This window comes from Williamsia muralis NBRC 105860, from assembly GCF_001598915.1.
GTDB lineage: Bacteria > Actinomycetota > Actinomycetes > Mycobacteriales > Mycobacteriaceae > Williamsia > Williamsia muralis.
This window is the reverse complement of the sequence record NZ_BDAP01000002.1, coordinates 454,682-916,054: the sequence shown is the minus strand read 5'-3', so window position 1 is coordinate 916,054 and position 461,373 is coordinate 454,682. Positions and strand designations below refer to the sequence as shown.

At 65.2% G+C, this 461,373-nt stretch carries 396 protein-coding genes and 1 tRNA gene (2 of these 397 only partly in view); 181 read left to right on the top strand and 216 right to left on the bottom strand.

The genetic code is table 11. The annotated features are described in order from the left end of the window. Positions 1-906 carry the 3' portion of an Rv0361 family membrane protein gene (locus WIMU1_RS10960; RefSeq protein WP_062797089.1) on the top strand. It extends 606 nt beyond the left edge of the window, so 906 of the gene's 1,512 nt are visible here — the last part of the coding sequence; its start codon lies beyond the left edge, outside the window; the stop codon is at positions 904-906. A gap of 292 nt (positions 907-1,198) precedes the next feature. Next, positions 1,199-1,363, top strand: a complete 165-nt coding sequence (locus WIMU1_RS26170; protein ID WP_156045640.1) for a hypothetical protein — start codon at positions 1,199-1,201, stop codon at positions 1,361-1,363. Positions 1,364-1,400: 37 nt separating this feature from the next. On the opposite strand, the gene fbaA is transcribed toward WIMU1_RS26170, so the two are convergent. Then, positions 1,401-2,438 (bottom strand): class II fructose-bisphosphate aldolase, encoded by a 1,038-nt coding sequence (gene fbaA, locus WIMU1_RS10955; RefSeq protein ID WP_030172409.1) that lies wholly within the window; start codon positions 2,436-2,438, stop codon positions 1,401-1,403. 140 nt (positions 2,439-2,578) lie between these two features. On the opposite strand from fbaA, the gene WIMU1_RS10950 reads away from it, so the two are divergent. Together WIMU1_RS10950 and WIMU1_RS10945 are read left to right on the top strand one after the other, a co-directional pair. Next, positions 2,579-3,298, top strand: a complete 720-nt coding sequence (locus WIMU1_RS10950; RefSeq protein WP_084248158.1) for a VTT domain-containing protein — start codon at positions 2,579-2,581, stop codon at positions 3,296-3,298. 190 nt (positions 3,299-3,488) lie between these two features. Then, positions 3,489-4,400 (top strand): hypothetical protein, encoded by a 912-nt coding sequence (locus tag WIMU1_RS10945; protein WP_062797087.1) that lies wholly within the window; start codon positions 3,489-3,491, stop codon positions 4,398-4,400. Between the two features lie 92 nt (positions 4,401-4,492). Here the strand turns inward: WIMU1_RS10945 and WIMU1_RS10940 are convergent, their stop codons facing one another. The 5 genes from WIMU1_RS10940 to WIMU1_RS10920 form a co-directional block, all read right to left on the bottom strand. Continuing rightward, on the bottom strand, positions 4,493-5,167 hold the full coding sequence (locus WIMU1_RS10940) for a TrmH family RNA methyltransferase (protein ID WP_062797085.1): 675 nt from the start codon (positions 5,165-5,167) through the stop codon (positions 4,493-4,495). Next, positions 5,168-5,731 carry an orotate phosphoribosyltransferase gene (pyrE, locus tag WIMU1_RS10935; protein WP_223249282.1) on the bottom strand — a complete coding sequence of 188 codons (564 nt, stop codon included), beginning with the start codon at positions 5,729-5,731 and terminating at the stop codon, positions 5,168-5,170. 2 nt (positions 5,732-5,733) lie between these two features. Continuing rightward, positions 5,734-6,657 (bottom strand): TtfA family protein, encoded by a 924-nt coding sequence (locus tag WIMU1_RS10930; protein ID WP_099383593.1) that lies wholly within the window; start codon positions 6,655-6,657, stop codon positions 5,734-5,736. Positions 6,658-6,745: 88 nt separating this feature from the next. Further along, complete coding sequence (locus WIMU1_RS10925) at positions 6,746-7,228, bottom strand: hypothetical protein (protein WP_133248683.1); 483 nt, start codon at positions 7,226-7,228, stop codon at positions 6,746-6,748. Positions 7,229-7,301: 73 nt separating this feature from the next. Beyond that, positions 7,302-8,294 (bottom strand): D-2-hydroxyacid dehydrogenase, encoded by a 993-nt coding sequence (locus WIMU1_RS10920; RefSeq protein WP_062797083.1) that lies wholly within the window; start codon positions 8,292-8,294, stop codon positions 7,302-7,304. A gap of 87 nt (positions 8,295-8,381) precedes the next feature. Here WIMU1_RS10920 and WIMU1_RS10915 point away from each other — a divergent pair, with 87 nt between their 5' ends. The 6 genes from WIMU1_RS10915 to WIMU1_RS10890 are packed head-to-tail and all read left to right on the top strand — an operon-like array spanning position 8,382 to position 17,795. Beyond that, on the top strand, positions 8,382-9,644 hold the full coding sequence (locus WIMU1_RS10915; RefSeq protein ID WP_062797081.1) for an aspartate aminotransferase family protein: 1,263 nt from the start codon (positions 8,382-8,384) through the stop codon (positions 9,642-9,644). Between the two features lie 8 nt (positions 9,645-9,652). Next, positions 9,653-12,622 (top strand): FAD-binding and (Fe-S)-binding domain-containing protein, encoded by a 2,970-nt coding sequence (locus tag WIMU1_RS10910; protein WP_062797079.1) that lies wholly within the window; start codon positions 9,653-9,655, stop codon positions 12,620-12,622. Continuing rightward, on the top strand, positions 12,619-14,124 hold the full coding sequence (locus tag WIMU1_RS10905) for an NAD-dependent succinate-semialdehyde dehydrogenase (protein WP_062797077.1): 1,506 nt from the start codon (positions 12,619-12,621) through the stop codon (positions 14,122-14,124). The genes WIMU1_RS10910 and WIMU1_RS10905 overlap by 4 nt, the downstream gene beginning before the upstream one ends. 49 nt (positions 14,125-14,173) lie before the next feature. After that, positions 14,174-15,367, top strand: a complete 1,194-nt coding sequence (locus tag WIMU1_RS10900; RefSeq protein ID WP_030172377.1) for a M24 family metallopeptidase — start codon at positions 14,174-14,176, stop codon at positions 15,365-15,367. Between the two features lie 26 nt (positions 15,368-15,393). Further along, on the top strand, positions 15,394-16,623 hold the full coding sequence (locus tag WIMU1_RS10895) for an aminotransferase-like domain-containing protein (RefSeq protein ID WP_062797075.1): 1,230 nt from the start codon (positions 15,394-15,396) through the stop codon (positions 16,621-16,623). Continuing rightward, a complete protein-coding gene (locus WIMU1_RS10890) occupies positions 16,620-17,795 on the top strand; it encodes a M20 family metallopeptidase (protein ID WP_062797073.1) in 1,176 nt (391 codons plus the stop codon). Before WIMU1_RS10895 ends, WIMU1_RS10890 begins: the two co-directional genes overlap by 4 nt. Before the next feature lie 86 nt (positions 17,796-17,881). On the opposite strand, the gene WIMU1_RS10885 is transcribed toward WIMU1_RS10890, so the two are convergent. From WIMU1_RS10885 to WIMU1_RS10875, 3 genes are all read right to left on the bottom strand, one after another. Continuing rightward, positions 17,882-19,270, bottom strand: a complete 1,389-nt coding sequence (locus WIMU1_RS10885; protein ID WP_023955583.1) for an MFS transporter — start codon at positions 19,268-19,270, stop codon at positions 17,882-17,884. A 150-nt stretch (positions 19,271-19,420) separates the two neighbouring features. Beyond that, positions 19,421-20,203, bottom strand: a complete 783-nt coding sequence (locus WIMU1_RS10880; protein WP_062797071.1) for a GntR family transcriptional regulator — start codon at positions 20,201-20,203, stop codon at positions 19,421-19,423. A 119-nt stretch (positions 20,204-20,322) separates the two neighbouring features. After that, positions 20,323-20,709: a PPOX class F420-dependent oxidoreductase gene (locus WIMU1_RS10875; RefSeq protein WP_062797069.1), complete on the bottom strand. Its 387-nt coding sequence runs from the start codon at positions 20,707-20,709 to the stop codon at positions 20,323-20,325. A 275-nt stretch (positions 20,710-20,984) separates the two neighbouring features. Here WIMU1_RS10875 and WIMU1_RS10870 point away from each other — a divergent pair, with 275 nt between their 5' ends. The 3 genes from WIMU1_RS10870 (at position 20,985) to WIMU1_RS10860 (ending at position 25,206) form a co-directional block, all read left to right on the top strand. Next, entirely contained in the window at positions 20,985-22,538 is a 1,554-nt protein-coding gene (locus WIMU1_RS10870; RefSeq protein ID WP_158599244.1) for an HNH endonuclease signature motif containing protein, read from the top strand. A gap of 264 nt (positions 22,539-22,802) precedes the next feature. Then, positions 22,803-24,158 (top strand): amino acid permease, encoded by a 1,356-nt coding sequence (locus tag WIMU1_RS10865; protein ID WP_084248156.1) that lies wholly within the window; start codon positions 22,803-22,805, stop codon positions 24,156-24,158. A 67-nt stretch (positions 24,159-24,225) separates the two neighbouring features. After that, positions 24,226-25,206 carry an ABC transporter substrate-binding protein gene (locus tag WIMU1_RS10860; protein ID WP_062797063.1) on the top strand — a complete coding sequence of 327 codons (981 nt, stop codon included), beginning with the start codon at positions 24,226-24,228 and terminating at the stop codon, positions 25,204-25,206. Here the strand turns inward: WIMU1_RS10860 and WIMU1_RS10855 are convergent, their stop codons facing one another. Genes WIMU1_RS10855 through WIMU1_RS10830 form a run of 6 tightly spaced genes read right to left on the bottom strand, consistent with a single transcriptional unit; the run spans position 25,207 to position 33,383 of the window. Beyond that, complete coding sequence (locus WIMU1_RS10855; RefSeq protein ID WP_062797609.1) at positions 25,207-26,379, bottom strand: VWA domain-containing protein; 1,173 nt, start codon at positions 26,377-26,379, stop codon at positions 25,207-25,209. Continuing rightward, positions 26,369-28,753: a DUF5682 family protein gene (locus WIMU1_RS10850; protein ID WP_443097283.1), complete on the bottom strand. Its 2,385-nt coding sequence runs from the start codon at positions 28,751-28,753 to the stop codon at positions 26,369-26,371. The genes WIMU1_RS10855 and WIMU1_RS10850 overlap by 11 nt, the downstream gene beginning before the upstream one ends. A 14-nt stretch (positions 28,754-28,767) precedes the next feature. Further along, entirely contained in the window at positions 28,768-29,877 is a 1,110-nt protein-coding gene (locus WIMU1_RS10845) for an ATP-binding protein (RefSeq protein WP_062797061.1), read from the bottom strand. Next, entirely contained in the window at positions 29,874-31,361 is a 1,488-nt protein-coding gene (locus tag WIMU1_RS26165) for a DUF5691 domain-containing protein (RefSeq protein ID WP_062797059.1), read from the bottom strand. Before WIMU1_RS26165 ends, WIMU1_RS10845 begins: the two co-directional genes overlap by 4 nt. After that, positions 31,358-32,689, bottom strand: a complete 1,332-nt coding sequence (locus WIMU1_RS10835) for an SWIM zinc finger family protein (RefSeq protein WP_062797057.1) — start codon at positions 32,687-32,689, stop codon at positions 31,358-31,360. The genes WIMU1_RS26165 and WIMU1_RS10835 overlap by 4 nt, the downstream gene beginning before the upstream one ends. Positions 32,690-32,735: 46 nt before the next feature. Beyond that, positions 32,736-33,383 carry a TetR family transcriptional regulator gene (locus tag WIMU1_RS10830; protein ID WP_307714653.1) on the bottom strand — a complete coding sequence of 216 codons (648 nt, stop codon included), beginning with the start codon at positions 33,381-33,383 and terminating at the stop codon, positions 32,736-32,738. Positions 33,384-33,527: 144 nt separating this feature from the next. Between WIMU1_RS10830 and WIMU1_RS10825 the strand changes: the two genes are divergently transcribed. After that, on the top strand, positions 33,528-35,087 hold the full coding sequence (locus WIMU1_RS10825) for an MFS transporter (RefSeq protein ID WP_243404608.1): 1,560 nt from the start codon (positions 33,528-33,530) through the stop codon (positions 35,085-35,087). A 200-nt stretch (positions 35,088-35,287) separates the two neighbouring features. Beyond that, positions 35,288-36,103, top strand: a complete 816-nt coding sequence (locus tag WIMU1_RS10820) for a MerR family transcriptional regulator (protein WP_062797602.1) — start codon at positions 35,288-35,290, stop codon at positions 36,101-36,103. Between the two features lie 125 nt (positions 36,104-36,228). Here WIMU1_RS10820 and clpB read toward each other — a convergent pair whose 3' ends face one another. Together clpB and WIMU1_RS10810 are read right to left on the bottom strand one after the other, a co-directional pair. Then, positions 36,229-38,778, bottom strand: coding sequence for an ATP-dependent chaperone ClpB (gene clpB, locus WIMU1_RS10815; RefSeq protein ID WP_062797055.1), 2,550 nt, complete (start codon positions 38,776-38,778; stop codon positions 36,229-36,231). Positions 38,779-38,911: 133 nt separating this feature from the next. After that, on the bottom strand, positions 38,912-39,553 hold the full coding sequence (locus WIMU1_RS10810; RefSeq protein WP_062797053.1) for a maleylpyruvate isomerase family mycothiol-dependent enzyme: 642 nt from the start codon (positions 39,551-39,553) through the stop codon (positions 38,912-38,914). 622 nt (positions 39,554-40,175) lie between these two features. On the opposite strand from WIMU1_RS10810, the gene WIMU1_RS10805 reads away from it, so the two are divergent. Then, a complete protein-coding gene (locus tag WIMU1_RS10805) occupies positions 40,176-41,408 on the top strand; it encodes an MFS transporter (RefSeq protein ID WP_084248206.1) in 1,233 nt (410 codons plus the stop codon). Here the strand turns inward: WIMU1_RS10805 and WIMU1_RS10800 are convergent. The 3 genes from WIMU1_RS10800 to WIMU1_RS10790 all read right to left on the bottom strand — a co-directional run bounded on the left by WIMU1_RS10800 (position 41,405) and on the right by WIMU1_RS10790 (position 44,376). Then, the gene (locus tag WIMU1_RS10800; RefSeq protein ID WP_062797049.1) at positions 41,405-42,418 is read right to left on the bottom strand and encodes an ABC transporter substrate-binding protein; all 1,014 of its coding nucleotides are present in this window, start codon (positions 42,416-42,418) and stop codon (positions 41,405-41,407) included. The genes WIMU1_RS10805 and WIMU1_RS10800 overlap by 4 nt on opposite strands. 75 nt (positions 42,419-42,493) lie before the next feature. Next, positions 42,494-43,138, bottom strand: a complete 645-nt coding sequence (locus tag WIMU1_RS10795) for a response regulator transcription factor (RefSeq protein ID WP_062797047.1) — start codon at positions 43,136-43,138, stop codon at positions 42,494-42,496. Next, positions 43,126-44,376 carry a sensor histidine kinase gene (locus WIMU1_RS10790; protein WP_062797045.1) on the bottom strand — a complete coding sequence of 417 codons (1,251 nt, stop codon included), beginning with the start codon at positions 44,374-44,376 and terminating at the stop codon, positions 43,126-43,128. Before WIMU1_RS10790 ends, WIMU1_RS10795 begins: the two co-directional genes overlap by 13 nt. 109 nt (positions 44,377-44,485) lie before the next feature. Between WIMU1_RS10790 and WIMU1_RS10785 the strand changes: the two genes are divergently transcribed. The 4 genes from WIMU1_RS10785 (at position 44,486) to WIMU1_RS10770 (ending at position 49,248) form a co-directional block, all read left to right on the top strand. Further along, a complete protein-coding gene (locus tag WIMU1_RS10785; RefSeq protein ID WP_062797043.1) occupies positions 44,486-45,256 on the top strand; it encodes an ABC transporter ATP-binding protein in 771 nt (256 codons plus the stop codon). A gap of 17 nt (positions 45,257-45,273) precedes the next feature. After that, positions 45,274-47,760 (top strand): ABC transporter permease, encoded by a 2,487-nt coding sequence (locus WIMU1_RS10780; protein WP_245968910.1) that lies wholly within the window; start codon positions 45,274-45,276, stop codon positions 47,758-47,760. 608 nt (positions 47,761-48,368) lie between these two features. Then, entirely contained in the window at positions 48,369-48,743 is a 375-nt protein-coding gene (locus WIMU1_RS26675) for a GNAT family N-acetyltransferase (protein WP_307714648.1), read from the top strand. 97 nt (positions 48,744-48,840) lie between these two features. Beyond that, the gene (locus WIMU1_RS10770; RefSeq protein WP_062797039.1) at positions 48,841-49,248 is read left to right on the top strand and encodes a YchJ family protein; all 408 of its coding nucleotides are present in this window, start codon (positions 48,841-48,843) and stop codon (positions 49,246-49,248) included. A 108-nt stretch (positions 49,249-49,356) separates the two neighbouring features. Here WIMU1_RS10770 and WIMU1_RS10765 read toward each other — a convergent pair whose 3' ends face one another. Continuing rightward, entirely contained in the window at positions 49,357-50,472 is a 1,116-nt protein-coding gene (locus WIMU1_RS10765; RefSeq protein WP_062797600.1) for an alpha/beta hydrolase, read from the bottom strand. A gap of 67 nt (positions 50,473-50,539) precedes the next feature. Continuing rightward, positions 50,540-51,139, bottom strand: coding sequence for a TetR/AcrR family transcriptional regulator (locus tag WIMU1_RS10760; RefSeq protein ID WP_062797037.1), 600 nt, complete (start codon positions 51,137-51,139; stop codon positions 50,540-50,542). 104 nt (positions 51,140-51,243) lie between these two features. Between WIMU1_RS10760 and WIMU1_RS10755 the strand changes: the two genes are divergently transcribed. Beyond that, positions 51,244-51,663: a VOC family protein gene (locus WIMU1_RS10755; protein ID WP_062797035.1), complete on the top strand. Its 420-nt coding sequence runs from the start codon at positions 51,244-51,246 to the stop codon at positions 51,661-51,663. 4 nt (positions 51,664-51,667) lie between these two features. Here the strand turns inward: WIMU1_RS10755 and WIMU1_RS10750 are convergent, their stop codons facing one another. Further along, on the bottom strand, positions 51,668-52,552 hold the full coding sequence (locus WIMU1_RS10750) for an NmrA family NAD(P)-binding protein (RefSeq protein ID WP_062797598.1): 885 nt from the start codon (positions 52,550-52,552) through the stop codon (positions 51,668-51,670). A gap of 437 nt (positions 52,553-52,989) precedes the next feature. Here WIMU1_RS10750 and WIMU1_RS10745 point away from each other — a divergent pair, with 437 nt between their 5' ends. Both WIMU1_RS10745 and WIMU1_RS10740 read left to right on the top strand, forming a co-directional pair. Next, positions 52,990-53,814: a DUF222 domain-containing protein gene (locus WIMU1_RS10745; RefSeq protein ID WP_062797033.1), complete on the top strand. Its 825-nt coding sequence runs from the start codon at positions 52,990-52,992 to the stop codon at positions 53,812-53,814. Next, entirely contained in the window at positions 53,765-54,310 is a 546-nt protein-coding gene (locus tag WIMU1_RS10740; protein ID WP_062797031.1) for an HNH endonuclease signature motif containing protein, read from the top strand. Before WIMU1_RS10745 ends, WIMU1_RS10740 begins: the two co-directional genes overlap by 50 nt. A 77-nt stretch (positions 54,311-54,387) precedes the next feature. Here WIMU1_RS10740 and WIMU1_RS10735 read toward each other — a convergent pair whose 3' ends face one another. From WIMU1_RS10735 to WIMU1_RS10720, 4 genes are read right to left on the bottom strand one after another with little or no spacing between them, the layout of a single operon-like run. Then, a complete protein-coding gene (locus WIMU1_RS10735; RefSeq protein WP_062797030.1) occupies positions 54,388-55,305 on the bottom strand; it encodes a TIGR03854 family LLM class F420-dependent oxidoreductase in 918 nt (305 codons plus the stop codon). 41 nt (positions 55,306-55,346) lie between these two features. After that, positions 55,347-56,654 (bottom strand): MSMEG_0569 family flavin-dependent oxidoreductase, encoded by a 1,308-nt coding sequence (locus tag WIMU1_RS10730; protein ID WP_062797029.1) that lies wholly within the window; start codon positions 56,652-56,654, stop codon positions 55,347-55,349. After that, positions 56,647-57,546: a carbon-nitrogen hydrolase family protein gene (locus tag WIMU1_RS10725; protein WP_062797027.1), complete on the bottom strand. Its 900-nt coding sequence runs from the start codon at positions 57,544-57,546 to the stop codon at positions 56,647-56,649. Before WIMU1_RS10725 ends, WIMU1_RS10730 begins: the two co-directional genes overlap by 8 nt. Before the next feature lie 10 nt (positions 57,547-57,556). Next, positions 57,557-58,081, bottom strand: coding sequence for an MSMEG_0572/Sll0783 family nitrogen starvation response protein (locus WIMU1_RS10720; protein ID WP_062795209.1), 525 nt, complete (start codon positions 58,079-58,081; stop codon positions 57,557-57,559). A 314-nt stretch (positions 58,082-58,395) separates the two neighbouring features. On the opposite strand from WIMU1_RS10720, the gene WIMU1_RS10715 reads away from it, so the two are divergent. Beyond that, positions 58,396-59,523, top strand: coding sequence for an NDMA-dependent alcohol dehydrogenase (locus WIMU1_RS10715; RefSeq protein ID WP_062797597.1), 1,128 nt, complete (start codon positions 58,396-58,398; stop codon positions 59,521-59,523). Here the strand turns inward: WIMU1_RS10715 and WIMU1_RS10710 are convergent. The 3 genes from WIMU1_RS10710 to WIMU1_RS10700 form a co-directional block, all read right to left on the bottom strand. Further along, on the bottom strand, positions 59,517-60,470 hold the full coding sequence (locus tag WIMU1_RS10710; protein WP_062797025.1) for an aldo/keto reductase: 954 nt from the start codon (positions 60,468-60,470) through the stop codon (positions 59,517-59,519). The two genes, WIMU1_RS10715 and WIMU1_RS10710, sit on opposite strands and share 7 nt — an antisense overlap. 14 nt (positions 60,471-60,484) lie before the next feature. Further along, positions 60,485-62,353 (bottom strand): gamma-glutamyltransferase, encoded by a 1,869-nt coding sequence (ggt, locus tag WIMU1_RS10705; RefSeq protein ID WP_084248204.1) that lies wholly within the window; start codon positions 62,351-62,353, stop codon positions 60,485-60,487. Positions 62,354-62,417: 64 nt separating this feature from the next. After that, positions 62,418-63,797 (bottom strand): WS/DGAT/MGAT family O-acyltransferase, encoded by a 1,380-nt coding sequence (locus WIMU1_RS10700; protein WP_062797023.1) that lies wholly within the window; start codon positions 63,795-63,797, stop codon positions 62,418-62,420. A 150-nt stretch (positions 63,798-63,947) separates the two neighbouring features. Between WIMU1_RS10700 and WIMU1_RS10695 the strand changes: the two genes are divergently transcribed. Next, entirely contained in the window at positions 63,948-64,376 is a 429-nt protein-coding gene (locus WIMU1_RS10695; protein ID WP_062797021.1) for an SRPBCC family protein, read from the top strand. A 10-nt stretch (positions 64,377-64,386) separates the two neighbouring features. Here WIMU1_RS10695 and WIMU1_RS10690 read toward each other — a convergent pair whose 3' ends face one another. Beyond that, the gene (locus tag WIMU1_RS10690) at positions 64,387-65,697 is read right to left on the bottom strand and encodes a lipase family protein (protein WP_062797019.1); all 1,311 of its coding nucleotides are present in this window, start codon (positions 65,695-65,697) and stop codon (positions 64,387-64,389) included. A 67-nt stretch (positions 65,698-65,764) separates the two neighbouring features. Then, a complete protein-coding gene (locus tag WIMU1_RS10685; protein ID WP_023957628.1) occupies positions 65,765-66,076 on the bottom strand; it encodes a GlsB/YeaQ/YmgE family stress response membrane protein in 312 nt (103 codons plus the stop codon). Positions 66,077-66,221: 145 nt separating this feature from the next. Between WIMU1_RS10685 and WIMU1_RS26390 the strand changes: the two genes are divergently transcribed. Then, a complete protein-coding gene (locus WIMU1_RS26390) occupies positions 66,222-66,398 on the top strand; it encodes a hypothetical protein (protein WP_165842595.1) in 177 nt (58 codons plus the stop codon). 2 nt (positions 66,399-66,400) lie between these two features. Continuing rightward, a complete protein-coding gene (locus tag WIMU1_RS10680; RefSeq protein WP_062797018.1) occupies positions 66,401-67,483 on the top strand; it encodes a YihY/virulence factor BrkB family protein in 1,083 nt (360 codons plus the stop codon). Positions 67,484-67,950: 467 nt separating this feature from the next. On the opposite strand, the gene WIMU1_RS10675 is transcribed toward WIMU1_RS10680, so the two are convergent. From WIMU1_RS10675 to WIMU1_RS10665, 3 genes are read right to left on the bottom strand one after another with little or no spacing between them, the layout of a single operon-like run. Beyond that, on the bottom strand, positions 67,951-68,379 hold the full coding sequence (locus WIMU1_RS10675) for a type II toxin-antitoxin system Rv0910 family toxin (RefSeq protein ID WP_062797016.1): 429 nt from the start codon (positions 68,377-68,379) through the stop codon (positions 67,951-67,953). Positions 68,380-68,431: 52 nt separating this feature from the next. Next, positions 68,432-69,136 (bottom strand): CPBP family intramembrane glutamic endopeptidase, encoded by a 705-nt coding sequence (locus tag WIMU1_RS10670; RefSeq protein WP_023957636.1) that lies wholly within the window; start codon positions 69,134-69,136, stop codon positions 68,432-68,434. Beyond that, a complete protein-coding gene (locus WIMU1_RS10665; RefSeq protein WP_062797593.1) occupies positions 69,133-70,209 on the bottom strand; it encodes an NAD(P)H-binding protein in 1,077 nt (358 codons plus the stop codon). Before WIMU1_RS10665 ends, WIMU1_RS10670 begins: the two co-directional genes overlap by 4 nt. A 266-nt stretch (positions 70,210-70,475) precedes the next feature. On the opposite strand from WIMU1_RS10665, the gene WIMU1_RS10660 reads away from it, so the two are divergent. Together WIMU1_RS10660 and WIMU1_RS10655 are read left to right on the top strand one after the other, a co-directional pair. After that, the gene (locus WIMU1_RS10660) at positions 70,476-71,048 is read left to right on the top strand and encodes a CGNR zinc finger domain-containing protein (protein WP_062797014.1); all 573 of its coding nucleotides are present in this window, start codon (positions 70,476-70,478) and stop codon (positions 71,046-71,048) included. Then, the gene (locus WIMU1_RS10655) at positions 71,045-71,644 is read left to right on the top strand and encodes a LysE family translocator (RefSeq protein WP_062797012.1); all 600 of its coding nucleotides are present in this window, start codon (positions 71,045-71,047) and stop codon (positions 71,642-71,644) included. Before WIMU1_RS10660 ends, WIMU1_RS10655 begins: the two co-directional genes overlap by 4 nt. 28 nt (positions 71,645-71,672) lie before the next feature. Here the strand turns inward: WIMU1_RS10655 and WIMU1_RS10650 are convergent, their stop codons facing one another. Together WIMU1_RS10650 and WIMU1_RS10645 are read right to left on the bottom strand one after the other, a co-directional pair. Then, positions 71,673-72,056, bottom strand: a complete 384-nt coding sequence (locus WIMU1_RS10650) for an SHOCT domain-containing protein (RefSeq protein ID WP_062797011.1) — start codon at positions 72,054-72,056, stop codon at positions 71,673-71,675. Between the two features lie 134 nt (positions 72,057-72,190). Further along, on the bottom strand, positions 72,191-73,612 hold the full coding sequence (locus WIMU1_RS10645; RefSeq protein ID WP_062797009.1) for an LLM class flavin-dependent oxidoreductase: 1,422 nt from the start codon (positions 73,610-73,612) through the stop codon (positions 72,191-72,193). A 105-nt stretch (positions 73,613-73,717) separates the two neighbouring features. Between WIMU1_RS10645 and WIMU1_RS10640 the strand changes: the two genes are divergently transcribed. Then, complete coding sequence (locus WIMU1_RS10640) at positions 73,718-75,508, top strand: NAD(P)/FAD-dependent oxidoreductase (protein WP_307714639.1); 1,791 nt, start codon at positions 73,718-73,720, stop codon at positions 75,506-75,508. Positions 75,509-75,519: 11 nt separating this feature from the next. Here WIMU1_RS10640 and WIMU1_RS10635 read toward each other — a convergent pair whose 3' ends face one another. Further along, positions 75,520-76,674, bottom strand: coding sequence for an amidohydrolase family protein (locus tag WIMU1_RS10635; RefSeq protein ID WP_084248152.1), 1,155 nt, complete (start codon positions 76,672-76,674; stop codon positions 75,520-75,522). Positions 76,675-76,838: 164 nt separating this feature from the next. Between WIMU1_RS10635 and WIMU1_RS10630 the strand changes: the two genes are divergently transcribed. After that, on the top strand, positions 76,839-77,990 hold the full coding sequence (locus WIMU1_RS10630) for an FAD-binding oxidoreductase (RefSeq protein ID WP_062797005.1): 1,152 nt from the start codon (positions 76,839-76,841) through the stop codon (positions 77,988-77,990). On the opposite strand, the gene WIMU1_RS10625 is transcribed toward WIMU1_RS10630, so the two are convergent. The 5 genes from WIMU1_RS10625 to dnaK form a co-directional block, all read right to left on the bottom strand. Continuing rightward, positions 77,987-79,183 (bottom strand): DUF7159 family protein, encoded by a 1,197-nt coding sequence (locus WIMU1_RS10625; RefSeq protein WP_062797003.1) that lies wholly within the window; start codon positions 79,181-79,183, stop codon positions 77,987-77,989. The genes WIMU1_RS10630 and WIMU1_RS10625 overlap by 4 nt on opposite strands. 82 nt (positions 79,184-79,265) lie before the next feature. Further along, positions 79,266-79,676: a heat shock protein transcriptional repressor HspR gene (locus WIMU1_RS10620; protein ID WP_023957654.1), complete on the bottom strand. Its 411-nt coding sequence runs from the start codon at positions 79,674-79,676 to the stop codon at positions 79,266-79,268. After that, positions 79,676-80,860 (bottom strand): molecular chaperone DnaJ, encoded by a 1,185-nt coding sequence (gene dnaJ / locus WIMU1_RS10615; RefSeq protein WP_030175885.1) that lies wholly within the window; start codon positions 80,858-80,860, stop codon positions 79,676-79,678. The genes WIMU1_RS10620 and dnaJ overlap by 1 nt, the downstream gene beginning before the upstream one ends. 95 nt (positions 80,861-80,955) lie before the next feature. After that, entirely contained in the window at positions 80,956-81,570 is a 615-nt protein-coding gene (grpE, locus tag WIMU1_RS10610) for a nucleotide exchange factor GrpE (protein ID WP_062797001.1), read from the bottom strand. Next, on the bottom strand, positions 81,567-83,411 hold the full coding sequence (dnaK, locus tag WIMU1_RS10605; RefSeq protein ID WP_023957660.1) for a molecular chaperone DnaK: 1,845 nt from the start codon (positions 83,409-83,411) through the stop codon (positions 81,567-81,569). Before dnaK ends, grpE begins: the two co-directional genes overlap by 4 nt. A 301-nt stretch (positions 83,412-83,712) precedes the next feature. Here dnaK and WIMU1_RS10600 point away from each other — a divergent pair, with 301 nt between their 5' ends. Next, entirely contained in the window at positions 83,713-84,273 is a 561-nt protein-coding gene (locus WIMU1_RS10600) for a hypothetical protein (RefSeq protein WP_062796999.1), read from the top strand. A 39-nt stretch (positions 84,274-84,312) separates the two neighbouring features. Here the strand turns inward: WIMU1_RS10600 and WIMU1_RS10595 are convergent, their stop codons facing one another. From WIMU1_RS10595 to WIMU1_RS10580, 4 genes are all read right to left on the bottom strand, one after another. Beyond that, positions 84,313-84,915 (bottom strand): hypothetical protein, encoded by a 603-nt coding sequence (locus WIMU1_RS10595; RefSeq protein WP_062796997.1) that lies wholly within the window; start codon positions 84,913-84,915, stop codon positions 84,313-84,315. Between the two features lie 7 nt (positions 84,916-84,922). Beyond that, complete coding sequence (locus tag WIMU1_RS10590; RefSeq protein ID WP_062796995.1) at positions 84,923-86,389, bottom strand: dynamin family protein; 1,467 nt, start codon at positions 86,387-86,389, stop codon at positions 84,923-84,925. Further along, positions 86,386-88,326, bottom strand: coding sequence for a dynamin family protein (locus WIMU1_RS10585; RefSeq protein ID WP_245968909.1), 1,941 nt, complete (start codon positions 88,324-88,326; stop codon positions 86,386-86,388). Before WIMU1_RS10585 ends, WIMU1_RS10590 begins: the two co-directional genes overlap by 4 nt. A gap of 147 nt (positions 88,327-88,473) precedes the next feature. Next, a complete protein-coding gene (locus WIMU1_RS10580) occupies positions 88,474-92,037 on the bottom strand; it encodes an IniB N-terminal domain-containing protein (RefSeq protein WP_062796994.1) in 3,564 nt (1,187 codons plus the stop codon). Positions 92,038-92,317: 280 nt separating this feature from the next. Between WIMU1_RS10580 and WIMU1_RS10575 the strand changes: the two genes are divergently transcribed. The 3 genes from WIMU1_RS10575 to WIMU1_RS10565 are packed head-to-tail and all read left to right on the top strand — an operon-like array spanning position 92,318 to position 98,675. Further along, positions 92,318-94,027, top strand: coding sequence for an Hsp70 family protein (locus WIMU1_RS10575; RefSeq protein ID WP_062796992.1), 1,710 nt, complete (start codon positions 92,318-92,320; stop codon positions 94,025-94,027). Further along, on the top strand, positions 94,011-96,521 hold the full coding sequence (locus WIMU1_RS10570) for a LuxR C-terminal-related transcriptional regulator (RefSeq protein ID WP_147431364.1): 2,511 nt from the start codon (positions 94,011-94,013) through the stop codon (positions 96,519-96,521). Before WIMU1_RS10575 ends, WIMU1_RS10570 begins: the two co-directional genes overlap by 17 nt. A 39-nt stretch (positions 96,522-96,560) precedes the next feature. Next, positions 96,561-98,675, top strand: coding sequence for an acyltransferase family protein (locus tag WIMU1_RS10565; RefSeq protein WP_062797588.1), 2,115 nt, complete (start codon positions 96,561-96,563; stop codon positions 98,673-98,675). A 6-nt stretch (positions 98,676-98,681) separates the two neighbouring features. Here the strand turns inward: WIMU1_RS10565 and WIMU1_RS10560 are convergent, their stop codons facing one another. The 3 genes from WIMU1_RS10560 to WIMU1_RS10550 are packed head-to-tail and all read right to left on the bottom strand — an operon-like array spanning position 98,682 to position 100,371. Then, entirely contained in the window at positions 98,682-99,143 is a 462-nt protein-coding gene (locus tag WIMU1_RS10560; RefSeq protein WP_062796988.1) for a VOC family protein, read from the bottom strand. Between the two features lie 34 nt (positions 99,144-99,177). Further along, on the bottom strand, positions 99,178-99,573 hold the full coding sequence (locus WIMU1_RS10555) for a helix-turn-helix domain-containing protein (RefSeq protein ID WP_062796986.1): 396 nt from the start codon (positions 99,571-99,573) through the stop codon (positions 99,178-99,180). 24 nt (positions 99,574-99,597) lie between these two features. Further along, on the bottom strand, positions 99,598-100,371 hold the full coding sequence (locus WIMU1_RS10550) for a TSUP family transporter (protein ID WP_062796985.1): 774 nt from the start codon (positions 100,369-100,371) through the stop codon (positions 99,598-99,600). 102 nt (positions 100,372-100,473) lie between these two features. Here WIMU1_RS10550 and WIMU1_RS10545 point away from each other — a divergent pair, with 102 nt between their 5' ends. Beyond that, positions 100,474-101,736, top strand: coding sequence for an acyltransferase (locus tag WIMU1_RS10545; protein ID WP_084248151.1), 1,263 nt, complete (start codon positions 100,474-100,476; stop codon positions 101,734-101,736). On the opposite strand, the gene WIMU1_RS10540 is transcribed toward WIMU1_RS10545, so the two are convergent. Beyond that, positions 101,676-102,281: a SanA/YdcF family protein gene (locus tag WIMU1_RS10540; RefSeq protein WP_062796983.1), complete on the bottom strand. Its 606-nt coding sequence runs from the start codon at positions 102,279-102,281 to the stop codon at positions 101,676-101,678. The genes WIMU1_RS10545 and WIMU1_RS10540 overlap by 61 nt on opposite strands. A 251-nt stretch (positions 102,282-102,532) precedes the next feature. Between WIMU1_RS10540 and WIMU1_RS10535 the strand changes: the two genes are divergently transcribed. The 6 genes from WIMU1_RS10535 (at position 102,533) to WIMU1_RS10510 (ending at position 112,673) form a co-directional block, all read left to right on the top strand. Continuing rightward, a complete protein-coding gene (locus tag WIMU1_RS10535) occupies positions 102,533-105,970 on the top strand; it encodes a (Fe-S)-binding protein (RefSeq protein ID WP_062796981.1) in 3,438 nt (1,145 codons plus the stop codon). A gap of 39 nt (positions 105,971-106,009) precedes the next feature. After that, positions 106,010-107,263: a pyridoxal phosphate-dependent aminotransferase gene (locus WIMU1_RS10530; RefSeq protein WP_062796979.1), complete on the top strand. Its 1,254-nt coding sequence runs from the start codon at positions 106,010-106,012 to the stop codon at positions 107,261-107,263. A gap of 86 nt (positions 107,264-107,349) precedes the next feature. Then, positions 107,350-109,143 carry an SDR family oxidoreductase gene (locus WIMU1_RS10525; protein ID WP_062796977.1) on the top strand — a complete coding sequence of 598 codons (1,794 nt, stop codon included), beginning with the start codon at positions 107,350-107,352 and terminating at the stop codon, positions 109,141-109,143. A 13-nt stretch (positions 109,144-109,156) separates the two neighbouring features. Beyond that, entirely contained in the window at positions 109,157-110,035 is an 879-nt protein-coding gene (locus WIMU1_RS10520) for a metal-dependent hydrolase (RefSeq protein WP_062796975.1), read from the top strand. Further along, complete coding sequence (locus WIMU1_RS10515) at positions 110,032-111,168, top strand: PDR/VanB family oxidoreductase (RefSeq protein WP_062796973.1); 1,137 nt, start codon at positions 110,032-110,034, stop codon at positions 111,166-111,168. The genes WIMU1_RS10520 and WIMU1_RS10515 overlap by 4 nt, the downstream gene beginning before the upstream one ends. 26 nt (positions 111,169-111,194) lie before the next feature. Then, positions 111,195-112,673 (top strand): flavin-containing monooxygenase, encoded by a 1,479-nt coding sequence (locus WIMU1_RS10510; RefSeq protein WP_245968908.1) that lies wholly within the window; start codon positions 111,195-111,197, stop codon positions 112,671-112,673. Here WIMU1_RS10510 and WIMU1_RS10505 read toward each other — a convergent pair. Beyond that, positions 112,655-114,241 carry a DHA2 family efflux MFS transporter permease subunit gene (locus tag WIMU1_RS10505; RefSeq protein ID WP_062796970.1) on the bottom strand — a complete coding sequence of 529 codons (1,587 nt, stop codon included), beginning with the start codon at positions 114,239-114,241 and terminating at the stop codon, positions 112,655-112,657. The genes WIMU1_RS10510 and WIMU1_RS10505 overlap by 19 nt on opposite strands. A gap of 121 nt (positions 114,242-114,362) precedes the next feature. On the opposite strand from WIMU1_RS10505, the gene WIMU1_RS10500 reads away from it, so the two are divergent. After that, positions 114,363-114,956: a TetR/AcrR family transcriptional regulator gene (locus tag WIMU1_RS10500; RefSeq protein ID WP_062796968.1), complete on the top strand. Its 594-nt coding sequence runs from the start codon at positions 114,363-114,365 to the stop codon at positions 114,954-114,956. A gap of 1 nt (position 114,957) precedes the next feature. Here the strand turns inward: WIMU1_RS10500 and WIMU1_RS10495 are convergent, their stop codons facing one another. Continuing rightward, positions 114,958-115,998, bottom strand: coding sequence for an Hsp70 family protein (locus WIMU1_RS10495; protein ID WP_062796966.1), 1,041 nt, complete (start codon positions 115,996-115,998; stop codon positions 114,958-114,960). A gap of 127 nt (positions 115,999-116,125) precedes the next feature. Continuing rightward, a complete protein-coding gene (locus WIMU1_RS10490) occupies positions 116,126-117,139 on the bottom strand; it encodes an alpha/beta hydrolase (protein ID WP_245968907.1) in 1,014 nt (337 codons plus the stop codon). An 83-nt stretch (positions 117,140-117,222) separates the two neighbouring features. Here WIMU1_RS10490 and WIMU1_RS10485 point away from each other — a divergent pair, with 83 nt between their 5' ends. Continuing rightward, positions 117,223-117,951 carry a MerR family transcriptional regulator gene (locus WIMU1_RS10485; protein ID WP_062796964.1) on the top strand — a complete coding sequence of 243 codons (729 nt, stop codon included), beginning with the start codon at positions 117,223-117,225 and terminating at the stop codon, positions 117,949-117,951. On the opposite strand, the gene WIMU1_RS10480 is transcribed toward WIMU1_RS10485, so the two are convergent. The 3 genes from WIMU1_RS10480 to WIMU1_RS10470 all read right to left on the bottom strand — a co-directional run bounded on the left by WIMU1_RS10480 (position 117,941) and on the right by WIMU1_RS10470 (position 120,426). Continuing rightward, entirely contained in the window at positions 117,941-119,299 is a 1,359-nt protein-coding gene (locus WIMU1_RS10480; RefSeq protein ID WP_062797584.1) for a UDP-glucose dehydrogenase family protein, read from the bottom strand. The two genes, WIMU1_RS10485 and WIMU1_RS10480, sit on opposite strands and share 11 nt — an antisense overlap. A 71-nt stretch (positions 119,300-119,370) precedes the next feature. Next, entirely contained in the window at positions 119,371-119,940 is a 570-nt protein-coding gene (gene dcd, locus WIMU1_RS10475; RefSeq protein WP_062796962.1) for a dCTP deaminase, read from the bottom strand. 27 nt (positions 119,941-119,967) lie between these two features. Continuing rightward, positions 119,968-120,426 (bottom strand): carboxymuconolactone decarboxylase family protein, encoded by a 459-nt coding sequence (locus WIMU1_RS10470; RefSeq protein ID WP_030175809.1) that lies wholly within the window; start codon positions 120,424-120,426, stop codon positions 119,968-119,970. 93 nt (positions 120,427-120,519) lie between these two features. Between WIMU1_RS10470 and WIMU1_RS10465 the strand changes: the two genes are divergently transcribed. After that, positions 120,520-121,398 (top strand): sigma-70 family RNA polymerase sigma factor, encoded by an 879-nt coding sequence (locus WIMU1_RS10465; protein WP_062796960.1) that lies wholly within the window; start codon positions 120,520-120,522, stop codon positions 121,396-121,398. Here WIMU1_RS10465 and WIMU1_RS10460 read toward each other — a convergent pair. Further along, a complete protein-coding gene (locus tag WIMU1_RS10460; RefSeq protein WP_120802622.1) occupies positions 121,395-122,762 on the bottom strand; it encodes an HNH endonuclease signature motif containing protein in 1,368 nt (455 codons plus the stop codon). The genes WIMU1_RS10465 and WIMU1_RS10460 overlap by 4 nt on opposite strands. Before the next feature lie 101 nt (positions 122,763-122,863). Here WIMU1_RS10460 and WIMU1_RS10455 point away from each other — a divergent pair. Then, positions 122,864-122,937 (top strand) — tRNA-Gly (locus WIMU1_RS10455). Positions 122,938-122,961: 24 nt separating this feature from the next. Here WIMU1_RS10455 and map read toward each other — a convergent pair. After that, on the bottom strand, positions 122,962-123,750 hold the full coding sequence (gene map, locus WIMU1_RS10450; RefSeq protein WP_062796957.1) for a type I methionyl aminopeptidase: 789 nt from the start codon (positions 123,748-123,750) through the stop codon (positions 122,962-122,964). 92 nt (positions 123,751-123,842) lie between these two features. Between map and WIMU1_RS10445 the strand changes: the two genes are divergently transcribed. The 5 genes from WIMU1_RS10445 (at position 123,843) to WIMU1_RS10425 (ending at position 127,400) form a co-directional block, all read left to right on the top strand. Next, entirely contained in the window at positions 123,843-124,109 is a 267-nt protein-coding gene (locus tag WIMU1_RS10445) for a helix-turn-helix domain-containing protein (RefSeq protein ID WP_023960095.1), read from the top strand. Positions 124,110-124,278: 169 nt separating this feature from the next. After that, a complete protein-coding gene (locus WIMU1_RS10440; RefSeq protein ID WP_062796955.1) occupies positions 124,279-124,986 on the top strand; it encodes a GAF and ANTAR domain-containing protein in 708 nt (235 codons plus the stop codon). Positions 124,987-125,169: 183 nt separating this feature from the next. After that, positions 125,170-125,391: a hypothetical protein gene (locus tag WIMU1_RS10435; RefSeq protein WP_030175790.1), complete on the top strand. Its 222-nt coding sequence runs from the start codon at positions 125,170-125,172 to the stop codon at positions 125,389-125,391. Between the two features lie 14 nt (positions 125,392-125,405). Beyond that, on the top strand, positions 125,406-125,912 hold the full coding sequence (locus WIMU1_RS10430) for a hypothetical protein (protein ID WP_023960101.1): 507 nt from the start codon (positions 125,406-125,408) through the stop codon (positions 125,910-125,912). Continuing rightward, complete coding sequence (locus WIMU1_RS10425) at positions 125,913-127,400, top strand: flavin-containing monooxygenase (RefSeq protein ID WP_062796953.1); 1,488 nt, start codon at positions 125,913-125,915, stop codon at positions 127,398-127,400. It abuts the gene before it with no gap. Here WIMU1_RS10425 and WIMU1_RS10420 read toward each other — a convergent pair. Next, on the bottom strand, positions 127,384-128,022 hold the full coding sequence (locus WIMU1_RS10420; RefSeq protein ID WP_211339015.1) for a nucleoside/nucleotide kinase family protein: 639 nt from the start codon (positions 128,020-128,022) through the stop codon (positions 127,384-127,386). The genes WIMU1_RS10425 and WIMU1_RS10420 overlap by 17 nt on opposite strands. Positions 128,023-128,060: 38 nt before the next feature. On the opposite strand from WIMU1_RS10420, the gene WIMU1_RS10415 reads away from it, so the two are divergent. Continuing rightward, the gene (locus WIMU1_RS10415) at positions 128,061-128,711 is read left to right on the top strand and encodes a UdgX family uracil-DNA binding protein (RefSeq protein WP_062796951.1); all 651 of its coding nucleotides are present in this window, start codon (positions 128,061-128,063) and stop codon (positions 128,709-128,711) included. 118 nt (positions 128,712-128,829) lie between these two features. Further along, complete coding sequence (locus WIMU1_RS10410) at positions 128,830-130,086, top strand: glycoside hydrolase family 183 protein (protein ID WP_062796949.1); 1,257 nt, start codon at positions 128,830-128,832, stop codon at positions 130,084-130,086. Between the two features lie 7 nt (positions 130,087-130,093). Here the strand turns inward: WIMU1_RS10410 and WIMU1_RS10405 are convergent, their stop codons facing one another. After that, a complete protein-coding gene (locus tag WIMU1_RS10405) occupies positions 130,094-130,663 on the bottom strand; it encodes a DUF4334 domain-containing protein (protein WP_062796947.1) in 570 nt (189 codons plus the stop codon). A 108-nt stretch (positions 130,664-130,771) separates the two neighbouring features. On the opposite strand from WIMU1_RS10405, the gene WIMU1_RS10400 reads away from it, so the two are divergent. Both WIMU1_RS10400 and WIMU1_RS10395 read left to right on the top strand, forming a co-directional pair. Further along, positions 130,772-131,617 (top strand): hypothetical protein, encoded by an 846-nt coding sequence (locus WIMU1_RS10400; protein WP_062796945.1) that lies wholly within the window; start codon positions 130,772-130,774, stop codon positions 131,615-131,617. 209 nt (positions 131,618-131,826) lie between these two features. Continuing rightward, positions 131,827-132,603 carry a lytic transglycosylase domain-containing protein gene (locus WIMU1_RS10395; RefSeq protein ID WP_062796943.1) on the top strand — a complete coding sequence of 259 codons (777 nt, stop codon included), beginning with the start codon at positions 131,827-131,829 and terminating at the stop codon, positions 132,601-132,603. Here the strand turns inward: WIMU1_RS10395 and WIMU1_RS10390 are convergent. Next, complete coding sequence (locus WIMU1_RS10390; RefSeq protein ID WP_062796941.1) at positions 132,597-133,202, bottom strand: HdeD family acid-resistance protein; 606 nt, start codon at positions 133,200-133,202, stop codon at positions 132,597-132,599. The two genes, WIMU1_RS10395 and WIMU1_RS10390, sit on opposite strands and share 7 nt — an antisense overlap. An 81-nt stretch (positions 133,203-133,283) precedes the next feature. Continuing rightward, entirely contained in the window at positions 133,284-133,550 is a 267-nt protein-coding gene (locus tag WIMU1_RS10385; RefSeq protein ID WP_062796939.1) for a hypothetical protein, read from the bottom strand. Positions 133,551-133,627: 77 nt separating this feature from the next. Between WIMU1_RS10385 and WIMU1_RS10380 the strand changes: the two genes are divergently transcribed. The 3 genes from WIMU1_RS10380 to WIMU1_RS10370 are packed head-to-tail and all read left to right on the top strand — an operon-like array spanning position 133,628 to position 136,820. Continuing rightward, on the top strand, positions 133,628-134,773 hold the full coding sequence (locus WIMU1_RS10380; protein WP_062796937.1) for a DUF418 domain-containing protein: 1,146 nt from the start codon (positions 133,628-133,630) through the stop codon (positions 134,771-134,773). 59 nt (positions 134,774-134,832) lie between these two features. Further along, positions 134,833-135,831 (top strand): MBL fold metallo-hydrolase, encoded by a 999-nt coding sequence (locus tag WIMU1_RS10375; protein ID WP_062796935.1) that lies wholly within the window; start codon positions 134,833-134,835, stop codon positions 135,829-135,831. Then, positions 135,828-136,820, top strand: coding sequence for a fumarylacetoacetate hydrolase family protein (locus tag WIMU1_RS10370; RefSeq protein WP_062796933.1), 993 nt, complete (start codon positions 135,828-135,830; stop codon positions 136,818-136,820). The genes WIMU1_RS10375 and WIMU1_RS10370 overlap by 4 nt, the downstream gene beginning before the upstream one ends. A 2-nt stretch (positions 136,821-136,822) precedes the next feature. On the opposite strand, the gene WIMU1_RS10365 is transcribed toward WIMU1_RS10370, so the two are convergent. Continuing rightward, the gene (locus WIMU1_RS10365; protein WP_062796931.1) at positions 136,823-138,220 is read right to left on the bottom strand and encodes a YibE/F family protein; all 1,398 of its coding nucleotides are present in this window, start codon (positions 138,218-138,220) and stop codon (positions 136,823-136,825) included. A gap of 122 nt (positions 138,221-138,342) precedes the next feature. On the opposite strand from WIMU1_RS10365, the gene WIMU1_RS10360 reads away from it, so the two are divergent. From WIMU1_RS10360 to WIMU1_RS10340, 5 genes are all read left to right on the top strand, one after another. Continuing rightward, positions 138,343-138,777 (top strand): tetratricopeptide repeat protein, encoded by a 435-nt coding sequence (locus WIMU1_RS10360; protein WP_062796929.1) that lies wholly within the window; start codon positions 138,343-138,345, stop codon positions 138,775-138,777. 76 nt (positions 138,778-138,853) lie between these two features. Further along, complete coding sequence (locus tag WIMU1_RS10355; RefSeq protein WP_023960122.1) at positions 138,854-139,489, top strand: GntR family transcriptional regulator; 636 nt, start codon at positions 138,854-138,856, stop codon at positions 139,487-139,489. Continuing rightward, entirely contained in the window at positions 139,486-140,691 is a 1,206-nt protein-coding gene (locus tag WIMU1_RS10350; RefSeq protein ID WP_062796928.1) for an MFS transporter, read from the top strand. Before WIMU1_RS10355 ends, WIMU1_RS10350 begins: the two co-directional genes overlap by 4 nt. A gap of 13 nt (positions 140,692-140,704) precedes the next feature. Next, positions 140,705-141,520, top strand: a complete 816-nt coding sequence (locus WIMU1_RS10345; protein ID WP_062796926.1) for an acyl-CoA thioesterase domain-containing protein — start codon at positions 140,705-140,707, stop codon at positions 141,518-141,520. 35 nt (positions 141,521-141,555) lie between these two features. Beyond that, entirely contained in the window at positions 141,556-142,392 is an 837-nt protein-coding gene (locus WIMU1_RS10340) for an alpha/beta fold hydrolase (RefSeq protein WP_062796924.1), read from the top strand. Positions 142,393-142,400: 8 nt separating this feature from the next. On the opposite strand, the gene WIMU1_RS10335 is transcribed toward WIMU1_RS10340, so the two are convergent. After that, positions 142,401-143,567, bottom strand: coding sequence for an ATP-grasp domain-containing protein (locus WIMU1_RS10335; protein WP_062796922.1), 1,167 nt, complete (start codon positions 143,565-143,567; stop codon positions 142,401-142,403). 118 nt (positions 143,568-143,685) lie between these two features. Between WIMU1_RS10335 and WIMU1_RS10330 the strand changes: the two genes are divergently transcribed. Continuing rightward, the gene (locus WIMU1_RS10330) at positions 143,686-144,783 is read left to right on the top strand and encodes a DMT family transporter (protein ID WP_084248149.1); all 1,098 of its coding nucleotides are present in this window, start codon (positions 143,686-143,688) and stop codon (positions 144,781-144,783) included. A gap of 196 nt (positions 144,784-144,979) precedes the next feature. Here the strand turns inward: WIMU1_RS10330 and WIMU1_RS10325 are convergent, their stop codons facing one another. Both WIMU1_RS10325 and WIMU1_RS10320 read right to left on the bottom strand, forming a co-directional pair. Beyond that, positions 144,980-146,194, bottom strand: coding sequence for an HNH endonuclease (locus WIMU1_RS10325; RefSeq protein WP_062797581.1), 1,215 nt, complete (start codon positions 146,192-146,194; stop codon positions 144,980-144,982). A 273-nt stretch (positions 146,195-146,467) separates the two neighbouring features. Next, on the bottom strand, positions 146,468-147,028 hold the full coding sequence (locus tag WIMU1_RS10320) for a TetR/AcrR family transcriptional regulator (RefSeq protein WP_062796920.1): 561 nt from the start codon (positions 147,026-147,028) through the stop codon (positions 146,468-146,470). A 96-nt stretch (positions 147,029-147,124) separates the two neighbouring features. Here WIMU1_RS10320 and WIMU1_RS10315 point away from each other — a divergent pair, with 96 nt between their 5' ends. Further along, positions 147,125-148,051 carry an alpha/beta hydrolase gene (locus tag WIMU1_RS10315; RefSeq protein WP_062797579.1) on the top strand — a complete coding sequence of 309 codons (927 nt, stop codon included), beginning with the start codon at positions 147,125-147,127 and terminating at the stop codon, positions 148,049-148,051. 35 nt (positions 148,052-148,086) lie between these two features. On the opposite strand, the gene WIMU1_RS10310 is transcribed toward WIMU1_RS10315, so the two are convergent. Then, entirely contained in the window at positions 148,087-149,166 is a 1,080-nt protein-coding gene (locus tag WIMU1_RS10310; RefSeq protein WP_062796918.1) for a phosphatase PAP2 family protein, read from the bottom strand. A 180-nt stretch (positions 149,167-149,346) separates the two neighbouring features. On the opposite strand from WIMU1_RS10310, the gene WIMU1_RS10305 reads away from it, so the two are divergent. The 3 genes from WIMU1_RS10305 to WIMU1_RS10295 all read left to right on the top strand — a co-directional run bounded on the left by WIMU1_RS10305 (position 149,347) and on the right by WIMU1_RS10295 (position 151,723). After that, positions 149,347-149,562, top strand: coding sequence for a hypothetical protein (locus tag WIMU1_RS10305; protein WP_062796916.1), 216 nt, complete (start codon positions 149,347-149,349; stop codon positions 149,560-149,562). Positions 149,563-149,663: 101 nt separating this feature from the next. Continuing rightward, a complete protein-coding gene (locus WIMU1_RS10300) occupies positions 149,664-150,779 on the top strand; it encodes a DNA adenine methylase (protein WP_062796915.1) in 1,116 nt (371 codons plus the stop codon). Positions 150,780-150,874: 95 nt separating this feature from the next. Beyond that, positions 150,875-151,723 (top strand): alpha/beta fold hydrolase, encoded by an 849-nt coding sequence (locus WIMU1_RS10295; protein ID WP_062797578.1) that lies wholly within the window; start codon positions 150,875-150,877, stop codon positions 151,721-151,723. A gap of 18 nt (positions 151,724-151,741) precedes the next feature. Here the strand turns inward: WIMU1_RS10295 and WIMU1_RS10290 are convergent, their stop codons facing one another. Next, positions 151,742-153,142, bottom strand: a complete 1,401-nt coding sequence (locus WIMU1_RS10290) for a WS/DGAT/MGAT family O-acyltransferase (RefSeq protein ID WP_023960133.1) — start codon at positions 153,140-153,142, stop codon at positions 151,742-151,744. Positions 153,143-153,258: 116 nt separating this feature from the next. On the opposite strand from WIMU1_RS10290, the gene WIMU1_RS10285 reads away from it, so the two are divergent. Then, on the top strand, positions 153,259-154,032 hold the full coding sequence (locus WIMU1_RS10285) for a deoxyribonuclease IV (RefSeq protein ID WP_023960134.1): 774 nt from the start codon (positions 153,259-153,261) through the stop codon (positions 154,030-154,032). 4 nt (positions 154,033-154,036) lie between these two features. On the opposite strand, the gene WIMU1_RS10280 is transcribed toward WIMU1_RS10285, so the two are convergent. Further along, complete coding sequence (locus WIMU1_RS10280; protein ID WP_084248146.1) at positions 154,037-154,792, bottom strand: GTP pyrophosphokinase; 756 nt, start codon at positions 154,790-154,792, stop codon at positions 154,037-154,039. 65 nt (positions 154,793-154,857) lie between these two features. Between WIMU1_RS10280 and WIMU1_RS10275 the strand changes: the two genes are divergently transcribed. The 3 genes from WIMU1_RS10275 (at position 154,858) to WIMU1_RS10265 (ending at position 159,217) form a co-directional block, all read left to right on the top strand. Further along, complete coding sequence (locus WIMU1_RS10275; protein WP_062796913.1) at positions 154,858-156,126, top strand: APC family permease; 1,269 nt, start codon at positions 154,858-154,860, stop codon at positions 156,124-156,126. Between the two features lie 172 nt (positions 156,127-156,298). After that, positions 156,299-158,131: an acyl-CoA dehydrogenase gene (locus tag WIMU1_RS10270; RefSeq protein WP_062796911.1), complete on the top strand. Its 1,833-nt coding sequence runs from the start codon at positions 156,299-156,301 to the stop codon at positions 158,129-158,131. A gap of 261 nt (positions 158,132-158,392) precedes the next feature. Next, positions 158,393-159,217 carry an HpcH/HpaI aldolase/citrate lyase family protein gene (locus WIMU1_RS10265; RefSeq protein ID WP_062796909.1) on the top strand — a complete coding sequence of 275 codons (825 nt, stop codon included), beginning with the start codon at positions 158,393-158,395 and terminating at the stop codon, positions 159,215-159,217. 94 nt (positions 159,218-159,311) lie between these two features. Here the strand turns inward: WIMU1_RS10265 and WIMU1_RS10260 are convergent, their stop codons facing one another. Further along, the gene (locus WIMU1_RS10260) at positions 159,312-160,088 is read right to left on the bottom strand and encodes an SDR family NAD(P)-dependent oxidoreductase (RefSeq protein WP_062796907.1); all 777 of its coding nucleotides are present in this window, start codon (positions 160,086-160,088) and stop codon (positions 159,312-159,314) included. A gap of 124 nt (positions 160,089-160,212) precedes the next feature. Here WIMU1_RS10260 and WIMU1_RS10255 point away from each other — a divergent pair, with 124 nt between their 5' ends. Then, positions 160,213-161,193 carry an ABC transporter substrate-binding protein gene (locus WIMU1_RS10255; RefSeq protein ID WP_062796906.1) on the top strand — a complete coding sequence of 327 codons (981 nt, stop codon included), beginning with the start codon at positions 160,213-160,215 and terminating at the stop codon, positions 161,191-161,193. A 31-nt stretch (positions 161,194-161,224) separates the two neighbouring features. On the opposite strand, the gene WIMU1_RS10250 is transcribed toward WIMU1_RS10255, so the two are convergent. The 3 genes from WIMU1_RS10250 to WIMU1_RS10240 are packed head-to-tail and all read right to left on the bottom strand — an operon-like array spanning position 161,225 to position 164,181. Then, entirely contained in the window at positions 161,225-162,064 is an 840-nt protein-coding gene (locus WIMU1_RS10250; protein WP_084248145.1) for an ABC transporter ATP-binding protein, read from the bottom strand. 45 nt (positions 162,065-162,109) lie between these two features. Further along, on the bottom strand, positions 162,110-163,204 hold the full coding sequence (locus WIMU1_RS10245) for a FecCD family ABC transporter permease (protein ID WP_062796904.1): 1,095 nt from the start codon (positions 163,202-163,204) through the stop codon (positions 162,110-162,112). Then, positions 163,201-164,181 (bottom strand): iron chelate uptake ABC transporter family permease subunit, encoded by a 981-nt coding sequence (locus tag WIMU1_RS10240; RefSeq protein WP_174548729.1) that lies wholly within the window; start codon positions 164,179-164,181, stop codon positions 163,201-163,203. Before WIMU1_RS10240 ends, WIMU1_RS10245 begins: the two co-directional genes overlap by 4 nt. 377 nt (positions 164,182-164,558) lie before the next feature. Here WIMU1_RS10240 and WIMU1_RS10230 point away from each other — a divergent pair, with 377 nt between their 5' ends. Then, the gene (locus tag WIMU1_RS10230) at positions 164,559-166,493 is read left to right on the top strand and encodes a sigma factor-like helix-turn-helix DNA-binding protein (RefSeq protein ID WP_120802620.1); all 1,935 of its coding nucleotides are present in this window, start codon (positions 164,559-164,561) and stop codon (positions 166,491-166,493) included. A 33-nt stretch (positions 166,494-166,526) separates the two neighbouring features. Here the strand turns inward: WIMU1_RS10230 and WIMU1_RS10225 are convergent, their stop codons facing one another. The 3 genes from WIMU1_RS10225 to WIMU1_RS10215 form a co-directional block, all read right to left on the bottom strand. After that, the gene (locus tag WIMU1_RS10225; protein WP_062796899.1) at positions 166,527-167,477 is read right to left on the bottom strand and encodes an AMP-binding protein; all 951 of its coding nucleotides are present in this window, start codon (positions 167,475-167,477) and stop codon (positions 166,527-166,529) included. Positions 167,478-167,623: 146 nt separating this feature from the next. After that, entirely contained in the window at positions 167,624-169,459 is a 1,836-nt protein-coding gene (locus WIMU1_RS10220; RefSeq protein ID WP_062796897.1) for a siderophore-interacting protein, read from the bottom strand. Positions 169,460-169,487: 28 nt separating this feature from the next. Next, complete coding sequence (locus tag WIMU1_RS10215; RefSeq protein ID WP_084248144.1) at positions 169,488-175,715, bottom strand: non-ribosomal peptide synthetase; 6,228 nt, start codon at positions 175,713-175,715, stop codon at positions 169,488-169,490. A gap of 60 nt (positions 175,716-175,775) precedes the next feature. On the opposite strand from WIMU1_RS10215, the gene WIMU1_RS10210 reads away from it, so the two are divergent. Next, positions 175,776-176,465 (top strand): formyltransferase family protein, encoded by a 690-nt coding sequence (locus WIMU1_RS10210; protein ID WP_062796894.1) that lies wholly within the window; start codon positions 175,776-175,778, stop codon positions 176,463-176,465. Between the two features lie 96 nt (positions 176,466-176,561). Here the strand turns inward: WIMU1_RS10210 and WIMU1_RS10205 are convergent, their stop codons facing one another. The 11 genes from WIMU1_RS10205 to WIMU1_RS10155 form a co-directional block, all read right to left on the bottom strand. Then, complete coding sequence (locus tag WIMU1_RS10205) at positions 176,562-177,530, bottom strand: ABC transporter substrate-binding protein (protein ID WP_062796892.1); 969 nt, start codon at positions 177,528-177,530, stop codon at positions 176,562-176,564. A 44-nt stretch (positions 177,531-177,574) separates the two neighbouring features. Beyond that, a complete protein-coding gene (locus WIMU1_RS10200) occupies positions 177,575-198,514 on the bottom strand; it encodes a non-ribosomal peptide synthetase (RefSeq protein WP_062796890.1) in 20,940 nt (6,979 codons plus the stop codon). A 65-nt stretch (positions 198,515-198,579) separates the two neighbouring features. After that, positions 198,580-198,987 (bottom strand): aspartate 1-decarboxylase, encoded by a 408-nt coding sequence (gene panD, locus WIMU1_RS10195; protein WP_023960166.1) that lies wholly within the window; start codon positions 198,985-198,987, stop codon positions 198,580-198,582. A 37-nt stretch (positions 198,988-199,024) separates the two neighbouring features. Continuing rightward, positions 199,025-199,300: an MbtH family protein gene (locus WIMU1_RS10190; RefSeq protein ID WP_051722049.1), complete on the bottom strand. Its 276-nt coding sequence runs from the start codon at positions 199,298-199,300 to the stop codon at positions 199,025-199,027. Next, the gene (locus WIMU1_RS10185; protein ID WP_084248141.1) at positions 199,281-200,624 is read right to left on the bottom strand and encodes a lysine N(6)-hydroxylase/L-ornithine N(5)-oxygenase family protein; all 1,344 of its coding nucleotides are present in this window, start codon (positions 200,622-200,624) and stop codon (positions 199,281-199,283) included. The genes WIMU1_RS10190 and WIMU1_RS10185 overlap by 20 nt, the downstream gene beginning before the upstream one ends. 114 nt (positions 200,625-200,738) lie before the next feature. Continuing rightward, entirely contained in the window at positions 200,739-202,364 is a 1,626-nt protein-coding gene (locus WIMU1_RS10180) for a (2,3-dihydroxybenzoyl)adenylate synthase (protein ID WP_062796888.1), read from the bottom strand. Beyond that, positions 202,361-203,233 (bottom strand): sugar phosphate isomerase/epimerase family protein, encoded by an 873-nt coding sequence (locus WIMU1_RS10175; protein WP_245968906.1) that lies wholly within the window; start codon positions 203,231-203,233, stop codon positions 202,361-202,363. Before WIMU1_RS10175 ends, WIMU1_RS10180 begins: the two co-directional genes overlap by 4 nt. An 8-nt stretch (positions 203,234-203,241) precedes the next feature. Further along, positions 203,242-203,520, bottom strand: a complete 279-nt coding sequence (locus WIMU1_RS10170) for a phosphopantetheine-binding protein (protein ID WP_243404558.1) — start codon at positions 203,518-203,520, stop codon at positions 203,242-203,244. A 188-nt stretch (positions 203,521-203,708) separates the two neighbouring features. Then, positions 203,709-205,523 carry an ABC transporter ATP-binding protein gene (locus WIMU1_RS10165; protein WP_062796886.1) on the bottom strand — a complete coding sequence of 605 codons (1,815 nt, stop codon included), beginning with the start codon at positions 205,521-205,523 and terminating at the stop codon, positions 203,709-203,711. Further along, positions 205,520-207,319 (bottom strand): ABC transporter transmembrane domain-containing protein, encoded by a 1,800-nt coding sequence (locus tag WIMU1_RS10160; RefSeq protein WP_245968905.1) that lies wholly within the window; start codon positions 207,317-207,319, stop codon positions 205,520-205,522. Before WIMU1_RS10160 ends, WIMU1_RS10165 begins: the two co-directional genes overlap by 4 nt. An 82-nt stretch (positions 207,320-207,401) precedes the next feature. Further along, positions 207,402-208,382 (bottom strand): histidine kinase dimerization/phospho-acceptor domain-containing protein, encoded by a 981-nt coding sequence (locus WIMU1_RS10155; protein ID WP_158599243.1) that lies wholly within the window; start codon positions 208,380-208,382, stop codon positions 207,402-207,404. A gap of 142 nt (positions 208,383-208,524) precedes the next feature. Between WIMU1_RS10155 and WIMU1_RS10150 the strand changes: the two genes are divergently transcribed. Next, positions 208,525-209,229, top strand: a complete 705-nt coding sequence (locus tag WIMU1_RS10150; RefSeq protein WP_062796883.1) for an SDR family oxidoreductase — start codon at positions 208,525-208,527, stop codon at positions 209,227-209,229. On the opposite strand, the gene WIMU1_RS10145 is transcribed toward WIMU1_RS10150, so the two are convergent. Next, positions 209,226-210,026: a HugZ family pyridoxamine 5'-phosphate oxidase gene (locus WIMU1_RS10145; protein WP_062796882.1), complete on the bottom strand. Its 801-nt coding sequence runs from the start codon at positions 210,024-210,026 to the stop codon at positions 209,226-209,228. The two genes, WIMU1_RS10150 and WIMU1_RS10145, sit on opposite strands and share 4 nt — an antisense overlap. 136 nt (positions 210,027-210,162) lie before the next feature. On the opposite strand from WIMU1_RS10145, the gene ligD reads away from it, so the two are divergent. Then, on the top strand, positions 210,163-211,122 hold the full coding sequence (gene ligD, locus WIMU1_RS10140) for a non-homologous end-joining DNA ligase (RefSeq protein WP_062796881.1): 960 nt from the start codon (positions 210,163-210,165) through the stop codon (positions 211,120-211,122). Positions 211,123-211,136: 14 nt separating this feature from the next. Here the strand turns inward: ligD and ykgO are convergent, their stop codons facing one another. Further along, positions 211,137-211,259, bottom strand: a complete 123-nt coding sequence (ykgO, locus tag WIMU1_RS10135; protein ID WP_030174925.1) for a type B 50S ribosomal protein L36 — start codon at positions 211,257-211,259, stop codon at positions 211,137-211,139. Between the two features lie 127 nt (positions 211,260-211,386). On the opposite strand from ykgO, the gene WIMU1_RS10130 reads away from it, so the two are divergent. Then, positions 211,387-212,163: a SagB family peptide dehydrogenase gene (locus tag WIMU1_RS10130; RefSeq protein WP_062796879.1), complete on the top strand. Its 777-nt coding sequence runs from the start codon at positions 211,387-211,389 to the stop codon at positions 212,161-212,163. Here WIMU1_RS10130 and WIMU1_RS10125 read toward each other — a convergent pair. The 6 genes from WIMU1_RS10125 to WIMU1_RS10105 form a co-directional block, all read right to left on the bottom strand. After that, positions 212,077-213,303, bottom strand: a complete 1,227-nt coding sequence (locus WIMU1_RS10125; RefSeq protein WP_062796877.1) for an MFS transporter — start codon at positions 213,301-213,303, stop codon at positions 212,077-212,079. The genes WIMU1_RS10130 and WIMU1_RS10125 overlap by 87 nt on opposite strands. Continuing rightward, positions 213,300-214,682: a YcaO-like family protein gene (locus tag WIMU1_RS10120; protein ID WP_211339014.1), complete on the bottom strand. Its 1,383-nt coding sequence runs from the start codon at positions 214,680-214,682 to the stop codon at positions 213,300-213,302. Before WIMU1_RS10120 ends, WIMU1_RS10125 begins: the two co-directional genes overlap by 4 nt. Then, the gene (locus WIMU1_RS10115; RefSeq protein ID WP_062796875.1) at positions 214,679-216,016 is read right to left on the bottom strand and encodes a CocE/NonD family hydrolase; all 1,338 of its coding nucleotides are present in this window, start codon (positions 216,014-216,016) and stop codon (positions 214,679-214,681) included. The genes WIMU1_RS10120 and WIMU1_RS10115 overlap by 4 nt, the downstream gene beginning before the upstream one ends. Further along, on the bottom strand, positions 216,013-216,726 hold the full coding sequence (locus tag WIMU1_RS10110; RefSeq protein ID WP_062796873.1) for a hypothetical protein: 714 nt from the start codon (positions 216,724-216,726) through the stop codon (positions 216,013-216,015). Before WIMU1_RS10110 ends, WIMU1_RS10115 begins: the two co-directional genes overlap by 4 nt. 92 nt (positions 216,727-216,818) lie before the next feature. Next, positions 216,819-216,941, bottom strand: coding sequence for a streptamidine family RiPP (amiA, locus tag WIMU1_RS26670; protein ID WP_023960198.1), 123 nt, complete (start codon positions 216,939-216,941; stop codon positions 216,819-216,821). A gap of 119 nt (positions 216,942-217,060) precedes the next feature. Next, a complete protein-coding gene (locus tag WIMU1_RS10105; RefSeq protein WP_062796871.1) occupies positions 217,061-217,996 on the bottom strand; it encodes an ABC transporter substrate-binding protein in 936 nt (311 codons plus the stop codon). A gap of 31 nt (positions 217,997-218,027) precedes the next feature. On the opposite strand from WIMU1_RS10105, the gene WIMU1_RS10100 reads away from it, so the two are divergent. From WIMU1_RS10100 to WIMU1_RS10090, 3 genes are read left to right on the top strand one after another with little or no spacing between them, the layout of a single operon-like run. Beyond that, positions 218,028-219,050 carry a FecCD family ABC transporter permease gene (locus WIMU1_RS10100; RefSeq protein WP_158599242.1) on the top strand — a complete coding sequence of 341 codons (1,023 nt, stop codon included), beginning with the start codon at positions 218,028-218,030 and terminating at the stop codon, positions 219,048-219,050. Continuing rightward, positions 219,047-220,042 (top strand): FecCD family ABC transporter permease, encoded by a 996-nt coding sequence (locus tag WIMU1_RS10095; RefSeq protein ID WP_062796867.1) that lies wholly within the window; start codon positions 219,047-219,049, stop codon positions 220,040-220,042. The genes WIMU1_RS10100 and WIMU1_RS10095 overlap by 4 nt, the downstream gene beginning before the upstream one ends. Then, positions 220,039-220,824, top strand: a complete 786-nt coding sequence (locus tag WIMU1_RS10090; protein ID WP_062796865.1) for an ABC transporter ATP-binding protein — start codon at positions 220,039-220,041, stop codon at positions 220,822-220,824. The genes WIMU1_RS10095 and WIMU1_RS10090 overlap by 4 nt, the downstream gene beginning before the upstream one ends. A 12-nt stretch (positions 220,825-220,836) precedes the next feature. Here the strand turns inward: WIMU1_RS10090 and WIMU1_RS10085 are convergent, their stop codons facing one another. Further along, positions 220,837-221,715 carry a siderophore-interacting protein gene (locus tag WIMU1_RS10085; RefSeq protein WP_062796863.1) on the bottom strand — a complete coding sequence of 293 codons (879 nt, stop codon included), beginning with the start codon at positions 221,713-221,715 and terminating at the stop codon, positions 220,837-220,839. 464 nt (positions 221,716-222,179) lie between these two features. On the opposite strand from WIMU1_RS10085, the gene WIMU1_RS10080 reads away from it, so the two are divergent. Then, complete coding sequence (locus tag WIMU1_RS10080) at positions 222,180-223,556, top strand: cytochrome P450 (RefSeq protein WP_062796861.1); 1,377 nt, start codon at positions 222,180-222,182, stop codon at positions 223,554-223,556. 73 nt (positions 223,557-223,629) lie between these two features. Here WIMU1_RS10080 and WIMU1_RS26160 read toward each other — a convergent pair whose 3' ends face one another. Beyond that, positions 223,630-223,791 carry a hypothetical protein gene (locus WIMU1_RS26160; protein ID WP_023960212.1) on the bottom strand — a complete coding sequence of 54 codons (162 nt, stop codon included), beginning with the start codon at positions 223,789-223,791 and terminating at the stop codon, positions 223,630-223,632. Positions 223,792-224,128: 337 nt separating this feature from the next. Beyond that, positions 224,129-225,424: an acetyl-CoA C-acetyltransferase gene (locus WIMU1_RS10075; protein WP_062796859.1), complete on the bottom strand. Its 1,296-nt coding sequence runs from the start codon at positions 225,422-225,424 to the stop codon at positions 224,129-224,131. Positions 225,425-225,580: 156 nt separating this feature from the next. Between WIMU1_RS10075 and WIMU1_RS10070 the strand changes: the two genes are divergently transcribed. Further along, positions 225,581-226,942, top strand: a complete 1,362-nt coding sequence (locus WIMU1_RS10070; protein WP_062797569.1) for a 3-oxoacyl-ACP reductase — start codon at positions 225,581-225,583, stop codon at positions 226,940-226,942. Position 226,943: 1 nt separating this feature from the next. After that, on the top strand, positions 226,944-227,819 hold the full coding sequence (locus WIMU1_RS10065) for a MaoC/PaaZ C-terminal domain-containing protein (protein WP_062796857.1): 876 nt from the start codon (positions 226,944-226,946) through the stop codon (positions 227,817-227,819). A gap of 81 nt (positions 227,820-227,900) precedes the next feature. On the opposite strand, the gene WIMU1_RS10060 is transcribed toward WIMU1_RS10065, so the two are convergent. Together WIMU1_RS10060 and WIMU1_RS10055 are read right to left on the bottom strand one after the other, a co-directional pair. Continuing rightward, positions 227,901-228,497 carry a TetR/AcrR family transcriptional regulator gene (locus WIMU1_RS10060; RefSeq protein WP_030174971.1) on the bottom strand — a complete coding sequence of 199 codons (597 nt, stop codon included), beginning with the start codon at positions 228,495-228,497 and terminating at the stop codon, positions 227,901-227,903. Positions 228,498-228,585: 88 nt separating this feature from the next. Further along, the gene (locus tag WIMU1_RS10055; RefSeq protein ID WP_084248199.1) at positions 228,586-229,719 is read right to left on the bottom strand and encodes a glycoside hydrolase family 3 N-terminal domain-containing protein; all 1,134 of its coding nucleotides are present in this window, start codon (positions 229,717-229,719) and stop codon (positions 228,586-228,588) included. Between the two features lie 220 nt (positions 229,720-229,939). Between WIMU1_RS10055 and WIMU1_RS10050 the strand changes: the two genes are divergently transcribed. From WIMU1_RS10050 to WIMU1_RS10040, 3 genes are read left to right on the top strand one after another with little or no spacing between them, the layout of a single operon-like run. Next, complete coding sequence (locus WIMU1_RS10050; protein ID WP_084248135.1) at positions 229,940-230,500, top strand: universal stress protein; 561 nt, start codon at positions 229,940-229,942, stop codon at positions 230,498-230,500. Beyond that, positions 230,497-230,697, top strand: a complete 201-nt coding sequence (locus tag WIMU1_RS10045; protein ID WP_023960227.1) for a DUF2613 domain-containing protein — start codon at positions 230,497-230,499, stop codon at positions 230,695-230,697. Before WIMU1_RS10050 ends, WIMU1_RS10045 begins: the two co-directional genes overlap by 4 nt. Next, positions 230,640-234,893, top strand: a complete 4,254-nt coding sequence (locus tag WIMU1_RS10040) for an alpha-(1->3)-arabinofuranosyltransferase (RefSeq protein ID WP_245969215.1) — start codon at positions 230,640-230,642, stop codon at positions 234,891-234,893. The genes WIMU1_RS10045 and WIMU1_RS10040 overlap by 58 nt, the downstream gene beginning before the upstream one ends. Here WIMU1_RS10040 and WIMU1_RS10035 read toward each other — a convergent pair. Beyond that, on the bottom strand, positions 234,795-236,012 hold the full coding sequence (locus WIMU1_RS10035) for an acyltransferase family protein (protein ID WP_062796854.1): 1,218 nt from the start codon (positions 236,010-236,012) through the stop codon (positions 234,795-234,797). The two genes, WIMU1_RS10040 and WIMU1_RS10035, sit on opposite strands and share 99 nt — an antisense overlap. Before the next feature lie 131 nt (positions 236,013-236,143). Between WIMU1_RS10035 and pgfA the strand changes: the two genes are divergently transcribed. Then, on the top strand, positions 236,144-237,682 hold the full coding sequence (gene pgfA, locus WIMU1_RS10030) for a cell envelope lipid trafficking protein PgfA (RefSeq protein ID WP_084248134.1): 1,539 nt from the start codon (positions 236,144-236,146) through the stop codon (positions 237,680-237,682). 21 nt (positions 237,683-237,703) lie between these two features. On the opposite strand, the gene WIMU1_RS10025 is transcribed toward pgfA, so the two are convergent. From WIMU1_RS10025 to WIMU1_RS10015, 3 genes are read right to left on the bottom strand one after another with little or no spacing between them, the layout of a single operon-like run. Further along, the gene (locus tag WIMU1_RS10025) at positions 237,704-238,684 is read right to left on the bottom strand and encodes an LLM class F420-dependent oxidoreductase (protein WP_062796850.1); all 981 of its coding nucleotides are present in this window, start codon (positions 238,682-238,684) and stop codon (positions 237,704-237,706) included. Further along, complete coding sequence (locus tag WIMU1_RS10020; protein WP_245968904.1) at positions 238,681-239,877, bottom strand: polysaccharide biosynthesis protein; 1,197 nt, start codon at positions 239,875-239,877, stop codon at positions 238,681-238,683. Before WIMU1_RS10020 ends, WIMU1_RS10025 begins: the two co-directional genes overlap by 4 nt. Positions 239,878-239,899: 22 nt before the next feature. After that, positions 239,900-240,913 carry a DMT family transporter gene (locus WIMU1_RS10015; RefSeq protein ID WP_062796848.1) on the bottom strand — a complete coding sequence of 338 codons (1,014 nt, stop codon included), beginning with the start codon at positions 240,911-240,913 and terminating at the stop codon, positions 239,900-239,902. Here WIMU1_RS10015 and WIMU1_RS10010 point away from each other — a divergent pair. The 3 genes from WIMU1_RS10010 to WIMU1_RS10000 are packed head-to-tail and all read left to right on the top strand — an operon-like array spanning position 240,912 to position 244,512. After that, positions 240,912-242,300, top strand: coding sequence for an aminotransferase-like domain-containing protein (locus WIMU1_RS10010; RefSeq protein ID WP_062796846.1), 1,389 nt, complete (start codon positions 240,912-240,914; stop codon positions 242,298-242,300). The two genes, WIMU1_RS10015 and WIMU1_RS10010, sit on opposite strands and share 2 nt — an antisense overlap. 19 nt (positions 242,301-242,319) lie before the next feature. Next, a complete protein-coding gene (locus tag WIMU1_RS10005; RefSeq protein ID WP_062796844.1) occupies positions 242,320-244,041 on the top strand; it encodes an MmpA family trehalose lipid delivery protein in 1,722 nt (573 codons plus the stop codon). A 3-nt stretch (positions 244,042-244,044) separates the two neighbouring features. Beyond that, positions 244,045-244,512, top strand: coding sequence for a nuclear transport factor 2 family protein (locus WIMU1_RS10000; protein ID WP_062796842.1), 468 nt, complete (start codon positions 244,045-244,047; stop codon positions 244,510-244,512). On the opposite strand, the gene WIMU1_RS09995 is transcribed toward WIMU1_RS10000, so the two are convergent. Next, positions 244,502-245,695, bottom strand: a complete 1,194-nt coding sequence (locus WIMU1_RS09995) for a glycosyltransferase family 4 protein (protein ID WP_062796841.1) — start codon at positions 245,693-245,695, stop codon at positions 244,502-244,504. The two genes, WIMU1_RS10000 and WIMU1_RS09995, sit on opposite strands and share 11 nt — an antisense overlap. Positions 245,696-245,752: 57 nt before the next feature. Here WIMU1_RS09995 and WIMU1_RS09990 point away from each other — a divergent pair, with 57 nt between their 5' ends. After that, the gene (locus tag WIMU1_RS09990; protein WP_189339268.1) at positions 245,753-246,559 is read left to right on the top strand and encodes a class I SAM-dependent methyltransferase; all 807 of its coding nucleotides are present in this window, start codon (positions 245,753-245,755) and stop codon (positions 246,557-246,559) included. On the opposite strand, the gene surE is transcribed toward WIMU1_RS09990, so the two are convergent. The 9 genes from surE to WIMU1_RS09945 form a co-directional block, all read right to left on the bottom strand. Next, positions 246,554-247,321 (bottom strand): 5'/3'-nucleotidase SurE, encoded by a 768-nt coding sequence (surE, locus tag WIMU1_RS09985; protein WP_062796837.1) that lies wholly within the window; start codon positions 247,319-247,321, stop codon positions 246,554-246,556. The two genes, WIMU1_RS09990 and surE, sit on opposite strands and share 6 nt — an antisense overlap. Beyond that, positions 247,318-248,262: a PfkB family carbohydrate kinase gene (locus WIMU1_RS09980; RefSeq protein ID WP_062796836.1), complete on the bottom strand. Its 945-nt coding sequence runs from the start codon at positions 248,260-248,262 to the stop codon at positions 247,318-247,320. Before WIMU1_RS09980 ends, surE begins: the two co-directional genes overlap by 4 nt. A gap of 105 nt (positions 248,263-248,367) precedes the next feature. After that, a complete protein-coding gene (locus tag WIMU1_RS09975) occupies positions 248,368-250,905 on the bottom strand; it encodes an ABC transporter permease (RefSeq protein WP_245968903.1) in 2,538 nt (845 codons plus the stop codon). Continuing rightward, positions 250,905-251,687 (bottom strand): ABC transporter ATP-binding protein, encoded by a 783-nt coding sequence (locus WIMU1_RS09970; RefSeq protein ID WP_023960256.1) that lies wholly within the window; start codon positions 251,685-251,687, stop codon positions 250,905-250,907. Before WIMU1_RS09970 ends, WIMU1_RS09975 begins: the two co-directional genes overlap by 1 nt. 202 nt (positions 251,688-251,889) lie before the next feature. Next, positions 251,890-252,984 carry an esterase-like activity of phytase family protein gene (locus WIMU1_RS09965; protein WP_062796834.1) on the bottom strand — a complete coding sequence of 365 codons (1,095 nt, stop codon included), beginning with the start codon at positions 252,982-252,984 and terminating at the stop codon, positions 251,890-251,892. Between the two features lie 57 nt (positions 252,985-253,041). Next, positions 253,042-254,874 (bottom strand): phosphoenolpyruvate carboxykinase (GTP), encoded by a 1,833-nt coding sequence (locus tag WIMU1_RS09960; RefSeq protein ID WP_062796832.1) that lies wholly within the window; start codon positions 254,872-254,874, stop codon positions 253,042-253,044. 203 nt (positions 254,875-255,077) lie between these two features. Beyond that, entirely contained in the window at positions 255,078-255,422 is a 345-nt protein-coding gene (locus WIMU1_RS09955; RefSeq protein WP_062796830.1) for a DUF6802 family protein, read from the bottom strand. Positions 255,423-255,532: 110 nt separating this feature from the next. Further along, the gene (locus WIMU1_RS09950) at positions 255,533-257,002 is read right to left on the bottom strand and encodes a hypothetical protein (RefSeq protein ID WP_062796828.1); all 1,470 of its coding nucleotides are present in this window, start codon (positions 257,000-257,002) and stop codon (positions 255,533-255,535) included. Then, the gene (locus WIMU1_RS09945) at positions 256,999-257,841 is read right to left on the bottom strand and encodes a hypothetical protein (RefSeq protein WP_062796827.1); all 843 of its coding nucleotides are present in this window, start codon (positions 257,839-257,841) and stop codon (positions 256,999-257,001) included. Before WIMU1_RS09945 ends, WIMU1_RS09950 begins: the two co-directional genes overlap by 4 nt. Positions 257,842-257,964: 123 nt before the next feature. Between WIMU1_RS09945 and trmB the strand changes: the two genes are divergently transcribed. From trmB to WIMU1_RS09930, 3 genes are all read left to right on the top strand, one after another. Further along, positions 257,965-258,765 carry a tRNA (guanosine(46)-N7)-methyltransferase TrmB gene (trmB, locus tag WIMU1_RS09940; protein ID WP_062796825.1) on the top strand — a complete coding sequence of 267 codons (801 nt, stop codon included), beginning with the start codon at positions 257,965-257,967 and terminating at the stop codon, positions 258,763-258,765. Further along, complete coding sequence (locus tag WIMU1_RS09935; protein ID WP_062796823.1) at positions 258,762-259,502, top strand: NYN domain-containing protein; 741 nt, start codon at positions 258,762-258,764, stop codon at positions 259,500-259,502. Before trmB ends, WIMU1_RS09935 begins: the two co-directional genes overlap by 4 nt. A 114-nt stretch (positions 259,503-259,616) precedes the next feature. Continuing rightward, entirely contained in the window at positions 259,617-262,931 is a 3,315-nt protein-coding gene (locus WIMU1_RS09930) for an MMPL family transporter (RefSeq protein ID WP_062796821.1), read from the top strand. A gap of 78 nt (positions 262,932-263,009) precedes the next feature. Here WIMU1_RS09930 and WIMU1_RS09925 read toward each other — a convergent pair whose 3' ends face one another. Beyond that, positions 263,010-265,190, bottom strand: coding sequence for a DUF2339 domain-containing protein (locus tag WIMU1_RS09925; protein WP_120802612.1), 2,181 nt, complete (start codon positions 265,188-265,190; stop codon positions 263,010-263,012). 210 nt (positions 265,191-265,400) lie between these two features. Here WIMU1_RS09925 and WIMU1_RS09920 point away from each other — a divergent pair, with 210 nt between their 5' ends. Beyond that, complete coding sequence (locus tag WIMU1_RS09920) at positions 265,401-266,012, top strand: dihydrofolate reductase family protein (protein ID WP_062796817.1); 612 nt, start codon at positions 265,401-265,403, stop codon at positions 266,010-266,012. Positions 266,013-266,032: 20 nt separating this feature from the next. Here the strand turns inward: WIMU1_RS09920 and WIMU1_RS09915 are convergent, their stop codons facing one another. Genes WIMU1_RS09915 through WIMU1_RS09905 form a run of 3 tightly spaced genes read right to left on the bottom strand, consistent with a single transcriptional unit; the run spans position 266,033 to position 269,230 of the window. After that, positions 266,033-266,692 carry a response regulator gene (locus WIMU1_RS09915; protein WP_023955867.1) on the bottom strand — a complete coding sequence of 220 codons (660 nt, stop codon included), beginning with the start codon at positions 266,690-266,692 and terminating at the stop codon, positions 266,033-266,035. Next, positions 266,685-267,923 carry a MacS family sensor histidine kinase gene (macS, locus tag WIMU1_RS09910; protein ID WP_084248132.1) on the bottom strand — a complete coding sequence of 413 codons (1,239 nt, stop codon included), beginning with the start codon at positions 267,921-267,923 and terminating at the stop codon, positions 266,685-266,687. The genes WIMU1_RS09915 and macS overlap by 8 nt, the downstream gene beginning before the upstream one ends. 8 nt (positions 267,924-267,931) lie before the next feature. After that, positions 267,932-269,230, bottom strand: a complete 1,299-nt coding sequence (locus WIMU1_RS09905) for an AI-2E family transporter (RefSeq protein WP_245968902.1) — start codon at positions 269,228-269,230, stop codon at positions 267,932-267,934. A gap of 115 nt (positions 269,231-269,345) precedes the next feature. On the opposite strand from WIMU1_RS09905, the gene WIMU1_RS09900 reads away from it, so the two are divergent. Continuing rightward, on the top strand, positions 269,346-270,503 hold the full coding sequence (locus WIMU1_RS09900) for a lysylphosphatidylglycerol synthase transmembrane domain-containing protein (protein WP_062797560.1): 1,158 nt from the start codon (positions 269,346-269,348) through the stop codon (positions 270,501-270,503). Between the two features lie 30 nt (positions 270,504-270,533). Continuing rightward, the gene (locus WIMU1_RS09895) at positions 270,534-270,938 is read left to right on the top strand and encodes a DUF3054 domain-containing protein (RefSeq protein ID WP_062796815.1); all 405 of its coding nucleotides are present in this window, start codon (positions 270,534-270,536) and stop codon (positions 270,936-270,938) included. Here WIMU1_RS09895 and WIMU1_RS09890 read toward each other — a convergent pair. Next, positions 270,928-271,830 carry an RNA polymerase sigma-70 factor gene (locus WIMU1_RS09890; protein WP_062796813.1) on the bottom strand — a complete coding sequence of 301 codons (903 nt, stop codon included), beginning with the start codon at positions 271,828-271,830 and terminating at the stop codon, positions 270,928-270,930. The genes WIMU1_RS09895 and WIMU1_RS09890 overlap by 11 nt on opposite strands. 138 nt (positions 271,831-271,968) lie before the next feature. Here WIMU1_RS09890 and WIMU1_RS09885 point away from each other — a divergent pair, with 138 nt between their 5' ends. Then, positions 271,969-272,709: an SDR family oxidoreductase gene (locus WIMU1_RS09885; RefSeq protein ID WP_062796810.1), complete on the top strand. Its 741-nt coding sequence runs from the start codon at positions 271,969-271,971 to the stop codon at positions 272,707-272,709. A 13-nt stretch (positions 272,710-272,722) separates the two neighbouring features. On the opposite strand, the gene WIMU1_RS09880 is transcribed toward WIMU1_RS09885, so the two are convergent. Further along, positions 272,723-273,388: a TetR/AcrR family transcriptional regulator gene (locus WIMU1_RS09880; protein WP_062796808.1), complete on the bottom strand. Its 666-nt coding sequence runs from the start codon at positions 273,386-273,388 to the stop codon at positions 272,723-272,725. Between the two features lie 256 nt (positions 273,389-273,644). On the opposite strand from WIMU1_RS09880, the gene WIMU1_RS09875 reads away from it, so the two are divergent. The 4 genes from WIMU1_RS09875 to WIMU1_RS09860 are packed head-to-tail and all read left to right on the top strand — an operon-like array spanning position 273,645 to position 278,927. After that, on the top strand, positions 273,645-275,213 hold the full coding sequence (locus WIMU1_RS09875; protein WP_062796806.1) for a long-chain-fatty-acid--CoA ligase: 1,569 nt from the start codon (positions 273,645-273,647) through the stop codon (positions 275,211-275,213). 26 nt (positions 275,214-275,239) lie between these two features. After that, positions 275,240-276,256 (top strand): cyclase family protein, encoded by a 1,017-nt coding sequence (locus WIMU1_RS09870; RefSeq protein WP_062796804.1) that lies wholly within the window; start codon positions 275,240-275,242, stop codon positions 276,254-276,256. A 32-nt stretch (positions 276,257-276,288) separates the two neighbouring features. Then, entirely contained in the window at positions 276,289-277,560 is a 1,272-nt protein-coding gene (locus WIMU1_RS09865) for an acyl-CoA dehydrogenase family protein (RefSeq protein ID WP_062796801.1), read from the top strand. Positions 277,561-277,565: 5 nt separating this feature from the next. Next, positions 277,566-278,927, top strand: a complete 1,362-nt coding sequence (locus WIMU1_RS09860; RefSeq protein WP_084248197.1) for a phosphotransferase family protein — start codon at positions 277,566-277,568, stop codon at positions 278,925-278,927. Between the two features lie 70 nt (positions 278,928-278,997). On the opposite strand, the gene WIMU1_RS09855 is transcribed toward WIMU1_RS09860, so the two are convergent. Beyond that, positions 278,998-279,984, bottom strand: coding sequence for an Lrp/AsnC family transcriptional regulator (locus tag WIMU1_RS09855; protein WP_033336260.1), 987 nt, complete (start codon positions 279,982-279,984; stop codon positions 278,998-279,000). 134 nt (positions 279,985-280,118) lie between these two features. Here WIMU1_RS09855 and WIMU1_RS09850 point away from each other — a divergent pair, with 134 nt between their 5' ends. From WIMU1_RS09850 to WIMU1_RS09840, 3 genes are all read left to right on the top strand, one after another. Beyond that, entirely contained in the window at positions 280,119-281,219 is a 1,101-nt protein-coding gene (locus WIMU1_RS09850; protein ID WP_062796799.1) for an NAD/NADP-dependent octopine/nopaline dehydrogenase family protein, read from the top strand. Then, a complete protein-coding gene (locus WIMU1_RS09845; RefSeq protein WP_062796797.1) occupies positions 281,216-282,205 on the top strand; it encodes a 3-hydroxybutyryl-CoA dehydrogenase in 990 nt (329 codons plus the stop codon). The genes WIMU1_RS09850 and WIMU1_RS09845 overlap by 4 nt, the downstream gene beginning before the upstream one ends. A gap of 214 nt (positions 282,206-282,419) precedes the next feature. Then, complete coding sequence (locus tag WIMU1_RS09840) at positions 282,420-283,781, top strand: MFS transporter (RefSeq protein ID WP_062796795.1); 1,362 nt, start codon at positions 282,420-282,422, stop codon at positions 283,779-283,781. An 11-nt stretch (positions 283,782-283,792) separates the two neighbouring features. Here WIMU1_RS09840 and WIMU1_RS09835 read toward each other — a convergent pair whose 3' ends face one another. Further along, entirely contained in the window at positions 283,793-285,433 is a 1,641-nt protein-coding gene (locus WIMU1_RS09835) for an NTF2-like N-terminal transpeptidase domain-containing protein (protein ID WP_062796793.1), read from the bottom strand. A gap of 161 nt (positions 285,434-285,594) precedes the next feature. Between WIMU1_RS09835 and WIMU1_RS09830 the strand changes: the two genes are divergently transcribed. Next, entirely contained in the window at positions 285,595-286,338 is a 744-nt protein-coding gene (locus tag WIMU1_RS09830) for a pirin family protein (protein WP_371850292.1), read from the top strand. An 833-nt stretch (positions 286,339-287,171) separates the two neighbouring features. Here the strand turns inward: WIMU1_RS09830 and WIMU1_RS09825 are convergent. From WIMU1_RS09825 to WIMU1_RS09815, 3 genes are read right to left on the bottom strand one after another with little or no spacing between them, the layout of a single operon-like run. Then, entirely contained in the window at positions 287,172-287,966 is a 795-nt protein-coding gene (locus WIMU1_RS09825) for an ABC transporter ATP-binding protein (protein ID WP_211339013.1), read from the bottom strand. Beyond that, the gene (locus WIMU1_RS09820; RefSeq protein ID WP_023962458.1) at positions 287,950-289,005 is read right to left on the bottom strand and encodes a taurine ABC transporter substrate-binding protein; all 1,056 of its coding nucleotides are present in this window, start codon (positions 289,003-289,005) and stop codon (positions 287,950-287,952) included. The genes WIMU1_RS09825 and WIMU1_RS09820 overlap by 17 nt, the downstream gene beginning before the upstream one ends. Positions 289,006-289,063: 58 nt before the next feature. Beyond that, a complete protein-coding gene (locus WIMU1_RS09815; RefSeq protein ID WP_371850291.1) occupies positions 289,064-289,939 on the bottom strand; it encodes an ABC transporter permease in 876 nt (291 codons plus the stop codon). 543 nt (positions 289,940-290,482) lie between these two features. Here WIMU1_RS09815 and WIMU1_RS09810 point away from each other — a divergent pair. Next, positions 290,483-291,157, top strand: a complete 675-nt coding sequence (locus WIMU1_RS09810; protein WP_062796789.1) for a PAS and ANTAR domain-containing protein — start codon at positions 290,483-290,485, stop codon at positions 291,155-291,157. Positions 291,158-291,188: 31 nt separating this feature from the next. Beyond that, on the top strand, positions 291,189-293,198 hold the full coding sequence (locus WIMU1_RS09805) for a M13 family metallopeptidase (RefSeq protein WP_371850290.1): 2,010 nt from the start codon (positions 291,189-291,191) through the stop codon (positions 293,196-293,198). 79 nt (positions 293,199-293,277) lie between these two features. Here WIMU1_RS09805 and WIMU1_RS09800 read toward each other — a convergent pair whose 3' ends face one another. Continuing rightward, entirely contained in the window at positions 293,278-294,192 is a 915-nt protein-coding gene (locus tag WIMU1_RS09800; RefSeq protein ID WP_062797551.1) for a L,D-transpeptidase, read from the bottom strand. Between the two features lie 241 nt (positions 294,193-294,433). Here WIMU1_RS09800 and WIMU1_RS09795 point away from each other — a divergent pair, with 241 nt between their 5' ends. Then, positions 294,434-295,141, top strand: a complete 708-nt coding sequence (locus WIMU1_RS09795) for a GAF and ANTAR domain-containing protein (RefSeq protein WP_051722030.1) — start codon at positions 294,434-294,436, stop codon at positions 295,139-295,141. A gap of 33 nt (positions 295,142-295,174) precedes the next feature. On the opposite strand, the gene WIMU1_RS09790 is transcribed toward WIMU1_RS09795, so the two are convergent. The 6 genes from WIMU1_RS09790 to WIMU1_RS09765 form a co-directional block, all read right to left on the bottom strand. Further along, positions 295,175-296,026 carry an alpha/beta fold hydrolase gene (locus tag WIMU1_RS09790; protein WP_062796787.1) on the bottom strand — a complete coding sequence of 284 codons (852 nt, stop codon included), beginning with the start codon at positions 296,024-296,026 and terminating at the stop codon, positions 295,175-295,177. A gap of 63 nt (positions 296,027-296,089) precedes the next feature. After that, complete coding sequence (locus WIMU1_RS09785; protein ID WP_062796785.1) at positions 296,090-296,782, bottom strand: TetR/AcrR family transcriptional regulator; 693 nt, start codon at positions 296,780-296,782, stop codon at positions 296,090-296,092. A 47-nt stretch (positions 296,783-296,829) separates the two neighbouring features. After that, entirely contained in the window at positions 296,830-297,543 is a 714-nt protein-coding gene (locus WIMU1_RS09780; protein ID WP_062797549.1) for an ABC transporter ATP-binding protein, read from the bottom strand. 146 nt (positions 297,544-297,689) lie between these two features. Further along, on the bottom strand, positions 297,690-298,523 hold the full coding sequence (locus WIMU1_RS09775; RefSeq protein ID WP_062796783.1) for an ABC transporter ATP-binding protein: 834 nt from the start codon (positions 298,521-298,523) through the stop codon (positions 297,690-297,692). After that, on the bottom strand, positions 298,513-300,534 hold the full coding sequence (locus WIMU1_RS09770) for an ABC transporter permease (protein WP_062796781.1): 2,022 nt from the start codon (positions 300,532-300,534) through the stop codon (positions 298,513-298,515). The genes WIMU1_RS09775 and WIMU1_RS09770 overlap by 11 nt, the downstream gene beginning before the upstream one ends. 144 nt (positions 300,535-300,678) lie before the next feature. After that, positions 300,679-301,947, bottom strand: coding sequence for an ABC transporter substrate-binding protein (locus WIMU1_RS09765; RefSeq protein WP_023962438.1), 1,269 nt, complete (start codon positions 301,945-301,947; stop codon positions 300,679-300,681). 318 nt (positions 301,948-302,265) lie between these two features. On the opposite strand from WIMU1_RS09765, the gene WIMU1_RS09760 reads away from it, so the two are divergent. Beyond that, the gene (locus tag WIMU1_RS09760) at positions 302,266-303,096 is read left to right on the top strand and encodes an SGNH/GDSL hydrolase family protein (protein WP_084248129.1); all 831 of its coding nucleotides are present in this window, start codon (positions 302,266-302,268) and stop codon (positions 303,094-303,096) included. A gap of 31 nt (positions 303,097-303,127) precedes the next feature. Here WIMU1_RS09760 and WIMU1_RS09755 read toward each other — a convergent pair whose 3' ends face one another. Together WIMU1_RS09755 and WIMU1_RS09750 are read right to left on the bottom strand one after the other, a co-directional pair. Beyond that, the gene (locus WIMU1_RS09755; protein ID WP_030175147.1) at positions 303,128-305,305 is read right to left on the bottom strand and encodes a 3-hydroxyacyl-CoA dehydrogenase NAD-binding domain-containing protein; all 2,178 of its coding nucleotides are present in this window, start codon (positions 305,303-305,305) and stop codon (positions 303,128-303,130) included. A gap of 46 nt (positions 305,306-305,351) precedes the next feature. Continuing rightward, positions 305,352-306,560, bottom strand: coding sequence for an acetyl-CoA C-acetyltransferase (locus tag WIMU1_RS09750; protein ID WP_023962434.1), 1,209 nt, complete (start codon positions 306,558-306,560; stop codon positions 305,352-305,354). 158 nt (positions 306,561-306,718) lie between these two features. Between WIMU1_RS09750 and WIMU1_RS09745 the strand changes: the two genes are divergently transcribed. Together WIMU1_RS09745 and WIMU1_RS09740 are read left to right on the top strand one after the other, a co-directional pair. Next, positions 306,719-307,963: a TetR/AcrR family transcriptional regulator gene (locus WIMU1_RS09745; protein ID WP_062796779.1), complete on the top strand. Its 1,245-nt coding sequence runs from the start codon at positions 306,719-306,721 to the stop codon at positions 307,961-307,963. Next, complete coding sequence (locus tag WIMU1_RS09740) at positions 307,960-308,913, top strand: adenylate/guanylate cyclase domain-containing protein (protein ID WP_062796777.1); 954 nt, start codon at positions 307,960-307,962, stop codon at positions 308,911-308,913. Before WIMU1_RS09745 ends, WIMU1_RS09740 begins: the two co-directional genes overlap by 4 nt. Positions 308,914-308,942: 29 nt before the next feature. Here WIMU1_RS09740 and ehuA read toward each other — a convergent pair whose 3' ends face one another. From ehuA to WIMU1_RS09700, 8 genes are all read right to left on the bottom strand, one after another. Further along, positions 308,943-309,704 (bottom strand): ectoine/hydroxyectoine ABC transporter ATP-binding protein EhuA, encoded by a 762-nt coding sequence (gene ehuA / locus WIMU1_RS09735; protein ID WP_062796775.1) that lies wholly within the window; start codon positions 309,702-309,704, stop codon positions 308,943-308,945. A 37-nt stretch (positions 309,705-309,741) separates the two neighbouring features. Then, positions 309,742-310,386 carry an ectoine/hydroxyectoine ABC transporter permease subunit EhuD gene (gene ehuD / locus WIMU1_RS09730; RefSeq protein ID WP_023962427.1) on the bottom strand — a complete coding sequence of 215 codons (645 nt, stop codon included), beginning with the start codon at positions 310,384-310,386 and terminating at the stop codon, positions 309,742-309,744. Further along, positions 310,383-311,114, bottom strand: a complete 732-nt coding sequence (gene ehuC / locus WIMU1_RS09725; RefSeq protein ID WP_062796773.1) for an ectoine/hydroxyectoine ABC transporter permease subunit EhuC — start codon at positions 311,112-311,114, stop codon at positions 310,383-310,385. Before ehuC ends, ehuD begins: the two co-directional genes overlap by 4 nt. Before the next feature lie 24 nt (positions 311,115-311,138). Further along, entirely contained in the window at positions 311,139-312,032 is an 894-nt protein-coding gene (gene ehuB, locus WIMU1_RS09720) for an ectoine/hydroxyectoine ABC transporter substrate-binding protein EhuB (RefSeq protein ID WP_062796771.1), read from the bottom strand. Positions 312,033-312,312: 280 nt separating this feature from the next. Next, positions 312,313-313,380: a sulfate/molybdate ABC transporter ATP-binding protein gene (locus WIMU1_RS09715; RefSeq protein WP_062796769.1), complete on the bottom strand. Its 1,068-nt coding sequence runs from the start codon at positions 313,378-313,380 to the stop codon at positions 312,313-312,315. Continuing rightward, complete coding sequence (locus tag WIMU1_RS09710; RefSeq protein ID WP_169805143.1) at positions 313,377-314,105, bottom strand: ABC transporter permease; 729 nt, start codon at positions 314,103-314,105, stop codon at positions 313,377-313,379. Before WIMU1_RS09710 ends, WIMU1_RS09715 begins: the two co-directional genes overlap by 4 nt. A gap of 74 nt (positions 314,106-314,179) precedes the next feature. Beyond that, positions 314,180-314,968 (bottom strand): molybdate ABC transporter substrate-binding protein, encoded by a 789-nt coding sequence (modA, locus tag WIMU1_RS09705; RefSeq protein WP_062796765.1) that lies wholly within the window; start codon positions 314,966-314,968, stop codon positions 314,180-314,182. Beyond that, positions 314,968-315,420: a TOBE domain-containing protein gene (locus WIMU1_RS09700; RefSeq protein ID WP_062796763.1), complete on the bottom strand. Its 453-nt coding sequence runs from the start codon at positions 315,418-315,420 to the stop codon at positions 314,968-314,970. The genes modA and WIMU1_RS09700 overlap by 1 nt, the downstream gene beginning before the upstream one ends. 100 nt (positions 315,421-315,520) lie before the next feature. Here WIMU1_RS09700 and WIMU1_RS26665 point away from each other — a divergent pair, with 100 nt between their 5' ends. The 4 genes from WIMU1_RS26665 to WIMU1_RS09680 all read left to right on the top strand — a co-directional run bounded on the left by WIMU1_RS26665 (position 315,521) and on the right by WIMU1_RS09680 (position 318,441). Next, a complete protein-coding gene (locus WIMU1_RS26665; RefSeq protein WP_062796761.1) occupies positions 315,521-315,808 on the top strand; it encodes a VOC family protein in 288 nt (95 codons plus the stop codon). A 6-nt stretch (positions 315,809-315,814) separates the two neighbouring features. Next, positions 315,815-316,327, top strand: a complete 513-nt coding sequence (locus WIMU1_RS26660; protein WP_062796759.1) for a VOC family protein — start codon at positions 315,815-315,817, stop codon at positions 316,325-316,327. Between the two features lie 279 nt (positions 316,328-316,606). Continuing rightward, the gene (locus WIMU1_RS09685; protein ID WP_023962413.1) at positions 316,607-317,590 is read left to right on the top strand and encodes a daunorubicin resistance protein DrrA family ABC transporter ATP-binding protein; all 984 of its coding nucleotides are present in this window, start codon (positions 316,607-316,609) and stop codon (positions 317,588-317,590) included. Then, a complete protein-coding gene (locus WIMU1_RS09680) occupies positions 317,587-318,441 on the top strand; it encodes an ABC transporter permease (RefSeq protein WP_023962411.1) in 855 nt (284 codons plus the stop codon). Before WIMU1_RS09685 ends, WIMU1_RS09680 begins: the two co-directional genes overlap by 4 nt. Positions 318,442-318,496: 55 nt before the next feature. On the opposite strand, the gene WIMU1_RS09675 is transcribed toward WIMU1_RS09680, so the two are convergent. Beyond that, positions 318,497-319,885 (bottom strand): ROK family protein, encoded by a 1,389-nt coding sequence (locus WIMU1_RS09675; protein ID WP_062796757.1) that lies wholly within the window; start codon positions 319,883-319,885, stop codon positions 318,497-318,499. 457 nt (positions 319,886-320,342) lie between these two features. Here WIMU1_RS09675 and WIMU1_RS09665 point away from each other — a divergent pair, with 457 nt between their 5' ends. From WIMU1_RS09665 to WIMU1_RS09655, 3 genes are all read left to right on the top strand, one after another. Then, positions 320,343-321,521, top strand: coding sequence for an LLM class flavin-dependent oxidoreductase (locus WIMU1_RS09665; RefSeq protein WP_062796753.1), 1,179 nt, complete (start codon positions 320,343-320,345; stop codon positions 321,519-321,521). A 73-nt stretch (positions 321,522-321,594) separates the two neighbouring features. Further along, entirely contained in the window at positions 321,595-322,713 is a 1,119-nt protein-coding gene (gene sfnG / locus WIMU1_RS09660; RefSeq protein ID WP_062796751.1) for a dimethylsulfone monooxygenase SfnG, read from the top strand. Then, positions 322,710-323,933, top strand: coding sequence for an SfnB family sulfur acquisition oxidoreductase (locus WIMU1_RS09655; RefSeq protein WP_062796749.1), 1,224 nt, complete (start codon positions 322,710-322,712; stop codon positions 323,931-323,933). The genes sfnG and WIMU1_RS09655 overlap by 4 nt, the downstream gene beginning before the upstream one ends. A 22-nt stretch (positions 323,934-323,955) precedes the next feature. Here the strand turns inward: WIMU1_RS09655 and WIMU1_RS09650 are convergent, their stop codons facing one another. After that, positions 323,956-324,918, bottom strand: coding sequence for a YihY/virulence factor BrkB family protein (locus WIMU1_RS09650; RefSeq protein WP_062797547.1), 963 nt, complete (start codon positions 324,916-324,918; stop codon positions 323,956-323,958). 69 nt (positions 324,919-324,987) lie between these two features. Then, the gene (locus WIMU1_RS09645) at positions 324,988-325,791 is read right to left on the bottom strand and encodes a DUF72 domain-containing protein (RefSeq protein ID WP_062796747.1); all 804 of its coding nucleotides are present in this window, start codon (positions 325,789-325,791) and stop codon (positions 324,988-324,990) included. Positions 325,792-325,914: 123 nt separating this feature from the next. Here WIMU1_RS09645 and WIMU1_RS09640 point away from each other — a divergent pair, with 123 nt between their 5' ends. After that, positions 325,915-326,955 (top strand): sigma-70 family RNA polymerase sigma factor, encoded by a 1,041-nt coding sequence (locus WIMU1_RS09640; RefSeq protein WP_062797546.1) that lies wholly within the window; start codon positions 325,915-325,917, stop codon positions 326,953-326,955. Between the two features lie 14 nt (positions 326,956-326,969). Here WIMU1_RS09640 and WIMU1_RS09635 read toward each other — a convergent pair whose 3' ends face one another. Beyond that, complete coding sequence (locus WIMU1_RS09635; RefSeq protein ID WP_062796745.1) at positions 326,970-327,374, bottom strand: VOC family protein; 405 nt, start codon at positions 327,372-327,374, stop codon at positions 326,970-326,972. A 161-nt stretch (positions 327,375-327,535) separates the two neighbouring features. On the opposite strand from WIMU1_RS09635, the gene WIMU1_RS09630 reads away from it, so the two are divergent. Both WIMU1_RS09630 and WIMU1_RS09625 read left to right on the top strand, forming a co-directional pair. Further along, entirely contained in the window at positions 327,536-328,771 is a 1,236-nt protein-coding gene (locus WIMU1_RS09630) for a sensor histidine kinase (protein WP_062796743.1), read from the top strand. Then, positions 328,768-329,442, top strand: coding sequence for a response regulator (locus tag WIMU1_RS09625; protein WP_245968901.1), 675 nt, complete (start codon positions 328,768-328,770; stop codon positions 329,440-329,442). The genes WIMU1_RS09630 and WIMU1_RS09625 overlap by 4 nt, the downstream gene beginning before the upstream one ends. A gap of 109 nt (positions 329,443-329,551) precedes the next feature. Here the strand turns inward: WIMU1_RS09625 and WIMU1_RS09620 are convergent, their stop codons facing one another. Continuing rightward, positions 329,552-330,169, bottom strand: coding sequence for a TetR/AcrR family transcriptional regulator (locus WIMU1_RS09620; protein ID WP_174548717.1), 618 nt, complete (start codon positions 330,167-330,169; stop codon positions 329,552-329,554). A 219-nt stretch (positions 330,170-330,388) separates the two neighbouring features. Here WIMU1_RS09620 and WIMU1_RS09615 point away from each other — a divergent pair, with 219 nt between their 5' ends. The 5 genes from WIMU1_RS09615 (at position 330,389) to atzF (ending at position 337,259) form a co-directional block, all read left to right on the top strand. Continuing rightward, positions 330,389-331,951, top strand: a complete 1,563-nt coding sequence (locus WIMU1_RS09615) for an amino acid permease (protein WP_031333382.1) — start codon at positions 330,389-330,391, stop codon at positions 331,949-331,951. A gap of 64 nt (positions 331,952-332,015) precedes the next feature. Next, entirely contained in the window at positions 332,016-332,876 is an 861-nt protein-coding gene (locus WIMU1_RS09610; RefSeq protein WP_062796739.1) for an urea amidolyase associated protein UAAP1, read from the top strand. A 58-nt stretch (positions 332,877-332,934) separates the two neighbouring features. After that, a complete protein-coding gene (locus tag WIMU1_RS09605; protein WP_062796737.1) occupies positions 332,935-333,594 on the top strand; it encodes an urea amidolyase associated protein UAAP2 in 660 nt (219 codons plus the stop codon). Positions 333,595-333,597: 3 nt separating this feature from the next. Next, positions 333,598-335,601 carry a 5-oxoprolinase/urea amidolyase family protein gene (locus tag WIMU1_RS09600; RefSeq protein WP_062796735.1) on the top strand — a complete coding sequence of 668 codons (2,004 nt, stop codon included), beginning with the start codon at positions 333,598-333,600 and terminating at the stop codon, positions 335,599-335,601. After that, positions 335,598-337,259: an allophanate hydrolase gene (atzF, locus tag WIMU1_RS09595; RefSeq protein ID WP_062796733.1), complete on the top strand. Its 1,662-nt coding sequence runs from the start codon at positions 335,598-335,600 to the stop codon at positions 337,257-337,259. The genes WIMU1_RS09600 and atzF overlap by 4 nt, the downstream gene beginning before the upstream one ends. Here atzF and WIMU1_RS09590 read toward each other — a convergent pair. Further along, positions 337,256-338,131 (bottom strand): TIGR03621 family F420-dependent LLM class oxidoreductase, encoded by an 876-nt coding sequence (locus tag WIMU1_RS09590; RefSeq protein ID WP_062796731.1) that lies wholly within the window; start codon positions 338,129-338,131, stop codon positions 337,256-337,258. The genes atzF and WIMU1_RS09590 overlap by 4 nt on opposite strands. Before the next feature lie 80 nt (positions 338,132-338,211). Between WIMU1_RS09590 and WIMU1_RS09585 the strand changes: the two genes are divergently transcribed. Both WIMU1_RS09585 and WIMU1_RS09580 read left to right on the top strand, forming a co-directional pair. Then, entirely contained in the window at positions 338,212-338,898 is a 687-nt protein-coding gene (locus WIMU1_RS09585; RefSeq protein ID WP_084248195.1) for a histidine phosphatase family protein, read from the top strand. A 111-nt stretch (positions 338,899-339,009) separates the two neighbouring features. Continuing rightward, positions 339,010-340,491, top strand: coding sequence for a DUF2867 domain-containing protein (locus WIMU1_RS09580; RefSeq protein WP_062797541.1), 1,482 nt, complete (start codon positions 339,010-339,012; stop codon positions 340,489-340,491). A gap of 68 nt (positions 340,492-340,559) precedes the next feature. Here WIMU1_RS09580 and WIMU1_RS09575 read toward each other — a convergent pair whose 3' ends face one another. Continuing rightward, positions 340,560-341,132 carry a hypothetical protein gene (locus tag WIMU1_RS09575; RefSeq protein WP_120802606.1) on the bottom strand — a complete coding sequence of 191 codons (573 nt, stop codon included), beginning with the start codon at positions 341,130-341,132 and terminating at the stop codon, positions 340,560-340,562. A gap of 201 nt (positions 341,133-341,333) precedes the next feature. Here WIMU1_RS09575 and WIMU1_RS09570 point away from each other — a divergent pair, with 201 nt between their 5' ends. The 4 genes from WIMU1_RS09570 (at position 341,334) to WIMU1_RS26155 (ending at position 343,722) form a co-directional block, all read left to right on the top strand. Continuing rightward, positions 341,334-341,597, top strand: a complete 264-nt coding sequence (locus tag WIMU1_RS09570) for an antitoxin VbhA family protein (RefSeq protein ID WP_062796725.1) — start codon at positions 341,334-341,336, stop codon at positions 341,595-341,597. Further along, a complete protein-coding gene (locus tag WIMU1_RS09565) occupies positions 341,581-342,198 on the top strand; it encodes a DUF6461 domain-containing protein (RefSeq protein ID WP_062796723.1) in 618 nt (205 codons plus the stop codon). The genes WIMU1_RS09570 and WIMU1_RS09565 overlap by 17 nt, the downstream gene beginning before the upstream one ends. A gap of 506 nt (positions 342,199-342,704) precedes the next feature. Next, positions 342,705-343,343: a DUF6461 domain-containing protein gene (locus WIMU1_RS09560; RefSeq protein WP_062796721.1), complete on the top strand. Its 639-nt coding sequence runs from the start codon at positions 342,705-342,707 to the stop codon at positions 343,341-343,343. A gap of 169 nt (positions 343,344-343,512) precedes the next feature. After that, complete coding sequence (locus WIMU1_RS26155) at positions 343,513-343,722, top strand: hypothetical protein (RefSeq protein WP_157366793.1); 210 nt, start codon at positions 343,513-343,515, stop codon at positions 343,720-343,722. Between the two features lie 135 nt (positions 343,723-343,857). Here WIMU1_RS26155 and WIMU1_RS09555 read toward each other — a convergent pair whose 3' ends face one another. From WIMU1_RS09555 to WIMU1_RS09545, 3 genes are all read right to left on the bottom strand, one after another. Then, positions 343,858-345,051 (bottom strand): hypothetical protein, encoded by a 1,194-nt coding sequence (locus WIMU1_RS09555; RefSeq protein ID WP_062796719.1) that lies wholly within the window; start codon positions 345,049-345,051, stop codon positions 343,858-343,860. 322 nt (positions 345,052-345,373) lie between these two features. Continuing rightward, entirely contained in the window at positions 345,374-346,720 is a 1,347-nt protein-coding gene (locus WIMU1_RS26495) for a DUF6461 domain-containing protein (protein ID WP_174548716.1), read from the bottom strand. 112 nt (positions 346,721-346,832) lie between these two features. After that, positions 346,833-347,480, bottom strand: coding sequence for an FMN-dependent NADH-azoreductase (locus WIMU1_RS09545; protein WP_062796717.1), 648 nt, complete (start codon positions 347,478-347,480; stop codon positions 346,833-346,835). A 90-nt stretch (positions 347,481-347,570) separates the two neighbouring features. On the opposite strand from WIMU1_RS09545, the gene WIMU1_RS09540 reads away from it, so the two are divergent. The 6 genes from WIMU1_RS09540 (at position 347,571) to WIMU1_RS09515 (ending at position 353,154) form a co-directional block, all read left to right on the top strand. Then, positions 347,571-348,098, top strand: coding sequence for a MarR family winged helix-turn-helix transcriptional regulator (locus WIMU1_RS09540; protein ID WP_211339012.1), 528 nt, complete (start codon positions 347,571-347,573; stop codon positions 348,096-348,098). A 524-nt stretch (positions 348,099-348,622) separates the two neighbouring features. After that, positions 348,623-349,159: a flavin reductase family protein gene (locus tag WIMU1_RS09535; RefSeq protein WP_084248128.1), complete on the top strand. Its 537-nt coding sequence runs from the start codon at positions 348,623-348,625 to the stop codon at positions 349,157-349,159. 48 nt (positions 349,160-349,207) lie between these two features. Then, complete coding sequence (locus WIMU1_RS09530) at positions 349,208-350,404, top strand: acyl-CoA dehydrogenase family protein (RefSeq protein WP_062796715.1); 1,197 nt, start codon at positions 349,208-349,210, stop codon at positions 350,402-350,404. Between the two features lie 76 nt (positions 350,405-350,480). Then, a complete protein-coding gene (locus WIMU1_RS09525) occupies positions 350,481-350,915 on the top strand; it encodes a type II toxin-antitoxin system Rv0910 family toxin (RefSeq protein ID WP_062796713.1) in 435 nt (144 codons plus the stop codon). Between the two features lie 53 nt (positions 350,916-350,968). After that, positions 350,969-352,276, top strand: coding sequence for a cytochrome P450 (locus WIMU1_RS09520; RefSeq protein ID WP_062797537.1), 1,308 nt, complete (start codon positions 350,969-350,971; stop codon positions 352,274-352,276). 230 nt (positions 352,277-352,506) lie between these two features. Then, entirely contained in the window at positions 352,507-353,154 is a 648-nt protein-coding gene (locus tag WIMU1_RS09515) for a TetR/AcrR family transcriptional regulator (RefSeq protein WP_158599241.1), read from the top strand. Positions 353,155-353,223: 69 nt separating this feature from the next. Here WIMU1_RS09515 and WIMU1_RS09510 read toward each other — a convergent pair whose 3' ends face one another. Continuing rightward, positions 353,224-353,895 (bottom strand): 1-acyl-sn-glycerol-3-phosphate acyltransferase, encoded by a 672-nt coding sequence (locus WIMU1_RS09510; protein WP_255283875.1) that lies wholly within the window; start codon positions 353,893-353,895, stop codon positions 353,224-353,226. A 201-nt stretch (positions 353,896-354,096) separates the two neighbouring features. Then, positions 354,097-354,567 carry an Lrp/AsnC family transcriptional regulator gene (locus tag WIMU1_RS09505; RefSeq protein WP_062796707.1) on the bottom strand — a complete coding sequence of 157 codons (471 nt, stop codon included), beginning with the start codon at positions 354,565-354,567 and terminating at the stop codon, positions 354,097-354,099. Positions 354,568-354,847: 280 nt separating this feature from the next. On the opposite strand from WIMU1_RS09505, the gene WIMU1_RS09495 reads away from it, so the two are divergent. Then, positions 354,848-357,169: a thiamine pyrophosphate-binding protein gene (locus WIMU1_RS09495; RefSeq protein ID WP_062796703.1), complete on the top strand. Its 2,322-nt coding sequence runs from the start codon at positions 354,848-354,850 to the stop codon at positions 357,167-357,169. Between the two features lie 105 nt (positions 357,170-357,274). Here the strand turns inward: WIMU1_RS09495 and WIMU1_RS09490 are convergent, their stop codons facing one another. From WIMU1_RS09490 to WIMU1_RS09475, 4 genes are all read right to left on the bottom strand, one after another. Beyond that, positions 357,275-358,081, bottom strand: coding sequence for an SDR family oxidoreductase (locus tag WIMU1_RS09490; RefSeq protein WP_062796701.1), 807 nt, complete (start codon positions 358,079-358,081; stop codon positions 357,275-357,277). A 74-nt stretch (positions 358,082-358,155) separates the two neighbouring features. Next, entirely contained in the window at positions 358,156-358,506 is a 351-nt protein-coding gene (locus WIMU1_RS09485) for a DoxX family protein (protein ID WP_158599240.1), read from the bottom strand. Positions 358,507-358,695: 189 nt separating this feature from the next. Beyond that, on the bottom strand, positions 358,696-359,622 hold the full coding sequence (locus tag WIMU1_RS09480) for a fumarylacetoacetate hydrolase family protein (protein ID WP_062796697.1): 927 nt from the start codon (positions 359,620-359,622) through the stop codon (positions 358,696-358,698). A 31-nt stretch (positions 359,623-359,653) separates the two neighbouring features. Next, a complete protein-coding gene (locus tag WIMU1_RS09475; RefSeq protein WP_084248126.1) occupies positions 359,654-360,298 on the bottom strand; it encodes a VOC family protein in 645 nt (214 codons plus the stop codon). Positions 360,299-360,547: 249 nt separating this feature from the next. On the opposite strand from WIMU1_RS09475, the gene WIMU1_RS09470 reads away from it, so the two are divergent. After that, positions 360,548-361,192, top strand: coding sequence for a DUF4352 domain-containing protein (locus WIMU1_RS09470; protein WP_147431360.1), 645 nt, complete (start codon positions 360,548-360,550; stop codon positions 361,190-361,192). Positions 361,193-361,233: 41 nt separating this feature from the next. On the opposite strand, the gene WIMU1_RS09465 is transcribed toward WIMU1_RS09470, so the two are convergent. The 4 genes from WIMU1_RS09465 to WIMU1_RS09450 form a co-directional block, all read right to left on the bottom strand. Then, positions 361,234-361,974: an SDR family NAD(P)-dependent oxidoreductase gene (locus tag WIMU1_RS09465; RefSeq protein WP_062796691.1), complete on the bottom strand. Its 741-nt coding sequence runs from the start codon at positions 361,972-361,974 to the stop codon at positions 361,234-361,236. A 12-nt stretch (positions 361,975-361,986) separates the two neighbouring features. Then, positions 361,987-362,991, bottom strand: a complete 1,005-nt coding sequence (locus tag WIMU1_RS09460) for a phosphotransferase family protein (protein ID WP_174548727.1) — start codon at positions 362,989-362,991, stop codon at positions 361,987-361,989. A 14-nt stretch (positions 362,992-363,005) separates the two neighbouring features. Then, entirely contained in the window at positions 363,006-364,232 is a 1,227-nt protein-coding gene (locus WIMU1_RS09455) for an acyl-CoA dehydrogenase family protein (RefSeq protein ID WP_062797535.1), read from the bottom strand. A gap of 120 nt (positions 364,233-364,352) precedes the next feature. Then, the gene (locus tag WIMU1_RS09450; RefSeq protein WP_023954281.1) at positions 364,353-364,997 is read right to left on the bottom strand and encodes a TetR/AcrR family transcriptional regulator; all 645 of its coding nucleotides are present in this window, start codon (positions 364,995-364,997) and stop codon (positions 364,353-364,355) included. 165 nt (positions 364,998-365,162) lie between these two features. Between WIMU1_RS09450 and WIMU1_RS09445 the strand changes: the two genes are divergently transcribed. Then, positions 365,163-366,422 carry an MFS transporter gene (locus WIMU1_RS09445; protein WP_084248125.1) on the top strand — a complete coding sequence of 420 codons (1,260 nt, stop codon included), beginning with the start codon at positions 365,163-365,165 and terminating at the stop codon, positions 366,420-366,422. On the opposite strand, the gene WIMU1_RS09440 is transcribed toward WIMU1_RS09445, so the two are convergent. Further along, positions 366,407-367,039 carry a TetR/AcrR family transcriptional regulator gene (locus WIMU1_RS09440; protein ID WP_062796687.1) on the bottom strand — a complete coding sequence of 211 codons (633 nt, stop codon included), beginning with the start codon at positions 367,037-367,039 and terminating at the stop codon, positions 366,407-366,409. The genes WIMU1_RS09445 and WIMU1_RS09440 overlap by 16 nt on opposite strands. A gap of 109 nt (positions 367,040-367,148) precedes the next feature. On the opposite strand from WIMU1_RS09440, the gene WIMU1_RS09435 reads away from it, so the two are divergent. After that, positions 367,149-368,036: an oxygenase MpaB family protein gene (locus WIMU1_RS09435; RefSeq protein WP_030175285.1), complete on the top strand. Its 888-nt coding sequence runs from the start codon at positions 367,149-367,151 to the stop codon at positions 368,034-368,036. Here WIMU1_RS09435 and WIMU1_RS09430 read toward each other — a convergent pair. Further along, a complete protein-coding gene (locus tag WIMU1_RS09430; protein ID WP_062797531.1) occupies positions 368,033-369,346 on the bottom strand; it encodes an alpha-hydroxy-acid oxidizing protein in 1,314 nt (437 codons plus the stop codon). The genes WIMU1_RS09435 and WIMU1_RS09430 overlap by 4 nt on opposite strands. A gap of 132 nt (positions 369,347-369,478) precedes the next feature. Here WIMU1_RS09430 and curA point away from each other — a divergent pair, with 132 nt between their 5' ends. From curA to WIMU1_RS09415, 3 genes are all read left to right on the top strand, one after another. Continuing rightward, complete coding sequence (curA, locus tag WIMU1_RS09425) at positions 369,479-370,498, top strand: NADPH-dependent curcumin/dihydrocurcumin reductase (protein WP_062796685.1); 1,020 nt, start codon at positions 369,479-369,481, stop codon at positions 370,496-370,498. A gap of 52 nt (positions 370,499-370,550) precedes the next feature. Next, positions 370,551-371,228 carry a DJ-1/PfpI family protein gene (locus tag WIMU1_RS09420; RefSeq protein WP_062796683.1) on the top strand — a complete coding sequence of 226 codons (678 nt, stop codon included), beginning with the start codon at positions 370,551-370,553 and terminating at the stop codon, positions 371,226-371,228. Between the two features lie 190 nt (positions 371,229-371,418). After that, positions 371,419-372,630, top strand: coding sequence for an HNH endonuclease (locus WIMU1_RS09415; protein ID WP_062797529.1), 1,212 nt, complete (start codon positions 371,419-371,421; stop codon positions 372,628-372,630). A 164-nt stretch (positions 372,631-372,794) separates the two neighbouring features. On the opposite strand, the gene WIMU1_RS09410 is transcribed toward WIMU1_RS09415, so the two are convergent. From WIMU1_RS09410 to WIMU1_RS09385, 6 genes are all read right to left on the bottom strand, one after another. Further along, complete coding sequence (locus tag WIMU1_RS09410) at positions 372,795-373,640, bottom strand: MBL fold metallo-hydrolase (protein WP_062796681.1); 846 nt, start codon at positions 373,638-373,640, stop codon at positions 372,795-372,797. A 1-nt stretch (position 373,641) separates the two neighbouring features. After that, positions 373,642-374,673, bottom strand: a complete 1,032-nt coding sequence (locus WIMU1_RS09405) for a crotonase/enoyl-CoA hydratase family protein (RefSeq protein ID WP_120802604.1) — start codon at positions 374,671-374,673, stop codon at positions 373,642-373,644. Positions 374,674-374,802: 129 nt separating this feature from the next. Beyond that, positions 374,803-375,912: an NAD(P)-dependent alcohol dehydrogenase gene (locus tag WIMU1_RS09400; protein WP_062796677.1), complete on the bottom strand. Its 1,110-nt coding sequence runs from the start codon at positions 375,910-375,912 to the stop codon at positions 374,803-374,805. 99 nt (positions 375,913-376,011) lie between these two features. After that, entirely contained in the window at positions 376,012-377,811 is a 1,800-nt protein-coding gene (locus tag WIMU1_RS09395) for a cation:proton antiporter (RefSeq protein WP_307714554.1), read from the bottom strand. 175 nt (positions 377,812-377,986) lie between these two features. Next, a complete protein-coding gene (locus tag WIMU1_RS09390) occupies positions 377,987-378,454 on the bottom strand; it encodes a DUF4334 domain-containing protein (RefSeq protein WP_062796674.1) in 468 nt (155 codons plus the stop codon). Positions 378,455-378,534: 80 nt separating this feature from the next. Continuing rightward, positions 378,535-379,155, bottom strand: a complete 621-nt coding sequence (locus WIMU1_RS09385; RefSeq protein WP_062796672.1) for a LysE/ArgO family amino acid transporter — start codon at positions 379,153-379,155, stop codon at positions 378,535-378,537. A gap of 67 nt (positions 379,156-379,222) precedes the next feature. Here WIMU1_RS09385 and WIMU1_RS09380 point away from each other — a divergent pair, with 67 nt between their 5' ends. After that, positions 379,223-380,131 (top strand): LysR family transcriptional regulator ArgP, encoded by a 909-nt coding sequence (locus WIMU1_RS09380; RefSeq protein WP_062796670.1) that lies wholly within the window; start codon positions 379,223-379,225, stop codon positions 380,129-380,131. Here WIMU1_RS09380 and WIMU1_RS09375 read toward each other — a convergent pair. Beyond that, positions 380,069-381,463: an MFS transporter gene (locus tag WIMU1_RS09375; RefSeq protein ID WP_062796668.1), complete on the bottom strand. Its 1,395-nt coding sequence runs from the start codon at positions 381,461-381,463 to the stop codon at positions 380,069-380,071. The genes WIMU1_RS09380 and WIMU1_RS09375 overlap by 63 nt on opposite strands. A 143-nt stretch (positions 381,464-381,606) precedes the next feature. Then, positions 381,607-382,632, bottom strand: coding sequence for a hypothetical protein (locus WIMU1_RS09370; RefSeq protein ID WP_062796666.1), 1,026 nt, complete (start codon positions 382,630-382,632; stop codon positions 381,607-381,609). Between the two features lie 210 nt (positions 382,633-382,842). On the opposite strand from WIMU1_RS09370, the gene WIMU1_RS09365 reads away from it, so the two are divergent. Together WIMU1_RS09365 and WIMU1_RS09360 are read left to right on the top strand one after the other, a co-directional pair. Beyond that, on the top strand, positions 382,843-383,583 hold the full coding sequence (locus tag WIMU1_RS09365) for a glucose 1-dehydrogenase (RefSeq protein WP_062796664.1): 741 nt from the start codon (positions 382,843-382,845) through the stop codon (positions 383,581-383,583). Positions 383,584-383,594: 11 nt separating this feature from the next. Then, positions 383,595-384,572, top strand: coding sequence for an NAD-dependent epimerase/dehydratase family protein (locus WIMU1_RS09360; RefSeq protein WP_062796662.1), 978 nt, complete (start codon positions 383,595-383,597; stop codon positions 384,570-384,572). 23 nt (positions 384,573-384,595) lie between these two features. Here WIMU1_RS09360 and WIMU1_RS09355 read toward each other — a convergent pair whose 3' ends face one another. The 4 genes from WIMU1_RS09355 to ku all read right to left on the bottom strand — a co-directional run bounded on the left by WIMU1_RS09355 (position 384,596) and on the right by ku (position 390,702). After that, the gene (locus WIMU1_RS09355; RefSeq protein WP_062796660.1) at positions 384,596-385,189 is read right to left on the bottom strand and encodes a TetR/AcrR family transcriptional regulator; all 594 of its coding nucleotides are present in this window, start codon (positions 385,187-385,189) and stop codon (positions 384,596-384,598) included. A gap of 13 nt (positions 385,190-385,202) precedes the next feature. Continuing rightward, positions 385,203-386,738 (bottom strand): flavin-containing monooxygenase, encoded by a 1,536-nt coding sequence (locus WIMU1_RS09350; RefSeq protein WP_062797528.1) that lies wholly within the window; start codon positions 386,736-386,738, stop codon positions 385,203-385,205. Positions 386,739-386,830: 92 nt separating this feature from the next. Then, positions 386,831-389,617: a DUF2232 domain-containing protein gene (locus tag WIMU1_RS09345; protein WP_062797526.1), complete on the bottom strand. Its 2,787-nt coding sequence runs from the start codon at positions 389,615-389,617 to the stop codon at positions 386,831-386,833. A 134-nt stretch (positions 389,618-389,751) separates the two neighbouring features. Continuing rightward, on the bottom strand, positions 389,752-390,702 hold the full coding sequence (gene ku, locus WIMU1_RS09340) for a non-homologous end joining protein Ku (protein ID WP_023954329.1): 951 nt from the start codon (positions 390,700-390,702) through the stop codon (positions 389,752-389,754). Between the two features lie 61 nt (positions 390,703-390,763). On the opposite strand from ku, the gene WIMU1_RS09335 reads away from it, so the two are divergent. After that, on the top strand, positions 390,764-393,139 hold the full coding sequence (locus WIMU1_RS09335) for an ATP-dependent DNA ligase (protein ID WP_062796658.1): 2,376 nt from the start codon (positions 390,764-390,766) through the stop codon (positions 393,137-393,139). A 196-nt stretch (positions 393,140-393,335) separates the two neighbouring features. After that, positions 393,336-394,079: a metallophosphoesterase gene (locus WIMU1_RS09330; RefSeq protein ID WP_062796656.1), complete on the top strand. Its 744-nt coding sequence runs from the start codon at positions 393,336-393,338 to the stop codon at positions 394,077-394,079. A gap of 14 nt (positions 394,080-394,093) precedes the next feature. On the opposite strand, the gene WIMU1_RS09325 is transcribed toward WIMU1_RS09330, so the two are convergent. The 3 genes from WIMU1_RS09325 to WIMU1_RS09315 all read right to left on the bottom strand — a co-directional run bounded on the left by WIMU1_RS09325 (position 394,094) and on the right by WIMU1_RS09315 (position 396,976). Next, a complete protein-coding gene (locus WIMU1_RS09325; RefSeq protein ID WP_147431359.1) occupies positions 394,094-395,047 on the bottom strand; it encodes a hypothetical protein in 954 nt (317 codons plus the stop codon). 26 nt (positions 395,048-395,073) lie between these two features. Then, complete coding sequence (locus tag WIMU1_RS09320) at positions 395,074-395,955, bottom strand: ElyC/SanA/YdcF family protein (protein WP_147431358.1); 882 nt, start codon at positions 395,953-395,955, stop codon at positions 395,074-395,076. 127 nt (positions 395,956-396,082) lie between these two features. Continuing rightward, positions 396,083-396,976, bottom strand: coding sequence for an enoyl-CoA hydratase (locus WIMU1_RS09315; RefSeq protein ID WP_062796652.1), 894 nt, complete (start codon positions 396,974-396,976; stop codon positions 396,083-396,085). 186 nt (positions 396,977-397,162) lie between these two features. Here WIMU1_RS09315 and WIMU1_RS09310 point away from each other — a divergent pair, with 186 nt between their 5' ends. Further along, a complete protein-coding gene (locus tag WIMU1_RS09310) occupies positions 397,163-398,935 on the top strand; it encodes an acyl-CoA dehydrogenase (protein ID WP_062796650.1) in 1,773 nt (590 codons plus the stop codon). 88 nt (positions 398,936-399,023) lie between these two features. Here WIMU1_RS09310 and WIMU1_RS09305 read toward each other — a convergent pair whose 3' ends face one another. From WIMU1_RS09305 to WIMU1_RS09280, 6 genes are all read right to left on the bottom strand, one after another. Then, positions 399,024-400,466: an NAD(P)(+) transhydrogenase (Re/Si-specific) subunit beta gene (locus WIMU1_RS09305; protein ID WP_062796648.1), complete on the bottom strand. Its 1,443-nt coding sequence runs from the start codon at positions 400,464-400,466 to the stop codon at positions 399,024-399,026. Then, on the bottom strand, positions 400,463-400,789 hold the full coding sequence (locus WIMU1_RS09300; protein ID WP_062796646.1) for an NAD(P) transhydrogenase subunit alpha part 2: 327 nt from the start codon (positions 400,787-400,789) through the stop codon (positions 400,463-400,465). Before WIMU1_RS09300 ends, WIMU1_RS09305 begins: the two co-directional genes overlap by 4 nt. Position 400,790: 1 nt before the next feature. Further along, positions 400,791-401,885, bottom strand: a complete 1,095-nt coding sequence (locus WIMU1_RS09295; protein ID WP_062796643.1) for a Re/Si-specific NAD(P)(+) transhydrogenase subunit alpha — start codon at positions 401,883-401,885, stop codon at positions 400,791-400,793. A gap of 247 nt (positions 401,886-402,132) precedes the next feature. Continuing rightward, on the bottom strand, positions 402,133-402,879 hold the full coding sequence (locus WIMU1_RS09290) for an anti-sigma factor (protein ID WP_062796641.1): 747 nt from the start codon (positions 402,877-402,879) through the stop codon (positions 402,133-402,135). Next, a complete protein-coding gene (gene sigK, locus WIMU1_RS09285; RefSeq protein ID WP_223249489.1) occupies positions 402,872-403,471 on the bottom strand; it encodes an ECF RNA polymerase sigma factor SigK in 600 nt (199 codons plus the stop codon). Before sigK ends, WIMU1_RS09290 begins: the two co-directional genes overlap by 8 nt. A gap of 8 nt (positions 403,472-403,479) precedes the next feature. Beyond that, the gene (locus WIMU1_RS09280; RefSeq protein ID WP_062796637.1) at positions 403,480-405,066 is read right to left on the bottom strand and encodes a molybdopterin-dependent oxidoreductase; all 1,587 of its coding nucleotides are present in this window, start codon (positions 405,064-405,066) and stop codon (positions 403,480-403,482) included. A 248-nt stretch (positions 405,067-405,314) separates the two neighbouring features. Between WIMU1_RS09280 and WIMU1_RS09275 the strand changes: the two genes are divergently transcribed. Beyond that, positions 405,315-405,983, top strand: coding sequence for a fasciclin domain-containing protein (locus WIMU1_RS09275; RefSeq protein ID WP_030176477.1), 669 nt, complete (start codon positions 405,315-405,317; stop codon positions 405,981-405,983). Positions 405,984-406,120: 137 nt separating this feature from the next. Continuing rightward, complete coding sequence (locus WIMU1_RS09270) at positions 406,121-406,642, top strand: GtrA family protein (RefSeq protein WP_243404533.1); 522 nt, start codon at positions 406,121-406,123, stop codon at positions 406,640-406,642. On the opposite strand, the gene WIMU1_RS09265 is transcribed toward WIMU1_RS09270, so the two are convergent. The 3 genes from WIMU1_RS09265 to WIMU1_RS09255 all read right to left on the bottom strand — a co-directional run bounded on the left by WIMU1_RS09265 (position 406,639) and on the right by WIMU1_RS09255 (position 409,660). Next, positions 406,639-408,090 carry an FAD-binding protein gene (locus WIMU1_RS09265; RefSeq protein ID WP_062796632.1) on the bottom strand — a complete coding sequence of 484 codons (1,452 nt, stop codon included), beginning with the start codon at positions 408,088-408,090 and terminating at the stop codon, positions 406,639-406,641. The genes WIMU1_RS09270 and WIMU1_RS09265 overlap by 4 nt on opposite strands. A 75-nt stretch (positions 408,091-408,165) precedes the next feature. Further along, the gene (locus tag WIMU1_RS09260; protein WP_062796630.1) at positions 408,166-409,029 is read right to left on the bottom strand and encodes an LLM class flavin-dependent oxidoreductase; all 864 of its coding nucleotides are present in this window, start codon (positions 409,027-409,029) and stop codon (positions 408,166-408,168) included. A 79-nt stretch (positions 409,030-409,108) separates the two neighbouring features. Continuing rightward, positions 409,109-409,660, bottom strand: a complete 552-nt coding sequence (locus WIMU1_RS09255; RefSeq protein ID WP_023954365.1) for a helix-turn-helix domain-containing protein — start codon at positions 409,658-409,660, stop codon at positions 409,109-409,111. 100 nt (positions 409,661-409,760) lie between these two features. On the opposite strand from WIMU1_RS09255, the gene WIMU1_RS09250 reads away from it, so the two are divergent. Together WIMU1_RS09250 and WIMU1_RS09245 are read left to right on the top strand one after the other, a co-directional pair. Next, positions 409,761-410,471 (top strand): AzlC family ABC transporter permease, encoded by a 711-nt coding sequence (locus WIMU1_RS09250; RefSeq protein ID WP_062797521.1) that lies wholly within the window; start codon positions 409,761-409,763, stop codon positions 410,469-410,471. Next, positions 410,468-410,794 (top strand): AzlD domain-containing protein, encoded by a 327-nt coding sequence (locus tag WIMU1_RS09245; RefSeq protein ID WP_062796628.1) that lies wholly within the window; start codon positions 410,468-410,470, stop codon positions 410,792-410,794. The genes WIMU1_RS09250 and WIMU1_RS09245 overlap by 4 nt, the downstream gene beginning before the upstream one ends. 29 nt (positions 410,795-410,823) lie before the next feature. Here WIMU1_RS09245 and WIMU1_RS09240 read toward each other — a convergent pair whose 3' ends face one another. Continuing rightward, positions 410,824-411,177, bottom strand: coding sequence for a GNAT family N-acetyltransferase (locus tag WIMU1_RS09240; protein ID WP_062796626.1), 354 nt, complete (start codon positions 411,175-411,177; stop codon positions 410,824-410,826). Positions 411,178-411,218: 41 nt separating this feature from the next. Beyond that, positions 411,219-412,193, bottom strand: coding sequence for a pirin family protein (locus WIMU1_RS09235; RefSeq protein WP_030176499.1), 975 nt, complete (start codon positions 412,191-412,193; stop codon positions 411,219-411,221). Positions 412,194-412,402: 209 nt separating this feature from the next. On the opposite strand from WIMU1_RS09235, the gene aqpZ reads away from it, so the two are divergent. After that, positions 412,403-413,173 (top strand): aquaporin Z, encoded by a 771-nt coding sequence (gene aqpZ / locus WIMU1_RS09230; protein ID WP_062796624.1) that lies wholly within the window; start codon positions 412,403-412,405, stop codon positions 413,171-413,173. Positions 413,174-413,199: 26 nt separating this feature from the next. Here the strand turns inward: aqpZ and WIMU1_RS09225 are convergent, their stop codons facing one another. Then, entirely contained in the window at positions 413,200-413,730 is a 531-nt protein-coding gene (locus WIMU1_RS09225; protein WP_062796622.1) for a hypothetical protein, read from the bottom strand. Between the two features lie 45 nt (positions 413,731-413,775). On the opposite strand from WIMU1_RS09225, the gene WIMU1_RS09220 reads away from it, so the two are divergent. After that, the gene (locus WIMU1_RS09220; protein WP_062796620.1) at positions 413,776-414,210 is read left to right on the top strand and encodes a MarR family winged helix-turn-helix transcriptional regulator; all 435 of its coding nucleotides are present in this window, start codon (positions 413,776-413,778) and stop codon (positions 414,208-414,210) included. Between the two features lie 15 nt (positions 414,211-414,225). Here the strand turns inward: WIMU1_RS09220 and WIMU1_RS09215 are convergent, their stop codons facing one another. The 6 genes from WIMU1_RS09215 to WIMU1_RS09190 all read right to left on the bottom strand — a co-directional run bounded on the left by WIMU1_RS09215 (position 414,226) and on the right by WIMU1_RS09190 (position 420,017). Continuing rightward, a complete protein-coding gene (locus WIMU1_RS09215) occupies positions 414,226-416,499 on the bottom strand; it encodes a heavy metal translocating P-type ATPase (RefSeq protein ID WP_084248122.1) in 2,274 nt (757 codons plus the stop codon). A 3-nt stretch (positions 416,500-416,502) separates the two neighbouring features. Beyond that, on the bottom strand, positions 416,503-416,706 hold the full coding sequence (locus WIMU1_RS09210) for a heavy-metal-associated domain-containing protein (RefSeq protein WP_030176524.1): 204 nt from the start codon (positions 416,704-416,706) through the stop codon (positions 416,503-416,505). A gap of 14 nt (positions 416,707-416,720) precedes the next feature. Then, positions 416,721-417,020, bottom strand: a complete 300-nt coding sequence (locus WIMU1_RS09205) for a metal-sensitive transcriptional regulator (protein ID WP_030176527.1) — start codon at positions 417,018-417,020, stop codon at positions 416,721-416,723. Positions 417,021-417,175: 155 nt separating this feature from the next. Continuing rightward, positions 417,176-418,597, bottom strand: a complete 1,422-nt coding sequence (locus WIMU1_RS09200; RefSeq protein ID WP_062796618.1) for a cytochrome P450 — start codon at positions 418,595-418,597, stop codon at positions 417,176-417,178. Beyond that, complete coding sequence (locus WIMU1_RS09195) at positions 418,594-419,403, bottom strand: SDR family NAD(P)-dependent oxidoreductase (protein ID WP_062796617.1); 810 nt, start codon at positions 419,401-419,403, stop codon at positions 418,594-418,596. The genes WIMU1_RS09200 and WIMU1_RS09195 overlap by 4 nt, the downstream gene beginning before the upstream one ends. Then, positions 419,400-420,017 (bottom strand): hypothetical protein, encoded by a 618-nt coding sequence (locus WIMU1_RS09190; RefSeq protein WP_062796615.1) that lies wholly within the window; start codon positions 420,015-420,017, stop codon positions 419,400-419,402. The genes WIMU1_RS09195 and WIMU1_RS09190 overlap by 4 nt, the downstream gene beginning before the upstream one ends. Positions 420,018-420,202: 185 nt before the next feature. Between WIMU1_RS09190 and WIMU1_RS09185 the strand changes: the two genes are divergently transcribed. Next, positions 420,203-420,871: a TetR/AcrR family transcriptional regulator gene (locus WIMU1_RS09185; RefSeq protein WP_023954387.1), complete on the top strand. Its 669-nt coding sequence runs from the start codon at positions 420,203-420,205 to the stop codon at positions 420,869-420,871. Positions 420,872-420,883: 12 nt separating this feature from the next. Here the strand turns inward: WIMU1_RS09185 and WIMU1_RS09180 are convergent, their stop codons facing one another. Further along, a complete protein-coding gene (locus WIMU1_RS09180; RefSeq protein ID WP_062796613.1) occupies positions 420,884-421,543 on the bottom strand; it encodes a hypothetical protein in 660 nt (219 codons plus the stop codon). 61 nt (positions 421,544-421,604) lie between these two features. On the opposite strand from WIMU1_RS09180, the gene WIMU1_RS09175 reads away from it, so the two are divergent. From WIMU1_RS09175 to WIMU1_RS09160, 4 genes are all read left to right on the top strand, one after another. Then, positions 421,605-421,964: a VOC family protein gene (locus WIMU1_RS09175; RefSeq protein ID WP_023954391.1), complete on the top strand. Its 360-nt coding sequence runs from the start codon at positions 421,605-421,607 to the stop codon at positions 421,962-421,964. A 56-nt stretch (positions 421,965-422,020) separates the two neighbouring features. Then, a complete protein-coding gene (locus tag WIMU1_RS09170; RefSeq protein ID WP_062796611.1) occupies positions 422,021-422,497 on the top strand; it encodes a winged helix-turn-helix transcriptional regulator in 477 nt (158 codons plus the stop codon). 18 nt (positions 422,498-422,515) lie between these two features. Beyond that, positions 422,516-424,054, top strand: a complete 1,539-nt coding sequence (gene nadB / locus WIMU1_RS09165) for an L-aspartate oxidase (protein ID WP_062796609.1) — start codon at positions 422,516-422,518, stop codon at positions 424,052-424,054. A 312-nt stretch (positions 424,055-424,366) separates the two neighbouring features. Then, complete coding sequence (locus tag WIMU1_RS09160; protein ID WP_062797517.1) at positions 424,367-425,578, top strand: HNH endonuclease; 1,212 nt, start codon at positions 424,367-424,369, stop codon at positions 425,576-425,578. 127 nt (positions 425,579-425,705) lie between these two features. Here the strand turns inward: WIMU1_RS09160 and WIMU1_RS09155 are convergent, their stop codons facing one another. Then, on the bottom strand, positions 425,706-426,818 hold the full coding sequence (locus tag WIMU1_RS09155) for a TDT family transporter (RefSeq protein WP_084248120.1): 1,113 nt from the start codon (positions 426,816-426,818) through the stop codon (positions 425,706-425,708). Positions 426,819-426,901: 83 nt separating this feature from the next. Here WIMU1_RS09155 and WIMU1_RS09150 point away from each other — a divergent pair, with 83 nt between their 5' ends. The 11 genes from WIMU1_RS09150 (at position 426,902) to WIMU1_RS09100 (ending at position 437,432) form a co-directional block, all read left to right on the top strand. Further along, positions 426,902-427,810 carry a LysR family transcriptional regulator gene (locus WIMU1_RS09150; RefSeq protein WP_062796607.1) on the top strand — a complete coding sequence of 303 codons (909 nt, stop codon included), beginning with the start codon at positions 426,902-426,904 and terminating at the stop codon, positions 427,808-427,810. 61 nt (positions 427,811-427,871) lie between these two features. Then, a complete protein-coding gene (locus tag WIMU1_RS09145) occupies positions 427,872-428,297 on the top strand; it encodes a hypothetical protein (protein WP_030165686.1) in 426 nt (141 codons plus the stop codon). Positions 428,298-428,310: 13 nt separating this feature from the next. Continuing rightward, the gene (locus tag WIMU1_RS09140) at positions 428,311-429,120 is read left to right on the top strand and encodes an alpha/beta fold hydrolase (protein ID WP_062796605.1); all 810 of its coding nucleotides are present in this window, start codon (positions 428,311-428,313) and stop codon (positions 429,118-429,120) included. 55 nt (positions 429,121-429,175) lie between these two features. After that, a complete protein-coding gene (locus WIMU1_RS09135) occupies positions 429,176-430,105 on the top strand; it encodes a metal ABC transporter substrate-binding protein (RefSeq protein WP_062796603.1) in 930 nt (309 codons plus the stop codon). After that, a complete protein-coding gene (locus WIMU1_RS09130) occupies positions 430,102-430,890 on the top strand; it encodes a metal ABC transporter ATP-binding protein (RefSeq protein WP_051721135.1) in 789 nt (262 codons plus the stop codon). The genes WIMU1_RS09135 and WIMU1_RS09130 overlap by 4 nt, the downstream gene beginning before the upstream one ends. Next, positions 430,887-431,762 (top strand): metal ABC transporter permease, encoded by an 876-nt coding sequence (locus WIMU1_RS09125; RefSeq protein ID WP_023954409.1) that lies wholly within the window; start codon positions 430,887-430,889, stop codon positions 431,760-431,762. The genes WIMU1_RS09130 and WIMU1_RS09125 overlap by 4 nt, the downstream gene beginning before the upstream one ends. A 51-nt stretch (positions 431,763-431,813) precedes the next feature. Further along, positions 431,814-433,691: a propionyl-CoA synthetase gene (locus WIMU1_RS09120; protein WP_062796601.1), complete on the top strand. Its 1,878-nt coding sequence runs from the start codon at positions 431,814-431,816 to the stop codon at positions 433,689-433,691. A 44-nt stretch (positions 433,692-433,735) separates the two neighbouring features. Continuing rightward, positions 433,736-434,851, top strand: coding sequence for a DNA alkylation repair protein (locus tag WIMU1_RS09115; RefSeq protein WP_062796599.1), 1,116 nt, complete (start codon positions 433,736-433,738; stop codon positions 434,849-434,851). Between the two features lie 26 nt (positions 434,852-434,877). Continuing rightward, positions 434,878-436,302, top strand: a complete 1,425-nt coding sequence (locus WIMU1_RS09110) for an MFS transporter (RefSeq protein ID WP_084248119.1) — start codon at positions 434,878-434,880, stop codon at positions 436,300-436,302. Next, the gene (locus tag WIMU1_RS09105) at positions 436,295-436,819 is read left to right on the top strand and encodes a PaaI family thioesterase (protein ID WP_062796595.1); all 525 of its coding nucleotides are present in this window, start codon (positions 436,295-436,297) and stop codon (positions 436,817-436,819) included. The genes WIMU1_RS09110 and WIMU1_RS09105 overlap by 8 nt, the downstream gene beginning before the upstream one ends. A 76-nt stretch (positions 436,820-436,895) precedes the next feature. After that, positions 436,896-437,432, top strand: coding sequence for a DinB family protein (locus WIMU1_RS09100; protein ID WP_062796593.1), 537 nt, complete (start codon positions 436,896-436,898; stop codon positions 437,430-437,432). A gap of 301 nt (positions 437,433-437,733) precedes the next feature. Here the strand turns inward: WIMU1_RS09100 and WIMU1_RS09090 are convergent, their stop codons facing one another. Next, positions 437,734-438,498 carry an SDR family NAD(P)-dependent oxidoreductase gene (locus tag WIMU1_RS09090; protein WP_062796589.1) on the bottom strand — a complete coding sequence of 255 codons (765 nt, stop codon included), beginning with the start codon at positions 438,496-438,498 and terminating at the stop codon, positions 437,734-437,736. Positions 438,499-438,730: 232 nt separating this feature from the next. On the opposite strand from WIMU1_RS09090, the gene WIMU1_RS09085 reads away from it, so the two are divergent. Genes WIMU1_RS09085 through WIMU1_RS09070 form a run of 4 tightly spaced genes read left to right on the top strand, consistent with a single transcriptional unit; the run spans position 438,731 to position 442,056 of the window. Beyond that, positions 438,731-439,543, top strand: coding sequence for an SDR family oxidoreductase (locus WIMU1_RS09085; RefSeq protein WP_062797516.1), 813 nt, complete (start codon positions 438,731-438,733; stop codon positions 439,541-439,543). A gap of 5 nt (positions 439,544-439,548) precedes the next feature. Then, positions 439,549-440,430, top strand: a complete 882-nt coding sequence (locus WIMU1_RS09080; RefSeq protein WP_062796587.1) for an LLM class F420-dependent oxidoreductase — start codon at positions 439,549-439,551, stop codon at positions 440,428-440,430. After that, on the top strand, positions 440,427-441,170 hold the full coding sequence (locus WIMU1_RS09075; protein WP_062796585.1) for an SDR family NAD(P)-dependent oxidoreductase: 744 nt from the start codon (positions 440,427-440,429) through the stop codon (positions 441,168-441,170). Before WIMU1_RS09080 ends, WIMU1_RS09075 begins: the two co-directional genes overlap by 4 nt. Positions 441,171-441,216: 46 nt before the next feature. Further along, positions 441,217-442,056 carry a mycofactocin-coupled SDR family oxidoreductase gene (locus WIMU1_RS09070; RefSeq protein WP_062796583.1) on the top strand — a complete coding sequence of 280 codons (840 nt, stop codon included), beginning with the start codon at positions 441,217-441,219 and terminating at the stop codon, positions 442,054-442,056. Between the two features lie 12 nt (positions 442,057-442,068). On the opposite strand, the gene WIMU1_RS09065 is transcribed toward WIMU1_RS09070, so the two are convergent. From WIMU1_RS09065 to WIMU1_RS09025, 9 genes are all read right to left on the bottom strand, one after another. Continuing rightward, the gene (locus WIMU1_RS09065; protein WP_062796581.1) at positions 442,069-443,124 is read right to left on the bottom strand and encodes a ferredoxin--NADP reductase; all 1,056 of its coding nucleotides are present in this window, start codon (positions 443,122-443,124) and stop codon (positions 442,069-442,071) included. 80 nt (positions 443,125-443,204) lie between these two features. Further along, positions 443,205-444,041, bottom strand: a complete 837-nt coding sequence (locus tag WIMU1_RS09060) for a MaoC/PaaZ C-terminal domain-containing protein (protein ID WP_062796579.1) — start codon at positions 444,039-444,041, stop codon at positions 443,205-443,207. Continuing rightward, positions 444,041-445,216, bottom strand: coding sequence for a lipid-transfer protein (locus WIMU1_RS09055; RefSeq protein WP_062796577.1), 1,176 nt, complete (start codon positions 445,214-445,216; stop codon positions 444,041-444,043). The genes WIMU1_RS09060 and WIMU1_RS09055 overlap by 1 nt, the downstream gene beginning before the upstream one ends. Continuing rightward, complete coding sequence (locus WIMU1_RS09050; RefSeq protein ID WP_062796575.1) at positions 445,216-445,620, bottom strand: MaoC/PaaZ C-terminal domain-containing protein; 405 nt, start codon at positions 445,618-445,620, stop codon at positions 445,216-445,218. The genes WIMU1_RS09055 and WIMU1_RS09050 overlap by 1 nt, the downstream gene beginning before the upstream one ends. Further along, positions 445,617-446,720 carry an acyl-CoA dehydrogenase family protein gene (locus tag WIMU1_RS09045; RefSeq protein ID WP_062796573.1) on the bottom strand — a complete coding sequence of 368 codons (1,104 nt, stop codon included), beginning with the start codon at positions 446,718-446,720 and terminating at the stop codon, positions 445,617-445,619. The genes WIMU1_RS09050 and WIMU1_RS09045 overlap by 4 nt, the downstream gene beginning before the upstream one ends. After that, complete coding sequence (locus WIMU1_RS09040) at positions 446,720-447,655, bottom strand: bifunctional MaoC family dehydratase N-terminal/OB-fold nucleic acid binding domain-containing protein (protein ID WP_062796571.1); 936 nt, start codon at positions 447,653-447,655, stop codon at positions 446,720-446,722. Before WIMU1_RS09040 ends, WIMU1_RS09045 begins: the two co-directional genes overlap by 1 nt. Further along, a complete protein-coding gene (locus tag WIMU1_RS09035; RefSeq protein WP_062796569.1) occupies positions 447,652-448,818 on the bottom strand; it encodes an acyl-CoA dehydrogenase family protein in 1,167 nt (388 codons plus the stop codon). The genes WIMU1_RS09040 and WIMU1_RS09035 overlap by 4 nt, the downstream gene beginning before the upstream one ends. A gap of 52 nt (positions 448,819-448,870) precedes the next feature. Next, entirely contained in the window at positions 448,871-450,499 is a 1,629-nt protein-coding gene (gene casI / locus WIMU1_RS09030) for a steroid-22-oyl-CoA synthetase (RefSeq protein ID WP_062797514.1), read from the bottom strand. A gap of 83 nt (positions 450,500-450,582) precedes the next feature. After that, positions 450,583-451,776, bottom strand: coding sequence for an NADH:flavin oxidoreductase (locus WIMU1_RS09025; RefSeq protein ID WP_062796567.1), 1,194 nt, complete (start codon positions 451,774-451,776; stop codon positions 450,583-450,585). 190 nt (positions 451,777-451,966) lie between these two features. Here WIMU1_RS09025 and casG point away from each other — a divergent pair, with 190 nt between their 5' ends. Continuing rightward, complete coding sequence (casG, locus tag WIMU1_RS09020; RefSeq protein ID WP_062796565.1) at positions 451,967-453,628, top strand: steroid-24-oyl-CoA synthetase; 1,662 nt, start codon at positions 451,967-451,969, stop codon at positions 453,626-453,628. A 133-nt stretch (positions 453,629-453,761) separates the two neighbouring features. On the opposite strand, the gene WIMU1_RS09015 is transcribed toward casG, so the two are convergent. From WIMU1_RS09015 to WIMU1_RS08990, 6 genes are all read right to left on the bottom strand, one after another. Beyond that, entirely contained in the window at positions 453,762-454,550 is a 789-nt protein-coding gene (locus tag WIMU1_RS09015; protein WP_062796563.1) for an SDR family NAD(P)-dependent oxidoreductase, read from the bottom strand. A gap of 25 nt (positions 454,551-454,575) precedes the next feature. Then, positions 454,576-455,220 carry a PaaI family thioesterase gene (locus tag WIMU1_RS09010; RefSeq protein ID WP_062796561.1) on the bottom strand — a complete coding sequence of 215 codons (645 nt, stop codon included), beginning with the start codon at positions 455,218-455,220 and terminating at the stop codon, positions 454,576-454,578. Further along, on the bottom strand, positions 455,217-456,086 hold the full coding sequence (locus WIMU1_RS09005; protein WP_062797512.1) for a MaoC/PaaZ C-terminal domain-containing protein: 870 nt from the start codon (positions 456,084-456,086) through the stop codon (positions 455,217-455,219). Before WIMU1_RS09005 ends, WIMU1_RS09010 begins: the two co-directional genes overlap by 4 nt. Positions 456,087-456,120: 34 nt before the next feature. Then, the gene (locus WIMU1_RS09000) at positions 456,121-458,310 is read right to left on the bottom strand and encodes an acyl-CoA dehydrogenase family protein (protein ID WP_062796560.1); all 2,190 of its coding nucleotides are present in this window, start codon (positions 458,308-458,310) and stop codon (positions 456,121-456,123) included. Between the two features lie 52 nt (positions 458,311-458,362). Continuing rightward, on the bottom strand, positions 458,363-459,526 hold the full coding sequence (locus tag WIMU1_RS08995) for a steroid 3-ketoacyl-CoA thiolase (RefSeq protein ID WP_062796558.1): 1,164 nt from the start codon (positions 459,524-459,526) through the stop codon (positions 458,363-458,365). 144 nt (positions 459,527-459,670) lie between these two features. Further along, positions 459,671-460,285 (bottom strand): TetR/AcrR family transcriptional regulator, encoded by a 615-nt coding sequence (locus WIMU1_RS08990; protein ID WP_030165775.1) that lies wholly within the window; start codon positions 460,283-460,285, stop codon positions 459,671-459,673. Positions 460,286-460,446: 161 nt separating this feature from the next. Here WIMU1_RS08990 and WIMU1_RS08985 point away from each other — a divergent pair, with 161 nt between their 5' ends. Further along, positions 460,447-461,373: the 5' portion of an FAD-dependent oxidoreductase gene (locus tag WIMU1_RS08985; protein ID WP_062797510.1), read on the top strand. The gene runs 618 nt beyond the window's last position; the window shows 927 of its 1,545 coding nt (coding positions 1-927); its start codon is at positions 460,447-460,449; its stop codon lies off the right edge, out of view.

Below are 461,373 nucleotides of genomic sequence, written 5' to 3'. Positions count from 1 at the left end.
ACAGACGAGAAGTCAGTGGCGGACGAGAAGACACCGCGTCAAGACACTGCTGGGGAACAGCCCGGCGGCGACCCCGCCCCGGCGCCCAGCGAGGCCGTGACCGCCCAATTTGCCGCTGTCCCGGCGGTTTCCACGTCGAAACCCTCGGCGTCACAATCCGACTCGACGCCGAGAGACGAGCCCGTCGGATCACCCGCCGATGAGAACGAGACGGAGGTGCTGGCTGCCGCTGCGGGCCCCGCCGACGTCACCGACCAACCGACGGAGCGGATCAGCACCACGAAGGCGGCGCCGACGACGGCGTCGTCGACCAATTCGAACACCAGGTCACTGTCGAACCCGGGATCGCCGTCGAATACAGGATCGCCGTCCACGCAGGTGCCCGACTGGAAAGCGGAACCGGCTGCGCCGCAGTACATCCCGCCTGCAGGGGGCGCCCAGCAGAATCGAACCGGCGGTGGACCCAAGAAGTCACGTAAAGGTCTGTGGTTCGCTCTCGCCGCACTGGTACTGATCGCAGCTGTGGTCGCGGCGGTCATCGCCGTTGCCGCCTCCGGAGACGAAACCAGCGAGGTCCCCGCCGACATCGCGGCCGCGCGGGCGCTCGAGTACACCACCGCGCTACGCGACGGCGACATCATCACTCTCCGACAGATCACGTGCGGCGAAGCGCAGCAACGCTTTACGAGCATGTCCGACCAGGAGTTCGCCGAGGATCACCGAATCCAGGAGGAGAACAACGAACTGGTCGGCGTCGACGGTGTCAAGGCGTCGAAGATCGTCAACGACGGCAACGGAGCTGTTGTAGAGGTGATCGCCTACAAGACGCTCACCCCTGACGAGAAGCTCGACGTGGCACTCACACTGAGCAAGATCGACGGGGAGTGGAAGGTCTGCAAGGCCTGATCGGACTGTGACAACCGCGCCTTCGCGGTCGTTCGGGCGTTAGGCTTGGTCGGTGCCCTCACCGCAGGACCGACCATCACCACCTCCCCATCACCGTGTAATCGACGCGGCGACCATCCCATTGCGTTCGCAGCGACCCCCGGGTCCCGTTCGACGTAGCGGGTTCGAGGCACCGCCTCGACCGAGCGACACCGCGGCCCGACCACCGCAACCGCCTGGCCGTCCATGGCAGCCGCCGGCGCCATCTGGCGTCCACGCGCCGGCAGACGTTCCTTTCCGGGACCGTCCTCAGATGCCGGTGGAGCAACAACAAGCCGCTCCGAGGCCGGTGATCGTGGCCCCGGCCCGAATGACAACAACGCAGCGACCGCACCGCCGGGTGGATACCTCGGTCTTGTGCGCGGCCGCTGCGTTGATATTGCTCGGACTGGCGATCCTGGTGGGTATCGCGCTCTGACCCACCAGGACCGGTTACCCGGTCTTCGTCTCGGCTGTCAGGCGCTGATGGACTTGCCGACCGACTTGAGGTCGGTGCAGGCCTCCACCACACGCTCGCTCATCGACGTCTCTGCCTTCTTCATGTAGCTGCGCGGGTCGTAGAACTTCTTGTTGCCCACGTCGCCGTCGACCTTGAGGACGCCGTCGTAGTTCGAGAACATGTGGCCGACGATCGGACGGGTGAAGGCGTACTGGGTGTCGGTGTCGACGTTCATCTTGATCACGCCGTAGCTCAGGGCTTCCTCGATCTCGCTCTTGAGCGAGCCCGAGCCGCCGTGGAACACGAAGTCGAACGGCTTGGATCCGTCGGCCAGACCCAACTTCTTGACGGCCACGTCCTGGCCGGTCTTGAGCACCTCGGGGCGCAGCTTGACGTTGCCCGGCTTGTAGACGCCGTGCACGTTTCCGAAGGTCGCGGCCAGCAGGTAGCGACTTCCGGAGTCGCCCGCACCGAGCGCCTCGATGGTGGCCTCGAAGTCTTCGGCGGTGGTGAAGAGCTTGTCGTTGATCTCGTTCTCCACGCCGTCTTCCTCGCCGCCGACAACACCGATCTCGACCTCGAGGATGATCTTCGCGGACGCGGCCTTGGCCAGCAGATCCTTGGCGATCTCCAGGTTCTCGTCCAGCGGTACGGCGCTGCCGTCCCACATGTGCGACTGGAACAGCGGGTTCTGGCCTGCGTCCACACGCTCCTGGGAGATGGCGAGCAGCGGACGCACGTAGGTGTCCAGCTTGTCCTTGGGGCAGTGGTCGGTGTGCAGGGCCACCGTGATGCCGTACTTGGCGGCCACCACGTGCGCGAACTCGGCCAGCGCCACCGCACCGGTGACCATGTCCTTCACACCGAGACCCGAACCGAACTCGGCGCCACCGGTGGAGAACTGGATGATGCCGTCGCTGCCCGCCTCCGCGAATCCTTTGAGGGCTGCGTTGATGGTCTCCGACGAGGTGCAGTTGATCGCGGGGAAGGCGAAACCGCCCTCTTTCGCCGCGTTGAGCATCTGTGCGTATTGTTCGGGCGTTGCGATGGGCATGTGGCCTCCAGCCGAGGTTCGGTGATCTTCGCTGACCAGTATTGCAAGGACCGTCTGCGCCGGTGAGCACCCTCCCGCCGTACGGCACAGCGCCGCCTGGCGGGACCGGCCGGCAACAACCGGTACCCTTGGGTCCCGTGATGGAGACTGTCCTTGCCCAAACGACCGACGTGGCGTTGATGCCTGGGTTCTTGGACCCGATCAATCTCCTCAATTCCTTCGGGACCTGGATGCTCGGTGGGCTGCTGCTCATCGTGTTCATCGAGTCGGGTCTGCTGTTCCCGCTGCTGCCCGGCGACTCCCTGTTGTTCACGGCCGGATTGATCGTGGCCGCCAAGTCGAGCGAGATCGAGCCGTTCGCGCCGCTCTGGGTGTTGCTGCTCACCATCCCGATTGCCGCCTTCCTCGGCGATCAGGTCGGCTATCTCCTCGGCAACCGGTTCGGATACTCGCTGTTCAAGCCCGATGCGCGGGTCTTGAAGAAGAAGTACATCGATGAGGCGCACGAGTTCTTCGAGAAGCACGGCCCCATCACCATCTTCTTGGCGCGGTTTGTGCCCATCGTCCGTACCTATGCGCCGCTCGTCGCCGGTGCAGCCAGGATGAAGTACTCGACGTTCCTCGCCTACAACATCGTCGGAGCCATCGCCTGGGGTGCGGGCGTCACCCTGCTCGGCTACTTCCTCGGCCAGATCGAGTTCATCCAGAAGAACATCGACATCATCTTCCTGATCATCGTGTTCGTCTCGGTCCTCCCGATCATCACCGAGCTGTACAAGCGCTGGCGCGGCCGCGATTCCCAGAACTCAGACGATGCTGTGGCAGATCCCACCAGCGCACCTTCCGATACCCCGAGCTGACCCCGCCCCGCCGCTCGAACCGCAGGCTCGAACCGTGCCGGCTTTCCGTCTTCGTACCGGCACTGCAACACCGGCATCAGGACGAAAGACCTGTACCGATTTGTGCACACTGCGGATGCAATCCACAGTTTGATTCCCATCCGGCGTCTGCCCGCGGTAGTACTGCCCTCGCGCCGCCAAGCTCGGCTACGTGGATCCCTTTGAAGACCTCGAACTCGTCTACCGCTCCCAACTGGTCGAGTCGACCATGGGCGACGACGCGTACATCCGGCGCGCCGTCGTCGGCGGCGAACTGCAAAGAGTCGTTCGCGGCGTTCTCATGCCACCCGACCCGACTCTCACGCCTGAGCAGCAGTATCTCCGGCGCATTGTCGGCACCTGCCGACGCACAAGGGGACCTCGCGTCCTGAGCCATCAATCCGCAGCGTTGCTGCATGGGTTGAGCATGGCGGGACGGGCGTACCAGCACGTTCACTACATCGTTGAGCGTGGCGCAGAGATCACCACAGGTGTCTACAAACATCACGGCGTGTTGACGGATGACGACGTGGTGGTGATCGGCCCGATCCGCGTCACCTCACTCGCTCGTACGGCAGCGGATGTTGCATGTGCGGGCGACTTCAGCTCAGCTCTCGTCGTCCTGGACAGCGCGCTGCGCAAGGGCGTCTCGTTCGAGCTTCTCGTCGAGATCGCCGACCGACTCGGTGGCACACCCGGAATCTCAACACTGCGGGCCGCACTCCGATATGCCGACGGCAAGTCCGAGAGCGCCGGTGAATCCGAGAGCCGAGCGGGCATGATCGAGATGGGGGACATTCCATTGCCTCGTCTGCAACATGAGTTCCGACTGCCGTGCGGGACATTTCTCGCACGATCAGACTTCGATTGGAAGGGCAAGGTCATCGGCGAGTTCGACGGCCGATCCAAGTACACATCTGACGGCCGCGTCGCCGACGAGTCCTGGCACGCCGAGCGTGAGCGACACAACCGGCTCGAACGTCACGGGTTCAAAGTGGTCCGGTGGGACTACAAGATCGTCAGAGACCGCAAGGCGTTTCGCAACATCTTGCGTCAAGCGCTTCGCGTTGGCGGCGTCATCTGATCAGGCCGCGTCCGCACGCAGGGTTTTCGGCAAAACGCAGGCACTGCAACACCGGCAAACGAACACAAAGCCTGCAGATTGGAAGAGGTCGACTACCAGGCCTGATCCAGGTCCGCATGTTGCCTGATCCAGGCATGCATGGCGATACCGGCAGCGACACCGGCGTTGATCGAACGAGTGGAACCGAATTGGGCGATGGAGACGGTGAGGTGGGCGTGGGCCTGGGCGTCGGCGCTCACCCCGGGTCCCTCTTGACCGAACAGCAGCACACATTCTCGTGGGAGGTCCGCGGTCTCGAGTGGCACCGACCCCGGGGTGTTGTCCACGGCCACCACGGCAAGCGACCGCGAGCGAGCCCATTCCATCAGGGCACTGACCGAATCATGATGCAGCACATGCTGATAGCGGTCGGTAACCATGGCGCCGCGCCGGTTCCAGCGTTTGCGTCCGACGATGTGGACCGCGGCCGCTGTGAATGCGTTGGCAGTCCGCACCACGGTGCCGATGTTGCCGTCGTGCCCGAAGTTCTCGATGGCCACGTGGAAGGGGTGGCGGCGCGTATCGAGGTCGGCGATGATGGCCTCGCGCGTCCAATACCGGTACGCATCAACAACATTGCGCCGGTCACCCTCAGCGAGAAGCGTCGGGTCGTACCGTGGATCGGTCGGCGGCTCGGTGCCGTATTCCTCGGACCAGGGGCCCTTGCCGACCACCGGCTCGCCCCACTCGGTGGGCCCAGGCTCGGCGGTGGACTCGTCCTGGCTCACTCAGGCCAGGCCGATGTCGCTCAACCCGAGCAGCGACCGGTATTCCACACCTTCGGCCGCGATGATCGCGTCGGCTCCGGTGGCGCGGTCCACCACTGTCGCCACCCCGACAACTGTGGCGCCGGCGTCACGGAGGGCACGCACCGCGGTGAGCGGTGAATTGCCGGTGGTGGTGGTGTCCTCGACCACGAGGACGCGCTTGCCCACGATGTCGGGCCCTTCGATCTGCCGTTGCATCCCATGGGCTTTCGCGGCTTTGCGCACCACAAACGAGTTGATCGGCCGTCCGGGCGCGTGCATGATCGCGGTGGCGACCGGGTCGGCGCCGAGGGTGAGTCCGCCGGCCGCTTCGAAGTCCCAGTCGGCGGTCAATTCCCGCAACAGCATCCCGATCAGCGCAGAAGCCTCGTGGTGCAAGGTCGCTCGCCGGAGGTCGACGTAGTAGTCGGCCTCGGCGCCCGACGACAACGTGACCTTGCCGTGGACCACGGCGATTTCCTTGACGAGTTCGGCCAACCGCTCACGCGCCACCGGCGTCGCGTCGGCGCCATCACGATCGGTCACGGTCACTGTGGTCCTCCGGGTCGGGGGCTCCCCGGCGGACCGGGCTGGCGCGGTATCGGTCCTGACGTGCGTACGGGCGGAACAGGTCCGCGGGTGACAGGCCCGGCACTTCGGGTCATCGGGCCTGATCCCTCATTGCGACGGATCGGGCCGGCCTCGCGGGCGTGGGCCCCCGATTCGGTCCGCGGCCCCGGATTGCGCTGCGGTCGTGGCAGATCCTCGCGGCGGATGTTCTCGGTACGGGGGTCGGCCAGGCCGCGACGCGCGCGCCCGGTGGGACTCGACGGGTCCCGCGGGTCCGGCGTGCTCTGCGGATCGACGACGGGCGGCAGCACCCGCAACAGGTCGGTGAAGCGGCGAACGGTCTCCAGAGCGACGTCGAGGCGTTCGGGGTCGTTGGTGATCGGCATCGACCCGAGCGACCACGCCCCCTCGTTCCAGAGGATCTGGATGTAGTCGGGAGCGTTGGTGGCCAGGGCGACCATGCGGCGATCGCACACTCGGCGGGCGACATCGAGGTGACTGGAGAACATCACCCTCTTACCCATCGCGCCGAGCAGTTCGACATCGTCCTCGGCCGGCGCGAGAGTCTTCTCGTGCCGCAGATCGATCGTCACGTTCGATTCGGTGGTCCGGCGGATGGCCACGATGGTGGCGGTCTCGGCAAGGTCGAAGACGACGGTCTCTTCGCCGTAGTAGCTGCCGTAAGCCAGATCCTGGACCTCGATGTGGTCGGGCACATCCATCGCCGCCCGCCCGAACTCCGATTTCAGGGCCGGATCGGAGTCGCGGTATTTGAACCCGTGCTGATCGCCCCACACTGCTCGTTCACGGCGCACCCCGGTCGTCCGCTTGCGGTCGAGCCACAGCAGAGCCAGGGCGCCGGCCAGCGCGAGGGCGGCGATCAGGAAGTAGACGGCAGTCATCACCGGTCAGCTTACCGTGGGGCGTCCGATTCGATACGCAGGCGAGGTTGCCGAGACCCGCACTCGCCCAGCGGGCCCCGCGAGGGCGTCAGTTCTCGGGGATCGAACCGGAGACCCGGCCGTCCACGATGAGGTCGGCGATCATCGTGCCGTCGACCTTCACCACCCGGACGACAACCAGGTCACCGACGTCGAGGACGCTGAGCGAGCTGCCCTCGGTGGACTGCACGTGGGTGTCCGGACTGAGGATGAAGTGCTGTTTGCGCCCGTCGGCGGTGTGGACGTCGAGGGAGTCGGAGCTGATCTTGTCGATGGTGCAGAGCACCACCTTCGACCGTTCGGTGCTGAGGGCCTCGGGGATCTCTTCGGTTGTGGTCTCGCCCGAGAGCACTCCGGCCTGACTCGGCGGTTCGCTCGGGGTGACGTACTTGATCTGTGTCGACGCCTGGCCCTGATCGCTGCGCTCGGCTCCGAGATGGATGCAATAACCCAGGGCCACGCCCGCAACCGCCAGGCCGGCGATGCACAACAGCGTCACGACCCTTGTCGAACGCGGCGTGGAATCAGTCACGTGTCCGAACATAGAAGCCGAGTCTGAGATCCGTCTGTGAATAGCGACAGCGGGGCCTGACTTGTTACCTCTGTCAGGAGTTTTCGCGTGCCCTGACGTAGCCGGCCTGCTTGTCGACCACGTTCATCAGCGGTTCGCCGGCGATGTAGTGCTGCAGGTTCTGCAGGAACTGACCGGCCAGTTCATCGCCCCACCCGACCACATCCCCGCTCATGTGCGCCGAGATGTGCACGTTCTCCATCTCCCACAGCGGGTTCTCGGCGGGCAGCGGCTCGGTCTCGAACACGTCGAGCGAGGCGGCTCCGATCGATCCCGTCCGCAACGCGTCGATGAGCGCCGTCTCGTCGACCAACTCCCCCCTGCCCACGTTGACCAGGTGCGCGGTCGGTTTCATCGAGGCCAGTACCGCGGCGTCGATCATGCGGGCGGTCTGGGCGGTGAGCGGTGCGATCGCGACCACCACGTCGAAATCGCCGACGTAGGAAGTCAGGTCTGCGGTGGCCCCCACCACACCGAAGTCGGGGTCGTGCGCACGTTCGGTGCGACCCGCACCGCTCACTTGCAGGCCGGCTGCCCGTAGAAGGCGGGCGGTGGCGCGTCCGATCCCGCCGGTCCCGATGACGAGTACCGAACGTCCGGCGGTCCGGGTGGTGTCGCGGCGGATCCACCGCTTTTCCCGCTGGAGGGTTTTCGACAGATGCAACTGCTTGTCCTCGGCGAGGATCGAGCCGAGGACAAACTCGGCGATGGGCCCGTCGAAGACCCCGTGGGCGTTGGTGACGGTGACGTCCGACCGGCGCACGTCATCGAACAGCATTGCGTCGACGCCTGCTGCACAGACATGTACCCACCGGAGGTCATCTGCGGCCGACCAGTTGTCCCGTAAGGCCGCGGAGAAGAAGTCCCACAACAGCAGAACGTCCGCACCGTCGAGCGCCGCACCCAGATCTGCGGTGGTGCATTCACGCACCGTCGCGATGTCGCGGATCTGCTCCAGGTTGCTGGGCGGGGCAAGTCCTTCACGACCCAGGAGTGCGACCACCGGTGGTGTGTTCGGCGTTGCCATGGGCCCAGATTAGGGCAGCCCGGCGGAGTGTCCGTCGGCGACTGTCCAATTGTTGACAATCCATCAATCTGCCGTCACCGTGTACCCATGAGCCGCGCCACCCTCAGTCCTGCCCTCAAACAAGCCACGCCGGTTGTCGTCGATCACGCGAAGGGGTCGTGGATCCACGGCACGGACGGCCTCGACTACCTGGACTTCACCACCGGCATCGGCGTCACCAGCACCGGGCACTGCCACCCGAAAGTGGTTGCCGCGGCCCAGGAACAATGCGGCAAGATCATTCACGCGCAGTACACCACCGTGATGCACAAGCCGCTGCTCGAGTTGACCGACAAACTCGGTGATCATCTGCCCACCGGGCTCGACTCGGTGTTCTATGCCAACTCCGGATCCGAGGCCGTGGAGGCCGCCGTCCGACTGGCGCGGATGGCCACATCACGACCGAACATCGTTGTCTTCCAAGGCGGTTTCCACGGCCGCACCGTCGCTGCCGCCACTCTGACCACCGCCGGAACCCGTTTCTCCGCAGGCTTCTCCCCCTTGATGGGCGGCGTGCACATGGCGCCCTTCCCGTACGCCTACCGGTACGGCTGGGACGAGCAGACAGCAGTCGACTTCGCTCTCCGGGAACTCGACTACCTGTTCGCCTCACGCGTCGCTCCCAATGACACCGCTGCCTTTCTCATCGAACCGGTACTGGGTGACGGCGGATACCTGCCCACGCCACCGGCATTTCTCGAGGGACTCCGCGAACGCGCCGATCGATACGGCATCGTCCTCATCCTCGACGAGGTCCAGGCAGGCGTCGGGCGCACCGGCAGATTCTGGGGACACCAGCACACCGACGGCCTGATTCCCGACATCCTCATCACAGCCAAGGGCATCGCCTCCGGGTTCCCGATCTCTGCCATCGCCGCACCCCGCGACCTGATGGCGAAGGCATGGCCGGGTTCGCAGGGTGGCACCTATGGCGGCAATGCGGTCGCCGCCGCCGCAGGCGTCGCGACGCTCGAGGTGATCGCCGAGGAGAACCTCGTCGACAACGCGCGTATCCGGGGCGACCAGATGCTCCGCGGACTGGCCGAACTGGCTCCGAAGTTCCCGCAGATCGGCAATGTCCGCGGGATCGGCCTGATGGCCGGCATCGAATTCGTTGACGATGCGGGCACGCCCGACAGTGTCTCGGCAGCCGCCGTGCAGCAGGCGTGCATACCCGAGAAGCTGCTGACGCTGACGTGTGGACCGATGGGCAACGTTGTTCGCCTCATCCCCGCCCTGGTGATCTCAGAAGACGAAATGGCCACGGGTCTGAACAGATTCGAGGCCGCTTTGACCGCGGCACTGGGATAGCGGGGGTGATGGACCCCGAACTGTCCGGCTCCCGTGTTGCCACTGATCTACAAGCGCTCGGGCTGAGCGCCGACGCCTCGTCTCGCCGTCTCACCGAATACTCCTACGACGCCTCGAACTACCGACTCAAGCCCCTCACGGTGGTCTTCCCTCGGGACGATCGCGAGGTGGCTGCGGTGGCCGCCTACTGCCACCGGCATCACCTCACGCTCACCGCCCGCGGTGGCGGAACGGGCATGGGCGGCAACGCGATCGGGACCGGCGTGGTGCTGGACTTCTCGCGGCACATGAACAGGCTCATCTCCGTCGATCCGCACGGCAGGACCGCGGTGGCGCAGGCCGGCATGGTGCTCACCACCCTGCAGCAACAAGTCGCGGCCCAGACCGACGGTGAACTGACCTTTGCACCGGACCCCTCGAGCCAGTCCCGGGCCACCCTCGGCGGGGCCATCGGCAACGACGCCTGCGGCAACCACTCGGTGCGCCACGGGCGCACCACCGACCACGTCGAGGCATTGAACCTGGTCACGGCCGATGGACTGCGCCTCACCGCATTCCGCGACGGGTTGAGCGCAACCGACCCCTCCGACACCGAAGCGGTGGCCCGGGCAGCCCAACTGAGTGCGGCGATGCGCGAGCTGACGGCGGCGAACATGGCCGTACTGCGAACCGAGATGGACCGGATCCCACGCCAGGTGTCCGGCTACCACCTCGGTAAGTTGCTGCCCGAAAACGGTTTTGACGTGGCCCGCGCCCTGGTCGGCACCGAAGGCACCTGTGCGATCGTGGTCTCGGCCACCGTTCGTCTCGTGCCCGCGCCCACCAGCGCGCTGCTGCTCTGTCTCGGCTACCGCAACGTGGTGGACGCCGCCCGCGACGTACCGACCCTGCTCGAGTTCAAGCCGTCGGCCATCGAAGGTATCGACGAGCGCATCGTCGAGACGATGCAAGCGCGTCGAGGCGACGACTCCGTGGTCGGCCTGCCACAGGGAAATGCCTGGCTGTACGTGGATCTCGACGAGGAGAGCAGCTCGAACGTGCCGCAGGCGGCGCAGGACCTTCTCGACAAGCTCTATACGAACGGGCGACTGGTGGACGGCCGGACCGTGCCCGACCGCCAGCAACGGGTCTCGCTGTGGCGTATCCGGGAGGACGGCGCCGGATTGTCGTCACGGCTGGTGGCACCGCAGCAGGTGAACCCCGAGGACGGCGGCAGCTACGAATCCTGGCCCGGCTGGGAGGATTCGGCCGTTGCCCCCGAAAGGCTCGCCGACTATCTGGAAGGGTTCACCGCACTGCTCGACCACCACGGACTGACCGGTGTCATGTACGGACACTTCGGCGCCGGGTGCATGCATGTCCGGATCACCTTCGACCTCCGCAGTGCGCAGGGCCGAGCGGTGATGAGGAAGTTCTGTCATGACGCCGCCGAACTCGTTGTGCGTCACGGCGGTTCGCTGTCGGGTGAACACGGCGATGGCCGGGCCCGCTCGGAGCTGTTGCCCCTGATGTACTCGCCTCAGATGATCGAGGCCTTCGGCGCCTTCAAGCGGATCTGGGATCCGGCAGGCATCCTCAACCCCGGCAGCATCGTCGATCCGGACCCCATCGATGCCAATCTTGTGCTCGCCGACGTGCCCAGCCGCGTATGGCGCACCAGTTTTGATCTCGGCACGCCCAGGACCCGTGACGATGGACAACCAGGCCTAGACCCCTTTGTGCATGCGGTCCAGGGGTGTATCGGCGTCGGGCGCTGCCGGTCCGATTCCGGTGGTGTCATGTGCCCCAGTTACCGCGCCACCCGCGACGAGAAGGACTCCACCCGCGGCCGGGCACGGGTGCTGCAGGAGATGGTCCGCACCGCACCCGACATCGAAACTGGCTGGCGCGACGAGGATTCTCGCGAAGCCCTCGACCTGTGCCTGTCATGCAAGGCGTGTTCGACCGATTGCCCGGTGGGCGTCGACATGGCCACGTACAAGTCCGAGTTCTTCTCCAACTACTACCGGCGGCGCCTGCGCCCGCTGTCGCACTATTCGCTCGGCTGGATGCCTGCCTGGCTCAGCGCCGCCAAGGCTTTGGCCCCCGTCATCAACAGGATGCTGGCGGGCCGCCTCGCCGGTCCCGCATCCCGGGCCGGCGGGCTTGATCCGCGACGCACCATGCCCGCCTTCGCCACCCGCAAACAGGTGCACACCGCGATGGCCGGTCTACGCACCGACCCGACATCCGACGTCGTGCTGTTCGTCGACTCGTTCACCAAGGCGTTCCGGCCACACGTCGCCGGTGCCGCGGCCCGAGTCCTGGAATCGGGAGGCCAGACCGTGAGCTGTTCGGCCGACCAATGTTGCGCGCTCACCTGGATCTCCACCGGGCAACTCGATCACGCGCGAAAGGTGCTGACCCGTACCGCCGCTGCTCTCGACGACGGCACTGACCGGCCGATCGTGGTGCCCGAACCGAGCTGCGCCGCCGCACTGCGCAAGGACCTCCCGGAGTTGGTGCACAGCGAGGTCGCCCGCCGGGTGGCTTCACGGGTTCGGAGTTTTGCCGACGAGGTGGGCCATCTACTCGACGACGGGTGGAAACCGCCCGTGCCGTTGCCCGCGGACGTCGTCGTGCAGACCCACTGCCACGAGTACTCGGCGTTCGGGCCAACCGTGCAGCAATCGGTCCTGCGCAGACTCGGGGCGACCGAGGTCGAGCAGGCCGACGGATGCTGCGGTGTGGCAGGCAATTTCGGCTTCGAGAAAGGTCACTACGACGTCAGCATGGGTGTAGCCGAACAGGCGCTCGCCCCAGCGCTGCGTGCCCGGGACCAATCCACACCGGTCCTCACCGACGGATTCAGTTGTGCGATGGCCGTTTCGCACCTCTCTGCCACCGACGACACCGTGCCGGCCGTCGAGTCGGTCCACCTGGCCGAATTACTCGACCCGGCCAATTCATCCGAGACCACCGAGGAGGTTCGACCATGACGACATCCACCGTCACACCCGCCGCCCAGAACGCCGAACGACGTGCCCGGGCAGCCGAGCTGATCGCTTCTCTGCCCACCGGCCTGTACATCGACGGCGAGTGGGGCCCAGCAGCGGACGGCGCCACCTTCGCGGTCGAGAACCCCGCCACCGGTGAGGTCATCGCCCACGTCGCCAAGGGTGCACAGGCCGATGCCGCTGCGGCCATCGAGTCGGCCGCGGCCACCCAGAAGAGCTGGGCGGCAACACCGCCACGCACACGCAGCGACATCCTCCGCCGGGCATACGAGTTGATCCTCGAACGACAGGAGGATCTGGCGCTGATCATGACCACCGAGATGGGCAAGCCTCTGGCCGAGGCGCGAGGTGAAGTGGCCTATGGCGCAGAGTTCTTCCGATGGTTCTCCGAAGAGGCGGTCCGAATCGACGGTGGTCACACCACCACCGGCGACGGTGCAAACCGCATCCTGGTGACGAAGGAGCCGGTGGGACCGTGCATCCTCATCACCCCGTGGAACTTCCCACTGGCGATGGGCACCCGCAAGATCGGGCCTGCGATCGCAGCCGGCTGCACCATGGTGTTCAAGCCTGCCGAACTCACCCCGCTCACAACGCTTGCCCTCACCGAGATCCTCACGCTCGCCGGCTTGCCTGCCGGTGTGCTGAACGTGGTCACCACCGACGACCCCGGTTCCGTGGTGGAGACCTGGATGGACAGTGGGCTGGCCCGCAAGGTCAGCTTCACCGGATCCACCCAGGTCGGAAAGTTGCTGCTGGAGCAGGCATCTCGGACCGTGATGCGCACGTCGATGGAACTGGGCGGCAACGCACCGTTCATCGTCTGCCCTGACGCCGATCTCGACAAGGCCGTCGGCGGCGCGATGGTCGCCAAGATGCGCAACATGGGTGAGGCCTGCACGGCGGCCAACCGAATGTTCGTGCATCGCAGCGTGGCCGACGAGTTCGCCAGGAAGCTGGCCGAACGGATGGGCGCGTTGAACGTCGGCAACGGCGTGGACGAGGGCACCCAGGTGGGGCCGCTCGTCGAGCGCAAGGCCGTCGACAAGGTCCGCACCTTGGTCTCGGACGCCGTCGAACGAGGGGCCACCGTGGTGGTGGGCGGTGGGGAGGGCGCTGATGCCGGCTACTTCTACCAGCCGACGGTGCTCTCGGGTGTCGACCCGCAGTCCGAGCTGATGGGTACCGAGATCTTCGGGCCGGTGGCACCGGTCATCCCCTACGACACCGAAGAAGAGGTGATCGAGATGGCCAACAACACACCGTGGGGTTTGGTCGGCTATCTGTTCACCCAAGACATCGATCGTGGACTGCGGATGTCGTCGGCCCTCGAAGTCGGAATGGTGGGTCTCAACACAGGTTTGGTCTCCAACCCTGCAGCACCCTTCGGTGGGGTGAAACAATCCGGATTGGGCCGCGAAGGCGGCCGGGTCGGGATCGAGGAGTTCCTCGAGATCAAGTATCTCGCCATACCGAGGACCTGATCAGACCGGCACAACCCCGAACGTTCACCGAAAGGTGTGAGGACACAGTATGTATCTCGGATCGCAGCTGTTCACCGACGCCGAATACGAGCAGCGGCTGGCGGCTGTCCGCAAGTTGATGGACCGGCAGGGGCTGTCGGCGATCATCGTCACGGACCCGGCAAACATCTTCTACCTCATCGGGTACAACGCGTGGTCCTTCTACACCCCACAGATGTTGTTCGTACCGATGGACGGCGACATGGTGTTCTTCGCGCGCGACATGGACGCTCGCGGTGCACATCGCACCACCTGGCTGCCCGACGAGCAGATCGTCGGCTACCCCGAGAGCTACATCCACAGGCCCCACGTGCATCCGTTCGATTGGGTGGCATTCGCCTTGCGACAACGGCATCTGATCGCGCCGGCGTCGCGAGGTGGCTCCGTCGGCTTGGAGATGGACTCGCACTTCTTCTCCCCCAAGGCGTATCGGGCGCTGTTCAACGCGATCCCGGAGTGGAAGCTGGTGGACTGCTTCGAGCTCGTGAACTGGGTGCGGTCGGTCAAATCGGATGCCGAGGTGCAGCTGATGCGGCAGGCGGGCATGGTGTGCTCGGAGGCGATGCGCGCGGCCATCGACACCATCGACATCGGAGTGCGACAGTGTGATGCGGCAGCGGCGATCTCGCAGGCGCAGATCACCGGTACCGATCAATTCGGCGGCGACTACCCGGCCATCGTGCCGATGATGCCCACGGGCGAAGCAGCCGACACCCCTCACCTCACCTGGCATCAGGGCACTTTCGTCGGTGGTGAGGCAGTGGTGGTCGAGCTGACGGGCGCCCACAACCGGTACCACTGCCCTCTCGCCCGCACCGTGTCACTCGGACCGGTGAACAAGGATGTCGACTACGTTGCCGGAGCCACCGCAGAGGGCCTCAACAACGTTCTCGACGCCATCGCACCGGGCGTGCCGACGCGGGAGCTCGCCTCCACGTGGAACTGGACTTTGGCCAAGTACGGACTCGAAAAGCCCTCACGGCTCGGCTATTCGATCGGTATCGGCTACCCACCGGACTGGGGTGAGCGCACCATCAGCATCCGGACCGAGGACGAGACGATCCTCGAGGAGAACATGACATTTCACATCGTCTGTGGAATGTGGATGGACGGCTACGGATTCGAGTTGTCCGAGTCGGTGCGGGTGAGCGCGACCGGGGTCGAGACGTTCACCAGCTTTCCGCGAGACCTGATCCGCAAGTGACCTGATGAGAAGTGAGAGGTGACCGCATGACCGCAACCGATCTGTCCCACTCCAGCCGCACCTTCCCGCTGGCCGGCCGGGCCAAAGATCTGGTCGGGTCGATGATCGACTCGTCGACGTCGCTGCTCGCCGCGCAGAAGCACGACATCGTCCGCTTCGCGATGGGTTCACCCGCCGACGAGGCGGTACCCGCCGACGAATTCCGCGAGATAGCCGGCAGCATCCTCGACCACACGTCGTTCACCTACGGCGCTTCCGAGGGCGAGCCGCGTCTGCTCGATCTACTGGTCAAATACCTTGCCGGCACACCTGATCCGGCATCCGAGGACCGGCTGGTCATCACCACCGGCGGTATGCAGGGACTCGATCTGGCCTGCAAGTTGTTCGTCGACCCCGGCGACCTCGTGATCGTCGAGTCGCCCACGTACACCAACGGAAGCGCCACCGCCCTGTCGTACGGGGCTCAGCTACTCGAGGTGCCGGTGGACGACGAGGGACTCATGGTGGACCAACTGCCGGATCTGGTCGCGCGAACTCATCGAACCCCCAAGGCCATATACACCATCCCCAATTTCCAGAACCCGAGTGGCGTCACCTTGTCGCTGGAACGGCGAGTCGCGTTGCTGGAGTTGGCCCACAAGTGGGGCGCGGTCATCATCGATGACGATCCGTACGCGCTGCTGCGGTTCTCCGGCGAGGACATCCCCACGTTCCGGACTCTGAGTCCCGATGACCCACTGCTCTTTTCGGTTCGCACGTTCTCGAAGATCCTCGCGCCGGGGTGGCGCGTCGGATGGGTGGACGCCGACCCCGCTCTGCGGCAGCTGCTGATCAACGGCAAGCAGGCGATGGACACATGTACCAACGTGCCCAACCAGCACATCGTGGCCGAGTACATCTCGCGTGGTGGGTTGGAGGACCATCTGGTGATGCTGCGCGACCTGTACCGCATTCGTCGGGACGCGATGATCGCCTCTCTGCACACACATCTGGGCGATGAGGTGGCCACCACACATCCCGAGGGTGGCTTCTTCCTCTGGGTGACATTGCAAGGTAAATATGCCGGTATCGACACCCGCGAGCTGTTCGAGATCGCACTGGCCGAAGGTGTTGCGTTCATTCCGGGCCCGGCGTTGTCGCCCGGTGGCCACTACCGAAACGCGCTGCGGCTGTGCTTTGCATCCAGCACACCCGACCGCATCGACGAGGGCGTGAAGCGGCTGCGTACCGCACTGGATCTGGCACTGGCGGCATGACCGAACGGTCTGTTCTCGAGCTGATCGACGAGCCTGAGTTGGTGGCACTGACCTGCTCGCTCATCGACGCGGGCGGCGAGAATCCCGGCGGCACCGAGCAACAGACGGTCCAGGTACTCCACAAGGCCTGTCACGAACTCGGTTTCATCGTCGACAGCTGGGAGGTGGCCCCGGGCAGACCGAACTTCACTGCGACACTCCCCGGCACCGGCGATGCACCCGGTCTCATGGTCCTCGGCCACTCGGACGTGGTACCTGCCGGTGACGGATGGACACGCGATCCATTCGAATCCACGGTCGACGCGGGGCGGATCTACGGTCGCGGCGCCACCGACATGAAGGGTGGCCTCGCGGCCGCAATCATCGCGATGGCGGCCTTGTCACGCTCGGGGGTGAAACTACCCGGGCCTGTCCAATTGGTCTGCACCGTCGACGAGGAGGACCTCGGCATCGGCATCCGCGATTTTGTGACCCGGAGCGATGGATCGTATCGATTCGCCGGTTGTGTGGTAGCCGAACCGACCGACCTCGAAACCGTGATCGCCTGCCGCGGAGCCTCTTACCTCGAGGTCCGGGTGACCGGACGGGCCGCGCATTCGGGTCGCCCGGCAGATGGCCGCAACGCCATCGACGCAGCCGCCGCGATCATCGACCTCGTCCGTGCCGACGCCCGCCGACTGGCGCGCTCACCAGACCCGCTCCTGGGCTCGGGAACCTGGAACACCGGGCTGATCGAAGGCGGGCAGGGCATCTCGGTGGTCGCACCGCATGCGACCGTCAGCTTCGACCGCCGACTGATGCCCGGGGAAGACGCCAACGCAGTGGCCTCCTGGTTACGCGGCGCCATCACCGAAGCGGGCATCGACAGCGACGGCATCACAGTGGACGTCGAGGTGACGATGTCGATGCCGGGTTTTCAGACCACCATCGACCACCCATTGGTCACCGAGGCCGCTCGTGCCGTCGGTGACGCCGGTGGCCATACCGAGATCACCGGCTGGACCGCGGCGTGCGACGGCGGCTTCATCAGCCGGGACCTCGGGATCCCCGCCATCGTCCTGGGCCCTGGTGGTCTCAACGATCAAGCACACCGCCCGGATGAATCGGTGTCGATTCACGAATTGGTCACAGCTGCAAAGGCTTACGCATTGCTGGCGCTGCGCCTGTTCTGACCGGCAAGTGGTCACGATCGTCCCCGTGGACGCCGCCGAAGGGCGAATAGCCCTCGACGGCGTCCCACGGGCCCGATCGTGGTGCGTCAGTTGTTGTGCACCAACTTCTTCTCGGCGTCGGTTTCCTCACCTGGGATGTCGGTGCCCCGAATCGAGAATCCTGCCGTCTCGCGCAGGAAGGGCAGCGCGATCATGCCGATCGCGCAGGCGAGCATCATGTAGCCGGCCGGGAACAACTCCCAACCCTCGTTCTCGGTGACCGCGTCGTTGATCAGCGGAGCCGTGCCTCCGAACGCCGCCGTGGCCACGTTGTAGGAGATGGCGAACCCGGCGTACCGCACCTGTGTGGGGAACATGGCCGGGAACGTTGCCGAGATGGTGGACAGCTGCGGGATGTACAGCAGCCCCAGCACCAGGAATCCGACGATGGCCCAACCGAAGCCCTGCCCCATCAGCCAATACATCGGCAACGCGAACACGAACAAACCGATCAGCGAACCCCACCACATCGGTTTGCGGCCGATCTTGTCCGACCAGGCACCGAAGAACGGGATACACGCCATCATCGCCAGCTCGCCGATGAGGATGACAACCGTGCCGGTGGTCTCGCTCATTCCGATGGTGGTCTTGAGGTATGTCGGCTGGTACGCCAGCAACGTGTAGTTGGCCACGTTGAGGGCGATCACCAGGCCGAACATCACCAAGATGGGCTGCCAGTAGTTGGTGAGCAGATCCTTGAACCGCGTCCACGCGGTGCCCTCGATCTCATCCTTCTGCTCGAGTTCCTTGAAGACCGGTGTGTCCTCCATCTGATTTCGCAGGTACAGACCCACCAGGCCCAGTGGCAACGCGAGCAGGAACGGGATGCGCCAGCCCCAGGTCTCCATCTGTTGGTCGCTGAGCGCCAGTTCGAGCAGCAGCACGATGGCGGTGCCCATCACGAATCCGGCGAGTGTGCCGAACTCGAGGAAGCTTCCGTAGCGGCCGCGCTTCTTGTCCGGCGCGTATTCGGCCATGAACGTTGCCGCTCCGCCGTATTCGCCTCCGGTGGAGAATCCCTGGACCACCCGGAGTGCGATCAACAGGATCGGCGCCCATACGCCGGCGACCGCATGCGTGGGCAGCAGTCCGATGAGGGCGGTGGCGCCCGAGATGAGCAAAATGGTCATGGCCAGCACGGCTTTTCGGCCGATGCGGTCTCCGATCGGACCCCAGATCATGCCGCCGAGCGGTCGGAGCACAAATGAGATCGCAAATCCCAGCATCGTGCCGATGGTCCCGAGGTCGCCGGGAAAGAAGGCTTGCGTGAGATAAGTCGTGGTGGCCGCGTAGACGCCGTAGTCGTACCACTCGGTCGCGTTGCCGATGGCGGATGCGCCGATGGCCTTGCGTAAGAGCTTCTTGCCTTCCGGTGAATCCGGATCCGGAAATCCTGGTGCAACGTCTGAATTCGTTTTCGCGATGTTCGGGCTCATTGATACCCCCTAAAATTGAAGACGTCGGGCTCTGGTGTCTTCGAGGCCCACAGATTCCTGCTACTTCCGCGTTTTGAAAGCAGGTGACTTGGCGTTTGTCGGTGAGGCCTCCTCGAGGGTGGTGGCCCCGGCAGGTTGCCGAAGCCCGATCTATCTTCCCGATACCGGTCGGTCGACGGGCACGTTCGGACTCGACGTTATCGCTGCGCCACCGAACTGAGATACGGCACCCGGTTCGGCGATGATTCGCCGCAACCCGTCCCGCATGTGGTCGACCATCAGTTCGTCGGCCGATTTTGTGTCCCGCTGGGCGATTGCCGAAACGATGCGGCGGTGTTCGGAGATCCGCTCTTCGGCGGATACGTAGGTGCCTCGCATGGCCCCCAGACACATCCGTGTCTCGACGAGAATGGTCTCGTGAAGTCGCGAGAGCCGGGGGCTACCTGCGAGTTCGACGAGTTCATGGTGAAATGCCATGTCCGCGTCCGCAATCTGCGGACCGTTGGGGTCGTCCGCGTACCGCTCCATCTCCTCGACTGCGGCGGTGAGGACGTCGACGGCGTCGTCTGGGCGGCGCAGGATCACCTGTTCGAGTGCGGCGCGCTCGACCGCGGCCCGGGCGACGTACATGTCCTTGATGTCGTCGTCGTCCATCGTGATCACGAACAGACCGCGGTTCCGGTAGCTGACCAGCAGCCCTTCCTGCGTCAACCGCTGCATGGCCTCACGCAGTGGTCCACGGCTGACACCCAGATCGGCCGCCAGGCCCGATTCGGTCAGTTGCGAACCGGGAGGAAAGTCGCCTTTGGCGATGGCTGCACGCAGTTGACGGGCGATGATGGCCGGAGTCGACTCCTGGACCAGGGGTTCGAGTACCCGAGGCCTGGCCACGCGCCCGCGGGCACCGCCGGACTTCTTGATCTCATCGGACATGAGTCACCGCACCCAAACCCCTCGCGTTCCGTCTTCGTAGATTGTTGACAATCTACCGCAATGGCGGGCTCACACAACCTGCCTGCCGGTTTTTGGCGGCGACGAACACCGGGGTCAATTCAGCTGCTTGCGGTGATCGCCAACCCCACGGTGCCCTTCTTGCCTCTGCGCAGCAGGCTGCCCTTGACCGTGACCCATCCGAGAAGCCCGTACTTCTTCTGCACCACGTCCCTGGCGTGGTCACTGCCCGGCGTATCGAGGATCTGGGCCGTGCCGGGCACGGGATCTCCGTACGTCTGCTTGCCCCGCACGTCGCACGCCTGGACCACCACGGCCGGATTACGGCGCAACCGCTTCACCTTCCATGAATCGGTCACCGTCCACATCAACAACTTGTCGCCATCGAGCGCCGCCCACAGCGGCGAGGACACCGGTGTCCCGTCTTTACGGAACGTGGTCAGCTGCACGTATTTCGCAGTTCCTGCCTGCCCAAACGGTGTTGTCATCAAAAGCCCTTCGTCGTCAGCCCTTGTCCGCAGATGCTACGCACCCGGTGGAGGTACGCCTTTCGACGTCGACAACGCCTCCGACATGACGTCGGCGATGATCGCGTACCCGATGAGAAGCACGACAGTCGATTGGCTGGCGAATACCGCGCCGCGGCAGAATGATTCGTGCTGTCGAGGCACTCACAACTGTCGGTACTCGAACACGTGTTCGACAAATGGTCAGCATCGAGGTAGTCTGGGATCAGTTGATCGAGGCCCGGGGGGACCAACCGATGACCGATACCACTTCTCTTGATCCACCGGCGACGCCGGTGTTGATCGGCCTGTATCGAGACCTGAGTTCTGTCCTGGACCGAATAGCGGATGCGTCTTCGTCAGATCTTGACGACGCGTCGGTGTGCGAGCCGGCACGAATGAACGAGAAAGCTGTTCGTGCCCTTGGTTTTCAAGGTTTGCAACGGCTACTCGAAGTGTCAGATCGGGGCGCATTCCGCAAGGCCGGGCATCCGACTTTGCACCGCTTCGTGATGAGTGAGTTGCGGGTGACCCGCGGCGATGCGTCATCGCGGCTGAAGGCATTGGATGCCGTCGCCCGGCTTCACTCCCTGCAGGGCGAGATGCTTCCGCCGAAGTGCCCTGCAGCAGCAAAAGCGCTGGCGGAGGGAGTAATTGGTCTCGCGCACATGGATGTCATGCTCGATGTGCGCAGACACATCCCCAACAAGGCCGCGCCCGAGGTACTCGACGTTGTCGATGCGTGGATGGTCGACAACGCGCGCACGATGAATCCGACCGACCTGATCCAGTGTGGACGCGAGGTGCTGGCGCGGGTCGACCCCGACGGCGCACTGACCGATGAGCAGGACCGCAAACGCAATCGCGGGTTGAGTGTGGGCGAACAGGGCGCAGATCTGATGGCCAAGATCACCGGCACCCTCGATCCGCAGACACTGGCACTGTTCAAGACAGTCCTCGATGTGTGGGCTGCCCCAGGCATGAACAACCCTGATGACCCCGATTCCCCGGCCGGAGCCGTCGACGATCCGGGCCACCACAAAGCACTGATCGAGTCGGCCGCCCACCGCGACACCCGCACCACCGCCCAGCGCCAACACGACGCGTTCAAAGCGATTCTGCGCACCGTCCTGGAATACAAACTTCTGGGCACGTCCCACCGCGGGTTGCCGGCCCAGGTGATCATCACGATGACAAAGCAGCAACTCGACGACGTGGCAGGCATCGCAACCACCGCGTCGGGGGTGGATCTCCCAGTCAAAGACGCTCTCGAACTCGCCGCTCGCTCAGACAAGTCGTTGGCTGTATTCGCACATCACTCGGCCGAAGTCCTGTACTACGCGCGGGCGAAACGCGTTGCCCAGCAGGGCCAGCGGTTGGCGTTGTTCGCCGCCTACCGTGGCTGTTCGCACCCGGGTTGTCGCCAACCGGCCACCTGGGCCGAGATCCATCACGTGAACGCGTGGATTCTGGGTGGCCTCACCAATGTCGATGAGCTGGTGCCGGCCTGCCCCGCCCATCACGCCATGATCGGCGACGGCCCTGACCAGTGGCATACCGTCATACTCACCGAAGGCGCCGACGCGGGCCGGGTCGCCTGGATCCCGCCGGCATGTGTTGATCCCGATCAAGTCCCGCGGGTCAACCGGGCCAACCACGTGGGCGAAACCGTTGATGCCGAATGGGCCGAGGTCATCGCCACCCGCGACGAAGCGCTCAGAGAACACGAACATCGGTTGATGCGGCAGAGCCATTCGCAGCCGCCAGACCTCCCGCCGGAAGACCCGGCCGGCAGGGACGATGAGGGCTGACAAGCCACAACAGGTGGACAGGTGCCGGCGGTTTGCGCCGGACGCAAAGGGGTAGTCTGCGCAACAAGTTTCTCGCAGCGCAACGAGAGGGCAGATCATCATGCCGACAACAACCCCACTGCCTGCTGTGTCGACGCCCGGCGTCATCCTGCGGCACGGAAACGTCTGCACGGACGCTCAGTCGTGAGCACCACAGAGAAGAACCCCGGCGGATCGGCCACGTCGGCGACGTTGGGCACCAGCCTCAAACCCAGACACATCACGATGATCTCGATCGCCGGCGTCATCGGTGCCGGGCTGTTCGTCGGTTCAGCGAATGCGATCGAGAAGGCCGGGCCGGCAGTCATCATCTCGTACGCGCTTGCCGGAACACTTGTGGTGCTGGTGATGCGCATGCTCGGCGAGATGGCCACCGCCAACCCCAACACGGGTTCCTTCTCGGTCTATTCGCACAGGGCATTGGGGCGCTGGGCGGGCTTCTCCGTCGGATGGCTCTACTGGTGGTTCTGGGTGCTGGTGATTCCTGTGGAGGCCACCGCGGCCGCGGAGATCTTCAGCAAACTCATCGGCGGCGAACAGTGGATCTGGGCCCTTGCCGTCACACTGTTGCTCACCGCCACCAACCTCATCAGTGTCGGGAACTACGGCGAGTTCGAGTTCTGGTTCGCCTTGATCAAAGTTGTTGCCATCATTGCGTTCATCGCGATCGGCGTGGTGGCGATCCTCGGCTTGTTCCCGGGTTCGGAGACCAGCGGGGTCAGCCATCTCTGGGAGCCCGACGGCTTCCTTCCGAACGGATCCACCGCGATCATCTCGGCCATGCTGGTGACGATGTTCTCTTTCATGGGCACCGAGATAGTCACCATCGCCGCGGCCGAATCACCCGACCCGGAAAAGGGCATCACACGCGCGGTGAACTCGGTGATCTGGCGCATTAGCATCTTCTACATCGGTTCGATCTTCGTGGTGGTGGCCCTTGTGCCCTACAACCAGCTCGATGACGGGTCGTATCAGACAGTGCTCGAGACGATAGGTATTCCCGCGTCCGCGCAGATCATGGACGTGGTGGTGCTGACGGCAGTCGCATCGTGCCTCAACTCCGCGTTGTACACAGCATCACGGATGTTGTATTCGCTCGGCGAACGGCACGAGGCTCCCGCCGCGGTCAAGAAGCTGACGGCCAACGGGGTCCCGTGGGTGTCGGTGCTCGCATCGATGGTGCTGGGATTCCTCGCAGTCATCGGCAATTACGTCCTCCCCGACAAGATCTTCGGCTACCTGCTGGCCACCAGCGGCGCAGTTGCGCTGTTCGTGTACCTGTCCATCGCGGTGAGCCAGCTGGTACTCGGTAAGTCGATGCGAGCCCGCGATCAGGTTCCCGCCGTGAGGATGTGGCTGTTCCCGTACCTCACCGGACTGGTCATCGTATTCATCGTCGCCGTGCTGATACTGATGGCGTTCGACTCCGATCAACGCGACGCCATCACGTTGTCGACCATCTCGGCGGTCATCATCGTGGCCATCGGCATCTGGATGCAAAAGCGGCACGGCGATCGCGGGTACGACGCCCCGGATGCAGCAAAGGCCGCTGCCCCTGGCGCCCCCGGACCCAAGAAGTAGTTGCCTTTCAACCCTACGCATGGTTAGGCTCTCCTAACTCAAGTTGGATTTTGGTGAAGGGTGAAGCATGCGCCGGGCGTTCGATCACGGAAAAATCATCGGCAGCGTGCTGGTTGCCTTGTCGCTACTGGCGGCAGGCTGTAGCTCCCCAGACGACGAATCCTCCGACAACGGGGCTTACGAACCGGTGGTTGTCGAGCACCAGTTCGGTTCCACCACAATCGATTCCGACCCGATGACGGTGGTCACGCTGACGGGCAGCTGGACCGATTCCCTCCTCGCACTCGACGAACCGATCAAAGCCCGGTACGTGACCGAGGGATACGCCGGCGAGAACAACCGATTCGAATGGACGCCGGAGAACGACGCCGAGGTCATCACCTATTTCGGCACGGAATCCATCAGCGTCCCCCAACTCGCTGCCCTCGCGCCAGATCTCATCCTCGCCGGATATCTCGGCAGCGAGGACGAATACAAGCGGATCAGCCAGGTGGCCCCGACCATTCCGGTGATGGCCAAGGATGCGGTCATGGACTCCTGGCAAGACGTGACACTGACGGCGGGCCGGATCTTCGGCAAAGAAGACAAGGCCCAGTCACTGGTGGACGATGTGGAATCTCAGGTCGCCGACTTCAAGACGGATCATCCTGCAGCACAGAACAAGACATTCTCGTTCGGACAGCTGACCCAGGAAGGTCAGGTCGGTGTGGTCGCCGACGACACCGATCCGGTCAGCAAGTTGATGTCGTCGATGGGCATGGTTCTCGACCCCAAGGTCAAAGAGGTCGCCGAAGGCCAGACACGCGTACTGATCTCGCGTGAACGCACCGATCTGCTGAACTCCGACTTGCTCGTACTCTGGCCACTGGGCGGCGATCCGGCGGCGTTCGAATCGCTACCGGGCTGGTCGAATCGGACAGCCGTCAAAAGCGGTGCGGTGGTGTACGTGAACAACAACAACGCAGCTGCACTGAGTGAACCGACGATCTACTCCGTTCCCTACGCCTTGAACCTCATCGGGGCGGCGGCGGACAAGATCCCCGCCTGATCACATCCCACGCGCCGCGAGCTCCTTCGACGTCGCCCAAGCCGCGATGTCGCCGCGACCGATGGCCACCGCAAGAAGTTCTGGGAAAGCGTCGGGTGTGCATGCAAAAGCCGGTATGCCCATGGCGGACAGAGCCGTTGCGATGTCCCGATCAAATACCGGCGCACCCTCATCGGACAGCGCCAGTAGCACGATGACCTGCACCCCGGCCGCTGTCATGGCAGCGACCCGGGCCAGCATCTTCTCTCGGAGGCCGCCCTCGTAGAGATCGGAGATGAGGACAAAGATCGACTCGGCAGGTCGGGTGACCAGGCCCTGGCAATACGCGATCGCCTGGTTGATGTCGGTACCACCGCCGAGGGTCGCGCCGAACAAGACGTCCACCGGATCTTCCAGTTCGTCTGTGAGATCAACGATTTCGGTGTCGAACAGCACCAGAGAGGTCTTCACCGACCGCATCGATGCCAGCACCGAACCGAAGATCGACGCGTACACGATCGACGACGCCATCGATGCCGACTGGTCGATGGCCACGATGACGTCGCGCCCCAGATGTCGGGCCCGCCGACCATGCCCAACCAGGTGCTCGGGGATCACCGTGCGGTAATCCGGCTGATAGTGCTTCAGATTCCTGGCGATCGTGCGATTCCAGTCGATGTCACCCGGTCGCGGGCGATGCGTGGTTGCCGCCCGGTTCAGCGCACCGGTGACGGCTGCACGCGTCTGGTCGGCCACTCGGCGCTCGACGTCGTCCACCACCTTGCGGACCAGAGCGCGCGCCGATGCCCTCGACGTCTCCGGGATGGCCTTGCCGAGCCCGATCAGTGTGCTCACCATCTCGATGTTCGCCTCGACGGTATCCATCAACTCCGGCTCGGCGAGCAGTTTGGTGATGCCCAGACGTTCGACTGCGTCTCGCTGCATAACCTGAACCACGTTCGAGGGGAAGTACTTTCGAATGTCGCCCAACCAACGGGCCACCGACGGCGCCGACCCGCCCAAGCCGCCTCTGCGCGAACGGTCCGACTCGTAGAGGGCGGCCAGCGACCGATCCATTCCTTGCATGTGTCCGGGATCGGGCGTCCCGAGCGGCTCATCCGCCGCAGTGCCCACCACCATTCGCCACCGTCGCAGCCTGGTGTCTTCCACCGGGTCTGATTCATCAGGAGTCATCAGCGCCATCCTTCGCCGCCGGCAGTGTGGGCGGCTGCGGGGCAGACAGCCCGAGCAGCGCCGCGACAACGGCGACAGCGGGCGCCGCACGCTCCGGGTCGACCGACGACGGAGCCGCCACCTGCACCACACCTCCGCCGATACCCTTCACCGACTCGGCGATGTTGCGACGGATTCCGGCCTCGAACACACTGAACGTGCGCCGCAGCAACGGGACCAGTTCGGTGAACTGCTCGTCGGGCAGTCCGGCCAGCCAGTGGTCGATGACGGCCAGCAGCGACCGATCGTGCACCAGCAGCAGGCCTCCCCCACCGATGAAACCGTCGATCCAGGCAGCCTTGTCCGCCGGCACAGCACCCACCGAGAGCGCACGATGCAAACGCGTTGCCGCCTCATCGCCGTCGATCTCCCTGGAGTCGAGCAGGATTCGGACGATGCGACCGACCAGAGAACCGTGCAGATCCCGCCGATCGGCAAGGCCGCGGAGCACGCCACGCCAGTTCGCTGCTTCTTCTCTGGCCACCCCGCCCTGTTCGAGCAGCGCAGTCACCTCGTGCACCTGATCGATCAACGTCCGGAACTCGGCGGCAGCGTCCGCGCCGAGTCCGGTGATCGCAGCGGGCAGTCCCGCGGAGACCCGGACCAGCAACGATGTGGTGACGTCGGCAAGGGCGCTGGTGTCGGTGCCTCGCACATCGCCGTAGCGCAAGGCCCGTGACAGGGCAGGCAGAGCACTCATCAGATGCTCCACATCGCGGTCGAGCGCAGCGCGGTCGCGTAGAGCGTTCAGCACCTGGCTCACCGCGGCGGGGAGGTCGGCAAGAAGCGCCTGCTCGAGCACAGCGGTGACCCCGGACAGCCGGGATGCCTTCACCGCGCGCTCGATCAGCCTGTTGGTCGCGGCGGCCTCCACCGTGGTCCCCCACGCCGATGCGACCACGATGTCGACCGCGAAATCGGGCTTCCACGCCACGAGCCAGCCCTCCTTGAAGGTGCCCGAACCGCTCACGTCTTCCGGAACGCCCCAGTCGATCGACAAAGCTGCAAGCCGATGCAGCAGAACCGACTTCGCCAGATCAGGAGGTCTGCGCAGGTCCAGCACGAGCTCGCGCACCATGGGCTCGATCTTGAGCCGGGCCGAACGGGCAACAGCCCGCAGATCCGCCTCCAGAGGTACCGTCGGGGCGTCCGCCGGCGTGGACCCCAGCTGTTCCCCGATCACCAGCTCGTCGGCGATCAGTCGCATCACCGTGTCGTCGCCGTCGCACATCACCGCCTCGGTCGCCTCGCTCACCTCCGCGAGCCCCGGCAGTGGTCGCCGCCGGAGCGTCGACAGACTCTCGGCGAGCCGGGCGGCCTCGATGATGTGCGCAGACGAGATCGCGATGTCTTTGGCGCGCAACAGGTGTGCGACCTTGATCAGCCACCGGGTGATCACGTCCTGATGCTGCGTGAACAGGTGGTGGTACCAACCGGGCGACACCACCCCGGCGCCATAGCCCGAGGTGAACGCCAGTCGCGAGTGTGTCCACGGCACCCACGCCAGTTTTGCCCGGACCTTGGGAGTGCCCCGCAGCACTTTCGCATCCGCGGTTGCAGGTGGCAACTTTCCCATCAACGCCGGGGCGTGCCACGCTCCGCAGATCACCGCGACCTTCTGCACGTCTGGCTCTTTGAGCGCTTTGCGCAGCACCTGCCGCATATGCGCCTCGCGTCTTTCCTCGTGTAGTCGTTCATCAAGATCGCCCACCGGCGGAAGTTCCTCGCGCAACGCGGTCATGGCCTCGGCGATGGCATCAAAACCCCCACCATCCGAGCGTGTTTCGATGACGTCATCCCACCATCGTTCCGGATCGTCGTACCCGGCCGCGTCGGCGAGCACTCCGATGGGATCGGTCCGTACGGGGGCACCCGCGTCGAGCCCACCCGGTTCGGCCAGGTCGAGGGTGAGGTCATCGTCCGCCGGCTCGGTCCCGCTCCGGCCACCACCACCGCTGTGGGCCAACACCATCGAAGCAGGGAGGTCACAGAATCGGACCGGCCGAGCATTGTCGACGGCCCAGCGCATGGCCTGCCACTCGGGAGAAAACGCAGCGAAGGGCCAGAATGCCGCGACCGCAGGTTTGGTTACCGCATACGCGAGGATGGCGACAGGCGGCGACATCTCGCCCGACCCGACGAAGCCCACAAGTGGGTCGGCATCCGCCGGTCCTTCGATCAGCACGATGTCCGGGTCGATGCGACTCAACTCGGCCAGGACCCCACGGGCCGAACCCGGCCCGTGGTGCCGTATCCCGAGCACGTAGGTGCCCGGACCAACATCTTCGTGACGCCCGGTGTCGAGCACCTGCGGTGGCGTGGTGCCGGTACTCAGTTCGGACACCGCCGTCAAGATCCGACCTCTCGGCACGCCCGGTAGAAGTCGGCCCAATCCTTGCGTTCGCGCACAACGGCTTCCAGGTACTCCGTCCACACCACCGCATCGGCGACCGGGTCTTTGACCACGGCGCCCAGGATGCCCGCGGCAGTGTCGGAGGGTCGGAGCACACCGTCGCCGAAGTGGGCCGACATCACCGCACCGTGCGTGATCACCGAGATCGCCTCGGCCGTCGACAAGGTGCCCGACGGCTGCTTCACCCGGGTCCTGCCGTCAGCCGTCAGTCCCGACCGCAGTTCGCGGAACACCGTGACCACCCGGCGGATCTCATCGGAGGCACTCGGGATCTCCGGCAATTCCAGCGTCTGCCCGAGGGCTTGGACGCGTTGCGTCACGATCGCGACCTCCTCGTCGGCGGTCGCGGGCAGCGGCAGGACCACCGTGTTGAAACGACGACGAAGCGCCGACGACAGATCGTTCACACCACGGTCCCGGTTGTTCGCGGTGGCGATCACCGAAAATCCCTTGGCCGCTTGCACTTCGGTGTCGAGTTCGGGTATCGGGAGTGACTTCTCCGACAACACTGTGATGAGCGCATCCTGTACATCGGACGGGATGCGAGTGAGTTCCTCGATGCGTGCGATCTTCCCTTCACGCATCGCGGTCATGATCGGTGACGGAACCAGCGCCTGCTCACTCGGGCCCTCGGCCAGCAGTCGGGCATAGTTCCATCCGTAGCGAATCGCTTCCTCCGGAGTACCGGCGGTGCCCTGGATCAACAGGGTGGAGCGGCCGCTGATGGCGGCTGTGAGGTGCTCGGACATCCACGTCTTGGCTGTACCGGGTACCCCGAGCAGCAGCAGCGCCCGGTCGGTCGCAAGTGTCGCGACCGCCACCTCGACCAGGCGCCGGGGCCCGATGTATTTGGGAGAGATCGTCGTCCCGTCGTCCAGCGTGCCGCCCAACAGATAGGTCACCACCGCTGTTGGGGACAGATTCCAGTGTGGCGGCCGGGGCCGGTCGTCGGTGTCGGCGAGCGCCGCCAGCTCGTGCGCATACAGTTGCTCTGCATGTGGTCGCAGGATGTCTGTGTTCACCGTGGACGCATCGGGGTCTGTCACTTCATCTCCTCGGTGATCGCGGCGCGCAGGATCAGCGCCCACTTGAGTGGTTCGAGCAACTGGGGCCAGCTGCCCTTCATCCGGTCGGTGACCGCGTCGATCTGTTCGATCCATCGGTGACCAGGTCCGACGGGGAGGCCGGTACGCAGGTGGTCGACCAGCCCACGCCAATGCCAGAGTTGTGTTCCCGAGCCCGTGATCGACTCTCGGAGAACGAGGTTGAGGGCTGTCGCGGCGACCTCGTCCGGCCACGGCACAGGTAGGTGCGGCAGCACTGCTCCGGGCGGGCGTCGGTTGCGTAACCACCACACGGCCGCCTCACCCCTCTCTGCCTCGTCGAGCACTCCGACAAGGCCGGGTTCGGCGCCTTTCCATTTGTACAGAGCCCGAGCCCACGTCGCGCTGTGTTGCGCGACGGCGGCAGCACTCCACGCGCCGAGGACGATGTCGGCGTCGTCATCGGCGACCGCCTCGACCAAAGAGCCGGGATCCTTGCCGAAGACGCCCTCCCACAACGACAGTGGCGCTCTTTCGAGAACCTGACTGGCAAGCCATCCACCCGCCCCTGTTCCCCTCGGCGGTGTGGGATCGATGCCGTCACGGCGAGCGGCCTGGTCGGCACCCTCGGGAAGTACCAGTGCGACACGCCACCGGCGGCCACCACCGGAACCGACCAGGACAGCGCGGGCTCGCTCGATCATCCGTTTCTGCAATCCGGAGTCGGGAATCTTGGTGAGCAGGCGGGCGGCACCGGCCCGCACCGATCCCTTGCGGTCGTCGAGGGCCATCTCGAGAAATGCCTCGTCGGTGGACGACAGCCCTACCTCGAGCGCGCCGAGCAACGCCGCCCTGACGTCACCGGGCTCCGATGCCCAGGTCTCCTGAAGCCGACGCAGGGCTTCGGCCGAATCCGCTGTACGCCAACGACGCAACACCTCCACCCGCGCCGGCGTGTTTCCGAGCGACCACACCTCCTCGACATCGACATCGGGCTCGGCAGCGAGATCACGGGCCGGGAGGGTGCCGGGGATGTCACTGACATCGCTGATCCACCGTCCCCGTTCACCGACCAAGACCGCTACTGCAGGTCTGATGCGGACCTGTCTGGCAGTGCGTTGCAGCAGCGCCGGGATCATCACCGGTGGCACTCGAAGGTCTCGAGCAGCCATGGATTCGATGGCCCAGGTGGCCAGCTCGTCACCGGAATCGAGTGCCTGACCGAGCAGTCCGGCAAGCCGGTCGTTCATCAGCGGACGGTCCTCGTCCGGTGCGGGCGCCAACGCGTCAACCTGAGGTCCGGTCGGCATCCCCGCCCGGACGGCCACCGTGTCGAGGGCAGCGATGGAGAAGACCGCTGCAACAGCGTCTCTGCGGTCGATCCGGCTCACCGGTTCGGCGATGGCCGGGTCGAAGTCGGTCATCTCGAGCGCTTTGCCACCCACCCCCACCGTGGCCGCGGATACCAATTCGTCCCAGGCGTTCACGCCGCACCTGTCTGCTGCACCGAAAGTGGTTCGGTTGCAATCGGATCGAGCCCTTCCGGTCCCAGTTCGCCGAATACCTGCACGGCATGGCCGCCGGAGATGGCCAGCAGGGTGTACCAGCGGTCGTCGGACGCGTCGAGGCTCACCGACGCGCCGTCGTCGTCGACGAGCAGCCTGACACCGTCAGCGACGGCGGGGCGCCCGACAATGGCCACCGGAAACGTCTGCAGCCAGGGGTCTTTCGCTATTGCGTCCGCCCGATCGGCGAGTGCGGCCGCGACGGTGTCCCCGAAGAGGGTTGACCCTGAACCGGCCGGATCCGGCGGCCTCATGCCGAGGTCGCCGTCGGCAACCAGCGCGCGCAGCGGGGGCGACCCCGGGTAGAAGTACAGCGGGCCGTCGAACACCATGCCTGCGAGGAACCGGCCGTCGAGCCCGGCCGTGGTGGGCGCGAACGACAACACCACCGCACGTCGTCCGGTCCCGCTGCCCCACAACCAGATCCGGCGGGTGACCAGCTGTTCATCATCCCGGTCACGGACGGCCACGATCTTCCAGGTGTCGCTCACGGGTGAGCTCGCCAACACGTCGGCCCGGGCAACCGGGTAACCGACATGCCTGCGTACGTTCGCGGCCATCGCCGGATCGAGGTCACGCAACGATCGATGTGCCTGCACCAACAACCGAAGCATCGCCAGTTCTCGGAGCAACCGCTCGGGCCAGCGGGTGCCCGTCACCATCGCAGGCAGCTCACGCACCCGGCGGGCCAGGCCAGGCGCCTGCGCATCGACGAGTCGCGCCGCCACCGGATCGAAACGCCGGTAAGGATCCGCCTCCGCACCGGCCAAGCCGCTGCGCACCTGGTCATCGAGCCACATCTCGAACTCGTCCAGGCCGCCGGCGACGCGGAGTTCTCGCTGCTGTGCAGTGCGGGCCGCGCGTTCGGGATCTTTCGGTTCCGCTCGGACCGGGCGGGAGGGGGCCGCGGCGGCTTTCGCTATGCGCTCATCAATCCACGGTCTGGCAAAGTCTGCGACCTGCGGTTCTTCGGGCACACCGCCCGCAGTCCAGAGCAACATCAGCCCGAGCGCATGTTTGCAGGGGAACTTCCGCGAAGGGCAGGAGCACTTGTAGGCAGGGCCGCTCAGATCGACGATCGTCTGGTACGAATTTCTACCGCTGCCTCGGCAGAGCCCCCACACCACCTGGTCGGCGCAGCCCTGCGAGGACCACGGCGCCGATACGGAGAGTTTGCGGCCCGCCGCCTGCGAACCCGGGTCGGGGGCGAGCGCCAGTACCTGCTCGGCCCGCCATCGCTGTGTGCCCACACTTCCAACCAACCACAGAGCCCGGACAACCGCATCGACCGGGAGTTCAGAGGTTCTTGGCGACCTCACGGAACGTCTGGTACGTGGCCTTGAGCGTGTCCGCCGCCACGGTCGAATCGGCTATCGAGCCGGCCTGCCCGCACCGCCAGGTGTCGAGCGAGATGTGCATGAGCGACATGTACACCGAGACGATGACACGCACCCGCGCGTCGTCGGCCGGCACTTCCATCCGCTCGGCAACCTTGTCGCTGATGCTGCGGAACTTCCTGTCGCTGAGTTCCATGCCACGCGCATTCACCGCCGGCGCGTTCTGGATGATCCGGTTCATCGTCTCGAACCGGGAGAGATCCACCGAGCCGACGGGGCATTGTCCGCCGAGGATCTGCACCTGCGCGTTGATCAGTGCCTCGATCTCGTTTCCGGTGCGCGGTTGCGCGTCGAGGGAGTCGGTCATGGCCAGGATCATGTCCTCGACCGGCGCGAGCACAACGTCCTCTTTGGTCGCGAAGTACCGGTTGAACGTTCGGGGCGAGATGTCCGCGGCGTCCGAAATCTGGTCAACCGTGGTGGCCTCGAAGCCTTGTTCGTCACACAACTTCAGGGCAGCCGCGATGAGCCGATCACGGGTCTGGACCTTCTTGCGTTCCCGAAGACCGGCCCTGACCTGGCCAGTTGCGGCTTGTACGAGTGTCACGTCCACATGATAACTCGACATCCCAGAAATTGCTGCGGAGCGCGCCAATTGGCAATGTCCGTATTTTGTCGCTTGACGACTTCTGTCTGACTCTGCCACTATTGCCGAGGACCCAATCACCCCCTCTTCAGATATGAGGATCTCGTGGCTTCACCCGACACCGTCATCTCACAGGATTCACCTGACAGCGGGCTCGCGAAAGACAGCGCGGCCGCACCGAAGTCGACCGGCGACTCGCGCCGATGGTGGGCGCTGGGAATCATCGCCCTCGCCCAACTGATGGTGGTGCTCGACGCCAGCATCATCACGATCGCGTTGCCCTACGCGCAGGTCGACCTGGACATCTCCGACGCCAACAGACAGTGGGCGCTCACCGCCTACACCCTGATGTTCGGCGGTCTACTACTACTGGGTGGCCGGATGGCCGACTACCTGGGGCGCCGCCGGATGTTCCTGATCGGCCTGGCCGGCTTCGCCGCATCGTCGGCCATGGCCGGATTCGCTTGGGACGCAATGTCCTTCTTCGCCGGACGCGCGCTGCAGGGTGTGTTCGCAGCCATCCTCGCCCCCGCAGCCCTGTCCCTGATCACCGTCACATTCACCGAACACCGTGAACGTGCACGCGCTTTCGCCGTCTACGCAGCGGTGTCGGGGGGTGGCGCCGCGATCGGCCTCATCGCAGGTGGCGCGCTCACCGAGTACCTGTCGTGGCGCTGGACCATGCTGGTCAACACCCCGATCGCGATCATCGCGGCCATCGGTGGACTGTGGCTGGTGATCCGGGACATCCCCACCAAACGAACCGGTGGCTACGACCTCCCCGGCGCGATCACGGTGACCCTCGGCCTGATCAGCATCGTCTACGCGTTCACGAAGGCAGCTGAATCCGGCTGGGGCGCGGCATCGACCATCTTCTTCTTCGTCGCCGGCGCAGTGTTGCTCGCCGTGTTCGTGGCGATCGAGATGCGCACGTCGAATCCGCTGCTGCCGCTCCGTATTCCTGGCGAACTCAACCGCGGTGGCGCCTACCTGGTCGCCTTCATCATCCCGACTGCGATGTTCGCGATGTTCCTCTTCCTCAGCTACTACTTCCAGAACACCCTCGGGGAGACACCGCTGCGGGCCGGAGTCCTGTTCCTCCCGTTCCCGATCGCTTTGATCGTGTCGGCGGGAGCGGCCAGCTCCCTGCTGCCACGGTTCGGTCCGCGACCGTTGATGATCGCCGGCACCGTCTCGGGCGTCCTGGGGTACCTCTACCTCGCCCAACTGGACTCCGACTCGTCATGGCTGGCCCATATCCTGCCCAGTGAGCTCCTGATCGCCCTCGGGATGGGTCTGGTGTTCGTCGCCATGCAGGCAGTGGCGCTGCACCGCATCGACGTCAAGGACTCGGGCGTGGCCAGCGCCCTGGTGAACACGGCGCAGCAGGTCGGCGGTTCGGTGGGCGTTGCGCTACTGAGTACGATTGTGGCGCAGGTGTTCTCGAACGATTCCGGCAGCGCAACGAGGATCGGCGAAGACGGGAAACCGGTTCCTGTCGATCCAGAGGCCTTCATCTCGGCCAGCATCCACAGCTACGACGTCGCGTTCTACTGGGGAGCCGGGTTCATGGCGCTGGCCCTTGCGGTCACCGTCTTCATGATCCGCATGAATCGGCACGCCCTGGGCGACGAAACCCAGAATGCCGCGGTGGTCGCCGCCTGATCTTCATCGGCCGGAGAACCGGGTCGTGCCCTCGCGGGCGCGGCCCGGTTTTTGCTGTCGGCGAAGCCGGCGCACCGTTCTGTGCGTCTCGCACCTGTTCGAACACGTGCGTGACGCACCGGAGCGTGCGCGAGCCGAACAAGCTGTTGTGCGACACCCTTGACCCTGACACCGTGTCAGCCTGCAACGTGGGGACCGCCATGAAAACCATCGGAGATTTCGCCAAACTCGGCCGGGTGTCGGTGCGGATGTTGCGGCACTACGACTCGATCGGTCTGCTCACACCGCAGGTCATCGACCCCCACAGCGGATACCGGTTCTATGAGGTGTCCCAGCTGGAACGGCTCAACCGCATCGTCGCGCTCAAGGATCTCGGTCTACGACTCGAGCAGGTCCGCCGCATTCTCGACGGCGAGCTGACCGGCGCGGATCTACGCGCGATGCTGCGGTTACGTCAGGTCGAACTCGAGTCGCAGATTCGTCAGGATCAGCACCGGCTCGCCCGGGTGGAGGCGAGGCTTCGACTCATCGAATCGGAGGACAACATGTCAGAACCCAACATCACCACCAAGACGGTTGAACCGGCCACCACCATCGGCCTTCGGGCCCTGGCCGACAGTGTCACCAGCGAAGACATCGGGCCGGTGATCCAGCCGCTGTACCCACGGATCATCGAAGCCCTGGGCGCCGTCGGGCAGACGCCCGTCGGACCGAGCATCGCGTACTACGCTCCGGCACCGGAACACTCACCCGACGCGGTGTGGGTGCACGCCACCTTCCCGGTCGCCGCCGACTCCGTTGCCGGGCTTGAGACGTTCGACATCCCCGGCGGCGAGGTGGCCTCGATGATCCACCTCGGGTCGATGGATCAGATCGACAGCACTTACCAGACACTCAACCGGTGGGTCGGCGAGCAGGGTTACAGACTGACCGGTCAGGGTCGAGAGATCTACCTCGAGATGTCAGATGACCAGAGCCAGTGGGTCACCGAGGTGCAGGTCGATTTCGTTCGCTGACTTTGGTCCCCGCGGCGTAGGCGTGCAGGTGTTTCATCCAGCTGCAGGCGTTGCAACACCTGCGGACAGCAAGAACCCCTGCACCTGTGTGGTGCAGGGGTTCTTGTGTCATCTCGGCGGACCAGTCAGCCCAGGACCAACGTCTCGCCGTCGGCGCTGGTGTTCACGGGCACCACGTCGCCGTCGGTGATGTCGCCGGAGAGCAGAGCCCTCGCGAGCTGGTCGCCGATGGCCTGCTGAACCAGCCGGCGCAGTGGCCGGGCACCGTACAGGGGATCGAAACCGCGTGTGCCGAGCCACTTCTTGGCGTCGTCCGAGACCTCCAGATGCAGTCGACGCTGCGCGAGTCGCTTCTGCAACTGGCCCAACTGGATGTCGACGATGGACACCAGCTGCTCCTCGGTGAGCGAGTCGAACACCACCACGTCATCGAGCCGGTTGATGAACTCGGGCTTGAACGCCGAGCGCACCGCTGCCATGACCTGGTCCTTGTTGCCGCCTGCACCGAGGTTCGACGTGAGGACCAAGATGGTGTTCCGGAAGTCGACCGTACGGCCTTGACCGTCCGTCAACCGTCCTTCGTCGAGCACCTGCAGCAACACGTCGAACACGTCGGGGTGGGCCTTCTCGACCTCGTCGAACAGCACCACCGTGTACGGGCGACGCCGAACCGCTTCGGTCAACTGGCCGCCGGACTCGTAGCCGACATATCCCGGAGGCGCACCCACGAGCCGTGCGACACTGTGCTTTTCGCCGTACTCACTCATGTCGATGCGGACCATTTCACGTTCGTCGTCGAACAAGAACTCTGCCAGCGCCTTGGCGAGCTCGGTCTTGCCGACACCCGTGGGGCCGAGGAACAGGAACGATCCGAGCGGACGGTTCGGGTCGGCCACACCGGCCCGAGCACGACGAACCGCGTCCGACACCGCTTCGATGGCCTGCTTCTGGCCGACGACCCGCGATCCGAGTTCGTCTTCCATCCGCAGCAACTTGGCGGTCTCGCCTTCGAGCATGCGGCCGGCCGGAATACCGGTCCACGCTGAGACGACCTGCGCCACATCGTCGGGGCCGACCTCTTCCTGCAGCATCACATCACCGTTGACCGCACCTGACTTGGCGGCAGCGGCGGCGAGTTCCTTTTCCAGCGAAGGGATCTGGCCGTATCGCAGCTCTGCTGCACGCCCCAGATCTCCGTCTCGCTCGGCGCGCTCGGATTCACCACGGAGGTGCTCCAAACGTTCCTTGAGATCTCGCACCGCGTCGATGGCCTGCTTCTCGCCCTGCCAACGCGCGGAGAGCTCATTCAGCTTTTCACGGTGATCGGCGAGTTCCTGACGCAGTTTGTCCAGGCGCACCTTGGAAGCCTCATCGGTTTCCTTGGCGAGCGCGACCTCCTCGACCTCTAGTCGACGGACAACCCGCTCGACTTCGTCGATCTCGACCGGACGGGAGTCGATCTCCATGCGCAGACGCGATGCCGCTTCGTCCACGAGGTCGATTGCCTTGTCGGGCAGGAACCGTGCCGTGATGTAGCGGTCACTCAGGGTGGCGGCGGCAACCAGTGCGGAGTCCGTGATCCGAACACCATGGTGCACCTCGTAGCGCTCTTTGAGCCCACGCAAGATGCCGATGGCGTCTTCGACCGAGGGTTCTCCCACGTACACCTGCTGGAACCGGCGTTCGAGAGCGGCGTCCTTCTCGATGTACTGGCGATATTCGCTCAGCGTGGTGGCACCCACGAGCCGCAGCTCACCGCGTGCCAGCATCGGTTTGATCATGTTGCCCGCGTCCATGGCGCCCTCGCCGGTTGCACCGGCGCCGACGATGGTGTGCAGCTCATCGATGAACGTGATGACCTGGCCCGCAGAACCTTTGATCTCCTCCAGAACGGCCTTCAGCCGCTCTTCGAACTCGCCGCGATACTTCGCACCGGCGACCATCGACCCCATGTCCAGGGACACAACAGTTTTGCCGCGCAGACTCTCGGGGACGTCGCCGGCGATGATGCGCTGGGCGAGCCCCTCGACGATGGCGGTCTTGCCCACGCCGGGCTCACCGATCAGAACAGGGTTGTTCTTGGTACGGCGGCTGAGGACCTGCACCACACGACGGATCTCGGTGTCGCGGCCGATGACCGGATCGAGCTTGCCTTCGCGTGCGGCAGCGGTCAGGTCGGTGGAGTACTTCTCCAGCGCCTGGTACGTGCCTTCTGGGTCGGCGGTGGTGACGCGGGCGTTGCCGCGCACGGCCACAAACGCATCGCGCAGCGATTGCGGAGTGGCGCCCAGGTTGGCGAGCAACTTCGCGACGTCGGAGTCACCGGTCGCCAGCCCGACGACCAGATGTTCGGTGGAGACGTACTCATCGCTCAATTCGCCGGCGAGCTGCTGGGCCGCCGAGACAGCCGCGATCGACTCGCGACTGAGTTGCGGGGTTGAGCTGGCGCCGGATGCCTTCGGCAGTCGGTCGACCAGCTGTTGGGCGGCAGTACGCGCCTGAGCGGGATCAACGCCGACCGCCTTGAGCAGCGGCGCAGCGATCCCGTCGGACTGATCGAGCAGCGCGACGAGCACGTGTGCCGGTCGGACATCGGGGTTGCCTGCGGCGGCTGCCGCCTGCACCGCGGCCGACAATGCGGCCTGCGTCTTGGTGGTGGGGTTGAAACTGTCCACTCGTGCACCTTCCTTCGGTAATAACAAGCAGGTACGGGCTCCTAGTGTGCCCGTTCAGAAGGTGTAACGCACCGAGAGTTGAGTCTGTTCCGCTCAACTAAAAGATTTTGTGGCGATCTTTGCCTGGGCCGACCTACCCGGCCGTCGCGAGCTTCCCCGCGCCCGGCCCCACCAACGCGCCGGGTGGAACCGGACGGCCCGACACCGCCAGGAGCAGATCGATCGCCCGCCCACGCACCTCATCGGCGTCAGCACCCCCGAACACCACGTCCGAGTCGGTGGCGGTCAGACGCAGCCCGACCACCCGTTCCCGTCCCCCACCGAAACCGACCGCGGTTTTCACCTGATATCTCAGCGCCTCGACCACCGGATCCACCGGATAGCTCACATCGATGCCCAACGGCCGCCGGATGTCCTCACCATGGACAAATATCTCGACGAGCCGCGTCTTCGAGTTGGCCGGCGGCGTCCTGGTCGACGTGATCACCTCACCCAACGCTTCTAGCGTCCGTCGGGGATCAGCGCGCTTTTGCTGGGCTATCCCCGCCGAGTTGTCGCGATCGAAGTCGAACCGATTGGTCATCATCCGACGCGCGAAGCCCAGACGGGTGGTCATCGCGCCGTCGATCAGGTGGGCCAGAACGTCGTGCACATCCCAGCCCGGACACAGTGATGGCTTCGCCCAAGCATCTGCAGGTATGTCGCTCAGATCTTTCACCAAACGCTCGCGCTCAGCGTGGACAACCGGCCAGACCGCAGAAAAATTGCTTCCCATGCTGAGACAGACCTGGCCGGGCGATGAAAGTCATCGTGCGAATGTTGTCCACTCCGCGATGAATTACTCAACCCCTTGTGATTGCCGACACACTCATGATATTCATGAAACAGAGATATTAATCTCGTTTCATTGCATCACAGGGCAACAAACAAATCAGGGTCGGGAAAGGACCGTAATGCTGTCTGCAATTTTTTACTTCATCGAATCCATCGACAACGCACTGTGGGATTTCGCGGAGGTCATCGTCACAGGTAGCGACGCTTAGTCCGATCTTCGGTTCCGGTCATCTCGCCGGTGACCAACTGATCCTGGCCGTGTGTAGCCAACGCTGCACACGGCCAGGATTGTCCGGAAGGAAGCACCACCTGCGACAATCTTCAAGTCGTTGCAACACAACGTTTCCGCTGATCGACTCACCCAGCGTGGCACCCCGATACCGTGGACAGGCCCTGACCACAAGAGCATGTGGCCGGCTGGCAGGATGAGGGCAGCGCGCGCCGCCCAACGCTGACGTGCGCCGCCGCAGTGGCGTCATCGGAAGCGAGATACGGGTGCATTGGTGATCGGCGTGCCGGCGGGCCTGACGCGAATTGCTGCTCTGCCGGCTCCCGTGCGTTTGATGTTGGCATCGATGACTTTGTTCAACATCGGCTTTTATCTCGTGGTGCCCTTTCTCGCCGTCCACCTTTCTGAGGGTCTCGGCTTTGCAGCATGGATCGTCGGGCTGATTCTCGGTCTGCGCATGGCTTCCCAGCAGGGGATGTTCTTCGTTGGTGGCAGCCTTGCCGACCGGTTCGGTGTCAGGCGGATCGTCCTCATCGGAATCGCCGTGCGAATCGTCGGGTTCATCGCCGTCGGTTTCGCCGAATCCCTTGTCGGAGTTGTTGTCGGCGTGTTGCTCATCGGGCTGGCGGCCGCGCTGTTCGCGCCTGCGGTCGAAGCGGCAAATGCCAGCTACGGTGCGCTGCTGGAGCGACAGAACATCATGCGCCGCACCGAGCTGTTCGGCCTCGAACAGATGTGCAGCCGCACCGGAACCGTTCTCGGCCCGCTCCTGGGCGCAGCCTTGCTCGGCGTGCCATTCGCGTGGACCACCTGCTCGGCCGCGGTGCTCTTCGCCGGGTTGTGGATTGCGTTCTTTCGGTGGTTCCCCGCGACTGTGACAACGTCGGCGATGCAGCCGGGATCGGTCACCCCAGCCGAGCGCCGGATCTGGGCGGTGTGGCGGTCAGTGTTGTCGCACAGAGCGTTTCTTGCCTACGCCGCACTGTGCGCGGCGCAGCTGTCGGCATACAGCTTGTTGTATCTGATGCTGCCCGCTGAACTCGAGAGCATCGCCGGCAACCAGAGCGCATTGGGATGGTTCTATGCCGGCGCTGCGTTGATGGTCATCCTGTGGCAACGACCGGTGGTTCGGCTTGTCCATCGCATCGGCCACCGCGAGGCGGTGATCGGTGGACTCTCGGTGATGGCCGTGTCGTTCCTCGTGCCTGCCGCCGCAGACGGGCTCACCCACAAGACCGCATGGCAATACGCCGCGGTCGCGGGATGGGTTGCACTGCTCCACATCGGCCAGATGCTGATGGTGCCCCCGATGCGCGACACCGTCGCAGCCCTTGCGGGCGAACACAATCTGGGCGCGCACTTCGGAATGCTCAACAGTATCGCCGGACTCGGGTGCCTGATCGCCTCCGTCGGAGTCGGAGGCCTGTACGACCTGACATCAGAGGCCGATCTCGCGACGGCGCTTGTGTGGTGCGCCGTGACGGCGGCGGTGGCCGGCGCTGTCGGCGGCCTCATGCTGTGGTACCGGCGTCACCCTGACGCCGGACCGGTAGCGATAGCCGTCTAGGTCCAGATCGGCGCCTCGTTGATCTGGTCGACGAAGGCGTCGAGAACAAACGGGATGGTCAGCGGGTTCGGCATCGACACCGCATCGGAGACAATCGGATCCAGCTTGACGAGCCCACCCGAGCGCACCACATCCAGTCCCATGAACAGCGGCGATGCCTCCATCTGAACCCTTGCCCGTTCCCAGTTGTCGAACAACAGCAGGTCGCACTCGAGCAACGAGACATTTTCCGCGGAGATGTCGACATAGAGATTGTCACCGAACTTGTCGGCGATCCCGACGGGTGGCACAAACCCCAATCCCGTCAACAATTGGGCACGCGCGGACGAAGGGCTGTACGCACGCAGGTTGCCATCGGCCCACCGAGCGACCACGGTGGCGGTGCGGCCCACGAACTGCGGATTCTGTTCGCGCCGTTCGACGATGAGGCTCTCGGTGTCCTCAACTGCTTGCGCGGCAGCCCCGGGCAGCCCGACCGCGGCGCCGATCCGGTTGGTGACGTCTTGCCACGGCAACACCCAGTCGGTCTGATCGGCCGCATGCAACACCGTCGGAGCTATACCGGACAACTGCCCGTAGGTCGATGCGTCGATCGCATTGTTCACTGCCACAATGAGATCGGGTTGCGCAGCTGCCACTGCGGAGATACTGAAGTCAGAGGTCGCGTTCTCCAGCGCTTCGGGATCTGCGCCGGCCACCCGCGGCTCGGCCCACCGCCCGATTCCGTCATCGGTGGATCCGGTCCACACCGGGACCAACACAGGAATGACACCCAGCGACAAGAGCACGTCCGCGTCGCCGATTCCGACCACCGCGATGCGTTTGGGTGCTTGTTCGATGGTCGTCGAGCCGTGGACGTGGTCGATGGTCACCGGGAATGCGCCGGGCTCGGCGGACACGGCGACGTCCGAATCGGTTGAGTCGCTGCTCGACGAACATCCGGCAACCACAACGCCGGCTGCCGCGGTCAAGGTCAACGTCAACATCTGCCGACGATTCATCACATACATCCCAGAGCCACCTTCTCGAGCGTCAGTTAAGTATGGTCACCCTAACTTATCAGCCGGCGGCCCGGGTCAACGTCTCTATGACCGCAGGTGAGCCAGCACCGCGAGTACTCGCCGGTGTCCGGTGTCGGAGGTGGTCAGTCCGAGCTTGGCGAAGATGTTGCCGATGTGTTTGCTCACGGCGGTGTCGCTGACCACCAGCTTGCGAGCGATGTCGGCGTTTCCGAGGCCTTCGGCCATCAACCGCAACACCTCCGATTCGCGAGGTGTGAGCGATCGGATCGGGTCGTCGGCTCGACGACGGCTCATCAACTGCGACACCACTTCCGGGTCCATCACCGTTCCGCCCGCGACCACGCGTTCGAGCGCGTCGACGAACTCTTCGACTTTGCCGACCCGCTCCTTGAGCAGATACCCCACCCCCGACGCACTGCCCGCCAGCAGTTCGCCGGCATATCTGTCCTCGACGTAGGCGGACAGGACAAGCACGGGGAAGTTGGGGACCCGGCGGCGTGCCTCGATGGCCGCCTTCAATCCCTCGTTGGTGAACGTCGGCGGCATGCGGACGTCGAGCACTGCTCCGTCGGGCGGGTCCGCGTCGAACGACTCGAGGAACTGCTCGGCATCTGCGACCGCGGCGGTCACCTCGATCCCGACGCTCCGCAGCAGCAGCGCGAGCCCCTCCCGCAGCAGGGAGTCGTCCTCGGCGATCAAAATCCGCATGGCAGCTCCACTTCGAGTTCCGTCGGCCCGCCTGCAGGGCTGTTCAACGTCATCGTTCCCTCGAATGCTGCCACCCGACGGCGGATTCCCGACAGCCCACTACCCGCGGTCTCCTCGGCCCCGCCGCGGCCGTCGTCGACAACAGTGATGACCATCGTGTTCCCGTTCTCGTCGCCGCGAGTGCTGATGGTCAGGTACACGGTCTCGGCGCCGCTGTGCTTGGCCACGTTGGTCAGCGCTTCGGCCACCACGAAGTAGGCGGCAGCTTCCACAGCGGCTGGTGCACGCATCAAATTCCGCACATCCAGGACGCAGGTGATCGAGGAGCGCCCGGCAAGAGCCGCGACTGCACCTTCGAGGCCGAGCTCATCGAGGATCGGCGGATAGATGTCGTGCACCAGGGTCCGCAGCTCCGACAAGGCATCGGATGCGGCGTCTTGCGCCCGAAGCAGTTGCGGCAGAGCCTGTTCGGGGTCGACACGCAGCGAACGTTCGGCCAGACCGAGCATCATCACCACCGCGACCAACCGATTCTGGGCACCGTCGTGCAGATCGCGTTCGATGCGCCGCAATTCGGCGGCGTGTGCATCGAGCGCCGCGGCCCGACTTTCGGTCAGCGCCGTAACCCGTTGCGTCAGTTCGGTTTCACGCCTGGGTGCAAGGCATTTGGTGGCCATGCCCGCGATTGCACGTGCCAGCGCGGGAATCAGCCACCACGCGATCACCGCGTAGGCGAGCGCGATGAACGGCATGGTGGCCGCCAAGGGCCACGACGTGACCAGATAGATGTTCCCCACCGGCTCGTCGGCGGGCATCGCCCACCAGTACGCCGGTATCAACATCGAGTTGATGGCCGCCAGCGGCAGCACCACGGCAACGAACCCCGCGACGAGCGCAGCAAATGCGTGGCCGGTGACCCACGCCAGGTCGCGGCGAAACGGCGATGACCACAACATGGTTCGCAGGTCGGTGAATCCCAGGCGATCCTCCATCGGAGGGTACCGCTCCGGAATCACGACGCCGGTGTAACGCCCGGTGCGACGACGCGCCTCACCGGCCCAGAAACGCAGCACCCTCACGTAAGCGGGCACCAGCAGCCATCCGACAAAGAGGATCAGCAACGGCGCGATGATCAGCGCGCCGATCACGAACACCAACGACACCACCGCCGCGGCGCCTTCGACCATCAAGAAACGACATGCCCGCCACCACTTCGCGGCCTGTTCGCTTCGACTCATCGCTCCAGGATGCCGTAACCACCGCGCGAAAACGGTATAGCGGGCTACACCATTGGTTGGGTGGCCAGCGGGATGGTCCGGTGGCTCGCCGATTCATAGCGTTGCTGACATGACTTCAACAGCACCCGTTCAAACCCTCAAATCGTTGTCGCCGACACCCGCGCTGCGCCTGGACAACGTCACCAAAAGCTATTCATCAGGCCGTGGCCAGATCACCGCACTGGACTCCGTCAGTCTCACGTTGCCGCCGCAGGGATTCACCGCGATCATGGGCCCGTCCGGCTCGGGCAAGAGCACGTTCCTGCACTGTGCTGCCGGACTCGACCAACCCACCAGTGGCTCGATCTGGCTGGGAGACACCGAGATCAGCGCCCTCAAGCAGAAGGCGCGCACCACATTCCGACGCGACCACATCGGCTTCGTGTTCCAGGCCTACAACCTGCTGTCGTCGCTGACCGTGGAGCAGAACGTCACATTGCCGCTCCTGCTGGCCGGCCGAACCGCCGATCGCGCTCGCGTGGAGCACGCGCTGGCGTCGGTGGGGCTCGCGAAGATGAGCCGACGTCGTCCCGCCGAACTCTCCGGCGGGCAGCAACAGCGGGTCGCCATCGCGCGGGCGCTCATCACCCGACCGCGCGTCATCTTCGCCGACGAACCCACCGGAGCGCTCGACAGCCGGACCGGTCATCAGATCCTCGGGCTCCTGCGCGGTGCGTCGACCGAACTGGGACAGACGGTGGTGATGGTCACCCATGATCCGGTCGCGGCCGCGCAAGCCGACCGCGTCCTGTTCCTCGCCGACGGCCGCCTGGCCGGCCACCTCGAAGGACCGACCGCCGAGGCCATCGCTCGGTCGCTCACCGACCTCGGGCAGTGGTGACGATGCAACGTTCACGCATGGGCAGCATCGCTGCCGCTAACCTGAGAGAACATCGCAACAGCTTCACGGCCGTATTCGTCACGGTCTTCTCCGCCGCCCTGTTGGTGTGCGCACTCGGAGTGCTTTTCGAGTCCGGGATCCGCGGAGGCGTCACACCGCACCGCCTTTCCGGCGCCGACGTAGTGGTCGGGGCTCCGCAATCACTCGACATCACCGAGGACGTCGACCAGCCCTACATCGAACGCGCGCGGCTTCCCGAATCGACGGTCGCCGAACTCTCGGCGCTACCCGGCGTCCGGTCGGCGGTCGGCGACATCAGCGCTCCCCTCACCGACGACAGCGGGCGCGCGTTCGATGCGCACGGATGGTCGTCGGCGGTTCTCGCGCCGTACAGCATCACAGCCGGCCACCCACCGGCCGGACCGGACGAGGTGGTGATGACGGGTGCAGCTGACCTGGGCCAGAAGGTGACGCTGCGACACGGCGGAGTCGCCCACGCGTACACCGTTGTGGGTGTGGCCGGCACATCCACATCCGAACCCGGTGGCCGCCCGGCGACGGTGTTCCTGAACGACGTTCGGATGCAGCAACTCTGGCCGCATACCGGCACGGTGGCGACGATCGGTCTGATCGCACAGGACGGGGTGGACGCCGAGACCCTCGCCTCCCGAGTTCGTGATCTCCTGCCCGGAGTGGAGGTGGACACCTACACCGGTCCGGCACGTGCGGACGCCGAGTACGTCGACATCGGCGCGGCGCGCGGCGAGCTGGTGGCGCTCAGCTCGGCACTTGCCGGGGTGGCCTTGATGATCGCTGTGTTCGTCGTGTCGAGCACGCTGTCGTTGTCGGTCCAGCAGCGCCGCCACGACTTCGCGCTGCTGCGCGCGACCGGCGCGACACCGCGTCAGATACACAAACTGATCGGCGCCGAGACGTGGGCCATCGCCTGCGTGGCGGCACTTCTGGGAGTGGCACCCGGCTACCTGCTGGCCGGTGTCCTGCGGGGCCGATTCGCCGACGCCGGCATTGTGCCGCCGGACTTCGCGCTGGCCTACGGACCGGTCCCGGCTCTTGTCGCAGTCGCCGCTGCGGTCGCGACCGCCCGGCTCGCTGCGGCTGTCTCCGCTCGCCGACCGGCTCGCCTCGACCCCATCGATGCGCTGCGCGAGTCAGCGGTCGAGCCGGAGAAGCTGAGCCGGACCCGCGTGATCCTCGGACTGGCGGTCGGGGTGAGCGGGCTGGTGACTGCAACCCTGCCTGCCTTCATCCCCGGACCTGCGGCGATGGCCGGCGCCGGGGGGTCTGCGGTTCTCCTCGTCATCGCTCTCGCCCTTCTGGGTCCGGCCCTCGTCTCGGGCGCCATGCGCGTGGTCTCCGGCCCGATGCTGCGCACCGGTTCGGCCGGGCCGGTATTGGCGGCCGCCAACCTCAACGCCCATGGACGCCGCCTTGCCGCGGCGATCACGCCGCTGGCGTTGGCGATCGCGATCGGGGCGGTGCAACTGTTCAGCCAGAGCACGGTGACCGCAGCAGCCGAACGCCAATCCGAGAGCGGCACCACGGCCGATCTGGTCGTGACCGGCCCCGGCGGCATCAGCCCCCAACTCGCCGCGACGATCGACTCGATGGACGTGGTGCGTGCGGTGAACCCGATCACCCGCACCAAGGCCCTGTTCACCACGGACAGTTCCGAGGCCCCGACCACCGAGGCGTATCCCGTGCAAGGCATCGACGCCGCGAGCGCCACTGCCACGATGCGTCTCGATGTCCGGGAGGGCGACCTTCAGCAGCTGGCCGACGGCGCGGTGGCGCTCAGCCGCGACGCATCGTCGGCGATGAGCGCGGATGTCGGAGACACCGTGACGCTGCGGATGGGTGATGGCGCTGTGATCACACCACGGGTTGTCGCCACCTACGACCGCGGTCTCGGCTTCGGCGACGTGACCCTCCCGGCAGCACAGGTACGAGAGCACACGACAACCGGGCTCGTCGACCAGATGTTGGTGTCGGCGGCACCGGGACGGGTCGACGAGGCGCAGCGGGCCATCGAAGCCGCTGGTGGCATGACCGTGATGAGGAGCGACGGATTCGCCGGGGCCGTTCGGCAGGACCAGCGGGCGCAGGACTCGGTGAACGTCGTGGCGCTCGCGGTGCTGCTGGGTTTCCTCGGCATCGCGGTGGTCAACACCCTGGTGCTGATGACCTCGGCGCGGCGTCGCGAGTTCGCATTGCTGCAACTGCTCGGTGCGGGTCCGCGGCAGGTACGCGGCATGATCCGTCTCGAGTCCCTGATCGCGGTGGCGGTCGCGGCAATCGCGGGCACGGTGATCGCCTACCCACCTCTGGCCGGGATCGCGATCGCGGTGTCGGGCGTGCCGTTCCCCGTCTTCTCGCCATCGGCCTTCGGGGTCATCGTCGGCGCCACGACCGTGCTGGGCTTCGCCGCCATCACTCTGACCGCCCGCCGGGCGATACGCCTCGAGCGCCTGGTCAGAGGCTTTTAGCACGGTTCACGATCAATAACAGTAGGTTAAAACAATATGCACAACAGGTGACCCGTGAGCCGCCGACAAGGGACAAAGAGGCGACTTCCGCATTACCACGGGCATTAGACGGCGCGACTTATGTTGCCGCAGAATGTTATTGAATCCTTACGGACACCAAAGCCCGCCGACGGCCCATGGCAGCCCTCGTCGTGCGGTGGCTCGCAGAAGCTGCCACAATGTCATCCGGGTTCACACTCTAGAACTGCAGCGGTGTAATCCGACCGTGGTCAACCCGTCCACGGTCCAACTGAACACGAAAGGAAAGTCATGACCTCGACTTTCGAACTTGCATTGCTTGACGTCTTCCAGTTCCTCATCGACAACGCTGAGTTCCTCGGCGGCCTCGCAGGCTGATTCGGTTCTCGAACCGACGCTTGCCCCGATTCGCGTCCGCGGGTTCAACCCGTTACGGCCGGATCGAACGGTTTTGCATCATGCCCCGCTCTGTACAGAGCGGGGCATGGTTGTCTTTTAGGGGTTGAAAACCTTGTCGATTCTGATAACTGACAGCCCTGCGGCGTCCGCTGTAGCCGAGCTCAGATGGTCGTGGGCACAGGAATCTGACGATGCCATCGGCCCATGGCGTGGTGAACCCAGTTTCACCGCGGCCGTCAGGTCATGGACCGACGACCCCCAACGCACGGGTCTGGGTTGCGCACACACCGGACCAGGCCGTCGGAATGGTGTGCCTGACCGAATACACGCGCATGCCGAGCCCCAGGACCAGCGCAGCCGGCAGCTGGGGTTATCTCGGCCACCTTTATGTACGGCCCGAGTACCGAGGCGTCGGAATCGGCGCGCGACTGGTCGACTGCCTTCTCCACAATGCAGAGGTTCGCGGATACCGCAAAGTGATTCTCTCCCCCAGCGAGCTGTCAATGCCGCTGTATTCACGGCATGGGTTCACCCGTGACAACGATGTGATGGTGCGGCGGCTTTGATCGACGCGGTCGTTTGCAGGGCTTTTCCATGCACACCCGGCGATACCTCAGCGAAGCCGCGAACCGGAAAGCCGCATCGGTCACCTAATCTGACCCGGTGACCCGTCCTCCATCCGGCCCCCGGCGTTGTCCGTGTACCAGTGGGCTGATCTGGGACGACTGCTGCGGACCTCTGGTGTCCCAGGTCCGTAAGGCGCCGACTGCCGAGGCGCTGATGCGTTCTCGGTTCAGTGCGTTCGCCGTGGGTGATGCGGACTACCTGTTGTACAGCTGGCATCCCCGGACCCGGCCCGACGTGCTGGACCTCGACGCCACGATGCGGTGGTACCGACTCGACATCGAGTCCACGTTGCACGGGTCGCTCTTCGATTCCGTCGGCGAGGTGGAGTTCACCGCGTTCTACCGGGTCAAAGGTTCAGGCGCGGGCACGTTGCATGAACGGAGCCGGTTCGAGAGGCACGAAGGTCGCTGGGTGTACGTCGACGGTGTGGTCGCGCCGGACTGACCACCTGGCCGCCTCAGTGGGTCTGTTCGGCGTCAGTGGGTCTGTTCGGCGTCAGTGGGTCTGTTCGGCGTCAGTGGGTCTGTTCGGCGTCAGTGGGTCTGTTCGGCGTCAGTGGGTCTGTTCGGCGTCGTGGTCGGGGGTGACGTGCCGTCCGGCCAGGTCGTGGAGTGCGATGAACACGCGTTTGGATGCCTCGGCCCACGGCATGAGGATCGGGAACACATGGAACATGCCGCGCTCTTCCATCGCGTGCACCTTGACCCCGGCTTTGTCCAAGCCTTCGGCGAACTTCCTGATCCCGTCGCGAAACATCTCGTCGCCGCCCCAGCACACAAAGGTCGGCGGAAACCACTCCGGATCTGCCATGGCGTACACCGCTGACACACGCTCGTCGTTCGGCGGGACGCCTTGCAGGTACGGGGTCACCGGAATGTTCCAAGGCAGGATGTCGTACTGGGCGTTGTCGGTGATCGACGGATGATCGAGCTCGAGATCGATCTCCGGGGAGAACAGGGCCAACGCGGCCGGAACGGGCAGTGATCGGGAATGTAGATACGAGATCAGGGATGTCGCGAGGCCGCCGCCACCGGAGTCACCGGCGACCACGAGGTGCTCCGGGTCGACCCCGCGGTCGAGGAGACCTTGGAAGACGTCTGCCGCGTCGTGCACACCGGCGGGGAACGGGAACTCTGGTGCCATCCGATAGTCGGCGATGAACACCTCATAACCAGTGTTCTTCACCAGCGATGCGGCGAATGCTGCGTACATGATTGGGGACGTGCCGATGTATCCACCGCCGTGCAGGTAGAGGATCGTGGCGCCGATCGTCTGCTTGTCGTCGCAATTGTCCACATAGGCATCCGAACTGGCCTTGGCACGACACCAGATGCCGTCGACCCCGCCAATCGTGTCATGTGTGATCTCGACGCTGTCGGTGAGTTCGATGAACGGAGGCATGACGACGCGGCAGATGTCGTCGAGGATCTTCTCCATCGACCTGAACTCCTCGATGGGCAGCCCCATCGAGTAACCCATGAAGGATCGGATGACCTGCCGGGTGACCGACTGCCCCAGGTTGTCCAGCAAGCCGCCGGGACCCTGCCATGGGCGTCGAAAGGGCACTCTGGCAAGGCCGTTCAGCAAGCTCTCCGCCAGCCCGACGACAGTCAGAGCAGTAACCGGCATGGACGCCGTCTGGACCTCGGGCCGGTCAGCCATCACCATGTCGCCCATCCTAAGGCCGGCCGGGGATCGGGGCCGAAGTCGATACGTCGGCACCTTCGTCGTCCGATCATGGTGTCGGCCGGGTCCTCAGCGCATCTAGCATGCGCACGAGCGTGTTGCATGCATCTGCCAGCGCAGCGTCCCGATCGGTCGTGGACGCAATCCACAGTGCCGCTTCATTCATGGCGCCGGTCAACAGTGCGTGGCACGCTCCTACCGACATCACGTCCAGCAGCTCGGCCGACTTGAGTTCGGCCAGCACGTCGAGCAACATACGGCCCGAGTTGTTCGCGTCTTCCGCACGCCAGGTGTCCCAGCCCAGGACGGCGGGGGCGTCGATCAGCATGATCTGTCTCGCGTCGTCGCGGACACTCGCTTCCAGGAATGCACGGCATCCGACTTCAAGCGCCCGCCACGAGTCATCGATTCCCGCGGTCGCGTGGTCGACGGCGATCCCGACACGTCGCTGTGTCTCGGTATGGACTGCCCGGAAGAGCCCCGTCTTGCTCTGGAAGTGGTGATAGACAGCCCCTCTGGTGACACCGGCCGTCGCGGCAATGTCCTCGAGCCCGACCGCGGCATACCCCTGAACGGCGAAAGCTGTTCGCGCCGTTGCCAAGATCCGTGCCGCGGTCTTCTCACTCTGCTCTTTGGTCGCGCGCGGCATCGTTGTCGCACCTTTCGTTCGGGATTTGTTGCCGACTATACATTCTCCGTGTATGTATAAAGGAGTCCGTTTACATACACAACGTATCTATAGGAGCGATCAGCATGGCGATCACCAGCTTGTATCCCGTACTCATGACCGATGACGTGGCCACCACCGCAGCCTTCTTCCGCACCCACCTCGGCTTCGAGACGACGTTCGAAGCCGACTGGTACGTAAGCCTCGTTCGCGACTCGTTCGAGTTGGCCGTTCTCGACGCCGGCCACGAGACCATCCCCACGGAACACCGCAACCGGTCTGCAGCCGGACTCCTGATCAACCTGGAGGTGGACGATGTGGACGCGGAGTACCGGCGCCTGGTCACCGAGGGCCCGCTGACCGCGTTGCTGCCCATCCGCTCAGAGGACTTCGGACAACGTCACTTCATTGTCGACGGGCCGGACGGCGTATTGATCGATGTCATCACCCCCATTCCGCCCGCTGACGATTTCGTGGACAAGTTCGCCTTGGCAGACGCGGACTGACCCATCACTCGTCCATCGCGATCAAGGCCGGCCGCAGTACCGAATATGCCCACGACTCCAGCGTGGTCGGGGTGGTGCTGATGACGTCGCGAGAGTTCTCGGGCGAGAAGTTGCCACGGAAGCCGCGCAACATGCCTACAACCCCGTCCACCTGGGCGGCCGTCATCCCGAAACCTGCGAGTTGCTGTGCCACAACATCATCCGATACCTGCTGGGCAACGATCTCGCGGCCCGACGCGGTGGAGAGAATGTCTGCAACCTCGCTGAACGACAAGTCGGCCGGACCCAGGACGCCTTGCGTGTGGCGTCCCGCCCAATCGTCCGACAAGAGTCGGGCGACAGCAACATCCCCGACGTCCCGGGGGTCGACAAACGAAACCCGTTGGTCGAGAGGCAGCGTGGTGGCGAGAACCCCATTCCGTAGGCTCTCCAAGTCCATCAACAAGTTCGTGAACAAATACCCACATCGCAAGTGAGTGACAGCAGCGCCGGTGCTGTCGAGGCGGTCCTCGGTCTTCCCCAACCCGTCGATCTCACCGAAACCATGCCTTGCCTCTGCGCCCACGCTGCTCTGGAACACCACGCGCTCGATGCCGCATTCCACGATGGCGCGGGCGGCGCTGGCACCCATGCGGTCATATCCCGCAACCGGGTCATCGTCGGGAGTCGGCGGATCGACCCAGTAGAGAGCCCGCGCCCCCGAGCAGGCCCGCGCGACCGCGGGGGCGTTGCCGAGATCCACCTCGGCGATGTCTGCCTTTGTACGCACTGCGGCTGAAACTTTCGCTGCATCTCGCACCAGCAATCTCGGACGTACCCCAGCCTGGATGAGCAGCTGCGTCACTCGCGACCCGACCCGACCGGTTGGGGTTGTCACCACAATCGTCATGACCTCACCTTCCTTCTGCACTCGCGTGTCGACATGATGCAACACAGCACCGACAAACCGGGTTCTTCAACAAACGGGCAGCAGGCCGAAGGTTGACTGCCTGGTTCGAATGTTTGCTTCTGCCAGCCTCTTCCGGCCGAGCGGTTGGCCAGCGCGGGGCGGCATGGGCACGACTCGGGAGGGTCACCGGGCAATCGATCCGCCCGACCGATGAGCGCAGGAGGTCGCTCGCGACGGCTATCCGACCACACGTGGCGGGGCCCCGTTGATGCCTTAGAGCCGCACCGTCACGCACCGCTTACACCGGCAACATGTCAGACCCGGTCGTTAGACTGAACGGTTCGGTGAAGTCCACCCCTTCAAAGACGTTCGGCTGCAACAGAATCAATTCCTTCGAACACTTGTGCGAACGCCACGTTTTGTTCTATCGTTGCGTCATGGATATCGGGGGAATCCGCACAGCGATGGCTGTGGTCGCGCAGGGGTCACCACCTGAGGCCGATGATGAATTGGCCGGACAGGTGGTGGCGTTGATCAAGATTCGCCATCTCGTCGATCACGTCTTGTCGGCGTGGGTGGGCGCACTGGACAGGCGGGGCGTGGCCAAGAGATCTGGTGAGTCGTCTACCGCGTCGTTGCTGATGGCCGGTGGGCTGGCGCCGGGGTGCGCGCACCGGATGGTGCGGGTCGGCCGGGCGTTGGTGTCGCTGCCCCGGGTGGCCGATCACGCTGCGGACGGTGATTTCTCAGGCGAGCAGGTCGATGCGATCGTGCGGGGTATCGCACATGTGGAACGTGCTGTCGCGCAGTTGCCCGGCCCGGCGCGTGAAGCATGCGTGAATCGTCTGCTGGGGCAGGCTTGGTCGGGTGCCACGCCTACCGAGATCGGGGAACGAGCCCGAGGAGACGCATTCGCCCTGGCTGTTGATTCCGGTGGCGTGCCGGTGGCTGAGAACACCGAGCTGAACACGCTGTCGCTAGGCCAGAGTCCCGACGGGCGCCTGCGCGGGAGGTTCGATGTCGATGCGATTCTCGGCGAGAAGCTGTTGACGGGCCTGGACCCCCTGACTCGGCCGATTCCCGGCGAGGATGGCACACCTGACCAGCGATCGACGGCGCAACGGATGGCCGAGGGGCTCGAGCGGTTGATCGATGCTTACCTGCAGGCCGAAGATCGGCCCACGGTCGGTGGTGTTGCGCCCGCATCTGACGATGACCGTCGATGCCCGCGAGTTGGCCGGGGAAGGCGTGGCGCCACCTGATCCGGCCGCGCCGACCGACGAGTACACCCGGTTCCTCGACGACAAGGGGTATCGGTCCGCGTTCCGGTTGCAGTGGATGGGCCCGGTCAGTGGCCGAGCGGCGCAGATGCTGGCCTGCGATGCAACGTTGACGTCGATGATCTTGAACGGTGAGCGGGTACCGCTTGATGTCGGCCGCGAGCATCGCACGGTCACCCCGGCAATCCGTAAAGCGTTGCTGGCACGCGACTGTGGGTGCGCGTTCCCCGGCTGCGGGCGGCCCGCCGGATGGACCGATGCCCACCACATCGAGCACTGGTCAGCCGGCGGGAGCACCAGCCTCAGCAATACCGTCCTATTGTGCCGGCACCATCACCGGATGATCCACCACCACGGATGGTCCGTCGCCATAGGCAACGATGGGCATCCGTGGTTCACGCCGCCCAAAAGCGTTGACCGCGAGCAAAAGCCGATACCTGCGCATCACCGGACCACCAACACACCGGCAGCAGCCTAGAACGCTCGCCTACACCGTCACCAAGTGACCTGGATCTGCTCTTTGACAACTCCATAGTGTGAAGGCGAGTTGGGTGCTCAGGTTTGCAAGGGCAACAGTTCGTCGGCCATCTGGTCGAGGAACTCGGCGATCGACTCGACGGGCACCACCGGGCGCACCACGAACTTGGTGATACCGGCGTCGACGAAACGGCCGAGTTCAGAACGGGCCTCGTCCCAGCCCCGGCACACCAGCCGCTGCGGATCGGCGAGATCCTTTCGCCGACGTGCAACAGCGGCGATCACGGTGTCGACGGCGGTGTCGTCGGAACCGTGCGGTGCGACAATGAGATTCGTGCCGTAGTGATCGGGCTCCACCTCCCGGCCGGCCTCTGAGGCAGCGGCTTCGATCTGCCGTCGACAGTCGGCGGCCTCACCGGGAGTGACGAAGCTGCCCAGCCACCCGTCGGCCAGTCGCCCGATCCGACTCATGCTGACCGGGAGGCGCCCGCCGAGCCACAAGTCGAGTGGTTTTGCTGGGCGCGGGCCCACAGTTGCCTCGTCGAGGTGAAAGAAGCTGCCCTCGAAGGTTACTGACGGTTCGGTGAGCAACGCCCTCACCACGGAGAGTGCCTCCTCGAAGACTGCGCCGCGCTGACCGGGAGGTACGGGGTACATCGTCCGGTCGGACACCGTCGCCGGTTGAACGCCGAACGCCGGGAGAATCCGGCCCGGAGCGGTCGCTGCGAGGCCGGCCAACTGCGCGGCGACCAGCGCAGGGTTACGGCCGGGCAGGACCAGCACCCCGGTGCCGAGTTTCAACTTCTCGGTTCGGCCCGCGGCGTAGGCCAGCCCGATCAGCGGATCGACGTGGTGTGCAGATGAAGCCTGATCCGACAGCCACAGCGAGTCGATGCCACGTCGTTCGGACTCGTCGACGAGCTCCGCCAGGGCGGGACCTGCCGCGAGCGACCGGTCCGTGGACGAGACAACTCCGACTCCGATGCGAACCTTCATCCGTCAACGGTCGCACATCGCTGCGTGGGCCAAAGCAACCGTCAGGGTGTGGTGGCGAGTGTTGCCCCGTCGGTCACCGGCCGGCTGCCGTTCGTGGCGGGACGGGTCCGGTCGATGATCGCGGCCGCGACATGCGCCGCATCTCGGTCGATCCCATGGAACCGACCCGACCCCCACGTGTACATCCAGGGCAACCCGATGAACAAGAGCCCCGGAACGGCAGTGATCCCTCGCGTCTGCATCGGGCGGCCGGCACCGTCGAACACGCTGGCCTCGATCCACCGGTAGTCGGGCCGGTAGCCGATCGCCCAGATGATGCTGGTGACACCCGCCTCGGTCAGGTCGAGCGAGGCGGGCTCGGAGTCCGGTTCCCAGACCGGCTCGTAGCGAGTCGCCGGCGGGGCGTCGATGCCCTCGCGTTCGATGTGCCGGTCGATGTCGTGGCAGATCGAGTTGTACACGGTGTCAGCCGAATCGAGCGATGCACGAAGGGTCGGCGCGAACTCGAGCCTTGTGTCTTTGCCGTTCTCCAGCAGCCCGTACAACTTCATCCCCTGCGACGCGAACTCGCGCAGGTCGATGTCGCGGCCACCATCGCGGCCGGTGACGTAGTGATTGGTCTTCTCGCGCGCGGCCTGGCCGCCGGGATACTCCTGCACTCCGATGTCGTAGACGCCCATGTCAGCGAGCCAAGTCATGCAGTCCCGGCCGCGGTAGAAGCGCGCAACGCGGGGCGCCTTGCCCATCGCCAGATGCACCTGACGCCCGGCCAGGTGCAGGTCTTCCGCAATCTGCGCACCGGACTGGCCCGTGCCGACAACCAGTACGGCGCCGTCGGGAAGCTGCTCCGGATTGCGGTATTGCTCCGAATGGAGTTGCACCACAGCGGGGTCCAGAGAGGGGGCGTACGGCGGCACGATCGGGACGGGGTATCCGCCGGTCGCGACCACTACTTCGTCACACGTCACCGTCTCCGACCCGGCCTCCGACAACAGGGTCAGCTCAAAACCGCCGCTGTGGGCCTGACGAAGCCGGGTCACCCGGGTGTTGGTGCGCAGCGGAGGGGTGAAGGTATCGAGCCAGCCGTTCAGCCACTCGACCACCTCGTCACGCTTCATGAAGCCGTCGGGATCCGAGCCCGCATATGGGTAACCCGGAAGTCGGCAGTGCCAGTTGGGTGTCACAAGCGTGAAGTTGTCCCAGCGGGTGTCGGACCACGCATGCACGGGGGTCTCGGCCTCGACGACGAGGTGCTCGATGTCTTGGCGCCCCAGATACCAGCTGACCGAGAGACCGGCCTGCCCACCGCCGACGATGACCACCGGAATGTGTTTTGCTGCCTCAGGCATGTGCCAACTCCCGCCAGGTCGCGGTGCGGGCTTCGTCGAGTTCGGTCACCCGGGAGTACACGTCCGGTCGGCGATCACGGAGATGGAACATGCCGCCCCGCATCTGCTCGAACGCGGCCTTGATGTCCACCTCGGCCACTGCCATACCGCTGCCGAGCAGAGTGGTGGCGAGGATGTTCCCGCCGGGGTCGACCACCTTGGCGTTACCCACGTAGTTCAGTGACCCGAACGTGCCCGACTGATTGGAGGCCACCCAGAACACCTGGTTGTCCAGGGCTCGGGCGATGTCGAACTGGTTGAACCGGTAGGTCCACCGGTCCTCCTGGAGATTGTCGGCGCGAGCGGTTCGGGCGGCCGGCCAGGCCGACAGACTTGCGATGATCTCGGCACCGTCGAGCGCCATCACGCGTGCGGCTTCGGGAAATGCCTTGTCGTAACAGATCTGCAGCCCGATGCGGCCTACCGGCGTCTCGAAAACGGGATACCTGTCTCCGGCGGAGTACGACATGTTCTCGCCGAGCGGCTGATGCACCTTGCGGTAGGTGCCGTAGATCTGACCACCGTCCAGCAGCGCCGCGGCGTTGTACCGCGTTTCCCCGTCGTCTGCCAGCTCGCAGAAACCGATCGCCACCACGAGGTCGCCGACGATGCTCTGCACCTTCTGCAGTTCGGGCCCGTTCACCGAGATGGCCGGCGGCAGTGACCGATTGGTGTTCTTGACGGTGTCGCCGTGATTGCCCAGCGACGACAGGTAGCCCCCGAGCGCCGCCTCGGGCAGGGCCAAGAAGTCGACGCCTTGCTGCCTGGCCTGGTCGGCAAGCGTGGCGATCAGGGCATAGTTCTGGTCGAGATCGCGGGTGAAGTTTGCGGAAACGCCTGCGAGGATGGTCATTTCGGCGTCCTCAGACCATGTATGTGGAGTTGATGATGGCACCCTTACGGGCGTAATGAATCAACGCATCCTGCACATCAAGCGGATGAGCCGGAATCACACCCTCGATCAAATCCTCCTCACGACCACCATGAAGTGCCAACCCGAACCGACAGCAATACACCGTCCCACCCTCACCGATGAACGTCCCCAACGAATCATTGATGTTCTGCTCCCCCGGAAAACCCGAATCACCAGTCGTCGGAAAACCACGCGTGGCCAGGCAATTGATCGCACCAGGACCATAAAAATACAACGCCGACTCAAACCCCTTACGCAACGCCCGCGTCGCCTGCAACACCGCCACAAAACTCACCGACGACTCATGCGCAATCCCATGAACCAACGTGAAATAGGACTCCCCACCCTCCGCCTGATAATCCGGGAACAACTTCGTCCCCCCATAAATGTTGCTGCCCTTCGGCAACGACGGATGCGGGATCTCAGCCAACGACTTCTTGATATTCTCGGCAATCAACTGATCGATATCGGACATGGTTGTCTCCTGACATGGCGTGATCAAAGGCAGTGCGGGACTTGGGTTTCACAAGGCGCGCGGCACGTCGATGTGCTGCGTTCGGCCTTGGACCAAGTACAGGCCCGATCCATTTCGGGATGGTCACGCCGGGACTAACAGGTTGTTTCGTGGTGCTCTCAGCCCGGCCGGGCATGAATCTGACCACAGGCGTTTCCGGTTCTGACGGATTCGCGGCACTCAGCTTGATTCATCAGTAAGGTGGCATAGGTCACAGCAAGTGCATGGTCAGGGACTGGGTCACAGTGCCAGGCCGCGAGCAGAGAGTCACCGCGATGAAAACCAAGGCCGCAATCCTGACCGAGTTGAACACCGACTGGAAGATCGATGAGATCGATCTCGGTGACCCGGTCGCCGGAGAGGTCCAGGTACGCCTGGCCGCATCCGGGCTCTGCCACTCCGACGCCCACGTCGTCGACGGGTCCAGTCCGATCCCGATCCTTCCGGTCCTCGGCGGCCACGAGGGCGCCGGCGTCATCACCAAGGTCGGGCCAGGGGTGTCCGGCCTCGAAGAGGGTGACCACGTGGTGCTCGCGTTCATCCCCGCCTGTGGCACGTGTCCGTCGTGCGCCAAGGGTCTGCAGAACATCTGCGACCTCGGTGCCGGACTGCTCACCGGCCAGGCGATCTCCGACGGCACCTTCCGCGTCACCAAAGACGGCGCTCCCGTGGTCCAGATGTGCCTGCTCGGCACCTTTGCCCCCTACGTCACGGTTCACCAGGCGTCGGTCGTGAAGATCGAGAAGGACATCCCCCTCGACAAGGCAGCATTGCTCGGTTGTGGTGTCTCCACGGGCTGGGGATCAGCAGTCGACATCGGCAACACCCGGCCCGGTGACACCGTGGTGGTCGCCGGTATCGGTGGTGTGGGTATCAACTCGGTCCAAGGTGCCGCCCACGCAGGCGCGCGGTTCGTCGTGGCGATCGACCCGGTGGAGGACAAACGGAAGACCGCGCTGGACTTCGGCGCCACCCACACCTACGCGTCGATGGAAGAAGCCGCCGCCGACATCGCCGACCTCACCTGGGGCGCCATGGCCAACACGGTCATCCTCACCATGGGTGTGGTCAAGGGCGAGTACGTCCAGCAGGGCCTGTCCCTCACCGGCAAGGGCGGCCAGGTCATCGTCACCGCGATGGGACCGTACGACCAGGTGGCCACCGACCTCAACCTGTTCGAACTCACCCTGTTGCAGAAGCGCGTCCAGGGCGCGATCTTCGGTGGTGTCGGTCCCCGCACGCAGATCCCGAAGCTGCTCAACCTCTACCGCAGCGGTGCACTCAAGCTCGACGAGCTGGTGACCAGAACCTACAAGCTCGAGGACATCAACCAGGGCTACCGCGACATGGCCGACGGCAAGAACCTCCGCGGCGTCATCATCTACGGCGACGACGACTACTGATCGGCAGGAACCTTCGCCGACACATCGTCGAGTCGGGCCAGTTCGTCGACGGTCAGCGTCAGGTCGACCGACCCGAGCAGAGCTTTGAGCTGCTCGGGTGACCTGGCGCTGACGATCGGGGCGACCACTGTCGGCTGCTGACGGGTCCATGCCAGGGCGACGGTCGCGATCTGCACGCCGCGAGATTGGGCGACGCGATCGAGCTCATCCACCACAGCCAACCCCTCGGGGCTGAAATACCGCTCCACGATCCTGCTTCGCGCGACACCCGCGACGTCCCCGGCGGTGCGGTACTTGCCGGTGAGAAATCCGCTCGCCAAGGCCCAGTACGGGAAGACGCCAAGCCCGAACTTCTCGGCGAGCGGACGCAGTTCGTCCTCGAATGGCTGGCGCGCCAACAGGCTGTAATGCGGCTGCAGGGCAATCGGTTTGGCGATCCGGTTGGCCTCGGCGACGTCGAGCCACTCCTTGATCCGCTCGGCTGAGTAATTCGAGATACCGATGTGGCGCACCTTCCCCGCCTTCACCAAGGCGTCGAAAGCACCCAGGGTGTCGGCCAGCGGCACCTCCGGGTCGTCGTAGTGCGCGTAGTACAGATCGATGTGGTCGGTCTTCAGGCGTCGCAGTGATGCCTCGGCCGCACGCGCGATGTTGTCGGGTGCCAGGCCCAGGAACTCGGGGTGACGGCTCACCTTGGTGGCCAGGACGATGTCGTCGCGCCGGCCACGTCTGGTGAACCATTCGCCGAGAATCGTCTCCGACTCTCCGCCGACGTTCCCGGGCGCCGACGCCATGTAGCTGTCGGAGGTGTCGATGAAGTTGCCGCCGGCGGACACGAACGCATCGAGCACCGCGAACGACTCGGCCGCGTCACTGGTCCAGCCGAAGGTGTTGCCACCGAGGTTGAGCGGGTAGACATCCAGGTCAGAACTTCCGATACGTGCCATGCGATGTTCAACCGTCAGTCGCCGAGGACGATTCCCTCACGTCGGGGATCCGCGCCTCCCGACCATCCCGTCTCCGTTCGCAGGAGTGCGCTCAGGCCGCTGGACTGGTCGGCGAGTTCAACGGTGTGACCCAGGTTCTGCAACCCCGTCACCAGGGGATCGTCGGGCCCCGAGATGTTCGGGTGCTCCCCACCCACATTGGTCTTCGGGGAGTTCGCGGCTCCGAAGTCGACCATCGAGACCGCCTGCTGGGGATCCATGCCCCAATCGATGAGTCCCACCAGGGTTTTCACGACGAACTGGATGATCACCGAGCCGCCGGGGGATCCGACCACCATCTTCAGCTGCCCGAGACCGTTGTCGGCGGCCTCGAAAACCAGCGTCGGGGCCATGGAACTGCGTGGTCGTTTGCCTGGCTCGACCCGGTTGGCCAGTGGCGCGCCCTGAGGGTCGGTGGGTTCGGCGGAGAAGTCGGTCATCTGGTTGTTCAGCAGAAAGCCGTCGACCATGTGGAAAGACCCGAACGACGACTCGACGGTTGTTGTCATCGACGCCGCGTCGCCCTCGGCGTCGACGACAGAGATGTGGCTGGTGCCGTGTTCCACTCCGGCGAACCAGCCCATCGGGCCGGTGTCGAACGTCCCAGCTGTTGCCGTACCCATCGAGCGGTCGGGATTGATCAGTGCGGCGCGGCCTTTGAGGTAGGTGGGGTCGAGCAACGCCTCGGAACTGCCACCGGGCAACGGCACGAAGTCGGAGTCGGCGACGTACTTGTCCCGGTCGGCATAGGCAAGCCGCTCCGCCTCGGAGATCAGGTGCACACCGTTGACCGAGGGCTTTCCGCCATTGAGATCAAGAGCGGTCGGCGGATACTGATCCATCGGGAAGTTCGACAAGATGCCGAGCGTTGAGGCCACCGCGATCCCACCGGACGACGGGGTGGGCATGCCGCAGACCTGGTTGTCCCGATACGGCACGCAGATCGGCTCGCGCACCTTGGCCTCGTAGTTGGCCAGGTCGGTGTCCGTCATCTGCGACGGGGTCATCCCGTTCGCCGTCGACCCTGCTTCGGCGACGATCGCCTGCGCGATGTCGCCGCTGTAGAACGCCTCCGCACCGTCGGATGCGATGGCACCCAACGTTTTCGAGTACGCCGGGTTGGTGAGCGTATCCCCCGCAGGTTTCGGCGAACCGTCGGGTTGCAGGAAGTAACTTCTCGCATCGGGGTCTGCGCCGAGATCCGCGGCCGAGTCGTCGATTGCGGCCGCCAGCCGGGAGCTGATGGAGAACCCATCGTCAGCAAGGGCGACGGCAGGCTCGAAGAGGCTGCGCCACTCAGTGTTTCCGTGCTCGGACTGCATCAGCTCGAGCATGCGCAGGACGCCCGGGACACCGATGGATCGGCCGCTCGCGCGCGCGTCGGGTACTGGCTCGGTCCGGTTGGTGTCATCGATCCAGCGCAGGTAGTTCTCGGTCGCCGCGGCCGGGGCAACCTCGCGGCCGTCGAATGCCTGCACCGACCGATCGTCCGCGTCGTAGTACAACGCGAACGCACCGCCGCCGATACCGGAGCTCTGCGGTTCGACCAACCCCAACACCATCTGGGCGGCGACCAGCGCATCGGCGGCGTCGCCGCCGTCTGCGAGAACTTCACACGCAGCCTGGGTCGCCAGCGGATTGGCGGTGGCCGCCGCGAACGAAGTGGTCTGCACTGCAGTCATGTTCGAGCGGTAGCCCGTCGCGACCTCGGGATTCGTCGACAGGTTCTGGGTGGTGTCGGGGGTTGCCGCCGTCGTCGCAGGTGCGGCCGTGCCACCGTTCGGGCCCGACGGGATCGCGCACACATCGGATGCCGCCTCGTCGTTGGAGCACGACACCACCATCGACATCCCGATGATGACGGCCGCGCCGACACACGTCAGGCGACGACGGGAACGCCGAATCCGTTCAGCCACCGAGCTTCTCCAATTCGGCCAGCGCGTTCTCGAGATGGACCAGCAATCTCTGCAGGTGAGGGATGGAGCTGCGGGCACCGATCAGTCCGAAGTTTACCTTGCCTGCCGTCATGGTGACGGTGATGTTCAGGGCCTGCCCGTCCAACGCGATCGATACCGGATACACCCCGTCGAGACGGGCCCCGTTCCAGTACAACCGCCGCGACGATCCCGGCACGTTGGAGATGACGATGTTGAACGGCGGTGGTGTGTAACGGACGAATCCGGGAACCGTGGAGAACAGCAGCGGCGCCATGGTGACGCCGCCGAAACCCAGCGCTTGCATCGGCGTGAGGTCCTTGATCATCCGTTTCCCCTGACGCGTCGACCCCGTGACCACGGCCAGCCGTCGTGCGGGATCGGCCTCGTTGGTGCCGAGGTTACAGAGCATCGTGGTGACGGCGTTGCCCTCCGAATAGTCCGCGCCGGCCTCGCGCATCGACACCGGGACCATCGCGATCAGAGGCGCGCTGGGCAGCGCGTTCCGGTCGAGAAGGTACGACCGCAAGGCGCCCGCACACATCGCGATGATGACGTCGTTGGTGGAGATCTCGAGAATCTTTGCCACCGAACGTATCCGGGTCTTCGGCCACTGCTGGGCAGCGAATCGTCGAGCCCCACCGATTGGGACGTTCAACATCGTCTTGGGCGCCCCGGTCGGCAACACCAGGTTCGGATCGCGCAGTCCGTGCATGCCGATCCGCAGACCCGCCGGGGCCAGACTCGCGATGTCACCGGCGAGCTTCACGCCGTCGGACACCAGATGCAGTGGGTTCAGCGAGCCGCGGGATCCACCGTCCTTCTTCGGCCGGCGGAACAGGGCCGGGTCCCATGGCACTTTGCAGTCACGGGCCTCGGGATCAGGACTCAGTGCACGTTCAAGTAGCCGCAACGCCGAAACCCCGTCGACCAGAGAGTGATGCACCTTGGTGTAGAGGGCGAGCCGACCATCGGCGAGACCTTCGATGACGTGGACCTCCCACATCGGCCGGTGCCGGTCCATCAGGCCACCGTGCTGTGCAGACACGTATTTGAGCAGTTCACGGATACGGCCCGGACGCGGTAGCACCGCACGTCTCACGTGGTAGTCGAAGTCGAGCTCCTTGTCGTGGGTCCACCGCAGGGTGCCCATCACGTTCACGGGCGAGGCGGGTCGTTTGCGGAACAGACGCGCCACATCGGTCTGCTTGCAAAAGGTTTCGTAGACGAACTCGCCGAAATCCTCGGCCTCACCGTCTGGCGGGACGAACAGCTGCAGTCCCCCGACGTGCATGGGATGCTCACGCGTTTCGGCCAGCAGGAACATCGATTCGGTGATCGGCATCAAAGGCATCAGCAGCCCCCTTCTCGCGCACAGCGCTAGCGGCGGTGACCCCCTTCTCGAGACACGTCAGAAGTATGCCGCGTCTCGCGTTTTCGTATCGCCAAACGAACTTACCCACATCCGATGTCACATAGACGAGCGATCCGTTACGGTTTTCCCATGGCAGTCAGCGGAAGCACAAGCATTGACATCGACGCGACACCGGCACAGATTCTGGATGCGATCGCCGACGTGGAATCGATGCCGTCCTGGTCATCGATCCACAAAAGCGTGGAGGTCGTCGACCGGCATCCCGACGGGCGGCCCAAGCGGGTCAAGATGAAGGCGTCGCTCCTCGGCATCTCCGACGACCAGGTCCTCGACTACACCTGGTCGGACACGGGCGTCACCTGGGATCTCGTCGAGAGTTCGCAGCAGAAGGCACAGCACGCCGAATACCGGCTGACCGAGACCGACAAGGGCACCCACGTCGAGTTCGAGATGATGCTCGATCCGAAGGCGCCGGTTCCCGGCTTCATCATCAAGCGTGGTCAGAAGGCAATTCTCGAAATGGCCACCAAGGGATTGCGCGACCAGGTCAAGAGCTGAAGGACATCGGTCAAAGGCGGCGAGAGAGAAGCGCTTTCGCCGCCGCCTTACCGACTCCGAGGAATCCGGGCAGCGACGCCATCCGGAAAGCACTCGACCACACCGTGCTGCGGGCCGACTCCGGAAGGGGCGCGTTGTCGAACCGATCCGACAACCAGTCGAGCACCACCGGCGCCGACAACACCATCAACGAAAGGTGTTCGCTGAGGCGGTCACGCACGTAGGTGACGTGCGCACCGCCCTTTTCGTACCGCTCCACCTGGCCGTCGATGTCCTCGACGGCGATGATCTGGTCATGCACGGGGTGCAGTACCAGCAGCGGACAGTCCGGGATGCGATCGCCGAGTCTGATGTCGTCGAACAGCTCGAGCAACTCGGGTTTGGCGAGCACATCGGCAAGCGGGATCTTGGTGTAGTTGTCGAAATCGTCCTTGGCGAAACGGATCACGGCTTCCACCGTTGACATCGACTCGATCATGTCCAGCCGGTTGCGGCCCTCCTCGTCGACGTGGGCCTCGATCACCTGCTCCAGGCCCGGGTAGATGTGTCGCAGACCGGCGACCACAAGAGCGGGCAGACCGGCGTACAAGGTGCTGTTGAGACGGATGTACGTCTCACCGGGATCTCCGACGGGCGCACCGAGTGCTGCACCGACGATGTTGATCTCCGGCGCGTACTCCGGCGCCATCTCCGCGACCCACGATGACGCCATGCCGCCGCCCGAATATCCCCACACCCCAACAGGTGTCGACGCGTCCAGACCCAGCGGCGCAAACGTCATCGCGGCACGAACGCCGTCGAGAACGCGATAACCAGGTTCCCGAGGGGCGCCGAAGTAGCCGTTCATCCCCTCGTGATCAGCGATGCTCACGGCCCAACCACGTTGCAGCGCATTGGCGATGATGAACATCTCGAAGGGCGGAACGCTCCCCGGCGACCACGCGCCCTGCTGGAAGACATACGACGGAAAACACTTCGCCGACACCGCGTCGATGGCGCACTGGTACGCGAGCAACGGACGGGGCTCGGCCGGGTCCGCGTCGGCAGGCAGCAACACCGTCGTCACCGCGGGCTCGGCGTTCCGGTGCAGATCACTGCTCCGGTAGAGCAACTGCCATGCCTTGGCCTTCTGCGGGATGATCCCCAGCAACGCCAACCGGATCTCCCGACTGCGGAGCAGCGTGCCTTCGGGCAGGGTGTCGAAACCGGCCGGAGGCACATAGAACGGGTCGTCCCCGGGTGGGGATGGCCTGCTCCACCGTGACGGTATCGGCGCGGTCGCCTCGGGGGTCCAATCGTCGTCGATCAGAAGTTGCGTCATCAGGATCCTTGGTGAGAAAACAAAACCGGCGCGGACCGTTGGCCCGCGCCGGGTAGAAGTGTGCCCTCTATCGGCGTTTGGTGACTGCCTTGACGATCGCGAGCAGGATAACCGCTCCGAGCAGTGCCGTGAGGAAGGTGAAGAACCAACCGCCGCTGGCCGTGTCGAAAGCGAAGCTGAGCAGGAAGCCACCGAGGAACGCGCCGAGCACGCCGACCACGATGTTGAGCAGGATGCCCATCTGCTTGTCGGTGCCCATGAACTTGCTGGCAATCCATCCGGCGAGGCCGCCGATGATGATGTAGCCGATCACACCCACCGATGTGGTGGTGGTGGAGCGTTCAGCAAGGATTTCAACAGCCGCAGCAGTAGTACTCACAGTAATTTCCTATCGTCGGTTGTCTTTGCCGACCGCAGCAGAGCGGCCAGGCGCTCAGTAAAGGTTCCCAATGTCGAACTTTGCAAACGTACAGATTTCGGCGCGTGAGCGTTTCAACCCTCCCCCACCGGGCTATCCCCCGTCCATGAGTTCAGCAAAAGATGACCCCACCTTGGACAACGTCATGATCCCGACCGAGACGGTCAATCCAGATCACCACGAGCACGCGAAGTCGCCGAAACACCTGAACGACGACGAGCTGGCCAAGCGAGCAGAGCACGAACAAGCCCTGGTCGACGACGCCAAGAACGGCGACAACTGATCATGAGCAAGCAGCGCGAGGACGTGCGGGACAACCCAGACTCACCCGATCCGGAAGATCCGCGCAAGCCCGAATCCCCGACTCAGCTGACCAAGCACTCCTTCATGTTCGTGCTTCGGAAGACGCTGCGGGAGTTCTCGCGCGATCAATGCACCGACATCGCGGCAGCACTCACGTACTACTCGGTGCTGTCGCTGTTCCCCGCGCTGCTTGCCCTGGTGTCGCTGCTCGGTGTGTTCGGGCAAGGCCAGAAAACCACTGACGCCGTACTGAAGATGGTCGAGGACCTCGGACCCTCGTCCGCGGTCGACACCCTGCGCGGACCTGTCGAGCAACTCGTTGCAGCACCCAGCGCGGGGTTCGCCCTGGTGCTGGGTCTCGTCGGCGCCCTGTGGTCGGCGTCCGGTTACGTCGGGGCCTTCGGCCGGGCGATGAACCGGATGTACGAGATCGACGAAGGTCGGCCGATCTGGAAGTTGCGTCCGGTGATGCTGCTCGTCACCCTGATCGCGCTGATCATGGCCGCAGCGGTTGCCTTCATGCTTGCGGTGAGTGGTCCGGTTGCGAAGTCCATCGGTGACGCCATCGGCCTGGGCGACTCGGCACTGACCATCTGGAACATCGCCCGCTGGCCCGTGGTCTTGATCTTCGTGATCCTGGTTGTCGCGATCCTCTACTGGGCCACCCCCAACGTGAAGCAGCCGAAGTTCCGCTGGGTGAGCGCCGGCGCGATCCTCGCCATCGTCACCTGGATCGTCGCCTCGGCCCTGTTCGCGTTGTACGTCGCGAACTTCAGCAACTACAACAAGACCTATGGCGCCCTCGCCGGTGTCATCGTGTTCTTGCTGTGGCTCTGGCTCACCAACCTCGCGTTGCTGTTCGGTGCCGAGTTCGATTCCGAGCTCGAGCGCGGTCGCCAGCTCCAGGCGGGCCTGCCGGCCGAAGAGCGCCTGCAACTCCCGCCGCGTGACACCAAAGCATCGGACAAGAACGAAGCAACCGACCAGAAGTTCGTAGAGAGAGGTCGGGCCCTACGCGAATCCCAGGGCCAGACGATGACGCCTGACAAGACGCCTGACAAGTAGGGCACGTTTTCCCGAAGCCCCCGTACTGGTTTGCCAACCGGTGCGGGGGTTTTGTTGTGGAACCTGCACACGCTCGGGCTGTGGGACGAGCAAAGACCAGCCGGGCGAGCGTGGTCGCGGGGTCAGCTCGGGAAACCGGCAGACGCTCGGGCTACAGACCGAGCAACGACCAGCCGGGCGAGCGAGGTCGCAGGGCAGCTCGGGAAACCGGCAAACGCTCGGGCTACAGGGCGAGCGTCGGCCAGTCGGGCGAGCCAGGTCGCGGGGCAGCTCGGAAAATTGGCAAACGCGCGGACTACAGACCGAGCAAAGACCCGCCGAGCGAGCGTGGTCGCGGGTCAGCTCGCGAAACCCGCAAACGCTCGGGCTGCGGGGCGAGCTCGGTCAGTTAAGCGAGCCGAGATCCGGTCCAGCTCGCAAAACCGGCACACGCATCCACTACAGAGCGCGCAACCCCTTACCGACAATCAGCGCAACGCAACCAAGTTCGAAACAGAATTGCGGACATCCGACTCGATGACCTTCGCGACGAGGTTGCCGACGGGGCCGTTCAAGACGCTGCCGCTGAGAGTGGCGTCGAGGTCGAAGATCGAGCCCTTGCCCTCCGGCGTGACCTTCAGTGCGATCTCGATGCGCACACCGCCACGACCCTTGCCGGACAACTCGAGCAGACGGGGCTCGTCGTAGCGCGTCACGGTCCAGTGGATCGTGTTGCGGAAACCCTTCACCTTGATCAGCGACGACACCTCGGTGCCCTCTTCGATCTGCGCGGGCAACGGACTCTTCCAGCCCGCGAAGATCGTCATCCACTCGTCGAAGCGGCTCAGATCCGACGCCATGTTCCAGGCCGCAGCAGGTTCGAGCTCCGACGTGACGGACACATTCACACCAGCCATTTGAATGTCTACTTTCGTTGTTTTGTGCGGCCTTCGCGCCGAGCGGCTCGGGTCAGAACAGCGGTGGCAGAGCGAAGACCATGATGATCGTCCACGAGATGTGCGTACCCATCGATGCGACGATGCCGCCCGTGGCACGACGTTCGAGCGCGCTCACCGCTCCGAGCAGAATGGCCGCGAAGCCCAGCATCGGGTTGCCACTGGCAAGGGTGGCGACGATGTAGATGAGCGTGGAGAAGATGACGGGCGCATGGCCTTTGAGGGCCGTGTACACCGCACCACGGAAGAACATCTCCTCCGCCACGCCGTTGACAAGGGCGGTCGCGAGAATCAGGGAGAAGGTGCCTTGATCGGCGTGGTCGAGCACATCGGAGACAAAATCGGCGATGGGTGGGATCTCCCGGACCACCAACGCCCCGACAACAAACACCGCACCCAGCGCCAGCCCCACCGCGACACCGATCGCGCCGGCACGCACCGGCCCGCCACGCGGCGGCGGAAATGCCCCGAGGTGTAGCGGCCCGGACAGCACCGCGCCGATGGCCCACACCGCCGCGAGGGCGAAGGTCATCGGGTAGAACGACGAGTCACCGGGATCGATCGACAGCGAGATGCTCAGCAGCACGCTGCCCACAAGCAACGTGACCACCACGACGATCCTGCGGCGCAACATCTGGGCGCGTGTCTCGGGCGGGTCGTTGGAGTCGTCCTCCATCGTGCCGATGAGGAACTGGACCTTCTCAGGCAGTGTGATCATTTGGGCCGCCCTGTCACCGCGCCGACGACCCCGGTCAGGAGGTTCCATGCCGGACCGAAGCGGTCTCGCACCCCGATCTTCACCCGCATCAGGTCGCCGCCGGCCCAGTCGGGGTCGGTGTCGGCCAGGTGATGGATGTCGCGGAGTTTGTCGACCGGCCTCGGAAGTGGACTCTCGGCGGATCTGCGCACTGCATCCCGGATGGTCAACAATCCTCCCGGCGGATCGGGGACGTGGTCTCGGATCGAATGTTCTGACGCCTTCATCGGGTAGTCAAGTGATCTCACCAGATCGGACGCGAGCCCGCTGGGCACCGGGACGATAAAACCGCTGACAAAACCGGCCAGTCGCACGTCGATGTTCGGGAGCAGCACGCCGACCCTGGGCTGACCGATCTCCCGCAGGTAGGCGAACAGCAGCGAGTTGTACGACGACCGCTCCGGACCGCTGATGTCGTAGTCACCCGGAGGCACCGAGTCGGTCGCGGCCGCGGCGAGATAGTGCACGGCGTCGCGCACCGAAATCGGATCCATCGGATTGTCCATCCACGCCGGCAGCGGGATCACGGCCAGGCGGTCGGCCATGTAGCGCACCATCTCGAACGATGTGGATCCGGCGCCGATCACCACGGCGGCGCGCAACCACACGAGGTCGGCTCCCCCGTCGACCGACAGCGCAGTTCCGACCTCGGCCCGGCTCTCGAGATGTTCGGAGAGTTCGGCGTCGTCGGGGACAAAGCCTCCGAGGTAGACGATGCGTCCGACGCCCGCGTCGCGCGCTGCGGCGGCCACGTTGTCCGCGGCCCGGCGGTCGTCGTCGCGGAAATTGGGCTGTCCGATGCCGTGAACGAGGTAGTAGATGACGTCGATGTCGCCGCCCGAGCTGATGCCGTCGCGGACCGAATCGGCGTCGAGCGCGTCGAACTCGATGGTCTTCACCCGGTCGCACCATCCGAAGCGCTCGAGACTGCTGCGATTGCGCGATGCGGCAACCACCTCGTGCCCCTTCGACAACAGAGCTGGGACCAGTCGAGACCCGATGTAACCGGTCGCTCCCAGAACAAGAACCCGCATGTGATCACCGTTCGTCAGGACCGTGAATGCCACGATCGATGTGCTCGGCCTACGTCTGTAGACATTCCCGGAACCCGCGACACCGTCAGCACGTGATCTGCGGCGGCTCACCCCGGTATTGGAGCGTCTGGATCGCTTGTTCCCCTACATCCTCAGCAGCCAAGTACCCCAGAAGCAGTTGGCGGCAATCGTGACATCACTCGCATTTACGACCGTCGTGTAATGGTTTTTGACAGCCTATCCATTTCATCGGCACGATCTGAGGCATGGATGACACCTTGCAGCGGAAGTGGCCGTGGCTCGGGGATCACCTGGCCCTCGACGTCGCCAACACCATCCGGATCGAGGACGGCCGGCAGGTCGAGTTGCTCGCGACGCCGGCCGATCTTGTCGGTTGGCTCGACGTGGAGCCAGCACCGATGCCCCGCCCCGCGGTCGTCGACGAACACTGCCTGGAGCGGTTCCGGTCGGTTCGCGACGCAGCCCTGCTCATCCTGCACAGCGCTGTGGCCGGAGAGTCCCTGCCGGCCGATGCCGTGGACGACATCAACGACGCGGTGCAGGCAGCATCTGTTCACCGCTTGCTCACCGCGAACGCACGCGAAGCAGAACATGTTGTGGCGCAGACCGATTCGACGATCGCGCTGACGGGTCACGCGGCCGCCGCCGTGGTCGACCTCATCGCGCGAGACGACCTCGCCAACCTCGCGGTCTGTCATGCGCCCTTGTGCGGTCAGTTCTTTCACCGGGCGCGCCCCAACCAACGCTGGTGCAGTCCAGGATGCGGCAACCGGGCGCGGGTCGATCGACATCGTCATCGCCGCAACGGTCCACGGTGACGATCGACTGGCTGGGTTATCTCGCGGTATTGACTGTCGCCTACGTGGTGCCCGGGCCCGACTTCCTGCTGATCTTGCGGTGGTCCACAGAGAACCGCCGCGACGGATTGCTCGCACTCGCCGGAGCTCAGACGGGTCTGTCCGTACACATTGCCCTCGCGGTGACCGGGGTCAGCTTTCTCGTCGCGCGTGCGCCCGTGGCACTCACCATCATTCAGATACTCGGTGCCATCTACCTGTGCTATCTCGGAGTCGGTCTGATCGTTCACCGTGACTCCCGCGATCGTGAGGCGGCGTCACCGGCGACAGCATTTCGCAATGCGCTCGGGACCAATCTCCTCAATCCGAAGGCGATCGTTTTTGTCACTGGTGTACTGCCCCAATTCGCCACCGGGACGGCATCACTGCCACTCGAATTGGCCATTCTGGGGCTGGTCGACGTCGTCTTCGGAATCGTCGTCTATGTCGGGGTTGTGATCGCCGGAAGGCGTCTGTCGGGGCCTTTGCGGCGCGACGTGATCCGGCGGCGTTGGAATTGCGCGAACGGCGCGCTCTTGATCATGCTCGGCATGGGACTCGGTGTCGCCAACGCCTGACGACACCGAGCCCTACGTCCGGCCCCAACTAGGAACTGAGCGCTTTGGTCTTCAGCTGCTCGAACTCGTTCTGGTCGATGGTGCCATCAGCCAAAAGCGCCTTGGCCTGGGCGATCTGATCTGCCGGTGACGTACCCGCCGCCTGCCTGATGTAGTCGTCGGCCTGCTTCCTGGCAGCTTCATGCGACGCTGCCGCACGTTCTGCCATTCCCCGACCACGAGCGATCAAGTAGACGAACACGGTGATGTACGGCAGCAGGATCAGGAAGATGATCCAGACGGCTTTGACCAATCCGGATGTTTTGTGATCGCGGAACAAATCCGCGAGAACGTTGAAGAGAATCATCAGATACGCGATGAACGCGAATATCACCACGGTGTACCAGATGAAATCCCAGAATGAATCCCACATGACCGACCACTCCTTGCTTGATGGTGTCTCGCCGAAATCGGCGACCTCTTCGGAATCATGGCATGTGAAAGCACATTCCGGGCGCGGTTGACGTTCACTTCGAGGCCACTCGAGCCAGTGGGCGGCTGCGTTTGTCAGGCAGGTGCGACAGCTCCGAAACGCAGAGAGTCGTCCACCGTGGAGTTGACGCCGCCCACCCGGAAGCTCGCACCTCGGTGATGGTCGGGAAGCAGATCTCCCTTGCCGAACAGCTTGTGCCGCAGAGTTCCCGGCACGTACTCGCGGTCGTAGGCCCCGCGTGCCTCCAGTGCGGGGACCACGTGCTCGATGACGTCGGTGAACGTTCCGGGGGTGACCGCGTAGGCGAGGTTGAATCCGTCGACATCGGTGTCGTTTGCCCACTCGAGCAACTGGTCGGCGATGCTCTCGCCCGACCCGACCAGCAGCGGGCCCATCCCTCCGATGCCGCCCCACGCCGCGATGTCGCGGATGGTCCACTCCTTGCCGGTGTCGGAGGCCTGGCTGAACGCGGCCACCGCCGACTGGATCGCGTTGCTGTGCACGTTCCCGATCGGCTCGTCGAGGTCGTATTGCGACAGGTCGATGCCCATCCAGCCCGACATGAACACCAGGGCGCCCTCGTCGCTGGCGTAGCACCGGTACTCCGCGGCCTTGGCCTGGGCAGCTTCCTCGGTCTCGTCGGTGATGATCGTCAGGAGTGTGTAGATCCTGGCGTCGTAGGCATCGCGGCCTGCCGCCACCAGCTGTCCGCGGATGTTCTCCACGAGGGTCCGCAAGATGTCCTTGGTGGGCGCCCCGACGAAGATGGCCTCGGCGTTCTCGGCTGCGAACTTGACCCCGCGGGGAGATGCCCCGGCCTGATAGATGACCGGTGAGCCCTGCGGCGACGGCTCGTGGAGGTGGATACCCGGAACGTTGAAATGCGTTCCACGGTGGCCGATGTGGTGGACTTTCGCCGGATCGGCGAACACACCGTGCTCCTTGTCGCGGCGCACCGCATCCCGTTCCCACGAGCCTTCCCACAGCTTGTAGAGCACGGTGAGGTATTCGTCGGCGTGGTCGTAGCGGGCATCGTGTTCGAGCTGGTCGACCTCACCCATGTTGCGGGCCGCAGCGGGCAGATAGCCGGTGACGACATTCCAACCGATCCGGCCACGTGTCAGGTGGTCGAGCGTGGACAACCGCCGGGCGAAGGGATACGGATGCTCGAATCCGGTACCTGCCGTGATGCCGAACCCGAGGTGTTCGGTGGCGTGGGCCATCGCCGAGACGAGCAACAGCGGGTCGGCCACCGGGATCTGGGCGCCCTGCCGGATCGCCGCCTCGTCGGTGCCTGCGTAGACGTCGTAGGTGCCCAGTACGTCGGCGATGAACAGCCCGTCGAAACCGCCTCCCTCGAGCGCCTTCGCCAGCTCAACCCAGTAGTCGAGGGTGTTGTAGTCCCACGACCGGTCGTCGGGATGACGCCACATACCTGGCGATTGATGGGCTACGCAGTTCATGTCGAACGCGTTGAACCGGATCTTGCGGGTCATTCGGTACACCTTCCACGGGCGGTTGCAGGCCAATTCTTGGCAGCACACGGCCCACGGGAAACACTTGGAATCACGGTGGACCGAATGACCAACTAAATTTGACCGGTGAGCGTATTTGCATCTGAAGAAGAACTGGGTCCAGAAGAAGTCGGCCCAGAAGAGTTGGGCACAGAAGAGTTGGGCACGGATGAGTTGGGACCCGGCGAACGACTGACCCCCGCCATCGTGCTGGTGGTCACCGAAGACAACCGCAACACCATCGTCGACGAGATCCGCAGCCGCTACGGCCGCGACTACTCCGTCGTCTTCACCGAGACGGCCGCCGCCGCCATCGAGACCGTCAAGACGCTGCTCGCGCAAGACGTTCCGGTGGCGCTCATCGTCTCCGAACTGTCCGCCTTCGAAGAGGGTTGGGACGGGTCCCGACTGCTGCACAAGATGCGGTACCTGGTGCCCACAGCGCGGCGCATCGCCCTGATCCCGGCCAGCAAGTTCGGCACCTCGTTCGACGACCTGCGCGGCGAGATCTCTGCCGGCAAGTACGACACATATCTCGCGATCCCGCAGGGACAGCGCGACGAGGAGTTCCACACCGCGATCGTCGAATACCTGTCCGACTGGGGCTGGTCGGTGGCCGCACCCGAGGTCGCCTTCATCCAGATCGTCACCGACGGGCCATCATCCGAACTCTCCGCGATCCGCGACTTCCTGGACCGGATGGGTATGCCCGTGCAGATCCACAGTCCCGAATCGCTTGCGGGACGGGCCCTGCTCGCTTCGGTCGAAGGCAAGGCCGAGTTTCCCGTCCTCTCCCGCGCCGGGCGTCCACCACTGTCGCGGCCGACTCTCGCGCAGGTGGCCGAATCGGTCTACGGTTCGGCGGACAGCATCCCCGAGGGAACCGTCTCCGACGTCGTGGTGCTGGGCGCAGGGCCGGCGGGGCTTGCCGCTGCCGTGTACGGCGCATCCGAAGGTCTGTCCACCACAGTGCTCGAATCCGGCGCGATCGGTGGTCAGGCCGGAACCAGCTCGATGATCAAGAATTATCTCGGCTTCCCCCGGGGTATCTCCGGCATGCGACTGGCCCAGCGTGCCCGCATCCAGGCGAGCCGGTTCGGGGCCCAGTTCTTCAGCGGTCGCGGCGCCACCAGCATCGAGGTGGGTACCGACCACCACCACGTCCGGGTGGATGACGCCAAGATCTGCGCCCGCACCATCGTGATCGCCACAGGTGTGGCGTACCGGCGGTTCGGCGTGCGTGGCATCGAAGATCTTGTCGGCGCCGGGGTCTACTACGGCGCAGCCACCAGCGCGGCCCGCGAGATGATCGGCAAACACGTCGTGGTGGTCGGTGGCGGCAACTCGGCGGGGCAGGCGGCCATGCACCTGTCACGTTTCGCCGATGCGGTCACCATCGCGGTGCGGCGCGACGGTCTCGCAGAAACCATGTCGGATTACCTGATCCGTGAGATCCAGGCCAACCCGCGCATCACCGTCCGCGGGTACACCGAGGTGATCGACGGCGGTGGCGACGGTCACCTGGAATGGCTCACGCTGTGCGACAACAGAACCCGTACACCCGAACGGGTCGAGGCCGCAGGCCTGTTCCTGCTCCTCGGCGCCGCCCCCACCTGCGACTGGATCCCCGCTCAGGTCGCACGCGACGACCACGGCTTCCTGCTGACCGGACGGTCCGTGCCGAAAGAGCTCTGGGCGGACGGCGTGCCCCCGGCATTCCTCGAGACCAGCGTCCCCGGGATCTTCGCGGTCGGCGACGTTCGCAGCGGATCCATGAAGCGCGTGGCCTCGGCCAGCGGCGAAGGAGCGTCGTCGGTGCCGTTGGTGCACGACAGGTTGTCGCAACTACGGCTGGCCAACCTGCCGCCCAGTCATTGATCCATCATTGATCAGTCGATCGAGTACACCCGGCGGGCATTGTCGCGAAACACCTTGCGCAGCAGATCTTCCCCATAGGGGGCGAGCACGTCGAGTTGGGTGCCCACGATGGTTGCCATCGACGCGTTGGGTTTGTCGGCCGGGAAGTTGGACCCGAACATGAGTCGATCCGGCCCGAATACCGACACCGCATGCTCGAGAAGCGGCCCGGTCATGTTCGTCAGTGTCTGCTGGGTGCCGATGTTGCCCGACCGCTGGTGTCCGTAACCGAGCAACGGGAAAGCGATGCCCGACAGCTTGGCGATCACGTTGCGGCACTGGGCAACTGCGCTGATGTCCTCACGCCACGCACGCATAAGCTCGTGACGCTGGGCGGCCGTGTGGCCGGTGCTCTGGCCCATCGGCCCGAACAGACCCACCGGGGTGCCCAGATGGTTCAGCACGATGGTGGTGTCCGGGTACTCGCGTGCCAGCGTCCGCACGTCGCGCAATTGATGGGAGTAAACCCACGCCTCGAAGACCAGGTTGCGCTCGGCGAGGGCGCCGAACCCTTCGAGGAAGTCCGCCGACGCGAACAGCCCGTCGGTGTCGGCCCAGCTGCGCACCTTGGGGTCGGGGTGCCACGCTGCCATGCACCGGATGCCGCGCACCAGCCCACTGATCTCCAGATGCATGTCCAGCAGCTGGGAGAAGTCGGGGCCACGAGGATCACCTCTGGCGATCACCGCACCAAGCTCCGGAGCACCTTCCTGACCGAAGGGCAGGCTGGTGACCCAGCGGGTCTCGGCAGCGGCAGCCATCGGATCGTCCGTGCGCCAATCGGCCTGCATGTGGACCACGGACTCCACCGGAACACCGGTCAGCGGCACCACCTTGGCAGCATCGGCGTAGTAGTGCTTGGGCAGATACGGCCGGGTGACGAACTTGGGGTCGAGCACGAGTTCGCGGTCGCGCTGGGCAACGGCGTACCGGAAGATGGCCTTGCCCAGTACCGGCGCCGCCCGGTAGATGCGGGTGCGCTTCGCTGCCTCACGCGGGGTCCGAAGCGGATCCCACTGGTGAATGTGCGTGTCGATGACGCCGGGGACGATCCCCAGGAGTGCCCCACCGGACAAACGCGTATCCCCTTCGGATCGCGCAGAGTCCTCTGCCCGTCCTTTTGCCATGGAATGACTGTACCCAGCGTTGTACGCACACTGATCGCAAGTTCGCGACCGAATGCGACAATCCATTCCTGCGCGGAACGCGAGACAATAAAATACGGTCTGTCGCGGAAGTATCTATGCTGACAGGCGTTGTTCGCAGCGCGATGAGGGAAGGCCGATTCGGCGTGGGTACCCATACACGGCATGTGCTCTTGCAGGTGCGCGATGTGCTGGGACGAGATGCCGACCGGTTCACCGCGAACTTCTATCTGCGCCTGTTCGCGATGAATCCCGAGCTGCGCGACCTCTTTCCGGCGAACATGGCCCATCAGCGAGCGACCCTGTTCCGGGTCATCGACTACGTACTCGAAACGGTCCCCGACAGCAGCAGCCATACCCATCTGCTGGACTTCCTCGGTCAGCTCGGCCGCGACCACCGCAAGTTCGGGGTCACCGAGGAGCACTACCAGCAGTTCCTCGTGGCGCTGACCCGTGAGATCGCTGCGACGATGGGCCCCCAATGGGATGAGGAGTCCGCAAATGTGGTGTCACAGGCGCTGATGCTCACCACGGGGGTGATGCGGGGCGCCGCACATTCGGCGAAGGGTCCTGCCACATGGCAGGCGACGGTCGCCGAGAAGTACCGGTTGTCCCGCGACCTGGCCATCGTGCGGCTGCTCAGCCGCACGCCGCTGACCTACTCGGCCGGCCAGTACCTCGAGGTGCAGATACCCCAATGGCCGCGGATATGGCGCCATCTCTCGCCGTCCATCCCCGCCAACCCCGCCGGTGAGCTGGAGTTCCACGTCCGGGCGGTTCCGGGCGGCTCGGTGAGCAACTCGATCGTCACCGAAACCCAGGTCGGCGACGTGTGGACGTTCGCGCAGAACCACGGAACCCTGCATCTGACGCCCGACCGCGACGTGTTGATGATCGCGGGCGGAACCGGGCTCGCACCCCTGCGGGCGATGATCATCGAACTCGCACGGCGGGTCGACGCGCCTCAGGTGCACCTGTTCTACGGTGCGCGGTACCCGGCCGATCTCTACGATCTGTCTTTCCTGTGGCAGATCGCGGCGACCAACCCGTGGCTCACCATCACCACCGTGGTGGAGGACGAGACCGATCCCTGGTGGAGCACCCCGAGCGAGCACGATCAGACCATCGAACTGGAACGGATGCAGGGCCAACTCGCCGACGCAGTACTCGGCTACGACCGCGACTGGACCGATCATCAAGTGCTGCTCGCCGGTTCACCGGAGATGCTGGCCACCACCCGGAGACGCCTGCTCATCGCGGGCATCCGAGCGAGCTTGATGCAGCACGACCCGGTTTAGGGCTGCGGCAGTTCTTCCGCCGGCAAACTCGGGTCGGTGACCGAAGTGGTTGTCGTGGAGGTTGTCGTCGTCTTGGTCGTCGTGGTCTCTTCCGGAGGATCGGTGGTCTCCGGAGGATCAGTTGTCACCGGCGGCGGTGGCTGGGTGACCGTGATCGGCGGCGGCGCCTGGGTGATGGTGGTCGGCGGCGCCGGCGGCGGAGCCGGGATCGTCCGAGTGCTGCTGGCAGGCACCGAGATCGTCGGAGACGAGATGCGCGAGAGCCCCTTCGACGTGGTCACAGGGGTGGTGGTGCTGGTGCTCGAGAACTTGGCGGTGACGGAGTTGTCGTCGCTCACGGTCTCGGGATTGTTGCTGCCACCGGTCATCACGACCGCGATGATCACCCCGACGGCCAGCAGCAGCGCGGCACCGGCGCTCGCCGAGAGCAGCACCCATCGGTTGTTGTCGCGACTGTGCCCGACCGCGGCGGCGGCGACCATGGCCGCGCCGCTGGCTGCCGCGTATTGAGGATCGTCCACCAGTTGCACGGGTAGTTGCAGGGCGTATTCGAGCGACGGCGCGACGCCGGGAACCTGCGCGCCCGGGCCCACCACCACAACTCCGTGGACGGCGTTGCTGGGGTTCGGGATGACCGCGATCGCATCGGCGAGGGTCTGCGCGCCCTCGGGCTCGGTGACCGGGAGCCGTTCGCCGAATCCGGACACCGCACTGGCCCCCACGACGGTGCGGGCCGAGGTGTCGATGAGTGCGACGGACTGGCCGGTGAACAGGGCCCCGGTGGTGTCGAGGTCGGCAACCACCACAACACCGCGTGAGCCGAACTGAGTGGTCGCGAGCTCGGCGAACGCGAGTGGGGTCCCGACGACGGTCGTGCGCGCGAACCACGCAGGTTTGATCGGACCGGCCGAGGAATCTGCCGGGTTCGGGGGCAGGATGAAGTCGGGCACGACCTTCGCGGCGAGGATGTCGTCGATCGCCAACTGCATTCCGCTGTCGGAGCACGCGATGGTGATCGCCGATGGCGTGATGGGTGCTGACTCGACCAACTGATAGATCGCGTCGAAGGCGATCTCAGGAGAAGGGCCCGTCAACTCCACGAAGTTGCGGGCCAATACCTCACCGGTGCCGGAATCGGCGACCACCGAGGCGATCTCCAGGTCGGTGATCGAAATCCCGAGTACCTGGCTCATACCTGAGTATCGCTCTCATCGAAGGCGCTGTTACCGAAACTCACGAATTGCGAGGCGGAATCGACTCCTGCCGATACCGTGCTCATCTGTCGCCGCGCTCGCGGCGCGGCTTCCACACGACCAGCGCGCTGGTTCGCGGCATCGGGACGAGCTCGCCGCGACTGCTCGCGCGATGGGCGGCGACCTCTGCCTCCAGTTCACGGATCCGGCTCTGCAGCGCGTCGACCTGGTTGGTCAACTCGATCACGCGCTTGATGCCGGCAAGGTTCACACCCTCGTCCTGCGACAGTCGCTGCACCTCGCGGAGCAGTTCGACGTCGCGGCTGGAATACCGCCGTCCGCCACCCGCCGCGCGCTGGGGGGTGACGAGCCCGAGGCGGTCGTAGGTGCGCAGTGTCTGCGCGTGCATGCCGGCCAGTTCGGCGGCCACCGAGATCACGAACATCCGCGCCGATTGATCGGCGGATTCACGTTCTTCACGGCGGGAGCTCATCACTTACCCCAATTCGCACGCGGGTCGAAACCGCTGGCCTTTTCTGCCGCGGCGTACTTGCCAAGAGCTTCGATGGCCGCGTCGTCGAGCTTCGGCGGCACTGCAACCTTCACAGTCACCAACAGATCGCCGGCGCCGCCTGCGCGTTTGGCGACACCGCGGCCGCGAACCCGCAGGGTGCGTCCGTCGACGGTGTTCGGCGGGATCTTCAACCCGACGCTGCCGTCGAGTGTCGGTACCGACACCGTGGTGCCGAGAACCAGTTCGGCGAAGGTCACCGGGAGGGTCACCTTCACGTCGTCGCCGCTGCGGGTGAACGTGCGGTCGGGTGAGACGTGGACGCTGACGTACAGGTCTCCCGACGGTGCTCCGCGCAGGCCCGCTTCGCCCTGCCCGGCAAGCCGGATCCTGCCGCCGTCGGACACACCGGGCGGGATGCGCACGGTGATCGGTCGGGTACGGACCGTGGCGCCGTCGCCCTCACACACCGGGCACGGATCGTCGATCTTGGATCCGGTGCCGCGGCAGTCCGAACACGGTTCGCTGAATCCGAATGCGCCCTGATTGCGGCTGACGACGCCGGCGCCGTTGCAGGTGGGGCACACCCGCGGACTGGTGCCGGGCTTCGCGCCACTGCCATGACAATTCGTGCACGGCGCCGAACTGGTGATGGTGATGGTCTTCGAGGTACCCAGCGCCGCCTCTTTGAAGGTCAGCGTGGTCTCGGTTTCCAGGTCGTTGCCGCGACGGCTGCGCGTCTGGGTGCCACGGGGGGTGGCGGTGCGGTTGAACAGACCACCGAACAGGTCGCTGAATCCGCCTGCGCCGCCGGCCGGTCCGCCCGCCGCGTCACCGAACAGATCGTTGAGGTTGAACTCCTGACCTCCGGCCGTGGTGCCGTAGCCGCCAGGGAATCCGGCAGCACCACCGCGACCGCGCGCGCCGGCGAACATCCGCCGGGTGTCGTCGTACTCTTTGCGCTTGGCCGGGTCGGACAGCACGCTGTGCGCCTCGGAAACCAGCTTGAAGCGTTCTTCGGCAGCCGGGTCGTTCGGGTTCGCATCGGGATGCAGTTCGCGCGCCAGCTTGCGGTAGGCCCGCTTGATGTCGTCGGCGGACGCATCGGATGCAACGCCCAGCGCTTTGTAGAAGTCCTGTTCGAGCCACTCACGTTGAGGAGCCACCAGGCGTCACCTCCTTCTCTTTCTCAAATCTCGTTGTGTGCAAAAAGTCTTGGTAGCGATCCCGGCCCAGGCGCGGTGCGCCTGGGCCGGAATGCTCATTCTTCGTTGGTCTGACCCGCAGGGGTCTGTACTGCCGGTTCCGGACCGTCGACCACCACGACCATGGCGGTGCGCAGTACCCGGTCGCCGAGCCGGAAACCTTGCCGGTACACCGTTCCGATCACCGGGTTCGATCCCTGACCTTCATGTTGCACCGCTTCGTGCAGCGCCGGGTCGAACTCGTCGCCCTCGGCCCCGAACGAGGCGAGACCGGCCGCGGTGAGTGTCTCGGTGATCTTATCGGCCACCGCACGCAGCGGGCCCGCTTCGAGGTCACCGTGCGCACGTGCGCGGTCCAGGTCGTCGAGGACGGGCAGCAGCGACTTGATGAGATCACCCTTGCCGTACTGCTGCGCGCTGACCTTCTCGCGCTCGGCGCGACGCCGATAGTTGGCGTACTCCGCGTGCACACGCTGCAGGTCGGCGAGCAACTCGGACTCCTTGTCCGAGCCCGCAACATCGGCGACTGCGTCGTCGATGGCCGCATCCACCGTGTCATCCGATTCCGGAGCGGGTGCCGCGTCTGCGCCGTCTACGGGCGCATCCGCGGCATCCGTGGCCGGAGGAGCTTCCTCCGTGGCGGTTACCGGATCGGATTCCGGACCGGTCACTTGGTCTCTCCGGCGTTGCTGTCAGCACCTTCGTCCACGACCTCGGCGTCGACGACATCGTCGGCCCCGCCGGCAGCGGCAGCTCCGTCACCTTCGGCAGCGGCGTTGGCGTAGATCGCCTGACCGAGCTCCTGGGAATCGGTGGTCAGCTTCTCGACAGCCGACTTCACGGCGCCGAGGTCGCTGCCCTTGAGAGCCTCACGCACGCCCTCGATCGAGCCTTCGACCTTGGTCTTGAGCTCGGCCGGGACCTTGTCGTCGGACTCCTTGAGGAACTTCTCGGTCTGGTTGACCAGCGACTCCGCCTGGTTGCGGGTCTCGGCCTCTTCGCGACGCTTCCGGTCTTCGTCGGCGTGCGCTTCGGCGTCCTTGATCATCCGATCGATCTCGTCCTTGGACAGGCCGGAGCCGTCCTGGATCCGGATGGTGTTCTCCTTGCCGGTGCCCTTGTCCTTGGCGGTGACATGCACGATGCCGTTGGCGTCGATGTCGAAGGTCACCTCGATCTGCGGGACACCCTGCGGTGCAGGCGCGATACCGGCCAGCTCGAACGAACCGAGCAGCTTGTTGTGCGAGGCGATCTCACGCTCACCCTGATACACCTGGATCTGCACCGACGGCTGGTTGTCCTCTGCGGTGGTGTAGGTCTCCGACCGCTTGGTCGGGATGGTGGTGTTGCGCTCGATCAGCTTGTGCATCACGCCGCCCTTGGTCTCGATACCGAGCGAGAGCGGGGTGACGTCGAGGAGCAGGACGTCCTTGACCTCACCGCGGAGCACACCGGCCTGCAGTGCGGCACCGACGGCCACGACCTCGTCCGGGTTGACACCCTTGTTGGGCTCGCGGCCTCCGGTCAGTTCACGCACCAGGTCGCTGACGGCGGGCATACGGGTGGAGCCACCGACGAGCACGACGTGGTCGATGTCGCCGACGGCGATGCCGGCGTCCTTGACCACGGCCTGGAACGGCGCACGGGTGCGCTCGAGCAGGTCGTTGGTGATCTTCTGGAACTCACTGCGGGTGAGCTGCTCGTCGAGGAACAGCGGGTTCTTGTCCGCGTCGACCGTGATGTAGGGCAGGTTGATCGAGGTGCTCTGTCCCGAGGACAGTTCGATCTTCGCCTTCTCGGCGGCCTCACGCAGACGCTGCAGGGCCATCTTGTCCTTGGTCAGGTCGATGCCGTTCTGCGCCTTGAACTTGTCGACGAGCCAGTCGACGACACGCTGATCCCAGTCGTCACCACCGAGGTGGTTGTCACCGGAGGTCGCCCGGACCTCGACGACACCGTCGCCGATCTCCAGCAGCGAGACGTCGAACGTACCGCCACCGAGGTCGAACACCAGGATGGTCTGTTCCTTCTCGCCCTTGTCCAGGCCGTACGCCAATGCGGCGGCGGTGGGCTCGTTGACGATACGGAGCACGTTGAGGCCGGCGATCTGGCCGGCTTCCTTGGTGGCCTGACGCTGGGCGTCGTTGAAGTACGCAGGGACGGTGATGACCGCGTCGACGACCTCGTCGCCCAGGTAGCTCTCGGCGTCGCGCTTGAGCTTCATCAGCGTGCGAGCGCTGATCTCCTGTGGCGTGTAGTTCTTGTCGTCGATGGACGTGGTCCAGTCCTCGCCCATGTGGCGCTTGACCGAACGGATGGTGCGGTCGACGTTGGTGACTGCCTGGTTCTTGGCCGGCTGTCCGACCAGAACCTCGCCGTTGCGGGCGAATGCAACCACCGACGGGGTGGTGCGGGCGCCCTCGGCGTTGGCGATAACGGTGGGTTCGCCACCTTCGAGCACAGAGACCACCGAGTTGGTGGTGCCCAGGTCGATTCCAACAGCACGAGCCATTTGTTGCCTCCTATAAGCAGTGCGGCGCAACCGTGCGCGCACAATTTGTTCACGTTTGAGGTCTGTGACGACCTCTTCTTGGGGTCTGAAACCTCAGCGCGATCGACTCAACTGTTACCGGTCGATGCCATTCACGTCAAACCGGGTTGAGTCTTCGCGGCTCAGGTCTCTCGAGAGGTGTAACGGACCAAGTGCGCAAACTGTTCCCGAATATCTCAAATAGTTGAGTCGATCTGACTCAAGGTGGGCCATTGCCTCCGGAAGTCCACGGCTGGGGCGCCAGGCTCGTTACGCTCAGACCGTGACACCGCCCGATCCGATTCCTCCGCGCCCCCGTCCGGCCCGTCCCGAGATCCGGATCGAACCGCTGCACGATCCGATCCCTGACGAGCGGCCCCGGGTTCTCGACATCGCGGCGGTGATCTGGCTGCTCACGCTGGTCGCTTTGGTGGTGACGGCCGCGATGGTCGGCTTCGACCAGGCAGACGTGCGCGCCGAACTGACCCGCTCTCTCGCCGAGGACAACCTGTCGGCAACCCCGGAGGAACTCGCCGACACCGTGAAGATCGCGATGATCGCCAGTGGTGTGGTGGCGTTCCTCGTGTTGGCGTGCGGCCTGTTCGGGATTCTCCGGCTGCGTGACCGTGTGCCGTCGAGCCGAAGCCTCCTCGCAACCATCGGTGTGGTCGCGGCGATCGGGGCGGTCGCGTTCTGGACGGTCATCGACCCGGCCCGCGACGTCCTCGGCGCTGCGGCCGGATGGCTGCCGCTCGCAGTCGCGGCAGGAGCAGCCGTCGCCACCGCACTGCTGTTCGCCCCCGCGATCAGCCGATGGCTCAAGGGCGCGCCGATTCGTCGTTGAAGACCAGGTCGCTGAAACCGGGGTCGCCGAGAACCGGGGCTAGCGCTCGTCGATCGTGGTGGTGATCAGTGTCATCGCAGGCTTCTTCGGGGTGGAACCGAAGCCGAAACGAACCGGTGGGTCGACGTCGGTCAATCCGCCGAGATCGTTGCCCTGCCACCCCGCAACCACCGACTCGATGCGCCGCTGACCCCGCGCGCCGTAATACTCGCGGCGACCTCCGCCTGCCGAGCCGCGGGTTCGCACACCGCGCAGGAACACCCGGGCGATCGGGTCGCTGACGGCACAGAACCACGGCGCGGTGACCACGGCACGCGGCATCAGTGACAGCAGCCGTCCGAGCAGGGTCGGCGCGCCGACGACAAATGACAACTCCAGATCGCCCGCCCGCACCGACACCCGCGAGCCGTCCGATTCGTAGGTCACGTCGGCGATCACGCTGCGGTCGAAATGGTAGGTGGCGGTGACGAAGTCGCGTACCTCATCACTCGGTGCGATGAGCAGCCGCTCACCGTCGGCGAACTCGACCATGACGTCGGCGAAGTCGCCCAGATGTGATGTCGGCCAGTGCCCGACCACGATACGAACGCCCGCAGCGGTTCCCATCCCGGAGATGTCGCCGTCGAAACGCAGGCGCGTCACGGTGTCGTCACTGCGAATCGAGCTCGGCGAGAATACCTTCGGCGCTGCGGGCGGCGACCGTGCACGCCACCGCTGTCGGCCGGTCGAACAGCGGATGGGCGGCACGGGTGCGCCAGCGCCGCACCGCTTCCATCGCGGCCTTGCGATGCAGATCGACGCTGTCGTCGGGTGCGATACCGAGCCGGGCCCAGGGTTCGATGCCCGAGCCACCGATGATGCGTTGCAGGTCGTCGCGGTCCTGGGGCGGCAACTGGATTCCCCCGGTGCGCAGTTTGCCGAGCAACCGCAGCTCGGCGAAGCCGTGAACATCGGCCAGCATCCGCGCCGTCGCCTTGCGCAGCTCTTCGGTCTCGGCCGAATCATAGTGCGCAAGTATGCGTTCCAGGGCAATCAGGGCGGTGTGGGTCTTGAGCTGATCGGCGCGCTGCCCGAACTGCACATCGATGATCTGCCGGAGTTCGGTGAGTCCGCTGCGGTCGACCAGTTCGGTTGCCAGAGTCGGTGAGTCGGGGGTTCCGAGCCGGATCAGGGTGACGGCCATCCGGATGCCGTACATACCGAAGCGGTCGAGCAACTCCGCACGCAGACCAGGCTCGACGGGCAGCGGGGTCTCGGGCCGGACGAATCGGTCGGCCGAGAGCATCGCCAGCGAGAGTTCTTCGGGCGCAACGGCAGCCAACGCAACGAACGCCGAGTACTCGACCTGCCGCAGGGTGCGCGCGCCGAGAGCCAGCAGGCCCGCGACCGGCACCACAGCCTGACAGAGGCCGGTGCGTTCGAGCTCGTTGGCGAACCGCGCCGCAACCTGTTTGGCCGACATCATCGCGTCCACCCGGCCCGCGCCGACCTCGTCGGCCCGCGACACCACACCCACCACGCCCAGTGGCCCGGACTCACCGCCGATGGACTCCCCGATCCTGCTGAGGAAGGCGGTGTCGGTACTGGTGAGCGTGCGCAGTAGATAGACCACCGCGTCCGCGCCCGACTCGCCGTCCTCGGGGGTGAGCATGTCGACGGTCAGTGCCGACACGTCCCGCGACAGCGACGCCGTACCCGGGGTGTCGATGATGGTCATCGACCGCAACGCCCTCGCCGGCCACTCGACGTCGAGGCGGTCGACGCGTTCGGCGGTCAGATCGCCGAAGTCGAAGGTGAGGTGGCCATTTCGGCGCAACACGGGGATCCCGGCCGATCGCTCGCCGTCGTACCGGGCCGTGACCTTGGGATTGACTCCGCGCCGGTACCAGGTGACCACGCGGGTGCACTCGGTGGCGTCGGTCGGTGCGATGTCCTGGCCGACCATCGCGTTGAGCAGGGTCGACTTGCCCGCCTTCAACGACCCCGCGATGGCGATGCGCAGCGGTTCGTCGAGTCGGTCGGAACAGTCGGCCAGCCGGGCGGCCGCCCAGCGGTCACGTCCGCACACCTTCTCGGCGGCGTCGAGCAGCTCACGGGCGCGGTCGAGGGTACTCACTCCACGGCCCGATCCGCCGATGCCGATGTGACCGCCGGGGTTGCCGCAGCGCCCCCCGTGGCCTCGATGGCCGGATCCAGCTGCAACGCCACCTTTCGCAGCGCCGCAACAGCTTTGAGTTCCTGCTCGAGTTCGGCGGTCCGGGTTCGCTGTTCGGAGCCGGCCATCGCCGCGGCCTCTTGGGCCGCCTGCAGCGAGTCACCTATCGACCGTGCCGACTGCTCGGCGACCTGGGTGAAATGGTCACGCAACGTCCGCTGGATGTGGCGGAGCCGATCCTTGGACTCCTTGCCGACCTGGAAGCTGACGTCGTCGGTGAACTTGCGGATGGAAGCCTTGGCCTTGTTCCGCCGTTCGTTGGTGCGCGCCTCTTTGTCGTCCTTGTATGCCTTGGTGCCCAACAGGAGTCCGGCACCGACCGAGATCGGGTTGATCAGCGCGAGCCCGGCAAAGGTGCCGATGAGGCCGAACATCAGCACTCCGCCGTAGGAGCCCCGCATACCGATCAGCACCTTCTGGGTGATGCCGACCTTTCCGGACTCGAGGTCGGAGAGTTCGGTGACCGGATCGAAGATGCCGTCGATGTCGGTGATGTCGAGGCGCGGCAGGTTGGCCTCGGCGGTGTCGGCGAAGTGCTCGGCCACCCGTTCGGCGAGCCACACCGCCCGCTCGTGCGCCCACACGAAGTTGTCGCCGACGGCCACCGCGATCTGGTCCTCGATCCATTCGGTGAGCTGCGGCCAGTCCTTGCCCGGATCACCCTCGTCGACAGCCTGTTCGGCCTCGCGGGTGATGGCGCGCAACCGGTCTCGCAGGTCGTGGTCGATGTCGGCGGCGAGGTCGGTGATGCCGTCGGCGAGGGTCTGCTGCCACAGCGACGACCGCTTCTGCATGTCCTCGGCGGCAGTTTTGGCTCGGGTGAGTTCAGCGACCGCGGCAGCGGCAGTCTCGGGACTGCGCATCGCCGCGAGTTCACTGCCCAGGGTGAGGGCCAGGTGCTCGGACACCGAACGCAGGTCCAGGGCCACTGATTCGCGAGTCGAGTGGTCGGCCCGGGCGACCACCCGCTCCCGGAGGAATCGGTACACCTCCACGAACCCGGCCTCGACATTGAGCGAGTCGTCGCCGAGACGCAGTGCGTGCGAACGCAGCATGGACGACACCGGCAGCAGCTGGACGTCGAGCCCCTCGCGCTGGAGGTGTGCCCGGTCGGCGTCGACGATCTGACGCCAGTGGGGATACAGGTCGGTTTTGGTGATCAGACAGGCGACGGTCGGGCACAGCGTCATCACCTGGCGAAGAAAAGAGATCTCGGGCTCGGTGAACTCTTGGCTTGCATCGGACACCACAAAAACCGCGTCTGCGGATGGGATCAGCCCGAGAGTGCTTGCGGCATGCGGGTTCCCGTGTCCGCCGACGCCGGGGGTGTCGACAAGCACCAGGCCGTCGGCCAGCAGCGGGCTGGGGACGTTGACCTCGAGCCGGGTGATGTCGCGTCCCTCGGCCAGCGGGTGGTCGGGGGTCACGGAGGTGAGCTGGTCCATCGGCAACGGGGTGCGCACAGGGTCACTGCCCGGTTGCGCGAGAACCAGTTCGGCGGACGGCTGCTGCCCGTTCTGCACGAGCGTGGGCACGGCGGTGGTCTCGTCGTCGCCGACCGAACACACCTCGACGTTCAGCAGGGAGTTGACGAACTGGCTCTTGCCCTGCTTGAGCGGCCCCACCACCACGATCCGCACGCGCGGATCGGTGACCCGAGTGCGGGCTCCCTCGAGCCGGTCGACCAGGTCCTGCCGTCCGGACTTGGCAGCGATCTGACCCATCCGGCCCAACAGCTCGCCCAGCCGGCCCGGCTGAGCGCCTTCGGGTGCACCGTCGGCGGGCGCGGCCGACGATCCGGCGATGCTCTTCATGCTGAGGCGCTTTTCATCGGTCATCCGGTCTGCTGGTCGTCGAAATGATGAAGGGTCTACCGAGAACACAACCACATCGGTCCCGCACACGTAACCGTGTGCGGGACCGATGGTGTTACAGGGTCAGCGACAACACCCCTCGTCCACGTCGTCGAGTTCGGGTCTTGTCCGTCAGTCGTCGAGGGCGCCGCCCGCGTCGACCTGTCCGCCTCCGTCGGTGGTGGTGTCGGCGTCGGCTCCGCCGAGCAGTCCGCCCGTCAGTCCGCTGTCGCCGGTGAGCGCCCCGGTGAGTCCGGTGTCACCGGTGCCGAATGCGTTGTCGGCGTCGATGTCCGACCAGCCGCCCGCGTTTCCTCCGACCACTCCGGTGGTGGTGTCGGCCACTCCGCCGGTCACGCCGCCGACCACATCTCCGGTCACCTCGGCCGGTCCGGTACCCGCGTCCGCAGTGAGATCCAGCGGTGCAGGAGCACCGACCCCGCCGCCGAGTCCGGCCACGCCGTCGAGAGCATTCTCGAGCTCACCGGTAGCCCCTCCCGTCAGTACGGACTCGACGCCGCCGCCCAGTCCCAGACCGCCTGCGGCGTCACCGCCGACCACGCCGCCGATGGCGCCACCTGCGTCGAGGTCACCGCCCGCAGCACCGCCGACCGCGCCGACAAGACCTGCATCGATGTCGGTGGCCGCACCCAGCAGCGCGTTCGCCGAGGTGTCGGCATCAGCGATCAATCCGCCGCCTGCGGCGACAACTCCACCCACTGCGGTCTCCACACCGCCGCCTACGATGGCGCCGGCGCCGAGTCCTCCGGCGATGCCTGCATCACCGGCAGCTTCGAGGCCGCCGACCAGGGCAGCAGCGGCGGCGAGTCCACCGGCCGCACCGGCATCGAGGGCTCCGTCGATTCCGCCGACCAGCGCGCCGCCTGCACCCAGCGCGGTACCGATCCCGGCACCGACCTCCGTCTCCACGAGTCCGCCGAGGTCGGCTGCGACCAGGCCGGCTGCGCCGAGCGCGGTACCGAGGACTGCGCCGAACTCGCCGGCGAGACCACCGTCGATGTCGAGGGCGCCGTCCAGGACCACACCCAGTGCGCCACCGAGGTCGAGGCCGCCTTCGAGCAGTCCGGCGAGCTCACCGGCCAGCGCGCCTTCGAGCGCTCCGCCGATCGTTGCTCCCAGCGTCGCTCCGACGGTGGCGGCCAGTGCGCCACCGGCGGCGAGCGCAGCGGCCACCTCGGCACCGAGATCGGTGTCGAGGACCGCATCGAGACCCAGGGCCGCGGTCAGACCGGCAACGAGTTCGGCTCCCAGACCGGCGTCGAGGTCGCCGACCGCACCGATCACAGCGCCGAGAACGCCTCCGAACTCGGCACCGAGTTCGCCACCGGCAGCCAGGACCCCGGCGAGTGCGGCCGCGAGTTCGGTGGCCAGGCCGCCTGCCAGCAGTGCGGTGAGGTCGGCCCCGATCACGCCGCCTGCGGCGAGTGCGGCTTCGAGCACGCCACCGAAGACGCCGGCGATCTCCGCGGCTCCGTCCAGTCCGAGCGCGCCGCCCACGATTGCGCCGAGCGCGAGCCCGAGGTCGAGGCCGCCGGCCAGCAGCCCGGCGAGCTGTGCGCCGAAGTCGGCGTCGAGCAATCCACCGATTGCACCGCCGAGGGCAAGACCCAGTCCGGCGGCGACTTCGCCTCCGGCAGCCAGCACTCCCGACAGCGCGGTGCCAAGGGCGAGACCGAGGTCGGCTCCGCCTGCGAGCAATGCGGCGAGGTCGAGGTCGCCGAAGGCGCCGAGGGCGGCTTCGAACGCTCCGGTCAGGCCGGCGGCGAGACCGCCGCCGAGTCCGAACACCCCGGCGAGTGCCGCGGCCAGTGCGCCGTCGACATCCAGGAGGGCTTCGAGATCTGCGGCGCCGGCCAGTTCGAGCGCGGCACCGAGGACACCACCGAGCGCCAGACCGAACTCGCCTGCCAGGTCACCACCGGCCGCCAGCACGGCAACCAGCGCGCCCTGCAGAGTCGCGGTGAGTCCGCCGGCAAGCAGTGCGGTCAGGTCGGCTGCCAGCAGGCCGCCGGCTCCGAAGGCCGCGGCCAGCGCAGCTCCGAAACCGGCCGCGATGTCTGCGACAGCGCCCAGTCCGAGAGCTCCTTCGAGGATCGCGCCGAGTGCGAGTCCCAGGTCCAGGCCACCTGCCAGCAGACCGGCCAGCTGGGCCCCGAAGTCTGCTTCGAGAAGTCCGCCGAGCACACCACCGAGGGCAAGGCCCAGTCCGGCAGCGATCTCCCCGCCGACTGCGAGCACACCGGCCAGAGCGGTTCCGAGCGCCAGGCCCAGTTCGGCACCGCCGGCGAGCAGCGCAGCGAGGTCGACCGCGCCGAATGCGCCGAGGGCGGCATCAAGAGCCCCGGCCAGTACGACGGTCAGACCGCCGCCGAGTCCGAGGACACCGGCCAGCGCAGCAGCCAGGGCACCGTCGACGGCAAGGAGGGCCTCGAGATCGAGGACACCGGCCAGTTCGACTGCGGCACCGAGCAGTGCGCCGAGGGCCAATCCGAACTCTCCGGCGAGGTCACCACCGACGGCCAGGGCCGCGGCCAGTGCACCCTGCAGGGTCGCCGTCAGGCCGCCGGCGAGGGCCAGCAGCAGGTTCGCATCGAGCAGTCCGGCGAGTGCACCGGTGAGTGCGCCGGTGACGTCGAGGACACCGGCGAGGGCTGCACCGAACTGCGCGGCCAGACCGGCACCGAGGCCAAGGACGCCGGTGAGCGCCGCGCCCAGGGCCAGTCCGGCATCGAGACCGGCCGCGAGTGCGGCGGCCAGGTTCGCCGCGAGGGCACCACCGAGTCCGATGGCGCCGCCGATCACCGCACCGAAGGCCGCACCGATGCCGGCGGCAAGGGCGCCACCGAGTTCGAGCGCCGCGGTGAGAGCGCCGCCGATGACGGTGGCGAAGCCGAGGGCTGCGTCGAGGTCGAGGCCACCGACCACGGCCAGAGCGGCGTTGATCGCTGCGGCCAGGCCTGCGGTCAATTCACCGGTGACGCCGAGTCCGGCGCCGAGGACAGCCGCCACGGTTGCGCCGATGTCCAGTACGCCGTCGAGGTCGAAGATCGCTCCGAGGCCACCGCTGAGGTCCAGGATGCCGCCGACGATGGCGCCGATGGCTACGCCGAGACCGGCAGCGATCTCGCCGCCGACCGCCACACCACCGGCGAGTGCCGCCGCCAACACCACCGCGAGCTGCCCGGCGAAGTCCAGGTCACCGAAGTTGATCCCGCCGAGGTCGAGACCTCCGAGATCGATGAGCCCGAGATCGATGTTCCCCAGGTCGATTGATCCGAAGTCGAAGTTGCCGGAGTTCCCGAAGTTGATGCTTCCGAAGTCGATGTTCCCGAACTCGAAGCCACCGAGGTCGATGTCACCGAAGTTCACGTCGCCGAAGTCGATGTTCCCGAGCTGCAGACCGCCGACGGCGAGGCCGCCACCGATCGCGCCGACGTTGATCGCTCCGATGCCCCCACCGCCATTGCCGGCATTGATGATGTTGGTCAACCGCGACCCACCCGCGAACAATCCGGATTCGGCAACCATCGGTGCCGCGGCGACGATGTCGGCGTGGCAGAGCTCGGGCAGGCCGGCCGCGTTCAGCGCACCCTGCGGGTTCAGGCAGTAGGCGTTGGCGGCTTTCTCGTCGCGGAGGAGGCCGAGGATGAAATCGAGTACTGCGTTGCTGGGCATGGCGTTCTCCTGTTGCCGGGCGGATCCAGGTGGGTCCGCTGAGATTGTCTCCACGCTATGAGTTCTGCGGACCCGGCCCAACGGGCCAACGCCCCCTTCGTCGCTGATGGGGGCGTTAGGGGAAGCCCCCCGGTGCATTAGGGGGTCTAGGGGATCGACCCCGCACATCCGCGACCACCCGCCGAACCGGTAACACCATCCCTACCTGCGGCGACATCATGGGAGATGGGCATCACAGGGTGAGTCGATGCCGTAGGCGCACCAGAGGAGTCGGCAGACCATGACCACATCGCTCGGTTTGAAGATCGGCAGCACCACATGTGTTGCAGTCCCCGGTACCGACGATGGCCTCGACGCTGCTGTCGTGCGCGGCCCGATTCTGGAGTTGGCGCCCGACGCCTCGCCCGAACTCGTCGACCGGCCGGGGCCGTACCGGGTCGGCGGTTTCACCGAGCGGGTGGGTGATCCTGTTGCCCTGGTGACCGACGACGGTCGCCAGTACACCGGTGAGGACCTCTACGCCGCTGCGATGGCCGCTCTCGCCGCCGACGCCGGCGCCTGGGATGCCGACGCGATCGTGCTCGCCTGCCCGAACGAATGGCAGGACTACACCGTCGAGGCCCTGCGCGCGGCCGCGGCCCGGCAGGACATGCCCGAGGTGACCGTGGTTCCCGAGGCGATCGCCGCGGTTGCCGCGCTCGCCGAACACAAGGGTCAGCTCGACGGCGTCACCGTGGTGTACGACCTCGGTGGTTCATCACTCGATGTGGCGGTGGTGCGCACCGGCGCCGACCCGGTGGTCATCGGCCGCCCTCTGAAGTCCGAAGAGATCAGCGGCGCCCAGTTCGACCATCTCGTTCTCGGCCATGTCCTCGAATCGGTGGGCGCCACGGACGCGATCGACCCGTTCGATGCGGCGACGATGGAGGGCCTGGCCGAACTCCGGGTTCGCTGCGCGGCGGCCCGCGAGGCGTTGTCCTCGGACACCGAAACCGTTGTCTCCATCGATCTTCCGGGGATCCGCACCGAGGCCAGGCTCGTCCGGTCCGAGCTCGAAGACCTGCTGCGGGCACCCCTGGCGAGTTCGATGGCCCTGGTGATCGAGGCCCTACAGCTCGCCGACATCGAGCTGGGCGCGGTCTCCACGATCCTGCTCACCGGCGGCGGTTCGGCCACCCCTCTTGTCAGTGAATTGGCGTCGTCGATGCTGCGTATCCCGGTCGCGGTCAACAACGACCCGGCGATCACCACCGCCACCGGGGCCGCGCTCATCGCCCACACCGCGGCGAAGGCGGCCGCGGCGGCGTCGGTCGCGGTCGTGCCGGCGCATGCATCGGCTTCGGATGAAGTCGTTCCCGCCGGCGCGCACGCACTCACCCCGGCTCCCCGCACCGTCAAGGTCGAGCCCGCCTCGATGTCGCGGGGCAAGCGCACCGCCATCGTGGTCGGAGTCGCCGCAGCGATCGCTCTCCTCACCGCCGGAGGCCTCTCGGTGGGCACTGCCCTGACCGACGACGAAGGGCCCAAGCCTGCCGCCGCAGAGTCGTCGGTGACGAGTTCACCGACCGCTTCCTCGACTGCCCCCGACGGCTCGCCCGCCGGGTCCTCGACCGACACGAGTGGCGGAACCGACAGCAGGACCCCGGGCACGGTCACCACCGGCGCCGACGGACGGCCCACAACGGTGGCACCCAGAGGCGGAACGGCTGCCCCCGCCCCCGCCGCGCCGGGTGCCCCGACCGCTCCGCAGAACGGTGCGCCGGCTCCCGCACCGGCACCCGGTGGAGGAGCCCCGGCGCCGGCGCCTGCCCCCGCACCTGCTCCGGCACCCGCTCCCGCTCCTGCCCCCGCACCGGCTCCCGCACCGGCTCCGGCTCCCGCGCCTGCGCCGGCCCCCAACCCCGGTGGCGGTCTGCTCGGTGTGCCGGGCCAAGTCCTCGACGGCACGGGCGCGGCAGTTGGTGGACTCCTCGGTGGAATCGGCGGGTGATGTCGCAGTCGGCCGCAGTCCGGTGAACCGCCTCCCCGGAGCCACCGCGTTCACCGGAATGCCTGCCGCACAAGCATTGCTGTCCGCCGTACACGCCGGCGGTCCGGTACTCGCATTTGTCACCGGCGTCGCCGGGAGCGGTAAATCGGACCTGTTGCAGCATTGCCGTCGCCTTCTGAACCGTTCCGGCACACAGGTTTTCACGACGATCCCAGAGCATGAGGCCACCCGGCCCGGCTGCGCAGTCATCGTCGACGACGTGCACCACTGGGAAGCCGGCAGCCTGAGCCGCCTCACCGACCTGGCCGACCGCGGCGACCTCACGGTGATCGCCGCCGCCGAACCGCGCCTGTCCGACAACAACATCCGACAGGTGCAGCGAACGTTCTCCGCCCTCGGCACCGACATCAAGCTGGGCCCACTACCCACGCCCGCGATCATCGCCCGTTCAGGCGGAACTGTGTCCGCACCCGTGGCTGACGTCATCCGCCGAATTGCCGGCGGGAACCGCGCAGCCATCGACACCGCCCTCGACGTCCTGCGAGCCGACCCCGCCGCCGACGAACGGGCCGCCCGGGAGGCGATCGCGAAGTGGCAGCACGAACGGCTGCGCGCGCTTGATCCCACCACTCACGACGTACTGACCGTGGCGGCCCTGCAACCGTCGCCCGATCCGCACACCATCGCCGACACCCTGGGTCTCGACCCCACCGCAGCCATCGAAGCCCTTGATCGGGCAAGGGGTTCCGGTTTCCTCACCGGCACCGACGAGTTCCTTCCCGCCGCTCTCCCGGTTCTGCGAGCGGTGCGGGGCGAGCACCAGATCGCGTCCACCCATCGCTCGCTGGTGGACGCGCTGCTCGACCGTGGGGCCCTGACCATCGACGGAGCCCTGGCCGCCGCCCGCTCGGGCGTCGTCGACGGCCGTCTCGCGGATCTTCTCCTGTCGGCGGCCCGCACTGCTCCCCCGGCCGAGGCGGCCGACCTCTGGCACGCAGCGCTCACGGCCGGCGCCGACCCAGGTGTCGTCCGGGTTCCGTTGGCCGACGCCGCGACCCTCGCCGGCGACCTCGACACCGCCACCCGATTGGCCGACACCATCCTCGCCGCGGATTCACCGTCCGATCGCCGTGACGCCGTCCGGATCGGCGCGGCGGTCGCGGCACGGCGTGGAACGTATTCGCGGTCGGCCGACCTCTACCGGTGGCTGGGGCCAGAGGCCGCCGGACCGGACGCCACGATCGGCGTGCTAACCCTGCTCGCGACCGGGGATCGTCCGGGGGCCGAGGAGTTCTCGGCAACCGCAGGCGCCGCGCCTCCGACCACCGATCACGCCCGCGGAACCCTGCTCAGCTCCGGCCTGCTTGCGTCGTTGACGTCGTCGCCGGCTGCGGCCCTCGGACCGATCCTGCGGGCGGTGTCCCTCTCCGCGCAGCACCGCCGGGCCGAACCAGAGTCCGCCGCTGCCGTCGCGGCGCTGCTCTGTCTGCACAGTGGCGACCTCGCCGGCGCGAAGGCCGCACTGTCGCGCGATTGCGATCAGACCCCACGCGAACAACTGCTCCTCGGATGGACGGCGATGGTCGGCGGCGACCTGAGCACCGCCGCGGACATCCTCGGAGAGGTCACGCCCCAGAACCTGCGGGACGAGCTGGTGGCCCATGCCCTTGCCGTGGCGATAGCCCGACGTCGCGGCGACATGGGTGCCCTGGTCGCCGCATGGCGCGACGCCGTGCCCGCGGTGGCCGAGATGGAGGTGGACCTGTTCGCATTGCACCCACTCGGCGAGTTGTGGCTCGCGGCGGTCCGCTTGCAGGACACAGCGCGACTCGCCCACCTGGTGATGGCCGCCGACCGTTTGCTCGCGGCTCTGGGCTCGCCGCCGGCGTGGTCGATGTCGTGGAGTTGGTACGGCGTGCAGGCCGCCATCCTGGCGGACGATCCCTCGGCCCTGGTCCCCTATGCACGTCAGCTCGGTCAGGCCGCCGCAGGCGAACCGTTCGGTGCGGCCCTTGCCGACGCAGGCCGGGCATGGCTGCGGGTGCTGCAAGGACAACCCGATGTGGCCGAGGTGAAGAAGGCCGCGTCGGCGCTCGAGCAGGCCGGATTGCCTTGGGACGCGGCTCGACTCGCCGGCGAGGCCGCACTCCGGGTCGACGACACCCAGGCGGCCACCTCATTGCTGCAGGTCGCCCGACTCGTCGGCGCACCAGCGGTCGCGGCAACCGCAACGCATGTCGATTCCGCACACCCGGCCGCCGGCCCGCTGACCGAACGCGAGGCCGAGGTGGCCCGGAACCTGCTGCTCGGGCTGACGTACCGCGAAATCGGTGCCCGCCTGTTCATCTCGGGCAAGACCGTCGAGCATCACGTGGCGAGGATTCGGCGTCGTCTCGGCGCCGGGTCCCGGTCGGAGATGTTGTCGATGCTCAGAGCTGCGGGATACGGCCCGACAACAAATCAAGGGGGAGCCCAGAGCGCCACCTCATCGTGAAGGTGAACATCTGGAACAATTCCCCCGGTGAGCGCCACCATGACCGACCCACCAGTCGTGTCCGGGGCGCCATCGAAAAAGTCCACCGAGTACCGCCACGACCTCGACGGACTGCGCGGCATCGCCATCACCCTGGTGGCCGTCTTCCACATCTGGTTCGGCCGCGTGTCCGGTGGAGTCGACGTCTTCCTGACCTTGTCCGGCTACTTCTTCGTGGCGTCGCTCCTCAAACATGTGCTGGCCACCAGCTCTCCCACTGCTCGGTGGTCGACGGCGATCAATCCTGGGCCACGCCTCTGGCGGCTCGCGCGACGACTGCTCCCCGCACTTCTCACCGTTCTGCTGTTCATCGTGGTGCTGTCGCTGTGGCTGATGCCTCGAACCCGATGGTCGCCGCTGGGTGACGAGGCCATCGCCTCGGCGCTCTACTACCAGAATTGGCACCTGGCCCTGGCATCGCAGGACTACCAGGCCGCCGACTCGGCGAACAGTCCGATGCAGCATCTGTGGTCGATGTCGGTGCAAGGACAGTTCTTTGTGGTCACGTTGCTGGCCGCATTGGCGGTCGGCGGCGTCCTGAGAGGGCTCGCACTCAGATTCGATGTCTTCCGCCGACCGAAGGTCATCCGCGGGATCGTGTTCGCCGCCCTGCTCGGTGTCGCGGCGATCTCCTTTGCGTGGGCCCACCACCGGCACGGCATCAACCAGCCCTTCAACTACTACGACACCATCGCCCGTTGCTGGGAACCGATAGCCGGCGGTCTCCTCGCCGTGTGGATGCCCCGGCTCAAGATGGCGCAGTGGATGCGAAACCTGTTGGGCCTGATCGCTTTGGCACTCATCATCAGTTGCGGGTGGTGGATCGTCGGGGTGCAGCAGTATCCGTCGACGCTCGCATTGGTGCCCGTCGGCGCGACTCTGTTGCTGATCTGGAGTGGCTCGCGCCAGACCGCGCCCGGTGACAGCACCGACCCCGGCGCGGTCAGTTCGTGGCTCGCCCACCCGTCCATCGTCTGGCTCGGCTCCATCGCCTACGCCCTGTATCTGTGGCACTGGCCGCTGCTGATCTTCTACCTGACCTGGCGATACAAAGACAGCGCGAGTTTCATCGAGGGCACCGGGATCATTGCGGTCTCGCTGCTCTTGGCTTGGGCCACAGCCAGATACGTCGAGTCCCCGATCCGGGCCCGAAAGACGCCGTGGCGACGGTCGGCGACGGTGCTGACGGCAGTTCTGCTGGTACTCACCGTGGTCGCCGGGGCGGGCATCGTCAGCTGGAACCGGCACGTGCAGAACATGACGGTGGATACCCAGAATCTCGATCCGCGTCTGTATCCCGGCGCACGCGCGTTCCTCGACGGCGTGCCGGTGCCACGGGTGGAGCCCGAACCGAGTCCGCAGGTGGTCGAAAAGGATTGGCCCATCACGTCGTACGACTCGGTGATCTCCGGCTGGAAGGACGGATCGATCAGAGTCGGCGTGTACGGCGACGTGAACGCCACGCGCACTGTGGCTCTCGTGGGCGGCTCCCACGCGGAGTACTGGATCACCGCTCTCGATGCGATCGGCAGGCAGCACGGGTTCAAGGTGACCACCTACCTCAAGGTCGGGTGCCCACTGACCACGGACTACGTGTTCACCTGGTTCGGCCAGAAGTACTACCAATGCAACGAGTGGTCGCGTGACGTGATGGCACGACTGGCCGCGGACAGACCAGACGTGGTGTTCACCAACAGCACTCGCCCGGTGGAAGGTCAGGTCACCGGCGACTTCGTCCCCGAGGACTACCTCGACATCTTCACCGAGTTCCGCGACCGCGGGCAGAAGGTGATCGCCGTACGCGACAACCCGTGGGCCGTCGGCAAGGAGAGTCCGCCGGAATGCCTTGCGCTGGGCAAGAAGCCGTCGGTGTGCGGGGTGGAACGGTCGCTGGTGATGTCACCGACCGATCCTGCGCTCGACATCGCGCCCCAGTTCCCGAACATGAGTTTCCTGGACTACACCGACGCGATGTGCAGCGACACCTACTGCCCCGCCGTGGTCGGGAACATCCTGCTATGGCACGACTTTCACCATCTCAGTGCGACGTTTGTCCGCAGCCTCGTCCCGGCACTCACCGCCGACATGCAGAGGGCTCTACCCGGCTGGTGGTGAGACCGCCTACGCCTCACTCTTCCAGCGGGCGATGTCGTCATCGGAGATCTCCACCGGGCCCGTGGCCAGTTGGGTGATCCGGATGTGGTTGCCGAAGGGATCCCTCAGTGCACAGTCGATTCCGTAGGGCTGCTCCGTCGGTTCCTCGGTGAACTCGACACCGAGTGCGGACAGTTCTTCGTAGGTCTTCCGGCAGTCGTCCGTGGTCAGCATGGCAGCGGCGCCCAGCGCGCCCTTGGTGACGAGGTCGCGGACCGATGCGGCCACCTCTTCGCTGTGGGCCGGCGGCCCCGGGACCTCGAGGAGGATCTGACGATCCGGGTCTCCGGGCAGGGCAATGGTGAGCCACCTCATGAACCCCATGTCGACGTCGTCTTTGATTGCGAAGCCCAGTTTTCCGACGTAGAAGTCGAGTGCTTCGTCCTGATCGAGAACCATGACCGTGTGAATGCTGATGTTTTTGAACATGTCTCAACGGTAGGGGCAGGGGTGGCCGCGTTGCTTATCCAAAACTGCTCGGTCTCGACCAGGTCCTGACAAAACATCCCGGCACCTTCACCGGCGCGGCAGTGGCCCGGAATCCGCTGGGCGAATTCCCCACCACGGTTCGAAACGTCCGGCTGAAGGTCCCGAGGCTCTCGAACCCCACCATGGCCGCGATGTCGGTGACGGGCAGCAGTGGATCGCGCAGCAAATTCATCGCTCGCTCGATGCGACGGCGCTGCAAATACCGGTGCGGCGTCTCCCCGAAGGTGGCCCGGAAGGTTCGGGTGAAGTGGGCGGCGGACATGTGTGCCACGGCCGCCAACCGGGGCACGTCGAGTGGCTGGGCATAGTCGCGGTCCATCGCGTCGCGGGCGCGCAGCAACCGTCGGTTTTGATCCTCACCGGGACTCATTGCCACGGGTCAGAGCCTAGTGAACTACGCGAACTGATCCCAGCCGAGCTTGGCCGACATCACCACGACCACCACGAGCAGTGCAGCCCGGATCACCCCAGACCCTCGATTGAGCACCGTCCTCGATCCCAGCAGTGATCCCGCGACGTTGGCCACCGCGAGTAGCAGCCCGAGTTGCCACCACACGTGCCCCTGGATCGCGAACACCACGAGGGCACCGAGGTTCGTAGCGGTGTTGGCGATCTTGGCCAGTGCCGCACTCTCGATGAAGCTCCGGGAGAGCACCACGGTGAGCGCGATGATGAGGAACATCCCGGTACCGGGGCCGAAGATGCCGTCGTAGAAACCGATCACCGCAAACGCGACACATCCGGCGATCATCTGCCGGCGGCTCAGCGGGCCGCCCGACCCGGTGCTCCGGCCGAACGAGGGCCTGCACGCCACGAAGATCCCGACCGCCAGCATCAGCACGATCACCAGCGGCCTGATCACGTCCGCCGACACCAGCGACGCCGCGGTGGCACCGGCGGCCGCACACACCCCGGCGATCGGTACGGAGATCAGGGCAAGACGTCGCGGGACGGCGGTCACCCGGGTGAACGCGATGGCGGCCGCGCCGGTGCCCCAGATCGCCGCGAGCTTGTTGGTGCCCAACGCAGTGGCCGGTGCCACGGTGGGGAACGCGATGAGCATCGCCGGGATCAGCACGAGGCCGCCACCACCGATCACCGCGTCGATCCAGCCCGCCGCAAGGGCTGCGACCAGCAACAACGTCAACACATCCCAGTCGGGGATCATCTCGCACAGCCTTTCCACACCACATGGACAGTAGGTGGACGTGACAAATCGCTCAGACACCGAGGAGGGTAATCACAGGTGGATGCGGCATGCTGTACGACGATGACCGCCACCACCCCCGCCGATTCCGCAGGCGCTGGGACCGTCACCAGCAGGTCCCGGCCGACCGCGAAGCGGGCGTATCTGCACCACGTCGACCTGATCCGGGCGACCACCTTCTCGCTGGTCATCTTTGTGCACTGCCTGACCGCGACAACCGACGAATGGGACAGCGTTCCGGTCAACTCGACCACCCTGCTGCTCCACTTCACCCGCAACATGTTCTTTGCGCTCAGCGGCTTCGTGCTGATGTACCAGAACTTCGAGCGGGTCGACTTCCGGTCGGTGGACTTCTGGCGCCGGCGGATGAAACTGGTCATCTTCCCGTTTGTGATCTGGTCTTTTGTGTATTGGGCCGTTGAGGACATGTGGGCGCACGGGCGCACCGGTGACATACCCGGCAGCCTCGGGGAGTTCTGGGATCTGCTCAAGTGGGGCCTGTCCGGGTTCCACATGTACTTCTTGTTCGTGATGCTGCAGGTGTACCTGCTGTTCCCGCTGGTGCTGTGGCTGGTGCGCCGCACGCGTGGCCGCCATCTGGCGCTGCTCGCCGTCAGTGCCGCAGTGCAGTGGGCATGTTTTGTGGTCATCACGCACTGGCAACCACCTGCGAGCATCGCCGGGGTGTGGTGGCACTACTACGCGACCTTCGTGCCGTATCAGTTCTTCGTGTTCGCGGGAGCGGTGACGGCGGTCCATCTCGAGGACATCCGGCTGTGGCTACAGGGCAAGGGCTGGTGGTTGTTCAGCGCGCTGATGGTGACCGGGTTGTTCGCGCTCGGCAACTTCTGGTGGCGGGTGTGGGGTGATGATCAGCGTGCGATCGATGCGAGCGCCGCTTTTCAGCCCACGTTGTTCCCGTTCCTAGTCGCCGCGGTGGCGTGCCTGTACGCGGTCGGCCAGCACTGGGCCGACCATCACCGGCGCAACACCCCCCGATTCGACCGCATGGTGAAGTACGCCTCGAACCGCTCGTTCAGCGTCTTCCTGGTCCATGCGCTGCTGATCTTCTTCATCCTCTACCCGCAACGCAACAACGTCGCGTGGGTGGTGGACGTGATGGGCGCGCCGTGGGCGACCATCGTCGTGTATCTCGGCACCCTTGCCGGCTCGCTGCTTGTGGTGGAGGCCCTGCGCCGGATGCCCGGGTCGGCGTATCTGACCGGTCGGCCCCGGTTGCCGATGCCAGACAAGTTCGACGTCGCTCAGCTCATCAGTACCGTCAGCAATGCCCGCGGTCGGGCCAGCACTGTCTCACGCAGGTGATTGCGCGCGATTGTCCATGTCGGACAATCACATTCGGCGAGTACGCCGTGGGCTTCGACACCGGCGTCGCGGCACAGCGCCACCGCACGACCGAGGTGGAAACCCTGGGTGACCACCAGCGCCGACCGCACCCCGAACAGGTCGTGCGCACGACGGCATGATGCCGCGGTGTCGTAGCCCTCGGGGTCGTCGATGATGTCCGACGAGGGCACCCCGTTCCGCTCGAGATAAGCGCGCATCACCGCCGGCTCGTTGCCCGCCACCGCGCGGCCGTTCCCGGAGTTGAGGACTTGCTGCACCCGGCCGTCGCGATACAGCGCGAGTGCCGTATCCAGCCGGCCACGTACGTACGAATCGGGTTCGCCGTCGATCACCTTTGCCCCCAGCACGAGCGCCACGGATGCCGAGGGGGCTTCCGAGGCCTCGGACGTCCGGCCATGGGCCTGCACGTACACCCAGGTGCTGGCGATGGTCACGACAAGCTCGACGCCTGCCAGCCCGGCGCCGATCAGCAGTAGAATTCGGTAACGACTTATGGCGGACATCACAAATACCTTACCGATCAGTAACTTAGGACAACCTGCGCAAAACCTTGGCACAGCCAGGCCTTAACGTACCTAGTGGAGAACACTGCGTGCGCTGGAGCGATTCAACGCGACGCCGTGAGCGCCACACAGCTTGCGATAGGGCCAGGCCCCATCTGGGGCCATCAGGCCGACCGGGTGAACCATTCGACCGCGATGCGTAAACAGACGTATATCGGGCGGGCGGTTCGAGAGAGAAAGGCCGTGACGCCGTGAATACCGCGACGATCACCATCGGCACCATTGCTGCTCTGGCAAGCCTGGTGTGCTGGGCACTGTTTTTCCGCGGAGTGTGGACGATGCTCCGCACCATCGCCAAGGGGCAGAAGGACAACACCCGGTTCACGCCGGTGCTCCCTCGCTTCAAACAGATGATGATCGAGTTCATCGCCCACACGCGGATGGCGAAGTTCCGAACCGTCGGCTGGGCCCACTGGCTGGTGATGATCGGGTTCCTGCTCGGTTCACTGCTGTGGTTCGAGGCCTATGGCCAGACGTTCGACGCCAAGTTCCACTGGCCGTACTTCGGCGACACCTTCGCCTGGCACCTACTCGACGAGCTCCTGGGCATCGGCACCGTGGTCGGCATCGTCACCCTGATCATCATCCGTCAGCTCAACCACCCGCGGGTTCCCGAGCGGCTGTCCCGGTTCTCCGGCTCGCGCTTCGGCGCCGCGTACTTCGTCGAGGTGGTCGTGCTGCTCGAGGGCCTGGGCATGATCATGGTGAAGGCCGGCAAGATCGCCACCTACGGCCACGCACACGCCGGCTCGGACTTCTTCACCATGCAGGTCGCCAAGCTGCTCCCGGCCAGCCCGACCATGGTCTCGGTCTTCGCGCTCATCAAACTGATGTCGGGCATGATCTGGCTCGCCGTCATCGGCCGCAACATCACCTGGGGCGTGGCGTGGCACCGCTTCTCGGCCTTCTTCAACATCTACTTCAAGCGTGAGGACGACGGCGGGGTCGCGCTCGGCGCGGCCAGGCCGATGACATCGGGCGGCAAGGTCCTCGACATGGAGACCGCCGACCCCGACGTGGACGCATTCGGTGCCGGCAAGATCGAGGACTTCACCTGGAAGGGCTGGCTCGACTTCACCACCTGTACCGAGTGTGGTCGCTGCCAGAGCCAGTGCCCGGCATGGAACACGGGCAAGCCGCTCTCCCCCAAGCTCCTCATCACCTCACTGCGTGACCACGGTTACGCCAAGGCGCCCTACCTCCTCGCCGGCGGCAAGAAAGACATCAGCGGCGACGAGATCGGTCTGGTCGACGCCGACGGAAACGTCCTGCAGGACAAGCTCGATGCGATCCCCGAGGCCGCCCGCAACGAGGCCGAGCGCAAGCTGGTCGGCGAGAGCGAAGGCACCACGGGCGCGGTCATCGACACCGAGACCCTGTGGAGCTGCACCAACTGCGGTGCCTGCGTCGAACAGTGCCCGGTCGACATCGAGCACGTCGACCACATCATCGACATGCGCCGCTACCAGGTGCTCATCGAGTCGGACTTCCCGTCCGAACTCGCGGGCCTGTTCAAGAACCTGGAGAACAAGGGCAATCCGTGGGGCCAGAACTCCAAGGACCGCACCAAGTGGATCGACGAGATGGACATCGAGATCCCGGTGTACGGCCAGGATGTCGAGAGCTTCGAAGGCTTTGAGTACCTGTTCTGGGTCGGTTGCGCCGGCGCCTACGAGGACCGCGCGAAGAAGACCACCAAGGCCGTTGCCGAACTGCTCGACATCGCCGCCGTGGACTTCCTCGTCCTGGGTGAAGGCGAAACGTGTAACGGTGACTCCGCCCGTCGAGCAGGCAACGAGTTCCTGTTCCAGATGCTGGCGCAGCAGAACATCGAGACCCTGGACGAGATGTTCGGCACCGCTCCCGCGCAGGCCAAGAAGATCGTTGTGACCTGCCCGCACTGCTTCAACACCCTGGGCAACGAGTACCCGCAGGTCGGCGGCAAATATGAGGTGGTCCACCACACCCAGCTGCTCAACCGACTGGTCCGCGACAAGCGGCTCATCCCGGTGGCCCCGGTCAACAAGGACATCACCTACCACGACCCCTGCTTCCTGGGCCGCCACAACAAGGTCTACGACGCCCCGCGTGAGCTGATGGACGCCTCCGGAGCCAACCTGACCGAGATGCCGCGTCACGGCGAGCGCTCGATGTGCTGTGGCGCCGGCGGTGCCCGCATGTGGATGGAAGAGACCATCGGCAAGCGCATCAACCTCGACCGGGTCGACGAAGCACTCGGCACCTCACCGGAGAAGGTGGCCACCGGCTGCCCGTTCTGCCGCGTGATGCTGACCGACGGCGTGACCGCGAAGACCTCGGGCACCGAGCTCGAGAACAAGGTCGAGGTGCTCGACGTCGCGCAGCTGATCCTCGACTCCGTCAGGCGCGGCGCCCCCGAGATCAAGCGCGGCGGCCGTTTCCTCGGCGCAGCGTCGCTGGGGTTGTCGGCGCCGGTCGCCGAACCAGAGGCCAAGCCGGTCGAGAAGGAACCGGCAGCCGAGCCCGCCAAGGCGGCAGCGGCCACAGCCACCGAGACCAAGGAAAAGCCGAAGGTCGGCGGCGGACTGGGCATCGGCGGCGGCGCCAAGAAGCCGGGCGGCGGTGCACCCAAGCCCGGTGGCGCGGCCAAGAAGCCGGGCGGCGGCGCACCCAAGCCGGGCGGCGCAGCAAAGCCGACGTCCGACGAGAAGGCGACCGCGCCCGCAGCCGAAGGCGCCAAGGGCCTGTCCATCGGTGGCGGCGCCAAGCGTCCGGGAGCTCCGAAACCCGGTGGCGCAGCCAAGAAGCCGGGTTCGGCGAAGCCGGCAGCCGAGGCCCCCGAGGCCGCGGAGGCGACGACCGAATCAGCTGAGACCACCGAGACCAAGGCCGCACCCGTCAAGGGACTGTCGATCGGTGGGGGCGCCAAGCGGCCAGGAGCACCCAAGCCCGGCGGCGCAGCCAAGAAGCCGGGTTCGGCGAAGCCGGCAGCCGAGGCCCCCGAAGCCGCGGAGGCGACCGCCGAGACCGAGTCCGAGGCGACATCGGTCACCGAAGAGCCGGCCACCACCGGACAGGCCGGCGAGAAGCCGCCGGCCGCTCAGGTCAAGGGCCTGGCCATCGGCGGAGGTGCCAAGCGTCCCGGAGCCAAGCGTCCCGGGGCCCCGAAGCCGGGAGCAGGCAAGCCCGACGAGGATGTCGCACCCGCACCGGTGGCCGACGAGCCGTCAAAGGTGGACGAGCCAGAGGTCAGTGAACCGGCCGCGGAGGGTACTGCGGAGGGCGGGGCATCAGAACCGTCGCCCGCCGTTCCCGTCAAGGGCTTAGCCATCGGCGGCAGCGCTAGGAGGCCGGGCGCGAAGAAGCCGGGCGCGGCGAAGGCCGCTCCCGCCCCGGAGCCCGAAACCCAGCCCGAGCCGACCCCTGAGCCCGAAACCCAGCCTGAACCGGCTGAGGCAACGGAGACCGCCGAAACAACCGAAACTGCCGAGGTGGCGGAAGCCGCACCAGCAGCAACCGAGAGCGACAACGGCGCAGCTGCCACCAACGGCGACGCACCGGCCGACAGCCGGACGCTGGCCGAATCAGGCCCCTCCAAGGCCAAGGGATTCGGCATCGCAGCAGGCAAGAAGCGTCCTGGTAAACGCTGAACCCGAAAACGATTTGCGAAAGGCTGGCACCATAAGCAGGTGAGCAGACCACACGTGTCGACGGTGTACCGCGACCTCAAACCACTCGAGCAATCGGCGAAGCTCCGCAATGTCGCCTACGAGATCCGCGGACCGGTGACGGCCCACGCCGCTCGCCTGGAGGCGGAGGGGCATCGGATCCTGAAGCTGAACATCGGCAATCCCGCCCAGTTCGGTTTCGAGGCGCCGGACGTGATCATGCGCGACATGATCCACGCGTTGCCGTACTCCCAGGGGTACAGCGAATCCCTGGGGGTGCTGCCGGCTCGTCGCGCGGTGGTCACCCGCTACGAACTGATCCCGGACTTCCCGTACTTCGACGTCGACGACGTGATCTTGGGCAACGGTGTATCCGAGTTGATCACCATGACCATGCAGGCGTTGCTCGACGACGGCGACGAGGTGCTGATCCCCTCCCCCGACTACCCGCTGTGGACCGCGATGACGGCGCTGTCCGGGGGCAAGGCGATCCACTACCTCTGCGACGAGGAAAACGACTGGAACCCCGACATCGCGGACATCGAGTCGAAGATCACCCCGCGCACCAAGGCACTGCTGGTGATCAACCCGAACAACCCGACCGGCGCGGTCTACAAACGGGAAGTCCTCACGCAGCTGGTCGAATTGGCCCGCAAGCACTCGCTGTTGCTCCTGGCCGACGAGATCTACGACAAGATCCTGTACGACGATGCCGAGCACATCAATCTCGCGTCGCTGGCGCCGGACCTGCTGTGCCTCACCTTCAACGGCCTGTCCAAGGCCTACCGGGTGTGCGGTTACCGGGCCGGGTGGGTGGCCATCACCGGGCCGAAGGACCACGCGAAGGGGTTCATCGACGGCATGAAGATGCTGGCGTCGACCCGCCTGTGTTCGAACGTTCCGGGTCAGCACGCCATCCAGGTCGCGCTCGGCGGGTACCAGAGCATCGAGGATCTTGTGCTGCCCGGCGGTCGGCTCCTGGAACAACGCGACATCACGTGGGAGAAGCTCAACGAGATCCCCGGCGTGAGCTGTGTGAAGCCGATGGGTGCGCTCTACGCGTTCCCGCGCCTGGACCCCGAGGTGCACGACATCCGCGACGATGAGAAGTTTGTCCTCGACCTCCTGGTCCGCGAGAAAATCCTTGTTGTGCACGGCACCGGATTCAACTGGCCCAACCCCGACCATTTCCGCATCGTCACGCTCCCGTGGTCGCGCGATCTGGGTGACGCAGTGCAGCGAATGGGCAACTTCTTGGCCAGTTACAAGCAGTAAGAGTACATAACCGCAGCTCAGCACCCCTTGTTTTATGTGTGACGACTGGTAACGTCTAACTCACTCAATCACTCAAGGGGGAGTTGATGACTGCTATCGACAGCAACCAGAGGGCCGCCGAGCCCGCCTGGCGGTCACGCACCGTGATCCGCGACGGCGTGGAGCTGGCCGTGTTCGAGCTGGGCGAGCGGTCATCCGACCATCCGACCGTGGTGCTCGTGCACGGATGGCCCGACACCCACCACCTGTGGCAGTCGGTCGCGCCCATCCTCGCCGAGCGCTACCACGTGGTGGCCTATGACACCCGCGGCTACGGCGAGAGCGCCAAGCCCGACGGCGACGCGCCCTACCGGCTCCCCGAGTTGGCAGGCGATCTCTTCGCGGTGATCGACGAGGTCAGCCCGGGCGTGGCCGTTCACGTCCTCGCGCACGACTGGGGTTCGGTCCAGACATGGGAAGCCGTCTGCACACCCGGCGCCGACGACCGCATCGCCTCGTTCATCTCGGTGTCCGGACCCAATCTGGACCACCTCGGTGAGTGGACCCGCGAACGACTTCGTCGACCCACCCCGAAGTCCGTGGGACAGGCTGTCTCTCAGCTCGTGTCGTCGAGCTACACGGCCGTGTTCCAGCTCCCTGTGGTACCCAAAGCCCTGTTCGGCGCGGCCATGCACCCCGCGACGTGGCAACGGCTGCTCACCGCCGTCGAAGGCACCGACCCGGCCAACCTCACCTTTGCACCCACGTTCCGTGCCGATGCGGTGTCGGGATTGCGGTACTACCGCGCCAACATCCGTCCGCGACTGGCGAATCCGAATCCACGCAGCACCACCGTTCCGGTGTTCGAGGTGGTGAACACGCGCGACATCGCTCTGCGCAAGGCGATCTTCGCCAACACGCCGCGCTACACGGACAAACTGTGGCGTCGCGACACCGAGACCGGCCACTGGCTGCCGTACACGAACCCCGGCTACCTCGCCGAGATCGCCGCCGACTTCATCGAGACGATCCGCGGGGGTGAGGTGTCGCCGGTCATCGAGCGCGCCCGCCGACGAGGCGAGAACACCTCTGTGTCAGGCAAACTCGCGGTCATCACCGGCGCGGGCAGCGGAATCGGCAAGGAGACGGCGATTCTGCTCGCCCGCAACGGGGCCGAGGTCATCGTGGCGGACATCAATCTCGATGCAGCCGAGACCACCGCAGCCGCAATCATTTCCAGCGGCGGACTGGCCTCCGCCTACCGGCTCGACGTGGCAGACCAAGACGCATTCGCCGCATTCGCCGACGACGTGTCCAAGCGCCACGGAGTTGCCGACATCGTGATCAACAACGCCGGTATCGGTTTCGCCGGACACGCCCTCGATGCCACCGACGAACAGATCCGGCGCCTGATCGACATCAACCTGCTCGGGGTCATCACCGGCAGCCGGGTCTTCGGCCGGGCGATGGTGGAACGCGGTCTCGGCGGCCAGATCGTCAACCTGGCCTCGGCAGCTGCATTCACACCACAGCAGGGCCTCGGCAGCTACGCGGCCACCAAGGCCGGGGTACTGATGTTCAGCGAATCCCTCCGGGCCGAACTGGCCGAACATCACATCGGGGTCTCGGCGATCTGCCCCGGCATCGTCGACACCAACATCGTCGCGGCCACCGAGTTCGCCGGATCCACCGCGGACGCGCAACAACAGTTGCGCGACAAGATGAGTGGGATGTACCGCCGCCGCGGCTACACGCCGGACAAGGTGGCGTCCGCGATTCTCGGCGCGATCGAGAACAACAAGGCGGTGGTACCGGTGACCCCCGAGGCGCACGCCTGGTACCGCATCTACCGCTTCACACCCGGGCTCTCGCGTCTGATGGCCCGCGCAAAGTTGTTCTGAACAGGAGACCGCGATGACCCACGCTTTTGATCCGGGACCAGTTGAACTGCATGCCCGCAACGTCGAGTTCGAGTGGAAGAACACCCCGCTGCACTGGATTCCGAACCATCCGGTGTCGTCCAATGTGATCAGCATGCTCAATCTGCTGCTGCCAGAGGGTGAACGCTGGTTTGTGCAGACATATAACGAGGCGCTGCCCCTGGTGAAGGACGAGGTGCTCGCGGCTGCGATGCGCGGCTTCATCGGGCAGGAGGCGATGCACGCCGAAGCCCACGACCGGGTGCTGTGGGAGTTCCTCGACGAGAACGGTCTCGACCCCCGGCCGTTCCAGCGCCAGATGGAGTGGATCTTCCGTAAGATCCTCGGCCCCTCCGAGAAGGGCACTGCGAAGGCACGGTACAAGCACCTCGTCGAGCGGCTCTGGCTGATCGCCGCCATCGAGCACTACACCGCCGTACTCGGCGACTTCGCCCTGAACAACAAGTGGGACGAGCACGGCGCCGACCCCATGATGGCCGACCTCTTCCGGTGGCACGGCGCCGAAGAGGTCGAACATCGTTGTGTGGCACATGATGTGGCCACCTACTTCGGCGACAGCTACCTCAAACGTGGCCGGGCCATGCTGGTCGCTCTGCCGGCGTTGCTCTTTGTCATCCACCGCGGCATCCGCTTCATCGCCCACGGCGACCCGGCAGGCAAGGTGAGCTACCCCCGGTTGTGGCTGGGATGGTTCTCCGGCGCCCGAAACGGGCTGCTGCCCACCCTTCGGTCCATCGTCTTCGCGACCTTCAGTTACTTCCGGCGCGACTTCTCCCCGATGGAGGTGGGGTCGACGGCCCAGGCCGTCGCCTACCTTGCGACGTCACCTGCGGCCCGGACCGCGCACCCATGAATCAGCGCCACCACCCGCACACGACGTCGATGACGGCGCCGCCGCCGCATCTGTACAACCGGTATCAGCACGACCCGGCGATGCGGATCGCGACACTGCTCGGCAAGGTGTGGTTCCCGCTGTGGAGCACTCTCACCAAAACGCCTGTGCCGAAAGAGGTCCACCGCGTCACCACGGTGCGGATCGTCGGCCGCGAGGTGGTGGCCGAGGACGAGAACGTGGTGGCCCTGACCCTCGCCGACCCCGACGGCGGCGAGCTCACACCGTGGTACGCCGGAGCTCACCTCGACCTGCTGCTGCCGTCCGGCCGCATGCGGGAGTACTCGCTGTGCGGTGACCCCGCCGATCGTGACCACTACCGGATCGCCGTGCGGCGGATACCGGACGGTGGTGGCGGATCGGTGGAGGTCCATGACCAGCTCCGGGTTGGCGACCTGCTGCGGATCAAAGGGCCGCGCAACGCCTTTCCCCTTGCACTACCCGGTCATGGGTCGCCGGCCCGCAGACTGCGATTCATCGCCGGCGGTATCGGCATCACCCCGATCCTGCCGATGTTGCAGGCCGCCGAGCGGCTGGGCCTGGACTGGTCGATGGTGTACACCGGCCGCAGCGTCGACTCCCTGCCCTTCGTCGACGAACTGGCCCGCTACGGGGACCGGATCACGGTGCGCACCGACGACACCGACGGCATCCCCACCGCGCATGATCTTCTCGGTGGGGATGACGCCGACTCACCGGGGCTTCCCGGAACGTCCGTGTACTGCTGCGGCCCCGTCCCCATGCTGAACTCCATTCGTGCCGCGCTGGCGGGCAGAGCCGACATCGAACTGCACTTCGAGAGGTTCTCTCCGCCACCGGTTCTCGACGGTCGGCCATTCCGGGTGACCCTGGACAGCACCGGCGGTGACGTTGCGGTCAGTGCCACCGAATCGACGCTGGCGGCGGTCCGCCGGGTTCTGCCGTCGGTGCCGTACTCGTGCCAGCAGGGCTTCTGCGGCACCTGCAAGGTCCGGGTGCTCGAAGGCCAGGTCGAGCACCGCGACAACATCCTCACCGAACCAGAACGCGACGCCGGCGTGATGCTCACCTGCGTTTCGCGGGCCGAGGGTGACCACCTTCGTCTCGACCTCTGATCCCGAACAGCAACGGAGACATCATCGTGCCCGAACCTCAATTCACCGTCGCCATCGTGGGTGCCGGCTTCGGCGGGCTCGCTGCCGGGATCAAGTTGCAAGAGCGCGGAATCGACGACTACGTGATCTTCGACCGCAATGACGACGTCGGTGGCACCTGGCTGGCCAATCAGTATCCCGGTGTCGAGGTGGACATCCCGTCGGTCACCTACTCCTACAAGTTCGCACTCAATCCGGATTGGTCCGCGGTGTTCGCGCCGGGATCGGAACTGCTGCAGTACGCCCGCGACATCGCCGAGCGGTTCGGGATCCGCGAGCACATCCGTTTCGGCACCGCGGTGACCGCAGCCGATTTCGACGAGACCACCGATCTGTGGACCGTCACCACCGCATCCGGCGAGACCGTCACCGCCCGGTTCCTGATCAGTTGCCATGGCGCGCTGTCCACCCCGGCCACCCCCGCGCTGCCCGGCCTCGAGAACTTCTCGGGGAAAGTGCTGCGATCGGCATCCTGGGACCACGACTACGACCTGACCGGCAAGCGGGTCGCCATCATCGGCACCGGAGCCACCGGCATCCAGATCATCCCCACCATCGCACCCGACGTCGAGCATTTGACCGTGGTGCAGCGCACGGCCATCTGGGTGTTGCCCAAACCGAACGCGCCGATCCCCGACCGCCTGCGCGGTGTGTACCGGCTTGCGCCGAAACTGCAGTTGCTGCCGCGTTTTCTGATCGACTCGACGTTCGAGATCGCCGAGACGCTCGGCGTGGTCTACAACAAGCAGTTGCCCGCCATCACTCGGGGAATGGAGAAGCTCTGCCTGCGTCACCTGCGGGGTCAGGTCAAAGACCCAGAGCTGCGCACCAAGCTCACCCCGCACTACGGCTACGCCTGCAAACGTCCGTCGTTCTCCAACGACTACTTCCCCACGTTCAACCGCGACAACGTCGACCTGGAGACGTCGCCGATCACCGAGATCACCGGTAGCGGAATCGTTTTCGCTGATGGCCGACGCCTGGAGATCGATGCGCTCATCCTCGCAACCGGCTTCAAGATCTTCGATCTCCCGTACACCATCCGCGGAGTCGGCGGCCAGGATCTCGGAGACACCTGGGATTCGGAACGTATGCATGCCTACGAGGGCATCACCGTCCCGGACTTCCCCAACCTGTTCCTGGCGCCGGGACCCTACGGCGTGATCGGATTCTCCTGGTTCGACACCATCGAACTCTGCGTCACCCACGCGGTGCGGGTTGTCGCCAAAGCCGTCGAGTCCGGCGCGGGCCGGGTGAGCGCAACCGATGAGCAGACCGAAGAGTTCGTCGAGAAGATGCGCAAGAAGGTGCGCAGCACGGTCTTTGCGAGTCCGCGCTGCGCCGGGTCGAACACCTACTACATCAACGCTCAAGGTGATTCGCCCTACCTCCGGCCGACCAGCCGGGTGGAGTCGATCCTGTCTCTGCGCAAAGCCCTCAAGGACGGCTACGAGTACTCCGCCTGACGCGCATCGTCCTCCACCACCACCGCGGCACCGAGTTGTCTGGTCCGCAGGGTGATCCAGGCGATCGGCGCGGCGAGGCCCGCAGCAACGGCGGCCACCACCACCGAACCGTGCAGCCCGTCCACAAACGCGTCACGGATGACCTCGAGCATCTGCTGACCGCCGGGACCCGGGATGGCCGAGGCGACCTGCACACCGGCCATCACCGATTCCTTGGACGCGGCAAGGGCTTCCGGGGGTAGACCGCTGCCATCGAGCTTGTCACCGATCCCCGAGGTGTAGATGGACGACAGCACCGAGCCGAGCACGGCAACCCCTAGGGTGCCGCCGATCTCACGCGTCACGTCGTTGACCGCCGAGCCCGCGCCTGCTTGCTGCGGTGCAAGGGAATTGGTGATGATGTTGGTGGCCGGCCCCTGTACCAGGGCGAGGCCCGCCGCCATCAGGCTCATCGACCAGATGATCAGCCCCCAGTAGGAGGCGTCTTTGCCTGCAAGGAGAACCAGCGCGAACCCTGCGGCCATCGTCAATGATCCCAGTGCCGCAACCCGCCCGGGCCCCAGCTTGCGGGCGAACACCATGGCGAGCGGTGAGAATGCGGCCATCACGATCGCGAACGGCAGGGTGCGCAGCCCGGCCTCCAGCGGGCCGTAGCCCTTGACGGCCTGGAAGTACTGGGTGATCAGGAAGATGAACCCGAACAGGCTGAAGAATGCGACCGCGATCAGCCCCGAGGCCACGGCGAACGGCCGGTTGTTGAACAGGCGCACGTCCAGGATCGGATGGCGCGAGCACAGTTCGATGTACACGAATCCGATCAAAAACGCTGCCGCACCGATGAATCCACCGATGGTCTGCAGCGATCCCCAACCATGATTCGGTCCCTCGATCAGCGTGTAGACCAGTAGGGTCACACCGACGATGGAGGTCGCTGCGCCGGCGAGGTCGAAAGGACCCGGCTGGGCTTTGCCGCCGCTGGGCACCGCGAGGTAGACACCAACGAGCACTGCTGCGGCGATCGGCAGATTGACCCAGAACACCGACGACCACGAGTAGTGCTCGAGCAGCCAACCTCCGAGCACGGGACCGATGGCCACGGCGATACCGGTGGTGCCGGCCCAGATGCCGACCGCGATGGCCCGCTCCTTGAGATCGGGGAAGATCCCGATCAGGATGGCCAGAGTGGCCGGAAAGACCAGTGAGGCAAACAATCCGAGCCCTGCACGCGTGGCGATGAGCTGTCCGAGCGAGCTCGATTCGGCAGCGAGCACCGACACTGCCGCGAATCCGAGGATTCCTATGACCAGTACCTTGCGGCGGCCGAATCGGTCGGCGAAATGGCCTGCGGTGAGCAGTAACCCGGCAAAGGTGAGGGTGTAGGCGTCCACCACCCACTGCAGTCCCGAGTTGCTCGCGCCGAGGTCCCGACTGATGGTCGGCAGCGCGACGTTGACGATGGTGTTGTCGATCATCACCAGGAGCACGGCGCCACAGAGGGCGACCAGGCCCCACCAGCGATTGCGCGACCGGGCGGCGGTCTTGGGTTCGACCAGCTCTGTCTTTCTCATCGACTCTCTCCTGAAGTAGGATGCTGTTCTAGTGTTGTAGTACATTGTTCTATCCAAGAAGAACAGCGTGCTACTGCGATGTCAAGAGGGATCATGCAAGTGGTGTGAAAGGATCGACGACGTGGCATCGAAATCGCCAAGGACGGCATCACGGACCCCTGCCGGAGATGTCCGAGGGTTGCTCCTCAATGCCGCCCTGCGCGTACTGGACACCCACGGCGTGCGCGGCCTGACGGTGCGCGCGGTGGCGTCAGAGGCCAAGGTCGCTCCGATGGGTGTCTACAACCACTTCGACGGCAAGGATGGTCTGATCAATGCCCTTGTCACGGAGGGATTTTCGCAACTTCGAAAGATGATCAGCAGCGTTGTCGACTCCGACGCCGACGTCCGGTTGAACCGCGCCGGTCACACCTATCGCGCCTTCGCACACAAGTCACCGACGCTTTACCGGCTCATGTTCTCCGGCCAGTGCGCGCCCGAAGGCGAAGTCGGAGAAGCAGCCCTCGGTGCGCTCACCGAAATCGTTCGTTACGGACAGGCCGCGGGCACCATCCGGGCCGGGGAGCCAATGGACCTCACGCTGCAGATCTGGTCCTGTGTGCACGGCGCCGTGAGTCTGGAGCTCGATGGAGCCGGTCCTCCCGACACCACCAACCACTGGGAATTCATCTACGCACAGACCCTCGATCTGATCAGCCGAGGCGTCGCACCCTGACTCAGGGCAGCAGAATCGGAGGCAACCCCGGGATGGGGTTGGGGATCGTATTCGGCGCAGGCCGTGCCGGTCGCCGTGTTGTCGTCGGCGGAGGAGGCGGCGGTGGTGCTGTGTAGCGCATCACCGGGGCGAGCGCGGCTTCGGTGTTGATCGGCGGCAGGGGCGGCGGGGTCGGGGCCGATGACGCGGTCGTGGGCGATTGCGCGGGGCCAGGGGTTGCCGACACCGTTGTGCTCGTCTCCGGGGTGCGTAGATACCGCTGAGACTGCGGTTGACCGGTGTCTTCGCTCCACGGCGCGACCACCAGGGTGGCGCCGCCGACAACAATCAGGCCGGCCATCAGCGCCGCACCGATCAGCACAAGCCGGTTCTGGCGCCGGTTGTCCACGGGCGGTGGCGCCGGTTCGGGTTCCTGCACGAGCTGGGGTTCCGATTCCGATTCGACGACCGGTGCCGGCCGCGCATGCCGTCCCGGTACCGCCAGGGGTACGTCCGCATGCATCGCCAGGACGGGCAGATCGTGCAGTCCGGTGGTCAATGCCGCTTGCAGACCAGGCCAGATCACGTGATCGGGCATCAGGACCACCGCCGTGACCGGGGCAGGCGAGCCGGCGGCAATCGATCGTGCCACGCTGACCGCGCGCGCCACCGCGGGAGCCAGGGCATCGTCGAGGTCGGTCCGGGTCACCCGCAGCATGCCGACGTACTCGTGGCCCATCACGAACGTCCCGTCCGAACGGCTGAGCGCCGAGCGGGCCTTGGTCATGAGGTCGAGCAGTTCACGCGCCCACTCGGCGTTCTCGGGCATCGGGGCCTTGCCGGTGCGAACCAGGTAGTCGGCCACCGAGCGGTCGAAAGCCCTTCCCTGCAGGTCATGGTCGTCGAGCTGCATCAGGCATTGTCCGGTGGCGGAGTCGACCGCGGCACCACGCAGACCGCCGTCGTCGAGATCGATCAGGGCAAACGCCGGTCCGACCTGGCCGGATGCCGAGTGGAGGAGGTCACGAACCGTGCGCAGAAGCGATTGGTCGAGCCAGATCACTGCTCCCGACCTCCTCGTCGTCATTCACCAGTAGCAACCATGTGATGGCCATTCTGCACGGGACTGTCCTGTATGTCTTGTTCAGCCGCCCCCGGCGGGCAGTCATAGGTGAGATACCAGCACCCAGTCAGTCGTCGATGCCGACCCGAACCACAGGTCGGTGGGTGCTGTTGGCCGGCACCGTGCGCCGCTGTGTCACCGGCGTCCTGGTGATGAATGTGGCCGCATCGCGCAGTGCCAGTCGCGCTTCGGGGACGAGGCGGGCAAAGGCCTGGAACACGTGGAGCTGCCCCGGCCAGATCTGCAGATGGCAGTCGGCGCCGGCAACCCGCAGCATTCGTGCCATCTCCTCGGCGTCGCCGCGCAGCATCTCGAACCCCCCTGCCTGGATCATGAATGGCGGCAGGTGTTTTGATTCGTCGAGCTCCAGGCGCAGCCGTGGTAGATCGGCCGGTTGCTCCGCGGTGTAGAGGCTCACCAATCTCTTCGCCGCGGCCGCGGAGATGATCGGGTCCGGACGGGTCCGTTCCTGGCGTGCGGCCAGATCGAGTGTCAGGTCGAGCAGCGGGGAGAACAAGACCACCGCGCGCGGTTGTGGCCGACCAGCCCGCTCGTTCTCGGCCACCAGGTCGAGAGCCAGATGTCCACCGGCGGAGTCCCCCGCTATGACGATGTCGCTTGCGTCGTAACCCTGCCGCATGAGCCACTCGTAGGCGGCGGCCACGTCATCGGCAGCGGCCGGATAGACGTGTTCCGGGGCGAGGCGGTACTCGACCGAGAACGCAGGCAGGCGGGAGTAGCGGGCCAGCCGGGACACCAGCGCGCGGTGTGTGCGGGTGGAGCAGATGGCGTACCCACTGCCGTGCAGGTAGAGGATCACCTGCTGTCCGCGGATCTGGCGCGGTCGAACCCACTCACCGACCACGCCGCCGTTGTGCACACGCGCGACGCTGACCCCCTGTGGTGAGTCGCCCGCCATCATGGACGCCGCAACCACCGCCCTGGTGAACGCGACGCCCGCGCGGTTGTCGGGAATGACCTCGGCAAGAGGCCGAAGGACCGTGGACGCAGCCTTCACCAGCGCCTGCGACCTACGAGACGGTTGCAGCACCGGCCCCAGCAGCGACGTGTTCTGTTGCACTTGCTGAGTGTCACCGTCAATTGTGCCATTTGTCAATGTCACGTTTAGAACTGGCAGTTACATCACCGGTTTAGAATCTCGGGGTGACCGAGTACCGGATCGACGACCTCGCACGCGCCGCGGGAACCACCACGCGCAATGTGCGTGGGTATCAGGACCGTGGGCTGCTGCCCCGCCCCACGCGTCGCGGACGGATCGCGATCTACACCGACACCCATCTTGCCCGGCTCAAGGTGATCAACGATCTGCTGCACCGCGGCTTCACTATCCGGCACATCGCCGACTTCCTCCTGGGTGTGCAACGCGGCGACGACCTCGTCGACGTCCTCGGGATCCGGGAAGTAGTCACCGAACCGTGGTCGAAGGCGCGATCGGAAACCATCTCGGCCGAGGCCCTCAAGTCATTGCTGAACTCCCGCAACCCGTCTCACTACAAGAGGCTTGAAGACTTCGGCCTGATCGAGGCCGACGGTGACGACTACGTGTTGCGCGACCGCGAGACCGTATACGCCTTCGGACGGCTCACCAAACTGGGTTTGACGCTGTCGAAAATCCTAGACGTGCACGGCAAGGTCGAGAAGGAGATGGCCGCTGTCGCCTCCACCCTCATCTCAGCCGGCCGCGACGTGGTCGAATCCGAACGCGGTGAGGGCTGGGTTCCCTCGGAGGGTTCCGAAAGCGACTGGGCCGCAGAGTTGATCGGCGAGATGCGCCGCACCGCGACCATCTCAGCTCACAGCGCCCTCGACCGTGCCCTGGACCGCGATCTCGCCCACCAGCTCGACGACTACCTCCGCAAGGCTACGGACTGACCAGTTCTGCGACTCCGGTGTTCGTGTTGCCGCCGAGCGCGTGATACTGCCATCCAGCTGCGATCCACTGGCCCGCGTTCAGGCAGCGCCTGCCGTCGACGATGGTGGTCTTGCGCACCACGGGTGCGAGCTCGTCGGGCTCCATGTGCACGAACTCGGCCCATTCGGTGAGGACGAGCACGGCGTCGGCGTGTTCGCAGGCCTCACGCGCGGAGGCGGCGTAGGTGAGCGTCGGGAACAACCTGCGCGAGTTGTCGATTGCCTTGGGGTCGAACACATTTACGGTGGCACCCTGCAACTGCAGTTGACCCGCGACGTTCAGCGCAGGTGAGTCGCGCACGTCGTCGCTCTCCGGTTTGAATGCCGCGCCGAGAACGGCGATGTTGGCACCCAGCAGACTGCCACCACACACTTTTGTTGTCAGTTCCACCATGGCTGTGCGGCGACGCATGTTGATCGAATCGACCTCGCGTAGGAAGGTCAGCGCCTGGTCGGCGCCGAGTTCGCCGGCCCGAGCCATGAATGCCCGGATGTCTTTCGGCAGGCAGCCGCCTCCGAAACCCAGTCCGGCGTTGAGGAATCGGCGGCCGATGCGATTGTCGTACCCGATGGCGTCGGCCAGCATCGACACGTCGGCCCCGCTCGCCTCACACACCTCGCTGATGGCGTTGATGAATGAGATCTTGGTTGCGAGAAAGGCGTTCGCCGAGACCTTGACCAATTCGGCGGTCGCCAGATCGGTGTGCAGGAAAGGAATCTCCTCGGCGAGCAGGTCTGCGTAGAGTTCGCGCACCAGCTTCTCGGCATGGCTGCCGGCATTGGCGCGATCTGTGCCCAGCACGATGCGGTCGGGGTGCAGGGTGTCCTGGATCGCGAAACCCTCGCGCAGGAACTCGGGGTTCCAGGCGACCTCGATCTTGGTCGATTCGTGCGCTCCCGCGGTGGCGCGGCGTTGCAGATCGGCGGCGGTTCCCACGGGCACCGTGGATTTCCCGATGATGAGGTGCTCGCCCCGGAGCCGCGGCGCGAGCTCGTCGACCATGCTGTAGACGTGTCGGAGGTCGGCGGCGTACTCCCCCTTCTTCTGGGGCGTTCCGACCCCGAGGAAGTGGATGGCCGCGAAGTTCGCCGCTTCGTCGTAGTCGGTGGTGAAGCGCAGACGCCCGTTGTCGATGTTGCGGCGCAGGACCTCGACCAGTCCGGGTTCGTAGAAGGGCAGTTCGCCGGCGACGAGCGTCGCGATCTTCGCTTCGTCCACATCCACGCCGAGGACTTCGTGCCCGAGTTCGGCCATACATGCTGCGTGAGTGGCACCGAGATAGCCACAACCGAAAACTGTCACCTTCATACGCTTGGTCATACCCATCTGCGTACGGTTTATGTCTGTCGCGCCGGGGTGGTTCAGGTGACGTTCAGAGGTCACTCGTGCGAAAAGTTCAGGTAGGCCTTCGACGGGGTCGGTCCGCGTTGCCCCTGGTACTTGGAGCCGACCGAGGCACTCCCGTAGGGGAACTCTGCCGGGCTGGACAGCTTGATGAGGCACAGCTGACCGATTTTCATGCCAGGCCAGAGGGTGATCGGCAGGTTGGCGACGTTCGACAGCTCCAACGTGATGTGACCGGTGAAGCCCGGGTCGATGAACCCGGCGGTCGAGTGGGTCAGCAGTCCGAGGCGGCCGAGCGACGACTTGCCCTCGAGGCGGCCCGCGAGGTCGTCGGGCAGGGTGCAGACCTCCAGCGTTGAGCCGAGGACGAACTCGCCGGGGTGCAGGACAAACGGTTCCCCTTCTTCACGCTCGACCAGCGTGGTCAGGTCGTCCTGGCGTTGGGCGGGGTCGATGTGGGTGTACCGGGTGTTGTTGAACACCCGGAACAGGCCATCGAGCCGGACGTCGATGCTGGAGGGTTGCACCAGCACGGGGTCGAAGGGCTCGATGGCCAGGCAGCCATCAGCGATCTGGGCGCGGATGTCGCGGTCGGAGAGCAGCACACGAAGAGGTTAGCTGCCAGGGTGCGCTCACCAGGTGGTGCCTGCTGGTTCCTGAATCGTCACGTTGATGCGGTTGAAGAAGTTCGTGGTGGCGATCAGCAAGATGATCGCCGACAGTTCCTTCTCGTCGAAGTTGTCGGCAGCTTCGTCCCAGACGGTGTCGGGTACTGCGTGGCCGCGGGAGTCGGCCAGGCGGGTGGCGTACTCGGCGAGGTTGAGCGCGGCGCGTTCGGGTTCGGTGAAGAAGGGCGATTCGCGCCAGACGGCCACGGTGGAGATGCGGTCGTCGCTTTCCTCCTCCGCCTTCAGGTTTTTGGCGTGGGCGTGAACGCAGGCGGCGCAGCCGTTGATCTGGCTGACCCGCAGTGCGAGGATTTCGCGGAGTGAGGCCGACAGACCGCCTTGGTCCATTGCTCCGAACAGGTGTGGGATGGCCTTGGTTGCCTGCGGCAGAACGGTGGCGGGGTTGGTCATGCGTGCGGTCATTGCGGACTCCTTCATCGGGCGGCGAGGTTGTGTCACATCGGCCGTGTCGGGCGGTTCATAGCTCTGACACGACGGAGAAGGGGAATGTGACCGATGGAGACAAACGATTTTCTGCTCACCGAGTTCGAGGCGAATCGCGGGCATTTGCGAGCGGTGGCCTACCGGATGCTGGGTTCGCTCAGCGAGGCCGAGGATGCTGTTCAGGAGACCTGGCTGAAGGTGGCCGGTGCCGACACCGATGAGATCTCGAACATCGGGGGCTGGTTCACCACGATCACGTCGCGGGTGTGTTTGAACATGTTGCGGTCGAGGCGGACTCGCCAGGAGGAGCCACTGGCGATCGCCCATGTTCCCGACCCGATCCTGGCTCCGCTCGATGCGCCCGACGATCCGGAGGGCCAGGCGGTGCTGGCCGATTCGGTGAGTGTTGCGTTGTTGGTGGTGTTGGAGACGCTGAGCCCGAGTGAGCGTCTGGCGTTTGTTCTGCATGATCTGTTCGCGATGCCATTCGATGAGGTGGCGCCGATTGTGGGCAAGACGCCGGCGGCTGCTCGCAAGTTGGCCAGTCGTGCGCGTTCTCGGGTGCAGGGGGCGACGCCGCGGTCGCAGGGTCTGGCGGAGCAGCGGCGGGTGGTGGAGGCTTTCACGGCTGCGGCTCGGGGTGGCGACCTGGAGGCGCTGATGGCTGTGCTGGATCCGAACATCGTCATCCGTACCGACGTGGCCGCGGACCGCGCACCTGTTGAGGTGCTCGGCGCCGAGGCTGCGGCCCGGGGCGCGATCACGTTCCAGCGGTTCACCGAGCGGACGCAGATGGTGCGCATGAACGGCGGCATCGGCGTGCTGGCCTTCTCCGGCGACACGGTGTCGTCGGTTGCCGCGTTCACGGTGTCCGATGGTCGTGTGGTGGCGATGAACATCGTGGCCGATCCATTGCGGTTGGCGCAGCTCGATTTCTCGGGCGTCATCTAGCGGACCGCAGCTTTGGTCATGACCCGTTGTCCGGCGCGGGTGCTGAACCAGATCGTCCGGTTGTTGTGCAGGACCACCTGGATGATCCCGCGGGTCTTCATGTCGTGATGCTCCTTGCACAGGCATTCGAGGTTCGCCTCGATGGTCCATCCACCGGCCGACGGGTTGGCATGGTTGAACGGGACGATGTGGTCGAGTTCGCACTTGTCTGCGGGCACGACGCAGCCCGGGTAGCGGCAGTGCCCGTCCAGGGCGCGGATCATCCGGGCGAGCTTCGAGCCGGGCCGGTATCGCAGGGCGCCGGGTGGCGGCGTACTCCACCCGCCGTGGCCTTCGGGGGTCGCCGACGCTTTGATCGGCGGTGACGGGCCGATGTGTCTCTCCCCCAGAATGATTCGATTGCCACCGTCAACCGAGTTCATCAAGGCGGCCGTGAGGTCTTCGCTGGTGATCGGCGCTTCACCGGCAGTGTTGATCAGGTGGAGAACCGCTGCGAGCGCCTTCTCTCCGATCGTCACCAGGCCCTTCCACCGCGATCGGCCCGCCAACGACCGCGACTGTTCACAACCCAGCGGTCCGTATCCGAGCAGGTAGCCGGGGTTCGTCGACAACCCCAACACTGTCGGCAGATCAACCACCAACTCGGTCCATGCACGTTTGGGGTGCTCGGCGGGAGAAGGGGCTGAGGCCGCTGCCGGCATCTCGTCGCCGGTAGCCGCATTCGCATCGGCGATGGCACCAAGCACCGCATCCACCTGCGCGGCACGATCATCGGGCGCCATCTCCTCCAGCTGAGCCTTTGCCCGGATTGCTTCCTCGGCCGTGCACGCGGTGATCAGGCTGGCCAAGCCACCTGCACGTCGGCGCACCACCACCCTCCGCGCCGGATCGACGAGGTCACCATCGTCCTCTGCGTCCGGCTCGAACGGCATCAGATGCCGATCCAGTTCCTCGGCGAACGAGTTGTCGCCCAACAGTATTGCGTCTTCGGCGAGTACACCATCCAGATCCATGAGTACATCTCGATAGCCGCGCGAAGCGCGGTAATAGATCGCCTTGAGCTTCTCGATGCTCAGTTCGCCACAGGTAAATGCGTCCGCCAGCGACGGCAGGTGGTCGAGCAATCGCCGGCACCGCAGCAGATGGTCAGCCTGCCCGGTGGTGCATCGCCAGGCGACCGCGATCTCGCACGCGGCCGCCCGAGTGCCGTTCTCGTCGTCGTTACTGGAGACGTACCGGTAGTACGTCAGGCCGTCATCCAGCCGCTGAGCCCACGCACGATTCACCTCGCGAATCCCAGATTGCACCCGCGACAACAACTCTGACGCCTCAGCGTCCATCGTGGTGGCCCCCGCCCAACTCATGATTCGATCATACGTTCGAGGTCTGACAATCCGTCAGACCGAGCGCTGACCACCACTGCCGGGCATGCCTGTTAACATCGCTCTCGCGGCCAACGCCGCACGCCGATGTAGTTCAATGGCAGAACGGCAGCTTCCCAAGCTGCATACGCGGGTTCGATTCCCGTCATCGGCTCCACCGAGCGGCAAGCGCCCCCTCGCTCTACTTCGCAGACGCCCTGTCCCGACCCAGACTCGTCAGGATCACCGGCCCATCGTCGGTCACGGCAATCGTGTGTTCACTGTGAGCGGTGCGCGACCCATCGGCCGAACGAATGGTCCAGCCGTCTTTGTCGTAGACGATCTTGTCGGTGCCCTGCGCCAGCCAGGGTTCGAGGGCGAGGGTAAGGCCGGGCTTCAGCTTGAGACCCCGTCCTGCCCGTCCCACATTCGATACATGCGGGTCTTCATGCATGGTGCGCCCGAGGCCGTGCCCACCGAACTCGGTGTTCACGAGATATCCGAAATCTGTTGCCACGCCGCCGATTGCTGCTGAGATGTCCCCCAGACGGTTGCCGGTGACCGAAGCGGCGATTCCTGCTGCCAGAGCCGTTTCGGTGGCTTCGATGAGCCGCTCGTCCTCGGGACGCGGAGTACCGACGATCAGGCTCCGCGCCGAATCGGCAACCCACCCGTCGATTGACACCGCGATGTCCATGCTCAGCAGATCGCCGTCGCGCAGCACGTAGTCATGCGGTAACCCATGCAGCACAGCATCATTGACCGACAAGCAGATGACGTTGCGGAACGGCCCGCGACCGAACGACGGCGAGTAGTCCCAGTAACAAGACGTGGCGCCGCGCTCGTCGATCAGGTGACGGGCACGGTGCTCGAGATCAAGGAGGTTCACCCCCGGGGCTGCGCGCCCGGCGAGGTCGTCGAGCAGTTCGGCGATGAACAACCCGGTGACATGCATCGCCTCGATCTCCCGTGGCGTCTTCAGTTCCAGCACGAATATCCCTTTCGCAAACCCAAGTCCGGTATTTAAATACCAGCGTAGCCGTCGAACCGGTATTTTCATACCGCGCCAGGTAGACTCGCTGCATGGTTCGCCTCCCGTTGACTCCTGCACAAGTCGCCACCGGCCAGCGCCTGGGCGCATACCTGCGCCAGGCCAGAGGCGAGCGCACTCTCATCGACGTTGCACAAGAAGCGGCCATATCGCCGGAAACACTCCGCAAGATCGAGACCGGCCGGATGCCGACACCGGCGTTCACCACCATCGCCGCACTGGCCCGGGTACTGGCCCTACCCCTCGACGATCTGGCGAACATCTGTCTCGTACGCGAGGACCTTCAGAAAAGCGGCTGAGCACCAACTTCATCCCCGACAGCGTCAACCGAGGGAAATATGCCCTCGAGGCACGCCCACGGGGACGATGTTGGTGAAGTCGCGATCGCGGTCACGGAGTAGCCGACAGGACTACAGTTTGTTCCATATCGTGCATCTTGCTCGGTGGCAAGCGGATGGAGCTCAAGCAATGAGCACCGAGAACAACGATGCATACAAGCGGATAGCCGAACTGGCCCGCGACATGAGCGAGCATCTGCCCAACGATTCAGCGACCGCTCTCGGTGAGCTCATCCACAACGCCGTGGACCACATCCCGGGTGCAAGCTATGCCGGGATCACGGTGGTCTCCAGGCAGAACAGAGACGTCGCGACGCCGGCGGCCACCCACGAGGTCCCCCGGACACTCGACGCCCTGCAGCAGAAGCACCGCGAGGGGCCTTGCTTCGACGCGGCCGTGGAACACGACAGCTACTACATCAGCAACCTGTACGGCGAGAAACGATGGCCCAGGTTCTGCGCGGACGCCATCGAGCAGACGCCGATCCAATCGATCGCAGCGTTCCAACTCTTCACCACGCGAGACGCAGTCGGCGCCCTCAATCTGTACTCAGAGATCCCTGGCGCGTTCGACCAAGAATCACGGGATCTCGGGTACATCTTCGCCGCACACGCCGCGACGGTCTGGGGCGCCTTGCAACGGGGCGAACAGTTCCGCAGCGCGCTGGCCAGCCGCGACACCATCGGGCAGGCCAAAGGCATGATCATGGAGCGCTACAGCGTCAACGCGATCCAGGCATTCGATCTGTTACGCAAGCTGTCTCAGGAATCGAACATCCGTCTTTACGACATCGCACGGCAGTTGGTCGAGAACGACCATCCATCCGGCGCCCGCTAGTTCGGACGTGAAGAACCACATGAGGCGGCGCCCCCGCCATATGTTGTGAAACCGGGGGCGCCTGATCAACGACGCCTCCGCGGTGACACCGTTGCCTTGCCTCCGACTACCCAGCGCGATGGATCGATAACCTATTCGGCGATCCGCCGGAACAGGTGCACGCTCTGTGGAACCATCGTGGACATGACTTTGCATCCAGAAATCACAGCTCTCATCGAAGAGGCGGAACGGACGCGGCAGCGTGCGCTCGACCACGGGAGTACCGAACTGGCCGATCAGACACAACGCTTCATCGATGACCTGCGCGAGAAGGGCAACGCCCTGTCCGAGCCCGACGCCGAGGCGAATCAGGTACTCGAGGAAGCCAAGAGCAACCTCGCCCGACTGTCGGACGAGGGAAAGTAGAGCGGCAACGCGCAGTGAGACTCGATGAGTTCCGGCGCATCGTGCAGGCCTCCGACCCCGACGACTGGTACGTGATCAAACACCAGGGCCCGAGCTATCACGATTGGCTCGCCGGGACCGTCTCGAAAGACGGTTACCGCCTCGAAGTCAACACCCACTACGCCACGGCGTCGTACAAGCCCGACATCAGCCTCACGGTGGGCTGGGGCATGAGCCTGGACTTCGAACACCACGGCGAACGCGCGCACGACCGCACATATGAATGGTCGAAGGTGTTGTCGGACAGCCGGGTTCGTCTCGCCTTCGCAGACTTCTTCTGGTGCGGCGCTCTCGTCGACCGGTTCACCTACGTGGTGGCCGATGGTGGCCGGGCCGTGCTGCCCTGGGCAGTGGAGATCCAAGGTCTCAAGACCACGCAGTGGGAACACGACACCGCGAAGCTGCTGCATCACCTCGGTGACCACATCGAGGGTTTCGAAGAGTACTTTCGCAAGGTGGGTTTCCAGATAGATGGCACGTAGATGCGCGGTGGGGTGAGCAATCCCCGCGTCGTGGTGATCGGTGCGGGCATGTCCGGACTCGCGATGGGAGTCAAGCTCAAGGCAGCCGGTTTCGACGACTTCACCATCCTGGAAAAGGGCAGCGACGTTGGTGGGGTGTGGTTTTGGAACCGCTACCCAGGGCTGGCGTGCGACGTGCCGTCGCTGCTGTATCGCTATTCGTTCCAGAACAAGACCGACTGGCCGAAGGTCTTCTCGGCGCGAGCCGACATTCACCGCTACCACCGCGACGTCGCCGACACCCACGACCTCTGGCCGCACATACGGCTCGACACCGCGGTCACCGGCGCCTGCTTCCGCGACGGTCGATGGCACGTCGACACCGCTGCCGGCGACCGGCTCACCGCCGACTTCGTCGTTGCCGCCACCGGCGTTCTGCATCATCCGAATACACCCGACATCCCCGGTCTCGACGACTTCACCGGCAAGGTGGTGCACACCGCACGGTGGGACCCCGACCTCGAGACCGACAGCAAGCGGGTCGCCGTCGTCGGCGGCGGGTCCACCGGCGTGCAGATCACCGGTGCGTTGGCCCCCACGGTTCGATCGCTCGCGGTCTTCCAGCGCACACCTCAGTGGGTGTTGTGGGCGCCCACCACAGCGCGGCAGCCGAAGTTCTTGACGGCCTTGTTCAACCGGTTTCCGTCCGCCGCGCAGGCCTCGTATCGGGCTTCCGTGCGGGCCAGTGCACTGTTCACCGACCTCACCATCCATCCGGGGTTCAAACGCACCGCCGTCCAGACCTACGCGCGGCTCTGCCTGTACCTGATCCGCGACAGGGAACTCCGCGAACGCCTTCGGCCCGACTATCAGCCGTTGTGCAAACGGCAGGTGTTGTCGGGCACTTACTTTCGCGCCATCTCACGCCCCAACGTAGAGGTGATCACCGATCGGATCGATCATGTCGACCCCACCGGCATCGTCACTGTCGACGGGAGGCATCACGATCTCGACGTGATCGTTCTGGCCACCGGATTCCGAGCCCACAACTACATGCGGCCGATGTCGGTAACCGGCCGCGACGGCATCACCATCGATCAAGCCTGGGACTCGGGCCCACATGCGTTCGCGATGACAAGCATTCCCGGCTTCCCGAACTTCTTCACCATCCTCGGACCCAACAGTCCGGTGGGCAGTATCCACCTGCAGACGGCCGCGGAATTGACGTGCGACCACATCGTGGCGTGGGTCGAAAAGCATGCCCGCGGTGAGATGGCCACCGTCGAGGTGACCACCTCGGCCACCGAACGATTCAACGTCGAGGTGCGCAAGGCGCTGGAACCGACGGTGTGGAACACCGGGTGCCAGAGCTGGTACTTCAAGGAGGACGGCAGTGTCGATCTGTGGCCGTTCGATCTGGCCACCCTCAAGAGTTATCTCGGTAACCCGGACATGGCGGACTACTCGCTGACCCGTCCCCGCGCCCGATCGCTCACAGAGAGCGACTGAACGCGAGCACGTCGATCGTCTGATCCGCGGCGTCCCGGGTCCCTCGGATGAACTGCGCGTTGGTCTCATCCGGCCCGAGTGCCCACCGCCTCGCGTGCTCCCGGGTCTTCCCGAAACGTATGTGCCGCTTGATGAGTCGTTCCACCCGGACGTCCGCGGGTGTGTCGAGATACCAGATCTCGTCGACGAGTTCGCGAAGCCGGCTCCACGGTTCGTCCTTCGCCAGCAGGTAGTTGCCCTCGGTGATGATCACCGGCGTCTCGCTGGGGATGGCGATGGCCCCGGCGATGGCTTCCTCGATGTCGCGGACGTAGTCGGGCGCGTAGACCACGGACTCGGCCCGTGCCCGCAGGCGCTGCACGAGGTTGACGAAGCCGTGTGCGTCGAAGGTGTCGATTGCGCCTTTCCGGTCGGCGCGTCCGAGACGCTGCAGTTCGTTGTTCGCCAGATGGAAACCGTCCATCGGCACAGTGACCGCCGCTGCATCCAGCCGCTCGATCAGCGCCTGGGAAACGGTGCTCTTACCGCTGCCCGGCTCCCCGACCACACCGATGATGATCCGGTCACGCCCTTCACGCAGACGCGCCACATGAGCCAGCAGGTCTGCGATGTCGGCGATCACGACGTGTTCCTTCCGATTGATGTGGGTATTCGGCTGCGGTGAAAGCGCCAGGTGCTCAGGAGTTCGTCCCAGACACCCACGACCTGAAGGTACTAGCGGACGCCGCACGCGGCTGTCGCGGATGCGACCTCTATCAGGACGCCGATCAAACCGTGTTCGGTGCCGGATCGGCCCGGGCCCGCATCATGTTCGTCGGCGAGCAACCCGGGGATCAGGAAGACCGGGCGGGCGCACCTTTTGTGGGTCCGGCAGGCAAGTTGCTCGACAAGGCGCTGGCCGCAGCGGACATCGACCGGACGACCACCTACGTCACCAATGCGGTGAAGCACTTCAAGTTCACCCGCGCCGACGGTGGCAAACGACGTATCCACAAGAAGCCGGGACGAACCGAGATCGTCGCCTGCACACCGTGGCTCACGGCCGAGATAGAGGCCGTGCGGCCCGAGGTAGTGGTCTGCCTCGGTGCCACGGCCGCTCAAACGTTGCTGGGCACCAGCTTTCGGCTCACCGAGCACCGCGGCAAGGTGTTCGATCTGGGTGCCGACGGTGCACTCCCGGGTGTCACCGCGACGACGCGTGTTGTCGCCACCATCCACCCGTCCGCGCTGTTGCGGGGGCCATCCGAGGACCGCGCACAAGGTTTTGATGCGCTGGTCTCAGACCTGAGGGTGGCCGCCGAGCTGATCTGACGGCTCGGGCGAATCGTTGCGGAAGCGAGACGCGACTTCGGGTGGACGTGTGGAACAGTGAGTCTTCGTGACCACATCAGTCACTTACGTCACTTCAGTTACACCTAGGAGCAGCCACATGCCCACCCTCCGCTCGGCAACGATCGGGTCGATCGTGGTGGCGCTCACCGCAGCCGCGACAGTGGCGCTGGCTGCGCCGGCAACTGCGGCACCGTGCGGGAACCAAGGTGGGAACGGTTCGAGCCTGATCCCGGGGATCGGTGACTTCGGCAGCAGCAGCGGAACGGGGAACGTCGACGCCGGGCCGCAGGGACCGCTCCCGACCATCGTCGGTGGCAACACGCAGGCCGTCTCCTGGGTCACCGGCCCTCGCAGCGACAACCGCACCCTCGACCGCTTCGGCATCTCCGGCACCGACCTCGGGATCAGCTGGGACAACGGGTCAGGACAGACGCTGATGGCCTTCGGTGACACCTTCGGCGATTGCGGTGCCGCAGGTCAGGAATGGCGGCACAACGTGCTCCTGCGTTCGGACGATGTCAACCTCGCCGACGGGATCTCGGTCCCGGACCCCGCACCCGGCAACCGGCGGTCGGGTTCGGTTGTCACCGCCGAACGACCGCGCTTCTCGCAGCAGATCATCGATGCCCTTGACCTGCCCGCCGTGGAGATCACGACGATCCCGACCGCTGCGATGTCGGTCGGGGACACGCAATACATCAACTACATGTCCGTCCGCGCGTGGGGAAACCCCGGTCGCTGGGACACCAACTACTCGGCGATCGCGGTCTCGCGGGACAACGGCCAGACCTGGGCTCCCGAACTCGGGACCGTCCGGGTGAACTCCGGGGTCACCATCGAGGGTGTCGAACAACTCCACGCAGACAACAGCAAGTTCCAGATGGGCGCCTACCTGCGCGGCAACGACGGTTTCATCTACCAGTACGGCACTCCCAACGGCCGCTACGGAGCTGTGTACCTGGCCCGGGTGAAGGCCGCCGACATCCTCGACCTGACGAAGTACGAGTACTACTCCAACAATCCGGCCGATCACTGGCCGGACACCATGGGTGATCTGAAGGCGATCGCTCCCGCACCCGTCAGCGAGATGTCGGTGGCATGGAACGAACACCTGAAGAAGTACGTGATGCTGCACGGCATCGAATCGCAGGGGCGGCTGGTGCTCCGCACCGCTGATCAACCCGAAGGACCCTGGAGCGGCGCGAAGACCCTTCTCAACCTCGCGCAGACCACAGGTGGCATCTACGCGCCGTATATCCACCCGGCGTCCGATGGCCGGTATCTCTACTTCACGGCCTCACGCTGGTCGGACTACAACGTGATGCTGCTCAGAACCGATCTCGACCAGCTCTGAGGTCCACTCAGCGGCGGTTCGCGCGGACAGGCAGCGAATCGTCTCGGCGTAGCGAGAAGAAGTAGGGCTTGGCCGAGCCACGCAGGTCCATCAGCCCGAGCACCGTGTCGTCCGAGACGCGACGGAAGATGTCGTTGATCGGCTGTGCGTCATAGACCATCGTGGCGGTGTCGACACCGCGGTACTGCGTGGTCCGCAACCTGGCCTTCGGTTTCTTGGTCTGCAACAACGGGCGTGCGGCGTTCACCAGCCCGCCGAGTGAGCGGTTCTCCAGCGACGGCAACGGCGCGTTGAGAAGCACGCCCACCGGGAGGCGCTTGGGGTCCAGCGCCCACAGAGCCCTGCCGTCCGCGGTCGGGAACAACAACGGGTGCACGGTCTCCCCGTCGACGAACTGCTTGCCCCACCAGCCACTGGCGACGAGCATGCCGTCCATCGGATGACCGGTCTGCAGTTCCGCGCCGCGCCAGGTGCCGATCATGAACTCTGTCTCGACGGGCTCGGCCGCGTCGAACACCGCGAGGGCCTCCTCGGTTGTCGCGCGCTCGTCCCTGACCATCTGCTCCGCTACCGACATGGACCTCAAGGTAGCGAATCGGAGAGTAATTCGTGCCGGCAGTGGGAACAACTGACATCAGTAGCCTGGAAGTACTGCAGTTGGTTCGTCACGATCGAGAGGCCCCCGATGGAATTCATCCTGTTGATCGCGGTGATCGTTGTGGTGATCGGCATCGTCGCACTCGCCCGCAACCAGGGCTCGACTCGTCGTCGGGCCGACGAAGCCATTCTTGCCGACGCGAAAGCCGATGCGAGACAAGCGATCGAGCGGCTCGGCGGCCAGGTCTTCAACCTCGTCGGCTCCAATGAACCGGCCAAGTCCGCTCTTGCCGACGCATCCGAACGTTTCAACGCGGCCGGGTCCCAGATCGAGCAGGCGACCACACCCAAGCAAGCCGAGCTCGCCAAACAGACTGCGCTGGAAGGCCTTTACTACGTACGTGCCGCCCGGATCGCGATGGACATGGACCCGGGACCCGAGATCGGCACGCTGGCGGGCCAGAAGAGTTCGGGTGAAGTCAGCGAGAAGCGGGAGATCGAGTACGAAGGTCGCCGGGTTGCCGCGTCACCCCAGCCGTCGGACCAGACACCGAACTACTTCCCCGGCGGACGCGTCGCCGGCCGACCCGTCCCCGCCGGCTGGTATTCCGAGCCGTGGTGGAAGCCGGCCCTGGTCGCCGGTGCTTGGGGCCTGGGATCGGTGCTGCTGTTCAATGCCATGTTCAGCGGCATGGCCGGCGTCGGATACGACGCCCAGGCCTTCGAGGGCGGTTATGGCGACGGGTACCAAGACGGCCTCGACGCAGGTGACGGCGGTACCGACCCCGGCGACCCAGGCGACTCCGGCGATGCGGGTACCGACTACAGCGCGTCCGGGGACGACTTCGGCGGTGACAACTTCGGCGGCGGCGACTACGGCAACAGCGACTTCGGGGGCGGCGACTTCGGCGGCGGGGACTTCGGCGGCTTCTGACCGACCGCGGTTCGGCAAGTACGTCCGACCGATCGTATGGCGAGGATCACAAACTTCGATTTGCTAACGGCTTACCTGCGAAGACCCGGGCTCACGCCCCGGCGTCACGGCCAATTGGTCACGGATCGATAACGGTTAACGCCGTGTTTCGGGTACCGTCGGCGCGGTCGTAAAAGGCCTAGACAAAGGCCGTATCAGGAGGTCCCCGATTGGGTAAGCATTCAGCGCCGAAGAGAAAGTCGCGTTCACCTTTCGCTCTGGCAGCTCTCGTACCCATCGGATTGGTCACCGCAGCAGCAACCGCCGAGGCCGATCACCAGCTGACCGACACCACCAAGCAGGTGGCCGACACCCGTCAGGCCCCGCAGTCGTCGACGCCGGCTCCCGCTCCCGCTCCGGTGGTCGAGCCGGTTGCCCAAGTTGCCGCGCCTGCGCCCGCACCGGCACCGGCCCCCGAGGTCGTGCCCGCAAGCGTCACCAGTGGTCAGATCCCCCGGGTCAACTACGAGGCCTATTTTGCAGCCGGGTCGAAGCTGGCGCAGGAACTACCGGGTTGCGGTATCTCCTGGCAGCTGATCGCCGGAATCGGACGGGTCGAGTCGACCCACGCGAACAACGGCAAGGCCGGCGACAACGGCGAGCTCCTCGCGCCCATCCTCGGCCCGGTACTCGACGGCAGCCTGGCCGGGAACAACGTCATCCACGACACCGATGGCGGTCAACTCGACGGCGACCCCAACTACGACCGCGCGGTCGGGCCGATGCAGTTCCTTCCCGAGACCTGGAAAAGGTACGCAGCGGACGGCAACGGCGACGGCGTGATCGATCCCCAGAACCTGTTCGATGCCGCCCTGACCACCGGCCGTTACCTGTGCGACGGCGGACTCGATCTCCGTGATCCCGAGCAGCAGGTCGCCGCAGTGCTCAGGTACAACAACTCGATGGAATACGTGTCCGACGTGCGGGGCTGGGCAGCGGGCTACTGAGCCTGGCTCGGGGTCTGGGCCGCTCGCGGCAGTGTCAACAGCGTCACCACGCTGACCACGACGAGCAGGATCGCACCCACGATGAGGAACGTCGCGATCGCGGCGCCCGGCAGGAACAGCACGATGATGCCTGCGACCACCGAGAACACACCTGACCCGATCAGGAACCACTTCGGCGCGTAGTGCGCACCCGCCAGACCGGCCGCAATTTCCTGCGCTCCCTGGAAGATCCAGCCCACACCGATCACGATGGCCAGCAGCACCAGCGACTCACCGGGGTTGAACAGGCAGATGATGCCCGCAATCAGGACGATCGCGCCCATGATGCCGAAGAACACCCTCATCGAGGTCGGCAGCAGCTTGGCCGAAAACGCCACGGTCAGCCGGTACACGCCGGTGAAGATGAGCGTGATCCCGAACAGCAGGGCGACAACCAGCAACGTCGGTTCCGGCCACACCAGCGCCACGATCCCGACGATGATGCCGATGATGGCGCTCGCAATCAGCCCCGCCCGCACGGCGTTGCGGAGTTGATCGGGAAAGGACTGAGGGACAAAGGCGTTGGTGCGGGGCGACGTGGGGCCCGTGGCGTTGGTCATGGGGAGAACTTACAACTCCGGCGCGTCCCGGCGCAGGTGTCCGCATCCACATGCGAAACAACGCAGACTTTCTCCGCCGATTCAGCCCATCGAGCGCGCAAACGCGTCGATCTGTTCCTTGGCCTCCGAGAGACTGACCCCGGTCCGCTGATGCCAGAGCTTCAGAGCCAGTGGCATCTTCCCCGCCTTGATTGCGTCGGCGATCTCAGGGGGAATGTTCTCGGCGGTCGGAGCCGCTGGTGCCGGCGGCCCGGCCAGGCCCAGCCTGCGGTACAGGTCGTCGATCAGTTCACCCTGTCGCTGCACCTGCCGCCTGAGGTCGGCAATGTCCTGCGCGTCGCTACTCATGACAGCGGACGCTAACAGTGGCCCAGGTCGGTGTCCACGGAAAACCACGGGCACGCGTAGTAAGTGAAGATGATTGGATGACGGCCAATCGATCGGCGCGCATACCTGGCGTCGACATCGCGCGGGCCCTGGCGGTACTGGGCATGTTCGCAGCGCACATCCTCGACCTCGGCGATCTGCGGTGGACGCAACCGGAGACGTGGGGTTCGGTGGTCAACGGCCACTCGGCCGTCACCTTCGCGGTGTTGGCCGGGGTCTCGATCGCCCTGGTGACCGGCGGCACCGCCCCTTTCGGCGCCGAACAGCTTGTGGTCGCGCGCCATCAGCTCCTGGTTCGGGCGTGTTGCATCTTCTTGCTGGGCGGATTGCTCCAGATGCTGGGCACCCCGGTCCTGACCATCCTGGTGATGTACAGCTTCCTGTTTGTCATCTCGCTGCCGCTGCTGCGGGTTTCGCCGCCCACGCTGTTCGTCGCGGCCGGTGTGGTGGCGGTGGTCATGCCGTTTCTGGTGCCGCTCATCCACGCCGCACTCGGGGCGTGGGGATCTCCGTTCAACGCGCTGACCGACATCCTCATCAGCGGCGGATACCCGGGGCTGATCTGGGCGGCCTATCTGCTTCTGGGACTGGGCATCGGACGGTTGGACCTCCGGTCGCCGATGGTCGCCCGGCGACTTGCCGGCTTCGGTGCCGGCATCGCCGTGGCCTCCTACCTGCTCTCCGCGGCATTGTCGGGTTTCGACGACGGAACGCACCAAACGCCGTCCCAGTTCTACGCACCCTCAGAGAACCCGGGTGAAGGCTTCCTGTGGGAATGGGCCGACCTGCAGGCGATGCTGGGCGCCGAACCACATTCGGGCACCCCGTTCGACGTGTTCGGTTCGGCGGGGATCAGCATGCTGGTCATCGGGCTGTGCCTGTTGCTCTGCCGACGGCCCGGACGGTTCAGTTTCCCGCTGCGCGCCACCGGGTCCATGGTGCTCACCGTGTACAGCGCGCACATCGTGGGCATCTTCGTCCTGTGCCAGTTCTCCGAGCGCGGTCGCGACGGCGTGTACCCGTGGCAGGGGCTGCTCACCTGGATCGTCTTCGTACTGGTCGCGGTCGCATTCTCGACCATATGGATTGCCCGGTACGGTCGCGGTCCGGTGGAAGGTCTCATCTCATCGATCGCCCGGCGGAGCTCGGGTAGTCGCCGAGTACCAGCGCGATCCGGGGTCTGATCGGTACAGTCGAGTCATTGCACTGCCGCCTCCACCACCGCCTCTCGCAAGGACCACCGATGCCAGTTCGGCAAGACAGCCTCACCCAGATCGACGGTGGCACTTATGCTTTCATGCATCTCCCCGGCGGCTGGGGCCAGACCAACACGGGCCTGGTGGTGGGCGACGATGCGTCGATGGTGATCGACACGGTCTGGGACACCTCACGCGCGGAGTCGATCGCGCAGGCCTGGCCGGATCTGGTCGGATCGGCGGCCATCACAGAGGCAGTCAACACCCATTCCGACGGTGACCACTGGTGGGGAAACGACACGTTGCCGGCGTCGGCGCGCATCACCACCTCGGCGTCGGCTCTACACGCCATGAAGGAAGACACCCCACCCGCGGCGGTGGCGCGATTCTCGAAGCTCGGGTCGGTGGCGTCGGCGCTGCCCGGGCCGGCCGGAGCACTGGGTTCCTACATGAGCCGGGTCACCGGAGGAGCATCGCTTCCCACCCGGGTACCCCGGCTCCCGGATCACACATTCACCGACACCGACACCATCACCGTCGGGGGACGCACCGTGTTGCTGCGGGATCTGGGTCCCGCCCACACGCCCGGTGACGTCATCGCACATGTGCCCGATTCAGGGGTGGTGTTCACGGGCGACCTGCTGTTCATCGGGGCCACACCGGTGATTTGGCATGGCCCACTGAGCAATTGGCAAGACGCTCTTGACCATCTGCTCGGTCTGGACGCGGCGACGTACGTTCCCGGCCACGGCCCCATCTGCGGGCGTACCGAGATCGAGCTGCTCCGCGACTACTGGTCGTGGCTCGATCGAGAGGGGCGTGCTCAGTTCGACGCGGGCCGGTCCCCCATCCAGGCCGCGCGAACGCTCATGACCAGCAGCGACTTTCGACCGTATGCGCACTGGGACTCCCCGGAGCGCATCGTCCTGAACCTCAGCACCCTCTACCGGCTGTGGAAGGGCGAGGCACCAGCTCCACCCACCTTCGGGCGCCGCGCCCGCGCCTTCGCGGATGCCGGGAAATTGTTACGCGAACGCAGCCGATGAAGATCCGCCGTCTCACCGAGTCCGCGTCGCTTGCCATCTTGCATGAGCCCACCGAGACGTGGATCAGCCTGCGGGCCGCGCTCGATTCCCGCGGCCGACTCGACGAGCTGTCCCACCTGCCTGCAAATCTGCTCGCCCTGCTGGCGACCGGCGAACGGTCTCGGGCCACCGTCATCGACATCGTCGACCGTGCCGCACGCAAGGGGGTCGGCGTGGCCGTCGACCCAGCGCCGTCGATCCCGTATTACCCGAGTTCGCTGCGATGTTTCCTCGGCTGGGAGGAACACTGGACCAAGGCCGCCCACGGTCTGGTGCAACGCAACCTGCCCGCGACCCGCCCCCTGATCCGCGGCTATGAACGGTTGACACACAGGGTGTTTCCGCCGCTGCGACCCAATTCCGCTTTCTACGACCATCCCGTCTACTACACCGGCAACCACCTCACGGTGATCGGTGATGGTGAACCGATGCCGTGGCCGGCATACAGCAGCGAGCTCGACTTCGAGCTGGAGTTCGGCATGATCATCGCCCACCCGGTGCGCGACGCCACCCCGGAGAAGGCTGCGGCAGCCATCGGGGGGTTCGTGGTGTTCAACGACTTCAGTGCGCGTGACGTGCAGTGGGACGAGCAACGTCGCGGCGTCTTCGGACCCGTCGTGAAGACCAAGACATTCGGTAGTTCCATCGGGTCCGTGGTGGTCACGGCCGACGAGGTGCTGTCCGAGATCGACCAGCTCGAGGCGACCGTGCGGGTGAACGGCGAGGTGTGGTCGTCCACCAGTACCCACGGATTGCGTTACAGCCCAGGCGAAGTGGTCGCCTACGCAAGTCAGTCAGAGAATCTGCACTCGGGTGAGCTGATCACATCGGGCACCCTGCCGATGGGGTGCGGCCTGGAATTGGACCGCTGGATCGCGCCGGGCGACGAGGTCACCCTCACCATCGACCGCATCGGTTCGGTCACCAACACGGTGTCAGAACCTGCCTGAGCTCACTCCGGTAGCCAGTGCCTGCCGTGCGCTGGTGGCTGTTCGGCCGGCCGTTCGATCGGCTGTGCAACCGTCTCCTTCTCCTGACGCGCCCCCGGTGTCGAGAGCAGCACGGCGACCGCCGTGGTCAGCGGCACAGACAACGCAATCGCGATCCCGCCGACGAACGAGCGCGCCAGTTCCACGGCCACCATGTCGGTGGTGATGAGTGTCGAGAACGACTGCCCCGACACCGAGAACAACAGCAGCAGCGGCAAAGTGCTACCCGCATAGGCGAATACGATGGTGTACACCGTGCTCGCGATGTGGTCGCGGCCCACCCGCATCGCGGCCTTGAACGTGTGCAGGGGCCCGGTCTGGTCCACTGCCGAGAGCTCGAACACCGCGGAAGCCTGGGTGATCGTGACGTCGTTGAGCACGCCGAGCGCACCGATGATGAATCCTGCGAGTAGCACACCGTTCAGCGAGATGGCGTTGTTGTAGATCTGCAGATTGGTGGTCTGTTCCTGAGACAGGCCGGAGATGTGCATGGTCTCGATGGACAGCCAGGACAAGAACGCCGCCACCATGAGCGACGCGAGGGTGCCCAGCAATGCCGCACTGGTGCGCAGACTCACCCCGTGCGCCAGATAGATCACCACGAAGAGGATGGCCGCCGACGAGACGATGGCCACCGCCACCGGCGATTCCCCGTCCAGCATGGCCGGCAGGGTGAACCCGAACAGCACCACGAATGCGAATACCAGGCCGATGACCGACCGAAGGCCGCGCCATGCCGCCACCGCGACGATGGCCAGGACGAACACCGCCGCCCACACCCATATCGACGTGGACCGGGCGAAGTCGAAGAACGAGTAGTTCTCCGAACCGTCCACACTGGCCGCTCGAGACAGCTTGATCGAGTCGCCGACAGCAAGGTCGGGCTGGCCCGGTTGGGGCTTGCCCAGCTGGGCGTCACTGAGGTCGTCACTCCCGGAGTCCTGTTGCAGTCCGGCCTGCACCCGGTTGGTCGGGACCTCGATCAGCGTGTTGGCACCTTTGTTGGGCCCGGACGTCAGTTCCACCGTGTTCTGAATGCACGGGCCGTCTTTGACGGTCGTCACCGTCGCGGCACCCGCAAAAACCTGACCCGCCTGTGAGTTCAGGCAATCAGCCATCGCCTGCGAGACCACCTGCCCGGTCTCGATCTCCACCGAGCCACCGCCCGACGACTGGAATTGCACCGGTATGTCGTGGTCACGGTCGCTCGGCCAGAGCATCACCAGACCCGCGACGACCGCGATCGCACATGCCGTCAGCAACCCCACCACGAGCTTGGCGACCGCCGGATGCAGGTCGACGGCCGCGAGACCGTGGTGATGGTGCCGATGGGAATCGCCGGGGTCTTGTGGCTGCGTCACCCGGTCACCTTAGGCGGAAACCAGCGCTGGGCCCTACGAGGTGCGGTTTGCCCGGATCCCCGTTTCGGCCCGTCTTGCCCGTTTCGGCCCAGCACAGCCGGTTCGGACGGCAAACTGAATGGGTGCTCGACGAGATGCAGCGTGAGGCCACCGAACTGTTCCAGGCAGGCGAGTACACCCATGCGCTCGCGGAGTTCTCGGTACTGCGTGAGATCCGCGCGCGGCGCGAAGGTCCCTACTCGCTGATGTGCCTGTCCAACCTGCATGACGTCATCCGCTGTCTGGTGCATCTGGGCAAGTGGAAGGCGTGCGAACCGCTGTGCCGGGACCTGCTCGCCAAATACATGTTCACCCACGGCCCCACCGACCCCGACACCGTCGACGTTGTCGGGCACATGGCCACCACCTTGTCCGGCCTCGGTCGGCACACCGAAGCCGCAGAGCTGTACGGCCGGACCGCGGACGCCCTCGCTGCTGCAGGTCAGCACCGGAAAGCTCTCGGTATGCGTGATGCAGCCGCAGCCGCCTTGGCAGGCGCCCCCACCGCCCGGCCCTGATCGCACGGCTGACCAAGATCACACATCACGTCTCTGGTCTGCCCGCACGCAGACTGCTTAGATACAAGTTGTGTCCATGAACCTGTCGGCCGCCGAGCGCGCCTACCGCGACGTCAAGGGCCGGATCCTCTCCGGTTCGCTGGCCGGTGGCGAACTCATCAGCGAGGGCGAGGTCGCCGCAGCCCTGGGCATCTCGCGGACACCGGTCCGAGAGGCCTTCCTGCGGCTCGAGACCCAGGGGTGGATGCGGCTCTACCCCAAACGAGGGGCATTGATCGTGCCGGTCCCAGCAGACGAGGCAGAACACGTGATCGGGGCCCGCCACGCGGTCGAGACCGCCGCGGTCCGCGCGTTGGCGCACACCGATCGGAGCGCGATCGTCGAGTCGCTTCGTCAGAGCATCGCCCGGCTCGAGAGTCTCGCCGAGGCAGCCGAGGTGGACCAGTTCACCATCGAGGACGCCGGTTTCCACCGCTTGTTCGTACAGGCCGCGAACAATCCGCTGTTGTCCGGCTTCTACGACACCCTGCACGATCGCCAACTCCGGATGACCAGCACGTCGGTGTTGCGCGACAAGGCCCAGATGGAGCGAATCATCAAGCATCACAACGAATTGACCGATCTGATCGAGGCGGGTGACACCGACGGGTTCGCCGCCTCGCTGGCAGCACACCTGGCGGCAGTGCACGATCTGCGCAGGCCTCCGGCATGAGGAACTGGCGCGGCGTGAGCGCCGCGATGTTCGCCATCGCCTGGGGCGGAAACGAGTTCACTCCCCTGCTCGTGTTCTACAAGAGCGAGTACGAGCTGTCCGGTCCCACCGTCGATGTGTTGCTGTTCGCCTACGTCCTCGGGATGATCCCGGCGCTCCTGATCGGTGGGCCATTGTCAGATCGGTTCGGACGCCGGCCGATCATGCGCCCCGCCGCACTCATCGCCGCAGCCGGATCGCTGGTGCTGGCAGCAGCAGCCGACCAGGGCGCCATCCTCGCCGTGGGCCGCATTCTGTGTGGCATCGCGATCGGCCTGGCGATGGCGGTGGGGACGAGCTGGATCAAGGAACTGTCCGTCGACAACGGGGCCAAGCGGGCCGCGATGAGCTTGACCGCGGGGTTCGGCGTCGGCGCCGGGCTGGCCGGAGTGCTGGCGGAGTGGGGGCCCTGGCCTCACGTGCTGTCCTATGTCCTCAACGCGGGCGTGTGCCTGCTCGGCGCGGTGTGGGTGTGGAGTGTTCCCGAAACCCGTCAGCGAGCCACCGCACCGACCCGCCTACGAGATGATCTGAAGATTCCTTCGCTGGGCCATCGCCGGTTCCTGTACGTCGTTGTCCCTGTGGCGCCGTGGGTCTTCGGCGCAGCAATCGGATGCCAGGCCATCCTGCCCACCCTGATGGCACCGAAGGTCGGCGGCGCCCCCATGGCGTTCGCAGCGCTGATCTCCGTGGTGACACTCAGCTGCGGGTTCGGCATCCAGGCCCTCGCCCGCCGCATCGACCGTCCCGACTCGGCGCGGGCCAGTCAGGTGGCTTTGCTCCTGCTCGTGGCAGGCATGGCGTTGGCAGCGCTCGCCTCGTCGATCCTGACCATCTGGGCGGTGCTGGTCGCCGCTGTTGTGCTCGGCGCCGGTTACGGGATCGCCCTCGTCGCGGGACTGTCCGAGGTGCAGCGGATCGCGCAGCCGGGCGATCTTGCCGGCCTGACAGCGGTGTACTACGCCCTCACCTATCTCGGGTTCGCGGTCCCGGCCACGCTGGCATATCTGCACGACTACATCCCCGGGGTCACCTATCCCTGGATGTTCGGGTTCGGTGCCGTCGCTGCCGCAGCCACACTCGCGATGATCAGTCGTCGGTCGCGCCGCGACCTGCCTTCCGCGTCGCCCGCACCCGCCCCGCTCGCATCAGCCCAGCTCTGACACTATCGATCTCGTGCCCGAACCTCGTAGTTTTTTTGTTCCCGGTGACGACGACAGCACGCTGATCCCCACCAAGTGGTCCGGCAGCGCCTGGGGCCCGGATCAGCTGAACGGTCCGGCCGTCTGTGCTGTGGCGGCCCGCGCCATCGAGCGTGACTTCGCCGATCCGGACTTCGTGCCCGCCCGCATCACGATCGACCTGTTCAAGGCGGCCCGGAACCGGCCCACGGTGGTCACCACGGCGCTGGTCCGCTCGGGCCGACGCATCGTCGTCGCCGACGCCGAGGTCCGGCAGGACGACGTCACTGTTGCGCGTGCCACGGCGGTGTTCCTGCGGCGTTCAGCGCCGCCTCCCGGCACCGAGTGGCAGCCGTCGGGCACCTTCAGCCCGCCGACCGACGAGGCGGAGGACATCACGCTACGACACCCGTGGCTGCAGTCAGGCGACGCCGACTGGACGCGGGATATCGGTAGCCACCAGAACGCCTCGCGCAAACGAGCGTGGAGCACCGCGATGCCGGTGCTGCCGAACGAACCCGCCTCACCGTTTGTCCACGCGGTGCAGTCCGCGGAGTCGACCAGTCTTGTCACGAACCTGGGCACCGACGGCATCGGCTACATCAACTGCGACCTCACCATGGCGTTGTCGCGCATGCCCGAGGGCGCCGAACTCGGCATCGAGGCGGACAGCCACATCACCGCCGACGGGATCTCGGTGGGAACCGCCACCCTGTACGACCGGAAGGGTCCGTATGGGACCGGGATTGTGACCGCGGTCAGCAACCCGGCTGCGCAGATCGACTTCTCCAGCAAGTCTCGCTTGGTATAAACCATGTCCTGGGGCGCACTGGGAAAGGGCTGATCATGGACGCGACGACGCTGCCGAACGGGACCGTGCTGGGCGTGACCAAGGTCGGAGAAGGACCGGTTGTGCTGCTCAACGGCGGCCTGGGGATGCCGTCGATGGTGTGGGACATCTGCGGCCTCGCCCCGGCCCTCGCGGACGCCGGATTCACCGTGATCAGTTACAACGCGCGCGGCCTGGCTCCGTCCTCGGCGCCGCCTTCGCCGTACTCGGTGGCCGACCTCGCCGACGACGCCGCGGCACTGCTCGAACATTTCGGCGTCGACGACGCACTCGTCGTCGGATACTCGATGGGCTGCTACACAACTCAGGCCATGCTGCGCAGCCGTCCCGAATTGGTCAAGGCTGCAGTCCTTTTCGCCGGGCTACAGCCCAGCCCGATCGGTGCACTCGTCGGCGAGATGGAGCTGAGCCTCATCGAGCAGATCGGCGAGATACCCCGAGCAGTACTGGTTTTCGAGCAACTGATGACCACGTTGCACACCACGTTGCTGCAGGACCCGGCCACCGTGTCTGGCTGGCGGGACATGCTCAGCGGTTCCGATGGAGGCTGGGCCAGCCCAGACGGCTTCACCGGCCAGCTGACCGCATCCTACGAGTGGATCAAGTCCGGCGAGCCGCTGCCCGAGCACCTGGCCGACATCGATGTGCCGACCCTGGTGCTGGCGTTCGAACACGACCTGTTCTTCCCGCCCGAGCTGTCCCGAGCCACCGCGGCCCGCATCCCCGGTTCGGCGTTCGTCCAGATCGACGGCGCGGGCCACGGCGGGTTGTTCACCGGCCCCGGCGACAGCGTCGAGCGAATCGTCGAGTTCTGCCGTCAGCACGCAGGCTGACGGCCCGATCAGATCTGCTCGCCGTCCCATTCGTGGTCGTGCATGAAACCTTCCGCCAAACCCACGCGATACTTGAGTGAGTTCGTGAGGATATTGCTCAAGGCGAAGGGGATGCCCAGAAAAGGACCGATGTCGTCGCGTCGGGTGATGATCTCGTCGGTATGGCGGAAATCCCGAGCGAACCCGCGCAGCGTGTTGCCCTCGAGTGCAGATTTGCGCCAGCCGTAGAGGAGCATTCCCGGCCCAACCATTTTGCGGACGTCGGGATCGGGGGTGATCACGTCGTCATTCTCGCCGAAGAATGCGCGGTCGACTCTGTTATGGGGTTCGAACATCAAAATGCCACTTGTAGAACGCGGGTTGCATTCAATGGTGAACAAACCCCGCTCCGGGTGTTCGATGAAATCGAACCCGATTTGACCGGTGAAATTGATTTCTTTCACCCGTTCGGTCACCCAGTCGGTGATTCCCGAATGTTCCACCGGCTCGTAACTGAGGCACGACTGACCATTGATTGCATATCGCACAGGGTAGATCGCATGCGCGTAGACCCTGCCCTCGTGGCACACCGAATATGTGCAGTACTTATCACCTTTGAGCCACTCCTGCGCCAGCCACGGATTAAGAGGATCAAATGTGAGACCGTCGGGTATTTCTCCGGGATTCACTTTATAAACCTGCTGTGAACCTCGCGAGTAAACCTGCTTCAGCGCGAATGGACTTTCAAAATCCAGCGCGGCCAACTCGGCCTCATCGCGAACCTGTGCGTACTTCAGGGTGGGCACGCCCAAGGTCTCCAGCAGCACCTGGTACTCGTATTTGTTGTGCAGCCGGTTTTCCGTCAGGAAATCGGACAGCAGCAGGCGGCACTCCGGCGGGAACTGATCCTGCGCCATCGCAAGGATGTCGGTCTCTTCGTGAATCGGTATGACGAGGTCGATCGATTCGGCCCGGACGATGCGCGCGATTTCGTCCACATATTCGCGTGGCTCGAACTTGGGCCGCGGAACGCGGAACACCTTTTGTACGGAATTCGAGAACCGTGTGATGGGAAATGGAATCGAATCGGCGATGAATACATTGTGCCCGCCGGCATTCATCAATCTGGCGAGATCGAGGGTGAGAAATGAACGCCCGAAAGTGATGAGAACATTTTTTCCGCTGCGAGTGGTCATCGTGCCTCGCTGCCGAACCGAAGAATGGCTTTCACCAGCGACATGGTAGCTTATATTCGCCGTCGGACAGGCGCCGGGTGGGCCTCGAATATTCCGGGCGGCGACGGAGGGTGTCGGGGTGTTCCTGATCGGTGTCTTGTTCGCCAGTGCGGCTGCCGTGGCCTACGGTCTGTCGACTGTGCTGCGCGCCCTCGGTGCCCGCAAGGCGGCAGTCGCGGCTCGCGAGCACGACAGAGAACATCAGCTGACCACCGAAGGTGGCCCGTCGGTCTCCTCGACGGTCGACACTTTCAAGACCCGCGAGTTCATCCTCGGCACGTCGCTGGTGGTGATCGGCTTCGGCGCCGGCGCGGTGGCCGCCCGGTTCCTTCCCCTCTTTCTGTCGCAGACCATCGTCTCGGCCAACCTCATCGTCACCGCCCTCGTCGGCACCGCTGTACTGGGGATTCGACTGCACGGTCGCGACTGGGTCGCGATGTGCGTGGTGGTGGCGTCACTGTGTGCGCTCGGGTTGTCGTCGTCGCATGAAGGCGGCGGCGGCGAACAACGCAGCTTCCACTACGGCCTGCTTTTCGCCACCTGCGTCCTGGCCGGACTGGCGCTGCTCGCTGTCTACAAGCTCGGCAAGCGTGGCGCGATTGTCGGCGGTGCTGCCGCCGGCCTGCTGTTCGGTGTCATCGCGATCTCGGTCCGCATCCTGCGCGGAATCGATCCGTTCGACATCGTCACCCTGCTCACCGACCCCGCGGCGTGGACCATCGCCATCGCCGGTGCAGTCGGCTTCTACGTCCACACCGTCGCCTTGCAGCTCGGGCAGGTCAACGGCGTCACCGCCGTGCTCGTGGTCGGCGAGACGGCCGGCCCCGGCATCATCGGCGTGGTCTTCCTCAACGACAGCGCAAAGCCCGGCCTTGGCTGGCTTGCCGTCATCGGGTTCATCGGCGCGGTGGTGGGTGCAGTCCTGGTTGCGTTGTACAGCTCCGTGGACGCTGACCACTTCGGCGAATCCGACACGGACAACGGCGGCTGGCGGCTGCGCAAACGTGGCAACGCGGACAGCCTCGGCACCGGGGACGACTTGGGCAAGGGCGACTCTCACACCTCGCCGACGACCGCTCCAACGGACAGACCAGATCAAGGCAACCCGCCGAATCAGCCAGATCAGTTGAATCGGCCAGATCGGTCGCACAGTCAACGCAGCCGACGGACCACCTGACCCGCGTCCGAACCTTCCACTGCCCGACCTTGAACACGGTACGTCCCCACGCGGCAGCGACGTTCACGCGTCAGATCGGTTACGCGGCAGGCCGTTCACACTATGGAGTTATCAGGGTGCGTCCGCGGTCCCGGCGATGTGTCGGGTGCGGTGTTTCGAGGTGCGGTGCTGGTTCGTGTGAGTCAGGCAGCCTGAGTCAGGCTGCGTGGGTGAGGGTTCGGCGGTTGTAGGCGGGTAGTGGTTGTTGGGTGGGGTCGATGTCGGCGGGTGGGATCAGCCAGGGGTGCCCGTCGAGTCCCATCACGATGTCCCAGTCGGTGTGGTGCACGGCCCGATGGCACGTCCGGCACAACAGACACCCATTCGCGAGGGTGGTGGGCCCGCCATCGGCCCAATGCACGATGTGGTGACAGTCCGACCAGGTCGCCGGCGCCCCACACTTGATGCAGCAGGTATCGCGAAGCAAGATCGCTTTACGCACTGGCCCGGTGAACAAACGCTTGGGTGGGCTCAAATCGATCGGCACCTGCTGCCCGTCCAGGGTGATCGAGGTGATCACCGCATCACACGCCGCTGCTGCCGCGGTCGCTTCGGTGACCGGACCCATCCACCGCAACACCGCCCGGTCGGGATGATCCGCCGGAACCGTGACGGCCACTTCCGTTCTCGGCGCCGACACCACACCCTGCCCACCACCGCCACAATCGAGGAGTTGGTGCAGGGCGTCAGCTCGTCGTTGCGTCGGTGTGCGAGCATCGGCGCTGCCATCGGGTTCAGGTCGCGGTCGGGACCACACGTCGAGCGCGGACATCATCTTTTCCCCAGTCACCGCATCAACATCAAACCTGCCCGACAACCGGCCATCGCTGGTGATCACGTAGTCCAGGCTGTTCAACGAAACGTCTTCGGCGGCCGGCACCCCACCCGACACCTCGGCGACCTCGTTACCTATCGCCCGGGCGATCCGGCCGATCTCGGCGGGTGGTGCACCAGAGAACGCATGAGCCAGGAGTGTTCCCTCGACCTCACACCGGAAGTCGCCGCTCATCACACCCACGAAGCGGCCGCGCACATGGCTGATCCCTCGGATGACTGCATCGACGTGCTCAGCGGAAAGGAATCCGTCCCGAAAGTATCCGGCTGTACGCTCCAACCCCACCAGGCCGGTGCCGATGCGTAGCCATCGTGCCGCCGCTGCTGGGGCGGCACCGTTGGCCTGCACCACCTTCGACGTTGTCGACCCCATAGATTTGGCGACACCGAGGCGGTCGATGATCGCCGCGCCGGCCGCCAACCGCGCCTCGACAGCATTACGCAGGGTGATCAGACCTTTGACCATCGCCACCACCCCGGCCGGATCATCAGGAAACTCCACCCTGATGACCTCATCAACCAGATCAACAACAGCCATCACCACACCCCCTCCAAGACAACAACACTGAGACAACAACATTGCGACAGCAACATTGGGACAGCCGATCACAATGGTGGCGTAGTCACACGTATCTCAGAGTCAGGTCTAGCGGACGATCAGCGTGTCATCACTCTACTGACTCGAACACCTGTTCGTATGTAGATCGTTTGGGTGAATCCTTCCGACACCCGACCGCGTCCAACCTGCATGTGGGCGAAAGTCAATCTCCAGAGTCGTTCGGGCGTGCTGTCCAGCCGCTCCGGGCCGGTGTCACAACGGCTGGTCGGTCGCCATCAGACCGGCAATGATGGCGGCGCACAATCGTTCTCGATCGTCGGCAGTGATGGCGGTCGCGATCAACTGATGTACTTGCCCGTCGATGGAGGCCGCCAGCAGGCGGGCTTGCAGAGGGGCGTCCGCAGACGGCGTGCCGGTACGGATGAGGTGCGGCACGAGTCGCGCGGTCATATCAATGGTGAGGGCGGTGAACGCGTCAACCAATTCGGGAGTTCGCGGCGTGTGTTCACGCAGGACCGCAAAGGTGCGGGGATGACTGCCGTTGAGCCGCACCACCGTCTCGACCATTGTGGTCACCATCTCGACGCGATTCGGCGCCGTCGTGTCGAAGCGGTCGCACAACTTCGAGAGGGCTGCCTGCGACTCCTCGAGATGCCTCCACGCCAGCGCGGCCATGATCGCGTGCTTGTTCGGGAAGTACTGGTACAGCGATCCGATCGACACTCCGGCCACATCGGCGATGCGGTTGGTCGTCCCGGCTGCACCTTCGCTGTCGAAAACGCGAGTAGCTGCCTCCAGGATCACGTCGACCATGAAGCGAGATCGGTCCTGAACAGGCGTTTTCCGGGCGCGGCTCATGAGACCTCAATGCGAGTTGCCATGCCCTCGACCTCCGTTGATGCTCAAAAGATGAACGAAGTCGAATATAGCGACGTCGCCGAATACGCCCGATTCCTTCCGCAGCGCTACCGAACCGCGATGCAGGCACCGGTCGCCACCTGGTGGCCGTGGGGTCGTCACCTCGTGCACGTGGCAAGGGCTGAGAACCCGTCTGCGCCGGCACGAGTGCTGATCATCCACGGAGCCGGCGGCCATTCGGGTGCGCTGTGGCCATTCACCGCGGTGGCGACCCCCGGCGACGCAGACGTACTGGCACTTGATCTTCCGCTCTACGGACGCACCGAGACCGCCGACCCGGCGAAGGTCCGCTACCGCGACTGGGTTGATCTGCTGTGCGACTTCGTGATGGAGGAGACCCGAGACGACCCGAGACCCCTGGTTCTGTTCGGCGCAAGCATGGGCGGCATGCTGGCCTACGAAACAGCCAGTCGGACAGGCACTGCCGCAGCTGTGGTTGCAACCTGTCTGCTCGACACGTCGGACAGCTCCGCTCGAGGAGCCGTATCCCGCTGGGCGCCTCTCGGCATGAACGCTCCACATACTCTCCCCCTGTTGTCGCGATGGGCGGGCGACGTGATGGTGCCGATTCGATGGCCGGCCCGGATGAGCGCCATGAGCAACAACCCTGGACTGACCCGGCTGTGCGCGGCAGACCCCCGAGGAGGTGGCGGTCGCGTACCGCTCGGATTCCTTTCCGACTGGTTCACCTACCGACACACCGCACCGGCGCAGTACGGCGGCCCAGCGATCACCCTGGTACACCCGGGAGCCGACCGCTGGACCCCGGCCGCGCTCAGCGAACGGTTCCTGGCAAAGGTACCGGGCCCGAACACCGTTGTCCGACTGACCAATTGCGGGCACTATCCCATCGAGGAACCCGGATTGACCCAACTCGAAGAGGCCGTGCGCGCGGTGATCGATTCAGTGGCCACATGAGGCCGCCGCCCCGAGCTGTCGAACGGCCGAGCCACTCACACCGACTGCGGGACCGGCGATCGATTCCTTCTGGCGATCAACCGCTTGTCCACAACATCGACGCCCACCACCACAGCAGCAGCGAGCCCCCATCCGAGGAGGATGTCGAGCACATAGTGTTCGGCCGTGTAGACCAACGTGAAGGCCATCGCAACGGCGTAGCCGAGGAACAACGTTCGCCCGAGTGCACGCACGCGTGGCCACATGAACAGCGCCAGGAACATCGTCAACCCCGCATGCAACGACGGGATCGCGGCAACAAGATTGGCTTTCGCCTGACCCAACTGGAGCAGGTTGGAAGCGGCGTGGATGTCGAGCACTTCCCACCCACGCGCGGAGATGCGTTCGACGTAGGGCTGGGCGCCCGCGTTCTGCGGCTCCAGCTCCCCGAGCAGTCCACCATCATCGGCATAGAGCTGATTCATACATTCGGGTGCGCGCGGATAGTCCGCGACCTGCTCCGAGGTGCACCGGGCGGCGGCCCACGGCGGCGCTGCGGGCAGCAGGGTGTATCCCACCAGCGCCACAAACGTCGTGATCAGGAAGCCGGCCGCGTACCGTCGCCACGCGTGGCGATTGCGCAGCCACAACACTGCGGCAGCCGCATACGGGATGATGAAGTACGACATGTAGACGACGCTGGTGAAGACTTCCCACCAGGGCGTGTCGGGTTGCTTCAGGCGTTCTTGCAACCACACCGTCGGATTCACCCCGAACAACATGTGGTCGAAGTCTGCGGCGAGCGACCAGTGCGTCGGCATCCCCATCCACTGGGCGATGTTCCGGGTGAAGTCGTAGAGCAGGAGTATCCCGGCAAATGGCAGCCAATCGATGATCACCGTGGTGACCCGTCGCCGCCCGATACTCGCTGCGGCCAGACCCAGGCACATCAGCAAGATCAAGCGCGTCCGGTCGAACGCGAGGCCGAGGAAGATCAGGTGCGCCACGACGACGCCCAGCCACAGGGTTGTCGCAACCCAGCGCCACACCCGCAGATTGCGCCACCAAGGCATCGGCAACCGGTCCACAGCGCTTTCCGACGCCACGTCGGACCGCTCGACCTCCTGTGTGCTCATTGTCGAGGCCCCCGCATACGCATTCGATACCCGCTGTTCGCCCAGAATTCGCAGAATGTTCCCACCAACAACCTAGGCGAAGTTTGCCGGATCTTGCCGGATGAAACCGGTGAACACATTTCGTGGTCTGAGTCACACTGAACGTGGACGGAACAGATCAAGCCGGTGGAGGTTACCCGCGTGCCCAACAAGTATCTGCGATACGGCGACCAGCGCTACATCATCAACAACGAGGCCGAGGCGCGGCTCAACCGCACACTCGAGGCGGTCTACGCCGATGGCAGCCGCGGGCACCAATGGCTGAGCCTCTACCGCGACTCCGAGGCCCCCTGCCGACTGCTGATCGCCACGGGCGTACCCATCAGCATCGAAACCGAACTCTGCCTCGACGACTGACACACCGGCAAACCCCAACACCGAGACACAGCTGCGCACCAAGACACCGCCGCACCGAGACACCGCCGGATCCCCCACACGTGAGCGATAGGCTTCGGGCTGTGTCCGTGGCCCCTTCTGCAGATGACGAGGTCATCTACCGGACCACCCAGCTGATCACCTACCTCGGCAACAAACGTCAGCTGCTCGGCATGGTCGATGACGCACTGGCGTCCGTACAACAACGGCTCGGTCGGCCGTTGGTGACACTCGACGCGTTCTCGGGTAGCGGCGTGGTGTCCCGGCTCGCGAAGGCCCGGTCGGACGTCGTGATCAGCAACGACCTCGAGAGCTACGCGCGTGTCATCAGCGAATGTTATTTGACCAACACGAGCGAGATCGACGACGGGGCGGTCCGTTCTGCCGTCGCCGAGATCAACGCCGAGGTCGAATCAGGTTTCCGCACAGACGGTTTCATCGCCCGTCACTACGCACCCGCCGACGACAGCCGAATCGCGCAGGGTGAGCGGGTCTTTTACACCACGGACAACGCCCGTCGACTCGACGCGTACGTCGCGCTGATTCATGCCCGGCCGCAGCCGATGCGGTCGCTGCTCCTCGGACCGCTGCTCTCGGCTGCGTCCGTGCACGCCAACACTTCCGGGGTGTTCAAGGGCTTCTACAAAGACCGCGGAACGGGCATCGGGAGGTTCGGTGGTACCGCCGCCGACGCCTTGGGCCGCATCACCCGACAGATCGTCCTGACCCCACCGGTCTTGAGTGTTCACCACGCCGAACGCCAGATCCTGCAGGCCGACGCCGCCGATCTGCCCGACCTCATCGGGCCGGTGGACGTGGCCTATCTCGATCCCCCGTACAACCAGCACCCATACGGTTCCAATTACTTCATGCTCAACCTGATCGCCGAGAACCGGGAGCCCGCGCAGATGAGCCGCGTATCGGGCATCCCCCGCGACTGGAATCGCTCGGGGTACAACGTCCGGTCCACCGCTGGCCCGTTGCTGGCACGTCTCATCGACGACCTCGACACCAGGTTTGTCCTGATCTCCTACAACGACGAGGGATACATCTCGCCGGAACAGATGCGCGAGATCCTCGCCGACGTCGGCCCGGTCACCGAGATCACTCAGCGCTACAACACTTTCCGTGGCAGCCGAAACCTCGGCGGACGCAACACCCACGTCACCGAGCACCTGTATCTGGTCGAGAAGACCTGACCGGCCGACCGCTGCGACCGTTTTCCCGTAACGTCGGTGCGGTGCGAAATGTGCTGCAGTCGGTCCGCAATCAGGTCCTGTCGCGCGTCGACAAGATGATCGAGCCGTACCCCGTACACGACCTCCCTCACGGCCACATGATTCACCTGCCGGGGCGTGGCTCCACGTTCGTCACCGACTCCGGACCCAGGGACGCGCCGGCCATCTTCTTGCTGCATTCAGTCCTCACCACCGGTCTGCTGTGCTGGTATCCACTGATCCCCCAGCTGAACCAGGAGTTCCGGGTGATCACCCTCGACCAACGCTGGCACGGCCGCGGTATCCGCAACAAGCCTTTCGACCTCGACGACTGCGCAGACGACGTCGCCGCCCTTGCCGACGTCCTGGGCATCAACACCTTCACGGTCGCCGGCTTCTCGATGGGAGGCGGTATCGCGCAATTGGTCTGGCGACGGCATCCGGGCCGGGTCACTGCAATGGTGCTGTGCTCCACCGGACCATTCTTCGGCAGCCACGACCCACAGCGGCAGACCAACATGTCGAACATCGGCAGGTTGATGAAGGTGATCCATCCGCCACACGTGCAACCCGAGGCCGCCAAACTCGACGACCGTTCGGTGCCCGACACCGTGTGGGCGCTACGTCAATTCCTCTCGACCCCGGTGTCGCGGCTGGGCACCCTCGGAGACGGCATGAGCTACTTCGACTCTCAGCCATGGCTGGGCGAGATCGATGTGCCCACCGCAGTCCTGCTCTCGCTGAAGGATCGCGTGATCCCGCTGTGGCGCCAACGACTGCTGACCGACAACATCCCCGGTGTACTCACCGTCGAGGTGAACGGCGGACACGCGTGCTGCGTGCTCGAAGCCGACGAGTTCATCCCGAAGTTCTTGGACGCAGCACGGCGCGTCACCGCAGACGTGAAGGAGACCGCCCCGGTCTAGGCCCGCGGCATCAAGGGGTCACGGATCGCACGCTTCGAGCAGCGCCTTCACCTCGTGTTCGAACGCGTGCATCAGCGGCCAAGGGTCGGGCACGTGCTCTTTGCAGGCGATGGCTCCGATGTTGAGGTGCCCGTTCTGCGAGAAGACGGTGATGTTGACGCCCGAACCGTGGAACACCGGCCCGAGCGGGTACATCGCGTCGATCTTGGCGCCGAGGTAGTACAGCGGGAAGTCGGGCCCGGGAACGTTGGATATGACCAGGTTGAAGACCGGCGGGTGATGTTCGGCCAACTCGTTCGACGAGTACAGCTTCATCGCCAGACCCATCGTGGCAGGTGGGATGAACTGCGCCCAGCCACGCAGCAGGTTGGAGTCCATCGAGCCGTGATGGTCCTTTGACTTGCGCACCTGCTCACCGATCGTCGTGATGCGCTCCACCGGATCGGCCACGTCGGTGGCCAGCTTGGTGAACATGCCGGTCACCTTGTTGGTTCCCTGCGTGACGAGGTCGTCGTCGTTGTCGCCGTGCACCGACACCGGGACCATCGCCACCAGCGGCTGTTCCGGCAGTTCACCCCGGTCGTCGAGGTAGTTGCGCAGTGCACCGGCACACACGCTGAGCACCACGTCGTTGAGTTTGACCCCGAAGTGATCCTTGATCCGCTTGAGGTCGGTGAGCGACACCTGTGTGTAGGCGATGCTGCGATGCGGGGTGATCGACCTGTTGAACGGTGTCCGTGGAGCCCGGAACGGGGCCGGCATGGCCTCACCACGCAACGCTCGCGACACCCACTCGAAAGGAACCTGTGCCGTCTTGGGCAGCAGCCGCGCGAAACTGAGCGGCCGCCTGGCGATCTGGAGAGCGCCGTCGGCGGCGAGGCCGAGGAGCGAGGAGTCGCCCGCGGTGCGGGACAGGGAAACGTCGTCGAGTTCCGGTGGTTCCGGTGTGAGAGTGCACAATTGGGCCAGCAGGTCCGAGGCGGTCACGCCATCGACGCCGGCGTGGTGCATCCGGAGCAACACCGCGATCTTGCCGTCGGCCAGTCCCTCGATGACCCACATCTCCCACAACGGCTTGCTGCGGTCGAGTGGGACCCCAGCGATGTGCGCGCAGAAATCGGCGAGCTCCTGCTGACCACCGGGCGCGGGCACCGCCACCCGGTGCACATGCCGTTCGATGTCGAAATTGCGGTCCTCGACCCACACCGGATGGTCGAGGTTGAGGATCGAGTCCCGCACCTTTCGACGGAACGTCGGCAACGCCCCGATCCGTCGTTCCAGCTCGTCGCGCATCTTCGCGAACGAATAGCCCCCTTGCACCGTCTCGGGATCCAGCTCGATCAACCCGATGATGTGCATCAACTGCGACCGCGTCTCCAGATACAGGAAGGACGCGTCAAGACCACTCAACCGTTCCACGTCTAACACCTTTCGAAGAAAAGTTGCTCCACCCCATTGACCAGTCCCACTCTGCTCGCACCGGCAGAGAAATACCTGTGGTTCAGCGATAAGGGCAGACGCCATAAGGTGGACGCATGCGCATTGGTGCCCACGTACGACAAGACAACGATCCCATCGGCAGAGCCGAAGAACTCGGCGCCGAGGTGTTGCAGATGTTCGTCACCGATCCACAGGAGTGGGGTAAGCCTCATCCGCACCCCCTGGCCCAGCAGATCCGGGACTCCCCGATCGACGTCGTGGTGCACAGTTCGTACCGCATCAACGTCGCCAGCCTCAACAACAGGCTGCGGATGCCGTCTCGGCAGGCGGTCATCAACCAGGCCCAGGCGGCCGCCGACCTCGGCGCCTTCGGGCTGGTCGTGCACGGTGGACACCTCCGCGACGACGAAGACGCGGCGACCGGATACGAGAACTGGCGCAAGCTCTTTGAGCGGGCCGCCGACAAGGGTGGCTTCCCCGTCCCAATCCTCATCGAGAACACCGCCGGTGGTGACAACGCCTTGGCCCGCAGCCTCGAGAACATCGAGCGCCTGTGGGAGGCCGTCGGCGATTTCGACAACGCCGGTTTCTGCCTCGACACCTGCCACGCATGGGCCGGGGGCGAAGACCTCGTGGACATCGTCGAACGGGTCAGGGCGATCACCGGCCGCATCGACCTGCTCCACCTGAACAACTCCCGCGACGAGTTCGACTCGGCCCGCGACCGGCACGCCAACCTCACGTCCGGTCACATCGACCCCGACGTCCTCGTCGCCGTCGCCAGGGCCGCCGACGCGCCGGTGATCCTGGAAACCCCCGAAGAGGGTCTCGCCGACGACGTGCAGTATCTACGCGAAGCCCTCAGCTGAGGATTCAACGCTCACCGGTCACACCGTGGATCTCGTTGCGGATGGCCTGCATCCGCTGATCGAGCACGTTGGCGGTGCCGGCCGCGACGGTCAGTTCGTCGAGCAGGTGGGCCGGCACGGTGCGGTCGTACTTGTAGTAGATCTTGTGCTCGAGGCTCGCCCAGAAATCCATGGCGATGGTCCGAACCTGTAGTTCCACCTTCACCGGCAGCTGGCCGGTGCTGAGGTTCACCGGCGTCTCGACGATGGTGTGCAGGCCACGGTAGCCATTCGGCTTGGGCTCTGCGATGTAGTCCTTGGTCTGTAGCGTCCGCACGTCGGGCTGCGCGCAGAGCAGCTCGGTGAGCCGGTACGCATCAGAGATGAAGCTGCAGGTCACACGCACGCCGGCGATGTCGTCGAGACGGTTGGCCAGCGATTCGGGGTCCACCGGGATGTCGCGGCGTCGGGCCTTGGCCAGCAGGCTCTCGGGGGTCTTGACCCGCGAGCTGATGTGCTCGATCGGGTTGTAGTCGTTGAGGTAGGCGAACTCGTCGCGCAGGATCTCGATCTTCGTGACGATCTCGTTGATCGCAAACTGGAACGGCAGCATGAACTTTCGCAGACCGTGACCGATCTCGATGAGATCAGCCGGCGCCAGATCACGCTCCACGCCTTCGGCGGTGAGCCATCGGACCAGCGGTGTGTTCGCGTGGCCTGGCTCATCGCGTCCGGGCAGATCAGTTCGGGGCAGATCAGTGCGGTCGGTCAGGTCGGTCATGTGTCCATCGTGCCTGAGCCGTGCGGCATACTGACCCACATGCGGCTCGGGGAGGATCCGGCATCATGACCGTCACACCGCAATCTCCGGAATTGCGTCGCGAACTCGGACTCGGCGACGCGATTGTCACAGGACTCGGCGCGATGCTCGGCGCGGGTATCTTCGTCACCCTCGCCCCAACCGCGGGTGCTGCCGGATCCGGCCTGCTGATTGCGCTGGCCATCGCCGCCGTTGTCGCCTACTGCAATGCGAACTCGTCGGCGCGACTGGCTGCCAAGTACCCGTCGGCGGGCGGGACCTATGTGTACGGCCGTGAGCGCCTCGGCATGTTCTGGGGTTACCTCGCGGGCTGGGGTTTTGTCGTCGGTAAGACCGCGTCGTGCGCGGCGATGGCACTGACCGCCGGTTTTTATCTGTGGCCCGAGCACGCACACGCCGTTGCGGTCGCGGTGACGCTGGCACTGACCGCGGTCAACTACGTCGGAATCCAGAAGTCGGCGTGGGTGATCCGGCTACTCGTTGCGGTTGTGCTGATTGTGCTCGTGTCCGTGGTGGTCGCAGTCGCGGCCTCGCCTGATGTCGACGCCGCACGCCTCGATCCCACATCGGGTCTGTCGGCGACCGGTCTCCTCGAGGCCGCGGGCTTGTGGTTCTTCGCGTTCGCCGGTTACGCCCGCATCGCCACCCTTGGCGAGGAGGTGCGCGATCCGGTCCACACCATCTCGAGGGCGATCACGATCGCGCTGGCGGTGGTGGTGGTGATCTATGCGCTCGTGGCGGTGGGGGCGCTGGCCGTCATGGGCGCCGATGCGCTCAGCGACTCGAACGCCCCGCTTGTGGACGTGGTGCGCGCTGCGGGCGCACCGGCCCTGGTCCCCGTGGTCACCATCGGTGCGGCCCTGGCCGCGCTCGGCGCGTTGCTCACCTTGATCCTCGGGGTCTCGCGGACCACGCTCGCGATGGCTCGCGACGGCAATCTGCCCCGTGCCCTCGCCGCGGTCCATCCCCGCTTTCACGTCCCTCATCGCGCCGAGGTGGTCGTCGGCATCGTTGTCGCGTCGCTGGCCGCGACGTTCGACGTACGCGACGCCATCGGATTCTCCGCGTTCGCCGTCCTCATCTACTACGCCATCGCAAATCTGAGCGCTCTCACACTCGAGGAGCCACGGGAGTGGTGGCGTAAAACTGTTCCCGTGGCCGGGCTGATCGGCTGTCTGGTGCTCGGATTCAGCCTGCCGGCCACCTCGGTGATCGCGGGGGTGGGCGTTCTCGCCATCGGCGCCGCGCTCTATGGGCTGCGCCTGCTCCGCCGCCGGTCAACCGCAGATCACTGATTGCCCGCGCAAGTGGCGCAAATCATCTTTTCTCTTCGACACAGCGTTTGTGCGTCGTGGTATGCGGATGTATATTTGAGTTGTTACTGGTGAGTAACTTAGCGTGCAACGAGCCCATGGGCGCTCACTCGCCACTCTCAACGGCAGTTTTACGATTGCAAAGGATTCTGCAATGGGGCATTACAAGAGCAATCTCCGCGACCTCCAGTTCAACCTCTTCGAGATGTTGAAACTCGATGAGGTCCTCGCGAGTGGTGAGTTCGGCGATCTCGATCGCGAGACCGCCATCGACATGCTGCGGGAGGTGAACAACCTCGCACAAGGCCCGCTGGCCGACTCGTTCACCGAGTCCGACCGCAACCCACCGGTCTTCGATCCCGAGACCCACTCGGTCACCGTTCCAGAGGCCTTCAAGAAGTCGTACAAGGCCCTGACCGACGGCGGCTGGGACAAGCTCGGCATCGACGAAGAACTCGGCGGCCTGCCGACCCCGCGGTCGCTGTACTGGGCCATCGGCGAACTGATCCTCGGCGCCAACCCGGCCACGTTCATGTACGCCGCCGGTGCCGGCTTCTCCAACATCTTCTACAACAACGGCACCGAAGAGCAGAAGAAGTGGGCTGCCATCAGCTCCGAGCGCGGCTGGGGCGCCACCATGGTGCTGACCGAGCCCGACGCCGGTTCCGATGTCGGCGCCGCCCGCACCAAGGCCGTCAAGCAGGACGACGGCACCTGGCACATCGACGGCGTGAAGCGCTTCATCACCTCCGCCGACCAGGACATGACCGAGAACATCATCCACCTGGTGCTGGCCCGCCCCGAAGGCGCACGGCCCGGTACCAAGGGACTCTCACTGTTCTTCGTGCCCAAGTTCCACTTCGATCACGAGACCGGCGAACTGGGCGAACGCAATGGCGTCTACGTCACCAACGTCGAGCACAAGATGGGTCTCAAGGTATCGGCCACCTGTGAACTCACCTTCGGTCAGCACGGCGTCCCCGCCAAGGGCTGGCTCGTCGGCGAGGTGCACGACGGCATCGCGCAGATGTTCGACGTCATCGAGCACGCACGAATGATGGTCGGCACCAAGGCAATCGCGACTCTGTCCACCGGTTACCTGAACGCACTCGAATACGCCAAGGAGCGTATCCAGGGCGCCGACATGACCCAGATGACCGACAAGGCAGCACCGCGCGTGGCCATCACGCACCACCCGGATGTTCGCCGATCGCTGATGCTGCAGAAGGCCTACTCCGAAGGCCTGCGCGCGGTGTACCTCTACACCGCATCGCACCAGGATGTGGTTGCCGCACAGCTCGTTTCGGGTGCCGACAAAGAGATGGCATTCCGCGTCAACGACCTCCTGCTGCCGATCGTCAAGGGTGTCGGCTCCGAGAAGGCATCCGAGCAGCTCATCGGATCGCTGCAGACCCTCGGTGGCTCCGGCTTCCTGCAGGACTACCCGATCGAGCAGTACATCCGCGACGCGAAGATCGACTCGCTCTACGAAGGCACCACCGCCATCCAGGCGCAGGACTTCTTCTTCCGCAAGATCATCCGCGACAAAGGCCAGGCACTGGCCCACGTCGCCGGACAGATCAGCTCGTTCATCGAGTCCGAAGCCGGTAACGGCCGGCTCAAGGCCGAGCGCGCTCTGCTCAAGACCGCACTCGACGACGTCCAGAGCATGGCCGCCACCCTCACCGGCTTCCTCATGGGAGCCCAGGAACAGCCGACCGAGCTGTACAAGGTCGGACTGGGCAGCGTTCGCTTCCTCATGGCCGTCGGTGACCTCATGATCGGCTGGCTGCTGCTGCGCCAGGCCGAAGTCGCCCTCGCCGCACTCGACAACGGTGCATCCGAAGCAGACACCGCGTTCTACAACGGCAAGATCGGCGTCGCCAGCTTCTTCGCCAAGAACGTCCTGCCCGAACTGACCGCCGCACGCGGCATCATCGAGAACATCGACAACGACGTGATGGAGCTCGACGAAGCCTCCTTCTAGTCCGAAGCGTTGAAAAGAGTGGGCCGCACCGTCAGGGGGCGGCCCACTCTTTTGATTGTTCGCTACGGGATGGGCCTTATTGCGCGCTCTTCGGTCGTCACTCAGTCGCTGCGCTCCCTCGCTTCTCCCTGCATCGCACGCGGCCCATCCCTTCGCTCACCGCTCCCTCGCTCCTTCCTGCATCGCACGCGGCCCACTCACGGGGTGAACGTAATGAACTCAAAGGGCGCCCACTTCTGCGACTGGTCGCACACTAGGGGCATGCCCTCTACGATCGCCCGATCCGTCACTCCCGAACTCTCCCGCTCGTGGATGTTGGTCAACGCCGCCCAGGGTGACTTCGATGCCGCCGCCAGATCGGACGCCGACCAGGTGATCCTCGATCTCGAAGACGCCGTCGACCCACGCGGGAAGGGCGCCGCGCGCGAACGGGTGTGTACCTGGCTCGACACCGCCACGGCCTGGGTACGGATCAACGACAGGACCACGCGGTTCTGGTCCGACGACATCGACCGGCTACGCGGAGCACCAGGTCTGGCCGGTGTGATGCTGGCCAAGGCCGAAACTGCCGCGCAGGTGAGCGAGACATTCGACCGCCTCGGCGGCCACACCCCTGTCATCGCACTCATCGAGTCGGCGATCGGGGTGGAGAACGCCGTCGAGATCGCCCGCGCCCGCGGCGTCCTGCGCCTTGCATTCGGCAGCGGCGACTATCGCCACGACACCGGGACCGCTGCAGAGGACGCCGTGATGGCGTACCCGCGGTCGCGGCTGGTGGTGGCCAGCCGGGTCGCCGAATTGCCAGGCCCCATCGACGGTCCGGCGGTCACCGACGACGTGGCCGTCCTGGAGGCGAAGACAGCGACATCGGTCGCGTTCGGACTCACCGGAAAACTGTGCCTCAACGCCTCGCAGCCGGCGGTCATCAACCGCGTCGCCAGCCCCAGCTCGGAAGACACCGCCTGGGCCACCGACTTCCTGTCGGAGTTCGAGGCCCGCGGCCGGGTGGTTCGCGACGGCAGCGATCCGCCCCGCCTCAAGCGGGCCGAGAAGATCGCGCGACTCGCCGCCGAATACACCAGCTGACACACAGAAAACGTCCCCCTGACAGCGCACCGAGGGAGTAATTCCCTCGATGGCCGTCCAGGGGGACGATGTTGACCGATCTCTAGGGGACGAGCTACTTCGGTGGCATCCGGATGCCGCCGTCGACGCGGATGACCTCTCCGTTCATGTAGGAGTTGGTGATCAGTTCGATCACCATGGACGCCAGTTCGTCCGGGCTACCGAGCCGCTTCGGGAACAGGACGTTCTCTCCCAGCTTGGCCTTGAACGCCTCCGATTCGGGACCCGTTCCGTAGATCGGGGTCTCGATGAGCCCGGGGGCAACGGTGTTGTTCCTGATGCCGGCAGCGGCGAGGTCACGTGCCACGGTGAGGGTCAGGCTCACGATGCCGCCCTTGGATGCCGAGTACGCGGCCTGGCCGATCTGGCCGTCGAACGCCGCAACGCTGGCCATCGACACGATCGCGCCCTTGTCACCGGTTTCGGTGGCCTCATTGCGACTCATCGCGGTCGCCGCCAGGCGAGTTGCGTCGAAGCTGCCGATCAGGTTGATGTTGATGACCTTTCGGAATGCGTCCAGGTCGTGGGCCGACGAGAACTCGCCGTCGCGCCCGATGGTGCGCTGCGCCGAGCCGATGCCCGCCGAGTTCACCAGTGCCCGAAGCGGTCCCAGCTCGGTCGCCTTGTTCACGGCGGCCTCGATCTGCTCGGTCTTGGTCACGTCGACGCTGACGAACACCCCGTCGATCTCCTTGGCGAGGGCCTCACCCTTGTCTGCCTGAAGGTCGGCGATGACAACCTTGGCTCCCAGTCCGGCGAGCTGGCGCGCGACTGCGGCGCCGATCCCCGATGCGCCACCGGTAACTACTGCACTTGCTCCATTGATATCCACGGACGCAGCCTACGACCGAGCGCTTGCTCGGTTCAAGTGTTTGCCAAAGGCCGCGCCGGACGGACTCTCGACCAAGCGCTCGGCCCGTTGCTGAGCCTCGCTAAGCATAGGCTAGCCTCATCCCATGTTCCGCCGAGTCCTAGCTGTGTTCAGCATTCTTGCCCTTCTGTTCGTGGCCGCCTGTTCCGACGAGAGCGATCAGGAGCAATCCCCGACATCCGGTACGTCGGCCGGCGCGTACCCGGTCACCGTGGCCACCAAGTTCGGCCCGGTGACGATCGAGAAGCCGCCGACCCGGGTGGTCGCTCTCGGATGGGGCGACGCCGAGACCGCGCTCGCCCTCGGCGTTCAACCGGTGGGAGCAAGCGACTGGCTCGACTTCGGCGGCGAGGGTGTGGGCCCATGGGCCGAGGGACTCTACGACAACCCGCCCGAGATCATCGGAACCCGGGAGCCGTCCTTCGAGCAGATCCTCGCACTCGAACCGGATCTGATCCTCGACACCAAGAGCTCGGGAGACCAGAAGAGATACGACACGTTGGCCGAGATCGCCCCGACCGTCGCGTTGCCTGCAGGTGCCGACAGCTACAAGACCACCCTCGAACAACAGGTGACGATGGTGTCGCAAGCACTGGGCGTCCCGGAGAAAGGGACCGAACTGGTCGAGCAGCTCAATGGCCGGTTCACCGAGGTTGCTGCGCAGAACCCCGAGTTCCGCGGCAAGACGGTCACGGTGGCAGCGCGTTCCGGGACGGGGTGGGGCGCATACTCCCCCGATACCGAGCGGGTCGAATTCCTTGTCAAACTGGGCTTCTCACCCAATCCCGCCATCGATCCCGCCGACGCCAAGGGATTCTCGGTCCCCATCGCGGACGAGAACCTGCGGTTGCTCGACGCCGACATGGTGGTGGTCTTCCCGATCCAGCGCACAGCCGCCGAGGTGGAAGGCGACCCGCTGTTCAAGTCGGTGCCCGCCGTCGCCGCCGGCCGCTACCTCGTCTTCGACGACCTCACGATCTCGCGGGCCTACTCGACGAACTCGGTGCTGTCGATCCAGTACGCGCTCGACACGGTGGTGCCCCTGATCGCCGAGCGCGTGCAGTGACGCACCGCTCGGCCGCCCGTTCCTGCGGCAGCTAACGTCTGACGAGCGGGATCACAAGGGGTGTATGCGATTCCGGGTCGTCGATGATCCGGCAAGGGAGACCGAACACATCGCGGACAAGATCGGCCGTGATGATGTCGGCCGGCCGGCCCTCCGCCACTATGGCACCGGCCTTCATGGCGATGATGTGGTCGGCGTAGCGGCACGCATGGTTGAGGTCGTGCAACACCGCGACAAGCGTTCGACCGCCCGTCTTGTTGAGCTCGGCACACAACTCGAGCAGGTCGATCTGGTAGGCGATGTCCAGGAACGTGGTCGGCTCGTCGAGCAACATCAGCGGAGTCTGCTGCGCCAACACCATTGCCACCCAAACCCTTTGACGCTGCCCGCCGGAGAGTTCATCGACCAGTCGCCCCGACAGCTCGGTCACGCCGGTCGCCGTCATCGCCTCGATCACGGCGGATTCGTCGTCGGCCGACCACTGCCGGATCAACTTCTGGTGGGGATAACGTCCACGGGCGACGAGGTCGGCGACCCTGATGCCGTCGGGTGCGATGGATGACTGCGGCAGGAGACCGAGCCTGCGCGCCACCTCTTTTGCCGGATACGAACTGATCGCCTTACCGTCCAGCAGCACCGAGCCCTTGTTGGGGGCCAGAAGTCGCGAAAGCGCACGCAGCAGAGTCGATTTGCCGCAGGCGTTGGGTCCGACGATCACGGTGAAGGCACCGTCTGGGATGTCGACGCTCAACGACTCGCTGATCACCCGCTTGTCGTAGCCGATGGTGACGTCCTGAGCCTGCAACCGGGTGTGCACCCCGTCGCCGCCACGCGTCGCGGACGGTACTTCTTGGTCCGCGAATTTGCTCATGTCCACTGTTCGCACCTCGTCATCGGACGTCTCGAGATTGTTGGGTCATTGGCGGCGCGCCTCTCGGGCGAGCAGCCACACCAGGTAGAGGCCACCCACCGACACCGTGACAACTCCCACCGGAAGCTGGGTGGGTGTGAAGGCGCGCTGGGCGATGAGGTCACTGGCCACCAATAGCAATGCGCCCATGACCGCCGCCGGGAGCATGGCCACGCCCGGCGTGCGGGTCAGCCTCCGGGCCAACTGTGGTGCGGCCAGCGACACGAAGGCGATGGGACCCGCAGCTGCGGTCGCAACGGCTGTGAGTGCGACACCGAGGACGATCAGCACCAATCGCGTCGGTTCTGCGCGGATGCCCAACGCCTTGGCGGCGTCATCGCCCAGATCGAGCATCGGCATCCGGTAGGACGCCAGAACCAGCAGCGGGGTGAGGACCGCCAACAGGATGAGGGCAGGGCGGGCCTGCGTCCAACCCAGTCCGTTGAGCGATCCGGCACCCCACACCGCCGCGGACATCGCATCCTCGAGGTCTGCTCGCAGGATCAGCCAGGCGTTCACCGACGACAGGACCGCGCTGATGGCGATTCCCACGATGATGAGCCGAAATCCCTGGACACCACGCTTGAAGGCCAGCAGGTACACCAGGAGCGCGGTGACCATGCCTCCGACCAGTGCGCCCGCCGCGGTGTCGTAATAGCCGCCGCCACCGATGATCAGCAGGACCACCAGTGCGCCCGTATAGGCGCCCGTGTTGAAGCCGATGATGTCGGGGCTGCCCAGCGGATTTCGGGTGATCGACTGGAACACCGCCCCGCTGACGCCCAGTGCGGCCCCGAGGATCAGGGCCAGCAGCACCCTCGGCATCCGCCATTCCATCACCACGAGTTCTTCGATCCGGGACCCATTACCGAAGATCGCCTGAACCACCCGGTCCGGGGACACCGGGTAGTCCCCGGTGCCGAGCGCAAAGACCGCAACCACCAGCGAAGCGGCCACCAGCATCACGATCACGGCCACGGCGCGAACGTCTATCCGCCCCGACAGCGCGCCACCCCGCACGCGCAGCACGGCGACCTTACGTCCGAAGTCGACATCTCCAGGAAGCGCCTGCTTGTCCTGGTTCTGCGCGTCGACGCTCACAGGCCGCTCGCCTTGCCTCGTCGAACCAGGAAGATGAGGACGGGTGCACCGACAAACGCGGTCACGATGCCGACCTGCATCTCACCCGGCCGGATGATCACACGCCCGATCACGTCGGACAGCAGGAGCACGATCGGCCCACCCACCAGCGTGTACGCCAGGATCCAGCGTTGATCGGGCCCGACGATCCAGCGGGCCACATGCGGAACCATCAGCCCCAGAAAGCTGATCGGGCCGGCGGCCGCGGTGGCGGCGCCGCAGAGCAACGTCACCGCGATGACTCCGATGACCCGGGTGCGGGCCACGTTCGCCCCGAGTGACCGCGCGAGGTCGTCACCCATGGCGACAGCGTTGAGCGGGCGGGCGATGACAAACGCGAGCACCAGCCCGACCACAACAAACGGCGCGACCGCACCCGATACCTCGAGTCCGCGTCCCGCGATCGACCCCGCATTCCAGAACCGCATCTGGTCGAAGGCTTCCGGGTCGAGCAGGATGAGTCCCGACGTGATGCCGGTGAGTACGGCACCGATGGCAACTCCGGCCAACGTGAGACGGATCGGGGTGGCGCCCCCTCTGCCGATCGATCCCAGCGCGTACACGAAGACCATCACCACCACCGCACCGGCGAATGCGAACCAGATGTACGACCAGATACTCGCCATTCCGAACACCCCGACGGCGAGCGCGACGGCGAATGCTGCGCCGGCGTTGACGCCGAGAATCCCGGGATCGGCCAACGGGTTTCGGGTGATCGCCTGGATGAGAGCTCCACCGATGCCCAACGCGACCCCGACGATCAGGCCGAGGATGGTGCGCGGGATACGCAGGTCGCGAACGATGATGTGGTCCCCGGAGTTGTCGTACGACCACAGCGCATCCCACACCGTCGAGAACGGCACGTCCTTGGCGCCGATGGCGATGCTGAGCATGCAGACCGCGGCCAGGACGACGACCCCGGCAACCCAGCCGAGCATCCGCCTGGTGTTGGTCTGCGCCAGTCCCTGAGCACGACGGCGCGCCGCCGAACCATCTTCGCTCTTTGTCAGGTCCACCCGGAGGCCGGGGTCGGCACCGACAGTCACGTCCGAGCCCGGCACGCGTTGTCCTGCATCTCAGCCCCATCTATCAGTAGGTAACCCTCACCTTAGTGCCAATAGCAGGGTCCCATACCGCAGCCCGCCCGTTGTCGGCATCGTCGCAGTTCGGGCGGCTTTTGAAGCGTCGCGCCGGAGCCTCCCGTTCGGCAACTTTGCGGCAACTAACCAGGTTTACAGATAGGCTAATTCCGTTACCGCCCATCTCGACCGGCCACTTCGTGCCGTGACCGCAGCCCACGAAAGGCCCACTGCTGATGCCCGACTCGAACACGGCGCGGCCGTTCTCGAAGACGGCTTGGCCCATGCTCCTGCCGTGGCTCGAGGAGTACCGGTCTGGGCCATCGATCCTCGCCAGCGACGAGCTGATCCCCAACGCCTGGCTGGACGGGAGCCCAGCAGAGGCACTCAACGCCAACAACTTCCGCCGCTTCTGCGAGCTCGTCGCGCTGCGGCATGTGACCGACCGCGCGGACATCACGCTTGCCGACGACTTCCCGACTGTTTCCGGAGGCACGCCCGTGGCCGCGCTCGAGTTGGAGCAGCACGCCGTCACAGTGTTGCACGACAACAGCATTCGAGACGTTTCGAATGTCCTTACACACTCGGCCGGCCACCTGTTGCGCTTGCCTGGCGTCGGCCGTGCCACCGTCATCGACGTCGTCGCAGCCCTGGTGGCCGAGGCAACCCGGGCACCGCACGGTGAGGACGACCGGAGCGGCGGCCGGGTACTGGCAGATCCTCATCTGCTCAAGTTCATCGAGTCCGTCGATGAACGCGATCGGGTGATCCTCCACGAGCGCATATTCGCGGCCAAGCCCCGCACCCAGGCCGACCTGGCCAAGGAACTCGGGTTGTCGCGCGAGCGGGTGAACCAGCTCGACCGAACTCTGCGGCTGCAACTGTCGGACACCGTGGACAGTTCGGTGGACCTGCGCCGGCTTCTCGCCGAGACGGTGGCACTGGCCGATCCGGTGGCGGACTCTGCCCGGGTGGCCGAGACCCTGCCACTCTTCGCCACCGCGATACCCGCGCTCGGGGTCTCCGTGGGACAGCTGCTCATCGCCGGATCGAACGACCTTGCCGGCGTGGACGGATGGATCATCAGCCGCACCCCCGCGCAGATCGCCGACCTCGTCGAAGACGTCCTCGATGCGCACGCGGGTGAGGAGGCGCTGGTCCCGGTCGGCATCGTGGCCGCGAAACTGAACCTGTCGGAGTCCGAGGCAACGAGATGGTTGAACAGCAGCGGATTCACCGTGCTCGACGACCATGTCGTCAAAGGCTCGACGTCCACTGCGGATCTGGTGTGCGCAGTCTTGTCGATCGCCGGAGCGCCCCGCACATTCGAGGAGATCGTGACCGGGCTCGCCGGCAAGCCACGCTCCCGGTCGAGCGTCCGAAATGCGTTGGTCACCGACGATCGGATCGTCAAGACCGACCGCACCACCTATGGACTGCGTCGTTGGGGCGGTGATCAGTACCAGCCGGTCCATCGGCAGATCGGTCACATCCTCGACGCTGCGGGCGGCAGTATCGGCATCAAGGATCTGGTGTCGCAGATCAGCGAGAAGTACGACGTCACCGAATCGAGCATCCGCGCGTACGCGGGGGCCGGCGAGTTCGTGACGCGAGATGATGTGGTGACCCGGCGCAGCGAACGCTACGTCCACAGGAAGTCGCCGGCAAAGACCCGATGTCTCTATTGCGAGGGTGACGTCATCCGTTGGGCCACAACGGTGTCGGGCGCGCACCTCAAAGGGTCGGCATTCAACATCCCGTCAGCCCTCGCGGGCCTGATCGGAGTAGGCCCGGGGAATCCGTTGAAGCTGCCGTCGCGACTGGGGCCACAGTCGCTGATGTGGGTGTCCGTGCAGGCCCGAGTGGGAACCATCAAACGCTTCGTCAGCGACCTGGGCCTGGCCCTGGGCGACGAGATCTTCCTCGAGTTCTCACCGGACGGGTTCGACGTCGTACGTCGCTCGGTAAACGAGTCGGCAGAGCCGGTCGATCAGATCTTTGCTCTGCTGGGCCACCGGAACCCTGCGCCGGCTGATCGCGACGACCTCATCGCGGCAATTGCCACGTCGCTCTTCCTGCCCGACGACTCGGATGTGGCAACCGTCGTCGCCACACTGGAGCACCGCAAAGAGGTCGAACTGGCCGCACTCGTCACCGCAGCTCTGAGCTGACGATTCGGCGTGGTTGACAATTCGGCGGGGTCTTCAGGAGACCGGGCGCAATTCTGCTGATCTCCGGCCGTAGCCGGCATGAACCGCAGGATGCCGGTCGGCAAGACCAAACCGGTAGACCGGCGGGTCATCGCAGGTCTGACGGGTCAGACCCCGGCGGCGCAGCAGCACATCGGGAAGCACCTCACCGTCGGGCAGGACCATCCGCGGGCGCCTCGGGCCCCAGGTCCAGGGGTCTGCTGCACGCATCAGGTCGTGCATGACCAGCGGCGGGGCGAAGACCACCGACACGTCACCCTCACCCAGCGCATCGTGCACCGTCACGGAGTCATGCACGTGGTCGACAACTTGCACGCAGGAGCCCGCAGCTGCGCAGGCGAGCACCAGCATCACTGCGGAGGGGCAACTCCACGGTCCACAGACCACGACACGAGCGTCCGCATCCAGGTCGAGATCGGTTTGCAGGCCCCCGATACGTTCGGCCACTTCTCCGTTACCCCAGAATCGGAACCCCAGGTCGTTGAGGATCAGACCGCCTTCGGCCTGCAGGGGCGACCGTGGCGAAATTGCGATCAAACGAAACTCTTCTGCCACATCAAATGTTGGGGGTATTCGGTCCCCGCACATGAGCCCGACATTCTCTTCGTGAAGAAAGTCCTCGGCGCAATGCGTGAGAACAAAATGCAGGTCCAGTCCGGCAGCAACGGTCACCGACGTCTCGTCATAGGGATCGATCGGCACCACCACGGCGTTCAACCGCACCAATGCGTGGAATGCGAGCAGGAACTCCCATCCGCCGCCTACACAGACACCAACCCTTTGACGTGCGCCGATACCCCGCGACGCCAGGTCTTCGCCGAGCCACTGCACTGATTCATCAAAACGCTCGAAGTCGGTCTCGTGTTCACCGCACGCCACGGCCGGGCGGCCGAAATGTCGAGCAACGGTGTTGTCGAGAAATGTGTTCAGCTGCGCCGCACCCATTGGATACACCCCTCTTCCGAGTAGCTTCGCAAAGCTCAATTCGAAGCCGAGTCGGAAATGGCCTGCATTCACCCGGCTTACGTGGGCCTCCACCCACAATTGAGGTAAGGCTAGCCTTGGAAGAGTTCAAAAGTCTAGACGGGTTATCAATTTGCTCGGTATTCGACGACGTACGCGCCCCACCCCAGTGGCCCGACGTGCAGTGCGCCGACGCCGACCGAGTTGATGAGGGCGCGCATTTCGGCCTCCGTGCGAGAGCCCGACCCGAACACACACATCCGGAGAAGATCTTCTTCCGTCTCGTAGTCGTTTGTCGTCTCCGGGTCCATCAGCCGAGTCGGGATCACCACCCGGCCGGCAGACTCCGCGTACGCCGTCAGTGCAACCGCCGCGTCACCGTCGGGCAGTGTCTCCACGACGCCTGCCGCCACGAGGAGGTCGACCTTCGTCTGCAGCGGCGCGACGTGACTACCTGCGACGCGCCTGACCAGAGGCCGCCTCTCGGTGGTCACGTCCCCGAGCATGCGCTCGGTGAGCGACGGCATGCCCACAACATTGATCTCGAGCGACGGATACGCGCGCAGCATCGCGTCCACGTAGGGTCCACCGCCTTCGCCGACGACCGCGACAGTGCGTACGCCCTCGAATGAGATGGCCTCGGTCAACGCCGGCGCGAGATACGTCGGCCATTCGACCATCTCACCGTGATAGCCATCGGCCCGGTCGGGGTCATTCGTCCAATCCTCGACCGACAGACCCCCGATTCCGACCGGATCACCGGTTCGCACCACGTCGAGGAGTCGGAGGAACGACAGCTGCATCTGCGTCTCGGCGGATTCCATCCGCAATCCCTCGACCCACGGGGTGTCGGGGTCGGCGAGGACCGCGCCCACCTCGCTGAGTGAGTAGATGTTTCCCTCTCGGACCAGCAGACCCATCACCACGAGGTGACGCACCAGCTTGTGCAGCGGGTCGGGACGTGCCCCGCAAGCAGCGGCGATGTCCTGCACGGTGACCGCACCCGCGTCGATTTCTGCGAACACCCCCAGCGTCACTGCTGCGCGTAACGCACACGCGGGCAACAGCTCCGAATACTCGTGGACGCGTTCGAAGGGGTCCGGGGCCTGTGTGGCGACGTCGATGACCTCGGGATCGCCCGCGACGGTGGCGACCGCGCGCTCACGCCAGTAGCCGGCGATGTCGGTGAACTCCTTCGGTATCCCCTTCTCTCGCTTGGCCCATCTGCGGAGCGGCTTGACCAACATGGCTTCCCCCGCGACCCACAGGTATGGCTGACCGTCACGCCACGGGATCGACTGGAGTGTCTCGGCCAGCCGCGACCTGCCCTCGGCCTCACTGCGATACAGCCAGGTGATGTGAACCTCTGCGGCGCTGGGCAATTCCTGATGATGTGAAGGGTCGGCCACTTCGATCACCACCGTCGCCGGTAGCGATGGCGGCAGCATCTCGAGGCAGTGCCCGATCGCAGGCAACGCCGTCTCGTCCCCTCCGATCAGCATCCAATCGGCTGCAGTCGGTAGTCCGGCCGAGTGCTTGGGGCCGGCGACCAGGATCTTCTCCCCCGGCACCACACGACGGGCCCACGTCGAGGCGAGTCCGGTCTCGTGGAGGGTGAAGTCGATGGTCAACTCGCCTGCACCAGCGTCGAAGGCGCGCACGGTGTAGGTACGGGTGTATTCGAAACTGCCCGGCGTCCAGTCGATCAGGCCCGCACCGGTGTTACGGGGCACCTCGAAGGGGAACCCTCCGGTGACCGGGTCGGGAGGCATGATCTTCACGTCGTCGTCGAATCCGCTGGTCTGCACCGGGGGCAGGACAACACCGTCGCGTGTGTGCTCGCCGATGCCCGGACCTCCGAGAACCACACGTCGCATCCCCGGCGTCACGTCCCACACACGCAGAACATCGAACTCGCGCAAACAGATCGGGCTCACTGTCAGATCGCGCACCGAACCTGCCACGGCTCCTCCTTCGTCGGTCGTGCCACACTCACGGGTTCAGGGCGGCGGCCCAACGGTCCGCCATGTCGGCGGCGTCCAGGCCCAGAACATGTAATTCCACGCGATCCCCGTGGATCGCATACCGGCCGACCACTCCGTAGAGCGCCTCGAAACCCTCCCGCCGAGCGGGATCGGCGAGCGGGCCGAAGACTCGGGTCAGCAGCACCCCTGCAGTGGGTGCCCGCCGCAACTTCTTGCGTCCGACGCTGTGCTGGAAGCGCCACAAGTCGTACCAGGGCGCATACGGTGGCCGTTCGAACCCGTTGACCCCCGGCCGCACCGGGTACACGGCCGTGAACGCACCCGGTAGTCCGTCGTGTGCGCCGGGATGAACGTCGTTCCCGTACAGATGGTTTCGCAGGTTCCATTCGAGGTCAACCGTGCGTACGGCGGATGATCCATGCGCGATGGCGGCGACGAAGGCGGCCTCCACTGCTTCGGCAGACCTGTCCATGTGACCGGACAGCTTCTCGACACGTACGACGAGTCCACCGTCTCCGTCCACGTGTCCGTCCACCTCGTCGACTGACGGCATGCCGAGCAGCAGATCGATGGATTCAGCCAGTGCTGCATCGGCATCGGCAGACTGCGCACGTTCGGCCAACGCGGCCGTTGCGTCCGCGGTGGACCCCACGGTCGGCGCACCGGAGTCGGATCCGTCCAGCAGTGCGGTCAAGCGATTTGTCACCTGGTGGACGGTGTACCGGTCTGCGACCACCCCGTGCACGGCCACGATGAGGTGGGTGCCCTGCGAAGACCGCAGGAGTGCGACATGCAGTGGCCGCCCTGCTGTGATGTCCACCCGCTCGACCACATGGTCACGCGCTGTCCTCACAGCGCCTTCGGCATCCGTACCGGACTGATCCAGTGTTGCAACACTTTCCGACGCCAGACGGTCTGCGTACGGGGGTACGTCGGTGTTCCACAGCAATCGGTGACGTGGGTTCACCCGCCACCGCAGGCACTCGAACTCGCGGAGCACCGTGTCGACCGCCGACGCCAACTGCGCGGGCTCCACAGGGTGCGGCAGATCGACGACCTCGGTGAGCACGTGCTGCTCGATGTCGAGACCGGACTGACGGAGCCGATGTTGCTCAACCGGGGGAACCACCGGCACGGGCTCTGGTCGCACGGACGACTCGGCCGAATCGTCGGGCGCCACGGTTCGACCCTCTGCCAATCGCGCCGGCGCGCGCAGCGCGAACACGTCCTGGATGGTGAGGTCCAGACCGCGCTGCCCGGCCCGCCGAACCACCGCGATCGAGGAGATGCTGTCGCCTCCCAGGTCGAAGAAGTCGTCGTCGACACCGACCGCGGGCAGCCCCAGCGCCTCCGCGAATGCCGACACCAAGATCTCCTCGGCGGCGCCACGGGGCTCTCGCGATGCTGTGGTCAGTGAACTGAAATCGGGCGTCGGCAGCGCCTTTCGGTCGACCTTCCCGGTAGGCGTGAGAGGTAGGGCGTCGACGACCAGCACGATCGGTACAACGTGCACGGGCAGAACAGCGGTCACCGCGTCGCGAACCGTCCGGCCGTCCAGGTGCGCGCCCTCTGCCGCCGTCACATAGCCCACCAGCCGGCTCGACTCGCCCGATTCGTGAACCGTGGCAGCAGCCGCGGCCACACCGGGTACAGCGGCGAGCGCGGCCTCGACCTCCTCGAGTTCGACGCGGACGCCGTTCACCTTCACCTGGAAGTCGCGGCGGCCCAGATACTGCAGCGAGCCGGCTGAGGTCCAGCGGGCCAGATCGCCGGTTCGGTACAGACGGGTGCCTGCCGGGCCGAAAGGGTCTGCCACGAACGTGGCAGCAGTCAGGGCCTGCCGATCGGCATAACCTCGGGCCACCTGCGCCCCGCCGACGTACAACTCCCCGGTGACTCCAGGTGACACCGGACGTAGCCAGGGGTCGAGCAGATAGATCTGGCTCCCCGGCACAGGTGCGCCGATGGTGATGGGTTCGGCGACCGCAGGGGAACGCGAGGAGAATGCGACGTCACCGGCCACCTCGGAGGAACCGTAGGAGTTGATCACCGTTGCACCCGGTGATGCCCGGTTGATCTCGTCGACGACAGCCGAGGACAGCGCCTCACCGCTGCAGATCCACTGCCGGACAACACCGACCCGTTCCGCTCCCACTTCGGCGACGGCCCGCAGCAGGGTCGGCACCCCGGTGAGTTGGGTGATGCCGTGACTCTGCACCAGGTCCGCCAGACGATCCGCGTCGTTCGACTCGGATTCGTCGGCGATCACCAACCGACACCCGGCCAACAGCGCACCCAAGATCTCCGTGGACCCGTCGATGAAGCCGATCGAACTCTTGGCGAGCCGGGCACCTCCGAGGGGACTGCTGCCGTCGGTCCAACTCGCAGTGGACCATTCGAGGCGATTGACCAACCCGGTGTGAGATCCCACCACGGCCTTGGCGTTACCGGTCGACCCCGAGGTGTAGATGACGTAGGCGGCGTGATCCCCGCGCAGCTGGGTCTGCCTCTCGGCAGCGCCGACGGGCCCTGCCGGCAATGCTGACATCCGGCCGTTGATCGCGGCATCGTCCAGACAGATCAGCACACCCGGGACGTCGACGCCGGCCCCCCGGAGCGTTACCGCAATTGCCTCGGTGGCCAGGACCACGGTCGGGGACGAGTCGGACAGGTGGTGGCTGATCCGCTCGGTCGGATGCCGTGGATCGATCGGGACATAAGCGCCACCGGCAACGATCACGGCGAGCAGTGCGGTGACCAGATCGGGCGAGCGCGGGAGGAGCAACGCCACCCGGGCCTCCGGGCCTACGCCCGACTCGATCAGCAAGCGGGCCAATCGATTGACCCGCTCTCCCAGCTGACCGTAGGTCACGGTGACGTCACCCTGAACCAGGGCCGCCAGCTCCGTCGATTCGGCCATCCGACGTTCGATGAGCTCAGCCACCGAGTCTGGCAGTTCCGCAGTCTTCGACGGCGGGTTCCAGGTGTCCACCACGGTGCGATGGTCAACCGGGGACGTCGCGGTGATCGCGCGAAAGGCGTTGGTACCCCGATCGGATCCGGTGACGATCAGCTCTACGACACCGAGGTAGAGATCCGCGAGCCGGTCTGCCACCGCGTCGTCGATTGCCGCCCGGTCGTTGGTCAACGCCACCGACACCGACTCGTGCAGTGTGACCAGCGCAGTCAACCGGTAGTGAGGGGCCTGGATGTACTCGATGGCCCCGAGTCGCAGATCGCCGACATCGTCGGGACGTTCGAGGTTCTCGATCGAGAACAGGGTGTCGAACAACTCGCGTACACCCAACGCCGAATGGAGATCCAGGAGCGGAACATGTTGGTGGTCGAGCACTTCGGTCTCCGCGCGGACGAAGTCCTGGACCACGTCGTCCATGGTGTCGCGCTGGGTCCAGCGCACCCTGGTGGGCACGGTGTTCAGCAGCATCCCGACGATCCGGTCGATGCCGTCCACATCTTCGCCACGACCCGCTGTGGTGGAACCGAACACCACATCGGTCCGACCCAGGACGCAGCCCAGCAGAACACCCCATGCCGCGGTCATCACGGCACCCTCGCTGACCGATCGCGATCGGGCGTACGCCGTCAGTGCCTGCCGGTGATCGGGCCCCAGCGTACGACGGCGCCGACCGAAGCCATTGCCCGCACTGCGCGGCAGGTGGTCGGAGATCAGTGTCGGATCTCCGATGTCGGCGAGGTGGTTCTTCCACGCTTCCACCTCGCTCTGTGGGGTTCGCCCCTGCGTCCACCACCTCAGGAAGTCGCTGAATTGCGGTGCGCTGGAGTCGAACGGCTCGCCGCGATATGCAGCCATGATGTCGTTCCAGATCAGTGCCACCGACCAACCGTCGGCGATCAGATGGTGCACCGTCTGGATGAGCCGGTACCGCCCCTCCCCGATGGTGATCAGGGTGTAGCGCATCAGCGGCGGCCGAGTGAGATCGAACTTGCGGCTGCGTTCCTCAGACGCAACCCTGTCCACGAATTGCGTTGCCTCCAGCGTCGATTCATCAACAGAACTCAACGTCCGAAACTCTGGTGCGGGCGTCGACCCCACGGTCGAGATGACCCGGCCCGACCGCGTGGTGCGAAAGCCCGCCGCCAGTGCCGTATGTCGGCGGATCACCACGTCTGTGGCCTCGGCGAGCCTGTCGACATCGAGTGGCCCGGACAACTCGACGATCTGCTGAACCATGTAGGGGTCGTGGTCATCCACCGCGATCGAATGGAAGTAGATGCCGGATTGGACGGCCGTCAGTGGCAGCACCTCACGCAAACCATCGACCTGGGAATGGATCTCGTCCGACTCGTCGTCTTCGAGTTCTACAAGAGGCGCGTCGGTTGTCGGGACTGTCGTCGCCGGCCCCGACGCTGTGAGTGCCGTGGCAAGATGTTCGGGCGTGCGGTGAGAGACGATGTCCTGTGAGCGGAGCCTGAATCCCTCCGGCCGCAGCGCCAGGGCAACCTTGACCGCCACGATGCTGTCTCCGCCCAGAGCGAAGAAGTCGTCGTCGACGCTGACCTTCTCCACCCCGAGAATGGTCGCGAAGATGTCGCACAGGAGCTGTTCGTGGGGTGTACGCGGCGCGATGAACGCGCCTTGCCGAGTGGGGGTCATCGCAGGCAGCCCGCGGCGGTCCACCTTGCCGTTGGCGGTGACGGGGAAAGCGTCCAGGACCATCAGGTTCGACGGCACCATGTAGTCGGGAAGATTGTCGACGCACCAGGACTGTAGGTTCTCCACATCCACCGTGGCGCCCGGGTTCTCGGTCACATAGGCCGACAGACTGTCGGCGCCGGCGGTATTGCCCGTCAGTGTCACCACCGCTTGTCGCACCTGCGGGTGGCCGGAGATGATCACCTCGATCTCTTCGAGTTCGACCCGCCTCCCGCGGATCTTCACCTGGTTGTCCGCCCGGCCGAGGAACTCCAGCGAACCGTTGTCGCACCAGCGGGCGAGGTCGCCCGTGCGGTACATCCGTGAGCCGTCGGGGTCGAACGGGTTGGATACGAACTTCGACGCAGTCATCGCGGCGTTGCCGACATATCCACGGCCGAGCAGGAATCCGGCAGCGTAGAGCTCACCGCCCACACCCACCGGAACCGGCTCGAGCTGCTCGTCCAGCACGTACAACTGGGTGTGCGGATTGGGACGACCGATCGACGTGGCGATTCTCTCGGCCTCGTCGCGGTAGATGACGTGCGATACGCCGATCGTCGCTTCAGCCGGTCCGTAGCCGTGATAGAGCGTGGTGGACAATTGCTGCCGGAATCGCATGAAGAGATCGGGTGTCAGAACCTCTCCGCCACACCAGATGTGCCTGACCGAAGCCAACGCGGATCCCGACCGGGTCGACCGATCGCGATCCAGTGCCAACAGGGTGTCGAGCATCGAGGACACCAGATACAAGTAGGTGACCCGTTCCGAGGCGATCAGATCCAGTAGGTAGTCAGGATCCTTCTCACTTCCGGGCGCCGCCACCACCACGTACCCACCCGAGACAAGTGGCAGCAGTATCTCGTTGATCGAGATGTCGAACGCCAGAGGCGCTTTGAACAGTGAGGCATCGTCTCGTCCGAACATCAGTATCTGATCACGTTGCCACACAAGTCGTTCGCAGATCGCCTCGTGCCGGATCATCGCCCCCTTGGGAGTCCCGGTGGACCCGGAGGTGAAGATCACGTAGGCCAACTGGTTCCCCTGCACGCGCAGCGGGGACGCGTCCGGCACACAATCACCGAACCGCCAGTCGGCGAGGCTCACCGAGATCGTCTCGGTGCCCCAGTCCGTGCGGTCGTCCGCAGCTGTCAGTGCGATGTGCACCGATGCGTCGGCGCTCACCTGTCGCCGACGGGTCTCGGGCCAGTGCGGGTCGACAGGAACAAACGCGCCGCCGGCTGCCATCGTGGCCAGTACGGAAACGACCATCTCGGCCGAGCGAGACATACCGATGGCGACCACACCTTCGGCGGGTAGCCCCGACTGACGTAGGCGTTCCGCCAATTCGCCCACCTTGACCGACAATTCGCGGTACGTGAGTCGGGTACGCCCATCGACGAGAGCAAGGGCATCAGGCGTCGATCGGGCTGCAGCAGCGAACAACTCCGGAACGGTTGCCGTGGTCGTTGGTGTCGTCCGGTCATTCCATCGCTCGTGCAGCTCCGAAATGTCCACCTGGAGCGTGGCCGAGTCCCCGGGGTGCCCGAAAGTCGTCATGAAGTTTAGGCTACCCTAGGTTCGATTGGGTTCGAAGACCGCGGGCGAAGGGAAGTTCTCGTGATTCTGGTCGGCTCAGGAGCTCTGCTGTGGCGTGCCGCAGGTCATGCCGCCTCGGTGGGCACACCGGTCGACGTTGTCATCCACCCAGAGGGCGAAGCCGTCCCCGCGTGGGCGTCCGATCTCGAATGCGCCGGCACCGACGACGTCAACGAGTTGGCTGACGGCATCGACGAGATCTGCACAGACGGACTGGTGTGTTCGACCGGTAATCCCTTCATCTTTCGTGAGCCGATCCTGGAACTCGGCGTGACCATCGTGAACATTCACGGCGGGCCGCTTCCGCGGTATCGGGGCCTGCCCATTGCCGCCGCAGTATTCGCAATCCTGAACGGTGAGCACGAGTTCGGTGTCACCCTCCATCGCGTCGACGCGGGGATCGACACCGGCGACGTCATCGACAGACGGGCTATCGCACTCACCGAGTCCGTGACGCTGGAGGAACTGTCGATGGAGGTGACGCAGGCTTGTCACGACATCTTCGTCGACAACATCGATTCCCTCGATCGAAGCCCGGCGCCGGCCTCCGCGAACCACTCCCCTGCTCCCGCAGGCTATTACGGGATGAAGCAACTCGCCGACATCGGCAAGTACCGGGACCATCCGAACTTCGTCCGGGCCACGGAACTCGGCGTACTGGAGGACCACTACCCGGCGTACCGAGATCTGTTCGCGTCCTACCGGGCCTGACCGACTCCCGCACCGCTGTTTCCGACGGCGGCAGGGCACGCTACGCAATGATGGCGCCGGCAAACGCCGGCGCCATCATCGATCTGAGTCAGGTACTCACTTCTGCGGGAGCTTCTCCAACTGCGCTTCCAGGCTGTCCAGGCTGGCCATTCCGGATGCGTAGGTGAACGGATCCGTGTATGCCACAGCCAGAACCCGTCCGGCCTGTACTGCGGGCAGACTCTTGAAGAGCTCGGAGTCGAGCATCGCCTGCACCTCTGGTGTGGTGGTTCCGTCTGCGCGTGTCGGGTAGACGATCACGTCGTAGTCGGCGAGCATTCCCAGCTGCTCATACGAACGTTCCTGTCCCTCGCCCGTGGGGAAGGTCAGCCCCGCGGCCTCGAGCTTGTGTGGCACATACGTTCCGGCGTTCTGGTCCCAGAAAGTGCCCGGTGACCACGACGCGACCGCGACGAACTTGGTGCCGTCGATCTTGTCGGCGTACTTCTGGTGGATCTCGTCGGCGCGTGCGTGGAACTGCTGCTTCTGCTCCTCGGCCTCGGTCTTCATGCCCGCGATGTCGGCCGCCTCGTCGAAGGTCTCGTACCAGTCGGTGACCAGCAATGACCCGCCCTCGAGGTTCACGACCGGCGCGATGGCCTTCAGCTTCTCCTTGTCGATTGCTTCCCAATGCTTTTCGAGAACGTTGCCGACGATGAGGTCGGGCTCGAGCGCGAGAATCGCCTCATAATCCGGTTGCGCGATGGTGCCGACCTTGGGCAGGCTCTGGTACTTGTCCCAAGCGGCCGTGTCGGTGCCGAAGTAGTCGGCCGTGTAGAGATCCGGTACGCCGACGACCTTGTCGCTACCGAGGCTGAGCAGTGCTTCTGCCGAGCCACGCAACGCCACGATGCGCTGGGGGTCGGTCGGGATCTCGACAGGACCGTCGACAGTTTCCACCGTCCGGGTCTCGCCCGAGGCCGAATCCTTGTCGGAATCGTCCGAGCATCCGGTCAGCAGGACCACGAAAAGCAGTGGCAGCGCGGCCAACAACGACCACAGCCGCAGTCTTCGAGACTTCTTCATTGTCAGTTCTCCATTCTTGCTCCGGAAATGTTCCGGAGTGTTTATCAAAAGGTCTTTGAGCTTCGGGTATCAGAGATGAACCGGCGCAACCGATCTCCCCAATCCGCAACGACGTCGTCGTCAAGCATCTCTCGATGCCCCTTTATGGTCGATGAATATTCCACCTTTCCAACGATGTGATGACGCCAGTTAAAGGTGTCTAGATTGCCGTCCACCCCTGCCTGCAACAGCAAAGCATCCGCGTGTACCTGTCCTTGCGTCGGGCTCGCAAGATGCTCGGTGGCGGTCGCGCCCGACTTCAACATGCCTCGTACGTCGGACTTTTGGATCCCCGGCCACAACGGCGCCACATCGACGGCGTGATCGACGAGCTCGTCCACCGTCGAGAAACGGTGGTTGATGCTGAATGCGTAGCAGAAGTCGTCGATCGACTCTTGTAGTGACATCGCTCCCGTGATGTAACCCGGCTCTGGTGTCGGGCCCGAGTCGAGCAGCGTCAGGCTGATCAGTTTCGAGTCGCTCTGCTTCTCGATCAGTTTGGCGAGTGCAAATGCGAGGTGCGCGCCGTACGACCAGCCGAGCAGATGGATGTCGCCACCATCGGCCTCACGGTCGATGAGGTCGAAGTACCAGCGCGCCGTCGCATCCAGATCGCCCATGTCCATCTCGGGATCGAACAGCGACACGTTCTGCAGCCCGTACACGGCCACGCCGTCCGGTACGTGGGCCACCAAGCGGTCGTACATCACGGCTGATCCCGACGCGGGATAGGCACAGAACAGGTGCTCGGTGTACGCGGCCCCGGCCGTCGGAGAAAGCCTCAGCAGCACAGAGTCCCGCAGATGATCGGTATCCGAGTGATCGGTGGACCGGTCGATCAGGTTTGCTATCGACGACACCACCGGGCTCTCGAAGATGTTGCGAACACCCACCTTCACACCGAACTCCGCAGCTATTCGCGATGCCAGCCGCACGGCGGTGAACGAATGCCCTCCGAGATCGAAGAAGTTGTCGTCGGCCGACAGTTCGACGTCGCCGAGTCCCAGCACCTGCGCCACCAGTTCCCCGACGGCCCTTTCGGTTCCGGGTGACAGAGTCCGTCCGTCACGGCCGTGCCCGCTCACCTCCACCGCGGGAAGAGCGGAACGGTCGAGCTTTCCGTTGGCCGTCACCGGCAACACGTCGAGCATGGTGAACGCCGTGGGCACCATGTGGGCCGGCAGTCGAGAACCGCACCAGTCGCGCAGATCATCGTCGAACGCAGCCGGGTTGTCAGTGACCTCGCCCGTTGTGTAGTACGCGGCCAGCGTCTTTCCCGACGATGGGTGGTCGACTGCGATCACGGCGGCCGATGACACCCGGGGGTGGCCGTCCAGGATTGCAGCGACCTCGCCGGGTTCCACACGCTGGCCTCGGATCTTCACCTGGTCGTCCACGCGTCCGACGTACTCCAGCACACCATTGCCGTCGGCTCGCACCAGATCCCCTGTGCGATAGAGGCGTCCACCGCGTCCGGTCGGATCTGCGATGAACCGCGATGCAGTCAGCCCGAAACGATCGTGGTAACCACGGGCCAACTGCGCGCCTGACAGGTACAGTTCGCCCACCACACCTGCCGGGGCCCGTCGTAGCCACGGATCGAGCACGAGCACAACGCAATTGGCCACCGGCCATCCGATCGGGACAAATCCTTCACGTTGTTCACCGGGTACCGCTCCACAGTCGAAGTACATCACCTCGCCCGATTCCGTCGGCCCGTAGATGTTGAGGACGTTGGCGCCCAGTGACGACTCGATCGAGTCGGCCAGACTCCAGCGAAGTGCCTCACCGGCGAGCAGGACCTCGGCCACCTGGGCCCCGGCGTCCGCGTCGACGTTCTCCACGAGGATGTCGGCCATCGACGGCACGAAGTTCACGCGTTCGATGTCGTGGCGGGTCACCGCGTCGACGATCTTCCACGGATCGCGATGATCGCCTGCCGCGAGAACCACCACGGCGTGCCCCTCCACCAGCGGCGAGAGCAGTTCGGGCAGCGACACATCGAACCCGATCGGCGTCTTGACGAGAATCGGCCCGGTCAACGGGTACCGCCGGCGACCCCATTGCAACCGGTTGGCCAGCGCCCGGTGCGAGACCACAACGCCCTTGGGCTGCCCGGTTGTCCCCGAGGTGTAGATCAGATAGGCGGCGTCATCGGCGAACAGAGGTCGGCTCCGGTCGTCGTCCGTGATCGGCGCATCCGATTCCTCGGCGCTGCTGCCGATTGCCAGGACGTCGATCACCGGGATGTCGGCGGTACCGGCCGAACCGTTCCAGTCCGGCGAATTGGTCACCGCCACAGTCGGAGAAGAGTCCTCGAGCAGGTAGGTGATCCGCTCGTCGGGGTAGGAGGGATCGATCGGCAGGTAAACGCCGCCGGCGCGCAACACCGCAGCCATCATCACCGGCAGCCATTCGTCCCGTTGCGCGACCACGGCGACGTGGTCGCCGACGTGTACGCCCGCTCCGATCAGATGGCGGGCCAACCGGTTCACCCGGCCGTCGAGCTCTGCGAACGACCACTCGATCGCGCCGTGTACAACTGCGATGCTCGAGGCGAATTCAGCTGCAGCGCTCCGCAACAACCCGTCGACCGTGACTTCCTCGTGGACGGTCGTCGCCCCAGGGGCCTGAGCGGATCGGGTGATGTCGACGTACTCGACAGGTACCAACTGCGCAGCAGCGAGCGAGGTGTCGAGATCCTCGGCCACCACTTCGAGTACCTGCACCAGTGTCTCGATGAAACGCCTGATCGTCGATTCCTCATAGAGGTCGACCGCGTATGCCAGGTTGGCTTCGATCCGCTCGCCGTCGTCGACGAAGAAGACGTCGAGGTCGGCCTTGACCACTCCGAGACTGCCACCCAGTGGATCGAGCAGGCCCAGGCCGGCTTTCGCAAGGAGATCACGCTCGTGCGATCCGCTGGACTGAGCGACATAGCTCACCAGCACCTGCACCAACGGGTTCGCGCCGGCGACGTGAGCGCCGTTCCCCGCGGCGACGATCTGGTCGAACGGTACCCGCTGGTGTTCGAACGCGGTCAGCACGTTGTTCCTGGTGCGCTGCAGCACGGTTCGGAAGGTGTCCTGTGGAAGCAGGCGATGCCGTATCGGCACCGTGTTGACGAGATAGCCGACCGTATCGGCGACGGTCTCCTCCGATCGGCCGCCCGTCGGCGATCCCAGCACAAGATCGGTGCCTGAACCCAGCCGGTTCATCGCCACGGCGACCGCCGCGTGCAAGGTCATGAACATCGAGACGTCCAGCCTCGCCGCGGTCTCGCGGACGCGCGACACCAGTCCGTCGTCCAGCGAGATCTCGAGGTCGATCCCCTTGAAGCTCTGCCTGCTCGGCCGGCTGCGATCCGGAGGCAGGGTGGACAGTTCCGGTGCACCGGCCAACTGGTCGTTCCAGTAGCGCACCGACTCGTCGAATCGACCCTGGTCGAACAGCGATCGCTGCCACACCGCATAGTCGGCGAATTGCACTGCGAGAGGCTCGAAGACGGGTGCCTCACCGCTTCGACGTGCGCAGTAGGCATTCCAGAGATCCCCGGACACCGAGCCGATGGATCCCTCGTCGACAAAAGCATGGTGCAACGCCAAGCCCACAACGAACTGGTCGTCGCTGCGGCGCATGATCACGCCTCGCAAGGTCGAGTCCGCAGCAACGGACAGTGGCCTGCTGCCCCATTGCTCGATGAGCGCAACCGTCTCGTCGTCGCTGCATCCGACTGCGTCGACGTGGTCGATCTGCAGCCACCGCTCGACCGAATCCGGCGGCGTGATGACCTGCACGATCGAGCCGTCGTCGGCCTCTGACAGTCGGGTTCGCAGCGGCTCATGGCGGACGACGAGGTCACGCAGGGCGGCGGACCACGCGATGGGTTCGAGACGGCCGGAGACGTGCCACAGGATGGTCACCGTGTAGGTCGACCCCGCACCCGCCATCTCGTCGATCACCCACAGTGCCTGCTGCCCATAGGAAGCCGGGATCTGGTCCGGCCGCTCGATCTCGCCGATCCGCGGCAGTCCGGGTGCCTTCTCGACGTCGCCAGGACTGTCGTCGCCGTCGATGGCGGCCGCCATCTCCGCCACTGTCGGGTGATCGAAGATCGCACGAACGGAGATCGGTTGACCCAGTGTGTTGCTCAAGCGTCCGGCCAGACGCATCGCGAGCAGCGAATGACCACCCATGTTGAAGAAGTCCGCATCAATCGACACCTGGGATATCCCGAGGGTGTCTGCGACCGCGGCAGCGATCGTCTTCTCCAACTCGGTTTGGGGCTCCCGCGCAACCTCTTCTGCCAGTTCGATCTCGGGTAGAGCGCGTACGTCGACCTTGCCGTTCACCGTCAGCGGGATGTTCTCGACAACCCCGATGGCCGAGGGAACCATGTAGTCGGGCAGCCGGGCCGCGAGATGATCACGCAGGTCGGAGACCTCGATCGTGGCCTCCCCCGCAGCAACGACATAGGCGTGCAACGCCTTACCGGACGAACTCTTGCGGACCACAACCGTGGCGCGCGACACGTCGTCACGATCGACGAGGGCACTGGCGATCTCCGCCGGTTCGATGCGGAACCCGCGGATCTTGATCTGATCGTCCGAGCGCCCCAGGTACTCCAGCGACCCATCTGGCTGACGCCTCATCAGGTCGCCGGTGCGGTACATCCGTTCGCCCGACCGCCACGGGTGGGCGATGAACGACGCGGCCGTCAGATCAGGCCGACCCTGGTAGCCCCGGCCCATTCCGGCACCGCTGAGATACAACTCGCCCGCCACGCCGTCGAGCACCGGGGTGAGCGACCGGTCGAGCAACAGTGCCATCGTGTTGAAGATCGGCTCGCCGACATTCGGGCGGTCACTGTCGGCGAGATTCGCGCCGAGCGCGTTGATCGTGTATTCCGTTGGGCCGTAGAGGTTGTACGACCACAGACCGGGCCGCTCACGCAGCGTCGCCCACAACGTCTCCGGGACCGCCTCTCCTCCGAGCGAGAAGAACGAGATGCCGTCGTAGCCGGGTTCGGTATGGGTGAACAGGCCTGATTCGACCAGGAGTTCACCGTAGGAGGGCGTGACGTCGAATCCGTCGATGCGGTTCTGCGCGTAGTAGGACAGCAGCGCAGCAGGATCTTTGCGCATGCTCTCACTGATGACGTACACCGAATGTCCGTCCAGCAGCCAGAACAACTGCTCCCACGAGGCATCAAACGAGAACGACGTGGTGTGCGCGATCTTCATAGGCGCGCCGCCCCGGCCTTCGGTGGCCGGGCGGAAGATGCGCTCGACGTGGTTGTAGAACATGTTGATCAATCCGCCGTACGGGACCGCAACACCTTTCGGCGTACCGGTGGAGCCCGACGTGTAGATGATGTACGCCAGGCCGGCTGGATCGACAGCGCGCTGCACCGTCTCGGGCACCGGTGTATCGGCCCCGGACAAGGTCTCACCCACGAGCAGCAGTTCGGGTGCGGTCGCGGGAAGGGATGACGCCAGCATCGCCGAGGTGCACACGATCGAGGACTCTGAGTCATCGAGGATGTATCCCACCCGGGCAGGCGGCAATTCGGGGTCGATCGGCACGTAGGCAGCGCCGATCTCGAAGACGGCGAACATCGCGATGGCCATGTTGTGGTCGCGCTCGAGGTACAGGGCGACCCGGTCCTCCGATCCAATGCCCCGTCGGACCAGTTCGGCCGCCAACGTGCGGACGTGCGCCGACATCTCCTCGAACGTGAGGCGTGTCCGGCCCGACACCAACGCAGTCCGGTCGGGATGTGCCTGCACCTGACGGGCCAGCAGCGATGCTATGGACTCCGTCGGGATGTCCTGGCGCACCAGACCGGCGGTGACACCGGCAACAGACTCGTCCTCGGACAGGACCGAGATCCTGGCCATCGGCGCATCCACATCGTCGACGAATCCGCGCACGACTCGCACGAACCGTGCCATCAGGGTGGTGACCTCGTCTGCGGCGAGAAGGTCGCTGCGATAGGCACATCGGAGATGGATGGTTCGGCCGGGGTGACAGGCGATCGACACCGGGTAGTGCGTCGCGTCCTGCAGTGACACATCGTCCACCGAGACCGAGCCGTCCGGACCGATCTGCGACCATTGCGCGTCGGTGTCGATCCACTGGTGGTTCTGCATCACGAACAGCGTGTCGAACAGCTGGTCCACGCCCACCGCGCTGTGCAGTTGCGACAGCTGCACATAGGGGTGTTCGATCGTCTCGAGCTGGCTGTGCTGCTGAGCGCGTAGGTGTTCACGGACCGTGTTTCCCGGGCGCACCGTGGTGCGCACCGGAACCGTGTTGAACAGCAGACCGATGATCTGGTCGGAGTCCTGCAGATCCGGGCTGCGGCCTGAGGCCACCGTGCCGAACACCACGTCGTTCTGGCCCACGAGCTTGCTCAGCAGCACACCCCACGCTGTATAGAGCAGTGTCGCAACAGTGACGCCGGCGTCAGCTGCCACGGCGCGTATCGAAGCCGACAGCGTCTCGTCGAGATCCATCTCGTGGTCCCGCGCATGCGAGGCGCGGGCGGGCTCGGTGACGCCAGGACGGATCAGGGTAGGCGATTCGATGCCGCCCAATTCGCGGGCCCACACTGCGTAACCTGTTGGGGTGTCACGGGTCTGGAGCCATTGCAGATAGTCCCGGAACGACGGCTCTGCAGGGGTGATCCGATCGGGCACCACATCGGCGGCGACGTCGATCTCGTTGTACAGCCTGAACAACGCCTCCAACATCAGGCCGCTCGACCAGCCGTCCATGAGCAGATGCTCGAAGACGACGGACAACGTCCACCTCTCGGAGTCGTTCTGCAACAGGGCGAACCGCATCAGAGGCGGAGCGTCCGCGGCAAACGGCCGGCGACGTTCGTCCTGCAGGATCGAGTCGCGCCCGAGCCGGGCGGTATCTGCCTGCCGATACCAGGTCCAGGGCACCTCCACCTTGGCCTGGACGATCTGGAAGGTGGATTCACCGTGCACATGGAATCCGGCCCGCAGGTTCGGGTAGCGGTACAGCAATGCCGTGACCGCGGCGTGGAACCGGTCCGGATCGACGGCGCCGACGAAGTCGATCACGAACTGTGACGAATAGACGTCCGTCGAGTCGGCAGCCTCCGCCGTCAGCAGGTGGAAGAGCAGACCCTCTTGGAGCGGACTGACCGGAAGGATCTCGGCGACCTGGCCGAACGTGGCCGACAGTTCTTCGGTGAGGTTCGCACCGACCTCCACCAGTTGCGGCGCGGCAATCTGTTCGTACACAACACCGTCGGCCCACGGGTCGGGTGAGGTCAGAAGGCCGACCACCGATCCGGTCGCTGTCAGGGCGGCCGCAACTCGTTCTGCCAGGACCACCGCATCAATCGGCAGCGTTGTCACGACGTCCACGGCCACGGCCACCCCGGAACTCTCCGTACCGGCCACGACCACATCGAGCACCAGCGCATGGACTCCCGGTGATGCGGTGATGCCCGGCGCCACAGGAGAACCCGCGTGATGGAGCCGTATCAGGATCTGCGCCTCGGGAAGGTCATCGAAGACGCCGATGGTCGCAGGACTGTGGTCGCGCAGGATCAGATAGCCCTCTGCCTCGGCAGGGGTCATCGCCAGAGCGTCGTGGGTCTCGTCGGCGAGATCGCCTGTTTCCGAGGCCCATCGGACCAACACGGGGAACGTCCGCCGCGCTCGCCCGATGATGTACTGCCGTATGTCTTCGCGCGACGGTTCTTCGATGTCGATGATGACACCTTCGGAGACGAGGTCCGCAGGGGTCAGGACATCGATGGAGCAAAGAGCCTGCACCGTCGACGACACCACCGACGCACGCAGGTCTGCCAGGTCGACCGGTCCGGTTGCGGCATCAACATTCACGACACTGCGTCCCATGCGCGGGTCTCGGTCATCGAAGGCCAGGGTGATCGGATCGGCGATGTCGACATCATCTGCGAAGGCCAGCCATCGGTCACTGTGGTCGTCGACGCGGTCGCCCGCTGCGTCACGCTCGGCGTCGATCAGGCCGGCCGGTGGCAGATCGATCTGCAACCGATCCGCATCAGGGGCGTGCAGTACCGCAAACAGAAGAGTCTTGACCACGCCGACCGATTCGAGGTCGAAGCGGCCGTCACCGGGCACCCGGATCTCGAAGTCGTCGGCGTGCACGCCGTCGGAGGTCGAACACACGATCAACGGAGTAGTCGCTGCCGGTCGCGGTCCGTCCCGATCCACGGCAAGCGGCATCTGCACCACACCGGACCCGGTCAGGCCCCACCCGAGGAGCCGCAACGCGGCCACACGTACGTCGCTGACGCTGAACAGGGAGGCGGGCAGCCGGACCCTCTCAGAGAGAACGGCTTCCGCCTTATGGTCACCTGTTGGCATCCCGCCGAGTCGCGACCGCTCGGGTGCGATGTACTCCGAGCACAGTTGCTGCACTGTCGCCGTCGGCGACTGACTGCCGGCGATCAGCAGGAATGCGCTGGTCGCCATCAGGTTCTCGATGGTTGCGGGCTCGAACAGGGCCGATGCGTAGCTGAACCACAGAGTCCAGGCGCCGTCGTTGTCGATGATGGCAACGGTGAGATCGAACTTCGCAACCGACTCGGAGCGCCCGGCATCGAGGACGTCGATCGCGCGACTGAGATATCGGTGGGACTCATCAGGTGCCGCTGCGCGGTACGCGGTCAACACCTGAAAGACCGGCGATGTGCTCTCGGCACTCACGCGAAGACTGGGTGACGATGCCACGAACTCGAACGGCACGTCTCGGGCGTCGAGGGATTCGAGCAGGAGCCGGCGCGATTCGGCTACGTTGTCGGAAAAGCTCGCGGATGGTTCGGTCGACACCGGCACCGGAACGGTGTTGAGGTAGTACCCGATCGACTGCTCGGCATCAGGCCCCTGGCGCAGTGTCGCCGGCGTGCCGAAGACGGACCTGTTCGCGGCGCCGTGCGATGCCAACGCCGCAGACAGTGCGGCGTTGAGGAGCATCAGCGGCGTGACACGACTCCGGGCGGCGAATTGTTGTACCTGTTCGACGAGTTGTTTCGGCACAACACATTCGGCTTCCGCCGCCGTCGATGCCGCTAGCCGGCCGGGGCCCGCGTGGTCGTAGGGCAGGTACGGGTACACCACGTGGTTCGCGAGCCGCGTCGTGACCCGCTCGATGAGGGCGGAGCGCCCGCCCGCCGCCGAGTCGAGCACGGACCGTTCCTGGATCGCCCAGTCGGCGAACTGCCGCAGACGTCCCTGACCGTCGGCAAGCTGTTGTCGCGCAGGGTCATCGCCACCCTCAGCCCGCAGAGCGAGGTCGAGATCGGACAGGAAGACGTCGAAAGACGTCTCGTCGAACACGATGTGGTGCCCCGCCACCAGCAGCCACTGACGACCGGCACTGCGCAGATGCACGAACTCGACAAGCCACTCCTCCGAGCCGTCCCGTGGCCGTCCGAGGCGCTCGCCGGCCGTGCGCGCAACGTCAGCCTCCGCTACGTCAACGACGTCGTACGGAACACCGTCCGCGTCGCGTGCGTCACGGATGACCTGGACCAGATCTCCCGCACGCCAGTCGAAGTGAGTCCTCAGCGCTTCGTGGCGCCGCACCACCGACACCACAGCCCGTCGCAGGGTCTCCGCATCAAGACCCGGGTCCACCTGTAACGCATCACCGATGACGTACTGGCTGCTCGGCCCGGTTGCCTGGCCGATCGCCCAGAGCGCCTGCTGGCCATACGAAGCCGGGATGTGCTCCGGCCGTTCGATCTTGCCTGGCTGCGGATGCGCGGCCGGTGCGGCGGTCTTCATCGCTGCGTCCACCGCGGCGCTGAGCTCGGCAATGGTCGGGTGATCGAACACCGACCGCAACGTCAGATCAGATCCACACCGGTCGTTGAGTAGCGCGACCAACCGTGTTGCCGTCAGCGAGTGCCCACCGAGGGCGAAGAAGTCGTCACCGGCGGCCATCACGACGTCGGCGTCCACCCCGAGAACCCCTGCGACCGTCGTCGCGACCACACGTTCTGTATCGGTTTCCAGCTCGCGTCCCCGGCCGCTCGAGACACCCACGTCCACGGCAGGAAGGGACCGGCGGTCCACCTTGCCGTTGGCAGTCGTCGGCAGCACGTCCAGACGCATGAAGACGGACGGCACCATGTGTGCCGGCAACCTGGCGCCGACCCACTCGCGTAGTTGTTCCGCGAACAGGTCGTCGGACAGATGGGCACCATCGCCGAGTGCGGTCACATACCCCGCCAAAGTCACTCCGGCGACCGGATGTTCGACCGGCACCACTGCGGCGGATCCGACCCAGTGGTGGCCGCCCACCACCGCGGCGACCTCGCCGGGTTCCACCCGCTGGCCCCGAATCTTCACCTGATCGTCGACACGTCCCAGATACTCGAGAAGGCCATCGGCATTCCATCGGGCCAGATCGCCCGTCCGGTACATGCGACCACCAGAGCCCCGTGGGTCGGCGACAAAGCTCCCGGCCGTCAGGCCGGGGCGGCGGTGGTAACCACGCGCCAATTGCACGCCCGACACGTACAGTTCGCCGATGACACCTGCCGGCACTCTCCGCAACCACGAATCCAGCACGACGGCAGTGGTGTTGGTGAGCGGACGCCCGATCGGAAGGGTCCCGTCCGAGTAGTCGGCGCCGGGGTCGAACTGGCCGAGTACGACCTCGATCGTCGCTTCGGCCGGGCCGTAGATGTTCCATGCCCTCACACCAAATCTCGTGTGGAGGTCACGGGCAAGCGACAACGGCACCGCTTCGCCACCCAGCGACAGGACATTGGGCGCCAGCTCCGTCAGGGTGCCCTGCCGCAGCACCTCCTCCATGAGCGACGGGGTGAAGTCGATCCAGGCGAAGTGGTTGTTGTTCAACAGCTCAGCGATATACGCCGGGTCTGCGAACTGGGTGTCATCCAGATAGTGCACAACACCGCCGAAGGCCAGCGGCCAGAACAACTCTGCCGCCGCCGGATCGAAACCGATTGCCGTTCTGGCCATCACGACATCACCGGGAGCCAGTTCGCAGAGGTCTTGGCGGCGACGGATCAGCTCACCGAATGCCCGGTGCGTGATGTCGACCCCTTTGGGTCGCCCGGTGGTGCCCGAGGTGTACACCACGTAGACCGAGTCGTCGGCATGTAATCGACGCGAGCGTTCGTCATCGCCGACGGGCGACGGGTCCATGATGTCGATCCGCGACGTCACCGCTGGATCGGCCAGATCAAATGTGTTGGTGTGGCCGTACATCGAGCCATCGTCGTCGCGACCGGCGGTGATCAACACTGCAGCGCCGCTGTCTTCGATCAGAAACCGGATTCGATCGAGTGGGTAGGCGGGGTCGATGGGGACAAACGCGGCGCCGGCACGCACCACCGCGGCCATGGCAAGGGGCAGCTCCGGGCGCCGGTGGATCAGGACCGCCACACGGTCCCCGACCTCGACGCCGGAACGGATCAGCTGGCGGGCCAGCCGGTTGACACGCTGATCGAACTGCGCCGAGGTGTAGGTCCGTTCTCCGAAGACCAGCGCAGGTTCCGACGGAAACTCACTGGCGGCGGCCTGGAGCATGGCGTCCACGGTCGGGTGCTCGGCAGCCAGGTTTTCGCTGCGTCCGGCATCCTGCAGCGGCACGGGGCCGAACTCGACAGCGCTCAGCGGCTTGTCAGGAGCGTGGACCATCACGTCGAGGACGGCGGTGAACACGTCGACAAAACGGTCGATGGAGGCCGGTGTGTACAGCTCGGCGGCGTACGAGACACCACCCGTCAGAACGCCGTTCAGCACTTGGAACTCGAGTTCCAAGTCGGCCTTGACGGTCTTCAGGACACCGCCGACCCTCTCGAAATGGGACAGGCCGGCGGGCTGGAGGGTGTCGTCTCTGATCTGCTCGTGCTCGGTCACGAAGTTCAGCAGCACCTGACACAGCGGGTTCGCTCCCGGAATCCGGCCGACGCGTGATGCCGCCACAACCCTGTCGAAAGGGATCAACTGGTGGTCGAGAGCTCCGAGCACTGTTTCCCGGGTGGCGCTCAAGAACTCTCTCGGCGTCCACATCGGTTGCAGGCGGTGCCGGACGGCCACGGTGTTGATGAAGTAGCCGACCGTGGACATGACTGCCGCGTCCGGACGTCCCGCGGTCGGCGAGCTGAGCACCATGTCCGAATCGGCCCCCAGCCTGTGCAAGGTCAGAGCGACCGCGGCGTGGACGACCACGAACATCGAGGCATCGGTGTCAGCGGAGAGCTGTTGCAGGGCAGCGGTTGTCGCCTCGTCGGCGACAAGTCCGTTGTAACCGCCCTGGAAGGTGGGGGTTGCCGGCCGCGGCCGATCGGGCGGGAGGGTGGACAACTCGGGCGCCCCAGCCAGGGTATCGGCCCAGTACTGAGTGCCTCGCTCGAAGGCAACGGTGTCGACGAGCTGCTGCTGCCACACCGCGAAGTCCGCATACTGCAACACAACCGGCGGCAGAGCCGGTTCCCGATTCTCGCTCAGGGCGCCGTATGCTGCCCAGAGCTCGCTCGCGACCGTGGACATCGACCACTCGTCGACAAACGCATGATGTATCGCAACCGCGAGGATGTGGCCGCCATTGTCACGCGGTGCGACGAGCGAGCGGATCGGCATGTCCGTATCGAGGGAGATCGGACTCTGTACCCAGTTCTCCACCGTGTCCCAGTCGGTGCCGACATCGGACCCGTCCAGGTGCAGATGGTCGGTGGTCAGCCACCGGCCTACGGAGTCTGCGGGTTCCACGATCTGGACAAGACCGTGTTCCCCGGCCTCCACCAACCGGGTCCTCAGCGCCTCGTGGCGGCGGACGACCACTTCGAGGGCTCGTTCCCAGGCCGCCTGGTCGAAATACCCCTCCACGTACCACTTCACCGGTACGACGTACCGGCCGCTCGCTTCCGAGAGGCCCTCGATGGCCCAGAGAGCCTGCTGGCCCGAGGAAGCCGGTATGTGCTCCGGGCGGTTCACGGCAACGGGCCGAGGCAACGCCGAAGAATCACCGGGGCCACCCGCCGCATCCACTGCCCCGGCCAGGCCGGCGATGGTGGGGTGATCGAACACCGAGCGCAACGTCAATCCCCGGTCGCATCGCGCGTTGAGCAACGCGATCAGCCGGGTTGCCAGCAGCGAGTGCCCGCCCAGGACGAAGAAGTCATCCTCGGCCGACAATTGGACTTCCCCGAGCCCGAGGACGTCGGCCACCAGCGCGGCAACGGTGTGTTCGGTCTCCGTCGACAATGGACGGCCACGTCCACCGCCTGCCCCCAGATCGATTGCCGGCAGCGCACTTCGATCCAGCTTCCCGTTCACGGTCACCGGGAGCTCATCGAGCCGAACGAACGCAGAGGGGACCATGTGGGCGGGCAATCGCGACGCTGCCCACTCTCGCAGTTCGTCGTCGAACCCGTCGGCCACCGACGCGACAGCGTGGGCGTCGGACGTCTCGGTGCCGGCTTCTGTGTAGTAGGCGGCGAGTATTGTGCCCGACACCGGGTGTTCGACCGCCACCACGGCCGCGGACGAGATGCGTGGGTGCGAGCCGAGTACCGCAGCCACCTCACCGGGTTCCACACGCTGGCCCCGGATCTTCACCTGGTCGTCGGCACGGCCCGAGTATTCCAGGACCCCGGTGGTGGACCACCGGACGAGATCGCTTGTCCGATAGATCCTCTCGCCCGAGCCGGCTGGGTCGGCGACAAACCGGGATGCCGTCAGACCGGATTGCCCACGATAGCCGCGAGCCACCTGGACACCCGATACGTACAACTCACCGACGACACCGACGGGTGACGGCCGCAGCATCGGATCAAGCACCAGAACAGCCGAATTGGCGACCGGGAGGCCGATGGGCGCCGAACCGTGCCCGTCCGGCGACAACAAATGAGTGGTCACGTCACCGGCGACCTCGGTGGAGCCGTAGAAGTTCGTCACCGGCGTATCCGGCCACGCGGACGTGAGCTGCTCGACTGTCGGGACATCGAGTCGCTCCCCCGACACCGTCAATCGGCGCAGGCTGGCTGGTGACGCGCCGGACGCCGCGATGTTGCGAGCCAGGGACGGAACCATCACCACATCGGTGACACCCGCCCGCGCGCACAGCTCCGACAGTTGTGCGGGGTCTTTCGCCTCGTCTGCGGTCGCGACGATCAGCTGGCCTCCGACCACAACGATGTGCAGCATCTCGGTGAGTGCGTCGATGAAACCGAGACCGGATTTGGCAACGCCGACCACGTCGTCGCTGTCGCCGATGAGATGCGCGCCCCAGGTCAGGCGGTTCACCAGGGAGCGGTGCGACACTTCCACACCCTTGGGTGCACCCGTGGTGCCCGAGGTGTAGATCACGTACACCAGGTCACCGGCCAGCAACGGCCGGTTTCGTTCCGATTCCCTGATCGGTTCGCCGGACACCGCAGCGATCATGGTGAGGGTCAACTCATCCCGGAGGTTCACGAGTCGTCCGTCGCCGATCAGATCCTCTTCGCCACCCAGGGAGTCGGGGGCCACCGTGCTCAGGATGGCGGTGGGTGTGCACTCGGCCAGGATGTGGTCCCGGCGTCGCCGGGGATGCTCGGGATCCACCGGGACGTAGACCGCACCCGCACGGATGATGGCCGCAACGCAGATGGGTAGCCACTCGTCGCGACCACCGATCAGGGCCACTCGGTCACCGACCTGGACACCGGAGACGAGCATGTACCGGGCCAGCCGGTTCACCTGCGCGTCGAACTGCGCGTAGGTCATCTCAACAGCCCGGTGGACCACCGCGGTCTGGTCATGATGGGACTGTGCAGACGCGACCAGCAGCGAATCGACCGTCGTGTCCGGGGGTACCTGCAACGCGGGTCCAGCCGAGACCTGCTTGATCACCGAAGCATCCGAGGCGCCCACGGTGTTCAGTCGCGCGATCTGTGTGTCTGTCCCCGTTCCGAACGCCTGGAGAACACGGGTGAAGATGTCCAGGATCCTGCGGGCGGAATCGGCGTCCACGCCGGTGGGGTGGTAGGACAACTCGACCGACAATTCGGCGGCGGGAACGACGCGCAGCGTGAGCGGATAGTTCGTCGAATCGCGCCACTGCCGTAGCTCAAGATTGAGACCGGTTGCGCGTTGCAGTTCACCCAGCACGGTGTCGTCGTTGACGTAGTTCTCCATCACCACAAGCGTGTCGAACAATGCCGGCATCGCGCTGAGACGGTGAATGTCGGTGAGCGAGACCTGATGACCCTCGAGCACCGCCACATTGAAGGCGTGCACGGTGTCGAGCACTGCATCGACTGTCATGTCGGGTGACACGGTCACGACCGTGGGAATGGTGTTGACGAACATTCCGATGGCGGTGTCGATGCCGTCGACGTCCACGGACCGCCCGGAGACCACCGACCCGAAGACCGTTGTCGCCGAGCGGGTATGGATCTGTAGCGTCAGCGCCCACGCGGCCTGGACGACGGTGTTCAGTGTGATCGATCTGCGCTTGGCGAGGTTCGCGAGCTCGGCGGTCACGGGCGCGGAGAGAACCGTCTCGGCAGTGTCGGGGAAAGACGTGTCGTCCGGTTGCCAGCCACCGGCCACCAGGGTCGGTTCGGTGACTGCGGACAGCGGGCCCTGCCAGACATCGATGGCGTGCTGCGCGTCCGACTCCGCCATCCGGCGCACGAAACGGAAGAACGTGTTGTCCACCTGCGAGGCAACGGTTTCGGGCGCTTGGTAGGCCCGCAGCAGGTCTTGGACGAGCAGCGGAGTGGACCAACCGTCGAGTACCGCATGGTGCGACGTGAGGACAAGAACACCCGCTTCGTCGGCGGTGAGCAGGAGCGTCAGACGAATGGGTGAGCCATGCTCTACATCGAAGCCCCGCGCCCGGTCGTCATCGATGAACGTCGCGGCATCGTGTTCCGGATCCGCACTCGCCCGCAGGTCGATAACCGTCAACGGCTCGTCCACGGTCACCGGGATGACGGCGACGGGAGTGCCGTCGTGAGCGGTCCGCACAGCCATCGTCAGCTGCGGATACCTCGTCAACACCGCTCGCCATGCGGCGCGGAGCCTGTCAGGCTGCACACGGCCGGCAACGTCGCGAACGTGTTGCGCCGTATACAGATCGACGCCGCCGGACGCATTGAGGGCTGAGTGGAAAAGGACACCGCGCTGGGCCGGCGTCAGTGGGTGCACCCCGAGAAGTTCCCCGTGCTCGCGCTCCCACGTCGAGATGTCGACCGCCGACACGTCGACCAGGGGAAAGTCGCTGGGCGAGTGTGCCACAACCGCTTGCGGTGAGGTGGCGTACTCCGCGAGTGCCGCCAGCGCCGTGGTCCATCGGTCGGCAAGTGCACGCACTGCGGCTTCGTCGATGACCGACTCGACGTAGGCGAAATCTGCGTGCAGCTCGACTCCGGAATCGGAGACGACTGCCCTGGCGGTGATGTCGACGACCGCCGGGGCCGGCATCTCGTCGGCCGCATGCAGACCCAATCCCGCTGTCTCCGGGGCGGATTGCCATGGCAATTCACTGTCGACGCCACCAACACCGGCACCTCGGAACTGGCCGAGGTAGTTGAACGCAATCTGCGGGTGGTCCAGGGCGGTGAGCCCAATCGCCGGTCCGGTGGCGAGGTGGCGAAGAACTCCGTAACCGATGCCCTTGTCGGGTATCGAGGAAAGCGTCTCCTTCACGGTCAGGACTGCATCCAGCGCGCGCTTCCCGTGCAACCCATCGGCTTCGGATCGTCCGAACTCGCTGCGAGGCAGCGGAAGCCGCACCGGGTACCACGATGTGAACCAGCCGACTGTCGTCGACAGATCCGCGCCGTCGACGACTCCCTCTTCGCGGCCGTGACCCTCCAGCCCGATGACCATCCCGTCGTGCGACAACTCATCACGATCGGAGAACAACTGGGACAGCGCCGCGGACAGCGCGCCGAGCAAGACGTCGTCGACGGTTCCCGCAGCGATCCGCGGGACGTCGGTCAGTACCGCGGACGCGGTGAGCGCGGAAATCATCACACTCACGCGCCGCACATGCGCACAGGTGTCACGCTGCGGATCGAGATGCCGATGCCCGAGAACGCCCTCGGTCTGCCCCGCCATCGCCAGCCACAGCGGTCTCTGAACATCGAAAGCGCCTGCGGCGGCCTGGCTTGTGAGCGCTTGGGCCCACGCCGCCAGCCCGGTGCCTGCGGTGGACAGGCCGACATCAGGCGAGCGCACATCGGAGGACGACGCGGCAGCCAGGTCGTCGGCGAGAATCCGCCAGGAGACCCCGTCCACGACGAGGTGATGGATCACCATGACGAGGCGCCCTGTGGCGCTCGCTGAATCGGTGATCCACCGCGCTCGCCACACGACGCCTGCCGCCGGATCCAGCGCGCCCGCGAGGTCGGTCGCGACTTCTCTCAGGTGCTGCTGCCACTTCTCGGTGCTCCACCGATTGAGCTGTCCATCAATGCCCTCGTCACGATCGAGCCTGTCTGCCGCATTCGCGCCGACGGCACCGACCTCGAGTTGGCGTGCTTCGCCCGATCCGACGACCCGCGCGCGCAATGCCCCGTGTCGTCCGACCACTCGGTCGAGCGCGTCGCGGAGCCGCTCCCACGTCAGATCCTCGGGGGTCACGAACACAAATGTCTGTGCGAAAGAATCGAATCCGGGTACATCGATCAGGCGATGGGCGATCGGCATCAACGGAGCCAGGCCGCCGTGGCCGCCTCCCGCCGCCAGGTCCCGTCCGAAGATCTCACGGCCATCAACCGCAGGAACAGCCGAGGCCGCGATCGCCGCTACCGTGCGTTGCTCGAACACCATCTTGGCTGTGGTCACCAGTCCTGCGCGCCTGGCTCGCGATACCACCTGGATGGAGACGATGCTGTCGCCACCGAGGGCAAAGAAGTCGTCGTCGGCCGACAGTTGGGTCGCCGAGTCGAGGCCGAGTACGTCGAGGAAGACAGCCGCGATAGCGCGCTCTGCGGCGGTGCTGACTTCACGCCCGTGGCCGCTGCGCGCGCCGAGATCTATTGCGGGAAGCGCTCGGCGATCGAGTTTGCCGTTCGCTGTCATCGGCAATGCGTCCACCCGGACGAACACCGACGGCACCATGTGGGCGGGCAGCGCAGTCTCGGCCCAGACGCGCAGTGCGGCGTCGAGTGGCTGTCCTTCGGAGTCGGACTCGACCGCCGCGCAATAGTAGGCAGCGAGAACCGTTCCTGCTGCGGCATGTGGGTTCGCGGCGCCACTCGATTCGGCACCCCGATCGACGGCGACGACAGCAGCAGCCGTCACATCCGGATGCGATTGCACAGCGGCGGCGACCTCACCCGGTTCGATACGGAATCCGCGGATCTCGACCTGGTCGTCGATGCGGCCCAGATACTCCAGCTCGCCCGCGACGTTCCACCTCGCAAGATCGCCGGTGCGGTACATACGGGTTCCGGACCCGTTCGGGTCGGCGACGAATCTTGTTGCGGTCAGCGACGGACGACCGCGGTATCCGAGACCGACCTGCGGTCCGGCCACATACAGTTCTCCGACGACGCCGATCGGCGTCGTCTGCAGATGAGGGGTGAGGACGTCGGCACGCAGGCCGGGCAGCGCCCGCCCGATGACCGACGCTCCTGCGACATCGCCGTGCGACGACACCACGGTGTGCGTGACGTGCACCGTGGTCTCGGTGATGCCGTACATGTTGATCAACGTCGGCGTGGTCGGGTGGCGATCCAGCCATGGCGCGAGTCTGGCCGCATTCAGTGCCTCGCCGCCGAACACGACCGTTCGCAGTGCGAGGTCTGGGCTGTCCGTCCGGTGCTGTTCGGTGTCGATCAGTGCATAGAACGCTGACGGTGTCTGATTGAGAACGGTGACCCGATGCCTGCGGATCGCATCTCCGATGAGGACCGGATCGCGCAGGACATCCTGGCCGACGACGACAAGCGCAGCCCCGGTGGTCAGTGGCACCCACTGTTCCCAGACGGAGAAGTCGAAGGCGTACGAGTGCAGCAAGATCCATACGTCGTCGGCGCGGAAGTCGAAGTGTGTGGCGGCGTCGAACAATGCGATGACGTTGGCGTGACTGACCATGACGCCCTTCGGACGACCTGTCGTGCCCGAGGTGTAGATCAGATACGCCGCATCTCCGGGGAGCAGTCTGCGTGTTCGGTCGGCGTCGCCAACCGGTTCCGCCGACACGGTGTCGAGGTCCCGCACCACCGAAGGGTCCGCGACGTCGATGAGCGGCGTCCCCACGACTTCGGCGAACCGCCCGATGTCGAGAGCGTCGCCACAGTTCGTCAGCACTGCACTCGGTGCGGCGTCCTGCAGCAGGAACTCGATCCGGTCGTCTGGATAATCGGGGTCCACCGGAACGTACACAGCGCCCGCGCGCATGACTGCCGCGAGCATGACGGGCAGCCACTCGTCGCGCACGGCCATCACCGCGATGCGGTCGCCGGTGCGCACACCCGATGAGAGAAGGTGCCGGGCAATGCGGTTCACCCGAGAATCGAACTGCGCATAGGTGAGGTGCCGATCATCGACGGCCACCGCGACACGCCCCGGATGCTCCCTGGCTGCAGTCTGCAACAGCTCGTCGATCGTCACCTCGCGGCTGACCTCGGGTTGCCCGGACACCCACTCCGACAACAGGTCGGTGTCCACGGGGTCGGCAGGAGCCAGTGCGCGCAGACGATCGTCGGCCAACAGCGACGACAGCCTGCGGACTGCGCTCTCGATCCTTCGCAGATGCATCCGCAGTTCTGATTCGTTGTACCGGGTGGGGTCGGCCTTGAGTTCGAGCGCGAACCCCTTCACCTTGTCGTTGTAGACGAACAGATTGAGGTCGTCGGCCGGCCCGGTGCCGAGTTCCTCGGTGACCGCGACCGTTCCCGCGAAATCGGCGTGGTAGTCGAACACGTGCAGATTGATCTGCGAGAGAGCAGGTTTGACGCCGTCGGACACCTGGGCGAGGCGCTCACCCCGGTAACGCTGATGGCGGCGCACGCCGCCGAGTGCGGCCGCCGCACGGGTGATCCACTCGCCCACGTTGTCGCGTGGGTCGATCTCCAGCGACACGGGCAGAACATTCACCTGCATCATCGGGGTACGCAGGCCCACCCCGCGCCGAGCCATCATCGGGATTCCGATGGTCGCCTTGGTACTGCCCGACCGATTCGAGTCGTACCAGGCCCAGAGGGCGATCATCGCCTCACCCCAGGTGGCGCCGACCGATCGAGCCAGTTGGTCGACCCTGTCGATGACCTCCCGGTCGATCGACACGGACACACCGATGGGCATGTTCTCGCTCGGCGACGCCGGCACCAGCGACGCTGCGGAATCTGCCTGCGATTCGGCGAAGGCACTCCAGTACTCACCATCGCGCTCGGCGACATCGCTGCGCTCGTATTCGTCCTCGGCCGTGATCATCTCGGCCACGGTGCCGAACGTCGACTCCGGTACGGCCGCACCCCGCGACAGCGCGGTGTACACCTGCGCCACCCGACGGGTCAGCAACGACAGCCCATACGCATCGAGCAGTATGTGGTGCGCCTTGAACTCCCAGACGATCTGCCCATCGTCGAGCGACCACACCGTGGCGGCGAACAAGGGGCCCTCAGCGAGGGGTAGCGCCTCGGACATCCGCGTGCGCGCCTGTGCCCGAAGTGAATCGGCGGTGCCCACGTGGTTGCGCACCGCGATCAACGGCGGGGCAGCCGGCACCTGGATCGACTGCAGCGGTCCCTGCGGCCCGGTGTCGAAACGGCACCACAGGACGTCGGCGTCGTGAACGGCGATGCCCACGGCGCGAGCCAGGATTTCGCTATCGCACCCCGCGGGCAGCCACAGGAGCTGCCCGATCGAGAACACCGGCGACCGAGGCGCCAATTCCTGAGCGAACCACACGCCCCATTGCGCACCCGAGAGCCTCATGCCACGTCCCATCGCCAAACCACATTCCCTTGCGCTCGCCGATGCGAGACGGTCGTCGATCGTGTCTAACGGCTCGACAGCTGATCGGTCGCGCCCGGAACCGGTTGCGCCGGATCATTTCCCAGCGCCACGATCGCGTTGTCCGAGTCGACGTGGACGACCTTGGGTTCATGCACGATGACCTCGGCCTCGTCGAGTTGCAGGAACGACATGATGATCACCAGGTCACCCGGGTTCACCAGATGAGCCGCTGCCCCGTTGATGCAGATGACCCCTGAACCGGCGGCGCCGGTGATCACGTAGGTCTCCAGTCTCGCGCCGTTCGTGACGTCGACGACCTGAACCTTTTCGCCTTCCACGAGATCGGCGGCCTTCATCAAAGTCTCGTCGACCGTGATGGAGCCGACGTAATGCAGGTCGGCCTGAGTGACTGTGGCGCGGTGGATCTTACCGTTCACCAGAGTGCGGAGCATGTTTTGTGTCCTCGGTTCGTCAGATGCTGTGAGTTGTTCAGGGAGAAACGCTGTGGCGTGCCCGCGAATCCGTGGCATCCGAATTCGTGGCGTCCGCGTCCATGGCGTCACGCAGGCTCTTCGGCCGCATGTCCGTCCAATGCTCGTCGACGTAGTCGAGGCATTCCTGCCGGCCGGCGTGACCGTTCGCTCCGTGGACGATCCGCCAGCCCTGCGGCACCTCCGCGAACGTCGGCCACAGTGAGTACTGTTCTTCATCGTTCACGAGCACATAGAACGTGCCCTCGTCATCATCAAAGGGGTTGGTAGACAAAGTCGCCTTCTCTCTGCTCGCTCGATTCAGAAGTGATGTGGACGGTGGCCTCCGCCTCGGTTCGCCTGACCGAGGCGACGATCGAGTCCACCAGCTCTCCCGAACGCACTGCCAAGTTCGACAGCAGGGTCGACGTGAGGCCGTGGGTGTGCTCGGTGTTGCCTTGCAGGTAGATCCCGCCCTTGATGCGTCCGCTGGTGGTCACCCGGTATTGACGGTCCACGACGGGGCGACCCTTGTCGTCCACATCGCAGGCCGCCGCCAGCGGGCCGAGCAGCTCGGCGAGACTGACCGGCTCGAAACCCGTCGCGAAGATGACTGCGTCGCAGCTGAACTCGTCGACGCCCTGGGACGGTCGATGGCGGATCTGCACGGCTACTCCGTCATCCGTCTCGACCAGCGAGCTGACCTCCGACGCACCGCGTACGAACAACCTCCGGCGCCCTGACACCCGCTCCCCGTACTCGCGGCGGTACAGCTCCTCGATCAGCGGTGGATCCACTGCCGAATAGTTGGTTCCACGGTGATAGCTGAGCAGTTGCGCGCGGAGTTCGTCGGACGACTGATGGAAATCGACAACAGCGTCCGGATCGAAGATCCGGTTGGCGTAGGGACTGTCGTCGGCAGGTGTGTACCCGTATTTGCCGAAGACCGCGTGGATTTCGGAATCCGGATACGTCTCGTGGAGATAGGCGGCCACCTCTGCAGCACTCTGTCCGGCACCCACCACGATCAGTCTCTGGTGGCGCATGCGCGGCAGTTCCCGGAGGTGCTCGAGCAAGCGGTGGTTGTGGAACACACGCGCGCTCTGCGTGACACCCGCGGGCACCTTGGAACGCAGGCCGCCGGCGAGAACCACGTTGTGCCCGCGCACCGGAACCGAACCCGGCACCTGGACCTCGAACACGTCGCCGGTCCAGTTCACCGAGCTGACCTCGGTCCCGTAGGCGATGGGCAGCGACACCTTGGCGGCCGCCCACTCGAGGTAGTCGTGGAACTCGAGCCGGGTGGGGAAGAAGCTCTGCTGGTTGATGAAGTCCGTCAACCTGCCACGCTCGGACAGGTACTTCAGGAATGAGTAGGGACTGCAGACGTCCCGTTGGGTGGCAAGGTCTTTGAGGAACGAGATCTGCATCGTGGTGCCGGGGATCAACATGCCCCGGTGCCAGCCGAACCGCTGCTGTTTCTCCACGAACTTCGCCGTCAGGCGGTCTGCCGGACGGGCCCGGTCGTTGTACTCCTCGATCGCGATCGCCAGCGCGAGGTTCGCCGGTCCGAAACCGACGCCCACCACATCGAACGGAGCACTCTCATCGGTGGTCATGAAGCGACTCCTCCTGCCGGGCTCCCAGCGGAACCGACAACTCGAACGATCATTGGGAACACGACCTCACATCTCACTCTGGTAAGTATAGGCTAACTTAAGTAGAAGGTGAAGTCAGCGTGCGCGTTGGTGGCGTTTGCTGACCTTGCCCACCGCAGTTCGTTCGAACTCGTCGACCAGTTCCACGACGTCCGGGATCTTGTACGCGGCAAGACCCTTGTCGGTGAGGAACCTCCTGATGGCCGCGAGCGACAGCGTCGACCTGTCGCTTCCCTCCCGTGGGATGACAAACGCTTTGGTGCGCTCCCCCAGCAGCTCGTCGGGCACTCCGACCACCGACACATCGTGAACCGATTCCGATGTCAGAAGGACGTTTTCGACCTCTTCGGGTGCGATCTTCTCTCCGCCCCGGTTGATCTGGTCCTTGGACCGCCCCACCACCGTGAGGTAGCCGCGCTCGTCCGCGCGGACTATGTCGCCCGTTCGATAGAACCCGTCGGCGGTGAAGTTGGCGGCGTTGTGCTCGGGCGCGCGGTAGTAACCGCGGATGGTCGACGGTCCGCGCGTCAGCAGATGGCCGGAGGTGCCGAGGGGCACCTCATGTCCCTCGTCGTCCACCACCAGCACCTCATCGGCCTCCAGCGTCGGGCGGCCTTGCCGGGTGGTGATCGTCTCTTCGTCCTCGTCGAGCCCGGTGAAGGTGGTGAGCCCTTCGGCCATCCCGAAGCTCTGCTGCACGGTCGCACCGAGCTCCGAACGCACCCGGCGGGCGGCCTCTGCACTGAACTTGGCCCCACCCACCCGTAGGACCTCCAGAGTTCGCAGGTCATACCGGCGTTTGAGCGACGAATTGAGCCACACGAGCGCGAGCGGTGGGACCACCGACACGTCGGTCACGCCGTGCTGCTCGATCAGAGGGAACGTGACGTCGGGACTTCCGTTCGGGGCGGGCACCACGGTGCCGCCTTTGTAGAGCACCCCGAGGAACCCCGGCGAGCGCATCGCAAAGCTGTGGCACATCGGCAGGACCACCAGTTGGACGGTGCCATCGGTGATCCCGCCGATGTCCGCACTGGCCCGGACGGAGGCCAGGTAGTCCTCATGGGTATGGGGAATCACCTTGGGCTGGCCGGTGGTACCGCCCGACAACTGCAAGAAGGCGACGTCCGACGGCAGGGATCTGCGTCGGTGCGCCGACAGACCGCGCGAAAGCAATTGCTCCACATCATCACCCGCGCCGTCCTCGGACAAGACGACGGTGTGGAGCCGGCCCGCCGACGACTGTCTCAGCTCCTTCGCCAGTGACCCGAAGTCGTTGCCGGCGTGGGATTCGACGGTGACATAGGCGACCGCCTCGGTGAACCCCACGAAGTACTCGATCTCATGCCTGCGCAGCGCGGCAAGGGCAAGGACGGGAACCGCCCCCAGCTCGAACAGAGAGAACAGGATCGGCAGGTAGTCGGGCACGTTCGGCAGATGCACCACCACGCGGTCGCCACGACCGACACCGAGAGCTTCGAAACCCGCCGCGAACGCCAGCGTCCGCTCCCCGAGCTCGCGATAGGTCATCCGGGTGTCTCCGGCGATGAGCGCGATCTGATCGGGCGACCGTTCGATCGTCTCGAACAACATCTCGGACAGCGTCTGATCGGTCCAGTAACCCTCGTCGCGGTACCGGGCGGCAAAGTCGGCAGGATATGGCACGACCCCGTCCAGTTCCAACGGTCGCAACCCGCTCACAGCGAACCCACCTGCGCCGAAAGACGTTGCACGCCATCGTTTGTCCAGGTGGAGGACGGGGCGTTCGCCTGTGTTCCCAGCTCATCGATGAACTCGCCGAGCGCTACTGCCCCGGCCCTGGCTACCTCGTGCGTATCGCGTTCGCGATAGCCAGGATTGAAGATCTCGAGCGAGAGGGGCCCGTCATACCCCGATGCCAGGACGGTGCCGATCGGGGCGAGGAGATCCATCTGCCCCTCACCGGGGAAACAGCGATGCCCACGGCTCCATTGCATGAGGTCCATGGAAAGCAAAGGCGCATCGGCCAGTTGGAGAAATCCCACCGAGCCGGCTGGGAGTTCGGACAAGATGCCGATATCCTCACCCCGGGCGATCAGGTGGAACGTGTCGACCACCAGGGTCAGGTTAGGATGATCGGCGCGCTGCAGCACTTCCCACGCATCTGCGACCCGGCTGATGTGGGTACCCCACGCCAGAGCTTCGAACATCACCGTCACGCCGTGCTCGGCGGCAACGTCGCCCAGCGCCGCCAGCTGTGCCACCGACAGGTCACGGCTGCTGTCGGCGTCATCATCGGTGTTGGAGACCACGAGTATGGAGTCGGCACCGATCTCCCGCATCACCTCCAGCTCGCGTCGAAAACGAGCTTGCACAGCACCGAACTCGTCGTGCGACACGCCTTCGGCTCGCCGGAACGGCTGATACAGGTCGATGGTCAATCCGAGGTCCGCACAGCGGCGAGCACATTCGCCCGGGGACATCGCCGACTCCCGAAGGTCGGCATCCAACAACTCGATACCGTCGAACCCGGCGGCGGCAATCGCATCGATCTTCTCCTCCAGGCCGCCGCCGAGAGACACCGTTGCCATGCACATCTTCATGAGACAACGCCCTGGCCGGCGTCGTCAGCACTCGTCAGCAGGACCTCGATCCACGTGCCGACCACCGGGTCGGAGGCGAGCACGGGAAAGTCGACGTGGGCCGAGCCCGCGCTGCGCCACTTCTCCACCAACGACATCAGCCGAATCGAATCAAGACCGGCGTCAAGGAGATCCAGGTCGTGCGTGACCTCGGCGGGAGCCATGCCGAGAGCTCCCGCGATGTCGGCAACGATCTGCTCCTCCGACAAACTCGTGGACACATCTTGCTGACTCAACTGCAGCTCCTCACTCGCGATGTCGGGGCGAAACGCCACCGGGACAACGGCATTGCCGCCATGTCAGGCGCGAGAAGTCGCAATCGACTCCGACGATGGGGCGACACATCGTACCGCCGCGCTTGCAACTAAGCCTATACTTATCTGGCGAGTTATGGAAGCGTGCGAAAATGTGAGGTGGGCCAAGCTCAGCTCTGCGTGCGGCCCCGAGACCAAGCCCTCCAGAGGTTGCCGTAACGGCCTCCGAGCGAGACGAGTTCGGCGTGTGTACCCACTTCGACGATCCGTCCGCGTTCCATGAAGACGATGCGGTCGGCGCGAGCCGCCTGGCTCAGGCGATGCGCCACAATGAGTGCCGAGCGTCCACGCAGGGCCGCTTCCGCCGAGGCCTCGAGGACACCCGCACCTGCGCTGCCGGCGTCGGCGGTCGCCTCGTCGAGTATCGCCATCTCGGGGTCGAGCAGAACGATCCGGGCCAGGGCGAGTTGTTGCGACTGCATCGGTGTGAGGTGGTGCCCTTGCTCGCCGACAACCGTCTCGATGCCATCGGGCAACGCACGTACCCACGGACCCGCATCGACGAGATCCAGTGCGGCCCAGAGCTGATCATCGTCGGCGTCCGGCGCGGCGATTCGAAGGTCCGAGGCCAGCGTTCCGCTGAAGACGTGCACCTCCTGGGTGACCAGCGCAGTCGAACGCGCCAGTTCGGTGCGGTCGATGGACGTGATGTCCCTGCCACCCAACAGCACACGTCCCTCGGACGGCATGTGGATACCGGCGACGATGGTGGCCAGTGTCGTCTTCCCGGCGCCCGATGATCCCACCACGGCGATGTGTTCTCCCGCCGCGATCGACAGCGAGATGTCGTGCAGCACCTCGTGCTCTGGCGAATACGAATAGCTGACGTTGCGGATCTCGACCAGTGGCGCCCCCGGCGCAGGCCGGGCCGGCTTGGTGTCGACGGCCGTCGTGGTGGTCGCCGCGCGGTCCGCCTCCTCGATCACGCCCACGATGCGACCGAGAGCGGCTGCGCCGGACTGCAGGTCGTTCACCAGCAACATGACCCGTCCGATCGGGTCGAACAACAACAGGAAATAGAGCATGGCTGCGGTCACTGCGCCGACGGTGAGCGAGTCCGACCCGACCAGCACGAACCCGATGATCAAAATGGTTGTCATGCCGACGAACTCGCCCAGGTTGATGCGGGCGCCGAGTCGGTTCTGCAGCACGATCGCACGCATGAACCAGCGGACCACCGACCAGGAATGACGCTCAATCCGGCCGTTCAGCGACTGCGACAACTCGAATGCGTGCACGGTGTCCAACCCGCGGATCGAGCCGAGTACGTGATGGGCCCGCTCGGCGGTGGCAGCCCGTTCCGCGGCAAACATCGCGGGTGCCTTCTTCAGGAACATCCGCACACCGTTCACATAGACCGGCATGACCACCACGAGAACCAACAGGAAACGCCAATCCAGCAGCGCCAGGCCGACAAACGTCACGGCGATGGTGAAAGTGGCTGTGAGAAGGGCGGGTACCACCGATCCGATGGCCTGGCTCACGGTGCTGACATCGTCGGTGGCCCTGGACACCAGGTCACCACTGCCGGCGGCCTCCACGCGCGCAAGCGGCAGCCGCAGCGAGGCGGCCAGCATGGTCTCTCGCAGATGCGCCAGAATCGTCTCGAAGATCTTCGCGGACAAACGGACTCCGAGTCCGGCGAGCACCGCGGCACCCACCGCCGAAGCGGCCATGACCCCGGCCAGGCGCCATATCTCGCCGGTGGCGCCACCTTCGTCGGCGATGTCGACGATCTCCCCGAGGGCTCTCGGCGTGACGAGCCCCAGTGCTGCTGCAGCCGTCATGATTCCGGCGAGCAGCACGAGGGGCCAGATCTGTTTACGCACCTCGACGCCCAGGTAGCCCATCGTGGTGCGAAAGTTCGCAATCGCGAGTTTCTCCGTCGAGACCTCAGGTGTGGCATCCCCGGTCGCGGCGCTCATCGGCCGGCTCCGCTCAATCCGGCGGGCAGCAGGCCCGCGCCGGCCAGATCGCCCTGGTAGACCAAGGACCCGCCGGAGATGATCACAACGTGTTCGGCCGCTTCGAGGAACGCCGGTGAGTTGGTGAACACCACCGTGCTCAGACCCTCACGGGTGAGGTGGAGTCGCCGCGCGACGGTGGCCTCGGTGACCGAATCCACTGCTGTGGTGGGGTCGTTGAGGATCAGTACCTTCGACTCCGCAGCCAGAGCGCGGGCCAGACCCACACGTTGGCGCTGCCCGCCCGAGAGCATGCGGCCGGCCTCGCCCACCGGGGTGTCGAGGCCCGCGGGCAACACCTCGACGACGTCGTCGCAGGCGGCCGCGAAGATCGCGCGGGTGACGCGGGAATCACGGTCAGCGACATCGTCGTCCACACCGGCCTCGATGTTCTCGAGCACCGAACCCTCGAAGAGATCCGCAGAGTGCGGCACTGCTCGCACCAGCTGATGTACGACGTCGCGGCCGAGGTCGAACAGGTCCACATCACCGAGCCTCACGACGCCGGACTCGGGTGCCTTCTTGCGCGCGAGAACGGCGACGAGCGCTTCGGTTTCCTCGGGCGCGCAGACAATCGCGACCAGTCCCGCCGGGGGCAGTTCGAGGGTCAATCCGGCGACCGGCCCGGCCGTCATGTCGTCGAAGGACAACGGACCTTCGGCGTTCCGGACGGACCCGGACTCGATCGCCGATTCGGCCTGCAACACCGACAGCACCCGTTTGGCGCAGGGCACCGCACTGTTCCAGAGGGCGCCGAAGTTGGTCCCCAGTGCGTTCAGCGGCCCCATCACGAATTGGGTGAGTCCGACGACCGTGATCAATTCGCCGAAGCTGATCTGCCCTTCGACTGCCATCAGGCCCGCCGCGATCCCCACTCCCACAACGAACAACGCGGAGACCATCTGCATCACGCCGATGTAGGTGCCCTGCGATCCGGCAGCGCGGATCGCACCGACGCGCGCACGACTGCTGGCCATCCGGTACCGCCGGCCGGCCTCGGGTTCGGCACCAAGTCCCTTGACGATCCGCAATCCGGCGACCAGATCTGCGGCCGTGCCCGCTGCGTCGCCGGCGAGTTCTTGTTCGTGCTCGGTCCGCGCCCGCAGCGGTCCACCCGCCAGGTCGAGAATCCACAGGAGGGTCGGCGCCCCGAGAAGGATCGCCAGTCCGAGCGGCCAGGAGATGAACAGCAGGACGGCGCCCGCCACGATGACCGCGGCGAGCTCCCCGATGGGGAAGACGGCGATGAACACAGCGCTCGACAATCGCATCACGTCGGAGGTGGCGATGTTGAGGGAGACGCCCGGCAGTCGTGCCGGGCCGGCCATCCCCCGAGGGTCGAGCAGACGATCGGTGACCCGCATCCGGAACTGGTGCTCCACCAGACCGTGCGCGTACATCGTCAGACGCTCACCGAACCGCCAGGTGTGCGACAGCAGGAGGAATACAGCGGCCAGTGCGACAACCCAGGCGATGAGTGACCCGACATCGCCGGTGGACACCGCGCGGTCGATCGCCAATCCCATGACCACCGGCACCAGCGCTTCACCGACGAAGTGCCCGACCATCAGGATCATGCCCGGCAGTGTGTACTTCCCGGCCCCGAAGATGGTGCGGATGACCAACGTTTTCGGTGTGGTGTCGGCATCGACTCGGATCTGCTTGCTGCGCACCGGCTCTGCGGGCGGCACGAAGAACACCGGGAGCCGCGAGCCGGTGTCGATCGTGAGCCGATCGGACCGCCCAGAGTTCAACACATGATTAGGCTATCCTACCTTCGGGCGCCCGAGCGACTCCCCTGCCGAAAATTTTAGGGCGCCCTAAGTAGCCGCGACCACCCTAGGAACGCCCCATCGTCGGCGGCCGTGCCACGTCCACCAGGTCCGCGACCAGCGCAGAGAACTCCTCGATCTGATCGATCACATCCGACCGCAGTTCCGCCATGTCTGCTTCGGACATCGCCGACGCACCGGGCTTGCTCGCGGCGATCAGCAACTCGAGGTTCGTCCGCAACGAGGTGAGCGGGGTCCGGAGCTCGTGGCCGGCGTCGGCGATCAGCTGAGACTGCCGATCACGCGAATCCGACAACGCGGCCAGCATCGTGTTGAACGTGGAGGCGAGGCCGGCCAGCTCGTCGTTCCCGGCCACCTGGATCGGGCGGAGATCATCGGTTCGGGCGACCCGTTCAGATGCTCGTATCAGTCGGTCGACCGGCCGAAGGCCTGCCTGCGCGACCGTTGTGCCCGCCACCCCGGCGAGGATGGCGCCGCACCCGCCGATGATGCCGAACACCCAGGCGAGCCGGGTCAGCACTGCATGCGTGGAGGTCAGGTCTTTGGAGAGGACCAGCGTGACCCCGTCGGTGAGCCTCTGGGCGAGAACGCGATGACCGTCGACATTCGACAGCGACGATTCCCGCTTGCCCTCGATCACATTGCGTTGACCGGGTCCGATCGGAATGGGACCGGTACGAACGGTCAGCCCGTTCTGCAGCACGAGTCCGAAGTAGATGCCGTTGTCGCCGTACCGGATCGTCTGCGCGACCATCTCCAGAGATGCCTGGTCCTCGACTTCGATCCCCTGGTTCACCCAGGTCGTCACCGACAGAGCCCGCGACTTCAGGTTGTCGTCGACACGTTCGTTCAGCCCGTCGCTGACCACCAGGTAAGCGGCCAGGGCCATCACCGCGGCGGCCACCGCCACAACTGCCCCTGCCAGCACGGTTATCTGCCAGCGCAACGAACGTCGCGGCGCGCGCCCGGCGCCGCGACGACGCACGGCGGTTCGACGCGCGAGGCGACGCAACGGACTGACGATCACGATCCCAGTGTGGTCCACGAAGGTAAGAGGGGACTGAACCTTCCTCGCACGAGGGTCCATCACTACTTCGGCGGAATAAAACACATCAGCCCTGGCTTTGGATTACCAAAGCCAGATCCCGACAGCAGAAAAGAGTACAAACATGTCCGTCGACTTCGAAGGTGCAGTGGTCCTGGTGACCGGAGCCAACGGCGGCCTGGGCCGCGAGTTCGTGGAGCAGGCGCTCGACCGCGGGGCCGCGAAGGTCTATGCCTCTGCCCGCAGTCCGCGCGAGTGGCCCGACAACCGCATCGTCCCCATCGCACTCGACGTCACCGACGACCGCTCCATCCGAGCTGCCGCCGAACTCGCGAGCGACACCACGATCGTGATCAACAACGCCGGAATCCTGGGTGGCGACAATCTGAGCACCACATCGATCGAGACCATCCGCGCGACCTTCGAGGTCAACTTCTTCGGCGCCATCCAGGTGGTGCGAACATTCGCGCCGGTTCTGGCCGCGAACGGCGGAGGAGCATTCCTCGACGTGCACTCGGTACTGAGCTGGATCGGACTCGCCGCGGACTACAGCGCGTCCAAGGCCGCGTTCTGGTCGGCGACCAACTCGTTCCGGATCGAACTCGCGGCGCAGGGAACGCACGTGATGGGGCTGCACCTCGGCTACACCGACACCCCGATGACCGCCGCGGTAGACGCGGAGAAGAACGATCCCGCCGACATCGTCCGGCTCGCGTACGACGGGCTCGCGGCGGGCGATTACGAGGTGATCGCCGACGAGATCAGCGCGAACGTCAAGGCCGGTCTGTCGGCCGGCATCGAGACGCTCTATCCCCAGCTCGTCAACTAGTGAGCAGCACGTGCGCGGCGTGCGAGTTCCACCGTGGCCGAACGCAATTCGTCGATCGAGTTGATCGGCGATGCGTACCCCGCGCGGGTGTAGGCCACGCCTCGCGGCGTGGTGACGCGTAGATCGAGTCCGTAGCGGTCGGCGCCGGTGCAGGTCACCTCGGTGGTGTCGGGGAAACCACCGAGTGTCTGGGCCATGGCGAGCAGGGAGTCGCGGTGGTCGTTGTTGAGGTGGTCGATCGCGCCGGCCGCCTTGGGGATCACCGGGTCGGGTGACGCTGCGGCATAGGCCTCGGCGGATGCCGAGTCCATGCGGCCGTACCCACCTACCCACCGCACGCGCTCGACGCGCAACACCCAGAGGGAGAAATCGCTGTAGTCGACGTAGTACTTCGCAGCGGGCACCCCGTCCAGGTGCGCCTGGCGGGCTGCCGCGTACTCGGCCTCGCTCGGCTTCTCCACATGACCGGCCAGCGTGATGCGGGCGCTGGCCAACGGGTCCGCCTCGGCGTTGGGTGTCACCACCGCGATGCTGGCCCGGGGATTGCCCGCGAGATTGCGGCCGTGTTCGGCCATGTGCGAGACACACAGAACCGGCGACCCGTCGAGCAGACCGTAGGTGATGAACGATGCCCACGGGTCGCCGTCTGCGGTGAGGCTGGCGAGCGTACCGATGTTCGTCGACGCCACGAGCGTTCGCGCTTCCTCTGCCGCGGACGGCCGCGTGGTGTCGGCGATGCCCGCCAGCGGAGGTGGCACAGAGGGAGCGTCGCCGGGGTCACCGTGATCGAGAGCCATACGTTGAACGCTACTCGAACGGACCCTGACCGGGTCAACCCTTGATGACCTGCAGCGTCACGCGCTGTTTTCCAGACCCGAACTCCCCGCTGGGCGGGGTGGTGCCATCCCTCGCCTCACGGCAGACTCGAACGGTATGACAGACGCACCGCTTCCGATGCTTGCCACCCTCGGCACGCCGCCCGCTGGTTCCGGCTGGGCATACGAGATGAAGTGGGACGGGCAGAGGGCAATCGCGGTTGTCGACTCGGCCTCGGCGCGTCTCGTCAGCCGCAATGGCAACAACGTCTCCGGCAGTTTTCCCGAACTCGTCGACGCACTGCCCGGAGCCGTGGCCGGCCACCCGGTTGTGCTCGACGGCGAGATCGTTGCGTTGGATGACACAGGCCGACCGTCGTTCGCGCGCCTTCAGCAACGTATGCACGTACTCAAACCGAGCGCACAACTCCGCAAGGATGTGCCCACGACCTTCTACGTGTTCGACATCCTCGAGCTCGACGGCGACGACGTCGCGAGCCTGCCCTACCTCACGCGGCGCCGACTACTCGACGACCTCGGGCTGGAATCGAAACGGGTTCGCGTTCCACCCATCTGGACCGACATCGACGGCAAGACAATGCTCGACATCGCCCGCCAGAACGGCCTTGAGGGGGTGGTGGCCAAGAAGACCGATTCGGTGTACAGACCAGGCCGCAGGTCACCCGCCTGGATCAAGACCCCGCTGCGCAGCAACACCGAAGTGGTTGTCGGCGGATGGGTTCCAGGGTCTGGCGCCGCTTCGGGTGGAATCGGCTCGCTGCTACTGGGCGCTCACAACGCAGACGGCGAACTCGTCTACATCGGCCACGTGGGTACAGGATTCTCTTCTGCGATGCGGCGAGAACTACTCGAGATGCTCACCGCGATAGAGACATCAACTCCGCCGTTCGCCCAGACTCCCCCACGGGCCATCGCCAAAGACGCTCGCTGGGTGACGCCGACATACGTCGGAGATGTCGAGTACCGCGAGTTCACCGGCAAACTCCGCCACCCCAGCTGGAAAGGATTGCGCGACGACAAGTCACCCGCCGACGTCGACTGGCCAGGCGACCACTGAACCCCCTACGTCGACTACCCCTGCCGAGCCTTGAACCGCGGGTTCCCCTTGTTGATCACAAAGATCTTGCCGCGACGGCGCACGACCTGCGAGCCGGGCTGGTTCTTCAACGACTTGAGTGATGCACGGACCTTCACGGTGCTCCAATGTCCATGCGCGGCAGGGTGTCCTGCTGCGCGCCTTATACGCGACCGGCTTTCGGTGCATTCAGGACACTACCTGCCCGGCGAACTAATGACAATCGTTGTCATTAGACTACATGCCATGGATGGTCTGGTGGGTACAAGAGTCGAGCGCGCACGGGCAGTCCACGATGCCCTCACCGACTCGGGCCCTCCCGTGTCGCCGATCCGGCTGTCCGAGGGCGACGGGGTGATCACGCTGAGTGAACCCTCCGACGCGCCATCGGTTCCGATCGACGGCGTCCTCCGCGACCGGCGCTCGCGGTACAGCTACGGCCCGCTCGGCCACCCAGACCTGTCGGCGTTGCTGCGGTGGGCGCTAGGTCCACAGCGCACCGTGCGAACCGGCGACGGCGAGGAGCGCTTGTTGACTTTCCATCCCAGCGCCGGTGGCCTACCGTCGACCACCGCTTACGTGGTTGCGCTGCAAACACTCGACGAGATACCCGTGGGTGTGTACGAGTTCGACCGCGTCCACCACCGGTTGCTCCGGCGCAGAACAGGCGATGTACGCGGCGCACTCGCACAGGGTCTCGTCCAACCGCAGTTCGCCCGACGCGCTCCGGTTGTCGTCATTCTCGTCGGCGAACTCGACGCGACACTGACCAAATATTCTGAGCGGCACTATCGCACCTTGCATGTCGATGCCGGCCTGGCTGCAGCACACCTGTACCTCATCGCCACCGCACTCGACCTCGCCTGCTGTGCGATATCCGGGTTCTATGACAACCGGATCAGCGAGATGCTCTCGTTGCAGCGCAGCCAGGTCCCACTACTCGCCTTTGCCGTGGGCGCTCGGTGTGAGGTCGGCAAGCAGCGGCAGGCGAGCCACCCCCATCCGCCAGCCGACGAAGGCTGAACAGAGCAGGGCCACCGCGCCGGCGGACACCGCCACACCGACACCGCCGACCTGCGCCACCGCCCCACCCATCGCAGCGCCGAACGGGGTACCGCCCATGGCGATCATCCGCGCCGTCGTGTTCACCCTCGACTGCAACTCGTCAGGCGTGATCGATTGCCGCACAACGATTCCGTTGACGATGATCATCGTGTTGGCAGCCTGGTACACAACCAGGATCACCAGCGAGACGACAAACCAGGGCGTCTGTGCCCACAGCAGCATCGCCCCGGCGGACACGGCGATTCCGGCGAGGGTGATCTTCCCGGTGTCCACGACGCGCTGGATCTTCGCGCTGACGAGGCTGATGAGGAACGCCCCCAGCGCGGTGGCCGCATACAACGCACCCAGTCGGGCGTCGCCGTCACCCAGGCCCAGTCGCCGGACACCCACCACCACCATCAGTCCGACCACCACGCCGTTGGCGAGGCTCACACCTATTCCCACCAGAGTCAGTGCGCGCACCACCGGCTGCTGCCAGATGTATCGCAACCCCTCACCTATCTGATCCGAGATACGATGGCCCGGAACGGCTTCGACGGCGTTCGGGGGAATCGCGATGGTGGCGGTGAGTGCCGCCGCAGACAGATAGCAGCATGCATCGATCGCGATCGCACCGGCGGGACTGAGCGCAGTGGCCGCCACACCCCCCAGCAACGGTCCGGCAATCCCGATGACGGTACCCACGGACACCAATGTTCCTGTGGCGTCGGCTATCCGGTCCCGCCCGACCAGAGCGGGCACCACCCCGAACGACGCCGCATCGTAGAACACGAACAGCGTGGACACGAGGAAGGCAACGGTGAGGGCGTGCACGATCAGGACGTCCCCAGCGACATTCGCCACCGGAATCGATGCCAGCGCAACTGCACTCAGCATCTGGGCGACAACCAGGATGGACTTGCGGTCGAACCGGTCCGCCACCGCGCCGGCGAAGAGCCCGAACAGCAGATAGGGCAGCGACTCGACGGCAAACGTCACACCGGACAACAGTGCCGAGCCGCTCCGCTGGTAGACGAGAAGAGGCAGCGCCACCAGCGTGACGGCATTGCCCGCCCAGCAGATCGCGCGCGCGACCACGAATGTGCGAAACGGGTTCATAAGCTAGGAGGGGCCACCAGCAACAACGAGTTCGGGTCATCCGGATCGCAGCCCGTCGCCTCTGCTCGCGCGACCTCCCGCCACCGCGGCAGACCGAAGTAGGGGAACCCCGCCGGGGCGTTCGGGATCAACCCGGCGGCGCACACCCGCGCCACCCGCAGCGGCGTCAATGCGATGTCGGGCGTGGTGATGTCGCAGACAACGATCTGGTGGCCGGCGGCTCGCAGTCGGTGCTCGAGATCCGGGAGGTCGCCGGTGGGCAGTTCATCGATACCCACCGTGGTGGCCGGTTCGGTGAAGCGCGGCAGCAACGCTGTCTGCGTCAATGGATCCAGCCACACCTGCGCCTGCGCCCCGAGATCGCGGACATGCTCGCTCCGCACACCGGCGGCATCGAGGTAACTGCGGTCCGCTCGATGGTCCAGATACAACCCGCGGGAGAGCACGCCGGCCTCCATGGAGCCGAACACCCAGCCGTCGGGCTCCAGCAGGCCCCGCGTGAACACCCAGCTGTGAATGGCCTCGAGTACCGCCTTCCGGGCGGTCTCGGCCGGGTCGAGCTTGGCGGAGAAGCCCCCCGCCACGATGCCCAGTTCCGGGTCGTGGATCACCGCAGCGACCACCGGGACACCGAAGTAGGCGGGCAATTCGAGCAGGTGACAACGTAATCGGGTGTCACCGAGGTCGTCGGCCAGGCCTGGCACGCTACCGATGTCGATACCGCGGGCGGGCAGGTTCAGATGCCACCACAACGACAGTGAGTCCCGTTCGACGAGTTCGAGCAACCCTCGGGCGGCGGCGTCGTCCAGGCCTGCTCCGGTGGCGATGCCCGCGTAGTTCAGATGGTGTAGCCACGGGTCGCGCTTACGGGTTCCGGTTCGCCAGTTGAGATAGACGTACGACGCAGGCACCAGCGTCGGTTCTCCGTCGTCACCGCGGCCCTCACACCAGGCGATCACCGTGTCATGGGTGAACCGCTCGAACGGGAACCTCGGCGTCTCGAGTTGCCACTCGGCGAAGAAGTTCAGTTCATCGGGCCCTAGATGGCGCACACCCGCGCTGCGTAACTCCCGAGATGTCGCCCGCAGCAGGTCTTTCGGCACGTAATTGCCACAGTACCGCTCGACGGCCTCGCCGATCGCCGCGATACGGGCACCCGCCTCGTCGGCGAAGGTGGTTCCGAGGGACACCAGGTCACTCGGCCAGTTCCCATGCGTTCTGGTGTCGGCGATCTCGGCGGTCAGTCCCACGTACCGTTCGGGCATCGCGTCGAGCCGATCCACGGGGTGGAGGGCCCGGATGACGCCGGTGTACGGATCGATCAGGTCCTCGGCCGACAGGACGGTCGAGGTGTTCGACTCTGCCACAATTGAATTCATGCCGGCATGTCCAACGTCACGGACTCGACCCCGCGCAGGACTGCACGCGTTTCGGTGCCGGCGAGGTGGTCGCTGCGCGACTGGAGATCGCGCGCGTGGCGAGGGAAGGAATGCGCCGAGAGGATGAGGACCATCGATTCTCCTGTGTCGAGGTGGGCGGCCACCGGGGTGAGGTGGATCGTCGTGTGCGTGGACATACCGTGCGCCGTCTGTTCGAGTCGACCGTCGCGGCGCCGGATGGCGAGCAGAGCGCCCCAGTGGCCGGCACCGTCAGTCGGATGCACTCGCACCGTGGGTGTTCCGATGAGTGCGGCAGAACGGTTCGGCAGGTCGAGAACAAGGCAATCCGGCCGCGCGGCCGCCTCGCTGAGGTCTGCCCCGTGAGCCATCGAAGGGAAGGGATCGGTGGGGTCGGCGTGAAATCGCCCGCCTGGCAGAACAGTTGACGCCTCGGTGCTCGGCCACCGGGTTAGGTCAACCGTTCCTCCAGGGAGACCGAGCACCTGCGCGCCGGTTGTGGGGGTGCCGGCACACACGTCATCAATCCACGACTCCATGCGGCGGGCTCGGTCGGAGCCGCGCAGACTGTGGTCCCAGGGACCCATGACCAGCGCCGCCGGGCCACCCCAAGACGTCCAGAGGTCGACAGTGTCCTGCGCAAACCAATCCGCCATGCCACCGACGGCAAGCAACGGACAGCGCTGCCGTGAAACCTCGGCACCGCGTTCACGATCTCGACGATCGGCTCCAATCACTCTCTCCCACGCCGAGATCGGCGGTGTGACGCGGCGACCGATGTCGGCCACCGGCAGCGTGTCGAGCAGACCGTCAGGGATTGCGGCGCCGAGCGATTCGGATCCTTCTCCGTGTTCGAGCCACCACCCCACCCGCGACTGCAGGTAGAAGCATCCATCGATGTTGCGTGCCGTCTCACCGAGACCGAGCGCGGGGACCGCCACCGACACCCCGCCGACGTCGACCCTCGCCTCTGCCGCGGCGATCGCCGTTTCCACCGCGCAGTGCGCGGAGTACGACGTGCCGTACAGGATCACCGGTGCGCCGGCCCATGATCGGCTCGCAACCCACTGCAGGGTCGCGAGCCCATCGGCCCCCTCGTTCTCGAACGGCCGAAAACGGCCGCGGGACCGGTGCCGTCCCCGGACATCCTGGGTGACCACCGCGATTCCCCGACGAACCCACGCGTGCGCTTCCGCCCGATAGGCGGCGGCATCGTAGGGCGTGCGGATGATGAGGACAGACCTCGGCGCGGTGTCCGGCAGGAAAACATTTGTGTGAAGACCGTCGACCTGGGTATCGGTCAGCGAACAAGTCATTGCGGCACAGCGGGAATGGGCAACACAGGTCGCCGGACAATCCGCAGGGTGCGTAGGTCGACAGTGGTCAGCAGATGCTGTGAACGGCTTGTCGGCGACTCGGTGATCGACCGACCCTGTCGGTCGTCGATCTCGGTGACGATGAGGTCTGCGATCACATCAGCTGCCCGATCAGACACCGGATGCAGGGTCGACTCCAGCCGCAGCCCGCCGTCAACCGGTCGGTGATGCGACTGCATCCGGTCACGATGGATGGCGCAGGCACGACGCCGGCCGACCACGTCCGCGACACCGACCGCCTGCGGCGTGATGACCTGGATGATCCCGTCGCGATAGCTGGCCAGGTCCACGGCGCCGATCTGGGCCGGATCAACGGGATCGTCGCTGACGTGACAGACGACGTCAGCGCTCGCGCTTTCACCGGACACGCGCGCTCCCAGCCTCTTCGAGGTCGCACTCGCGATCTTGCCCTGCCCACGTACTGTCACCGTCGGCCGCGCGACGGTGGTGACCACGTGACCTGCGTCGACCAACGCACTCAGGGCGGCACGGACCCTGCTCGAGGCAGATGACCCATCGCCGGACAGCACCGACAAGAGCTCGTGCACCTCGTCACCATCCAGAGTGAGTTCGAAGTGCTCGTCGTCGGCGGTGCGCAGGACAAAGCCCTGATGTGCTTGATATATGGCGGTATTCGGGGACAGCTGCACGGGTCTCGCTTTTCATCCGGTCCCGCGTGCCACCCGGGACGTCACTCGAATGGCACGCGGGCTCTTGACACATCAGGTGATGCGAGGACCTATCAGTCCTCGGAATCCTGTGCGTCGTCGAACGGGTTCTCGACGAGCGCGTTGCTGTGGCCCGCGGAATGGGTCGCCAAGCTCACCGGCGCCTGGATGGAACGGAAGAACTCATTGTCGTTCATGAATCTCCTTCGCTTGTAGTGAATTCGGCTGCATCGCAACCGAATCGGTCGCTCATCGAACGACCAGGACTCACGCTAGGCTATTTGACAATCATTTTCAATAGCGTGGGCGCCATCCGTCAGGACTTTGCCAACTCGCCCGTCACCTCATCGAGAACAAAGCCCAACGACACGGTTCCGCGGCCGGTGGCCCACAGGCTCGCCTCCACCTCGACCACGCGGTTGTTCTGCGCTGCCGCGACCGAGGGCCAGATCGGATTCGTCGCCAGTCTCGCCGACAGCGGTTCCGCGTCGTCGCCGGACGAAAATGCCTGCGCGAAGATGACATCGGGGTTGACGCCTGCGATCTGCTCAACCGACACGGTTGCGAAGGCATCGGTACCGGCAGGCCATGGGTAGTCGCTGACCTCGGCAAGAAGTGAACCGACCGGCGTTTCGACGGAGTCGACGCCGAGACTGCCCGGCTCCCCGTACATCGACAACGTGGTGAGGTCACTGCGGTTCTGGCGCGCGGTTTCGACGCGCTCGACAAACGATTGGGCCGAAGCGTCCGCCTCTGCCTGCTTACCCGTCAATTGCCCTATGGTGCGCAAGAACTCGACCGAGTCCTGCCACGAGGACGGATCGACCAGATACAACGGCGCGGACTCCTCGACAGCTGCTCGCAGCCCGTCTTGTACTCCACCGAGCCCGATGACCAGGTCGGGCTCGGACATGGCGATGTCTTCTACGTTTTCCTCACCGAAGCCGCCGGTGATCTTTCGCATGTCCGCGTCGGGTCCGAAGAACCGCTCATCGAGGGCCAGATCCTCCCGGTAAGCAACGGGGGTGATCCCCACTTCCTTGAGAGCGTCGACGCAGATCAGTGTCAGACAGGCGATTCGGTCGGCCGGGCCCGCCAGGGTGACCGTGGTGCCGGTTGCGTCGGTCACGACGATCGACTCGGCGGCCGGCTCGTCACCGCCGGTGCCGCAGGCTGCCACCCCCAGTAACGCCAATGCCGATGCGGCCGCGACGAGGCCGCGAGTGGTGGACAGAGCGATGGACTTGCGCATTCGATCTCCCTTGCAGATGATGTTGAGCGAAATGATAACCATTGTCAATACGACTGCGCAGAGGCGACCCAACCGACGGCTCACCGGCTCGTTGCTGCTGGGTACGGCCGCGATCGCAGTCGTGGTGGTGGCCGCCCTGTGCGCCGGGGACCCGGTGGTGACGCCACTCGAGGCTTTCGCCGCACTCACCGACGTTTCCGATCCCCTTCACCCCTACGTGGCGGATTCCCGGTTGCCACGAGCACTGCTCGGCGTGATGTGCGGGGCCGCCCTCGGCCTGGCGGGCATCTTGATGCAGGACGCGATGCAGAACCGCATCGCCGGCCCCGAACTCCTGGGCGTGTCCTCGGGCGCTGCCGTGGTGTTGACCGCGGTGACCGTCCTCGCGCTGCCGGTGGGACTGCACCAGCTGCCGTACGTCGCCCTGCTCGGCGCCGCAGTGGCCGGCTCGACGGTGCTCGTGGCAGTGGGAAAAACCCACGACCCCACCACGATGCTGCTGATCGGCTCGGCGGTCACCGCGTTGGCGTCTGGACTCGTGATCGCGCTCGTGAGCCTGGGCACCGAGGGCAACCTGCCATTGCTGTTCCGCTATCTCCTGGGAAGCCTCAGCGATCGCGGCTGGCCACACGTCGCGGTGGTCGCTCCCTGGCTCACTGTCGCCGTACCGGCAGCCCTGTTCTTACGGCACCGCGTGGCAGCGCTGTCGCTCGGCGATGATGTTGCAGCGGGCTTGGGCATCAACGTGTTTCGTGCACGGTTGTCGGCGCTCGGGTGCGCCGGCGTCCTGGCTGCGGTTGTCGCTTGCGTGTGCGGCCCGGTGGCGTACGTGGCCCTGTTGGCACCGCACCTGTGCAGGTGGGCGCTGCACACCACCAGCGCCCGCCGGGTCTTCTGGCTGACACCGGTCGCGGGCGCAGTGTTGCTCACCACAGCCGACCTTTTGTCCCGAATTGCGCTGTATCCCATCGAGATCCCGGTGGGTATCACCACCACCCTGATCGGCGTCCCGACGCTGCTCATCGCACTACGCCGCCAGGACTCGGCGGCATGAGGGAACCGAACCTGCTGCGGCCCCTCCCCCTCCTGGCCGGCGGCACGGTCGTGCTCGTCGCACTCGTGATGGCGCATCTGCTGATCGGGCGTTCCGACCTCGGCGCCGCCGACACCTTTCGAGTACTGACGGGCACGTCGGAGACCCGCGCACACGAGGTCATCGTCCTCAAGTACCGCCTCCCCCGGGTACTCGTCGGCATGGGCGCCGGTGTCCTGCTTGCTCTCTCGGGCGCACTGCTGCAAGCCGTGATCGGCAATCCACTCGCCGAACCGGGAACCACCGGAGTCGGGGCGGGCGCGGCACTCGGTGTTGTCGTGGCCATCCTCGCGTTCCCACACCAGGACATGGCAGCCATCGCGTCGTTGGTCGGTGCAGTCGCCGCCGGTGTCTTGCTGTACCTGGTCGGCCGACGGTCGCTCGCGGTCGCGGGAATCTTGCTGGGTGCCATCCTCGGCGCAGTCACCTCGTTGCTGCTCGTCGTCGACGCGCAGCCGATGGGTGTGGTGCTCCGATGGCTCATCGGGTCACTCAACGCGCGTACGCAGTCCGATTGGAATGCCTTGTGGCCCTGGGTCCTCGTACTCGGGGTGGCTGCTCTGCTCGCATCCTCGCGGGTCAATGTCCTCTCGCTCGGCGACATCACCGCCACGGGTCTGGGATTGCGCACGGCGCCAACCCGTTTCGTGCTGCTGATGGTCGCGGTGCTCGCGGCCGCAGCGGCCGTCACGGCAGCCGGAGCGGTGGCGTTCATCGGGTTGATGGCACCACATCTGGCACGCATCCTCGTCGGCGGCGACTATCGGAATCTGATACCCGTCAGCATGGTGCTCGGGGCAATCGCTCTGTCGGCCGCGGATCTCCTGGCCTTCAGCATCACACTCGATCTGCCCGGGAGTGGCCCGGCGGTCACCGGCCTCCCGGTCGGCGCCGTCACCGCGTCACTGGGTGCGCCGTACCTGATCTGGCTCGTCCGAAAGGAACGCAGATGAATCAAAATCCGCCGCTGCTCGAGGGATTCGACCTCGAACTCGGCTATCGCGGACGTGCCGTCGTCGACGGCCTGAACCTGCGGATCGAGTCCGGTACCGCAACAGCACTGGTGGGGCCCAACGGCTCGGGCAAGTCCACGCTGCTGATGGCTCTGGCCCGGGTACTCACCCCCCGCCATGGGGAGGTTCGACTGGACGGTCAACCCATCGCCACGCGCAAGACGGTCGACGTTGCACGCAGGCTCGCGATCCTTCCGCAGACCTCCACGATCCCGGCAGGGTTGCGGGTTCGTGAGCTGGTGGAACAGGGCCGGTATCCGCGGCTGGGCCCCCTTGCCATGCTCAGTCGCCGCGACGACGAGGTGATGGCCAGGGCGATGTCGATGGCGGGGGTGACGTCGATGGCCGAACGGCGCCTCGATTCGTTGTCGGGTGGTGAACGTCAACGGGCCTGGATCGCGATGGCACTCGCCCAGGACACGGGCGTGTTGCTCCTCGACGAGCCGACCACATATCTCGACATCCGGCATCAGATCGATCTGATGGAACTGATCGTCGAACTCGTTCGCGCACATGACAAAACGGTTGTGATGGTGCTCCACGACGTCAACCAGGCCGCGCGATACTGCGATCGGATCGTGGCGATGCGCGACGGCACGATCATCGCCGACGGTCATCCGGACGACGTGCTGACCGCCGACCTGCTGCACACGGTGTTCGACGTACGCGCCCGGATCAGCCGTGACCCGGTGTCCGGGCGGCCGATGTTCACCGCGGAATGAAGTGCGGCGAGATCAGAGCCCAGCGCGTTCGAGCGCGTCGTCGAAGATCTCCGAAGCCACCTTTTCGCTCTTGCCGTCGGCGAGCGCTGCGGCATACACCGCGTACAGCTCACCACCGACCTGCTCGAACCTCTTGGCCCAGGCTTCCCCGTCGAATCGCCAGTAGCCGATGATGTCGCACTGATCGGCCTTCCAGCCGAACTGCTTGCGGAAGTGCTTGCGAACAGCGCGCGATGCCTTCGCCTCGGCGGCGAACCAGCAGTACCCGCGGCCCTCGGGGTGACCGAACCGCTCGACTGCCTCGCCGAGTCGGCTGTCGCCGTAACCGTTTCCGCTGCCGACCAGACTGACCAGGTCCACGTTGTCGCGCCGGGGCAGATAGTCGAGATCGGACTCGTCGACAACCTCCACGATGGCGGTGACCCGGGCCTGCGCAGGCAGTCCCTCGATGATCCGGGCGAGCGCGGGCAGACCCGCGAGGTCGGCGACCAGCAGTTGCCACTCGGTGGTTGCCTCAGGGCGGTACCAGCCTCGAGCGTGGGACATCCCGACCTCGTCCCCGACCTGGGCACCCTGCGCCCACAAGGTGGCGACGCCGTGGTCGTGCACCACGAAGTCGACCACCATCGTGTTGGCAGTCCGATCGACAGAGCGAACCGTGTAATTGCGACCCTCCGGTGGGGTCTCCTGGTCGTAGTAGCCCCAGACACCGTCCCGGTTCTCCATCGCCGGGGGCCGGCCGCCACCAGCGGTCGGAAAGTAGATGCCGACCACTTCGTCCGCCAGGTCAGGCAGTTCGAGGACGGCCACATCGGGTACGGAGAAAACGATCCGGCGGAGCCGCGGGTTCAGCTCGGTGTTCTCGACCACCCGCGCAAACGAAAATCCCATGCGGGGAAGGTTACCCTAACCAACTGTTGTTGGGCAGTCGCGATCTTCGTCCAGGACGTTCTGCTGGATCGCCGCGAAGGCAGTGGCGCATGACGGACACAGCGTGTGGTGGTCGCTCACCGACCAGCCGTTTGCGGTGGCCACGGCAGCAGCGGCCGCCGGACCAGCAAATCTTGACGCCGCGAGCTCGAATCCGCACCACAGGCACAGGATCGATGACGAATCCCCACGCATCAGACAGTCCACCTCGATAAGTCACCCCGGTGAGCCCACGGAATGCGGGCACACAGCGCGTCGCGCTCGGCGAAGTGTGCCCACAACGGGACCACTTCAAACCCCGTCGATCGGGTTTAAGCCCATCAGCAGTGGGAATTCGGCCACCAAATCGCCCGCATGGCCAGACCAGCCGCCAGTGGGTCGACTCCTCGAAGTCGAAGCGCTCACGCCAGAGAGGACCACACCCCATGACCGAGACGACATCCGCGCACACGTCCGCCGGGCACATCGCTCCGGTACCCCGGATTCGCGGTGCCGGTGCCCTGCGCGTACTCGCGGAGCTCGGCTTTGCCGCCATCGCTGCCGGTGTCATCGTGCGCCGACCGCTGGTGATGGCCGGGCTCGAGCGAGTGCAAGCCGACTCCACCGCACTCAAGTGCGCGCGCCGACTGCGCGAGCAGTACGGGTCCGGACCCGTCGAGCTCGTACTGCCCGGCCGCCGGATTCTGGTAATCCTCGATTCTGCCGACGTCCAGCGGGTGCTCGAGGAATCGCCGGATCCGTTCAATCCGGCGACACGGGAAAAGAAGGCTGCGCTCAACCCGTTTCAGCCGCATGCGGTTCTCATCTCGGAGGGACACCTCCGTGAGCAACGACGGCTGGTCAACGTCGCCGCGCTCGACACCCCGCGTGAACTGCACAGGATGGCAAGCACGATCGCGGACGTGGCCGGTCAAGAAGCAGACGTCCTTCTCTCTCAGATGACAGAAGCGGGGTCCATGAGCGCCGACGACCTGTTGATCGCCTGGTGGAAAGCGGTACGGCGGATCACGTTCGGCGACGCCGCACGCGACGACGAGCAGACCACCGACCTGTTGAGAAAACTCCGGGCGGCCGGCAATTGGTCTTTCCTGTCGCGCCCGCATCCGATGAGACGGGAGCGGTTCATCGAGCGGCTGTACCAGTACGTCGCCGACCCGGCCCCAGGAAGTCTGGCAGCGGCACTCGGCGAGATACCGACGACACCTGCGGTCGACCCCATCGGGCAGATGCCCCACTGGCTGTTCGCATTCGACGCCGCGGGAATCGCGATGAGCCGTGCACTCGCGCTGCTGGCCACTCATCCCGAGCAGATGCAGCGGGCGTTGTCGGAGATCGGATCCGACGGCGCGGAGCCGCGCACGTACGACTTCCTTCGCGACTGCATGCTGGAATCGGTGCGACTGTGGCCCACCACGCCCAGCATCCTGCGGGACACCACAGCCGACACCTATTGGGGCGACGACCGCTCGATGGTGGCCAAAGCCGGTGCCGGAGTCATCATCCAGGCGCCTGTCTTTCATCGGGACCCCGAACTGGCGAATTACGCCAACACATTCGCCCCGGACATCTGGAGCGACGGCCGGGCCGCAGCACGCCCGGATCTGGTGCCCTTCAGCGCCGGACCGGCCCGATGCCCCGGCGAGAACCTCGTCTTGTTCACCACGAGCACGTTCCTCGCCCATCTGCTGGGTGGGCGCTTCACTCTGACCTCCACACCGCACCTGTCGCCCGACGCACCGCTTCCCCTCACCTTCAACAACTTCGGTCTCCGGTTCGAGGTGTCTGCACCCTCTGCGGGGTGATCGGGCGCTCCGCGGTGTGACCGGGCAGTGGCCGTGGCCCGCCGCTACCAAGTCGCGGCGGGCCCGCCGGACGTCAGCTCGGGGTGGCGCCGATCAACATCAACGCCAGCAGTCCGAGTACTGCCGCGACCACCAGATAACCCGACCAGCCCGGCCCGGGTTCGTCGCCGATCGGACGAGTGTGGGCACGGAACGTCGGTGACGTCCATGTCGCCGGCGGCGAGTAGGAACTCATGGTCCACCTCCTGATATCTCCCGCCCGACAAGGGCGGCTGACTCATACAGCGAGATTCCAAACGTCAAGAGACAGCTGTTTATTGCGTCCGGCGGACGGATGTAGCCGACGCCACATCGGGAGGCCGCGAGCCTCGCTTCGAGAGCGGTACGGGCCGGGTCGACGAGCGACCAGAGGAACCGGCGGATTGTCACACCGGGAAAAATAGGGCTCCGGTTGAGCTACAGGGTCGGGGGTCGTGCAGCTCAACCGGAGTTATCAAGTACTTCGCCGTAGGGGCGCCAGGCGTTACACACCTTCAAAAAGTTTTTTCAGATGTGCAATCCCCGGCGTCCGATCACGCCTCGATGATCGCGGTGACGCCCTGTCCGCCTGCAGCGCAGATGGAGATCAGCGCACGTCCACCGCCGTTCTCCTTGATCTGCTTGGCCGTCTGGGCGACGATCCGGCCGCCGGTGGCAGCAAACGGATGGCCGGCCGCCAGCGAGGACCCGTTCACGTTGAGCTTGCTGCGGTCGATGCTGCCCAGTGCCGAATCGAGGCCCAACCGCTCCTTGCAGTACGCATCGGACTCGAATGCCGCCAGCGTGCACAGGACGACCGAGGCAAAGGCCTCGTGGATCTCGTAGTAGTCGAAGTCCTGCAAGGTCAGGCCGTTGCGCTCGAGGAGACGCGGAATCGCGTAGGTGGGAGCCATGAGCAGGCCGTCGGGCCCGTTGACGTAATCGACCGCGGCGGTCTCGACATCCACGAGGTGTGCGAGCACGGGCAGCTTCTTCTCCGCAGCCCACTCGTCGGTGCTCAGCAACACAGCAGAAGCACCGTCGGTCAGCGGAGTCGAGTTGCCCGCAGTCATGGTGGCGTCGCCGAGGGACGCCCCGAAGACCGGCTTGAGGGTCGACAACTTCTCGACAGTGCTTCCCGGCCGCAGGTTCTGGTCGCGGGTGAGCCCGAGGAACGGGGTGATCAGGTCGTCGAAGAAGCCGCGGTCGTAGGCGGCCGCCATGTTCTTGTGGCTGGCTGCGGCGAGTTCGTCCTGGTCGGACCGCTTGATGCCGAACTCCTTGGCGGTGATCGCGGCGTGTTCACCCATGGACATGCCGGTACGGGGCTCACCGTTACGTGGGATCTCGATGCCCAGCGACGTCGGGAGCTTGGCGATGGCCTTGAGGCGGTCGACGGTGCTGCGGGCCCGGTTCACTGCCAGCAGCGACTGCCGCAGATCCTCGGATACCGCGATCGGGGCATCGGAGGTGGTGTCGACACCGCCGCCGATACCGGCGTCGAACTTGCCCGTCGCGATGCCGTCGGCCACAGCAGAGATCGCCTGGAGACCGGTGCCGCAGGCCTGCTGGAGGTCGAAGGCCGGGGTGTAGGGCGACAAGGCCGAGCCGAGGACCGACTCGCGGATGAGGTTGAAGTCACGCGCGTGCTTGAGCACGGCACCACCGGCCACCATGCCCAGCCGCTCGCCCTGAAGGCTGAACCTGCTGATCAGGCCGTCGAGCGTGGCGGTGAACATGTCCTGGTTGCTGGCCTTGGCGTAGGCCCCGTCTTGCTTGGCGAACGGGATCCGGTTGCCGCCGACGATCGCGACAGGTCGCACGGTACGGGTCTGGTTATTCGATACCACTGTGGATCTCCCAAGTTGTGGATGGCTCTTATGGCGTATTCTTACTCCCGAGTAAGTTCGTTGTCGAGCCGCCCCCGGGATATGCCCGACTCGGGTGGTGCACACAACACACATGCCGTACGCGAGGCGTTCAAAAGCAAAGAAAAGGGAGTGCACGTGTCTGCCACAGGAACCACCGACCTTTACTCGACCATCGTCAGCTCAGGACCGGGCGCATTCATCGCGAGCAAGGTCGGCTTGCCACAGCCGCCCACTCTGCGCCGCTACAAGGCCGGCGAGCCCCCGCTGGCAGGGCCCGTCCTGATCGGCGGCAACGGCCGGCTGATCGAGCCCCTTCGCGAACTCCTCGGAGACGATTACGAGCTGATCGTGAACAACACGAGTGGTCGTGGAGCAGACAAGTTGGGCGCCGCGGTGCTCGATGCCACCGGCATCACCAAGTCGTCCGAGCTGTCGCAGCTGTTCGAATTCTTCGCGCCCACCATCCGGTCGGCGGGCAACAGTGCGCGGTTCGTGGTCATCGGCACCACTCCGGAGCTGATCAAGAACCCGAGCGAGCATGTCGCACAGCGCGCGCTCGAGGGCTTCACCCGTTCGCTGGGCAAGGAACTGCGCAACGGCGCAACCGCCCAGCTCGTCTACGTCTCCCCCGATGCCAAGACCGGTTTGAGCGGACTGGAGTCGACCCTGCGATTCCTGCTGTCGGCGAAGTCGGCGTTCGTGGACGCCCAGGTCATCCGCGTCGACGAGAAAGATGCTGTTGCCCCGGCCAGCTGGGACAAGCCGCTGACCGGCAAGGTCGCCGTGGTCACCGGTGCCGCCCGCGGTATCGGTGCCACCATCGCCGAGGTCCTCGCGCGTGACGGCGCCCACGTCATCGCCGCCGACATCCCCGCGGCCGGTGAAGCGCTGTCGGCCACTGCCAACAAGGTCGGCGGCACCGCGCTGCCGATCGACGTCACCGCTCCCGATGCCGGCGCCAAGCTCGCCGAGCACGCACTCGAACGTCACGGCGGCATCGACATCATCGTCAACAACGCCGGCATCACCCGCGACAAGCTGCTCGCCAACATGGACGACGCCCGCTGGAACGCGGTCATCGGCGTGAACCTGATCGCCCCGCAGCAGCTGGTCGACGACCTGCTCGAGGCCGGCGCACTGCGCGAGGGTGGCGCGGTCATCGATGTGTCGTCCATCGCCGGCATCGCGGGCAACCGCGGTCAGACCAACTACGGCACGTCCAAGGCCGGGGTGATCGGGCTCGTCGACGCGTACGCGCCGGTTCTGGCGGAGAAGAAGATCACCATCAACGCTGTTGCGCCCGGCTTCATCGAGACCGCGATGACTGCGGCCATCCCGCTGGCCACCCGCGAGGTGGGCCGTCGGATCAGCTCGCTGCAGCAGGGCGGTCAGACCGTCGATGTCGCCGAAACCGTTGCCTACTTTGCGAATCCGGCCTCGAGCGCGGTGACCGGCAACGTGGTGCGTGTGTGCGGTCAGAGCATGCTGGGAGCGTGACGTGCCAAAAACCATTGAGCTGAAAGGGTTTCCGGCCACCTCCGACATCTATCGTCGCGCGGTGGTCGGAATGCTGCCCGGTATCGGTAAGTCCGGTCCCATCAAGGCCGACGCGCACCTCCCCGACACCGAACTCGCCCTGTCCGGTGTGAAGGTCGACCTCGATCAGCTGCGCGCGTACTGCGCCAGCACCGGTCAGCGGTTCGGCGACACCCTGCCGCTGACCTTCCCGTTCGTGATGCAGTTCCCGCTCGTGATGGAACTGCTTGTCGCCCGCGACTTCCCGTTCTCTGCGGTGGGTTCGGTGCACGTGGAGAACACCATCGAGCGTATCCGCCCGGTCGCGGTGACTGAGCCGCTGAGCATCCGTACACACACGGAGAATCTGCGGGAGCACCGCAAGGGGATGCTGGTCGACGCGATCTCCGAGTTCTCGGTGGGCAACGAGCTGGTCACCCGTCAGACCGCGACGTTCCTCAGTCAGCAGCGCACCAGTTTGTCCGGTGGTGAACGCGGCGAAGCCCCCAAGGACCGTCGTCCGGCGCCCCCGGACGCGACGCTGGTCGCCAACCTCGGCCTGATTCGTAAGTACGCGTCTGCGAGCGGCGACCGCAACCCGATCCACATGAGTGACCTGGGTGCCAAGGCATTCGGGTTCCCGCGGGCCATTGCCCACGGAATGTGGACCGCTGCGCGCGTGGTGGCGAATGTCGAAGGACAACTGGACGACAAGGTCACCTACAACGTGCGGTTCGGTAAGCCGATCGTGTTGCCCGCCAAGGTGAATCTCTACACCACCCGCACCGGCGACGGATTCGACCTCTCGGTGCTGCATCCCAAGAAGGGGTACCCGCACCTCACGGCGACCATCCGCTGACCCCGAATTGGTGGGTTCGGGCGAGCATTTCCCCTGGTGGGGCTCGCCCGAACCCACCATTTTTGGTCAGGGGCAGTCGGTTCAGGGGCGGTCGCCCGCCAGGCCTTTCCAGCCCATCGAGACCATGAGGTCGGCGGCGACGTCAAGGTCGATGTCGCCCTCGGAGATCCGGTCGGCGACAGCCTCACCGGCCCCGACGAGCGCTACGGCCATCAACTCGAAGTCGGTGTCGCTGGGGTGCGGGACGGTGGTGCCCCGACGCAGCAGATCGGCGACCATCTCGATCAACCGGGCGCGGCTCGCGGCCACCAGGCCGGCGAACTTGGCCTGACCGCTGGCGAGGCGGTAGAGCACTCGCCATGATTCGCGGTTGTCGTGCACATAACGCAGAAAGCTGTAGATCACCGTGCGGGCCTGGTCGTGCTGGCGCAGATTTGGGTCGAACCCAGAGCTCATCGCCTCGATGAACCGAGCGCCTTCACGGCTGATGCACGCGCCGAAGAGTTCGTCCTTGGAGCCGTAGTAGAGGTAGAGCATCGGCTTGCTGATACTGGCCTGGGCAGCAATCGCGTCCATCGACGTCTCTCGAAAACCGTTGGCGGCGAACACTTGCACGGCGGCGTCGAGCATCTGCTGCTCTCGCACGGCGCGTGGCAAACGCTTCGTTCCTCCGGCCACGACGACCACACCCCCTTTGAATTCAGACGAATGTCACCTTACCAGCCGGTAAGTTCGCCGCGGCCCGTCAAGGGACCTCGGCGCCCGATCAGCAGTCGAGTTCACCCTTGGCACGCAGGACCCGGACCACCGATTCATCGACCTGCTGGGCCGGCAGAGTGCCGGAACCCATCGCCGCAGTCAGTGCGTCGAGCACCGCGGGCACCTTGTCGGTCGAGAGCCACAGGGCGATGTCGGCGCCGGCGCTGATCGCCAGGGTTGCCGCCTTCTCGATGCCGTATTTGGCACTGATGGCAGCCATGCCTGACAGGTCGTCGGTGAAGATCGGACCGCCGAAGGGCTTGCCGCCATATCCCGTGCCGTCGCGCAGCAGGGACATCGCGGGTTCGCTGATGCTGGCGGGGGTGTCCGGACCGGTCAGGCCTGGCACGATCAGATGCCCGACCATCACCGCCACCCCGGGCTGGATCAACGTCCGGTAAGGAACCAGATCACTGTTCTGCAGTTCGTCGAGATCCGGGGTCGCCACGGTTCCCGTGTGGGAGTCACCGGACCCGTGTCCGTGACCGGGGAAGTGCTTGAACACCGGCATGATCCCCGCGTCCTGCAGACCATGCGCGTAGGCGTTGGCGTAGCGGGTCACCACTGCGGGGTCGTCGCTGAACGAACGGTCCCCGATCACCTCGTCGTCGGATTCGTCGCTCACATCGGCGACAGGCGCGTAGTCGACGGTGATGCCGAGCTCTTTCATCTGCAGGCCCTGCTCTTTGGCCAGGGCATGCACCTGCTCCACCGTCATCGTCGCGGCCAGTTCGCGCGCCGACGGACTGTCGATACCGAGGCCGGACAACCGCGAGACACGGCCACCTTCCTGATCGACCGTCACCATGACCGGCGTCTCGGCCGCCTTCTGCACAGAAGCCACCCCGCCGTCGGACAACATCCCGAGGTCGGTCCAGCTGCCGATGAAGACTCCACCGATCTGTTCCCGGCGCACGATGTCCACTGCATCCTCGGTGCCGGTCACCCCCACGACCAGCAGCTGGGCCAGCTTGCGCCGAGGCGACATCTCGGCCAGTTCCCGTGCGCCACAGGCTGCCGGCTCCACGCGCGGCGCGGCGGACGCCGACGACGACGGTGCCACCGTCGACGACGACGGGACGTACGCCGTCGTGGAACTGAGGCCGCTGCCCCCGTCGCTGCTACTGCATGCGGCGAGCATCGACACGCTGACCGCGAGTACCGCGAGGGTGCGGCCGGGGTGATGCCGTCCGCCGCTCGTCGATGCAGGTCGACCGGCTCTTTCAAGCCTTGCGCGAGGTCGGGTCGGGCTGGGCCGGGGGCGAGCGAACATGGCACGAGTGTTGCACGCCGCCTTGGTGTGACGTGGGTTACATTGAGCGCTATTCTGAGGCTACAAGCCCGTACGGGAGGAAAACGCCATGTCCAGTCAGTCCGGTACCGGCAAGCAAGACACCATCATGATCGCCTACGACGGCACCGAGAACGCCGACCGCGCGATCAACTACGCCGGCCGTTTCCTCGCCGCCCACCGAGCGTTTGTGGTCACCGCATGGGAATCGGGTGTGCACCAGAGCGCACGCCTGTCCGCACTCTCCGGAGGCATGCAGCCTGTGCTGCACTCGGTGGTGGACCAGGACATCGACGATGCCCTCCACGAGGATGCCCGCACCCGCAACGCCCGGGGAGTCGAACGCGCGATCGCCGCCGGCCTGCGCGCCGAAGGACGACTCGCCGAGGTCGATTCCACCGTCTGGGGTGCGCTGGTGGACGCCGCGGACACCCTCGACGTCGACATCCTGGTGACGGGCACCCGCGGGTCGTCCGGCCTGCGTGCACTGCTCCACAGCAGCGTCTCCGAGCATGTCCTCAAGCACTGCCACCGACCCGTGCTGGTGGTGCCGGCGGGGTGCGCCAAGCGCCGCGTGGATACCCGCGCCGACCTGCGCACCAGAGCACGGGTGGTAACTTCGCTGCCATGATGAACAACCGCCTGATCGCCGGCGCCGTTGCTGGACTCCTGGGCGTGGTCGTGGCCATCGCGGCGGTATTTCTGGGTGGAGTACTGACGTCCGAGGACAAGCCCGCCACCGACGTCAACAGCTTCAACGCCGACAGCGGATTCGTGAAGGGCTCGGTGGACTACGGCACCAGGGACAACGCCGGAGTCACAAACTGACCAAACGGGGACTGCTTTTTGCAGCTCTGTGGGCGCTGCTGGCGTCATTCGTTCAATCTCCCGGCCTGATCGCTGCCGACACCAAGCTCGATCTGACCGGCGACCCCCTCGCCTTTCTCGGGCGCGCGGCCCACCTGTGGTCGTCGATCGCCCCGCTCGGCCAGGTGCAGAACCAGGCGTACGGGTACTTCTTCCCGCACGGTGCATTCTTCGCGCTGGGCGATCTCCTCGCGATACCGCCTTGGGTGATCCAGCGCCTGTGGTGGGCGCTGCTCTTGTGGGTCGGGTTCGTGGGCTTCATGCGTCTCGCCGACGCCCTCGGGGTGGGATCGCGGTGGTCGCGCATCTGCGCTGCTCTGGTGTTCGTCCTGAGCCCGCGGGTGATGACCACCATTGGATCCATCTCGTCGGAGACACTGCCGGTGATGTTGGCGCCCTGGGTGCTCGCGCCGGTGGTCATCGCATTGAACCGGGCACAGCCGACGAACTCCTTGCGGCGCCTCGCCTTTCAATCGGCATGCGCACTGGCATTGATGGGTGCGGTGAACGCGGTCGCCACGCTGGCCGCGGCATCCGTCGCCGTGTTGTGGTGGCTGCTGCACGCACCCCTGCGTGGTCCGGCTGCCCGTTGGGTCCGGTTCGGCGGCTGGTGGCTGCTGGGTTCCGTCCTTGCCTGCCTGTGGTGGCTGGTGCCGCTGCTGATCCTGTCGCGGGTGAGCCCCCCGTTCCTGGACTTCATCGAATCATCAAGGGTGACAACCGAATGGGTGTCGCTCACCGAAGTCCTCCGGGGCACCAGCGCATGGACACCATTTGTCTCGCCGGAGCGGGTCGCGGGCGCCGGCCTTGCGACGCAGCCGTACGCGGTCCTCGCCACCGGCCTGCTCGCCGCCGCCGGATTGGCCGGGCTCGCGATGCGGTCGATGCCGGGTCGCGGCCGGTTGATCACCATCGCATTCGTCGGCCTGCTCGCCATCTGCCTCGGCTATCCCGGACAGCTCGGTTCACCGATCTCCGAGTCGGTGAGGGTGTTCCTCGACGGTGCCGGCGCGCCACTGCGCAACGTGCACAAGTGGGACCCGCTGATCCGTATCCCGCTGGCCCTGGGTATCGCCCATCTGCTGGCCCGGGTGCCGACGCCGGACATCGTCGGCTGGCGCGAGACCGGTCGGGTATTCGCCCACCCGGAACGGTCGCGACCGGTGGCCGCGGCAGTGGTCGTGGTGGTTGCCTTGCTCGCCGCGGGATCGATGGTGTGGACCGTCGGGCTGGCGGCGCCCGCGAGCTATGGTGCGATCCCGTCGTACTGGAAAGATGCGGCGACGTGGCTCGATGACCACGGCGCCGATGAAGATCGGCGTGCACTGGTGGTTCCGGGGTCGCCGTTTGCGAATCAGACCTGGGGCCTGACCCGTGACGAGCCTCTGCAGGTGCTCACCGAACAACCGTGGGCGGTGCGTGATGCCATCCCGCTCACCCCTCCCGGCGCCATCCGCGCCCTGGACTCGGTGCAACGGGCCATTGCCGATGGCAGGCCGTCGCCCGGACTGGCCGCGACCCTCGCCGGGCAGGGCGTCGCCTACGTGGTGGTGCGGGCCGACCTCGATCCGTCCACCTCCCGTTCGGCACGGCCGCTGCTCGCACAACACGCTGTCGCGGCATCGCCGGGAATGGTGCCGGTCGCCCGATTCGGGCCGGACGTCGGACCGAACACCATCGAGGATGTGGTCGCCGACGACGGTCTGCGTCCGAAAATGCCTGCGGTACAGATCTTTGCGGTCGAATCGACGGTGTCTTTCCCAGGGACCCGGCCCGCTACGGTTCCACTGTCGTCGATGCCTCGGGTGGCCGGCGGTCCCGAAGCCCTTGCAACACTGCAGGACAACGCCGCGCTCGCCGGGCAACCGCCTCTCGGTCCGGCCCTGCTCGAATCCGATGCCCGCCGAGCGGGTCTCGCCGAAGCACCCGTGGTGGTCACCGACACTCCCACCGATCGTGAAGTCGACTTCGGGCGCGTGGACAACCACAGCTCGGCCATCCGCACCCCACAGGACCGGCGCCTGACCCAGAACGCCGTCCCCGATTACCCGGTGCCCGGCCAGCCCTTGGTGCACGGCGAGTGGCTACTCGACGGGCAGCCCGGCGAACTCAACGTCAGCGCGTCTGGATCGGCCTCGGATGCAACGCAACTGGGACAGAGCGCTCCGGGCAGCTCCCCGGTCGCGGCCTTCGACGGCGACACCAACACCGCCTGGGTCAGCCGTGGTCTCGACTCTGCGGTGGGGCAGTACCTGCAGCTCGACTTCACCCGCCCCCGCGAGCGCCTGGCCCTCGACATCACCGTCGGCAAGGCACTCGGCCCCGAGGTGGACACCCTGCTCATCACCACCGAAGCCGGCAGTACGGTCGCCACCGGGGTCAAGGCCGGCACCCCCGCCACGGTGGTGCCGCCGAGCGGGCCCACCCGGTGGGTTCAGATCCGGGCCATCGCGACCCAGGACAACACCGGCGGCAATCAGTTCGCGATCTCCGAGGTGACCCTGCGCGACGCGGCTGCTGCCCGCGATCTCCCCATCCGGCACCGGGTGGTGTTGCCGCAGTTGGTCGCCGGCCAACAGGTCTCGGGCTGGGTCCTCGGACCCGAGCTGCCCGCTCGCGCGGCCTGCGTTCCCGGACCCGACGCCACCCGCTGCTCGGCGGGGCTGGGCCTGGCGGCCGAGGAGCCAGGCGTGTTCGGTCGGGTGCTCTCGGTACCGACCACGACGTCGGTGGACACCTCGGTCACGGTCACCGCCAATCCGTCGGACGCTCTCAACGCCTTGCTGTCCGGGCTCGGCTCGATCAGCGCCTCCGCCGAGTCGGCCGTAACCGATCCGCGCGGCAACGCAACGGCCGCGGTCGACGGCGACCCGACGACCACCTGGATCGCCAGGGACAACGGCCCGACGGCCGAGCGACCCACTCTGCGACTCACCCTCCCGACCCCACGCGAGGTCGATGGAATACGAATCACCGTGCCACCGGGTCAGTTCCCGGCACAGCCGCAACGTCTGGCCATCGACCTGGGCAACGGCAGGCAGGTCCGTGACATCCCCGCCGATGGCACCATCGAACTCGATCCCCATGTCACCTCCACGATCACGATCACCGTGCTGGAGAAGGACGAGGTGCTCGACGTGAACAGTCTCGGGTTCGCCGAGGTGTCACCCACCGGCATCTCGGAGATCGGTGTCCTCGGGGATCGGCAGCCGGTGGCCGACCCGGACCGACGGATCGACGTGAGCTGCGATCAGGGTCCGGGTCTCACGATCGCCGGTGTGGCGCAGCGCTTCTCGCTGTCGGCGACGGTTCAGCAGCTGCGTTCCGGCGAGCCCATCCGGGCCACCGCGTGCGGCCCCGACCGGATCACGCTGCCCGCGGGTGAGCAGGAACTGATGGTCAACCCCGGCGATGCGTTCAGCGTCGCAGGGGTGAGCCTCACCGCCGGTCCCACACCGCGTGCAGCCCCGACACCGGTTTCCGTCCAGGAATGGGAGGCGATCGATCGCAGCGTCACCGTTGGATCATCAGCCGAGGAACGGGTGCTCATCGTGCCCGAGAGCGAGAACGTCGGCCGGCAGGCACATGCGGACGGACGCGAGCTGACGCCCATCGTGGTGGGCGGTTGGCAGCAGGGCTGGATCATCCCCGCCGGGTACGCCGGCACGATCGACCTCACCTTTCCTCTGGACCGTCCGTACCGGTGGTCGATCGGTGTCGGGCTCGCCCTGGTGGTGCTGTTGTTCGCGATGACGCTCTGGCCCCAGAGAACCACAACACCTGTCTCGCTGCCGGTTTCACGCCCGTTGCGGGCAACTCTGGCGGGCCCGTTGTTATTGGGCGCCGCCGTGTTCCTGCTGACCGGGCCGATCGGGTTCGCGATCGCCGCCGCGGTCGCGGCCGCACAGACCGCGGTGCTCATCACCCACCCGCGGCTGCGCATACGGCGGAGTGCACCCGCGTGGGTGGCCGCGTTGATGATGGCCGCGACGTTCGGCCTCGCCGCAGGACCTTGGCGGTCGTCGCTGGGGTACAACGGCTGGGACTGGTGGGTTCAGCTACCGGCTGTGCTGGCCTTGGTGGTCCTGGCGTGGAACGCCATCGCCGTGCCGCGGTGGCTGATCCGGCTCCGGGTTCGCCGCCGCCGTCCTACCTGATCTGGCTTCCCACCGACGCAGCCACCGCCGCGCGGGATCTTCGACCCACGCGTAGCCGGCGGCCGAGATGCCGATCGTGAGGACGACGGTCAGGACCCACACGGCAGGCATCGATCCGGCGAACGGGAGGACACCCGCCAGAGGGAACACCGCCGACAGCACCACCAGATGCCAGATGAAGATCGAGTAGGACCACCGGCCGAGGGCCTGCATCGGCCCGGAATCGAGGATGTGGTGCGGTCGCGGCTCACCGAGCACCAACGGGCCGAGCAGCGCGAACCCCAGCACCGCGCCGAGGACGATCTTGACGGCGAACTGCCACGGGGCCAAGGGGGCCAGACCGGTGGGCCCGGCGAGCTCGGTGCACGAGAGTGCAAAGGCCCCGGCCGCGACCACGGCCATGACGATCGGGCGCGACCCGACCCGGCTCAACACCCCGGCTGCGGGTACGACAACCAGTTCGGCGAGCACCAGTCCGGCGATGAACCATGGCATGTGACCCGGGAGCCAGTTCTTGGCCTCGACGCCCTGTGCGAGCGGGAGCTGTTCGGCCACCCACGCCCAGGCCAGACAGACCACCGCGACCGACAGCAGGACGGGGACCCGCCACCGTGCCCGGGGACCGCGCAACCACACCAGGAACCACGCGAACAACGGCAGCAGCAGATAGAAACTGACCTCGACCGACAGACTCCACATCTGCGTCAATCCGGCCGTCAGCGTCAGCGGGACGTACACCTGGGTGAGGGTGAGATTGGCCAGCCACACCGTCGCGCTTGCCGGGCGCGCGTCCGGGAGCAGGCTGAGCACCACCACCACGACCACCACGTATGCAGGCCAGATCCGGAGAACCCGGTGACGCAGGTACCGGGCCAGGCCGGGGACCCTGGCATTTGGATCATGGGCTGCCGCGGCATGCGGCCGCCACAGCAGGAAGCCGGAGAGCGCGAAGAACAGGGCCACCGCCATGTCGAAGCGACCCCAGACCGCGCCGAGCACGTCGTCGCCCACCGAACCCGTCTGGAAGGCGACGTGGGTGGTCAGCACACCGATGGCCGCCAGCGCCCGCATTCCCTCGAGCGCGGGGACGAAGCCCTTGGCCTGCTGATCCGGACGCATGATCAGCCAATGTACCGGTGGCCGATCGTGTTGCGCCCTGTCCTGACGTGCCCGTTCCAGCCGACCTCGGCTGTTAGTCTCGCAAGAAACCACCAGCTGCACCGATCGAAGACCTGAAGGAGAACCGACGTATGGCTACAGGGCCTCGGATGTCTGCCAGAGACCTTGCCGGACCAGTCGCGATCTTCCTGGGGGCTCTGCTGCTGGTGGCCGCCATCGCGCTACCCCTCTATTACGTGGGTACGTTGAAGAAGACGCCGATGGACCTCGACATCACCAGCGTGTCGGACAGTCAAGCGCAGCAGGGTGTCTCGGGCAGCGATGCGCTGCCGGCGAAGATCTTCAACCGATGCTCTCTGGAAGGCCCCCGCGCCGAGGTCTCCGACGCACACCTGACCGATCAGCAACGCGTGCTCGTGGTGGACCCGGCCGATGCCGACAAGGTCACCTTCCAGGCAGGTAATTCCGTCCGCATCGACTCGTACACCGATGGCGACGAGACCGTCACCCCGCCCGCCGACGGAGCCGACTCCGGTTGCATGAGCTCACTGCTCACAGCCACGCGTGACCGCATCACCACCAACCGCGAGACCGCCGAGCCGCAGATCAGCGGTGGCGGACAGAGCGAGGTGCAGGTCGACGCCGGCGAGAACAGCGTCAGCCTCCCCGACCGCAAGGGCCTGCAGTACCGGTTCCCGTTCGGCGTCGAGAAGAACGACAGTTACCTCTACTTCGATCTGCCGACTCGCACCACCAACCCGTTGACCTTTGTCGACGAGCAGGAAATCCAGGGCGTGAAGACCTATCACTTCACCCAAGAGGTCCCCGAGATGGATCTGAGCACCCTGACCGATGCCAACGACCAGCAGCTCGCCGGAACCTCGATCGACCAGCCGGCCGGCTGGTACGGCGGATTCCCGGGATCCCGGAACAACGACCGGCTGCCCGCCTCGCTGATCCAGAAGACCACTCGCGACCTGTACGTCGATCCGGTCAGCGGAACGATCATCAACGAGCGTGAGCACGTCCAGCAGTACTTCAAGCTCAACGTCAGCGAGGACTCCCCCCAGGAGATGCTCGACTATCAACTGACCGCACTGGACGTCGTCTTCTCGTACAACCAGAGCACCCAGGAGCAATTGGCCAGTGACGCCAAGAGTCTCGACGATCCGATCAAGCTCTGGGGTCGCTGGATCCCGATCGTGATCGGGATCCTCGGCGTCCTGCTGCTGGCTGCGGGCGTGTGGCTGCTCCTGCGCGGTGGACCGAAAACCCCTGCGCCGGCCACGGATTCGCCGTACGACCCGAACGAGCAGCAGCGCACCGATCTGATCGGGCAGTACCGGGGCGACGACCGCGGCAACGTCTATCCCGCCGCCGGTGCACCGATGGGTTCGCACGAGCAACAGCCCTACGATCCCGATCAGACCCGCCAGATCCCCGCTGTGCGCGACGACCGCGGGGACGGTTTCGCCGAGGTCGGCGACCACTATCCGTACATGGATCAGCAACGGATCGGCGATGACGGTTCGGCGCAACAACCGCAGACGGGCGACCCGGGCTGGACCACGCCGCAGCAATCCGACGTGCCCCAGACCGACGTGCCCCAGTCCCAGGATGATCCGCTGCGCCGCAATCGCGACGAGCCCTGGCGCCGGCCCGGCGAATAGCCCGGCGGGCCGGCCTCGGTCCTAGGCGAACAACGGGGACAACGCCTTTCCGGCCAGTTCCACCATTCCGGGGACGTGACCGTTGGTGACCATGTTGATGGTGACGCCGTCCACTCCGGCGTCGATCACGCGCTCCTTGATCTGTGCCGCGACCTCGTCGGGCGCACCGACGAAGAACCTGCTGTTCGCCTGCTGCCATTCCTCGTCTGTCGCGGTGGCGCGGTCGATCCCCCTGGCTTTCAACAGATCTGCCGCCTGGGCGCGGGCCTTGTCGCCATCGGGGTCGAGAATGACAAAGGCCAGGAAACTGGTCTGGATTGTCGATCGGTCGCGGCCGGCTTCCTCGCATCGCTTCGCGAGTGCCTCGAGCTTGCGAGGCAACTCGTCGACCCCCGCGATGATGTTGAGGTGCTGGGCGTACCGGGCAGCGAGGCCGAACGTCTTCTTCTCGCCGCCTCCGCCGAGCATGATCGGGATGTCGGTGCGCAACAGCGGTGAGGTGCGGGTGCCGTGCGCCTGGTACCACTTGCCATCCAGTTCGGGTTTGCCTCCGCGGAGCATCGGTTCGATGATCTGCAACGCTTCCTCGAGTCGTTCGAAGCGTTCGGTGAATGTGCCGAACTCGTAACCCATCTCGTGGTGTTCGAGTTCGAACCATCCGGCACCGAGTCCGAGGATCGCCCGGCCCCCGCTGACCACGTCGAGCGTGGTGATGGTCTTGGCCAGCATCGCGGGATTGCGGTAGGTGTTGCCGGTGACCAGCGTCGACAGGTTGATCGTCGAGGTGGCCGTGGCGAGGGCACCCAGAGCGGTGTAGGCCTCGAGCATCGGCTCGTCAGGGGCTCCGATGCCAGGCAGTTGATAGAAGTGATCCATCACCAAAACGGTGTCGAATCCGGATCTTTCGGCTTCTTGCGCTTGCGCGATGACCGTGGGGAACAATTCTGCGGTGGTGCCGGGGTAGGAGAAATTGGGGATCTGATAGCCAAGGCGGATGCTCATGCATCCACAGTACGACCGCGGTCTTGCGTCCGGGTGACGCTCAGCGCAACCAGCGTCGACACCGTTCCGACCACCGCGCAGCCCGCAGCGATCACAGCGAGCGTGACGATGCTGTGTGCGACGGTGACCACCAGCACCACCTCGACGGCGAGCACCGTCCAGCTCAGCAGGCCGATCCAGGTGCGGTCACGCGCGATGGCCGCCAGAAGGCCCACCTGCAGCACCGACAGCGCGCTCCCGGTGAGAGCGAACAACCAGAGGATCGGGGCGACCGGCCGGTAGTCCTCACCGGCGATCACCGGAACCAGTGGCCCACAGATCGCCGCACCGACCACCACGGTCGCGGCGATGGCCGTGAGCCACCCGACCGCGGTACGCAGGGCGCCGGCCGTCTTCGCCACGTCTGCGAGTTGTGGGTACAGCACCACGCCGATCGCCTGCGGCAACCAGAACGCCGCCTTGGTGGCGATCGTCCCGAGCGCGTACACCCCCGCGTCGTACTCGCCGAGGATCGGCCGGGCGGCCAGCAGATCCACCGACGACAGTGCGATCAACACAAGCTGCACCTGCGAGGCGTGCAGCACGAGCCGCAGCGCCAAACCGTCGGACATCGCGCTGTCGGCAGGCTTGTCCGCCAACACGATCAGCCAGATGACGGCCGCGGCGACGGCTGCGCCGACCGCGGTTGCGGTGAGGGCACCGGCCGCGCCCGCGCCGACCGCCAACGCGATCACGCCGGGCACGGTGCGGGCCACACCCACACCCGCCAGCACCCACGACAGCACCGAAAATCGTTGTCCGCCCTGCAATATGCCCTGACCGGCAGCGATCAGAACCAGCAAAGGTGCGGTGGCGAAGGCTGCGATCGTGGCCGCCAGGCCGGTATCGGCCACCGCCATCACCACCGGTACGGCGACGGCCGCGGCCACCATCACCGCAGCAGTGGTCCGCAGGGTGATCGAGATCAGGTCGGCAACAGCACGCCCTCGCACCACCTCCCGGGCGATCACGACCTGCAGAGCCAGCGCCGGGACACCCAGCACCAGCATCGCCTGGAGCAGCACTGCGAACTCGCCGTACTCCGCGGGCGACAACCACCGGGTGGCCGGCAGGTGGATGAGGTAGGCGCAGATGTTGGCGACCATCGTGCCGGCGGCCACGCCACCCACTCCCGCCATCGCACCCATCGCCATGGGTTCAGTCTCGCAGGAGCGATCAGCGGCGCAGGGAAACAGGCTCGTTCACATCAGATGCGATCGGCGCCGGCACAGGTGGGGCTGCACGTGCGGCTTCGCGGAACCGCGCACGCTGCGCGATCCATACGAGCAGACCCAGCACCACACCGACCGGGTAGATCCACCGGTCGAGGTGTTCGCCCAGCAGCAGCGCCGACCACGCGATGGTGAGCAGCGGCTGCACCTGCTGGATCTGGCCCACGCGGGCGATACCACCGCGGGCCAGCCCTCCGTACCAGGCGAAGAACCCGAGGAACTGCGAGATGACGGTGATGTAGAACATCCCGATCACCACCGGTCCGGTCAGCGAGAACGAGCCCGTTGCGGCGGTGAGCGCGCACAACGGAACCGATATCGGCAGCAGCAGCACCAGCGACCACGAGATGCTCTGCGCCCCGCCGATCCGTTTTGCCTGGGTTCCGCCGACCGCGTATCCGAACCCGGCACTGACCGTCGCGAGCACCATCCACAGGTGGCCCCAGCTCAGCGCGAACCCGGACAGCGCATCAGGACTCGTCGAGACCAGGAACGCACAGAGGACAAGCACGCCGGCGCCGGTCGCGGCCCAGAAGAGCCACGGCAGTCGTTCTCCTCCCAGCAACGCCGCGAATGTGGCGGTCATGGCCGGCAGCAGTCCCAGGATCACCGCACCGGTCGCCGAGTCGATCCTCTCCAGCGCCAGCGAGGAGAACAGCGGAAAACCGACGACCACACCCAGACCGGAACACAACAATGCGGCGAGGTCGTGCGGGGCCGGACGCTGCGCCCCGACGATCCGCAGATACGCCAGCGCGAGCAGACCGGCCAGCGCCGCCCGCCAGACCGTGACCCCCACCGCATCGATTCCGGCGACGGCGAGTTTGTTGGCTGGCAGCGAGAAACTGAAAGCCAGAACACCGAGACCACCCAGCAGCACGCCGGCGTGAGCGGACGACTTTCGACGTCCGTTATCTGCTATCGCCGAAAACCGCGAACTGTTATCGTTGATCTTCATGTACAACGATAGCGGAGTATCGGTCTTGACCGAAAGTCTGCGTGCCCTGATCACCCAGAGCACGCCGGGCACCCGGCTGCCATCGGTACGGACGCTGCAGGAGCAGCACCGCGTCTCTCCCAACTCCGTGCAGCGGGTTCTGCGCGATCTCGCCACCGAAGGTCTCGTCGACGTCAGACCGGGTGCCGGATCCTTTGTTGCAGCCGCGGCGCCACCGCGCTCGCCTGCCGACACCTCGTGGCAGGAATCGGTACTGGGCGCCCGGATGCCGCCCGAGCTCTCCCGCACCCTCGACCTGTGGCGTGTCCCCGGGTCCGAGGTCGTCCGGCTCAAAGGCGGGTATCTCGACGACGAGCTGCTGCCTCACGCCGCACTCGACGCTGCCATGACGCGGGCGATCAAACGTTCCCGCAGCTGGGGCCGCTACCCCATCGAGGGCAGTCCGGAACTGCGCCGCTGGTTCGCATCCGAGATCGACGGCATCCACGCGTCGGAGGTGATCGTCACCGCCGGCGGGCAGACCGCGTTGTCGGTGGCGGTCCGCGCGCTGATCCGGCCAGGAGAATCCGTGATCGTCGAGAGCCCCACGTACACCGGGCTCATCGCGATCGTGCGCAGTCATGGCGCCGAGGTCATTCCCGTGCCCATGGACTCCGAAGGCATTCGAACCGACCTGCTGGCCGACGCGATCAGCCGCACCGGCAGCCGCCTGCTCGTGGTGCAACCGGCGTTCGCCAATCCGAGCGGGGTGACGCTCGCCGCACATCGCCGCAGGCAGATCATCGAACTGGCCGAACAGCATTCGCTGTTCGTGATCGAGGACGACTACGCGCGGTACCTCGGCATCGACGGTGACCCGCCCCCGCCGTTGACGGCACAGGATCCCAATGGCCATGTGGTGCACATCCGTTCGCTCACCAAGCCCGTCGGGCCCGGGATGCGGGTAGCCGCCCTGTGCGCACGGGGACCCGCATTGGCGCGGCTGCGGGCGGCCAAGATGCTCGACGACTTCTACGTGGCCGGCCCCGTCCAGGAGGCCGCCGTCGAGTTCCTCAACTCCCCCGCGTGGCCCCGGCACAACCGGCAGGTGCGCCGGGCACTCGGACAGCGCAGGGATGCCCTCCTGGGATCACTGGCGCGGTTGATCCCACAGATCGAGGTCGCCGCGGTGCCCCGTGGCGGCATGCATCTGTGGGTGCGACTCCCGGACGGGCTCGACGATCGGGACGTGGCGGCGGCCGCTCACGCCGAGGGCGTCATGGTCGGCGAGGGAACGCCGTGGTTTCCCGCCGAATCCGACCACTCTCACCTGCGCCTGACGTTCGGAGAGACACCGGTGCCCGTCATCGGTGAGGCCGTCTCCCGACTGGCGAAAGTGTTCCGTTAGCGCTTGTTAGGGTCCATGCATGACCCGCAGGCATTGGCTCAGCCTGTGGCTGACCAGCATCGCCCTGTCGATGGCGATCCTCGGGCCCGTCTTCGGTCCGGGATACCTGCTGATCCGCGACATGGTCAGCACTCCCCGCTCCTTTGTCACCGACTCGGCGCTCGGCTTGTCCGATTCTGCGCCGCGGGCCGTGCCGCAGGACTGGCTGATCGCCGTCGCCTCCGGCGTGATCGACGGTGGAATCGTGGTCAAGGCACTGACTTTCGTGGCCATCGTGCTGGCCGGCGTCGGGTACGGCCGATTGGCTCGGCGAGTCCTGCCCGCGGCGGGGACACCCGGCATGGTGGCGGCCACGGTCATCGCCGTCTGGAATCCCTATGTGGCCGAACGCCTTCTGCAGGGCCAGTGGAGTCTGCTCGTCGGCTACGCAGCGCTCGGATGGATCCTGATCGCCACCGTCGACGTCCGCCGCGGTGGCGGCTGGGCTCGCTGGTCGGTGCTGGCGGGCTGTCTCGCCGTCGCCGGGATCACGCCGACCGGTTCGCTACTCGCCGGATTCGTGCTGTTCGCCGGTCTGGTCATCCCGGCGCTTGTCCGGCGCGAATGGCGGATGGCGCTGACCGCGTCCACGCTCTGGGCGGCGTCGTCTCTCCCGTGGCTGACCGCATCGTTCCTGGGTGCGGGCACCGGCACGGCTGATCCCGGATCCGTCGCGCTGTTCGCGGCCCGCGCGGAGCCGTGGCTCGGAACGGCCGGTTCGCTGTTGGGCCTCGGTGGCGTGTGGAACGCCGACGCCGTACCCGAGAGCCGGACCTCGCCGTGGGCGCTGGTGGCCACCGCCGCCTTGCTGCTTGTTGTCCTCGTCGGGCTCCCGGGACTGTGGCACCGCCGTCGCAACCCGGTGATCAGAACAGCGGGCGGACTTGCGATCGGTTCGGTTGTCCTGGTCGCCCTCGCGGCCACGCCGTTCGGCATGGCAATCCTGGAATGGCTGGTCGATACGATGCCCGGTGCCGGTCTGCTGCGCGACACCCAGAAATGGATCGCCCTCGCGGTTCCGGCATACGCGCTGGCTGCCGCGTCAGCCGTCCAATCGGCCGGCCGACACGTGCCGAAGGGGTTTGCCGCCGTCGTCGCCTCCGCGCTGATCGTCGCCCCACTGCCCGACCTCGCGTGGGGTGTGGGCAACTCGCTCACCCCGATCCACTACCCGGGCGACTGGCAGGTCGTTGCCGACACCATCACGTCCGGACATGGCGATGTACTCGTGCTCCCGGTGGGGACCAACCGCCAGTACGCCTTCGCCGATTCGGTGTCCCTGGATCCGGCCCCGAGACTCCTGCGCGCCGACGTCCTGCAATCGGGTGAGCTGATCGTCGACGGCCGCAGTGTCGATCGACCGGATTCACGGGCCACCCGCGCCGGGGAAGCACTCCTCGCCGGATCGTCCCCGCAGGCGCTCGCAGCACTGGGAGTCGGATGGGTTCTCGTCGAGGGCGATTCGGCCATCGGTGCGGCGCCGCGCACCCTGGCCCAACTCGACCTCGCGTTCGACGGTGCCGACCTGCGCGTCTATCGGGTGGACATCGATCGTTTGCACAGTGCAATCGGCGAGCCCTCATCAGTCGAGCGGGGTGCGCTGTGGGTTGCCCATCTGGTGTGGATTGTGCTGATCGCCAATGGATTACTCGCAGCTGTGCTGAAATGGCCCCACCGAACGGCGCACCGAAAGAGGCTCTAGGCAGTGGACGAGCTCGAAACCTTCACACAGACCGAAGCGATCAAACAGGTCAAATACCGGTATCTCCGTGCCTTGGACACCAAGGCGTGGGACGAGTTCGAGACCACCCTGGCCGAAGACGTCACCGGCGACTACGGCGACAGCCTGTCGTTCACCACCCGAGCCGAGCTCGTCGACTTCATGAAGTCGTCGCTCGGGGCAGCGGTGCTGACCGAGCATCGAGTCGACCACCCGGAGATCACCGTCGACGGCGACGAGGCCACGGGCCGGTGGTACCTGCAGGACCGGGTCATCGTCGCGGACTTCAACTTCATGCTCTTCGGAGCGGCGTTCTACAACGACCGCTACATCCGGACGGCAGACGGATGGAAGATCAGCGCGACCGGCTACGACCGTACCTACGAGGCCACGGTGTCACTCGAAGACTTGCCGAGTTTCAAGGTGAAACCCGGTGCAGCACTCAATCTCTGACGAGGCCCGATACACGGCGCCCTGAGACCGTCTCGGCCAGGACGTATTTCACCCGGGCAGCCGCCGCCGACCACGAATAGTCACCGGCACGCTCTCGCGCCTTGTCGCCGAGTTCGCGGCATCGCGCCGGCTCATCAAGCAATTCCGCTGTGGCCGAGATCAACTCGTCGAGGTCGTCGACAAGCAGTCCGGTCACGCCGTCCACCACGGAGTCGGTGAGCCCTCGAGAAGATCGGTACCCGATGGTCGGTACACCGTGCCCGGCGGCCTCGACAACGGCAAGTCCCCACCCCTCGGTCTGCGATGGCATCAGATGCAGCGCCGAGCCGGCAAGGATGCGGTGCTTGTCGGATTCGCTCACATGCCCGTGAAAACTCACGCGCCGGTCGACACCGAGTTCGGTCGCGCGCTCACGAAGGCGGGTCGACCACCAGCCGTCGCCCACGACGTCCAACGTCACGTCCGGATGGGTGGATGCGAGCCGGGCCATCACCTCGAGCGCGTGTTCGATCTGCTTGTGCGGCACCAGACGAGAGAGCACCACCAGCCGGCGAGGATCCGGTTCGACATCGACGTGAGGTGACGGGTCGGTGCCTGCGCGCACCACCGACACCCGCCCGGCGTCCACACCGAGCGAGACGAGATCTTCGGCCGACGGCAACGACACGGTCAGGTACTGCGAATCCCGATGCACCCACGGTGACAGGCGGGATTCGATGAACCATCCGATCCGGCCCATCGCGGCGCCGGCGACCGGCCACTGGCGGCGATGGCAGTGATGCACCAAAACCACCACCGGCGCGCGCATCACCCAGCGGGCGAAGAAGGGGATGCCGTTCTGGGTGTCGATCACCACGTCGGGATCGAGCCCGGCCATCGGTCCACGACCGAGCCGGCCGGCGACGATCGCCGCGAGCGCCCGCGGGTACACGCTGAGCCGGCCACCGCCGCGCGAGACCTGGATGCCGTCACGGATCTCCGTGCGCGCCGCACCCGGGTAGCCGGCCGTCCGCAGGGTCACGCGCACGCCGTCGCGGACGAGTTCGGCCCCGATGCGCTCGAGGTACCGTTCGCTGCCGCCACCCTGCGGGTGGTCGGAGTCGCGCCAGCACAGCAACAGCACCTCGCGGACGGGCGCGGTGGGCTCACCGTTGGCGACGTTGTCAGGTTGTTCGTTTTTCACTGTTGGCCAGGGTAGCGGCCGGATCACCACCGACGTCCGACCCGTATCGTTTCGCTGGTGAAAGACACCACCCGCCGTGCCCGTCAGCGCGCCACGGTGGTCCGTTCGGCCACCTTGCTGAACCACTTCCGGTACGAGCAGTCCGACCCCGACCGCTTCTACGGCGCCCTCGCCGATGACTCGGTGGAGTTGATCGAGGCGCTGCACCGCGGCGTCACGGGCCTCGACCCCGGCGGCCCGGCCGGCCTCGACGGCAAGGTTGTCCTCGATGTGGGAGGCGGTCCCGGCTACTTCGCCGAGGTGTTCCGGCGCCGCGGCGCCCACTATGTGTCGGTCGAACCTGACCCGGACGAGATGCATGCCGCCGGTCTCCCCCAGCAGGCCGGTGTCCGCGGGTCGGGGACTGCACTGCCGATCGCCGATGCCGTGGTGGACATCTGCTACTCGTCCAATGTCGCCGAACACGTCGCCGAGCCCTGGTCCATGGCCCGAGAGATGCTGCGGGTCACTCGCCCCGGCGGCCTCGTCCTGCTCAGCTACACCCTCTGGTACGGACCGTTCGGCGGCCACGAGATGGGTTTGACCCATTACTTCGGCGGCGCTCGGGCGGCCCGCTGGTACACCAGAAAGCACGGCCACCGGCCCAAGAACCTCTACGGCACATCGTTGTTCAAGGTCACCGCAGCCGACGGGCTGCGGTGGGCACGTTCGGTGCCGCCGAGTGAGGCGACACTGGTGGCAGCCTTTCCCCGGTATCTCCCGGGGCGGCTGTGGTGGGTGATGAAGGTGCCGCTGATCCGGGAAGTACTGGGCACCAACCTGGTGCTCCTGCTCCGTAAGGCCGACCCGACGAATCCGCTATAGGACAAGCCCGTCGAGGTCGGTGTCCGGGGCCTCGATCGGCGGGACCCGGAGAGCGGTCACCGTCGCCCACCCGTCCGCGATGAGGGCGGCATCCGAACCCGGCGGGCTGTCGTCCTGCTCCTGAGCGCGGATCTCGTCGAAGGTCACCGCCACCGACTCCTCATCTCGTTCCCCGATCCGGGCCTGCACGGCCCCGAACGGTGCAAGCGATGCCCGCCGCAGCCCCTTCAGATCCGCTCTGGCCAGATCGGGGATGTTGACGTTGAGCACCGAACCGGGCTGGGCCTTGTCGACCACCCACGCTGCTGCGACACGCGCGACCTCGGCCGCGCAGTCCCAATCGCGGGGCTCGGCGGCGTCGACCGACACCGCCAACGTCGCAGCGCCGTGGGCGGCAGCGGTGAACGCCGCGCCCACCGTCCCCGAGTGCAAGATCGCGTGTCCGGTGTTGGGGCCGTGATTGATCCCGGAAAACACCAGATCCGGCGGTGACCCGAATGCTCCATCGCACGCGACAAAAGCGATGAGGGCAGGCGACGCGTCCACGGCGTAAGCCGTCACGCCGGGCAACTCGGTCAGGTCGGTGGCTCGCATCCGCAACCGGCCGCCGTCTTCGATGGCACTGAGCGACGCGCTCGCGCCGCTGCGCTCCCGGTCGGGCGCGGCGACCACCACGTCGAGACCCAGGTCGGCCGCAACTCTCGCGAGCACGCGGATCCCGGTGCGGTCGATACCGTCGTCGTTGGTGATCAGCACCTTCACGACGTGCCCTTTCCGGGTCGGTCCACCTTGCGGACCTCGGCTCGTTCGGCCAACTTCCGGACCACCTCGCCGTGGCCGGTCGCCAGCCCTCGCCGGGTCACCGTTGCCGCACCTGCCGCGACCGCCAGCCGCAGTCCCGACTCGAGGGACTCGCCCTGCGCGGTCGACACAGCCAACGCAGCGGTCATCGAGTCGCCGGCACCCCGATGGTCGATCGATTGGGCGGGCGGCGCGATGGCCTCCCAGAACTGACCGTCCTCCCAGGCCAGCGTCGATTCCTCACCACGCGAGATCACCACCACCCTGGCGCCCTTTTCTCCGAATTCCTCCATCGCGGTGGCAAGATCCGCAGGCTTCTCCGACTTCGCGAACCCGTCCTCGACGAGGTCCTCGTGACTCACCTTGAGGATGTCGAGGCCACCTTCGAGCGCGCTCTGCAAGGTCGGGCCGGACAGGTCGGCCACCACCGGGATGCCGTTGGCCGTCAGATCTGCAGCCAGGCGTCCGTAGGTCTCGTCCGGGATCACCCCGTCCTCATGGGGGCCGCCGAGCGCCGCGACGCCCGAGGTGAGCCCCTCGGCAAGGCAGTTGCTGAAGAGGTCGTCCACTTCGTGCCGGGTGAGCACTTGTGGACGCACACTCACCACTTCGAGGCGGTTGCCGCTGCGCCGATCGTGGACGTACGAGCCGTTCTCGCCGCCCATCGCCACGCCACGCACCGCGACGCCCTCACCTTCGATCAGTGGGCGCAGTATCTTTCCGGCCTCGCCGCCGAACACCCCACACAACGTGGTGTTCAGGCCGAGCGTCTCCATCATCCGGGCGATCCAGAAGCCCTGCCCTCCGGCGTGGACGTGCAGCTCCGCAGCGTCGCTGGCGTCGGATTCGATGGTTACGGTCAGTAAAGGGGTCGGGGCAAAAACCAGACCATGTGAACTCATGATGTCCTCCTCGCGGCCCGCTTACCCGCTCGCGCCGACCGGAAAACGGACAGAACCCCCGCACCGGGACCGGCGCGGGGGTTCTGTTGTCTGCAGTGTCGTGGACTAGTTGTCGATCGCGTCCAGCGGTTTGGTCTTCGCCGCCCGCGAGGCCGGCCACAGGGCCGCCAGCACTCCGACAACGGCCGCACCGACCAGCGTGATGACGATCAGACTCCACGGCAACACCGGAGCACCCAGACCCCAGTACTTCAGGGTGCGTACCAACGCCCAGCCGAATGCCACGCCCAGCACCACACCGAGCAGCGCACCGAAGATCGCGATCAACAGCGACTCGACGTAGATCGTCCGCCGTAGTTGAGCACGGGCCATCCCGATCGCCCGCAACATCCCGATCTCACGTTTGCGTTCGATCACCGACAGGGCGAGCGTGTTGACGATGCCCAGGACTGCGATCACCAACGCCAGTCCGAGCATTCCGTAGAGGACACTCAGCATCTGGTCGATCTGCGATGACTGCTCGCCCTTGAACTCGGCAGGCGTCCGGATCTTCACCGTCAGGTAGTCGGCGGTGACATCTTCGACCCGGTCGCTCACCTCGTCGACGTTGGCGCCCGGCACCGTCTTGATGGCGGCGAAGACCTCTTGCCGCAGCGGTGACGGGATCAGCTTCTCGTAGGCATCCGAGCCCATCGCCCACGGATCGATCAGCGGGTTGTCCTTGAAGATGCCGGTCACCCTCACCGGGACCACCGTGCCGTCGTAGTTGGTGAACTCGATCGTCTCGCCGACGTTCCAGCCCTTCTCCTTCGACGTGCGTTCGCCGACGATCATGCCGTCCGGTTCGATCGTTCGCGGACCCTCGACCATCTCGTACGGGGTGACCGAGTACATGTCACCGTCGGGCGAGTACCCGAACACGCCCTGACCATCGACCTCGGCCTGGATACCCCCGAAGCCGACAACCGATTCGACTCCGTCGATCTCGGCGATGGCCTCCACCACCAGTGGCGAGAACCCGCTGCCCTGATCGCCGGACACCAGCAGATTCGCCGTCAGTCCGGTGTCGATCGCATCGTCGATCGTGCCCTTGAACGTCGAACCGAGAGTGCCGATCACCGCCACCAGCATCAAACCGAGTGTCAACGCGAAAGCTGTTGCGGCAGTACGCCTCGGATTGCGGACAGCGTTGGTACGCGCAAGCTGACCGATCTTTCCGAAAGGCCGTGCCAGCACCGCACCGAGCGCGGTGACCGCCGGACGCGACAACGCAGGCGCGGCGAACACCACCGCGAAGATCATCACCAGGGCACCGAGTCCGACGATGCTCGCAGCTCCGGACCCCTCACCGGAGGCACCGATCGCCAGCAGCGCCAGTGCGATGACCGCCAGCACGATGCCTGCGATGGTGCGCACCTTGAGTGACGCCTGACCATCGGTGAGGCTCTCGCGCATCGCCTCCACGGGCGACACCTTTGACGCCCGCCTGGCCGGCGCATACGCACTGACCATCGTCACCACGATGCCCACCAACAGACACGCGATGATCGCCGACGGACCGACCTGCAGCGACGCCGTGGGCAATCCCGTCGAGGACGTCACGGCGCGTAGCACCGCCGCGATCCCGATGCCGGTGACCAGGCCGACCAACGCGCCGATCAGGCCGACGACAAACGCCTCGAGCAGCACCGAACGGGTGACCTGTTTGCGACTGGCCCCGATTGCCCTGAGCAGGGCCAACTCTCGCACCCGCTGGGCCACGATCATCGAGAAGGTGTTGTAGATGATGAACGTGCCGACGATGAGTCCGATCGCGGCGAACGCCAGCAGGATGTAGTTGAAGACGTCGAGGAACTGGTTGATCGAGTCCTTTTCGTCCTGACGCACCTGGTCGCCGGTGCGCAGCTTGTAGTCGTCGCCGATCAGGCCTCCGACTCGTTCCTTCAACTGCTCGGGGCTCACACCCGGCGCCGCCTGCAGGTCGATCGCCTGCGAATGCGAGCCGTCGGTGAACAGGTCTTTGGCAGTCTCCTCCTGGAACTGGATGCTGGTGAATCCGCTGGTGGCGCCCGGCACGTCGAGGATGCCGACCACCGTCACCTCCATCGGTGCCCCGCTGCCACGGCCCACCGCCACCTTGGTGGTCGACCCGAGTTTCAGGTCTGCCTCGTCGGCGGACGAATCGTTGAGGGCGATCTCGTTGGGGGCAGTCGGAGCACGGCCGTCGATGAGATTGCTCTCGGTGTCGGACAGCCGTTGGTCCGGCGACTGGAAGGCGCTGCCCACACTGGGCGCGCCGCCCGTCTGCAGCGCCTTGCCGTCGGCCTTGGCGATGGTGGCCGGACCGCTGTACTGCGGCAACACCTTTGCCACCCCGAGCTCGGCCTTGTTGTCCTCGATCTGGGTGAGGACCGAATCGGGCACACCCGACGAATTGGAGTCCTCCGGTGAGATCTGGGTGTCCACACCGAGTGCGACCTTGTCGAAGATCCCGTCGAAGGCGCTGGACACGGTCGCGGTGAAGATCATCGAACCGGCCACGAAAGCGGTACCCAACACGACCGACAGAACAGTCAGGACAAGGCGAAGCTTATGCGCGCCAAGGTTTCTCAGTGAGACCTTGCGCATCGCATTCGATGCCATCACAGTTCCTTGGGAGCGCGCGAGAAGCCTCCGGTCGACGGGGTCTCGTCGAGGTTCTTCATGTACTCGAAGATCTCGTCGGCATCGGGATTGCGGAGCTCCTGCACGATCTGGCCGTCGGCGAGAAAGACCACCCGGTCGGCATAGCTCGCCGCACGGGGGTCGTGGGTGACGATCACAACGGTCTGGCCGAACTCGTCGACCGCGGCGCGAAGAATGCTGAGCACCTCGCCCGACGACCTGGAGTCGAGGTTGCCGGTGGGCTCGTCACCGAAGATGATCTCGGGTTGCCCGACCAGCGCTCGTGCACACGCCACGCGCTGCTGCTGACCACCGGACAGCTCGCTGGGGCGATGGCCCAGACGGTCGGCGATACCGAGACGCCCGATCACGGTGTCGAACCATTGCTGATCGGGTTTGCGGCCGGCAATGTCGAGCGGCAGCGTGATGTTCTCCCGAGCCGTCAGGGTCGGCACCAGGTTGAAGGACTGGAACACGAAGCCGATCCGGTCCCGGCGCAGGAGCGTCATCTGCTTGTCGGAGAGGTCGGTCAGATTGGTGTCGCCGATGCTCACCGTTCCGCTGGTCGCGGTGTCGAGTCCGGCGAGGCAGTGCATCAATGTGGACTTGCCGGACCCGGACGGGCCCATGATGGCCGTGAACTCACCTCGGACGAACTCCGCGGTGACACCCGCCAATGCATGCACCTGGGTGTCTCCGGATCCGTAGATCTTCTTCAGATCGCTCGCGCGGGCCGCAACTGCGGTGGGTGGGGCGGTCATGTCTGGCCTTTCTCATTCTCGGTCAGTTAATGCACGATGCCTGGCTACCGGCAGTACAAATACTGACTGCCATGCCATCGCCGAATCATCGGGGACCACCCTGATCTTTCCCCCTACATCCCGCCGACGAATCGGCCGTGAGGATGATTTGGCCCCCTCGCAGTAGTACCGCAGAGTGAGGTCGCGGTCCAGCGAATACAGGTCAGCCAGGGAATTGCACGGCCATGACGTGCAGCTTGTTGGGTGCGGCAGGCGAGTTGAAGCCGTTGTCGGACACGGCGAGAAGAGCGCGCCGATTGTTCGAGAGTCTCGGCCCCCACGCCAGACCTTCGACGTTGCCCGGCCTCAAGTTCGTCAAACTGCTCAGGTTGTAGACCAAGTGCTTCGGCATCGCCTTCTCGTTCCCTGTCAGGGCTGCTTTACCCGTGACCCGGTCGGCGCCGTTGGTGGTGGTCCAGAAAATCTTGATGTCGTAGGAGTTGCGAGCGGGATCGTAACCGCGTTCGAGCACCAGGAAGTCGGTCTTGTTGACGGCCAACACCTCCGAGACACCCTTGAACGCCCGGCCCGACGAACCCGGGGCAAGCGGGTCGGTGCGATAGACGAACTCGCCGCTCACACTGCCGTTGCCACGTAGTTGCAGCAGCCGCGAGCTGGTGCCTGCGGCCAGGGTGGGCCGTGGGCCATCCTGGGCGAGTGAGTTCTCGGTGATGGTGCTGATGAGGCCGCCCTCGCTCACCGCCAGGGATTCCAGACCCAGGTGCCCCCGCAACCCACTGCCCTTCTTGGGAACATACGCAGCGGGGAGCGCGAGGTCCCGCTGATGGAGCCCTGGGGCCGAGACCATCCGGATGAACGGCTCGGGCCCATCACTGGCGACGATCAACGAGTCGCCGTAGTGCCTGATGGCCTCGAACTCGTAGCCGGAGCCGGGCAGCATCGGGATGTTGTTCGGCCCCAGCACCACACCACCGCCGACCAGCGCGGGGGCGCCGACCGACATGCCGTCGCGGTTGAGTGGAACGCTGACGTCGTAGTAACGGGTGGGTCCATTGGCGCCGGTGTCGTCGGTGATGACCGAGTAGTTGCCACGACCGTCACCGTCGATGCCGGAGATGCCCCCGAAGCGGGCGGGCGCCGGGATCCAGTCGAACGGCAGGTTTGTCGTCGACAGGAACTTCGCGGACACCACAGGTGCTGCCGCCGCGTTCACGGGTGCAATCAGACCCGCTGCCAGCGTGGCCGCGACAACTCCTGTGGCCGTTGCCAATACACCGCGCAGCTTCGCTCGCCTCATGGGCGGGATGTTACCGGCGCGGCCCCGCCTGCGCGCGTTCAGAAGAGACTTGAAGGATCAAGAATCGGCGCCGAGCCGATGCTTGAGCGCCTCGAACTCGTCCCGGATGCCCGACGGCAGCTTCTCGCCGACGAAGTCGAACCATTCCTCGATGGACGGGATCTCGCCACGCCACTCCTCGGGGTTCACCGCGAGCGCTTCGGCGACGTCGGCCTCGGAGACGTCCAAGCCGTCGAGGTCCAGCGCTTCGGGCGTCGCCACGATGCCGATGGGGGTCTCCACACCGCTGGTCTTGCCCTCGATGCGTTCGACGATCCACTTGAGCACGCGGCTGTTCTCACCGAATCCTGGCCACAGGAAGCGCTTGTCGTCGCCGCGACGGAACCAGTTGACGTAGAACACCTTCGGCAACTTGGACTCGTCCGCGTTCTTGCCGAGGTCGATCCAGTGGTTGAGGTAGTCGCCGACGTTGTAGCCGAGGAACGGCAGCATCGCCATGGGGTCGCGGCGGATGGCGCCGACGGTGCCCTCGGCTGCCGCGGTCTGCTCCGAGCCGACGGTGGCGCCCATGAACACGCCGTGCTGCCAGCTGCGGGCTTCGGTCACCAACGGGATGGTGGTCTTGCGCCGGCCGCCGAACAGGATCGCCGAGATCGGCACACCCTGCGGGTCATCCCACTCGGGCGCCATGATCGGGCACTGGCTCATCGGGGTGCAGTACCGCGAATTCGGATGCGCTGCCTGCGTATCCGAGTCCGGGGTCCAGTCGTTCCCGCGCCAGTCGATGAGGTGCTGGGGGTCGCCTTCGAGGCCCTCCCACCAGACATCCTTGTCGTCGGTGAGCGCGACGTTGGTGTAGATGGTGTTGCCCGCCTCCATGGTCTTCATGGCGTTGGGGTTGGAGCTGTAGTTGGTACCGGGCGCGACACCGAAGAAGCCGAACTCCGGGTTGACCGCGTACAGGCGGCCGTCTTCGCCGAACCGCATCCAGGCGATGTCGTCACCGAGGGTCTCGGCACGCCACCCGGGGATGGTGGGCTGGATCATCGCGAGGTTGGTCTTGCCGCAAGCGCTCGGGAACGCGGCAGCGATGTAGTACGCCTTGTCCTCCGGGCTGATCAGCTTGAGGATCAGCATGTGCTCTGCGAGCCAGCCCTCGTCGTGGGCCATGGCCGACGCGATGCGCAGCGAGTAGCACTTCTTGCCCAGGAGCGCGTTACCGCCGTAACCCGAACCGTACGACCAGATCTCGCGGTCTTCCGGGAAGTGGGTGATGTATTTGGTCTCGTTGCACGGCCACGGCACGTCTTCCTGGCCGGCCTCGAGTGGGGCACCCAGTGAGTGCAGCGCCTTGACGAAGAAGCGGTCCTCGCCCAGTGCCGCGACGACCTCGGGGCCGACCCGGGTCATCACACGCATCGACAGCACGACGTATTCGGAGTCGGTGATCTCGACACCCAGCTTGGGGTCGTCGGAGCCGATCGGTCCCATGCAGAACGGGATGACGTACATGGTGCGGCCGCGCATGCTGCCGCGGTAGAGCTCGGTCATCGTCGCGCGCATCTCGGTCGGGTCGACCCAGTTGTTCGTGGGGCCGGCGTCGATCTCGTTCTTCGAGCAGATGTAGGTGCGTGATTCCACGCGTGCGACGTCGGCGGGGTCGGAGTTGGCCAGGAACGAGTTGGGCTTCTTCTTCTCGTCCAGCTTGGTCATGGTCCCGGCGGCGACGAGCTGGGTGGTGAGGCGATCCCACTCGTCGTCGGAGCCGTCAGACCAGACAACCCGCTCCGGTTCGGTGAGTTCTGCGACTTCTCGCACCCAGGCCAACAGTTCGGCGTGCGACGTCGGCGCGCTGTCGGGATCCAAACCGGGAATGGTTGCTGAAGTCATGTGTCATCTCTCCTACCGGTGACCGACGGGCACAGGAACCGCATGGGCTCATCGTCTGCGCCGGTCAGCCCCTCCGTGGCGGCCTTTTATTCAGATTACTTCGGGCGTACCCGCTGGCATCAATCGGGGCGTGTATCAGGGCACATCTCACCGTGTGAGTGACGAACATTGTAGTCGGCCCATCAACGCGCTGACCAGCCGAACTATCGAAGACGACCGACGTCGGTGGCTGTCCATTCCCCCGTCGCGGGGTCCAGCCGATGCGAGCTGTAACCGCCGTCGCCACGCACTTCTGTGATCAGATCCACCTGACCGTCACGATCACTATCGGTGTACACGGTCAAACCAGCTGGTCCTGGCCTCGTGAGCGAATCCGCGACCCCGTCGGCGTCGGTGTCGATGTCGGCGGGCCCCAGATCCCAGACCCTGTCGTTCTCGACGATCCAGAGGTTGTCGTAGACGCCGTCGATGGGCGGCGCCGAGACCGGATGGACGAACACCGGCTCATTCTGGTCGTCGCCACATCCGGCAAGGAAGTCGTTGTCCATACCGTGCACCCACCCGCCCGTCGAAGAAAAAGTGTCCCGGTGGGTTGGACGCACAACACGTCGGCGCGGTTCCCGCCGACCGAGGGGCGAGTGAGAGAGGGCGAGCCAGATCAGTGGCCGATCGCCTCGAGGAGGGGGTCGAGGCGGTCCCGTACCTCGGCCGCAGCTGCAAGTTTCGCGAGGTCGCCGTCGCGACGGCCGACCGCCGCCTGCCGCGCCCGCCTGATCTCGCGGTCCATTTCGGCGATCCGGGCGGCCGCCCCTTGCGACCGCCTCTCGTAGTGGCGGGTGAGTCTGCCGCCGATGACCGACTCGGCACTGGAGACCTGCCGCACTATCTCCCGCTCGATCTGTGACCGCACATCACCTACCGCGTCGTGCGCCCATGTCGCCATCGCCGCCCGTCGGGTCGACAGCCGGCGTATCCGGACCATCCCCACCGCGATCACCACGCCGAGGACAAGCGTCAGCGGCATCGCGATCCACTGCAGCGTGTCGACCGACGCCATCGGGGTGACCACCAGACGGCCGAGACCCAGACCTGCCGAGGCCCCGAACACCACGAGCAACGCCTCCTCGGCGCCCCGGCGCGGCACCGGCAGGGCGGGAACGGCCACCGTCTCGTAGGAACGGGCCGGCGCCGCGGGGGCCGCCTGCTCCAGCCCGAGCATCGTGCGCGCCTGCAGGCCGTCGAGCTCGTCGTCGAGCCGGTTGAGGATGCCGGTGCGGACCTCTGTCAGCTCGCCCTCGAGCCACTGCACAAACGACGTTTCCCCGGAACGGTTGAGTCGCGCCGCAGCTGCTGTCGCCCCGGCGTCGATGGCTCGCGTCGTCGAATTGAGTGCGCCGGTCACGTCACCACGGATCTGCCCGGCACCGGCGCGCAGTGCAGCCAACCGGTCCATCCGACCGCGGTCGCGGGTTCCGGCGAGCACTGCCCGTTCGTCCAGCAATGCGGCGGCGGGGTCCGAGCCATGGTCGACAGTGGCCAGGTCCTCGACAAACGCTTCGAGAGTGCGATCAGCGGCCACGGTCGCCAACCGTTCGCGGCGATCAGTGGGGTGGAGTTGCTCGTGCAGCCAGCCCGTCAGCGCCTCGAATCCTGAGCCGGTGTGATGACCGGCCAGCGCGGCCGCGGCCGACACGGCGAAGATCGGCAGTCGTCCGTGCGGGTCGAGTAGCTGTCGATTGGCCTTGAGCAACGTGGGCCAATCCCAGAAGGCATCGATCTTGTTGCAGACCAGTGCGACGATCGGCGCGGTGGCGGTCAGGGCTCGCAGCAGTTCGACCTCTGGTTCCCCCACCCCTGATGAGGGATCCACGATCAGCAGGGCGATGGCCGCGCCGCCGCCTCTTCCGTGGACATCACCGTCCAGCCGATCCACCTGATCCGGCCCAGGCCACTCGGAGGCCTTGATGCCTGCGGCATCCAACGCCGCGGCGATCGAGGTGACCCCGACGCGACCGAGCCCTGCCACCATCACCACGTCGGAATCGACCTGGCCGATCGACGAACCGGTCAGCTCCGAGACACCGGCCACCACGGCCCGCATCTCCCGCAGGTCCGCGGTCGTGGTCATGTGAGCGCTCCGGACAGCATGGACCCGGACAGGATGTGTTCGATCTCGTCTCGCAGGATTCCCTGGGCCGCGATGATCTCGAGTTCGTCGACCACCCGTCCGACGCGCCTGTGCTCGGCAAGGGACGCGAACTCCGTCAACGGATCGGCCAGGGCGTCGAGTCCACTGCGCTGGTGGAGCCGGATGGCGAGTTCCTCTGCGGTCAGAGGCCCGCCGCTCAGCAGGCCGAGCGCACTGGCGATGCCGTACGCATCGAGCCTGCGCAGCAACGACAGCCGTTGCAGGCGTTGGTGCGGCCCGCCCGCGTCGAGGAACTCGGCCTGCATCGGCGGCACCTGTTCACCTGCTGCGGCCATGGCGGCCATGAAGTCGATGTCGTCCATCCGCAGATCCGGTACCGCCAGCAACGGCATCACCGGCACCACCGCCCGACCGAGCGATGCGGAGCATTGCGCTGCGCGATCACGAGCGGACGGCCATGACCCCAGCGAGTCCGCTTTCCCGAGAACCACCAGGCTTCGACGTGGATCGAGGTCGGCGATCGCGGCGACGTCGTCCGGCCGGGGCCAGCCCGAGAGCACGTGGAGCCATGCGTCCGCGTCGGACGCGTCGTCGCCCGGTCCGATCGGGCTGACGTCGTAGGACTGCCTCAGCGCACGGGCCACGGTGTCGCGGCCGGTGCCGAATCGGCCCACCACGGCCACCCGCAGCGGACCCTGCAGATCGTCGACCGCGCGGCGCAACGCGACGGCCCCCGGCAGGTGGTCGCACAGAGCGTGCAGCCGGTCCATCAACTCGCCGATCCGAGAGTCGGCCGGCCCATCATCGTGCCGATACATGTGATTCCTCCCCCGAAGAGCCTTGCCACCTGGTCAGACGCACGATTGCGGTGACCGGTTCCGCCTCGCCGCAACACGGCTTGATCGCGGTTTGGTAAACCCCTGCTGTCACATCGGTGAGTAATGCGGGACTATGGCCGGGTGACTAGCCCAAACCCGAAGGCCCAACGCAGTGTGTTGCCGGCGCCGGACGAGCGGTCGGCTCCGGACGACAAGGCCGAGATCGACGCGGCCCGCCGTGAACGCGCGCGTCTCTACCCTCGGGTGACCAGCTTCCGGTCGCGCCGCGGCAGTCTCACGCCCGCTCAGCAGGACAACTGGGAGCGGCTGTGGCCTTCGGTGGGTCGAGAGGTCAGCGAGAACGACCGGATCGATGCCGAGGCCTGGTTCGGACGTAACGCGCCCCTGATCCTCGAGATCGGCTGCGGAACGGGCACCTCGACCGCCGCGATGGCGGCCGAGGAGCCCGACATCGACGTGATCGCCGTCGACGTCTACCGGCCAGGGATCGCACAACTCCTCGGGATGATCGGCCGGGAGAACCTCACCAACATCCGGGTCATCCGAGGTGACGCCGTGATCGTGCTGGGGCACATGATCGCGCCCGCCTCGCTGACCGGCGTCCGGGTGTTCTTCCCCGATCCATGGCCCAAAGCGCGGCATCACAAGCGGCGTCTGCTGCAGCCGAGCACCATCGAGCTGATCGCCGAGGTGCTGCGGGACAACGGTGCGCTGCACATCGCCACCGACCATGCCGACTACGCCCACTCGATCGCGGAGGTGCTCGGCAGTCAGTCCCTGCTGGTACCGGCCGAGACCGCCGTGCCGTTCTCCACGGCCCGGCCGGTCACGAAGTTCGAGGGACGCGCCGAACGCGAAGGCCGCCCGGTCACTGAGTTCGTTCTCACAAGGGTCCCGCGATGAGTCCTGCATCCTATTCGGACGAGCCCGTCAGCACACCCGACAACTCGGTCGCCCACACCATCTCGGGGGCCAGCCAGGAAGCCCGGGTGCTGCTGATCTGGGACGCACCGAATCTCGACATGGGTCTCGGGTCGATCCTCGGTGGCAGGCCCACCGCAGCTCACCGGCCCAGGTTCGACGCCCTGGGGCGCTGGCTGCTGGGTCGCACAGCCGACATCTCCGCGTCCACCACGCCGTCGGCCGACGGCGCCGCAGGTGGTCGCAGAAGCTTCGCCGCGGTCCCCGAGGCGACCGTCTTCACCAACATCGCCCCTGGTACGGCCGAAGTCGTGCGCCCCTGGGTCGAGGCGTTGCGTAATGTTGGTTTCGCTGTTTTCGCCAAGCCGAAAGTGGACGAAGACAGCGACGTGGATTCGGACATGCTCGACCACATCGAGATGCGCAGGCACACTGTGGGGCTGGCGGGTCTGATCGTCGCCTCGGCGGACGGGCAGGCCTTCCGCGAGCTTCTCGAGGACGTCGCCGCCGATGGGGTCCCGGTGCAGGTGCTCGGATTCCGCGAGCACGCAGCGTGGGCACTGACGTCGGAGAGTTTGGAGTTTGTAGATCTAGAAGACATTCCAGGTGTGTTCCGGGAGCCCCTGCCCCGGATCAGTCTGGACTCGTTGCCCGAAGAAGGCGCGTGGCTGGCTCCGTTCCGGCCATTGTCGGCACTGCTGTCCGGCCGCCCCACCTGAGAGCGACGAGCGAGCTGTGACATCGACGCACGATCGGCGACGTCACGGACGTCCCCCGCGCGACCACTCTCAACCAGCGAGTGACGAACTAGCGAGTACGGAAAGGAACCTGCGGTGTTTGGTGCCATAGGCAACTTCGTGTACCGGCTGCGCTTTGTGGTCATCGCGGTCATGGTTGCCCTGATGGCCGGGCTCGGCCTCTACGGGCTCGACCTCAACAAGCATCTGAGTCAGTCCGGATGGTTCGACCCGGGCTCCCCCTCGGTCGAGGGCTCGCAGCTGCGTGACGAGGTCCTCGGCCGCGACCACAAGTCGGACGTCATCATGCTGGTGACGCCGCCGGCAGGCACCAAGGTCGACGACCCGGCGTTCGCCACCAAGGTCGAGCGAATCGTCGAAGACCTGATCGCACAGCACGGTGACGTCGTGGACCGCACCGACCCCGGCATCGTGGACCCGTTCAAACCGGCCGCGAACGACTTCGACAAGGCCACCCAGGCGCAGGTGCAGGCACGGCTCTTCGACGCCTCCCGCGAACACGGGTTCGTCAGTATCGGTGTCCGGGGTGACGACGACACCACCATCTTGAACAACTACAAGAAGATCGAGCCCTTCTTCGACGATCTTCCCGAGAAGTACGACCTACCCGGCACGACCATCGAGATGGCCGGGCTGCAGCCCGTGGCCGGCGCGATGTCGGCGGGGATGGACGAAGACATCAAGCGCGCCGAGATCATCGCGCTGCCGCTGGTCGCCGTCATGTTGTTCTTCATCTTCGGCGGTGTCATCGCTGCCTGTCTGCCCGTGGTGATCGGCGGCCTGACCATCGCAGGCTCGCTGGGCATCATGAAGCTGCTCACCCACGTCACCGAACTCAACATCTTCGCCCAATCGGTGGTGACACTCATCGGGCTGGGCATCGCCATCGACTACGGATTGTTCATCGTCAGCCGGTTCCGCGAGGAGCTGGCCGAGGGATACACCACCAAGGACGCGGTGCGCCGGACCGTCATGACGGCCGGTCAGACCGTGGTGTTCTCGGCGACCATCATCGTCGCCGCGCTTGCGTGCCTGTTGCTGTTCCCGCAGGGCTTCCTCAAATCGGTGGCGTACGGCGCGATCGCGTCGGTCAGTCTCGCGGCCATCTGCTCGATCACCGTGCTCGCGGCGATCCTGGCCATCCTCGGTCCACGCATCGACATGTGGGGCTTCTCGTTCCTGCGACGTACCAAGACCAAAAAAGAGGTCGAGGACAGTTTCTGGGGCCGCCTTGCCGGCTGGGTGATGCGCCACCCGCTCAAGACCGCGATCCCGGTCGTTCTCTTGCTCCTCGCGTTGGTCATCCCGTTCGCCAACATCCAGTTCGGTGGCATCACCGAGAAGTACCTGCCGCCGAACAACGACAACCGCATCGCGCAGCAGAACTTCGACAAGTTCTTCCCGACCGAGCGCACTGAAGAGATCAAGCTCGTCATCGAGTACAACCCGGAGAGCAGCGACGACGCGGCCAAGCTGCAGACCATCGCCGACGAGGCCAACAAGATCCCCGGTTTCACCAAGGAGTTCACCCTCGACGGCGCGCAGGCCGAGGGCAACGTCGTCGAGTTGGCTGCCGGTCTCATCGACCAGAACACCGCAGGTGAAGCGGTCAAGGAATTGCGTGACATCGACACGCAGGGCCTCAACATGTACGTCGCGGGAACCCCTGCCCTGACGCAGGATTCGATCAACGCGCTCCTCGACGACCTACCCCTGATGGTCGCGCTGCTGATCCTGGTGACGAGCCTGCTGATGTTCCTGGCGTTCGGCTCGGTGGTGTTGCCCATCAAGGCGGCACTCGTCTCGGCGCTGGGACTCGGGTCGACCCTGGGCATCTTGACCTGGATCTTCATCGACGGTCACGGGTCGTCGATCGCCAACTTCACGCCGGGCCCGCTGATGTCTGCGGTCCTGGTCCTGATCATCGCCATCATTTACGGCCTGTCCACCGACTACGAGGTGTTCCTGCTCTCCCGGATGGTCGAGGAACGGCAGAAGGGCGCGAGCACCACCGACGCGATCCGCCGCGGCACCGCGCACACCGGCCGGATCATCACCGCGGCCGCGGCCATCCTGGTGGTGGTCACCGGCGCGTTCGGGCTGTCCGAGATCGTGATGATGAAGTACATCGCGTACGGCATGATCGCCGCACTGATCCTCGACGCCACCATCATCCGCATGCTGCTGGTGCCGGCCATCATGAAGCTGCTCGGCGACGACTGCTGGTGGGCTCCGCAGTGGATGAAGGTGATCCAGGAGAAGATCGGTCTGGGTGAGACCATCCTCGACGACGAGAACGACCCGGGTCGTGCGGCGCGAGCCGTCCGCGGGGCCCGCAGCGCCGGCACCGTGGTCGCCGAGGCACCCACGTCGGCGATGCGGATGCAACCTGCGACGGACGGTCGTCGACCGGTTCCCGCTGGCGCCCCCGTAGCGCGCCCCTCCGGTCCGATCGGACGGCCCCCGGCTCCGAGGCCTTCCGGCCCCATTTCTCGTCCGACGCCGGATCGGGCTGTGCCACAGCAGGATTCCGAACCGCAGCCACGCGCCACACCGGTTCCCGCGATGGGTGGCGTTCGCAAGCCGTCATCGTGGACCGACAGCACGCCGGATTCCGGTTCCCGGCCGGCCGACACTAACGGACGCATCGGGCAGGTCCGCAGGCCCGACCCGGTCCGGCCAGGGCAGCCCCAACAGACCGGTCGACCCAGCGAACCTCCGGTGAGCGGCGTCGTCCGCCGGGCACCGAGCAGGCCCGCCCCTGATTCGGACCCGGTTGCGCCGCGCACACCCAATCGTGAGAACGCCCGCCGCAACCGTCCCGACACCGGCGGTTGGAGTCTCGGCGCCGGCGGGATCCGCCTGGGTGACCCCGTTCCGGCGAACGGCACCCCCGGGCCGTCCGAGAACGGCTCTGAGCAGCATCGCCAACCCGGCCGACCACCGCGTCCGCAGCCGATCCGTTCCGACCGCATCGGACCGCAGCAAGACCCTCGCCCGACCGAACCGCGGCCCAGTGGTCCACCGGTGTCGAGTCCGCGCGGCGTGCCCGCGGGCCGGCAAGAGCGCGCGGGCCGATCCGACGGCGACCCGGGCAGCCCACTGCGCCGACGGCCCGACCTGGGCCCGGCAACCCCGGCTGGTCAGCCGTTGATCGCCTCGCTCAACCCCGAGCAGGCGCAACGTCCGCAGAACCCCGGGCCGGCACCGACACCTCCGTCGCCACGGCCGACGCCACCGGCACCGGAACCGGCACCGGATGAGGACGACTCGTCGAGCGGGCGCCGACGCGTCCGAGGAGCCGGCGACGGCCAGATCAGCGTGCGAGACCTGTTGCGCCGCCGCACCGATGGCCCCGGTCCCGCGTCCGGGTCCGAGTCCGACAACTGACCTGCCCATACGAAGGGTGACCGCCACCGATTCGGTGACGGTCACCCTTTTGTGCGCGTTGCTGCGCCCGGCTTCTGATCAGTGCCGGGCGGGCGCGGGTTCGCCGTTGGGTCGGCCGGGTTCAGCGGCTCCCTGCCCCAGCGCCCGGGCATAGCCGGCGCCCACTGCGAGCAGGATCAATCCGACCACGATGAACACGGTCACCCGGAAGATGCCGTCCAGGGTCGCCAGATCGAACAGGAACAGCTTCGCCACGGCGGCGGCGGTCAAGCCGAGCCCCGCGCCGACGGCCATGTTCCGGCTGAGTCCACCGAAACTCTTGTGTCCCCGGGCAATCGAGATCGAGACGATCAACAAGGTGGCCGCGACCACCATCCAGCAGATCGTCGCGGCGACGTGGCCCCCGAGGAATCCGCCGTCGGGTCCGCCGAGTGCGACGCCTGCGGTGACGGTCAGCGCAGTGAGCGCATACAGGGAGATGAGCGCCGACAGGATGCCGAAGGCCTGAACGTTGTCCGCAGAAGGGCGGGCACTGCTCGACCGGTACCAGGCCCAGAAGTTGGTCCACACGGCGGCGATCAGGAGCACGCTGCCCACGATCACCGAGATGGCCTGTCCCCCATCAATTGTCGGCGCCTCCACCACATCGGCCGGCGAGCAGATCACGAGAAAGGCCATACCGCCGATCAACCCGATCACCACAGCGATCAAGCGCGCCACGTGGTCTCGGCGTGCACCGACGGCAAGCACCATCGACATCGCCAGCAGTACGGGGGCAATCACCGGGCCCTCGAACGCGACCACGACGGCGATGACCGCGGCGGCAGCCGACGTGCTTGCGTAGATGTGCCGCGACACCGCCGGCAACGAACGGTCGAGCGCCGCCAGGGCCAGCAGCGCCAACGACGCCCCGGCGATGAGACCCGCAGAAACGGGCCTGCTCAAGGCAACCGGGGACAGCAGCACGGGAATCACCGTGACGCAGCCCAGGAGAGCACCCAGATGGGGAAGGGCAGTGGTGCGCAACAACACTGCTGACGACGCCACACCGAACACCGCGTTCACAGCGATCGCCACGGCGGTGAGGGCCAGATGGCTTCCGCCATCCCAGGCGATCGTGCAGATCCAAAGGGTGAGAACCGATGTGCTGGCGACAACCCGTACCGCGTGCAGCAACGGCCAGTCCTTGCCGAGCTGGATGGGGAAGGCAGCGATCGACATGGCGAGCATGAAACCGATGAGCAGAAGTGATGCACCATCGGTGAGCACGGGGGCAAGGATGAATACCGGGATGAGCACCAGCAGTCCCAGATGTTGCGAATCCCAGCGCCGGGCCAGCAGCAGCCCACCGAATGTGACCGCGGCGGCCAGCAACAGTCCCCCGTAGTCCGGGAGCCAGTCGTAGAAACGTGTCACCGCCACCACGTCGAGGTAGGCCGCCGCGATACCCGTTGCCGACAGCGCGATGGCACCGACACGGCCGCCGGGCCGGGTCGACATCCTCATCGCGATGACCACCAGAGCGACAGCGAGCCCGGCACCGGCACCCACCCGGATCTCCGGGCGGAGGATTCCCGCCTGAGCGGCGAGCACCAGCATCATCACCACACCGATCAACGTGACCGCGACACCGGCAACGGCAAGGATCTTCCCGATCAGCCCCCCGCCCGGGTCAGCGGTCATGCGTTGCCAGAGCGACGGTGTCGCTGGTGGCGGCGGACCGGCCGGGCTCTGTAGCGCGCTTCGATAGTGCGCCGCCGTCGCAGCCGCGAGGTTCTGGCCTCCGGGATGCTGGGCTGCGGGACCTTGGGGCGCGGGACCCTGATGCACTGGACCTTGGGTTGCCGGGCGAGTTCCTCCGGGATTGTGGAACTGCGCGGTCGGCTGCACCAGGTTTGTCGGGGGTTGCGGCATCATCCAAGACGGATACTGCGGCGGAACCTGCTGTGCCCGGCCGGGCACGTATGAGCCGGCCGGCATGCCCGGCCGGGGGTACTGGGGTGGTCGAGGCGCCTGGGCGCCAAGGGGTGGTTGCGGGTTGGGTGAGGGCTGGGGTTGCGACTGCGCAGCAGCCTCCGGGGCAACGGCCTCAGGTACCGCGGCCTCTGCGGCTGGACGGTGAGTGGGCTCGGCCTGCGACGAACGGGACAGAACGGTGCCCAGCTCGAGTAATTCGCTTGATACCCGGGCGAATTGACTCGACAACGAGTTGAAGTCAGCGGAGAGCCGGCTGATGACGGCCTGATTCGGTTCGGTCATGTACCGATGGTCGCGAACGCCCCGCCGCGGCGGATGAGTAACTCTACTCATTACTCATAGGGACTTACCACGGCCCGGCGACCCACCCCGGCCGGAAGTGGCGGCCCGAGAAGGCACCGGCCCGGAAGGTGTCGCGGTACCTTGCCGATGAGTTCTGTCGCCCATACGAGTCTGACTTCACGTCAGCCCCTTAACCAAGAAGGACCACTCATGCCGCGCACCAACCTCTCCATGTCCATGTCGGCGGACGGTTATGTCGCCGGCCCGGATCAGAGTGAAGAACATCCGTTGGGTGTCGGCGGTCAGCTGCTGCACGGCTGGCACATCGGGCCCGCCAGTGACCATCCCGTGAACAAGCAGATCGTTTCCGAGATGATGGACGGGATGGGCGCCACCATCATGGGACGCAACATGTTCGGGCCGGTTCGGGGCGACTGGGGCGATTCGGACTGGACCGGATGGTGGGGCGATGAGCCGCCCTACCACTGCCCGGTCTTCGTCCTCACCCACCATGCCCATGAGCCGATCGCTCTGGAGGGCACAACGTTCCACTTTGTCACCGACGGCATCGAGTCCGCGTACGCGCAGGCCGTGGCAGTCGCCGATGGACGCCCCATCAGCATCGCGGGCGGTGCCTCGTGCGCCCGGCAGGCGATTCAGGCGGGCCTCGTCGATGAGATCGACCTACAGGTGAGCCCCGTCATCCTGGGTTCGGGTGAGCGGCTGTTCGACGGTTTCGACGCCGGGACCCCACAGCTCGAACTCGAGCGGGTCCTGGAGGCACCCGGAGTGGCCCATCTGCGTTACCGCGTCAAACGGTGACACTCGGACACACACTGAGGTCAGCCGGGTTCTGTGTCCAGACCGTTCTCGATGGCGTAGCGCGTGAGCTCGACCCGGTTGCCCAACTGCAGTTTGCGTAGCGTCGCCTGCACATGGTTTTCCACCGTGCGGTGGCTGAGCGACAGTTTCGACGCAATCTGCTTGGCGCTGAGACCCTTCGCGACGTATCGGAGCACCTCTGTCTCACGGTCGGTGAGAGCAGGTGCGTCAACGCCGCGGTCTGGGTCTCGTGCTATTCGCCGGTACTCGCCCAGGACCAGGCCGGCCAGCCCAGGGGTGAAGACTGCCTGGCCGGCGGCTGTCGCCCGCACCGCCGACAACAGTTCTTCTTTCGACGCGCTCTTGACCAGATACCCACTGGCTCCGGCCTTGACCGCTTCGAGGACGTCGTCGCGTTCATCGGACGCCGACAGCACCAGAACCCGCGTGGCGGGTGACGCCTCGAGGAGACGCACCGTCGCCTGAGCGCCGTTGCCGTCGGGCAGCTGCATGTCCATCAGCACCACATCCGGGCGAACCGCCTCCCCGCGCCGGGCAGCCGAATCCACGCTGTCCGCGGTGGCGACCACCTCGAATCCTGCGTCGGAGAGGTCACGCGCCACCCCGTCTCGCCACATCGGGTGGTCGTCCACCACCATCACCCGCAACACATCAGGCATGAGCAGAACCCCTCCGTTGATCGTCTGCGGACCGGCTCGCGTTCCCGCCTGCCATCCGTTTGGACACCTCGAGTTCCCATTCGGTTCCCTCCCCCGGTGCGGTGTCGAGCCGGGCCGTGCCCCCGAGCGCCTCGATCCGCGCCACGATCGACTCCGACACACCCATCCGACCCTCCGCGACAGCCTGCGACAGCCGGCCCTCGGCAATGCCTCGCCCGTCGTCGCGGATACTCACCACCACCTGTTCACCGAGATCTTCGATGAGCACGTAGGCGCGCACACCGGGGCCTGCGTGCAGGCGAACATTGTCGAGGGCGTTGACCACGGCGGCCTCCAACTCCACGGCAAGTCGGTGATCCACCGGTACCGGCTCACCCGGCTCGCTGATGGTGACCAGGTCGCTCGCGTGGGGCCGGAGCAGCATACGTAGATCGATCTCCGCAGGCTCCCCGGGAACCAAGGCCGGTTCGATGTCGGCGATCAGGCGGCGCAGCGATCGCTCCTGCTGGCCGGCGAGCTCAGCCAATTGAGCTGTCTCGCCGCCGATCTCGGCCCCGCGCCGACTGATCAGCGCGAGCACCTGGAGTACGCCGTCGTGTACCTGTCGGCTCAGCCTGGCGCGCTCGTCGGCGGCGGCTGCCACGCGCATGGCCTGTTCGATCCGGACGTGATTGCGGCGGGCGGTCACCGATGCCAGACCCACCCCCACTCCCACGGCCAGCAAGACGACCACGGTCGCGTCCCGCCCGACGTTGAGGTCGTAGCCGCCCTTGGCCACCGCGCTGGCGATTCGCACCGCCAGCCCGAAAGCTGCACCGACCAACGGGCCGCCGAGGATGGCCGCGGACACCACCGCGTTGGTCGCCCACAGCGTGGTCGGGAACGACTGGTTCGACGCCGCCCAGTCGGCAGAGGCGATGAACCTGGTGGCGATGATCAGCGCACACACCACCACCAACTCGATCCCCACCCAGAGCCATCGGCGGCCGGTGCCCTTGAGATAGAGGATGGTGCTCACACCGGTCCAGAAGGTCAGGATCGCGAAGAGGAACCAGCTCCAGGCAACGCGCTCGTAGTCCCCGAACACGGCGAGCTGGAACCCCAAGGCGTAGATGTAGCTCAGGAGGCGAAAGACCTGCGCTGCCCGCCACATCGGCGCCACCGGGTCGGCGTCGTCGGTGGTGGCGTCACGCCGGGTGAGGGACCCGAGCCGCCCAGGACGGTACGTCATCACCGAACTCAGCTCGAATCGGCGGTATTGCCCGCTGTCCCACCGGTTTCGGGCTCACCACGAGCACCGGACGTGCCGGGCACCGGCGACTCGTCGACCACATCGCCGCGGACACCGGGAGCATCCTTCTGGTCCCACAGTGGGCCATCGGGCTCGGCCTCATACATACGCTCGGCATCGCCGTGTTTTCGCAGGGCGGCCTCCCGCGCCGCAGCAACACCATGCGCCTCTGCCGTCCGCTCCTGCAACGTCCGTACCGCCGTGTTGAGGAAGGCGATGATCGGCACGGCGAGCAGCCCGCCGATGATCCCTGCCGTCACCAGGCCGGCCGCGATACCGAGCACCACGGCGACGGGGTGAAGGCGAACCGACCGCCCGAGCAGGAATGGTTGCAGCACATGACTTTCCACCTGCATGACCGCGACGACGATCGCTAGCGAGATCGCGGCGGCGACCCAGCCCTGGGTGACCAGCGCGACCAGCACCGCCAGGCTGCCGGTCACCAGCGCGCCGACGATGGGAATGAACGCACCGATGAAGACCAACGAGGCCAGCGGTAATGCTAAGGGGACCTGCAGGATAGCCAGACCGACGCCGATCCCGATCGCGTCGACCGCCGCCACCACCACGGTCGCCCGCACATAACCGACCAGTGAGCCGAACCCGCGTTGCCCTGCCTCCCAAACCTTTTCCCGTGATGCCTGCGGGATGGCGAGGGTGAGGAACCGCCAGATCTGACCGCCGCCGTAGAGGAAGAAGATGATCAGGAACAGCATCAGCAGTGCGCCGGTGACGATCTCGCTCACCGTGGTGGCGGTGGCCAGCGCGCCGGAGGTGACCTTGTCCTCGTTGTCCTGCAGCACCTTGATCGCGTCGTCGCCGAGGTGGTCGATCTGGTCCTGGCTCAGGTTCAGTGGTCCGTCGACGAGCCAACCCCGGCTGTCGTCAATCGTTTTGGTGACCTCGTCGGTCAGTTGGGGTACACCGTCGATGAACTGCTGCACGACAAAGGTCAGAATCCCGGCGATGGCACCGATCCCGACGATGAGAGTTCCCACCACCGCCAGCGACCGCGGTATCCCCCGCCGGTTGAGCCAGTCCACCACCGGAACAAGCAGCGCGGTACCCAGGATCGCGAGCCCGATCGGGACGAAGACCTCTTCGAAAGACTGGATCACCCGCATCAAGGCGTAGACGGCGGCACCGATGACCAGTAGGCGCCATGCCCATTCCGCGGCAGCCCTCACGACCGGATGTACCTGAAGTCGATCGACTACACCGCTGTCCTGGGTCTTTCCATCGCTCACCCGGGCAACACTAGACCCGAAACACCGTCTACGCGGGCAACTGAAGTCGTCGCCAGTACACCGTCTGGCCGACCATTTCCGAACCGTGGCACACCCGCCCGATAAGGTGCTGGACATGACGGCGACGCGCGGGGCCCGCCGCCGGTTCTGGTGGGTGCGTTGGGTGGTTCTCGCCCTCGTCCTGGTGGTACTGGCCGTTGAGGCCTACCTGGTGTGGCCGAAACTGAAGGAAACCTGGGTCCACATCGATGACATCGAGTGGGAATGGGTGGTGCTCTGCATCCTCGCCTCCATGTTGTCGATGGACAGCTTCGCGCAGGTCCAACGTGCACTCCTGCGGTCCGCAGGCCTCAAGATCAAGCAGTGGCAATCGCTTTCAGTGATCCTTGCCGCCAACTCGTTGAGTCAGACCATGCCCGGGGGCCAGGTGATGGCGCCGGCCTTCACGTACCGCCAGACCCGCAAGTGGGGAGCCACGCCGGTCGTGGCCTCCTGGCAGGTTGTGATGTCGGGACTGCTCATGGGGGTCGGCCTGGCGGTTCTCGGGCTGGGCGGCGCCCTGCTTGCCGGCGCCAAGACGAGTCCGTTCTCCATCATCTTCTCGATCAGCGGTTTCATCGCGTTTGCTCTCGTGGCCCAGTACATCGCCCGGCATCCGGAGTCGATCGAGGGAATCGGTGTCTCGATCCTGCGGTGGATCAATCATCTGCGCGACAAAGCCGCAGACCACGGGGTGGTCCGGTGGCGCGAAATCCTGGTGCAGTTGCGCGCGGTGCAACTCAAACCCAAGGACACGTCGATCGCCTTCGGCTGGTCGTTGTTCAACTGGGTCGCCGACGTCGCGTGTCTGGCATTCGCCTGTTACGCCGTCGGCGGGCAGCCGAGCATCGCCGGTCTGATGGTCGCCTACGCGGCGAGCAAGGCGGTCGGGACCGCCATCCCTCTTCTCCCGGGTGGGCTCGGGGTGGTGGACGGCGTGCTCGTTCCGGCGTTGACCTCCGCCGGCATGGGCGCCGCGGAGTCGGTGACCGCGGTGCTGGTCTACCGGATGGTCAGCTATCTGCTGGTCGCCCTGATCGGCTGGGTGGTGATCTTCGTTATGTTCCGGGGCACCTATCGCGACGAAGAGAACGTCGATCTGATGGAGAAAGAGGTCGACGCCCAGCTCCAGGACAGCACGTCAACGGACCGTAACCTCGGTACTTCTGACCCCGACCCGCCTGTCGTCCATCCGTCCGACGACAAGCCCGATTCCCCCGATTCGGTTCGCTGAGCCGCTCGGCAAAACGCTACGGTGGCCTCTATGCGCCGATTGTTCACCGCCTCAGCAGACTTCTTCGCGGTGCTGGTCTTCGCTTTCATCGGTCGGATGAACCATGCCGAAGACCTGTCGCTTCACGGACTGTTCAGCACCACCTGGCCCTTTGCCCTGGGCGCAGCGATCGGATGGTCGCTCGCCTACCTGTACGCGCACATGCGCGCCGATCACGGCTTCGACTACCCGTTCCACCCCGAGCGCGTGTTCCCGGACGGAGTCCTGGTGTGGGTCGGCGCCGTGGTCATCGGCATGATCCTGCGCCAGCAGTTCCATCAGGGTGTGGCCCTCAGCTTCATCATCGTGGCAACCATCGTGCTCGGTGTCTTCCTGCTCGGATGGCGCGCGGCACGCATGGTGCTCTCCCGACGTCGCCAGACGGTCACCACCTGACGGCCTCGTCGGGGGATATCGACGACGACAACGCAGCGACCGCGTGCAGCTTGCCGGGGTTCCTGACGAACAGCAGCGTGTTGATCCCGTCGGCCCCGATGTCGAACGACAACACGGTGTCGGGCCGGCCATCCCGAATGGTGAGCACAGCCGGTGACCCGTTGACCTCCACCAACGTCGAATAGGCACCGGCGGCGAACTTCTCGAGTGTCCCGAGGACGAACCTCGCCACCTTGGCGCGACCGATGATGGGTACCCGCGCGGCACTGACCACACCGCCTCCGTCGCTGACCGCCGACACCTGCGCGGTGAGCACCGACTCGAGCGCGGCCAGATCCCCCGACTGCGCGGCGGTGAGGAATGCGCCCAGGATCTGCGCCTGCTGGTCCGGGTCAGCCGGTACCGCCCTCTCGACGGCGATGTGGTCGCGGGCCCGGCGCACGAGTTGTCGGGCATTGGCCTCGCTGGTGTCCAGCAGCTCGGCGATGTCGCGGTACGGGTAGTCGAAGGCTTCACGCAGGACGTACGCCGCGCGCTCCTTGGGAGCCAGACGTTCGAGTAACCGCACCACGGCCAGCTCGAGCGCCTCTGCTCGTTCGGCGCCCAGTGCAGGATCATCGGTGGTCGATACGGGTTCGGGCAACCACGGTCCGACGTAGGTCTCCCGGGTCGCCCTCGCGGACGTCAGCGCATTGATGGCCAATCGGGTCGCTGTGGTCGCCAGGAATGCCCCCGGATCGCGAACGGCCGATCGATCGGTTCGAGACCAGCGCAACCATGTGTCTTGCACCACATCGTCGGCGTCCGATGCCGTACCCATCATCCGGTAGGCGATCCCGAACAAACGAGGTCTGACCTGCTCGAACTCGGCCAGTCCCACTTCCTGCACCATATGACGTCACCCTTTCGTGCCGGGCCGTTCCTCTGCTGGTGAACGCTCGGGGCCCTTCTGCCCGCATGAGCTTGTCACATTCGCCGGTGGCTACCGGTCTTTGACTGCGAGAGGATCACCACGACGAAGGACTTGAGCATGACGACTTATCTGGTCACCGGAGCAACCGGCCGGATCGGTGTCCCCACCACCAACCGCCTGCGGCAAGCGGGGCACGACGTGAGAGCGCTCAGCCGGCGCGCGGGCGACGGCATGATCACCGGAGATCTCACGACCGGCGTCGGCATCGCCGAGGCCATGGACGGGGTCCACACCGTCATCCACCTGGCCACCACCAACGGGGCCGGCGACATCGAGGTGGCGCGGAATCTCGTGGGTGCGGCGGCCGAGGCGCACGTCGAACACATCGTCCTGCTGTCGATCGTCGGCATCGACAAGATCCCCTTCGGCTTCTACCGTCAGCGACTCGAGATCGAGGCGATCGCCGCCGCCGGTCCGGTCCCACTGACAATCCAGCGAGCCACCCAGTTCCATCCGTTCGTCGAGCAGATGTTCCTGGCCCAGCGGTTCTCGCCGGTTCTGCTGTGTCCGTCGATCAGTTTTCAGCCCATCGCAAGCGATGAGGTCGCAGGCCGGCTGGTCGACCTGGCGGCCGGCGATCCGATGGGACGCGTCGATGACATCGGCGGGCCGGAGCAGCGGACGGCGCGCGAGTTGTTGGCCGAGTGGAAACGCGTGACGGGTCGTCGCCGCCCCGACTTTCCGGTGCGGCTCCCGGGCAAGACCTTCGCGGCGTTCAGGAACGGCGAGAACTTGGTTCCCGGAACACCTTTCGGGCGAGAGACGTTCTCTCGATACCTGACGGCCAAGTACAGCTGACCCCAGGCGGCGTTCAGTTGTCGGCGTCGGGGCGGTAGGCCACCGCGTCGCGGGCCACCGCCTGGTACCGCTTGATGACCTGCTCCTCGCTCGCCGGCCCCGTAGGCCGGAACCACATCGCGACCGCAGTACAGGCGGTGACGATGAACCGGGAGGCCTCGGTCGGGTTGGTGGTGAGGAAGACCCCGCGCTTCACACCGTCCGCCACCACCCGGTCGAAGATTCGTTGCTGCGCATCACGATTGGCGATGACGCGTTCGAGGGACACGGCGTCGAGGCTGCGTAGCTCGGAGTTCCCGATGTAGCTCTCGAGTGGATTCTCGGCATGCACTCCCACATGGGTGCGGACGATCGCATCGAGCCGGTCCGCCGGATTCGCCGGTGCGTCGAGCAGCGCTTTCTCGGTGCTCTCCACCAGAGCCTCGCCACCACGGACCAGAATGGTCACCAGCAGATCGTGTTTCGACCCGAAATGGTTGTAGATGCTGCCGGCGCTGAGGCCCGCAAATCCTGCGATGTCCCGGACCGACGTCCCGTGGTAGCCGCGTGCAGCGATCATCTGCACCGCAGCACTGAGGATCGCTTGCGCCGTGGGGTCATCACCCTGCCGGACCGCAGCCGTCCTGAAGTGCGGGTCGGTGGTGAAGTGAGGGTCGGTTCCCCTCGGACGCTCGGTCATCAGGCTCCCTTCACAACCGTTCTCTCGCACACCGCCCGGGCTGGCATCGACGACAACACGGCGCCGGTGAACGTTCAGTCAGCACCCAGTTGACGGCGGCAACAACCCGGCGATAGCAACACTAGCAACCATCACATGCGAAAAGGCCGTCGAAGCAGCGCGTCAGCGCCAGTCCGGCAAACCGCTGCGCGCTCATCGCGACATCGGCTACGGTGCCGCTGAACGCTTGTTCACCAGCTTGACGTCGAGGAGCAGCATGAGCACTTTCGAGACCACGACGGTGGCGGCGGCCCCCGGACGGCGTATGTCCCACGGAGATCAGCTCGCTCGCAACGCAAGGAAGGTTCCCGACCGCGTAGCCTTCGAGTACAACGGCCACTCTCTGAGCTACCGCGAACTCGATGCCCGCACCAACCGGCTGGCCCGGGGATTGCAGACCCTCGGAGTCGAACGTGGCGACCGGGTCGCCGTGCTGATGCTCAACCGGCTCGAGCTGATCGAGACCTATTTCGCCGTACTGAAACTCGGTGCGATCGTCGTGCCGGTCAATTTCAGGCTGTCGGTGGCCGAGATCGTCTATGTTCTCGACGATTCGGGCGCCACGGTGTTGTTCGCCGACCATCTGCTGGCGCCCAGGGCCGCGCAGGCAACGGGATCACGCACCCTTGTCGTCAGCGGCGGTGACCACGAGGATGTCGAGCAGGCAATCGATTACGACACCCTCCTGGAGACCGATGACGGCTCGCTCGACATCGACGTCGACGAGAACGAGCCCGCTTTCATCATGTACACCTCGGGAACAACAGGGAAGCCCAAGGGCGCGGTACTCACCCACATGAACCTGCTGATGAACACCATCAACGTCTGCCTCGAGCAAGGGGTGAGCGGTGACGGCGAAGTCGGGTTGTCCGGCTTGCCGCTGTTCCACATCGGCGGATTGTCGGGGATGCTCGCCTACGTCTTCGTCGGTGGCACATCGATTCTCATCGACGTCCTGAACTTCGACCCCGTCAAGGCGCTCGAGACCATGTCGGAGCGAGGGGTGGTCGCCGGGTACTTCGTCCCCACACAGTGGAAAGCCATCTGCGAGGCCGCACTGGCCAGAAAGCTCGATTACTCGCTCGAACGCATCGCCTGGGGTGCCTCGGCCGCTCCTCCGTCGGTGTTGAAGGCCATGTCCGACGCGTTCGGCGACGTGCCGGTCTTCAACGTCTTCGGCCAGACCGAGATGAGTTCTGCCACTTGTATTCTGCGCGGAGAGGATGCACTCCGGAAGAACGGCTCGGTGGGTAAGCCCCTGATGAATGTCGAAGTACGTCTGGTGGACCCCGACATGAACGACGTGCCGGTCGGCCAGGTCGGTGAGATCGTCTACCGCGGCCCCACCGTCATGAAGGAATACTGGCGTAACCCCGATGCCACCGCAGATGCCATGCGTGGCGGCTGGTTTCATTCCGGCGATCTGTGCGTGATGGATGACGAGGGTTACATCAAGGTGGTCGACCGGACCAAGGACATGGTCAACTCCGGCGGGGAGAACATCTACTGCGCCGAGGTCGAGGACGCCATCGACTCGCACAGCAAGGTCTCCGAGGTCGCCGTGGTGGCCAAACCTCACCCCCGATGGGTCGAGACCCCTGTGGCAGTCATCGTTCCCTCGGACCCCGCAGACCCGCCCACCCTGGAAGAGATCTCCGAGCACTGCAAGTCGCTGATCGCGTCGTACAAGAAGCCGACGGAGATCCTGGTGGTCGATGCCCTGCCCCGCAACGCCGTGGGCAAGGTGCAGAAGTTCAAACTGCGCGATCAGCTGGCGCAAACCTAGACATCTCACGACCCGACAGGAGAACCATGGGACGCACACAAGACGGCGGCAACTGGTCACTTGCCTGGACCCCGCCGGACTACACCGTCGACGAGAAGGGCAAGCGCGTTGGTTACGTCAACACCTCACAGCCCAACAACTGGGGCCGCTGGGGCGAGGACGATCAGCGCGGAACCGCCAACTTCATCACCCAGGACATGGTCAAAGCCGCTGCGGCGCTGGTTCGTACGGGACAAACTGTCAGTTGCGCGATTCCACTGGACGCTTCCGGCCCGGTCCACCCGAGTCGGCCCGGGGTGGTGCACCTGTTCGGCTACACCGGCGCCGACTTCACGGTCGGCTCACAGCTCCAGCTGATCGCGCCCCGCATCCAGGGCGCCGACGACTACATCTTCATGCCACTGCAGGGCAGCACCCAGTGGGACAGTCTGGCGCACATCTGTTCTGACGACGTCATGTACAACGGCTACTGGATCGGGAACACCGAGTCCGGTGGCGGTGCGGGCCGGAACTCCATCCATCAGCTGAAGACATCGCTCGCCGGCCGCGGTGTCCTGCTCGACCTTGCGCGGTGGCGGGGCGCCGATCGGCTGGAACCCGGGGTCGCGATCACCCCCGAGGACCTCGACGCCTGTGCCGCCGAGCAAGGGGTCACGGTGGGCACCGGCGACATCTTGCTGCTGCGCACCGGGCATGTTCCCTGGTTCTATTCGCTTGCAGACAAATCCGAGTTCTGGACGGCCGGATCGCCCGGGCTCGGACGCGACTGCGTGGAGTGGATCCACCGTAAGGAGATCGCCGCCGTGGCACTGGACAACATCGCCACCGAGGTCGAGCCCGCCGAGGACCCGAGCGACCGACTGTATCCACTGCACATCCGGTTGATCCGCGACCTGGGACTCACCTTGGGTGAGGTGTGGTGGCTCGACGACCTCGCCGAGGTATGTGCAGCCGAGGGCCGCTACGAGTTCTTCTTGTCCGCCCCGCCGCTGAACGTCACCAACGCCGTCGGCTCGCCGTTGAACCCCATCGCGATCCTGTAACCACCCACTCACCGATCAGCAAGGACAATTCAGTGGATTTCGACCTGCCCGAATCGATCACGCAGACACTCAGGGAGATCGACGAGTTCATCGAGGCGGAGATCAAGCCTCTGCAAGAGGCCGACGACAACATGAGGTTCTTCGACCATCGGCGCGAGTACGCACGCACGGATTTCGAGGGCGGTGGGGTGCCGCGCCGGGAGTGGGAAGAGCTCCTCGGCCAGATGCATCGGCTCGCCGATGACGCCGGCTGGCTGCGGTATGCGCTGCCCGCCGAGGTCGGTGGTCGTGACGGCTCGAACTTCGACATGGCCGTCATCCGGGAACATCTGGCACACAAGGGTTTGGGTCTGCACAACGACCTGCAGAACGAGTCGTCCATCGTCGGGAACTTCCCGTTCGCCCACATGTTGATGCAGTTCGGCACCCCTGAGCAGCGTGAGGAGTTCCTCGAACCCATGATCCGCGGGGAGGCTCGCATCGGCTTCGGTCTCACCGAACCCGACCACGGGAGCGACGCCACGTGGATGGAGACCACCGCCCGGCGCGATGGTGACGACTGGGTAATTAACGGCGGCAAGCGATTCAACTCCGGCATGCACAACGCCACCCACGATGTGGTGTTCGCGCGCACCTCGGGCAAGGACGGGGATGCCCGCGGCATCACGGCATTCTTCGTTCCCACCGACCTGCCCGGTTTCTCCGTCGATTTCCAGTGGTGGACGTTCAACATGCCCACAGACCACGCCGAGGTCACCATCAGTGATGTGCGGGTACCGAATTCGGCGATCTTCGGTGCCGAAGGCGAAGGCCTTGCGGTCGCGCAGACGTTTGTCCACGAGAATCGGATCCGGCAGGCCGCCTCCGGAGTCGGTGCGGCTCAGTACTGCATCGACCGCAGCGTGGAATACGCGCGCAAGCGGGTCACGTTCGGCGCTCCACTGTCGAGCAGGCAGGCCATCCAGTTCCCACTCGTCGAACTGCACACCGAGGCCGAGATGGTTCGCGGCCTCGTCCGCAAGACTGCCTGGGAGCTGGACCGATTGCCGCACATGCAGATCAGCGACAAGGTGTCGATGTGCAATTACCGGGCCAACAGGCTGGTCTGTGACGCCGCCGATCGCGCCATCCAGGTGCACGGCGGAATGGGATACACCCGCCACATGCCGTTCGAACACATCTATCGGCACCACCGTCGGTACCGGATCACCGAAGGCTCCGAAGAGGTTCAGATCCGCAAGGTGGCCGGCTACCTGTTCGGATTCGCCGGACCCGACAAGATCAAGACCGACAAGCAGGCGTGAATCCGATGGAACCCGGCACCGACGACATCGGGTCACGCCTCACCGAACGACTGACAACTGTTCTCGGCCAACCGGTCCGGATCGAGCAGCTGCAGCGACTGACAGCCGGGGCGAACAGTGAGACGTGGTCGTTCGAGGCACACCGCGGCGCGGATGTGCAGCGAATGGTGCTGCGTCGTCAACCCGGTGGTGGCCACGGCCCGATGGGTATGACGAGGGAGGCCGAGGCCATCGCAGCCGCGCACGCCGTCGGCGTCCCGGTACCTCGGGTGGTGGACTACGCCGATGACGGTGAAGCACTGGGCGCACCGTACCTGATCGCCGACCACATCGACGGCGAGACCATTCCGCGGAAGATCCTGCGCGACAACCGCTATGCCGACGCCCGCACCTCGATGGCATCGGAGCTCGGTCGGACGCTGGCCCGGATCCATTCCATCCCGCTCGGCTCGGTGCCGGCCTTGCGCAGTGCCCCGACTGCGGATCTCGACCATCTGCGCACCCATTATCTCGACCTGGACACACCGTCGGCCGTCACCGAGATCGCGTTGGCGTGGCTGGCCGCTCACCAACCCGAACCGGTCGGAGAAGCAGTGGTGCACGGCGACTTCCGCAACGGCAACCTGATCGTCGACGAAGGAGGGCTGGCTGCCGTCCTGGACTGGGAGCTCACCCACATCGGCGATCCCAGGGAAGACCTGGGCTGGCTTCTGGTCAAGTGCTGGCGCTTCGGTACCGAACCCGAGGTCGGTGGTTTCGGTTCGATCGACGAGCTGCTGGACGGTTATGCCGAGATCAGCGGGTCGCGGCCCGACACGGACGCGGTTCGCTGGTGGCAGATCTACCGCACGGCATGGTGGGCAATCGGTTGCGCCCAGATGGCGCAGCGACACCTGTCGGGCGAGGTCCGGTCGGTCGAACTCGCTGCCATCGGTCGGCGGGTCTGCGAGCAGGAGCACGACCTGTTGCTCGCCCTCGGTCACCCGGCCGATCCCGCTCCGACCGAGTTGACCGAACTGCCGTGGACCGAGTTACACGGCAGACCGACCACCCCGGAACTCGTCGGTGCGGTCACTGAGTTCCTCCGCGCGTCCGTGATGACCGCCTCCGACCCGGCTCTCGCATTCCAGGCCCGCGTCGCCGCCAATGTGCTCGACATCGTCGAGCGTGAATTGACCTACGGGGGCGTCCAGCAGCAACGCCGGCGGAGTCGCCTCTCCGACCTCGGCTTCGACACCGAGGCCGAGTTGGCCCTGGCGATCCGCTCCGGGTCGATCGGCGCCGACGACCCGGCCGTAGTCGCCGCCACACGCGCCGCTGTGACAGATCGTCTGATGGTGGCCAACCCGCGATATCTGAACATGTAGGACCGGCGCGAGCGCGTTCGGCAATGGCTCTCGCTCGTCGTGCGGTCTGAAGTTTGCGGTGGTGGCAGGGTCACAACACCACCGGCACGGACCCGATTCGGCGCCCGTCACGGTCGAGCACGGAGCCGAGTCTCTTCGAGGTCTCAAGCGTGACAGACCGGTCCACCACTGTCAGCCCCGGCACCCGTCGCTCCAGTTCGTGTTCGAACTGCGACAACTCACTGATGTGGTGCAGCCACACGGTCATGATCACATTTGCGGTCCCGGTCACCTCGCAGCAGACGCGTACCTGAGGGAAAGCGTCGAGCGATTCGACCAGGGTGTCGAGGGCGCGTGAGTTCCCACGGGCCCAGACGTTGGCGGTCACCGGCCACGCGCTGTAGGCATGCGCCACCTCGCAGCGGATCGACAGAATTCTCTCGGCCATCAGCCGGGTCAACCGCCTCCGGACGGTCGGGGCACTGAGCCCGGTGAGGTTGGCGAGGTCGACGGCGGATCGGCGGCCGTCGGTGGCCAGGGCAGCCATCAGCTCCAGGTCCGCCTCGTCCGGCTCGTGTGTCATCGGCACGGGCGCAGGTCGGTACTGGGCCAGCGCTGCCTCTTGTGTGTCGGACAGCGCGTGCACCCGCCAGCGCTCGCTCTCGCCGTGCACACGCATGACCACGCGGGTTCGGGTCCGGGCCGAACCATCGGTATCTGCGAGCCGCTGAACCCAGTCGCCGAGGAAACCGAGGTCGGGCACCATCACCGTCAACAGCAGGTCGCTGTCGCCGGCAGTTCGCTGGATGGTCGCCACATGACGATCCCGGATCAATTCGTCGAGTAGACCTTTCGGGCGAGCCGCGGTGTGTACTTCCACAAATGCGCTGCAGCACTTGTCGAGGTACGCACCCCCCGGGTACGTCACGATCCACGCCAGCCCGTTCTCCACCAGGCGGTCCCACCGCCGCGAGGCGGTTGCCGCACTGATTCCGAGTACGTCCCCGACGGCTCCCCACGGTGCGCGCGGCGCAACCTGCAGCGCATGCACGATCTGATCATCGATGTCGTCGGTCACAGCACAATCGTGCAACATGACAGCGAAATTTTTCAGTCGACGCCGGAGCCGAGACGCCGACGGGTCGCGATTGTAGTTTTCTCGCATCGCAATTGGAGCCGCGCGAGCGGCACGATGAGAGACGAGGAACGGGTATGAAAGTTTGTGTCATCGGTGGTGGCCACGGCGCCTATGCCGCGGCTGCAGAGCTGACCGAGAACGATCACCATGTGACGTGGTGGCGCCGGGAGCCGAGTGCTTTCGACGCCCTCACGTCGGTGGGTCACCTCGACATCAAAGACCATCGCGGAGAACGCCGGATCCCGGTCGACGGTGGCGGCATATCGGTGACTTCCGATCTCCGTGATGCGGTCGCCGCGGCCGATGTGATCGTCATCCCGATACCCGCTTTCGCACATGATGATCTCGCCACCACCCTCGCCCCACATCTGCAGGACGGGCAGGTCGTGTACCTGCCGCCAGGTAGCTTCGGTTCGTTCATTTTTGCTCGCGCACTGCATGATTCGGGAAATCCGGCCGATGTTGCCTTCGCGGAGACCGGTACGCTCCCCTACCTTGCCCGCAAGTACGGCGAGTCCAGGGTGGTCGTGAGCGGATATGCCACCCGTCTACCCACCGGGGTGTTCCCGGCACGCCACACCGACCGGGCACTTGCCACCTTGACCGAGGTCTACCCTTCGGTGGAACGAGTCGAGGACGCACTCAGCGGAGCGCTCATGAATGCCGGGCCGATCATCCATCCCCCGCTGATCCTCATGAATGCCGGGCCCTTGGAACATTTCCCGGCCTGGGACATCCACAACGAGGGCACTCAGGATTCGATCCGCAGGGTCACATCGGCACTGGACGCAGAGCGCATCGCCGTACGACGGGCCCTGGGTTACGCGGCCCCACATTTCCCTCTCGCGGACCACTATTCGGCCGACGGCGACGAGTGGATGTACGGAAATTCGGCACACGAAAAGCTCACGGACAGTGGGGATTGGCGCGAGAAGATCGATTTGCACACGCACCGCTACATGACCGAAGACGTGGAGATCGGGCTGGCCCTGCTGTCGTCGGTCGGCCACTGGGCATCAGTGCCCACACCGGTCGCCGACGGCCTGCTCGCCCTCGCGGGTGCGATCACCGGACGCGCCACCGGCACCGGTGGCCGCACACTCGAGGCGCTCGGCCTGTCCGACCTCGATCGCGACTCGATGTCGGACTTCCTGCGGAACGGATTCTCTCGGTGACCATTTCGAATGTCGCGATAGTGGGCGCCGGGCGCATGGGCCAGGGAATCGCGGCGGCGCTCGCGTTCGGGCACGTCGCGGTGTCCGTCGTGGACCTCCGTGACCGCGGCGACAGCACCGGGTCGTACCTGCAGGCGGTGGAGGCGTCGATCCGCTCCATGCTGGAGCGAAAGGTCATCCTCGGGCTCTTGCACCCCACAGACCTGGAAGAAGTACTCGATCGGGTCACGGTCGTGTCGGCACCGGACGCCCTGACCGCGATGTCTTCTGCCCAGCTGGTGTTCGAGGCCGTCCCGGAGATCATGGAGGTCAAACGCGTTGCACTGTCGTGGATCGAGAACACCGTCGAAGACGATGTACCGATCGCCTCCACGACGTCGAGTTTCCTCGTGACCGACCTCTACGAGTTCGTCTCCCACCCAGAGCGGTTCCTGAACGCACACTGGCTCAATCCCGCCGACCTCATCCCCCTGGTGGAGATCAGCGCCGGCGTCCACACGAGCGAGCTGGCGGTCGAGGCCACACGGGAACTGATGATCGCCATCGGCAAGACCCCGGTGACCTGCTCACCTTCTCCTGGCTACATCGTGCCGCGCCTGCAGGCGCTGGTGATGAACGAGGCAGCCAGGATGGTGGCCGAAGGTGTTGCCAGTGCCGAAGACATCGACCGTGCGGTCCGAATCGGTTTCGGTGCCCGCTTCTCGGTTCTGGGGCTCCTCGAGTTCATCGACTGGGGCGGGTGCGACATCTTGTACCACGCGTCGAACTACTTGAAAGGTGAACTGGGCGAACGCTTCTCGCCTGCAGAGCTCGTCGAATCGAACATGGCATCCGGTCGTCGAGGCATCTCCGACGGGCAGGGATTCTATACTTTTGACCCGCTCACCGTCGACGAGTACCAGGCCCGCCGGACCGCCGAGTTCGCCCGCATCCTCGACGCATTGGGTGAGCTCCCGCGCTACGGGGACCTCGTTCCCACGACTTAGCCGAGCACACAGCAACTCTCAGGACGGCGCCCGCCCGGCGTTGCGCTCGACGCTGCCCTGATGGCCCGAGGTCGCAGCCAAGGTGGCTGCGCAGTAAGGCTTTTCCCTATTCGCAGCGCGCCGAGATGCGCGCATCATCGATCCATCCGCCAGACCCGGACCCTGGCATGTTCGCCAGACCCGGCACTTTTCATCTGTCACGAGGAGCATAGACATGGTGGCCACAAATCATCCAGTCGCACGAGCCGGCGAAGACCGCCGCGAAGGAGCCACTCGCATCGGGGTGGCCTCCGGCGCCGGAACCATCCTGGAGTTCTACGACTTCGCCATCTACGGCACCGCCACCGCACTGGTGTTCAACAAGGTGTACTTCAACGTCGACGACCCGTGGTTCGGCACGTTCCTCGGCTTCGCCACGTTCGCGGTCGGGTTCATCATGGCCCCGATCGGCGCGGTGATCTTCGGATACTACGGTGACAGATTCGGCCGACGAACCGCGCTGACCACTGCCTTCCTCCTGATGGGAGGGGCGACTCTGGTGATGGGCATCCTGCCCGACAGCAACGCCATCGGTGTGGCGGCACCCATCATCCTGATATTCCTGCGAATGGTTCACGGCATCTCACGAGGCGGCGAGATCGGCGGGGCCACCCTGCTCGCCGCCGAACACGCACCCCGCGAGCGCCGAGGACTCTATGGCGCTTTTGTCACGTTGGGCTCGCCGGTCGGCGGAATCCTGGCCAACCTGTCGTTCGCGCTCGTGCTGCTGCTCCCCATGGAAGATGTGATCGCGTGGGGCTGGCGGATCCCGTTCCTGGCCGGCGGGCTGGTGCTCGCGATCGGGATCTGGACCCGGGTGAAGATCAGTGAAACCCCCGATTTCGTGGCGACCACCGCCGAAGAAGACGTCGACGCCCCGAAGGCGCTCGCGGTCGTCAAGGAGAACTGGAAGCGGGTGGGACTCGCGGCGGGTATGAACATCGGCCAGAACTGTTACGCGTTTCTGCTGTTCACGTTCATGCTCTCGTTCTTGACCGAGTCATCGCCCGGCCGTGGCTTCGTCCGCTCCGAGGTTGTCCTCGGAATCACCGTGGCCCTTGCGTGCCACGCTGCAACCGTCGTACTGGGCAGCTATCTGTCTGACCGGATCGGACGCAAACCCGTGATCGGGTTCGGTATGGTCACCGCACTGTTGTTCGCGCCGTATCTCTTCTGGGTCACCGAGAACGGGTCGTTCACCGCATGCATCACGGTCATCTCGATCGGGTTCGCGTTGACCGGATTCGTCTATGGACCAATCCTCACCACGTTTGCCGAGCTCTTCCCGGTGAGCCAGCGCTACAGCGGGATCGGCATCGGCTTCCAGGTCGGGGCGGTGCTGGGCGGCGGGTTCGCTCCGATGATCGCCAACCGACTGGTGAGCGCAACGGGCAGCGTGATCCCCGTCGGCTTCTACGCCGCAGCCCTGATGGCGGTGAGTCTGGTGTGCCTGCTGTCGATCAAGGAGAGCGCTCCGGTGATCAAGGACCGCCGCGAGGCACGCCGCCAGGCGGACGCCCTGGCCAGGACCCACTGAGCGGTCCGGGACTACTGCGGATGTACCCGGGGTGTCAGGAAACGTTGCGCCACAGCAAGTGCCGCGGTACCCGACCGCTCGCCCTCGCAGTAGACGACAAAGACCTTGCTGCCCGAGATCCCGACAAACCAGCCCGGACCCTGCGGGCCGTTGGTGCCCACGAGCGCTCGCATCCCGGACGCATTCGTCAGGTCGCTGGCATCACCCGTGGTGGCGGTGTCGCGCATGGCCTTGCCGACCGTGCCGAGCACCGCAGGATCCACGGTCCCGAGCTCTCCTCCGGAGACCCGGCCCGGCTGTCCCACGATGATGGACGGGGCGATCGAACTGCCGCGGGCTATCGCCACGCCGAGCGTCGCCATGTTCAGCGCGGACACGGTGAGGTCCTCGGAGCGGAAGGTCACCGGCTTTGCGTCGATGCCCTGTCCTCCGCCCTCGGGGCGGACACCGGGGATGGTGAAGTCCACGTCGAGGCCGAGTTGGGCCAGCAACGCGGCCGCCTTCGAATCATCGGATCCGGCAACCTCGTTGATGACCTTGGCGGCCGGACCCAACGTTGTGCCTGCCGGGTACTGCCTGCCGATGGTGATGCCGTGTTCGGTGGCCAGGTCGTTGCGGGTGGACGCGCGGATCGCCCCGGTCTTGGCGTCGAGCACCAGGATGCTCGCCGGTTGTGCAACCTCGACGACGGCGTCGAGGGCGTCCAACTGGGTGATCGGGTCGATGGTGGTGGGCACGTTCGGACCGGCCGGCCCCTGCTCACCGGCGAGCTGCAGCGGCTTCTGGCCGGGCGCCAGCATCTGGACCGCCCACCCGGATGTGGCGTCGCGAATGGCCTGCCAGTAGTCGTGGACGCCGTCGAGTACCGGCGAATCCAGTCGCCGGTCGATCAGGACCAGCTGCGGCACCTTCCGGATCGAGACTCCGGGCACCGACTTCGGGTCGCCGGCCAGCGCCACCATGTCCGACTCGCGCACGGAGACGACGGTGACCGGCTGATTACCCGAATCGCGGAGCTGCTGGGTCATCACGGCGGGGGTGACCAGTGGCGCGAGCGGGGCGATGATTCCGGCAAGTGCCGTGGTCGCTGCCCCCAGATCACGGGTGGCGCCGGGATCGAGAACGATCTCGTTGATCGTCTGCAGGTTGAGCATCGGCTTGCCGGAGCGGTCGAGTACCACCGGCGAGGGCCGTGCGTCGGTGCGGATGTTCCGGAGGCTTCCCCCGGCGGGCATGTCGTCGGCGAGTAGTTCGGGTTGCCAGTTCACCCTCCAGCCGAGGGACAGCTTGCGAGCCGAGCCGGCCGTCTTCGTGGTGAATTCGCGCTCGTTGCCGAGTTGCCAGGTGGTCTCGAGGTCGAAGGTCGCGGTGCCGTCGGTGTACTCCTGGGCGTGCCCCACCTTCACGTCGACTTTCTGTGCCGACATCCCCGTGAGGGTGGCCTGCAGCGCGGTGCCGGCCGGCCCCGGCGCCGATGTGAACCCGGCCGCAGCCGCCGAATCCTGGCCTTCCATCGCGGCGGCGAACTGGTTCAGCATCGCTGCGGCGCCGGTGTCGAGTTCCTTGCCGAAGGCGCCACAAGACGTGGCGGCAAGCGCGCAGACGAGCGCAAGAACTGCAATGGCCGCGGAACGGCCGGGGGAACGACGCATAGTCACAATTTTCACTCCTGTAACAGGGTGAATGGCACCAATGTAGTTTCCGACTTGCTTACGAGACCGTCACAATCGAGTAACTACCCTTAAATCAGCTGCTTTTCGGCCCTATTCGTCCACTTTTGCGACGACGACCGAGCAGGCGGAAGATGGATGGGGTGAGTCTCCATCAACTGGTCCGCGCTGACGACCGACCCACCACCCGCATCGACTGGCTCGATTCGCGGCACAGCTTTTCGTTCGGCGACAACTACGACCCGGCCAACACACATCACGGTGTGCTGCTGGTGAACAACGACGACCGCGTCGCCCCGCAGCAGGGCTTCGACACCCATCCTCATCGGGACATGGAAATCGTGACGTGGGTGCTGTCGGGGTCGCTGGTGCATCAGGACTCGATGGGCCATTCCGGCGTCATCTATCCGGGGCTCGCCCAGCGGATGAGCGCGGGCACCGGTATCCGGCATTCCGAACGCAACGACACCTGGCAGCTACAACAGGGAACCGGCGCCGACCCCGTGCACTTCGTGCAGATGTGGGTGCTTCCCGACGAGGCCGGCATCGAGCCCGGCTACGACCAACTCGACATCGGCGATCAGTTGCAGTCGGGCGGGCTCGTCACCGTGGCGTCGGGTATGCCGAAGTACGACTCGGCGATCCGGATCGCGAACCGCTCGGCTGCCCTGCACGTGGCCCGGCTCTCGGCCGGCCAATCGATCACCTTGCCGGACCTGCCGTGGGGCCACGTCTTCGTGGCATCGGGGTCTGTGGATCTCGAATCCACCGGCCGGGCGCACACCGGCGACGCAGCCCGGATCACCGATGGGGGCGGCGAGAGACTCACCGCCAACACCGACGCCGAAGTCCTGATCTGGGAGATGCACACGGCCTTGGGCCGGTGACCTGGAGGTTCGCACCACCCGCAGGCGAAGCGAGCCAACCGGTTCGACAGGGCGAGCATCCCTGAAAACCCACCACAAACGTCCCCGTCAACGTGCACGGACGGGAATATGCCCTCGATGTTGGGTCTCGGGGACGATCTTGGTGGAGAACAGCAACAACGGCCCGAATCTCTTCCCACCTCCTCCCGCCCGTGTTTGCGCCTCACGCCCGTGTTTGAACACGTGCGCGAGGCACAAAGCCGTGCGCCAGCAAGACAACGGCCCGAATGCTCACCGCCTCACCCCGCCCGCAGACGCGACGGAGGCCGTCCGCCCGCGAGCGAAGCGAGCCAACAAGCAGAGCGGAGGAAATAAGCCCTCGATGTTGGGCCTCGGGGACGATCTTGGTGGAGAACAGCAACAACGGCCCGAATCTCTTCCCCCACCTCCTCCCGCACGTGTTTGGGCCCCACGCCCATGTTTGAACACGGGCGCGAGGCACAAAGCCGTGCGTCAGCAAAACAACTCCCCGAATGCTCACCGCCGTGACACTGCCCCCGAGCGAAGCGAGCCAACAAGAACAGCTGGCTGAATAGGCCCGCCATCCCCGCAACCCACCACAAACGTCCCCGTCAACGTGCACGGACGGGAATATGCCCTCGATGTTGGATCTCGGGGACGTTTGTGGTGGAGAACAGCAACAACGGCCCGAATCTCTTCCCCCACCTCCTCCCGCACGTGTTTGCGCCTCACGCCCGTGTTTGAACACGGGCGCGAGGCACAAAGCCGTGCGGGAGCAAGACAATTCCCCGAATGCTCACCGCCCGGCTCCGCCCCGAGCGAAGCGAGCCAAACTACACAGCCGCCGCCGCCTTCACCGCGTGACTGACCTCCGACCGCAATGCGTTGTACTCGGACGAACTCCGGAGTGCCTCGGCATCGACGTCACCTCGCGGTAGGTCGACCTCGATGTCGAGTGCTATCCGGCCGGGACGCCTGGTCAACACCACGATCCGGGATCCGAGGAACACGGCTTCCTCTGCACTGTGGGTGACGAACACCGAGGTACGGCCGGTTTCGGTGCTCACCGCACGCACGTCTTCTTGCAACCGCTCCCGCGTGAGCGCGTCGAGCGCGGCAAATGGCTCGTCGAGCAGGAACAACGGGTTCTCGGCGGCCAGTGCGCGGGCGATGGCCACCCGCTGTTGCTGTCCGCCCGAGATCTCCCAGATCCGCCGATCGGCGGTGCCCTCCAGTCCGACCCGTTCCAATAGTTGATCCCGTCGGCCCGGCCGGTCGGATTTGGCGACACCGGCGTATCTCAGCGCCAGGTCGATGTTGCCACCGACGGTTCGCCAGGGAAAGAGGCGCGGTTGCTGGAACACGACGCCCGCCGAGTCACCCGGGATGGGTGGGCGGCCGAGCACGTCGACGCGACCTTCGGTGGGCCGCTCGAATCCCGCGATCAGCCGCAGAAGGGTGCTCTTTCCACACCCCGACGCCCCGACCAGGACGAGGAACTCCCCGGCCGGTACATCGAGGGAGACCGGACCGACCGCGGTGACGGTGTCCGAACCCTTGCCGTAGCGGTGCGAGACGTTGTCGAGCCGGATCGCACCCGACGTCGAGGCGTCACTGTGCGAAGGCACCGGGCAAACCTTCGACGTAGATCGCCTGCTGCAGTTGCTCGAGGGTGGGCGCCTTGTCGATCTGCTTCTGCTCCACCAGGAACTCTGCGGCACTGAGCAGGTTGTTGGCGAGGTTGCCGACGGCCCCCGGGGTGCCGAGCCACTGCGGCGACGCGATCGATTCCGGGGTCAGGTACACACCCTGCTTCAACTGACCGAGTGCCTCATCCGCGCTGATCCCCAGTTCGGGTGCGATGAACCCGGCCGCTGCGGCGGGATCGGACTTGATGAGCTCGAGAGCGCGGGCCTGCACCTTGCGCCATGCGTTGACCGCTTCCGGGTCGCTCTCGATCAACTTGTTCGACACCACGCCGAGATCCAGTGTGGGATTGCCTGATTCACCGATGGCCCGGCTGGTGACCAGATCTTTGCCGGTCTTGCGCAGCTCGTCGAGCGTCGGCAGCCAGGTGTAGGCGGCGTCGATGTCGCCGCGTTCCCATGCCGCCAGGATCGCCTGGGGCTGCAGGTCGACGATCTTGACGTCGCTCGCTTTGAGACCGGCCTGCTCGAGGGCGACCAGCAGACTGTAGTGAGCTGTGGACGCGAGCGCGGTTCCGATGGTCTTGCCACGCAGATCGGCGACGCTGTTGATGTTCGTGCCGTTCCGGGCGACCAGCGCCTCGTTGTCACCGGCGACATCCAGGACGAACGCAACCTTGTAGCCGATGGGTGAGGCGCCGGACAGTCCGCGGGCCACCGGGCTCGACCCGATTGCGCCGATGTCGATCGAGTTGCCGATGAACGCCTGGTTGATGGTGGCTCCGGACTCGAACTTCGTCCATTTGATGGTGTGGTCGGGCAGCGCTTGCTCGAGCCACTTCTGGTTCTTGACGATGAGGTCGCCGCTGGGGAATGCCTGATACCCGATGGTGATGGTCTTGCCGCTGTCGCTGTCGTCGGAGCAGGCGGCGAGGCCGAGCGTCAGGGTCAGGGCCGCGAGCGCGGCGACCACGGTTGTCCATCGTCGACGCAGGCGTCCGGGCAGGGCTGTATCACTCATGTTCGTTCGGGTTCTTTCTCTCTGTGGGACTTGCTGTATGGAGTTCGGGTGGCGTGCGTCAGGCGCGACCACGCCAGGGCACGGTCTTGCGTTCGATGAGTTGCAGCAGACCGTCGATGATCAGCCCCGAGGTACCGATGGCGACGATGCCCACCAGCACCACCGGAGTGTTGTTGTAGTTGGCGGCATCTCGCACCATCCCGCCGATGCCCGGCAGACCGTTGACCAACTCGGCCGCGACCAACGATGAGTAGGCGACGCCGACCGCAAGGCGGATCCCGGTGAAGGTCTCCGGCAGTGCCGACGGCACCACCACATCCTTTATCACGTCGAACTTGCTGCCGCCCAGCGCTTTTGCTGCCTCGGTGAGACTTTGCGGTGCTGCCAGCACCGCGGATGTGGTGGCGACGGCCACGGGAGGGAACGCAGCGATGGCCAGCAAGGTGATCTTGGGTTCTTCGTTGATGCCCAGCCAGATGATGAGCAGGGAGAAGTAGGCCAGCGGCGGCAGGGTGCGCAGGAACGTGATCCACGGTTCGAAGACCGCGCGGACCTTGCCGAACGTACCCATCAGCAAGCCGAAGGCGATACCGACGGCGATGCCGATCACGGTGCCGTATGCGATTCGTTCGAGGCTGATCAGGAGGTGCTCGTACAGGTATTTGCCGGCGTAGCCCCGCACCCCGTCGTTGGTCGTCGAGGTCTGGACGAAGGCGTCCCATACCGCACTCGGGGCCGGAACGAGGGTCTCGTTCCAGATCTTCAGGCTCACCACGAGCTGCCACAGCGCGATGAAGATGATCAGCGACAGAACCGGCAAGCCGATGCGCGACAACACCTTCGCGCTGCGCCGCCCACGGGGCGACGATGCCGGAGTGATGGCCCGGTCGCCGTCCTGATCGGTCGGTTCGGAGATGGCTGGCACTACTGACACTGCAAAACCCCTGGTGACATGGAGGCTCGTATCGAGCGGGAGACGATCGATCCTCGAGGCGGCCGAGGACCGCGCCGGAAGGATCGATCAAGAGGGACGGGAGAACGCGATCAGGCGTCGGCCGACAAGCCGCAACCGCGCTCGAACATGGCTATCGACAACAGCTCTGGGCGCCGACGCGGCACAGATCCACCGCAAGCCGTCGCACCAGGGTCGTCGTGAACACTGCGTCACAGTAGCCCCGCCGACATCGGGCAGGACGAGATACAGTTCGCCCGCTCGCAACTCTTTACGCCCTGGCGGGCATGTAGTAGGCCCGACATCGGCCGACGCAGGCTCTCAACTCGTCCAGACACGTCATCACAGGCGGTGAGCGGGGGTGCGTCCGCCATTGCGACTCGTCCGCGGGGCGTGTGGCGATGGATCGCATCTTCATGCTAAAAAATCTTTAGCTCCAGATAGTGGGCCTCAGTTAGCCGCCAACCTGCACCACAGCGCGACGGTTCTACAACTCTGTCCGCACGTTGGCCGAGGAGCTTCTACATGGAAAACAACCCCACCGATGGCCAGTCCATCGAGCACGTCCTGGGTGGCACCCCACACACGGTGGGTAGTTTCCGCTTCTACGCGAGGGAACGGCGTTGGGAGTGGTCCGATGAGGTCGCCGCAATTCACGGGTACCGTCCCGGCGAGGTGAATCCCACCACGCAGTTCCTGCTCGACCACAAACATCCCGACGACCGCGAGCGGGTCGCCCAGGCCATCGATGGCCTGGTCCGGGACGGACGGCCCTTCAGCAGCCGTCACCGCATCATCGACCGCGGCGGCCGGGTTCGGCACGTGCTGGTCATCGGCGACCAGATGCTGGACGAGTCGGGCGCTGTGACCGGCACCGAGGGCTTCTACGTCGACCTCTCCGACGGCCACGACAGCGAGCTCAAAGAGACGATGGACGCGGCGGTCAAGAACTTCGCAGCATCGCGGGCCGTGATCGAGCAGGCGAAGGGCATGTTGATGCTGGTCTACGGCATCCCGGCCGACCGGGCTTTCGACGTCCTGACTTGGCGCTCACAGCAGACGAACACAAAACTGCGGACCCTGGCCCAGAACATCGTCGCTGCCGCCTCCGGCGCGGTGACCATCGACGATGCGGCTCGCCAGAGCTTCGACCACCTGTTGCTCAATGCCCATCAGAACGCCGAACCGGCCGTCGGCTGACGAAAACTGGCTCTAGTGCCAGGATGGTCTGGTGACTTCTTCCACCGATACCCCTTCCATCACCGCCGACGCGTCGGACCCCAGGTCCGGGATCGACCTCAGCTGGGTCGATGAATCGGTGCGTCCGCAGGATGACCTGTTCGAGCACGTCAACGGGGCATGGTTGCGCGAGCACATCATCCCCGACGATCGTCCCGTCGACGGCGCGTTCCATGTGCTCCGCGACCGCGCCGAAGAGAACGTCCGCGACCTGATCACCGAATGCGCGGAGAACGACCCGGCCCCGGGGAGCGACGCCCAGAAGATCGGCGACCTCTTCGCGAGTTTCATGGACGAGTCCCGCATCAACGAAGTGGGCATCTCGCCGATTCGCGGCGACCTCGACGATCTGGCCGCTGCCGCGGACCGCACCGAGCTGGCCCGCCTCGTCGGTGCACAGCAACGCCGTGGCATCGGCGGGCTCTTCGGGTATTACGTCGACACCGACGCCAAGCAGTCCGACCGATACTTGATCCACATCACGCAGTCAGGGATCGGTCTGCCCGACGAGTCCTATTACCGCGAGGACAACCACGCCGAGACCGTGGCCGCCTACCGCGCACACGTGGAGAAGATGTTTGCACTCGCCGGCTTCGACGACGCGGCAGCGCGTGCGGCAACGGTTGTGGATCTGGAGACGGCCATCGCCGCGCAGCACTGGGACGTGGTTCGCCGCCGCGACGCCGACCTGTCCTACAACCTGCGCTCTTTTGCCGAATTGACCGACCAGGCAGCAGGCTTCGACGTCGACTCCTGGATCTCGGGGCTGCACACCGAACCTGCGACCACGTTCGGCGAAGTGGTGGTCGGGCAGCCGACTTTCGTCGAAGGTGTGGCAGCGTTGTGGGCCGACCGCGACCTCGACGAGTGGAAGACATGGGCGCAGTGGCGTCTGTTGCATTCGGCATCGCCGTACCTGTCCGACGAGTTCGTCGCCGAGAACTTCGCCTTCTACGGCAAGACCCTCACCGGTTCGGAGGTGATCCGCGACCGCTGGAAGCGCGGGGTCGGGCTGGTGGAGCAGTGCCTGGGCTTCGCCGTCGGGAAACTGTATGTGGCCAAGCACTTCCCGCCCGAGGCCAAGGCCCGGATGGACGTCTTGATCGACAACCTCGTCAAGGCCTATAGGCGCAACATCAGCGACCTCGACTGGATGAGCCCGCAGACCCGCGAGAAGGCACTGGTCAAGCTCGAGAAGTTCACCCCGAAGATCGGTTATCCGGCGACCTGGCGCGACTACTCGTCGCTACGCATCGAACGGGACGACCTGTTCGGCAACATCGCTCGCGCAAGCGCTTACGAAGAAGACCGGGAGTTCGCGAAGATCGGCAGCCCGGTGGACCACGACGAGTGGTTCATGACCCCGCAAACGGTCAACGCCTACTACAACCCCGGCATGAACGAGATCGTCTTCCCCGCGGCCATCCTGCAACCGCCGTTCTTCGATCCCGAGGCCGACGATGCGGCGAACTACGGCGGCATCGGCGCGGTCATCGGTCACGAGATCGGGCACGGGTTCGACGATCAAGGTGCCAAGTACGACGGCGACGGCAACCTGGTCGACTGGTGGACCGACGACGATCGTGCCGAGTTCGGTACCCGCACACGCAAACTCATCGACCAGTACGGCAACTTCACCCCCAAGGGCCTCGACGAGAAGTACAAGGTCAACGGCGAGTTCACCATCGGCGAGAACATCGGCGACCTCGGTGGGCTGTCGATCTCGTTGGTGGCGTACCAGATCGCGTTGGACGGCAAGCCGGCCCCGGTGATCGACGGACTGACCGGTCTGCAGCGGGTGTTCTACGGGTGGGCTCAGGTCTGGCGCACCAAAACCCGTGACGCCGAGGCCATCCGCCGGTTGTCGATCGACCCGCATTCACCGCCGGAGTTCCGCTGCAACGGGGTGATCAGCAACATCGACGCCTTCTACGAGGCCTTCGATGTCAGCCCCGACGACGCCCTGTATCTCGACGACGGGGACCGCGTCCGCATCTGGTGACCCCAGCCGTCCCGATTTTGGTGGGTTCCGGTGAGCGCGACCTGCGGGTTCACTCGCCCGAACCCACCAAGATCGGGGTCTACGGCGTGGTGAAGTCGGTGAGGCCGTCGGTGGGGTCGACGGTTCCGCCGATGGTGTTCTGCACGATGACGGGTGCGCCCTTGGGTGCGTTCTCGAAGAACCAGCGGCCGTCCTCGGTGCTCACGTTGAGGCAGCCGTGCGAAACGTTCGTGTTGCCTTGCTGTCCCACCGACCAGGGCGCAGCATGCACGAAGATGCCGCTGTTGGAGATACGCGTCGCGTACTCGACGTAGGTGCGGTAGCCGTCGGGCGAATCAACCGGCACCCCGTAGGTCGAGGAGTCCATGTACATGTCGGCGAATCGTTCCCCCACGGTGTAGACCCCGTTGGGGGTGGGGTTGTCGTTCGACCCCATCGACATCGGAATCGTGCGCACCACGTCACCGTCGACTGCCACGGTGATGGTGTGGGTGTTGTCGTCGGCAGTGGCCACCCATGACTCGCCGATCGTGAAATTCGATGTGGCACTACCGGCTTCGACAGTCACGTCGGTGCCGGCGGGCCAGAATCCCTCGGGCTTCCACCGAACCTCTTTGTGGCCCACCCAGTAGAGGTGGCCCTTCACTTCCGGACTGGTGGTGACGCGGATGGCCTTCTCGGCGGTCTTCTTGTCGTCGATGGCGTTCTGGAACCTGATCACCACGGGCTGCGCCACGCCGACGGTCTCACCGTCAGCGGGATCGAGGGACGGTGTGGAGAAGTTGGCCCGGCCGAGTGGGCGGTCTTCGCTCGGCGAGGTGCTCGGGGTGGTGCTGGGGGCCGAGGGCGTGGAAACGCCCGGAACCTCGGGGCCACCGGGCCACAGGGGGTCGGCTGCCGTGGGGGACACAGAGATGCCCACACACAGAGCAGCCCCCGCCACGGCGACCGTCAGTCGACCGAGGCCGCGACGGTTGGTTCCGTTGATCTGCATGTAATTCCTTCGGTCGATCCCCCCGCGCGCCAGAACGCCCAACATACTCGACAGCGTGTCCTTTGTTCAACGGCCGAGACCGGTTGTGAGAGTCGCCGTTCACATCGTCATCTCGCCAAGTATTCCCACGTCGCAGCTATTTGCGGGGCAGTATGATCACGTCAGTCGAGACGCGGCAATTTGACATAGGAAAGTAGGCTTTCCCTGTCGTCGGGAAACGGCATTGCGAGGATGAGGTCACATGGAGTCACAGCAGATCTACCCACCGTCCACCGCCCTGTCGGCTCAGATGGCCGACGTGGCGCGGCTTTTGCGGTCGGAGAGTAAAGACACCGAGTCCATTTTGCATGCTATCTCAAAGTCGGCCGTTGAGTCGGTTCCCGGCGCGGAGTACGCCAGCGTCACGCTCGTGACGGGCAAAGGCCAGGTCCAGACGCCCGTGATGATCGGTGACCTCGCAGGCAAGTCGGACGAGTTGCAGCAGGAACTCGGAGAAGGTCCCTGCATTCGCTCGGCCCTCAGCGAGGAAACCGTGCGCATCGACGACATGGCGACCGACTCCCGCTGGCCCGCGTTCGCCGCCGGCGCCAACGAGCTCGGCATCAAGTCGATGATCTGCTTCTGCCTCTACATCGAGAACGAAAACTTCGGCGCCCTCAATCTGCACAGTTCTACGCCGAATGCGTTCGACGACGAGTCGGTGTCGATTGGTTCACTGTTCGCCGCACACGCCGCGATCGCGTTCTCGGCCGTCCGCGAACGTGACCAGATCCGAGCCGCTCTCACCAACCGCGACATCATCGGCCAGGCCAAGGGCATGATCATGGAACGGTACGGACTCGACCCCGACGAGGCCTTCCGCCTGCTGGCACGACTGTCACAGGATGCCAACGTCAAGCTCGCGGAGATCGCCCTTCAGGTTGTCAGCGCCGGACCCGACGCCCACTGACCCAACAGCGGCGACCGGTTCCGGCGACTCGACTCACCGACCCAGGAAGTCGAGTACCGCTCCCTCGAAGGCTTTCTTCGCCTCGATCATCACCCAGTGGCCGCAGTTCGGGAAGATGTGCAGTTCGGCGTCCGGGATCAGCCGCATGGGCACCATCGACATGTCCGGAGGACTCACGCGATCGTCGCGACCCCAGGTGAGCAGGGTGGGGCAGGACACCTTGTGCATCATCGACCAGTAGGGCGGCGTGTCCGATGCGGCCATGAACTGTTGCTGCATGGCGAAAGCTGCTGAGCCGTACATCATCTGCGCGGTCTCCTGTGCGTCCGGGTTGATCGCCGCTTCCCATCGCTCCTCGATGAGCTCTTCGGTGATGAGCGCGGGGTCGTAGACCATGGCGGTCAGCCACCGCACCAGCTTGTCCCGGTCAGGCCCGTCGGTGAACTCCTGCAACAACCGCAATCCTTCGCTGGGGCTGGAGCTGAAGACGTTAGGGCCGACGCCCCCGATCGTCACGAGCTTGCTGACCCGCTCGGGCTTCTTGATGGCCAGGTTGACCCCGACCACACCACCCATGGAGTTGCCGATCACCGGCGCTGATTCGATACCGAGAGCATCCATGAACCGGATGACCGACGATCCGGCGGTGAGCACGGGGTGCCCTTTGACCGCGTCGCTGACCCCGAAGCCCGGAAACTCGAGCACGTAGCAGTGATGGGTCTCGGCGAAGACGCCGATGTTGCCGCGGTAGTTGCGCCAGCCGGTGACACCCGGTCCCGAACCGTGCAGCAGGATCAGCGGCGGACCCGACCCCGCTTCGTGGTACCGCAGTACCCCTTGGTCCGTCTGCAGTTCCCTTTTGCTCTCTTCATATGTCACGTCCACCGCTCTAGATTAGAACGTGTTCCTGTTTCGCGGGTGCGCACGGTCGGTTCTCGTCGCGCCCAGTCATCGCGTTGCGAGTGACTCGTCGATCGCATGGAGTTGGCGGACCTCCACTGAACGCAGTACCGCGAGTGACGCCGTCACCGCCAGGTCGCACGCCGCGTCGATTCCCGCGCCGGACACGATCACCGCGCGGTAGGCCACGTCCAGGCTCATCCCGAGGAGCAGCGAGGCCAGGGTGTCGGCGCTGGCCTGCACCTCCACCCCTCGTTCGGCGTAGTTGGCCCGGAGTCGTTGCGCAATCCGCGGTTCCAGGGCTGCGAAGAGCCTGCGCCCGGGGACGTTGTCGTCGGCGCGGTTGGTGAGCAGTACCCGGAAACCCTCGGGCTGCTTCCGGGCATACTCGAACAGCGACTCGACCGAATACTTTGCCCGGTCACCGTAGGCCATGGTTTCACCCTTGTCGTACGCGGCGAACATCCATGCGGTCAGCGCATCCAGCTCACGGTCGATGACTGCGTCCACGAGCCCGTCACGAGAGCCGAAGTGCGCGTAGAGCGTCACCCGCGAGGTGCCACCCCGGTCGGCGATCATGTCCATCGTTGCGCGTTCGGCGCCGACGTCCGCGATCACCGAAAGCGCGGCGTCGAGCAATTCGGAGTCGGTCGGACGGTTGCGAGTGCTGCGGGCAGCGGCTTTCGCTGCGTTCGGCTTGGCAGGAGATCCACCACGCTTCTGGCTGTTCGCCTTCGGCACTGCCCCTCCTCCACGCGAATCTGACGCAGCATCCACCGAATCGGTGTCTAGTGCGTGGCCGCGACGTCGCCGTCGACCCGGCCGAAGTATGCCGCCTCCACCTTGTCTCGTTGTCCTCGGAGCTCACTTGCGGGCCCGGACAGTGCAACCCGGCCATGGTGCAGCACTATCGCTGAGTCGGCGATCGCGAGCGCGAGGTCGATGTGCTGCTCCACCAGGACCACTGCCATGTCCTGCTCGTCGGCGATGGTGCGCAGTCGGGGCAGCAGATCTTTCACCGCGATCGGCGACAGTCCCAGGCTGAGTTCGTCGATGAGCAACACCTTCGGTCTGGCCAGGAGCGCCTTGGCCAGGGCCAGCATCTGCTGCTCCCCACCCGAGAGATTGCCGCAGCGACGACCTTTGAGGGTCTTGAGCTTCGGGAAGTACTCGAAGACGTCACTCAGCTCGGCGCCGTTCTTGCGTTTTGACAATCGGAGGTTGTCCGAGACCGTGAGCTTGTGGAACACACCACGGTTGTCCGGCACCATCGTCACCCCGCGGCGGGCGTTGCGCTCGACGCGTTTGTCCAGCGGCTGTCCGAGCGCGGTGACCTTGCCCGACAACATGGGTAGCGCACCGATCGTCGCGAGCAGGGTGGTGGTCTTTCCGGCGCCGTTGGGCCCGAGCAGCGCCAGTATCTCCCCCGCGCGCAAGCTGGCATTGAAATCGCGGACGGCCGGCACACCGCCGTACCCGACGTTGAGGCCCTCGATGGTCAGAACCGGATCACCGGATCGGGTTGTGGGGGCACGCTTGTCGGTTCCGGCTGCATGCGCCCCTGCAGGACGTGTCGCGGGAGTGTCGGGCAATGACGGGTCGGTGCCAGAAGGGTCGGTGCCCGATGGATTCGTCCCAGATGAATGTGTCACTGTGCCGTACCTTTCTGCAGTACAGGCGAAGCCGCGGACTGTCCGTTTTCGTCGATCTCCACTTCGGCCTCCACCTCGGCACTGCCCAGGTAAGCCGACACGACCTTGGGGTCGTCGCGGATCTCCTGAGGAGGACCCGCAGCGATGACCTTGCCGAAGTCGAGCACGTACAAGCGATGGCACACATCGAGGACCAGTGACATGTCGTGGTCGATGAGCAGGACACCGATTCCGCTGGCGGCGATCCGGCGCAGCTCGTTGCCGAAGTCACGACTCTCATGAGTGTCCAGACCTGCGGCCGGCTCGTCGAGGAGCACCATGCTCGTGCCTCCCACGAGCGCCCGGGCCACACCGACCAACTTCTGCTGGCCCAAAGCCAGTTCACTCGGCCGCTTGTCGGCGGCCTCGGTCAGACCCACCATCGCGAGCGCGTCGCCGATCGTGTCGGCCGGCGGCTTGGAGCCGGTGAACACGTCGGTGACGAGCGCCTTGAGTCCCGGTTTCTGCACCGCGACCGCCAGGTTCTCGGCCACGGTCAGATCGGCGAACAGCTCACCCGCCTGCCAGGTTCGGGCCATTCCCGTCCCCCGCCGCCGGTGTGGAGGGCGTCCGTCGATCCGGACGCCCGCCATCGACACCTCACCGGTCGACTTGGTGAAGCCGGTGACGGCATCGACGAAGGTGGTCTTGCCTGCGCCGTTCGGACCGATCAGTCCGACGATCTCGCCGGCACCGACCTCGAGGGTGATGTTGTCATTGGCGACGACGCCGCCGTACCGCACCGACAGATTGCGGGCCTGCAGCAGTGCGCCATGTGCTTCAGCCGACATGAGAGCTCGCTTTCGGTTCGGATGTTGCGACCGACGACGTGTCCGGTCCGGATGTGTTGTTGTTCCGGTTCTTCCCGGCCCTCGCCTTGATGTGGTCGACGGTCTCCCTGACGGCTCCGACGACGCCGACGGGGTTCAGCACCGCCATCAGCAGCAGGCTGCCGGCGGCGATGATCTGGTAGTACTGACCGAAATCGATTGTCTGGGTGAGGAACACGTATCCCACACCCAAGGGGCCGATGATGCCGGCGATGAAGGCACCCGACACCGACGTGATCCCGCCGACGTAGGTCATAGCCAACAAGGTCAGCCCGATGATCACCGTGAACGACGCCGCCGACAGCTGTCCGCGGCTGTATCCGATGAGGCATCCACCCACCCCGGCCAGGAATGCCGAGAGGGCGAAGCCGAGCAATTTCGTTGCGGCGACGTTGATTCCGACCGAGGCGGCGGCCCGCTCATTCGAACGCACGGCCAGGAAGGCGCGTCCGGTGGCGCCTGCCATGAAACGCATCACGATGAGGGTCAGCACGGTCACCACCACGAGGACCATCATCGAGAACTCGATGGTCGTGAGTTCCGAACCTTGGCGCACCGACAGGTCCCAGCCGAACAACTTCGGATCGGAGATCAGGTTTCCCTCGAACGGGGTGATCGACGGGTTGTTGAACACGAAACTCTGAATCGCCAGCGCCGCCGCCAGCGTCACCACTGCGAGCTGGGCACCGCGAATGCGCAGGGCGGGAACGCCGACGACCACTCCGAGCGCGGTGGCGATCAGCGCCGAGAGCAAGATGCTCAGCGGGAACGGAACGCCCCAGTTCGTCGTCACCTTCGACAGGGCAAACCCTGCCGAACCCGCGAACGCCATGCTCGCCAGCGAGATCTGACCGAGATAGCCGGTCAGCAACACCAGCGACAGCGCGATCAGCGACAGGATCATCGACGTCACGATTCCGAAACGCCAACTGCCGGATGTCAACAGCACCGCCGCCACCACGGCACCGATCGTCAGCACAACAGGGATCGGACGGATCTTCGGAATGAAGACCGCGGGCATCTTGGCTTCACCGAGCGAGCCACGAGACGGGATCTTGCCGCCCAGCAGGAACAGCGCGATCACCACGACGATGAACGGCACGGCGTCGCCGACACCGGTCTGTGCCCATGTCGGCCACCACTCCAGGGTGCCGGCCCACAGGATGACGGCCTGGAACGCACCGAGCACAAGGCCTGCGACACAAGCGACCCCGAACGACGTCAGCCTTCCGACGAGTGCGACGGCCAGCGCCGGGATGATGTAGAACGTGTAGCTCGTCGCATCCAAGCCGATGGTGTACGCACCGAGCACCACGATGAGACCCGAGGCCGCACCGGTGATGACCCACACGATGGCGGCGAGCCGGTCGGGCGAGTACCCCGCGAGTCGTGCCGCGAGTTCGTCTTCGGAGCCGGCGCGGGTGGCCACCCCGAAGGTGGTCAGACTGAAGTAGGCCCAGAAGAGCAGCGCGATGATTATCGCCACGACTGCGAGCAGGAGGTCGCTGAGGTTGATGACGGCTCCGGCGAGCTCGAAGGTGGTCTGCGGCAGGATCGGCAGTGCCATCAGCGATTCGGTGTCGAATCGCAGGTCCACGAGCGCCTGGAGGAACAGCATGAGGCCGACCGATGCGACGACCTGCGCCAGCACCGGGGCGCGGCGCAAAGGCCGGAATATGAGGTAGTGCGCGATCAGCGCCCACAGCGCAGCAGAGGCCACACCGATCACGATGGCGAGGACCATCGGCGTCGGACTGTCTTCACTGCCGAGGCTGATGCTCCCGATCGGGAGGACATACGTTCCGTCGGTGCGCAGTGCGGCAACCACATACACCGCCCACAGGGCGATGGAACCCTGCGCGAAGTTGATGACACCCGTGGCTGCATAGATGCCCACCAGCGATGTGGCGAACACGGAGTAGACCGACCCGACCGCCAGGCCGAGGACGACGAATTGAAGGAATTGACTCATGGGTCGTTGCCCACCTCACTGTGTGGATCTGCGTGACAAGGCGAATATGCGCGTGATCAAGGCATCAAGGCCAGGGGGTGGATCACTCGAGTGTCTCGAGCGATCCACCCCCCAGTGGTTTGTGCTGTCGTGGAGCGGGTTCGACTAGCTGGCGCCCGGGATGGCTTGCAGTGCAGCCGGGTTGGGCTGGGTCAGTCCGCCGCCGACGGGCTCGGTCTTCTTGTCACCGACCACCTCGAAGACGAACATCTCGGTGGTGCAGTTCGGCGAGGTCGCCTTGCCACAGCTGAGCTTCGGGCCCAACCAGCTCTGGTAGTCGGTCACACCCTTGAGTGCGGCGAGGATCGACGGTCCGGTGTACTCGGCCGGCTTGGCGGTGTTCAGCGTCCGGGCGAAGTCGACGAACGTCGAGAAGGTGCCGTAGGCGTAGAAGCCGCCGGAGTCGCCTGCCTCATCCACGTACTTCTTGGTGATGTCCAGGTTCTCCTGCATCTCGGCCGGGGCCGAGTCCTTTGCCGGCTCGAGCCAGATCGGCGAGTAGGTCTGGGCGCCGACAGCCTGTGCACCCATCGTCTCGATGAACTCGGTGCAGGCAGCGAGGAACATGGTGTTCTTGAAGCCGACGGACTTGAGCGACTGCGCGAGCTTGGTGCAGTTGGCATCGGTCTGCGACGTCATCAGACCACCCGCATCGGGGTTACCGGAGTTGATCGTGGATGCAAGCGCGGTGTAGTTCGGGTTGGTCGGCGAGTAGTAGACGCTCTTCACGTCCAGGCCGAGCTGCTGGCCCAGCGGCATCAGGATGCGTTCGAATGTCTGCCGCGCGGCTGCGACGTCCACATTCGCCAGCGTCAGCGAGTTCTTACCCTGCGCCTTGAGCGACTGCATCACGCCCACCAGGAAGGACGCCTGCGGCGGACCGAAGTAAACGCGGTTGTCTGCTGACGAACCGGTCACCGAATCGAACGGGATCTGGCCGACGAGTGGGATGTTCGCCGACTTGAGGATGGGAAGTGCAGCGCTGGACGCGGCGTCGTAGCCGTCGATGACCGCGGAGACACCCGCTTGCACAAGCTGATTGGCGCAACCGATGGTCGACTCGGGTGCGGACACGTCGACCGCGCAACTGGTGACCTCGATCGGATGGCCGTCGACACCGCCGAGCGAATCGTTGATGTACTTGACCGCGGCCTTCTGGCCGACCTCTACTCCTGGCTGGGTGATCGGACCGTTCGACGGATTGAGGAATCCGACCTTGATCGGAGTGCCGGTCGCCTTGGTACCGCTCTCCGACGGGGCGGCCGCAGTGGTGCCGCCTTCGTCGGACCCGCTGTCGTCGCTACAGGAGACGACGGAAAAGACACACGCCGCCGCGACAAATATTGCCGCCATCCGGCTGGTTCTCTTGCGCATTTCAATGCCTTTCCCGGCGGCATGTGGCCACGACTGACAAGCCCGGGCCAGGCCCTCCGAGTTACACGGGATGTGCGCCGGATGCGAATGCATTCGGCGTGCCCAGTCCGGGGTGTGATCTGGGCCACTCGAAAAGTAGCCCTTGCCTTACAACGGTGTCAAGGTGAATTCGGGAGCAATTCGGGAGCAGAAATAGGCCTGTTGATAAACCGCGAACCCGCCCGAAATGCCCGACTCTGAGCTATAACCGTGCAGCTTGACGCGGTGCGCGCGGAGCGGCGCACCGGAAAGAGCTGGGTCGCCACATAAAATGTCACGGTGAGTTATTCACGTTTTGTGGCCATCGGCGACAGCCAGACCGAAGGAATGTGCGACGGTGACGATGTCACCGGATACCGTGGATGGGCCGACCGGCTCGCCGAACGCCTGTCCCAGGACAATCCCGATTTCCGCTACGCCAATCTCGCTGTGCGCGGACGCCGAACGCGCCAGATCCGGGATCAGCAGCTCAACCCCGCGCTCGCGATGGAACCCGACCTGATCGCCGCACCTCTCGGCATGAACGACGTGCTTGCCAGCACCGGCCTCGCAGAGGTCCGCCGCGACCTCGACTTCATCTATCGTGAACTCGCCCGAACCTCGGCGACCGTGCTGATCTCCACCTATCCCAATATGGCCAGGACCGTTCCCATCGCGCGGCGGATCGAGTCACGACTCCTGGCGGTCAATCAGATGATGCGCGAGTTCGCCGACAGCTACGGCTTCGTTCTCGTCGACCTCGCCAGCGCCCCAGTGCTTCTCGACCCGCGGTCCTGGTCACCCGACCGGTTGCACGCGTCGCCCTTCGGTCATGATCGGTTTGCGGCCGGAGCCGCGTATGCACTGAATCTTGCTGACAGCGAACCTGATTGGGGCGCTCCCCTGCCACCACGCCCAGAGCTGACCGCAGCCCAGGTCATCGCTCGCGAAGCACTCTGGGCCCGAACGTTTTTCATTCCCTGGATCATCCGCCGCATGCGGCGCAGGTCACTCGGCGACGGATTGTCGCCCAAACGACCCGAGTTGGCCCCCGTCCACCCACCCACCGGCGGGTACGACAACGGCCCGGCCCCCTTGCGGGAACCGGGCCGTGACGAGCTGAGTCGCTGACCTGTCGGTCAGTCCTCGATCACCGGGAGCGTCAGTACTTCTCGCCCTTGGCTGCCTTGTCGACGAGCGACTGCGGCGGCTCGAAGTGCTTGCCGTACTTCGATGCCAGATCGCGTGAGCGGTCGACGAAGCCCTGCAGGCCACCCTCGTACTGGTTGATGTACTGGATCACGCCGCCGGTCCAGGCGGGGAATCCGATACCGAAGATCGAGCCGATGTTCGCATCGGCCACGGTCTCCAGCACACCCTCGTCGAAGCACTTGACGGTCTCGAGGGCCTCGGCGAAGAGCATCCGCTCCTTCATGTCCTCGAAGGGGATCTCCTTGGTGCCCGAGTTGAACGCCTCACGCAGACCCGGCCAGATGCGGACGCGCTTGCCGTTCTCGTCGTACTCGTAGAAACCCTTGCCGCCGGAGCGTCCGGGACGACCGAGGTCGTCGACCATCTTGTCCACCACGGCATTGGAACCGTGCTGGGGAACCGGCTTGCCCTCGTTGGCGAGTGCCTTCTCGGTTTCCTTGCGGATCTTCTGCGGCAGGGTGAGCGTGAGCTCGTCCATGAGCTGCAGCGGCGGAGCCGGGTATCCGGCCTGTGCGCCCGCCTGCTCGATGAACGTGGGCTCCACACCTTCGCCGACAGCAGCGATGGCCTCGTTGACGAAGGTGCCGATGACCCGCGAGGTGAAGAATCCACGGCTGTCGTTGACGACGATCGGGGTCTTGCGGATCTGCAGGGTGTAGTCGATGACCTTCGCCAGCACAGCATCAGAGGTCTTGGCGCCCTTGATGATCTCCACCAGAGGCATCTTGTCGACCGGCGAGAAGAAGTGGATTCCGATGAAGTCCTCGGACCGCTTCACACCTTCGGCGAGACTGGTGATGGGCAACGTGGAGGTGTTGGAGCCGAGGATCGCGTCGGGCTCGACGATGTCCTCGATCTCCTGGAACACCTGGTGCTTGACCTCAACCGACTCGAAGGCCGCCTCGATCACCAGGTCGACACCTTTGAAGTCGGCCGCATCGGTGGTCGGGGTGATGCGGGCGAGCAGCGCGTCGGACTTCTCCTGGGTGGTCTTCCCACGCGAGAGAGCCTTCTCCTCCAGCTTGACCGAGTAGTTCTTGCCCTTTTCGGCGGCCTCGATGTTGATGTCCTTGAGGACGACCTCGATGCCGGCCTTGGCCGAGACATACGCGATTGCCGCACCCATCATGCCGGCGCCGATGACACCGACCTTCTTGGCGGTGTACTTCTCGAAGCCCTCGGGACGCGAGGCGCCACCGTTGATGGCCTGCAGGTCGAAGAAGAACGCCTTGATCATGTTCTGTGCGACCTGACCGGTCACCAGCGACACGAAGTAGCGCGTCTCCACGATGTCCGCGGTGTCGACGTCGACGTATGCACCCTCGATCGCGGCAGCCATGATGGCACGCGGCGCCGGCATCGGGGCACCCTTGAGCTGCTTGCGCAGGAGGGCGGGCATGGCCGGGAGCATCTGGGCCAGCGACGGGCTGGTCGGTGAGCCACCGGGCATCTTGTAGCCCTTTGTGTCCCACGGCTGTGCCGCTTCGGGATTCGCCGAGATCCACGCCTTCGCAGCGGGGATCAGTTCGTCGACCGAACCGACGACCTCATCCACGAGACCGGTTTCCTTCGCCTTGGTGGCGTTGAAACTCGGGCCCTGCAGCAGCACGTTCATCAACGCGTTCTGGAGGCCGAGGAGACGAACCGTACGGACCACGCCGCCGCCGCCGGGCAGCAGACCCAGGGTGACCTCGGGCAGACCGATCTTGATGCCCTTGACGTCGGCAGCGATGCGGTAGTGGGTGTGCAGCGCGATCTCGAGGCCGCCACCGAGTGCGGCACCGTTGATGGCCGCGACCACGGGCTTGCCGAGGGTCTCGAGCCGGCGCAGCACCGCCTTCATCCCGTTGGTGTGGTTGGTGATCTGGGTGGCCAGCTCAGCCTTGTCCGTGCCCTTACGGTCGGACGTCATGTCCTTGAGGTCGCCGCCGGCGAAGAAGGTCTTCTTCGCCGAGGTCAGCACAACACCGGTGATGTTGTCTTTTTCGGCCTCGAGCCGGTCGACGGTCGCGGCCATCGACGAGGTGTAGAGGTCGTTCATCGTGTTGGCGCCCTGGTTCGGGTCGTCCATGGTGAGCACAACGACGCCGTCGCCGTCCTGCTCCCAGCCGATCATGTTGTCAGTCATAGGTATTCAAAGCTCTTTCTGGCGAAGGGGGAAGAAGTCCGGGAGGTCAGACACGCTCGATGATGGTGGCAACACCCATGCCGCCACCGATGCACAAGGTGATCAGGCCGTAGCGGCCGCCGGTGCGCTCGAGCTCGTCGAGCACGGTGCCCACCAGCATTGCGCCGGTTGCGCCGAGCGGGTGGCCCATCGCGATGGCACCGCCGTTGACGTTGGTCTTCTCGTGCGGGATCTTCAGATCCTTGAGCCACTTCATGACAACCGAGGCGAACGCCTCGTTCAGCTCGAACACGTCGATGTCCTCGACGGTGAGTCCGGCCTTCTTGAGTACCAGCTCGGTGGCCGGGGTGGGTCCGGTGAGCATGATCGTGGGGTCGCTGCCGGTCTGTGCGGTGGCCACGACGCGGGCCCGCGGGGTGAGGCCGGCGCGCTTGCCTGCCTCTTCGCTGCCGACCAGCACCAGAGCTGAACCGTCGACGATGCCGGACGAGTTGCCGCCGGTGTGAACGTGATTGATCTTCTCCACGTTGACGTACTTCTGCAGCGCCACGTCATCGAAGCCGGTCATCGCGGCCAGGCCCTCGAAGGCCGACTTCAGCTTGCCCAGGCTCTCGACAGTGCTGCCGGGACGACGGTGCTCGTCGTGGTCGAGCAGCGTGACGCCGTTGATGTCCTTGACCGGCACGACCGACTTGGCGAAGTATCCGCCCGACCATGCGGCCTCGGCGCGCGCCTGCGACTCGGCGGCGTACGCGTCGACGTCTTCACGGGAGAAACCTTCGATGGTGGCGATCAGGTCTGCGCCGATGCCCTGCGGGGCGATGTAGAGGTCGTAGGCCGTGGCGGGGTCGGTGAACATCGCGCCACCGTCACTGCCCATGGGCACGCGCGACATGGACTCGACGCCGCCGGCGATGACCAGGTTGTCCCAGCCCGACGCGACCTTCTGGGCCGCGAGGTTGGTGGCTTCGAGGCCGGAGGCGCAGAAGCGGTTGATCTGGGTGCCCGGCACGGTGTCCGGCAGTCCTGCCACGAGGGCGGCGGTACGCGGGATGACCGCACCCTGCTCGCCGACGGGGGAAACCACACCGAGGATCACGTCGTCGATGTCGGCGGGATCCATGTCCGGGAAGCGGACCTTGAGTTCGTTGATGAGGCCGACGATGAGGTCGACGGGCTTCACGCTGTGCAGCGAGCCCTTACGCTGCTTGCCACGAGGCGTACGAATGGCCTCGTAGATGTATGCATCAGTCACGCTGAGGTTTCCTTTCAAATGAACTGCGATGTTCGCGGGCGCTCGCCTCGCTGATATTCCTCCAGCTACATGAGGCTAACGCGCTGTAACTTATTTGACCATACCCCGAGTACAGAGCAGCATTCAATAGCGCCTTCATGAGCTAGGGTGGATTCACAATGTCCACCAACCCCGACGTCACACCCGTCTCGCGCCCCCAGCGCCAGAGTCGGCCCGCCGATCGCAAGCGCCAGCTGGTCGACCGCGCGGCCGAACTGTTCCTGGCGCGCGGGTACGACCACGTCTCGGTGGCGGACATCGCCAAGGCCGCGGGCGTCACGGGCCCCTCCATCTACCGTCATTTCGCCGACAAACAGGCGATCCTGTTCGCCGCGGTGATGTCGGGCGTCGAGGACATCGAGCAATGCACCGACACCGCCCTCTCGCCTGCGGCGGACGGCCAAATCCCGATCGGCAAGGCCATCGAGAAGCTGTGTGCACTCGGGGTCACCAATCCGAACTCGGCAGCGCTCTGGCGTTGGTCCACCGCCCACCTGTCCCCAGAGCAGAACGACGAGGTAGCCCGGCGCACCCGCACCGTGCTGCACCGGTGGTCGGGGGCGGTCTTCGGTCACCGCACCGACCTGTCCCCCCGTGATGTCGACCAACTGGCGTGGACCATCCTCAGCGTCAACGGCAGTGTGTCCGTACACCGCACCCGCATCTCGAACTCACGCGCCATCGCACGTCTGGTGACGCTGGTCGGCCGGGTGGTGGAGATGACCCCCGATCACGCGGCCGCCATCGCACCTCCGCCTGCGGGTCTCGCCGAGCCCGCCGGCCGGCGCGACGAGATCCTCGACGCGGCCGCCGAACTGTTCCAGCGGCGCGGATTCGCCACCGTGGGTGTCGACGAGATCGGCGAGGCCGTGGGTATCACCGGCCCCAGTGTCTACAAGCACTTTCCGAGCAAACAAGCGATCCTGATCGCGATCAGCCAGCGCAGCGCCAACCGCCTCGAGGCCAGCGCGATCGCCGCGTACTCGGTGGCCGACAACCCCGCAGCCCTGCTGTCCCTGCTCGTCGACTCCTACATCCAGGTCCTCACGTCCACTCCGGACCTGTCGGTCTCGTTCAACAGCCGCAGCGTCCTCGAAGGTTTCGACAATGGCGAACTCATCCTCTACCAACGCCGGTACGTGGCACGATGGGTGAACCTGGTCGAGCAGATCGAGACCGACCTTCCAGGCCCGGAGGCCGCACTGACCGTGCACGCAGCACTGACCATCGCCAATGACGCCATGCGCTTGCGTCGCAACTGGACTCGGCCCGAGATGCCTGCGTTGCTCGCGTACCTGATGAAAGGCGTACTGGGCCTGCCCGTGGTTCCGGCAACCGATCCCTCTCGGACGCCGATGTCATGACCGACGAGTCGGATGTCTCCGCTGAAGCGATCGAATCGCTGCTACTCGGCGGCAAGCGACTGTTCACCCGTGAAGACGTCACCGCCGCACTCAACATCCCGACCGAGTTCGCCGACCGGGTGTGGACCGCTTTCGGGTTCGCGATGGACAAGACCGACGAACCCCTCTTCACCGCCGACGACGTCCAGGCCTTGCAACTCGTCCATGGCCTCGACGAGGCACAGCCCGAGGAGTTCGAGATCGGGATGGCACGTGCTCTCGGCCAGACGATGTCGCGGCTGGCCGAATGGCAGGCACACCACATCGCTGAGCGGATGCGGGCCGCCGACAGTCCGGACCTCGCCCAGATGCTCCAGGCTGTCCAGCGGGTGCAAATCCTGATCTGGCGCCGCCACCTGTCGGCCGCACTGCAGAATGCGCTCTCGATGAGTGAGGGCGAAAATCGCACCATGGCAATCGGTTTCGTCGACATCGTCGGCTACACCAGTCTCTCACGCAAGATCGGGATGGAAGAACTCGACGATCTCCTCGAGACGTTCGAGACGAACGCGTTCGAGGTGGTCAACTCGCGCGGTGGTCACGTGGTCAAGACACTCGGCGATGCGGTGATGTTCTCCACCGAGGATCCGGTTGCGGGCGCCGAGATCGCCATTGCGTTGCAACACCTCTCGGCCGAACACGGCCTGCCTCCGCTGCGGGTGGGTGTTGCGCTCGGAACCGTGTTGACGCGACTCGGCGACGTCTTCGGCGAACCCGTGAACATCGCCGCTCGCCTCACCAGCTCGGCGCGCCCGGGCACAGTACTCACCGACACGACGTTTGCGAATGCGGTCGATGACGAGCGGTTCTTCTTCAAGTCCGTCGGCCCGCTCAATGTGCGGGGCTACAAGCGATTACGTGCGCGCAGCCTGGAACCGAACCGGAAACCGGCGAACGCCACCGACTCCTGACCGTTCGACGGTTCGCGACGTCGCGGCCTTCACTTGGACAGGACTGCCTTGAGGAACGTCTTGGTACGTTCCTGCTGGGGGTTGGTGAAGATGTCGACCGGGTCGCCTTCTTCCACGATCTTGCCCGCGTCGAACACCAGGACGCGATCGGCCACATCGCGGGCGAAACCCATCTCATGGGTCACGATCAACATCGTGATCTCCGTCGTCTCGGCGATCGTGCGCAAGACCCCGAGCACATCGGCCACCAGTTCGGGATCGAGCGCCGAGGTCACCTCGTCGAGCAGCAAGACGTCGGGGTCCATGGCCAGTGCCCGCGCGATCGCCACGCGCTGCTGCTGCCCGCCGGAAAGCTTTGTCGGGTGGGCGTTCTCCTTGTCCGACAGTCCTACGGTCTCGAGCAGCTCGCGCGCCCTGCTCGTCGCTTCCGATTTGCTCAGGCCCAGCACATGGATCGGGGCCTCGGTGATGTTCTGCAGCACAGTCATGTTGGGGAACAGATTGAAATGCTGGAACACCATGCCGATCTTGGCGCGCACCACACGCAGGTGCTTCTCGGACGCACGAACCAGTTTGTCCCCCTTGTATTGGTGGGTCAACGGTGCGCCGTCGACCCAGATCACTCCGCCGTCCAGCGTCTCCAGCGTCATCAGCAACCTGAGGATGGTCGTTTTGCCAGAGCCGCTGGGGCCGATCAGGGCCACCCGTTCGCCCCGGGTGACCCGGAAGTCCAGATGGTCGAGCACCACATGGTCGCCGTACTTCTTGACGACCTTGTCGAACAGGATCATCGGTGTGTTGTTGTCGCGCGCCGAGCCCGACGTGCCCTCAGTAGGCAAGGTGCTTCTCCAGTCTTCTGATCAGGACGGATGTGGGGTAACTGGCGATGAGGAAGATGACCCCGGCCATGGTGATCGGTTCGAGGTACTGAAAGGTCTTGGCGCCGTACTGCTGCGCCGCGGTGACCATCTCGACCACGGTGATGGCGAAGAGGAACGGGGTGTCCTTGAACATCGAGATCGCGTAGTTCCCCAGTGCGGGAGTGGTCTTGCGGATTGCCTGTGGAAGCACCACAGCCCGCCACTTGCGCACCGTCGGCAGCGACAGTGCGTGCGCTGCCTCCCACTGGCCCGGTGGTACCGCGTCGATGCCGGCGCGATAGACCTCGGCCATGTAGGTGGAGTAGTGGATACCGAGTACAACGATGCCGATCTGCAACGCCGAGAACTGCGGCAGCAGGTAGTAGGCGAACAGCAGTTGCACCACGAGTGGCGTGAGCCGGATGAACTCGGTGACCATGCGCAATGGAACCGTCACCGCTTTGGGAGCACTGTGCCGCACCACCGCAACGGCCAATCCCAGCACCGCTGCGATCAGGAAGCCCAGCACGGTGGCCAGCAACGTGATCCGGAACCCTTCGAGCAGCACCGGCAGCGAGTCGAACGCCCGTTCCCAGCTCCACTGCGCATTCATCGGCCCACCCCGATGCTCTCGCCGGGCCGCTCAGGGCGCAGCCGCAGGACCTCGCGCATCGATGGCCCCGCTCCGAGACGCGACTTCGCGCGGACCTCCAGCAGGTTCATCACCAGCGTCAGCACGTAGGCGATGCAGAAGTACAGAACCAGACCGATCCCGAACGCGAACACCGTGTCGCCGGTCCCTCGTCGGAGCTGCTCGATCTGATACGTGAGATCTTGCAGCAGAACGAAACTGGCCAGCGCACTGCCTTTCAGCAACTGGATCAGCAGGTTGTTCAGCGGCGGCAACATCTGCACCCAGGCCTGCGGAAAAATGATGCGGTGCAGCCGCTGCCACGGTGAGAAGTTGAGCGCAACAGCGCCTTCCCACTGGGTGGCAGGTACCGCCGCAATGGATCCACGGACCACTTCGGCGCCGTACGCGCCGTAGTTCAGGCCCAAGGCGAGAATCCCACAGAACATCGCTTCGAGCTGGAATCCGAGCAGGGGCAACACGTAGAAGAGCCAGAACAACTGGACCAGTAGAGAAGTGCCTCGAAAGAACTCCACAATGGTGCGGGAGACACCCCTGACCAGCACGTACTTGTTTCCCGCAGCGAGACCGAGCAGGAGGGCGAGTACAAAGGCAAGCGCAGCGCCGCCGAGCGTCAGGTAGATCGTCGTGAGGATGCCTTCCTGGATGCGAGGCCATGCATCCAGGAAGGTGTCGAAGTTCTCACCCACGGAGGGTTACCGCTCCGGCCGGGATCAAACGCCCTCACACAGTTGGGCAGTGGTCAGGTTGGGATCGGGCAGTTCTTCTTCTGTGAAGCCGAACTCGCCGACCAGATCCAGATACTTCTGCGGATCCGACGTGATCTTCGCCAACTCGGTGTTGTACGCCTCGAGCAACTCTTTGTCATCGGTGCGGAACACCGTGGCACCGGCACCCACCTGTGGCTTTCCATCGATGTTCGCCACGAAGGACTCGGTGACGTCAACCGGCGCGCCCGGGTTGTTGGTCTTCATCCAGTTGAGTGAGATGGCGGTCAGCGCAAAGACGTCCGCCCGGCCCGACATGACGGCATCCATTCCGTCCTGCGGCGTGGCCACCTGCGTGCTCTCGATTCCCAGGGACTCGGCGTAATCCGACTCGACCGCACCGGTCATGGTGGCCAATCGGGCGCCGCTGTCTTTCACCGACTGCATGTCTTTGAGCCCCTTGGGATTGCCCTGCGTGACCATCAATGCGGTGGTGTAGTTGAATTCGGGGTCACCGAACGCGGCCTGCTCGCAGCGCTGCGGCAAGATCGACATACCGGCGCTCACGACATCAAACCGATTGGCCTGCAATCCAGGTATGAGAGAACCGAAATCAGCGTTCACACCCTCGACGGTCTCGATACCCAGGTTCCCGAAGATCTCTCGGTGCAGTGCCACCGTGGCACCGGTCAGATTGCCGTCCTGCTCGAACGAGTAAGGCGCCTCACCCGCGAACCCCACGGTGACAACACCCTTGTCCTTGAGTTCTTGCAGGTGGTTCGAGTCGTCACCGGAATCGGTCGACGTGCACGCCGCCATGGTTCCCGCAGTGAGGGTGACCACGGCGAATGTGATTGCACACCTGCTGGTTACACGCTTGCTCAACACGTTCAATGCCATCTGTCTGGCCTTCCGCTCACTGTCGGGTGCGCAGACAGGCAGCCGCCGACACGCAGGTACCCTCCCCGCCGACGAACGCCATGCCACCCACCCGACTACTGCAGTCTCATCGTTCTCTCCGGTTGGGTGAACGTAACACCTTTCGATGCATCACCGATGAGTGTCGGAATATTCTGATGCCCGAGAATCGGGGTGGGCGCATCCCGGCCATCGGCAAGCGACCACCGAAAACTGAAGCTGCAAGAAGACAATTCATTACCAATGCGAACGAGTGAGAGTGTCAGTGCCGACTCTCGTACACGGTCACTTCACTCGCCTTGATCACCAGGAACACCTCATCGTCGGCAACAAGTCCCAGCTCGGTGACGGCCGACCAGGTCACGGTCGCGGTGAGGATCGTTCCATCAGCAACCCGGGCGTCGATCCGTGCGAGATCGCCCTGCGGAACAAGTTGCACAACAACGGCCTTCACGGCGTTGCGCGGGCTGCCGCTGGGCCGCTCCCGATAGACGGCGACAGCGCGCGGCGAAAAGGCCGCCATCACAGCACTTTCCGGCGCAATCGGCGCATCGAGCAATCCGGAGACCGCAAAGCCGGCGGCTTCCAGGACGTCACCGTTCCAGACTCCGCTCACCAGATTGAGTCCGGCGAGTTGCGCCGAGAACTGGTTGATCGGGCTGGCCAGCAAGTCACGGACCGGGCCACGCGCCACGATCCGGCCCTCGGCCAAGATGACCGCCGAGTCAGCGAGCGTCACGGCGTCAGCGACGTCGTGGGTCACCAACACCGTGATCCGCGCGCGGTCCGCGAGAATCTGTCGGAGCATCGACCGGATGCGGTGGACCACATCTACATCGAGTGCACTGAACGGCTCGTCGAGCAGCAGCACCGACGGCTCGGTGGCAAGCGCGCGCGCCAGCGACACCCGCTGCGACTGACCTCCGGACAGTTGCGCCGGCTTGCGATCCGCGAGTTCGGTGGCGCCGACGGCGTCGAGCCACTTGTCGGTGCGAGCCCTGATCTGAGCTCTTGGCAGGCGCCTCGCCGACGGTCCGAACGCCACGTTCTGCCTCACGGTGAGGTGTGGGAACAACAGTCCCTGCTGCGTCAGCATCGACACGTCGCGTCGGTGTGGAGGCATGAAAGTGCTGTTGCCGAACAATTCTCGCGATCCCAGGGCTATTCGTCCGGCACCCGGCCTCGACAATCCGGCCAGCAGATTCATCAGTGTGCTCTTGCCGGCACCGTTGGGGCCCATGACGGCGACGGTATGCCCCTGCGGAACAGTCAGTTCGACGTCGATGGCCGGCAGCTCATTGCGCAGCGACGCGACCAGATCGCCTGTCACAGCACAGCCGTCCGCCGCGAATCGCGCACGTGCACGGCCACCACGACGAGCAACGCGACCACGACGAGGACCACGGAGAGCGGAAGCGCCTGTTCCGGTTCACTGATCGACTCAACGTAGATCGCCAACGGCGCAGTCTGGGTGACACCCTGGAGATTGCCCGCAAACGTGATCGTCGCGCCGAACTCGCCGAGCGCACGGGCGAACGCCAGCACCATTCCGGAGAGCAGCGCCGGAAACACCAGTGGCATTGTCACTTTCCACAGGGTGCGGGTGGGCGACGCCCCGAGCGTGGCCGCCACCTGTTCGTATCGCGCCCCGACGGTGCGCAGCGCTCCCTCCAGACTGATGACAAGAAAGGGAAGTGCCACGAAGGTCTGCGCCAGCACCACTGCCGAGGTGGTGAATGCGATGTCGATTCCGATGGCCGAAAGATGTTCGCCCACCAAGCCGAACTTCCCGAAGGCGTAGAGGAGACCGATTCCCCCGACCACCGGCGGCAGGACCAGAGGCAGCAGCACCACCGAACGCACCACGCGCACGGTGCTGCCACCGCGCCGCGCGAACACGATCGACATCGGAACGCCCAGAAGGATGCACAGGACGGTACTGATCGCGGCCGTCTGCACGCTCAACGCCAGTGCGTCCACGGATGATTCGGACGTGATGTTGTCCCAGAAGTCTTCCCAGGGAGTGTTCACCGCCAATGCGATGGGCGGCAGCATCACCAGTGCGATACCGAGGGCGGCCGGCACGTACAACCATGCCGGAACGGCCTTGAGACCGGATTGCGAAGCCTTCACGTCGCCGGCCCGAAGCCCATTCGCTCGAGTACCGCCGCCCCCTGCGCACCCGTGACCATGTCGACGAATTGCTGTGCCAGAGGTGCGTTCTCCGACTCGGCTACTGTCCCGATGGGATATGCGTTGACCACCGCGGCAAGGGCGGGGTCGGCGACGGTGGTGACCGAGTCACCCGCGCCGACGGCGTCGGTGACGTACACCAATCCCGCGTCGGCCTGCCCCGTCTGGACCTTGCTGAGTACCCCGGTCACCGCCGTTTCCTCACTCACCGGCTTGATGTCGATACCGGTGTTCTTCTCGACCAGGGCGGCGGCGCTGCCACAGGGCACACTCACCGAGCAGATGACAGTCGTGACACCGTCTTTCGTCACGTCGGCCAGGGTACGGATGTTCTTTGGATTCCCCGGGGCGGTGACGATGGTGAGCACATTGGTGGCAAAGATCTGCGGATCAGCCACCTTCTCGCCCAGTTTCGCCATGCTCTTCTCGTCGGCCGTGGCCACGACGTCTGCGTCGGCGCCCTGTTCGATCTGCGTGACAAGCGCCTGGGAGCCGTCGAAGTTCAGGGAGACGTCGACGCCGCCGTGCGTCTCGGAGAACTCGTCGGCCAATGCCGTGAAGCTGTTCTTCAACGAGGCTGCGGCGAACACGGTGAGGCCGGCTTCGTCGTCTTGTCCGCCTTCTGTGCCGCTGGTCGAGCACCCTGCGAGCACCAGGGCGGCAGCGAACACCACACCGAGCGACTCGGAGAGTCGAACCGATGTCGTGGATCTCCGCCGGCCCATCACCTGCTCCTGGTCTCGACGATGACCGTGGTGGCCTTGACCACCGCTGTCGCGACCTCCCCGGGCCGTAGCCCGAGTTCGTTCACGGCGTCGGTGCTCATTAACGAGGTCACCTCGAACGGGCCGCACTGCAAGGTCACCTGGCTCATCACCGGGTCGGAGCGCACGTCGGTGACCAGGCCCACGAATCGGTTACGGGCCGAACGCGCCACCGGTGCATCGGTCGACACGACGCCGGGTGCCCGGTCGCGCGCGACCTTGGCCAGGTCGGCCCCGTCGACCACCTGACGGCCGCTGCCGTCGACATGGGCGGGGAGCTGTCCCCCGCTGATCATCCGGCGCACCGTGTCGTCGCTGAGGCCGAGGAGTTCTGCCGCCTGTCGAATCTTGAGATCGCCCACCTGACGATGGTGCGCCGCATGTGCGGCGCTGTCAATCGAGTATAGCCGCATCTGCGGCGTGCGAGCCGGTTCGGCGTTGCCGCGATGAGTTCTCGCGGCGCCGGGTGTCTACCTTCCCGAGATCTTTTTCGATACTTCAGAGGAGCCAAAAATGCCAGTTCCCACCCACTCCGACGGCGTTGCGGTCTGGTTCGACCTGTCGAGTACCGACCCCGGCGCTGCCGCGGACTTCTACGGCCGACTGTTCGGCTGGGACCACACCGAGATGGACGAGCGCTTCGGCGGGTATTCGCAGTTCACCCACAAGGGCAAGCTGATTGCCGGCCTCGGTCCGAAACCAGATCCGGGAATGCCGGACTTCTGGTGCACCTACTTCCAGACCTCCGACATCGAGGCGACCGTCAAAACCGTCGCCGCTTCGGGTGGCAGCGTGTTCTAAGACCCGATGGAGATACCGGAGCAGGGCACCATGGCGATCGTGATGGATCCGGGCGGTGATCCCGAGACAGGCGCAAACCCGCACGGCGCGGTGTTCGGACTGTGGCAACCAGGTCAGCACACCGGATTCGAACTGCACATGGAAGCCGGTGCCGCAACGTATTTCGAGCTGCAGACCACCGGCTACCCACGAGCCGTCGAGTTCTACGGCGAGGTGCTCGGCAATCCCGTCGTCAGCCTCGGGGACACGGACGAGTTCCGCTACAGCCAGCTGAGTCTTCCCGACAGGGCGCCGGGCGAAGGCTATGCCGGAATCATGGACGCCTCCGGTTACCTGCCGTCCGAGGTCCCATCGCACTGGGCCATCTACATCGGCACCGACAACGTCGACGCAACCGTTGCCGAGGCCGTCGAACTCGGTGGGGCTGTCGTGGCAGCGCCCGAGGACACCCCGTACGGGCGCCTCGCCACGATCGGCGATCCGTTCGGGGCAATGATCAAACTGCAGCAGGTCGCTTGAACCGACTGCCGCGTGCGGGCCTCGGCGATGAAGTCCGACACAGGGCGACGGAAAGCCGCCGTCGCAGACGAATACAAGATGAACAGACCGCCGGGGGGACGAGCCCTTGACTTCAAGCGCACTTGAACATGAACCATCAGATCAGCTGATCAGGACAGAAGACCACCGGAAGCCGGATTTGTCCGATTCGGCATCCATCCACCAGAGGAGTGTTCCGTGACCCAGCTCGGCGATAAAAGCGCTGGCCCGATGTCAGAGTCGGTCGATACGGTTACCCGCATGACAACTGCCACGGGGGCCACCGACCTGGCGATCGAAGCCATCGACCTGGTCAAAGAATTCGACGGCGTCCGCGCTGTCGACGGAGTTAGTTTTTCGGTTCCACCGGGGTCCGTCCTGGGACTGCTCGGGCCCAACGGCGCGGGCAAGACCACCACGGTCCGCATGATGACAACACTGAGTCAGCCGACGTCGGGCACTGCTCGCATCGCCGGATATGACGTACGGGAGAACCCGGATCTCGTCCGCAGCAACATGGGCCTCACCGGTCAGGCTGCGACGGTCGACGAATTGCTCACCGGCCGAGAGAACCTGTGGATGATCGGCAGCCTCTACGGTCTTCCCCGTAAGGACGTACGCCGGTCCGGCGACCAACTGCTCGAGCAGTTCTCGCTGACCGACGCTGCGGACCGCGTGGTCAAGACCTACTCGGGAGGTATGCGCCGTCGGCTCGACCTCGCGGTCAGCCTCCTGGCCTCGCCGCCGGTGCTCTTCCTGGACGAGCCCACCACCGGCCTCGACCCGCGCAGCCGCCAGGAACTCTGGGACGTGCTGCGATCGCTGGTGAATGACGGAACCACGCTGCTGCTCACCACGCAGTATCTCGAAGAGGCCGACCAGCTCGCCGACGACATCGTTGTCATCGACAGGGGCAAGATCATTGCCGCCGGCACGCCACTACAACTCAAGGAACAAGCCGGGCAGGCCAGTCTGGTCATCACGGTCTCGCATGCCGACGATCTCGAAGAAGCCACCCGGTTGCTGCGCGAGAACAGCGGCGAGGTGTTCGTCGAGGAGTCCGCACGCCAGCTCACCGCGAGCGCCGATGGACTCGCCGACCTGACCCGGATCGCCGGGATCTTCGAACGCAGTGAGATCGCAGTCGACGACATCGGACTCACCCGTCCGAGCCTGGACGACGTCTTCCTCTCCCTCACCGGACACCGCGCAGAGGACGCCGACAACGAGGAGAACAAGTCATGACCACCACCACGTCACCGGCCGACACCGGCCGCTCCACCCCGAAATCCGCTGCAGGCCGGCCTGATCTGGTCCGAGAATCTCTGGTCATGGTGCGGCGCAACCTGTTACACACCAAGCGCCAGCCAGAGATGCTGTCCGACGTCACGGTGCAGCCGATCATGTTCGTGCTGTTGTTCGCGTACGTGTTCGGTGCGTCGATCAGTCCTGGCTCCGGATTCGACTACAAAGAGTGGCTGTTGCCCGGGATCATGGGCCAGACCATTGCCTTCTCTGCGTTCATCGTCGCGCTTGGTCTCACCAACGATCTGGAGAAGGGCATCATCGACCGCTTCCGGTCGTTGCCGATGGCACGGTCGTCCGTTCTGGTCGGACGTTCGGTCGCAGCGCTGATCCACTCGTCGATCGGCATCGTGGTCATGGCCATCACGGGTCTGCTCATCGGATGGCGCATCCACGAAGGCATCGCCAAGGCCGCGTTGGCTTTTGCTCTGGTGCTGGTGTTCGGGTTCGCCATGATCTGGTTCGGCATCCTGATCGGTTCGGTGATGCGGTCGCCAGAAGCGGTCAACGGCGTGATGTTCACCTTGCTGTTCCCGATTACGTTCTTGTCCAACGCTTTTGTGCCCACAGAGCCCATGCCCACCTGGTTGCGCACCATCGCGGAGTGGAACCCGATCTCGTCACTCGTCCAGGCGATGCGCGAATTGTGGGGCAATGGACCGGCGGCGCCGGCCGATGCCCCGTGGCCACTTCAGAACCCGGAACTCTCCACGGTCCTCTGGTCGGTGGCACTCACGCTGATCTTCGCGCCGTTCGCGTTGCGCGCTTACCGCAAGCGCACCACGGACTGACAACACGCTGTAAGTACATCGAGCGGGCCGGTCATCCGGCCCGCTCGATTGCGTTTCACAGACTCCGGGAAAGGGCCTCGATCGGGTCGCTGTAGATCGCATCAAGCGAAACCGCGCCGGCGGCCTGCTGCTGCACGGTGGCACCCGACCGTGACACGCGCACGTCGCGCCGTTCGGACACAGAGGTCTCGCGAACAGCTCTGGCCACCACGGGCAGAGTCGAAGGCGCATCCGTGAACGCCTGCCCGCCCAGGACAACGTGGTCGGGGTTGAAGATGTCAGAGATGAGGCCGACCGCACGGCCGAGTACTTCGGCCCTCTCGGTCAGGATGGCGCGGGCCACGTCGTTGCCTGCGGCAGCGAGCTGGTGCACGTCTTCGACGGTCTCGATGGTCAACCCCGCAGCGATCGCGGCGTCGACCACACCGGTGTCGCTCACGGTCGGTTCGAGGCGACCGGTGCGGTGGGGGTCGAGGAGTTCGGTGCGGCCCGCGGGGAAATGTCCGATCTCCGGCGGCCCGGCGGTGGGTGTGTACACGCTTCCACCGACGGTGAAGGCGATACCAACCGTTTCCCGGGCGTAGAAGTAGACGAAGCTGCCGCCTTCTTGACCTGGATCGACCAACAATTCCGCTTGGGGGTTGAGCAGGAGTTCCGCGGCAGCCATCGCCTCGACGTGCGAGGCCACCGAGATGGGCAGACCGATCACCGATGCCAGGACCTCGCCGACGGGCGCGGATTGCCAGTTCAACCGGGAATGGCTCACACGTCCGCCGTTGTCGACCCGGCCGGCCAGCGCCACCCCGGCCCAGAGCACGCGCTTGTTCTGCCAGCGAGAGAGGAAACGTTTCGCGCTCAATCCGATCGACGTCAGGGTCTGCTCGGGGGTGTCGGCAGCCGGGGTCGGGATCTGGATGGCGCCAACCACGCGGTGAAACAGGTCGTGGGTGGTGATCGAGGTGACCTTGAGACCGATGTGGATGCCCACCGTCAGGTATTCGGCGGTGTTCAGCTCGAACGGGAGGCGGGGACGACCGATTGCGCCTGCGGGTGCCAGGTCGGCACGCTCGCGCAGTAGCCCGGCCTTCAGCAGGGCGCTGACCTGACGGTTCACCGTCGAGATACTCAACCCCGATGCGGCCGATGCCGCGTCGCGGAACACTGGGCCGTGCAGCCGGGCCGCTCGCAGGACAACTGCCGCCGGTTTGGTCGACAGATGAAGCTGAGGTGTCGCGACGTGGATACCGGCGCGGGTTCCGCCGAACTTGGCGGGCGCCGGCTTCTGACCGGGCGCGGGCTGCGGATGAGCGGGCCGAGCAGGCGAACCGATCCGCGATCCGGCTGGGCCACCCTGCCGAACTCCGCTGCGCTGCGTCTCCGGGACATTGGGTCGAGCGGACGGGCGAACAGGTGTTGCTATGCGGTGGTCAAGTGTTGCAGTCATCGAAGGTCCTCATCGAGTTGTCGCCTCCAGGACCAACGATGGCCGGGGCGGGGAAATGTCTGAGAGAAATGCCGCGATCGCGGCGGTTCGGGTCAGGACATTCGACAACAGAGGACACGAGCGAAAGGCAGACGACATCCCAGCGCGGTGGTCACATAGGTGACCTCCGGGATGTGGTGGCCGTTGCTCGTCATGAAGGTCAAAGTAGCAGCGGCGACGACACCTGTCCAACGGACCGGGGTCGCGGACGTGACGATCTGAGCGCAGGTCGACACCGCGCTCACCGGCGAGAATAGCCCCGCGGCAGCGGCGATCGCCGACTTGGAATCACACCGATCCGAACCCTGGGATCGCCGCGTCGACGCCGCCCACACTGTGTTCGAAACTCCAGGCTTTTGGCGTCGTCGACCACGGGTCGCTCCAGACGAACCGCCAGATGAACAGAAAGGCGTCCTCCGTGTCCCTGCATTTCCACTGGTTCCTGCCGACGTATGGCGACTCACGGAATCTGATGGCGGGTGGTCACGGTTCTGACATGTCCGGAGATCGGCCCGCCGATCTGCGTTATCTCAATCAGCTCGCCGGTGCCGCCGAGGTCAACGGATTCGAAGCCGTCCTCACGCCCACCGGCTTGTGGTGCGAGGACGCGTGGTTGTCCACCGCGATGTTGCTGGAGACCACCGACACCCTCAAGTTCCTCGTCGCCCTGCGACCGGGGCTGACCAGCCCCACCCTGTCGGCACAGATGTCGGCGACCTATCAGTGGCAGTCGAAGGGACGGCTCCTGCTCAACGTGGTCACCGGAGGTGAATCGTCGGAACAGCGCGCTTTCGGCGACTTCCTGTCCAAGGAGGCCCGGTACGAGCGGTGCGGCGAGTACCTCGACATCATCCGGCAGTTGTGGACCTCCGACGGCCCGGTGGACTTCACGGGCAAGCATCTGCGGGTCGAGGGCGCTCACCTGGCCCGTAAGCCCGATCCGCTTCCGCCCGTGTTCTTCGGCGGTTCCTCCCCGGCAGCGGGAACCGTCGCTTCCAAGTACGCCGACACCTATCTGACCTGGGGTGAGAAACCGGACGCGGTCGCCGAGAAGCTCAACTGGATCCGCGGGCTCGCCGCGGACGAGGGTCGTGAGCTGTCCTACGGCATCCGGCTGCACGTGATCTCGCGGGACACCGCGGAACAGGCCTGGGCCGAAGCCGACCGGCTTCTCGGTGCACTCGACCCGCAGGTGGTCGCCGGAGCCCAGCAGAACCTCGCCCGCTCGGAATCAGAAGGGCAACGGCGAATGCTCGAACTGCACGGCGGAGGCGCGGCGTTCAGCAGCGGTACCGATGCCCGTTCGCTTGAGATCTACCCGAACCTCTGGACCGGCGTCGGGCTCGTCCGAGGCGGAGCCGGCACTGCGCTGGTCGGCTCGCACGACGAGGTGGCCGACCGCATCGCGGAGTACGCGGCTCTGGGGCTCGATCACTTCATCCTGTCCGGCTACCCCCACGTGGAAGAGGCCTACCACTTCGGAGAGGGCGTGCGCCCGAGACTCATCCGGCGCGGCCTGCTCAGTGCCGATGACCGCGTGTCCGAGCCTGTCCGGGGAGCCTTCCTGCCGTCGTTGTCGCCGGCCGGCGCGTCCTGACGGGCTGCGCCTTCACCCAACCCGCCTTCACCTAGCCCGATTGACCCCTCCCGCAGAACCATTGGAGCAAACCGTGAGCACCGAACACATCGCCGATCAGATCAAGTTCGCCTACTGGGTCCCCAACGTCAGTGGCGGCCTGGTGACCAGTGACATCGAACAGCGAACGAGCTGGGACTTCGAGTACAACAAGAAGCTCGCACAGACCGCCGAGAACAACGGCTTCGAGTACGCACTGTCACAGGTGCGGTACATGGCGTCCTACGGCGCCGAGTTCCAGCACGAATCAACAGCTTTCAGCCTTGCACTGTTGGGGGCCACCGAAAAGCTCAAGGTCATCGCAGCCATCCATCCCGGCCTGTGGCATCCGGCGGTGCTGGCCAAGTTCGGGGCTACCGCCGACCACCTCTCGGGCGGCCGGTTCGCCATCAACGTCGTGTCGGGATGGTTCGCCGGAGAGTTCAAGGCGCTGGGTGAGCCCTGGCTCGAGCACGACGAACGCTACCGGCGCAGTGCCGAGTTCCTCGAGGTCATCCGCAAGATCTGGACCGAGGACAATGTCGATTACGGTGGCGACTTCTACCGGATCCGTGACTTCACCCTCAAGCCCAAGCCGCTCAACACACCCGAGCGCCCCAATCCCGAACTGTTCCAGGGAGGTAACTCCACCGCCGCCCGCAGCAACGGCGGACGCTTCGCCGACTGGTACTTCTCCAACGGCAAGGACTTCGATGGTGTCACCGAGCAGGTCGATGACCTGCGTGCGGTCGCCAGGGCGCACGACCGCGAGGTGAAGTTCGGTCTGAACGGGTTCATCATCGCCCGCGACACCGAGGCCGAGGCCCGGGACACCCTCCGGGAGATCATCGAGAAGGCCAATCGTCCTGCAGTCGAGGGGTTCCGGGATTCGGTGCAGCAGGCCGGCGCGTCCACCTCGGACGGCAAGGGCATGTGGGCCGAGTCGAGCTTCGAGGACCTCGTGCAGTACAACGACGGGTTCAAGACCAAGCTGATCGGCACGCCGGAACAGGTCGCCGAGCGGATCGTCGCCTACAAGCGGCTTGGCGTCGACCTGGTCCTCGGCGGCTTCCTGCACTTTCAGGAAGAGATCGAATACTTCGGTGCGAAGGTGCTGCCGCTGGTTCGTGAACTCGAAGCGGCCGACGCGGAAGCCGGCGTCGGCGCATCGTGAGCACCGCGATCGCCTCTCGCATCGACACTGCCGAGCAGGCACTGTCGGTGGCCCACGACCTGGCAGCACATTTCGCCACCGGCGCGGTGGCTCGCGATCGCGACCGAAAACTCCCCTATCGCGAGATCGATCAGCTGTCGGCCAGCGGACTGCTGGCGATCACGGTGCCGAGCCGTTTCGGTGGTGCAGACCTGCCGCCGAGCATCGTGGCCGAGGTGGTCCGCATCCTTGCAACAGCCGATCCCAACATCGCGCAGATCCCGCACAGCCACTTCGTGTACCTGAATCTGCTTCGTCTGGCTGCTGATCCACCACAGCAGCGCGATCTCTTCGAGGCGGTATTGGGCGGAAGCCGGATCGCGAATGCGCAGTCCGAGCGGGGCGGCAAGACCGTTGCCGACATCACCACCACGGTCAGAGCGGACCGCGGCGTACTCCGTCTGGACGGCTCGAAGTACTACTGCACCGGATCGCTGTACGCCCATACGCTCGCGGTGCTGGCACGGCTCGACGACCCCGACCACAAGACGGGTCTCGACGAAGGCGAGTACGTGGCGTTCATCCCCGCCGACGCCGCCGGTGTCCGCATCGTCGATGACTGGAACGGACTCGGCCAGCGCACCACGGGCAGCGGCACCATCACGTTCGAAGGAGTGTCCCTGCGCCGCGACCAGTTGGTCGCCCGGGCTCGCGCGGTGGGCGCCCCCGCCGGGTACGGCGCGTTTGCCCAGCTGCTGCACGTGGCCATCGACGCCGGCATCGCTCGCGGAGCGCTTTCTGCTGCAACAGATTTCGTCCGAAGCCGCAGTCGCCCCTGGTTCGAGGCAGGTGTCGATCGCGCCATCGACGACCCGTTGGTGATTCAACGCGTCGGCGAGTTGGCCGTGGAGGTGATCTCCGCCGAGGCAACCCTGAAGAGCGCCGGCGAGGCGGTGGACGCCACGTTCGTGGCTGAGGCCGACGCGACAGCAGAGCGAGCCGCCGCCGCTTCGATTGCGGTGGCGACAGCGAAGATTGTTGCCGACCGGGCCTCCAACGAGGTGTCGAGCGCACTCTTCGAGGTATCAGGAACGCGAAGCGCCGCAGCAGATCTCGGCCTGGATCACTTCTGGCGCAACGCGCGCACGCACACCTTGCACGACCCGGTGCGGTGGAAGTACCAGCACATCGGTCGTTCGTTGCTGCACGACACACCACCACCGCTGCACGGGGTCATCTGACGCCAGAAGCGCCGAACGCGTCTCAGGTGTCGTCGTCTTTGCGGAACGTGACATCGACGTGTTCGAACCCCTTGGCTCGCTGGGCCTTTGCTTGACGGGTGTATGTCTTGCGGTCACCGTGGGTGAGGTCCACGGCGTCGGTGAACGGGGTCAGCAACGCCCTCGGGTAGAGGTGATGCACTCTCACCACGTTGATCTCCGCGGTGAACACCACGGCGATGGAGGTGAGATAGAAGAACGCGAGAAGGCCCAGAACCACGGCGAACACACTGTTGGTGGTACTCGCGTTCTTCACCACCTGGGTGACGTAGACCGTTCCGAATGTCTGCAACAGCTGCCAGACGATCGCCATCGCGACCGCGCCCGGCAACACATCGCGATAGCTCACGTCGTTGCTGGTACTGAGGCGGTAGGCAATGGTGAACACCGCCGAGTTGATGACCACTGCCAGAAGGCCGATGGTCACCCCCTCCAAGGCCCCCAGGGGTCCGGGTAGTCCGGCGAAGGTGGACAACACAGCGGTACCCACCAAGGTCATCGCCAGCACGGTCAGCAGGAGCAGGCTGCGGAACCGGGAGAAGATCGGGTTGGGCCGGTTGTTACGCGGCACCTGCCACAGGGTGTTCATCGCGTTCTGGGCCGCCTGGCCGACACCCGAGGCGCCGTACAGGGCGCCGAGGATGCCGATCACGATTCCTGCTGTGCCACCGCTGAGTTCCTGCGGTTCGCCGAGTTGCGGGCCGATCACCGGGAACTGGCCGAGCGCCGAATCGAGTACCTTCGCCTGCCACTCGGGATTGTCGTCGAGCACTATGCCGACGCCGGTGGTCAAGAGCAGCAACAAGGGGAACAATGCGAGGAACGCGTAGTACGTCATGAGAACGGCGAGATATCCGCCCTGATCGTCCGCGTATTTGTAGATCACGGCGATGCCGAAACCCAACACGGGGTGCCGCCTCTGCAGCTTGTCCAAACGCTCGATCATCATGCACCCCAGTCGTTGCCTGGCGCGCCATCGCTTGTTGAGCGCAGCGACAACGCTACCCGAGCCAGGTCACTGCAAGCGGTCGAGCAGCCCTTTCGCGTCGTACGGTGCCCTGACCTTTGCGTCGTTGTCGAAGTAGACGAACACATCGCGGTCCACCGCGCGCGCGCGGAACCGCTCGGCCCACGAATCGAGTGCCTCGTCGGTGTAGCCGCTGGTGTAGAGCTCGGTGTCGCCGTGCAGACGGGCGTAGACGAAGTCGGATGTCACCTCGTCGATCACGGGGAACTTGCCCGCCGAGTCGGCGAGCACCAGCGCCATGTCGAGCTCACGCAACAGGTCGGGCAACTCCGGTGTCATGAAACTCGGGTGCCGGACCTCGAGTGCGTGACGGATCGGCCGCTCCGCGTCGGTTGTGGTCCAGGCCCGGTCGGCGATGCGGTCACTGTGTCCCGTGGAGAGTTCGGCTGCTTCGGTGGTGGTGCGCGGCAGCAGATGCGCGAACGCCGTGAGTGTGTCTGCGTCGAACGGCAGATTGGGCGGCAGTTGCCAGAGGATCGGCCCCAGTTTGGGTCCGAGTGCCAGTACGCCCGACGCGAAGAAGGTGGCCAGCGGCTGGTCCACGTCGACGAGCCGCTTCATATGGGTGACAAAGCGCGGGCCCTTCACCGAGAAGAGGAAATCGTCGGGCGTCTGCTCCGCCCACTTCAGGTAGCTGGTCGGCCGCTGCAGAGAATAGAAGGACCCGTTGAGTTCGACCGAGTTCAGAACCCGGGAGATGTACTCGAGTTCGCGGCGTTGGGCCAGGCCCTCCGGATAGAAGGTTTTTCGCCAGGGCGGATACACCCACCCCGAGGTGCCGACTCGAATCATTCCCCAACCTCTACACGAGCGGCGGCGATCGCTCGACCGGACACCCGAAAACCGCCCAACCTGGCGCAATCGATGGCCAAAGAACCCTGGTTGTTGTCAGACCGCTCCCGTAACCTTTTCCCCATGACTATCGAGGCCGCGGTAGATTCTGACTTCCTGGAAGTCACCGAACCGTACCGACGTGAACTGCTTGCACATTGCTATCGGATGATGGGTTCACATCACGACGCAGAGGACCTTCTCCAGGAGACGTTCATCCGCGCCTGGCGTGGTTACGACCGGTTCGACGGTCGCGCTTCGGTGCGTACGTGGCTCTACAAGATCGCCACCAACACCTGCCTCACCGCTCTCGGGTCCAAGCAACGTCGGCCGCTGCCCTCGGGACTCGGCGGCGAGTCGTCGGATCCTCAGGGCGCTCTCCTCGAGGACCACGAGGTGCCATGGCTCGAGCCGTTTGCCGGGTCGGACGAGACGTTGTCCGAGACCGCGGACCCCGCCACCGTCGTCGGTTCCCGTGAATCCATCCGTTTGGCGTTCATCGCTGCGCTCCAGCATCTCCCCGAGCGCCAACGCGCGATCCTGATCCTCCGTGATGTACTCCAGTGGCGCGCTGCCGAGGTCGCCGAGACGCTGGGGTTGACCACCGCAACGGTGAACAGCTTACTCCAGCGCGCCCGAGCCCAGCTCAAAGAGGTTGCGCCGGAGCGTGATTCCGTGGTCGAGCCCGGAGACGCCGCCCAGCGAGAACTCTTGCAGAAGTGGGTCGACGCCTTCGAGGCGTACGACATCGATGCCATCGTCGCGTTGTTCACCGACAAGGCCATCTGGGAGATGCCGCCGTTCACCGGCTGGTACCAGGGCCCGGAGGTCATCGGTACGCTCATCGGTTCCAACTGTCCGGCCAAGGCAGCCGGCGACATGGTGCTGCTGCCGGCGGTGGCCAATGGCCAGCCCGCGTTCGGGCTGTACATGCTCGACGCCGACGGTGTGCACAGGCCCTTCCAATTGCAGGTCCTGGACATCACCGCCGACGGCGTCGGCCATGTGGTGGCTTTCTTCTCCGACACCATGGAGGCCGACTTCGCCCGGTTCGGACTGCCTGCCGTGCCTCCCGGCCCGTCGGCGTCGGAGAAAGAACCGGTTCAGCCAGAGATGCCGAGCTAGCCCGAAATGCCGTCCTAACCCGAAATGGCGGACTGATCCATCCAGGTGACCTCCCACACGTGACCGTCGAGGTCGAGGAAGCTACGGCCGTACATGAACCCGTGATCCTGCGCGTCCATCCACTTGGAGCCACCGATCTCCAGCGCCTTGTCGACGAGTGTGTCCACGGCCTCACGGGATTCGGCGGAGATGGCGATCAGCACCTCACGTTCTTTGCTGGTGTCGGCGATGCCTCCGGTGATGAAGTCCTGGAACCGGGCGGGCGTCATCAGCATGGCAACGGTGAGTTCGTTGATCACCAGGCACAGGGTGTTCTCGTCGCTGAAGGTCTCGTTGAACTCGAATCCGAGCTCTCCGAAGAACTTGCGTGTCGCGGGGATGTCGGTGGCGGTTGTGTTGAGGAACAGCATGCGGGACATGATGATGACTCCGATCCAGGGTTGTTTTGTGCATCAAGCGGACACCACAACAGACATCCCCTGCAAGCAAAACTCATCGCCCGCCGAACTTCCGCCTTTCGCCTGATGCACCGGGACCGCCTCGACGCCCATGATCAGGCGATGCGAACCGGTGGGCTGCTGTGACAGATGGATGGGATGATCTGACGGCTCGGGGCGCGTGGATGCCCGGGGCCGTGCGCGCCGAACTGGAGACCGATCCCCACCCCTTGATCGGCCGGCGGAGCAAACGCGACATCGCGATCGACGTACTGATGATCCTGCTGGCCGCCGCGATCGGGGTCGTTGCCATCAGCCCACGTCTGGACGACATCTCCGGCATGATCGTCGCCGACATTGCGGTCGGGGTGGCGGGCTGCGTGGCCATGGTGTGGCGGCGCCGATGGCCGCTGGCTCTGGCAATCGTCGCGACGGTCGCCTCCGGATTCACCTCGGCCATCGGCGGGGTCGCTCTGCTGGCGGTGTTCTCGCTCGCCGTCCACAAGCCGATGCGTTACGCGGTCTCGGTGGCCCTGGCCAGCTTTGTTGCAGCTTTGACAAACCGTTGGCTGTACCCGGAAGGGCAGGAGTCGCTGCTCGCCGTGCTCGTGTTCTGGGCGCTGATGGCCGCGGTGGCGGTCGGGTGGGGAACCATGGTCCGCAACCGCCGGCAGCTGTTGATCTCACTGGCCGAGCGTGCGCGAACCGTCGAGGCCGAGCAGCGCGAACGGATCGCCAACGCGCGGGCCACCGAACGCGAACGGCTCGCACGGGAGATGCATGATGTGCTCGCCCACCGGATGAGCCTGCTGTCCGTGCATGCCGGCGCGCTCGAGTTCAGGCCCGACGCACCACCGGAGGACATCCGCCGGGCGGCCGGGGTGATCCGCGCCGGCGTCCATCAGATGCTGGTCGACCTGCGTGACGTGATCGCCATGCTGCGTGAGGACTCCGAGGATTTTGCTCAGCCCACCCGATCGCTGAGCACTCTGCCCACCCTGTTCGGCGAAGCCGAGGAGGCGGGCAGTCAGATCCGCGCGACCATCGACATCTGCGACCTCGACGACGTCCCGGGTGTGGTCAGCCGGGCCGCCTATCGAATTGTTCAGGAGGGCTTGACCAATGCGCGTAAACACGCGGGTGCTGTTCCGGTGACCGTGCACATCAGCGGCGGACCCGGAGATGGGCTGAGTGTGAGGATTCACCAACCACTGTCGATGGCTGCCAATTCGGCCATCGAACCGATCCCGGGGGCCAAGTCGGGTCTGGTCGGCATCAACGAGCGGGTCACGCTCGCCGGCGGCGAGTTGTCGTATGGCGTCGTGGAGCGCAACTTCGTGCTGACCGCTCGCCTGCCATGGGAAGCGGGCAGCCTGTGAGCACCGAGGCCCCATCCCCCATCCGCCTGCTGCTCGTGGACGACGAGTGGCTGGTGCGTGCGGGTCTGCGGACGATGCTGTCGGGGCAGCCGGACATCGACATCGTCGGCGAAGCCGCGGACGGGTCCACGGTCTCGGCGCTCGCACAGCAGACCGGCGCCAACGTGGTGCTGATGGACATCCGGATGCCGAAGGTCAACGGGCTCGAGGCCACCATCGCGTTGCGTTCGATGGCCGAGCCGCCACAGGTGATCATGTTGACCACCTTCGACACCGACGACCTGGTGTTGCGTTCGTTGCAGGCAGGCGCCAGCGGCTTCCTCCTCAAGGACACCCCGCCGGCCGACCTCATCGCATCTCTGCGCAAAGTTGTTGCGGGCGAGCCGATCCTGTCACCGTCGATCACCCGCAAGTTGATCGTGCGCTTCACCGACCCCGGCGATCGCCGCACGAAGGCAACAGAACAGTTCGATCTGCTGACCGCAGGCGAGCAGCGCGTGGCCATCGCGGTCGCGCGCGGGATGTCGAACGCCGCGATCGCCGAAGAGTTGTTCGTGTCCATCGCCACGGTCAAGAGTCACATCTCGCACATCCTGGAGAAGCTGACGTTCAACAACAGGGTGCAGATCGCACTCCTGGTTCACGACGCGTTACCCGGTGAGGTGCTCTGAACTCGACGTCGCGCGTTCTACCGTCCACAGACACAGGCATTTCGTCTCGGCGCAGGGGTTGCAACTCCTGCGCCTGGATACAAAACCTGCGAATTCGTCGCTGCGGCAACTACTTCAAGACCAGTGCGATGGTGTCGACCAAGAGGTCGACCATCTCGTGCAGAGAGTCGGCGCCGAGCGCGCCGGCCATCTCATCGGAACGCATGCTGATCACCGACTCGACGAGCCGGAACGGCAGGTGTCGACGCGGATCGTCGGGGTCACCGAGTACCTCACCTGCCAGCGCGGCGTAGATACGCGCCAGATCTGTTCTCGCTTGGCGGAATTCGGCGAAGCGCTCGGTGCGCAGTTCCGGCAAGAGATACAGGGCGCCGAGGTTCCACCTCGAACCCGCGAGTTGGGCGGCGTCGAATCTGGCAAGCGACTGCAGCCGTTCGAGCGCCGGCTCGCCAACGGCCTCTCGTAGCTGCTGTGCTGTGGCCAGCGCCCGCGCCACGGTGTTCTGTAGCAACGCCTCGAGGATGTCGTCCTTGGTCTTGAAGTGATGATAGAGAGAGGCCTGCCGAATACCGACGGCCTCCGCGATCATCCGGGTGGAGGTACCGGAGTATCCGCGTGTGGTGAAGAGTTCTCCGGCGGCGTCGAGGATCTCGTCCCGCGCGGTATCCCCATGGCGACGCTGCTCCACCAACCTCGGGCGACCTGGCCCTGCCGAAACCGAACTCACACAGAGCACCTTACTGTCATTGGCTGCAGCCGATCCGTCGTCGCAGCGCGGCTCGGATGACAAACGGACCTGACCTGGCCAGTGCGCATTCGGAAACACAGTTGTTGCACTCGTTTGCCTCGGGGTAACAAACCTGTCACCCGACAGAAATAGCGAACGGTTTATCTATCACCTGACAGATAAACCGGGCTCATGGGCCCACTACCAGGAAGATCTCCCATGACCGCAACTGCGCAACCACCTTCGGCACCAGTGAGCGGCGGCGTCACCAAGAACGGCGACTCCGACGATCTCTCCGCGTTCGGTTACACCCAGCAGCTCCATCGTTCGCTGGGAACATTCGCGTCCTTTGCGGCGGGATTTTCCTTTGTCTCCATCCTGACGACCATCTTCCAGCTCTTCGGGCTCGGCTTCTCGTTCGGCGGTCCGGCATTCTTCTGGACATGGCCCGCGGTCTACGTCGGTCAACTCCTGGTGGCGCTGTGCTTCGCCGAGATCGCCGCTCGCTTCCCCATCTCGGGGGCCATCTACCAATGGTCGCGCCGGATGGGCGGCGAGGTGATCGGCTGGTTCGGCGGCTGGTTCATGATCCTCGCGCAGATCGTCACCGCCTCGGCGGCAGCAATTGCGCTGCAGGTGGTGATGCCGTCCATCTGGACCGGCTTCCAGCTCATCGGCTCCGACCCTGCCCTCACCAGCACCAGCGGCGCGTCCAACGCTGTACTGCTCGGCTCGATCCTGCTGGTGATCACCACCATCATCAACTGCATCGGCGTCAACTGGATGAGCCGAGTCAACAGCATCGGTGTCACGTGCGAGATCGTCGGCGTCATCGCCGTGATCCTGGCCCTGTTCACCCATGCCGAGCGCGGCCCCGACGTGGTGTTCGACACCGGCATTCCAGGCGAACAGCCCGGGTACGTCTGGGCTTTCATCGTCTCCGGTTTGATGGCCGCTTACGTCATGGTCGGCTTCGGCTCCGCAGGCGAGCTCGCCGAGGAGACCAAGAACCCGCGACGTGTCGCACCGCGGACCATCCGCTTGGCGTTGACCGTATCGGCCATCGGCGGTGGGCTCATGCTGCTCGGCGCCCTGATGGCAGCACCGAGCCTCGGTGAAGAACTGGCCGTCGGCGGCCTGCCTTACGTCCTCGACTCCGTGCTCGGATCGTTCTGGGGCAAGGTCCTGCTGTGCGACGTCGTGGTGGCGATCTTCATCTGCACCTTGGCAATTCAGACCGCATGCTCCCGGCTGATGTTCTCGATGGCCCGCGACGACCGGCTTCCCGGATCCCGGATCCTCTCGCACGTCAACCCCAGAACCGGCACCCCGATCGCCCCGTCGATCCTGATCGGTGTTCTCTGCATCGGCGTTCTGGTGGTCAACGTGGGCAACTCGGCGATCTTCGCGACCCTCGCCAGTGTCTGCATCATCCTGATCTACCTTGCCTACCTCTCCGTCACGGGTCCGATGCTGTGGCGACGGCTCAAGGGTTGGCCGCACGGCACCCCCACAGTCGACGCCGAGGGCAAAAAACTGTTCAGCCTGGGCCGGTTCGGAATTCCCATCAACCTCCTTGCAGTCGTCTACGGGCTCGCCATGGTCGTGAACCTGGCATGGCCACGGTCGGAGATCTTCGACCCGGCCGGCGAGATGCCCATCCTGAAGTGGGCGGGCCCGATCTGCATCGCGGTGGCCATCCTGCTCGGCATCGCCTGCTTCCCACACGGCAAGAAGCATCCGATGCCCGTGAAGGTCGCCGCACCCGCAGAGCCCATCTGACCCCCGGCCTGGCCGCTGCGATCCGGCTCTCCGCGAACAGCTCTCACCGAAAGGGAACTCCGTCATGACAACGTCCACCGAGTCGACAACCGGTTCGACCGGCACCACCGCAGGGGCCCGTGAACATGCGCGGGCACAGGCCGCCACCATCACCGACTCCATGCCGGTGGTGCCGGCATCGACGTGGACACCGTTGCCCGACAACGTCGTCGCGCACGACATGACCTGGGCTGAGACGGTTCCCGGTGGGCGTTACACGGTGAAGGTTCTTGCCCGCGGAACGCGCCTACGACTGCGTGATGTGGTCGGCGCCGGATGTGCGCACATCCTCCTGTGGCGCGCCGATGCACCATGGGAGCGGCTCAATGTCGCCGACACGGTCAAGGTGCCCTGGCAGGCGTACCTCGGCGCCGGCCACCCGCTGCTCAGTGATCAGGGTCGTGCACTCGCGACCATCGTCGCCGACACTTCCGGCCACCACGACGCCCTGTGCGGTACCAGCACCCTCGCCGGGAACCTCGCGAAATATGGTGCCGGAGCTGCTCATTCGACGTCGCCGGCCGGCCGCGAGATGTTCACGCTGGCGGCCGCGAAGCACGGACTGAACCCCACCGACGTGGTTCCGTCCCTGTCGTTCTTCCACAGCATCGTGGTGGAAGCCGACGGAACACTGACGTCGAAGGGCTCCGCCGGCCGCGACAAGTACGTAGATCTGCTCTTGCATCTCCCGTGCACCGTCGCGGTCGTCAACACCGCGCATCCTCTCGACCCGTCTCCCGGTTTCGATGTGGGGCCACTGGAGATCTTGGCGTGGAAGGCACCGGGCGACCTCGATTCCGCGTTGGCCTCCCTGCCCGACACAGACCCCGAGTATCAGCGGGCGGTGCTCAACTCCGAAGACGTGTGGGGCGCAGCCCACTGGTGATGTCCGTGCTCGCTCACCTCGTCCAACTCCCCAGCACTCCCCCTGAAAGGACTCCGTGATGACCTCTGCCACAACGGCATCGGCTCGCGACCTCGCCCTCGTCGACGGACAGGTGATCCTCGACCACGAGATCGGCGAACGTGCACCGTGGTCAGGCATCGTCGAAGCCGGCGATGTGCTGACCATCGTCGATCTGCATGGGAACCAGGCCGTGGACACCCTGTTCTTCGGCGGTGCCGATCACACCATCCGCTACTCCGCCCAGACCACCATCGCCGCCCAGGGCAACATCTTCCTCACCACCGGAACCGTGATCCGCGACCATGATTCGGCGCCGATGATGACCATCGTGGCCGATGAGGTGGGCAACCACGACACCGTCGGCGGCGCGTGCTCGCAGGAGTCGAACACCCTTCGCTACGGCCACCACACCAAACACCAGCACGCCTGTGTGGAGAACTTCTTGATCGGTGGCGCGCGACACGGGCTGGGTAAGTCGGACCTGGTAGGCAACGTCAACTTCTTCATGAATGTGCCGGTGGATCCGGACGGCTCGCTCGGCATCGTCGACGGTTTGTCGGCACCGGGCCGGCGAGTCGCATTGCGCGCCGAAGCCGACACCCTGGTGCTGATATCGAACTGCCCCCAGATCAACAACCCCTGCAACGGATTCGACCCCACCTCGGTGCGGGTCATCGTGACACGACCAGAGGCATAACAGATGTCGAGCATCTCGGTACTGCGGGCGGGCCCGCAGAGCACCATTCAGGATTGGCCGGGCCGTATTCGGTACTGGCAGGTGGGTGTACCGCCGTCCGGACCCATGGACGATCTGTCGTTCCGGCTTGCGAACATCGCGGTGGGCAACGCAGAAGGAGCGCCCGGCCTCGAATGCACCCTGCTGGGGCCGCAATTGAAGTTCGACGAAGACACCGTTGTCGCGGTCACCGGCGCACCTGTGCCGGTGACGGTGGCCGGCGAGGTGGTACCGCAGTGGTCACCGATCGAGGTCAAAGCGGGCCAGATCCTCGATGTCGGCGCGGCAGGCGGCGTCGGGATGCGGATGTACATCGCCGTTGCGGGCGGGATCGACGCCGAGCTGTACCTGGAGAGTCGCGCGACGTTCACACTCGGGCGATTCGGCGGAAAGGACGGACGTTCCCTGGCCGACGGGGACACGCTGGCTCGGGCCCAGACGTCGGCCGCTGGGTCCCCTCGCCGGATCCTGATCGACGAGAAGCCGGCGCTGACCAACAACTGGCAGCTCGCCGTCACCGTCGGACCACACAGTGCTCCAGAGTTCTTCACCCAAGAAGACATCGAGGATCTGTACAACACCGCCTACGAGGTGCATTTCAACTCCGACCGCACCGGTGTCCGCTTGCTCGGACCGCAGCCACGCTGGGCACGCACCGACGGCGGTGAGGCAGGACTCCACCCGTCCAACATCCACGACACCGCCTATTCCGTGGGCGCGCTCGACTTCACCGGTGACACCCCGATCCTGCTCGGTCCCGATGGGCCGAGTCTGGGCGGCTTCGTCTGCCCGGTCACCGTCACCACGGCGGACCGCTGGAAGATGGGTCAGCTCAAACCGGGCGACACCGTCCGGTTCGTACCGGTGCGGGTTGCCGAGGTGGCGAGTTCGGCCTCACTGGGAACGGCTCGGCGTTCGAACATGGTGACCGTTCTGTCGTCCGGTACCGATCTCGACGACGGAGTGCTCGGATCCACCCGAACTGCCGACGGCACCACCGAGGTGACCTATCGCCGCAGCGGCGACGACAACGTCCTCGTCGAATACGGCGACATGACACTTGATCTCGCGCTCCGAGCACGGGTCCACGCCCTGGCACAACGGATCGAGGCCGACCGGCCCGCCGGACTCGTCTCGCTCACACCCGGCATCCGGTCACTTCAGGTCAAGGTCGACGCCACCGTGATGCGGCAATCTGTACTGCTCGACTGGCTCATCGAGTGCGAAGCCCAGCTGCCTTCGGCGTCTGAGCTGGTGGTGCCGAGCCGCACGGTGCACATGCCCCTGTCCTGGGACGATCCGGCGACCCGGGAGGCGATCGAGCGGTACATGCTGGGTGTGCGCTCCGACGCGCCCTGGTGCCCGTGGAACATCGAGTTCATCCGGCGGATGAACGGGCTGAAATCCGTCGACGACGTGTACCGCATCGTCTACGACGCCGAGTACCTCGTACTCGGCCTGGGCGATGTGTATCTCGGCGCCCCCGTTGCCGTTCCACTCGATCCGCGACACCGCCTGATCACCACCAAGTACAACCCCGCTCGCACCTGGACCCCGGAGAACGCGGTCGGCATCGGCGGCGCCTACATGTGCATCTACGGCATGGAGGGTCCCGGCGGTTACCAGTTCGTCGGTCGCACCACGCAGGTGTGGAACCATCGGCACCCACTCGAGGCAGCAGGTTTTGAACCCGAGCACCCATGGCTGTTGCGGTTCTTCGACAAGATCAGCTGGTACCCGGTCAGTGCCGACGAGTTGCTCGACCTGCGGGCCGACATGGCCGCCGGCCGAGGGCATGTGGAGATCACCGACGGCACGTTCTCACTGGCCCAGCACCAGCAGTTCCTCGCCGACAACGCCGACGACATCAAGGTCGAACGGACAGCGATGGAGACGGCGCGCGCCGAGGAGCGCAAGCGCTGGTCCGACGGCGGCGAGTTCGCCGCGAAGACAGGAAAAGTCGCGTGACACGCATAGCCGACATCTACGCCCAGATCGCCGCGGCCGATCGGCCGGAGGTGTTCATCACCCTGCGCGATCAGGCGGACGTCGAAAGAGACCACGCTGCCTCCATCGCTGCCGGAGGCGCGTTGGCCGGGGTGGTGCTGGCGGTCAAGGACAACGTCGACGTCGCCGGGCTGCCGACGACCGCTGCGTGCCCGGGCTATGAGTACCGGCCCGAACAGGATGCCGCATCGGTCGCCGCCCTTCGCGCGGCCGGAGCGGTGGTCATCGGCAAGACCAACCTCGACCAGTTCGCGACCGGCCTGGTCGGCACGCGCAGTCCCTATGGAGCCGTGCGTGATTCACGCAGACCCGACCATATATCCGGTGGCTCGAGCTCCGGCTCGGCTGTAGCCGTTGCACTGGGTTTCGCCGACATCGCGATCGGCACCGACACCGCCGGATCGGGACGGGTGCCCGCCGGCCTGCAGGGCATCGTCGGCATCAAGCCCACCATCGGAGTGGTCAGCACCGCGGGCGTGGTGCCGGCCTGTGCCAGCTATGACTGTGTGACCATCCTCGCCGCGGATCTGGACCTCGCCAATCGCGCGATGGGGGTGATGGCCGGAGGTGCTGCGTGGCCGGCGTCAACGCATTTCGCTGCTTCCGACAGCCCGGTGGTCGCCGTGCCGGCCACGCTGCCTGCTCTCGATGCACAGTGGCAGGAAGCCTTCCATACGGCGGTGGAACACGCCGAGAACGCGGGTGTGCGGATCAAGCGAATCGATCTGTCGGACTTCCTGGCTGCGGCCAAGCTCTTATACGAAGGCGCCCTGGTCGCCGAGCGTTATGACGCGGTGGGCGAATTCATCTCAGCGGCATCCCCTTCCGACCTCGTGGACCCGACGGTCGCCGCGATCATCGGGCCGGCCGACCGGTTCAGTGCCACCGATCTGCTGTCGGATCGCCGACGCGTGCAGGCGCTGGGCGAGCGCGCCATGTCGGTGCTGGGCGACGCGACCGCACTGCTGATCCCGACTGCCCCGATGCATCCGACGCTCGCTGAGGTGGAGGCCGACCCCGTCGGCGTCAACGCAACGATGGGGACCTACACCAACTTCTGCAATCTGTTCGACCTATGCGCGGTGTCCGTCCCGGCGGGCGAGGTCATCGAAAGCGACGGTTCGTCAGCACAATTCGGAATCACAGTGGTGGGCCGGGCCTACGACGACGCAGTAGTGCTCGACATCGCCGGCCGGATCGGTGCGGGATCGGCTGCATCCGGCCGGTCCTGGCCTGAACGGGCGGGCGCCAAGGCCACCGAGGTGTTCGTGGTGGGTGCGCATCTGCGCGGTCAGCCGCTGATGGGTCAGCTCACCGACAAAGGTGCGCGTTGGGCCGGAGACGCCGCGACAGCGGAGGCGTACCGCCTCGTCGCCCTCGACACCCAGCCCGCGAAGCCGGGGCTTGTCCGCGATGAGTTGTCGGGCACATCCATTCGCGGCGAGCTGTGGGCTCTCTCGCCGACGGCACTCGGAGAGTTCCTCGGCGAACTCCCGTCACCGATGATGCTGGGGCCGGTCCAACTCTCCGATGGTCGCTGGACTGTGGGCTTCGGGTGCGACCACCAGTCGGTGGGCGATGCCGTGCCACTGACCGCCACCCATTGGCTCGAACGCTAGAGGTTCGCTTCCGCCGGACCTTGGCGCAGTTCTGAGATCACCCGTCCGAACGCGTCCAGATCTGCCGCCGACGGTTCGATCGGCGTCAGGTAGGTGATCCCGAATCGCTCTCGCAGTTGCCGGATGCGGGCGACCACCTCGTCGTGAGACCCGCTCAACGCGTTGGGTTGGCGTAACAGTTCGCCATCGGTGGCATCGCGGTTGTGGTGACGCAACGTGTCGAGGTCGGGCTCTCGGTCGATGGCGAGGTCGAAGATGATCAGATTCAGTTCGAGTTCGTCGAACCTCGAACCTGCTTGGCGCCGAATGTATTCCACGCGCTCGGCGAGCGCCTCGTCGTCGGCGAGACCCGCAAGGGCAACGATGTCCGCATGGCGGGCCGCGATCGTCAGCACTCGATTTCCCGTGCCGGCGACCATGATCGGAGGTGGTGTCTGCACCGGGGGCGGCGTCCGAGCCGGGTCGCCGAGGAGTCGTCTCAGTTCGATCACCATGTCGCGCATGTGGTCAACACGTTGCCTGGGCGACCCGAACGGGATGCCCGCTGCTTCGAACTCCGCCTCGACGTACCCCGCGCCGAGTCCGATCTCCACGCGTCCACCCGTCAACTGGTCGACCCCGGCGATGTCGCGGGCGAGCAGAGCCGGCCGATAGAAACCCGCGTTGAGGACGAAGTTGCCTACCCGAACAGTCGGTGCGGCAGCTGCGGCCGCGACCAACATGGGGAATGGCGCACCCAGTTCGAGATGGTCAGGCAGCAGCACCACGTCCACACCACACTGTTCGGCGTGCCGCACCTGGGCCAGGAATTCATCGGCCGTCCCTCGGGCCAGGAAGTTCACCCCGAACCGGAAGTCTCGAGAACCGCTCATGACACACCATTAGAGACGATCAACGCACCTCGGCGCGACCGATGCCGGGCGGCGGGCCGCCGCACGGCAAGATGATGCCCATGGGTGTCATCTACTTGGTGCGTCACGGTCAGGCCGGTCATGACGAAAACGGTTACGGCAGTCTGACCGATCTCGGACGCGAGCAGGCACGGAACGTGGGCAAGCATCTCGCGCGGCGCGTTGGCCGGCTCGATTTCGCGGCGTCAGGAAATTTGGCCCGGCAGTTGGAGACAGTGCAGGAGATCGTCGCGCAGTTCAAGGATGGGACTGCCCCCGAGCCCATCGTGAACGCGGGCTGGAACGAATACGACCTGACTCACCTGACAAACCGGGACATGCCACCGGTGGGCACGTCGGCCGAGGCCGCCGACGCTCAGCGTGATTTCCAGCGCGATCTCGACAAGGCACTACTGGCCTGGGCTGCCGACGCCCACAGCACGGGGGCCGGTTCCTATACCGAATACCGCGAGTCGATCCGTGAGGCACTCAAGGAGATCGCGACGTTCGCGGGCCCCGGTCAGGTTGCGCTCGCGGCGTCCTCGGCGGGCACCATCGCGGCCGTCGTCGCGGAGTTGTGGGGCGTGGACTCGCAGACCTGGCCCGTCATCGCCCGCACCATGGTCAACGCCTCGATCACCAAGCTCATCGTGGGCAGCACCGGCATCAACGTGATGTCGGTGAATGATCACGCACACGCCGATACTCCTGATGATCAGGGGAAACGACCGCTCGTCACCATGCGCTAGAGCACCTTCGCGTTTGAGATCTCTCGACCTGGGCATTCCGTCGTCAGTAACTCTTGACCCGAGACGATCATGCTCTCGGGACGAACCCGGATCCCAACCATCGGAGCGCTCATGCAGCCCGCCACCAGTTCGACACCCAGCGCTCTGGTCACCGGCGCCACCGGCTACATCGGCGGTCGCCTTGCACCACGCCTGATCGAACGTGGCCACGATGTGCGGGTCCTGGCACGGACCCCGGACAAGTTGAAGGGCGCTCCCTGGATCGGCAGCGCGAAGGTGATCAAGGGCGACCTCAGCGACAAAGCGTCGCTGGAGAATGCCTTCACCGACGTCGACGTGGTCTACCACCTCGTGCACTCGATGGGTAACTCCAAGGACTTCAGCGCCGAGGAGCGGCGTTCGGCAGAGAACGTCGCCGAGGCCGCACGCAAGGCGGGGGTGTCCCGAATCGTCTATCTCTCCGGGCTACACCCCTCCGGTGTCCAACTGTCGGAGCACCTGAGTTCACGCACCGAGGTCGGCGAAGTTCTGATGGCGTCGGGCATCGAGACCATCGTGTTGCAGGCGGGCGTGGTGATCGGTTCGGGCTCGGCGTCATTCGAGATGATTCGGCACCTCACCGAGCGTCTGCCAGTGATGACCACCCCTAAGTGGGTGCACAACAAGATCCAGCCGATTGCCGTCAGGGACGTGATGCACTACCTGATGGAGGCCGCCACCGCGAAGGTTCCCGAATCGCGCACATGGGACATCGGTGGTCCCGACGTCCTCGAGTACGGCGACATGATGCAGATCTACGCCGAGGTCGCAGGCCTCGCGAAGCGACGGATGATCGTGCTCCCCTTCCTCACACCGTCGTTGGCGAGCAACTGGGTCGGGACGGTCACCCCGATTCCCGGCGGCCTCGCCAGGCCATTGGTCGAGTCGCTCGAGCACGACGCGATCGTCGCCGAACACGATATCGACGACGTCATCGCACCTCCGGCCGACGGGTTGACCCCGTACCGCACGTCCGTCGAATTGGCACTGGCCCGGGTAGGTCGCGGCGACGTGGAGACACCCTGGTCGAACGCGTCGCCCGCATGTGCCCCGTCCGAACCGATTCCATCGGATCCCAAGTGGGCCGGTGAAGAGGCGTACGTCGATGCCCACACCAGCCACACCGTCGCAACCGCGGCGGCTGTGTGGAAGGCGATCGAAGGACTGGGCACCGAAAAGGGCTGGTACGGAACGACACCGGCCTGGAAGTTGCGCGCCCGAATCGACCAGGCCGTCGGCGGACCCGGATCGTCCGGAAGCCCGAGCCAGCAGGGCACGCTGGCTGCCGGCGACGACCTCGAATGGTGGCGCGTGGAGACAGTGGAGCCCGAACACACGTTGCGGCTACGGTCACAGATGCGGTCGCCGGGTACTTCGTGGCTCGAGTTCCGTATCACCGCAACCGAATCCGGTAGTGAACTCGAACTGCGCACGGTCTTCTATCCGCGTGGCATCGTGGGACGTGTCTACTGGTATGCCCACTTGCCTGCTCATCGCGCGGTGTACCGGACCATGACACGGAACATCCTGCGCGAGGCCGAGAGATCAGTCTGATCTGACGCACGATCGCATCCTAAGGAGCCAAGGACGCGTTCCAGCGGGCGTTGGTTTGGTCGAAATCCTCACCAGCCCGCGGAGAACCGATACCAGTCGCCAGAGACGTGGCTGAGTTCGATTGATTCGAATCGCGCTCGAAACGCGTCTGTAGGGCCGCCGGGCAGGTAGACGACTCCGACTTTGTCCATGAATCCGCCGTCGGTGTAGAACATGCATCCGGAGTCGCTTAGCGCGATCACTCGACGAATGGCATAAACGCCGGCCCGGTTGTCTGCGCCTGAGGATTGACACGTTGCGGCAAGTTCAGTCAAACGGTTTTTCGACAGCGCAAACCCGACGTGAAACGGGACGGAGAAGACAACCAGTACGGCAGTCGTGACGACAAGTACCGGCGCGATGAGGCTGCGTCGGACTGTTCGGTATCGCAGCCATCCGACAACCGCGAAGACCAGCCAAGCTATGCCGATGGCCACGAACGCCCACATCGCGATTAACACGTAGAAGAGAATCGCAACAGGAGTCACCGCAGCCCATAAGACAACCGCACACGTAACAGCGGCGAGGATTCCAAGCACCGGCCCCTGCCAGATCCGCCACCAACGAGGCACAGGCCGCTTGAGCTGCACGAGTTCGGTCACCGCAATGACGGTATCGGACGATTGTGCAGAACTTGTGAAGGTATCCGGATGGTGGTCCTTCATAAACGCAGCCTGTCACTTCCGGTTGGCTCACGGTCAGGTGGACGGCGGATCGGCAAAGTCGTGGGGGTGAAGTGATTCCCGTCAGAGGCCAGCGCTCATCATGGGGTTCACTGAGCACACCAACGGGAGGGGCAGGAAATGGCAGTGTCGGGGGACCCCGAATGGGCAGAGTGTTACCCAGACCTCTTCGCCGAGCTCACGATCGAACAGAAATGGTCAGTGCACAACACGATCGCGAGCAACGAGATGGCAGGGTGGGAACCGACCCGAGGCAACGTCGCTGATCTGATCGCCCTGACTCGGGGCGCCATCACCCTCGAGGAGTTCGTGCGACGCGGCCGCGAGGGCCTGGCCGCTAAACAAACGTCGTGCGACGATCACGGATGTGGCGTACACCTATGACGATTTCACCTGGTTTCTGGCGGACTATCCGTGGGTCGAAAACGCGTTATGTGTCACCTATGTCAGCGATGCCGACCCCAATGAAGTGATCGATGCCATGGCCCCTGAACGCCTACGCACAGTGACCGGTCTGGCCGCCGTCAACGAGCAGGGTTGGGAACACTTCGGCATTGTGGGTGCAGCGCAACTGTCAACCTGGACAGTCGCGATAGCCCCCGCCAGCATCGTCGGGGTAGACAGCAACGTGATACTGCCGCTCTCGAAAGGCCGGCAGGTCGTCTCGATCTTCCAAAGCATCAACGCAGGCAGTCAATTCGCCATCTGGCACGACGGCTCAATCTTTGCCAGTTTCGATCCGCTGCTTCGAGACAGCTTCACCACAGATCCTCTGGCTGGTGACTGGCCCTCCCTGATGCGCGAGGCCGGCCTGGATCCAGACCCTGAAGTGGATGGTCGGCGCCCAGACGGCAGATTTCACATACTCGATGGGATGTTCGCGATGGCTGCCAACTACACGGGCCTACCCGTGACAGCTGACTTCTTCACCAACGGCGAGTTTGTCTGCGGAGATGCGGACGCGCCCCCGAGAGCACACTCGTGAAGTCTCATACGCAATTTCCGCCAACATATTTCGGACGCGCATTGCCTGTGACTGGGGTGGCTATCGCCCTCATTGTGGCCACCGTCGGGTGTAGCCCTACAACTCGCGATGGTGCCCACACTGGCTCGCCAGATACATCGACTTCTAGGGCACCGACCGCGCGAGCGTCATTCGGCCACAATTGCACCGTCCAGCTTGAGCTCAACGCAACCATAGGGAAGGCCGTAGCGTTCGGAGATACGTCGTGTGCCGACGCAGACGCTATAGCCGCGGTAGTGAGGAATACACCTGTTGATGACCGGCCTCAGGTCATCACTGTGGCAGGCCGATCATGGAACTGCACGATCCCGAATGGCGCACAAAGCATTTACGGCTGTACCGACGTCGCCAACGCTGACAATTGGATCGACTGGTTGAGGATCCCGTAGCCACCTGACGCGCGTTGGCGTTCGAGTTAAGGTGGCCTCACCCTCGCGTCGAGTGATAGCAGTTAGGGATCGTTATTCATGAAGTCGACCGCTACTTACAGCGACTACGAATGGCTCACGTCCGACGAGTTCGCAGTGTGGCAGGAGGCCGGGTACTGCTTCACGCACATCACCGATGCCACACCCGGCGAGGTCCTAACCCTGCTAGAGGCCGAACACACGTCAACAGTGATCGGCGTCGACGACCTTCACATTCGGGCAGGCGAAGCCTGGGACACGCGCGGCGGAGGCCCGTTCGGGAAGATGCTCGTTGCAGCCACCGCTATTGGCGCCACCACGCTCATGGTCGAGAGCACCGGATTTATCGGCGTCACCTCGAAGCACATGGAGCCGATGTCCCGTGGCCGGCAAATCGTGTCCTGCTATTACGCCTTGGGGTTGAGCCAGTTCTGGTGGTGGATCGATGGGACTCTAGAACTGCAATTCGAACCACTGGTGCCAGGTGCCGGCCGAACCGGCGCTCACCCCGACGACCACCTCCAAGTCATGAGCGAGGTAGGCCTTGACATCACCATGACCCGCGATGCCCGCGACGTCCCGATCAACGAAGCCACCCTGGCCTTAGCCGAGAGAGTGACCGGAACCCCAGTACACCCAGAGATGTTCCACAGCAACGAATTTAAGCTTGGGCTTGTCCAACCCGCTGCGCCCAAGTGAGTGCCGGAACGGCCCTGCGAGGCCGCCGCACGTTCGTGGCTTTGGCTATTGCTCGCCTGGATGATTCAGTTGCTTGGGACCGGCGCGTGGTGGCTCTACCGCCGCTGCGTCACGTTTACTTGAGATAACCTAATTAGCGACCATCTCCGCGGCGTGCGAGTGTGGAGGCATGCATACCGTCGGCCGCACCCGCGTCAATTCGGCCCATCTTGTTGCCCTAGTGATTGGTCTCGGCGGCGTCGCATTCGGTCTGTTCTGGGGCATTACTCACGCAGGCGAGCCCGAGGTTTTTTCACCGACACTGATCGGTTTCGTAGGGGCCGCACTGGCGCTCAACAGCGGTTGGCGATTGGTGACCAAACGTCGTCGAAACGGATGAAAAGCTCGGGCGCCCATTGTTATTGATCGGAATTGCCGATCCCTCTCACTAGTGACGAAACATAGCCCGGGCTTACACGGGGGCGCACTCGCGGATCCGTGTAAGCGTCGCATGGGTGAGGTGAGGTTGGCGTCTTTAGGGCATCGTCAGTACATCCAGGACGCGTTGGCCATCGGTATCCGTGGCAAATCCGAGCTCGGCCAGTACTGGTGCGGTGAGAGTGGTGGTGATGAGCCGCGCGCCGGCGTCGGCGGCGTCGTGGATGGCGTGGAACGCTGCCCGGCGGATGCTGCGGGTAGGGGTGGTGGGGAGTGCGTCGAGGATGTTCAGTGATGCGACACCTGGGGTGTCGGTCCAGGCGATGACCGCGTGGGCCGCGAGCGCGTATGGCTTGTCGCGAATGTCGAGCTCGTGGTGCCATGCGATGAGTTGGTCGGCCCGAAACTTGGTGGTGGCGTTCATGGCCAGGTTCTCGCCGTGCGGGATGGACACCAGTCCTTGGTTGTCCACTCGGGGCCGAAGCCGTCCTCCGGGGCTGTAGCCGTCGCGCGCGGGCTCGTGGCGGCGGCCGAGGTGGATGACGTCGTTCGTGCGGGTGCGCTGGGCCCATCGCACCCAGCCGGTGCCGAGTTCTTCCATCCAGAACAGAGCCTGATAGGACGCCCAGGCGGCGGGGGTGGTGGCCGGTGATCGGAGGTCCGCCTCAGTCTGGGGCAGGTTGGTGGTGATGGCGAAGGTGTTCGGGTTTCGTGTCCACTTGAAGTGCAGTTGCACGTCGTGTGGGGTGGCGATGAGACGCTCGGGGCACAGTCGGGTGTCGATGGCGCCTCGTATTCGGAACAGTTGGTAGGCGTGCTCGACGGCGTCGCGGGCCACCGGAGTGAGTTGGTCAAGGTCCTCGCCGGTGAGTTGTATTCGCCATGTCCCGTCGGGGTTCGTTCGGAGGTCGCGAACCAATTCAGCGTCTGTGAACGGCCCGGACTCGGCGAGCAGTCTGATCAGTTGGGTGTTGTGCGTTGATGGTTCGAGTTTGCGGGGTAGTTGCTGGCTGGTGTGACTGAGGCGCTGCCATCGGAAGTTGTCTGGCGCGAGGATGTTGCGGCCACGCCGGTCGATGAGGGACGCGAAGATCTTTTGGTGCCGGTGCACCGGGGTGCGATCACGTCTGGGTTGGACGTTGGTGTGGAGGTGGTAGGCGTAGTCGGCTAGGTCGTCGCCGATAAGGACTCGGAGCCATGCTTCTGCTTCGGCGTCTGGAATAAGAGTGCTCGCGCTGTCGCGGGTTGCCTCGGTGGAGGTCAGTCCCGCGGGGAAGGGATAGATGGTCACAGTTACCGCCTGGGGTCCTGAACCGGCCGCAAATGAGCCGTGGTCGGCGACGTGGTGAACGGCTATTTTGAGCTTGAGTTGGGTGTCCGGAACCGTAACTGACGACCCTTGCACGCGGATCGTGTTAGCGAGGTTCAACGGCAACAGAGTGCGAGCACCAATCTGGAGTGCAATCTGTCCAACGAGGTCTGAGACGGCCGGAATCTGGTTCCGCGGTGTGGGGTTAGACGCAGACATTCTTTCGACGTGGCGACGAGTTCATGATCGGCAGCCTACGCCGCCGGCGAAAACCCCGCCACAGACCAGAAGCCGGTTGCCTGGCTTATTCTCTGTGGTCATCCCAGTCGTAGGGATGCATCCACCCCGCCTCTAAACGGTCGTCGTAGTGGCAGAGGTCGTCACTGTCGGGCAAGGTGACCCGGCCGAGGAGGAAGGTGGAGTCGGTGAATGTGGTCGGTGTGGACGCGCTGATCGAGGGTATGCGTTCGGCCAGTGCGAATGTGCCCGCCGACCCCGCAGGCTGGCCGAGGTCCAATCCGATCTGTTGCATCATTGTGAACCAGATCCCGTCCCGGTCGGCGCCGTGACGATCGTTGGGATGGTGGGGATCAAATCCGAACATCAGAGTTCGGTCGTTCCAGTAACTGAACCGAGCACGGTCGTCGCTGCTGCGCCAGTTCGAGACGATCATTCGTCCCGGTGACAGGGGGCCGATCAAACGGCGCGTATCGCCGATGTTGCCACCTACTTCGACCATCAGGGTCCAGCCGGCCCACTCGGCCAGATCAGCCACACCGACCACAAGCTGGCGACCACCCTGCTCGGCCCGCAGCCGCGCGGAGGTTTCGGCGAGTTCAGCGATGCCGTGAGAGAGGCCGCAGGGCTCAGCACGCAGTCCCGCAAGCACCTCCGATGCCGGCAGATCGCGAAAGAGGGTGATGCAGTAGCCGGCGTTTTCCCACCAGCCGAATTGTTCGGTCCACCAACCGAAATCGTCTTTGGTGACCAACTCCCCGCCGCGCGCCTGAACGGTCTCGCCCCGGCGGTAGTAATCCTCGCGGAAGCGGCGTTGCTCATCAGAGAGGTCCTCGACGCCCGCCTCGCGAATGTAGCCGGGGGAATCGGCCACCGGTGTGATCGTGCCGCTGGCAGGCTGCGGGTAGGGCACCGGGGGCGGGGTTCCGTACCCAGGCTGGTGCCACTGTTGGGCCGGGCGCGGCCGATCGCTGCCGGCGGGCCACAGTCGCACTCTCCACTGGTCGCCAGGCTGAGTCGACCCAGGCCACCCGTAGTTCACAAATCCACGGCCACTGACCTCCGCAAGGTAACGGCCAGGAGGAACGACGCAAGAGGCTTCGCCCATCGTCGGCGACACATACATCAGTTCCGCGCCGGCGATGCGCAGCAGGTTCTCGCTCACCTGCTGCCAGGCATCCCGGTCCTCCGGCGGCCGCTCGTCCCAGACCTGCACCTCGATGATCATGTCGAAGTTGTTTTGGTGCGGACTCGAAATCAGAACGCTGCGTCCATCACTCGCGCTGGGAGGATGCGCCTGCGCGCGGCGCAGCAACTCGATGTCGTTGGCCGGCGGATCACCACCATCACACAACACGAAATACCCATAATCCATCGACACCGACAAGGTCTGGACCATCAACTGCTCCCCCACAAGACCACGCTAGCGAACCGCACCTGACGCCGCTGAAGAACTCGCACGTGCGTGGGTAGCCACGACTGTGGGTTTGACCCACGACATCGCTGCCCGCGCAGCATCTCTGACCTCAGACGCGAGCGGCCCCAAGCGCCTGCCCGTGCTTTCGAGCGAGCTGCTCGGCTTCGCTACGAAGCGTTGCGGCGAGATTCGTGAACTCATCGAGCGCCGGGTTCTCACCGACGAGGGTGAACGCGGTTTCGACGACCTCGAGGTCCAGGCTCCAGACATCGGCGAGGATGCGACGCATCCAACCGGTCGCGTGGTCCCAGCCCTCGCGTGGTGTCCCGGCCGCGTAGTTGCCACCTTGGACCGTCACGAGCACCGCAGGCCTACCCGCGAGAACCGGAGCGGCTGCCGGACTGAAGCGCGGGTCGGTCATGACGGTGTCTACCCAGGTCTTGAAGTGTTGGGACACTCCGAAGTTGTACAGCGGCACAGCGAACAGCAGAGCGTCGGCGGCGATGAGCTCATCAGCCAGTTCGGCCGCGACACCGAGCGCTTCGCGTTGCTCGGGCGACTGCTGATCCTCAGGGGTGTAGCCGGCGAAAGCAGCTGTGGCCCAGGTCGTTGCGGGGATCGGCTCGGTGCCAACGTGGCGCCGGATGATCCGGTCGTCGGGATGCCCCGCCATCCACTCCTGTTCGACGATGTCGGCAATTGCGCGGCTGTGTGATCCTTCGACTCGGATGCTGGCGTCGAGACGGAAGAGGGTCATGGGGTTCTCCTTGGGTGAGCTGTCAACTTGAACGTGCAAGTTGAACCATACGCGTCATTGTTGAACATTCAAGTTCGCTAGAATGGTCGCGTGACTGACACCCCGGATACGCAGGATGACGTGTGGCTATCCCCCGATCAACAGCGCGACTGGGCATCCCTCGTCGCAGTGCTGATGACCCTGCCCGGCAAGCTCGACACGCAGTTGAAACAGGTCGCCGGAATCAACTTCTACGAGTACAGCGTGATGGTGTCGTTGTCGAACGCTCCCGGACACGTCAGCGTGATGAGCGATCTGGCCATGGAAGCCAAGGGGTCACTGTCCCGCCTGTCGCACGCCGTCTCACGTCTCGAGGCGGCCGGCTGGGTGGAGCGCCGGTCGTGCGGCGGCGCCGGCCGACGAACCGAAGTACTCATGACCGAGACGGGCTGGCAAGAGCTCCAGCGTATTGCGCCCACGCACGTCGAGGAGGTGCGGCGGCTCGTCGTCGATGCCATGGACGCCGCCCAGCTCGAACAGCTGGGCTCGGCCGCCCGCCTGATCGCTGCTGCAGTCGACCCCGCGCTCGCCGACGTCCTGGCGTCACCGATTGCTCGTAGCGACAAGACACAGGACTAACAAGTGCCGCTCGCACGATTGCGTTGCAATCCGCTCGTCGAGCGCCGACAACATCCGTAGTTTCAATACCCATGACTGAACCACTGGCGCCACGTCAACTTATCGAATGGTCAAGCCCCACAACGCACATCATGTTCAAGACCCGATGTTCGCTCGATCCATTGCATCGCCTCACCGAGGCGGCGTGGCAGCCGGTCGAGTGCGACAACGCAGAGGTATTGTCGGCGAGTTCAATTGTGCCGCAATTGATGTCGTCCAAATGAGGCCGACTATGACATTCACGTGGTTCGCTGAGCCCACGGCGAGCCGCTCGCCCTCCACGATTGCTCGGCGCAACTCCCACCTGTAGTCCGGGAAGGTTTCGGTGGTTGCGACCACGTCTCGACGTACTCGTGTCGCGGTTGCTCCGCGCCATTGACCAGAACACAGACCAAGGCGTCTGCCTTGTGTAGTCGCGGGAACGACCGTCCAGAGCGGACGAGATTTTCATTGACTTACAGTCAACGAAACTATACCGTCGTGCCATGGACGCCACCGCCACCCCCGCCGCACCCAAGGAATCGGCCAACCGTCACAATGACGTTCCCACCCAGGGTGCGGCAGATTTGCGACGCGCGTTCGGATGCCTGCCCAGCGGCGTTGCTGCAGTATGTGCCGATATCGAACCCCACCCCACCGGGATGCTGGTGAGTTCACTGACGTCGGTTTCACTCGAACCACCGCTGCTGTCATTCTGTGTTCAGAACGGATCACGGACGTGGGCCGGCCTGCAGACCGCCACCCATGTCGGGGTGAGTTTTCTCGGCGATACCCACGAACAGGTCTGTGTACAGTTCGGCGGCGAGTCATCACAGCGTTTGGCGCGCATACCTGTTCGCCGTACCGCTGAAGGTGCGGTCCTCCTAGAAGACGCGGCCGCCACCTTCGTCTGCTCCCTCTACGAAGAATTCTCAGCAGGTGACCACACGATCGTTGTACTCCGGATCGAGACGTTCGAGGCGGCACCGGAATGTGCACCGCTGGTCTTTCACCGATCGCGTTACCGCACGCTGGCCGGGTAAAACCGCCACTCTTACAACCGATTCCGCGAAGCACAGGAGGACCACACCATGACCACAACACAATCACCCCAGATCGACTCTGTTGGCGACGTGCTTGCCCGCGTCAGAGACCTTCTGCCGCTGATCAAACAACATTCGGCTGACAACGAGCGAGAACGCCGGGTGGATCCGGCGGTCATCGAAGCCCTCCGAGACGCGGGCGCATTCCGCCTAGCTGCTCCGCGACGTCACGGTGGACTCGAAGCCGGGCTCACGTCCATGCTTGAGCTATCCGCGCTGATCGCCGAAGCCGATGGCGGAACTTCCTGGGTCACAACGCTATCGAACATACAGTCGTGGTCGACGTGTATGTATCCCCGCCAGACGGTCGACGAGATCTACGCTGACGGACCGGACAAGATTCTGTGCGGTGTGGTCTCACCGGGAGGTACCGCTCGAAAGGTCGACGGCGGATACCGCGTCACCGGCCAGTGGCCGTACGCATCAGCGAGCTTGCACGCCGAGTGGATGGGCGGTGGAGTGTGGGTGCTCGATGACGACGGCGACGAAGAAGACCAGGCAATGATCCTGCTCCCGCGCTCCGATGTTCGGGTTGAGGACACCTGGTATGTCGCCGGCATGCGCGCCTCGGGTAGCAACACCATTGTCGCCGAGGACGTGTTCGTACCCGACCATCGATTGATCTCCATGCTCCCGGTGATGTCGGGTACGTACATGGCCGATCATCCCGACTCTGCGTTCTACCGGTCTGCGTTCGGCCCGATGCTGGTGCTGGTGCTGGTCGGGCCTCAGCTGGGCCTGGGTCGCGCTGCGCTCGACCTCGCGGTGACCAAGGCGGCCACCAAGACATTGGCCTACACCAACATTGAACGTCAAGCGGAATCGGTGGCGTTTCAACTGCTCATCGCCGATGCTGCCACGAAGATCGATACTGCCCACCTTCACGCATACCGGGCGACCGCTGACGTGCAGCGCTACGCCGAGCAGAACGTCTACCCCGACTTTGCCGCCAGGGCCAGAATGCGCGCGGATTCCGCTGTCGCGTTGCGCAGCATCAACAGCGCCATCAACACACTCCTCGATGCTTCTGGTGCCGGGAGCTTCGCCGAAGTCAACGCCATGCAACGTATCTGGCGCGATTCGAACGTCGGTGCGCGCCATGCGGTCATGCTGCCGCAGGTGTCGATGGAAACCTACGGCAAAGCACTGCTCGGCCAACGCGACCACATCACCGCCATCATCTGACCCAGGCCGTCGTGCGCGGATCTCCCCGCCGGCCGACACGTCATCATCCGTCAGTCACAGACATCCAGGAGTAGCGATGCCCGAAATCACCACCACCAGAACACTTCGCACCAGCCAAGAAAAGGCCTGGGCGGTGATCTCTGACCCCTCCCGATTCGAGGAATGGAACACGCTGCACACCCGGTGGGGCGCCGAGCCACCCACAGAACTGGGCCTTGGTACCAAAATCGTGGAGGTGGTCACCATCAAAGGTGTCGTGGACACCATCGACTTCACCACGTCCGCCTACGACGCACCCCGTTATGTGCAACTGGAAGGGTCCGGGAGCACTGGGTCGACGGTGCAGCTCGATTTCACCGTCGATCCCAACGGTGACAATGCCTGCAACGCAACGCTGCACATTATTTTCGACAGCTCAATCCTGTTCGGCCCACTCGGAAAAATCATCCAGAAGGCGTTCAGCAAACAGCTCGACAAGTCGCTGGACAAGCTCAGCGAATTGGTCGAATAACACACTGCTGACGGGTTCGCGGGACGATGCCCGCCAGCGAAAGGGTCACAGCCATGAAGACTCGACTCAGGTGGATTGCAGCGCACGGCGTTGTGCGCCGTATGTTGACCAGTGCGGCGCGCGACGGCGATGTGCAGGCGATGCTGCTTGCCGATCCAGTCGCCCGAGCGAATCCACAACAGGTGTTCGAAACAATCAGAGCCTCAGGGCCACTGGTCAAAACGCGGATCAACTACATCTCGGTGTCTCATCGCCTCGCACACGACCTCCTGCGATCAGACGACTTTCGGGTGACGGAACTCGGCGCCAATCTGCCAGGACCGCTGCGGTGGGTCGAGACGAGGACCCGTTCGACTGCCCTTCACCCGCTCAAACCGCCCTCACTGCTGGCGGTCGAACCACCCGAGCACACCCGGTACCGGAAGTTGGTCTCGTCGGTGTTCACCCCACGAGCGGTTGCCAGGATGCGCGAGATGGTGCAGGGCAACGCAGACAGCCTCCTGGACGAAATCGGTTCCGGCGCCGACCAGATCGACATCATCAGCAAGTACTGCGCGCAGCTCCCGATCGCCGTGATCAGCACCATTCTGGGCGTCCCAGACAACGAACGTCAGCGCGTTCTGGAGTTCGGAGAACAGGCAGCTCCCAGCCTCGATATCGGATTGTCCTGGGATCAATTCAGGCATGTCGAAGACGGCCTGGAGCGCTTTGACGCATGGTTGGCCGACCACCTCGCTGAGCTGCGCCGCAACCCTGGCGACGATCTGATGAGCGAGCTGATCATGGCCACCGAGGAGGGCGTCGGACTCACCGACGAAGAACTTCGCGCCACCGCGGGGCTGGTTCTGGCCGCGGGCTTCGAGACCACTGTCAACCTGCTCGGAAACGGCATTCGCCTCCTCCTCGACAACCCTGACCAGCTCAACATTCTGCGGCAAGATCCTGCACTATGGCCGAACGCGGTCGAGGAGATGCTCCGTCTGGAATCCCCGGTACAACTGACCGCCCGCAGGGCGAAACATGATCTGACGCTCGAAGGCCGATCTCTGGCGCAAGGCGACCATGTCGTTCTCATTCTCGCCGGAGCCAACCGCGACCCCGAGGTGTTCGACGATCCATACCGCTTCGACGTCACCCGCGAGAACGCCAACAAACACCTGTCGTTCTCAGGCGGCCGCCACTACTGTCTCGGCGCCTCGCTGGCCAAAGCGGAGACAGAAGTAGGCCTGAAAACCCTGTTCGACCGGTTCCCCCACATCACCTCGGCAGGCGACGCAATCCGACGCGACACCCGTGTGCTGCACGGCTGGTCGAGACTCCCCGTCGATCTGGAGCCGGGAACGCTTCGACAACCGGTTTGACCTGGCCCTCAGATCCACCGGCCGACGTAGGCAGTACGCGCAACGTGCAGGGCTCGCCGCCCGGGGGTGTCTGTGATGCGCCCTATCGATGGCGCGGTGTTGCCACCCGCTGTCCCGTTAGGATCGGTGGTGTCTGGGGCGTGGGCAACAATGGTGTGCCACGCCGCGGACGTGACAGCCGCACTGAGGCGAAGACGCTGGCGCTCAGGGAGAACTGATGGAGGTATGTGGTGTCCCAACCTTCAGCTGTCAAACTCGGTAAGCGCGCGGCCCAGAAGGCGGAAACAAAACAGCGGCTGATCTCGATCGCCGTCGAGGTGTTCGCCGAGAACGACTACGACCAGGTGACGGTGGCCGACATTGCCGAGCGGGCAGGGGTTGCCCATGGCCTGCTCTTTCACTATTTCAAGAGCAAGCGCGGCATCTACCTCGAGGCAGTACGTGCCTCGGCGGAGCAGATGAACGCCGCTTTTGCTGCTGTGACCGGAACCGATGCAGGCGAACTGCTGCGGTCGGCCCTCGAACAGCACCTGACGTACTTACGGGACCACCGAGGTCTGGCTCTGCGCCTGGTGCTGGGCGGTCGCAGCGCGGACCCTCAAGCGTGGGAGATCTATGAGGCCGCTCGTTGGGATGTGCTCGGCGGGCTCGCGATGCTGCTCGGCCTCGATCAGAACAACCGTGCACTGCGGTTCGTTGGGCGTGTGACGGTCGGCGCGATTGATGAAGCGAGCATCCAGTGGCTCAACAATCCCGACGATTTCGATCTCCCCCAACTGGTGGGTTGGATGGAATCGCTCATCGTTGCGTGTCTGTCGTCGGCGAGCGTGCTCGACCCAGGCGCGGATATCGCGGCCGCGCTGGCTTCATTGAAGTAGCCCTCGCCCCCGTTCGTCGACGACGTTCCGTTCCCCTCTGATCACCACGCGTGGTCACCGCCTACTTTGCTATCCGATCAGCGGGATGCGGTTGGCCGTCATCGCGGTGAGCTCGTGATCCATCACTGCATGAACACGTCGGCTGAGGACTTCGGCAGTCTCTCCATTTTCAGCACGCATCGCTGGGAGCACGGTGGTTGTGATCTTCGTGGGCAAGGGCAGATACGGCAGTAACCCGACCAACCCGGCATTGAGGCCCCACGGCACTGAGACCGTGACAGGAAAGGTCTTCAGCCGCAACACCTTGTCGAGACCAACTCGCTGTGCAGCGCTTCGTCCGCTACTCAGGACGAACAACGACTCCCCCGCGCCGGCGGTGACCACGGGAACAATCGGGACATCGGCGTCGATGGCCAGCCGCGCGAAGCCGGTCCGGCCTTCGAACATGATCTTGTTGCGGTTCCTCCATGACTTGAAGCCGTCGACGTCACCCCCAGGGAAGACGAGGACGTGATCACCCGAGTCCAGCGCGCGCAATGCTGTGTCGTGGTCGGCGGGTATCCCATCGAACATGTTGACCAGCTTGCCGACACCGAGCTTCCAGGCAATGGCATGGGTGAGGACCGAGACTCGACGACGCTCACCTAGCCGTTCATACGCCGCGGCGAAAGCCAGCACGTTGAGGTCGAACACTCCGCCGAACCCGTGATTGGCCACGAACAGCACCGGCCCTTCAGGCATGTGGCAGCGCTGATCGATCTCCATTCGATGATATCGACGCGCAATAGCGACAGTCATCCCCACGAGATGTCTCGGTACAACGTCCATCCACAGAGCTTAAGGTCGATTGCTGTGCACCACCGGCTTTTTCGGCACCTGGCGCCCTCGTCGGCGACGACGCAATCGCCCGGTAGACCGGGCTGACGGAATGGGGGTCGACGTCTACGCGTCGGGGATCAGCTGGCCTACCCGGTGTTCGATGAGCTCACGCATCACCAGCGAGGTGGTGGTTCGTTTCACACCCTTGATGTCGAGGATGGTTCCGGCGATGCGGTAGAGGTCATCGGCGTCTCTGGCCACCACCTGGATGAGCAGATCGCTACCTCCGCTGAGCCCGTCGACCGACATGACCTCTGGAACTTCTCGCAGAGCCTCAGCCACAGGCGCCAGGCGTCGCTGCTTCACCTTTGTGAAGACATACGCCCGTAGCGGATATCCGAGGAACGCCGGCGCAACACGGCGATCAAACCCCCACAATGCGGCCTGACTGTCCCATCTGTTGAGGCGTGCCTGCACGGTGTTGCGTGATACCCCGACCCTCTGCGCCAAGGTCACAGCTGCAGCCCGTGGATCGCTGATGACCGCGCGTAGCAGACGGCCGTCGATGTCGTCGGCGATCACCGTCGTTGCCATATTGCCCACGTTTCCCTACTCCGACGAGGCACAGGCTGTGCAATGTGCATAGCGGCCGTGCCGATGTTTGCACAATTCTAACCCCCGTGATCGACTTGGTCGACGGTTTTGCACACCCCTGGCCGTCGCAGACGACCGCAATCCGGTCCATGGCGCTGCCGCGCGGCACGTGCTCGCCTTGGCAGTGGTTCGGCAACGTCGATAACAACCATCTCCTGTTCTCGACTGCCGAATCACTGTCAGGGGACCCCACTGCTGTCGTCCCCAGGAGGACCTTGACGTGACCGAACACCACCGAAATGACGCCGCAGGCTCCCACGACGATCCGCTCTCGCTGATCGCGCAGCGTGTGCTCTGGACCTCGACAGCCATCATCCACCACGCCAATCATGTTCGTCCGAACACTTCGGGCCTCAAGGTCGGTGGCCACCAAGCATCTTCAGCGTCCATGGTGACAATCATGACCTCGTTGTGGTTCGAGCAGCTACGCGCCGACGACCGGGTGTCTGTCAAACCGCACGCCTCACCGGTCCTGCACAGCATCAACTATCTTCTCGGTCTTCTCGATGAGGAGTACCTGTCCACGCTGCGCGAGTTCGGTGGCCTGCAAAGCTACCCGAGCCGAGCCAAAGACCCCGATCCGGTCGACTATTCCACCGGATCGGTGGGAATCGGTGCGACAGCACCGATCTGGGGAGCGATTGCTCGACGCTACGTCGACACGACCCTGGCGACCACGGGCACCGGGCGTCAGTATTCCTTGGTCGGCGACGCCGAACTCGACGAAGGCGCGGTGTGGGAAGCAATCCTGGATCCTTCTGTCGAAGCCCTCGGCGAGATCGTATGGATCGTCGACATGAACCGACAGTCTCTCGACCGCGTGGTGCCCAACATCGCCGCCAATCGGCTCGAAGCGATGTTCGCCGCGGCAGGCTGGCAGGTAATCACGGTCAGATTCGGCCGGTTGCTAGAGGAACTGTTCAGCCGTGTCGGCGGTGATGCACTACGAACCCGCATCCTGCAGATGCCCAACGCGGAATACCAACGCCTGCTGCGGTGTGACGCCGACGAGATCCGCACTCGACTGCCCGGCAACTCACCCGAGGCGGGCTCAATCGCCGGCCTCATCGGCGAATTGGACAACGCCACCTTGGTGCAGGCGATAGCGAACTTGGGCGGGCACGACTTCGAATCGATGCGCCATGCCTACAACCAGATCGACGACAACCGACCAACCGTCATCATCGCCTACACCATCAAGGGCTACGGGCTACCCACACAAGGCCATCCCCAAAACCACTCCTCGTTGTTGAGCCCCGCCCAGTTCACCGCACTGGCCAAGCAACTCGGCGAAGACCCGACCCACCCGTGGCGCCGATTTGACCAACAATCACCCGCCGGGATTGTGTGCCGGGAGGCGGCGAAACGGTTGCAGCGCAGACCTGTTCCCGTCCCATCCGAGCTCAGATTCCCCTCTGATATCGGTCGAACTCCGGCCACGAAATCCACCACCCAGGCTGCTCTGGGACGAGCCCTGCTCGACCTCTCACGCGAAGCGCCGGACGTGGCCAAACGCGTGGTCACAGTCAGTCCTGATGTCAGCTCCACGACGAACCTGGCGGGCTGGCTGAACAAGGTCGGGGTGTGGTCTCCCTCAGAGCGACGAAACTGGTTCGACGACGACGGCGAAACCATCATGCATTGGCGGGAGAATCCGACGGGCCAGCACATGGAGTTGGGGATCGCCGAAACCAACCTGGTCGGCCTGATCGGGGAGTTGGGTACGACCTGGAGCCGGTGGGGTGAGCGCCTGTTTCCGATCGGCGTGCTCTACGACCCCTTCGTTGAGCGCGCGCTGGAGCCTTGGTCGTACGGGATTTACGCTGGGGGGCAATCGATTTTGGTCGGTACGCCGTCCGGGGTGAGTCTGGCCGCCGAGGGCGGGGCCCATCAGTCGATCAAGACGCCGTCAATCGGGCTCGAACAACCTGGATGTGTCAGCTACGAGCCCGCGTTCGCCATCGACGTGGAATGGATTCTGCTCAAGTGCATCTCGCAGTTGGGTACACCTGAGGGACGATCGGCGTACCTTCGGCTGTCAACTCGTCCGGTGGAACAGGCTCTGGCCGAGGTGCCCTCAGATCCTGCGGCCCGCGAACGCCGCCGTGCGCACGTACTTGCGGGCGCCTACACGCTACGGGCCCAACGTAACCCGGCGGCAACGATCGTGACCATGGGCGCCATGGTCACTGAGGCGATCGTTGCGGCAGACCGACTCGCCGATATGGGAACGGCCGCCGAGATCGTGTGCGTCACCAGTCTGAGCCTGCTGTTCGAGGCCAAACAGGCCCGCCGCGGACAAAGTGCTGGTCCTTCCTGGATCCTGGATCAGGTGTTCCCCCCGGAAAAGGCCGCCCCGATGGTCACAGTCCTGGATGGACATCCGAACGCAATGTCGTTCCTACCATCGATCAATCACGTCAAGAGCATCGCTCTGGGCGTCTCGGGCTTCGGCCAGGCCGGTTCCCTCGAGGATGTGTATCGCTATCACCACATCGACTCCGATGCCATCGTGGCCGCAGTACTCGACATCGCATCCTGAAGGGTCCGGCAGCCGCACCCGGAACCAACTGCCCCGGTCACCCAGAGAGCGCAGTTCGCTCATGACTAAGCGGGTGGGTAACACCGCCCACCCGCCAAAGTCGTATCAGCGGCGAAGGCCGTGCGACCAATTGCTGAGCCGGTTGACGCCACCTTCGGTCAGCGCCCTGCGGGCCGCAAACGCAAGAGGTGCACGGCTTCCGACGGCGTAGAAGGAGCGCGGGCGTCGATGTTGAACAGCCGAGACTATGGTCTGCGCAACGCGTTCGGCGGGAATCCCGCGTTTTTCATTCCGATCGAGGGCGTCGAGCACCCTCTCGAAAGCCGGGCGATACACCGAGTCGTCGGCGATGTACTTGGTGCGGCGCTCGCTGATGCCTGTGTTGATCGAGCCCGGCTCCACGGTGATGAATCCGACGCCGAACGGGGCGACTTCACCCCTCGCTGCCGTCGAGAAGGCCTTCAATGCGGCCTTGGATGCCACGTACGACGACCGGTACGCCAGCGGGAAGCTGGCCAACATCGATCCGACCATCACCACCCGCCCGTATCCGCGTTGTCGCATCCCGGGTAGCACAAGCTGCGTCAGCCGCACCGGCGCAAGCACATTGATGGTGAAGAGGCGCTCGATCGCGTCCATCGGTAAATCTTCGAGCGGACCGTTCTGGCTCTCACCGGCATTGTTGATCAACACGTCCACCGCACCCACCTCTGAGATGCACTGCTGCGCGCTGTCGACGCTTCCCAACTCGAGCCGCACATAACGCACGCCCTCGATACGCGCGCTATCGGGGATCTCAGCGGGGTTCCGGCTGGTGCCGTACACCCGAAAGCCTTCTGCGACCAATCGTTCAGCGGTGGCCTGACCAATACCCGAGGATGCCCCGGTTACCAAAGCAGTACGGACGTTCACAACTATCTCCTAAATCGGGGAACCCGAAGTGTAAAACTGACGAGGACGCAGTGGCTCTTGTCGCGTCCGGTGGGTCAGCCGACTATCCAGCCGGCAGCGACGAAGGCCGCGAGGGCGCCGCACATTACAGCTGGCGCAGCGGATTTGACACTCTTGTCCACGTGCAGATGCAGAATGGCTGCTCCGACCAGAAGCAGCAGGATGGCCAGGGCGCTGATCACCCCGAGTCCGGTCCACCAGTTTCCCGCGATGAGTCCGATTGCGCCCGCAATCTCCGCTAGGCCCAGCAACCTGAACGCTTGCATACTGAAACCGAAGTGCTCGGCGTTGTCCCGCATAGATTTGTGCCCAACAACTTTGAGAATGCCCGTCACCGCCACCACGACTGCCAACAACCCCGACGCGATCGAAACAATCACTGACATCGAATACCCCATTTTCTGCACTGGTGCACAATCACTCGATCCGTCCTCCTGTACCGCTGCGTGAAGTGCTGACGCCCGCGTTGCGGCGTCGAACTGCACCTTGACCGCGATGGTCGCGGCGGCGCGTCGAGCCTCGCCTACAACGACCGAACGAGCTCAGCCCGGCCCGCCCGCGTGCCAAAGCTGAGGTCACCGGATGACATTGGTTTGCGTTCCGAGGTCGATGTCGCCGTCAGCGGTCGCGATACGTGCGGTGACCACGTCGTCCGTCGACAGGTATTTTGGGTTGCGTGCCTGGCGGGAGAAGAACAATTTCCACTTGATCGTCGCGGGCAGGAGTTCGCCGATCTTCTGCACGATGGCGGGAGGCGCCGAGATGGCCGTTCCGATGGGTGTTCCTGTGAGCAGCAGGTCACCGGGTGACAATGTCTGGAAGCGTGCGAGCCGGGTCAGCGCAGCCGCGGGTGGGGTGAGAAGGTCGTCACCGATGAGTTGATCTTGTCGTACCTCGCCGTTGACTGAGAGCGTCATCCGAAGTTCGGGGATGCGGGCGAACTCATCTGGTTCCAGCAGCACCAGACGTGGGCCGACGGGGGTGAATGTCGGGTACGACTTGCTCTCGTAGACCTGCACCTTCGTCAGCTGTATCTCCCGGGCGGATACGTCGTTGGTCACGACGATCCCGGCCACGAACTCGCTCAACGACTCCGGGGTCACCACCTGGTTGATCGGAACGTGCGCGCCGATCACGAGACCCAATTCGATCTCGTAGTCGAGCAATCCGACCTCGGGTGGTCGACAGATCGGGTCGGTGGGGCCGCTGATCGATGCGGACGATTTGCGAAAGAAGGTCGGCTGCAAGTTGTCCACGTCGGCGCCGGCGTCGATGGCGTGTGACCGGTAGTTCAGCAACTGAGCAACCACCCGGCACGGCGCGGTGACCGGTGACAGCGGCGCTAGCGTGCCGACAGGCGTGTCCCCGCCGACCGCAGCTTCTACCGCCGGCCGGTCTTCCAGCAGCTCGGCCGTCGTGGTTGCGCCCGTGTCCACGCGAGTCGCGACCTCACCCTCGACCCGCCACCAATCCTCGGCTGTGCGTATCACGCTTGTGCTCAACGGACTTCGACCTCCACCGGTTCTTGTTTACTCACAACGTCCTGAAGTTCAGTGTTTTCTTGTTTGCGACGATTTTGCGACCGGGACGGACCCCCGCGTCGCGGCGCCTCAAAGATTCCTGCGTGGCGCCGTTTCGGAGCTGACTGAGCAGATAGTCAGGGTCGATGTTCACACCGATCGGGTTCTCGCTGAACTCGTTGCTGGAGAAGAACTCGGCCGTCTCTTCTGGCGTTGGGAAGTTCTCGACCTGGAACTCAAGACGCACGCCGTCAGGATCCTCGTAGTACAACGAGATGGTGGGCCCGTGATTGATCGCCCAAACAGGCCTGATGCCCTGCCTTTTGAGCCGGACGTAATCCTCCAGGAGTCCCTCGAGGGTGGGAACGGTGAAAGCGATGTGGTCCAGACCAAGCACTTTGCGTCGCAGCTTGGCGAACGGGAACAGGTACCGGACCACGGAGGGAACCGAGACGATGGCGAGGCGATGAGACTCATCATCCCAGGTCAGAAAAGTCACCTGCCCATCGTCATGGACTACGCGTGCACCGAAAACCTGGCCATACCAGTTAATCAGCTCAGTTCGCCTGGTGGACTTGACTACCCAATGCGCGATCAGAGCAGGCGCGATGCGACCGGCTTCCACACCATATTGAGCAGGACGAGTAGCCACTGTCATCTCCTACCTACGTAGACGTAACTCGGAATCGGCGAACGTAAGTGCTCGCACGCGATCGCCTGCGACTCCGATGCCCGTTCAGAGTAGGACATTGGTTGACTGCCAGTCAACGAATTGCTTTGCTAGCGCGGATCGGCCAGAGCGGCGGAACCGTCGCAACCGGACGTAACACTGGCTGCCACGTCACCGATACTCTGATTACCGATTGCAAATCATGTATTGCCTTTGGTGAAGCAGTGAGGAGTGGTCGTGTCCACCAATCCATCACCGAACCATCCGTACGGCTCACGCCCAAGCGCCGGTCACGCCGACGTCTTCTCAGCCGGGGATGATCCGCCACCGCCTCAGCCCAAGACGAAAAACTGGCTGTGGGTTCTGCTCGGCGTAGTCGTGCTGCTCATCGGCGGGGGTGTCACCGCCGTTGCCGACTTCGGTGGAAATGATTCCGGCACCGCGTCTTCGAGCCGCGACGGCGACTCCGATGACGAAAACCTGACTTTCCTGGGCATGTTCGACGGTGACCTCGTGGCCGCAGCTGGTGAACCCGTGACCTCCGATGGCATGACCATCACGACGAGCTCTCTGTTCAGCACAAGTGATTACGGGGCTGCGTACCTGTGCACCACGGTGACGATCCGTAACGACGGCAGCATGCGCAGGACCGTCAACGTGTCCGACTGGATGCTGCAAGATCCCAACGGCGCCAAGTTCAGCCCGTCGTTCGGCGGGGTTGCGAACAAACTGAACTCCGGCCCGGTTGCACCGGGTGGCACGGTCTCCGGAGACATGTGCTTCCCGAATCCTCCGAGGTCGTCCACGGGCCAGTACGTTGTGCTCTACGACGTGCCATTCATCTTCACCGCAGCACGCGTCGGATGGGTCGATCAACGCTGATCATGCGGCGCCTCGTCGACCGCACGAGTTCAACGCTGATGTCAGGCACGCCCCAGGTTGGTGCCGGGCCGGGTGAGGACGATACCGGGAAGGACCGCGTACCGCGACAACTCGGTGACCGCGAACGCCATGGTGGCCACGTCGTCGGCGGTGATCATCTCCGCAGCGGGAATCGAAGTCCACGATGACATGTCTGTGTTGACGTAGCCGGGCGAGATGGTGGTCGCCGAGACGCCCTTCTCGGATTCCTCGAGGTTGAACGTTTCGCACAGGGAGATCAGCGCCGCCTTCGTGGCACCGTATGCGGACAGCTCAGGCTCAGGGTGTACACCGGTGATCGATGCAATGGCAACCACTTTCGCGGCTCCAGCGGTCTCGGCGGTACTGCGCAGAGTCGGCAGCAACGACTGGAGCAACACGTACGCCGAGCGGACGTTGACCTGGTAAAGCTTGTCGAATCGGCGAACCGGCAATTCACCGATCGGCCCCTTCTGCCCCATCCCCGCGTTGAGGACCAACGCGTCGACCCTGTCGAAATGGTCGAGATGACCCGTGGCCAGTGTCTGCAACTGCTCCTCGTCGGACATGTCGGCGGTGACCACCTCCACACGCACCCCGTGTTCGCCGGAAAGGCGGCCGGCCAAGTCCTGCAACGGTTCCAGGCTGCGGGCACTGATCGTCAGATCCCAGCCTGCCGCAGCGAATCGGGTCGCGATCGCCGCGCCGATACCGCGCGAGGCGCCGGTCACCAACGCCACCTTGCGTTCTGCACCATGTGTCACGTGTGTGCCCCTCTAGTTCTTTCCCTTGATGGCGCGCAATCCTGCCGCCATGAACTCGCCGGTCGCGGCCGCTGCATTCTCGGCTCCCCGGCCCGATGACGATCCGCTGAGCGCGCGGTGGGTGATGCCCTCGCCGATCACTCCGAGTTTGAAGTTGGCGAGCGCGAGATAGAAGTTCCAGTCGGACAATTCACGACCAGATGCCAGTGCGTACCGCTGGGCGATGTCGTCCGGCGAGGGGTACCGATCACTTGTCCACGCCGCCTTCATCCCCAGGACGGCGTCAAAAATCGGTTCCCGGTACGTGCACATCAGTGCGACGTCGGTCAGCGGGTCACCCAGAGTCGACATCTCCCAGTCGACAACGGCTTTCACAATGCCCGGATCACCGGCGTCGAGGATGGTGTTGTCGACGCGGAAGTCGCCGTGCACGATCGAGTTGCTGGTCTGCGCAGGGATCGACTCAGTGAGTGCTGCATGCAAAGTCGCGACATCGTCGAGTTCGCGGGTCTTCACGTGTTCCCACTGCCGAGCCCACAGCTTCACCTGCCGTCCGACAAAACCGTCGGGACGGCCGAACTCACCCAGCCCGACCGACTGGTAGTCCACGGCATGCAAGTCTGCAAGTGCCTCGACGAGTCCGGTGACGTTGCGTTCCACGGCTGCGTCGTCGAGAGCGTCGAGCTCATCGGCGCTGCGCACCACGAGGCCGTCAACGAACTCGACCACGGTGAGCGGCGCACCGAGGGCAGTCCCCTCTTTGTCGAAAGCGACGGTGCGCGCCACCGGCACCGGCGTGTCCTGCAGTGCGCGGGTGACGGTCCACTCGCGGTTCATGTCGTGCGCAGAAGGTGTCAGTCCGCCCGTCGGGGGACGGCGCACCACCCAATGCGAATTGTCGTCGCGCGCAGTGAATGTGAGATTCGAGCGGCCACCGCTGATGAGCTCGACCACCAGTTCGCCGGATACCGGCACACCGCTGTCGACCAGGAAGGCGCGTAGGGCTGGGACGTCCATGCCCGGAAGTTCGGTCACGACGGCGTTCCGTTCGCGGCGGCAGCGGCTGCCGCCTTCTTCGCCTTGCCCACGGCCCGTTTGGCCAGCGCCCAGCGATGGACCTCGGACGGGCCGTCGTAGATCTGGAACGGCCGCAGCTCACGCTGCAGACGGGCCAATGGCAGCTCGTCGGACACTCCTTGGCCGCCGCACATCTGGATCGCGCGGTCGACGACTCTCGAAAATGCCTCGGCCGCAAATGTTTTTGCGATCGACGTCTCGTCGCCCGCATGCTGACCCTGGTCGAGCGCGTAGCAGGCCTTGACCAGCAACGCCCGCGCAGCAGCCAGATCGATCTCGTTGTCGGCCACCATCTGCTGGATCATGCCCAGATCGCCGAGCTTGCCGCCGAAGGCTTCCCGGCGGGCGACGTAGTCGAGTGCGACGTCCTGAGCACGGTTGGCGCTGCCCATCCAGCGCATGACGTGGGTCATACGTGCTGGGCCGAGCCGCACCTGTGCGTAGCGGTAACCCTCGTCGACCTCTCCGAGCACGTCTTCGTCCGGAACGAACACGTCGCGAAATTCCACCTCGCAGTGGCCGCCGATCATCGCGCGGTCGATGGTGTTGATGTGGCGTCCCACCGTGATGCCGGGGGTGTCGGCCGGCGCGAGGAACATCGTCGCGCCGCCGCGGTCACCGGGGGAACCCGCAGTCCGCGCCATGATGATGAAGAAGCCGGCACCGTCGGCGCCAGTGATGAACCATTTGTCGCCGTTGATCTTCCAGCCGCCGTCGACCTTGGTGGCCGCAGTGCGCAGTGCTGCCGGGTCTGCACCGGCTCCCGGTGCGGGCTCGGTCATCGCGAAGGCCGACCGCACGTCACCGCGGGCCAGTGGAGCCAGGTACTTCTCTTTCTGGTCCGCGCCGGCGATGTGCGCGAGCATGTGCACGTTGCCCTCGTCGGGTGCTCCGATGTGCAGCGCGATCGGACCGAACACCGAATAACCGGCAGCCTCGAAGACCGGCGCACGATCGGACATGTTGAGGCCGAGGCCGCCGTATTCGACGGGCGCGTGCGGCGCGAGCACACCGGCGTCGCGCGCCTGGTCACGCAGTTCCAGTCGACGCTTGTCGCCGCCGGCGGCGGTGATGTCACCGGCGAACTCGTCCTCGATCGGCATCACGTGGTCGCGGACGAAGTCACGGGTTTTCGTGACCACGTCCTCGACGGCTGGATCGTAGGAAAGGCTGATCGCCATGTGCACCTCCTTGTGCGGCGCCGGCGAACCCGTGGTTGCGATCCCGACCGAGCGCTCGTTCGGTATTGGGCCCAGAATGTCACGCGCGGACTCGACGGTCAAGCCGGTCGACGTCACCCCTCAAGGCTGATCCGGAAAGTACCCCACCATCCGTCTGGCGATCAGCAGATAACGGGCAACGAGTTCGTCGGGACCGAGACGTCCCTGTGGCCGGTACCAGGTGGACACCCCCACACACATGGTGGTGACCGCCCGGCCGGCGTCCTCTGGATTGGGGCAGCGGAAGTCACCCGACTCGACGCCGTCCATCACGAGCCTGTCGACCATCCGCTGCTGCCTGTCGCGCAGTTGGATGTAATCGGTGCGAAACGACGGATCCAGGCTGCGGATCTCGGTGGAGCCCACAAACGCCTGGGCCCGCCGATACATGTGGAACCGCAGCAATGACTCCACCACGGCGTCGTAGCGTTCGAGCGGCGTCGGTCCGGCTTCGGCAAGCGCCGCCTCGGAACGGCCGAGCAGATCACTCATCGTGAGCTCGAGCAAACCCTTGAGAAGCGACTGCTTCGACGGATAGTGGTGATAGAGCCCCGGCACACTCAGGCCTGCGCGTGCGGCGATGTCGCGTACCGAGGTGCCGTGATATCCGTGTTCGGCAAAGGCCGACAGCGCTGCCGCGAGCGGCGCAGGCAGATCTTCCTGGCCGTATTCGCGCCAACTGTCGCCGCCGTGGTCTCGCGGCGTCGGCTCGGGCACGGTGTTCATGTCATCAACCTACTGTGCCGCTCCATCACGCTCACGCGAATACGGGTCGGTCGATGGGCGTTTCGCCGCGGAAGGCCTTCCGATGCCGCCGCGCCGCCGCCTGCCCGACGTCGCCGCAGGGCTCCGATCACGCGTCACCGCGACGTATCCGGCAGGCTGGGGATCATGCGAACGACGCCAGGCCCACCCACCGATCCGTCGTCGACGATCCCGGCCTCACCGGGTGACCGGCCGGGGATCAGCAGGTCCCTGGTGGTCTTGTTCGCCATCACGTGCGGCGTCTCGGTGTCGTCGCTCTACGTCCTGCAACCGGTACTCGAGGAGATCCGCCAGGACTTCGATGTCTCCACGTCGACTGCCGCTCTGGTGGTGACCGCCGCTCAACTCGGGTATGCGGCCGGGCTGCTGTTCTTGGTCCCGCTGGGCGATCTGCTGAACCGGAAGTTGTTGGCGCCCAGCATGATGGTCGCATCAGCGGTTGCCCTGTTGCTCTCGGGACTGGCTCCAGGTTTCGGGACCCTCTTCGTCGCATCGATCCTGGCCGGCGTGTGTGCGGCCACCGCCCAGATCGTGTTGCCGTGGTCCTCGTCCCTTGCGGTGCCGTCAGATCGCGGGCGCGTGGTCGGCATGGTGATGAGCGGGCTGTTGCTGGGCATCCTGCTGGCCCGCGTCGTCAGCGGGCTCATCGCCGAATTCGGGGGCTGGCGATCGGTGTTGTTCACGGGGTCCGCCCTGATGGTCGTGCTGGCCGTGGTGGTCTACGTCTCGGTGCCACCCGACGCGCCCCGTCCCCGGCAACCCTATGGCCAACTGCTGATCTCGGTGGCCCGGATCGTCCGTGCCGAGACGATGCTCCGGCAACGGATGCTGCTCGGGTTTCTCACGATGTTCGGGTTCAGCGCCATGTGGACCTCGATCGCGTTCCTCCTCTCGGGTAGTCGGGGCGAGCACTTCTCCTACTCGGAGGCTGCCATCGGCCTGTTCGGTCTTGCCGGGGTCGCCGGCGCCGCGGCGGCTCCGCTGTTCGGAAAGCTCGCCGACCGTGGGCATCTGCGGATGGCGAGCACGGCCGCCTGGGTTGTCACCATCATCGGCTGGTTGTCGCTCGCGTGGCCCGGAACACCGTTGGCAGCACTGGTGATCGGCCTCGTGGTGTTCGACTTCGGGGTTCAGGCTTCGCAGTTGGCGAATCAGTCCGCGATCTATTCGCTGGCGTCGGAGGAGCGCAGCCGCGTGACCACGGCGTACATGGTCACGTACTTCGCAGGCGCGGTGGCGGGTTCGGTCTCATCGGGCTACGCATACGGCGCCGGTGGCTGGATTGCCGTGTGCCTGAGCGGTATCGGTGTAGCTGTGGCCGGTCTGCTCGCGTGGCTGGTCTTCGACCGCTGGAACGAACGCCGCGCCGGTCAATCGGTGCGCTGAGCGTTCTCGGGCAACAGTTCGTAGATCGCACCGAACATCATCGTCACGCACAGTTCGATCAATTCGTCGGTGGGGCAATCGATTCGGCCGTCGATCCACGCGTTGAGCACTTGCCCGAGTCCGCCGACGTAGAAGTGGGCTGCTCCTTGGGTGGTCGCGTCGTCGAATTGGGATCCCGAGGTCTGGATGGTCAGCGCCGCGAACATCATGGCGGCGTCCATCCGTTTGGTGGCCAGGGTTCCGCTGAGCAGTGTTTGCGAGAACAGCACCCGGCCCTTGCGCCGATCGGTGTCGATGAGCCGAACGATGGCGCCCACCGCGGAACGGATCTGCTCGCGCGGAGACTGCCCGCCGGATGTCACCGCGGTCTGGGCGGCCTCGGCTATGTCGAAGACGACGGCGTCGTACGTGGTGCCCACCAACTGGTCCACGTCTTCGAAGCTCTCGTAGAAGTATCTCGCGGTCAGTCCGGCCTGCCGGCACACCCCGCGAACGCTGATCGCCACCCCGTCGGCCGAGCCGAGGATCTCGAGCGCAGCTTCGATCAGCGCTGCCCGGCGACGTTTGACCCGGTCAGCTCCATTCTCGCCGCCATATGGGCGCAAAGGATCTGCCATGGACCTCATCTTTCCACCTTCGGTTAACGACGATTGACTTTCGGTCCGATCGCCGCTTCAATACGAAAGAGATAACGGTTGTTATCAGAAGCAACCTTGGAGGCCGACAATGACGTCTGGAACCGTTGACGGAACGGCTGCCCTGTCCATCGACATGCCGCAGCCCATCCGCACCCGAAATCGCGCAGAGACCGACAGCGCACCGGGCGACCTGCTGGACATGCCGGGCATCTCGGCTCTCGCCGGGGCCGCCAACGTGATCATGCAACTTGCACTCCCTGCGGTCGGATACGGCGTCGCAGAGAGCAAGGTCGACACCGGCAACCTGTTCAAGCACCCCATCAAGCGGGGCCGCACCACACTGTCGTACCTCGCGGTCGCGGTGAACGGCACCCCGGAAGACCGCAAGGCGTACCGCAAAGCCGTCGGCCACTCACACGCGCAGGTGCGGTCCACCGAGTCGAGCCCGGTCGAGTACAACGCCTTTGATCCCCGCCTGCAGTTGTGGGTTGCCGCCTGCCTGTACAAGGGCTGGGAAGACATGCAGATTCTCTACGGCGACCCATCGGCGATCACCGAAGAGGCATACCAGCAGGGCGCTCTCATGGGCACCACGCTGCAGATGCCGCGCGAGATGTGGCCGGCCACACGCGCCGACTTCCAGGAGTACTGGGATGGCACCGTCGCGCAGCTCGAGATCGACGACACCATCCGGGAACTGCTGATCAGCATCGCCAAGTTCGAGTTCCTGCCCAAGCCGGTGTCCATGCTGATCGGCGACTTCGGCCTGTTCCTCACCGCCGGGTTCCTGCCACCCGAGTTCCGCGAGAAGATGGGCCTCGAGTGGACGCCGCGGCAACAACAACTCTTCGACCTGCACAATCGCATCGTCCGCTCCGTTGTGACGCGACTACCCGAACCGATGCGCGCATTCCCGTTCAACGCCTACCTGTGGGACGTCCGGCGCCGGATCCGGACCGGTCGAAAACTCATTTAGTCGAGTCGTACCTTCTTCAACACCGCCGGCGACAGGTCGGCGGTGTTGGTGTTCCCGGACAGTCCCAGCGTCAGGTCGAGCTCGGCGATGATGTTGGCGACCACATCTCGCGCACCTGCCGATCCGGCCAGCGCGAGTCCGTACATGTGCGGACGGCCGATACAGACCGCGTCCGCACCCAGAGCCAACGCCTTGAAGACGTCGGCGCCGCCGCGGATGCCCGAATCCAGCAAGATCTTCGCCTTGCCGTCAACTGCGGCCACCACGTCGGTGAGCGCTTCGACTGAGCCGATGGATCCGTCTATCTGCCTGCCGCCATGGTTGGAGACCAGGATGCCGTCCACCCCGGCATCGACGGCTTGCCGTGCGTCGTCGGGGTGCAGGATCCCTTTCAAGACGATCGGCAGCGACGTCCGCTCGCGCAGCCCGGCGATGTCCGTCCAGTTGAGCGAGGGACGCGAGTAGGTCTCCAGGAAGGTCTGTACAGACTCCCTGGGCACAGGCGAGCGAAGGTTGGCCAGCACGCTGCCGGGGGTGTTCTTCGCCATCGACACCAGGGACTTAACCGCGCCGACCGTCACCTGGGGTTTGGGACCGGGTACGGCCGCAGCGATACGAGCTCGCACCATGTCGATGAAGCGGGGATCAGAGGTGTACTGGTCGATGCCCAACCCTTGTGCGAACGGCAGCGAACCCAGGTTCAGGTCCTGCGGCCGCCATCCCAGCATGGTGGTGTCGAGCGTGACCACGATGGCCGCCGCACCGCATTTCTCGGCGCGCTGCAGGAAGCTGTCCACCAGCTGTTCGTCGCTCGACCAGTACAGCTGATACCAGCGGGGCGCCCCCGGCGACACCTCGTCCATTGCCGCGGCAGTGCTCTCCATCGGCGCACTGGCCTGGCTGGAGAAGATGTACGGGACACCGAGTTCGGCGGCGGCCCGGCCGATGTGGACGTCGGCCTGCGGAAAGACCAGGCCGCCCGCACCCACCGGGGAGAACAGGATCGGTGCCGGCAACTGCTGCCCGAACAGCTCGGTGGACAGACTCCGTACCGAGACGTCGCGCAGCATCCTGGGGACGATCGCCCAGCTGTCGAGGGCGCGGCGGTTGGCCCGCATGGTGCTGCCATCACCCGCCCCGCCAGCGACATACGCCCACGCCTTGGCGGACATCTTGCGCTTGGCAGCGCGTTCCAGATCGTCGAAATTGGTGGGTACCTTCGGCTTTCGACCGAAGACGCCGTCGGTGTAGATCTGGTTCTGTCGAGCCCGGCCGGAAAGATCGGACGCCGGTCGCTTGTTGCTGCTCATCGGCCCACCGTAGCGGGCCAGATGAGCGACGATGGTGACTTGAGTTGCCTCACATTCGGCAGCCGACGGAACAGCACGGTCACCCTCGGCTGTTGACGAGGGAGACCGCAACAATTCTCGACGAGGAGATACATGACCAACGGCACCCGCATCGTCCTGGCAGAGCGCCCACACGGCGAACCCAAGGATTCCGACTTCCGATTCGAAGAGTTCGATCTCGCCGAACCGGGGCCGGGCGAGGTGGCGCTGGAAACCCTGTATCTGTCGCTGGATCCCTACATGCGTGGCCGGATGAGTGCGGCCAAGTCGTACGCCCCACCGGTCGAGATCGGCGACACCATGGTGGGCGCCACGGTCTCGCGCGTCCTCACCTCGACCGTCGACGACTTCGCGCCGGGCGACGTGGTGCTCGGGTACGCCGGCTGGCGCACCCACTCGATCGAGCAGGCGAAATACCTACGCAAACTCGATCCAGAGGCCATCTCACCATCTACCGCGCTCGGCGTTCTCGGTATGCCCGGCTTCACCGCATACGCCGGGCTGCTGACCATCGGAAAGCCGCAGCCGGGAGAGACGGTGGTGGTGGCCGCAGCTGCCGGCCCGGTCGGGTCAGCGGTCGGGCAGATCGCCAAGCTCAAGGGCGCCCGTGCGGTCGGGATCGCCGGCGGACCAGACAAGGTGGCCTACCTCAAGGACGAGCTCGGCTTCGACGCAGCCATCGACCACCGTGCCGACGACTTCAAAGACCAGCTCGCGGCCGCGACCCCCGATGGCATCGACGTGTACTTCGAGAACGTGGGCGGCGCGGTCTTCAACGCGGTGCTTCCCCGGATGAACCTGTACGGACGCATTCCCGTGTGTGGCCTGGTTGCCAACTACAACCTGACGTCGGCCCCGGAAGGCCCGGACCGGTCCGGTGCGTTGATGGGCGCCGTCCTCACCCAGAGCCTGACCATCCGCGGGTTCATCCAGACCGAGTTCGCAGCCGAGCAGATGCCTAGCTTCCTCGAGGAGGCCACACAGTGGGTGGCCGATGGGTCACTGAAGTACCGCGAAGACATCACCGACGGCTTGGACAACGTCCCCGAAGCATTCCGTGGCCTGCTCAGTGGTCGCAACTTCGGCAAGGCTCTGGTTCGAGTAGCCGAGTGAGAGTCGGACTCGAACAGCCCTATCGGTGATGACCTCTGATTTAAGGTCGGTCATGACCAGACTGCAGATCGTCGTGCTGCTCTTCCCGAACGTCACGCAGCTGGACATGACCGGCCCCGCCCAGGTCTTCTCGCACTTCCCCGACACCGACGTGCACTTGGCGTGGCACGACCTCGAACCGGTGACCACCGATTGTGGTTGGAGCATCGTTCCGACCGTCACCCTTGACCAGGCGCCGCAGGCCGACCTGCTGTTCGTCCCCGGTGGGCGGGGAGCGTTCGAGTTGTTCGAAGATGCTGTTGCGCTTGACTTCCTACGCACACAGGCTGCCGGCGCTCGATGGGTGACCTCGGTGTGCACCGGCTCGTTCACCCTCGCGGCAGCCGGCCTGCTCTCGGGAAAGAGGGCGACGAGCCACTGGGCGTCGATGTCCATGCTCAGCGAGTTCGGATGCGAACCCGTCGGTGAGCGAGTTGTCCAGGACGGCAACGTGATCACCGGCGCCGGCGTCACCTCCGGCATGGACTTCGCCTTGACCGTCGCTGCAACCATTTTCGGCGAGGATGTGGCACGCCGCATCCAGCTGATGATCGAGTACGACCCGGCACCGCCTTTCGACGCGGGCTCGCCGAATACTGCTGACCCAGCTTTTGTCGACGCCATGAAACAGAAGATGCAGGCCGATCGTCTGCCGTTGATCGCGAAGGTGCTTGGGCGCGAGTCGCTTTGATATACCGAGATGCCGACGGTGAGGTTCATCCAAACGGATGACTATCGAATGTGTGTTCGACTGATCTAGACTGATACCACGCTGATCGTCCGCAAGACCTGACTCTGAGATACGTGTGACTACGCCACCATTGTGATCGGCTGTCCCAATGTTGTTGTCCCAGTGTTGTTGTCTCGGAGGGGGTCTGATGATGCGTGTTGTGGATTTGGTTGATGAGGTCATCGGCGTGGTGTTTCCTGATGATGCGGCCGGTGCGCTGGGTGTGGTGAGGGATTTGATCACGTTGCGTAATGCCGCCGACTTCCAGTTAGCGGTGGGTGCAGCGCTCATCGACCGGATGGGGTTGGCCAAACGGTCCGGATCGACGACGTCGAAGTTGCTGCAGGAGAATGGTGCCGCCCCGGCGACGGCGACGCGATGGCTGCGTGTCGGGACCGGACTGGCAGGTTTGGATCGCACGGCCGGTTACGGTCGGGACGGGTTCTTGTCCGTTGAGCATGTTGATGCGTTGGTCACTGGTATGAACCACGTCAGCGGTCGCTCCGGTTCCGCGATGACCGAACAGTTCAGGTCTGACATCGAGCGAAAGCTTCTGGCTGCCGCGATCTCCGGTGCCCCGCCGGCGGAGATCAGCACGATCGCCAGGGCAGTCGGTAACGACGTGGCGGGAGTAACTGGCGGTTTGCCGGCAGCCGAAGACACCTCACTGAACCGAGTCGACTACGGGGTCACCAGCGACGGCCGATTGGCAGGCAAGTTTGATGTGGATGCGGTGACCGGGGAAAAGATGATGTCCGCGCTCGACGTGTGGTCCAGGCCGCGCCCCGAACCGGACGGGAGCGCAGATACCCGCACACCGTCGCAACGACGGGCTGATGCGCTGCATCAACTGCTTGATTGTGGTGGTGGGCAGGGTTTCGTGTCGGCACCGAAAACAGAAGTGATGGTGACTGTTCCGGCTGATCATCCCGACCGAGCCGTGTTGCGGTGGATGGGTCCGGTCACCGAAGCAACCGCGGCAGCAGCTGCGTGTGATGCAGTGATCACCTCGATCACCCTGGACGGGCAGCAGGTGCCAATCGACCTGAGCCCACCCAAGCGTTTGTTCACCGGGCCAGTTCGTAAAGCGATCCTGATTCGCGATACCTGCTGCATCAAATGCGGGGCACCAGCGACCTGGTCAGACTGCCACCACATCGTCCACTGGGCCAACGGCGGACCCACCACCCTCGCCAATGGATGCCTGCTGTGCCGCACCTGCCATCGGGCCGTGCACCACACCGACTGGGACATCACCATGGGCACCGACGGACATCCCTGGCTCATCCCACCCGCCGACATCGACCCCACCCGACAACCACTACCGGCCTACTACCGCCGAACCCTCACCCACGCAGCCTGACTCACCGTTCACTGCAGCGCGCACCTTCGTTCAACTGCAAGACGAATGACGACTTACAGACCGCTCCACCCGGCCTCACTCGGCACAGCCGAGAACGCGCAGGCACATTGACAACTCCATAGTGTGAGGGCTTCACCCTCAGGAACGTAGCGGAGCTCGCGGTGTCACTCGCTCCTGTCGCGCAGTTCGTCGGTGACCCAGCCGACGTAGCGGTCAGCCGAAAATTGGACGATCGCAGGACCGTTCGACTCGATCACCTGTCCGCCGAATCCTCCGTAGATCCGGTCGAACGGCAACGCCATAACCGTCGCCTCGATCTTCCGGACCAGGCGCGGGGGCAGCGGGATCAGATTGGGGTAGCTGCGCATGAACGAGACGCAGCGCCTGTCCGCGCCGACCATGAGGGTGTCACCGACGAAGATCGCTCCCCTGGCGTTGCCGCCATCCGGCCACAGCAGCACAGAGCTGCCAGGGAAGTGGCCGCCGCATTGCACCAGTTCGATGCCGCCGAACACGGGTTGACGATGGGTCCAGAACCGTATGACGTCGTCGGGGCGGGTCAGTGAGGTCGCGTCGGCCTGGTTGAAATAAACAGGCACCGAATCGAACTCGTGGCTCAGTGAAACACTGGCTCCCACCAGGTGAGGGTGGCTGGACGCAATCGCCGAAATGCCTCCGTGGGACCCGATGAGCCGGACCAACGACTCATCGATGTACCCAGGCGGTTCCCACAGCAGGTTTCCAGCCGCCGTTCGGATCAGGAAGGTTCGTTGCCCGATACCCACTTGCGGATCCAGAGTGATGGCAAGCAGATCTGGCTCCACCTCGCTGCAGTCGATGGTTCGCTCATCGAGGTCGGCCGGCCGAGCCCACTGCTGACCGTCCGGCGGGACGAACTCACGTTCATCGGCACAGATCAGACACTCCGCAGGCGGATCAACAGCGGGCGCATACTCGTTGGCGCAGTTGACACAGAACCAAGGGCCTCCGGATGTGGTGCGCGCGGACAAATCAGGAATCTCCGGGCTTGTCGAACTGAGCGCGCTTGTAGTCGCCGAACGGTTCGTCGCGCTCGCGCACCGCCTCGCGGAATCCGACCGTTGCCGAACGCATCTGGAATGCGTATCCCTCGCGAGTGTGTCTGGAGATGCCGTCGAAGATAGTGCTGACCATCGTCGAATTGGCAACACCCTGCGACAGCAGCGAACTGTTCATCGCCAACTTGGCCATGATGAGCTGGTTGATCGGCATCCGCGAGATCCGTTCCAGCAGATCCTCGGTGCGCTCGTCAAGGCGGTCCGCCTCCGGCGCCTCGATTGCCAGTCCCCACTCGGCAGCCTGTTTTCCGCTTAAACAGTCACCGGTGAACAAAAGCCGTTTGGCCCGTTGATCTCCGAGTCGGTGCGCCCACATCCCCGCCGCAGGAATTCCCCAGACGCGGGTCGGTGGGTAGCCGATCTTGGTGTCGTCGGCGCAGATGATCTGGTCGGCATACAGCGCGATGTCGGTTCCGCCGGCAACCGCAAATCCGTGGAGTTTCGCCACCGTCGGTTTGTTGGCATGCAGGAGACTGGCGAAACCCCGGTTGAATCGACTCATCATTGCGTAGTCGACCATGGGGTCCCATGTGCCATGAGGATTGTGGTTGCGCGCCTGCACAATCGGATCGAGTACGGTCCCGGCAGCCGCGTCCGGACCGTCTGACGGATTCCCGCCGTTCTCCGCGAAGATCGACAGGTCGTAACCACCACAGAAACCCTTGCCACGTCCGGACACCACCATCACGTGCACTCGTGGGTCAAGGTCGGCGCGCTCGACGGCAGCAGCCAATTCGACCGGGGTGTCGGCCGTGATGGCGTTACCCCGCTCGGGCCGGTTGAAGGTGATCCGGGCGATGCGGTCGGTGACCTCGTAGGTGAGGGTCCGATACTCGGTGTCCGGTTCGGTTCGTTCCCGTCCGGCGAACAGGGAATCCGCGCCCTCTGCAAGGCCTTCACGCCACGCGGCCGGCCGGGTACCGGAGTGGTCATCGTCAGCCATCAGCCATCGCCTCCCTCATGGGCACAGTCCACGTGTGCGTGGAACCACCGCCAGTATGGGCGATGACAACTCATCGACGACGCTCTTTGCACACCTTGAAACCAGGATGGGGGCCGATTGACCAAAGCTCCATCACACCGTCAGAACCGGCTTCACAACGGAACCCGACCTCGCTGCCTGCCACGCGCTGTCGAAGTCACTGAAAGCGTAGGGCGTGATCAGCTTTTCGAGTGGTAGGTCTCCGCGCGAGTACAGATCGACGAGTTCGGGGATGAAGGTCTGCGGCACGCTGTCGCCCTCGACGATGCCCCGGATCGACAGCCCTCTTCCCATCACGAGTCCGACGGGGAGCTCAGCCGTCCGAGCACCCAGGCCGACGATGCCCAACTGGCCTCGCGTACGCAGCGCTGACACGGCGTCGGCGAGGACGGCGGGGATGGCGGTGGTGTCGAGGGCGTGGCCGACACCGCCGGCGGAGTGTTCCACCACCGCCTCCACCACGGCGGATTCGGTGGGGTCGATGACATGTGTGGCACCTAGATCCATTGCCAGTGAACGTCTCTCGGCGATCGGATCCACTGCGATGATCGTGCGGCAACCGGCAATCCTTGCCCCCATCACCGCAGACAGACCGACGGCACCTGCCCCGAACACCGCGATCGAGTCGCCGATGCCCGGCCGCAGGGCATTGAGCACCGCACCGACTCCGGTTTGCACACTGCACCCCAGCGGAGCTGCTGTGGCGGCATCGATCTGATCGCCGATCGAGACCGTGTTTCGTTGTGTTGCAATCGCATACGTCGAGAAACTCGACTGGCCGAAGAAGCCACCGACAACCGGGCCATTCGATCCGCTCGAGGCCCCCGACCAGCTCAAGGCGCCGGACCCGTCCGCACGGTCACCGCGCATGTTCAAGGTGGTCGATCGGTCGCAGTAAGCAGGACGACCGGCCGCACATTGCGAACAGACTCCACAACTGTTGAACGTCAGCACAACACGCTGCCCGACGGCAACAGTGGCACCCGGCCCCACCGCTTCGACCACGCCGCAGCCTTCGTGCCCGAACACGATCGGCATCCGCTTCGCCGGCCATCGGGCAGCCAGGGATATGTCGGTATGGCAGATACCGACAGCACCGATCTTGATCAGCACCTCGTCGCCAACCGGCTCACGGACCTCGATGTCGGCGAGCACCGGGGCACCGCCTGCCTCAGTGAGTACCGCAGCTCGACTCGCGACCATGTCCGCCCTCCACTCGACCGATGAAACCGGATGGCACAACGCCCGACCGGCACCGCCATCTGACACTGACTGTAGTCACTTCCATCTGCGACCACCCGATCATTCGCGGGTGTCGCGGGGGCCGAACTCCTCTGGCACGCCGCCCCTCGATGCAGCGGGATCGTCGATGCCCGACTCGGCGGAACCGGACTCGGCCACGCGTGCGCTGTCGGACTCGTCCTGATCGAGTGCGTCAAGCGCGGCCCGCAGCGCATCGCTTGTGGCACCCGCCGCCAATGCAAAGGGTTCGAGGACAACGTCCGCACCGGCCGAGCGCAGTTGTTCGGCATCGTGGCGGGTGTGCGCGGTGACCACCGTGCGACCGGCGTACTTCGCCTGCCGAAGGTTGTGCAGCAGAGTCCTACTCGTGTCGATCACCGGGATGGTGCTGATGACGTACCGCGTCTGCGCGAGCGGCAATGATTCGAGGAAGTGGACGTCCTCGGCACTGCCGAAGACTGCCGGCTGTCCGCGGTTGTTGTGGTGCGCGACGCGCTGGGGATCGAAGTCGACCACGAGCACCTTGTGTCCCGACTCGCTCAGGTGCTCGGCGACGTGGGTACCGAACCGGCCCAGTCCGTAGACGATCGTGTCGATCTCGGGCGTGATGTCGGCTGCCTCGGGACGCAGCTTCTCGGTCCGTTCGAACACCGCCACCCAGCGCTCCAGGCGGTCGAAGATCGCACTCCAGTACAGGATCAGGTAGGTGGAACAGCCGATGGTGATGAGCCCGACGACCGTGATGAGACTGACTGTGGCGCCATCGATGTGGCCGAGACCGAACCCCAGAGCGGCGAGTATCAGTGAGAACTCGGAGATCTGCGCGAGGGTGGCACCGGTGGCAAATCCCACGCGCACCGGGTAGCGCATCACCGCCATGATCAACATGACGATGATCGGCTTTCCGATCAGGACGAATGCCGAGAACACCAGCGCTTCGACCACTTGCCCACCGGCATCTGCGAACTCGAGTCGTGCTCCGAGGTCGAGAAAGAAGAACAGCAGCAGAAAGTCCCGCAAACTGACCAGCCGTGCACCCATCGCGTCGCGATACGGCGTTGCGGCCAGGGAGATGCCCGCGATGAAGGCACCGACCTCGGAGCTGAAACCGAGCCACTCGGTCAGCGCTGCGACACCCACGGCATAGGCGACCCCGAACAGCACCAGCAACTCTTGAGATCGCGCGATGTGACCGAGCAACCACGGCAACACGTACCGCATCATGAGGCCGACGCCCACCAAGAGCGCAATGCCCTTGGCCACCACCAGCACCACGCTGAGCCCGATGTTGGTGTCGCCGCTGCCGTGCCCGACGGCGGTCAGCACGATCATCACAAGCACCACGACGATGTCCTGCACGATCAGGACACCGAGTGCGATCCGGCCGTGGAGCTGCTCGATCTCGTGTTTGTCCGAGAGTAGCTTCACCACGATGATCGTGGACGAGAACGTCAGCGCCACAGCCACATAGAGCGCGGAGGTGGCGTCCATCCCGAACGCGATGGCACCGCCGTATCCGATGACCGCTGTCAAGATCACCTGGCCCAGCCCGGTGATGAGCGCTATCGGCCCGGTGTTGCGGATCAGGTGGAGGTCGAGCCGCAAGCCGACCAGGAACAGCAGTACCGCGATGCCCAGCCGAGCCAGCAGCTCGATGGTCCCATCGGCGACAACCCATCCCGTGCCGACCGGGCCGACGAGCACGCCGACGCCGATGAAAGCCACGATCATCGGCTGGCGCAACCGGGTGGCGACAAGCCCCACGATCGCGGCCATGAGCAACACCAGCGCGATCATCGAGAAGGGCTCGAGGCCGCTGTCGGCACCGAGATCAGCAGAGGTCGCCACCAGGCTGGTCACCAGCGCGCCGCCCGTGTGCCAGGCGCCCGCGCGTGGCCGCCACGTGCATTGACGCAAACTGGCACGGTGCGGGGCATATCGGAATTGTCGCTGTCGGCGCGAGGTCCCACAAGGCCAGAGCCCACGTGTCGGATCAGTCGGGCCGGCTCAGCTCGTCCGGTTGATTACCCAGCGGTCATTCGCGCTCGAGGTAAAAGTAGAAGTGGCGGTCACGGACCAGCGACGTCTTGCCGTTCATGATGCCCATGACGTGGGTGTCGTCGACCTTCTTGAAGTGGTCGATGACCGGCTGGCCGTCGTAGACCATCGACGCGGTGGTCTCGCCGCGGAACTGCACATCCCACAGGCTGGCCTCACCCTTGCCGAGTTCCTGATTCGAGTACAGGTTGCCTTCGTCGTCGCGGCACACCAGCGGTTTGACGTCGTAGATCGAGTTGAATGTCTTGCCGTGCCAGCGCGCCAGCTCGAGCTGACCGTCCATCTTGTGCCCGCTCGGCAGCTCGCCCCCGGACCAGGCGCCGATCATGAAGTCGCGCCCGATCGGGTCCAACGCGGCCCAGAGTTCATCCAGATGGGCGGGTTCGCTGACCGCCTGGCTTTCCTTGAGCTCGAAGAACGTGGCCACGGCCTTGTCGTTGTCCATCCAGACCTCACTGCTCGGGGATTCTGCGCACAAGAGTAGTCAGAAAGGGGCGGCCGACCAACCCGCTTGGTGGATCTGCTTCACAGCGCGCTCACGATGAGACCCACCGCGAGTGACCCCATGACGACGGCCACCAGCACGTCGAGCAGTCGCCATGCCCGGGGTTTGGCGAACAGTGGCGCCAGCTTTCCCGAGCCGAACCCCAGCGCGGCGAACCACAGGAGAGACGCCGCGCAGGCACCGGCAGCGAACACCCATTTCGATTGCGGGCCATGGGTGTTGGCGATTGCGCCGAGGGTGATGACCGTATCGAGGTAGACATGGGGATTGAGCCAGGTCAGCGCGACCGCTGTGCCGACGGCCGCCCATCTGCTCGTCGCGGCCACCGCGTTGCCTGCGTCGATCGCCGCCGGCCGCATCGCCCGGCGGGCGGCCAGCGCCGCCAGCACCAGGAGGTAGCCGGCACCGGCGAAGGTGGCGAGGTCGACCACCTGCGGGTGCGCGGTGACCACTGCGCCCAGACCGATGACGCCGGCGAGGATGAGGACGATGTCGGATGCGGTGCACACGGCGACGACCGGCAGGACGTGCTCGCGCCGAATACCTTGCCGCAGGACGAACACGTTCTGTGCACCGATGGCGATGATCAGACCCGCCCCGGTCAGGAGGCCGGCAACCGCCGGGAAGAAGTAGGACACCAGGCCACGCTAAGTCGGTCCGTCCATTCAATCCAGCGAATGATTTTCATGGAGCATTAGACTGACTTAAGTGGACATCACAAGCGAAGGGCTGCGCACGCTCGCAGCTGTGGTCCAAGGGGGCACGTTCGACGCCGCGGCCGACGCTCTGCACATCACACCGTCCGCAGTGAGCCAGCGGATGAAAGCCCTGGAGGCGTCGGTCGGGCGGGTCCTGGTGCAACGCACCAAACCGGCACGCGCCACCCCGGACGGTGAGGTTCTGCTGCGACTCGCGGCGCAATGGGACCTTCTCCGGCGCGAAGCCGAATCCGCTCTGCTCGGCCATCCCGAGGCGCTCGCGGCCGATCCCCGAGATGTCCCCCGCATGCATCTGCCGGTTGCCGCGAACGCGGACTCGATCTCGATCTGGCTGCTACCGGTGGTTGCCGAGATACAGCGGCGCCATCCCGTCGCGGTGGAGGTGCTCAGGGACGACGAAAGTCACTCCACCGGATTCCTGCGGTCGGGACAAGCGGTGGGGGCGGTGACCTCCGATCCCATTCCCGTGCGCGGCTGCGCCGCGATTGCTCTCGGCGCCATGCGTTATCTCCCGGTGGCCAGCACCGACTTCATCGAAACATGGCTTCCAGACGGGCTGCGCGCGGCAGACCTGGCGCGTGCGCCGATGGTCGCGTTCGACCGCAAGGACACCATTCAGACGGACCTGCTCAACCGATTGACCCGGCGTCACGTCGACCCCCCGATCACCTATGTCCCCGCATCGGTGGAATACCACCGAGCCGTCGAACTCGGGGCCGGATGGGGAGCGGTCCCCGCCGCGCAGATCACCCCGGCGCTGGCGGCGGGAACGGTTCGCACCCTGGGCAATCACCACGTCGACATCCAGTTGTACTGGCAGTACTGGAAACTGGAGTCACCGATCGTCAACGACCTCACCGAACTCGTCGTGGCCGGCGCGAAGCAGTTCCTGATCTGACACGCCTGCCTTCACCTCCACGGCGGGGATTGCTTCGGCCGTGGTGACCACCTCGACAGTGGCCGGCCCGTCGCGCAGCGGATTCGCGATCTCGTCGTGTTGCAGGCGGGCGACGAAGAACGCGACGGCGGCCACGGGAACGGGAGCGATGCCCGCGATGACAAAAGTGGTTGTCAGGCCGATCCATTCACTCACCGGTGCCGCGATCGCCATCGACACGGGCATCAGCGCGATGGACACGAAGAAGTCGAGACTCGAGACCCGTCCCAGCATGTGCGGCGGGACCCGGCGCTGTAGCAGGGTGCCCCAGATGACCATGGGTCCGTCGAACGCGAAACCGAGCACCAGGCCCGCAAGGACGAACACCCACACCTCGGTGGCCATGCCCATCACGACCAACGGCAACGACGACAGACCCCAGACCACGAACATCACCGTCAGATACCGGCGCGGCATCGGCATGGACGCCATCACCAGGGAGCCGACCGCTCCCCCGATTCCGAAGGCCGCCAACACCATTGCGTGTGAACCCGCATCGCCGCCGGCGCGTTCCTTGACCGCGAACGGCACCAGCACCTCCAGCGGTCCCATCACCATCAACACCATCAGCAAGGCGAACAGCAGTGTTGCCAAAAGCCAAGGGGTACGCCACATGTACACAAATCCCTCGGCGATGTCGGTGACCGTTCCGCGGACCAGTTCTGCGCGCGGCCTGGGCTCTTGCCTGGCCGGCGTCGGCCGCATCAGGAGGTAGAACACCGCCGACAATGCCGAGGCGACCGCGGACGCGGTGATCGCTAGGGCCGGCGACGACAGCGCGATCAGACCGCCGGCCACTGCCGGGCCTGCTGCCTGAAAGATCGTGGGACGCAACGTACCCTCGATGCCGTTGGCCGCCATGAGCTCCTCGCGCGGCACCAACGACGGCAGCAGTGCCGAATAGGTCGGGTAGTAGATGCCCGTCGTGATCCCGCCGATGAGCGAGACCAGCGGCAACTGCCACATCTGCAGCGTGCCGGTGAAGCCGAGCACGCCCACGAGGCCGATCACGATCAGTTTCACGACCTCGAGGGCGATCAGGATGGTGCGCTGCGACATCCGGTCGGCCAGCACTCCCCCGAGCAACGTCGAGGCCACCATGCCGACCGCAGCCACGGCGGTGACCAACGACAGCTGCCCTGGGCCGCCGCCGAGGTCGATGACCTGCCACACCACGCCGACAGTCCAGATGCCGTCGGCGAACATCGCCAGCACCAGGCCCATGCACAACAACCGGTACTGCTGATGCCGGAAGGGCTTCAGCGCACGGGGCAGTGACGTCGGTGTGGACACCGGTCAACTGTGCCCGATCCAGCGGCGCCCGTGCCAGCCGATTTCCCGTCGGCATGCTCCGGGCACCTTGGGCACAAAAAGAACCCGCCACCACCGGGTCACGGTGGTGGCGGGCTTGTTCTCGGCGAGAACGTGAGGTCAGGTCACTTCACGCCGACGACTTCTTGCGCGATGGCCGCGATACGGGTCTGTGCTGCCGAGACCACTCCGTGGCGGTTCTTGTGCGCTTCCTCGTATGCGATCACCAGACGGACGTCCGACGGCTTCTCCAACTCCTTGATCGCCGCGACAACCGAGCTCACGTTGAGCGACTCGTAGTCATCGATCGGGAGATCGGCGGGGTCGATGGTGCCGGTGCCTTCGCGGGCCGCGTGCAGCCGGTCCGCGGCGTCGTTCGCGCCGTTGGCCCGAGCAGTCTGCTCTGCCGCTTCCAGTGCCGCGTCCCGGCTCGCGCTGGCGGTCTTGCGTGCGGTGTCTCCAGCGCGCGAGGTGCGGGCGAGTGCATCCTGCCCCGCCTTGGCGGCCCGGCCCAGCGCGGCTTCGCCGGCCTCTTCGGTGCGGTCGAACAATGCGCTGACCTGTGCGGGGGCGTTACGGATCGCATCAACTGCGCGGTCAACTCCGCGTGCGGTGAGCGTGGCCGGGATGCTGGCGGCGCGAAGTGCCGCTCCGCTGGCGGCCTGCAACGGTCCGCGACGCAGCGCAACCGGTCCGCCGATGGCTTCCTCGGCGAGCAGGGTGGTGAGCCAGACGACTGTCGACTCGTGCGCGTTGATCAGCTGCTCGGACAGGGTGACCACGGTGGTCTCGTTCTCAGCTGTGGCCAGTGCCTTCACGTAGCGTGCCCGGTCGAGCAACTGGTGCTCGAGCGCAAGGTCACCCAGCAGTGCCTCGTCGAGCGGCTGCGCCTGCTCGGCAAGGGCCTTCACGGACGCGGACAGACGGCCGGCGATGGGCCGGATGACGTCGGGCAGACCGCCCAGGTCGCGGATCGCTTCTTCGATGGCCTGTGCCCGGAGTCGGCCGTTCTCGGCGTTCTCGGTGAGCTCGCGACGAACTGCCTCGGTCCGTGCCTGCGCGGTACGCGTCTCGGCGATCTGGATCTCGGTGTTGGTCAGGGTCAAAATGGTGCGCAACTGCTGGCGCAGCGTTGTCGATGTGGTGCTCATATCTCTCCTTCGGTTGGACTCTCTGGTCGATAGAGCTGTCGAGGAAAGGCGTACCCGTGAGGGTTGCAGGTAAACGATGCAGAGATTCAGATCACAATTCGATAACCTTACGGCGCCTAACTACCGTTTTGACCTGCTCGCATCCAGAACCCGCCCGGTCGATAATTATGGTACCAATGGTACCGAATTGATTCGTTGGGGAGGAAAATCATGGACCGAGTAGCTGGCAAGGTGGCTCTGATCAGCGGCGGCGCCCGGGGCATGGGCGCATCCCACGCCAAGGCGTTGGTGGCCGAGGGCGCCCGCGTGGTGATCGGCGACATCCTCGACGAGCCCGGGCGGCAACTCGCCGACGAAGTCGGCGACCACGCTGTGTACGTCCACCTCGACGTCACCCAGGAAGACAGCTGGCACGAGGCCGTGAAGACCACCCTCGACACCTTCGGCAGCCTGTCCGTGCTCATCAACAACGCCGGGATGGTGAACGGCAACCTGATCGCCGACTTCTCGTTGGCCGACTGGCAGGCCATCCTCGACGTCAACCTGACCGGCACCTTCCTCGGTATCAAGGCGGCAGCGAACACCCTGGCCGACTCGGCACCCGCATCGATCATCAACGTGTCGTCGGTGGAGGGTTTCCGCGGCAGCCCAGGGCTGCACGGCTACACCGCCACCAAGTTCGCGGTCCGCGGATTGACCAAGTCCGTGGCCCTCGAGCTCGCGCCCAAGAACGTGCGGGTCAACTCGATCCATCCCGGATTCATCCGGACGCCGATGACCGAGGCAATCCCCGAGGACTTCCTCACCATCCCGCTCGGACGTGGCGGCGACCCCGAAGAGGTCTCGGCAATGGTGCTGTTCCTCGCCAGTGACGAATCGTCGTACACCACCGGTGGCGAGTTCGTCGTCGAAGGCGGACTGCTCGCCGGCGTCCCCCACAAGACCTTCTGACCGGGGCCGGCATGCGGGTAGCGATCACGGGCGGCACCGGGTACGTCGGTGCACACATCCTCCACGGTCTCGACCGCGCAGGTTTCGACCTCCGGGTACTGGTGGCACCGCACGAGGATCCGTCCCTCGTCGCCCGGTTGGCACCGTCGGGCCGTGCCTGCGTTCTGACGGGTGACGTGCGGGATGCATCGGTTGTAAAGGGCCTGCTCGACGGCTGCGACGCCCTGATCCACGCAGCCGGCGTTGTCGGCACCGACGACCGGCAGGCCGACCTGATGTGGCAGATCAACGCTCACGCAACCGAGGCGATCTTGCGGACGGCGGTGGACGCCGGCCTCGATCCAGTGGTCCTGGTGAGCAGTTATGCCGCACTGTTCCCCTCCCCCGACCCAGTGATCGGACCGGACAGTCCCACCGCCACCGCCCGCAGCGCCTACGGGCAGACCAAGGCATATGCCGACCGGGTGGCTCGGGAACTTCAGCAATCGGGCGCGCCTGTGGTGGTGACGTACCCGGCGAGCGTTGTCGGGCCGGCGCTGCAGACGCCCGCGGGTGTGACCGAGCGTGGCTGGGCGCCCATCGTCCGTTCGAGGATCGCGCCGGTGGTCGACGGGGGTATGCAGATGATCGACGTTCGCGATGTGGCCGACGCACACGTGGCGATGATGACGCCTGGACGCGGTCCGCGTCGGTACATTCTGGGCGGTCAGATGCTGACGTTCGCGCGCATGATCGATCTGCTCGAACGCGGAACCGGACGCCGATTCGTCCGGATACCATTGCCGGGCAGTGTGTTCCGTACGCTGGGCCGGATCGCCGACACCGTGGCCGGGATTGTTCCGATCGGCGGACTGAGTTACGAGGCCGCACAGTTGCTGACCGCAGCCACCCCGACGGACGACTCGTTGACCCGCACCGAACTCGCCCTGACCTGGCGCTCGGCGGAGACCGCGATCCTCGAAACCTTCAGCACCGCTTCACCGAAGTGATCTGAGCAGGTGAAGAACATGCATCACAATGCGGCCGTGAGGATTTCGATGATCCTGCGCCGCAGGACATCGGAGTCGTCGTCGGTGGCGACCGCGCTGAGGAACAGCGCCGACCCCGCGGCGAGGGCCAAGATGGCGCGGGCATCGACATCGGGATCGGCAGACTTGGTCGACTCCGGGTCCGCAGCGAACAGCGATGCGGGCGGCCCACTGAAATCCGACCACAGGCGCCGGCGTAGGTCATCGTTCTCCCGCAGCGCCTGAAGCAATCCGGGGACCGCGGCCCGTACCTCCGGGGTGGCGAACAACTCGTGACTTCCGTTGACCGTCTCGGTGATCCACTGCACCCGGTCGGATCCGTCGAACCGCGACATGTCGGGCTCGGGCCCGAGGATCGCATGCAACACCAGTTCGGCCTTGGTACGCCACCGGCGACGCAGACTCGCCCGCCCGACGCCGGCCTTTGCCGCGACAGCACGCAGGCTCAGCCCCTCCCACCCGACATCGAGGAGCATTTCGCGGGTCACCGCGACTATCCGGTCGTCGATCGAACCGTCGCGAGGCCGGCCCGGAGGCCTCGGCTCGTCAGCTGTCGCTTCTGTGTCCGATGTGCTCACCGCACCGATTCAATCACCGCACGGACGACTCGGAGACCGTCGGTGCGGTGGCGGGAGTGGTGGCCCGACCGAAGATCATCGATTCGCCGATGCGATCGAACCGGTGATCGAGGGAATCGAGGAGGAAGTTCTGTCGCACGTTCCACGGACGTCTGGTGCCCGACTTCGGCAGCGCATGCGGCGATCGCAGGACGTAACCCGCCTTGATGTCCCACGCGAACTTCTCGGTGAGCACCTCGTCGCCGAGATGCGGGTAGGCGTGCGTGTAGCCGTGAGACGTCATGTGCGACAGCAATTTTGCCACCGATTGCGCTGTCATGTCGGCGCGCAGCGTCCATGATGCGTTGGTATAGCCCACACACCAGGACATGTTCGGTACGTCTTCGAGCATGTGGCCCTTGTAGACAAACCGATCACTCGGTTTGACGTCCTCCCCGTCGACGCTGACGGCGATCCCGCCGAGCGCTTGCAGTTGCAGTCCGGTGGCCGTGACGATGATGTCGGCGTCCAGGTGGTCCCCTGACCGGAGCCGGATCCCGGCGGAGTCGAACGTCTCGATGTGGTCGGTGACCACGGACGCTTTACCCTCGGCGATGGCCTTGTACAGATCAGCGCCCGGCGCCAGACACATCCGTTGATCCCACGGCTGATAAGAGGGTTTGAAATGGGTGTCGACGTCGTAACCCTCGGGGAGGTTACGGACGGCGATGTTGCGCAGGAACCGCTTCGCGACGCGGGGCGACTTACGTGCGACGAGATAGATGAAGGAGTTCAGCAGAACGTTGCGCCACCGCACCACGTTGTGGGCGATCTTGCGTGGCAGCACCTTTCGAATCACATTGGCCAGCGGCTCCACCTTCGGCATCGAGATGATGTAGGTGGGGGTCCGCTGGAGCATCGTCACCGAGTCCGCGGCCTCGGCAAGGGCCGGGATCAGCGTGATCGCCGTCGCCCCGCTGCCGATCACCACCACCTTCTTGCCGGTGACGTCGAGGTCCTCGGGCCAGAACTGAGGATGGATCACCTGGCCGGCGAAGTTCTCCAGACCCTCGAACTCAGGTGTGTAGCCCTCGTCGTAGTTGTAATAGCCGGTGCCGAAGAACAGGAACCGGCACCGGAACGTGGTCTCGGTGCCGTTGTGCTCGGCATGCACGGTCCAGGTGTCGGTGGTCGAATCCCAATCGGCCGACCGAACTCTGGTGTCGAATCGGATCTGCCGGTCGATGCCGTACTTGTGTGCGGTGGCGGTGATGTAGTCGCGGATGTGGTCACCGTCGGCCACCGACTCCTCACGCGTCCAGGGCTCGTAAGGAAAGCTGAGGGTGAAGATGTCGCTGTCCGAGCGGATTCCGGGGTACCGGAACAGGTCCCAGGTGCCGCCGATCCTGGAACGGCGCTCGAGCAGCGTGTAGGTGAGAGATGGGTTCTTCTCGGCGATCCGGTAGGCCGCGCCGATCCCTGACAGCCCCGCACCGATGATGACGACGTCGGTGTACGGGATGTCGGTGTCAGAGACGTCGGGCGCTCCCGGGCGCTCTTGCCCTTGGATGTGCTCTTGCCGTTGATCGTCGATCACTGCGCAGACCTCCACTTGTCGCGGCACCGGGCCGTCTGCCCGCGCGCGGCCGTGGCCGCGGGGGCTCATCCCAGCGCGACGACCGCGCCTACCGACCCGAGGACCACGATAAGCACGAGGAGGTCCATAAATCTCGGACTCCGGTCAGATCGGGACACCGATCCCACCCCACCTCGGGCTTCGATGGCGGCCGCGAGCTCGCGTCCGTTCTGGCAGGCAAGTGAACAGACGATCGGCAGACAGGCCGCCCACCCGTTGATCCTCTCCCGCGCCGTCTGCTCTTTGTCGGACCTGCGCTGAGCGATGGTCTGCAGCAGGGTGCGGAAGTCACTGATCAAGAACGGGCACAACCGCAGCGCAAGGGCCACCGACACCGCGGCCGACTGCGCGGGGATACCCAGCCGCGCTGCCCACCCGACCAGCCGCTGTGCAAACGCAGGTATCTCGACCATCGGGGTGGTCCAGCAGAACAGCAACGCGCTGTACAGCGAGATGACCGTCATGCAGATGAGGATTCCCCAGTACGCGGCACCGCCCAGCCCGAACTCCACCCCGCCGACGGTGACGTACGGCTCGTCGCCACCGAGGGCGGTGATGAACCCGCCGAAGAGTGTGATCCCGACGAGCCAGAGTGGCAGTCGGGGAACGGCAGCGCGCGGCACCCTGCCCAGCACGGTCCAGCCTGCGGCGATCGTGGCGCCGACGGCAACACTGAGCCAGGTGGGTTCGAGCGCGAACATCAGCGCGATCGCCGCCAACACCACAAGTTTTGTCCCCACCCACCATCTGCGCGCGGGCGATGGGTGGGGCAGCGTGCGCACCACGCTGGCCAGGTTCGCGGTGGATTTCAGACTCGAGGGCGGCGGTGCCGGCGTGACCGGCTGCCCGTCGACGGTGCCCTCGTCGACGACAATCGTCCTGTCGACGAGCGCGTCGAGCTCACCGACATCATGCGAGATCACCACGAGTGTGGTGCCCGACGCCTTCACCCGCTGCAGCGCGGCGACCATCGCGCCGCGGGCCGGGGCGTCCAGACCGGCGAGCGGCTCGTCGAGAACCAGCAGTCGCGGCTTGCAGGCGAGCAGCCCGGCCAGGGCAACCCGCCGTTGCTGACCCACCGACAGCTCGTCCACCAACGCGTCACCGATGACCGCGGAGTTGAGGCCGAGCTCGAGCAGCGCCGCGTTGGCCGCGGTGTCGTCGACACCCGCGGCATCCTTGACGTCCGCGCGGGCGCGGGACCGAACGATCTGCAGGCGCGAATACTGGAACCCGAGCAACGCGTGTTGCCGACCGTTCTGCACCGGCATCCCGTCGACCAGCACCCGGCCCGAGGTGGGCTGCTGCAGCCCGGTCATCACCCTTGCGAGGGTGGATTTGCCGGCTCCGTTGGGGCCGGTGAGCAGCACGGCCGAGCCCGGCTCGAAGTGCAGGTTCAACCCGCTGAAGATCTGGTTGTGCCAGGGCGTCCCGGCGTCGTGGGCGTACCCGACGTCGATCAGGCTGACCTGAGCGCCGCGGATCGCGCGGCCGGCGCCGGTGGTGGTCCGCAGCTTGGTGGACACCGACGAATGCCGGGAATCCAGCGCGATCTCCCGGTCGGCGACCGCCGATTCGTCGGTGTCGTGGGTGATCTGGAGGACGGCGGTCTCACCGTGGTCGGCGAGCGATCGGAAGATCCCGTTGACCGCCGCGCGACCCTCCTGGTCGATCATCGCCGTGGATTCGTCACTGATGAGCACAGCAGGATGTCGGGACAGCGCCGCCGCTATCGCAAGACGTTGCAGCTGACCACCGGACAGGGTCCCGGTCTCGCGGTACAGCATGCCGCCCAGACCGACCTGATCGAGCAATGCCTTCATCTGGGTTTCGGTGAGTCCGGGATTGCCCCACGCGAGGTCATCGGCCACCACCATGCCCAGCACCTGGGTCTCGGGCCGCTGACTGATCACCGCGGTGCCACCCGGACGACCCAGTCCGACCGCCCCCGGCCGGCTGACCGTGCCCGCGGTGGGATCACGTCCGGCGACCACCTTCGCGAGAGTCGACTTGCCGACTCCGTTGGGCCCCGTCACCGCCACCAGTTCCCCGGCCGCGAGGGTCATCGACACATCGGCGATGACCGGCTCTGTTGCACCCGGGTAGGTGACGGCGACATTGTCCAGACGCACGGGCAAGGGGCCGACGGGGCCGGCGTCGGGACGTCGTTCGTCGGTGTGCGGTGTGCCCAGTCGGGCGATCATCGGCGGGACCGGCCGGCGATGAAGGAGGAACACGGTCAGTGCGGAGAACGTGACCCCCGCGATTCCGGACGCGGGTATCGCGATCCACCAGTAGTCGAGACACCAGTTGACCGCCGGGTCGACCACGGACGTGAACTGATCGAAGCCCGCGTTGTCCATCAATCGCTTGGTGCCCCGCCACCCGTTGTCGATCTGTTTGATCATGAACTCGCGGTAATCGGTGAACAGAGCCAGAAGACCGGTCGCGACAGCCGCCGACGGCACCGCGATCGCGAACAGTGCGGTGAGGGTGACCCGCGGAGCGTTCCAGCCACGACGCAGCGCGATTCCCGAGAGCGTGCCGAAGATCGCCGCACTTCCGACCAGGTTCGCGGCGGAGAACCCACCGAACAAGAACGCCACGATGTACCCGGTGAGCGCGCCGAGCAGACTCACCCGCAGTCGCCGACGCCCGGCAAGGATCGCGAACGGGACGGATGCGACCAACGAGGCCGCGCCCCCGATGGGCAGGAACCGGCTCAACACACAGATCGCCGCCGCGACGTCTGCGAGGGCCGCTGCCTCGGCGATCTCGATGGCGGTGACGCGCCGACGGGCTCTGGCGCTCATCGGTTCGCTCACTGCGCCACCGGCTTCTTGTTTCTGTTGCTGTTCGATCTGTCCAGATTGCCAGAGGACCGAGCGACGGCCATCGGCCTCACGGATGATATTCGGTATGACCGCAGGTCAACCGCGGCTTCGGGTCAGCCGGCCTTACGTTTTGCCGGGGCTTTCTTGGCAGCGGTTGATTTTGCCGCGGCCTTCTTGGCCGGAGCCTTCTTGGCAGGTGCCTTCTTCGCGGCCGTCTTCTTCGCGGGCGTCTTGCCCGAATCGGAGTCCTCGCTGCCGTCGGAGTCGTCCGAGTCGTCGGCCGAGCCGGTGCGGTTCTTCACCGATGCGCGCAGCGCAGCGAGCAGGTCGGCCACTTCGGAGTCGTCGTCTTCGTCCTCCGCCTTCTCGGGTGCGGTGAACGCTTCGGTGCCCTCCGCCTTGGCTTCGATCAGCTTGCTCAACTCGTTCTGATAAGTGTCCTCGTATTGGCTCGGGTCGAAGTCCGCCGACATCGACTCGATGAGCGAGGCCGCCATCTTGAGTTCCTGCGGCTTGAGGTCGGGCGACTCGTCGAGCGACGGAAATGCCGCCTCGCGGACTTCGTCCGGCCAGAGCAACGTCTGGAGGGTCAGTACATTTCCGACCACTCGTAGTGCCGCCAACCGGGTGCGGTTACGGAGGGTGAAGGTGGCGATGGCCAGCCGGTCTGTGTCTTTGAGAGCCTCGCGCATCAGCGCGTACGCTTTCGGCGACTTGCTGGCCGGCTCCAGGTAGTAGGGCTTGTCGAAGTAGATCGGGTCGACCTGATCAACTGGGACGAAGTCGGTGATCGAGATCTCCGGACTGCGCTGGACGGGCAGCTCGGCCAGATCGTCTTTGGTCAGCACCACGGTCTGACCGGTGTCACTCTCGTACGCGTTCGCGATCTGCGAGAACTCGACTTCTTCGTCGGTGCCCTCGCGGACCTTTCGATAGCGAATGCGGGTGCCGTCGTTCGAGTCGACCTGGTGTGATTTGCGATCGTGACTCTCGGTCGCTGAATAGACCTTGACCGGTACGTTGACCAAGCCAAAGCTGAGATCGCCTTTCCAGATCGAGCGCATATCGTCATTGTGCAGGTATCTCGCACAAGGCGCAGCCCCCTCCACCAGGAAAGTCCGAACCATGGCCAGCCGCAACACACTCGAGGTCGACGGTCACAAGATCGCCGTGACCCACCTCGACAAGGTGATCTACCCGGCAACCGGGACCGTCAAGGCGCAGGTCATCGAGTACTACAGCGACATCAGCTCGATGATGTTGCCGCACATCCGTGACCGGCCGGTGACCCGCAAGAGGTGGCCGGACGGTGTGAACTCGACCCCGTTCTTCGAGAAGAACCTGCCCGATCACGCTCCGGAATGGCTCGGCCGGGTCCGTCTGGACCACAGCGACCGCAAGGTGGTCTACCCGGTGCTGACCTCGCGCGCCGAGTTGGTCTGGCTCGCACAGCAAGCCGCGTTGGAACTGCACGTGCCGCAGTGGACGCTGCCGCCGGGCCAGGCCGACGTCCCGTACAAAGTCGATCGCATGACCGATCGAGTGGTCCTCGATCTCGATCCCGGGCCGGACGTCACGTTGTTCCAGTGCGCGAAGGTGGCGCTGCGCATCAAGGAGATGCTCGACGGCATCGGGCTGCCGTGCTTCCCGGTGACCAGCGGCTCCAAGGGAATCCACATCTATTTCCGGCTCGACAAGGCCATCTCGTCGGATTCCGCACGCAAGGTCGCCAGACAGATCGGCACCCAGTTGCAGAACGAGACCCCCGATCTGGTGACTGCCCAGATGACCAAATCGGTGCGCGGCGGCAAGGTGTTCGTCGACTGGAGCCAGAACAGCGCCTCCAAGACCACGCTGGCGCCCTACTCGATGCGTGGCCGCGAGGAACCCTGGGTCGCCGCTCCCCGGCACTGGGATGAGCTGGCCGACAAGGACATCCGGCACATCCCGTTCGACGAGATGCCGGACAGGCTCGAACAGTTCGGCGACCTGCTGATCGGACTGGAGGCAGAATCCGATGACGGCGAGGCCGCGGCAGACCCAGAAAAGTCCGAGAAGCCCGCGCCCGGCCGGGCTGCGGCATCTCCGCCGGTGGTCGACCTCGGGGAGTACCGGCGCAAGCGCGACGAGCGAAAGACGCCGGAGCCCTTCGGCGACAGCCGATCCGAAGACGAGCAGGCCGCCGGGCCCATCTTCGTGATCCAGGAGCACCACGCCCGCCGCCTGCACTACGACTTCCGGCTCGAACGCGGCGGTGTGCTCGTGTCGTGGGCCGTGCCCAAGAACCTGCCGCTCGACGGTGACCAGAATCGGCTCGCCGTGCAGACCGAGGACCACCCGATCGACTACGCCGACTTCGCAGGCGACATCCCCGCCGGAGAATACGGAGGCGGGCATGTCGAGATCTGGGACCGCGGCACCTACGAGACCGAGAAGTGGCGCGACAAAGAGATCATCGTCCGACTGCACGGCGAACGGATTCAAGGCCGGTATGCACTGATCAAGACCGGTGACAAGAACTGGTTGGCACATCTGATGTCCGACGAGCCGCGGCCGATCGTGCCCGACAGCCTCGCCGACCCACGACCGATGCTCGCCACCGACGAGCTCATCGAAGAACTGACCGACGACAAGTGGGCTTTCGAGGGCAAGTGGGACGGTTACCGGATCCTGTTGCGGTACATCGAAGGAAAGCTCCAGCTCACGTCGCGGTCGGGCATCGACATGACCAAGGACTTCCCCCAGCTCCACCCCATCGCCGACGATCTCGGACTGCTCGACGTGGTGCTCGACGGCGAGGTGGTGGCGTTCGACGAGAAAGGCCGGACCAACTTCACCCGGCTCGCCGGGCGCAGCGCGGCCACCGACGACCTCGACATCAAGTTCTTGCTCTTCGACATCCTCTACCTCAACGGTTCGTCGCTGCTCAAACTCAAGTGGGAGGACCGGCGCAAGCTACTCGAGGAAGTCGCGCAGGCGTTTTCGTCCGATTCGCGGGTGCAGCTGCCGCCGCTCCTCGAGGGTCCCGGCTCCAATGCCGTTGCCTTCAGCCGTGAACGGGGCTGGGAAGGGGTGGTGGCCAAGCGCCGCGATTCCATCTATCAGCAGGGCCGCCGCACGAAGACGTGGCGGAAACAGAAGAACTGGACCGATATCGAGGTGGTGATCGGCGGCTGGCGTCCCGGCAAAGGGGGCCGCAGTCAACGCATCGGGTCACTGCTGATGGGGCTACCGGAGGCAACCGGTCTCCGTTACATAGGTCGGGTCGGCACCGGTTTCACCGACAGCCAACTCGAGTCCCTGATGGAGGAACTCGAGCCCCTGCGCCGCAAGACCTCGCCGTTCATCGGCAGCCTCGATCGGCCCGTCGAATCCGACGCCGTATGGGTGTTGCCGAAGCTGGTGGCCGATGTGAGATTCATGGACTGGACGAGCACCGGTCATCTGCGTCACCCGTCTTGGCGCGGAATCCGCCGCGACAAGCTGCCCGGGGACCTGTGACGGCGGGCCGGCGAGCACATCCCGCCGGCAATCGGCCGATGCTGAACGCGTCGGGTTGTTCGCGGCGCGTTACGGTCTAGCCTGGCGCTCGTCGTGACCCCCCTCGCTCGTTCGCCCCGAATTGGGTACCCCGAGTACTGGCTGCCCGAATCGGTCGCCCCAGATCGGTCGTCACAGCCGCACAGAAGGAGGCCACGTGCTCGTCGTCGCGCACATGAGTGATCTGCATTTCAACGGGACCCTCCGTGCCCGCCGGCGCATCACCGCTGTGCTCGACTACATCAACGCACGTGCCGAGGGCATCGACGCGCTGGTGATCACCGGCGACATCACCGACACCGGCAAGCAGTCGCAGTACGAGGAAGCGGCCGCCACCCTGCGCAGCGATTTGCCGATCCTCATCTGTCCCGGCAACCACGACGACCGCGGCGAGTTCAGTCACGGCCTCCTGGGCACCCACATCACCGACCGGCCTCTCAATCACTCCCGGACCATCGCGGGCGGCCTGTTCCTGGTGTGCGACAGCTCGATTCCCGGACGCAACGAGGGATATCTCGACGATGCGACCATCGCGTGGATGGATGCCGAGATCTCTTCGGCCGGTCCACACGTCCCGGTGTTCATCGCCTTCCACCACCCGCCGGTCATGCTGCAGATGCCGTTCATGGACACCATTCGTCAGACCGGCGAAGAGCGACTGATCGCCCTGGTCGACAAGCATCCCAACATCGTCAACTTCATGTGCGGCCACGCGCACACCGGTGCGGTCACCGCCTTCGCCGGGCGACCGGTGTGCCTCGCGCCGGGGGTGGCGTCCACGCTGAACCTGCCCTTCGAAGGCGCCGAGGTGATCAACGAGGGCCAGCCCCCGGGGCTCGCCTTCCACGTGTACGCCGAAGGCCGTGTGATCAGCCATTTCCGCTCGGTGCCGGTGGACTGACACCCGGGGCCGCGCTATCGGCTGAGGCGGTCGATCAGCGAGGCAGGCGCGGCACCGTCCCCGAGGCGCCGGCATCCGTCGAGCTCCACCGACACACTCGATCCACCCGAGCCATCCGCTCGACGCAAGACCACCGAAGCCATCCGTGTGGCGGCAACGCCACATGCAGGTGCGACAGGTGCGTCGAGGTACGACCGGATCATCTGCGCACTCTCGTGCGCCGACAACCAGATCTGCCACCCTCCGGGTATCGGCTCGTCCACTCCGTGACGACACACCTGCAGCGGTCCCACGTCATCGATCGGCAGGGGCAGGACGGACAGGACGGGATCGGCGCCAGCCGCCACCTCGCGCCGTACGGCTTTCAGGGCGGCATCGTCGACGTGGAGTCCTCCGCTCGATCGCTCGGTGCAATTGCGGGGCAACGTGATCGGGACCCCGGTGTCGAACGACTCCCGTCCGACTTCGTGGAGCGCTCTGAGCGCATCAAGCGGCTCCTCCCGAAAACTGCACGGGACCGACGGCCAGGCCGGCCGGAATGCGCGACCTCGGGAGTCGACCAGCCACAGCCCGACAGCCGGATCCACACTGATGGCGCAGCTGATCGATACGTTGTCGGGGTAGCGCCTCGATTCGATCGAGAACGCCTCCACCACCGCGGCAACATCGCCGGCCAGTGACACGGCGTCGACTGTTGTGTTCCCCGCCGGGTTCTGCGCGAGTTCACACCGCACCACGGACACCGGCTCGAAGCCGTCAGGTGGGTAGCCGAGCTCAGGCGCCGGCGCGATGTCCGCCGAGGGCCACGGCCCCAGGCCGGTCAATCCCGTGTAGATGTCCGGGGTCAGACAGTCGGCGCGGTCGACGATCGGGGCTGCCTTCGGGGTGAACAACACGAAGTCGGGGCCGAAGATCATCCCGGGGGCACAGGCTGTTGTCAGCACCCCGACGATCGCGACAAGGATCAAGCGCGCTGTCGGTCTGCGCTCGGCTCTCAGCCCCTGGTGTCGGGAAGGCCGAGCACGCGAGAGGCGTCGAGGTAGATGTCCCACTGGTCCACCTTCGCAGGCACGGCCACATGAGCGAACAGATCGGTGATTGTTGTCGTCGCACGGGCCACCTTGACGCCGGCGACCTGGAAGTCGACTGCCGCGCGGCGCACCTGGTCGGGCGAGGTCACCAGCACCACGTCGCGAAGTCGCAGCTCCGCGGCTTTCGCGGCACCGAGCAGTGCGCTCTGCACCAGGGTGGTTGCGCGTGGTTCCACGTGAATCATCGACGAAGCGATGGCCTTTGCCGTCAGCCATTCTCGGATGCCCGGCTTGTTGCCGACGACGATGATGGGCGACCGTGGGGCCGCCACGGCCTGAAGCCAGGCCGCCACCAACCGGGCGGTCATCTCGCCATCGAAACCACCGGCCGCCGGCGGGCCGACACCGATGAGAACGATGCCGGTGGACGGCGACAGCAGGCGCGGTACCGGATCGGGACCGACCAGTACTCCCGTGTCGACAGCGGTCAGCGCCCGCGAGATCACCGCTGCGCGAGCGGGATCGACGCTCTGCAATGCGTTCACCGCCGCCTGGGTGGTGGCCCTGTCGGCGTTGTAGTCCGACCACAGCGCCTGGAGCGCCAGTGCATCAGCGTCGCGCGGGTTCGCTGCGAGCAACCTGCGCAAGGCGTTCAGACCGGTCCCGATGTCGCCGGTGCGGAACCCCAGCTGGGCGGCGTTGTACATGCCGGTCACGTCGCCTGCCGACGCGGTCGGCATCACGGCGATGGTTGGGCTGATCACAGTCGGAACCATGGCCACCGCCCCGGTGGACATGCCGATTGCCGCCGCGGCAACCACAAACGTCCGGTTTATGCGCGTCACACGCGCAACATGAGTCACTACAGCCACAGTAGGGCACCAGAGCTACGGCCTCGCACCCACGCGGTCTCAGGTCAGTAACAAGCGCGCGATCGCCGTCCGGCGCCGAACCGCCGCCCTCGGCGCACCCTCACCAGGGCGAATCGACCTGTCGTTCGTGAACGGGCGCGGCGGTCTTCCAGCTCTCGACGCCGTGGTCGGGAGTACCGATGATCGTCTCGCCTGCCGTCACCTCGGCCCAGTGGGCATGGTTGATCTGGTGCAGCGAGAAGCAGGCGTTCAGCGCGTTGTAGAAGCCCATGTTGTCGACGGACTGATTCACCGATTCCTTGATCAGCAGGGAGGCAACCGTCGGACGCTGAGCGATCCGGCGAGCCAGATCCAGGGTCTTGTCGGCGAGTTCGTCGGGGGCGAAGATCTTGCTCACCATCCCGATCTGATGCGCCTCCTGCGCGCTGATCGAATCCCCGGTCAGCAGTAGCTCTTTGGCCCGTCTCGGCCCGAACTCCCACGGATGACCGAAATACTCGACACCACACATGCCCAGGCGCGACCCGACCACGTCGGCAAACATCGTGTCGGTGTCCGCGGTGATGAGGTCGCAGGCCCACGCCAGCATCAGACCCGCGGCGTACACCGTGCCATGCGTCTGGGCGATGGTGATCTTGCGGAGATTGCGCCACCGCCGGGTGTTGTCGAAGAAGAAGTGCCACTCCTGCAGCATCCGGGCTTCGGTGCCCGCTTTGGTCCCGCCATAGGTGGACATGGTCGGATGCTGGTCCGGGCCGGGTGCTCGCTCGGCCCGGTCGTCCGACGACCCGAGGTCGTGGCCGGAGGTGAACATGGGTCCGGTGCCGCCGAGGATGATCACCCTCACCCGGTCGTCTGCCTCCGCGGCCTTGAATGCCTCGTCGAGTTCAACAAGCAATCCGCGGTTCTGAGCGTTGCGCGTCTTCGGCCGGTCCAGCATGATCCGGGCGATGGCGCCGTCGTCGATGAGCTCGTAGGTCAGGTATCGGGGCATGGATTTCTCCCGTCGAAGGCGGACAAGTTAATCCACATTCGCACGTCCGGACACCGGATCGCTCCTACCGCGTTTTGCTCGGCGTGGCCGGGCCTGACGGGGCAAGGTCCGGAGCCACCGCACGCTCGTCCGGTGGTTGTATGGAAGTCGAACAGCCTTACCGTGCTCGGACGCTAGGAGATCCACATGGCCGCCCCACTTTCCCGACGCGATCTCGACTTCATGCTCTACGAATGGCTTGATGCCACCGCGTTGATCGAGCGCGAACGCTACTCCGAGCATTCCCGAGAGACGTTCGACAGCGTCCTCGACCTCAGCGAAGACATCGCCCTCAAGCGGTTTGCCCCACACAACAAGAAGGCCGACCAGAACGAGCCCACGATGGGTGCCGACGGCAAGGTCGAGATGATCGACGAGGTCGGCGCCGCACTCGACGAGTTCAGCAAGGCCGGCTTCATCGCGGCCCAATTCGATGAAGAGGTCGGGGGCATGCAGCTGCCCACGGTGGTGACCCGTGCCGCCATGGCGTGGTTCCAATCCGCCAACGCATCCACGTCGTCGTATCCCTTCCTGACGATGGCGAACGCGAACCTGTTGGTGGAGTACGGCACCGACGAGCAGATCGACACCTGGGTGCGGCCGATGCTCGAAGGCCGTTTCTTCGGCACCATGTGCCTGTCCGAACCGCAGGCCGGTTCATCGCTCGCCGACATCACCACCAAGGCGGTGCCCGTCGACGACGGCAGCTATCGCATCACCGGCACCAAGATGTGGATCTCCGGCGGAGATCACGAATTGTCCGAGAACATCGTGCATCTCGTGCTGGCCAAGGCACCCGATGGCGGCCCGGGCGTCAAAGGCATCTCGCTGTTCGTGGTGCCGAAGTTCCTTGCCGACGGAACCCGCAATGACGTTGTGCTGGTGGGCCTCAACCACAAGATGGGTAACCGCGGCACCACCAACACCCTGCTGAATTTCGGGGAGGGCAAGTATCAGCCGGCGCCGGAAACCGGTGCGGTCGGCTATCTCGTGGGCGACGTTCATCGCGGCCTGTCGTACATGTTCCGGATGATGAACGAGGCCCGGATCGGTGTCGGGTTCCTGGCCACCTCACTCGGCTACGCCGGTTATCAGCAGTCGCTGGAGTACGCCAAGACCCGCACGCAGGGCCGCGTGCCCACCAGCAAGGACCCGGCCTCCGCGCCGGTGCCCATCATCGAGCACGCCGATGTCAAACGAATGCTGTTGGCGCAGAAGTCATACGTGGAGGGAGCCCTGGCCCTGGGCCTCTACTGCTCCAAGTTGGTCGACGAACAGCAGACTGCTCCCTCGCCGGAAGAAGCCGCCCGGATCGAGTTCCTGCTCGACGTCCTCACCCCGATCGCGAAGAGCTGGCCATCGCAGTGGTGTCTGGAAGCGAACAGCCTGGCCATCCAGGTGCTCGGAGGATACGGCTACACCAAAGAGTTCGATGTCGAGCAGCTCTACCGGGACAACCGCCTCAACCCCATTCACGAAGGCACGCACGGCATTCAGGGTCTGGATCTACTCGGCCGCAAAGTGGTGATGAAGGGCGGCGCAGGGCTACAGCTGCTCGTCGACGCCATCTCCGCCACCATCGACCGGGCCGCGGGCGTGGACGCAGCCAAGGCAGACGCCTTGCGGGCGGCCGTCGATCGCTTGGTCGAGGTCACCGGGCAGCTATGGTCCGCCGGTGACCCGGCGGTCAGTCTGGCGAATTCATCGATCTACCTCGAGGCCGCCGGACACGTGGTGATCGCCTGGATGTGGCTCGAGCAACTCATCGCGGCCGACGGTGCACAGGGCGACTTCTACGACGGCAAACGTGCTGCGGCCCAATACTTCTATCGATATGAACTGCCCCGCACCGGCCCGCAGTTCGATCTGCTGGCCGACCTGGACCGCACAACTCTGGACGCCGACCCGAACTGGTTCTGACCTCCGGCTACGGCCACGACCTCCGGTTGCAACCGGAGGAACTCACCGAAGCCGGAGGGGTTGGCCCCCACCGGCTTCGGTGTCAGCTCTAGAGCGCTTTGAGTTCTTCGATGACCAGGCCGACGGACTTCTTGGCGTCGCCGAAGAGCATCGAGGTGCCCGGTGCGGTGAACAACGGGTTGTCGATACCGGCGTAACCCGAGGCCATGCCTCGTTTGAGGACGATGACCGAGCGGGACTGGTCGACGTTCAGGATCGGCATCCCGTGGATCGGGGACGACGGATCGTTGCGGGCGGCCGGGTTGGTCACGTCGTTGGCGCCGATTACCAGGGTGACGTCGGTGCGCGAGAACTCACCGTTGATGTCATCCATTTCCTTCATCGCGTCGTACTCGACATCAGCCTCTGCCAGAAGCACATTCATGTGCCCGGGCATACGACCGGCGACCGGGTGGATGGCGTACTTGACCTCCACACCCTTGTCTTCGAGGATGCTCGCCATGTCCTTGACCGCATGCTGAGCCTGCGCCACCGCGAGCCCGTAACCGGGAACCACGATCACCTGCGAGGCATAGGCCATCTGGATCGCCGCATCGGCGGCCGAGGTGGCCTTGACGGTGCCCTGCTCACCGGCCGGACCGCCCACCGCTGCATCCCCGCCCCCACCGAACGACCCGAACACGATCGCCGGGATGGACCGGTTCATCGCCGTGGCCATCAGGTTGGTCAAGATCGAACCCGACGCACCGACGATCATGCCGGCCACGATCATCGCGGTGTTGTTGAGCGCCAAACCGGCTGCCGCTGCCGACAATCCGGTCATCGCGTTGAGCAGCGAGATCACCACGGGCATGTCGGCGCCGCCGATCGGCAGCACCACGAACAACCCCATGATGCCCGCGGCGATCAGCACCAGCACGATCCACCACTGCGACGAACCCTCACCCGGGGTGGCGTTGACGCCGATGAACACACACGCCGCCACAGCAACGATCAACAGGGCGATATTGGCGAGCTGGAAGGTCTTGGCGTTCTTGACGAATGCCTTCTCGACCTTCTTGTTCATCAACTCCTGCAGCTTGAGGAAAGCGATCAGCGAACCCCAGAACGACACCGAACCGATGATCGCCGCGAACAGCGACCCGATCACGATGTGGATGGTCGGCGACTCACCGTGCTTGAACTCGGAAAACCCTGCCGTCTCGATGAACTCGGCCCACGCGATCAACGCGACCGTGCCACCACCGACACCGTTGAACAACGCCACCAACTGCGGCATCGCCGTCATCTTGGTGCGTTTGGCCGGAGGCACACCCAAGATCACACCGATCAGCAGACCCGCTGCGATCAGGATCCAGTTGATGGCATAGGTGTCACGGATGTCGATGAGCGTCGCGACAACGGCCAAACCCATACCGGCCGCGGCAATCCAGTTGCCACGGACCGCGGTCTTGGGACCTGTCAGCCCGGACAAACCGAAAATGAACAGTGAGAACGCAACGATGTAGAGGATCTGGACGAGGTTGTTCATTTGTCAGCTCCCTCGGCCGGCGCGACCGGCGCCTTCTTACTCTTGAACATGCCCAGCATCCGATCGGTCACCAAGAACCCACCGACCACGTTGAGGGTTCCGAAGATCAACGCGACAAACGCGATGATCCGCACACCCCACGGGGCGTCATCAGGCAAGCGACCCAACACGATCAACGCACCCAGCACCACGATGCCGTGAATGGCGTTGGTACCCGACATCAACGGCGTGTGCAAAGTGTTGGGGACCTTCGAGATGACGGCGAAACCCACAAAACCCGCCAACACCAAGATCGCGATATTTGCCAATAGACCCGTATACATCTCAGGCACCTGCCTTCACGTCAGTCGTCTCGCGCGTCACGCACGCTTTGGCCAGCACTTCGTCGTCGAAGTCCGGGGCGAGGTTGCCCTCGTCGTCGAGCATCAACTCCAGCAGCGCAAGAATGTTCTTGGCGTACAGCTCCGAGGCATGTTCGGGCATCCCAGCAGGCAGGTTCAGCGGCGAGCAGATCATCACGTCGTGCTTGACCACGTCCTGGCCCGGTTCGGTCAGCTCGCAGTTGCCGCCGGTCTCACCGGCCAGATCCACCACCACCGAGCCCGGCTTCATGCCTTCCACCGCAGCAGCGGTCACCAGACGCGGCGCCGGGCGACCGGGCACCAGGGCGGTGGTGATCACCACGTCAAATCCCTTGATCGCGTCCTCGAGGGCCTGCTGCTGCTTGGCCCGCTCGTCGTCGGTGAGTTCACGGGCATAACCACCCTCACCGGCAGCGTCGATACCCAGATCCAGCCACTGACCGCCCACAGATTTGACCTGCTCGGCCACCTCCGGACGCACGTCATACCCGGTGGTCCGTGCACCCAGACGCTTTGCCGTCGCCAACGCCTGCAACCCGGCCACACCCACCCCGAGCACCAGTACCGTCGCCGGCTTCACCGTGCCCGCCGCCGTGGTCAACATCGGAAAGAAGCGGGTGGAACGCTCAGCAGCCAAGATCACGGCCTTGTAGCCCGAGACGTTGCCCTGCGACGACAACGCATCCATCGACTGCGCACGCGAAATCCGCGGAATCGCCTCCACCGCAAACCCCTGCACCCCGGCAGACTTGAGTGCACCGATCTGGTTTTCGGCATTCCGCGGAGCCAAGAACCCGATCAACGACGACCCCGACTTGAGCTTGCCGATCTCCTCATCGGTGGGTGCATCGACCTTCACCACCACATCGGCCGACCACGCATCACCGATCGACGCACCAGCAGCCACATACAACTCATCGGGAATGAGCGCACCCAGACCCGCGCCGGACTCCACGATCACCGACACACCCTTGTTCACCAAAGACGCCGCAACCTTCGGAACCAACGCGACCCGACGCTCCCCCGCAGCCGTCTCGCGCACAACGCCGACACTCATACACGCTCCCTCGTCATGGGTGCGGGCAAGTCACACGGTGCGGCCCGGTTTTCGCCGCCCAGAATTTTTTGCCCACCAATGCCTGATGTGGCGCACGACACGCGCACGCCACATCACTTTGATGGAACATAGCATGACCAAATGGCCTGTCCGGTGTGGCATAGCGCACTGCGATGAGTGACACAGATCTCGGCTGATGCCTCTTTGATCAGCGCGTTTGGGCCACGCAAATGAACAACAGACGTTGTCAGAACTGCACTGCGGTGACGACCTCGCCTGTCGGCTGCGGTGAGCCGCCCTCGGGTTCGATGGTCACCGCGATGCGGTCAGAACCGGTGAGATCCGTGATCGGAACGGCCTGCCGGACGGGCTCGGCGCCCATCGTGCCCACCGAAGTCGGATCGTGGCCCTCGCCGAGCAACCACATCTGATACGTCTGTCCGGGCGGCGTGGGCGGTAGGCCTTCAGCGATCACAACAGCCTGATTGGCCTCGCGTGAGGTCGCGACGATGACACTGCCGCCGTCGCTCAGCGAATCCCGCTTCAGCTGCATGTCCGCCGATCCGAGAATGGCCATGGTCTGTTGTTCGAGCGCGCTGACCGGCGCCTTCTCTTCGGGGGCGGTGACGCGCCCGACCGTCACACCGCCGATCACGAGGATCAGCGCCGCTGCGGCGGCACCGACGGCGATGCTGAACCGTCGACGGCGTTCGGCCAGATTGATCACCTTCGCCGGCGCCGCGTCGGCCTGGGGCAACGCCGTTGGGAGAGCCGCGAGTACGGCCTCACGCAGCTGGGGAGGTGGGGGCGTGGCGTCCACTGCGGTCATCTCGACGAGAGCTTCGCGAGTGCGACCGATTTCCTGCAGGTACCGAGACCGGACGGGTTCGGCTTCCTGGGCGAGTTCGCGTTCGAGGCGTTCCACCTCGTCGTCGTCCAGGGCGTTGATTGCATACAGCTCGACATGCTCGTCGAGCCAGCTGTGGTCAGCCATGTGAAGTCGCCTCCAAGCAGTCTTTGAGGCGTCGCAGTCCGTCGCGGATGCGGGATTTGATGGTCGGGAGCGCGGCGTCGAGCCGCTCGGCGACCTGACGGTAGGTCATACCGCCGTAGTACGACAGCTCGATACTCTGCCGCTGGGTGGCGGTGAGGCTGCCGAGACACACCATCACGTCGGATCGTTCTTCGGCCGCCACGACCGAGTCGGCGACGGTGTCGGTGGGTGTTTCCACATTGGAGACCGAGTAGTCGTGGCCGCGCTTGCCTGCGGCTTCCTCGCTTCGGACCCGATCGACGGCGCGGCGGTGGGCGATGGTGAGCAGCCAGCTCAGAGCCGACCCCGATGCGGGATCGAAACTGTCCGCCTTCTGCCAGACCTGCAGGTACACCTCCTGCACTGTCTCCTCTGCGTAGCCACGATCGCGCAGAACTCGAAGGATCAGCCCGAAAACACGGGAACCCGTCGCGTCGTACAGCTCGGCGAAAGCCTGTCGATCATGGCCGGCCGTCCTGATCAACAGATCAGCTAGATCTACCCGAGCTCCGGGAATTCGGTCGGTCACATCCATGACACTAGCGATAGTCATCAAGACACCTACTCGATCCGGAACACCCGGTTGTGCCAACCGGTCGCTCCGTCGGGGATGGGGGCGACCCTCTCTTCGGGCTGCACTGCCCCCGTTTCATCAGTTGCGCGGCAATAGACCGTGTGTTGGCCGGGAGTGGCCTGCCAGGTCCAGAACCACTGTCGCCAGGTGTCATTGGAGTACTCGGTGGCCAAGGTCGCGGTGTTCCACGGGCCGTTGTCGACCCTCACCTCGACCTTCGCGATACCGCGGTGCTGGGCCCAGGCGGTACCCGCGATCACCACTTCTCCCACGGGCAACTTCGACAATCCAGCGGGCCTGTCGATCCGCGATGCGGTCTTGATCGGCGCCTTGACGCCCCAATCCCTCTTGGTCCAGTAGGCCTCGGCCTTGTCGAAGCGGGTGATCTCCCAGTCGACGACCCATTTGGTCGCCGAAACGAAGCCGTACAGACCGGGCACGAGCTGGCGCACGGGATAACCGTGCTCGAGGGGCAGGGGTTCACCGTTCATCCCGATGACAAGCATCGCGTCGCGCCCGTCGGTCAGGGCGTCGATGGGCGTACCGGAGGTCCAGCCGTCGACGCTGGTGGAGAACAACATGTCGGCGTCGTCTTGCACGCCTGCGCGCTCGAGGATGTCCTTGATCGGGTAGCCGGTCCAGCGAGCCGTGCCCGCCAGGTTGCCGCCGACCTCGTTGGAGACACAGGTGAGCGTGATGATCCGCTCCTGCGCCTGCATGTCCATGAGGTCGTCCCAGGTCAGGGTGACCTCGTTGTCCACCATGCCGTGGATCTTCAGGCTCCACTCACCGGTGGTGAGCTTGGGGACCTGGAGCGCGGTGTCGATGCGGTAGAAATCTGCGTTGTTCGTCATGAACGGCGTTGCGCCGTCGATCCCGACATCGGCGCCCGCGGGTATCGGCGCCGCGCCGCTGGCGGGACGGGGAAGCCGGACCCTGCGCCGGTCGGCGATCACATCACCCATCGTCGACATCTGCCGGCCGATGAACGCGGCTGCCACCGAGGCCGCCGCCACCACGCCTGCCGAGATGCCGAACTGGCGCCTCGACAGTCCCCGCGAGCCGGAGTCCGACGAGTTCGTGGCAGCGTGGGATCCGGTGTCGAGACGAGCGGAGACCTCCTTTGTGGCCACATCGTCACGGTCCGTGCGCCGGCGTTTGAAGAGGAACCCCCGCAAACCCCTCAGCACCAATATGCCGACCACCATTGCCACCAAAGACGGTGCGGCGTACCACATGTCGGATGTAGGACGATGGAGCGCGGCGAGCACCCCGAAGGCTCCGAAGGCCACGATGAGCGCTGAACCGATTGGAACTGTGCGCCGTTCGGCTATCCCCGCGACGATCGCGAGCACAACAACCGCACCGGCAATGCCCCACAACAGAACCGGCTTGTCATTGGTTCCGAAGGTGTCGATCGCGAACTCGCGGACCGGAGCCGGGGCTCGGTCGACGAGGAACGACCCGACTGCATAGAAGGGAGATGCGTAGGAAGAGACGGCGGCTGCCGCCAGTTCGCCGGCGGCAAGGCCGGCGCCAACCGCGATCAGACCGGCAAGTCCGTCGCGTGCCATCGCTGCGATTCGCAATTGCTCAGCCTTTCAAGAGAAGTCATCGGGTCGGTATCGATGAGGGATTCGGCGCCGAGAACGTTACGGATGGTCATGACCTCTTTGAAAAAGTTTTCGATCCGCACCCATCCGATTCCGGCACAGCTCCGAACCTGCAGTGATCGACCAAGTGATCGACACACTCCGCCACCAGGTGGTGGACGAAGTCGTTTGCGCCTCCGTAAAAGACAGCAATGGATAGGACAGCGAACATGGCTCTCAAACGAATTCAGCGACTTGCAGTGACCGTGGCGGGCGTCGGCCTGGCAGTAGGACTCGTGGCGGGGTGTTCGGACGACAGTTCCGACTCGTCCTCGAGCACTGCGGCATCGGCACCGATGACCTCTTCCGAAATGACCTCGGGCTCAAGCGCTTCCGCCGAGCCGGCTTCGCTGGTCGGACCGGGCTGCGCGGCATACGCCGAGGCCAACCCCACCGGCGCGGGCTCCGTGAACGGCATGGCGATGGATCCGGTGGCTACCGCCGCATCCAACAACCCGATGCTCAAGACCCTGACCCAGGCCGTCTCGGGACAGTTGAACCCGCAGGTCAACCTCGTTGACACCCTCAACGGTGGCGAGTTCACCGTCTTCGCACCCACCGATGATGCCTTCGCCAAGATCGATCCGGCCACCATCGAGACGCTGAAGACCGACAGCGCGTTGCTGACCAAGATCCTGACCTACCACGTCGTGCCGGGCCAGCTGACCCCCGAGCAGGTCGCGGGCGAGCAGACCACAGTTGAGGGCCAGGCCGTCAACGTGACCGGCTCGGGCGACTCGCTCAAGGCCAACGATTCGACAGTGGTCTGTGGTGGTGTGAAAACCGCCAACGCAACCGTCTACCTCATCGACACCGTGATGATGCCCCCGGCCATGTGATCCATGCCCGACGCGTCATCTCTCAGCTGAGGTAGATCAAGATTCGGGCCGGGACGGTTCACCCCCCGACCGGCCGTCCCGGCCCGAGTCGCATGCCGATAACACAATTTTCCAGGGTCTCCCATATCGTGGGGGGTGTGACGGTAGGCCCGGTCCCTGGTGATCAGATCGAAACCGCTCCGGCGGAGACCGATCCGGCCGAGCGGCGAACCATAGTCGACTTTCTGCGCAGACCTGTTTCAGTTCAGGTTCTGCGCTTTTGTGCTGTCGGGATCGCGTGCACCACTGCGTATGCGCTGATGTACCTGAGTTTTCATCCGCTGATCGGCGCGCAGGCCGCGAACTTCGTCGCGATGCTGATCGCGGCCGTTCTCAACACCGGCGCCAACCGCGCCTTCACTTTCCGACTTCGGGGACAGCGGATGATCCTGCTCCATCACGTGCAGGGCATCGCAGTGTTTGCGTTCGGCTGGTCGCTGAGCGCCTTCTCGCTGTTCGTCCTTCACCAGATCTCAGAGCACCCCTCGAGCAAGCTGGAACTGGCCCTGCTCATGCTGGTCAATCTGATCGCGACCGCGGTGCGGTTCTTCACCTTCCGGCACGTCTTCTCACGGGCTCTGGCCCGCCAGCTCGAGGCCGGCGGCCAGAGAACCCGTTAGAGCGACGCTGCGTGCCGGCCGGCTCGACGACCGAAGAAGGACCCCTCACCCAGCTGCGTTCCACTGGCGTAGCCCTTACCGTCCTGGGCGATGTTCGCCGCGCCTGCGCCTGCGGCATAGAGCCCTGTGATGACCGAACCGTCGTCGGTGAGCACCTGGCCTTCGGCGGAGGTGGCAAGACCGCCCATCGTGAAGCCGGCGTACATCGCCTTGCCGAGCGACATGTCGAACGCCGCCCATGGTCCCTTGTCCTGGGGCGCGAGCCACTCCGCACGCTTGCCGAAGTCCGGGTCTTCACCGCGGGCGGCGTTCTCGTTGTAGAGGTCCAGCGTCTTCTGCAGATGTCCTGACGGGATACCGAGCCCGTCCTCCATCTCGGCCACGGTCTCCCAGCCGTCGATGAACGGGACGAGAGGGAACTCCGGGCGTTCCATGTGTGCTTCGTCCACGATGAGGTAGGCGATCGCTTCCGGCTGCTCCATCACGAATGCCGATGTGCGCGAGTGGTAGGAGTCCTCGTTGACGAAACGCCGGCCGTCTTTGTTCACCGCAAGGCCGGTCAGGAGGATCGACGGCGGGTACAGCGGCGCGGTGACAAACGACTGATCCATGTGCTTGAGTCCGCCACCCACCGACGCGCCCAGCCGGATCCCCAGGCCGTCGTCGTAGGTGCTGCCCAGGGTGTACGGCTTCTCGGCCAGTTCCGGCGTGAACTCGGCCACCATCGATTCGTTCATCACGAACCCGCCGGCCGCGATGATCACCGCCTTTGCGCGAATGAAGCCGGTCTCCTGCAATCGCTTCCACTTCAGCCCGACAACAGCGCCGGATTCGTCGACCACCAGGTTGCGGGCACCGGTCTCGTACCGGATCTCGTTACCCGTCTCGGCAAGCCGCTTCACCAGGAGCTCGGTCACCATGCCCGCACCACCGGTGTCGCCTTTGACGGGCACCTTGTGACCACGCGGCGCCGGCTTGGCCTTTTCACAGAACGGCCAGACCTTCTCGTTGCCGGTGAACATCAGGCCCTGGGTGCCGGGCTGGATGACGGCCTTCTCCGGGTAGTAGGACCGCTCGAACTCGAAACCGAGACTTTCGAGCCAGTTGAAGTGCTCGACACTGCCCTGGCAATAGGCATGGATCTTGTCCGGCTCGGGATCGCGGGAAACGGCGAGGAGGTACTTCTCCATCTCCTCGGGCGAATCCGCGTGCCCGGTCGCCTGCTGCACCGGGGTGCCGCCACCGAGGTAGAAGTGGCCACCGGCCATCGCCGATGTCCCGCCTGCCGCTGCTGCACGCTCGAGGACCAGCACACGGGCACCGGCCGACGCGGCCTCCACCGCCGCGCTGCCGCCCGAGATGCCGCACCCGACCACCACGACGTCCACCTCATCGGACCATTCCGACACCTCGGAAACGGGCACTACCTCGGGCAACTCCGCCTGCATCGCGACTTCCTCACTTGTTTGACCGTCGAACGACCGCCGTATCGGACAAATCGTCAAACTAGAACTCGTTCTAATTTAGGTCATTTCGGTGATGAGTGCCATGGCCTTGCACTGTTCGGTGAGCGTCATCGTCGATTGGTTCAGCTCCCAGTGCACCTCGCTCGCGCCGAGTTCACTCGCCTGCGCCAGATCGGCGGGCAGGGTCTCGGCGAACCGGTCGAGTGCACCGGACAGGGAGTCGCGGATCGGATTGAGCCGTAGCGCAACCGGGCCGCGGCCCCCGGCCTCCCGGTACAGGCCGATCGCTTCGGTGGCCGAGGTCCAGGTGGTGACCGGATACATGAAGCCGTCTGCAATGGCCGCCGCCTGTGCGATGCCCTGCGGTGTCATCGCCGCGATGTACACGGGCAGTGTCGGCTGGGCAGGCTTCGGCTCCACCCAACTCGGCCGCAGCCGGTAGTGCTCGCCCTGGAACGACACCGGGCCGGGGCGCCAGCATCGGCGCATCAATTCCAGATGTTCGGCGAGCGCGTCCACCCGGGAGGTCATCGACACCCCCGCCGACTCGTGTTCGTGCGGGGTCCAGCCCTGGCCGATCCCGACGTCGAGCCGCCCGCCGCTGAGCCGATCGAGGGTGGCCAGCCGCCGGGCCAGGACCACGGGCGGCTGAAACAGCGCATGCACCACCGTGGTCGCGAGCCGGACCCTGGTGGTGTGCGCGGCTGCCCAGGTCAGCATCTCGATGCAGTCCCACACCGGCCGGGGCGTCTGGCAGGCCTGGCCGAGGGGTCCGGCGTCGGCCGGTAGCAACAGACGGTCGGCCGAGGACACGCTGTGAAAGCCGAGGTCATCGGCGGTGCGGGCGATCTGCGCAACCGAATCGGGTCCGGCCAGCGGGCCAAAGGTGGGCAAGCTGATACCGCGGCGGATTGCCGCCATCGCCGCACCTCCTTCGGTCCAGGTGTTGTTGTTCTCACCCGTATGGACCGGTGCGGCGGCGTTATTTCATCGACACCTGTCACACGTGTTCGGAGATGAGCACCGCCGTGCAGTCCGGTTCGAGGGCTTCGAACGTGTGCGGTAGATCGCCCGGGTAGCTGATGTAGTCGCCCGGGCCCAGTTCGACCGGGTCATCGATGAGTCCGACAAGCGCGCGACCACTGCCCATCACCAGATGCTCGACCACTCCGGCCATGTGGGGGTCGGACACCCGCGGTTCGCCCGGTTGGGCCGTGATCAGGTAGATGTCGCGGCGGGCGTGTGGCGGGCACGCAGCCAGCACAGTCGCCATGTAGTCGGACTGCTCCGACGCCACTGCAGGACCTTCACCGGATCGGATCACCTGCACGCGTGGGGTCGGTGGCTGGACGAGGTGGGCGAAGGGCACATCGAGGGCGGTACTGAGCGCCCACAGCGTCTCCACACTCGGATTGCCGTTGCCCGCCTCGAGTTGCGACAGCGTCGATTTGGCGACTCCCGCGCGGCGAGCCACCTCGGCGAGCGAGAGCCCCGTTCGTTTCCGTTCGCGTTGCAGTGCTGCCGCAATCGCCTGCAGTGGCGCTCCAGCCATGTCCGACCTCCGGTCTCGCCGACAACCCCCCGTGCCGTTCGGCTCAGACTACCTTCGTTCGGCTTGACGAACACCACGGACATCGTTCACCATGTTGATCATGCGTTCGATATGGCGAACACCGCGGCTCGGCATCTCGCTTGATGCCGCCACTGCCCGCGATGTCGCACTCGTCTGCGTCGCCGTGGGCGTTGTCGGACTGTCCTTCGGCGCGATCGCCGTCAGCAGCGGCTTCCCCCTCTGGATGCCCCTGTTGATGTCGGTGGTCGTGTTCGCCGGAGCATCTCAGTTCACATTTGTCGCGATCCTCGCCGCCGGCGGTGGGATCTTCGCCGCGGTCGCCGCCGGGTTACTGGCCAATGCCAGGCACATCCTGTTCGGCTTCTCGATCGGCGACGTGCTCGGGAAGTCCCTCGGATGGCGGTTGCTCGGATCGCACCTGATGATCGACGAATCGGTTGCCTTCACGCTTGCGCAGGACGCACCGAAGATGCGCCGATCGATCTATTGGGCGTGCGGCGCAGGACTTTTCGTCGCATGGAACGTCGGGGTCCTCGCCGGTTCGGCGGGCGGCACACTCATCACCGACACCGACGCCTTCGGATTGGACGCCGCGTTCCCGGCGGTCCTCCTCGCCCTCATCCTGCCCGCGATGCGCGAGCGAGCCACCCGCAATGCCGCGCTCGCCGGTGCCGTCATCGCCGTCGGTGCCTCGTTCTTCACCCCGGTGGGCGTACCGGTACTACTCGCTTTGGCTGCGCTGGTGCTCGTCGTTCCGATCCCCGGCCGTCGACGTGCGGCCATCGGATGAACACCTCGACGCCCGTCCTGCTCGTCGGTATCGCCGTATTGGCCTTGGGTACGTACGCTTTTCGGTTCGTCGGGCCGGTGCTCGCAGCGCGGGTGACGATGCCTCCGGACATCCACCGGCTCACCTCCGTCGGCAGCGTGGTCCTGCTGGCCGCGCTCGTGGCGACCTCCACACTCATCGACGATCAGCACTTCGCGGAGCCGTCCCGCATCGTCGGCGTCGCCGTCGGCGGCGTCCTCGCCTGGCGCCGGGCGCCTTTCGTGGTTGTCGTGGCCGCCGCAGCCGCGTGTGCAGCGCTACTGCGCCTGGCCGGTCTCCCCTGACACCGGCATCCGGGCGCCGAGCCGGACTGTCAGGCGCCCAGCCAGGTCAAGATGTCTTTGGTGACCGGGTCCGTGATGTCGGCGTAAGCGGGATGCTTCTTCAGGAAGGCCGAGACCAACGGGCACACCGCAACAATCCGCTTGCCTTGTGCGCGAACATCATCGAGCGCCTCTGAGACGAGGATCGTGGCCAGTCCGCGTCCTCCGAACGCCTCTTGCACCTCGGTGTGGTAGAAAACCCGACTCTGTTCGCGGTCTGCGTAGGCTGCGAACCCGACGACCTCGCCGTCCACGGAGACTGTGTACCGGTGCTTGTCCGGGTCGGGTGCAACGGTCACTGGCGCGCCGGTCTTGTCGGTGATGGTGGAGCTGTTTTGAGTCATGCCACGACAACCTTTCCGAGGTATCCGCTATTCCACCCACATCAGGACTCAGCGGTCAGACGTGGTTTGATCCGGGCATTCGGCAATGTCGGTGCAGGCAGGCGGTCGACGCCACCCACGTAGCCCTCGACGTGTCCGAACCGGTCGGCTTGCGCCTGCCACTGCGTCCGGTACTCCACGATCTCCTCGTGACTGCGTCCGACGAAGTTCCACCACATCACCAGATCCTCGCCGAATGGTGTGCCGCCCAACAAGATCATCCTGCACGGGCGTTCATCGGAACTCTGCAATGTGATGTGGTGGTGCCCGGGAGCCAGGTAGGCCAACTCCGTCTGCCCCACCTCGGCTCCTTCCACACTGACCGAGCCCTGGTCCACCAGCACACCGTGCTCGAACGTGGGATGCACCGGGATGGTGACGGACGCACCCATGTCGAGATCGATCTGAGCGCCCAACAGCGGGCTGAACGTGGTGACCGGCGACGACTTTCCGAGCAGATCACCGATGAAGACACTCACGCGGCCGCCGTCGAGTGCGATCGGTTCGGGAACGAAGTGCTCGAAGTTTCGCGCCGTGTCGCGCGATTCGTCAGGAAGGGCCACCCACAGCTGGACGCCGTGCAACGTGGTGGTGTCGGGCGTAGAAACCTCCGAGTGGGCGATCCCATGACCCGCAGTCATCAGGTTCACCTCGCCCGGGCGGACGAAGGCGTGAACACCCAAACTGTCGCGGTGCTCGATCTCGCCGGTGAAAAGCCAGCTCACCGTCTGCAACCCGGTGTGCGGGTGCGGTGGCACGTCCATCCCACCCGTGGTCCGGACATCCGCCGGGCCGTAGTGGTCGGCGAAGCACCAGGCCCCGATCAGGGACCGGGCACGCTGCGGCAATGTGCGGTGGACGGTCATGGCACGCGGACCGCCCAGCGGAACGTCGCGCGACGTCAGGATCTGCACGTGATGCCGATCTCCGGGGGCCGGTGAGCAATCGATTTCCGGACCGTTGACCACGTTGCTCATACTGGCGCCTCATTCCTCACCTTGTCGGCGGGCATTTTCATTTCGTGACATTTCAATCCGCAATCCTGGGCTCACGAATTGGGTGACGGTGGTAATACTTTCGATGAGCAACCAGCCGATTCAACGGAAAGATCGTCAGGTGACCGCGTCGTTCCATCCGAGTCTAAATCGTGTGCCACAGCTAGACCACTAGTGGAGGTAATCCGAAAATGTCTGCTCCGACGACAGTTCAAAAGTTAGCTGCCGAAGCACTGGGAACGTTCTGGCTCGTTCTCGGGGGTTGCGGCAGCGCCGTTTTCGCAGCGAAGGTGATCGCGGACGACGACGGGACCCAGCTCGGCATCGGGTTCCTCGGCGTATCCATCGCTTTCGGCCTCAGCGTCCTGACCGGCGTATACGCCCTCGGTCACATCTCGGGTGGACATTTCAACCCGGCCGTCACGGTGGGAGCCGCTCTGGCCAGGCGTTTCCAGTGGAAGGACGTACCGGGCTACGTCGTCGTGCAGGTGATCGGTGGCCTCGTCGGCGGCGCGATCATCCTTCTCATCGCCAATGGCAAAGAAGGGTTCGAGGCCGAGGGTTCGATGGCCGCCAACGGCTTCGGCGACCACTCGCCGGGCGGGTACACCTTGTGGGCCGCACTCGTGGCCGAGATCGTGCTGACCGCCATCTTTGTCATCGTCATCCTGGGTGCCACCGACACCCGAGCGCCACAAGGTATCGCGGGCATTGCAATTGGTCTGGCCCTCACCCTCATTCACCTCATCAGCATCCCGATCACCAACACCTCGGTGAACCCCGCGCGATCGACGGCGGTGGCGTTCTTCAACGGCAATGGCGCGCCCGGTCAGCTGTGGTTGTTCTGGGTCGCGCCGCTCGTGGGCGCACTGTTGGCCGGCATTCTCTACCCGCTCGTCTTCGACAAGGGTGCAAACGAACCCGAACTCGATCAGATCCCCAATCCAGCGGTGTCTGCCTGAACCTGCCCGGTCGACAGCTCCGGCCGTCACGCAACCCGGGTGGCGAGCATCGTCTCTTCGAGAGTCCAGGTGTTCTCGCCGTCGTCGGAGAACTCCCCTGTCCATGTGAAGGTGTTGTCGGTGATGTCGGTGAAGCGCCACCGAAGCGTTGGTTCGTCATCTGTGCTGGTCAAAGTGATATCCCCGTCGCCTATCTCGCCGATGAACTTTCGAACACGTGCATTGATCGGCTCCATCCACGTTGACCTCCACGCTGCGATCGACGGGTCGTAGAACCGGATGGTTGATCCATGGAATGCTCGAAGCCCCCGTTCCGGTGGCGCAAGAGCAGCCCCGGGCACCATCCACACATCCTGGATCGCCCGACCGCCCAGGACCCACCCGAAGTGGAGTTCTCCGTCGAGTTCGGGAGAGTCCGTTGCCGCCGGTATCCAGCGAATATGCCAGGACCCCACGAATCTGCCGAACGCCCGCAAGTGCTCAGCTGCGCCCTGAGCCGGCCCACGGGAATGCAAGTGGGCGGCCAGGGCATTGTCGCCTCCGAACTCCGTCAGCATGTTGACATGTTGTCAGATTGCTGACGAATATGCCAGGCTGGGTAGGTGAACAAGGCGGAGGCTTACCGATTGCTCATCGCCGACGTCTACGAACTCGCCGGCGCATCGCGCCGGACGAGCGAGGACGTGGCTCGACGGGCCGGACAGACCGTTGCCCGCTGGCACGTGCTCAGTGTCCTGTCAGAACCGGCGACGGTGGCCGGAGCTGCACGACGCCTTGGCCTGTCACGCCAGAGCGTGCATCGCGTCTGCGGCGACCTCTTACGTGAAGGGCTTCTGGAGAGCCAGGACAATCCCGACCATCAGACCTCACCCCTACTCCGACTCACCAGCGCCGGCGGGGCGATCTTGGCCGAACTGGTGCGGGAGTCGGACGTCGAGAGGTCCCAGCTACTCGCCCGCGTCGGCATCAGTGTGAACGACCTCGAAAGCACACGCACCACCGTCCGCGCCCTGATCATCGCCCTCGACAATCAGTAGCCCGATGTCCCGCCGTCAGCGGAACCTCTTCAGGCGCAGGCTGTTTCCGACGACAAACACCGATGACAACGCCATCGCCCCGCCGGCGATCATGGGGCTGAGCAATCCGAGTGCGGCCAGTGGCAGCGCGGCCACGTTGTATCCGAACGCCCAGAACAGATTTCCTTTGATGGTGCGAAGTGTTGCGCGAGACAGGCGAATCGCATCGCCTGCGGCCCGCAGGTCACCCCGGACCAGGGTGATGTCCCCGGCCTCGATCGCGGCGTCGGTCCCCGTGCCCATCGCCAGTCCCAGATCGGCCTGAGCCAGAGCGGCGGCGTCGTTGACACCGTCGCCGACCATCGCCACGGTCTTTCCTTGTGCCTGCAAATCCTTGATTGTATCGACCTTCGCAGAAGGCAATACCCCCGCGATCACTGTGCTGATACCCACCTGTGCGGCAACCGCTTTGGCGACACTCTCGTGATCACCGGTGAGCAACACCGGCTCGAGACCGAGGTCCACCAACTCCGCAACCGCCCGCCGCGACGTCGCCTTCACCACGTCGGAGACCACGAGCACGCCGCGGGCGCGTCCGCCCCAGGCGACCGCGACAGCAGTCTGGCCTTCCGAACCCGCCCGCTCCAGTGCGGCGACCAGCTCACCGGGTATCTCGTTGCCTCGCTCGGTCAGCAGTTGTGGTCGACCGAGAAGCACCTCCACGTCGTCGACGACACCCTGGACCCCGAGGCCCGCGGAATTGACGAAGTCACGAACTGCGGGCAGCGGCCCGGTGCGCTCGCGTGCACCGTCGGCGATGGCACGCGCGATCGGATGTTCGGACGCGTTCTCGACCGCTCCGGCCACGCGCACAACATGATCCGTCTCTTCACCGTCGGCGACGGCAACCTCCGTCAAGGTCATCTGACCGGTTGTCACGGTGCCGGTCTTGTCGAGCACCACGGTGTCGACCTGCCGGGTGGACTCGAGCACCTCGGGTCCCTTGATCAGTATTCCCATCGTGGCCCCGCGGCCTGTCCCGACCATCAACGCGGTCGGCGTCGCCAGCCCGAGTGCGCAGGGGCACGCGATGATCAACACGGCGACCGCCGCGGTGAAGGCATCGGCAGCGTCATATCCGAGCAGCAGCCATACAGCCAGGGTGCCCAGCGCGAGCGCGATGACCACGGGCACGAAGACACCGGAGATCCGGTCGGCCAAACGCTGTACCTGCGCCTTGCCGTTCTGCGCCTGTTCCACCAGCCTCGCCATCTGCGCGAGCTGAGTGTCGTTACCGATCTTGGTCGCGCGTACGGTGATCCGACCTCCGGCGTTCACCGTTGCGCCGACCACCGCATCGCCTTCGTTCACCTCGACCGGCACCGATTCACCGGTCAACATCGACGCATCCACTGCCGACGAGCCACTTACCACCACACCGTCGGTTGCGATCCGCTCGCCCGGCCGCACCACGAACAGGTCACCGACGACCAGGTCTCCGATGGGCACCAGCGATTCGGTGTCACCCCTGAGCACGGTCACGTCTTTGGCGCCGAGACCGAGAAGCGTTCGCAAGGCCGCTCCCGCACGGCGTTTGGATCGCATCTCGAAGAACCGGCCCGCCAAGATGAAGGTGGTGACTCCCGCCGCCGCCTCCAGGTAGATGTTGGCCGACCCGTCCGAGGAGCTCATCTCCATCCCGCCGTGTGCGGTCTGGGGATCGCCTGCGGCTCCGAAGAACAGCGCGTACAGCGACCAGCCCAGCGCGGCAATGGTTCCCACCGATACGAGTGTGTCCATCGTCGCAGCGCCGTGACGCAGGTTGATCGCTGCCGCCCGGTGGAACTGCCAGCCTCCCCACACGACCACAGGCGCTGCGAGTGTCAACGAGAGCCACTGCCAATTGTCGAACTGCAGAGGCGGGATCATCGCCATGGCGATCACGGGAACGGAGAGGGCGGCGCTGACCAGCGTGCGATGACGCAGGCGGTTCAGTTCCTGATCATGACCGTCGTCATCGTTGTCGTCGGCGGCGGAATCGGGATGATCCTCGATCGCTTTCGCCCGGTAACCGGCCGCCTCGACCGCAGCGATCAAGTCGCCGGTGGCGACCGGATCGGAGTAGGCGACGTTTGCCTTTTCGGTCGCGTAGTTCACCGTCGCCTGCACGCCGTCGAGCTTGTTGAGCTTGCGTTCGATGCGGTTGGCACACGAGGCACACGTCATCCCAGCGATCTCGAGGTCGACATGTGCCTGCGGGACAGCCGCTTTCGCGTCGCCGGTGGAACTCGTCGGCGTAGTCGAACTCATTGCTCAGCCCAGCCGGTATCCGGCCTCGTGCACCGCGGCCTCGATCTCGTCCCGGCCGACCGGCTGCTCACTGTGGACGGTGAGCCCGCCGCTGTTCAGGTCCACGTCCACCTTGTCCACGCCGGGCACCTCGGACACTTCCTCGGTGACCGATGCGACGCAGTGCTGGCATGTCATTCCCACCACCGTGTAGGTCTGCGCGCTCATGTTCGCCCCTCCTTCTACGACCGGACCAGCCGGGCGATTGCCTCGGTGGCCTCTTTGACTTTTTCCTGACCCTGTTCTTCGCTCTGGCGGGCTGCGTCGACGACGCAATGCGACATGTGCTCCTCGAGCAGTCCCAGGCTCACCGCTTGCAATGCCTTGGTCATCGCCGCCACCTGGGTGAGGATGTCGATGCAGTACTTCTCGTCTTCGACCATCCGCTGCAACCCGCGGGCCTGCCCTTCGATACGGCGCAGCCGCTTGAGGTAGTCGTCCTTACGGTTGATGTAGCCGTGGTGTTGGTGCTCGTCGGCCATGTGCCCTCTTTCGCCCGTTGTTCGTACCGGTTTACCATACCCCCCTACCGTACCCAAGTCGAGGAGTGGCGCGGACGGAACTGCCCAGGTGCGGCGATCGAGCCGATCGGCCCCTCAGGCGCGGGGACGAGGCCGGGCCGATGGCCGCGGCGTGATCATCGGATCCGGCGGAGCCGAACCGGCAGTCCGTCGGCGGGCATCGGACCGGTTCCCCAGGTCATCAGAGGGACATAGTCGCGGGGCACCGTCCAAGAGAAGTCGAGGAGAAGTCGATGCAGCACCGCTTTGACGGTCATGGCCGCAAAGTGCATCCCGATGCACTTGTGGGCGCCGGCGCCGAAGGGCGACCACGCGTAACGATGCATCTCCTTCAGAACCGCAGGGTCGTCGAAGCGACCGGGATCAAAGACGTCTGGCTGCGACCACCAGGTGTCCAATCGCATCGACAGATGCACGTTCAGCGCGATCTCGGTGCCCGCAGGTATGTGATGGCCCAGGATGCTGGTGTCGGACACGGCCTGACGGAACAGCGTCCCGGCAGGCGCATACATCCGCAATGACTCTTTGAAGGCGCAGTCCAGCAGATGCGCGGAATTGAGCTCGTCCATCGAAGCATCGGCAGGTAGCCCTGCGACCTCGTCTCGCAGGTTCTGCTGCAACTCAGGATCTTTGCCGAGGTGATAGAGCAGCATGGACAGCGCGATGGTGCTCGTGTCGTGCGCCGCCATCAGCAGGAAGATCATGTGATTGGTGACGTCCTCATCGGTGAAGACGTTGCCCTCGTCGGTGCGCGACTGACACAAAACGGTGAACAAGTCGTCGCCGTATTGACCACGGCGGCTCGGTACCGCCGTCCGGAAGTATTGCTCCAGATGCCGTCTGCCCCGTAGACCACGAGCCCACAGCCCGCCGGGAACCGGCTGACGGACAACCGCTTGCGCTCCCCGGACCGCGTCGTCGAACGCGCGCGACAGATCAGTCGCAGTCGAGCTGTCGGGGGGCTCGCCGACGAACACCTGACTCGCCATCGCGAGCAGCAAGTCCTTGGTGTGGTCGAACACAGGGACTTGCTCGCCAGGGGTCCATGTGGCGAGGATCCCGGACACGAGCGGCCGCGACAACGCCAGGTAGCCGTCTAGCCGGGGACGCGTGAACGCCTGCTGCATGATCCGTCGATGGAACATGTGCTCGTCGAAATCGAGCAGCATGAGGCCCCGATGGAAAAAGGGACCGATCACGGGGTGCCAACCCCTCTCGCTCGAGAACACCTTGTTCTTGTCGAGCCAGACCTCCTGCAGCGCTTCCGGACCCGTCACGGTGACAACCCGGAAGCCGACGGCGCCGGTCCACGACACCGGCCCGAACCGGCGGTATCGCTCACGCCCGAAGTCGAGAGGATGGGCGATGCTCTCCAGGACGTGCCCCAGACCGGGAATGCCGTAGCTGCCCATGACGGGTTCTAGTCCACTGCCTCCGGGGGGTGCGGCGAGCGGTTCCGCCGAAGACGGGTACAGCGAGGCCAGGCGGGCCGAACCCCGCTGCAGAGTGTCGGTGACCCCTGCCCGCGTCGGCCTCATCGGATCTGGGTCCTGTCGAGGTATGCCCGGCGACCCCCCGGATCGAACGCACCCGGTTCCTTGCCACCCACGAGTCGCTTGGCCTGCAGCAGAAGCCGTTCCGGCACACCCTGTTCGACCACGCCCATCGGCGCCAGCCAACGGGGGACCGTGACCTCTGATCTACCGTGACCGGCGCTGGCGACAATCGCCGCCGCGACGTCGTCGGCCTCCAGTGTCGGTTGCAGGCGCAAAGTCACCCCCGAGGTCAAGTCGGTCCGGGTGGCAGCGGGCATCACTGTCGTCACGCTCACCCCGGTGCCGACGATCTCGGCGCGGATGGCACGCGAGAGTGCGACCACTCCGAACTTGGAAGCGCAGTAGGTTGCCATGCCTGGTGTCGAGACCTTGCCTGCCATCGATGAGACGTTCACGATGTGACCCCGGCCGCGGACGATCATGTGCGGCAGCACCAGATGGGTCCCCGTCACCACTGCGCCGAGATTGATGGCCAGTTCGCGGTGCAGCGCCTGGAGTTCGGAATCGACGAAGCGACCCATCAGCTGGATTCCGGCGTTGTTCACGAGCATGTCGATGTCGTGGCCGTCCGCGGCGGCCAGCAAGAACTCCCGAAAGCTCTTCTCATCCGTGACATCGAGAGCTTCCGCCCTGACTCCCAGCTCGTCCGCCGTCGCCGAAGCGGCATCGAGATCGATGTCGCCGATCGTCACGATGGCACCCCTCTGGGCCAAGGCGGCTGCAGTGGCTCGGCCGATCCCGCGAGCACCGCCCGTGACACAGACGCGGGCACCATCGAGGTCGATCACAGGGGGCTTCCGATCGGCTCACGAAGCGCGAAGTAGGCGATGAGTCGAACCTCCCCGCCGGGCATGGTGAGCAGTGCGCGCCCCAGATACACCCCCGGGACCAGCTCGACGATCTCATCGCGCGTCCTCTTGATGGGGAACGTGCGGACGCTGGGATTCTTGTATTGCGGCACACCGTAATCGAGCGCGCGCACCATGACTCGTGGCTCGATCAGGCCTTTGTCGATCGCATGGTCGAAGTCGAAACCCTCCACCTCGCCGCGTCCCCGCCGGAGCCCGCGGTACCCGAATGCGACAACCGGCATGGCCAGCCGAGCGATAGGTGCCAATCTGTTGAATCCCGTTCCGGCGCCCAGGTCGAAGGTCTTTCCCCGCCATGTCGGGTTGACGCGCATCAAAGGATTGGCAAGGTGGGCCTCGGCTATCCCGAACAGCTTGCCGACGATCAGTCCCTCCATCTTGCCGTCCGGTCCGTCGGGGGCCGTGCCTTCACCGAACAACTCCGCCAACGCTTCTCGGTCGTTTCGGGCACCGAGTTCTTTGATGTATTGCCACGCCGCTCCCCGGGCGACAGTCGGACGTGCGACTGCCAACTCCCGCAGTTCCGAGGCCATGGAACGAACGGCAGAAACCGACTCCCCATCCCTCGTCGACGAGACGACCTCTTGCTCTTGCACCGACTTACGTGGGCCTCCAAATTTTGGTACAACTCTGTTCCAGTTCGTATCTGGAACGGGACGGTACCAGATAGACGTGGGCAATCAAGACCTTTGGCGGACGAAGATGCAAAACTGTGGGCGTGACTAGCGGCAGCACGCGGAACTACGGGGGCGCTTCCGCATCTGCACGTGTCGAGAAGCGCCGGTCCGGTCTCATCGACGCGGCTCTGACAGAGATGGCCGAGAATCGCTGGCGGTCTGCCACCGTCGCCAGCCTGTGTGTTCAGGCCCGACTGAACAAGCGGTACTTCTACGAGAGTTTCGACGACCTCGACCGGCTCGCCGACGCTGTCATCGACAGCGTCGCCGCCGACGTCGGTGGTGCGGCCGTTGCGGCGTATCTCGCGACACTCGACTCGCCTCTGGAGGTGCAGGCCAAGAACACTGTGAGCGCATTGGTCGACGTCCTGGGCACCGATCGGCGCAAGGCGCTTGTCCTACTCGGCGGCGTACCGACTTCCGCAGGTCAGGAGGACACGCGACGGGCTGCCATCGGTGGTTTGACGGCCATCCTCGTGGACCATGCACGGCGTATCCACGACGTCGAACTGGAACAGGACTCTTTGGCCTTCACGGCCCCGGCGTTTGTCATCGGCGGTACCGCACAGACGATCTTGTCGTGGGTCAACGGCGACCTTCCGGTCGAGCGCGATCAGTTGATCGACGACATCGCCGCAATCTGGTTGTCGCTCGGCGAAAGCGCGTCGGATATGGCGCGGTCGAGGCTCGATGCCCGGCCCGGTGAGTAACTGTCCCGAGTTTCACCGTTGGGGTTCGGCAGGGCGATGACGCAACGCGCGCGCCAGATCGGTCAGGGCATCCGCGACCACGAGTAGCGCTTCGTCGACCGTGGGCGTACGCGAGTGGCCGGCTTCCCGGTCCGACTCCGGTTGATCACCGGCCGGACTCACTCCGCCCGACGCGGGGTCCCGGGGCGAGTCCGCCGTCTCCACCTGCTCCGGGTCAGGTTCGCGGTGTCGACGAGGTGGGGCCTCTGCTGCCATTTCGCGAGACGCGACATCACTGACGGTGACGAGGGTGCCGTTGCGGGAACCGTTCCGGCTGATTTGCGGCTCCGGCCGGTACGGTGCCCCGAAGCCACGCATCTTCGAGGGTGGGGCGAATCGGTGGGGTCCACCGTGGTCGGCGAACAGAACGCAACTGCCTCCGTGAACTCCGTCGGATGCCACACAGCTCTCGAGCTCCGCCAGACGCTGGCCGGGCTGGCCGTCGAGCCACAGCACCCAGGTCCGCCGCGCATCGGGCGGCTCGCCTCCCCCGTCACTGCCGTGCGTCCCGTCGTGACCGAGCCCCAGGCGGCATCGTTGAACCCAGCCGTTCTCCGGCGCGTGCGCAAACGCTTCATACGTGTCGGAGGCAGCGATTACCGTGGACCAGCACAGGTCGAATTCGGTCGCCACCGCTACATCTTGGCCTCATCGCGATGCGGTGGCGAGTCCGACACACGAGTTGGGAGTTTTGATGATCGGTTTCGTTAATGCCATTGCCCTCGACGGACCGGATCCGGTCGGGCTTGCGCAGTTCTACCAGCAAGTTCTCGGTGGCGAGCTGGATACAAGCGATCCCGAATGGGTCACGCTGGATTGTGGTTTGGGTAAAGCGAAACTGACATTTCAACCATCAACCAGCTATGTCCCCCCGAAGTTTCCCGACCCCAACGGCAGTCAGCAGTTCCATCTCGACATCCAGGTCGACGACTTCGAGTCGGCCGAACCACAGATACTCGACCTCGGAGCGCGCAAGGTCGAGGGTCAGGAACATCCCGGTTTCCGGGTGTACCTCGACCCGGTGGGTCACCCGTTCTGCCTTGTCCTGGAGTAACCGAGGCTTCCTTCTGACTGCTGTCTGACGAAGTCAGGCCGCGTATAGTTGCTGCCATGGTTGCAGTTCTCGACGAGAAGTTGGCCGACCTCGATCGGTGGACGCCGGGCGACCGGTGCTCGATAGTCCGTGCCCTCGAGGTGGTCGGGACCAGGACTGCATTGCTGATCATGCGCGAGGCCATGTACGGCACGACTCGTTTCGACGGATTCGCGCGGCGGGTCGGAGTCAGCGACGCAGTCGCATCCGCGCGACTCAAAGCACTTGTCGAAGCAGGCCTACTGGAGAAGTCGCCGTATCAGGAACCTGGTCAACGCACGCGTTACGAGTACCGGCTCACCGAGATGGGCACCGACCTGGTTCCCGTGCTGTTCGGACTCATGCAGTGGGGAGACAAGTATTTCCAGCCCAAGGGCAAGCCGCTGCAGCTGCAATCCAACGTGACGGGTGAGCCCGTGCACGTGGGACTGACCACGCCTGACGGCACCGAGGTCCCCCTCGACGACTTGCGGATATCGCTGGTCAAACGCTGACGGATAGACTCCTCAGCCATGGTTGCCGACGCTGCGCTGCGTGCTGATCTCGTGGTGGTCGGTGCGGGTGTCGCAGGCCTCACCGCGGCCGTTCGAGCCGCCGAAACCGGGCTCGCGGTGATCGTTCTCAACAAGGGCAGCGGCTGGCGTCCCGACGATCCGGCACCCAACACCGCCACCTACTTCGCGCAGGGTGGCATCGCCGTGGTGGAGCCCAGCAACGCGGAGGACTCGGTCGCACTGCACACCCGCGACACCGTGGTCGCGGGTGCCGGTCTCACCGACCCTGTAGCCACAGAGTCCATCCTCTCGGAGGGCCACGCCGCGGTCTCGGCCTTGGTCAGCTGGGGCGCGCACTTCGACATCGGGGACGACGGGCGCTTCCTGCGGACACGAGAAGGTGGACACAGCGTTCGTCGGATCATTCACGCCGGCGGCGACGCCACCGGAGCGCAGGTGCAACGGTCCCTGGCGGTGCGCGCACTCGCCCAACCCACCATCACCGTGCTCGACGAATCGTATGCCCAGCAGATCCTGCAGGACCAGCACGGCACAGCGGTCGGGGTGCGCGTCGGACGCTCCGGTGGCTCCTTCCGAGACATTTTGGCGCCCACAGTGATTCTCGCGACCGGCGGGGTCGGGCACCTCTATGCGGCCACCACCAACCCACTCGGTTCGACGGGTGACGGCATCGCCCTGGCGCACAGGGCTGGTGCGGCGGTCTCGGACATGGAGTTCATCCAATTCCATCCCACGATGCTGTACCGCCCCGGCCAGCGCGGCAGGCGCACACTCATCACCGAGGCCCTACGCGGCGAGGGCGCAAAACTCGTTGACAGCGAAGGCAATTCGGTCACCGAAGGCGTACACCCCCTCGGCGATCTCGCTCCGCGCGACGTGGTCGCCAATGCCGTCGGTGCCGCCATGGCGCGCACCGGCCACCGCTGCGTCTACCTCGACGCCCGTCACATCGCGGACTTCGGCCGCCGCTTCCCCACGGTCACCGCCGGTGTCGCAGCAATCGGCATCGACCCCACCACCGACCTCATCCCGGTGGTGCCGGGCGCTCACTATCTCTGTGGAGGTGTTGTCACCGATACCGAGGGTGCCACCACCGTTCCTGGGTTGTTTGCCGCAGGTGAAGTCGCCCGGACAGGCCTGCATGGTGCAAATCGATTGGCGTCCAACAGTTTGCTCGAAGGACTGGTGATGGGACTGCGGGTCGCGCGGGCAGCCGCCGGCCGAGCCGGACACCCAGACGCTTCGCGACCGGACGTCGCGACCGAGCTCGACGCACCTGTCGCCCCACGTCGAGACCTCCAGGACCGAATGTCCGCGAGCGCGGCTCTATCTCGCGACCATTCAGGGCTGATGGCTCTCGCCGACCACCTCGACGCGGTGCCGCGTCGGCCACTGCTGGATGGTGCCGACCACGAAGATGCTGCCCTGACCGCCACAGCACGATTGGTGGTCGCCGGCGCTTTGGCCCGAAAAGAGTCGCGGGGTTGCCATCATCGGGTGGACTACCCCGAGGCCTCTGCGCCCATCGCGGGTTGACACACGCGACCCGCCGATTGCCAGGTGGATGTACAGCGCTTTGGCTCCTCAGTCTGTTCATAAAGGCTCTCCTGCTTCAGTTTTCGTAGATGCTCATCGTCTTCCCGATTTTGACGTTCTCGCCTGTGCGCGGGTTCCCGGCCGGCTTCATCCAAACGGATGACTATCGAATGTGTGTTCGAACCGCGTAGACTGATTGCACGCTGATCGTCCGCTAGACCTGACTCTGAGATACGTGTGACTACGCCACCATTGTGATCGGCTGTCCCAATGTTGTTATCTCAATGTTGTTGTCTTGGAGGGGGTGTGGTGATGGCTGTTGTTGATCTGGTTGATGAAGTCATCGGGGTGGAGTTTCCGGATGATCCGGCCGGGGTGGTGGCGGTGGTGAAAGACCTGATCACCCTGCGTAATGCTGTCGATGCGCGGTTGGCGGCCGGTGCGGCGATCATCGACCGCCTCGGCGTGGCCAAGCGTCTGGGTTCGACAACGTCGAAGGTGGTGCAGGCCAACGGTGCCGCCCCAGCAGTGGCGGCACGATGGCTACGCATCGGCACCGGGTTGGCGGGGTTGGAGCGTACAGCCGGATACTTTCGGGACGGGTTTCTCTCGGCCGAGCACGTCGATGCAATAGTTCGGGGTATCAGTCATGTGCGCGGCCGCTTCGTGGGTGTGATGAGCGGCGACTTCCGGTGTGAGATCGAGGGAACACTCCTGGCTCATTCGATCTCTGGTGCACCACCCGCCGAGATCGGCCGGATCGCCCGGGCGATAGGTAACGAGGTCGCCGAGGTGTCTGGTGGGGTGCCGGCCGCCGAAGACGTTTCGTTGAACACTCTGGACTACGTCATCACCAGCGATGGCCGATTGTCGGGCAGGTTTGATGTGGATGCGGTGACCGGGGAAAGGATGATGTCCGCGCTCGACGTATGGTCCAGACCCCGACCTGAACCCGATGGCAGCGCAGATACTCGCACGCCGTCGCAACGGCGAGCTGACGCCCTGCACCAACTCCTCGATTGTGGTGGTGAGCAGGGTGTGGTGTCGGCGCCGAGAACGGAAGTGGCCGTGACCGTTCCGGCGGATCATCCCGACCGGGCGGTGTTGCGGTGGATGGGTCCGGTCACCGAAGCCACCGCGGCAGCAGCCGCGTGTGATGCGGTGATCACCTCGATCACCCTGGACGGGCAGCAGGTGCCGATCGATTTGAGCCCACCAAAGCGTTTGTTCACCGGGCCAGTGCGCAAAGCGATCCTGCTTCGCGATACCTGCTGCATCAAATGCGGGGCACCAGCGACCTGGTCAGACTGCCACCACATCGTGCACTGGGCCGACGGCGGACCCACCACCCTGCGCAATGGGTGCCTGCTGTGCCGGACGTGCCATCGGGCCGTGCACCACACCGACTGGGACATCGTCATGGGCACCGACGGACATCCCTGGCTCATCCCACCCGCCGACATCGACCCCACCCGACAACCACTACCGGCCTACAACCGCCGAACCCTCACCCACGCAGCCTGACTCACACAAACCAGCACCGCACCGCGAAACACCGCACCCGACACAACGACGGGACCGCGGACGCACCCTGACAACTCCATAGTGTGAAACCGCGTTCAGGGGCTGTCGCCTGCCCGACTGGCACAGGTCAGGCGACAGCCCTACCAACACGGGCCGGCTCAGGAGCACGATCAGGGCCACATGCGTTGGCGACTTCGAGACGTGAAAAGTGCTGTCGCTGGATGGTTGTTCTTCGCAGGTAGACCGAACTCCATCCCGCCACCACAACCCACGTGATCAGCAGTAGCGCGAACAACGCTGCAGCAATGACGCGCAAGGGTGTCGACCCCACCGCAACGGCAAGTGATGCCGAACCGGTCACGCACGTGCCGATCGGAAAGGTGAAGCTCCACCAGGTGGGCGTGAAGGTCAGTCCCCGTCGGACGTTGTGCACGGTGATCAGCGCCGCGAGGACAAAGACGAATCCTGCAAACCCCGACATGACCAATCCGTAGCCGATGCCGAAGACGCGCAGGCCGTTTGCGATCGAGGCCTGCTCGCCGTCGAACACGAGGTGGGCACTCGACCCGAGTAACACTGCGGCTGCGATGGATTGGCCGATCATCCCGAGCATGATCCATACCGTCGGTGCAACCTGCACAGACGGCAGTCCGCGATGGATGAGACGTGAGTAGACCATCGTCATCGTCAAGAACCCGACAATCAAGGTCAGCCCGAACAGCGCGTAACACATTGCGAGAAGTCCTGATCGGATGTCGCCGGGCGGCAGGTGCGGGAGAAGCAACGGGCCGGTGGCTGCCGACACCATCGGCGGAACCACCGGCATCAACCAACTCGGCATGGCACCGTCCGCCGAACTCTGCGTACCGGTGATCGTCCGAAATGGAACCCACACGGTTGTGAACACGCCCGCGGCGGTACCCACCGCCCACAACGCACCGCCGACCCACACTGCGGCTGAGTCACCGACGAACTGCGGTCCGAGCTCGACCGTCCCGGCCCCGACCGTGAGCAGGGCCATGGCTGGGGCGCCGTAGAAGTGAGCCATACCGGGGTCCGCGGCGTGATCGGCAGGCCCCTTGCCGAGGAACAGGCACGACGCGACCACCAGCCCGCCCAGCGCGATCACCCAGAAAGAGGTGGTGAGAACTCCCATCGCCGGCCAGGCCGAATGCAACGCCACACCCGACGTGGCCACGATGCCCGTGCCCATCACTGCAGAGAACCAGTTCGGCGTCATGGATTCATGGTCACCTCGTCTCGTCGAGACAGGTAGAGGGCTTGTTGTTGTCCGGGTACAAGTCAGGCTTGTAGCCTCGACAGATGGTGTTGCCCGCCCGAGTCCCCGACCTCTCCGCCCTCGACGTTGTCGTGTCAGTGGCACGGCAAGGCAGTATGAGCGCCGCCGCCCGCGAACAGAACCTCAGCCAGCAGGCAATCAGCGCACGCGTCCATGCCGTGGAACGCGAACTGGGTGTGGTGCTCTTCCGCAGGTCGCCGTCGGGCACCGAGCTGACGCCCGAAGGCGTCGCAGTCCTGGAGTGGGCATCGGGTCTGCTCGACGCGGCGGAACGGTTCTCGGCTGGAATCGACTCGTTGCTGGGCAGCAAGCGCGCCACGGTCACGGTCGCGGCCTCGATGACGGTTGCCGAGATTCTGATTCCGTCCTGGGCCCTGGCCCTGCGGCGCCTTCACCCCGAGACACGGATACGGGTGCAGCCGATGAACTCCGCCGATGTCATCCGGGATGTGTTGGCAGGATCCGTCGACGTGGGGTTTGTCGAAGGGCCACACACCGATTCGCATCTGGATCACCGGGCTGTCGCGCACGACGAGCTGGTGGTGGTCACCCGGCCGGATCATCCCTGGGCGCGAGCCGGCCGCGCCATCTCTCCTGCCGAATTGATGCGCACCCCGCTGGTTCAACGTGAACACGGCTCGGGCACACGAGTCACCTTCGAGGCGGCGCTCGGTGAGGCCGCGGATCCGTTGCTCGAGCTGACGTCGGTAGCTGCTGTCAAGGCCGCGGTCCTCAGTTCCGACGCACCGGCCGTGCTGTCCAGTCTGTCCGTCGCGCCCGAGCTGGCGGACGGCAAGTTGGTCCGCATCGAGGTGTCCGGCGTGGCAATGCCTCGGGTGTTGCGCGCAGTATGGGATCGAAATCGCGGGTTGCACGGGCCAGCAAGGGATTTGGTCGACCTCGCGATCACCCGGTCTTCCGCTTCGCCCTGACTGAGGTGCCGTCGGGCAATACCATCGGCTGAGGCAGTGGATGCTGCCGAAAGGAGCCATCATGAAGTTCAAAGTTCGCCACATCCCCACCCGGGTCGCCACCGGCGCATTCATCCTCAGTTCGGGTCTGGCCAAGCGACAGGCCGACGAGGAAACCGCCACACAGCTCCACGGCCTCACCGCCGGGACATACCCACTGGCAACCAAGCTCAGCCCACCTGCGTTCATCCGGTTTGTCTCGACCGGCGAGATCGCACTCGGAGCAGCATTGTTGCTCCCCATCGTCCCCACCGCCGTTGCCGGCGCGGGTCTGACCGCCTTCTCGGCGAGTCTCCTCGGCCTCTACCTGAACACCCCCGGCATGCGGGAACCGGGCACCCTGGCCCCCACGCAGCAGGGCACCGCGCTAGCCAAGGATGTCTGGATGCTGGGCATCGGTGTGGGACTGATGGTTGACGCTCTCGGCGAGAAGGTGCGGTCAAAATAACGGCGGCCTGCCGGTGAGCGGCCCGCCTGCATCCATCCACACCACCGCGATCGGGGACGCCGAACTCGCCTGGACAGAGGAGGGCCACGCCTCCAGGTCCGGCCGGACCGCGATCTGGGCGCATGGGCTGACGTCCAGCGCCACCGCCCAGGAGACCGTCGGCATGTTCGATTGGTCGCCGGTCACCCGCGATCACCGGCTGATCCGGTACGACGCCCGCGGCCACGGCCGATCGACGGGCGGTGCCGATCCGGAGCAATACACCTGGCCGAACCTCGGCCGTGACCTGCTCGGCCTCCTCGACTCGGTGAGCCCCGACGAGCCGGTCGCCGGGATCGGCTCGTCCATGGGGACAGCCACGCTGTTGTGGGCGGCGGTCGCCGAACCCCATCGGTTCCACCACCTCGTGTTGACCACCCCACCGACCGCCGGGCAGGTCCGGGCCGCACACGTTGTCGCCTACCGGGCAGGCGCCGACCTCATCGAACGCAGCGGGCTGGCCGCCTACGAAGCAGCTTCCGCAGGACCACCGCCTGCGGTGTTGTCGGGTCTTGCCGACGCCCGAACTCCGATCGCTGTGCCCGAATCCCTGCTGCCATCGGTCCTGCGGGGCGCCGCGCGGTCGGATCTGCCGGCGGACGTGGAGCTGCGTGCACTGCGAGTACCCACCCTGGTGCTCGCGTGGTCAGGAGACCCGGGCCATCCGCTGTCCACCGCACGTCGGTTGGCAACCGTCATCCCGGGGGCGCAATTGTGCGTCGCCGACACCCCGGGTCAGCTCCGCGAGTGGCCGCAAGGGGTCGCAGACTTCCTGGACGCGTGAGTCTGCCGCTCGGTTGAAGTTGAAAGTTCGGGTACCCGAACTCTAAGGTGAGAGGATGCGAACTCGGTCCAGGGTATTGCGGGTGACCTCGGTGTTCGTCATCGCCCTGAGCGTGTTGGCCCTCAGTGCGTGTGTCGGCAAACGCGAGCGCAACGACGGTCGGCTGACAGTGCTGACCACGTTCACGGTGCTTCAAGACATCGTCGCCAACATCGCGGGGCCAGAAGTCCGGGTGGAGTCCGTGACCAAGGCCGGCGCGGAGATCCACGGCTACGAACCGACACCGGGCGACCTGCGACGGGCCGCGGAAGCGGACCTCATCATCGACAACGGCCTGCACCTGGAAGCCTGGTTCGAGCAGTTCGTCGACCGGCTCGACGTGGAACACGTGGTCGCCAGCAAGCGCGTCGAGCCCATCCCCATCAGCGATGACGCCGGAGCGGGTACCGCGAACCCCCACGCCTGGATGTCCCCGTTGAACGTCCAGACGTACGCCGACAACATCGCATCGGCACTCGCCGAACTCGATCCCGACCATGCTTCCGAGTACCGCCAGAATGCCGTCACCTACAAGGCGCAGTTGCAAGAGGTCCACGACCGGATGGTCTCCGAATTGGCCAAGCTGCCACCGCAGAGCAGAGCGCTGGTCAGCTGCGAAGGCGCCTTCTCATACCTCGCCCGTGACACCGGTATGCAAGAGAAATACGTATGGCCAGTGAACGCCGAACAGCAGGGCACATCTAAGCAATTGCAGTCCACGATCGACTTCGTGCGCGCGAACAACATTCGCGCGGTGTTCTGCGAGTCCACCGTGAGTGATTCGGTGATGCGCCAGGTCGAGCGCGCCACCGACGCCGACTTCGGGGGCGTTCTCTACGTCGACTCGCTGTCCGAGTCCGATGGCCCGGTGCCGACGTATCTCGACCTCATCCGCCACGATTCCGACACGATCGTCAACGCACTGACCCGAGGTGGATCCCAATGACCACACTTCCTTCTCAGCCTCAGCCGGGCCGAACCCCTCACGACGGGCCCCCCGCCATCGCGATCAACGGGGTCAGCGTGTTCTACGGCGACGTACACGCCCTCGACAACGTCTCCATCAACATCGCGCCGGGGCGCATCTGCGGACTGATCGGGATGAACGGTTCGGGCAAGTCGACACTGTTCAAGACCATCATGGGGCTGGTGAAACCCGACTCCGGATCGGTCGAGATCGCCGGAGGTACACCGGCAGAGGCGCGCAGCAACGGTCTCATCTCCTACGTCCCGCAGTCCGAAGACGTCGACTGGACGTTCCCCATCTCGGTCCGCGAAGTCGCGATGACCGGGCGGTACGGTCGTCAGGGATTCACCCGCAGGCCACGTCGCGCCGACAAGGAAGCGGTCGACCATGCACTCGCCCAGGTCGAGCTGACCGAGTTGGCCGGCCGTCAGATCGGGCGACTCTCCGGTGGACAACGCAAGCGGGCATTCGTCGCCCGTGGGATCGCCCAAGAGGCGGACGTCCTGCTGCTCGACGAACCCTTCGCAGGCGTCGACAAGAAGTCTGAAGCCACGATCATCGCTCTCCTGACGTCCCTGGCCTCACAGGGAAAGACGATCCTCATCTCCACCCACGACCTCGGCTCGCTCGAGACCTTCTGCGACGAGGCGGTACTGCTGATGCGCACGGTCCTGATGCACGACGAGCCCGACGTCGTACTACGGCCGGAGAGCCTTGCCCTTGCGTTCGGTATGGACGTGCTGGGACGGGGGGTGCGGTCATGATCATCGACTGGTGGCTCGATCCTCTGGCCGAGGACTTCATGGTGAACATGCTTCTCGCGACCACGGTCGCGGCCGCGGTGTGCGCCATGATCAGTTGCTGGATCGTTCTGATCGGCTGGTCGCTGATGGGTGATGCCGTGTCCCACGCGGTTCTGCCCGGCGTGGTGCTCGCGTACATCTTCGGCGCGCCGTTTGCGGTGGGTGCGTTGATCTTCGGCCTCGGTGCGGTCCTGCTGATCGGCGTGGTCCGCGACACCAGCAGGGTCAAGGAAGACGCCGCGATCGGCATCGTCTTCAGCACACTTTTCGCGCTGGGCCTGGTACTCATCTCGATCACGCCGAGTCAGACCGACCTCAACCACATCCTTTTCGGCAACGTTCTCGGGGTCTCGCAATCAGACCTGTGGCAGATCCTCGGACTGGCCGTGGTCGCCGTGGTGGTCCTGACACTCAAACGACGAGACCTCACCCTGTTCGCCTTCGACCCCACCCACGCTCATGCGATCGGATTGTCCCCTCGTCGCCTCGGTGCGCTGCTACTCGGGTTGCTCGCTCTCACATGTGTTGTGGCACTCCAGATCGTCGGCGTTGTTCTGGTGGTCGCGATGCTGATCATCCCGGGTGCGTCCGCTTACCTGCTCACTGATCGCTTCAACCGGATGCTGATCATCGCCCCGATCTTGGCCTGTTCCTGCGCAGTCCTGGGGATCTACTATGCGTACTACCTGGACGTGGCACCCGGCGCGATGGTGGTACTCGCCCAGGGACTGGCGTTTGCGGTCATCTATCTGTTCGCACCTCGCCAGGGCGTGTTGATCAAGGCGATCAACCGGGCGCAGCGACGACGCTCCACGGCTCTCGCGGCGTCCTGACGCAGGGCCGGCCCTTCAGGGCCGTCCTGATCGGCGAGAGGATGGCGAGTGATGGGGCTGTACGCGGAGGCTTTTGCGCAGAGTGTGGACGACCCAGACGAGTTCTGGCTTCACGCGGCCAAGGCTGTTGAATGGTACACAGCACCAACCGTCGCTCTCGGCCGACGGAGCGAGACGCAGTACCAGTGGTTTCCCGGAGCAACCCTCAACACGAGTTTCAACGCGCTGGATCGGCATGTGGACGCCGGCCACGGCGATCGGCCGGCCCTGATCTGGGATTCGGCGATGACCGGTGTCTCACGCACCTTCTCCTACTCCGACCTGCTGGCCGAGGTCGCCACATTCGCAGGCGCCCTGCGTGACCGCGACGTCACCGCCGGTGACCGCGTCATCATCTACATGCCGATGATCCCGGAGGCCGCCATCGCCATGCTGGCCTGCGCACGGATCGGCGCCGTGCACTCGGTGGTGTTCGGTGGGTTCGCCGGAAAAGAACTCGCCACCCGCATCGACGACGCCCGCCCGGTTGCCCTCATCACCGCCTCGGGTGGACTCGAGCCGGGGCGCACTGTGGAGTACCTGCCGATGGTGACCACAGCACTCGAGCTGTCCGATCACCCACCCAGCACGGTGATCGTCAAGAATCGCGAGCAGGTCGCCGGGAGCGCGGCAGACCACGACGGCTGGTTCGACTGGGATGATCTGACTGCCGAAGCGCCTGCCGCAGAACCTGTTCCGGTCGCGGCCACCGACCCGCTCTACATCCTTTACACCTCCGGGACCACCGGTAAACCCAAAGGCGTCGTCCGCGACAACGGCGGCCACGCCGTGGCACTGACGTGGTCGATGCGCAACATCTACGACATCGCCCCCGGCGACGTGTGGTGGACGGCATCCGATGTCGGCTGGGTGGTGGGCCATTCGTACATCGTCTACGGCCCGCTCCTCGCGGGCGCCACGTCCGTGATGTACGAGGGCAAACCGGTGGGAACGCCGGACGCGGGCGCTTTTTGGCGGGTCATCGACGACTACGGCGTGCGGGCGCTGTTCACCGCCCCCACCGCCATCCGCGCCGTCCGAAAGCAGGATCCGGATGCGAAGCTGATTGCGCAGTACGACATCTCATCGCTTCGGACACTTTTCGCCGCCGGCGAACGACTCGATCCGGACACATACGAGTGGTCGACGAAGGTGCTCGGCGTCCCGGTGGTCGACCACTGGTGGCAGACCGAGACCGGCTGGGCGATCGCGGCCAATCTCCGCGGCCTCGAACCCATGCCACTCAAGGCCGGGTCGCCCACCGTGCCGGTGCCGGGCTTCCGGGTGCAGGTTGTCGACGCCGAGGGGAAAATCGTTCCGGCAGGCGGCGAAGGCAACATCGTCATCGAACTCCCGCTTCCGCCCGGAACTCTCTCCGGTCTGTGGAATGACGAAGCGCGCTACCACGATTCGTATCTCAAGGCATTCCCCGGTTTCTACCTCACGGGCGACTCGGGATACATCGACTCCGACGGCTATGTGTTTGTCCTCGGACGTTCCGACGACGTGATCAATGTCGCCGGCCACCGGCTGTCCACGGGGAGTATCGAGGCCGTGGTCGCGGCACATCCGGCGGTCGCCGAATGCGCGGTGATCGGCATACAGGACGAACTCAAGGGTCAGCGGCCCAGCGGATATGTGGTTCTCAAAGAAGGGGTCGACATCGATCCGGAGAGTCTCCGTTCCGAACTGGTCGCCATGGTGCGTGAGCAGATCGGCGCAGTCGCGACCTTCCGCGATGTCACCGTCGTCAATGCGCTCCCCAAGACGAGGTCGGGCAAGATCCTGCGCAAGACGATGCGTCAGATCGCCGACCACGAATCCTTCACGGTGCCATCGACAATCGAGGACCCGGCTGTTCTCGAGGCCCTGAAGAGCCAACTCGAATGATCGTGGTCACGGAACGTGTCGGTGGCCACCCGTAGATTTGCACCATGCCATTCGCCGACGAACTCCTGGGCGCCTCCGCGGTCGAGGGCTTGACGACGTGCCTGATGCTCGCCGGCTACGACACCGCCCGCACGTCGGCAACCGTCACCGAGTTCGACGGCATGGCGCTCAAGAACCGATCAGACCTCGTCCGCGATGCCCTGATCGGTGATCTGCCCGAGCCGTTCACCGAGTTCGTCAGTGCGGTGAACAAACTCATCGACCAGCCTGGCTGCACCGGGTGGATGGTCTGGCCGATCACCGAAGCGGTGGCCTTGCGTGCCACCGCGCAACGGACAACCGGAGCCTTCGACATCGGGCTGGCGTTGCTCGCCGAGCTCACTCCCCGACTCACATCCGAGTTCGCTTTGCGCACCATGCTTCTGGCCGATCTCGACCGCACCCTTGCCGCGGCGCGCGCATGGGCGGAATCACCGGACCACCACGTGCGGCGGCTCGCGAGCGAAGGAACCCGGCATTACCTGCCGTGGGCACGCCGGATACCCGAATTGCTTCGGCATCCAGAGGCAACCCTGCCGATCGTCGATGCGCTCTACCGCGACCCCAGCGAGTACGTTCGACGGTCCGTGGCCAATCACGTCAACGACCTCAGCCGCCACCACCCCGACCTGGTGGTCTCCACTGCGGCACGCTGGCAGAGTGCGCCCGACGCCAACACCGGCAAGCTGGTGCGGCACGCGTTGCGGACGCTGGTGAAGAAAGGCGACCCGGGCGCGCTGGCGCTGCTGGGCTTCGATGCGCCGACCGGTCTCGACCTTACCGAGCTGATCGTCGACCCAACCGTCGACACCGGGGACAAGCTCACGTTCGCGGTAACTCTCGCGCATTCTGGCGAGTCGCCGGTGAACGTGGTCGTCGACTACAGCATCGGATTCCGCAAGGCCAACGGCGCCATCACCCACAAGGTGTTCAAGTTGGCCACGAAGACGATGAGACCGGGTGAACACCTAAGTTTGAGCAAGTCACATTCGTTTGCCCCCATCACCACCCGCCGGTACCACCCCGGCCGCCATGAACTGGCCGTGCAGGTGAACGGCCGGCGCATGGGTGTTGCCGAATTCGATCTTCTCGGCGCCGTCGATCCCACTGTCTTGCGCTGACCATAGTCAGGCCGTACCGTCTGACTATGCTTATTAGTAGTCAGTCCGCCACGCCGGCGACCGGCAGCGACAACACCCGGTGGTTTGCGCTGGCAGCGGTGTGCTTCGGCATGATGCTGACGTTCCTGAACATCACGGCCACCATTTCGGCCGTGCCTGCGATCCAATCCGATCTCGATGCCGACAGTGCCACGATGGTGTGGATCCCGAGCATCTTCGCGTTGGTGGTTGCCAGCCTGGTGCTCTCTGCGGGCACCGTCGGTGATGTCATCGGCAGGCGAACCGCGTTCATCGCCGGCTCTGCGATCATGTCGATCGGCAGCCTCTCATCGTTCCTCTCGCACAGCAGCGGCATGATCCTTGCCGCTCAGGCGATCACCGGTGTGGGAGCCGCGCTGGTATTGCCCAACAGTCTGGCCATCATCAGCAACGGCTTCCCCGACCCGAAGGAGCGGACCGAGGCGATCAGCATCTGGGCTGCTTGCTCCGGCCTCGGCCTCGCGATCGGACCCCTGTCAGCTGGAGCGGTACTCGGGGCATTCTCCTGGAATGCCGTCTACCTCGTCAACGCCATCGCTGCCCTCGTGGTCGTGGCCGTCGCCCCGATTGTTGTGCCACGCAGCAAGGTTCAGGGAGCCGGACTCGACGTTCCCGGTCTCCTGTCCGCCACCACAGCCATCGCCGCGCTCACCTACTGGGTCATCGACGGATCACGCAGTGGCTTCACGTCCACCCACGCGATCATCGCGATCATCCTATTTGCCTGTGCCTTGGCCTTTTTCATCGTCTATGAGCGCTCGACGAACGCACCGATGCTTGATCTGCGCCTCTTTCGGTCAGCGTCCTTCTCCACCGTCATGGTGGTCAGCGCAACGGTGCTCTTCGGTTTCACCGGACTGTCCCTGATCTCCGTGTTGTTTCTCGAAAGGATAGGAAAGCTGAGCGCCTGGAGCACCGGGCTGCATTTGTTGGCCCTGATGGGCACCTACGTTGTCGTCAGCGCGATCGCGCCACGGTTGTTGCCGCGCATCGGTTTCAAGGTCATGCTCACCACCGGATTGATCATCACCGCGCTCGGATCATTGCTGCTGCTGCGAGTCCATCCGCACGAGGGTTGGACAAACCTGACCGTGGCACTGGTGGTCCTGGGAGTCGGCTTCGGTTCACTGATCGCGCCGGCCACCGCTGCCGCCATGAACAGTGTGGCGCCGGCCCAGGCAGGGATGGCCAGCGGAACGGTCAACATGTTCCGCCAGCTGGGTGGCGTACTCGGCACAAGCGTGCTCGGGTCGATACTGACCTCGCAGCTCGCTTCCGGTTTGCTGACCCGCCCCGCCGACGAAGCATTTGAATCGGCATTCCACACCTGCGCACTGGTAGCCGCCGCAGTGTTCGCCGTGGTGGCCATCCCGACCGCTGTGTTCGTCCGAAGCAGGCCCTCCCATGGGTGACGCGCTCGCATCCACCGAGTGGGGTGAGCCCCGATCCCGGACCGTCACGTGGCACGACCCGTCGAAACCCGCTGCCGCATCGCAGAAGATGTCCGGTCTGGACTATCTGGAGGCCATGGCGGCCGGAACGATCCCCGCACCGCCCATCGTCGGTTTGATCGACGCTCGGTTGGCATCGGTGGACTCGGGCACGGCCGTATTCACCCTCGAGCCCAACGAGTCTCACTTCAACCCGATCGGCGCGGTTCACGGTGGCATCATCTGCACACTGCTCGATTCGGCCGCGGGATGCGCCGTGCACTCCACCTTGCCGCGCGGCACCGGCTACACATCCATCGAGATCAAGGTCAACTTCATGCGGGGAGTCACCCTCGAATCCGGCCGGCTCACAGCACGCGGCTGGGTGAAGAAGCCAGGGCGGCGGGTGGCGTTTGCCGAGGCCGAGATCACCGATGAGAGCGGCAAGACTGTCGCGACCGCATCGAGCGCACTGCTCGTCTTCGACATACCGTCCTGACCACACGATCGCGAGCAATCGGACCACGCCCCGCTCGCGGACGATAGGCTGAGACCACCTGACGACGGGAGACTCCATGGCCATCGTGCCCGACACCAAGAACTGGACGTGGGTGCTCGAACGTCCTTGTCCCGACTGTGGATTCGACCCCTCCGGGATAGCTTTCCGGGATATCCCGGGCCTGATCAGAGCCAACTCCGCCCAATGGCCTCCGGCCCTGGCCGCGTCTGATCCCCACCGGAGACCGGACGACTCCACATGGTCGCCACTCGAGTACGCCGCCCACGTCCGAGATGTGTTCATCAAGTTCGACGAACGTCTTGAGGCGATGCTCTCGAATGACAATCCGGCGTTCGAGAATTGGGATCAGGACGCCACCGCAGTTGCCGAACGCTACAACGACCAGGATCCGGCCGCGGTGTCCCACGAATTGACCGCGGGCGCCGCCCGACTCGCGGACGCGTTCGCCAACGTCCCCGATGAAGCGCTCAGCCGACGCGGCCGCCGCAGTGACGGCAGCGAGTTCACCGTGGACTCGCTCGCGCTCTACTTCATACACGACCCGATTCACCACTTGTACGATGTGACGGGCACCCGCTTCCACAGGTCGTAGTGAGAACTCGAATCACCCTTGCCCACAGCGGCTTCCGTTCAGTGAGACTGTCCAACACCTGCGCGCTGGGTCACTGCATCATTGCGGTATGCGCTCTCGGCTCAGCTCCCGCGTCTCGCGAACCGTCGGGGACTGGATGATGTCCACCGTGGCGGTCACCTACATCAGTGACGGTCAGGGCACCGGACGGTGGTTCACTTCTTCACCTTGGACAGACGTCACCGAGCTGCGGTTGTCGGCCGATACTGTCGGTACTCTGCTGCAGATGAGGAGCCCTGTCATCGTCGCCGGCCGATGTGGTTCATCCCCAACGTGATTGACCACCGTCGAGTGGAATGGTCGCTCCGGTGAGATACCCCGCATCTGGCCCCACCAGGAAGACGATGGCCCGGCCGATGTCGCTCTCGGGGTCACCTACACGGCCGAGCGGGATACCCGCCACAAACGCAGCTGCTTCTTCGGGATTCCTCTCCATCCACCGGTCGAGGGCGGGCGACGCGGCGTGCGGGGCGACCGACAGGACTCTGATTCCGTCACGACCCCACTCGCATGCTGCCGCCCGCGTGAGCGACCGCATGCCTTCTTTGATCGACCCGTAGGCGCCGTAATTGCTTGCGTCCCAGCGCACTGCCGCTGAGGTCACGAGATTGATGATGACGCCGCCGCCGCCACGTGCCTTCATGTGGGGATGGCACAGCTGCATCATCCGAAGGGTCGCGAGCGGCCCGGTGGCAAACGACCGTTCGTAGTCCTCGTCGACGATCGACAGGATCGGGCCCGGCTTGCAGTCGTTGGCGTTGTTCACCAGGATGTCGACCGACCCGAGAGCTGCCACCGTGCCACCGACCGCGCGCGCGATGTCCTCGCGATCGCTCACGTCGCAGACGATCGGTTCACCACGCGCGCCGAGATCGGTCAGCATCGCACAGGTGTCGAGCAGCTTGGACTCCGTTCGGCCGGCCACGGCGATCGCAGCGCCCTCCTTGGCCAAGGCGAGCGCGATGCCCTGCCCGATCCCCTGACCTGCCCCGGTTATGAGTGCCACCTTGCCGTCGAGTGTTCCCATGCTGCACTTCCTTTCAAGGTTCTGTCAGATCTGTTCACGTGCTGCGCGGGCAGGGGCGCGAGATCTCACGGGCCAGGACGGTAATGGCCGAGGTCTGCCGGCAGTGCTGCACTCCCGTTCACCGAGACCCTGCTCACGTCCCGCTGGGCGGGACTGCGACCAACCACGACCACCACAACATCTAGCGTCCGTGTCAGGCGCCGCACAGCGCACCGACTGGGAAGGGATGCTGATGGATCCGCGCACCGACTGGGACTTCTCAGGCAGAAGTGTCGTCGTGACGGGCGGCACCAAAGGCATCGGATTCGTCGTGGCAACGGCGTTCTTAGAGGCCGGTGCCGACGTGATGGTCTGTGGTCGGCACACCCCCGCCACGCTGCCGCACCACGCCGGCCGAACGGCATCGTTCCGCGCCACCGATGTCCGGGATCCTTCGGACGCAGCCGGTTTGATCGACGACACCGTCGCGGCACACGGTGGGCTCGACGTGCTGGTGAACAATGCCGGCGGCTCCCCCGATGCCGACGCCGCCACCGTCTCGCCGCGATTTGTCGAGAAGATTCTCGCACTCAATCTCCTCGGGCCCTTTTACGCCGCCCAAGCCGCGAACTCGGTGATGCAAGCCAATCCCGAGGGCGGTTCCATCATCAACATCGGCAGTGTCTCGGCCCACGACCCCCAGCCGGGCACTGCCGCATACAGCGCCGCCAAGGCCGGCCTGCTCGTCCTCACCAAAGCCCTGGCTCTGGAATGGGCGCCGGCCGTGCGCATCAATCACATCACCACGGGTCTCATTCGCACCGAGAGCGCGGCCTCGGTATACGGCGACGACGGCGGGGCAGCCGTCATCAACACACTCCCGATGGGCCGGATGGCCGTCCCCGACGACATCGCCAACGCCTGCCTGTTCCTCGCGAGCCGATGGGCGTCCTACGTCAACGGTGCAGACCTCGCCGTCCACGGCGGTGGTGAGTACCCCGCTCGGTATGTCGCCACCCACAGCGGTGTCCGCAACCGCTCGGTGACACTGGAAGGCGTGCGCTGACCGCCATGCGTATCGGGATCACATCACCCATCGTCGTCCAGCACCCGGCCGCCGCATCCGCATGGGAGCGTGACGCCGGGCCCGCAGAGCTGATCCGTATCGCCCAGAAGGCCGATCGACTCGGCTACCACCACCTCACGTGCAGCGAGCATGTCGCTGTCCCCATCGACGTCGCCGCCGAACGCGGGGGTACCTACTGGGACCCGCTCGCCACCTTCGGTTTCGTTGCGGCGCACACGTCTCGGATCAAACTCGCCACCCAGGTGCTTGTCCTCGGCTATCACCATCCCCTCGAGATCGCCAAGCGGTACGGCACCCTCGATCTGGTCAGCGGCGGCCGCCTCGTGCTGGGCCTCGGCGTGGGCAGCTTGCGCGAAGAGTTCGACGCGCTCGGTGCAGACTTCGCCGGCCGGGGTCGCATCGCCGACGACGCCCTCGCCGCGCTGCGGGCTTCGCTCTCTCGTCCAAACCCCGTCTACCACGGCCCTCATTACAACTTCGGCAATGTTGTCGTCGAGCCCCACGCAGTACAGCCGCACGTTCCGATGTGGATCGGCGGACGCACTCCCCGTTCCCTGCGCCGTGCCGTCACGCTCGGAGACGGATGGGTTCCGTTCGGCCTGCCGCTGCTGGACCTCGAGCGGCTCCTCGAGGCCGCCGAGCTGCCCCACGACTTCACGGTGGTCCTCCCCGCGAGTCACATCGACCCACTCGGCAACCGGTCGGGTGCCCTCAGATCGCTGGAGCGGCGCAGGGAGATGGGGGCCACCATCGTGAGCGTCAGTATCTCGGCCACCAGCGTGTCCCATTACTGCGACCAGCTCGAGGCGTTGCACGAGGCCTGCATCGAGCTCGACATCGACTTCACTTCGGAGGACAGACCATGAAACTGCAGGGAAAGACGGCGATTGTCACTGGCGGCGCGGGCGGGATCGGAAGCGCTATCACCCGCGTGTTCGTCGAGCAGGGCGCTAACGTCCTGTTCGCCGACATCGACGACAAGCGCGGCCACGAATTGGAACGCGACCTCGGCCCATCGGCACGCTTCCTGAATGTGGACATCTCGAAACCACAAGCTGCGGTGACCATCCGCGACACCGCCGTGTCGCATTTCGGTTCGGTCGACATCTTGGTCAACAACGCCCATGCGTCGCGCCAGGCGTCGCTGGTCGACCACACCGCCGAGATGTTCGAGTTGTCCTTCAACACCGGGTTCTACCCGACGGTGCACCTCATGCAGGCCTGCTACGAACAGCTGAAAGCTGCGTCGGGTTCGGTGATCAACTTCGCCTCCGGGTCGGGCTTGGAAGGGATGCCGACCCAGACGTCCTATGCCGCAGCCAAAGAAGCCATTCGGGGCGTGAGCCGGGTCGCCGCCAACGAGTGGGCCGCCGACGGAATCCGCGTGAACGTGATCTGCCCGTTTGCGGCCACCGAGGGTGTCATGGCCTGGCAGAAGGCCTTCCCCGAGCGGGCCGCCGAATCGGCTGCCAAGGTGCCCCTCGGACGTATCGGGGACCCTGAGACCGATATCGCACCCATCGTCGTCTTTCTTGCTTCCGAGGATTCCAAGTACATGACCGGGCAGACTCTGATGGCAGACGGCGGCATCATCAAACTGCGGTAGGTCTGCAAACCACTGCGTCAGCTCTCGAACAACAAGGAGTCAGCACATGACAGAGCGTTTCGACGGACAGGTCGCCCTGATCACCGGCGGCGCCCGCGGCCAGGGCCGTAGCCACGCCATCGCCTTCGCCGAACGCGGCGCTGACATCGTGGTGTGTGACAGATGTGAAGACAGCCCTTCGGTCGCTTACCCGCTGGCCACCGAAGCAGACCTCGACGAGACCGTGCGTCTTGTGAAAGCCACCGGACGACAGTGCATTGCGGTCAAAGCTGACACTGCCGATCGCCCGGCGATGGACGCTCTGGTCGGCCGGGCCGAAGCAGAACTGGGACGGATCGACATCGCAGTGGCCAACGCCGGCGTCTCGGTCGCAGCGTCCGTCCAGTCGATGACCGAGCAGCAATGGTCAGAAGTCATCTCGTCCAACCTCACCGGTGTCTTCAACACCGTCGGCGCAGTCTCACCGGGGATGATCAAGCGCGGTTACGGTCGAATCGTGACGATCTCCTCCATGCTCGGCCGAGCGGGGAACGTCAGCATGGTCGGCTACGCCGCGTCCAAGTGGGGCGTCATCGGCCTGACGAAGAGCGCTGCCCTTGATCTCGCATCGCATGGCATCACCGTGAATGCAATTGCCCCGGGCAACATCTCGACTCCGATGATTCACAACGACGCCCTGTACGCGATGATGCGGCCCGACCTCGACCATCCGACCGACAAGGACGTCGAACCCGTCTTCGCCTCACTGCACGCCCAGCCGGTGCCGTGGCTCGATGCCGACGAGATCACCCGGGTGGTGCTGTTCCTCACGGACAAGGCCAGTGCGCACATCAGCGGTACGGTCATTCCGGTCGACGCCGGGAATGCAGCACGCGTCACCGGGTGAGGTAGAGCTGTATCAGAACTCGATGGTCAGGTGCTCGCTGAGCGGGCGGGCCTGACAGGCCAGGATGTAGCCGTCCGCGATGTCCTCCTCATCGAGGATCGACGTATCACCCATGTCGACCTCGCCGTCGACAAGAGTGCATGCACAGGAACCACATTCGCCTTCGCGGCACGAGTACGGCACATCCAGTCCCTTGGACAGCAGAACGTCGACAAGCGTGGCCGACCGGGGCCAGCTCAGCTCGTGCGCTTCACCGTCGAGACTCACCGAGACCGTCGGCGCATCGCCGTGGTCACCCTCGGACAGCTGCGGCACCTCCACCTCGGCAAAGGGATCGCCGGACAGTGATGTGAAGACCTCGGCGTGCACTCGGCCCCGGGCGATGCCCGATCGCGCGGTTGCCTTGTGCACCATGTCCATGAACGGTTTGGGACCGCACATGAACACCCGGTGGTTCCCGAATGCCGAGCAAAGGGGCACAAGCTGGTCGACGGTCGGCCGGCCCTGCACACTCTCCAGCCAGTGCAGCACCAGCAACCTGTCGGCGAATCGCGTTGCGAGGTCGTGCAGTTCTTGCCGGAAGATGATCGAGTTCTCGTTCCGATTCGCATAGAGCAGAACAACTTTGCCGGCGCCTCCACTCAGCGCGGTCTTGAGAATGGAGATCACCGGCGTCACCCCACTGCCCGCGGCGAACAGCAGCAAGTCGTCGTCCAGATTCGCCGGGGTGAAGACGCCGGACGGGGGCAGCACTTCGAGGACATCACCGACGTTGACGTTGTCGCACAGCCAGTGCGATCCGTATCCACCGTCGGTGCGCTTGACGGTGACCTTCGGTCGGTCGTCGGTCAGCGGCGAACTGGCCAGTGAATAGCACCGGGCAACCGACCCCGTCCGGTCGCTGGGGATACGCAGGGTGAGGAATTGCCCCGGCTTGTATCTGAAGTCGTCGCTACGGTCGGCGGGCACGTCGAACACCAGCGACCGCGCTTCGGCCGTCTCCTCGACGACGGCAGCCACGGTCACCATCACTGACCGCGAATTATGTTCAGATACAGCAGTTGTCATCGCCGGTGTTGCCTCTCCCTGCGTGGACACGACTCGCCGAAACTAGATGAACGGGCGCTTCGGTGCGCCGCCGCTCCCGCTCAACGGGACGCGCTCGAAACCCCTGTCGTGGCGGCAAACGACACCCTGCCTCCGGAGATCGCCGGCCGTCCGTTCTTGACGAGTTCGAACGTGAGATCCGAGCCATCGCCCCACGCCCGTAACACCGGGGACTCACCGGGATGGAGTGCCGCTGCGAATCGGCCGTCGAGACTCACCAGGGCTGCCGGATGTGCGCCGGTCAGACGGGCGCATTCCAGCGCTCCGGCGGCCAGGGTGCACAGTCCGTGCATGATCGGCCGCGGCTGACCGATTCGCTCCGACGCGTCGGGGTCGATGTGGATGTGGTGCCGGTCGCCGGTGAGTCGATAGAGTGCCGCTTGGTTCTCACGCGTGTGCAACACGGATTCGAAGGCCGGATCACCCTGCGCATCAACCGGTCTCGCCGGTCCTCGCTCGCCCCCGAAACCTCCTGCGCCCGGTGCGAACAACGACCACGTCGCGATGAAGTACTCACTGCGGACCTCGACCTCGAAGACCGCTGCGGCGCCCTTGTCCCACACATTGCCGACCGACGCCGACAGTGTCACGTCGCCGCTGCGTGGCAAAGGTGCCATTACCGTCAGCTGTTGTGACCCATGCAGTGCCGTGCGGGTATCGAACGCACCCCGCGACCCGAGCTCGTCCGGGGCCCACTGCGCGAGGGTGAGGGCGAACGTCGGCAGCACCCTCAGCTGGTCCTCGAACACCAGGTCCAGCTCGGTTGCTTTCGCGCCCAAGGCCAACGCGTAGATGATCGCATCGCGTTCGTCGTAGGACACGGTGCGTGTACCGAGGTCGACGCCTCGCCACCGGCCCGCGTTCTCCCAGCTCTTCACTACGCCACCCCGAGGATGAGGCCGCTGGTCGGAACCGCGGTGCCTGCGGTGACGATGATGTTCTCGGCCGTGTCGGGCTGATTGGTCGACGTTCCCCGGATGAGACGCACAGCTTCGGCTATGCCGTTGACGCCGTGCAGGTACGCCTCTCCGATCTGTCCGCCGTGAGTGTTGGAGGGCAACAGTCCACCGACCTCCAGGTTGCCGTCGGCGATGAAGTCCTTCGCTTCGCCCCGGGCGCAGAACCCGAGCTCTTCGAGTTGAGGTAACACCAGAGGCGTGAAGTGGTCGTAGAGGATCGCAGCGTCGATGTCTTCGGGCCCCAGCCCACTCTGGGCGTAGAGCTGGCGGCCCACCAGACCCATCTCCGGAATGCCGGTGATGTCGGGACGGTAGTAGCTGGTCATCATGTGCTGGTCCCTGCCGCTGCCCTGTGCCGCGCCTTTGATGAGCGCCGGCTTGTTGTCGAGCGTCGCGGCCCGCTCGGCCGAGACGATGACGAGTGCCTGGCCCCCATCGGTTTCCTGACAGCAATCCAGCAGATGTAGGGGTTCGGCGATCCAGCGCGAGTTCTGATGGTCGTCGAGTGTGATCGGCCGGCGGTAGAACCACGCCTCGGGGTTGTTCGCCGCGTGCTTGCGGGCCACCACCGCAACCCTCCCGAAATCCTCGCTGGTGGCGCCATGTTCATGCATGTACCGCCGAGCGAACATCGCGACCCACTGCGCCGGCGTCGACAGTCCCTGAGGTGTCATCCACGCGTAGGCGGCGCGGTCTGCGGTGCTGTCCATCGGGCGATCGTGTTGGCCCAGCCCGTACCGGACGCCTGATCGCTCGTTGAAAGCGCGATAACAGACCACCACGTCCGCGACGCCGGTGGTCACGGCCATCGCGGCCTGCTGTACGGTCGCGCACGCCGCTCCTCCGCCATATCCGATGCGGGAGAAGAACTTCAACTCACCGAGCCCGCAGTTGCGGGCCACGAGCACCTCTCCGTTCGTCTCGGCGGTATACGTCGAGAGGCCGTCGACCTCGGATGGGTCGATGCCCGCGTCGGACAGAGCGGCCACGATCGCCTCACACGCGAGCTGCAGTTCGCTTCGGCCCGAGTCCTTGGAGAACTCGGTGGCCCCGATCCCGACGATGGCCGCCGACCCGGACAGTGGGCTGGACATCACCTGCCTCCTTTCATGACGGTGACCGTCACAGTGCCGGTGACATGCGCGCCGATACTGTTGACACCGCGGACGTGGAACGACACCACGCCGTTGTCGTTCGCGATCACCTTCCCGGTGAGGGTCATGGTGTCGCCGGGGTAGTTGGGCGCACCAAGCCGTATCGCGACCTTGCGCAGCGATGCACCGGGGCCCGCCCAGTCGGTGATGAACCGCCCGACCAGACCATTGGTCGTGAGGATGTTCATGAACACGTCTGGGGATCCACGCTCGACTGCCAGCGCCGGATCATGGTGAACATCTTGGTAGTCGCGGCTCGCGATGGCCGTCGCCACGATCATCGTGCGCGTGATCGGGACAACGAGTTCGGGCAGTTCGTGACCCACCGCCACATCGGTGTTCACGAGGCCACGCCCAGCGCAAGCTGCGCTCCGAGACGCGCGAGGTCGGCACTCGATCCACCCAGTGATGCGGCGATCTGTTTGCCCCACAGCAGATGCCGATGCACCGGGTAGTCGGTGTCGACCCCTATTCCGCCATGGACGTGCTGGGTTCGGTGCACCACACGTTGACCAGCGTCGGTTGCCCACCACTTGGCGACCAGCACGGCGGTACCCGGAGCAGCTCCGTTCGTCAGCATCCAGGCCGCCTGCCACAACGTGACACGCATGGCCTCGAGATCTATGTAGCAGTCCGCCAACTGGTGGCTCACCGCCTGGAACGTCGCCAGCGGACGACCGAACTGTTCTCGGCCGTTCAGATAGGTCACCGCCTGTTCGACGGCCCCGGCACCCACTCCGACTTGCAGTGCGGCCAGGGCGACCTCGACCCGATCGACGAGCCAGTTGACCGCATCGCCTCCCGCAAGCAGCTGTGCCGGCGCGGCGTCGAAGGTCATGTTGGCCGCGATCGCGCGGGTGGTCGTCTCGTTGTTCTGCACGTGCACCGCGGGATCGGCCGGATCGACCAGGAAGAGACCCGTTCCTGCCGGGGTCACGGCCGAGACCACAACGCCGGCGGCGACGTGCGCTGACGGCACAACCGCTTTGGTGCCGTGCAACGTCCACGACCCGGTCGCGTCCTCGCGGGCACTCATCGTCGGCTCGGTCGGATCGTGGGGTCCGAACTCCTCGATGCCGACGGTGAGGAAGAGTTCGCCGGCGGCGGCCGGGGCCACGAACATCCGTTTCTGCTCCGCAGTGCCGAATTGTGCGATGGCCGCAGCGGCGAGCACCGTTTCCCAGAGCGGAACCGGTGCCACGCATCGTCCCTGCTGTTCGAGCACCACGCAGAGTTCAGTGAAACCCATGGCGCCGCCACCGAATTCGTCGGGCAGGGCGATTCCCACCAGTCCTGCCTGTGCCAGCTCTCGCCAGAGGTCCCGGTCTATTCGCTCGTCGGAGGCCTCGACAGCCTTGACACGGTCGATGCCGGACCTCTGCGAGAAGATGTTCGCAGCCAGGTCACCGATCGCGGTTTGCTCTTCGTTGAAGGTGAAGTCCATCAGTTCTCCTCGGGTACAGACGGCCGGAAAGCGGGAAGCGTCAGGTCCGGATCGGCGTCGATCCACTCCAGCTCCACCGGCATGTTGATGGTCACTTCGTCCGGGGTCACTCCGACCATGTTGGCGATCAGCCGGGTACCCTCTTCCAGTTCGATCACCGCGACGATCAGCGGGTAGTCGAAGGCATCGATCTTCGGGTGGTGGTTGACCACGAAGCTGTACACAGTGCCCTTGCCGGACGCATCGGTGGTGTCCCACTCCAGCGACCGGCACTGCCCGCACATGGGCCCGGTCGGGTGACGCAGCGTGAGGCAGTTGGAACAACGCTGGATCACCAGTCGGTGCTCCTTGGCGGCTTCGAACCAGAAAGCGTTGTCCTGGTTGAGCGCCGGGCGAGGCCGTGGCGGTCGTGGTTTCTGCTTCTCCGCGGGCCGGAACCGCAATGTTCGCCACCGCTGTGTGGCGACAACCTCGCCGTCCTCGTCGCGGTAGGTCTTGAGCGTGGTCACGAAATGCCCTACGCCCAGACCGGTTTTCTTCTCCGGGGAGATCGATTCGATCACCTCGGTGACATTGATCCGGGTTCCGGGTCGGAGTTCGGCGAAGTACTCCTGCTCGGAATCTGTTGCCACCACGGAGGTGAAGCCCGCATCGGCGAGGACGCCGAGCAGCTGGGTGGCAGTATCCGAGGCCGCGCCTCCGGCAATCGTTGCCCCGTAACCCCGCATCGTCCATGCCTGAACCATGGTCGCAGGGGCGATGATTCCGGCACGTCCGGTGTCGCGAGCGGCCGCGTCATCGAGGTAGATCGGGTTGGTGTCTCCCATCGCCTCCACCCAATGACGGATCATGGGCACGTTCACCGGGTCCTGTGCCCACGTGGTCGGGATGAGTTCGCGCCCGACGAACTCGTCGAGCACTCGGGTTTCGATCATTTCGCCCGTCCGAGTTTCGCGGTCCCCAGGCCGATGGTCGCAACCATGTCGCGGAGCACCTCGTTCACGCCTCCGCCGAACGTGTTGACAACGCCTTGGCGGGAGATCTGCTCGATCTGTCCGGCCAGGATGGCACCCGGGTTGTCGGGGCGGATTCTTCCTGCCGCGCCGAGGATGCCCAGCAGCGTGCGGTACACGTCGACGTGGGTTTCGGTGCCGAAGACCTTTGCCGATCCAGCGTCTGCCCCGGAGAGGGTATCGGTGGCGACCGCGGCCGTCATCTTCCAGTTCATCAACCGCATCGCCACGAGCTTGGCGTGGGTGCGCGCGAATTCCTGCTGTACCCAGGGAATCTCGATGGCACCAGACTCCCGCGCCCAGTCGATCACCTGGGTCCACAGTCCCTCGGTGCGTCCACCGAGGGCCGCCAGTCCGATCCGCTCGTGGTTGAGCTGGGCGGTGATCAGACGCCAGCCGCCGTTGAGATCCCCCACCAGCGCATCCTCACCGACCCGGATTCCGCTGTAGTAGGTCGAGGTGACCATCAGTCCCCCGACCGTCGGGATCGGTGACCACGAGAAGCCGGGGTCGTCGGTGGGGATGATGAGGATCGAAATACCCTTGTGCTTAGGCGCTTCGGGGTCGGTCCGACAAGCCAGCCACACATAGTCGGCGGTGTTGGCACCGGAGGTGAAGATCTTGTTGCCATCCACCACCCACTCGTCGCCGTCGCGCACTGCCCGGGTCTTGAGGGACGCGAGGTCGGTGCCCGCGTCGGGTTCGGTGTATCCGATCGCGAAAACGATGTCTCCCGAGAGGATTCCGGGGAGGTACCTCGCCTTTTGCTCTTCGGTTCCGTACTTCTGCAGCGTCGGCCCCACGGTGTTGACCGTGACAAACGGGAACGGCAATCCCGCGCGCTGAACTTCGTCGAAGAAGACGAACTGATCCTCGATCGACCGGCCCTGGCCACCGAACTCCGTCGGCCAGCCGATGCCCAGCCAGCCGTCCCGTCCGAGCATCTTGACGATCTCCCGGAATCTCGGACCGCCCACACCCTGTTCTCCGGCAGCGCGGCGCTCGCCTTCGGGGAGCAGCGTGGAGAAGTAGGCGCGCAATTCCTTCCTGAGCTGCTGCTGCTCAGGCGATTCGGTCAGATCCATCGTGGTTCTCCTCGAGAATTTCAGGGGCACAAGGTCGAGTCGGGGCGTGGAGTCAGAGGAAGCGAGCGCGACCGTGGTCGCGGAAGTCCTGCTCGAGCGCTCGGCGATCGGCGTCGGTCATCAGCGTGTACCGGGGCGTTCCTCGACCCACCCAGTGGAACACCGGCTCCTCACACCGCCAGCCCTCGGACTGCAGTGCACGTTTGAGCACCTTGTTCGACCCGGTGACCGGGAGGTCGGTCGACACCCGGACGAACCGGGGTGCCGCCTTGGTTCCGAGATCTGCTTGCGCCGCGAGGTATTCGGCAAACTCATCGGGGTCGAAGTCGGCCAGGTCGGCCACTTCGACGGCTGCCATCACCTGGTCACCGGATCGGGGGTCCGGGACTGCGAACACACCGGTGGCGATCACTTTCGGATGGCGACGCAGGATGTGCTCGATCATCAGGGCAGAGGTGTTCTCCCCGTCCACCCGAATCCAGTCCCCTTTGCGGCCGGCGAAGTAAAGGAATCCGGCTTCGTCGACATATCCCAGGTCGCCAGTCCAGTACCAGCCGTGGCGGATTCGCTCGGCGACCGCCGATTCGTTCTTGTAGTAGCCCTCGAATCGCGCGGCACCTGCCTTGTCGATCATCTCCCCGATGGCAACATCGGGGTTGACGACATGGCCGTGCTCGTCCAGCACCGCGCGTGGACACTCCTGGAGTGTCTCCGGGTCGACGATCACAACGTTCTCGTTGGCCGGCCGACCCAGCGCTCCGGCGGGCGCATCGGGATCGAGCTTCACCGAGCCTGCGCCCTCGCTCGAGCCGTATGCCTCGTACAGCTTCGCCGCGAAACGGCGGACGAACTCGGCCTTGTCACCGGGGGACGCCTCCGTCCCGAACCCGTGGGTCAGCGTGTTCACATGGTCATCGGGCGATTCCTCGGTGGACATCAGGTAACCGAGCGCCTTGCCCACGTACGTGAAATACGTTGCCCCGTAATATCGAACGTCCGACATGAAGCCCGAGGCCGTGAACTTCGGCACCAGGGCCACCGTGGCACCCTGAGACAGGGCCGGTGCCCACAGACCCATCAACGCGTTGCCGTGGAACAGCGGCATGCAGCAATAGCAGACGTCGTCCCTGTCGATGTCGTACTTCGCGCAGTTCGAGTAGGCCAGCCGGGTGATCCGACCCTGGCTGCACCGCACGGCTTTTGACATGCCGGTGGTGCCCGAGGTGAACAGCAGCAGAAACAGCGTGGTGGCGTCGACATCCTCTGCCACGGAGGGTTCGGTGGCGTGCTCGGACACCGTGTTGATGTACGAGTCGGCGTCGACCATGACAAATCTGTCGTCGGTGAGGCCCAGGTCGAGGCCCGCGAGCTTCTCCCGTCCTTTGTGGTCTGTGACGATGAGCTGGCAGTCGACGTAGCGGACCTCGGCCTCGAGTTCTCGGCCTCGGCGGGTCGGGTTGATGCCGACGACGGTGGCCCCGGTCAACGCCGCTGCACCCAGCCAGAACACGAACTCGGGAGTGTTCTCCAGCAGGACCCCGATGTGGAAGGGACCGGGCCGTCGCAGCGACTGCGCCAGCGCGCCGCGCGCCGCGCTCTCCCGCACCACCTCATCCCAGGTCCAGTCCCGGGCGCGGGTACGCAGCCCGAGGTGCTGGTCGCCTACCCGCTCCATCAGCATCCGGGCGACGTCAGGGTGGTGGGTTGTCGCTGAGGATGCCGCCGAGCCGGCGTCGGTGGTGGTCGGGTTCAAGACATCAGTCCTCATCGTGGACGCAGCACACAGTGTGTGCCGCCGTAGATCGCCGTCATGCATTTGTTGTTGTGATTACACAGGCCCGGCGAGTGGGTGTCAGCGGAAATCCGGTTCACGAGGTCGGGCTCACGGAGCAGCGCCCTGGCGACGGCCACGAACTGGAAGCCCTCCCTCATCGCGAGGTCCATGGTTTCGCGGCCGGTGATCCCACCGAGCAGGACCAGGGGCATCTTCACGGCTTCGCGGATCTGCCGGGCGTCGTCGAGGAGATACGCGTCCTTGTACGGGTACTCCTTCAGGAAGTGTTTGCCCACCAGCTGGATTCCCAGTTTGGTCGGCTGTGGCATCACGGCGGCGAAGTCGCGCAGAGGCGCGTCACCCTTGAACAGATACATCGGGTTGAGCAGTGAACTGCCCGCGGTGAGTTCGAGCGCGTCCAGGGATCCGTCTTGCTCGAGCCACTGCGCAACCTGGATGGCTTCGTCGACCCAGAATCCACCGGGCACACCGTCGTCCATGTTCAGTTTGGCCAGGATCGCGATCCTGTCGCCGACGGCGTCGCGCACCGCACGAGCGACCTCACGGGCGAAACGCGCCCGGTTCTTCAGGGACCCGCCATAGTCGTCTTTGCGCTTGTTCACCCGTGGACTCAGGAATGAGCTGACCAGGTAGTTGTGACCGAAATGGAGCTCGACGGCGTCGAAACCGGTCTCGATGGCGCGGCGTGCGGCATCCGCGTGTGCATCCACGATCCGTGTGATGTCCGCCGTGGAGGCCGGTTTCGAGAAGTTCTGTGTGGTCATCCGGAAGGCGCGGGAAGGCCCTAGAGCAGGTGTACCAAGGTATTTCGAGCCTGCCACCGGGCCGGCGTGACCGATCTGAGCGGACACCGCCGCACCTTCGTCGTGGATGGCATCGGTGAGCTTGCGCAGACCTGGCATGGCCTCGTCGCGCCAGTAGATCTGGGCGGGCGAGGTCCGGCCCTCGTACGACACCGCGCAGTACGCAACGGTTGTCATCCCGACGCCACCTGCGGCCGGGCGGCGATGGAATTCGATCAATTCGTCGGTGACAAGCCCTTTGGGGGTCAGACCCTCAAAGGTGGCGGCCTTGATCACCCGGTTACGTAGGGAGATCGGCCCCAATTTTGCCGGTGCAAGCGGATCGGCGTGCACCGGGGGAAACCCGAGTTCTGTGGTCATGATGATATTCCTCCAGCTGCGAGACTGGGCCGAACCGTATCGCCGCCCACCGATACCGAACAGGCAAGTCTCGGTGAGTGGTAACGGTCACCATGAATACGTGGCGCCATGACATTTTGTGACCAGAATCCCAGTCCCGATGAGCAGCCCGAGCGTGGCGAGCACAGCAGTACTACCGAAAGGCCTCCGCATGACTGCGTCCACCGATCTCCAGCACCATCTTGATCAGGTGATGGCCCGCCTGGTCGGCCCGGGAGGGCCGTTCGAGCTGGTCGACGAAGAGGTCCTCGGTGCCAGCATGTCGGTGATGAAACACCGCAGGCGCGCCGTGGCCGAACTGCTCCCGTTGTCGGCGACATGGGGGACAAAGGATTACCTCGTCACCACCGACCGACGGATCTCCTACGCCGACCATCTGGCTGCAGTTGCCGCCCTGGCAGCTGGGTTCGCCGAGAGGTACGGGGTGGGTAAGGGCGACCGCGTCGCAATCCTGGCGGCGAACACCCCGGAGTGGGTCATGACCTTCTGGGCCACACAGGCGCTCGGGGCCATCACCGTTGGCCTCAACGGCTGGTGGGTGCCTCGCGAGGTCATCTACGGAGTCGAGCACAGCGGACCGAAGGTACTGGTGGTCGACGCCAAACGGGCTGCCGCCCTGCCGGAACTGCCGGACACCGTCACCGTCCTGACCATGGAAGACGACATCCCCGCGCTGATCGCGGAGTTCAGCGGCGCCGACCTCCCGACCGTCGACATCGACGAGGACGACCCATCGGTGATCCTCTACACCAGCGGCACCAGTGGACGCCCGAAGGGCGCTCTGCACTCACAGCGCAACCTCCTGGCGGTCGTGGACTACCAACGGTTCGCCGAAGCGTTCACGGCCGAGCTACGCGGACAGACTCCTGACCCGTCTGCGCCCAGTTCTGCACGCCACCTGCTGACCTCGCCGCTGTTCCACATCGCGAGTCTGCACAATCTCGTGGTCCCGCGCCTGGCGACCGGCGGCGCGGTCGTGATGAATCAGGGTGCCTTCGACGCCGACACCGTGCTCGGGCTCATCGAACGTGAACGGGTCACCAATTGGGGTGCCGTGCCCACCATGGCCACCCGGCTCCTCGAGCACGACAACGTCGAGAAGTACGACCTCTCGTCCCTGGCGTCGTTTGCATTGGCTTCGGCGCCGTCATCGGTGGCGTTCAAAGAACGCTTGCAGGAGAAGTTCCCCTTCGCCCGCGGCGCGCTGGTCGACAGCTACGGCCTCACCGAGTGCAGCACTGCCATCGCCGTCGCGACCCCAGCCGACATCGAAGCCTTCCCCGGCACACTCGGAAGGCCGATCATCACCGTCAGCATGGAGATCCGCGATGCGTCGGGAGACCCGGTGCCCGACGGGACCGAGGGAGAGGTCTGCGTGCGCAGCCCGTTCGTGATGCTCGGCTACTGGGAAGACGAGCAGGCCACAGCTGCCGCCATCGCCCCCGGGCGCTGGCTTCGCACAGGCGATTTCGGCTTGATCGACAACGGCAGGCTCCGGCTCACCGGCCGCCGGTCGGACCTGATCCTGCGCGGCGGCGAGAATGTCTACCCGACAGAGATCGAGCAGTGTCTCGACGAACATCCGGACGTGGCCGAGTGCGCGGTGGTCGGCGTACCGCATCCGGACCTCGGCCAGGAGGTGGCCGCAGTGGTGGTGACCCGCCCTGGATCCACCACCACCGAGGACGGATTACGCGCCTTCGCAGCCGAACGACTCTCGTACTACAAGGTCCCGACACAGTGGCGGATCACCGATCAGCCGTTGCCGCGCAACGCAACCGGGAAGATGATGCGTAGGCAGATCGCGTTGTGAGCTCTCCGGCGCCGGTGGTCAACCGCCGGCGCCGGACCTCGCGGGTCCAGCTGCACACAAGATGCCCCGCAGCGTCACATCCGGCCGGACGACCCCGACTCGCGTGCAACCAGGCTCTGTCAGAGGGCAGCGCCTAGTCGACAGCCGGCGCCCACTGCACGCCGTTGATGTGCGCACCGCCGTCGACGAACAGTGTGTTCCCCGTCAGGTACCGACTGGCGTCGCCGGCCAGGAACACCGCAACGGGTCCGATGTCCTCGAGCGGGTCACCGATGCGGCCCATCGGATTGGCTGAAGCCATCGCCGACGCCATCTGCGGATTCCCATCAGCCATGCGCCGATATGCCTCACTCTGGGCACCTGGGCAGATGACGTTGCAGCACACCTGTTTTGGCGCCCACTCGCGGGCGGCGGTGCGCGTCAGGGTGCGCAGTGCCTCTTTGGCTGCGTTGTACTGCACCGAATGCATGTGCGCGTTCACGCCGTTGAGGGAGCACAGATTGATGACCCGCCCGGTACCGTGCCGCTGCAATTCGGGCAGCGCAGCCTTCATCGCCCAGAATGCCGCCATCACGGCCATGTCGAAACCACCACGCATCTGGTCGTCGGTCATGTTCTCCAGCCGCGCGTAACCCGACCCTCGCCAAGCGTTGTTGACCAGGACGTCGAGCCTGGCGAAACGGCGCACAGCGGCGTCGACCATTCCGACGACCTGCGCCTTGTCTGTGACGTCGGTGGACACGAATTCCGCCTCCGCACCCCACTCGTCCCGCAACCACGCCGCGGTGGCTTCACCTGCCGTGCGGTCGATCTCGGCAACCATCACCGATGCACCCTCGCGTGCGAGCGCCCCGGCGACACCCTTGCCGATCCCCATACCGGCGCCGGTGACCACGGCCACCCGTCCGTTCAGTGTGGCCATGAAACACCCCTTCATCGGCCCGCACCTATCGAGGGCGCGGCACCGTCTTGTCGATGAACAGTGCCTCAACCGAGACACATACGGTGCCGTCGGCAGTGCGAATGTCGCCGACGGTATTGATCTTGATCCCCTCTTCGGCGACCATCCGGCCGCTCACGGTCAGCGGTTCGAACAGAGGCGTAGGACGGTGGTAGCGGACGTTGAGTTGTGCTGTGGCACCGCTACGGCCCGCCCAGGCATTCGCCACACCGAGGGTGTGGTCGAGAAGCATTGCTGCCACGCCGCCATGAAGGTGCCCGGGTGGTCCCTGGTATGGAAATGTCAGTGTCACTTCACCTTCTACCGAACCGTCCTCGCGGCCGGCCAGTGTCAGCGGCGGCGCAATCGCATTCTCTGGTCCGGTGACCGGGTCGTGGCGGGTGACGCCTTCGCCGTGCCACATGTCGATCAGCCGCTCGGCGATCTCCGGCGAGTGTTCTTCGAGGTGCTCGGCGATGTTGTCCAGCTCCTCGGCGACCCGTTGCAGATTGGCATTCGTCCGGTCCGTGCGCAACAGGGCGTCCACGATCCGACGCGCCGCAGCGGTGGCGCGGTCGACGGGCCTGTCCTGAGGCGCCGAGGTGAGCACGGTTCCGTCAGGCGCATTACCGACGGTGGGGTGAAGGGTCATCGGATCTCCATGTGGGCGTGGGTCAATACCGCCTGACCATCACGGTCCGGGCAGACAGCGTGCAGGATGAGCCGGTTGTCCTCGCGCCACACCGATGTCTCGATGGCCTCACCGGGATAGATCGAACCGGCGAACCGCGCCGAAAAAGTGTCTACGGCATCGGCATCACCGCCGAGGATGTCATCGACGACGGCCTTACAGACCACACCGTAGGATGCCAGGCCGTGCAGGATGGGCCGATCGAAACCGGCGTGCGCGGCGAAATCCGGATCCGCGTGCAGAGGGTTCATGTCGCCGCTGAGACGGTAGACAAGGGCTTGTCGGGCGGTGGTCGGCGATCTGAGTACCTTGTCCGGCGCACGGTCCGGGGCGACTGCGGACGTCTCGGGGCCCGCGGGGCCTCCGAATCCGCCCTCACCTCTGGCCCAGATCTGCATCTCGCTGGTCCACAACGGGTTCCCGTCCACGTCGGCGGCCGCCTGCTCCAAGACGATGACCGCCGCCTTGCCCTTGTCCCAGACATCCGCGACGCGGGAGGACAGTACCCCTGACCCAGAGGCGGGGATGGGGCCGTGCATCGTGAGCGACTGACCGCCGTGCAGGATCTTGCGGAGGTCGATGTCGATTCCAGGCAGGTTCATCCCGGGCGGTGCGATGTCCCCCGCCGAAACACCCTGTCCGGCAACCATGGCGAACGTAGGGAGCACGCTGATGTTCTTCTCGTACACCCAGCGCAATTCCGCCGGAGCGACGGGATCTGCGCCCGCACCGATCCCGAGGTGATACAGCAACACGTCCCGCTCGGTCCAGGACACCTCTCGAACGGAGGGCTCAGCGGCCAGTGCTGCGAGTCGATCGATAGCCACGGTCAGGACTCCTTTGTGGTGCGAACGGGTTGCCTCACTTGCCGGGCGCGGGGTCGCGAGGTAGGCCGAGGATCCGCTCACCGATGATGTTCAGCTGGACGTTGGTGGTACCACCGGCGATGGACAGACACTGCGAGTTCAGGAACTGCTGCGTGGGCGACCACCGGTCCTGTTCTCCGAGAAGCGCATCAGGCCCGGTCCACTCCATCGCCACCTCCCAAATCTGCTGGATGTGCTCGACGCCCAGCAGCTTGGCGATGGACGACTCGGCTCCGGGTTGTCCTCCGGCGAGCGAGCGCAGTGTGGTCCGGAGCGCCATCAAGCCGCCAGACTGTGCGTCGCACAGCACTTTTCCGAGAACGGTCAGTTGCTCGTCGTCGAGACCGCCGGGCACCGACGCGGCCAGGTTCAGCAGCGTTTCCCCACCCGATCCCAACGACGAGTCGTTCGACAGTGAGACCCGTTCGTTCGCCAGTGTGGTGCGCGCGAGCTTCCAGCCTTCGCCGGGCTCGCCGACGAGGCAGTCGTCGGGGACGAACACGTCGTCGAGGAACACCTCGTTGAACAGTGACTCGCCGGTGATCTCGCGCAGTGGCCTGATGTCGAGGCCAGGACTGTTCTGGATGTCGACCAGGAAGTACGACAAACCTTTGTGTTTCGCGGCGTCGCCGTCCGTGCGGGCCAGGCAGATGCCCCAGTGGGCGTCGCGCGCACCGGACGTCCACACCTTTTGTCCCTGCAGTCTCCAGCCGCCGTCGACCTTGGTGGCCTTGGTGCTCAGCCCGGCAAGGTCCGATCCGGCCCCTGGTTCGGAGAACAGCTGGCACCAGACGATGTCGCCCCGTAGAGACGGCGGCACGAAGCGCTGCAGTTGCTGGTCGTCTCCATGGGCGATCAGCGTCGGGACCACCCAGTTGCCGATGATCATGTCGTGCGGCTCCAGAGCCGCCGCGCGCATTTCCTCGGCGATGACCAATTGCGTCACCGCGTCGGCCCCCTTACCCCAGGGCTCGGCGAAATGCGGTGCGGTATAGCCTCTGTCAGCCAGGTAGTTTGCTCGCTTGCTCGTGTCCAGCGACGTGGCGCCGGCCAGCTCCGACCGGATGTCGGCACGGATCGCCTCGGCCTCCGCAGGCAAGTCGATGCCGAGCACACGACGGGCCCCATCGATCGTCAGGCTCGCCACCCGTCGTCGCCAGATGGCGGTGGATCCGAGCAGGATCCGGAGGGATTGGGCGCGCCGCATGTACAGGTGAGCGTCGTGCTCCCAGGTGTACCCGATGCCGCCGAGGATCTGGATGCAGTCCTTGGTGACGGTGAAGGCCGCCTCCGGGGCCACGGCCCCTGCGACAGCGGCGGCCAACGACGCCTCGGACCGTTCTGTCGACGGCGCCATCGCGCGGGCGGCGTCCCATGCGGTCACCCGGGCCTGTTCGGTGGAGGCGAGCATCCGCGCGGCCTTGTGCTTGACACCCTGGAACTGACCGATGGCCCGGCCGAATTGCTGTCGTACCCGGGCATATTCAGCCGCGGTGTTGGTGGCCCAGCCGGCCAGACCTGCGGCTTCCGCAGAGAACAGTGTCGACGCGAGGTCGAGGACCCGCTTCGGATCCAGATCGAGGACGTCTTCGGGGTCGAGTTCCACGTTCTCGGCTTCGATCTGCGCATTTCGTCGCACGAGATCGTGACTGGGCAGTTCTGTCACCGACACTTGGTCGCGGCGAACCACCACAAACGCACGGTCGCCGTTGTCGTCGACGGCCACCAAGAACAGGTCTGCAACCTGACCACCGAGAACGTGACCGGATCTTCCGGCCAGTGTCACGGTGTCGCCGTCACGGATCAGCCGCAGTGAGCCTGGTTGCAGCGCAACGGCAGCCAGCATGGAGCCATCGGCAAGAGGTGCCAGCTCGGCGGTTCGCCCGGCCTCGTGCAGGACAGCCGAGACGATGACGGTCGGCAAGAACGGCCCGGGCACCATCGATCGACCGAGCTCTTCGGTGACAATGGCCAGCTCCACGAATCCGGCTCCCGCGCCGCCGAATTCTTCCGGCAGGTGCAGTCCCAGCATGCCGAGCGCCGCCAGCGAGTTCCAAAAAACGGGTCGCGCTTCGGATTTGGCTTCGACGGCATCGCGTATCACCGCGGGCGTGGCGTGGCGTTCCGCCCACCCCCGCACCGAATCGCGCAGGTCGCGGTGGTCGTCGCTCAGTTCAATTCCCATATTGGTTCAAATTCCTGTCGTGCGCGGTGTCCGCCGGGCATCCGGCGAGTTGTCAGATGCGTTCGATGATGGTGGCGGTCGAGAGCGCTCCGCCGGCGCACATCGTGATCAGCGCGGTGGACTTGTTGCTGCGTTCGAGTTCATGCAGCGCGGTGGTGATCAACCGCGAACCGGTGGATCCGACCGGATGGCCCAGCGCGATGGCTCCGCCGTTCACGTTGACCTTGGCCATGTCGGCTTCGTGCACCTGCGCCCACGAGAGCACCACCGAGGCGAAGGCCTCGTTGATCTCGACGATGTCGATGTCACCCAACGACATTCCCGACTTCTCGAGTACGGCCCGGGTGGAGTCGACCGGTCCATCAAGGTGGTAGTACGGATCGGCGCCGACCATGGTGGACGCGACGATCCGGGCCCGTGGCCGCAGACCCGACCGTGCCGCCTTGTCCTCGCTCATCAGCATCACGGCTGCGGCGCCGTCGCTGACCTGAGACGAGTTACCCGCGGTGTGCATACCGTTCTCGATGACCGGCTTGAGAGCCGCAAGCCCTTCGGCGGTGGTCTCGCGCAGGCCACCATCGTGGGTGACCGTGGCGATCTCGCCGCTCGGGGTGCCTTGCTTGTCGACGACGGGCGCCTCGACCGGCACGATCTCCCGCTCGAATCGGCCGTCGGCCCAGGCGGCGGCTGCGCGCTGTTGCGAGAGGAGGCCGACTGCGTCGACATCCCCGCGTTTGATGCCACGTCGTTCGGCGATGCGCTCGGCCGAGGTGAACTGATCCCGCATGTCGATTGCCCAGTCATCGGGGTACGGGTTGCCCGTTTCGGGAGTGTTGGCCTGCCCGAGGAAGACCCGACTCATCACCTCGACGCCACAGGCGATCCCCGCGTCGATCTGGCCGGAGGCGATCAGTCCGGCGACGATGTGGACGGCCTGCTGCGAGGAGCTGCACGCGCAATCGATCGTGGTCGCGGCCGTGGTGTACGGCAGGCCGGCGTGCAGCCACGCCTGACGGGTGACGTTGTTGGACTGTTCCCCGGCCTGGGTGACGCAGCCGCCGACCAACTGGCCGATGTCGCCGGCGGGCAGGCCGGTCCGGTCGAGTACCGCCTGCTGAGCTGCGCCCAGCAAGACGGCCGGGTGCACCCCCGACAACGCTCCCCGGCGTCGGCCGATCGGCGTGCGGGCTGCTTCCACGATGACAACGTTGCTCATTCTGGCTCCTTCGACTGGCCTGAGCCGATCGAGCGGCGTCAGCTTTCTAGAATGTATTCTAGTTCTGACGATTCAGCAATGCGCACAATCACCTGCATTCGTGGAGAGCCCCCTACCGCGGCGCGCGGCGAGCAAGAATGTATTTCAGTACAAGTTCGTGGACAACCGCGTCAGCAGGAGGTCGCACGCGGTACGAATGTCCGACTCGGCATCCGGGATGGAGATGCGGCCGTTAAGGCACGACTGGATGACGCCCAGCCAGAGCTGCATCATCAACCGGACCGCGGTGGAATCGTCCTCGGACGGATTCTCGATGCCCGCGGCCTCGAGCAAGATCTGGTGGAACACGCGGTCCACCTTCCCCGCGTCCGGCACGGTGGCGGCGTTGGCCGTGCTGTTCGACTGGATCATCGCAGTGGAGAGCGCGGGGCGGCGAAGCAGCGCACGGGTCGCTCGGACCAGTACCTCGTAGATCGCATCCGGACCCTGACCCGCGGGTGGCCGCCTGTCGAGGTTGTCCCTGATCTGATCGATCTGCTCGACCATGACGGCGACGAACAGATGCGTCTTGGACGGAAAGTACCGGTAGAGCGTGCCGATCGCGACACCCGCACGCTTGGCCACCTCGTGCATCTGAACCCGCGCCAGCTCTTTCTCGGTCGCGAGTTCGGCCGCGGCCTCCAGCATCCGCACATGACGGGCCCGCTGATCGTCGGAACTGGGTTCCGCCGCGTCCCTCGCCTCGCCAATTCTCGGCAACGTCCATCTCCCGTCATGCGACACCAACATCATGTGGTGACTGACTCTCTCATCACCGTAGGAAATTGCGCACTTTTCCCGGTGAGTGGGACCTGCGGAGCAATGCCCCGCGTATTGGGATTGCGTGAAAACGAACGACAGACCCGATGGAGGCAATGACGATGCAGGACTGGACCATCCGATGCGACGTACTGGTCGTCGGTTCCGGCGGCGGCGCCCTGACCGGCGCATACACGGCGGCGGCACAGGGCCTCGACACGGTCGTCCTGGAGAAGACCAGCCTGTTCGGTGGCACATCTGCCTATTCGGGCGCCGCTGTGTGGCTGCCGGCAACGGCCGTGCAGGAACGGGCCGGGATCGGCGACACCCCCGAGAAGGCGCGCACCTATCTGCGCGCCGTGGTCGGAGACAACGACGTCGATCGCCAGGAGGCCTACCTGGCCACCGCTCCGACCCTCGTCGACTTCCTCGAGAGCGACCCGAACATCGAGTTCGAATGGCGGGCTTTTCCCGACTACTACCGCGCCCCGGGCAGGATGGACGCCGGCCGGGCGATCAATCCCCTCGATCTGCCCAGCGCCGAGATCGGCGACCTACGTGAACTGATCCGGCCCGAACCCGATGTCGATCGGGCCGGCCGATCACATCCCGACGAAACCCTGATCGGTGGACGTGCACTCATCGGCCGTTTGCTCCTGGCGTTGCGAGGGACCGGCCACGCCGATCTCCGTACCGGCACCGCGGCCCGCCGACTCATCGTCGACGATGGACGGGTCGTCGGGGTCGAGGCCGTCACCGCGACCGGCGAGACCTTCTCCATCCGCGCCGACCGCGGCGTCCTCCTCGCTGCCGGCGGCATCGAGAGCAATGCGGAATTGCGAGCGGCCAACGGCACACCCGGCCGCGCCGCATGGACGATGGGCCCCAACGGTGCCAACACGGGTGACCTCATCCGGGCGGCAGTGGATGCGGGCGCCGACACCGCCCTTCTCGACGAGGCGTGGTGGTGCCCGGGCGTCGAGATGCCGGACGGCTCCGGCGCTTTCATGGTCTGCGTCCGCGGCGGCATCTTGGTCGACGGATCGGGC

Coding starts and splice junctions, on each gene's coding strand:
- WIMU1_RS26170 (WP_156045640.1), top strand. CDS start 1,199: ATGCCGGTGGAGCAACAACAAGCCGCTCCGAGGCCGGTGATCGTGGCC.
- fbaA (WP_030172409.1), bottom strand. CDS start 2,438: ATGCCCATCGCAACGCCCGAACAATACGCACAGATGCTCAACGCGGCG.
- WIMU1_RS10950 (WP_084248158.1), top strand. CDS start 2,579: ATGGAGACTGTCCTTGCCCAAACGACCGACGTGGCGTTGATGCCTGGG.
- WIMU1_RS10930 (WP_099383593.1), bottom strand. CDS start 6,657: ATGACTGCCGTCTACTTCCTGATCGCCGCCCTCGCGCTGGCCGGCGCC.
- WIMU1_RS10920 (WP_062797083.1), bottom strand. CDS start 8,294: ATGGCAACGCCGAACACACCACCGGTGGTCGCACTCCTGGGTCGTGAA.
- WIMU1_RS10915 (WP_062797081.1), top strand. CDS start 8,382: ATGAGCCGCGCCACCCTCAGTCCTGCCCTCAAACAAGCCACGCCGGTT.
- WIMU1_RS10910 (WP_062797079.1), top strand. CDS start 9,653: ATGGACCCCGAACTGTCCGGCTCCCGTGTTGCCACTGATCTACAAGCG.
- WIMU1_RS10905 (WP_062797077.1), top strand. CDS start 12,619: ATGACGACATCCACCGTCACACCCGCCGCCCAGAACGCCGAACGACGT.
- WIMU1_RS10900 (WP_030172377.1), top strand. CDS start 14,174: ATGTATCTCGGATCGCAGCTGTTCACCGACGCCGAATACGAGCAGCGG.
- WIMU1_RS10895 (WP_062797075.1), top strand. CDS start 15,394: ATGACCGCAACCGATCTGTCCCACTCCAGCCGCACCTTCCCGCTGGCC.
- WIMU1_RS10890 (WP_062797073.1), top strand. CDS start 16,620: ATGACCGAACGGTCTGTTCTCGAGCTGATCGACGAGCCTGAGTTGGTG.
- WIMU1_RS10885 (WP_023955583.1), bottom strand. CDS start 19,270: ATGAGCCCGAACATCGCGAAAACGAATTCAGACGTTGCACCAGGATTT.
- WIMU1_RS10880 (WP_062797071.1), bottom strand. CDS start 20,203: ATGTCCGATGAGATCAAGAAGTCCGGCGGTGCCCGCGGGCGCGTGGCC.
- WIMU1_RS10875 (WP_062797069.1), bottom strand. CDS start 20,709: ATGACAACACCGTTTGGGCAGGCAGGAACTGCGAAATACGTGCAGCTG.
- WIMU1_RS10870 (WP_158599244.1), top strand. CDS start 20,985: ATGACCGATACCACTTCTCTTGATCCACCGGCGACGCCGGTGTTGATC.
- WIMU1_RS10865 (WP_084248156.1), top strand. CDS start 22,803: ATGATCTCGATCGCCGGCGTCATCGGTGCCGGGCTGTTCGTCGGTTCA.
- WIMU1_RS10860 (WP_062797063.1), top strand. CDS start 24,226: ATGCGCCGGGCGTTCGATCACGGAAAAATCATCGGCAGCGTGCTGGTT.
- WIMU1_RS10855 (WP_062797609.1), bottom strand. CDS start 26,379: ATGACTCCTGATGAATCAGACCCGGTGGAAGACACCAGGCTGCGACGG.
- WIMU1_RS10820 (WP_062797602.1), top strand. CDS start 35,288: ATGAAAACCATCGGAGATTTCGCCAAACTCGGCCGGGTGTCGGTGCGG.
- WIMU1_RS10810 (WP_062797053.1), bottom strand. CDS start 39,553: ATGGGAAGCAATTTTTCTGCGGTCTGGCCGGTTGTCCACGCTGAGCGC.
- WIMU1_RS10805 (WP_084248206.1), top strand. CDS start 40,176: ATGTTGGCATCGATGACTTTGTTCAACATCGGCTTTTATCTCGTGGTG.
- WIMU1_RS10800 (WP_062797049.1), bottom strand. CDS start 42,418: ATGTATGTGATGAATCGTCGGCAGATGTTGACGTTGACCTTGACCGCG.
- WIMU1_RS10795 (WP_062797047.1), bottom strand. CDS start 43,138: ATGCGGATTTTGATCGCCGAGGACGACTCCCTGCTGCGGGAGGGGCTC.
- WIMU1_RS10790 (WP_062797045.1), bottom strand. CDS start 44,376: ATGAGTCGAAGCGAACAGGCCGCGAAGTGGTGGCGGGCATGTCGTTTC.
- WIMU1_RS10785 (WP_062797043.1), top strand. CDS start 44,486: ATGACTTCAACAGCACCCGTTCAAACCCTCAAATCGTTGTCGCCGACA.
- WIMU1_RS10780 (WP_245968910.1), top strand. CDS start 45,274: ATGGGCAGCATCGCTGCCGCTAACCTGAGAGAACATCGCAACAGCTTC.
- WIMU1_RS26675 (WP_307714648.1), top strand. CDS start 48,369: ATGCCATCGGCCCATGGCGTGGTGAACCCAGTTTCACCGCGGCCGTCA.
- WIMU1_RS10765 (WP_062797600.1), bottom strand. CDS start 50,472: ATGGTGATGGCTGACCGGCCCGAGGTCCAGACGGCGTCCATGCCGGTT.
- WIMU1_RS10760 (WP_062797037.1), bottom strand. CDS start 51,139: ATGCCGCGCGCGACCAAAGAGCAGAGTGAGAAGACCGCGGCACGGATC.
- WIMU1_RS10755 (WP_062797035.1), top strand. CDS start 51,244: ATGGCGATCACCAGCTTGTATCCCGTACTCATGACCGATGACGTGGCC.
- WIMU1_RS10750 (WP_062797598.1), bottom strand. CDS start 52,552: ATGACGATTGTGGTGACAACCCCAACCGGTCGGGTCGGGTCGCGAGTG.
- WIMU1_RS10745 (WP_062797033.1), top strand. CDS start 52,990: ATGGATATCGGGGGAATCCGCACAGCGATGGCTGTGGTCGCGCAGGGG.
- WIMU1_RS10740 (WP_062797031.1), top strand. CDS start 53,765: ATGACCGTCGATGCCCGCGAGTTGGCCGGGGAAGGCGTGGCGCCACCT.
- WIMU1_RS10735 (WP_062797030.1), bottom strand. CDS start 55,305: ATGAAGGTTCGCATCGGAGTCGGAGTTGTCTCGTCCACGGACCGGTCG.
- WIMU1_RS10730 (WP_062797029.1), bottom strand. CDS start 56,654: ATGCCTGAGGCAGCAAAACACATTCCGGTGGTCATCGTCGGCGGTGGG.
- WIMU1_RS10725 (WP_062797027.1), bottom strand. CDS start 57,546: ATGACCATCCTCGCAGGCGTTTCCGCAAACTTCACCCGCGATCTCGAC.
- WIMU1_RS10720 (WP_062795209.1), bottom strand. CDS start 58,081: ATGTCCGATATCGATCAGTTGATTGCCGAGAATATCAAGAAGTCGTTG.
- WIMU1_RS10715 (WP_062797597.1), top strand. CDS start 58,396: ATGAAAACCAAGGCCGCAATCCTGACCGAGTTGAACACCGACTGGAAG.
- WIMU1_RS10710 (WP_062797025.1), bottom strand. CDS start 60,470: ATGGCACGTATCGGAAGTTCTGACCTGGATGTCTACCCGCTCAACCTC.
- ggt (WP_084248204.1), bottom strand. CDS start 62,353: ATGGTGGTGTCGTGCTCCAACGACGAGGCGGCATCCGATGTGTGCGCG.
- WIMU1_RS10700 (WP_062797023.1), bottom strand. CDS start 63,797: ATGCCTTTGATGCCGATCACCGAATCGATGTTCCTGCTGGCCGAAACG.
- WIMU1_RS10695 (WP_062797021.1), top strand. CDS start 63,948: ATGGCAGTCAGCGGAAGCACAAGCATTGACATCGACGCGACACCGGCA.
- WIMU1_RS10690 (WP_062797019.1), bottom strand. CDS start 65,697: ATGACGCAACTTCTGATCGACGACGATTGGACCCCCGAGGCGACCGCG.
- WIMU1_RS26390 (WP_165842595.1), top strand. CDS start 66,222: ATGAGTTCAGCAAAAGATGACCCCACCTTGGACAACGTCATGATCCCG.
- WIMU1_RS10680 (WP_062797018.1), top strand. CDS start 66,401: ATGAGCAAGCAGCGCGAGGACGTGCGGGACAACCCAGACTCACCCGAT.
- WIMU1_RS10675 (WP_062797016.1), bottom strand. CDS start 68,379: ATGGCTGGTGTGAATGTGTCCGTCACGTCGGAGCTCGAACCTGCTGCG.
- WIMU1_RS10670 (WP_023957636.1), bottom strand. CDS start 69,136: ATGATCACACTGCCTGAGAAGGTCCAGTTCCTCATCGGCACGATGGAG.
- WIMU1_RS10665 (WP_062797593.1), bottom strand. CDS start 70,209: ATGCGGGTTCTTGTTCTGGGAGCGACCGGTTACATCGGGTCTCGACTG.
- WIMU1_RS10660 (WP_062797014.1), top strand. CDS start 70,476: ATGGATGACACCTTGCAGCGGAAGTGGCCGTGGCTCGGGGATCACCTG.
- WIMU1_RS10650 (WP_062797011.1), bottom strand. CDS start 72,056: ATGTGGGATTCATTCTGGGATTTCATCTGGTACACCGTGGTGATATTC.
- WIMU1_RS10645 (WP_062797009.1), bottom strand. CDS start 73,612: ATGACCCGCAAGATCCGGTTCAACGCGTTCGACATGAACTGCGTAGCC.
- WIMU1_RS10635 (WP_084248152.1), bottom strand. CDS start 76,674: ATGGCAAAAGGACGGGCAGAGGACTCTGCGCGATCCGAAGGGGATACG.
- WIMU1_RS10625 (WP_062797003.1), bottom strand. CDS start 79,183: ATGAGCCAGGTACTCGGGATTTCGATCACCGACCTGGAGATCGCCTCG.
- WIMU1_RS10620 (WP_023957654.1), bottom strand. CDS start 79,676: ATGAGCTCCCGCCGTGAAGAACGTGAATCCGCCGATCAATCGGCGCGG.
- dnaK (WP_023957660.1), bottom strand. CDS start 83,411: ATGGCTCGTGCTGTTGGAATCGACCTGGGCACCACCAACTCGGTGGTC.
- WIMU1_RS10585 (WP_245968909.1), bottom strand. CDS start 88,326: ATGACCGATGAAAAGCGCCTCAGCATGAAGAGCATCGCCGGATCGTCG.
- WIMU1_RS10580 (WP_062796994.1), bottom strand. CDS start 92,037: ATGCCCAGCAACGCAGTACTCGATTTCATCCTCGGCCTCCTCCGCGAC.
- WIMU1_RS10575 (WP_062796992.1), top strand. CDS start 92,318: ATGACCACATCGCTCGGTTTGAAGATCGGCAGCACCACATGTGTTGCA.
- WIMU1_RS10565 (WP_062797588.1), top strand. CDS start 96,561: ATGACCGACCCACCAGTCGTGTCCGGGGCGCCATCGAAAAAGTCCACC.
- WIMU1_RS10560 (WP_062796988.1), bottom strand. CDS start 99,143: ATGTTCAAAAACATCAGCATTCACACGGTCATGGTTCTCGATCAGGAC.
- WIMU1_RS10555 (WP_062796986.1), bottom strand. CDS start 99,573: ATGAGTCCCGGTGAGGATCAAAACCGACGGTTGCTGCGCGCCCGCGAC.
- WIMU1_RS10550 (WP_062796985.1), bottom strand. CDS start 100,371: ATGATCCCCGACTGGGATGTGTTGACGTTGTTGCTGGTCGCAGCCCTT.
- WIMU1_RS10545 (WP_084248151.1), top strand. CDS start 100,474: ATGACCGCCACCACCCCCGCCGATTCCGCAGGCGCTGGGACCGTCACC.
- WIMU1_RS10540 (WP_062796983.1), bottom strand. CDS start 102,281: ATGTCCGCCATAAGTCGTTACCGAATTCTACTGCTGATCGGCGCCGGG.
- WIMU1_RS10525 (WP_062796977.1), top strand. CDS start 107,350: ATGACTGCTATCGACAGCAACCAGAGGGCCGCCGAGCCCGCCTGGCGG.
- WIMU1_RS10520 (WP_062796975.1), top strand. CDS start 109,157: ATGACCCACGCTTTTGATCCGGGACCAGTTGAACTGCATGCCCGCAAC.
- WIMU1_RS10515 (WP_062796973.1), top strand. CDS start 110,032: ATGAATCAGCGCCACCACCCGCACACGACGTCGATGACGGCGCCGCCG.
- WIMU1_RS10505 (WP_062796970.1), bottom strand. CDS start 114,241: ATGAGAAAGACAGAGCTGGTCGAACCCAAGACCGCCGCCCGGTCGCGC.
- WIMU1_RS10480 (WP_062797584.1), bottom strand. CDS start 119,299: ATGAAGGTGACAGTTTTCGGTTGTGGCTATCTCGGTGCCACTCACGCA.
- WIMU1_RS10470 (WP_030175809.1), bottom strand. CDS start 120,426: ATGACCGCACGCATGACCAACCCCGCCACCGTTCTGCCGCAGGCAACC.
- WIMU1_RS10465 (WP_062796960.1), top strand. CDS start 120,520: ATGGAGACAAACGATTTTCTGCTCACCGAGTTCGAGGCGAATCGCGGG.
- WIMU1_RS10460 (WP_120802622.1), bottom strand. CDS start 122,762: ATGAGTTGGGCGGGGGCCACCACGATGGACGCTGAGGCGTCAGAGTTG.
- WIMU1_RS10445 (WP_023960095.1), top strand. CDS start 123,843: ATGGTTCGCCTCCCGTTGACTCCTGCACAAGTCGCCACCGGCCAGCGC.
- WIMU1_RS10440 (WP_062796955.1), top strand. CDS start 124,279: ATGAGCACCGAGAACAACGATGCATACAAGCGGATAGCCGAACTGGCC.
- WIMU1_RS10435 (WP_030175790.1), top strand. CDS start 125,170: ATGACTTTGCATCCAGAAATCACAGCTCTCATCGAAGAGGCGGAACGG.
- WIMU1_RS10425 (WP_062796953.1), top strand. CDS start 125,913: ATGCGCGGTGGGGTGAGCAATCCCCGCGTCGTGGTGATCGGTGCGGGC.
- WIMU1_RS10410 (WP_062796949.1), top strand. CDS start 128,830: ATGCCCACCCTCCGCTCGGCAACGATCGGGTCGATCGTGGTGGCGCTC.
- WIMU1_RS10405 (WP_062796947.1), bottom strand. CDS start 130,663: ATGTCGGTAGCGGAGCAGATGGTCAGGGACGAGCGCGCGACAACCGAG.
- WIMU1_RS10400 (WP_062796945.1), top strand. CDS start 130,772: ATGGAATTCATCCTGTTGATCGCGGTGATCGTTGTGGTGATCGGCATC.
- WIMU1_RS10390 (WP_062796941.1), bottom strand. CDS start 133,202: ATGACCAACGCCACGGGCCCCACGTCGCCCCGCACCAACGCCTTTGTC.
- WIMU1_RS10385 (WP_062796939.1), bottom strand. CDS start 133,550: ATGAGTAGCGACGCGCAGGACATTGCCGACCTCAGGCGGCAGGTGCAG.
- WIMU1_RS10380 (WP_062796937.1), top strand. CDS start 133,628: ATGACGGCCAATCGATCGGCGCGCATACCTGGCGTCGACATCGCGCGG.
- WIMU1_RS10375 (WP_062796935.1), top strand. CDS start 134,833: ATGCCAGTTCGGCAAGACAGCCTCACCCAGATCGACGGTGGCACTTAT.
- WIMU1_RS10370 (WP_062796933.1), top strand. CDS start 135,828: ATGAAGATCCGCCGTCTCACCGAGTCCGCGTCGCTTGCCATCTTGCAT.
- WIMU1_RS10355 (WP_023960122.1), top strand. CDS start 138,854: ATGAACCTGTCGGCCGCCGAGCGCGCCTACCGCGACGTCAAGGGCCGG.
- WIMU1_RS10350 (WP_062796928.1), top strand. CDS start 139,486: ATGAGGAACTGGCGCGGCGTGAGCGCCGCGATGTTCGCCATCGCCTGG.
- WIMU1_RS10340 (WP_062796924.1), top strand. CDS start 141,556: ATGGACGCGACGACGCTGCCGAACGGGACCGTGCTGGGCGTGACCAAG.
- WIMU1_RS10335 (WP_062796922.1), bottom strand. CDS start 143,567: ATGACCACTCGCAGCGGAAAAAATGTTCTCATCACTTTCGGGCGTTCA.
- WIMU1_RS10325 (WP_062797581.1), bottom strand. CDS start 146,194: ATGGCTGTTGTTGATCTGGTTGATGAGGTCATCAGGGTGGAGTTTCCT.
- WIMU1_RS10320 (WP_062796920.1), bottom strand. CDS start 147,028: ATGGTCGACGTGATCCTGGAGGCAGCTACTCGCGTTTTCGACAGCGAA.
- WIMU1_RS10315 (WP_062797579.1), top strand. CDS start 147,125: ATGAACGAAGTCGAATATAGCGACGTCGCCGAATACGCCCGATTCCTT.
- WIMU1_RS10310 (WP_062796918.1), bottom strand. CDS start 149,166: ATGAGCACACAGGAGGTCGAGCGGTCCGACGTGGCGTCGGAAAGCGCT.
- WIMU1_RS10295 (WP_062797578.1), top strand. CDS start 150,875: ATGATCGAGCCGTACCCCGTACACGACCTCCCTCACGGCCACATGATT.
- WIMU1_RS10285 (WP_023960134.1), top strand. CDS start 153,259: ATGCGCATTGGTGCCCACGTACGACAAGACAACGATCCCATCGGCAGA.
- WIMU1_RS10280 (WP_084248146.1), bottom strand. CDS start 154,792: ATGACCGACCTGACCGACCGCACTGATCTGCCCCGAACTGATCTGCCC.
- WIMU1_RS10275 (WP_062796913.1), top strand. CDS start 154,858: ATGACCGTCACACCGCAATCTCCGGAATTGCGTCGCGAACTCGGACTC.
- WIMU1_RS10270 (WP_062796911.1), top strand. CDS start 156,299: ATGGGGCATTACAAGAGCAATCTCCGCGACCTCCAGTTCAACCTCTTC.
- WIMU1_RS10265 (WP_062796909.1), top strand. CDS start 158,393: ATGCCCTCTACGATCGCCCGATCCGTCACTCCCGAACTCTCCCGCTCG.
- WIMU1_RS10255 (WP_062796906.1), top strand. CDS start 160,213: ATGTTCCGCCGAGTCCTAGCTGTGTTCAGCATTCTTGCCCTTCTGTTC.
- WIMU1_RS10250 (WP_084248145.1), bottom strand. CDS start 162,064: ATGAGCAAATTCGCGGACCAAGAAGTACCGTCCGCGACGCGTGGCGGC.
- WIMU1_RS10240 (WP_174548729.1), bottom strand. CDS start 164,181: ATGCTCGGCTGGGTTGCCGGGGTCGTCGTCCTGGCCGCGGTCTGCATG.
- WIMU1_RS10230 (WP_120802620.1), top strand. CDS start 164,559: ATGCCCGACTCGAACACGGCGCGGCCGTTCTCGAAGACGGCTTGGCCC.
- WIMU1_RS10225 (WP_062796899.1), bottom strand. CDS start 167,477: ATGGGTGCGGCGCAGCTGAACACATTTCTCGACAACACCGTTGCTCGA.
- WIMU1_RS10215 (WP_084248144.1), bottom strand. CDS start 175,715: ATGACGACTTTCGGGCACCCCGGGGACTCGGCCACGCTCCAGGTGGAC.
- WIMU1_RS10205 (WP_062796892.1), bottom strand. CDS start 177,530: ATGAAGAAGTCTCGAAGACTGCGGCTGTGGTCGTTGTTGGCCGCGCTG.
- WIMU1_RS10200 (WP_062796890.1), bottom strand. CDS start 198,514: ATGAGGCTCTCGGGTGCGCAATGGGGCGTGTGGTTCGCTCAGGAATTG.
- panD (WP_023960166.1), bottom strand. CDS start 198,987: ATGCTCCGCACTCTGGTGAACGGTAAGATCCACCGCGCCACAGTCACT.
- WIMU1_RS10185 (WP_084248141.1), bottom strand. CDS start 200,624: ATGACCACCGATGAGAGTGCTCCGTTCGATGTGGTGGGCGTCGGTTTC.
- WIMU1_RS10175 (WP_245968906.1), bottom strand. CDS start 203,233: ATGGCAACGGTGTCTCTCGGCGGCGGCCTGGAGGAGAAGATCGATGCG.
- WIMU1_RS10165 (WP_062796886.1), bottom strand. CDS start 205,523: ATGAGCGCCGCGACCGGGGATGCCACACCTGAGGTCTCGACGGAGAAA.
- WIMU1_RS10150 (WP_062796883.1), top strand. CDS start 208,525: ATGTCCGTCGACTTCGAAGGTGCAGTGGTCCTGGTGACCGGAGCCAAC.
- WIMU1_RS10145 (WP_062796882.1), bottom strand. CDS start 210,026: ATGGCTCTCGATCACGGTGACCCCGGCGACGCTCCCTCTGTGCCACCT.
- ligD (WP_062796881.1), top strand. CDS start 210,163: ATGACAGACGCACCGCTTCCGATGCTTGCCACCCTCGGCACGCCGCCC.
- WIMU1_RS10130 (WP_062796879.1), top strand. CDS start 211,387: ATGGATGGTCTGGTGGGTACAAGAGTCGAGCGCGCACGGGCAGTCCAC.
- WIMU1_RS10125 (WP_062796877.1), bottom strand. CDS start 213,303: ATGAACCCGTTTCGCACATTCGTGGTCGCGCGCGCGATCTGCTGGGCG.
- WIMU1_RS10120 (WP_211339014.1), bottom strand. CDS start 214,682: ATGAATTCAATTGTGGCAGAGTCGAACACCTCGACCGTCCTGTCGGCC.
- WIMU1_RS10115 (WP_062796875.1), bottom strand. CDS start 216,016: ATGACTTGTTCGCTGACCGATACCCAGGTCGACGGTCTTCACACAAAT.
- amiA (WP_023960198.1), bottom strand. CDS start 216,941: ATGAACGACAATGAGTTCTTCCGTTCCATCCAGGCGCCGGTGAGCTTG.
- WIMU1_RS10105 (WP_062796871.1), bottom strand. CDS start 217,996: ATGCGCAAGTCCATCGCTCTGTCCACCACTCGCGGCCTCGTCGCGGCC.
- WIMU1_RS10100 (WP_158599242.1), top strand. CDS start 218,028: ATGATAACCATTGTCAATACGACTGCGCAGAGGCGACCCAACCGACGG.
- WIMU1_RS10095 (WP_062796867.1), top strand. CDS start 219,047: ATGAGGGAACCGAACCTGCTGCGGCCCCTCCCCCTCCTGGCCGGCGGC.
- WIMU1_RS10090 (WP_062796865.1), top strand. CDS start 220,039: ATGAATCAAAATCCGCCGCTGCTCGAGGGATTCGACCTCGAACTCGGC.
- WIMU1_RS10085 (WP_062796863.1), bottom strand. CDS start 221,715: ATGGGATTTTCGTTTGCGCGGGTGGTCGAGAACACCGAGCTGAACCCG.
- WIMU1_RS10080 (WP_062796861.1), top strand. CDS start 222,180: ATGACCGAGACGACATCCGCGCACACGTCCGCCGGGCACATCGCTCCG.
- WIMU1_RS26160 (WP_023960212.1), bottom strand. CDS start 223,791: ATGAGTTCCTACTCGCCGCCGGCGACATGGACGTCACCGACGTTCCGT.
- WIMU1_RS10055 (WP_084248199.1), bottom strand. CDS start 229,719: ATGCTCGCCGCATGCAGTAGCAGCGACGGGGGCAGCGGCCTCAGTTCC.
- WIMU1_RS10050 (WP_084248135.1), top strand. CDS start 229,940: ATGTCCAGTCAGTCCGGTACCGGCAAGCAAGACACCATCATGATCGCC.
- WIMU1_RS10045 (WP_023960227.1), top strand. CDS start 230,497: ATGATGAACAACCGCCTGATCGCCGGCGCCGTTGCTGGACTCCTGGGC.
- WIMU1_RS10035 (WP_062796854.1), bottom strand. CDS start 236,012: ATGCGTCCGGATCAGCAGGCCAAGGGCTTCGTCCCCGCGCTCGAGGGA.
- pgfA (WP_084248134.1), top strand. CDS start 236,144: ATGGCTACAGGGCCTCGGATGTCTGCCAGAGACCTTGCCGGACCAGTC.
- WIMU1_RS10025 (WP_062796850.1), bottom strand. CDS start 238,684: ATGAGCATCCGCCTTGGCTATCAGATCCCCAATTTCTCCTACCCCGGC.
- WIMU1_RS10020 (WP_245968904.1), bottom strand. CDS start 239,877: ATGGCGATGGGTGCGATGGCGGGAGTGGGTGGCGTGGCCGCCGGCACG.
- WIMU1_RS10010 (WP_062796846.1), top strand. CDS start 240,912: ATGTACAACGATAGCGGAGTATCGGTCTTGACCGAAAGTCTGCGTGCC.
- WIMU1_RS10015 (WP_062796848.1), bottom strand. CDS start 240,913: ATGAAGATCAACGATAACAGTTCGCGGTTTTCGGCGATAGCAGATAAC.
- WIMU1_RS10005 (WP_062796844.1), top strand. CDS start 242,320: ATGACCCGCAGGCATTGGCTCAGCCTGTGGCTGACCAGCATCGCCCTG.
- WIMU1_RS09980 (WP_062796836.1), bottom strand. CDS start 248,262: ATGAGTTCACATGGTCTGGTTTTTGCCCCGACCCCTTTACTGACCGTA.
- WIMU1_RS09975 (WP_245968903.1), bottom strand. CDS start 250,905: ATGGCATCGAATGCGATGCGCAAGGTCTCACTGAGAAACCTTGGCGCG.
- WIMU1_RS09970 (WP_023960256.1), bottom strand. CDS start 251,687: ATGACCGCCCCACCCACCGCAGTTGCGGCCCGCGCGAGCGATCTGAAG.
- WIMU1_RS09965 (WP_062796834.1), bottom strand. CDS start 252,984: ATGAGGCGAGCGAAGCTGCGCGGTGTATTGGCAACGGCCACAGGAGTT.
- WIMU1_RS09960 (WP_062796832.1), bottom strand. CDS start 254,874: ATGACTTCAGCAACCATTCCCGGTTTGGATCCCGACAGCGCGCCGACG.
- WIMU1_RS09955 (WP_062796830.1), bottom strand. CDS start 255,422: ATGGACAACGACTTCCTTGCCGGATGTGGCGACGACCAGAATGAGCCG.
- WIMU1_RS09950 (WP_062796828.1), bottom strand. CDS start 257,002: ATGACCACGACCGCGGACCTGCGGGAGATGCGGGCCGTGGTGGCCGGT.
- WIMU1_RS09945 (WP_062796827.1), bottom strand. CDS start 257,841: ATGTATCGGCACGATGATGGGCCGGCCGACTCTCGGATCGGCGAGTTG.
- trmB (WP_062796825.1), top strand. CDS start 257,965: ATGCGGGACTATGGCCGGGTGACTAGCCCAAACCCGAAGGCCCAACGC.
- WIMU1_RS09935 (WP_062796823.1), top strand. CDS start 258,762: ATGAGTCCTGCATCCTATTCGGACGAGCCCGTCAGCACACCCGACAAC.
- WIMU1_RS09925 (WP_120802612.1), bottom strand. CDS start 265,190: ATGACCGAACCGAATCAGGCCGTCATCAGCCGGCTCTCCGCTGACTTC.
- WIMU1_RS09920 (WP_062796817.1), top strand. CDS start 265,401: ATGCCGCGCACCAACCTCTCCATGTCCATGTCGGCGGACGGTTATGTC.
- WIMU1_RS09915 (WP_023955867.1), bottom strand. CDS start 266,692: ATGCCTGATGTGTTGCGGGTGATGGTGGTGGACGACCACCCGATGTGG.
- macS (WP_084248132.1), bottom strand. CDS start 267,923: ATGACGTACCGTCCTGGGCGGCTCGGGTCCCTCACCCGGCGTGACGCC.
- WIMU1_RS09900 (WP_062797560.1), top strand. CDS start 269,346: ATGACGGCGACGCGCGGGGCCCGCCGCCGGTTCTGGTGGGTGCGTTGG.
- WIMU1_RS09895 (WP_062796815.1), top strand. CDS start 270,534: ATGCGCCGATTGTTCACCGCCTCAGCAGACTTCTTCGCGGTGCTGGTC.
- WIMU1_RS09890 (WP_062796813.1), bottom strand. CDS start 271,830: ATGGTGCAGGAAGTGGGACTGGCCGAGTTCGAGCAGGTCAGACCTCGT.
- WIMU1_RS09885 (WP_062796810.1), top strand. CDS start 271,969: ATGACGACTTATCTGGTCACCGGAGCAACCGGCCGGATCGGTGTCCCC.
- WIMU1_RS09880 (WP_062796808.1), bottom strand. CDS start 273,388: ATGACCGAGCGTCCGAGGGGAACCGACCCTCACTTCACCACCGACCCG.
- WIMU1_RS09875 (WP_062796806.1), top strand. CDS start 273,645: ATGAGCACTTTCGAGACCACGACGGTGGCGGCGGCCCCCGGACGGCGT.
- WIMU1_RS09870 (WP_062796804.1), top strand. CDS start 275,240: ATGGGACGCACACAAGACGGCGGCAACTGGTCACTTGCCTGGACCCCG.
- WIMU1_RS09860 (WP_084248197.1), top strand. CDS start 277,566: ATGGAACCCGGCACCGACGACATCGGGTCACGCCTCACCGAACGACTG.
- WIMU1_RS09850 (WP_062796799.1), top strand. CDS start 280,119: ATGAAAGTTTGTGTCATCGGTGGTGGCCACGGCGCCTATGCCGCGGCT.
- WIMU1_RS09840 (WP_062796795.1), top strand. CDS start 282,420: ATGGTGGCCACAAATCATCCAGTCGCACGAGCCGGCGAAGACCGCCGC.
- WIMU1_RS09835 (WP_062796793.1), bottom strand. CDS start 285,433: ATGCGTCGTTCCCCCGGCCGTTCCGCGGCCATTGCAGTTCTTGCGCTC.
- WIMU1_RS09820 (WP_023962458.1), bottom strand. CDS start 289,005: ATGAGTGATACAGCCCTGCCCGGACGCCTGCGTCGACGATGGACAACC.
- WIMU1_RS09810 (WP_062796789.1), top strand. CDS start 290,483: ATGGAAAACAACCCCACCGATGGCCAGTCCATCGAGCACGTCCTGGGT.
- WIMU1_RS09800 (WP_062797551.1), bottom strand. CDS start 294,192: ATGCAGATCAACGGAACCAACCGTCGCGGCCTCGGTCGACTGACGGTC.
- WIMU1_RS09795 (WP_051722030.1), top strand. CDS start 294,434: ATGGAGTCACAGCAGATCTACCCACCGTCCACCGCCCTGTCGGCTCAG.
- WIMU1_RS09775 (WP_062796783.1), bottom strand. CDS start 298,523: ATGTCGGCTGAAGCACATGGCGCACTGCTGCAGGCCCGCAATCTGTCG.
- WIMU1_RS09770 (WP_062796781.1), bottom strand. CDS start 300,534: ATGAGTCAATTCCTTCAATTCGTCGTCCTCGGCCTGGCGGTCGGGTCG.
- WIMU1_RS09765 (WP_023962438.1), bottom strand. CDS start 301,947: ATGCGCAAGAGAACCAGCCGGATGGCGGCAATATTTGTCGCGGCGGCG.
- WIMU1_RS09755 (WP_030175147.1), bottom strand. CDS start 305,305: ATGACTGACAACATGATCGGCTGGGAGCAGGACGGCGACGGCGTCGTT.
- WIMU1_RS09745 (WP_062796779.1), top strand. CDS start 306,719: ATGTCCACCAACCCCGACGTCACACCCGTCTCGCGCCCCCAGCGCCAG.
- WIMU1_RS09740 (WP_062796777.1), top strand. CDS start 307,960: ATGACCGACGAGTCGGATGTCTCCGCTGAAGCGATCGAATCGCTGCTA.
- ehuA (WP_062796775.1), bottom strand. CDS start 309,704: ATGATCCTGTTCGACAAGGTCGTCAAGAAGTACGGCGACCATGTGGTG.
- ehuD (WP_023962427.1), bottom strand. CDS start 310,386: ATGAATGCGCAGTGGAGCTGGGAACGGGCGTTCGACTCGCTGCCGGTG.
- ehuB (WP_062796771.1), bottom strand. CDS start 312,032: ATGGCATTGAACGTGTTGAGCAAGCGTGTAACCAGCAGGTGTGCAATC.
- WIMU1_RS09710 (WP_169805143.1), bottom strand. CDS start 314,105: ATGCTGCCGCCCATCGCATTGGCGGTGAACACTCCCTGGGAAGACTTC.
- modA (WP_062796765.1), bottom strand. CDS start 314,968: ATGGGCCGGCGGAGATCCACGACATCGGTTCGACTCTCCGAGTCGCTC.
- WIMU1_RS09700 (WP_062796763.1), bottom strand. CDS start 315,420: ATGCGGCTATACTCGATTGACAGCGCCGCACATGCGGCGCACCATCGT.
- WIMU1_RS26665 (WP_062796761.1), top strand. CDS start 315,521: ATGCCAGTTCCCACCCACTCCGACGGCGTTGCGGTCTGGTTCGACCTG.
- WIMU1_RS26660 (WP_062796759.1), top strand. CDS start 315,815: ATGGAGATACCGGAGCAGGGCACCATGGCGATCGTGATGGATCCGGGC.
- WIMU1_RS09685 (WP_023962413.1), top strand. CDS start 316,607: ATGACAACTGCCACGGGGGCCACCGACCTGGCGATCGAAGCCATCGAC.
- WIMU1_RS09680 (WP_023962411.1), top strand. CDS start 317,587: ATGACCACCACCACGTCACCGGCCGACACCGGCCGCTCCACCCCGAAA.
- WIMU1_RS09675 (WP_062796757.1), bottom strand. CDS start 319,885: ATGACTGCAACACTTGACCACCGCATAGCAACACCTGTTCGCCCGTCC.
- WIMU1_RS09650 (WP_062797547.1), bottom strand. CDS start 324,918: ATGATCGAGCGTTTGGACAAGCTGCAGAGGCGGCACCCCGTGTTGGGT.
- WIMU1_RS09645 (WP_062796747.1), bottom strand. CDS start 325,791: ATGATTCGAGTCGGCACCTCGGGGTGGGTGTATCCGCCCTGGCGAAAA.
- WIMU1_RS09640 (WP_062797546.1), top strand. CDS start 325,915: ATGACTATCGAGGCCGCGGTAGATTCTGACTTCCTGGAAGTCACCGAA.
- WIMU1_RS09635 (WP_062796745.1), bottom strand. CDS start 327,374: ATGTCCCGCATGCTGTTCCTCAACACAACCGCCACCGACATCCCCGCG.
- WIMU1_RS09615 (WP_031333382.1), top strand. CDS start 330,389: ATGACCGCAACTGCGCAACCACCTTCGGCACCAGTGAGCGGCGGCGTC.
- WIMU1_RS09610 (WP_062796739.1), top strand. CDS start 332,016: ATGACAACGTCCACCGAGTCGACAACCGGTTCGACCGGCACCACCGCA.
- WIMU1_RS09605 (WP_062796737.1), top strand. CDS start 332,935: ATGACCTCTGCCACAACGGCATCGGCTCGCGACCTCGCCCTCGTCGAC.
- WIMU1_RS09600 (WP_062796735.1), top strand. CDS start 333,598: ATGTCGAGCATCTCGGTACTGCGGGCGGGCCCGCAGAGCACCATTCAG.
- WIMU1_RS09590 (WP_062796731.1), bottom strand. CDS start 338,131: ATGAGCGGTTCTCGAGACTTCCGGTTCGGGGTGAACTTCCTGGCCCGA.
- WIMU1_RS09585 (WP_084248195.1), top strand. CDS start 338,212: ATGGGTGTCATCTACTTGGTGCGTCACGGTCAGGCCGGTCATGACGAA.
- WIMU1_RS09580 (WP_062797541.1), top strand. CDS start 339,010: ATGCAGCCCGCCACCAGTTCGACACCCAGCGCTCTGGTCACCGGCGCC.
- WIMU1_RS09570 (WP_062796725.1), top strand. CDS start 341,334: ATGGCAGTGTCGGGGGACCCCGAATGGGCAGAGTGTTACCCAGACCTC.
- WIMU1_RS09560 (WP_062796721.1), top strand. CDS start 342,705: ATGAAGTCGACCGCTACTTACAGCGACTACGAATGGCTCACGTCCGAC.
- WIMU1_RS26155 (WP_157366793.1), top strand. CDS start 343,513: ATGCATACCGTCGGCCGCACCCGCGTCAATTCGGCCCATCTTGTTGCC.
- WIMU1_RS09545 (WP_062796717.1), bottom strand. CDS start 347,480: ATGACCCTCTTCCGTCTCGACGCCAGCATCCGAGTCGAAGGATCACAC.
- WIMU1_RS09535 (WP_084248128.1), top strand. CDS start 348,623: ATGGACGCCACCGCCACCCCCGCCGCACCCAAGGAATCGGCCAACCGT.
- WIMU1_RS09530 (WP_062796715.1), top strand. CDS start 349,208: ATGACCACAACACAATCACCCCAGATCGACTCTGTTGGCGACGTGCTT.
- WIMU1_RS09525 (WP_062796713.1), top strand. CDS start 350,481: ATGCCCGAAATCACCACCACCAGAACACTTCGCACCAGCCAAGAAAAG.
- WIMU1_RS09520 (WP_062797537.1), top strand. CDS start 350,969: ATGAAGACTCGACTCAGGTGGATTGCAGCGCACGGCGTTGTGCGCCGT.
- WIMU1_RS09510 (WP_255283875.1), bottom strand. CDS start 353,895: ATGCCTGAAGGGCCGGTGCTGTTCGTGGCCAATCACGGGTTCGGCGGA.
- WIMU1_RS09505 (WP_062796707.1), bottom strand. CDS start 354,567: ATGGCAACGACGGTGATCGCCGACGACATCGACGGCCGTCTGCTACGC.
- WIMU1_RS09485 (WP_158599240.1), bottom strand. CDS start 358,506: ATGTCAGTGATTGTTTCGATCGCGTCGGGGTTGTTGGCAGTCGTGGTG.
- WIMU1_RS09475 (WP_084248126.1), bottom strand. CDS start 360,298: ATGACAGTGGCTACTCGTCCTGCTCAATATGGTGTGGAAGCCGGTCGC.
- WIMU1_RS09460 (WP_174548727.1), bottom strand. CDS start 362,991: ATGGACGTCCCAGCCCTACGCGCCTTCCTGGTCGACAGCGGTGTGCCG.
- WIMU1_RS09455 (WP_062797535.1), bottom strand. CDS start 364,232: ATGGCGATCAGCCTTTCCTACGATCCAGCCGTCGAGGACGTGGTCACG.
- WIMU1_RS09450 (WP_023954281.1), bottom strand. CDS start 364,997: ATGAACACCGTGCCCGAGCCGACGCCGCGAGACCACGGCGGCGACAGT.
- WIMU1_RS09445 (WP_084248125.1), top strand. CDS start 365,163: ATGCGAACGACGCCAGGCCCACCCACCGATCCGTCGTCGACGATCCCG.
- WIMU1_RS09440 (WP_062796687.1), bottom strand. CDS start 367,039: ATGGCAGATCCTTTGCGCCCATATGGCGGCGAGAATGGAGCTGACCGG.
- WIMU1_RS09435 (WP_030175285.1), top strand. CDS start 367,149: ATGACGTCTGGAACCGTTGACGGAACGGCTGCCCTGTCCATCGACATG.
- WIMU1_RS09430 (WP_062797531.1), bottom strand. CDS start 369,346: ATGAGCAGCAACAAGCGACCGGCGTCCGATCTTTCCGGCCGGGCTCGA.
- curA (WP_062796685.1), top strand. CDS start 369,479: ATGACCAACGGCACCCGCATCGTCCTGGCAGAGCGCCCACACGGCGAA.
- WIMU1_RS09420 (WP_062796683.1), top strand. CDS start 370,551: ATGACCAGACTGCAGATCGTCGTGCTGCTCTTCCCGAACGTCACGCAG.
- WIMU1_RS09415 (WP_062797529.1), top strand. CDS start 371,419: ATGCGTGTTGTGGATTTGGTTGATGAGGTCATCGGCGTGGTGTTTCCT.
- WIMU1_RS09400 (WP_062796677.1), bottom strand. CDS start 375,912: ATGGTCGCGAGTCGAGCTGCGGTACTCACTGAGGCAGGCGGTGCCCCG.
- WIMU1_RS09390 (WP_062796674.1), bottom strand. CDS start 378,454: ATGGACAACGACAAGGCCGTGGCCACGTTCTTCGAGCTCAAGGAAAGC.
- WIMU1_RS09370 (WP_062796666.1), bottom strand. CDS start 382,632: ATGAGCACCACATCGACAACGCTGCGCCAGCAGTTGCGCACCATTTTG.
- WIMU1_RS09365 (WP_062796664.1), top strand. CDS start 382,843: ATGGACCGAGTAGCTGGCAAGGTGGCTCTGATCAGCGGCGGCGCCCGG.
- WIMU1_RS09360 (WP_062796662.1), top strand. CDS start 383,595: ATGCGGGTAGCGATCACGGGCGGCACCGGGTACGTCGGTGCACACATC.
- WIMU1_RS09345 (WP_062797526.1), bottom strand. CDS start 389,617: ATGAGCGCCAGAGCCCGTCGGCGCGTCACCGCCATCGAGATCGCCGAG.
- ku (WP_023954329.1), bottom strand. CDS start 390,702: ATGCGCTCGATCTGGAAAGGCGATCTCAGCTTTGGCTTGGTCAACGTA.
- WIMU1_RS09335 (WP_062796658.1), top strand. CDS start 390,764: ATGGCCAGCCGCAACACACTCGAGGTCGACGGTCACAAGATCGCCGTG.
- WIMU1_RS09315 (WP_062796652.1), bottom strand. CDS start 396,976: ATGCCCCGATACCTGACCTACGAGCTCATCGACGACGGCGCCATCGCC.
- WIMU1_RS09310 (WP_062796650.1), top strand. CDS start 397,163: ATGGCCGCCCCACTTTCCCGACGCGATCTCGACTTCATGCTCTACGAA.
- WIMU1_RS09305 (WP_062796648.1), bottom strand. CDS start 400,466: ATGAACAACCTCGTCCAGATCCTCTACATCGTTGCGTTCTCACTGTTC.
- WIMU1_RS09300 (WP_062796646.1), bottom strand. CDS start 400,789: ATGTATACGGGTCTATTGGCAAATATCGCGATCTTGGTGTTGGCGGGT.
- WIMU1_RS09295 (WP_062796643.1), bottom strand. CDS start 401,885: ATGAGTGTCGGCGTTGTGCGCGAGACGGCTGCGGGGGAGCGTCGGGTC.
- WIMU1_RS09290 (WP_062796641.1), bottom strand. CDS start 402,879: ATGGCTGACCACAGCTGGCTCGACGAGCATGTCGAGCTGTATGCAATC.
- sigK (WP_223249489.1), bottom strand. CDS start 403,471: ATGACTATCGCTAGTGTCATGGATGTGACCGACCGAATTCCCGGAGCT.
- WIMU1_RS09280 (WP_062796637.1), bottom strand. CDS start 405,066: ATGGCACGCGACGGACTTGCCGGTCTGATCGCGGTTGGCGCCGGCCTT.
- WIMU1_RS09275 (WP_030176477.1), top strand. CDS start 405,315: ATGGCTCTCAAACGAATTCAGCGACTTGCAGTGACCGTGGCGGGCGTC.
- WIMU1_RS09265 (WP_062796632.1), bottom strand. CDS start 408,090: ATGCAGGCGGAGTTGCCCGAGGTAGTGCCCGTTTCCGAGGTGTCGGAA.
- WIMU1_RS09260 (WP_062796630.1), bottom strand. CDS start 409,029: ATGGCGGCAATCCGCCGCGGTATCAGCTTGCCCACCTTTGGCCCGCTG.
- WIMU1_RS09255 (WP_023954365.1), bottom strand. CDS start 409,660: ATGGCTGGAGCGCCACTGCAGGCGATTGCGGCAGCACTGCAACGCGAA.
- WIMU1_RS09250 (WP_062797521.1), top strand. CDS start 409,761: ATGCGTTCGATATGGCGAACACCGCGGCTCGGCATCTCGCTTGATGCC.
- WIMU1_RS09245 (WP_062796628.1), top strand. CDS start 410,468: ATGAACACCTCGACGCCCGTCCTGCTCGTCGGTATCGCCGTATTGGCC.
- WIMU1_RS09240 (WP_062796626.1), bottom strand. CDS start 411,177: ATGACTCAAAACAGCTCCACCATCACCGACAAGACCGGCGCGCCAGTG.
- WIMU1_RS09235 (WP_030176499.1), bottom strand. CDS start 412,193: ATGAGCAACGTGGTCAACGGTCCGGAAATCGATTGCTCACCGGCCCCC.
- aqpZ (WP_062796624.1), top strand. CDS start 412,403: ATGTCTGCTCCGACGACAGTTCAAAAGTTAGCTGCCGAAGCACTGGGA.
- WIMU1_RS09225 (WP_062796622.1), bottom strand. CDS start 413,730: ATGCTGACGGAGTTCGGAGGCGACAATGCCCTGGCCGCCCACTTGCAT.
- WIMU1_RS09215 (WP_084248122.1), bottom strand. CDS start 416,499: ATGAGTTCGACTACGCCGACGAGTTCCACCGGCGACGCGAAAGCGGCT.
- WIMU1_RS09210 (WP_030176524.1), bottom strand. CDS start 416,706: ATGAGCGCGCAGACCTACACGGTGGTGGGAATGACATGCCAGCACTGC.
- WIMU1_RS09205 (WP_030176527.1), bottom strand. CDS start 417,020: ATGGCCGACGAGCACCAACACCACGGCTACATCAACCGTAAGGACGAC.
- WIMU1_RS09200 (WP_062796618.1), bottom strand. CDS start 418,597: ATGAGGCCGACGCGGGCAGGGGTCACCGACACTCTGCAGCGGGGTTCG.
- WIMU1_RS09190 (WP_062796615.1), bottom strand. CDS start 420,017: ATGGCCTCGGAACTGCGGGAGTTGGCAGTCGCACGTCCGACTGTCGCC.
- WIMU1_RS09175 (WP_023954391.1), top strand. CDS start 421,605: ATGATCGGTTTCGTTAATGCCATTGCCCTCGACGGACCGGATCCGGTC.
- WIMU1_RS09170 (WP_062796611.1), top strand. CDS start 422,021: ATGGTTGCAGTTCTCGACGAGAAGTTGGCCGACCTCGATCGGTGGACG.
- nadB (WP_062796609.1), top strand. CDS start 422,516: ATGGTTGCCGACGCTGCGCTGCGTGCTGATCTCGTGGTGGTCGGTGCG.
- WIMU1_RS09160 (WP_062797517.1), top strand. CDS start 424,367: ATGGCTGTTGTTGATCTGGTTGATGAAGTCATCGGGGTGGAGTTTCCG.
- WIMU1_RS09155 (WP_084248120.1), bottom strand. CDS start 426,818: ATGACGCCGAACTGGTTCTCTGCAGTGATGGGCACGGGCATCGTGGCC.
- WIMU1_RS09150 (WP_062796607.1), top strand. CDS start 426,902: ATGGTGTTGCCCGCCCGAGTCCCCGACCTCTCCGCCCTCGACGTTGTC.
- WIMU1_RS09145 (WP_030165686.1), top strand. CDS start 427,872: ATGAAGTTCAAAGTTCGCCACATCCCCACCCGGGTCGCCACCGGCGCA.
- WIMU1_RS09135 (WP_062796603.1), top strand. CDS start 429,176: ATGCGAACTCGGTCCAGGGTATTGCGGGTGACCTCGGTGTTCGTCATC.
- WIMU1_RS09130 (WP_051721135.1), top strand. CDS start 430,102: ATGACCACACTTCCTTCTCAGCCTCAGCCGGGCCGAACCCCTCACGAC.
- WIMU1_RS09125 (WP_023954409.1), top strand. CDS start 430,887: ATGATCATCGACTGGTGGCTCGATCCTCTGGCCGAGGACTTCATGGTG.
- WIMU1_RS09120 (WP_062796601.1), top strand. CDS start 431,814: ATGGGGCTGTACGCGGAGGCTTTTGCGCAGAGTGTGGACGACCCAGAC.
- WIMU1_RS09115 (WP_062796599.1), top strand. CDS start 433,736: ATGCCATTCGCCGACGAACTCCTGGGCGCCTCCGCGGTCGAGGGCTTG.
- WIMU1_RS09110 (WP_084248119.1), top strand. CDS start 434,878: ATGCTTATTAGTAGTCAGTCCGCCACGCCGGCGACCGGCAGCGACAAC.
- WIMU1_RS09105 (WP_062796595.1), top strand. CDS start 436,295: ATGGGTGACGCGCTCGCATCCACCGAGTGGGGTGAGCCCCGATCCCGG.
- WIMU1_RS09100 (WP_062796593.1), top strand. CDS start 436,896: ATGGCCATCGTGCCCGACACCAAGAACTGGACGTGGGTGCTCGAACGT.
- WIMU1_RS09090 (WP_062796589.1), bottom strand. CDS start 438,498: ATGGGAACACTCGACGGCAAGGTGGCACTCATAACCGGGGCAGGTCAG.
- WIMU1_RS09085 (WP_062797516.1), top strand. CDS start 438,731: ATGGATCCGCGCACCGACTGGGACTTCTCAGGCAGAAGTGTCGTCGTG.
- WIMU1_RS09080 (WP_062796587.1), top strand. CDS start 439,549: ATGCGTATCGGGATCACATCACCCATCGTCGTCCAGCACCCGGCCGCC.
- WIMU1_RS09075 (WP_062796585.1), top strand. CDS start 440,427: ATGAAACTGCAGGGAAAGACGGCGATTGTCACTGGCGGCGCGGGCGGG.
- WIMU1_RS09070 (WP_062796583.1), top strand. CDS start 441,217: ATGACAGAGCGTTTCGACGGACAGGTCGCCCTGATCACCGGCGGCGCC.
- WIMU1_RS09065 (WP_062796581.1), bottom strand. CDS start 443,124: ATGACAACTGCTGTATCTGAACATAATTCGCGGTCAGTGATGGTGACC.
- WIMU1_RS09055 (WP_062796577.1), bottom strand. CDS start 445,216: ATGTCCAGCCCACTGTCCGGGTCGGCGGCCATCGTCGGGATCGGGGCC.
- WIMU1_RS09045 (WP_062796573.1), bottom strand. CDS start 446,720: ATGGACTTCACCTTCAACGAAGAGCAAACCGCGATCGGTGACCTGGCT.
- WIMU1_RS09040 (WP_062796571.1), bottom strand. CDS start 447,655: ATGATCGAAACCCGAGTGCTCGACGAGTTCGTCGGGCGCGAACTCATC.
- WIMU1_RS09035 (WP_062796569.1), bottom strand. CDS start 448,818: ATGGATCTGACCGAATCGCCTGAGCAGCAGCAGCTCAGGAAGGAATTG.
- casI (WP_062797514.1), bottom strand. CDS start 450,499: ATGCTGATGGAGCGGGTAGGCGACCAGCACCTCGGGCTGCGTACCCGC.
- WIMU1_RS09025 (WP_062796567.1), bottom strand. CDS start 451,776: ATGACCACAGAACTCGGGTTTCCCCCGGTGCACGCCGATCCGCTTGCA.
- casG (WP_062796565.1), top strand. CDS start 451,967: ATGACTGCGTCCACCGATCTCCAGCACCATCTTGATCAGGTGATGGCC.
- WIMU1_RS09015 (WP_062796563.1), bottom strand. CDS start 454,550: ATGGCCACACTGAACGGACGGGTGGCCGTGGTCACCGGCGCCGGTATG.
- WIMU1_RS09010 (WP_062796561.1), bottom strand. CDS start 455,220: ATGACCCTTCACCCCACCGTCGGTAATGCGCCTGACGGAACCGTGCTC.
- WIMU1_RS09000 (WP_062796560.1), bottom strand. CDS start 458,310: ATGGGAATTGAACTGAGCGACGACCACCGCGACCTGCGCGATTCGGTG.
- WIMU1_RS08995 (WP_062796558.1), bottom strand. CDS start 459,526: ATGAGCAACGTTGTCATCGTGGAAGCAGCCCGCACGCCGATCGGCCGA.